This is a genomic window from Aliidiomarina indica, assembly GCF_015354615.1.
Taxonomy (GTDB): Bacteria; Pseudomonadota; Gammaproteobacteria; order Enterobacterales; family Alteromonadaceae; genus Aliidiomarina; species Aliidiomarina indica.
The window spans coordinates 1-325,758 of the sequence record NZ_JACAVQ010000002.1; the positions used below are offsets into that span (position 1 = coordinate 1).

At 49.7% G+C, this 325,758-nt stretch carries 301 protein-coding genes, 5 tRNA genes, 1 other RNA gene and 1 pseudogene; 214 read left to right on the forward strand and 94 right to left on the reverse strand.

Annotated elements, in window-relative coordinates:
* Both HXZ99_RS04355 and HXZ99_RS04360 read left to right on the forward strand, forming a co-directional pair.
* On the forward strand, positions 1-4,104 hold a 4,104-nt coding region (locus HXZ99_RS04355; RefSeq protein WP_194756068.1), incomplete at its 5' end, for an Ig-like domain-containing protein.
* A gap of 89 nt (positions 4,105-4,193) precedes the next feature.
* Positions 4,194-6,971: a bifunctional diguanylate cyclase/phosphodiesterase gene (locus tag HXZ99_RS04360; RefSeq protein ID WP_228517648.1), complete on the forward strand. Its 2,778-nt coding sequence runs from the start codon at positions 4,194-4,196 to the stop codon at positions 6,969-6,971.
* A 31-nt stretch (positions 6,972-7,002) separates the two neighbouring features.
* Here HXZ99_RS04360 and HXZ99_RS04365 read toward each other — a convergent pair whose 3' ends face one another.
* On the reverse strand, positions 7,003-7,677 hold the full coding sequence (locus tag HXZ99_RS04365; RefSeq protein WP_194756070.1) for a hypothetical protein: 675 nt from the start codon (positions 7,675-7,677) through the stop codon (positions 7,003-7,005).
* Between the two features lie 249 nt (positions 7,678-7,926).
* Between HXZ99_RS04365 and HXZ99_RS04370 the strand changes: the two genes are divergently transcribed.
* Positions 7,927-9,492: a leucyl aminopeptidase family protein gene (locus HXZ99_RS04370; protein ID WP_228517650.1), complete on the forward strand. Its 1,566-nt coding sequence runs from the start codon at positions 7,927-7,929 to the stop codon at positions 9,490-9,492.
* Between the two features lie 69 nt (positions 9,493-9,561).
* On the opposite strand, the gene HXZ99_RS04375 is transcribed toward HXZ99_RS04370, so the two are convergent.
* Entirely contained in the window at positions 9,562-10,008 is a 447-nt protein-coding gene (locus HXZ99_RS04375; RefSeq protein ID WP_194756071.1) for an Hsp20 family protein, read from the reverse strand.
* Positions 10,009-10,223: 215 nt separating this feature from the next.
* On the opposite strand from HXZ99_RS04375, the gene HXZ99_RS04380 reads away from it, so the two are divergent.
* Genes HXZ99_RS04380 through HXZ99_RS04390 form a run of 3 tightly spaced genes read left to right on the forward strand, consistent with a single transcriptional unit; the run spans position 10,224 to position 13,407 of the window.
* Positions 10,224-10,640, forward strand: coding sequence for an OsmC family protein (locus HXZ99_RS04380; protein ID WP_194756072.1), 417 nt, complete (start codon positions 10,224-10,226; stop codon positions 10,638-10,640).
* Positions 10,641-10,670: 30 nt separating this feature from the next.
* Positions 10,671-11,330, forward strand: coding sequence for an alpha/beta hydrolase (locus HXZ99_RS04385; RefSeq protein ID WP_194756073.1), 660 nt, complete (start codon positions 10,671-10,673; stop codon positions 11,328-11,330).
* A gap of 13 nt (positions 11,331-11,343) precedes the next feature.
* Complete coding sequence (locus HXZ99_RS04390) at positions 11,344-13,407, forward strand: S9 family peptidase (protein WP_194756074.1); 2,064 nt, start codon at positions 11,344-11,346, stop codon at positions 13,405-13,407.
* A 62-nt stretch (positions 13,408-13,469) separates the two neighbouring features.
* Here HXZ99_RS04390 and HXZ99_RS04395 read toward each other — a convergent pair whose 3' ends face one another.
* Genes HXZ99_RS04395 through purE form a run of 7 tightly spaced genes read right to left on the reverse strand, consistent with a single transcriptional unit; the run spans position 13,470 to position 20,432 of the window.
* Complete coding sequence (locus HXZ99_RS04395) at positions 13,470-14,690, reverse strand: phosphopentomutase (protein ID WP_194756075.1); 1,221 nt, start codon at positions 14,688-14,690, stop codon at positions 13,470-13,472.
* 5 nt (positions 14,691-14,695) lie between these two features.
* Positions 14,696-16,060, reverse strand: coding sequence for a thymidine phosphorylase (deoA, locus tag HXZ99_RS04400; protein WP_456237043.1), 1,365 nt, complete (start codon positions 16,058-16,060; stop codon positions 14,696-14,698).
* A complete protein-coding gene (gene deoC, locus HXZ99_RS04405; protein WP_194756076.1) occupies positions 16,032-16,865 on the reverse strand; it encodes a deoxyribose-phosphate aldolase in 834 nt (277 codons plus the stop codon). The genes deoA and deoC overlap by 29 nt, the downstream gene beginning before the upstream one ends.
* A complete protein-coding gene (gene cdd / locus HXZ99_RS04410; RefSeq protein ID WP_194756077.1) occupies positions 16,862-17,284 on the reverse strand; it encodes a cytidine deaminase in 423 nt (140 codons plus the stop codon). The genes deoC and cdd overlap by 4 nt, the downstream gene beginning before the upstream one ends.
* A 34-nt stretch (positions 17,285-17,318) precedes the next feature.
* Positions 17,319-18,827 (reverse strand): glycerol kinase GlpK, encoded by a 1,509-nt coding sequence (gene glpK / locus HXZ99_RS04415; protein WP_194756078.1) that lies wholly within the window; start codon positions 18,825-18,827, stop codon positions 17,319-17,321.
* A 20-nt stretch (positions 18,828-18,847) separates the two neighbouring features.
* Positions 18,848-19,939, reverse strand: coding sequence for an ATP-grasp domain-containing protein (locus tag HXZ99_RS04420; protein WP_194756079.1), 1,092 nt, complete (start codon positions 19,937-19,939; stop codon positions 18,848-18,850).
* A gap of 4 nt (positions 19,940-19,943) precedes the next feature.
* A complete protein-coding gene (purE, locus tag HXZ99_RS04425) occupies positions 19,944-20,432 on the reverse strand; it encodes a 5-(carboxyamino)imidazole ribonucleotide mutase (RefSeq protein WP_194756080.1) in 489 nt (162 codons plus the stop codon).
* A gap of 196 nt (positions 20,433-20,628) precedes the next feature.
* Here purE and HXZ99_RS04430 point away from each other — a divergent pair, with 196 nt between their 5' ends.
* Positions 20,629-22,848: a S46 family peptidase gene (locus HXZ99_RS04430; protein WP_194756081.1), complete on the forward strand. Its 2,220-nt coding sequence runs from the start codon at positions 20,629-20,631 to the stop codon at positions 22,846-22,848.
* Here HXZ99_RS04430 and dinB read toward each other — a convergent pair.
* A complete protein-coding gene (gene dinB, locus HXZ99_RS04435; protein ID WP_194756082.1) occupies positions 22,796-23,869 on the reverse strand; it encodes a DNA polymerase IV in 1,074 nt (357 codons plus the stop codon). The genes HXZ99_RS04430 and dinB overlap by 53 nt on opposite strands.
* A gap of 188 nt (positions 23,870-24,057) precedes the next feature.
* On the opposite strand from dinB, the gene HXZ99_RS04440 reads away from it, so the two are divergent.
* Positions 24,058-24,483 carry a c-type cytochrome gene (locus tag HXZ99_RS04440; protein WP_331458469.1) on the forward strand — a complete coding sequence of 142 codons (426 nt, stop codon included), beginning with the start codon at positions 24,058-24,060 and terminating at the stop codon, positions 24,481-24,483.
* Positions 24,484-24,745: 262 nt separating this feature from the next.
* The gene (locus HXZ99_RS04445; RefSeq protein WP_194756084.1) at positions 24,746-27,367 is read left to right on the forward strand and encodes a sensor domain-containing phosphodiesterase; all 2,622 of its coding nucleotides are present in this window, start codon (positions 24,746-24,748) and stop codon (positions 27,365-27,367) included.
* Here the strand turns inward: HXZ99_RS04445 and rep are convergent.
* Positions 27,327-29,348 carry a DNA helicase Rep gene (gene rep / locus HXZ99_RS04450; RefSeq protein ID WP_194756085.1) on the reverse strand — a complete coding sequence of 674 codons (2,022 nt, stop codon included), beginning with the start codon at positions 29,346-29,348 and terminating at the stop codon, positions 27,327-27,329. The genes HXZ99_RS04445 and rep overlap by 41 nt on opposite strands.
* 136 nt (positions 29,349-29,484) lie before the next feature.
* Between rep and HXZ99_RS04455 the strand changes: the two genes are divergently transcribed.
* The 4 genes from HXZ99_RS04455 (at position 29,485) to HXZ99_RS04470 (ending at position 32,541) form a co-directional block, all read left to right on the forward strand.
* Positions 29,485-29,739, forward strand: a complete 255-nt coding sequence (locus HXZ99_RS04455; protein ID WP_194756086.1) for an accessory factor UbiK family protein — start codon at positions 29,485-29,487, stop codon at positions 29,737-29,739.
* Positions 29,740-29,744: 5 nt separating this feature from the next.
* Entirely contained in the window at positions 29,745-31,151 is a 1,407-nt protein-coding gene (locus tag HXZ99_RS04460) for an ATP-binding protein (RefSeq protein WP_194756087.1), read from the forward strand.
* Entirely contained in the window at positions 31,148-31,861 is a 714-nt protein-coding gene (locus HXZ99_RS04465) for a response regulator (RefSeq protein WP_194756088.1), read from the forward strand. Before HXZ99_RS04460 ends, HXZ99_RS04465 begins: the two co-directional genes overlap by 4 nt.
* A gap of 77 nt (positions 31,862-31,938) precedes the next feature.
* Positions 31,939-32,541 (forward strand): EF-hand domain-containing protein, encoded by a 603-nt coding sequence (locus tag HXZ99_RS04470; protein WP_194756089.1) that lies wholly within the window; start codon positions 31,939-31,941, stop codon positions 32,539-32,541.
* A gap of 68 nt (positions 32,542-32,609) precedes the next feature.
* Here HXZ99_RS04470 and HXZ99_RS04475 read toward each other — a convergent pair whose 3' ends face one another.
* Entirely contained in the window at positions 32,610-33,623 is a 1,014-nt protein-coding gene (locus HXZ99_RS04475; protein ID WP_194756090.1) for an alpha/beta hydrolase family protein, read from the reverse strand.
* A 94-nt stretch (positions 33,624-33,717) separates the two neighbouring features.
* Here HXZ99_RS04475 and HXZ99_RS04480 point away from each other — a divergent pair, with 94 nt between their 5' ends.
* The 12 genes and pseudogenes from HXZ99_RS04480 (at position 33,718) to HXZ99_RS04535 (ending at position 43,228) form a co-directional block, all read left to right on the forward strand.
* Entirely contained in the window at positions 33,718-33,837 is a 120-nt protein-coding gene (locus HXZ99_RS04480) for a hypothetical protein (RefSeq protein WP_331458474.1), read from the forward strand.
* Positions 33,838-34,023: 186 nt separating this feature from the next.
* Positions 34,024-34,542: a hypothetical protein gene (locus tag HXZ99_RS04485; protein WP_194756092.1), complete on the forward strand. Its 519-nt coding sequence runs from the start codon at positions 34,024-34,026 to the stop codon at positions 34,540-34,542.
* Positions 34,543-34,786: 244 nt separating this feature from the next.
* Positions 34,787-35,281: a hypothetical protein gene (locus HXZ99_RS04490; protein ID WP_194756093.1), complete on the forward strand. Its 495-nt coding sequence runs from the start codon at positions 34,787-34,789 to the stop codon at positions 35,279-35,281.
* 127 nt (positions 35,282-35,408) lie between these two features.
* The gene (locus HXZ99_RS04495) at positions 35,409-35,648 is read left to right on the forward strand and encodes a hypothetical protein (RefSeq protein ID WP_194756094.1); all 240 of its coding nucleotides are present in this window, start codon (positions 35,409-35,411) and stop codon (positions 35,646-35,648) included.
* Positions 35,649-36,325: 677 nt separating this feature from the next.
* Positions 36,326-36,823, forward strand: coding sequence for a hypothetical protein (locus tag HXZ99_RS04500; protein WP_194756095.1), 498 nt, complete (start codon positions 36,326-36,328; stop codon positions 36,821-36,823).
* A 217-nt stretch (positions 36,824-37,040) separates the two neighbouring features.
* A complete protein-coding gene (locus HXZ99_RS04505; RefSeq protein ID WP_194756096.1) occupies positions 37,041-37,817 on the forward strand; it encodes an alpha/beta hydrolase family protein in 777 nt (258 codons plus the stop codon).
* A 2-nt stretch (positions 37,818-37,819) separates the two neighbouring features.
* Positions 37,820-38,665, forward strand: a complete 846-nt coding sequence (locus tag HXZ99_RS04510; protein ID WP_228517652.1) for an ankyrin repeat domain-containing protein — start codon at positions 37,820-37,822, stop codon at positions 38,663-38,665.
* A 243-nt stretch (positions 38,666-38,908) separates the two neighbouring features.
* Positions 38,909-39,967, forward strand: a complete 1,059-nt coding sequence (locus tag HXZ99_RS04515; RefSeq protein WP_194756098.1) for an RHS repeat domain-containing protein — start codon at positions 38,909-38,911, stop codon at positions 39,965-39,967.
* A gap of 74 nt (positions 39,968-40,041) precedes the next feature.
* The gene (locus tag HXZ99_RS04520) at positions 40,042-40,518 is read left to right on the forward strand and encodes a hypothetical protein (RefSeq protein ID WP_194756099.1); all 477 of its coding nucleotides are present in this window, start codon (positions 40,042-40,044) and stop codon (positions 40,516-40,518) included.
* A 136-nt stretch (positions 40,519-40,654) separates the two neighbouring features.
* Positions 40,655-40,822, forward strand: a pseudogene (locus tag HXZ99_RS04525) (ISAs1 family transposase); the annotation flags it as partial.
* A gap of 148 nt (positions 40,823-40,970) precedes the next feature.
* A complete protein-coding gene (locus HXZ99_RS04530; RefSeq protein ID WP_194756100.1) occupies positions 40,971-42,530 on the forward strand; it encodes a YifB family Mg chelatase-like AAA ATPase in 1,560 nt (519 codons plus the stop codon).
* An 86-nt stretch (positions 42,531-42,616) separates the two neighbouring features.
* Positions 42,617-43,228 (forward strand): hypothetical protein, encoded by a 612-nt coding sequence (locus tag HXZ99_RS04535; RefSeq protein WP_194756101.1) that lies wholly within the window; start codon positions 42,617-42,619, stop codon positions 43,226-43,228.
* A gap of 75 nt (positions 43,229-43,303) precedes the next feature.
* Here the strand turns inward: HXZ99_RS04535 and HXZ99_RS04540 are convergent, their stop codons facing one another.
* On the reverse strand, positions 43,304-43,930 hold the full coding sequence (locus HXZ99_RS04540; protein ID WP_194756102.1) for a hypothetical protein: 627 nt from the start codon (positions 43,928-43,930) through the stop codon (positions 43,304-43,306).
* 167 nt (positions 43,931-44,097) lie between these two features.
* On the opposite strand from HXZ99_RS04540, the gene HXZ99_RS04545 reads away from it, so the two are divergent.
* The 3 genes from HXZ99_RS04545 to HXZ99_RS04555 are packed head-to-tail and all read left to right on the forward strand — an operon-like array spanning position 44,098 to position 46,672.
* On the forward strand, positions 44,098-45,063 hold the full coding sequence (locus HXZ99_RS04545) for a PLP-dependent cysteine synthase family protein (protein WP_194756103.1): 966 nt from the start codon (positions 44,098-44,100) through the stop codon (positions 45,061-45,063).
* Positions 45,064-45,078: 15 nt separating this feature from the next.
* Complete coding sequence (locus HXZ99_RS04550) at positions 45,079-46,251, forward strand: cystathionine gamma-synthase (RefSeq protein ID WP_194756104.1); 1,173 nt, start codon at positions 45,079-45,081, stop codon at positions 46,249-46,251.
* Between the two features lies 1 nt (position 46,252).
* Entirely contained in the window at positions 46,253-46,672 is a 420-nt protein-coding gene (locus HXZ99_RS04555) for a VOC family protein (protein WP_194756105.1), read from the forward strand.
* A 42-nt stretch (positions 46,673-46,714) separates the two neighbouring features.
* Here the strand turns inward: HXZ99_RS04555 and HXZ99_RS04560 are convergent, their stop codons facing one another.
* Both HXZ99_RS04560 and HXZ99_RS04565 read right to left on the reverse strand, forming a co-directional pair.
* Positions 46,715-47,794 (reverse strand): alanine racemase, encoded by a 1,080-nt coding sequence (locus HXZ99_RS04560; protein WP_194756106.1) that lies wholly within the window; start codon positions 47,792-47,794, stop codon positions 46,715-46,717.
* A 5-nt stretch (positions 47,795-47,799) separates the two neighbouring features.
* Positions 47,800-48,789 (reverse strand): threonine ammonia-lyase, encoded by a 990-nt coding sequence (locus HXZ99_RS04565; protein ID WP_194756107.1) that lies wholly within the window; start codon positions 48,787-48,789, stop codon positions 47,800-47,802.
* A 92-nt stretch (positions 48,790-48,881) separates the two neighbouring features.
* Here HXZ99_RS04565 and HXZ99_RS04570 point away from each other — a divergent pair, with 92 nt between their 5' ends.
* Both HXZ99_RS04570 and HXZ99_RS04575 read left to right on the forward strand, forming a co-directional pair.
* Positions 48,882-49,484, forward strand: a complete 603-nt coding sequence (locus tag HXZ99_RS04570) for a YhgN family NAAT transporter (RefSeq protein ID WP_194756108.1) — start codon at positions 48,882-48,884, stop codon at positions 49,482-49,484.
* On the forward strand, positions 49,484-50,071 hold the full coding sequence (locus tag HXZ99_RS04575) for a YjaG family protein (protein WP_194756109.1): 588 nt from the start codon (positions 49,484-49,486) through the stop codon (positions 50,069-50,071). The genes HXZ99_RS04570 and HXZ99_RS04575 overlap by 1 nt, the downstream gene beginning before the upstream one ends.
* 2 nt (positions 50,072-50,073) lie before the next feature.
* Here the strand turns inward: HXZ99_RS04575 and HXZ99_RS04580 are convergent, their stop codons facing one another.
* Together HXZ99_RS04580 and rsmD are read right to left on the reverse strand one after the other, a co-directional pair.
* Positions 50,074-50,355, reverse strand: a complete 282-nt coding sequence (locus HXZ99_RS04580) for a DUF1145 domain-containing protein (protein WP_194756110.1) — start codon at positions 50,353-50,355, stop codon at positions 50,074-50,076.
* A gap of 43 nt (positions 50,356-50,398) precedes the next feature.
* Positions 50,399-50,986, reverse strand: coding sequence for a 16S rRNA (guanine(966)-N(2))-methyltransferase RsmD (gene rsmD / locus HXZ99_RS04585; protein ID WP_194756111.1), 588 nt, complete (start codon positions 50,984-50,986; stop codon positions 50,399-50,401).
* A 138-nt stretch (positions 50,987-51,124) separates the two neighbouring features.
* Between rsmD and ftsY the strand changes: the two genes are divergently transcribed.
* The 6 genes from ftsY (at position 51,125) to HXZ99_RS04615 (ending at position 56,556) form a co-directional block, all read left to right on the forward strand.
* A complete protein-coding gene (gene ftsY / locus HXZ99_RS04590; protein ID WP_194756112.1) occupies positions 51,125-52,372 on the forward strand; it encodes a signal recognition particle-docking protein FtsY in 1,248 nt (415 codons plus the stop codon).
* Between the two features lie 38 nt (positions 52,373-52,410).
* Positions 52,411-53,112 (forward strand): cell division ATP-binding protein FtsE, encoded by a 702-nt coding sequence (gene ftsE, locus HXZ99_RS04595; RefSeq protein ID WP_194756113.1) that lies wholly within the window; start codon positions 52,411-52,413, stop codon positions 53,110-53,112.
* Positions 53,112-54,098: a permease-like cell division protein FtsX gene (gene ftsX / locus HXZ99_RS04600; protein ID WP_194756114.1), complete on the forward strand. Its 987-nt coding sequence runs from the start codon at positions 53,112-53,114 to the stop codon at positions 54,096-54,098. The genes ftsE and ftsX overlap by 1 nt, the downstream gene beginning before the upstream one ends.
* Before the next feature lie 200 nt (positions 54,099-54,298).
* Entirely contained in the window at positions 54,299-55,153 is an 855-nt protein-coding gene (gene rpoH / locus HXZ99_RS04605) for an RNA polymerase sigma factor RpoH (protein WP_194756115.1), read from the forward strand.
* 12 nt (positions 55,154-55,165) lie between these two features.
* A complete protein-coding gene (locus tag HXZ99_RS04610) occupies positions 55,166-55,420 on the forward strand; it encodes a YkgJ family cysteine cluster protein (RefSeq protein ID WP_194756116.1) in 255 nt (84 codons plus the stop codon).
* Positions 55,421-55,434: 14 nt separating this feature from the next.
* Positions 55,435-56,556, forward strand: coding sequence for a serine hydrolase domain-containing protein (locus tag HXZ99_RS04615; RefSeq protein ID WP_194756117.1), 1,122 nt, complete (start codon positions 55,435-55,437; stop codon positions 56,554-56,556).
* Here HXZ99_RS04615 and HXZ99_RS04620 read toward each other — a convergent pair whose 3' ends face one another.
* Together HXZ99_RS04620 and gpmI are read right to left on the reverse strand one after the other, a co-directional pair.
* On the reverse strand, positions 56,557-57,738 hold the full coding sequence (locus tag HXZ99_RS04620; RefSeq protein WP_194756118.1) for a murein hydrolase activator EnvC family protein: 1,182 nt from the start codon (positions 57,736-57,738) through the stop codon (positions 56,557-56,559).
* A 1-nt stretch (position 57,739) separates the two neighbouring features.
* The gene (gene gpmI, locus HXZ99_RS04625; RefSeq protein ID WP_194756119.1) at positions 57,740-59,284 is read right to left on the reverse strand and encodes a 2,3-bisphosphoglycerate-independent phosphoglycerate mutase; all 1,545 of its coding nucleotides are present in this window, start codon (positions 59,282-59,284) and stop codon (positions 57,740-57,742) included.
* A 307-nt stretch (positions 59,285-59,591) separates the two neighbouring features.
* Here gpmI and HXZ99_RS04630 point away from each other — a divergent pair, with 307 nt between their 5' ends.
* From HXZ99_RS04630 to gpsA, 3 genes are all read left to right on the forward strand, one after another.
* Positions 59,592-60,047 carry a rhodanese-like domain-containing protein gene (locus HXZ99_RS04630; protein ID WP_194756120.1) on the forward strand — a complete coding sequence of 152 codons (456 nt, stop codon included), beginning with the start codon at positions 59,592-59,594 and terminating at the stop codon, positions 60,045-60,047.
* Between the two features lie 64 nt (positions 60,048-60,111).
* Entirely contained in the window at positions 60,112-60,624 is a 513-nt protein-coding gene (gene secB / locus HXZ99_RS04635) for a protein-export chaperone SecB (protein WP_194756121.1), read from the forward strand.
* 14 nt (positions 60,625-60,638) lie between these two features.
* The gene (gpsA, locus tag HXZ99_RS04640) at positions 60,639-61,652 is read left to right on the forward strand and encodes an NAD(P)H-dependent glycerol-3-phosphate dehydrogenase (RefSeq protein ID WP_194756122.1); all 1,014 of its coding nucleotides are present in this window, start codon (positions 60,639-60,641) and stop codon (positions 61,650-61,652) included.
* Between the two features lie 63 nt (positions 61,653-61,715).
* On the opposite strand, the gene slmA is transcribed toward gpsA, so the two are convergent.
* Genes slmA through coaBC form a run of 3 tightly spaced genes read right to left on the reverse strand, consistent with a single transcriptional unit; the run spans position 61,716 to position 64,105 of the window.
* Positions 61,716-62,309: a nucleoid occlusion factor SlmA gene (gene slmA, locus HXZ99_RS04645; RefSeq protein WP_194756123.1), complete on the reverse strand. Its 594-nt coding sequence runs from the start codon at positions 62,307-62,309 to the stop codon at positions 61,716-61,718.
* A 59-nt stretch (positions 62,310-62,368) separates the two neighbouring features.
* Entirely contained in the window at positions 62,369-62,827 is a 459-nt protein-coding gene (gene dut / locus HXZ99_RS04650; protein WP_194756124.1) for a dUTP diphosphatase, read from the reverse strand.
* Between the two features lie 33 nt (positions 62,828-62,860).
* Positions 62,861-64,105 carry a bifunctional phosphopantothenoylcysteine decarboxylase/phosphopantothenate--cysteine ligase CoaBC gene (gene coaBC / locus HXZ99_RS04655; protein ID WP_194756346.1) on the reverse strand — a complete coding sequence of 415 codons (1,245 nt, stop codon included), beginning with the start codon at positions 64,103-64,105 and terminating at the stop codon, positions 62,861-62,863.
* Between the two features lie 99 nt (positions 64,106-64,204).
* Here coaBC and radC point away from each other — a divergent pair, with 99 nt between their 5' ends.
* From radC to HXZ99_RS04680, 5 genes are all read left to right on the forward strand, one after another.
* The gene (gene radC / locus HXZ99_RS04660) at positions 64,205-64,891 is read left to right on the forward strand and encodes a RadC family protein (protein ID WP_194756125.1); all 687 of its coding nucleotides are present in this window, start codon (positions 64,205-64,207) and stop codon (positions 64,889-64,891) included.
* Positions 64,892-65,039: 148 nt separating this feature from the next.
* Entirely contained in the window at positions 65,040-65,276 is a 237-nt protein-coding gene (gene rpmB, locus HXZ99_RS04665; protein ID WP_143235969.1) for a 50S ribosomal protein L28, read from the forward strand.
* A 28-nt stretch (positions 65,277-65,304) separates the two neighbouring features.
* The gene (gene rpmG, locus HXZ99_RS04670) at positions 65,305-65,460 is read left to right on the forward strand and encodes a 50S ribosomal protein L33 (RefSeq protein ID WP_007420939.1); all 156 of its coding nucleotides are present in this window, start codon (positions 65,305-65,307) and stop codon (positions 65,458-65,460) included.
* 118 nt (positions 65,461-65,578) lie between these two features.
* Entirely contained in the window at positions 65,579-66,796 is a 1,218-nt protein-coding gene (locus HXZ99_RS04675) for a methyltransferase (RefSeq protein ID WP_194756126.1), read from the forward strand.
* An 88-nt stretch (positions 66,797-66,884) separates the two neighbouring features.
* Complete coding sequence (locus HXZ99_RS04680; RefSeq protein WP_194756127.1) at positions 66,885-68,135, forward strand: DUF418 domain-containing protein; 1,251 nt, start codon at positions 66,885-66,887, stop codon at positions 68,133-68,135.
* Here HXZ99_RS04680 and HXZ99_RS04685 read toward each other — a convergent pair.
* Entirely contained in the window at positions 68,132-68,839 is a 708-nt protein-coding gene (locus tag HXZ99_RS04685; protein WP_331458471.1) for a 2OG-Fe(II) oxygenase, read from the reverse strand. The two genes, HXZ99_RS04680 and HXZ99_RS04685, sit on opposite strands and share 4 nt — an antisense overlap.
* A 95-nt stretch (positions 68,840-68,934) precedes the next feature.
* Between HXZ99_RS04685 and mutM the strand changes: the two genes are divergently transcribed.
* Positions 68,935-69,744 (forward strand): bifunctional DNA-formamidopyrimidine glycosylase/DNA-(apurinic or apyrimidinic site) lyase, encoded by an 810-nt coding sequence (gene mutM / locus HXZ99_RS04690; RefSeq protein ID WP_194756129.1) that lies wholly within the window; start codon positions 68,935-68,937, stop codon positions 69,742-69,744.
* Here mutM and bioH read toward each other — a convergent pair.
* Positions 69,741-70,550 (reverse strand): pimeloyl-ACP methyl ester esterase BioH, encoded by an 810-nt coding sequence (gene bioH / locus HXZ99_RS04695; RefSeq protein ID WP_194756130.1) that lies wholly within the window; start codon positions 70,548-70,550, stop codon positions 69,741-69,743. The two genes, mutM and bioH, sit on opposite strands and share 4 nt — an antisense overlap.
* 55 nt (positions 70,551-70,605) lie before the next feature.
* On the opposite strand from bioH, the gene HXZ99_RS04700 reads away from it, so the two are divergent.
* A complete protein-coding gene (locus tag HXZ99_RS04700) occupies positions 70,606-71,292 on the forward strand; it encodes a ComF family protein (RefSeq protein ID WP_194756131.1) in 687 nt (228 codons plus the stop codon).
* Between the two features lie 41 nt (positions 71,293-71,333).
* Here HXZ99_RS04700 and HXZ99_RS04705 read toward each other — a convergent pair whose 3' ends face one another.
* Positions 71,334-73,988: a M14 family metallopeptidase gene (locus HXZ99_RS04705; protein ID WP_194756132.1), complete on the reverse strand. Its 2,655-nt coding sequence runs from the start codon at positions 73,986-73,988 to the stop codon at positions 71,334-71,336.
* Between the two features lie 181 nt (positions 73,989-74,169).
* Between HXZ99_RS04705 and nfuA the strand changes: the two genes are divergently transcribed.
* Positions 74,170-74,748, forward strand: a complete 579-nt coding sequence (nfuA, locus tag HXZ99_RS04710) for a Fe-S biogenesis protein NfuA (protein WP_194756133.1) — start codon at positions 74,170-74,172, stop codon at positions 74,746-74,748.
* Positions 74,749-74,794: 46 nt separating this feature from the next.
* Here the strand turns inward: nfuA and HXZ99_RS04715 are convergent, their stop codons facing one another.
* Positions 74,795-75,418: a hypothetical protein gene (locus HXZ99_RS04715; RefSeq protein ID WP_194756134.1), complete on the reverse strand. Its 624-nt coding sequence runs from the start codon at positions 75,416-75,418 to the stop codon at positions 74,795-74,797.
* Positions 75,419-75,509: 91 nt separating this feature from the next.
* On the opposite strand from HXZ99_RS04715, the gene HXZ99_RS04720 reads away from it, so the two are divergent.
* Entirely contained in the window at positions 75,510-76,916 is a 1,407-nt protein-coding gene (locus HXZ99_RS04720; protein WP_194756135.1) for a DUF4397 domain-containing protein, read from the forward strand.
* Between the two features lie 60 nt (positions 76,917-76,976).
* Here HXZ99_RS04720 and HXZ99_RS04725 read toward each other — a convergent pair whose 3' ends face one another.
* Positions 76,977-78,308: an MATE family efflux transporter gene (locus HXZ99_RS04725; protein WP_194756136.1), complete on the reverse strand. Its 1,332-nt coding sequence runs from the start codon at positions 78,306-78,308 to the stop codon at positions 76,977-76,979.
* A 23-nt stretch (positions 78,309-78,331) separates the two neighbouring features.
* Here HXZ99_RS04725 and HXZ99_RS04730 point away from each other — a divergent pair, with 23 nt between their 5' ends.
* Positions 78,332-79,414, forward strand: a complete 1,083-nt coding sequence (locus HXZ99_RS04730; protein ID WP_194756137.1) for a polysaccharide deacetylase family protein — start codon at positions 78,332-78,334, stop codon at positions 79,412-79,414.
* On the opposite strand, the gene HXZ99_RS04735 is transcribed toward HXZ99_RS04730, so the two are convergent.
* The 5 genes from HXZ99_RS04735 to HXZ99_RS04755 are packed head-to-tail and all read right to left on the reverse strand — an operon-like array spanning position 79,411 to position 83,333.
* Positions 79,411-80,061: an SCO family protein gene (locus tag HXZ99_RS04735; RefSeq protein WP_194756138.1), complete on the reverse strand. Its 651-nt coding sequence runs from the start codon at positions 80,059-80,061 to the stop codon at positions 79,411-79,413. The genes HXZ99_RS04730 and HXZ99_RS04735 overlap by 4 nt on opposite strands.
* Before the next feature lie 40 nt (positions 80,062-80,101).
* Entirely contained in the window at positions 80,102-80,992 is an 891-nt protein-coding gene (gene cyoE / locus HXZ99_RS04740; RefSeq protein ID WP_194756139.1) for a heme o synthase, read from the reverse strand.
* Positions 80,985-81,995 carry a COX15/CtaA family protein gene (locus tag HXZ99_RS04745; RefSeq protein ID WP_194756140.1) on the reverse strand — a complete coding sequence of 337 codons (1,011 nt, stop codon included), beginning with the start codon at positions 81,993-81,995 and terminating at the stop codon, positions 80,985-80,987. The genes cyoE and HXZ99_RS04745 overlap by 8 nt, the downstream gene beginning before the upstream one ends.
* A gap of 10 nt (positions 81,996-82,005) precedes the next feature.
* Positions 82,006-82,578: a hypothetical protein gene (locus HXZ99_RS04750; protein WP_194756141.1), complete on the reverse strand. Its 573-nt coding sequence runs from the start codon at positions 82,576-82,578 to the stop codon at positions 82,006-82,008.
* Between the two features lie 2 nt (positions 82,579-82,580).
* Positions 82,581-83,333 carry an SURF1 family protein gene (locus HXZ99_RS04755; protein ID WP_194756142.1) on the reverse strand — a complete coding sequence of 251 codons (753 nt, stop codon included), beginning with the start codon at positions 83,331-83,333 and terminating at the stop codon, positions 82,581-82,583.
* 21 nt (positions 83,334-83,354) lie between these two features.
* Here HXZ99_RS04755 and HXZ99_RS04760 point away from each other — a divergent pair, with 21 nt between their 5' ends.
* The gene (locus tag HXZ99_RS04760) at positions 83,355-83,573 is read left to right on the forward strand and encodes a DUF2909 domain-containing protein (protein ID WP_194756143.1); all 219 of its coding nucleotides are present in this window, start codon (positions 83,355-83,357) and stop codon (positions 83,571-83,573) included.
* An 18-nt stretch (positions 83,574-83,591) separates the two neighbouring features.
* Here HXZ99_RS04760 and HXZ99_RS04765 read toward each other — a convergent pair whose 3' ends face one another.
* The 6 genes from HXZ99_RS04765 to lexA all read right to left on the reverse strand — a co-directional run bounded on the left by HXZ99_RS04765 (position 83,592) and on the right by lexA (position 89,220).
* Positions 83,592-84,479: a cytochrome c oxidase subunit 3 gene (locus tag HXZ99_RS04765; RefSeq protein WP_194756144.1), complete on the reverse strand. Its 888-nt coding sequence runs from the start codon at positions 84,477-84,479 to the stop codon at positions 83,592-83,594.
* 10 nt (positions 84,480-84,489) lie between these two features.
* Complete coding sequence (locus tag HXZ99_RS04770; protein WP_194756145.1) at positions 84,490-85,068, reverse strand: cytochrome c oxidase assembly protein; 579 nt, start codon at positions 85,066-85,068, stop codon at positions 84,490-84,492.
* Between the two features lie 2 nt (positions 85,069-85,070).
* The gene (gene ctaD / locus HXZ99_RS04775) at positions 85,071-86,672 is read right to left on the reverse strand and encodes a cytochrome c oxidase subunit I (RefSeq protein ID WP_194756146.1); all 1,602 of its coding nucleotides are present in this window, start codon (positions 86,670-86,672) and stop codon (positions 85,071-85,073) included.
* 12 nt (positions 86,673-86,684) lie between these two features.
* Positions 86,685-87,770, reverse strand: coding sequence for a cytochrome c oxidase subunit II (gene coxB / locus HXZ99_RS04780; RefSeq protein WP_228517684.1), 1,086 nt, complete (start codon positions 87,768-87,770; stop codon positions 86,685-86,687).
* A gap of 398 nt (positions 87,771-88,168) precedes the next feature.
* Positions 88,169-88,600 carry a hypothetical protein gene (locus HXZ99_RS04785; RefSeq protein ID WP_194756147.1) on the reverse strand — a complete coding sequence of 144 codons (432 nt, stop codon included), beginning with the start codon at positions 88,598-88,600 and terminating at the stop codon, positions 88,169-88,171.
* A complete protein-coding gene (gene lexA, locus HXZ99_RS04790; protein ID WP_194756148.1) occupies positions 88,597-89,220 on the reverse strand; it encodes a transcriptional repressor LexA in 624 nt (207 codons plus the stop codon). Before lexA ends, HXZ99_RS04785 begins: the two co-directional genes overlap by 4 nt.
* 186 nt (positions 89,221-89,406) lie before the next feature.
* Here lexA and plsB point away from each other — a divergent pair, with 186 nt between their 5' ends.
* On the forward strand, positions 89,407-91,857 hold the full coding sequence (gene plsB / locus HXZ99_RS04795) for a glycerol-3-phosphate 1-O-acyltransferase PlsB (RefSeq protein WP_194756149.1): 2,451 nt from the start codon (positions 89,407-89,409) through the stop codon (positions 91,855-91,857).
* 61 nt (positions 91,858-91,918) lie between these two features.
* On the opposite strand, the gene ubiA is transcribed toward plsB, so the two are convergent.
* The 6 genes from ubiA to HXZ99_RS04825 form a co-directional block, all read right to left on the reverse strand.
* Entirely contained in the window at positions 91,919-92,797 is an 879-nt protein-coding gene (ubiA, locus tag HXZ99_RS04800) for a 4-hydroxybenzoate octaprenyltransferase (RefSeq protein ID WP_194756150.1), read from the reverse strand.
* A gap of 24 nt (positions 92,798-92,821) precedes the next feature.
* On the reverse strand, positions 92,822-93,370 hold the full coding sequence (locus tag HXZ99_RS04805; protein WP_194756151.1) for a chorismate--pyruvate lyase family protein: 549 nt from the start codon (positions 93,368-93,370) through the stop codon (positions 92,822-92,824).
* 43 nt (positions 93,371-93,413) lie between these two features.
* Positions 93,414-94,229: a rhomboid family intramembrane serine protease gene (locus HXZ99_RS04810; RefSeq protein ID WP_194756152.1), complete on the reverse strand. Its 816-nt coding sequence runs from the start codon at positions 94,227-94,229 to the stop codon at positions 93,414-93,416.
* A complete protein-coding gene (gene glpE / locus HXZ99_RS04815; protein ID WP_194756153.1) occupies positions 94,226-94,552 on the reverse strand; it encodes a thiosulfate sulfurtransferase GlpE in 327 nt (108 codons plus the stop codon). The genes HXZ99_RS04810 and glpE overlap by 4 nt, the downstream gene beginning before the upstream one ends.
* A gap of 15 nt (positions 94,553-94,567) precedes the next feature.
* Positions 94,568-95,593, reverse strand: a complete 1,026-nt coding sequence (gene tdh, locus HXZ99_RS04820; RefSeq protein ID WP_194756154.1) for an L-threonine 3-dehydrogenase — start codon at positions 95,591-95,593, stop codon at positions 94,568-94,570.
* A gap of 87 nt (positions 95,594-95,680) precedes the next feature.
* Complete coding sequence (locus HXZ99_RS04825) at positions 95,681-96,874, reverse strand: glycine C-acetyltransferase (protein ID WP_194756155.1); 1,194 nt, start codon at positions 96,872-96,874, stop codon at positions 95,681-95,683.
* 215 nt (positions 96,875-97,089) lie between these two features.
* On the opposite strand from HXZ99_RS04825, the gene coaD reads away from it, so the two are divergent.
* The 3 genes from coaD (at position 97,090) to HXZ99_RS04840 (ending at position 102,235) form a co-directional block, all read left to right on the forward strand.
* Positions 97,090-97,581 (forward strand): pantetheine-phosphate adenylyltransferase, encoded by a 492-nt coding sequence (coaD, locus tag HXZ99_RS04830; RefSeq protein WP_194756156.1) that lies wholly within the window; start codon positions 97,090-97,092, stop codon positions 97,579-97,581.
* A gap of 134 nt (positions 97,582-97,715) precedes the next feature.
* A complete protein-coding gene (pckA, locus tag HXZ99_RS04835) occupies positions 97,716-99,317 on the forward strand; it encodes a phosphoenolpyruvate carboxykinase (ATP) (RefSeq protein ID WP_194756157.1) in 1,602 nt (533 codons plus the stop codon).
* A gap of 143 nt (positions 99,318-99,460) precedes the next feature.
* Complete coding sequence (locus tag HXZ99_RS04840; RefSeq protein WP_194756158.1) at positions 99,461-102,235, forward strand: putative bifunctional diguanylate cyclase/phosphodiesterase; 2,775 nt, start codon at positions 99,461-99,463, stop codon at positions 102,233-102,235.
* 60 nt (positions 102,236-102,295) lie between these two features.
* Here HXZ99_RS04840 and HXZ99_RS04845 read toward each other — a convergent pair whose 3' ends face one another.
* Entirely contained in the window at positions 102,296-104,323 is a 2,028-nt protein-coding gene (locus HXZ99_RS04845) for a S9 family peptidase (RefSeq protein ID WP_194756159.1), read from the reverse strand.
* Between the two features lie 106 nt (positions 104,324-104,429).
* Complete coding sequence (fabR, locus tag HXZ99_RS04850) at positions 104,430-105,041, reverse strand: HTH-type transcriptional repressor FabR (RefSeq protein ID WP_194756160.1); 612 nt, start codon at positions 105,039-105,041, stop codon at positions 104,430-104,432.
* A 139-nt stretch (positions 105,042-105,180) separates the two neighbouring features.
* Here fabR and HXZ99_RS04855 point away from each other — a divergent pair, with 139 nt between their 5' ends.
* On the forward strand, positions 105,181-106,230 hold the full coding sequence (locus HXZ99_RS04855) for an acyl-CoA desaturase (protein WP_194756161.1): 1,050 nt from the start codon (positions 105,181-105,183) through the stop codon (positions 106,228-106,230).
* Here HXZ99_RS04855 and HXZ99_RS04860 read toward each other — a convergent pair.
* The 3 genes from HXZ99_RS04860 to csrA form a co-directional block, all read right to left on the reverse strand.
* On the reverse strand, positions 106,225-107,163 hold the full coding sequence (locus HXZ99_RS04860) for an AEC family transporter (RefSeq protein WP_194756162.1): 939 nt from the start codon (positions 107,161-107,163) through the stop codon (positions 106,225-106,227). The two genes, HXZ99_RS04855 and HXZ99_RS04860, sit on opposite strands and share 6 nt — an antisense overlap.
* Before the next feature lie 13 nt (positions 107,164-107,176).
* On the reverse strand, positions 107,177-109,495 hold the full coding sequence (locus tag HXZ99_RS04865; RefSeq protein ID WP_194756163.1) for a Tex family protein: 2,319 nt from the start codon (positions 109,493-109,495) through the stop codon (positions 107,177-107,179).
* A gap of 96 nt (positions 109,496-109,591) precedes the next feature.
* A complete protein-coding gene (gene csrA / locus HXZ99_RS04870; RefSeq protein ID WP_194756164.1) occupies positions 109,592-109,783 on the reverse strand; it encodes a carbon storage regulator CsrA in 192 nt (63 codons plus the stop codon).
* A 277-nt stretch (positions 109,784-110,060) separates the two neighbouring features.
* Here csrA and HXZ99_RS04875 point away from each other — a divergent pair, with 277 nt between their 5' ends.
* Positions 110,061-110,612, forward strand: coding sequence for a DUF3016 domain-containing protein (locus HXZ99_RS04875; RefSeq protein WP_194756165.1), 552 nt, complete (start codon positions 110,061-110,063; stop codon positions 110,610-110,612).
* A 14-nt stretch (positions 110,613-110,626) separates the two neighbouring features.
* Here the strand turns inward: HXZ99_RS04875 and greB are convergent, their stop codons facing one another.
* A complete protein-coding gene (gene greB / locus HXZ99_RS04880; RefSeq protein WP_194756166.1) occupies positions 110,627-111,103 on the reverse strand; it encodes a transcription elongation factor GreB in 477 nt (158 codons plus the stop codon).
* Positions 111,104-111,372: 269 nt separating this feature from the next.
* Here greB and HXZ99_RS04885 point away from each other — a divergent pair, with 269 nt between their 5' ends.
* From HXZ99_RS04885 to envZ, 3 genes are all read left to right on the forward strand, one after another.
* On the forward strand, positions 111,373-111,594 hold the full coding sequence (locus HXZ99_RS04885) for a hypothetical protein (protein ID WP_194756167.1): 222 nt from the start codon (positions 111,373-111,375) through the stop codon (positions 111,592-111,594).
* Positions 111,595-111,724: 130 nt separating this feature from the next.
* Positions 111,725-112,456, forward strand: coding sequence for an osmolarity response regulator transcription factor OmpR (ompR, locus tag HXZ99_RS04890; protein WP_194756168.1), 732 nt, complete (start codon positions 111,725-111,727; stop codon positions 112,454-112,456).
* Positions 112,453-113,763, forward strand: coding sequence for a two-component system sensor histidine kinase EnvZ (envZ, locus tag HXZ99_RS04895; RefSeq protein WP_194756169.1), 1,311 nt, complete (start codon positions 112,453-112,455; stop codon positions 113,761-113,763). The genes ompR and envZ overlap by 4 nt, the downstream gene beginning before the upstream one ends.
* On the opposite strand, the gene sthA is transcribed toward envZ, so the two are convergent.
* Both sthA and yrfG read right to left on the reverse strand, forming a co-directional pair.
* Positions 113,744-115,147: a Si-specific NAD(P)(+) transhydrogenase gene (gene sthA, locus HXZ99_RS04900; protein ID WP_194756170.1), complete on the reverse strand. Its 1,404-nt coding sequence runs from the start codon at positions 115,145-115,147 to the stop codon at positions 113,744-113,746. The genes envZ and sthA overlap by 20 nt on opposite strands.
* Before the next feature lie 86 nt (positions 115,148-115,233).
* The gene (gene yrfG / locus HXZ99_RS04905) at positions 115,234-115,887 is read right to left on the reverse strand and encodes a GMP/IMP nucleotidase (protein WP_194756171.1); all 654 of its coding nucleotides are present in this window, start codon (positions 115,885-115,887) and stop codon (positions 115,234-115,236) included.
* A 66-nt stretch (positions 115,888-115,953) separates the two neighbouring features.
* Here yrfG and nudE point away from each other — a divergent pair, with 66 nt between their 5' ends.
* Positions 115,954-116,556, forward strand: a complete 603-nt coding sequence (gene nudE, locus HXZ99_RS04910) for an ADP compounds hydrolase NudE (RefSeq protein ID WP_194756172.1) — start codon at positions 115,954-115,956, stop codon at positions 116,554-116,556.
* Positions 116,534-117,355 (forward strand): 3'(2'),5'-bisphosphate nucleotidase CysQ, encoded by an 822-nt coding sequence (gene cysQ / locus HXZ99_RS04915; protein ID WP_194756173.1) that lies wholly within the window; start codon positions 116,534-116,536, stop codon positions 117,353-117,355. Before nudE ends, cysQ begins: the two co-directional genes overlap by 23 nt.
* 18 nt (positions 117,356-117,373) lie before the next feature.
* Here the strand turns inward: cysQ and HXZ99_RS04920 are convergent, their stop codons facing one another.
* A complete protein-coding gene (locus HXZ99_RS04920) occupies positions 117,374-117,595 on the reverse strand; it encodes a YheU family protein (RefSeq protein WP_194756174.1) in 222 nt (73 codons plus the stop codon).
* A gap of 232 nt (positions 117,596-117,827) precedes the next feature.
* Here HXZ99_RS04920 and ptrA point away from each other — a divergent pair, with 232 nt between their 5' ends.
* Entirely contained in the window at positions 117,828-120,713 is a 2,886-nt protein-coding gene (gene ptrA, locus HXZ99_RS04925; RefSeq protein WP_194756175.1) for a pitrilysin, read from the forward strand.
* Between the two features lie 91 nt (positions 120,714-120,804).
* Here ptrA and HXZ99_RS04930 read toward each other — a convergent pair whose 3' ends face one another.
* On the reverse strand, positions 120,805-122,712 hold the full coding sequence (locus HXZ99_RS04930) for an ATP-binding cassette domain-containing protein (RefSeq protein ID WP_194756176.1): 1,908 nt from the start codon (positions 122,710-122,712) through the stop codon (positions 120,805-120,807).
* A gap of 87 nt (positions 122,713-122,799) precedes the next feature.
* Between HXZ99_RS04930 and HXZ99_RS04935 the strand changes: the two genes are divergently transcribed.
* Positions 122,800-123,042, forward strand: coding sequence for a YheV family putative zinc ribbon protein (locus HXZ99_RS04935; RefSeq protein WP_228517654.1), 243 nt, complete (start codon positions 122,800-122,802; stop codon positions 123,040-123,042).
* A gap of 8 nt (positions 123,043-123,050) precedes the next feature.
* Here HXZ99_RS04935 and queG read toward each other — a convergent pair whose 3' ends face one another.
* The gene (gene queG, locus HXZ99_RS04940) at positions 123,051-124,208 is read right to left on the reverse strand and encodes a tRNA epoxyqueuosine(34) reductase QueG (protein WP_331458473.1); all 1,158 of its coding nucleotides are present in this window, start codon (positions 124,206-124,208) and stop codon (positions 123,051-123,053) included.
* A 43-nt stretch (positions 124,209-124,251) separates the two neighbouring features.
* Between queG and HXZ99_RS04945 the strand changes: the two genes are divergently transcribed.
* From HXZ99_RS04945 to HXZ99_RS05115, 35 genes are all read left to right on the forward strand, one after another.
* Positions 124,252-125,826, forward strand: a complete 1,575-nt coding sequence (locus tag HXZ99_RS04945; RefSeq protein ID WP_194756177.1) for an NAD(P)H-hydrate dehydratase — start codon at positions 124,252-124,254, stop codon at positions 125,824-125,826.
* Positions 125,816-126,277, forward strand: a complete 462-nt coding sequence (gene tsaE / locus HXZ99_RS04950; protein ID WP_194756178.1) for a tRNA (adenosine(37)-N6)-threonylcarbamoyltransferase complex ATPase subunit type 1 TsaE — start codon at positions 125,816-125,818, stop codon at positions 126,275-126,277. Before HXZ99_RS04945 ends, tsaE begins: the two co-directional genes overlap by 11 nt.
* The gene (locus HXZ99_RS04955) at positions 126,274-127,644 is read left to right on the forward strand and encodes an N-acetylmuramoyl-L-alanine amidase (protein WP_194756179.1); all 1,371 of its coding nucleotides are present in this window, start codon (positions 126,274-126,276) and stop codon (positions 127,642-127,644) included. Before tsaE ends, HXZ99_RS04955 begins: the two co-directional genes overlap by 4 nt.
* Before the next feature lie 6 nt (positions 127,645-127,650).
* Positions 127,651-129,516, forward strand: a complete 1,866-nt coding sequence (gene mutL, locus HXZ99_RS04960) for a DNA mismatch repair endonuclease MutL (protein WP_194756180.1) — start codon at positions 127,651-127,653, stop codon at positions 129,514-129,516.
* Positions 129,509-130,477 (forward strand): tRNA (adenosine(37)-N6)-dimethylallyltransferase MiaA, encoded by a 969-nt coding sequence (gene miaA / locus HXZ99_RS04965; protein WP_407928494.1) that lies wholly within the window; start codon positions 129,509-129,511, stop codon positions 130,475-130,477. Before mutL ends, miaA begins: the two co-directional genes overlap by 8 nt.
* Before the next feature lie 204 nt (positions 130,478-130,681).
* Positions 130,682-130,927 (forward strand): RNA chaperone Hfq, encoded by a 246-nt coding sequence (gene hfq, locus HXZ99_RS04970; RefSeq protein ID WP_126775997.1) that lies wholly within the window; start codon positions 130,682-130,684, stop codon positions 130,925-130,927.
* Positions 130,928-130,962: 35 nt separating this feature from the next.
* On the forward strand, positions 130,963-132,246 hold the full coding sequence (gene hflX, locus HXZ99_RS04975; RefSeq protein WP_194756182.1) for a ribosome rescue GTPase HflX: 1,284 nt from the start codon (positions 130,963-130,965) through the stop codon (positions 132,244-132,246).
* Between the two features lie 44 nt (positions 132,247-132,290).
* A complete protein-coding gene (gene hflK, locus HXZ99_RS04980) occupies positions 132,291-133,478 on the forward strand; it encodes an FtsH protease activity modulator HflK (protein ID WP_194756183.1) in 1,188 nt (395 codons plus the stop codon).
* Between the two features lie 3 nt (positions 133,479-133,481).
* Complete coding sequence (gene hflC, locus HXZ99_RS04985) at positions 133,482-134,369, forward strand: protease modulator HflC (RefSeq protein ID WP_194756184.1); 888 nt, start codon at positions 133,482-133,484, stop codon at positions 134,367-134,369.
* 61 nt (positions 134,370-134,430) lie between these two features.
* On the forward strand, positions 134,431-135,585 hold the full coding sequence (locus HXZ99_RS04990; protein ID WP_194756185.1) for an aminotransferase class V-fold PLP-dependent enzyme: 1,155 nt from the start codon (positions 134,431-134,433) through the stop codon (positions 135,583-135,585).
* Positions 135,586-135,665: 80 nt separating this feature from the next.
* Complete coding sequence (locus HXZ99_RS04995; protein WP_194756186.1) at positions 135,666-136,964, forward strand: adenylosuccinate synthase; 1,299 nt, start codon at positions 135,666-135,668, stop codon at positions 136,962-136,964.
* Positions 136,965-137,692: 728 nt separating this feature from the next.
* Positions 137,693-137,768: transfer RNA gene (locus HXZ99_RS05000), tRNA-Thr, on the forward strand.
* 19 nt (positions 137,769-137,787) lie between these two features.
* Positions 137,788-137,872, forward strand: a tRNA-Tyr gene (locus tag HXZ99_RS05005).
* 41 nt (positions 137,873-137,913) lie between these two features.
* Positions 137,914-137,988: transfer RNA gene (locus tag HXZ99_RS05010), tRNA-Gly, on the forward strand.
* Positions 137,989-138,002: 14 nt separating this feature from the next.
* A tRNA-Thr gene (locus HXZ99_RS05015) sits at positions 138,003-138,078 on the forward strand.
* Between the two features lie 104 nt (positions 138,079-138,182).
* A complete protein-coding gene (gene tuf, locus HXZ99_RS05020) occupies positions 138,183-139,367 on the forward strand; it encodes an elongation factor Tu (RefSeq protein ID WP_194756187.1) in 1,185 nt (394 codons plus the stop codon).
* A 256-nt stretch (positions 139,368-139,623) separates the two neighbouring features.
* Positions 139,624-140,607 carry a DUF4382 domain-containing protein gene (locus HXZ99_RS05025; protein ID WP_228517692.1) on the forward strand — a complete coding sequence of 328 codons (984 nt, stop codon included), beginning with the start codon at positions 139,624-139,626 and terminating at the stop codon, positions 140,605-140,607.
* A gap of 127 nt (positions 140,608-140,734) precedes the next feature.
* Positions 140,735-141,496, forward strand: a complete 762-nt coding sequence (locus HXZ99_RS05030) for a glycerophosphodiester phosphodiesterase (RefSeq protein ID WP_194756188.1) — start codon at positions 140,735-140,737, stop codon at positions 141,494-141,496.
* A gap of 182 nt (positions 141,497-141,678) precedes the next feature.
* Positions 141,679-141,755 (forward strand) — tRNA-Trp (locus tag HXZ99_RS05035).
* A gap of 33 nt (positions 141,756-141,788) precedes the next feature.
* Positions 141,789-142,166 carry a preprotein translocase subunit SecE gene (gene secE / locus HXZ99_RS05040; protein ID WP_194756189.1) on the forward strand — a complete coding sequence of 126 codons (378 nt, stop codon included), beginning with the start codon at positions 141,789-141,791 and terminating at the stop codon, positions 142,164-142,166.
* A gap of 11 nt (positions 142,167-142,177) precedes the next feature.
* The gene (gene nusG / locus HXZ99_RS05045) at positions 142,178-142,723 is read left to right on the forward strand and encodes a transcription termination/antitermination protein NusG (protein WP_194756190.1); all 546 of its coding nucleotides are present in this window, start codon (positions 142,178-142,180) and stop codon (positions 142,721-142,723) included.
* Between the two features lie 116 nt (positions 142,724-142,839).
* Complete coding sequence (rplK, locus tag HXZ99_RS05050) at positions 142,840-143,268, forward strand: 50S ribosomal protein L11 (protein WP_194756191.1); 429 nt, start codon at positions 142,840-142,842, stop codon at positions 143,266-143,268.
* A gap of 6 nt (positions 143,269-143,274) precedes the next feature.
* Positions 143,275-143,976, forward strand: coding sequence for a 50S ribosomal protein L1 (rplA, locus tag HXZ99_RS05055; protein WP_194756192.1), 702 nt, complete (start codon positions 143,275-143,277; stop codon positions 143,974-143,976).
* 252 nt (positions 143,977-144,228) lie between these two features.
* Positions 144,229-144,747, forward strand: coding sequence for a 50S ribosomal protein L10 (gene rplJ / locus HXZ99_RS05060; protein WP_194756193.1), 519 nt, complete (start codon positions 144,229-144,231; stop codon positions 144,745-144,747).
* Between the two features lie 50 nt (positions 144,748-144,797).
* A complete protein-coding gene (gene rplL / locus HXZ99_RS05065) occupies positions 144,798-145,172 on the forward strand; it encodes a 50S ribosomal protein L7/L12 (RefSeq protein ID WP_194756194.1) in 375 nt (124 codons plus the stop codon).
* 211 nt (positions 145,173-145,383) lie between these two features.
* The gene (rpoB, locus tag HXZ99_RS05070) at positions 145,384-149,412 is read left to right on the forward strand and encodes a DNA-directed RNA polymerase subunit beta (protein WP_194756195.1); all 4,029 of its coding nucleotides are present in this window, start codon (positions 145,384-145,386) and stop codon (positions 149,410-149,412) included.
* Positions 149,413-149,502: 90 nt separating this feature from the next.
* Positions 149,503-153,726 (forward strand): DNA-directed RNA polymerase subunit beta', encoded by a 4,224-nt coding sequence (gene rpoC, locus HXZ99_RS05075; RefSeq protein WP_194756196.1) that lies wholly within the window; start codon positions 149,503-149,505, stop codon positions 153,724-153,726.
* 670 nt (positions 153,727-154,396) lie between these two features.
* Complete coding sequence (gene rpsL / locus HXZ99_RS05080) at positions 154,397-154,771, forward strand: 30S ribosomal protein S12 (protein WP_126777728.1); 375 nt, start codon at positions 154,397-154,399, stop codon at positions 154,769-154,771.
* Positions 154,772-154,849: 78 nt separating this feature from the next.
* On the forward strand, positions 154,850-155,320 hold the full coding sequence (rpsG, locus tag HXZ99_RS05085) for a 30S ribosomal protein S7 (RefSeq protein WP_126777727.1): 471 nt from the start codon (positions 154,850-154,852) through the stop codon (positions 155,318-155,320).
* A gap of 36 nt (positions 155,321-155,356) precedes the next feature.
* Entirely contained in the window at positions 155,357-157,495 is a 2,139-nt protein-coding gene (gene fusA / locus HXZ99_RS05090; RefSeq protein ID WP_194756197.1) for an elongation factor G, read from the forward strand.
* A gap of 59 nt (positions 157,496-157,554) precedes the next feature.
* A complete protein-coding gene (gene tuf, locus HXZ99_RS05095) occupies positions 157,555-158,739 on the forward strand; it encodes an elongation factor Tu (protein WP_194756187.1) in 1,185 nt (394 codons plus the stop codon).
* Positions 158,740-158,872: 133 nt separating this feature from the next.
* Complete coding sequence (locus HXZ99_RS05100) at positions 158,873-159,607, forward strand: PepSY domain-containing protein (protein ID WP_194756198.1); 735 nt, start codon at positions 158,873-158,875, stop codon at positions 159,605-159,607.
* Entirely contained in the window at positions 159,595-160,482 is an 888-nt protein-coding gene (locus tag HXZ99_RS05105; RefSeq protein WP_194756199.1) for a PepSY domain-containing protein, read from the forward strand. The genes HXZ99_RS05100 and HXZ99_RS05105 overlap by 13 nt, the downstream gene beginning before the upstream one ends.
* 11 nt (positions 160,483-160,493) lie before the next feature.
* A complete protein-coding gene (locus HXZ99_RS05110) occupies positions 160,494-162,098 on the forward strand; it encodes an AbgT family transporter (protein ID WP_194756200.1) in 1,605 nt (534 codons plus the stop codon).
* A 102-nt stretch (positions 162,099-162,200) separates the two neighbouring features.
* Positions 162,201-163,049, forward strand: coding sequence for a hypothetical protein (locus HXZ99_RS05115; RefSeq protein ID WP_194756201.1), 849 nt, complete (start codon positions 162,201-162,203; stop codon positions 163,047-163,049).
* A gap of 10 nt (positions 163,050-163,059) precedes the next feature.
* Here HXZ99_RS05115 and HXZ99_RS05120 read toward each other — a convergent pair whose 3' ends face one another.
* Both HXZ99_RS05120 and uvrA read right to left on the reverse strand, forming a co-directional pair.
* Complete coding sequence (locus HXZ99_RS05120; protein WP_194756202.1) at positions 163,060-164,001, reverse strand: glutaminase; 942 nt, start codon at positions 163,999-164,001, stop codon at positions 163,060-163,062.
* Between the two features lie 10 nt (positions 164,002-164,011).
* Positions 164,012-166,840 (reverse strand): excinuclease ABC subunit UvrA, encoded by a 2,829-nt coding sequence (gene uvrA, locus HXZ99_RS05125; protein WP_194756203.1) that lies wholly within the window; start codon positions 166,838-166,840, stop codon positions 164,012-164,014.
* Between the two features lie 234 nt (positions 166,841-167,074).
* Between uvrA and HXZ99_RS05130 the strand changes: the two genes are divergently transcribed.
* The 3 genes from HXZ99_RS05130 to HXZ99_RS05140 all read left to right on the forward strand — a co-directional run bounded on the left by HXZ99_RS05130 (position 167,075) and on the right by HXZ99_RS05140 (position 170,693).
* Positions 167,075-168,448: an MFS transporter gene (locus tag HXZ99_RS05130; protein ID WP_194756204.1), complete on the forward strand. Its 1,374-nt coding sequence runs from the start codon at positions 167,075-167,077 to the stop codon at positions 168,446-168,448.
* Positions 168,449-168,463: 15 nt separating this feature from the next.
* Entirely contained in the window at positions 168,464-168,982 is a 519-nt protein-coding gene (ssb, locus tag HXZ99_RS05135; protein WP_194756205.1) for a single-stranded DNA-binding protein, read from the forward strand.
* Positions 168,983-169,217: 235 nt separating this feature from the next.
* Positions 169,218-170,693: an NAD-dependent succinate-semialdehyde dehydrogenase gene (locus HXZ99_RS05140; protein ID WP_194756206.1), complete on the forward strand. Its 1,476-nt coding sequence runs from the start codon at positions 169,218-169,220 to the stop codon at positions 170,691-170,693.
* A 55-nt stretch (positions 170,694-170,748) separates the two neighbouring features.
* On the opposite strand, the gene HXZ99_RS05145 is transcribed toward HXZ99_RS05140, so the two are convergent.
* Positions 170,749-172,005 (reverse strand): adenosine deaminase family protein, encoded by a 1,257-nt coding sequence (locus HXZ99_RS05145; protein WP_194756207.1) that lies wholly within the window; start codon positions 172,003-172,005, stop codon positions 170,749-170,751.
* 266 nt (positions 172,006-172,271) lie between these two features.
* Here HXZ99_RS05145 and HXZ99_RS05150 point away from each other — a divergent pair, with 266 nt between their 5' ends.
* From HXZ99_RS05150 to tldD, 29 genes are all read left to right on the forward strand, one after another.
* Positions 172,272-172,889: a thymidine kinase gene (locus HXZ99_RS05150; protein ID WP_194756208.1), complete on the forward strand. Its 618-nt coding sequence runs from the start codon at positions 172,272-172,274 to the stop codon at positions 172,887-172,889.
* A 5-nt stretch (positions 172,890-172,894) separates the two neighbouring features.
* On the forward strand, positions 172,895-174,046 hold the full coding sequence (locus HXZ99_RS05155) for an efflux RND transporter periplasmic adaptor subunit (RefSeq protein ID WP_194756209.1): 1,152 nt from the start codon (positions 172,895-172,897) through the stop codon (positions 174,044-174,046).
* Position 174,047: 1 nt separating this feature from the next.
* Entirely contained in the window at positions 174,048-176,060 is a 2,013-nt protein-coding gene (locus HXZ99_RS05160) for a MacB family efflux pump subunit (RefSeq protein WP_194756210.1), read from the forward strand.
* Between the two features lie 142 nt (positions 176,061-176,202).
* On the forward strand, positions 176,203-177,270 hold the full coding sequence (pyrC, locus tag HXZ99_RS05165; RefSeq protein WP_194756211.1) for a dihydroorotase: 1,068 nt from the start codon (positions 176,203-176,205) through the stop codon (positions 177,268-177,270).
* 227 nt (positions 177,271-177,497) lie between these two features.
* Positions 177,498-178,463, forward strand: coding sequence for a hypothetical protein (locus HXZ99_RS05170; RefSeq protein ID WP_194756212.1), 966 nt, complete (start codon positions 177,498-177,500; stop codon positions 178,461-178,463).
* Positions 178,460-179,203 (forward strand): PilN domain-containing protein, encoded by a 744-nt coding sequence (locus tag HXZ99_RS05175; RefSeq protein WP_194756213.1) that lies wholly within the window; start codon positions 178,460-178,462, stop codon positions 179,201-179,203. Before HXZ99_RS05170 ends, HXZ99_RS05175 begins: the two co-directional genes overlap by 4 nt.
* Complete coding sequence (gene gspM / locus HXZ99_RS05180) at positions 179,200-179,838, forward strand: type II secretion system protein GspM (protein ID WP_194756214.1); 639 nt, start codon at positions 179,200-179,202, stop codon at positions 179,836-179,838. Before HXZ99_RS05175 ends, gspM begins: the two co-directional genes overlap by 4 nt.
* On the forward strand, positions 179,828-180,181 hold the full coding sequence (locus HXZ99_RS05185) for a hypothetical protein (protein WP_194756215.1): 354 nt from the start codon (positions 179,828-179,830) through the stop codon (positions 180,179-180,181). The genes gspM and HXZ99_RS05185 overlap by 11 nt, the downstream gene beginning before the upstream one ends.
* Entirely contained in the window at positions 180,178-181,869 is a 1,692-nt protein-coding gene (gene mshL / locus HXZ99_RS05190) for a pilus (MSHA type) biogenesis protein MshL (RefSeq protein WP_228517656.1), read from the forward strand. The genes HXZ99_RS05185 and mshL overlap by 4 nt, the downstream gene beginning before the upstream one ends.
* Before the next feature lie 8 nt (positions 181,870-181,877).
* On the forward strand, positions 181,878-182,789 hold the full coding sequence (locus tag HXZ99_RS05195) for an ExeA family protein (protein WP_194756216.1): 912 nt from the start codon (positions 181,878-181,880) through the stop codon (positions 182,787-182,789).
* Entirely contained in the window at positions 182,786-183,925 is a 1,140-nt protein-coding gene (locus HXZ99_RS12360; RefSeq protein WP_194756217.1) for a tetratricopeptide repeat protein, read from the forward strand. The genes HXZ99_RS05195 and HXZ99_RS12360 overlap by 4 nt, the downstream gene beginning before the upstream one ends.
* Positions 183,925-185,691 carry a GspE/PulE family protein gene (locus HXZ99_RS05205; protein WP_194756218.1) on the forward strand — a complete coding sequence of 589 codons (1,767 nt, stop codon included), beginning with the start codon at positions 183,925-183,927 and terminating at the stop codon, positions 185,689-185,691. The genes HXZ99_RS12360 and HXZ99_RS05205 overlap by 1 nt, the downstream gene beginning before the upstream one ends.
* Positions 185,691-186,914: a type II secretion system F family protein gene (locus HXZ99_RS05210; RefSeq protein ID WP_194756219.1), complete on the forward strand. Its 1,224-nt coding sequence runs from the start codon at positions 185,691-185,693 to the stop codon at positions 186,912-186,914. The genes HXZ99_RS05205 and HXZ99_RS05210 overlap by 1 nt, the downstream gene beginning before the upstream one ends.
* Entirely contained in the window at positions 186,914-187,462 is a 549-nt protein-coding gene (locus HXZ99_RS05215) for a hypothetical protein (protein WP_194756220.1), read from the forward strand. Before HXZ99_RS05210 ends, HXZ99_RS05215 begins: the two co-directional genes overlap by 1 nt.
* Before the next feature lie 135 nt (positions 187,463-187,597).
* Entirely contained in the window at positions 187,598-188,206 is a 609-nt protein-coding gene (locus HXZ99_RS05220) for a type II secretion system protein (protein WP_194756221.1), read from the forward strand.
* A gap of 65 nt (positions 188,207-188,271) precedes the next feature.
* Positions 188,272-188,745 (forward strand): prepilin-type N-terminal cleavage/methylation domain-containing protein, encoded by a 474-nt coding sequence (locus HXZ99_RS12325; RefSeq protein ID WP_194756222.1) that lies wholly within the window; start codon positions 188,272-188,274, stop codon positions 188,743-188,745.
* 149 nt (positions 188,746-188,894) lie between these two features.
* Positions 188,895-189,377, forward strand: a complete 483-nt coding sequence (locus tag HXZ99_RS05230) for a prepilin-type N-terminal cleavage/methylation domain-containing protein (RefSeq protein ID WP_194756223.1) — start codon at positions 188,895-188,897, stop codon at positions 189,375-189,377.
* Positions 189,374-189,952 (forward strand): type IV pilus modification PilV family protein, encoded by a 579-nt coding sequence (locus HXZ99_RS05235; RefSeq protein ID WP_194756224.1) that lies wholly within the window; start codon positions 189,374-189,376, stop codon positions 189,950-189,952. Before HXZ99_RS05230 ends, HXZ99_RS05235 begins: the two co-directional genes overlap by 4 nt.
* Positions 189,952-190,767: a PilW family protein gene (locus HXZ99_RS05240; RefSeq protein ID WP_194756225.1), complete on the forward strand. Its 816-nt coding sequence runs from the start codon at positions 189,952-189,954 to the stop codon at positions 190,765-190,767. The genes HXZ99_RS05235 and HXZ99_RS05240 overlap by 1 nt, the downstream gene beginning before the upstream one ends.
* Positions 190,757-191,212 (forward strand): pilus assembly PilX family protein, encoded by a 456-nt coding sequence (locus HXZ99_RS05245; protein ID WP_194756226.1) that lies wholly within the window; start codon positions 190,757-190,759, stop codon positions 191,210-191,212. The genes HXZ99_RS05240 and HXZ99_RS05245 overlap by 11 nt, the downstream gene beginning before the upstream one ends.
* Positions 191,199-194,066, forward strand: a complete 2,868-nt coding sequence (locus tag HXZ99_RS05250; RefSeq protein WP_194756227.1) for a DUF6701 domain-containing protein — start codon at positions 191,199-191,201, stop codon at positions 194,064-194,066. Before HXZ99_RS05245 ends, HXZ99_RS05250 begins: the two co-directional genes overlap by 14 nt.
* 193 nt (positions 194,067-194,259) lie before the next feature.
* A complete protein-coding gene (locus tag HXZ99_RS05255; protein ID WP_194756228.1) occupies positions 194,260-195,303 on the forward strand; it encodes a rod shape-determining protein in 1,044 nt (347 codons plus the stop codon).
* A 33-nt stretch (positions 195,304-195,336) separates the two neighbouring features.
* Complete coding sequence (gene mreC, locus HXZ99_RS05260; protein WP_194756229.1) at positions 195,337-196,206, forward strand: rod shape-determining protein MreC; 870 nt, start codon at positions 195,337-195,339, stop codon at positions 196,204-196,206.
* Complete coding sequence (mreD, locus tag HXZ99_RS05265; RefSeq protein WP_194756230.1) at positions 196,203-196,691, forward strand: rod shape-determining protein MreD; 489 nt, start codon at positions 196,203-196,205, stop codon at positions 196,689-196,691. The genes mreC and mreD overlap by 4 nt, the downstream gene beginning before the upstream one ends.
* Before the next feature lie 13 nt (positions 196,692-196,704).
* Positions 196,705-197,280 (forward strand): Maf family protein, encoded by a 576-nt coding sequence (locus HXZ99_RS05270; protein WP_228517658.1) that lies wholly within the window; start codon positions 196,705-196,707, stop codon positions 197,278-197,280.
* A gap of 31 nt (positions 197,281-197,311) precedes the next feature.
* Complete coding sequence (gene rng / locus HXZ99_RS05275) at positions 197,312-198,781, forward strand: ribonuclease G (protein ID WP_194756231.1); 1,470 nt, start codon at positions 197,312-197,314, stop codon at positions 198,779-198,781.
* Positions 198,781-202,632, forward strand: coding sequence for a YhdP family protein (locus tag HXZ99_RS05280; protein WP_194756232.1), 3,852 nt, complete (start codon positions 198,781-198,783; stop codon positions 202,630-202,632). Before rng ends, HXZ99_RS05280 begins: the two co-directional genes overlap by 1 nt.
* Positions 202,633-202,668: 36 nt before the next feature.
* Entirely contained in the window at positions 202,669-203,505 is an 837-nt protein-coding gene (locus tag HXZ99_RS05285) for a carbon-nitrogen hydrolase family protein (protein ID WP_194756233.1), read from the forward strand.
* Complete coding sequence (tldD, locus tag HXZ99_RS05290) at positions 203,498-204,979, forward strand: metalloprotease TldD (RefSeq protein WP_194756234.1); 1,482 nt, start codon at positions 203,498-203,500, stop codon at positions 204,977-204,979. The genes HXZ99_RS05285 and tldD overlap by 8 nt, the downstream gene beginning before the upstream one ends.
* A gap of 20 nt (positions 204,980-204,999) precedes the next feature.
* Here tldD and yjgA read toward each other — a convergent pair whose 3' ends face one another.
* Positions 205,000-205,521, reverse strand: a complete 522-nt coding sequence (yjgA, locus tag HXZ99_RS05295) for a ribosome biogenesis factor YjgA (RefSeq protein ID WP_194756235.1) — start codon at positions 205,519-205,521, stop codon at positions 205,000-205,002.
* Positions 205,522-205,653: 132 nt separating this feature from the next.
* On the opposite strand from yjgA, the gene pmbA reads away from it, so the two are divergent.
* Positions 205,654-206,979, forward strand: coding sequence for a metalloprotease PmbA (pmbA, locus tag HXZ99_RS05300; RefSeq protein ID WP_194756353.1), 1,326 nt, complete (start codon positions 205,654-205,656; stop codon positions 206,977-206,979).
* Positions 206,980-207,012: 33 nt separating this feature from the next.
* Here the strand turns inward: pmbA and HXZ99_RS05305 are convergent, their stop codons facing one another.
* The 10 genes from HXZ99_RS05305 to HXZ99_RS05350 form a co-directional block, all read right to left on the reverse strand.
* On the reverse strand, positions 207,013-207,288 hold the full coding sequence (locus HXZ99_RS05305; protein WP_194756236.1) for an HPr family phosphocarrier protein: 276 nt from the start codon (positions 207,286-207,288) through the stop codon (positions 207,013-207,015).
* Positions 207,275-208,138: an RNase adapter RapZ gene (gene rapZ, locus HXZ99_RS05310; protein WP_194756237.1), complete on the reverse strand. Its 864-nt coding sequence runs from the start codon at positions 208,136-208,138 to the stop codon at positions 207,275-207,277. The genes HXZ99_RS05305 and rapZ overlap by 14 nt, the downstream gene beginning before the upstream one ends.
* Complete coding sequence (ptsN, locus tag HXZ99_RS05315; protein ID WP_194756238.1) at positions 208,120-208,593, reverse strand: PTS IIA-like nitrogen regulatory protein PtsN; 474 nt, start codon at positions 208,591-208,593, stop codon at positions 208,120-208,122. Before ptsN ends, rapZ begins: the two co-directional genes overlap by 19 nt.
* A 5-nt stretch (positions 208,594-208,598) precedes the next feature.
* On the reverse strand, positions 208,599-208,886 hold the full coding sequence (gene hpf, locus HXZ99_RS05320) for a ribosome hibernation promoting factor (RefSeq protein WP_143235452.1): 288 nt from the start codon (positions 208,884-208,886) through the stop codon (positions 208,599-208,601).
* Positions 208,887-208,914: 28 nt separating this feature from the next.
* On the reverse strand, positions 208,915-210,255 hold the full coding sequence (locus HXZ99_RS05325) for an RNA polymerase factor sigma-54 (protein WP_194756239.1): 1,341 nt from the start codon (positions 210,253-210,255) through the stop codon (positions 208,915-208,917).
* A gap of 67 nt (positions 210,256-210,322) precedes the next feature.
* Complete coding sequence (gene lptB, locus HXZ99_RS05330; protein WP_194756240.1) at positions 210,323-211,048, reverse strand: LPS export ABC transporter ATP-binding protein; 726 nt, start codon at positions 211,046-211,048, stop codon at positions 210,323-210,325.
* A 10-nt stretch (positions 211,049-211,058) separates the two neighbouring features.
* On the reverse strand, positions 211,059-211,598 hold the full coding sequence (lptA, locus tag HXZ99_RS05335) for a lipopolysaccharide transport periplasmic protein LptA (protein ID WP_194756241.1): 540 nt from the start codon (positions 211,596-211,598) through the stop codon (positions 211,059-211,061).
* Entirely contained in the window at positions 211,558-212,151 is a 594-nt protein-coding gene (lptC, locus tag HXZ99_RS05340; RefSeq protein ID WP_194756242.1) for an LPS export ABC transporter periplasmic protein LptC, read from the reverse strand. The genes lptA and lptC overlap by 41 nt, the downstream gene beginning before the upstream one ends.
* A complete protein-coding gene (gene kdsC, locus HXZ99_RS05345; protein ID WP_194756243.1) occupies positions 212,148-212,705 on the reverse strand; it encodes a 3-deoxy-manno-octulosonate-8-phosphatase KdsC in 558 nt (185 codons plus the stop codon). The genes lptC and kdsC overlap by 4 nt, the downstream gene beginning before the upstream one ends.
* Complete coding sequence (locus HXZ99_RS05350) at positions 212,705-213,697, reverse strand: KpsF/GutQ family sugar-phosphate isomerase (protein WP_194756244.1); 993 nt, start codon at positions 213,695-213,697, stop codon at positions 212,705-212,707. Before HXZ99_RS05350 ends, kdsC begins: the two co-directional genes overlap by 1 nt.
* Positions 213,698-213,898: 201 nt before the next feature.
* On the opposite strand from HXZ99_RS05350, the gene HXZ99_RS05355 reads away from it, so the two are divergent.
* From HXZ99_RS05355 to murA, 7 genes are all read left to right on the forward strand, one after another.
* Complete coding sequence (locus tag HXZ99_RS05355; RefSeq protein WP_194756245.1) at positions 213,899-214,519, forward strand: TetR/AcrR family transcriptional regulator; 621 nt, start codon at positions 213,899-213,901, stop codon at positions 214,517-214,519.
* Positions 214,520-214,637: 118 nt separating this feature from the next.
* Positions 214,638-215,438, forward strand: coding sequence for an ATP-binding cassette domain-containing protein (locus HXZ99_RS05360; protein WP_194756246.1), 801 nt, complete (start codon positions 214,638-214,640; stop codon positions 215,436-215,438).
* Positions 215,438-216,214, forward strand: a complete 777-nt coding sequence (gene mlaE, locus HXZ99_RS05365; protein ID WP_194756247.1) for a lipid asymmetry maintenance ABC transporter permease subunit MlaE — start codon at positions 215,438-215,440, stop codon at positions 216,212-216,214. Before HXZ99_RS05360 ends, mlaE begins: the two co-directional genes overlap by 1 nt.
* A gap of 3 nt (positions 216,215-216,217) precedes the next feature.
* Positions 216,218-216,685 (forward strand): outer membrane lipid asymmetry maintenance protein MlaD, encoded by a 468-nt coding sequence (mlaD, locus tag HXZ99_RS05370; RefSeq protein ID WP_194756248.1) that lies wholly within the window; start codon positions 216,218-216,220, stop codon positions 216,683-216,685.
* Between the two features lie 13 nt (positions 216,686-216,698).
* Positions 216,699-217,010, forward strand: a complete 312-nt coding sequence (locus HXZ99_RS05375; RefSeq protein ID WP_194756249.1) for an STAS domain-containing protein — start codon at positions 216,699-216,701, stop codon at positions 217,008-217,010.
* A 19-nt stretch (positions 217,011-217,029) separates the two neighbouring features.
* Positions 217,030-217,287, forward strand: a complete 258-nt coding sequence (locus tag HXZ99_RS05380; protein ID WP_194756250.1) for a BolA family protein — start codon at positions 217,030-217,032, stop codon at positions 217,285-217,287.
* 10 nt (positions 217,288-217,297) lie between these two features.
* A complete protein-coding gene (gene murA / locus HXZ99_RS05385; RefSeq protein ID WP_194756251.1) occupies positions 217,298-218,587 on the forward strand; it encodes a UDP-N-acetylglucosamine 1-carboxyvinyltransferase in 1,290 nt (429 codons plus the stop codon).
* A 38-nt stretch (positions 218,588-218,625) separates the two neighbouring features.
* Here murA and HXZ99_RS05390 read toward each other — a convergent pair whose 3' ends face one another.
* The 3 genes from HXZ99_RS05390 to HXZ99_RS05400 all read right to left on the reverse strand — a co-directional run bounded on the left by HXZ99_RS05390 (position 218,626) and on the right by HXZ99_RS05400 (position 221,867).
* Positions 218,626-219,690 carry a trypsin-like peptidase domain-containing protein gene (locus HXZ99_RS05390; protein WP_194756252.1) on the reverse strand — a complete coding sequence of 355 codons (1,065 nt, stop codon included), beginning with the start codon at positions 219,688-219,690 and terminating at the stop codon, positions 218,626-218,628.
* A 212-nt stretch (positions 219,691-219,902) separates the two neighbouring features.
* A complete protein-coding gene (locus HXZ99_RS05395; RefSeq protein WP_194756253.1) occupies positions 219,903-221,261 on the reverse strand; it encodes a DegQ family serine endoprotease in 1,359 nt (452 codons plus the stop codon).
* A gap of 156 nt (positions 221,262-221,417) precedes the next feature.
* On the reverse strand, positions 221,418-221,867 hold the full coding sequence (locus HXZ99_RS05400; RefSeq protein ID WP_194756254.1) for a ZapG family protein: 450 nt from the start codon (positions 221,865-221,867) through the stop codon (positions 221,418-221,420).
* A gap of 96 nt (positions 221,868-221,963) precedes the next feature.
* Here HXZ99_RS05400 and zapE point away from each other — a divergent pair, with 96 nt between their 5' ends.
* From zapE to HXZ99_RS05440, 8 genes are all read left to right on the forward strand, one after another.
* Positions 221,964-223,103, forward strand: a complete 1,140-nt coding sequence (gene zapE / locus HXZ99_RS05405; protein WP_194756255.1) for a cell division protein ZapE — start codon at positions 221,964-221,966, stop codon at positions 223,101-223,103.
* A gap of 892 nt (positions 223,104-223,995) precedes the next feature.
* On the forward strand, positions 223,996-224,424 hold the full coding sequence (gene rplM, locus HXZ99_RS05410) for a 50S ribosomal protein L13 (protein ID WP_194756256.1): 429 nt from the start codon (positions 223,996-223,998) through the stop codon (positions 224,422-224,424).
* 16 nt (positions 224,425-224,440) lie between these two features.
* Positions 224,441-224,833: a 30S ribosomal protein S9 gene (gene rpsI / locus HXZ99_RS05415; protein WP_194756257.1), complete on the forward strand. Its 393-nt coding sequence runs from the start codon at positions 224,441-224,443 to the stop codon at positions 224,831-224,833.
* A gap of 237 nt (positions 224,834-225,070) precedes the next feature.
* Positions 225,071-225,658, forward strand: a complete 588-nt coding sequence (gene petA / locus HXZ99_RS05420; protein ID WP_194756258.1) for a ubiquinol-cytochrome c reductase iron-sulfur subunit — start codon at positions 225,071-225,073, stop codon at positions 225,656-225,658.
* Positions 225,658-226,923 carry a cytochrome b gene (locus HXZ99_RS05425; protein ID WP_194756259.1) on the forward strand — a complete coding sequence of 422 codons (1,266 nt, stop codon included), beginning with the start codon at positions 225,658-225,660 and terminating at the stop codon, positions 226,921-226,923. Before petA ends, HXZ99_RS05425 begins: the two co-directional genes overlap by 1 nt.
* Positions 226,923-227,657: a cytochrome c1 gene (locus HXZ99_RS05430; RefSeq protein WP_194756354.1), complete on the forward strand. Its 735-nt coding sequence runs from the start codon at positions 226,923-226,925 to the stop codon at positions 227,655-227,657. Before HXZ99_RS05425 ends, HXZ99_RS05430 begins: the two co-directional genes overlap by 1 nt.
* Before the next feature lie 77 nt (positions 227,658-227,734).
* Positions 227,735-228,370: a stringent starvation protein SspA gene (gene sspA / locus HXZ99_RS05435; RefSeq protein WP_194756260.1), complete on the forward strand. Its 636-nt coding sequence runs from the start codon at positions 227,735-227,737 to the stop codon at positions 228,368-228,370.
* A 38-nt stretch (positions 228,371-228,408) separates the two neighbouring features.
* Entirely contained in the window at positions 228,409-228,825 is a 417-nt protein-coding gene (locus tag HXZ99_RS05440; RefSeq protein ID WP_194756261.1) for a ClpXP protease specificity-enhancing factor, read from the forward strand.
* A 103-nt stretch (positions 228,826-228,928) separates the two neighbouring features.
* On the opposite strand, the gene HXZ99_RS05445 is transcribed toward HXZ99_RS05440, so the two are convergent.
* From HXZ99_RS05445 to HXZ99_RS05460, 4 genes are read right to left on the reverse strand one after another with little or no spacing between them, the layout of a single operon-like run.
* The gene (locus HXZ99_RS05445; RefSeq protein ID WP_194756262.1) at positions 228,929-229,513 is read right to left on the reverse strand and encodes a BON domain-containing protein; all 585 of its coding nucleotides are present in this window, start codon (positions 229,511-229,513) and stop codon (positions 228,929-228,931) included.
* A gap of 4 nt (positions 229,514-229,517) precedes the next feature.
* Positions 229,518-230,081 carry an SIS domain-containing protein gene (locus HXZ99_RS05450; RefSeq protein WP_194756263.1) on the reverse strand — a complete coding sequence of 188 codons (564 nt, stop codon included), beginning with the start codon at positions 230,079-230,081 and terminating at the stop codon, positions 229,518-229,520.
* A 2-nt stretch (positions 230,082-230,083) separates the two neighbouring features.
* On the reverse strand, positions 230,084-230,434 hold the full coding sequence (locus tag HXZ99_RS05455) for a YraN family protein (RefSeq protein ID WP_194756264.1): 351 nt from the start codon (positions 230,432-230,434) through the stop codon (positions 230,084-230,086).
* Positions 230,409-232,148, reverse strand: a complete 1,740-nt coding sequence (locus HXZ99_RS05460; RefSeq protein WP_194756265.1) for a penicillin-binding protein activator — start codon at positions 232,146-232,148, stop codon at positions 230,409-230,411. Before HXZ99_RS05460 ends, HXZ99_RS05455 begins: the two co-directional genes overlap by 26 nt.
* Positions 232,149-232,369: 221 nt before the next feature.
* Here HXZ99_RS05460 and rsmI point away from each other — a divergent pair, with 221 nt between their 5' ends.
* Together rsmI and rnpB are read left to right on the forward strand one after the other, a co-directional pair.
* Positions 232,370-233,203: a 16S rRNA (cytidine(1402)-2'-O)-methyltransferase gene (gene rsmI / locus HXZ99_RS05465; protein ID WP_194756266.1), complete on the forward strand. Its 834-nt coding sequence runs from the start codon at positions 232,370-232,372 to the stop codon at positions 233,201-233,203.
* A 55-nt stretch (positions 233,204-233,258) separates the two neighbouring features.
* An RNA gene (gene rnpB / locus HXZ99_RS05470) (RNase P RNA component class A) lies at positions 233,259-233,636 on the forward strand.
* 21 nt (positions 233,637-233,657) lie between these two features.
* Here rnpB and HXZ99_RS05475 read toward each other — a convergent pair.
* Positions 233,658-235,862, reverse strand: coding sequence for a putative bifunctional diguanylate cyclase/phosphodiesterase (locus HXZ99_RS05475; protein ID WP_194756267.1), 2,205 nt, complete (start codon positions 235,860-235,862; stop codon positions 233,658-233,660).
* A gap of 192 nt (positions 235,863-236,054) precedes the next feature.
* Here HXZ99_RS05475 and mraZ point away from each other — a divergent pair, with 192 nt between their 5' ends.
* The 16 genes from mraZ to lpxC all read left to right on the forward strand — a co-directional run bounded on the left by mraZ (position 236,055) and on the right by lpxC (position 253,889).
* Complete coding sequence (gene mraZ / locus HXZ99_RS05480) at positions 236,055-236,513, forward strand: division/cell wall cluster transcriptional repressor MraZ (protein ID WP_143235389.1); 459 nt, start codon at positions 236,055-236,057, stop codon at positions 236,511-236,513.
* Entirely contained in the window at positions 236,510-237,451 is a 942-nt protein-coding gene (gene rsmH, locus HXZ99_RS05485; RefSeq protein ID WP_194756355.1) for a 16S rRNA (cytosine(1402)-N(4))-methyltransferase RsmH, read from the forward strand. Before mraZ ends, rsmH begins: the two co-directional genes overlap by 4 nt.
* Positions 237,448-237,783, forward strand: coding sequence for a cell division protein FtsL (gene ftsL / locus HXZ99_RS05490; protein WP_194756268.1), 336 nt, complete (start codon positions 237,448-237,450; stop codon positions 237,781-237,783). Before rsmH ends, ftsL begins: the two co-directional genes overlap by 4 nt.
* Positions 237,774-239,510 (forward strand): penicillin-binding transpeptidase domain-containing protein, encoded by a 1,737-nt coding sequence (locus HXZ99_RS05495; RefSeq protein ID WP_194756269.1) that lies wholly within the window; start codon positions 237,774-237,776, stop codon positions 239,508-239,510. The genes ftsL and HXZ99_RS05495 overlap by 10 nt, the downstream gene beginning before the upstream one ends.
* Complete coding sequence (murE, locus tag HXZ99_RS05500) at positions 239,503-240,960, forward strand: UDP-N-acetylmuramoyl-L-alanyl-D-glutamate--2,6-diaminopimelate ligase (RefSeq protein WP_194756270.1); 1,458 nt, start codon at positions 239,503-239,505, stop codon at positions 240,958-240,960. Before HXZ99_RS05495 ends, murE begins: the two co-directional genes overlap by 8 nt.
* Entirely contained in the window at positions 240,957-242,375 is a 1,419-nt protein-coding gene (locus HXZ99_RS05505; RefSeq protein ID WP_194756271.1) for a UDP-N-acetylmuramoyl-tripeptide--D-alanyl-D-alanine ligase, read from the forward strand. The genes murE and HXZ99_RS05505 overlap by 4 nt, the downstream gene beginning before the upstream one ends.
* Positions 242,369-243,454, forward strand: coding sequence for a phospho-N-acetylmuramoyl-pentapeptide-transferase (gene mraY / locus HXZ99_RS05510; protein WP_194756272.1), 1,086 nt, complete (start codon positions 242,369-242,371; stop codon positions 243,452-243,454). The genes HXZ99_RS05505 and mraY overlap by 7 nt, the downstream gene beginning before the upstream one ends.
* A gap of 20 nt (positions 243,455-243,474) precedes the next feature.
* Positions 243,475-244,827, forward strand: a complete 1,353-nt coding sequence (gene murD, locus HXZ99_RS05515) for a UDP-N-acetylmuramoyl-L-alanine--D-glutamate ligase (protein ID WP_194756273.1) — start codon at positions 243,475-243,477, stop codon at positions 244,825-244,827.
* The gene (ftsW, locus tag HXZ99_RS05520) at positions 244,814-246,076 is read left to right on the forward strand and encodes a cell division protein FtsW (protein ID WP_194756274.1); all 1,263 of its coding nucleotides are present in this window, start codon (positions 244,814-244,816) and stop codon (positions 246,074-246,076) included. Before murD ends, ftsW begins: the two co-directional genes overlap by 14 nt.
* Positions 246,073-247,158: an undecaprenyldiphospho-muramoylpentapeptide beta-N-acetylglucosaminyltransferase gene (gene murG / locus HXZ99_RS05525; RefSeq protein ID WP_194756275.1), complete on the forward strand. Its 1,086-nt coding sequence runs from the start codon at positions 246,073-246,075 to the stop codon at positions 247,156-247,158. Before ftsW ends, murG begins: the two co-directional genes overlap by 4 nt.
* Positions 247,155-248,627 carry a UDP-N-acetylmuramate--L-alanine ligase gene (gene murC / locus HXZ99_RS05530; RefSeq protein ID WP_194756276.1) on the forward strand — a complete coding sequence of 491 codons (1,473 nt, stop codon included), beginning with the start codon at positions 247,155-247,157 and terminating at the stop codon, positions 248,625-248,627. The genes murG and murC overlap by 4 nt, the downstream gene beginning before the upstream one ends.
* Positions 248,624-249,544 carry a D-alanine--D-alanine ligase gene (locus tag HXZ99_RS05535; RefSeq protein WP_194756277.1) on the forward strand — a complete coding sequence of 307 codons (921 nt, stop codon included), beginning with the start codon at positions 248,624-248,626 and terminating at the stop codon, positions 249,542-249,544. The genes murC and HXZ99_RS05535 overlap by 4 nt, the downstream gene beginning before the upstream one ends.
* 7 nt (positions 249,545-249,551) lie before the next feature.
* On the forward strand, positions 249,552-250,313 hold the full coding sequence (locus HXZ99_RS05540; RefSeq protein WP_194756278.1) for a cell division protein FtsQ/DivIB: 762 nt from the start codon (positions 249,552-249,554) through the stop codon (positions 250,311-250,313).
* Positions 250,314-250,336: 23 nt separating this feature from the next.
* Positions 250,337-251,545 carry a cell division protein FtsA gene (ftsA, locus tag HXZ99_RS05545; protein WP_228517710.1) on the forward strand — a complete coding sequence of 403 codons (1,209 nt, stop codon included), beginning with the start codon at positions 250,337-250,339 and terminating at the stop codon, positions 251,543-251,545.
* A gap of 71 nt (positions 251,546-251,616) precedes the next feature.
* Complete coding sequence (gene ftsZ, locus HXZ99_RS05550) at positions 251,617-252,795, forward strand: cell division protein FtsZ (RefSeq protein WP_228517664.1); 1,179 nt, start codon at positions 251,617-251,619, stop codon at positions 252,793-252,795.
* Positions 252,796-252,974: 179 nt separating this feature from the next.
* Positions 252,975-253,889 carry a UDP-3-O-acyl-N-acetylglucosamine deacetylase gene (gene lpxC, locus HXZ99_RS05555; RefSeq protein WP_194756279.1) on the forward strand — a complete coding sequence of 305 codons (915 nt, stop codon included), beginning with the start codon at positions 252,975-252,977 and terminating at the stop codon, positions 253,887-253,889.
* Between the two features lie 66 nt (positions 253,890-253,955).
* On the opposite strand, the gene HXZ99_RS05560 is transcribed toward lpxC, so the two are convergent.
* Complete coding sequence (locus tag HXZ99_RS05560; protein WP_194756280.1) at positions 253,956-254,258, reverse strand: DciA family protein; 303 nt, start codon at positions 254,256-254,258, stop codon at positions 253,956-253,958.
* A 29-nt stretch (positions 254,259-254,287) separates the two neighbouring features.
* On the opposite strand from HXZ99_RS05560, the gene HXZ99_RS05565 reads away from it, so the two are divergent.
* The 3 genes from HXZ99_RS05565 (at position 254,288) to mutT (ending at position 258,467) form a co-directional block, all read left to right on the forward strand.
* Positions 254,288-255,217: a M23 family metallopeptidase gene (locus HXZ99_RS05565; protein ID WP_194756281.1), complete on the forward strand. Its 930-nt coding sequence runs from the start codon at positions 254,288-254,290 to the stop codon at positions 255,215-255,217.
* Between the two features lie 92 nt (positions 255,218-255,309).
* Complete coding sequence (gene secA, locus HXZ99_RS05570; RefSeq protein WP_194756282.1) at positions 255,310-258,033, forward strand: preprotein translocase subunit SecA; 2,724 nt, start codon at positions 255,310-255,312, stop codon at positions 258,031-258,033.
* Positions 258,034-258,041: 8 nt separating this feature from the next.
* Entirely contained in the window at positions 258,042-258,467 is a 426-nt protein-coding gene (gene mutT / locus HXZ99_RS05575; RefSeq protein WP_194756283.1) for an 8-oxo-dGTP diphosphatase MutT, read from the forward strand.
* Positions 258,468-258,482: 15 nt separating this feature from the next.
* Here the strand turns inward: mutT and yacG are convergent, their stop codons facing one another.
* The 9 genes from yacG to HXZ99_RS05620 form a co-directional block, all read right to left on the reverse strand.
* Positions 258,483-258,671, reverse strand: coding sequence for a DNA gyrase inhibitor YacG (gene yacG / locus HXZ99_RS05580; RefSeq protein ID WP_194756284.1), 189 nt, complete (start codon positions 258,669-258,671; stop codon positions 258,483-258,485).
* A gap of 50 nt (positions 258,672-258,721) precedes the next feature.
* Positions 258,722-259,483 (reverse strand): cell division protein ZapD, encoded by a 762-nt coding sequence (locus HXZ99_RS05585; protein WP_194756285.1) that lies wholly within the window; start codon positions 259,481-259,483, stop codon positions 258,722-258,724.
* 39 nt (positions 259,484-259,522) lie between these two features.
* A complete protein-coding gene (gene coaE, locus HXZ99_RS05590; RefSeq protein WP_407928493.1) occupies positions 259,523-260,131 on the reverse strand; it encodes a dephospho-CoA kinase in 609 nt (202 codons plus the stop codon).
* Positions 260,128-260,982, reverse strand: a complete 855-nt coding sequence (locus HXZ99_RS05595; protein WP_194756287.1) for a prepilin peptidase — start codon at positions 260,980-260,982, stop codon at positions 260,128-260,130. Before HXZ99_RS05595 ends, coaE begins: the two co-directional genes overlap by 4 nt.
* A gap of 33 nt (positions 260,983-261,015) precedes the next feature.
* Positions 261,016-262,200: a type II secretion system F family protein gene (locus HXZ99_RS05600; RefSeq protein ID WP_194756288.1), complete on the reverse strand. Its 1,185-nt coding sequence runs from the start codon at positions 262,198-262,200 to the stop codon at positions 261,016-261,018.
* A gap of 2 nt (positions 262,201-262,202) precedes the next feature.
* Positions 262,203-263,168: a GspE/PulE family protein gene (locus HXZ99_RS05605; RefSeq protein ID WP_194756289.1), complete on the reverse strand. Its 966-nt coding sequence runs from the start codon at positions 263,166-263,168 to the stop codon at positions 262,203-262,205.
* A 1-nt stretch (position 263,169) separates the two neighbouring features.
* The gene (locus HXZ99_RS12330) at positions 263,170-263,634 is read right to left on the reverse strand and encodes a pilin (RefSeq protein WP_194756290.1); all 465 of its coding nucleotides are present in this window, start codon (positions 263,632-263,634) and stop codon (positions 263,170-263,172) included.
* 186 nt (positions 263,635-263,820) lie between these two features.
* A complete protein-coding gene (nadC, locus tag HXZ99_RS05615) occupies positions 263,821-264,714 on the reverse strand; it encodes a carboxylating nicotinate-nucleotide diphosphorylase (protein WP_194756291.1) in 894 nt (297 codons plus the stop codon).
* Positions 264,715-264,766: 52 nt separating this feature from the next.
* Entirely contained in the window at positions 264,767-265,291 is a 525-nt protein-coding gene (locus HXZ99_RS05620) for a retropepsin-like aspartic protease family protein (protein WP_228517666.1), read from the reverse strand.
* 58 nt (positions 265,292-265,349) lie between these two features.
* Here HXZ99_RS05620 and ampD point away from each other — a divergent pair, with 58 nt between their 5' ends.
* The 10 genes from ampD (at position 265,350) to HXZ99_RS05670 (ending at position 278,954) form a co-directional block, all read left to right on the forward strand.
* Positions 265,350-265,979 carry a 1,6-anhydro-N-acetylmuramyl-L-alanine amidase AmpD gene (gene ampD, locus HXZ99_RS05625; RefSeq protein ID WP_194756358.1) on the forward strand — a complete coding sequence of 210 codons (630 nt, stop codon included), beginning with the start codon at positions 265,350-265,352 and terminating at the stop codon, positions 265,977-265,979.
* A 6-nt stretch (positions 265,980-265,985) separates the two neighbouring features.
* Positions 265,986-266,780: a regulatory signaling modulator protein AmpE gene (gene ampE / locus HXZ99_RS05630; protein WP_194756293.1), complete on the forward strand. Its 795-nt coding sequence runs from the start codon at positions 265,986-265,988 to the stop codon at positions 266,778-266,780.
* A 447-nt stretch (positions 266,781-267,227) separates the two neighbouring features.
* Positions 267,228-267,983 (forward strand): pyruvate dehydrogenase complex transcriptional repressor PdhR, encoded by a 756-nt coding sequence (gene pdhR, locus HXZ99_RS05635; RefSeq protein ID WP_194756294.1) that lies wholly within the window; start codon positions 267,228-267,230, stop codon positions 267,981-267,983.
* A 27-nt stretch (positions 267,984-268,010) separates the two neighbouring features.
* Positions 268,011-270,689, forward strand: coding sequence for a pyruvate dehydrogenase (acetyl-transferring), homodimeric type (aceE, locus tag HXZ99_RS05640; RefSeq protein WP_194756295.1), 2,679 nt, complete (start codon positions 268,011-268,013; stop codon positions 270,687-270,689).
* A gap of 10 nt (positions 270,690-270,699) precedes the next feature.
* The gene (aceF, locus tag HXZ99_RS05645) at positions 270,700-272,478 is read left to right on the forward strand and encodes a dihydrolipoyllysine-residue acetyltransferase (RefSeq protein WP_194756296.1); all 1,779 of its coding nucleotides are present in this window, start codon (positions 270,700-270,702) and stop codon (positions 272,476-272,478) included.
* 92 nt (positions 272,479-272,570) lie between these two features.
* Positions 272,571-273,995 (forward strand): dihydrolipoyl dehydrogenase, encoded by a 1,425-nt coding sequence (gene lpdA / locus HXZ99_RS05650; RefSeq protein WP_194756297.1) that lies wholly within the window; start codon positions 272,571-272,573, stop codon positions 273,993-273,995.
* 634 nt (positions 273,996-274,629) lie between these two features.
* Positions 274,630-275,097, forward strand: a complete 468-nt coding sequence (locus HXZ99_RS05655) for a hypothetical protein (protein WP_194756298.1) — start codon at positions 274,630-274,632, stop codon at positions 275,095-275,097.
* Between the two features lie 336 nt (positions 275,098-275,433).
* The gene (locus HXZ99_RS05660) at positions 275,434-275,937 is read left to right on the forward strand and encodes a hypothetical protein (protein ID WP_194756299.1); all 504 of its coding nucleotides are present in this window, start codon (positions 275,434-275,436) and stop codon (positions 275,935-275,937) included.
* A gap of 189 nt (positions 275,938-276,126) precedes the next feature.
* Complete coding sequence (gene ribA, locus HXZ99_RS05665; RefSeq protein ID WP_194756300.1) at positions 276,127-276,732, forward strand: GTP cyclohydrolase II; 606 nt, start codon at positions 276,127-276,129, stop codon at positions 276,730-276,732.
* Between the two features lie 152 nt (positions 276,733-276,884).
* Complete coding sequence (locus HXZ99_RS05670; RefSeq protein ID WP_194756301.1) at positions 276,885-278,954, forward strand: M13 family metallopeptidase; 2,070 nt, start codon at positions 276,885-276,887, stop codon at positions 278,952-278,954.
* Positions 278,955-279,091: 137 nt separating this feature from the next.
* Here the strand turns inward: HXZ99_RS05670 and HXZ99_RS05675 are convergent, their stop codons facing one another.
* A complete protein-coding gene (locus HXZ99_RS05675) occupies positions 279,092-281,617 on the reverse strand; it encodes a zinc-dependent metalloprotease (RefSeq protein ID WP_194756302.1) in 2,526 nt (841 codons plus the stop codon).
* 162 nt (positions 281,618-281,779) lie between these two features.
* Here HXZ99_RS05675 and HXZ99_RS05680 point away from each other — a divergent pair, with 162 nt between their 5' ends.
* From HXZ99_RS05680 to HXZ99_RS05710, 7 genes are all read left to right on the forward strand, one after another.
* Complete coding sequence (locus HXZ99_RS05680; RefSeq protein WP_194756303.1) at positions 281,780-283,588, forward strand: glycerophosphodiester phosphodiesterase family protein; 1,809 nt, start codon at positions 281,780-281,782, stop codon at positions 283,586-283,588.
* A 62-nt stretch (positions 283,589-283,650) separates the two neighbouring features.
* Complete coding sequence (locus tag HXZ99_RS05685; protein WP_228517668.1) at positions 283,651-284,169, forward strand: methylated-DNA--[protein]-cysteine S-methyltransferase; 519 nt, start codon at positions 283,651-283,653, stop codon at positions 284,167-284,169.
* 57 nt (positions 284,170-284,226) lie between these two features.
* Positions 284,227-284,814 (forward strand): hypothetical protein, encoded by a 588-nt coding sequence (locus HXZ99_RS05690; protein WP_194756304.1) that lies wholly within the window; start codon positions 284,227-284,229, stop codon positions 284,812-284,814.
* 547 nt (positions 284,815-285,361) lie between these two features.
* Positions 285,362-285,727, forward strand: a complete 366-nt coding sequence (locus HXZ99_RS05695; protein WP_194756305.1) for a hypothetical protein — start codon at positions 285,362-285,364, stop codon at positions 285,725-285,727.
* Between the two features lie 166 nt (positions 285,728-285,893).
* Positions 285,894-286,247 (forward strand): hypothetical protein, encoded by a 354-nt coding sequence (locus tag HXZ99_RS05700; RefSeq protein ID WP_194756306.1) that lies wholly within the window; start codon positions 285,894-285,896, stop codon positions 286,245-286,247.
* Positions 286,213-286,794, forward strand: a complete 582-nt coding sequence (locus tag HXZ99_RS05705; RefSeq protein ID WP_194756307.1) for a hypothetical protein — start codon at positions 286,213-286,215, stop codon at positions 286,792-286,794. Before HXZ99_RS05700 ends, HXZ99_RS05705 begins: the two co-directional genes overlap by 35 nt.
* 1,226 nt (positions 286,795-288,020) lie before the next feature.
* Complete coding sequence (locus HXZ99_RS05710) at positions 288,021-288,428, forward strand: hypothetical protein (protein ID WP_194756308.1); 408 nt, start codon at positions 288,021-288,023, stop codon at positions 288,426-288,428.
* Positions 288,429-288,499: 71 nt separating this feature from the next.
* On the opposite strand, the gene HXZ99_RS05715 is transcribed toward HXZ99_RS05710, so the two are convergent.
* Positions 288,500-291,553, reverse strand: a complete 3,054-nt coding sequence (locus HXZ99_RS05715; RefSeq protein ID WP_194756309.1) for an efflux RND transporter permease subunit — start codon at positions 291,551-291,553, stop codon at positions 288,500-288,502.
* Between the two features lie 2 nt (positions 291,554-291,555).
* Positions 291,556-292,650 carry an efflux RND transporter periplasmic adaptor subunit gene (locus tag HXZ99_RS05720; RefSeq protein WP_194756310.1) on the reverse strand — a complete coding sequence of 365 codons (1,095 nt, stop codon included), beginning with the start codon at positions 292,648-292,650 and terminating at the stop codon, positions 291,556-291,558.
* A 123-nt stretch (positions 292,651-292,773) separates the two neighbouring features.
* Here HXZ99_RS05720 and HXZ99_RS05725 point away from each other — a divergent pair, with 123 nt between their 5' ends.
* The 10 genes from HXZ99_RS05725 (at position 292,774) to HXZ99_RS05770 (ending at position 304,046) form a co-directional block, all read left to right on the forward strand.
* Positions 292,774-293,727: a LysR family transcriptional regulator gene (locus tag HXZ99_RS05725; RefSeq protein ID WP_194756311.1), complete on the forward strand. Its 954-nt coding sequence runs from the start codon at positions 292,774-292,776 to the stop codon at positions 293,725-293,727.
* Between the two features lie 56 nt (positions 293,728-293,783).
* Positions 293,784-295,085 (forward strand): chromate efflux transporter, encoded by a 1,302-nt coding sequence (gene chrA / locus HXZ99_RS05730; protein WP_194756312.1) that lies wholly within the window; start codon positions 293,784-293,786, stop codon positions 295,083-295,085.
* Positions 295,086-295,204: 119 nt separating this feature from the next.
* Positions 295,205-296,695, forward strand: coding sequence for a DUF1538 domain-containing protein (locus HXZ99_RS12415; RefSeq protein ID WP_194756313.1), 1,491 nt, complete (start codon positions 295,205-295,207; stop codon positions 296,693-296,695).
* Positions 296,692-297,042, forward strand: coding sequence for a transcriptional regulator (locus HXZ99_RS05740; RefSeq protein WP_194756314.1), 351 nt, complete (start codon positions 296,692-296,694; stop codon positions 297,040-297,042). Before HXZ99_RS12415 ends, HXZ99_RS05740 begins: the two co-directional genes overlap by 4 nt.
* A gap of 29 nt (positions 297,043-297,071) precedes the next feature.
* On the forward strand, positions 297,072-297,458 hold the full coding sequence (locus HXZ99_RS05745; RefSeq protein ID WP_194756315.1) for a CBS domain-containing protein: 387 nt from the start codon (positions 297,072-297,074) through the stop codon (positions 297,456-297,458).
* 1 nt (position 297,459) lies between these two features.
* Entirely contained in the window at positions 297,460-297,945 is a 486-nt protein-coding gene (locus tag HXZ99_RS05750; RefSeq protein WP_194756316.1) for an alpha/beta fold hydrolase, read from the forward strand.
* Between the two features lie 195 nt (positions 297,946-298,140).
* Entirely contained in the window at positions 298,141-300,729 is a 2,589-nt protein-coding gene (gene acnB / locus HXZ99_RS05755; RefSeq protein WP_194756317.1) for a bifunctional aconitate hydratase 2/2-methylisocitrate dehydratase, read from the forward strand.
* Between the two features lie 147 nt (positions 300,730-300,876).
* Complete coding sequence (locus tag HXZ99_RS12210) at positions 300,877-301,215, forward strand: type II toxin-antitoxin system Phd/YefM family antitoxin (RefSeq protein ID WP_228517670.1); 339 nt, start codon at positions 300,877-300,879, stop codon at positions 301,213-301,215.
* A 104-nt stretch (positions 301,216-301,319) separates the two neighbouring features.
* Positions 301,320-303,023, forward strand: a complete 1,704-nt coding sequence (gene ggt / locus HXZ99_RS05765; RefSeq protein ID WP_194756318.1) for a gamma-glutamyltransferase — start codon at positions 301,320-301,322, stop codon at positions 303,021-303,023.
* 123 nt (positions 303,024-303,146) lie between these two features.
* Positions 303,147-304,046 carry a Dyp-type peroxidase gene (locus HXZ99_RS05770; RefSeq protein WP_194756319.1) on the forward strand — a complete coding sequence of 300 codons (900 nt, stop codon included), beginning with the start codon at positions 303,147-303,149 and terminating at the stop codon, positions 304,044-304,046.
* Between the two features lie 24 nt (positions 304,047-304,070).
* Here the strand turns inward: HXZ99_RS05770 and argR are convergent, their stop codons facing one another.
* Complete coding sequence (gene argR, locus HXZ99_RS05775) at positions 304,071-304,538, reverse strand: transcriptional regulator ArgR (protein ID WP_194756320.1); 468 nt, start codon at positions 304,536-304,538, stop codon at positions 304,071-304,073.
* Between the two features lie 171 nt (positions 304,539-304,709).
* Here argR and mdh point away from each other — a divergent pair, with 171 nt between their 5' ends.
* From mdh to HXZ99_RS05790, 3 genes are all read left to right on the forward strand, one after another.
* A complete protein-coding gene (gene mdh, locus HXZ99_RS05780) occupies positions 304,710-305,645 on the forward strand; it encodes a malate dehydrogenase (RefSeq protein WP_194756321.1) in 936 nt (311 codons plus the stop codon).
* A gap of 235 nt (positions 305,646-305,880) precedes the next feature.
* On the forward strand, positions 305,881-306,099 hold the full coding sequence (locus HXZ99_RS05785; RefSeq protein ID WP_194756322.1) for a type II toxin-antitoxin system prevent-host-death family antitoxin: 219 nt from the start codon (positions 305,881-305,883) through the stop codon (positions 306,097-306,099).
* Positions 306,083-306,436, forward strand: a complete 354-nt coding sequence (locus HXZ99_RS05790; RefSeq protein ID WP_194756323.1) for a hypothetical protein — start codon at positions 306,083-306,085, stop codon at positions 306,434-306,436. Before HXZ99_RS05785 ends, HXZ99_RS05790 begins: the two co-directional genes overlap by 17 nt.
* Positions 306,437-306,612: 176 nt before the next feature.
* On the opposite strand, the gene HXZ99_RS05795 is transcribed toward HXZ99_RS05790, so the two are convergent.
* Complete coding sequence (locus HXZ99_RS05795) at positions 306,613-308,865, reverse strand: amino acid permease (RefSeq protein ID WP_194756324.1); 2,253 nt, start codon at positions 308,863-308,865, stop codon at positions 306,613-306,615.
* Between the two features lie 293 nt (positions 308,866-309,158).
* A complete protein-coding gene (gene ispB, locus HXZ99_RS05800) occupies positions 309,159-310,130 on the reverse strand; it encodes an octaprenyl diphosphate synthase (RefSeq protein WP_194756325.1) in 972 nt (323 codons plus the stop codon).
* Positions 310,131-310,303: 173 nt separating this feature from the next.
* Between ispB and rplU the strand changes: the two genes are divergently transcribed.
* From rplU to HXZ99_RS05845, 9 genes are all read left to right on the forward strand, one after another.
* Positions 310,304-310,615, forward strand: coding sequence for a 50S ribosomal protein L21 (rplU, locus tag HXZ99_RS05805; RefSeq protein WP_194756326.1), 312 nt, complete (start codon positions 310,304-310,306; stop codon positions 310,613-310,615).
* A 15-nt stretch (positions 310,616-310,630) separates the two neighbouring features.
* Positions 310,631-310,888: a 50S ribosomal protein L27 gene (gene rpmA, locus HXZ99_RS05810; protein ID WP_194756327.1), complete on the forward strand. Its 258-nt coding sequence runs from the start codon at positions 310,631-310,633 to the stop codon at positions 310,886-310,888.
* 142 nt (positions 310,889-311,030) lie between these two features.
* On the forward strand, positions 311,031-312,233 hold the full coding sequence (cgtA, locus tag HXZ99_RS05815) for an Obg family GTPase CgtA (RefSeq protein WP_194756328.1): 1,203 nt from the start codon (positions 311,031-311,033) through the stop codon (positions 312,231-312,233).
* Positions 312,234-312,245: 12 nt separating this feature from the next.
* Positions 312,246-312,743 (forward strand): type 3 dihydrofolate reductase, encoded by a 498-nt coding sequence (folA, locus tag HXZ99_RS05820; protein WP_194756329.1) that lies wholly within the window; start codon positions 312,246-312,248, stop codon positions 312,741-312,743.
* A 27-nt stretch (positions 312,744-312,770) separates the two neighbouring features.
* Positions 312,771-312,953 (forward strand): hypothetical protein, encoded by a 183-nt coding sequence (locus HXZ99_RS05825; protein WP_194756330.1) that lies wholly within the window; start codon positions 312,771-312,773, stop codon positions 312,951-312,953.
* An 85-nt stretch (positions 312,954-313,038) separates the two neighbouring features.
* Positions 313,039-314,529, forward strand: coding sequence for an alpha/beta hydrolase (locus HXZ99_RS05830; protein ID WP_194756331.1), 1,491 nt, complete (start codon positions 313,039-313,041; stop codon positions 314,527-314,529).
* A gap of 10 nt (positions 314,530-314,539) precedes the next feature.
* Complete coding sequence (locus HXZ99_RS05835; protein WP_194756332.1) at positions 314,540-315,274, forward strand: ABC transporter ATP-binding protein; 735 nt, start codon at positions 314,540-314,542, stop codon at positions 315,272-315,274.
* A complete protein-coding gene (locus tag HXZ99_RS05840; protein WP_194756333.1) occupies positions 315,271-316,413 on the forward strand; it encodes an ABC transporter permease in 1,143 nt (380 codons plus the stop codon). Before HXZ99_RS05835 ends, HXZ99_RS05840 begins: the two co-directional genes overlap by 4 nt.
* Positions 316,414-316,474: 61 nt before the next feature.
* A complete protein-coding gene (locus tag HXZ99_RS05845; protein ID WP_194756334.1) occupies positions 316,475-317,788 on the forward strand; it encodes an NAD(P)/FAD-dependent oxidoreductase in 1,314 nt (437 codons plus the stop codon).
* A 16-nt stretch (positions 317,789-317,804) separates the two neighbouring features.
* Here HXZ99_RS05845 and HXZ99_RS05850 read toward each other — a convergent pair whose 3' ends face one another.
* Positions 317,805-318,383 carry a GNAT family N-acetyltransferase gene (locus HXZ99_RS05850; protein WP_194756335.1) on the reverse strand — a complete coding sequence of 193 codons (579 nt, stop codon included), beginning with the start codon at positions 318,381-318,383 and terminating at the stop codon, positions 317,805-317,807.
* 454 nt (positions 318,384-318,837) lie between these two features.
* On the opposite strand from HXZ99_RS05850, the gene HXZ99_RS05855 reads away from it, so the two are divergent.
* From HXZ99_RS05855 to HXZ99_RS05890, 8 genes are all read left to right on the forward strand, one after another.
* Positions 318,838-321,093: an RHS repeat domain-containing protein gene (locus tag HXZ99_RS05855; RefSeq protein WP_194756336.1), complete on the forward strand. Its 2,256-nt coding sequence runs from the start codon at positions 318,838-318,840 to the stop codon at positions 321,091-321,093.
* A 2-nt stretch (positions 321,094-321,095) separates the two neighbouring features.
* Positions 321,096-321,515 carry a hypothetical protein gene (locus tag HXZ99_RS05860; protein WP_194756337.1) on the forward strand — a complete coding sequence of 140 codons (420 nt, stop codon included), beginning with the start codon at positions 321,096-321,098 and terminating at the stop codon, positions 321,513-321,515.
* Between the two features lie 15 nt (positions 321,516-321,530).
* Positions 321,531-322,400: a hypothetical protein gene (locus tag HXZ99_RS05865; RefSeq protein ID WP_194756338.1), complete on the forward strand. Its 870-nt coding sequence runs from the start codon at positions 321,531-321,533 to the stop codon at positions 322,398-322,400.
* Positions 322,393-323,112: a hypothetical protein gene (locus HXZ99_RS05870; RefSeq protein ID WP_194756339.1), complete on the forward strand. Its 720-nt coding sequence runs from the start codon at positions 322,393-322,395 to the stop codon at positions 323,110-323,112. The genes HXZ99_RS05865 and HXZ99_RS05870 overlap by 8 nt, the downstream gene beginning before the upstream one ends.
* Positions 323,113-323,150: 38 nt before the next feature.
* The gene (locus HXZ99_RS05875; RefSeq protein ID WP_194756340.1) at positions 323,151-323,288 is read left to right on the forward strand and encodes a hypothetical protein; all 138 of its coding nucleotides are present in this window, start codon (positions 323,151-323,153) and stop codon (positions 323,286-323,288) included.
* 69 nt (positions 323,289-323,357) lie between these two features.
* Entirely contained in the window at positions 323,358-323,645 is a 288-nt protein-coding gene (locus HXZ99_RS05880) for a hypothetical protein (protein ID WP_194756341.1), read from the forward strand.
* Between the two features lie 92 nt (positions 323,646-323,737).
* A complete protein-coding gene (locus HXZ99_RS05885) occupies positions 323,738-324,988 on the forward strand; it encodes an RHS repeat-associated core domain-containing protein (protein WP_194756342.1) in 1,251 nt (416 codons plus the stop codon).
* A gap of 150 nt (positions 324,989-325,138) precedes the next feature.
* Positions 325,139-325,543, forward strand: coding sequence for a hypothetical protein (locus HXZ99_RS05890; RefSeq protein WP_194756343.1), 405 nt, complete (start codon positions 325,139-325,141; stop codon positions 325,541-325,543).
* Positions 325,544-325,758: the final 215 nt, after the last annotated feature.

A 325,758-nucleotide genomic window follows, 5' to 3' on the forward strand; every position in this document is an offset into this window, starting at 1 on the left:
CTGACAGTTACCGCGCAGTACGCGATTAACACTTACACAGTTACCTTCGCAGACTATGACGGCTCGGTGATTGAAACACAGACGGTAGAGCATGGTAGCAGCGCGACGGCACCGGCAGATCCAACGCGTGAAGGTTATACCTTTACCGGTTGGAGTGCGTCACTTGACGACATTACCGGTGACTTAACTATTACCGCGCAGTACGCGATCAACACCTACACTGTGACTTTCCAAGATCATGATGGCTCGGTGTTAGATACACAAACCGTTGAGCACGGAAGTGCTGCGACGGCACCAGCTGATCCAACACGTGAAGGTTACACATTCACTGGGTGGGATGTTTCATTCTCTGAAATCACCAGCGACCTAACGGTCACCGCTGAGTACGAAATTAACACCTACACCGTGACCTTTATTAACTACGATGGTGCGGAGTTGAAAGTACAGGAAGTTGCGCACGGCGAAGCGGCAACGGCTCCGTCGGACCCAACACGTGAAGGTTACACGTTCACCGGTTGGGATCCAGAGGATTTCAGTCAGGTAGTTTCTGACCTCACAGTCACTGCACAATTTGATATCAACCTATACACGGTCACGTTCGACTTAAATGGTGGTACTCGTGTAGGTGGTGGCGAATTGGTACAGCAAGTTGCCCATGGTGATGATGCGGTTGCGCCAGAAGTTGAACCGCAATCTGGTTATATTTTCGTAGAATGGAATAGTGAGTATACGAATATCACGGCAGACACTACTGTAGCTGCATCGTATCGAATGGTACCTCGAGGCGAGAATTTACTCATTACCTTAAATCAGAATGAGGAAGCCTCTATCACTCCGAGTATTCAAGGTGAAGATGGCGCGAACCTCGAGTTGGTGGTGGTCAATGCTCCTGCGCGCGGAACCTTAAGTAACACCGAACTCGGCTGGGTGTATATCCCAGAAGAAGATTTCAGTGGCTTCGATGGTTTCGATTACGTGGTTCGCGACAGTGTTGCGGAATCATCTGTATATCGTGTCGACATTGAAGTGTATTGGGTGAACCGCCCGCCTGTAGCCGTTGACGATTACTTTGAACTCGAACGCACCAGCAATGATACCTATGAATTGCCTGTGTTACTGAATGATTACGACCCAGACGACGATGATCTCCGTATCTTGAGCGCGAAAGCAGATGTGGGCGACGTGGCTATCGATGGTGATGTACTCCGATACACTGCACCGGAGAATTTCTTAGGCCAGGTACAACTGACATACAGTATTACCGACGATTTTGAAGGCTTTGACAGTGCGCAAGTTGTGCTGGAAATCGGCGGTGATCGGGATCCAAACGCACCGGTTATTACAGTTCCGCCTGATACGCGAGTGGACGCAAACGCGCTCTTTACTCGAGTGAATTTAGGGCATGCGTCAGCTGTCGACCGAAATGGTAGAACACTGCCGGTATCTCTAGTGGATGGGGTGCCTCTGTTTGCTCCTGGTAGTAACCTTGCATACTGGGAGGCCATAGACTCAGAAGGCCGTCGCAGCGTTGCGTCGCAGCGCGTGCAGGTTGATCCGCTTATTTCTGTGAGCTTAGATCAAACAGTAACGCGAACGGATACGGTGAATATTCGGGTGATTCTAAACGGGAACGCTCCAGAGTACCCGGTGGCCATTCCGTATTCAGTCTCTGGAACCGCGCCAAGCAGTGGACACAGTCTGCGGGACGGAGTGATTTACATAGAATCAGGCCGCGAAGCGACCATCGAGTTTGAGATGTTCGGCGAAGCGCTTGGAGAAGGCGATAAGACAGTCGTGGTCACCTTAGACTCTAGTATCAACAGGGCTCCGAACTTCCGTTCAACGATTATTGCAACTGACCGTAATATAGCTCCGCAACTTCAGTTGGGCGTATTCCAGCAGAATCAAAATCGCCTTACCGTGGGCCAAGACGCTGGAGAAGTAACGGTGCGGGCAACGGCCACGGATGCCAATATAAACGACATTCTGACGTTAGACTGGACGAGTGAATTGGAAGGCCAAATATCGGCCGAGGGAACGACATTTACGTTTAATCCAGAGCAAGTTCCTGTGGGCGTTTACGAGGTTCTTGCAACGGTCACAGACGATGGTGAACCCTCACTCAGCAATCGTTCTCGGGTTTATATTGATGTGCGTCGAGAATTACCGGTTCTTGGAGATACCGATTCGAATGGCAATGGAATTCCTGACCGACTGATGGGGCTGGGTGACTCTAACGGCAATGGTATTCCAGACTATTTAGACACCATGGAATCTTGTAATGTTATTCCACAGCAAGTTATAGAACAGCAGCTGTTCTTGTCGGAAACGGAGGCGAGTGTCTGTATTCGTAAAGGCTCAACGGCGATGCAAAGCGCCTTGGGTGCGATTCAGATTGATGATGGAGAAATTCCAGTATTGCTCATTCCTGATCCTGAAATCAGAAACGTTGGCGGTATTTTTGACTTTATCGTTTACGGTCTGCCAGAGTTGGGACAAGGCGTACGGGTAGCGATTCCGCAACGTAAACCAATTCCGACGAATCCTGTGTATCGGAAATTCCGTGACGGCGAGTGGGTGAACTTTATCGAAGACGCGAATAACCGTTTATATAGCTCGCAATCAGAGCCTGGGTTCTGCCCACCGCCGGGAAGTAGCTTATGGGAAGAGGGACTGATCGAAGGCAACCATTGTGTACAGATGTTGATCGAAGATGGTGGGCCTAACGACGCGGATGGCGAAGCAAATGGTGCAATTCTTGACCCAGGTGGTGTAGGTGTCGTTATGTCTGCGAATAATCCGCCTGTCGCGCGCGATAATCACGTAGAAATATTCTGGAATACATCTATTGAAGTGGATGTTCTTGAAAACGACAGCGACCCTGATGGTGACGACATCTTTGTTACAAGTGCTACGGCAATGATGGGTACTGCGTCAGTGATTAATCAGCGTCGTGTGCGGTTCACGCCACCATTAGACTTTGCCGGTAATACAACGATTGCCTACAGCATTAGTGATGGCAACGGGGGAGTGGATTCAGCAACTATTTTTGTTGCAGTAACGGCCAATGAACCCCCGGTAGCGGTTAATGATTACGCAGAAACCAACGATAGAACGCCAATTGTTATTGATGTTCTCCATAATGACTATGATCCTGATGGTGGTCCTCTCACTGTTGTGAGTGCTTCAGCGCAACAAGGTACGGTAACGATTCGTAGTGACAACATGTTGTCATATACACCGAAAGTAGGGTTTGGGGGTATTGATGTGATTAATTACAGCATCGAGGATGATATGGGTGCTCGCGCTTCTGCACAGGTCCGCGTTACCGTTCGAGTGGTTGAAACAATTGAAATAAGAGGCGAGACATCAGGCGGAAATTGGTCGCTACTGATGATGCCATTTGTGTTGCTCATTTGGCTCTATCGTCAGCCTGGAATGCGCCGATTTGGATCCGGAAGAAAACCGTTATTTGGGGCTTTCTTTGTGCTGCTGTTAACAACCGTGATGTTGCAGCCTAAAGCACTGGCGGATACCGATAGTGATTCAAAAGTGCATCCATTTGAAATACAGCTTTCAGTGGGCAGAGCACAAACACACGGTTCTCGTGCGGCTCTCGATGCCATTTTACCGCCGAACGCGGAGGTATTTGAATATGCGAACAAGGATACGAGTGTCGCCTTGGAAATTAGCTATTCTCTTCACAAACACCTTCTCGTAAAAGCAGGCTATGTTGATCTTGGGGTAGGCAGATCGGCGATACGGGTAGAAACAGATGATCCCATCGGAACCCATGAGTTGCTTGCTACCGCCGCTCCTCTGTTGCCATGGGGGTATACTGGTGGGATAGTTTTGCGAATGTATCCCATTGATAAATGGCAGCTAGATCTCGAAGCGGGGGGTATTCACTGGCGCGGTGATTATCGAAGTGCCACCAATACAGGTCACGTTATCGAAACCCGTCGACGAGGTGCTGATTCATATGTGGGCGCAAGCTTAGCAAGAGAGATTAACCAAAGAACAGGACTACGTTTACAATGGCGTAGTTATGATCTTGAACATCGAGTGAGTTCAATTTCTCTTGGTATATGGCGACGGTTTTGATAGGCACTGTGCCCATCCATGCATTGCGTTCTAACCAGATAATCGCTAGATTGATGCAATCATTTTCTGATGTTTAGAGCACATTGATTTTGGAACCAGAGCACCCGCAACGCCCTGAGTCGCGAACCCAACAACCTGAGTCGCGAACCCAACAAAATACGGCTCGGAAATCCCACCAGCGCCGATCGTTTCGAACTCACGCTGCCTCACTGCGTGCGTTCGTAAACGTGTCGGTGTGGTTGTTGGTGACCATCGCTCTTATCGCTTCTGCAACACTCTGGTTTCGCACCGTTGATACCCATCAGAAAAATATGGAAACCCTTGCCGATTATATGGGGCGAGGTATTGAGAACCATTTTTCGCTACATGAATTGTTTTTGCAAAGTGTCGGCCAAGAGGTGCTTTTTCGTGATGTATTTGGAAATCCTGAGTCGGCCAATCAGTACCTTGCGCGCATCGCTGAGCGACAAACAGATTTTGCCGGTCTCGGCTTTGTCGATCGGAACGGCATGTTTATCGCAACAAGCTTTACTGATAACCGAGCGCAGGGGGTGAACTTGCTCGACATCGAGGGTGCGGCGAGTGATTTTCAGCGATTATTACGCCAACCACGCTTTACGATATCCCGCCCTTATTTTTCTCCCATGGTCGATGAATGGGTGATTCCGATTCGCACACCCGTGTTTAATGACAATGGCGACCTGATGGGATTTATGACCGCAGGGTTGCGATTAAACACGCGAGATGCCCCTTGGTCGCCGATTACCGAAACGGACGGCGCTGAAGTGGCATTGATTCGGCCGGATGGCTATGTAAACTTTATCTATCCGACCCCAGAAAGCAATGAGCGCTTAGAACGCATCTACCGCGATCAAGTGAGTTTGGCATTACGAGAGTTAATTCGCCGGCCCGATGGCCATTACCTGTATCAACGGCCTGGGCGCGCGGGCAACACCATCGCCAACCACGCGATGGTTATGCAAATGCCCGAGCTAGAGCTTTCGGTGGTGGTGCTGCGCCCGCGCTCCGATATGATTCAAGATTGGTTGCAACGCATGGTGATTTTATTGCTCATCATGGTCGCAAGCTCAATTGCTCTTTATATATCATATCGACGCGCACAATCCCTTCTGCAAAGTTCAGACGCTGAAATTCAGCAGCGCCAGCAGGCACTCATGAACTCATTGGAGCGTTACAGTCGTTTAACTATGATGCTGCCGGTGGGCGTCTACCAATTGCGAATTCGCGATAATGGTGACCATGAATTTGTTTATTTGAGTCAACGCGCGCGCGATGTATTTGGGCTGAGATCGACGGTTCCTCTTGCTGACGCCTTGGAGGCAGTCATGGAGTGTATGCACTCCGACGACCTCGATGACTTTTTTGCGACCGAGAATGCAGCCATTGAAAACCATGTCAGTTTTAATTGGGCCGGTCGTTTTATCATAAATAGTCGAACCCGTTGGTTGAGCATTCAATCGCAGCCCGGTGAACATGATGGGCAGGGCCGAATTTGGCATGGCGTAATGATGGATGTGACGGATCAGCATCGAGCACAAGAACAAATTGACTCACTGGCTCACTATGATGCATTAACGCACTTACCGAACCGAACGTTATTAATAAAACGGTTGCTCGATACCATTCGACGCAACAAGGGATCGAAGCAGCGTGCTGCAGTAATGAGTATCGATTTAGATAACTTTAAATTATTAAACGATAACTTAGGTCAGGAAGAGGGCGATCGGGTATTGCGCACGATTGGTCAGCGTTTGCAGGCATTGGTTCGAGAAGATGATACCGTCGCACGTATTAGTGGCGATGAGTTTGTGGTGCTCACCAGCGGCATGGATGCAGACGAAGAAACGGCACTTCGCTACACCAATGAACTGGTAAAACGTATTATTGAGAAGATTAATAAACCGATCATTCTGAAAGGCGACTCCTATTTACTGACGGCTAGCATTGGCGTGACAGTGTTGGGTCAGAACGACACATCGGTAGAACAAGTGCTTCAACAGGCGGATCAGGCCATGTATGAAGCAAAAGATGCGGGGCGCAATACGGTCGTCTTCTTCGATGAAAACTTACAGTCACGACTAAATAATCGTCTCGAGTTGCAACGGGATTTGCATCGTGGTTTGGCGCAAGACGAATTCGAGCTCTACTATCAGCCCAAAGTCGATGCGAACCGTAAAATTGTAGGTGTGGAAGGCTTATCTCGTTGGCATCATCCAACACGCGGTATGGTGTCCCCCGGTATTTTTATCCCAATTGCCGAGGAATCGTCGGATATTTTGAAGCTCGGTGAGTGGGTTGTGCGCACGGCTTGTTCGCAAATTGTTGAGTGGTCGACACATCCAATACGGAAACATTGGACAGTTGCTATTAACGTGAGTGTGAAACAACTCCGAGGGGAGTCTTTTGTAGACCAAGTCGCCAAAACGCTTTCGGATACCGGCGCTGATCCCAAACTTCTGGTGTTAGAGATCACCGAATCCATGCTTCTGGGCGATACTGAAGCAGCCATTGGTAAAATGGATGCACTTCGCAGCATGGGAGTGCGCTTCGCGCTAGATGATTTTGGTACGGGTTATTCGAGTTTAAGCTACTTGCAACGCTTGCCGATTGACCAATTGAAGATCGATCAGAGTTTTGTTCAAAAGCTCGATGGCAATAGCATTCACCAGAAACTCACCCGCAGCATAATCTCATTAGGGCATAGCTTAGAGTTACAGATTGTTGCTGAAGGGGTAGAATCGGAATTCGAGTACGATATCTTAAAGCGACAAGGCTGTGATATTTTCCAAGGTTATCTATTTTCGAAGCCCGTGCATCGTTCCATGCTCACCGATAACATCGAATAATCCATGTAAATGTATGTAGGTATTGCGTTAATCAAAACGCCACATTAACGCCAAGGGTGTAAAGGGTATCATTCATTTCGGTATCCCGAGCCAAGCTCATATCGACTTCGAAACGATTAAACTGATAGCGAGCGCCGAGCGCCCAAATTGGGTCCTCTGCGCCGCTTCCTGCAACCTCAGTGATCACTTCAATATGTTGGGTAAGCGCATAGGTAGTGGCCACGCCCCACGTTGCGTGCCAGTCCTTGTCGATGTGATCATACTCGGTGCCGACGTTGAGATGGAGTGTCCAATAGGCGTTCAGAGCGCTGGAATAGGGAATATTGATAAAACCACCGGCGAACTCATCAACAATAGTGTCCATGATCACCCCTGTAGAGAACGCGAGCGCCCCGCCCAAGATGTCATCGGATACAATGGTTTTTACTTCCAATCCAACCTCAGTGAACTCGCTATTGCTCCATGAGTAAGCCAATGGAACGGCAATATCCCACCTACCCTGCGTGGTACATGAAGGTTGCAACACAGCCATGGACTCATCATTGAGTCGACTTGCCCAGGTCTCAAATAAACAGGTACCGGGGTCGGTGATGGTGGCATCGTCTACCAAGAAATGACCACCGTTTGCGAATGCAGCGTTAGACGTGAAAGCAAGCGCCAACAGGGCACTGGTACGAATTTTATGAGACATGATGTTTCGCAACATGACAACAATCCCTTTTGTTGAATTCATAATCCGATGCGGGCGAATAGAGAACAGCACCCATCCTATCAAAACATATGGACGCGACCTAAATGCGACACCTAAAAGTTTAGTAGATTTTGACGAGAATCGATTCAGATTCATGTGGTTGGTCTTAAAAACATAGCGATTACTAGGATTTGACTTGTATTGCACCTGTAATTATCGAATCGTATGATGACGCTGACAAGTTTATTGGAAAGAGAGGAATTCATGAATAAAATGCGCGGTTGGACAGCGGGCATATTTAGTATCGCTGTAGGGTTTTTACTTGCCACTTTTGTTGCGTCTGCAAATTATCTGCAGACAACCACATCGTTCACGCAACAAAGTGTTCATCAAGGGGACACGCTAGTTGTTTTAGTACCTGAAGGTACAGACAGCGTAAGTTTGTCGGGATGGGGCGATGCAACCACAGCGCACATTCAACGGGCAATGCGTGCCGCTGATTTTGAAGGAAAGGCCCGTCAACAGATAGAGGTTCTTGCGCCAACAGATCTTGAGTTTTCACGGTTAATTCTACTTGGTGTGGGAAATCCATCGGAATTACCACGACACACAGCTGAAGAAATGGGCGCCGCGCTTGCTGCCCACATTCAAGGCAGCAAAGCGAGCAATATTGTGCTTGATAGCCGCCTACTGACCAACCCCGGCGTAACTGCCGATGTGGTGTCCGCCATTGCCCATGGCGTTGATCTCCGCAGTTACCGTTTCGACCGCTATAAAAGTGAACCGGCGGAACGTCCAGCTCAACGTTACCAGTGGGTTGTCGGTAACGCACCAGCGGTGGAGCGCGCTTACTCGCAACTTCATGCATTAGCACAAGGGGTATTTGTTGCTCGTGAACTGACCAACTTGCCTGGCAGTGATGGCTACCCGGCCGCATTCGCGGAGTATGCGCGGCAGCAACTTGAACCTCTTGGAGTGGTCGTCACTATTCTTGATCGCGAGCAAATTAAAGAACTGGGTATGGGATCTTTACTCAGTGTGAGTGAGGGCAGTAAACATAAGTCGCACTTACTTATCGCCCACTACAAAAATAATGACGACGAACAGCCTATCGCTTTGGTGGGTAAGGGGAATACCTTCGATACCGGTGGCTATAACTTGAAGACAGCCTCAGCTTCTATCTTACGGATGCAGACCGATAAAGCAGGTGGAGCGGCGGTGGTTGGTGCTGTTAAAGCGCTCGCCGGCCAGCAAGCATCCGTAAATGTTGTGGGTGTGGTGCCGTTATCACGGAATATGATCTCTGAACAAGCAACCCTGCCGGGTGATGTGGTTGTGGCCGGTGACGGCACAACGATTGAAGTTGCAAATACCGATGCAGAAGGACGCCTGATTCTCGCGGACGGTATTTGGTACGCAAGAGAGCATTGGAATCCTCGCGTTATTGCGGACATTGCAACACTAACCGGTGCCAAAGTGGGTGCGCTCGGTACCGAGTATTCCGCGATCTTTAGTGATCATGAAAACATTCTTAGCACCTTACGTGAAGCGGGCGATCTAACTCGCGAGCGCGTGTGGCAATTACCGCTGGATGGCTATGAGAATGTGGTGCGTTCACGCATTGCGGATATGAAAAACACCGGCGCTCCTGGCGCGCAAGCGGGTGCTATTTTCCTACGGCATTTTGCCGGAGACACCCCTTGGGTGCATATCGACATGGCCGGCAATGCACTAATAGATAGTGCGTCTGGTATCAACCCTGAAGGTGGAACGGGTTACGGTGTACGTATGCTCACGGAGTGGGTAAAAATTTACTCACGTCAGCAATAGTCAGCGTACGTTGACGTATAAAAGAAAGGCGCCCGCGGGCGCCTTTCTTATTGGGTAGCACATTCAAACTTACTTTTTGTGCTCGAGTGCGGTGCCACGCTTAATTTCAATGGAACGTGGCTTCATGGCTTCCGGAATTTCTTTTACAAGCTGAATATTCAGTAAGCCATTGCTTAGCTCGGCATCGACCACTTCAACATGCTCAGCCAAATTGAACTTACGCTCAAAAGAGCGAGCTGCGATACCCTGATACAGGTAATTACGATCTTTCTCTTCGTCCGCTTTTTTACCCCGTACTGTGAGTACGCCGCGTTCAATTTGAATATCTAAATCATCTTCAGTAAAGCCGGCAACCGCAATGGTAATGGTGTAGCGGTTTTCGCCTGTCGCTTCAATGTTATAGGGAGGGTAGCCACCGGTGCCGGTGTCCCCACGTAAGGCGTTGTCGAGCATAGAAGCTAAGCGATCAAAGCCAATGCTGCTGCGATATAAAGGTGTTAAATCAATTGTGTTCATAGTCGTGTATCCTCTTTTTGAGCGATGACATAATGTTAGACTGTGTAGGTGAAGCGCTCTCTTTGAGACCCGCCGCCTACATTTCAGATCTATGGACTGGGGAAAATTTTTCAAGTGTTCTAATAAAAGTTTTTGCTGGCAGACCTTTGCAACCGACACAAGGGTCGGGTAGTTTTGTGCCAGTGTTGTCTTCAACCCTAATGGAGCCAAGTAGCATGAGCGATGATGTAAAACCAGGATGTGTTCGCGTCGAAGAGAAAATGGCGCCTTTTACCAATCAGGTCACAACCGCCAATCACCGTTGGTTAGCCGATGAGCCCGAGCAGCTCGGTGGTGCCGATGAAGGCCCGGCGCCGATGGAAATGGTACTTGCAGGCTTAGGTGCCTGCACATCGATGACGTTACGGATGTACGCAAAACGCAAAGAATGGCCATTAGAACGCGTTACGGTTGAGCTTGAGCACAGTAAAGGCGAGCATGGTGCCGAGAGTTTGAGTCGAGTGATTACGCTTGAAGGCGATTTATCGGAAGAGCAACGGGTGCGATTACTCGAGATAGCGAATAAATGTCCGGTGCATAAAACCTTAACGAATCCGAATTTAGATATCCCGACTACGCTAAATAATAACTAACTGATTGATGTAGTAAATAAGGACGAAAGAATGAATGTATTGCCTTGTGTCGAGGTTGAACCTCAGGAGCAAGCAAATGCAGCGGTAATTTGGCTGCATGGTTTAGGTGCAGATGGGCATGATTTCGAGCCCATCGTGCCTCATATTCAGTTACCACAGGGCGTGCATGCACGTTTCGTTTTCCCTCATGCACCGAAAATTCCGGTTACCATTAATGGTGGCATGACGATGCCTGCTTGGTACGATATTTTGGAAATGAGTATAGCGCGCAGTGTCGACGAAGCTCAGTTGCGGCAATCGGCGCGGCATGCCTTGGCATTGGTGGAACGCGAGATTGAGCGAGGTATTGCACCGGAGCGCATCGTGCTTGCAGGCTTTTCTCAAGGAGGAGCAGTCGCGTACGAAGCGGCTCTCACATGCCCTCATCAGTTGGCGGGTGTTATGTGCTTGTCCACCTACTTGGCCACACATGAATCGATAGAATCCAATGGCGTGAATAAAGAAACGCCCTTTTTGATTCAGCACGGCACTCAGGACCCTGTAGTACCCGTGCAGTTAGGCGCGCATGCACGCGATTGGCTGCAAAAAAACGATTATAGGGTGACTTACCAAACTTACCCGATGGCACACCAAGTGTGTGGACCACAAATTAATGATGTGAGCGCTTGGTTGAGCAGCGTTTTCAAGTAAAGGAGAACAGCAGATGAGATTGCGAATCGGATTATGGGTGGTTATGGCGCTTCTGTTCGGTGCCGTAAGTACTCATGCGTTAGCTGCGAATGATCGACAGTTTAGTGCTGAGGATATTTTTGCATTGGAATATGCAAATGATGTGCAAGTATCGCCTGATGGCAAGCGCGTGGTTTACGTGCGCCACAGTAACGATATTATGTCAGATAGCACGCGCCGCAGTTTGTGGATGATTGATCTGAGTAATGGGGAACACATCCCACTGTTCTCTGATGAGTTCAGTTATTCCAGTCCCCAATGGGCACCAGATAATAATCGCGTTGCTTTTATTTCCAATCGCTCCGGCTCACAGCAAGTGCATGTGCATTGGATAGATGAGCATACGAGTGCTCGCGTCACTGATGTCCGTCGTGGTGTTAGTAATCTCACCTGGTCGCCGAACGGTGAATGGTTAGCCTTTAGCATGGAAGTGCCAGCAGGCCCAACCGACTTTGCACGTAGCGTGCACCGTCCAAGTCGTCCGGATGGAGCGAACTGGGCGGACACTCCGATTGTGATAGAGCGGGCATATTACCAACAAGATGGCCGCGGTGTGCTTGAGTCGGCGTATCGGCAATTATTTGTTGTGCCAGCCGATGGCGGAAGTGAGCGCCAACTCACGTCGGGTGACTATAATCATGGCGGTCAGTTAGCGTGGACACCGAACAGTGAAAGCATCATTTTTTCAGCAAATCGTCGTGATGATTGGGAATATCAAACTCTCGAAGCGAACTTGTATCAGGTCAATATTGCTAGTAAAGAACTGACTGAGCTTACGAGCACGCCGGGACGCCAGTACAACCCTGTATTTTCACCAGACGGCCGTTATTTGGCATTCTTGCATGGACACAATGAGCGCGTTCCCTATCGCAATGCAAAGCTGCACGTGATGGATTGGCGCAATAAAGAGGTCACCGAGTTACTGTCCGATTTGGATCGCTCGGTTGAGTCGCCAGATTGGTTAAACAACAACACCTTGGTATTCCAATATGCAGATCGCGGCAAATTAAAGCTGGCGCGGGTGTCGGTTCGCGGTGGTCGTCATACTGACTTAGTGGATAGTGTAGGCACCGGTAGCAATGGCCGACCTTACCTTGGAGGCATGTTTAGCTCGTCGCAAAATGGTGTTTTGGCGTTTACCCACGCCACCGCCTATCGAATGGGTGAAGTGGGTGTTTGGCAGGGCAACAATCATCGGATTCTTACCAAGTTAAGCGATAGCCTGTTGGGCCAGCGCGATCTAGGTGAAGTGCATGAATTTACCTATCGCTCCAGTTACGATGAACAGGAAATTCATGGCTGGTACATTACGCCACCTAACTTCGATCCAACTAAACAATACCCGCTGTTAATTGAGATTCATGGCGGTCCACACTTAGCCTACGGCCCTTATTTCGCGGCTGAACTGCAGCGATATGCTGCGGAGGGCTATATTGTTTTCTACAACAACTATCGTGGCAGTAGCTCTTACGGCGAAGAGTTCGCAATGTTATTGCAGTACAACTACTCATCGCCATACGATTTTGCCGATCACATGTCAGGGATAGACGCGCTCATCGATAAGGGCTTTGTCGATACCAACAACTTGTTTATTACTGGTGGTTCAGCAGGTGGTATTGCAACAGCTTATGCGATTGGCCTCACCGATCGTTTTAATGCGGCAGTAGCAACCAACCCAGTGATTAACTGGGTGAGTAAGGTGCTTACGGCAGATTCTTATTTGTCGCAAATTCCAAATCAGTTTCCCGGCATGCCGTGGGAAGAACATGAACACTACTGGCAGCGATCGCCGTTGTCATTGGTGGAAAATGTAACAACGCCCACGTTGTTATTTACCGGTGAAGATGATCGGCGCACGCCAATTTCTGATACGGAGCAGTTTTATCAAGCCCTTAAGCTCCTCAATGTTGATACGGCCATGGTGCGTGTGCCCGGAGCATCTCATGGTGTCTCGAGCCGGCCATCACGAATGATTGCCAAAGTGGAGCATGCGTTGGCGTGGTTTAAGCGCTACCAAAAAGAGCCGGCACAGGAGTAGTGCATCGGTACACTTTCAAAAGGTGAAATGAAAAACGCGGTGGTTATACCCACCGCGTTTTTTTATAAAAAGGACTTACCGTATTCTGTGGGAGGCAAGTTAAGGTGTTGGGCAATGCTCTGTCCGATATCGGCAAAGGTGTCGCGGCGACCAATATTGCCGCCTTTCACACCCGGACCAAAGCAAATGACTGGCACGTACTCGCGGGTATGGTCGCTACCGGGCCACGTGGGGTCGCAGCCATGATCAGCCGTAATAAACACGCGGTCTCCTTCGCGCAATTTTGCGAACAGCTCGGGTAAACGGCGATCAAAGGACTCCAAGGCGCGGGCGTACCCTGCCACATTACGACGATGCCCATACTCCATGTCAAAATCAACAAAGTTGGGGAAGATAATACTGCGCTCAGGCGCGCTGTCGAGTGCGGCTAATGTTGCGTCAAATAATGCGTCGTTGCCGCCTGCTTTTACTTGCTGTGTGATGCCCTGTTGAGCATAGATATCCGCAATTTTTCCGATACTAATCACTTCGCCGCCAGCATCTTTGAGCTTATCAAGTACCGTGGGCGAAGGCGGTAACACCGAGTAGTCTCTTCGGTTGCCAGTACGCTTAAAGGTTTCTGGGCTATCGCCAAGGAATGGCCGCGCAATCACGCGTCCCACCCGCAGGCCATGACTATCTAACGTTTTCCGGGCCAGTTCAGAGAGCTTTAACAGGCGATCTAACCCAAAGCTCTCTTCGTGGGCGGCTATTTGCAATACCGAGTCTGCCGACGTGTAGAAAATCGGCTTACCCGACGTCATATGTTCTTCACCGAGACGGGCGATAATTTCGGTACCGGATGCGTGGCAATTACCTAAGATTCCAGGAAGATCAGCCGCGTCGACAATGTCATCGATTAAAGCGGAAGGGAACGTTGGAATCTCTTTGGGAAAATAATGCCAGTCAAAAAGCACCGGAACGCCGGCTATTTCCCAGTGACCGCTGGGGGTGTCTTTGCCTCGACTTAATTCTTGGGCGTAACCATAAAGCGCTTCAGCAGGGCCATCGAAGGCCATTCCCGGTGGGCGCGCGCCGCCACTTTCCGTGGCCAACAAACCCAAACCTAGTTTTTCCAGATTAGGCAACGACAATGGTCCAGAGCGACCCTCATTGGCTTCATTGTTTGCACAGGCTTGTGCAATGTGCGCAAAGGTATTTGCACCCACATCACCAAACTCTGCAGCGTCGGCGGAAGCGCCAACGCCGAATGAATCCATCATTAAAATGATCGCTCGTGCCATCTTGCTTACTCCCGGATACTTTCTTTTGTCAGTATCTCATAGATCACAGGGTCCAGTTCCGGCAAAGATTCGCTCAAGCCAATCGATGCCTTCAATTCAACCGACGCCATGGCCGCGGAGGCTTCGTCTCGGGCATGGATCATGGCGATGGGACGGTCATGATCGACAAAACTACCAATAGGGGCAAGATCGCTTAGGCCTACTGCGTGATCAATGGTATCGCTTGGATTGGTGCGACCTCCACCGAGGCTGACCACCACTAAACCAAGTTCCCGTGTTGCGATTTGGCTAATGTAACCTGAAGCATCTGCATACACTGGAATGATCACGGGTGCTTTGGGTAAGTAACGGTCATAATTTTCGACGAAGTCTGACGGTCCACCTAAAGCATGGACCATTTTCCCGAAAATTTCCGCTGCGCGACCCGAATTAAGGGCATCATGCAGTTTGGTTTCAGCGTCATCTTTGCTTTGGGCAATCCCGCTGCGCATGAGCATTTGGGCACACAAGCCCATGGTCACTTCATGCAAGCGCGGGTTGCGTCGCTTGCCAATCAAGTATTCAACGGCCTCGCGCATTTCAGTGGCATTGCCTGCAGTATCGCCGAGCGCCTGATTCATGTCGGTGATAAGTGCACTTGTGTTTACTCCAGCACCGTTAGCCACTTCAACAATACTGCTCGCCAAGGCGCGCGACTTAGCCAGATCAGTCATGAAGGCACCGTTTCCTGTCTTCACGTCCATCACTAAGGCCTCAAGACCTGCGGACAACTTTTTCGACAGGATGGAGGCGGTAATCAGCGGAATGGAATCCACTGTTGCGGTAACATCACGTATGGAATAAAAGCGCTTATCGGCAGGAGCTATACTTGCGGTTTGGCCAATAATCGCCACACCAATTTCTTTCACAATGCGCTGGAAATCATTTTGCTCAGGCTGAATGTTATAACCCGGAATACTCTCAAATTTATCCAAAGTGCCACCGGTATGGCCCAAGCCACGACCGGCAATCATAGGCACATAGCCACCACATGCTGCCACCATGGGGCCTAACATCAGGCTGACCGAATCACTGACGCCACCGGTAGAGTGTTTATCAACAATGGGGCCTGCTAAGTTCATGTGCTCCCAGTTCAACACGCTACCAGAATTCATCATGGCTTCGGTTAATGCAACCCGCTCGGGCATTTCCATACCGTTAAAATACACCGCCATAGCAAAGGCAGCGATTTGCCCTTCGGTGACACCACCGCCGGTGATGCCTTTAACGAAGAATTGAATTTGCTCGGCACTAAGAACTTTGCCATCGCGTTTTGCTTTGATAATTTCTTGGGGCAACATCTTAATAGCCTCCTGCTTGTGTAGCTTCATCCGTTCCTTCTAAAACAGATATAAGATTACTGCGTACCGAGCTTGCACCCAATCGCAATAAAGACGGACGTACCGCATCGGCACCGAGAGTTTGTTGTGCTGCTTGCATATAAACGAGTGCATCATCAAGCGTTCGGATACCGCCGGCAGGCTTAAAACCTACAGGTCGCACAGGCGCTGCTTGATGGTCACCCGTTGCGCGGTGCGCGGCAATGGCGCCAAGCATAATTTCTGCGGCTTCCGGGGTGGCATTCGTGGCCACTTTCCCTGTGGACGTTTTTATAAAATCGGCACCGCCTGCAATGGCAATGGCACTGGCTTCTTGAATGAATTTCGGGCTATTCAGCTCACCGGTTTCTAAAATCACCTTCAACATGGCGCGTTCGCCGCAGGCGGCTTTGCACGCTTGTACTAAACGCAAAGGCGTGTCGGTATCGCCGCTCATCAATGCCCGGTAAGGAAACACAACATCTATTTCATCGGCGCCATAGGCGATGCTGGCTAAGGTCTCTTTCACCGCAATATCAATATCAGAATCGCCGTGGGGGAAGTTAGTCACGGTGGCTAACCGCACATGATACAAGCCCTTGTCATCAAGAATCCGACGTGCCCATGGTAAAAAGCGCGGGAAAATACATAGCGCAGCTACGCAGGTAAGGTTGCCATCTGCATCACGCCACTTTGCTTTGGCACACAAATCTTCAATGTCTGCTCGGGTTTCGGTATCGGTCAGGCTGGTTAGGTCTAGCAATGAAAATGCCAGACGTGCTTGTTCTTGGCGCGTCAGGGTTGCAATATCCGTCATGATTTCTCCGCGGCTTTCTCATGATCTGCAAGGTGCTCAGGGCCGAAAGAGTGAGGAAGTAATTCGTCCACGGTCATAACACCGCGTACTCCTTCCGGACCACACATGTACACGCGCGTATCGACCGTAGAGAACTCACGAATACGTTGCCGACAGCCGCCACAGGGTGTTAACAAGCCATCAGCTTGCCCAATCACAAAAATGTCTTTAATGGTATCGCCACCACCCATCACCATGGCCGCAATGGCACCGGCCTCAGCACATGTTCCCTCGGGGTAGGATGCATTCTCAACATTGCAGCCGCAAAATGTGGCCCCAGACGTAGTGCGGATGGCACAACCTACCGGAAATTTAGAGTAGGGCGAATAGGAGCGCTCCATGGCGGCTTTCGCCAACGCGAATAATGGGTCTTGGCTCATACATTCTCAAATTTTCTAAAAAAGGGCACACATTCTACCTGACTTTTTCTACCGCGGCTAACCAGCGCTGATAGACTTTATCGCGGGTTTTTTCGTCGAGCTCAGGGCTCCAACGATCATCCGCACGGCAGAGCGTTTCAATGTCACTCAAATCGGAGAAAATCCCTGCTTGTAAGCCGGCAAGTAAAGCGGCACCCCTTACTGTGGTTTCCGGTGTATTGGCGCGCAGTACTGGGTGTCCCGTCATGTCGGATAGCGCCTGCAAAAACCAGCTATTTTCGGTCATCCCGCCGTCTACCCGAAGTTCGTCCACTTCCTGACCATCATCTTCCATGGCCGTGAGTAGATCACGGGTTTGCAGCGCAACACTGCGTAATGCAGCCGCCGCAATTTGCGATCGTCCGGTATCACGCGTCATGCCAAAGAGAGCGGCTCTCGCATCTGGATCCCAGTAAGGCGCGCCTAAGCCGGTAAACGCGGGAATGAGCATTTCTGTTTGCTGCCAAGAAACTTTCTCCGACAATGCTTCAGTTTCCGCGGCTTGCTCAATCATACCGAGCTTATCTCGCAGCCACTGTACAATAGCCCCGGCCATAAAAATACTGCCCTCAAGGGCGTAGGTAGGCTTACCTTTAAGTTGGTATGCCACGGTTGAAAGGAGCCGGTTTTCCGATATTCGGGGGCGATCGCCGGTGTTGACGAGAGCAAAACAGCCGGTGCCATAGGTGCTTTTCAGTTGCCCCTGAGAGAAACACGCTTGGCCCACTAATGCCCCTTGTTGGTCACCAATCATGGCTAACACAGGAACCGTTTTATCGCTGTCAGAATTTGGCACAAGAGTGCTGCAAGCCACGTCACCGAAATGATCCGCGTTATCACGAATTTCAGGCAGCAGGGCTTTTGGAATATCGAACAGATCGAGCAGTTCGCTATCCCACTCCCGTGACTCCAAATTCATTAATAAAGTGCGTGATGCGTTAGTGGCATCAGTGGCATGAACTTCACCCTCCGTGAGGCGCCACAGAAGGAACGAATCGATGGTGCCAAAGCACAATTCGCCGGCTTCAGCACGATCTTTCGCCCCATCTACATGTTTGAGGATCCATTGAATTTTGGTGGCGGAAAAATAGGGATCGAGTAACAGACCGGTTTTTTCTTGAACGAGGGCCTCGTGACCATCGTCTTTTAACTCTCGGCAGTGGGCCGCTGTCCGTCTATCTTGCCAAACAATGGCAGGATAAATTGCCTTGCCGCTGTCACGCTCCCAAATAACGGTTGTTTCACGTTGGTTGGTAATACCAATCCCGGCCAGATCGGAGGCATGGATATCGGCGTCTTTGATGGCGTCTTTGCAGGCGTCTATGGTTGTTTGCCATATATCCTCTGGGTCATGTTCCACCCAGCCGTCATCGGGGAAATGTTGATCAAACTCATGTTGGCCACGACCGGCCACCTCGAACTGATCGTCGGTAGCGTGGTACACCATGGCACGACTCGATGTCGTGCCCTGATCAATAGCCAAAAGATACTTACCTTGAGGCATAGCAACTCCTTGCTTTTATCTTAGCTGAGGATCTGCAGTTCTGATGCCCACTGTGTTGCGAGGGCTTCTGCACCCGCGCGGTCGTTGACGTGAAAGTTAACGTGTCCTACTTTGCGACCCGGCCGCGCTTCTTTACCATACCAGAATGGAGCAGATTCGCCATCTTGCCAGAGTGAGTCTGGAATATGTGGCACACCAATGGCGTTAACCATCAATGTGGGCTGAATCACAAAAGGAGCGAACGGCATATTGGTAAGGGCGCGAATATGCAAGGCGAACTGACTGATGTTCGCGCCTTGCATCGACCAATGGCCTGAATTGTGTACGCGAGGCGCAATTTCATTCACCAGTAAACGGGCTTCGCTGCCTTCGCCGACAATAAAGAATTCGATGGCAAGGGTGCCAACGTATCCTAGATGTTCTGTAATTTTGGAAAATGCGCGTTCAGCGTCTTGTTGCAAATGCTCTGGAAACGCCTGAATGCCAGCAAAGGTATGGCTTAAAATACCATTGCGATGAACGTTTTCAACGAGCGGGTAGCATTGGATACGGCCATCGGCTGCCCGCGCGCCCACAATGGACACTTCACATTGAAAGGGAATCATGGCTTCGATGATGCCGGGCTGTCGCCCCGCTGTATCCGCTAGAGCGGTGATATCGCCAGCATTGTCGGCGTCGTAACGCCACTGACTTTTGCCGTCATAGCCACCGCTTGCCGCTTTAATCACTGCTTTGCCTTGCCACTGTGCAATCGCATCTTGGAATTGCGTCTGGGTGTTAAAGGCTACCCAAGGGGCGGTAGCGATTTCCAGATCGTCACACAGTTTTTTCTCAAGTTGACGATGTGTCAGAGGCAATATCTTGCTCGGATCGGTCAGGAGTTTATCGGCAGCTAACTGCACATGCTCAGGATCAAGTTGCTCATGCTCCCAGCTCACCACATCGGCCCATGCAACCGCATCAGCGATACTCATTTGCATGGCAACATGCGCCCCAGCCGGCATCACCTGATGGGTTCGAGTGTTGACGAGCAAACATTCATGGCCGAGGCGAATGGTCGCCTGCGCCAACATTTGGCCAAGCTGGCCATTGCCGAGAATTAAAATATTCATGTGCTTAGTCGAGGTCCAGTTTACTGTTAGCAACCACCTTCTCACGCTGGGCTTCGCGGAATGCTTGCACGCGAGCGCGCACGTTTGGTTCGGTTGTGGCAATCACTTGTGCAGCTAGCAAACCGGCGTTCGCAGCACCTGGCTCACCAATCGCAAGGGTACCAACCGCTACGCCTTTAGGCATTTGCACGATGGATAGCAAACTATCTAAGCCTTTAAGTTGTTTGCTCGGAACGGGCACGCCAAATACAGGCAAATAGGTAAATGCAGCCAACATGCCCGGTAGATGCGCAGCGCCGCCGGCACCGGCAATGACGACACGAACGCCGGATTGCTCCGCTTCGCGCATGGTGCTGGCGAGTAAGTCAGGGGTACGATGGGCGGATACAACACGTGCTTCCCAGCTTACGCCTAAATCTTTTAGCATGCGCGCAGCCGCTTGCATAACTGGCCAATCCGATTGTGAACCCATTAGAATAAGTACAGAAGCCATTCACTCTTCTCCCGAGTAGGTACCAGAACCTATGGTGGGTGGAACTGAAAGCCGCGGATTGTAGCAGAAATTCGTCTATTTAGCATACTGAAAGCAGCGCGAAACATTAAAGAAGTGTAAGATTGAGCCAAGTTGCGTTGATTTTTCGTACACTTTAGATAGTAGATTCATCTCGATTGTTACCACAGGGAGCGGTATGAGTGGGTATCAACAACAACAGCTCGAACCTGTAAACCTAGCGTCTGGCCGTGGTTTGACGCTGCTTATTGCCTGTTTGACGCTGTTCTTGGCTGCATTTACTAGTGCAGCAAAAGAGGGCATGTGGCTGCCAGAGCAGCAGCCCGATTGGCCCATGCAACCGAATACCTCGACCGTTCTCAAAGTGGGGGCGTGCAGCGGTACCTTTGTATCACCCAAAGGGCTCATTCTCACCAACCATCATTGTGTTGTTGATCTCCTGCAATACCGCTCGACGCTCGAACATAACTATTTAGAAACCGGTTTTTTGGCGCTCAGCCCTGAATTGGAATTGCGTGCGCCGGCAGACTTTGTGGTGGCAAAAACGTTAAGCCGCACGGAAGTAACGCGAGAAGTGCTGCAAGGCGTAACCGATCGCATCACTGGTCGTGCTCGGTTCAATATGATTGCCAATAATCGCAACGAAATTTTGCGGCAATGTGAGAACGCAGCAAACATCCAATGTCGTGTTGTTGAGCAATACGATGGCATTGGTTACTTACTCATTCGTGATCAAATCTTCCCGCAAGTTCGCTTAGTTTGGGCACCACCGGAAGATGTCGGCCATTTTGGCGGAGTGGAAGATAATTGGCAGTGGCCCCGGCATAGTGCCGATTTGGCGCTGTTGCGCGTGTATGGTGAGGATGGCAAGCCCTTTCAGCCGGAGCATTGGTTGCCCCTATCACCCGCAGCGCCCAGTGATGGCGAGCTGGTATTTACCGCAGGGTTTCCTGGCTTAACGCAACGCTATCGCGTTGAGAAAGAAGCAAGGCTGGCGTTAGAAACCTTTTACCCACTGGCTATCGACTATTTACAGGCCTTTGAAGATATTGTTCATGACCATAGTGTGGAAAATAATGAACGTGTGTTGCGCTACGCGCCGGCTTTAATGCGATGGGGAAACCGTCGACAGAACTTTATGGGCATGTTGCAGGCCGCCGATGAACAGAACTTCTTTACGAAAAGTGCAGAGCAAGAAGCAAATGTTAGACAATGGATGCGTGCGCAAGAAAATGCGGACCATTACAAGCATGGAATTGATTTAGTGCATCGAGCGCTCGAGGCGCGAAAAGAGACCATGGCGCAGCAAACCTGGTGGTCGTTTTTTCAAGAGTTGCAATTGCCGCTCGTTGCCCAGCGGGTTTACCGATTAGCGCAAGAGTCAGCCCGACCGAATGAGCGGCGAACGCGGGGGTTTCAAGCCCAGCAAGTACCGGCACTGCGGGCGCAACTGCGGGGCCAACTACGACAATTTGATCCGGAAGTGGAACAAGCATTGTTGGTGCAGCTTTTGCTACGCCATCAAGAATTGCCAGAGCAACAACAGATTCGCTTTATTCAGCGGTTTTTCCAGTTAACGAATGATTCCACCAAAGCACAGATAGAGCAGCGGGTGGCGGAAATTTATGCACAGAGCCGTCTGCAAAAACAAGATACATTAGATGAGATGATGCAACTGCCATTGTTGGAACTGCGGCGTATTAATGATCCATGGATTCGATTTGCCATCGACAGTGCTGATGAGCGCCTCGAATGGGATACGCGCGAGCGCGAGTTGCGCGGCATTGAGCAGCAAGGGCGCAGTATTTTGATGGACGGATTTCGTCGTTGGGGCCGCGCGCAAGGAATCCGCTTACCTGATAATGCGAACCGAACCTATCGGCTAAGCGCCGGGATTGTTGCGGCTCACCCGGACGCTGATGTGGATACGGATATAATCGCAAGCCGAACCACATTAAGTTCACTCCTTACCATTACTGGAACCGAGCCGCGTTATACATTGCCATTTGCGATGCATGCTGCAGCGTCGGTTCACGGCGCTGGCTGTTTGGCCATAAGCCCACAAGATTTAACCTTAAATTTCTTGAGCAGCGCCGATGGCACGGGAGGAAGTTCTGGCAGCCCCACACTCAACAGTCGAGGAGAACTGATCGGCTTGGTGTTCGATAGTACGACCGATGGTATCTTAAGTGATTGGATGTTTGATAGCCGACGCCACCGCTTGATTCATGCAGACGTGCGTTATTTATTGTGGTTGTTGCGCTATGTCTATCAAGCGCAGGAAGTGCTTGATGAGTTGCAGTTTACAGAAACCGACGCCACCTGTTTTGTGGGGGACACGCCCATTATTCCAACGCCAATTCGAGTTGTCGATCCTCATCTGGATCCGGCAGAGTAATGCCAATCCCAATTAAGCGGACACTGCGGTTTTGCGCCCGAGGCCATGCTTCGTGTAGTAGTTGATAAAACAGCGACGGTGAAACTCTGTTGCTGACACGGCTGACAGTTGTTTGTGTAAAGTCGCTAAATTTCAGCTTAACGGTTTGCCCTTTGGCGCGCACATCCTGCCAGCGCTGTTCACCAAGACGCTTTTTCAATGAAGGCAGTAAACTGGTTTCGAGAAACTGTTCGGCATGTTTTACATGGGTAAAATCACGATGCAGGGTTGATTCCACACTCACTTGTTTGCGCATTCTACTGAGGGATACCGGCCGTTCATCTATGCCTTGGCAGCGTTGATGCAGTAAAAGCCCAGCATGGTCGCCAAGTAGGCGCTGCAGCTTGCTCGGGTCACATATTTGGATATCGCCTACCTTATGAAAACCAGCCGCGGCTAAACGTTCTTGACTCTTCGGCCCAACGCCGGGGATGCGCCGCAATGACAGCGCCCCCAAATAGGCATAAATATCATCGGGTGCCACCACAAACTGACCATCGGGCTTGCGTTCTTCCGAAGCTATTTTGGCAACCATCTTTTGCGAAGAAATACCTGCAGATGCGGTTACACCTAATAAGCGCAGTTCTGAACGAATCGCTTCCATGGTAAGACTTGCACTGCCTTTGAAGGCTGTGTTTTCAGTAAGGTCTAAATAAAATTCATCGATGGAGGCGGGTTCTACTAAGGGGGTAAACTCGGTTAAAACCGCAAGCACTTGCTTTGACATCGCTTTGTAAGCGGCCATGTCTGGTTTCACAAACACAAGATCGGGGCATAATTTTCGTGCTTGGTGGCCTGGCATCGCGCTGCGCACGCCAAATTGGCGCGCTTGATAATTCGCGGTTGCGACAACGCCTCGATCACTGCCACCACCCACCGCAAAAGGACGTTTTGCAAGGCTAGGATCTTTGATAACCTCTACTGCTGCAAAAAATGCATCAAGATCAAGCAAGGCGATTTTTCGACCTGAAGACTGAACCAAAGCGCTGAGATCCCGTATAAAATGACAGGAAAAGTGTATCACAGGGGCCTAGTTTCGGGGCGAAAGTTGATACCAATTGTTGTTATCGGAGCAGACAGCAGTTTCATGGAACAGATTTTCTCGTTATAATCGGTTCAGAAATTCAGCAACCGATTTTGAATTAGGCACTGATGAGTCAGGAGAAAGCCGTGAAGTTTGTAAACCAACTGAAGTGGAAACAACTAGTTGCAGTGGTTGCCGGCGTGGCAATTGCTGGTGGTGTAATGGCGTTTACCCAAGATATGTCTCGGGAAGCGATTGCTGAGCGCATTCAGCCGTCCATGAAAGTGCGTGTTGCCGGTGACGAACCGCAACAGCAAGCCGCTGCATCGGGCGACCGGTCAGGCGAGCAGGTTTATAACCAAGCCTGTGCGGCATGTCATACAGGTGGCGTTTTAGGCGCTCCGCGCAAAGGCGTAGCGGAAGATTGGACTGAGCGTTTACCGCAAGGGATGGCCGTGTTGTTAGAGCATTCGATTAACGGCTTTAACGCGATGCCTCCGCGTGGTGGTTGTGCGCGTTGTACCGATGACGAAATCGAAGCCGCGATTGAGTTTATGATCGCTGATTTATAAGCGTTCAAATCGACAAGAAAAACGAAAGCCACTCATATGAGTGGCTTTTTTGTATCAGATTTATAAATTTCTCACCTTTGGTTGCTTTTCAACCCAAAAAAAGGGGTGTACACTCTGTTATTGGTAAAAAAATAACAACATCACAACAAAACGGTCTGCTAATTGTCTAGGGGGAAAACCCCCTGCTGTAATGTAAAGAGTGCTGGAAATTCACTTGATTTCGTTACTTGGTTAGGCAATTGACCTTGGGGGATGCTCACGGGTGAGCGAACACGCAAACGACACGGATTATGCGTTACAGGTCAAACGGCTCGAGAAAGTTGTAACTCGGCTAAAAGCACTTACGCAGAAGTACAGGCAAGCTGAAGTTGTTCAGCAGGCCCTGTTCCGTATTTCCGAACTTGCAGCCTCCGCCCAAAACATGGACCAAATTTATTTATCGGTCCATCGCATCATCGGCCAACTGATGTCGGCCAAAAACTTCTACATCTGCCTTTACACTGAAAGCCGCGACAGCTTCCTATTCCCTTATTTTGTCGATCAATACGATGATGCGCGCATGGTGAATGAAGTGCCTGCGGCTGCGCTCATGCGCGGCATGACAGGTTACATTCTGCGTAGTGGCGAGCCAATGTTGTGTACAAAAGACAACATAGAGGAACTGGTAAAAGCAGGCGAAGTAAACTTCTTAGGTTCACTTCCTGTGGATTGGTTAGGTGTTCCCCTGATTGCCAACGATACGCTGATCGGCGCAATGGTGGTTCAGAGCTACGAAGAAGAAGTGCGCTATCGTGACGAAGATCTTGAGCTCTTAATGTTCGTATCGCAGCATGTGGTGAACGCGTTGGAACGTTTCCGCCATCGTGAATATCTAGAGCAAGAAGTTGCAAAGCGCACGGCAGAACTTCAACAAACCAACGAAGAATTGCGTGGCGAGATTATTGAGCGGGAAAAAGCCGAACGGCAGAATGCAGTGTTGTATTCCATTTCCGATCTCACCAACACCGCCGAAGATATGCAAACCTTCTACCGACATTTGCACGTGGAAGTGTCGAAGTTGGTCCAAGCCGATAACTTCTATATTGCATTGCTTACTGAGAACCGTCAGCAGGTGTACTTTCCTTATTACGCCGATGAGAGTGGTTTTCAAGCACGCCAGCGTAGCCTGCAAAAAGGTCTAACTGAATATGTATTGCGTACCCGAAAGCCCGCGTTCATCGATGGAAAAACGCGTGATGATTTAATCGCCAGGGGCGATGTGGTGCTTTCAGAAACGCGCGGTAAACTGGCCCATCAATGGTTGGGCTCACCCTTGATGATGGACGGTAAGATATTTGGGGTAATCGCCACTCAAACCTATCGAGACGACCGGCCCTATCAACGTGAAGATCTAGAACTGCTGAACTTTGTGGCGCACCACGTTTCCGTAGCCATCGAGCGACGTCGAGCGGCGGAACAGCTTGCGAAAGCGAATTCGTTCCTAGAAAAACGTATCGCTGAGCGAACTGAAGAGCTGGTGGAAGAGATTGAACGCAGAAAAGATATTGAAGCGCGCCTCTATCACGACGCACACCACGATAACCTAACCGGGTTACCGAACCGTGCAATGTTCACGGAACGGGTGAATCAGGCGTTGACGCGACAAAAGCGCGCAACCAAAGAAAACTTCGCCTTACTCTTTGTCGACCTCGATCGCTTTAAAAACATCAACGACACCTTGGGTCATTCAGCAGGTGATCAATTTCTGCTGGAAGTGAGTCGACGCATCCATAGCGCCATTCGCGAACCGGATTTCCTAGCACGCTTGGGCGGTGATGAATTTGTAATTCTGCTGGAGCCCATCAAGCACGTGGATGATGCCAAAGACGTGGCTGCGCGCATTATCGAGGTAATGAAGTCACCCTTTGTGTTGGAAGGCCAAGAACATTTCTCGGGTGCCAGTATTGGTATTGCTACCTGTCGCGGTGGTGATGACACCACCGATCGACTCCTGCGAGACGCTGATGCAGCCATGTACGAAGCCAAGAATTTGGGTAGGGGCCGCTATGTGGTGTTCGATGAAACCATTCGCAGCGGTCTCGTGGATGCCTTGAATCAAGAAGCCGCGTTGCGTTGTGCGCAAACTCAAAAGGATTTCCGAATTTGGCAGCAGCCAGTATTGAATTTAGATTCAAACGAAGTTCTTGGTTACGAAATATTGGTTCGTTGGCAGCGCGGCAAAAACATAGTTCTACCTGGTGAGTTTATCGGCATTGCTGAGCGTTCCGGCGCGATTATTGAAATTGATCACTGGGTACTGTCCGAGTCGTGCCAGTTATTGGCGTCGGTGCGTAAGAAAGGCGTGAAAGCACTTCCGATGCATCTGAATATGTGCGTACAGCATCTCCTTCGGCCACGTCACATTAATAAGCTGATGAGTATTGTTGATGAGGCAAAAGTTCCTGCCAATCTCATTGTCTTAGAGTTTGATGAAGAATCCTTGCAGCAAGAAGATCCCCGTCGCGTTCTGTCGAGTTTGCGTCGATTGAAAGAATTTGGTTTCCGACTCGCGCTCGACGATTTTGGACGTGGCACCGGTCCATTGCACTTCTTGTACAACTATCCATTCGATATCATCAAACTTGATAGTCGCTTTGTCGGACAAGTCGCGCGCAAAGAACGCGCCCGCGCAATGGTGCGTCACATTGTGACTCTGTGTACCGAGCTAAATATTGATTTATTCGCAGAAGGTATCGAGCAAGAAGAGCAGAGAGCCTATTTGCAAGAGCTCGGGGTGAAGGTGGGTCAGGGCAACCTGCTGAGAGAGCCGGCGCCCATTGATGTTAAAGCCCTAGCGAAAACCACTAAGAATCTTTCAGCATCGCTCTCAAGCGAGCAACGTTAGCTGCATTGCGTTGTTGCCGATCTTCCATCGATACCACTTTCTTTTCACCTTCCCACTCAATATCATCTTGAGGAAGTTCCATTAAAAAGCGACTGACTTCCGGGCGGATGGTTTCTCCGTATTGGCGCCGCTCTTTGGCAAGCGTGAATGTTAGCTTCTGTTGCGCTCGAGTGATGCCCACGTAAGCTAAACGACGCTCTTCTTCAATGTCATCATTATCAATACTGGTTTGATGGGGCAGCAAGCCCTCTTCCATGCCCACGAGAAAAACAAACGGAAACTCCAAGCCTTTACTGGCGTGCAAGGTCATCAATTGCACTTGGTCATCTGTTTCTTCGTCTTCTTGGCGCGACAACATATCCCGCAGGACTAATCGATTGACCACTTGCTCGAGAGTCATGGGGTCGTTATCTGGATTACCCATAAGCATTTCACTCACCCAACGATAGAGTTCGTTTACGTTCTTTATACGCATTTCCGCAGCGGTGGGGCTGCCGCTGGTTTCAAATAGCCAATCTTCAAAGTGGATATCTTGCAGCAGTTGTTTTACCGCTTGTGTGGCAAAGTCATGGCCGCCGTTTGCTTCGCGCGCGGCATGGTTAATCATATTAACGAAGCCTTGAACGTCTGCGTATGCACGGGTGGCCAAAATAGTTTTGAGACCGTGATGTTGGCAGGCAGCAAACAAACTTATGTTTTCTTGATGTGCCAACTGACCAATTCGTTCCATGGTGCTCGGGCCAATGCCACGTCGAGGTGTGTTAATGATGCGAAGCAGGGCGTTATCGTCGTCGGGATTCACCACCAAACGCAAATAGGCCATCACATCTTTAATTTCAGCGCGAGCAAAGAACGATTGTCCGCCGGTGATTTTGTAAGGAATGCGGTTATTCATGAGCGCTTTTTCGAAAACTCGCGCCTGGTGATTGCCACGATATAAAATGGCGTAATCACCATAACGAATGTTGTTGAGAAAACGTTCTCGAATAATTTCTGCTACGACCCGCTCGGCCTCATTCTCTTCGTTTTTACCGAAAATAACGCGCAAGGGTTCGCCGAACTCCATCTCAGAGAATAGCTTTTTCTCAAATACATGAGGATTGTTGGCTATCAGAATGTTGGCGCATTTGAGAACCCGACCGACTGAACGGTAGTTCTGCTCGAGCTTAATCACACGCAGTTGAATAAAGTCTTTTTGTAACTGCGCCAAATTTTCCGGCTGTGCGCCGCGCCATGAATAAATACTTTGGTCATCGTCACCTACCACGGTAAAGCGACCGCGCTCACCGACCAACAAACGTACAAGTTCGTACTGGCTTAAGTTGGTGTCTTGATACTCATCCACCAATAAATAGCGAATCCGATTCTGCCAGCGCTGGCGCACATCGGTGGAACGTTTTAGAAGCAATGTTGGAAGCAAAATCAGATCATCGAAATCAAGGGCATTACATGCTTGCAAGTGACGCTGATAACGCTCGTAAAGTTCCGCAAACAAGGGGTCGTCGGGACGATTCGGATCCGGTTGAACGTGCTCTGGTAGCAACATGGCGTTTTTCCATTGGCCAATGCGGCTTTGTAACAGCTGAATTTGTTGTTTATCGTTCTCTAACGCGTCTTCGCTCAGCGCTGCAAGCAAGGCGTAGCTGTCTTGATCATCAAATAAGGAGAAGCCGGGCTTAAAACCGAGCATGCCCACTTCGCGACGAATAATATCCAGACCCAACGTATGGAAGGTAGATACGCGCAAGCCCCGACAGTTCTTGCGTCCGACCCGCAAATGAATACGCTCGCGCATTTCTCGCGCCGCTTTATTGGTAAAGGTTACAGCGGCTATATGATGGGGTAGATATCCCGCGGAGCTAATCAAATAGGCGATTTTTTCGGTGATCACTCGCGTTTTACCGCTCCCGGCACCCGCAAGCACTAACATTGGGCCACCAATGTACTGCACGGCTTCTTGTTGTTGCGGGTTTAATTGCATGGATATCCTTGCTGAGTATGTTCTGGGTTTGAGCGATGGAAGTGCGCATTGTAGCCTAAAGCACGACCCGCAGGAAACGCTCTCTATTTTTGATGCTCATGCTATAGTAGGGGGCAATAAGGATGAGGAATTTTTCATGATAGATGCCAAAAAAATAGAACAAATCGCCCGCCAAATTACCGAGAGTATTCCACCTGGAGTGCGTGATATGGCCGATAACGTTGAGCAACGAGTGAAGCAAACACTGCAAGCGCAACTCGAGCGCCTCGATGTGGTTACTCATGAGGAGCTAGCGGTGCAGCAAGAGCTCGTATTGCGCTTGCGCAAGCGCGTCGAGGCCTTAGAAGCACGCCTTGATGCTCTTGAGCAAGGGGAGTCTGATTCGGAGTAAACTCATTGTCGATACTACGCGGCTTTACTTACTTACAGACTCGTACTCAATTGTTTCTGGCAATTGCCGGAAGCAGTTTGTTGCTTGTAGGCTTAATTCTATTTAGCACGCGATATTTCTTCGTACAGGATTTCACGCACTACATGGCAGAGCAAGAGCGCAATCGTCTGCAACAAGTGGCGGTTGTGCTTAGTGACTATTATGGTCGCTATGATCGGATGGGCGTGACCGAGGGGCTGAGTGAACGCGAGCTATGGCGGGCTATTCTCAGTGACATTCAGCGGGACGTGTGGCTCGAGCCGGAGCGTTTTAATTTAGACGCAGATCTGGCCTTCTCTGAGCTTAATTTTGTGACTGAATCTGGCGATTTAATTTTTGGTCCGCGCATTGAAGATGCCGTCTCGGAATTGGTGATTTATGATTCCGACATTCTCGGAATTTTAAGCACACCCATGCCCCATGGTGCTATCGCCCCCATCGACGCGGTATTCGCTCAGCAGCAGCGAGAGACTCTCATATACGCGGGCACAGCAGCGGTTATTTTGGCGGCACTAGTCGCGTTTTTGTTTGCCCTAGGTTTGCGTCAACGCTTACAAAGTCTGCGCCATAGTGCCGACGCGTTGGCAGCAGGGGATGCCCACATTCGCTTTTCGCAAACGGGTGCCGACGATGTGGCACAGCTAGGTCGTGCGTTAAACAAACTTGCCGCCACCCTGCAAGCCAATGAAACGCAGCGGCGCGAGTTCATGGCCGATGTTGCCCATGAGTTACGAACACCTTTAACCGTCCTGCAAGGCGAGCTAGAAGCCATTGAAGATGGCGTGCGCAAACCAGATTCCAGTGTCATTCAACGCTTGCAAGGTCAAACGAAACAGCTCACGCGCTTGGTGCAGGACATAGATACGCTTGCTCAAGCAGATTTAGGTGGCTTAGGGTATCAATGGCGACAGGTCGATGCCGTGTCGTTAGCGCAAGATGTTTGCCAGCAATTTCAGGCATCCGCCCGTGAGGCTGGGTTAAGTTTGGCTTACGTAGCTGATACGCCAAATGCCATGGTATATGGCGATCCAGAGAGACTACAGCAGGTGCTGAGCAATCTTCTAAGTAACTCATTGCGTTATACCGACGCGCCGGGTGAAGTTCGGGTACATGTGCGTCAGTCTAACGAGAGCGTAAAGCTCATTGTTGAAGATTCAGCACCCGGTGTCGCCGACGAACACTTGCCCTATCTGTTTGACCGGTTTTATCGTGTGCACCGAGACCGCGCCCGTCACAGTGGCGGTTCTGGACTCGGTCTAGCGTTGGTTGAACGTATTGTACACGCCCACACTGGGCAGGTAACCGCAAGCGCGAGTGCGTTAGGTGGATTGCGTGTAGAAATTGAACTATTTACTCATCCGGAATCGGTATGACAGAAAATACGACTAAAATTTTAATTGCCGAAGATGAAGCGGATATTGCTCACTTACTGCGGGATTATTTGCAGCAAGCGGGCTATCAATGCATTTGCACGGCCACGGGCACGGCGGCTATGCAGGCGTTTCACGAGCACGGTCCCGCTCTTGCGTTGCTTGATGTCATGATGCCGGAGATGGATGGTTTAGAAGTGTGCCGTAAAATCCGTGAGCAAAGTCGTATTCCCATTCTATTTATCACTGCGCGTCACGACGAAGTAGATCGCATTGTGGGTTTGCGGTTAGGGGCGGATGATTACATCGTAAAGCCATTTAGTCCGCGCGAAGTGGTGGCACGGGTTGATGCCCATATTCGTCGACAACAATGGCAACAAAATGGTACTGAGACAACGCCAGCGGATACATCGGGACTATTTCTCGATCTGGGCGCTTACCAAGCGCGCTACGAAGACGTTGCCATGGATCTCACTCCCGTAGAGTTTCGGTTGTTAGCTACCTTATCGCGACAGCCTGGGCGAGTGTATCGTCGCGAAGAACTAATTTCCGCAGCGTACGATGATCATAGGGTAGTCAGTGATCGCACTGTGGATAGCCACATTAAAAATCTGCGCAATAAACTCCACCAAGCGGGCGCTCCCACAACCATCATTCAAGCAGTGTATGGAGTTGGGTATAAGTATCAAGCAGGCTCCACAATTTCTTCATAATATACGCATATTTCCTGCGGAATCATGACGCACACTGTACCTGTGTGAAATGAGCCCCATGGCTCGGAGGAATGAAAATGAAAACACTATTATCACTCTTGTTAGTTCCTACTTTGGCACTGAGTTCAGGTTCGGTGATTGCGTCAGCGCAAACCGATAGCGACCAAGGAAAACAGGTTAAGAAAGAAAAACGTATTGAGATTCGTCGTGAAGGGCCCCGCGCAGAGGGAACGCCTGGCGGTCGCATGATGTGGTTTGAGCACTTTGACGGTGATGCCTCAGATATTGATCCCGAAGAATTGCGCGAGCGCATGCGCAGCTCACGAGAAGAGCGCATTCGTCAGCACTTTCACGATTTTGATCTAGACCAAAGCGGTAAACTCACCGAATCAGAGATGGTGGAGTTTATGACACGCCAAGCTGAAGAACGTGCGAAGCAACTGTTTCGTCGCCTAGATACTGATGGTACGGGTGTGATAAACGAAGATCAGTTTGTCGAGCGTTTAAGTGCGATGAGTGATGAGCGTCGTGAACGCGTTATTATTCGTCGTCAAGAAGCCGATGAGCGTCGGTTAGAAGCGGAACAACGTCGTACGGAAGCCATGGAACGAATGCAGCAGCGAACGCAAGAGCGCGAAGAACGTCGGCGCGAGCGTATGGAGCGGGAAAATAACCGCTAGTTTCACGATTAATTGACGTCACCGAATAAAGCTTGATGGCGAATCATATTCCCATCAGGCTTTTGTCGTTATGGCTTCACGTGTGCGTCGAAGAATTTAATTAAGGCATTATTCAGATCGCGCTGATAGCTCGTGAACTGGTGATCAGCATGGGAGTAGAGAATGAGCTCGTGAGGATGACCTAATTCGTCAAGGCGCGCGGCAAGGTTTTGCGATTGCTCAGGCGTGAGATTCCAGTCGCGCTGACCATGCAGCAATAAAACAGGCATTGAGCGAGGAAGCTCGTGTGCCCAGTTAATTACCGAGCGTTCTCTTAGCGTCTCATTACCTCGTTCAGCGTAGTCAGGAATATAGCGAGGTGCAGGATGTTCGGCTTCACCCCACTCATTTACCCACTGCTCTAAATCGCTTAAGGTCGCGGCCGAGGCGATCGCTTTAAATGCATTTGGACGTTCTCGTGCAGCAAGAAAACTCATCATACTGCCACGAGATCGACCATAAAGGCCCACTCGATTTTCATCAGCAGGAGCAATCGCTTGGGCGACATCAATGAGTCGTAGCACATCACCCAGATCGCGCCCGCCGTACTCATCGGTGCCATTCGACATGCCCGAGAAAACACCCCCGCCACCGCGGTATTGGCTGCCGATAACCAAATATCCAGCTTCAGCTAGTGGTAGCATTTGATTAAATATATCCACGAAGCTCACGCCGTGGGTAGGCCCATGACCGGGTCGGTTATAGATAATTACGGGGAGCTTCTCGCCTTCAAATTCACGTGGGAACAACGCAAATCCACCCACCATGGCATTGCCATTGCGATAAATGAGCCAACGGCAATCCATCTGCGTTCGCATGGTGCGAAAGCGCTCTTCCGGAAATTCAGATTCAAAGTGGGCACGGTCGTAGCGCGGATTTCTATTGCGCTGCACAAAATGATCAATGAAATTATTGTAGGTATCGTATGGTGGGGTATAGCAGGTGGCATTGTACTCTAACGACCAAGAGTCGTTCGCCCGAGCCATGCTAGCACTCATCAATAAGCAGAGAATTAAACCCGCACTTTGTATCAGTAAACGCATCTACTACAACCTCTACGCTTAAAAACTAGACGCACATCCTAGCAGTTATACGAAAAATTGACCACTTTGGAGCAGTAGGGGCAACGGCCACACCATAATGAACGACCTGAACCTGATTCACATGGGTGGGCGCACTTACAACCCGGTGCTAGGGCGCTTTATGCAGGCGGACCCGTTTATTCAGGCAGGAGCGAACTTGCAGAACTCTATATAGCACTACAACCGCTACAGCTATGTGCTGAATAACCCGCTGAGCTATACGGATCCAAGTGGGTATTTTTTCAAGAAAGTTTTGAAGACCGATATATTCAGAACGGCATTTTCTATTGGGATTGCTGTCTATACGGGTAGTGCTTCATTTACATTAATAAAAAATGGGTCAGTATCGGCAGCGTATTCAATGGCCGCTGCAGGCGGTTTTGCGTCTGGAGCGGTGCAAACCGGTAACTTACGAAGTGCTACAGTCGGTGCGCTCAGTTCGATGGCCTTTCTTGGTGTAGGCCAGGTGACGTATGGGGCTTCTAACTTAATGAAAGTGGGTTCCCACGCGGTTGTCGGGGGCGCCATATCCTCATTACAAGGAGGAAAGTTTGTGCACGGATTTGTCAGTGCCGGCATCACCAAGGGCGCACAAGTAAATGGCGTGGTTCCAGACAATCTAGTGGGCGGCACTATTGTCTCTGCCGTTGTGGGTGGCACAGTCTCAGAGCTGACCGGAGGTAAGTTTAGAAACGGTGCGGTGACCGGGGGATTTCAGTTTGTGATGAATCAATGGATTTCAGACCAAATGGAAAAATTGAGCGCCAGAGAGCGTTACACCGTTTTCATAAGCAAGGCAACATTGACCTTATTATTGAACGTTATCCTCACTTGGAAGACCTTACCCCAGAGATCTTTGATCTTGAAGTGCAAAGCTTAAGCAGTGAGCTGCGGAGAGCTAGCGTTCTAGCTTTCAGTGCTGAGGCGGGAAATTTTGTTGGTGCAGGAGTTCAATTCGTTGGCGAACAGAGTGTGGAGGTAGTCGCGACAAGAGGACTAGGACGTATAAGAAGGACGATCATGAGAGCAGCGGGCATGAATGTGACGAATGGCCCTGTGATGAGGCATCAACTGGTAGTAAATGAAAGGCACTTAGTAGAAGTGTATTTGTACTGGGAAGGCTTATGAAGAAACTAATATTCTCGTTGGTGATGATGCTTACTGCTTGCAGTCAGCCGGATTACGGTGATTTTTGTACGGAGTTTTACCTGAATTACGGCCACTCTGATCTTCACGAAGAAGGGATAGTTGAACAAAGGCAGGAATACAACCTGCAGTATTTGGAGTTTATTGGTGGTGGTATACATGAGATTTCAGATTTTGTTGAAGGGATGAGGCTCGGTGAAACAGTCGTTGATAAGGAAAAGCTTCAGTATTTTGGGCCTAAACTCATCTCGAATGCTTTGTTTATCGAAGATTTTGAGAGCGTCACATTTCTGCTTGAATCCGGAGTTGAACCCTTTGAAAGGATGAGTTGGGAATTAGCGCCTGCTGTCATGCTTCTTGCTGAAGACAACTGGCTTGAGTTACTCGAAAAAGCAGATGAAGCGACTGAGGGCAGATACGCGGAAAAGTTTGACCAAACCAAGCGGTACGGTCGAGTATGCTTAGAGTTGTAACCGCTGTGCTGCACGAAATAAAAATGGCGCAAAATTCTCCCATGGCTTTATCAGCGCGGGCATCACCAAAGGCATTGGAACCCACTTTAACGATCAAGTAGGGAACCAAGTGATTGCAGGAACCCTAGTGTCAGCTGCCATCGGTGGAACCACATCCTCCATTGTTGGTGGCAAGTTTGCCAACGGGGCGGTTACTGGGGTCATGCAGGCGTTGTTTAATTTGTATTCTTCTGAGGAAAACAAACCATCCAGAGTTTTTGATGCTGGATATGAAAACAATCATGGTTTTAGATGGGTTATTAAAGTTCCTGTTCATCAGTGGCCGCACGGGAATGCGTCGGGGATTGCTGTGGAAGTATACAAATGAGGTGGTAAATGAGAGTTATATGGACCGGGCTAATTATTTTTCTCCTTGCTTCGTGTGGAGAAGACAGTTTAGAAAAAAACGGTCTATATAGCCGTTCCGATTGCATCGTTAAATTTCAAATAGATATGGATGAGTTGAGTCGTGATGAAGTTAGGGAACTCTATGATGCTTTGTCATATTTTATAAGATCTGAGGCAGCTTACCCAATGGCTGGAATGACTTTCCCAAACAGCACTAGGGAGTTTTTTTATGTTCAGCTTTCTGACTCCTGCGACAGCAGATTAGAAATAACAGAGGCGATGGTTAAAAGATTCGTGAGTGCTCGGAGTCAAGGTTTCAACTATCAGGTATTTCCTGATGTCGTGTGCCCGTCCCCGAATACGATAAGCATGAGAGGACCATCATGGAACTCTAATGATAGCTGCAAATAGTTCTCAAGTAAGTGAATATGTAGTGGTCAAATAAAGCTGGCCAGCCGTTTATGGTCGGAGGTACGGTTGTCACCCATACGGAGCATGGGAGTGGCGTTGGGAACAGAAGCTTACGCGGGAATTGGAGGCCTTGGAATGCCACGACAGCTTGGATTTCTGTTAAGAACCGCAGGGTATCATTATGAAGTTCTCTCATCACCGCCCCCGTCATCGAATCTCATAGATCTCTTTGGAGAAAGATAAGTTATGAAGACTATACTTTTGATTATTATGATGAAGATGTGCTTGGCAAGCGCATCTGCATCACAAGAGCACTCTGAAGGTAGTTTGGGGATAGAGGCATTTGACGGGCTTTTACTATTCCCTGCAAATCTATATATAGAAAAATCAAGTTGGGAGAAAGTGCACGTTAGGTTATCAAATGCCAAAATTTATAGTGAGCTGACCGATGGTGGTTCGTCTTTTTTGAGTGTTAGGATAGGCCCTGCCGGAGATGAAATTAATCAATTTTCACAAGTAGCAGATGTAAACCTTAATTGTTTTGGATTTAAACAGTCTGTGATTGTTGAGGATGACGGGAAGGCGTTCGCTTACTTTTATGACGACTCAGAATACGTATCAATCACAACGAACGAAACTTCATTAATTTTTAGAGCACTGACTCATTTTATCCAGAGAGCCGAAGATACAAAATCATTGAGCTGCCTTCAACCACTGATATTGTTAATACAGGAACAGAAATGAGGCAATGAGGCAGGTCACATTCCTTCTGGAGCGGTGTACACACGGCAAGGCACCAGAACCACAGATGCAACTGACACGGGTCATGCCATAATCGCAACATGCGATCTCTGGCAGCTTCTTGATGGGTATTACAGGGTCAGCAAAGCAGTGTGTATCAGCACAGCAGTTTTAATTTGGTACGGCGTTTGTTAGTGGTGTCGGGGGTGGATTTACAAGCATGCTCGGCGGGGGCGCGTTCCATCATGGCTTTGTCAGTACGGGGATGGGGCAGGTCGCAAACAATGCCGGCGGAGACCTAGCCGTAAGCATGATTTTGAGTGGCACTGCGTCACAAGTTGTCGGTGGTAAGTTTGCGAATGGGGCGGTGACCGGGGCGTTTGCTTGGGTTGCCAGGGCTGGGGCGGAGGCAGCAAGAGAGCCGACTGCTGAAGAGATAACTTATGCAAGGCTGGCAAAAGGAGTTTATGACCCAGAGTTCGAAGGTGCTGATGGTTACACTCGTGTTAAGAATCATACTGATGATAGAACGGGTCTCCAGGCAGCTTTATTCGTCAACCAAGATACCGGTCATCATGTCTTGGCGTTTGCCGGTACCGATCCAAGTTCCTGGGCGAACTGGAAAGCCAATCTGCGCCAAGCCTTTGGTTTTCGCAGTGCTCAGTATGAGCAAGGGATAGACTTGGCAATTGGGTACCATGAGGGCACTGGTGGAAACATCCACTTCACGGGTCATTCGCTGGGCGGTGGAATAGCATCAGCGTCTGCAATAGTGACGGGTGGTAGTGCCACTGTTTTCAATGCAGCCGGGGTGCATACTAATACTCTGCGAGGTTTCGCGCCATCCAATGGTTCGGTGAACTACATTTATAGCTCCTTTGATGCATTGCGCTTAGGGAACATGGTCACGCCAGCAAGAGTGCCGGCTGAGCGTATCCCCTTGGGAGGAGCGGGACTACATGGTATGAGAGGCGTTTGTCGAGAGATGGGGTGTTGAAGATGCGCATGGAGACCTTGAAAAGAAATTTGTGTTTCTTATTTTTGAGCTTTACGTTGGGCTTGCCTGGTTGTAAAGCAGGAGAAATCGATTTTGACGCTATGAAATCATCCGAAGAGGCTTTCAATAAACGCCAGGGGCAAGAGCTGATCATTCAGATGCCGCTGAGAACGATGTTTCCAAACCAGCCGATCCGAACATTGGCTGAGGCGGCTGGGAAAGGGAGGCTCACAAAACTAGAAGAGCTAGTTAAGCAGGGTGTTGACGTTAACGCACGGGGAAATAATGACGCAACCCCACTGTTCTGGGCACTGCGCAACAGCAATCTGAAGGGCTTTACTCGGCTGCTGGAGCTGGGGGCTGACCCCAATCTCTTGTTTGCCGACGGATCTGTGATGCACTGGGCGACGATGCACGAAGATGTAGCTTTCTTGAAGGTTGCCTTGGAGCACGGCGGCGACCCCAACCTGAGAGCGGGTCAGCTTGGTGAAACGCCACTGTTCTTAACAGTTGGTCTTGAAGGGGATAACAGGAAAGAGCATAGGCAGCTTTTGTTGGACTCGGGAGCCAATATTAATATTAGGACAGTTGATGACTCTTCATACATGCCTATCGGCGGGAATACTCCGATAATGAAAGCCGCAGGGTTGGGGCGATTTAATGTTGTGTATGAGTTACTGGAGCTGGGAGCCGATTACAAAATAAAGAATGACAGTGGCCGCGATCTGACGGATCGAGTAGGACAAAAAAGAGGTGCATTTATTTCCGGCAGTCAACAGGAAAAAGATTTACAGAGAGTCATTGACTGGCTGTCGGAGCGGGGGGTTGAAATTCCACCCCGCGAATAGTCCCCCTCTGGCAGGATAGTTGGCACTACTTAGAAATTAACCAGTTAGGGCGTTAAGGTTTTGATTGTGCCACGTTACTCGGAAGAACGTAAGCAGTTGGTTTTAAGTAAAATGATGCCGCCGCTGAATATGACTATCGCAGAAATTGCACGAGGAGCTGGGCACGTGCCGGCAGCGATAATAGGCTGGGGACCTCAAACTACTTCAGGAGCGATCGGTACAGCAATTGGAAGTGGAGGATAAATGTCGGCTATAACTCAATGGACTAACAAAAAGTTCGGCAGTGGAACCTTGAGTGAAACCTATCAGATGGATGCTAACTCAAACCGCTTGTTATCGGTCACCCGAGGAAGTAATCAGCGTAGTCTGACTTACGATGCAAATGGCAATGTGGTCAGTGAAATTTTGTTCAACGGACAAACACGGAACTATACCTACAATCAGGACAACCGTATGGTGAGTGCTGGCAACACCACCTATGGGTATAATGCATTGGGGCAACGGGTGCGTAAAACCACAGGAAGTACCTCCACGCACTATATATACAGCCCGACGGGGCAATTACTTGCCGAGGGTACGGCGAAGCAATATATTTATTTTGCGGGTCAGGTGGTCGGTTATATTGCCAACAACCAGTTGTACTATGTGCATAATGATCATCTCGGTCGCCCTGAAGTAATCACCGACCAGTCGCAAAACGTAGTTTGGCGGGCACAGCTCGAAGCCTTCGATCGCACCGTGTTAACAAGCTCGATAGGTGATTTTAATATTGGTTTTCCGGGCCAATACTGGGATGCAGAGAAAAACAGCTGGTATAACTATTTTCGGGATTACGATGCCACCACAGGCCGCTATCTGCAAAGCGACCCGATAGGGCTTGCAGGCGGGATGAATACCTATGGGTATGTGGGGGCGAATCCGGTTAGTTATATTGATCCTCAGGGGATGTCCCGACGAAGAATAGGAGCGATATGTGTTGGTGTTGCAACTGCAGCGTTTGTTTTTGACGTTGGAGGTGTCCGTACAGCAGTGATGAATATGAAAGAAAACAACCCTTATTCTCAAGCATTGGAAATATATGAAAGTGGTATTAATGAGTTAACTGAGATGAGCGAGAGTTGCGACGATGTAGTCACGCGCCATAAAATTATCGAGCAAATTTCTCGTCTCGAGGCAGAAAGATTAAAAGTTATTCAGGCGCATGCTGAGTGGGCTGTGAACCATAGCTTCGGCGGAAAAACTGGGGCAATTGGTTTGGGTTTAGTGGTTGCTGGTGCAGCTTGCGGAAGCGTAATGCGATGAAAGCTAAGCGATTTATCGTGCTACTCGTGGCGTTATACCTCTTTTTCTTGCTAAATCACCTTATGTTTAGCTACGTGTCTAGTGTAAGAAGTGCAGCCCAGCATGCTGTAACTCAGGTAGACGAAGAAGGACACGCCCTCTACTCAGAAATACTTGGGGACCGTTATGTACTGCGACCGAATTCGGTTTTAGCATCTTATGGTCAGAGAGCCTATTATTACACGTTCTTCGATGCCGTTTATCACTGGTTAAAACTGAGGGATGATTCGAACGTTATGGCTTGCGATATCAGCTCAAAGCTCTGTTCAATATTTGTGTATCGTGTGAAGGACGGCGGACAAGCGTTTATGAACTTGGCTACCAATAATCATTTGTTGGATAAGTTCAGCTATCAACGGTATTGCATCGCAGGGGTCGATGGATTCGGAAAGAATTTAGTAAGTGTTGGCGGCGATGAAGTTACTCCAAACTTCGTGTTTCTAACGGAGTCGTCTAGATACATCATATCATTACGAGATAAACGCGATTATTTAGGGTTGTGTGCTCAATAGCGGCGTTTTTCAAGGCGGCGTTTTTCAAGGTAGTTGACACTTTTTTCTCGTTTAAGCAGCCTGTTTTTCTTCCTGCTTAACTGGCTTTTTCTCAGGGTTTAATGTTATTGGCCCAACTATCCTGCCAGAGGGGGCCACTCAGGGGCAGGTGATTGCCATTGGTGGCAAAACGTTGCGCAGGTCATATCAGCGGGGCGACAAGCATTCGACGATTCACATGGTCAATGCCTTCTCCTGTGCGAATAAACTGGTGCTGGGGCAAGTAAAAACGGCCGTCAAGTCGAATGAGATTACGGCTATCCCGCATTTTTCATGTACTCAGCGCCGACCGAATCACCCAAGAATAAGAAAGCTGTACGCCTTCGCGGAAATGCTGCATGGATGCTATTCCTGCCGTTGCAACCCTTTTAAACTCTTACTCTTAGTTTTCATGGATGAAAGAGGGGTGGTTTATGGGCCTTGCGGTGGTGATGACGCGAGCGCAAATGGGCATGGAGGCGCCGTTAATTCGAGTGGAAGTAAATGTATTGCGAGGTGTGCCCGCGTTTCAAATTATTGGCATGCCGGAAACAACCGTGCGTGAAGCGAAGGATCGGGTGCGCACGGCTATTATGAATAGCGGTATCGACTTTCCGGTCGCAAAAATCACTGTGAATTTATCGCCTGCAGAGTTGCCCAAGCAGGGGGCTCGCTATGATCTAGCGATAGCACTAGGGATTTTGGCGGCGAGTGATGAGTTTGATGAAGCGGCCTTGGCGGGCTTAGAGTGCTTTGGCGAATTAGCACTGGATGGCGCGGTGCGTAGCATTCAAGGCACATTACCCGCCTTATTAGCATGCCAAAAGGCTGGACATCTTGCGCTTATTCCAGCCCTTAATGAAGGGGAGGCGGGGTTACTGAGGGAGCCCTCGGCCTATTTGGTAAGTTCGTTAATCGCAGCGGTGCGCCATATGAAGAAGTATGCCGCTTTGCCGCTCGCGGAACCTGCCGAGCTTGCGTATTCCCCTGTCTATGCCGGTGATATGGCCGATGTACACGGTCAATCAATGGCCAAACGTGCATTGCTCATAGCTGCCGCTGGCGCGCACCATGTGCTTTTCGTTGGTCCACCGGGTACTGGGAAGACCATGTTGGCACAGCGTTTGGCAGGCTTAATGCCGCCTTTAGCCGAGTCGGAGGCCTTAGAAGTTGCCGCGATTGACTCTCTATCCGGTGCACCCTTCACGCCAGAGCGTTGGCGCTTGCGCCCTTTTCGTAGCCCGCATCATTCGTGCTCGGCTCCGGCTTTGGTTGGGGGAGGCTCTGTCCCCCAACCCGGCGAGATCACCCGCGCCCACCATGGAATTTTATTCCTCGACGAACTAACCGAAACGCCCCGACACGTGCTCGACAGTTTGCGTGAACCCATGGAAAGCGGACGGGTGTGTATTAGCAGGGCAAAGCACCATGCGGTATTTCCGGCACGCTTTCAGCTTGTATGCGCATTAAATCCGTCGCCATGCGGAAGCTTTGATGGCGACATCCGCTCCTCTCGCGCCACCCCCGATCAAATATTAAATTACCTTAACAAGGTGTCTGGCCCATTTCTCGATCGTATTGATTTGCAGGTGGATGTGCCTCGTCAACCCGATGCTTTGCGCGATGCACAACAACCGAGCAATACCGACTCTGACAAAAGCACCACTAAGTGCAATGACGGGAGTAGTGCAATATTACGTGCTAAAGTGGCAGCGGCTCAGGCAGTTCAGCGTGAGCGGCAAGGATGCTTGAATCATCATTTAAGCCCACCACAACTCAAAGAGGTTGCCCGTTTAACGCAGGACGATCATGATTTTCTGGTGGCAGCTATGGAAACGCTTAAGCTCTCTCATCGGGCTTACCACCGAACTTTGCGTGTGGCACGAACAATTGCAGATATTGAGCAAATGGAGCAAATTCAACGATCGCATTTAATGGAAGCCATGAGCTACCGTGCCCTTGATGTGCTTCTTAATCAGTTGCGAGAATACTAGATTCTAGGATATTGAAATTGGTATTTTCGCAAGCGCAGAGGTAAGGTGTAGCCATTCTAGAGCAACGTATTAACCGAGGAGAGGCTATGCAGCCACAACAACGTATTGTCTGGATTTGTTTGGCGGTCATTCTTTTTACCAGTGTTGTTTGGTTCGAAGCAGTGGTTCTGCCAGCAGATTACATGTTTATTTGGCGCTGGACAGAATCGCAGGTGATTTATGAAAGTTTGATCACGGTGGGCTTTTTAGTCGCAGCGATTGTCGGTTATTTTCTACTACGCAAAGGGGCGGGTGACTGGGAGCAATGGAAAATTGTGCGCTTAGGCATCATGATTTGGATTGCCATGTTGGCTTTACTCACCCTATTTAGTTTATATGTGTACACCTTGGGGAATCAGCATGTCGCAGATGCCTACGAAGGTGATGGCTTTGAGATTACGGCCATGGGAAGCGTGAACGAACAAGAAGGTGTCGGCGAGTTTTTCGTGGTGATGAGTTGTGATTTCCGAGGTTTTTATAAGCGGGTCATTTATCTTGACCGTGTGGTTGGCATCGACGATGTGAAATTCAAATGGGACAACGGCGAGTTAAGAGCCAGCTATCAGCTGGAAGGTCGGGAATTACGTGATACGCTCATCGAAGTTGATGAGCTTTATGCGCAATGTTTACGCAGCGACTCTGAGCGGCCGATAGAATAAATAGCACACTGAGTGCCGCTGGCCATAAAAAAATCCCCGAGACTGCATGCAGCTCGGGGATTTTTACTTGAGCGTTTAGTCGTAACGGTAGTGATCTTCCCAACCCCAAGGCGCTTGCGGTGCCTCAACGGTTTGGCTTAAATCAACATCTACTTGGAATTCACGACCTTCGCGCGCTAGGCGATAGCGTAATGTATTGCCATCAGGGAATGACAAGATCCAGGTGTTATCAATAGATGCGGTATAACCGAGCTGTGCAAACAGACGCTTACTGTAATCATCTGCCGGGAACGCTTGTTGCGTCGGTGTACCTGCAGAGATAGTGTGACCGCCATACATGGTGAGCGGGTCATGGCTTCCATCTTCTAATCGATGGTCGTGTTTGAGTTCAAGCTCACGCTCATGCGTGTCCCGCGTCACAATCCATGTCCGTGAATGGTTGTCACCCACGTGCAATGGAATGCGAATTCGGTTCTCTTCGCACTCTCTTACTTCAATCACGATACGGTTATTAATCCAGTTTTCATCCATTTCTGGATCGCCCATGCTGACATGGCCTTCGTAGGCGTTACCACAGTGTTCAAGGAGCGCTTCAAAAAACGCATCTTGTGGGTGTTGTTCTGCAGGCGTACAAGCACTGAGTGCAAGTAAGGCAGAACTTAATAGGCCGAGTTTTATCCCGTTAGCAGCGTTAATTTTCATGTCCTCTATCCTGTTGTCACGAGTTGTTTTTTTGATTGTAACGATATTTGATCCGATTAAAAAGGTATAGCTTAGATTGCACTGGCATGGATACTCACTCCATGAATGAGTAGAATAGACGGGTTTATGACCAAATTCACTGTATACGAGTAAGGAAAGGCATTCTGATGAAGGTTTTTGCAAATGCTTTAGAGATGATCGGCAACACGCCGATGGTGCGGGTAAATCACATTGATACAGGCCCGTGTGAATTGTATTTAAAATTAGAGACGCAAAACCCGGGTATGTCGATTAAAGATCGTATCGCAGTGTCGATGATTGCCGCCGCAGAAGCGGATGGAAAAATCAAACCGGGTGACACCTTAATTGAAGCCACTGCGGGTAACACTGGCTTAGGCTTGGCGTTGGTTGCAGCACAAAAAGGTTACAAGCTGATTATCGTATTGCCCGATAAAATGAGCCGCGAAAAATTATATAACTTGCGCGCGTTAGGTGCGGAGGTCATTGAAACCCGTTCTGATGTGCAAAAAGGCCATCCTGAATATTACCAGGATGTGGCGTTGCGTATATCAAAAGAACGGGATGCTTTTTACATTAATCAATTTGAAAACCCTGCAAACGTCACGGCGCATTATGAAACTACCGGACCGGAAATGTGGCAACAAATGGACGGTAAGCTTGATGCGTTCGTGTGTGGCGTTGGTTCGGGTGGAACCCTCACTGGCGTTGGTCGCTACTTGCGTGAACAGAATCCAGATGTAGATTTAGTGCTTGCCGATCCCGACGGCTCAATTTTGGCGCCTTTGATTAATGAAGGTAAAGAAGTTGAGGCAGGAAGCTGGCGCATCGAAGGTATCGGCGAGGATTTTATTCCGGTTATTTGTGACATCGCGCTAGCCGGGAAGGCCTATGCCATCAGCGACAAAGAGTCATTTGATGTTGCCCGTGAAGTGCTGCTAAAAGAGGGTGTCATGGTGGGTTCTTCTTCCGGTACCTTGATTGCAGCTGCATTGCGTTATTGTCGTGAGCAAACAGAAGCGAAGCGTGTCGTGACGCTAGCCTGTGATACTGGCTGCCGCTATTTATCAAAATTATTTAACGATGAGTGGCTGGCCGCTCAAGATTTCGAATAAGAGGTTATTGCCAATATGCGTGATACAAAACATTTAGCATTCGCAACGCGCACCATTCATGGTGGGCAAGAACCAGAGCCGGTAACCGGGGCGGTGATGCCGCCAATCGTGACCAGCTCTACTTACATTCAATCGAGCCCTGGCGTGCACGCTGGGTTTGAGTACTCGCGCTCGCACAATCCAACCCGTTTCGCTTGGGAGCGCTCCGTCGCAAACCTAGAAGGTGGAACGCGCGGGTTCGCATTTGCCTCAGGCATGGCAGCCACATCCACCATTCTTGAGTTAATTGATAGTGGTGACCATGTGGTTGCTATGGATGATCTCTACGGCGGCAGTTTCCGCTTGTTTGATAAAGTGCGCGAGCGCTCTTCGGGTCTTACTTTTAGCTACGTAGACATGGCGGATGTAGATGCGGTGGCTGCCGCGTTTACTTCGAAAACGCGCATGGTGTGGATTGAAACGCCGAGTAATCCCATGATGAAGTTGGTGGATATTCAGGCTGTAGTAGAGCGCGCACGTGCTCACAATCCAGATATGATTGTGGTGGTGGATAATACCTTTGCAACGCCGTATAACCAGCGGCCACTTGAGCTGGGTGCCGATATCGTGATGCATTCTGCCACCAAATATCTCAATGGCCACTCCGATATGGTTGGTGGTATTGCTGTTGTGGGTGAGCGTGAAGATCTGCAAGAGCAAATGGCATTTTTGCAGAACTCCATTGGCGCCGTTGCCGGGCCATTTGATAGCTACCTAGCATTACGTGGCGTGAAGACTCTGGCACTGCGCATGAAGCATCATAATCAAGCGGCTTTAGAAATTGCCCAATGGCTTGAGCAACATCCGCGGGTGGCGAAAGTGATTCATCCAGGCCTTGAAAGTCACCCTCAGCATGAATTGGCGAAGCGCCAGATGCATGGTTTCGGTGGCATGATTTCTATTTTCTTGGATGGTGATTTGGATCATGCGCGGCGCTTCTTAGAAGCGGTCGAGATTTTTGCTTTGGCGGAATCTTTGGGTGGTGTAGAGAGTCTGATCGAGCATCCGGCAATTATGACCCACGCATCGATTCCAGCAGAGAATCGCCAGAAACTAGGAATCCACGATAATTTTGTTCGCATCTCTGTAGGTATTGAAGATACCCAAGACCTTATTGCGGACCTTCAGCAAGCGCTAGAGGCAATGTAAAATGGCCATTCCTCCGTTTCACTTAGCGATTCCTGTGGATGATCTCGCCAAAGCCCGTGCTTTTTACGGTGATTTGTTGGAATGCGAAGAAGGGCGTAGCTCGGATCAGTGGATTGACTGGAATTTTCATGGGCACCAGTTGGTCACTCATGTGGCTCCAGAGCGGTTGCTGCCACCGGTCACCAACCCGGTGGATGGGCATAATGTGCCCGTGCCGCATTTTGGTGTGGTGTTGGATATGGCCGCTTGGGAGGCGTTGGCGGAGCGAGTGAAAGCCGCGGGCGTTGCCTTTGTGATTGAACCTTATGTACGTTTTAAGGGGCAACCAGGCGAACAAGCGACCATGTTTTTCCATGATCCGGCGGGCAACGCCATGGAGTTTAAAGCCTTTAAAGACCTCAGTAAGCTTTTTGCCAAATAAGTCTCAAAGCGTCTACTGGCGAGGTGTTGGAAAAGGCGAGTGTTAGCGAATTAATACGCACTCGCCTTTGCTTGCATCCATCACTAAACAGCTGTGCGCCGGCACAATCACTAATAAATCCCCAAGTTTTAACTCCGCCAGCATGGTGTCGGGTACTTTCACCTTGCCATGTTCTTGCGACATGCTTTGCAAATACGCCCCTTGAATCGGACCGCCCCAACCATCGCTGGTAATCCGCATCACTTGTCCATACTGTGGTTTACCATCAATAAGCACGTAATCTTTGCTAAAGTGCACCGCACCGCCATGCACAACCACTTCGCCGCGCTCGGGGTATCTCGCTATCACAGGGCAGGCGATGGCTAAGGCGATATCAGACCAATCGCAGGCACCAATGCGCTGTTGTTGCCAATCAAAGAAAACATAGTTACCGGGCCGAATTTCATTGGCGCCGGGAAAGCTCTCCATTCGGCTACACGTTGGGGTATCGCCAACAGAGACTCGGATGGATTCAGCGGGTATCGGGGACTCTTGAAGCAACTGGTGTAAGCGAGTAAGGCTCTCTTCGTGAACTTGGGCGATGCCATGGTCACCTCGGGTGTTGTAGCTATTGCCTGCGTGCAACAGAACACCTAAATGCCGAACTTGCGGCATCTTGTGTGCAGCTTCAAATAACTCATAAATTCGCCGAGATTCGCGCCATGAAATACCGGTACGTCCATACCCGGCATCAATTTCTACGTACAGATCGACAGGATGCATGAGGCGCTGAACTGTTTTTAATGCATCAATATGCTCTATGGTAAGGCCTAAAGTGACCTCACGTGCCATTCGATTATAGGCGGGTAATTGCCGGGGATTCAGCGGAATCGCAATTAAAATATCGCGCCAACCCGCATCGGCAAAGAGGCGGGCCATGGGCACGGAAGAAACGGCGATAGGGGTTTGCTCTGCAGGACCAAACCATTTGCCAATGATCGGCGATTGGTGGGTCTTAAAATGAGGTCGCAAATCAACCCCCGCGGAGCGCGCCTTGTCTTGCATGCGTGTGATGTTGCGCTTTGCTTTGCGGCTGTCCACCACAACTTCGGGGCCAGCAATGGTGTCCCAATTCATTTTCATGGCAATTATTCCCCTGTCCACGGAACCCGTTCAAGATCCACGTTACCGCCACTTAAAATTAATCCTAAACGTTTCCCTTGAAACAGTTCTGGATACTTACATACCGCAGCATAAACCACCGCCGAAGAGGGCTCCACGATTACCTTCAGAGATTGCCAGAGCACTTTCATGGCACGAATAACATCGGTATCGGATACCAGCAAAATGTCGTTCACATAATCTTGCACCACAGGGAAGGTGTGGCTGCCTAGGCTGGTAAGTAGGCCATCACAAATACTTCGCGGTGGCATGGCGGCCTGAATGGTGCCTAACTTCAGTGAGCTGGCGCCATCTGCGGCGAGCTCCGGCTCCACGCCCCATACTGGAATTCCCTGACTGTGGGCCACCATGGCAGTGCCACTCAACAAGCCACCGCCACCTAGTGGCGCTAGGATGCCATCTAGCTCGGGCTGCTCTTTGATTAGTTCCAACGCAGCAGTCGCTTGACCGGCTATAATCAGCGGATGATCGTAGGGAGGAATAAACTGCATAGTGCTGGCTTCTTGCCAATGTTTAATTTGGGCTTCACGGGCGGCCATGCCTGGTTCTATCTCGGTAATATGAGCCCCAAATCGTGCAATATTTTGCTTTTTTACGCCTGGGGCGTTATTGGGCACGGCAACGTGTACAGAGACACCTAAAATTTGGCCTGCATGGGCCAATGCTGCACCATGATTTCCCGATGAAACCGTGTATACGCCTGCTTGTCGCTGCGACTCGGTAAGGTGCAGAAGGGCATGGCAGGCACCCCGGAATTTAAACGCGCCGGTTTTCTGTAAATTCTCGCACTTAAACCACAATTGAGTGCCGGACGAGGCGCCGCCTACCGCATGATCTAAGCACGGGCTATTGAGTACGGGGGTTTGCACGATATAAGGTGCAATTAGTTTTTCTGCCCGCAGAATCAAATTCAGATTCAAATCATCTGCGCCTGCAATATGCTGCCAACCGGTCAAGAGTTTACTCCGCTTACTGGTGGATTCTGCCTATTAAGAGTACACTAAGCAGCTGTTCCCAGACCAGTTTTGTTTCGTACAAGGAGTTCTCCATGGATACCCTCACGGCGGCAATCACGTTGCTATTGATTATGAATCCTTTGGGTAACTTACCCATCTTCATTTCCGTGTTGCGTCATGTGGATCCAAAACGTCGCAAGAAAGTGTTAATTCGGGAATTGCTGTTCGCGCTCTTCTTTATGTTGCTGTTTTTGTATTTGGGTACCAGCCTATTAGCTTGGCTCGGTTTGCGTCAGGAAGCGGTGAGTATTGCCGGCGGTATTATCCTCTTTATCATCGCGCTGCGCTTAATATTCCCTCAACCGGGTGGTGTGTTAGGGTTGCCTGCTGGCGATGAGCCTTTTATTGTTCCCTTAGCGATTCCGTTAATTTCGGGGCCATCATTGTTAGCGGCTTTATTGTTACTCGCGAATAATTCACCGGACCGAATGTTTGATTGGACTCTCGCCAGTGTAATTGCATGGGCCATTTCAGCGACCATCTTAATGTTTAGTAGTTTCTTCTTGCGAGCGCTCGGACAGCGCGGCTTGAATGCGATTGAGCGTTTAATGGGGATGATTCTTGTCATGATCGCGGTGCAAATGTTCCTCGATGGCATCATGGCGTATATGGATAAAGCGGGAGCTGTGGGCTGATGACTAAGAAAGATACCTTTCAACGTATCCGTGCTTTAGAGCTTCCCCATCAAGGCGTGCTCGCGGCTTATTTGTGTGAACGTATGCTGCCCAATTATCGTTATTTTCATGAGCTCACTGAGTTTGGTGATCCGGCAGTATTGCGTGGAGCCCTTGATGCTGTATGGGAAAAGTTGGCGGTGAATAAAGGGACCGATTGGCAGCGTTGGCAAGAAAAGTTGGAAGAGATAACGCCAACAGAGCAAGAATATGACGTGCTTGGTGTGTTTCCCGCTATTGCTGCTTGTACTGGCTTGAGTAGCTTGTTGCAGGGTATTGAAGAGAAGGATGGGGCGTCTCTACTGGACGTGTCGAAAATCTCGCAAGGAGCGGTGTCGCATTATCTGGAACTGGGTGAGTTTAGCGACATTGAAGATGCGGGGATGCGCGCAAAAGCAATTGCTGAACATCCTCTAAGCTTGTATGAAATCGATATTCAGCAAGCCATGCTAACTTTTTTAGAAGAAACGAGTCATATCGACAAGGCTCTGATTCGTGAAGTGCGGGCGATCGCCCGCGACGAGGGCATGTCGAATTTAGGTATTTGAAGTTAGGGGCGTGGCGCGCCTGCGTTGCGCTTTTGTAACACCATCATCCAACCAATCACCCCAAACAAAAAGATAAAACCGTAGTCTCTGCCGGTGGGATGAATATGGGCATGGAAGGCTGCGTAGAAAATCAGCATTTGCAAAAGGTGCAACACCACTAAAATTCCTAAAAGCAACGCAAACAGGGCAAAGGCCTGCCCCGGAAAGGGCACAACTAGATTGGCGAGCAACAGGATCCAAATCAAACTAAATAGCACTTGCCCAATGATAATAACGGCACGCATTGCGGCTCCTTACTTAAATTAACGTTCTTTCGTGAATTTTATTTTAATAAACTTGGTACAGTCGGCAGCACACTTGGCCGGCTAACTTCTCTCTGTGCAAATGCCAATTTGCTGGGGCTTCATAAGGAAGTGGGTGCTCACTTTCTATGTATACCCAGCTACTTCGAGACACAGCTTCCATACTTACCAGCTGTGCAATGGTGTTTGGCAGCAGCTTTTGATGAAATGGCGGATCAAGAAATACCAAATCAAAGGGCGTTTGCGGTGTGTTTAAATAGGTACGTGTTTCGGTGCAATTCACTTCAGTGAAGCTTTCCGCTTCTAAACGACGTAAGTTTTCTTTTAATTGGGCAGCAGCCGGTGCCGAGCGCTCTACAAATACTGCCTGGGTGGCACCTCGCGATAAGGCTTCAATTCCCAAGCTTCCTGCGCCGGCAAAGGCATCGAGCACACGGGCATCGGCGCACCCAAACTGTAGCCAATTAAACAAGGTTTCTTTCAACCGATCAGTGGTGGGCCGTAAGCCCTCAAGATCGAGTACTGGTAATTTGCGACCACGCCAACGGCCACCAATAATTCGAATTTGGCCAGTGGCTTTAGACGGTTTTTTCTGTGGACGGGTTGGGCGCATAGTGTCTCCAAAATAGGCATGTAGTGTACCTTGCTTCCCCCTCACAGCAAAGCCTAATGGCGTACACAAATCAGGCACTCCGTGCTACTATGCGCACTTCTTTTATTTTTCTATTTCTTTGAATTGGGCGTTGTAGGTATGACAGAAAAGCGGTCTATATTTTCTTCTTGGTTTGGTCGTAAAGAAAAAAACGACAAAGAATCGCAGAAGCCTGAGCAAGAGCCCTCGGCGGACAAAGAGCCCTTAGCGGAGAAAGAGCCTTCAGCGGAGAAAGAGCCCTTAGCGGACAAAGAGCCTTCAGCGGGAAAAGAGCCCTCAGCGGGAAAAGAGCCCTTAGCGGAGAAAGAGCCCTTAGCGGAGAAAGAGACCGCCGCCCAGCAGCAAAGCCCAAGTGCAGCAGAAGACGCTGCCGTGGCCATGGCTGAATCAGCTGCACGTACTAACCAAACCCAAGAGCGGCCCGGACAAACATCATGGTGGCAGCGGCTACGTGATGGCTTAAAAAAGACATCGAGTTCGGTAGGCTCGGGCCTAGCTAATATTTTTGTGGGTAAAAAGATTGATGACGAGTTATTCGAAGATCTCGAAACTCAATTGTTGATGGCCGATGTCGGTGTGGATACCACCACAAAAATTATCGACGACCTTACCCAACATGCGTCACGCAAAGAATTAAAAGATGCCGAGCTTCTGTATGCCAAGTTAAAAGAAGATATGGCAGCCATGTTAGCGCCGGTGAGCGTACCGTTGTCGGCCAACGCTGCTCCCGGGCCATTTGTGATTTTGATGGTGGGCGTGAATGGTGTGGGTAAAACCACCACCATCGGCAAGCTTGCGCGCCAATTTCAAAATGAAGGCAAGTCGGTGATGCTTGCAGCGGGCGATACGTTTCGCGCTGCTGCGGTGGAACAATTGCAAGTGTGGGGCGAGCGTAATCAAATTCCTGTAGTTGCTCAGCATACCGGCGCAGACAGTGCGTCGGTGATTTTTGATGCGGTACAGGCAGCAAAGGCTCGCGGCGTTGATATACTTATTGCTGATACCGCTGGACGCTTGCAGAACAAATCAAACCTGATGGAAGAATTAAAGAAAATTGTTCGGGTCATGAAAAAGTTGGATCCGGATATGCCCCACGAAGTGCTGTTGACGCTTGACGCGGGGACAGGTCAGAATGCCATCAGTCAAACGAAATTATTTAAAGAGGCTGTGGGTGTGAGCGGTTTAGTGATGACTAAGCTCGACGGTACCGCCAAGGGTGGTATTATTTTTGCGCTCGCGGATCAATTTGGAATCCCCATCCGCTATATTGGTGTTGGTGAAAGTTTAGAAGATTTGCGTCCGTTCCATGCGGATGAATTTGTTGACGCGCTTTTTGCACAGGAATAGCGTTTCGTTAAAGCGATAATAACAACAAGGCTTTGCCCATGATCCGCTTTGAACAAGTCAGTAAAACATATCCTGGAGGCTTTCAGGCGCTGAAGAAAGTGAGCTTTGCCCTTGAACCGGGCGAACTCGCATTTCTGACGGGCCATTCTGGCGCCGGTAAAAGTACCCTATTGCGACTTGTCGCCTTAATGGAACGTCCTTCCGTCGGGCGGGTTCTTATTAATGGCCATGATTTAAATAAAATCACCCGCAAACAAATTCCTTATTTACGCCGTGATATCGGGATGATTTTTCAAGATCACCGATTATTAATGGACAAAACCGTGTTCGATAATGTGGCGTTGCCCCTGTACATCGAAGGGTATACCCAATCTGAGGCGAAAAAACGGGTGCAGGCAGCCTTAGACAAGGTGGGCTTAACCGGACATGAACGGAAGTTTCCAATTATGTTGTCGGGTGGTGAGCAGCAACGGGTTGGGATTGCACGGGCTATCGTGAATAAGCCGCCTTTGTTGTTGGCCGATGAACCCACGGGCAACTTAGATCCTAAGTTGTCACTCGAGATTATGAGTTTGTTTGAGTCTTTCCATCAAGTGGGAGTGTCGGTACTGATCGCCACCCACGACCTCGCTTTAGTGGCACGGATGCGCCATCGTAACCTAGTGCTTAAAGATGGCCATATGATAGACGATGGGCTGGCCTCGGGTGGGTATGATCCGCTAACTGAGGAAGCGTACTAATGGGTTTCCTCAAGCGTAGCCAAGACACGCGCCAAGGCGCTCGCAGTGTGCAAATCTCCCGTTGGCGGCGGTTTGTGATGTTTTGGGCCAATAATGCCCAGCAAGCGATTGGCAGTTTAGGTGAATTAGCGCGCACACCATGGGCATCGCTGATGACTATTGCCGTGCTTGGCCTGAGTCTCACTTTGCCTTCAACGTTGTACGTGGTGGTAAAAAACAGTCAGACAGTCAGTGCTGAGTGGGATACCGCTGCGGAAATCAGTTTGTTTTTACGCAAAGACTTACAAACTCAAGAGCTCCAAGGGTTTCGGGAGCGTGTACGATTATTGGAGCAAGTAGAATCGATTACCTTTGTCGACCGTGATAGTGCCCTGCGTGAATTTAGAGAAAGTAGCGGGTTTGGCAGTGCCATCGATTATTTGCAAACGAATCCCTTACCGGATGTGCTCATTGTTGTTCCGGCGCTTGAGTACCGCAGCGCCGATCGGGCGCGGCAACTGTTGGAGCAACTGGAGCAAGAACGGGAGGTCACTTCGGCGACTCTCGATCTACAATGGCTTGAGCGCCTACAGGCGCTCGTGCGGGTGGTCGAGAACAGTTTTGCTGGCTTAGGCCTGTTACTGTGTATTGCGGTCGTCCTCATTGTCGGTAACACCATTCGCTTGGCGATACTTAATCGTCGCGATGAAATTATGATTATGAAACTGGTGGGTGCTACCGATGGCTATATTCAACGACCTTTCTTATACACCGGGTTTTGGTACGGTGTGATAGGGGGCGTGATTGCTTGGATAGCGACTTCTCTGTTGATTTGGTGGATTAGTGCATCGGTGGTGCGGTTAAGCGCGTTGTACGACAGCAAGTTCCGCCTTCAAGGTCTTGATTTTAACGACATGATGGTGGTTTGGGCCATTGCTATCGGCCTTGGCCTGCTGGGGTCTTGGATTGCCGTACGGCGTCATGTAGCGGCTATAGAACCTCGCTAATGGCTTGTGAAAGCACACTGTCATCAAATGGTTACAAAGGGATGTTATAACAGGCTTGCAACCCGATAAAGAGTTGCTAGAATGAGGGTCCACTGGGGATTAGTGGATTGGCTCAAAGAGCGATCCAAATCAGAAACTTTTCGTAGTTTATAGGGTCTTAATTAGGTCCCCAAACGTCGCTTGAAGTAGTGAGGAAAGCAATGACTGCACATACTCAATCCATGGCTATAATGGTCCCAAAAACTGGGAGCCTCGAGTCATATATCGCGTCGGTGAATAGCATTCCGATGCTTAGTGCAGAAGAAGAGAAATCACTGGCCGAGCGTTTACAGCAAGATGGCGATTTACAAGCTGCTAAGCAGTTGATCATGTCGCATCTGCGCTTTGTAGTTCATGTTGCCCGTAGTTATCAGGGATATGGGCTGCCGCAAGCGGACCTTATCCAAGAGGGCAACATTGGGCTGATGAAAGCGGTAAAACGCTTCGACCCAACCGTGGGTGTGCGCCTCGTTTCTTTTGCCGTGCATTGGATTAAAGCTGAAATTCACGAATATGTGTTACGCAATTGGCGCATCGTGAAAGTGGCTACCACAAAAGCACAACGCAAATTATTTTTTAATCTTCGCAAAGCCAAAAAGCGTTTGGGCTGGTTTACTCATGATGAGGTAAACACCGTAGCTCAAGAGCTTGGCGTGAGCAGTGCCGAAGTGATGGAAATGGAATCGCGCATGAGCGCCCATGATGCCGCCTTTGATGCCTTTGCGGATGACGACGATGGCGATGCGGTATTTGCACCATCGCAATATCTTGAAGACAAATCAGCCGATGTTGCTGCCCGCGTAGAAGCGGACAATTGGGAGCAACACGCCAGTCAGCGTTTAGCGCATGCGCTCTCAAGCCTCGACGAGCGAAGCCAGCACATTGTGCGGGCACGCTGGTTAGACGAAAACAAAGTGACCTTGCATGATCTGGCGGCTGAGTATCAAGTGTCGGCGGAGCGTATTCGTCAGCTTGAACAAAACGCAATGAAGAAATTGCGTTCAGCGATGCTATAAAGCGATGCTGCAATGAAATGTCGGATTGGGTGCGGTGCCTGTTGCATCGCACCATCCATTTCTAGCCCTATCCCCGGAATGCCCAAAGGCAAGCCTGCCAACACCCGCTGTGTACAATTAAACGACGATAATCTTTGTTCTTTATTTGGTAAGCCTGAGCGACCCTTGGTATGCGAGCAATTCCAAGCCCAGTCCGATGTATGTGGGTCTACCCGCGAAGAAGCAATTATTCTTCTCAGCGAGCTTGAACAAGCCACACTCAGTTAACTAATCTATTCAACATGAAGCATTTTCTGTTGGGTGTTTTTAGCGTTGCTTTACTGGCGAGCTGCAGTGCGCAGTGGACTCCGCGTGCGCTATCGGATGAAGCGCTAGAACACGCTCTTGAAGCCCATTTTCAGGAGCGAGAAGCGCAAGGATTTTCGGGCCTAGTAGCTATTTATGCGGGCGACCAACGCGTTTACATGAGTACGCACGGCTACGCGAACCGTGAGCAAGAGCAACCGATTACTGAATCTACGGTGTTTCACCTTGCCTCTGTGTCAAAACAATGGACGGCAGCAGCCATCCTGGCTTTGGTGGATGCCGGACAGCTAAGCCTGCAAGACACGCTGGAAACACTGTTTCCTGAAAGCGTATTAGAAAAAACGCGCTCCGAGACCCACCAAATTACGATTCATCAATTGCTTACCCACAGTGCCGGTTTGGAAGATTTCCCCGTGCCTTGTTCCCAAGCAGAAGCAGGCACCCTGAACCGTGATAGGTTTCTAGAACAGGCGCTGCAAGTGCCTTTAAAGCACCCACCGGGGCACCAGTTCTCATACTCGAACGGGGGGTATGAGATTCTTGCCGCCGTCATTGAAATAACCACTGAAATGACTTTCGAGCAGGCACTGCGACACCTGTTCTTTGAACCCTTAAATCTCACTGATACTGGAATTTCCCCAGAACGTTGGGATCCGAATTCTATTGCTATTGGCTATGATCAGGCAGGGCAACCTTGGGGCAGCCTGCATAGTTTGTTTTGGGGTGATGAGGGTCCGCTTTGGTGTAATCGAGGCTCAGGCGCCTTGCTCAGCACCGTTGCTGATTTGCATCGCTGGCTCGGGGCGCTGATGAACGGGGAGCGACTCTCAGATTGGGCATGGCAACAGAAGCAAACGGCGCATATCAGTGAGGGCGCGGGCGCTTCCTATGGTTATGGTTGGAGTATATATCAGACGCGCCAGTATCGTGAGCTAGGCCATACCGGTAGTTTAAATCACATATTGGAGGCTGATGTGAGGCTCTATCCAGACACAGAGGTAATGATTATTGTGCTGGGAAACAGTGGCGAATACCCCGCCACTGAAGTGCTGGCGCCGATATTGCCGACGATTCATCAATGGATGTTTAATCGCTAACTAGCGGCGAATATAGGGGCGCGGGTTGACCGGATTTCCTTGCTGTCGAATTTCGAAGTAGAGACCGGGTTCGCGTTGTCCACCGCTTTGGCCAACTAATGCAATGGTTTCACCTCGACGGACGCCTTCACCCACATTTTTCAGCAGGGCTTGATTATAACCATAGAGGCTCATATCGCCCTCACCATGATCAATCACAACAACCATGCCGTAGCCTCGCAGCCAATCAGAATAGAGTACGCGCCCGTCAGCAATGGCTTTTACTTCAGTTTCTGGCTCTGCGGCGAGAACCACGCCGCGCCAACGCACTTGGCCACTTCGCTGGTCGCCAAAGTTATAGCGGATATTCCCCTGTACCGGCCAACTCAGCTGCCCTCGAAGTTGTGCTAAACCATTAAGTTGAAATCCTTGCCGCGACATGACTTCCTGCAGCGCTGCGAGCATTTCTGTTAGGTTTTGCTCATTGCGCAGCATGGTATCGAGCTGTGCCTGTTCCGAGCGCTGCTCTTGTTCAAGTCGGGCAACCAGTTGTTGTTGTTCGCGCTGTTTTCCGGCGAGATCAGTTCGCTGCCGTTCTTGCTGGCTGCGCGTTTGTTGCAGCGCTTGTTGCTGGCTTTCTAGTTCCTTTTGGACATCGTTAAGCTGTTGTTCGAGTGCATGTAATTTATCGAGCTGCTCGAGGCGGGCGTCATTTAAGAAGCCATAGTAAGCTAGCATGCGCTCAAAACGAGCGGGGCTTTGTTGGTTGAGGAGCATCTTCAAAAAGCTATGGTCACCATTGCGGTAGGCACTCTCAATTTGATCAGAGAGCAATTGGGCCTGTTGCTCCAAGTCGCTTTGCAAGCGCGTTTGTTCTTCCTCGAGCTCGGTAATGTGTGCTTGTACCGACTGAATCTTTTGTTCAGTTGCTTGCAGGGCCTGAGCGGCCTGTTGCACTTGAGTCTCTAATTGCCGCAATTCGCGTTCGCTACGACTAAGGCGTTGCTGGCGCCGCTCTAACCGCTGGCGACTTTGTTCAATTTCACGCTGCAACGCTTGTAGTTGTCGTTCCGTTTGCGCGGCCTCGGCTGCGGTTTGGTCTTGCGCCAATAGGGGCGCAGACCAGAATAAGCTCATCATGCCCAACAAGCAGAGCGCAGCACGACAATGAAACACTAGGCGATAGGCGCGCGTGTTCGGCATATTAATCCTTGAGTTGCATTAACACCTTGCCGGTCATTTCCGGAGGTGGTTCCATACCCAGTAGGTGAAGCATGGTTGGTGCAATATCCGAGAGACGACCGCCACTCTTTGGCGTGGCGTCACGGCCAACGTAAATTAGCGGAACCAAGTTACTGGTGTGGGCCGTATGGGATTGACCGGTTTGATGATCGCTCATTTGCTCAGCATTACCGTGGTCCGCGGTGATCAAACATTCACCGCCGTGTTTTTTCAGCGCTTCAACAACACGGCCTACAGAACGATCAACTGCTTCACAGGCCTTGATAGCCGCGTCAAAATTGCCGGTGTGTCCAACCATATCACCGTTCGGGTAATTGCAAATGATCACGTCATATTTGCCAGACTCTACCGCTTCTACTAGCGCGTCAGTGAGTTCTTCGGAACTCATTTCGGGCTGAAGATCATAGGTAGCCACGTTCGGTGAGGGAATTAAAATGCGCTCTTCACCGGGGAAAGTATCTTCCTGACCACCACTAAAGAAGAAAGTAACGTGGGCGTACTTTTCGGTTTCTGAAATACGTAACTGGGTTTTGTTATGTTTTGCTAACCATTCACCGAGCACATTGGTGAGGGGCTCTGGTGGAAATGCGACCGATGCCTGAATGTCGGCTGCGTACTCAGTGAGGGTAACAAATGCACTGAGTTTGGGTAGTGCGCTGCGATCGAAATGCGAGAATTCTGTATCTACGAAAGCGCGTGTGAGTTCTCGGGCGCGGTCGGCACGGAAATTCATAAAAAATACGGCATCCTGATCGCCAATAGGTTTGCCTTTTGCCAACCAGGTAGGTTGCACAAACTCATCGCTTTCATCACGTTCATAGGCAGCTGTTAGGGCACCAGAGGCATCATCAGCGTGATGCATACCTTTGCCTTGAGTCAATAACTTCCACGCCTTCTCAACGCGATCCCAACGGTTGTCGCGATCCATGGCGTAATAGCGGCCGCACAGGCTGGCGAACTGAACACCGTCTAGTTGAGCGAAAGTTTTTTCAAAGCGCTCGATGGAGGCCATTGCGGAACGCGGTGGTGTATCACGACCATCAAGAAAGGCATGAACATACACTTGCTTGGCGCCTTTGGCTTTTGCCAAGGCGACCATGGCCAGTAAATGATCTTCGTGACTATGAACGCCGCCGGGCGATAACAATCCCATCACATGGACGGCAGCGTTGGCATTTACCGTGAGCTCAAGTGCATTGGTTAACACTGGGTTCTGTTGAAAGTCACCGTCTTCAATCGCCTTGGTCACACGGGTAAAATCTTGATAGACAATACGACCCGCGCCAAGATTCACATGGCCCACTTCCGAGTTGCCCATTTGCCCTTCTGGGAGGCCGACAGCCATGCCAGATCCATCCACTTGAGTATTGGGTACCGTTTTATACAGCGCATCGAGAACCGGTGTGTGAGCATGGGCAATAGCGTTATCAGGGGCATCTTCTCGACTTCCCCAACCATCTAAGATTAATAAAGCGAGTGTACGTTTGCGCGATTCCACAGCAGCCATGCAGCACCTTTTTATTTGATTGTCGCCGATGAAATTGCCCAAACCTCTGAAAAGCGAGATGGGTAAAGGAATTTCGAGGCAACGATTGAGCGTGTTCGATGTTCAGAAATTGCTCTGTAGTTTACTGCATTTAGCGGCGATAAGCATCCGTTCGATCGATATTTTACTGGCATCTGTGGGCTGAGACGGTATACTCTTGCGCTATCTTTTTCCGGTGTGAATCGGACCCAAGCAAACGCATGACTGTCACCTTAAATAGGGTTTTCCGATTCGGGAGAGCGGGTGGCAAGAGTAGTCAGGAGAGGGCATGGAACAGTTTTTCCAATTTGTGACCGAGCATTACATTCTAAGCACATTGTGGTTAGTGGTGTTTGTGATGTTGGCAATGGACATCTTTAAAAAACGTTTTTCATCACTGCAACCATTAAAGCCTCAAGAAGCGGTGTTAAAAACAAATCGCGGCGGTATTTTCGTTGATGTGCGCACCGATGAAGAATTTGAGAAAGGCCACATTGCAGGCTCGAAACACCTCTCGCTAGGAAAAATTCGCGCAGGTGAGACAAAAACGCTTGAGAAATTCAAAGACGCCCCCATAGTAATGGTATGCAACTATGGAAACACTGCGCGCACCGCTGGAACAGCACTCGTGAAAGCAGGATTCTCACAGGTGTATGTGTTGCAAGGAGGCCTTCAGGCGTGGCAAGGTGCCAGCCTACCGGTTAACAAAGCGCAACCGAAAAAACAAAACAAAAAGAAATCGTAACGTAACAACACAACGATATCCTTTTTACTCAAATCATTTAGTTAGATAAAAGCAGGAATGTACTATGGCTGATGAACAGCAAAACGCACAAGCAAACGGCGCTGCCCAGAACGAACAGCAAAAAGCGCAATTCCAAATTCAACGCATTTATATAAAAGACGTTTCTTTTGAAGCGCCGAACAGCCCAGCCATGTTCCGCAAAGAGTGGAAGCCTGAGTTGAGTGTTGATATGAACGTAAGCAATACCAAGCTTGAAGATAACGTTCACGAAGTGGTGTTAACTCTGACCGTGAAGAACACGGTAGGCGAAGATGTGGCGTTTTTGTGTGAAGTAGCACAAGCGGGTATTTTCACCATCGCTGAAGAAGTGGCAGAGCAAGCAAAAGCGCACACAATTGGTGCATTCTGCCCTACAATTTTGTTCCCATACGCACGGGAAGCAGTGGCAAGCTTAGTAAGCAAGGGAACTTTCCCGCAGCTGAACTTAGCACCAATCAATTTTGATGCGGTATTCGCACAGCATATGCAACAGCAACAAGCAGCTGCAGGCGAGCAACAGCCAAAAGCTGACGCGTAAGTGAGTCTACCTCTGTGACTGATTTAAATTCAGTAACAGTGCTTGGGGCGGGGTCGTATGGCACCGCCCTTGCTCTCTGTATCGCTCGAAAAGGTCAGCGCACTATTCTGTGGGCGCGTGATCAAGAGCAAGTTGAGCAAATGCAACAAACCCGCGAAAACAGTCGTTATTTGCCTGACTGTCCTTTCCCAGACCTACTCGAAGTTGAAGGCTCGCTTGAAAAAGCGGTGCAAGCATCCGACATCATCCTAGTCGTTGTGCCAAGTTACGGATTTGCTGAAGTGTTAGAGCAACTCGCTCCGCACCTTCGTGCCTCTGCCGGTGTGGCATGGGCAACCAAGGGGCTAGAGCCAGAAACCGGACGGCTTCTTTCGGAAGTGGCGACTGAGGTATTGGGCGAACAACGGGCCTTAGCCGTTTTATCTGGGCCAACCTTTGCCGGTGAAATGGCCAAAGGAATGCCGACAGCTATCGCAGTGGCGGCAAACAAACCTGAGTTTGTAAGCGTGTTATCGAAAGCGCTCCATTGTGACCGCTCATTTCGGGTTTATCTGAATGACGATTTTGTAGGAATGCAGCTCGGTGGCGCCGTGAAAAACGTGATTGCGATTGGTGCAGGGATGGCCGACGGGCTTGGATTTGGTGCCAATACACGCACCGCTTTAATTACCCGTGGACTTGCGGAGATGACTCGGTTGGGTCTGGCGTTAGGTGGCAAGCCTGAAACCTTTACCGGTATGGCGGGCCTCGGTGATTTAATTCTGACTTGTACCGACAATCAATCTCGGAACCGACGCTTCGGATTAGCAATTGGGCAAGGCAAAACCGTTGACCAAGCCATGCAGGAAATTGGACAAGCCGTGGAAGGGTATCGCAATACGCGGGAAGTGGTTGCTTTGGCTAAACGCTTTGGCGTCGAAATGCCGATTTCAGAAGAGCTGTACAAGGTTCTTTATGAAAACAAAGAACCGAAAAAGGTGGCGCAAGATTTACTGTCGCGCGCGCAAACATCGGAAAACTCTCACTAGCGCGTTCATCTTATTGGCATGCGTTGATCGCCAGGTGAACGACCAACGCATCTATGCCAACAATTACGACTCTAACAACTGTTTCTCAAGGATAATCCACTGCTGAGCAAAGTTCTCAGACGGCTTCTTCTTGAAGCTCGAGCGAACATATTGGCTCAATTTTCCTTCTACATAAGCCATTACAATATTTGCGAGCATACCTTCGTCGCTATTAAACTGCGTGCCTTCGCGCATGCGACGCTCACGTAGAATCTGCTTGATTTGGCTTTCCAAGCGCTCAAATAAACTGATCACCCGACCCCGTAAGCGCTCATGCTCGCCCATCAACGCATCGCCAGTAAGTACCCGCGTCATACCCGGGCTTTGTTCCGCAAAGCGTAAAACTAAGCCGACGATTTGGCGCACGCGCTCCATGGTTTGTTTTTCGTTTTCTAGTACTTTGTTGACTCCGCCAAGCAAAATATCTTCGATGTGCGAGATAAGATCATCAAACATACGTGCTTTCGACGGAAAGTGGCGATAAAGCGCGGCTTCCGATACACCGACTTCTGCTGCCAGCTTAGCCGTCGTAATGGGCTGGCCGATGTTCGTTTCAAGCATGTGAGCAAGTGTCCCGAGAATTTCCTCGCGACGATTCGATTTCCGAGTTGTGGTCATCGTGTATTCCCTGATTTTTATGTTACGCCAGTTGTGGGCCGGCTTTCTCTATCGTGATGTTAGTGACGTCCAGACGAGCCAAATCCGCCATCGCCACGGTCGGAGTCGCTAAATTGGCTTACCAAATTAAAGTCGACTTGAACCACAGGCACAATCACCAATTGTGCGATGCGTTCACCCGGCTCAATGGTGAATCTCGTTTGTCCCCGATTCCACACAGAGACCTTCAGTTCCCCTTGATAATCTGAGTCAATGAGACCTACAAGGTTGCCTAAAACGATCCCATGCTTATGACCCAATCCTGAGCGAGGCAATATGGTGGCGGCCAACCCTGGGTCTGCAATATGAATCGCTAACCCAGTGCCGACTAATTCAGACTGCCCGGGCTCAAGAGTAATCGCATGGTTTAAGCAGGCGCGTAAGTCTAAGCCGGCAGATCCGGGTGTCGCATAAGCAGGAAGGGGGAATTCTTTCCCTACGCGTGGGTCGAGAATTTTTACGTCAATTGATTTTTTCATAGGACGTTCAGTTCTTCTTATTGTCGTTAAAATTTAAGGTTCTTCGGGCTGAGGTGTAGTTTGCTGCGCAATATAACCTATCACTTCCGCCGCGATTGAGCTTTTGCTTTGTGCTTCAAGATGCTTTTTCTTATCTTGCCAAAATACAGTGACCGCATTGTGATCACTATTAAATCCAATCCCTGCTTGGCTGACATCGTTGGCGATGATCATGTCTAGGTTCTTCCGTGCCATCTTGTCTTTTGCATAATTATCAAGACGCTGTGTTTCGGCTGCAAATCCAACGCAAAACGGCTTTGGCGATTGCTCAGCCACCCAGGCAAGGATATCTGGGTTCTTTACCAATGATAACTGCAAGGTATCTTTGCCATGCTGTTTTTTCATTTTTTGTGATTCCGCACTTACGGGGCGGAAATCCGCCACGGCGGCACAGCCGATAAAGATGTCCATGTCGGTTTCGGCTTGCGTAGCCTTCAACATATCTTCGGCGGTGACAACATCAACTCGCTTCACGCCACTAGGCGTATCCAAGCTCACAGGCCCAGAAATTAGCGTAACTTGAGCCCCTGCAGCTTGCGCTGCTGTGGCTAATGCGTAGCCCATTTTACCCGAGCTGTAGTTACTTAAATAACGCACAGGATCGATCGCTTCACGGGTTGGACCGGCCGTGATAACAACATGTTTACCATGCAGGGCAGCTGGCAGCGGGGCTTTATTGAACGCACTTGTGGCGCCGAAAAAATCTTGGATGTGTTTAAGAATTTGCTGCGGTTCAAGCATCCGTCCAGCGCCGGTCTCGCCACAGGCTTGCGAGCCTTCTGCCGGCCCCCAAATCAACTTGCCGTCGTCTTGGAGTAGTCGCAGGTTTCGTTGCGTGGCAGGTGCTGACCACATCAGCCGATTCATGGCTGGTACCACAGCAATTGGAGAATCGGTGGCTAAACACAGAGTGCTAAACAAATCGTCGGCATGACCATAGGCTAAGCGTGCCATGGCACTCGCCGTAGCAGGAGCCACCACGATTAAATCTGCCCATCGAGCTAACTCGATATGGCCCATCGCTGCCTCAGCTGCAGGATCAAGCAAATCGTCATGTACGGGATGCCCAGACACCGCCTGCAACGTAAGGGGCGTGATAAAGGCTTTAGCGCCATTGGTCATCACCACGCGCACCTCAGTGCCTTCGTCGCGCAAACGGCGCACCAGTTCCGGGGTTTTATAAGCGGCTATTCCGCCTGTCACAATCAGCAATAGCTTACGCTTTGTAAGGCTTGCCATAGTTGTTTCCATGCTAGTGAGTCCTTACCTTTTAAGATACCACGACAAATATCAGTTTGGCACGTTTCAATCACCTTCGCACAGAAGCAGGGAGCTACAATGGAAGCAAAGGGAGCAATCAAAGCATGGGCACCAGAAGAACGGCCGCGAGAACGTCTAGCGGCACATGGACCTGGCAATTTAAGTGATTCCGAGTTACTCGCCGTCTTATTCGGTACCGGTAGCGCGGGCAAAGATGTTCTGACGTGGAGTCGCGATGTCTTGCAGGCAAGTGGAGGGCTAGCTGGGCTAATGACTATGGAGCCACACCATTTATTGGATATTCCTGGCATTGGCCTAGCACGAAGCATGCAAATTCAAGCAATTTTAGAGCTCACTCGTCGCTATCTTGCTGCCACACTTAGAAAAGGTGAAGGTTTTACCCGCCCAGAAATGGTTCGCGACTATTTGGCGGCGCAACTTCGCCATCAAGGAAGGGAGGTATTTGTGGTGTTATTGCTGGACAGTCAGCACCGTTTGCTGCATTATTGCGAGCTGTTTTACGGCACCATTAATGCAGCGCCGGTGTATCCGCGTGAAATCATCAAGTTGGTCATGCGTTACAACGCTGCCGCAGTGATTCTCGCGCATAATCACCCCTCCGGTGTAGCAGAGCCAAGTGATGCAGATCAACGTGTCACCGATCGCATTGGCGCAGCGCTTCAAACGATAGATGTAAACTTGCTTGATCATTTTGTGATAGGGGCAGGGGAAACGGTCTCTTTCAAAGAGCGCGGGTGGCTGTAATCAAAAAATTCATGGGCAAATGCACAAAAAATGCGCGGTAAAGCTTGTTTTTACCGGCGATTTTTAGTATAAATTGCGCCCTCGATTTATAGGGCAAGGCCATCAGGGCGATTAGGCGAGCTTGCAAAGCAATTTCGGAGTAACGAACATGTCACGAGTATGTCAAGTAACAGGAAAGCGGCCAGTGGTTGGTAATAACCGCTCACACGCGAACAATGCGACCCGCCGTCGTTTCCTGCCAAACCTGCAAAGCCACCGTTTTTGGGTGGAGAGCGAGAAGCGTTTTGTTAAATTGCGCATCTCTACGAAAGGTATGCGGATCATCGATAAGAAAGGTATCGATTCAGTTCTTGCTGATCTGCGTGCTAAAGGCGTCCGGGTTTAATTCCGGCTAGAACGAAAGGAATAATACGATGCGTGATAAAATTCGTCTGGTTTCTTCTGCTGGTACTGGATTCTTCTACACCACAGATAAAAACAAGCGCAACATGCCGGAAAAATTTGAAATCAAAAAATTTGATCCAGTGGTTCGCAAGCACGTGATGTTCAAAGAAGCGAAAATCAAATAATTTGATTCTCCACGAGTGAATATCGAAAAAGCCCGCAACTGGAAAGTTGCGGGTTTTTTGTATCTGTCATGGGTTCTCCATGCATTTGATCAGCACTGTGTCATAGGCTCGCGTTTAGGTGTCAAAAGCTGCATTTACTTCCGATTCATTAGAATCCACATTTCTCGCCTATACGCGGGTTCTCTCTCAGTATCGCGAATACTGGGACTTCTTGCCCTTTGCCCAGTTCGATAGCGGTTGGAGTGAGCCCAAAGTAGCCCATGCCATGGCACAGCTGACGGAAACAGACATCGAGCATTTTGAACGTGATGCAACCGCGTTATATCAGCAGATGGTTGTGCTTTTCCCTGAGGTGAAGATGCTGCCGGTGCCAGAATTACGAACGCAAACGCGGCCCGAAGTGCCGTTTTGGCTGCACACAGGTATTGGCGGACGTAAGCTCACACAAATTCAAGCGTTTGTAGCGACGCTACCGACACATGCAACGCATTCGCCTCAACACGAGAATGTGCTTGAGTGGTGCGCCGGTAAAGGCTACTTAGGCCGGTTTTTGGCATTTACCCGTAATTCTTGCGTAACCAGCGTAGAGATTGAAGCGCGCTTATGTGAACAGGGTTTAGCTGCCGCGCAAAAGTTTTCCCTATCACAGCGTTTCCTGCGAGCGAACGTGCTGTCAGAGTCTGCGACGATTCCCTTTTCAATGAACGATAGAGCTGTTGCATTGCACGCCTGTGGCGGTTTGCATACAACCTTGATGACGGAATCAGTTGCCCATGCTATTCAGGCCGTCCATATCGCCCCCTGTTGCTATCATTTGCATGGAGAAGGGCAGTACCGCCCCATGTCGCATGTGGGCCGTGCGAACGATTTAGGCTTATCTCGTGAGGCACTTAAGTTTTCCGTGCAAGGCATGGTAACCGGTGGCGATCGCATTGCTCGATTACGGCAGCAAGAGTTATCGTGGCGGTTAAGTTATGACAGTTGGCGACAGGTCCACACCAAGGACCATCTTTATCGGCCATTGCCGTCTGCACCGAAGTCGCTATTTCAGGGGGATTTCGCAACCTTTGCGCAATGGGCTGCGCAACAGCACGGGCTAACTATCGCTGACACCGAGCAATGGCAGCCCTATTTAGCACAAGGACATAAGTTATCGGTTCAGGTGAGACGCATCGAACTTATTCGGCATGTATTTCGTCGCGTTCTCGAAACCTGGTTAGTCTTAGATCGTGCGCTTTATCTGCATGAAGCTGGTTACAAAGTACAGGTGGAGTTGTTCTGCGACTATCAAGTCACGCCCCGTAACATGATGATTCACGCGCACTATCTATCGTGATCCAATCTATATTATTTAGCGAATCTGGCGATCTGCACGACTCGGTTTATACTACAAAAATTACAAGCCACTGATCGAGATAATAATAATGAACGCTACGAATACCCTTTCAACGGCAACACCCGTGCAAACGACAGAGCGCATGCATGTACTTGATATTCTGCGTGGCTTTGCCTTGTTCGGCATTTTGATGATGAACATCGAGTACTTTCAGCGACCGATGCAAGCAATCATGATGGGTTTGGACCAGTCGCAAACCGGAATTGATTATGTGGTCGGTTTGTTTGTTTATGTCTTTATCCAAGGCAAATTCTATACGCTGTTTTCACTACTCTTTGGAATCGGCTTTGTTATTTTCTTAGATCGGGCGAAAGCAAAAGTGGATAAGCCACGCTGGCTATTTTTCCGGCGTCTGGCCATTTTGGCAGTGATTGGCGCGGTTCACGCCTTTCTGATTTGGGCGGGTGACATTCTGCTGTCGTATGCGTTTGTCGGACTCTTTTTAATGCTGCTATTTCACAACACATCGGTGTCACGTTTGTGGAAATGGGGTTTAGCATTAATCATTTTTCCACTGGTGTTGTTCGCCCTGGGCGCTTTGGGCATTTCCATGGCCATGCAATATGATCCGGAAGGGACGGCCATCGCCTTCGACGAGCAACATGCCGCGCTGCTCAATGACATCATGCGGGGCGACTTTATTTATGCTCAGGGAAGCTACTGGGAAGTGGTGCAATGGCGTATCTATGAGATGGGTCAGCTGTATTTAGGCGCTGGCTTTGTTTTCTTTATTCCCTCTATATTGGCGCTATTTCTATTCGGTGCTGCCTGCGCTCGGGCAGGACTGTTCCAAGATATTGCTGGTAATATTCGCTACTTTAAACGTTTTGCGGTGTGGGGTTACGGACTTGGTATTCCGGCAGCATTGGCCTTTGCATATCTCTCCGTGGACATGGACATAACCGTCCCCACGTACCAAGGTGCTCTTGGCTTAGCCTTACAGACTCTCGCAAACATTGCTTTGTGCTTTGCCTACCTCAGTACGTTTGTTTTGCTGATGCATTATGGCAAACGCTGGGTGCAAATTTTCGCGCCGGCAGGACGCATGGCCTTAACCAATTATCTCCTCCACTCCATCGTGTTTACCCTGATATTTTACGGATACGGCTTAGGGCTTTATGGAGAAATAGGGCGTGCCGCGGCAACTGGAATGGCCATTTTGCTGTATGTCGGCCAGCTCTTTGCTAGCCAATGGTGGCTGCAACGCTATCAATATGGCCCGATGGAATGGGTATGGCGTAGCTTAACCTATGGGCGCCGTCAGCCATTTAAAATTTAAGCGGGCGGGTCGACGCGATGAGCGTTTGTGGTGTTATGGCGGAACCATCCCGTCATACTAAAGCGCTCTTTGTGGGCGACCTTGACCTCATGCACGAACATATCGCTTAGAAAAATCACCATGGTGTTTTGCTGGGGAAGAACGGTTTCAAGAACGTCACCGTTCTCCTTGTACATCACCAATGCACCGCCATCCCGCGCTTCCCATTCAGGATTTAGGTAATACACCGTAGTAAGCACTCGATTGGAACGGCCTTTAAATGCGTCCAGATGCTTTTTGTAAAAGGTACCGGCCTGATATCGCGCGAGGTGGCATTCATAGTCGAACAACCCCATAAACAAAGTACGGTTTAAATGGATACGCAATGCATCCATTGTATCCAGATAGGCACGCTCTATGGGATGATCCGCGTGTAACCAGCGAATTTGATCACTGCGAACACGCGTGTTTAACGTATGCAGCTGTTCTCGTCCAATTCCGGCGGAATTCCAATCCGGTTCACCCAGTTGGCGTGCATAATCGTACAGGGATGTGGCTTCATGCTGCGGTAGAAACGACGGAATAATCAAGTAACCTTTGTGTGCTAAATCGCTAAAATCAAAAGCCGCAGGATCACAAGTTAAACGGCCATCGGTCGCCGCGAGAAACTCTCGGGCTAATGATGGGTCGTCTGCTTGTGCAATGACGGGCGTTACATGATTCACAAAGCTAGCTCCAAAGGATAACGAGGTGCATAATATAGTCATCTATCCTGTTTCAGGGTATACAAAAAATACTAACTTAATCAAATGGATACATAATGCCCGAATTACCTGAAGTAGAAGTGAGTCGGTTAGGGATCCGTCCTCATCTAGAGCATCAGCGCGTGCGCACAGTGCGCGTGTGGCAGCCGCGTATGCGCTGGCCTATTCCTGATGCGGTTTACTTGTTGCAAGGTGAGCCTATTCACCGGGTCCGACGTCGCGCAAAATATCTACTCCTCGATAGTACCCACGGCAGTTTAATTCTGCATTTAGGGATGTCGGGCAAGCTGTGTGTGGTACCCACCGAAACGCCTCGCCTAAAGCATGATCATTTTGAGCTGGAGTTGGAAACAGGGAAAAGCTTGCGGCTGAATGATGCCCGCCGTTTCGGTGCTGTGCTTTGGCAACCTCATGATGAAGAGCATACGTTGTTAGCGAACTTAGGGCCAGAGCCTCTCACCGAGGCGTTTACCGCTGAACATTTGTTCACCCTAAGCCGAGGGCGCTCAGCACCGGTAAAGAGCTTTATTATGGATAATCATGTGGTGGTTGGTGTTGGCAATATTTATGCGAACGAAGCGCTGTTTGCCAGCGGTATCGACCCGAGACGAGCAGCAGGGCGCATTAGTAAGGCGCGTTATGCACGCCTCAGCGAACATATTAAAACGGTGCTTGCGCGAGCCATTACCCAAGGCGGTACAACCCTCAAAGACTTCACTCAGGCCGATGGCAAACCAGGCTATTTTAGTCTTGAACTTTCCGTTTATGGGCGTGCGGGACAGCCCTGTGTTGTGTGTGAGCGCCCTTTACTGCAGCAACGCATTGGCCAACGGAATACGTTTTTTTGTGCGCACTGCCAACGTTAACGCGTCGGTGAGTCAGCGGCAATTATCTGAGCTGCGAAGTTATCAGGCTCTGTCATAAATGGCGCGTGCGCACTGTCTGTGAAAATGTGGCTGCGATCAGCGCTATTTTTTAAGGTCGCCTGGAGGTGATCGGCAACCTGAGCAGGAACCAAAGAATCGCGCCGGCCATACAAGCGTATACTGGGCACTTGCAAGTGTTGTAGTTGTTGGCGCAGGTCGACCCTAGCTAACCACTCTAGCCCCGCTTTCAACGCTTCTGCGTGAGGTGCAGGCTTGCTTGCTAATAGCGACCGCATGGTCTTAATTTCAGCACGAGCCTGCGGGCTACCTAAGGCTTGCACGGCTAAAAAGCGCTCAATAGTTTTGTGCAGGTCTGTACTTAATTGCCGTTGAAACTCTTCGAGCACTGACGCTTTAATCCCCGGCCAGTTTTCCGACTGCAGGAAGTAAGGAGAACTGGCAATGGTCACAAGCGAGTGAATACGCTGTGGCTGTTGTAATGCGATTTGAGTCGCTATTAATCCGCCCATGGACCAGCCAGCAAGTACATAAGGTTCGGTAATTTCGCCCTGCAACCTGTCGGCAACACGCGCACACGCTTGCGAAAAATCAGCATCCGTTGCGGCCCAGCCAGATTCACCAAACCCAGGTAAATCTAATGTCCACACGCGATAATGGGCAGTAAGATGATCCAGAATAGGCGTCCATATACTTTGATTGAGTCCCCACCCATGCAGCAGCACCAAATTCCGCCCCCTGTGTTGTGGGTTATGTAGGTTAAGGCTTAATTCGCTTGATTCAGTCACGGCTTGCTTTACCTATAGGCTAGGGTAATAGAACGAATAACTTTCGGGAGCAACTATGGGGCGCATCATAACGGGTTGGCGGGCGTTGCGCAAAGTAGGTGCGTGTTGGCTCTGCCAGCAATATCGTGAGCTTCATCAAGGTTTATGCCATATATGTATGCACGATCTTCCTCGCCTACCGCCGCGCAGCTGTCAGCCTTATCGTCAGGAGGCGGAATTTCATTCCCCATGCCGCATGTGGATTGCGGCGTTATCTTATGAAGCCCCAGTTGATCGTTGGTTTCAAGCTTATAAATACGGACATCAGCCCAGCCTTGCCAACACCTTCGCACAGTTGCTTGCGGCGCAAGTGATTACCACATATCAAGCACAGGGTATCTACTTGCCGGAGGCGATTGTGCCTATCCCCCTGAGCACTATGCGCTGGTTTCAGCGCGGCTATAACCAAGCGGAGCTGCTGGCTCAGGAAGTGGGTAGATTGTTAGATATTCCCGTACTGTTTCCGCTGCGCCGGCGTTATACGCGGGCGAGCACGGGATTGCATGCGCTGGAGCGATCATTGAATCTAGAGCGGGCCTTTTATCTAACGCAATCGCTGTCGGTGCAACGAGTGGCGCTGGTCGATGATATTATAACGTCAGGGGCGACCATGGACGCCGCGGCATTGGCTCTCACGTGTGAAAGCCCGTTGCTCATTGATGGTTGGGCGCTGGCCTACACACCTGCGGTAGGAAAAAAATAACCCCGTCAATGACGGGGTTATCGTAAGGCAAGGAGCTCGGATTAGTGAGCGTGTTCGTGTTCCTCATCCGCCATAGCTTCGTCTGCTTCTTCGGCACCCGTACCTAGTGCATACTGGGACCAATACAAGGCGTTTGCCATAAGTTTGGTCGTACCCCAGAAGTAGCCGCGGAAATTTACGTTATCGGAGAATCCAATCACACGCCCTGAGCCTAAACGGTGTGCGACGACGTTCGACTTACCGCCTAATACCTCGCGGTTACCTGTGGAGGTAAGCCCAGCGAGTACTGGATTTTCCACATAGCGTGCGACATCCACAAAAGGTGCTTCATTGGCTTCAAACGCCATGGTGCTATTTTTGAAAATAGGCAGCTCCGCGCGCGGAAAGCCAACGGTAAGAGGATGACTTAAGTCGAGACGGGTATTGAAGATAGCGCCTGCAATACGTTGTTGCGCGAAGAAATCACTGCGATCGCCATAACTTAGGCCTTCACTTGGGAATTTCTCGCGGAATGTATCTTGGCTTACCACGGATGCAGACAACAGGTTATTCTCAGTCATCCAGCGCGCACCACCTTTTTGTCCAATCAAGACACCGCCTGAACGAACCCACTGTTGCAAGCGACCACGGAATCGATCGCTCAAGGTGCGATAGTGCCCATCCACCAAAATAATATGGGTATAGCGATCAATATCGGCAGAATCTAAGCGTTGGGTTTCAATCATGGTCACCGGTAAGTTTAGATCCCGATCAAGGTAATACCAGGCTTCCCCAGCTTCTTGAAGATGGGTACCAAAACCAATCACCAATAAGACATTGGGAAGGGTTGCCGGGTCGATACTGCGGCTTCCGATGTCCATGCCTACGCTCGGGGTTAATCCGCTAACGATAGTATGAACAGGTACCCGGTTGGCGTCGGCCAATTCCTTCAGAAGTGACTGCACTTCATTCCAAGGACGGTCTTGATAGGCGCGGGTCACGAGCACAGTACCGCGCGGGAAGCGCTGTTCGCCATTAGGTGTCGTAATGGTCATGTCGTCAGCAGCGAGTCGGGCATGCACATTATTGCGCAACAGATGGGTTAATACACGAGGCGCAAAGTGCGGTTCCCAACTAAATGCATAGCCGACACGGGTATCACCCAACTGGTTTTCAGAGAACGCCTTTGGCGCTGACCAGGCTTCGTTGCTGATACGGAACCGACGGTTCTGGCGAAGCTCGCTGAATTCAACGTTGAATGCCATGGGCAGGGTCCATGCAGAAACATCATAGAATGTGTTGTCGGGGAAATCCTGACGGGTGGTGAATGCACCTTTAAGCAAGCGGTAATTGCGTTGACGAATGGGTACCCAATAAGCTTCGCCGGGACGATAGGTCACGTTATTCACCGAGAACTCTTCGCTGACGGGGTACGCCTTAATGTTGTGGGTATTTAAGATGCGTAAGAGTTCGTGCATGCGTCCTTCATCGGCTTCTTTCAACATGTAACCGTCGAAACTCTCGCGGGCTGCCAGCGTCATATTTTCTTTGAAGAATCGCTGCTGGAAATCAAGCAGTTCATCACGATGAGCCACTGCACCGCGAATGGTTGAAAGTGACGTCACAAACTGATTTTTAATGGTGAATGGGAATGACACATCACCGTTAATCGATTCTTGTAAATGACCGCGTGACGATGCTTGCTCAAACAAGATAGCTATGGTGCCCTGGGCATCGGGATAACTTGAGCCCTTACCGTAATAGAAGTCGTCGAAGGACTCTTCGGTGTAATACAGGCTATGAATCTCATCCAATGCGTCGGCATGAAACGTTGCTATTTTCTCTGTGAGTTTTACGTTCTCATCAGGTGTAAGCGGGTTCTTGCGACTCGGAATACCTGGCTGGAAGAAGTAGGTTGAATCTGTACCCATCTCATGGTGATCCGTGAGCACATTCGGCAGCCAGCGTTGATAAGTATCGATGCGTGCTTCCGATTCTGGGTGCTGCAGAAGTAACCAATCACGGTTTAGATCAAACCAGTAATGATTTTGACGCCCACGCAACCAGTCTTGCTGGTGTTCACGGTGCTGGCGATCGTTATTGGGTGTCATGGATTTGTACTGATTCACCCAATTTGCGAATCGGGCGATACCGTCTGGGTTGTACATGGGGTCGAGCAGGATAACGGTGTTATCTAGCCATGCATCAATTTCATCACCCTGTGCCGCGGCTAAATAGTACGCGGTAATCAGCGATGCATTCACGCCCGAAGGTTCATCACCATGCACGCTGTAACCTAAATAGACCACAAGTGGTGCTTCGGTTGCAGTCACATTTTGGCTAGGATCAGAAACCGCCATGTGTTGTTGACGCATTTCCTCTAAACGGCCTTGGTTTTCCGGCGCGCTAATTTTAAGTACAAGGAGAGGGCGTCTCTCGTGGGAATAACCGGTAACTTTGAGCGTCATGCGATCAGAAGCGTCCGCTAAAACTTCGAGGTAGCGCTGCACCTGCTCTGGGCGAACATGCCACTCTCCCACTTCAAAGCCAAGGAAATCGGCAGGCTTAGGAATGGATTCGTCATAGCTGACATGGTCTGGTAAATAGTAACTTAACTCAATGTCACTGGCGTGTGCTGCAAACCCGAGCGCTGCGAGCAAGGCGACCAAGGCGCCGGTAGTTTGCCTTAAAAAACGGTGTAATAAACGTGCAATCATTATGCTATTCCCCTGTTATACATCGCGAACACCCTAGCAGAAGGTATAAAAACAACCAAGTGGGTTACTATGCAATGCGCTCCTGATGCGATAGAATAAACCCTAGTAATTTAGTCGGGTATACCCGAATCGATGTTGAAACATGCACGCGATTGAAAACACAGAGGTAAGGTTTAAGGTCATGATTAGTATTTCCGAATCGGCACAAGCTCATTTTCGTGAGTTATTGAGCAATCAAGATGAAGGGACCAGCATACGTGTGTTTGTGGTAAATCCAGGCCGACCCAATGCCGAGTGCGGTGTGTCATATTGTCCGCCTGATTCTGTTGAAGATAACGATATTCGTTTACCCTTTACCGGTTTCGATGCAGTGGTGGATGAAGAGAGCGCGCCCTTCCTTGAGGCCGCCGAAATTGATTTCGTTCAGCAGGAGCTCGGTTCACAGCTCACGTTGAAAGCGCCAAATGCCAAAGCCAAAAAAGTAGACGATGATGCGCCTCTCATTGAGCGCGTTGATTATGTGATTCAGAATCAAATTAACCCGCAGTTGGCCAGCCATGGCGGACAGGTGATGATTTCTGAGATTACGACCGATGGCGTGGCTATTTTGCAGTTCGGTGGGGGGTGTAATGGCTGCTCCATGGTCGATGTGACCTTAAAAGATGGGATTGAAAAGCAGCTTTTGGATTTATTTCCACAAGAGCTTTCAGGAGTGCGTGACATTACTGAACACCAACGTGGTGAGCATTCATATTACTAGGTGATGACCTGTATCACTTAAGCCCGCTTGAATAAGCGGGCTTTTTTTATTCCTTGGGAAAACCCTTCGTGGGATCCGTTTGAAGTACTACATGAATAAAGTGCACGCCGTCTTCCACAAAAACCCGCTGTGATCCTTCTTTAACAAACGCTAGCGAATTAGGTTTATTCGTGATCCAATCGCCTAAACGTTGAGCATGCTCGAGAGTATTTGTTCGAAATAGACCACTACACCGTGTTCCAGAACAAACCAGCGAATGTATGGTGGTGTCGCCAAAATCATGAATCGCGAAAGTAACGAGACGGTGATGTTGAAAGGCTGCCGCCGATTCTATTTTGGCCAGTAGCTGAACATTCATTTGAATGATTTCATGCAATGACAGCTCTTTTTCGGTACTTTCATCCACCTCCGTTTCCACGGCGGCTTGGTCCAGGTCTTGGGAAACTTCTGTCGCTTCGAATACCTCGCCGCTGGCAACCACTATTTCCTGCGGTAGTTCGTCGACATCAGGTGTTTCACTCGAGCGCGGCGTCGTTTGTTCGCTGCGTACAGAACCATCTGAGTGACTGAAGCTCGGAAATTTCATGGAGAAATGCTGCTGGGCAATGATGCCTAAGATCAAAAAGATTAGAATCACGCCCCCGACAAAAAACAAGACTGCTTTGAGCATAAATTCTCTCCAACTGAAAATATTGTGATCCTAATTTTATTCTAGCTGCGTACCTTATTCTTGCTAACAACCAAATAGTGAGGATAAACCCATGAACAATTTCACTAAAGTGCTAAGTGCTTCAGCGTTAGCTGTCGCTCTTGCGGCCTGTGGTAGCAGTTCCTCCGGGTCAGATGTAGGGACTCCAAACCCACCATCACCGCCACCAGCGGATCCGGGCAATTTTGAAATCCGTGTGCATCATGCTTCTGCAGATGCCCCCGCGGTTAATATTACCGTGAACGGCGATATCTTTTTGGATAACGTCGATTATCAAGTGTCATCTGGCCTCGCCAGTGTTGAAGAAGGGACATACGACATCGGCGTCGATGCGATACTTCCAGGTGGTGACACTGCTACAGTTATCGGCCCATTGTCACTCGATCTTGAGGCGGATATGCGCTACGACGTGTTTGCGTTAGGTCGTGTTGACGATGAAACGCTTGAGCCATTTATCGTAGCCAATGAAATTTCTGATGTCAGCGGCGGAAACGCGCGCATTCAAGTATTGCATGGTGTGCCGATTGATGTAGCTGTGGACGTCTACTTAACGGAAGTGAATGCTGACTTGTCTGCTGAGCAACCTGCTGCAACGCTCGCTTATCAAGAGCATACGCCACAAGTTGAAGTTCCAGCTGGTTTTTATCAGGTACGTATTACCGTTGCTGGCGATGTAGACGCGCTCTTGTTTGACTCCGGCGAAGTAAGCCTTCCTGCCGGTGCGGATTTATTCCTTACCGCAACGCCAAATGTTGCAGCAAACGCGGATGAGCGTCCGATTGCCTTATTAGTGGCTGACGGAGAAGGCTCAGCGGTGCTTTATTCCGTAGATACTGGTGCAGATATTCGCGTGGTTCACGCCGTGGCAGACGCGCCTGCGGTGGACATTTTGGTAAATGATGCAGTGGCCATTTCGGAACTTGCGTTCCCAGAGTTTACTGGTTACGTCAACCTCGCCGCAGATGAATACAATATTAAAGTAAATGCAGCAGGTACGGAAACCACCGTAATTGATGCAGATGTTGAGCTGATGAACGCGTGGCAGTATTCCATCCTCGCCGTAGGCGAACTGGGTGAAGGAACAATTGCTCCGGCAGTGATCCGTGATTTTAATCGCCGCGTAACTACAGAAGCGATTGTGCGAATTGTACATGCTTCACCGGCGGCCGGCCCTGTGGATATTTACGTAACCGCCACGGATGACATCACTGACGCGGATCCAGCATTTGCCGGTGTTGATTTCGATGCTGCTGAGATTCAAGCCACGGGTAATGTTTCTTTAGCGCCAGGTGAGTACTACGTAACGGTAACACTGGCTGGTACCAAAGATGCAGCGATTGGTCCGGTGATGTTGGACCTCATGGGTGGTGGACTTTATACCGCCATTGCAGTTGATGCCGCAGACGGTGGGCTACCGCCACAACTGATTCTTATGGATGATTTCGTAAGCGACGAATAAACTCCCCCTGGGTCTATGCAGTATTTGACCTCTCTAACCGCCCCAATCGGGGCGGTTTTTTTATTCACGTTGAAACACGGATACGCTGTTCCAGCGAAGCCAGATAAACTGGCTCATCCCACGACCTGCCATAAAACAGACTAAAGCCAACCATAACCCATGGTTTTCCAACGAAAGCGAGAGCCACCACACTGGGAAAAATACAAACAAGGTTGAAAAGAGCATGGTGTTGCGCATCGCTTTACTGGCCGATAAACCAATAAATACACCATCATAAAAATAGCTCCAGTGGGCAACCATTGGCAGAATAATTAGCCAGGGTAGATAGATTTCAGCGGTATGAATCACCTCAGGAATATTGGTGATTAATCGAATAATTGAAGACCCAAACCAGAGAAAAATAAGACTGTAGATGAGCGCGAAGACAAATGACCAAAACAGACTAACGCGAAACCAATGCCGAATCCGTTGCGGGTTCTTTTGTCCTTTTGCTTGTCCGATTAATGCTTCAACAGCATAGGCAATGCCGTCTAAGCCAAGGGCAATCAACACCAGAAACTGCATTAAGACGGCATTGGCTGCAACGGTGATGGCGCCATAATATGTGGCGTAGCCTGTCATCATGGCGATACATAGTTGGAGACAGAGCGAACGTACAAAAATGTCGCTATTCATGCGTGCCAAGGCCATGGTTTCTGACCAAAGCGCGCGAGGCCATCGAGCAAAGGTTAAACCCAAGCTCCGATTGACTAAGAAAAACCCAAGCAGTGCGGTGGACCACTCCGCAATAAGTGACGCGTAAGCGGCGCCAACGACATGGAGGTTTAAGCCAATAATAAGAATGACATCGCCAATTACATTGACAAGATTGATAAAGATAACGAGAAACATAGCTGATCGTGCTTGCTGGCGCCCAAGCAAAACCCCGAGAACGACCAAGTTAATCAGCGCCGCTGGCGCACCCCAAATACGGATGTCGATATATTGAGCGGTCAAGGATTTTACGGGAAGTTCAAGGTCGACTAAGCTCCAAAGCACCATGAGTAGCAGCGGGGTGGCTGCAATAATAACGATGCCCAAAATAAGTGCGAAAAGTAAACCATGATTCCAGTGGCGTTGCTGCTGAGCGATGTCATTTGCGCCAAAGGCATTGGCCACTACCCCGGTGGTCGACATACGTAGAAAAATCGCCATCAGATAGACGAAATTAATCGCCATGGCTCCGACGGCCACTGAACTCAAGTAGATAGCCTCTGGCAAATGACCTATGATAGCGGTATCAATAAGACCCAACATGGGCGCAGCAATATTGGAAATCATCATCGGAAGGGCGATTGCAAATACGCGCCGGTGATCGGCCATCCAAAAGCGTCGCCACGCACTGAGGGTCATGCTATTTGTCTCCGGAGGAACATATGAAAAAAGGATTCTTGGTCGTTGTCTTGGCTCTTGTGGTGAGCATTGCTTTTGTTTTGCTGCCGCCTGAAAGTCATGCACGTTCAGATGCCCACATATCAATCCTACTTTATCACCATGTGAGCGACAGTACACCACGCGTAACCAGCGTGACAGAGGCTGAGCTGCGGGAACATTTACAGTATCTAAAAGACAATGATTTCACTGTGATTGATATTCGCGATGCGATTGCGGCGGCACGCGGTGAGAAAGACATTCCTGAGAAGTCGGCGGTGATCACCTTCGATGATGCCTATCAAAATATTTTTACGAACGGACGCCCGATTCTAAACGAGTTCGATGTGCCATGGACGTTGTTTGTTACCACCGACCCGATTGGAAATCGGCCTGGGCAATATATGAGTTGGGATCAAATCCGTCAGTTGCATGAAGAGGGCGTTGTGATTGCGAATCACTCGACTGACCATGCTCATTTACCTAGACGCCATCACGGGGAATCGGAGCGGGCCTGGCTGCAGCGGATGCGCGACAACATTTTATCAGCAGAACAAAAAATTAAAGAAGAAGTGGGTGTGAGTTACAAGTTGTTTGCGTACCCATACGGTGAATATGACAATAAGCTTGCTAACTTAGTTGAAGAGTTAGGCTTTATCGGCTTTGGTCAGCACTCAGGCGGTTTCGGGGCCTACAGCGATTTCAGAGCTATTCCGCGGTTTGCGGCGGCCGGCATGTATGCAAACTTACGCACCTTAGGCACTAAGATGGCCGCGCTCAATTTACCTGTGTTGGAAGCGCACTATAGTGACACGTTGCTGAATCATGACGACACGAAACCGGTGTTGGAGTTAGTGGTAGATACCGACGATTTTCATCGCCATCAATTCAATTGCTTTATCCGCAGTCAGCCGCATCCACCGGAATGGATTGCGGATAATCGCTTGCGAGTGCAAGCGTCAGAAGCGATTGGTATTGGCCGTCAACGGTACAATTGTACCGCGCCAAGTATCAGTAAGCCGGGTCGATTCTACTGGTATTCTATTCAATGGATTCGCCCGGATGCAGAAGGCAGCTGGCCCGACTAGAAGGTATTGAGCTGCTCAAGGTAGCGTACAATGTCACGAAAATCTTGAACAAGTAATTGTGGATTCACCGTTGGCATTTCACCAAGCTCATGCTGGGGGCGGAAGATGGCTTGCTGCTGCCCAGCAGGGTTCACTAAGATAATGGCTGAGCTGTGATTCACGAGATAGTTACTCTCGTTTTCATCGGGAATGGAATACATTAAACCGATGTTACGCACAAAGGGATATAAATCCACGTGTTCTGCACGCACACCAAGAAAACCCTCACCGAAAAAGTCCACATACATCGATAAACGGTCAATATCATCGCGCTGGGGATCAACACTAATCATCCAGACTTGCACTGGGAAATTAGTGGCTTCGGCTAAGTCATCCCAGCGGCTCTTTAAATGCGCCATTGTGGTGGGGCAAATATCTGGGCAGAAAGTATAGCCGGTGAAAAGCAATGTCCACTGCCCAGTTAAATCAGCAAGGCCGACATCCTGACCGGCCGTACCCTCAAGACGAAACGGCTCAATTGAGCGCGGGGCATCATAGATGCGTGCAGACGCAAGCGTTGGTTCGCGTACTTCGGTGAGACTGATATAGGTAAAACTACCGAGAACCGCGACCACCAGTAAACCGAGCAGCATTAAAAACTTCTTCATAACGACAGATTACCTTTTCCATGTGTCATTTTCAGTGCGCTCAAAAGCCGCTGTAGTGATCTGCAAGCAGCAAAATAAACAAAATCATCAAGTGCCAAATAGAGAACTTAAACATATTCCAGGCGGTAAACTTGCCTGGGTTTACTTTGAGTTTCCATGCGTAGGCCAAGAAAATAATGTTCAGTACACTGACACCGATTAGATAGAGCAATCCGCTCATCCCCACCAAATAGGGCAGAATGCACACGACACCCAACAATACCGTATAAAGCAGGATACAGGTTTTGGTGAAATCAATGCCGTGCGTGACCGGTAACATCGGAATTTCTGCGCGAGCATAATCCTTGGCACGATGTACAGCGAGGGCCCAGAAATGAGGCGGCGTCCATGTGAACACAATCATCACCAACAATAGCGGATAGGCGTGGATCTCGCCGGTTACAGCGGTCCAGCCTAAAAGCGGCGGGGCTGCCCCAGCAAGCCCACCAATCACGATATTCTGTGGCGTTGCGCGCTTTAAATACATGGTATAAATCACCGCATATCCGACCAAGCTGGCCAGCGTGAGTACCGCGGTAATACGATTAACGAACAGATCTAAAATGAGGAAACCAATGCTTCCAATAATTGCGGCGAACGTGAGCACCTTTCGCGGTGACAGAGCGCCGGTTGGCAAAGGGCGGCGTAAGGTGCGTGCCATGCGTGCGTCGATATGACGATCGACTAAATGATTTAACGCGGCGGCAGAACCCGCCATAAGGCCAATTCCTGTTAAGGCTGGAATTAATATATCCCACGCCACCCAGGTATCAGTGGCTAATGCCATACCGACAAGTGCCGTGAGAAGTAGCAGTGCCACTACCCGTGGTTTGGTTAATTCCAGATATTCGCGCCAACTGGCGCGCTGGGTAAGCGCGATTTGTTCAGACATGGCTCACCTCCTTTTTTGATTGTGCAATTTTGTACAGACTATAGTTTAAGACGACAAGAGTCACCATCAATAACGCACCCACAGCATTGTGAGCGACGGCGACAAGGAGTGGCAGGCTAGCGACGACATTGGTTACGCCCAAAGCAACTTGCACCACCAGTAACACAGTTAGCAGGACTGTGAGGCGCCTGAACCAAGCGCTACTGGCTTTTTGCCACATACTCCACAGCAAGCCAGCCATAACACCGAGAACCACGAACGCCCCGATCCGGTGGAATACATGCATGGTCATGCGCTCTTCGTAGTTATGCACACCGAATTCATAGTTGTCTGCCTCAGGGACACTAAAGGCCCCGAGAATATCCATGCGGCTCCACCAGTTGCCTTCACAAATAGGCAGCGCGGTACAAGCCAGTGCTGCGTAGTTTGCTGCAACCCAACCGCCGAGGGCGATTTGAATGATAACCACCACAAGCGCAACGGCGGCAAGCTTCTGCAACGGCAGAAGGGACTCCTCAACAGGAATGGGTACCTCCGCCTCTCGCAGGTACAGCAGTGTGAGTAAGGTGAAGGTGCTAAAGCCGCCCAATAAATGCAGCATCACAATGGTGGGTTGCAGTGCCATGGTAACCGTCCACATACCCAAAGCCGCTTGAAATATAATCAGAGCAAGCACACCGACCGCTAGCTTGTAAGGCTTGTTCATTACGCCCGCGCGCCGACGACGCACCGCAATAATGGCCATGACCAACACGAGTATCCCCAAAATACCGGCGGCGTAGCGGTGAATCATTTCATTCCACGCTTTAAAGTGATCGAGCGGGGCTTCTGGAAAGCGCAATTCCGCTTTAGCCATGCGGTATTCTGTGTGAGGTACTTTCAAAAAGCCGTAACAACCTGGCCAGTCAGGACATCCAAGTCCGGCATCCGTTAATCGCGTATACGCACCTAAAATAATAACAACGAGAACCAATCCTAACGAGAATGCAGTTAACTTTTTCATCGAAAACACCTCATCCGACCCGCGATAACTTCAATAGTTTTTGTAAATCAGAGAGCAGATCGCGACCGCGCATGACCACCTCTGAACGATCGTCAGAACCGGGGTACCACATCACCACCTTGCCCACGGGATCGATAATCATCAAGCTGTGCTCTGGAAGCTCAGCCAATAGCTCGGAGGTGTGGGGTAAGGTATGTAGGGTTACCGTGTTATCTTCAGGCAGCGCAGGCAGGCTGGCCGCGCTCTGTTCGTCGCGAATAGCGACGGCACTGACACGGTTCTGCTGGCGACCTAAGGCGTGAAAGATCTGGCCGCTAACATAAAGCGCATTCTCACACGCTTGGGTACACTCTGCAGGCATTCGATAAGCAATGCGCCAGGTGTTTGGAAGTTGCTCATTGTCGCTCGCGGCTAACTCAATCGGTGGATCCACCAGATGACCTTTCTGGGAGACGCCAGATTCGTACCATCCGAAGGAGAGTACCAATTTAGCGATGAGCAGTGGCAATACAAACACCAACGCAATAGTGAGTAAAACCCGGCGATTTCGTTGTTTTAGTTTTTTTACATCGGGTGAGTTCATGGTTACTCCTCGTACGACTTCGCTTTAGCTCGAATACGGCTGGCGACGAAAAACACCACGAGCGCAGCAATCGCTAAGCCAAACCACTGAACGGCGTAAGCATAATGTCGATGCGGCGTCATGACGACAACAGGCCACTCGCGGGGAAAACCTAAGGGGTTCTCTTCATCAAGTAGCAAGATAATAGGGGCAAGATTTAAATCCAGTGCACTATTTAATTTATCAATTTCCGGAAACTGAATTCGTATCGGCCAAGAGTCTGGCGCTGCAAAAGTTTGTTCTTGCAGCATAAACGGACGCTCTGAAGGCACTCGAACGCGACCATTGAGCTCTACCTTCCCTTCCGGGAGCTCAACGTCGGGAAGTTCGCTGCGGTTAATACCCGCAGGAACCCAGCCTAAATTCACGGGCAACAACACAGGCGAAAATTCTGGCGCCTGAGCGAGGGCCATCACATGATATCCGGCGCGGCCATGTAAAATTTGGTTATCAATCAAGAAGTAGCGGCCCTGATCAAACGTAGCCGTTACGGCAATTCGTGTGTCCGGCGCATCCGCCAATGCACGAAGCTGTTCGGCGTTGGGCTGTTGGAGTTGTTCGGCCTCGGCATGACGGTCGATAATCATCTGTTTTTCTTGGCCACGATCAATTTGCCAAAAACCTAACTTGACCATGATTGCAATCGCAAGCAAAGTAACAAGGAGCGCTCCAGGATGGAGGCGAAATGAAAACGAACCAACACGAAGGATTGTCATCACAACTTCAGAGGACCCACGGTGTTAAATGTCATTCTAAAAATTATATTGGTTGCATTACTGCTATACATCATCGTCAACCTGTTTCGGGGGCTATTTAGTGCGTTGAAGAAAGATCCAAATGCGCCACCGATGTCTCATTTTATCGGTCGCCGAGTACTCTTTTCGGCAGTTGTTCTAATTCTGGTGATCTTGGCATTAGCCTTTGATGTCACCACAATAAATCAGCGCCCCTACTAAGCAGGGGCGCTTGTTTTCTTACATAATGTAAACGAATACGAACAAGCAAATCCAAACCACATCAACAAAGTGCCAGTACCAAGCCGAGGCTTCAAAGGCAAACTGGTCGTCTTTGTTAAAGTGACCCGCCTTGCATCGGAAAAACATCACAATCAGCAAAATTGCACCTAAGGTAACGTGCAATCCGTGGAAACCGGTAAGCAAGAAGAAGGTGTTGCCGTAAATACCCGATTGCAGTGTCAAACCAAGGTCACGATAGGCGTGCACATATTCGTACATTTGCAAGCCAAGGAAGATTAAACCTAGCGCAATAGTGACGAATAACCAATTCATTAACTTTTTACGCTTACCTTCTTCAAGGCCCACATGCGCGAAGTGCAACGTGACTGAAGAAATAACAAGAATAATGGTGTTAATGAGTGGTAAGCCGAACCAGCCCATGGCTTGTGTTTCTGTACCATCTGGCGTAGTTGTGAGTGGCCAAATGGCTTGGAAACCGTCCCAAAGAATCTGATTCGTCATCTCGTTGTTACCGGCTCCACCCAACCATGGCACCGCAATCATACGGGCATAGAAGAGAGCGCCGAAGAACGCGAGGAAGAACATGACTTCGGAAAAAATGAACCAAAGCATACCTTGGCGGTACGAACGGCCCAATTGTGCGTTATACAAGCCAGCCCGTGATTCACGAATCTGATCGCCAAACCAGCCGACGAGCATAATACATAAAACAACTAAACCGGCGAGCAGTACCCAATGGCCGAAACCTGCTTCCTGATTCGAGTATTCAATCGTAAAGTGGCCAGCACCAAAGGCGATTAAACCTAAAGCCACTGAGCCAACTAATGGCCAGATGCTCTGGTCGGGCACATAATACTTTTGTGGATTATTTTTTTCTGTGCTCATTTAAATTCCCTCATTCTGAACGATTCGTGCTCGCTGTGCGCGGCCGAACTTGATCAGTCAGGTCATACATCATGTACGAAAGCGTTAATCGGTGAACGTGGTCAGGTAAATCCGGATCTAAATAAAACTGCATTGGCATCACCGCACGTTCACCAGCCGCCAACGGCTGGTTTTCAAAACAGAAACATTCTGTTTTGTTTAGGTACAGAGACGCTTCACCGGGTGCTACCGAAGGTAATGCTTGTGCAACCACATCACGATTTGTTTTGTTTTCGACATAGAAATTGACGATTTTCACTTCGCCAGGATGCAAACGCACCGAACGGACCTCCGAGGTAAAATCCCAGGATACGCCACGGCTGACCCGCGTATGGAATTCCACGGTAATCACCCGTGATTGATCGACCTGCATACTTGCGTCGGCAGTTGCAGCGGTATTGCTAGTGCGGCCATTAAAACCGGTCACTTCGCAAAACTTTTCGTACAAGGGTACGAGTGCAAAGCCAAACGCAAACATAATCATCACGGAGCCTAACAGCCGGGTAATGACCCGACTGTTGTCTTGGCGTTTCGGTTGCTGCTCACTCATGGCTACTTCACCTGCGGTGGAACATCAAAGGTGTGATACGGAGCCGGTGATGGAACTGTCCATTCCAATCCTTCAGCGCCTTCCCATGGTTTTGCTGGGGCTGGCTCACCTTTCTTCATTGCCGCTTTCACAACAACTGCAAGGAAGATTAACTGTGAGAACCCGAACAAGAAACCACCGATACTGACAATGGCATTGATGTCGGCAAATTGCAGTGCGTAGTCTGGAATACGGCGTGGCATTCCGGCGAGTCCTACAAAGTGCATTGGGAAGAACAGGATGTTCACAGAAATCAGTGAACTCCAGAAATGCAATTTACTGAGGAAGTCGTCGTACATCACGCCAGACCATTTCGGCAACCAGTAATATGCCGCTGCCATAATCGAGAACACAGCGCCAGTTACGAGAACGTAGTGGAAGTGAGCCACCACGAAATAGGTATCATGGTATTGGTAATCGACTGGTGTGATTGCCAGCATAATGCCTGAGAGGCCACCTATGGTGAACAGAACCACAAAGGCGATTGCGAACAACATCGGCGTTTCGAAACTCATGGCGCCGCGCCACATGGTGGTAACCCAGTTAAATACCTTCACCCCCGTCGGAACGGCGATCAACATCGTCATATACATGAAGAACAACGATGCGAATGTCGGCATGCCGGTGGTGAACATGTGATGCGCCCATACCAAGAAGGACAAACCGGCAATCGATGCTGTTGCGTATACCATGGAGGCATAGCCGAAGAGTGGTTTGCGTGCGAACGCTGGAATAATCGCCGACACAATACCAAAACTCGGTAAGATCATGATGTACACTTCTGGGTGACCGAAGAACCAGAATAAGTGCTGGAACAATACTGGATCACCACCACCTGCAGCATCAAAGAAATGGGTGCCGAAGTATTTGTCGGTGAGTACCATGGTCACGACGCCCGCCAGTACCGGCATTACTGCGATTAATAAGAAAGCAGTAATAAACCAAGTCCAAACGAACAGTGGCATCTTCATGTAGGTCATGCCAGGAGCGCGCATGTTCATGATGGTCACGATCACGTTAATTGCACCCATGATCGATGACATCCCCATAATATGCATACTAAACACAAACAGGGCCGTGGAATCGGTACTGTAGGTTGTGGATAGGGGAGCATAGAATGTCCAGCCGAACGCTGGAGCACCGCCAGGCATAAAGAACGAAGACAGCATGATCATGAATGCGAATGGTAAGATCCAGAAAGACCAGTTATTCATTCGCGGTAACGCCATATCTGGCGCACCAATCATGAGTGGAATCATCCAGTTGGCAAGGCCAACGAAGGCTGGCATTACCGCACCAAATACCATGATGACACCATGCATGGTGGTCATTTGGTTAAAGAAGTGCGGATCAACGATTTGCATGCCCGGTTGGAATAACTCAGCCCGAATCATCAGGGCCATCGAGCCACCGACCAAGAACATAATAAAACTAAACCATAAATACATCGTTCCGATGTCTTTGTGGTTCGTGGTAAATAGCCAACGCTTAATGCCCGTTGGCTTGTGATCATGATGATCGTGCGCGTCGTGGGCGCTGTGGGTATCTGTAACAACAGTGCTCATCGCCATAGCCCCCTATTGGTTACCCTGTGAGAAGTGATGGACGTCGGCGGCTTGCACCACATCCCCGGTATTATTGCCCCAAGCGTTGCGTTGGTAAGTAATAACCGCAGCAATTTCACTCATAGTGAGGGTATTACGGAACGACTGCATCGCTGAGCCTGAAACACCGTTCCAGACGACGTCGATGTGCGCTGTTTGGTCGTTTACCGCGATGCCCTGACCAACAAGGCCTGGGAATACCCCGGGAACACCTTGACCATTGGGCTGATGACAGGCTGCGCATTGCGACATGTGAATTTGCTGACCTAATTGCATCAGCTCATCTTTTGACATTTCCATGCCCAGAAGACGCTCTTCCTCGGCGCGGCGATCAGCTAAACGCTGCTCTTCACCTTGTGCCCAAGCTTCAAAATCTGCTGGATCTTTGGCAATAACAACAACCGGCATAAATGCATGATCGCGTCCACACAATTCCGCACACTGACCACGGAAGATGCCCGGCTCATCAACACGGAACCAAGCTTCGTTGATATATCCAGGGTTGGCATCTTTCTTCACTGCGAATTCAGGGACCCACCAAGAATGAATGACGTCATCAGAGGTAATCAATAAGCGAATCTTCTTGCCGGTTGGAACCACCATCGGGCGGTCAACTTCAAGCAGGTAGTTTTCGGTGCGAGGTAAGCGGCCGTAGATCTGTTCCCGAGGGGTGGCCATATTGCTCATGAACTCAATATCGTAGTCCAAATAGCTGTAGTGCCACCGCCATTGAGACCCGGTGACTAATACACTCATATCGGAATCTGATGTGTCATCCATTTCGATCAGGGTGATTGTGGCAGGTACTGCCATAGCCACCAAAATCAGGAAAGGAATAACTGTCCAAGCGATTTCCACTTTTACGTTATCGTGAAATTTCGCTGGGGTAACGCCACGGCTTTTCCGATGACGCAAAATGGACCAGAACATGGCGGCAAAAACGATGACACCAATGACCACACAGATCCAGAACACCAGCATGTGTAAGTTATACACTTTTTCACTGATATCTGTGACACCGCGGGTAAGATTTAACTGCATACTATCGGCGTGTGCCATGGGCGCTAAAAACAACGCTGGCAGGCCGAGCAGCAGGCTCGTTAGTCTCACATTCACTTGACTTCTCCTCTTAGTCTTTCGCACATGAGTACACCGGGGAGTGAACATCTGATTGAAAGCACAAAGAGGTCAGCAAGAAAGGAACTGCTTTTCCCCAAAAATCTCAGTTCTTGCCTAACCCTTTGTCATTTATTATCGCCACCGAGGTGGCCATTTATTATTTAAGGTATATCAAGGCGCTGAAACGAATCGTCGAAGCATGAACTTAGACGTACAACATCGAATTGACAGCTAGTACTTTGATGACGATCAAAATACCATCAAAGATGTTAATAAAAAAGGGGTTGTTGTTAACAACCCCTGGGGATCTCCCAAAATAGGGAGAAGTGGAGACAAATTTAATGCAGAGGGTCTTCGCTAGACGCTGAGGAAATGAAAAAACTTTGCGCTTGGCTGGCACGTGCTGCAAGTTCGAGACGTTTCTTGTCGCGACCTTGGCAGTCGCCTACCCAAGCAATCACTAACTGACTATTGTTAATCAACAGTGCCTGTTCTGTGGCCCAGAGCGCAGTGTCTTGATCGGATACCGAAACCCGACGAATGCGATCAGGGTTAATACCTGCAGCTACAAGCTGTTCAATGAACTCTTTTGCGGGCTTGCCAATGAGTGTTACCCACTGGTCGTCACGCTTACGCATGGTACTTAACGTAACCCATAATTGTTGCTGCATGCTGGGTTGCTCTGCGCCTGTTCTTAATTCCGCAGGCGCTGTTTCGTGTCCCCAAATGCCAGGATGAGAAAAACGACGAGTTAATGCAGAGTAGTTCATATCCAACCTCCATTTCGAATGACACCTACGGCAAGGCCTTCAATCGTCATAAATTGCTGGGTTAAATCCACTTGGATAATTGAAAACTCTTCATTTTCTGGGTGGAGTAACACCATATTGCCGCGGCGCTCAAAACGTTTCACTGTGACATCATCTTCCACACGGGCAACAACAATCTGTCCGTTGCGGGCTTCATTCGTACGGTGAACGGCGAGCATATCCCCATCTAAAATACCTATATCTTTCATGCTCATGCCATGCACACGTAAGAGATAATCGGCACTTGGATGAAACATGCTTTGATCAACTTGATAGTGCGATTCAACATGTTGTTGAGCGAGAATAGGCTCACCCGCAGCGACACGACCAATGAGGGGGAGTCCTAGTTGTTCTGGAGCTTCTTCCTCTTCAATCAATAAGCGGATTCCACGCGACATGCCTGGCATCATTTCAATGACGCCTTTTTTGGCCAATGCCTTTAAATGCTCTTCCGCGGCATTGGCGGATCGGAACCCTAACCGCTGTGCAATTTCTGCCCGTGTCGGTGGCATGCCAGTCGCTTCAATATTCGTGCGAATGAGTTCGAGAATCTCTTGCTGTCGTGGCGTAAGTGGTCGCATATCAACACCTGTTTATTCGTACAGTATGCTGTCAGTATATACAGTGTTTTAACCTTTGCAACTTTTTTGAACAAAAAGTTTCTGATAGGGCAAGTTTTCGATAAAAATGATATTCTTAACTATTCAACTCAGTTTTAATCCGCGACTATTTCGACAAGAGGTCAGCGGTTCGAGCTCGGAGTACCGATGAAACGAACGTCTTTGCTCTTCAAGTTATTACGTCTGCCCGTTACCTGGCTTACGAAAGTAAAGGCCATTGCGGATAGTTTTGATGGTAGCCCATCGTCACCCGATCACGTGGTGTACGTGATGCGGGCCCCATCGACCACTGATTTAATTGTGGCTCGAAATACCTGTCGAGAACTTAACTTGCCTGATCCCACAGAGCCTTTGGTCATCAATGGTAAAGCATTTGACCGCGTACTCTATCTTGAGGATCCGAAAGCGCGCTTGGGTCAGGATCCGCAGCAAGCATTTCAAGCGCTACTGAAGCTCCATCAGCAGCACAATTATAATGTGCACATGCATCCTATTGCGTTGTTTTGGGGGCGTGAGCCCGGGCGCGAGCGTAATGAAGCAAACGCGATGACTGCGGACATCGAAGTGCCCGGCAAATGGAAACGATTTTGGTTAGTGATGTTTTCCGGCCGCAATATTTTGGCGCGGGTATCACAACCGGTTAGCCTACGAACCATGGCCGATAGTCACGCCAGCGATAAGGCGCTTGCGCAGAAGCTTACACGGGTTGCTCGTACGCATTTTGCCCGTCTTCGTTATGCGGTGGCAGGGCCGAAATTGCTTGGCCGAGAAGAGATGATTCGGGATTTGTTGCAGAGCCCGGCGATTAAAGCCGGAATTGCCGAGGAATCACGCAATAAGCGAATCTCCATGACTGCGGCGGAGAATCGGGCCCGCAAATACCTGCACGAGATCGCTGCAGATTACCGCGATAGCCTCGTTCGGTTCGGTGATCATTTGTTTACTTGGTTGTGGACTAAGATCTATAGCGGCATTTCTGTAAAAAACGGCGACACCATTCGTAAACTGGCCCAAGATGGTCATGAGATTGTGTATATGCCGTGCCATCGCAGTCACATGGATTACTTATTGCTGAGCTTCGTGATTTACAAAGAAGGCTTGGTGCCACCGCATATTGCGGCTGGCGTGAATTTGAATTTCTTTCCGGTGGGTACATTATTTCGCCGGGGGGGCGCGTTCTTCCTTCGCCGTAGTTTCCGAGGCAACAAGCTTTATTCTACCGTGTTCCGCGAGTACCTCACCCGTCTTTTCCAGAAAGGCTATGCTGTCGAATACTTCATGGAGGGTGGACGCAGTCGAACAGGCCGTTTGCTCCCACCGAAAACAGGCATGCTGGCCATGACCTTGCAAAGTCAATTACGCGGCGTTACCCGTCCCGTTACCTTTGTGCCTGTTTATTTAGGCTATGAGCACGTGATGGAAGTGAGTACTTACCATGGCGAGTTAAAAGGGCAGGCGAAGAAGAAGGAATCGGTGTTCCAAATTTTTGGAATATTACGCAAGTTGAAAAATTTTGGTCATGGCTATGTCACCTTTGGCGAGCCGCTACGACTGTCTGATTATCTTGACCGGTCACAGCCGGATTGGCGGGACTCGGTAACTCATGGTGCGGAAGAGCCGGCAAAGCCCCGCTGGATGACGCCTATTGTGAATCATTTGGCGGAAGTAATGATGCGGCGAGTAAACGATGGGGCGGCCCTTAACCCCATTAACCTTACCGCTATTAGTCTATTGAGTGCGGAGCGCCATAGCCTTACCCGGGAAGAGTTAGTCGATCAAGTCTTAGCGTATAAAGCACTGCATAGGGAAGTGCCTTACAGCAAGGATGTGCAAGTTCCCTCATGGTCTGGCGATGAAATGTGGGATCATTTGATGGCGATGAAGAAGTTTGAAGTAAATGAGAATAGCGCTGGGGAAGTGGTGAGTTTAACGCAAACCCAAGCGATTACCTTAACTTACTATCGGAACAACGTATTGCACATGTTTATTGTTCCGGCGTTGTTAGCGCGCTTTGCGCGTCGAGGACGAAACTTCCGAGCGTCTGACGCAGCCGTTTTTATTCAAAAATTATATCCCATGCTGCAGGCAGAGCTGTTTCTTAATCGCGATATGGAATCCATACCCTTATGGGTTGAAGCGCTGTGTGAGGAGTTTGTCCGCCAAGGGTGGTTGCAACCAGACAGCAGCGAGTTTGCCGATGGCTATCGTATCGTCGAGCGTGAGCAGGCTGGGTACGTGCAACTGACACTGTTAGCCAATGCAAGCGAAGAAACCCTTACCCGATATGCCATCGTGTTAGAGCTGTTGCAACAATCAGGAAGTTTATCGCGGTCAGTGCTTGAGCAGTCCAGTGAGCGGATCGCAGCGCGCTTGGGTGCCCGCCATGGAATTGATGCCCCTGAGTTCTATGATAAGCGTATCTTCAGTACCCTGGTATCGGTGTTGAAATCTGAGGGTTATATTCGTGTTGCTGATGATGGTGGTTATACGTCAGATGAACGCACCGGTGTGTTAAGCGATGAAGTGGACGTGTTACTCGGAAGCCAAGTACAACGAACCATTCGAGAATCGGTGAAACGTTTGTTGGCCGAACAGTAAAGTTGTACCGAACCTTTAAGATAGAACCCGCAGCTAAGTTTTATTCGCTGCGGGTTTTTTGTTAGATGGGTGCAGAACCAAAAGGAATGGGCAACCAATAGTGCAGGGCTAAACCAATAGTAATTAGCATCCCGGCATAGTGATTTTGGCGGAACGCCAAGAAACATTCTTGCGGTGAGCGATCGCGAATAAGCCATAGTTGCCAGATGAAAAAGAGTGCCATAACAAGTAAAGCTAACCAAAATACCCAGGTGGCATCAATCATCCAGCCGACAATACCGAGTAAGAAAATCGTTGCGGATTGCAGTGCGCCAATCACCAGAATGTCGTACTGTCCGAACAAAATCGCAGTGGATTTAACACCTACCTTTAAGTCATCTGCACGGTCGACCATGGCATATTCGGTGTCATACGCCACCGTCCAAAGTACGTTTGCGATGAAAAGTATCCAGCACACAAGCGGGAGACTATTACTTTCAGCGGCGAAAGCCATCGGAATCGCCATACTAAACGCAGCGCCTAGAACAAATTGTGGTAAATGGGTGACACGTTTGGCAAACGGATAGGCAATGGCCAGTGCTGCGGCAACAAATGACAATAAGATGGTGAGTGTATTGAGTGTGAGCACCAGCATAAAGGCAAGAATGACGAGCACAGCGAAGAGGATCAGGGCTTCCGAGGAAGTTACTGCGCCGGTGGCCAATGGTCGGTTTCGAGTGCGTTCCACGTGTCCATCAATGTGCCGATCGGCGAAGTCATTGATAACACATCCTGCGGAGCGCATCAGAAATACGCCGGCAGCGAAAATGGCAACCAAACGAATCGATGGGTCGCCATTTCCTGCGATTAATAGTGCCCAAAAAGTTGGCCAAGCAAGCAACCAGGTACCGATGGGCTTGTCCATGCGCATGAGCGCTCGATAATGATCAAAACGAGTCATGATGAACTCCGTAACGGCTTGGTTTTATTTAGAACTATCAGCATAGCAGTCTGTTGCGGAAAGAAACACTTCGCTTACGAGAATTCGAGTTCCTGCGATATCGAATACTCGCCGGCGGCCCCACAACGATTGGGTGTTTGCATGTAGCGCTGTATTCAACCGGCCCGCGCCTGAGTCCGGCGCAAAAGGTGCAATCTCAATGGGGCCAGGAATGGTATCGGTACGGGTAAATAAATGCTCGCCCAGTGGCTGATTTCCCAAGGAGGTTAACTCTGGATTCGCTGCCAACCGCTGGTGAGGAAGAATACTGCGAGCAAATACAAGGGCTGACCCTGCGGAGTAGAGTAACACCTCGCGAATCGTGACAGGTTCTTCAGGGATTTGTAATGCCGCGTACTCGCACGGCTCAGCGATGCCTTCGGTTTGCCCTAAAACCCGCACGGCAAACTCAGGATTAAGCGCCTTTATTTTGGCAGTAAGCGAGCCGCTATCCAGCAGCCAACCTGCTAGACGAGTGGGTAAACGAGTGGATTCAGGTGATTGCCAGCGGGCAACCGTTCCAATTGGAAACACGCATTCACTCCCTGATTTAGCGGTGGGCCCAGGTTTTACCATGTTAATTATTGGGTTTAAGGACACGCACGGCACCACCGATGAGCGCGCCGCTTAAGAGACCAGCAAGGTGGGCCTCGTTCGCCATGTTGACCATGAGTAAATCGGTAAAACCAAGCGCCAACCAGCCTAACATAAAGACCAATAATGCCGGCGGTAGCGCTAGGGCACTGTATCGACGTCCCCAAGCATTGACGATGGCAAAGCCAAACAATCCATAGACCACGCCACTTAACCCACCGAAAAGAGGACCACTATAAGCCCACTGGGCATAGTTGGAGACAATCGCTGTTACCAGTGTCACCGTCAGCAACATGCCGGAGCCGAAGGTAAGTTCAAGTCGGCCACCTAAATACCACCACCAAAACAGATTGAATACTAAATGCATGGCGGAAAAATGCAGAAGCATGGGGGTGACAAAACGCCAAGGTTGAGACGGGTGTAACTCAGGTACGCCCCCTGGTGTGATTAGCAGTGCATGCAAGGTTGCTTCGGGGGCGATGAACCATTGCATAAAATAAACCAGCAAAACCAGCACAAATACGATAAAAGTGACGATTCCAGCTTGGCTCGCCAGCGTTTGCCACAGGGAGCGAGTCGCTGAGGCACCCCGGCGTGTGGGTAAGGATTCGGGTGATGGTGGATTGTCTTTAAAGTTTTGCAATACATCTTGGGCGAGTGCGTCGTACCCGTGTTGAATTAGCCAAAGCTCTAAAGTACCGCCACGCTCAGTAACAGTAACGGGAATACCATGGCGCTGCATGACAATCTGCAGCGTGTTCATCTCTTCACTGTTCTTGGTGGCGTACAGTTTTTTCACGCGTCCTGCTCAAGTTGATCGGGATAGGTATCGGCCCATGCCACCATCCCACCGTCGACACTGTAGACTTCGGCAAATCCTTGTTGGGCTAAGTATTGCCCAGCATTTTGGCTACTTATCCCATGATAGCAAAATACCAGAACGGGCTGATTCGCATCGGCTTGCGCGATAAAGTCCCCCAGATTGTCATTACTGAGTCGGAATGCTCCGGAGATATGACCCGTCGCAAATGCGTTCGGATCGCGAATATCGGCGATTTGGGCCTCTCCGGAGGCGACCAATTTGGCGGCCTCCGCAAGTGCGATGGTACTGAAACGTCCCATGGTATCCTCGTTTAATTAGGTCCAATCTAAAATAATTTTACCGGATTGGCCTGAAATCATGGTCTCAAAGCCTTTCTGGTAATCATCAACCGACATCGTGTGGGTGATGATTGGGCTTAAATCCAAACCAGACTGTAACAAGGCGACCATTTTGTACCAAGTTTCAAACATTTCGCGACCATAAATACCTTTGATCACTAAACCCTTAAATATAACCTGATTCCAGTCGATCGCCATATCGCCAGGCGGGATTCCCAACAAGGCTACTTTGCCGCCATGATTCATGGCTTTAAGCAGTTGATTAAAGGCAACCGGCACCCCTGACATTTCGAGTCCGACATCAAATCCTTCGGTCATGCCAAGATCTTTCATCACTGTGTCGAGATCGGTTTTGCGGGTATCTACAGCACGTGTTGCGCCCATTTTCTCAGCGAGGGATAACCGATATTCGTTAATATCAGTAATCACCACATGGCGTGCACCGGCATGACGTGCCACTGCGGCTGCCATAATCCCGATAGGGCCGGCACCAGTAATTAAGACATCCTCACCGACCAAATCAAAAGATAATGCGGTGTGCACGGCATTCCCGAAAGGGTCAAAAATAGAAGCCATTTCATCGGTAATGGAGTCTGGTAACTTAAATGCATTATCCGCAGGAATAACCAGGTATTCTGCAAATGCACCGGGCCGGTTCACACCAACGCCAACCGTGTTGCGACATAAGTGACGACGGCCAGCGCGACAGTTACGACAATGCCCGCATGTAATATGGCCTTCGCCGGAGACACGGTCACCAACGGCAAATCCGCGCACGCCATCGCCCATAGCGGCGACTTCCCCCACATACTCATGGCCTACCGTCATACCCACGGGAATGGTGTTTTGCGACCATTCATCCCACTTGTAGATATGGACATCAGTGCCGCAAATAGCTGTTTTGCGAATTTTAATCAATAAGTCGTTATAGCCGTATTCTGGTTTTTCCGCTTCGGTCAACCAGAGTCCGGGTTCTGCTTTTAACTTCGCCAGTGCTTTCATAAATCGAAACTCACTCCTGAAGAATTAACAACGGCTTAGCGCCGTTGTTTCTATTGTGTTGTGTGTATAAGCATAGCGGATCAGAGGTTATTTGATCACGCCGAGCTCTTTACCTACTTTGATAAATGCTGCAATCGCGCTATCTAGTTGTTCTTTACTGTGCGCCGCCGACATCTGTGTGCGAATGCGCGCTTGCCCTTTTGGAACGACAGGGAAGGAGAAGCCGATCACATAAACGCCTTCTTGCAACATCCGATCGGCCATTTGCGAGGCCAACTTGGCATCACCAAGCATTACCGGAATAATGGCATGGTCGGCGCCTGCCAAAGTAAAGCCAGCAGCGGTCATTTTCTCGCGGAAGTAGGCACTGTTATCGAGCAAACGCTGACGTAACTCATCGCCTTGACTTAACATGTCCAGCACTTTAATCGATGCCGTGACAATAGAAGGTGCTAAAGAGTTGGAGAACAAATAAGGGCGCGAGCGTTGACGTAACCACTCAACGACTTCTTTCTTTGCCGCAGTGAAACCACCACTGGCGCCGCCTAGTGCTTTACCTAAGGTGCCGGTAATAATATCAACGCGATCCATCACCTGATGGAACTCATGAGTACCGCGACCGCCTTTCCCGACAAAGCCAACAGCGTGTGAATCATCGACCATGACGAGTGCGCCGTACTCGTCGGCTAAATCACACAGATCCGGTAGGTTGGCAATGATACCGTCCATCGAAAACACGCCATCGGTGGCAACCATAATGTTACGCGCGCCATCGGCTTTTGCTTGCTTTAACTGCGCCTCGAGATCAGTCATGTCATTGTTGGCATAACGGTAGCGTTTAGCTTTACACAAACGCACGCCATCGATGATGCTGGCATGATTTAAGGCATCACTCACGATGGCATCTTCTGGGCCAAGCAAGGTTTCAAACAAGCCCGCGTTGGCATCAAAGCAAGAAGAATACAGGATTGTATCTTCCGTGCCTAAGAACTCGGAAAGTTTGCGTTCAAGGGTTTTGTGAATATTTTGAGTCCCACAAATAAAGCGAACAGACGCCACACCAAAACCGTGACTGTCTAAACCTTCCTGAGCCGCTTGAATTAAGTCTGGGTGATTCGCTAAGCCTAAATAATTATTGGCACAGAAGTTCAACACTTTTTGACCATTGACTTCAATCTCAGAAAACTGAGAAGACGAGATCACTCGCTCGCTTTTGTACAAACCATCAGCTTTCGTTTCATCAATCTGATCTTGTAGCTGTTGGTAAAATGCTTTTTTCATCACGTTCTCCATCGAGTTTGTGGGCGCGTATTTGCCGCTATTTTACTTGGAGTTGCGTTGGTTTGCAGTAGAAAACAAAGGAAAATTGGTGTGTCCAGCGTAAATCAGGGGTTCCGGATCGTTTTCTGGCCTTGTGCGGCAGAAAACACGGTTGGACGCTTGCCCGCTTATCGGCTATTCTTGCCCCCATCGAATTTGCGTGAACGACAGCATCTATGTATAGACGAGCAATTTATCCGGGCACATTTGATCCAATAACAAATGGCCACTTTGATCTGATTGAGCGCGCCTCAAAGCTTTTTTCTGAGGTGGTCGTGGCTGTGGCCGCCAACACGAGCAAGCAACCGCTATTTTCTCTTGAGGAGCGGGTTGCGCTAGTGGAGCAGGTCACTGACCGTCTCGACAATGTTGTGGTAATAGGATTTACCGGACTTTTAGCTGATTTGGCGCGTGAACGAAAAGCCCATGTATTGATTCGGGGGTTGCGCGCAGTTTCAGACTTTGAGTTTGAATTCCAGTTGGCCAATATGAATCGCCGGCTTAATCCGGATTTGGAAAGCGTATTTTTAACACCGTCGGAGGAAAATTCCTTTATTTCCTCGACCTTAGTAAAAGAAGTTGCATTGCACGGAGGCGATGTGGCGCAGTTTACCGATGCCAGGGTGGCACATGCACTTCAAGAAAAGTACAGTTCTAAGCACAGTTAAATTGGGAAAACTGGCTTTTTTCGCCTATCTTTTACGGCCGATTCGGGGTATTATTTCGTGCGAAAAATCACCAGCTTTTTCACATGTTTCCGTCGTAATCAACACAAAACCATGTACCCGCAGGAGTTCTTCGCATGACTGATCTGGATCTGGGCCAATATGGCATAACAGACGTCACCGAAATTGTATACAACCCTTCTTATGAGCAACTCTTCGAAGAAGAAACACGCCCTGAATTAACTGGATATGAGAAAGGCCAGGTAACAAAATCAGGTGCGGTTGCTGTAGACACTGGAATTTTCACTGGCCGCTCACCGAAAGATAAATATATCGTTCGTGATGACACCACCCGCGACACCGTTTGGTGGTCCGATCAAGGCAAGAACGACAACAAACCGATTAGTGCCGATGTATGGGCAGATCTCAAAGGGCTTGTGACCGAGCAACTATCGGGTAAGCGTTTGTTTGTGGTGGATACATACTGTGGAGCCAATGCGGATACGCGTCTCGCTGTGCGCTTTATTACAGAAGTAGCGTGGCAAGCTCATTTCGTAAAAAATATGTTCATTCGTCCTAGCGACGAAGAACTGAAATCATTCTCTCCCGACTTTATTGTGATGAATGGTGCCAAGTGCACCAATCCGAACTGGGAAGAGCAAGGCCTTAACTCTGAGAACTTTGTAGCGTTCAATTTAAGTGAGCGGATGCAGTTAATCGGAGGTACTTGGTACGGCGGCGAAATGAAAAAAGGCATGTTCTCAATGATGAACTACTTTTTACCGCTACAAGGAATTGCCTCCATGCACTGCTCGGCCAACGTTGGTGAAGCAGGGGATGTGGCCATTTTCTTTGGTTTGTCGGGTACGGGTAAAACCACCTTATCGACCGATCCTAAACGCCAATTAATCGGTGATGACGAACACGGTTGGGATGACGATGGCGTGTTTAACTTCGAAGGTGGATGTTACGCGAAAACCATTAATCTGTCGGAAGAAGCTGAACCTGATATCTATCGCGCGATTCGCCGTGATGCGTTGCTTGAAAACGTGACCGTTCGTGATAATGGTGAAGTAGATTATGATGATGGCTCGAAAACCGAGAATACGCGGGTTTCCTATCCAATTTATCATATCGATAATATTGTCAAACCTGTGTCAAAGGCAGGTCATGCGAAGAAAGTGATTTTCTTAACTGCCGATGCATTTGGCGTGCTTCCGCCGGTTTCAAAACTCACCACGGAACAAGCGAAATATCATTTCCTGTCGGGTTTTACGGCGAAGCTAGCGGGTACTGAACGAGGAATTACCGAACCCACGCCAACATTCTCTGCATGCTTTGGTGCTGCGTTTTTGAGCTTGCATCCGACGCAATATGCCGAAGTATTGGCGAAGCGGATGGCAGACTCGGGCGCGGAGGCCTATCTGGTCAATACAGGTTGGAACGGCACTGGAAAGCGTATTTCAATTAAAGCAACTCGCGCTATTATCGATGCGATTTTAGATGGCAGTATTGAAGATGCAGAGTTTGTGACATTGCCTTACTTTAATTTGTCAGTGCCTTCGAGTTTGCCTGAAGTAGAAGACAGTAGCATTCTTGATCCACGCAATACGTACCAAGATGCAGCTGAGTGGGACGCGAAGGCGAAAGACCTTGCCACCTTGTTTATCGACAACTTCTCGAAGTTTACCGATAATGCGGAAGGTAAAGCGCTGGTGAAAGCAGGGCCTCAGCTGTAAGCACCTGAGCAAATTGGAAAAGAAACAAACGCAAAAGCCAGCAGAGATGCTGGCTTTTTTGTGTTCTCGAAGTACAGAATCTTTGACCTCGTCGGTCAATTCTCGTACACTCAGATCAAAATAATAACAATAGGGCATATCCCTTGAAGCGGCTCTCTGCATCCCCCACAACTGCCATGACAGCAGCTTACTACACCATCGTTATAGCTGGGATGGTGACGGGATTGATCGGATTTGTAGCCGCCTATACGCAAACCAGTACCCAGCCACTTGCAGAAATTATCTCCCCGCGCGCTGCGTTAACGAGCCTGTTTAGCGCAATGGGATTATGGGCCGCTATTCGAGGCGCTCCTGTTTGGCGCGTATTTTTTGGTGTGGTTATTGTCATTTCTGCTGCCTACTCAGCGATCATGGGTTCCCCACTTGCCGCTTGGGTACCAGAAACCTTAACTCAATTTGCCCAGCCCAGTGTTAAGGCTCAGGTTGCATTGTTATATGGTTTAGTGGGCGTTTGCGTTGTATTTGGAATTTCTCAAGATAAGCGCCGGTATTTATGGCGGATTTCAGGTCCGATTATCTTCGTATCCGGTGTGGTTTTATCCACTCTTTGCTATATCGGAGAGAGTTATCAGTTGATAGCACCGCATCCGATGCTGGCAAGCTTGGCCAGTCTGCTACTTTCTTTCTATGGGGTAGCGTTATGGTTAGGCTCTCATCAACAAGAGCTGCCACAACCTTTACCGAGTATTAGGGCGCTAATTACCGCTAGTTTAAGTGCGTCTGTGATTACCATTTTATGGTTTTTGCTGAGTTTAGAAGCCGTGAGTAAGCTGGAAGCTGATGGGGTGCGCGCGGTTACAGAATCGGCTAAGTCTCGAGAAATGGTATCTATCGAGAACTATCGGTTGATGCAGCGATTGGTTAATCGCTGGCAGAACATCTCTGAGAATGATCTGCGCCGACTCATGGAAATGGATATTATTGCCTACCTGAATGATATTGAGCAGATAGAGAGCATTATGTTTCTCAACCGAGACGGTGATCTTGTTTGGGAGGAAACTAAGCCAGAAAGTGGTACACGTGCCATGCTCATTGACGACGAGGATGTGCAACACTGGCTCGAAGCAACAGAACGTCGCGGTGCCGTGTATATTCCCACCACCAGCATTACCGACATGCAAGACCCGGTTATCTTTTTAAAATTACCCCTATTTCGATATAACGGCGCTGCAACTGAAAGCGGGGGGAATCTCTATGGTTATGTATTAACCGCCTTTGATTTTGCTCGCTTAGTAAATCCGGTGGTGCAAGAGTCTGATTCGCCGTTTAAAACTTATGCGCATGTGCAGCATGATTATCTATTGCATAGCACGGGTGGTTATACGGAGATTCGTCGGTTAGAAGAGTTTACGGGTAATTACTTGTTTAGTTACCAGCGGACCATGCGCGTACCACTCGGGCTAGAGCTAACGCTTCGAGGTTTTTTAACGGACACCACAGAACTGCGGCGCGCCGCCAATTTATATACGTTAGTGGTGGGCGGAGGTTGGATACTTTGTATCTTGCTGGTGATTAGCTTAGAAAACGCAGCGATTTTGCGAAGTCAGCGCGCCCAGCTGCAATTTCAGGCATCTCACGATCGGCTAACCGGGTTAGCCAACCGGACAGTTTTAGAAGAAGTGTTAGGGATGCATTGTAGCCGTATTGCAGATACAGACGATGAGTTGGCAGTCATCTTTATTGATCTAGATGGTTTTAAACCCATCAATGATAGCTTGGGTTTGGCCGTGGGAGACAAGCTCCTGATTGAAACCTCTCATCGAATTCAAAAATTAATGAAACACGGTGCTCGGCTCGCGCGTTTTGGCGGCGATGAATTTGTTGTCATTGTGCCGCGACTATCAAAAGACACGCCGATTACCGATTTAGTGAATGATATTTTATCGTCGATTGCACAACCTTATTTAATTGATTCTTATCGGCTGTATATAACGGCAAGTATTGGCATCACAACCACCCTTGAAAGTGCTCTGGATCCAAAACAACTGATTCAAGATGCTGATATGGCGATGTATCAAGCGAAGCGGCAAGGACGCAACCATTATCAGTTTTACACCGCCGATATATCAGAACGCTTCCATGTGTCCGTGACCATTCGGAACGAGCTACAGCACGTGCTCGAACAAAATGCTTTACAGTTGTTCTATCAACCGATTTTACGTTCCAGCGATCATGCGATTGTGGGTGTCGAAGCGTTATTGCGCTGGCAGCGCGAGGATGGTTCCTATGTGTCACCGGCGGAGTTTATTCCACTTGCAGAAGATTCCGGACAAATTATTCCCATCGGATCTTGGGTTCTGCAGCAAGCGTGCAGTGATGGTGTCAAGCTGCAAGAGTATGGTGATTTTAATGTCGCGGTGAACTTGTCGTCTATTCAGGTGCATCGTGCAAACTTTATTGAATCGTTAAAACATACCTTGAATATTACCGGCTTTGATGCCAGCAAGCTCAACTTAGAGCTGACCGAAAGTATTCTTATGGAAGATTCCCATCAAGCGATTCGCATCCTCACGGCCCTAAGAGCGCAAGGGTTTAGTGTTTCTATCGATGATTTTGGTACAGGCTTTTCGAGCTTGTCGTATCTGAAATCTTTGCCTATCGATACCCTAAAAATTGACCGTAGCTTTATTCAAGATGTGGTGGGCGGAAAGCATGATGCTGCTATTGCAAGTGGCATTATCGCCATGGCCATGCAATTGAATTTGAATGTGGTTGCTGAGGGAGTGGAGGAACCAGAACAGGTGGCGTTTGTGGAAGCATCTGGCTGCGATTTCATGCAAGGCTTCTATTTCGCAAAACCGATGCCATTCTCCGAATTGGTGTGTTTCATCCAGGACTACCAACCGCGTAAATCATAAAAAAGGGAGGCTTAAGCCTCCCTTTGCTATGCCACAAAAAAATGTCACGCTACAAAACACCTATTTGTCTTGAAGACGTTCCGCGTGAGGTAACTCATGCGATGGAATACCCTCACCTTGCTCAATCAAGTAGAAGTTCATCCAACGCATCAGACGCAGCGCGTAGTCGAGCTGGGATCCTACTCGTTGGTTACCATGTCCTTCTCCAGGATATAACACGAGGCGCACAGGGACATTGCCATGAACCTTCAGGTAACGATAAAGCTCCATTGATTGGCTAGGATGAACCCGTGTATCTTCCGCGCCATGCATAATGAGAATTGGCGTACGCGCTTGTTCGGCCCAATAAATCGGGCTGCGCTCTAGATACCATTGCCACTTGTCCCACGGGTAGCTGCGAGCGTGAACGAGGTGCATCTCATTTGGAATGTCTGTGGTTCCAAACTTGGAAAGATTATTACTAATGCCTACAAACATAACGCTGGCGGCAAAGTGTTCAGTTTGCTTAGTGGCGCCCCATGCAGAAGCATAGCCACCATAAGAACCACCTGTAATACCTACGCGTTTTGGATCGGCAAGACCGATATCGACTAAATGCTCTTTGGCATCAACGATGTCGTCAAACTCCTTCCCGGCGTAATCGTTCTGACCCAACTTGCTGAAGTTGACGCCACGACCGGTACTGCCGCGGTAATTAGGGAAGAAAGTGGCAAAGCCTTGTTGTCCAGCGTACCACGTTGGATTGGAGTAGCTGTTGTTCCAGCCGTTGCGCACGTGCGCTTCTGGACCACCATGAATTGACATAATGACAGGAACTTGGGTACCCGCCTCGTAGTTATGGGGATATACCAAGATACCTTCGAGGCGCAAGCCATCCCGAGCCTCGTGAACGATCACTTCCTGACGCGGTTGACGAATTTCCGCAAGCCAAGGGTTGGAGTCGGTCATGCGTTCTAGCTCGCCACCACGAACATGGAACACTTCGGTAGGATGCGCAACATGATGTCCGATTAAGGTGAGATCGCCATTACTCCGAACTTGGTTCAGGCGCGTAAAAATGGCCTGACCTTGTTCAAGAAGTACATCGCTCTGATTTGTGTTGATATTGGTTCTGCGTACATCAGTTTCGACGTTTACATCGGCAAGCCAGACAACGTGTTCATTGTCTTGCCATGCCAGATCGACCACGTGTCCCGGAAATCCCGGCGCTAAGTCACGAATTGCACCATCGTTGAGATTGCCTAAATAGAGCCGACCTTCTTTTGGATCATGCTTATCTTCAGCACCGATAAATGCGAAACGGGAGCCATCAGTTGAGAACGCGGCGCGACCCAATTTTCCTTCACTTTGAATGCGAACGATTTCCTCGCCGTTGAGATCAAACACAACATACTGGCTCAGCATGAGGTCGTCATCAACTAAGGTGGTTGGTGCAACCCGCAGTAATACCTGGTTATGCTGGGGACGAAACGCTAAAGAATGAATATGCTCATCAATGTCGACGTGCTTTGCTTCCTTTTTCTCTTCATTCAGATCGAGCGTCCATAACTGAGTTTTGCGCGTTTGTTCTTCATACACTTGCGCGCGAAACCCTTTGCGAGCCAATTCTTCGGTTTTTTCTGGCTGAGGCTCTCGGGCGAGAAAGGCAATGGTGTTACCGTCGCTACTGACGCTAAAGCTCGAAATGGCTACTTTATGCTGATACAAACGAATCGATTCACCGCCTGTAAGGGGAAGTTTGTATAAACTCGTATGTCGATCATCGCCGCGCTTTGATAAGTAGTAAATAGCGCTATTGTCAGGGGCAAATTGAATCTGACCAATACGCACGTCACCGGTGACGTAAGGCGTAGTTTTTCCGCTGTTATCAACGACAAATAGTTCTGAATAGGATGTGCCGTCGTCGTCTTGATAAGGCGTGCGTGGACGCACACGGACAAAAGCGGTTGCGGTACCGTCGTCATTGGTTATCGCTTGTGTCACACGTTGTGCAGTGATTATTTCTTCTAACGTAATATCCCGTGAGGATGCATGCACTGCTTGCATACTCAAGGCGATGCTTATAAATACCAGTAACCATCGGGTCATCGGTTTCTCCTTGTGGTTTTATTTCTTGCTGTGTTGTGAGCCTGATGTAAAGCCAAGCGGTGTTGTGTGTGAGCAGGGCTTTACGATATTTCGAGGCAGAAGTGTGCTATTTATCTTCTTTTTTCATGGTATCTGAGCCACGTGCAATCATTCTCAATTGAATGATGGTTTGCTCAGCAATGGCAGCCCGTTCGGCTGCTGTTAAGTCGAGTGCGTCAGCACCCGCACTAAAGACAATGCGAACCATCGCGTCTGCTTGAATTTCAGCGAGCCATTCAGGCAGATCGCGCTCCGCATGCAAATAATCGGTAAGCTCCGATTTAAAGTGTTCAATTTCACGGGCAATAGCCATTCGGAACTCTTTCGATGTACCCGACCGCTCCTGTAACAGAAGCCGGAATACACTGCTATTTTGGCTAATGAAATCCATGAAAATTTCAACGGAAATACGAATTACCGAGCCACCATCGGCAAGGCGTTGTCGTGATTGGCGTAACAATTGCCGTAATGTTAGCCCTGCTTCATCTACTAAGGTTAAGCCTAATTCGTCCATATTTTGAAAATGACGATAAAACGAGGTTGGTGCGATATTGGCTTCGCGTGCAACTTCGCGCAGGCTTAAACTAGAAAAGGTTGTTTGCGGGCTCAGCTGATTTAACGCGGCATTGATCAGTGCGCGTCTAGTTTTTTCTTTTTGTTTAGCCCGAATGCCAACCATTCCCCTGATTTCCCAAATAATTCTTAAGAGCTGCAATGTATCAGTGAACACTTGTTAATTCAATTTTTGCAAATTCCCTTGATCATTAGGGTGAGAACAGATAAATTCAGCGTACAGTTGTTCGCTAAAAGTTGTATTTATGAAAAAACCACCGTTACTCTGGCTGAATGTCAGCGTCTTCTTAATCACATTTCTGGTCGCGCTAGTGGGTGTGCCTTGGTATCTCGTGAGTGTTGGCTTTGTACCGTCGCTCTGGATTGCTTTTGCCGTGCTTGCAGTGTGGGCCGGGATTTCAATTACTGCCGGGTATCATCGTCTATGGTCGCATCGTACTTATGATGCCCATTGGTCGGTTCGCCTCTTGTTTGCTCTCGGTGGCGCCCTCGCATTACAGAATAGTGCATTACACTGGTCGTCAGATCATCGCGAGCACCACAAACACGTGGACCATATCGATGATGATCCCTATTCGATCAGTCGCGGATTCTGGTTTGCTCATATTGGCTGGATGCTCCGCGAGTATCAAAGTCAGCGTTATTCCGACTACCGTAACGCGAAAGATCTGCAGGCAGACCCTATTGTTATGTGGCAACACAAGCATTATCTAACGCTTACGTTATTGATGAACTTTGGTGTTCCCGTGCTTATTGGTTTGATCAGTGGCCATTTCTGGGGTGCATTGTTAATTGCTGGGTTTTTACGCGTTGTCTTTGGCCATCACAGCACGTTTCTTATTAACTCGCTTGCCCATGTGTGGGGTCGGCAAACCTATACAGACCGTAACTCAGCTCGTGATAACGGCGTTCTCGCGATATTCACGTTTGGTGAGGGGTATCACAACTTCCACCATATCTTCTCTGGCGATTATCGAAATGGTGTCCGTTGGTATCATTATGATCCCACCAAATGGCTTATTGCGGTGTTGTCTTGGTGCAAGCTTGCACGGAATTTAAAGAGAACGAACCCCTATCAAATAGAAAAAGCGCGTTTGGATATGATGATGAAGCGGCTTTCTCAGCGCAAACAATCCGTTGCTGAGCGTATGCAAAATGAATACGACGTTATCTTAGAGGAAATGCGCGACTATTATCAAAGTCGGAAGCGTTGGTTTGAACGGCGCCGCAGCCTGCGCGCGTTAACGCACGGACATGATGCTCGCAACATACCAAGCGACAGTTCGGCGTCATGATGTTTGCATAAGCCGTTCGATAAGCCATGCCCATACTGGCAGAGTGATTAACCCTGCCAGTACACCATATCCCACCAGCGAAGCCACGAGACGTGGCTTTAATCCAGCGCCAATCGCAATAGCGCCGGCAGTAATCATAAACGGCATGGCCGCTTCAAATACCGTAATCTGGCCAGCAAGCCCGGTTTGCCCGGTAACAATGACAGTGGCCAATGCTACTGCAGGAAGTATCACCAACTTGATGGCCATCGCAATTGCAAAAGGCACAGCATCGTTGCGTGGAACGCGAAACTGTAGCTGAAATCCAACCGCAATCATCACCACAGGCACAAGGGTAGCTGCTAGTGTCTCAATAAATTGCTGCACGACTCCCGGGTAAACTTCTTGTCCCAACGTTAATGCTACGACTAAGGCAATCACGGGCGGAAATGTAAGGAACTGCCTGAGCAGCATACCCGCGCGAGGCGCTGTAGCCTCTTTATGTTGCCCCGAAGGCGTTCTGTAAACAGCCGCAATGAGGGTTGCAAAGACAGCCAATCCCACAAATGAACCCACTTGATCATAGATAACCGCATAGGGAAGCCCCTGCACACCGAAAAACGCTTCAACCATTGGGAAACCCAAGAAGGATGTGTTGCCCAACGGAACAATAATCATCAGCGCACCGGTTAGCTCACGACCCCAGTTCAGCAACTTGCCACATCCCCATACAGCTGCAATAGCAATTGGATAGAGCAGCCAAGGCACGATTGCCGGCGTAAGCACATCGGTACTTAGCTGCAGGTGCGGGAGGTGTAGCAAGATCATGGCCGGGACGGCGACATAAATAACATACTGATTGAGCACTTGCCCGGTATTTTCGGGCATGGCCCCGGTGCGCTTAAGAACCAGACCTACCGCAAGGTATGCCAAAATTAAGAGCATCGGGGCCATAAGTTTTCCTTACTTAACGTTTTTTGGCGTTCTTAAATGCATCCGCGAAGGCGCTATTCACCGGTGGTGGTGTGGCTCGCTGGGATTGTCCCTTGCCATGCATCGCTTTTTTAGGTGACGCAGGTTTGCCCTGACTGGCCGCCACTGGAACATCGTTTAGTCGCATGGTGAGTCCAATCCGCTTTCGCTCCGCATCGACTTCTAGAACTTTGACTTTTACGACGTCTCCAGTTTTCACTACATCGTGAGGATTCTCAACGAATTTATCGGCAAGGGCGGAGATATGAACCAAACCGTCTTGATGGACGCCGATGTCGACAAAAGCACCAAAGTTGGTGACATTGGTAACGACACCTTCTAAGGTCATGCCGATACTCAGATCAGCCATGGTTTCCACACCTTCTCTAAAACTAGCGGTGGTAAACTCTGGGCGCGGATCGCGACCAGGTTTCTCCAGCTCTTTCAAAATGTCTGAGATGGTTGGAATACCAAAGCCGGTACTGGTGAAATCGACGGCATTTAGCTGTTTAAGAAACGGACTATCGCCAATTAAATCACTAACGTGGCGCTGATGTTTATCGGCGATTGCTTGCACCACCGGATAGGCTTCTGGATGCACCGAAGAGCCATCTAGTGGATTATCGCCACCCATAACACGCAGGAAGCCCGCGGCCTGCTCAAAGCTTTTTGGTCCCATACGCGGAACATCAAGTAAGGCTTTACGACTGCGAAACGCGCCTTGTCGCTCCCGAAGATCAACAATATTTTGCGCAAGATTACGGTTCAATCCAGCGATGCGTGCCAGCAGCGGCACCGATGCGGTATTCACATCAACGCCTACAGAGTTCACACAATCTTCAACCACTGCGTCCAGGCTTGCGGCCAGCTGAGACTGACTTACATCATGCTGATACTGGCCAACACCGATAGATTTGGGCTCAATTTTTACTAATTCAGCAAGCGGATCTTGTAAGCGTCGGGCAATGGAAACGGCACCCCGGAACGATACATCCAAGTTTGGAAATTCAAGCGCTGCCAATTCGGACGCAGAGTAAATAGAGGCCCCGGCCTCGTTTACCATCACTTTAGTGAGTTCGAGTTCGGGATGTAATTTCATTAACTCTGCCACCAGCTTGTCGGTTTCTCGCGAGCCGGTACCGTTGCCAATCGCGACAAGTTCGACCTTATGCTGTTTGGCTAACGCCGCCAGAGAGCGCAGCGATTTGTCCCACTGATTTTGAGGGGCGTGCGGGAAGATTGTCGTGAAGCCTATCAATTTGCCGGTACTGTCTACCACGGTAACTTTGACACCGGTGCGCATTCCCGGATCTAATCCCATCGTGGTGCGTTGCCCCGCTGGCGCCGCCATGAGCAGATCTTTTAGGTTGGTTGCGAAAACATCAATGGCAGCGGTTTCGGCCTGTTCACGAACTTGGTTAATTAAATCGGTTTCCATGCGCGGCAAAATTTTAACGCGCCAAGTCCATTGCACTGTTTGCTTGCGCCATAAGCCTGCGGGGGAATCGTCTATCGCTAATTGGAAATGTTCGGCAATGCGCTGTTCGTAGATGCTTTCACGTGCAGTTTGCGCTTCCTCTAAATGGGGTTCTGGCTGCAACTTTATTTGCAAAATGCCTTCATTACGCCCTCGCAGTAGCGCCAACGCGCGGTGAGAAGGCACGGACCGCACAGCTTCGCTAAATGCAAAATAGTCGCGAAACTTCGCCCCTTCTGTTTCTTTGCCCGAAATAACGGAGGCGGTTAGCTCTGCTTGTTTCCATAGCTGTTCGCGCGTGGCTTTCAGCAACGCGGCATCTTCGGCAAATCGCTCCATCAGAATAAATCGAGCACCTTCCAACACGGCCTTTGCGTCGGCAAAGCCCGCATCGATGTTCACGTAGGCTTCGGCCATGCTATCGGGCAGGTCGTTAGAGGTAAGCAGGGCTTCAGCTAAAGGTTCGATGCCTGCTTCAATGGCAATCTGACCTTTAGTACGGCGCTTGGGTTTGTAAGGTAGGTACAGATCTTCAAGTTCTGTCTTCGATAAACACTGATTAATCTGCCGGGCAAGTTCGTCGGTGAGTTTGTCTTGATCAGCGATACTTGCCAGAATTACTTTGCGTCGGTCATTCAGTTCGCGCAGATAGCCTAATCGTTGGGCCAGATTGCGCAATTGCGTATCGTCGAGCGCGCCGGTTGCTTCTTTTCGATAGCGCGCGATGAAGGGGACAGTGGCGCCTTCATCGAGTAAGGATATGGTGGCTTCAACTTGGGCAACGCGGACGCCGAGTTCGTCGGCGATCAATTGTTGGATATTCAGGCCGGTAGACATACAGCTCTCATCTCTTCTTTAGAATCTTTTGTAATGCAGCAGATATTAACACGAAGAGACGATGGAAAGAGTGCGGTTTACTGAATTTGATCGCAGCTATTCGGTGGTTTCTCTAGTTCTGGCTTGTTCCGATTGAATACGCAAATAAATTTCTTCCCGGTGAACAGAAACGTCTGCGGGCGCTTGAATTCCAATTTTTACTTGGCTGCCATTGATGGCCAACACGGTGACTTTAATGTCATCGTTAACGATTAACGTTTCGCCGATCCGTCGTGTGAGAATGAGCATGGCTGATTGCACCCTAATTTATCGTGAGCTCGAAAGTAGCTTCTTGTTATGTTGCCTTGAATCAATTATTAGTAATTCTTAATATGACTTTAAGTCACGCCATGAATTAGTTTATGTATCTTAAAGCAATGATACTAAATGTAAATATTATGCAAAAAATAATAATGTAAAGGTGAGCCACCGCTTCAATCCTATCCACGCTCAAGGCCTTCGGAACGTCTTGACCCGCACGCTGTCTGAGTAACATACACCGCCGTTATTGAATGAGAGGTAAACCATGAACATCAAAGCGACGCATTTCTTCGGCATACTCTTGGGGCTTGTGTTTCTCTTTAGCACGAGTGCAATGGCTGCAACCGTCGAAGTAAATTGGAAAAATCCGGATAAATTCACCGACGTTGAGGCATCTTATGTCAGTCCTGGCGATGAGTTTATTGAGCTATATTTTGCACGTTTGGAACGGCACTTTCAGCGCCTTGCCACCATGCATTTACCGACTGACTACACCTTAGAGATCGAAGTCACAGACATTGACCGTGCCGGTCGCGTCGAGGCGCGACCCGGTGCCGAACGTGATAGAGCGCGAGTAGTGATGGGTAATGAAGTACCGGAAATGGTGTTGAGTTATCGACTCTTGAACTCCGCAGGAGAAGTGGTTTCGTCCGCTCCTGAAGCCACCATTAAAGGCTCGGTGATTCGCACGGAAGGTCGCAGTCGTTTTCCCATTCTTAATCGCAATGATCGCGGAGCGATTGGGCCGGAAGCGCGCATGATTAATCTGTGGTTTTTAGCGACATTTATTGACCCAGAAGCAAGCGACGAAGAATAACCGCGGGCTGTGAGTTACGATGCCGGGTAACGAATACCGGCGACGTACCAAAGTTTGCGCCCCATCGGGGTGATGACTTCACATTCATCACCCTCTTCTTTTTTCAATAGAGCCCGAGCCATGGGCGAATCAATCGAGATATAGTCATTACGACCATAGATTTCATCGGGTCCAACAATGCGAAATGTCTTCTTTGCACCATCAATGTCTTCAATGTCGACCCAGGCGCCAAAAAATACACGGCCCTCTTGCTGTGGGGAATAGGGAACGACTTGCGCATTCTCTATCCGCTTACGCAGATAACGCACACGACTGTCGATTTGCCGTAAAACGCGTTTATTCTCTTTATAATCTGCATTTTCGCTGCGGTCACCGAGGCTTGCAGCCCAAGTCACTTTTTTCGTGATCTCCGGTCGATAGGTACGCCACAAGTAATCCAACTCGTCTTTAAGCTTTTGTAGACCTTCAGCGGTAATTAAATTTGTTTTCAATGTCGATGATAAACCTTCGGCTAATGATTGTGGGTGTTACATAGGCATCCGTGCGAATTTAGTTCAGGCATAAAAACGCATCGGATTTGGTTCAGGTGGCCGAAAAGATACACCGCTTTTCGCCGCCACTCAAATTAACGTGAAACTAAACTGTTCAATTTTAAAGCAATTTAAATTCACCCAAATGTGTTTCTGCTCACTATAATTAAGGGTGAAGCCTACTTTATCGTAATAAGTAGGTTTGATTTGTCTATGAGGAGGACGTCGCAATGCGCATGTTACTTTCAGCGCTCGTGGCAGTATTGCTCATGGGATGTACGTCAGCTGGGAGCTATTCGAGCAATTCACGGTATGTGGTTGACTGGGAAAAAGTCGACCGTATTGAGTCAGCCGCTCGCGCGCAAGGTGTAGAGGTAGTTTGGGTTCAAGTACCTATGAAGCGGGTAAATAAAGTAGACCCTAAACAAGATGAGGATAATGGCGCTCAATAGCCCAAAGTTCACTAAGTATTGACTGCAATTATTCTATTTCTCGCAAAAAAGCCTGCAGAACAGTTTGCCAAGTTTTCTGCAGGCTCATACACTGTTTCCGTTATGTCTAAAAAGGCGGTGAACGGAAATCATGTCTGAATCTGAATTTCGAGTGATTGTAGTTGACGATGATGTGCGTTTGCGCTCATTGCTTGAGCGTTATTTGCAAGGTCAAAATTTTACCGTAAGAGCGGTAGCGGACAGCGTTCAAATGGATCGCCTGCTCTTGCGTGAAAGCTTCCATCTGATGGTGCTCGACCTCATGCTTCCGGGTGAGGATGGCATATCCATTTGCCGACGTTTACGTGATTCCGGAAATAACCTGCCCATTATTATGCTCACCGCAAAAGGCAGCGAGATGGATCGGATCGTCGGCCTCGAAAACGGTGCCGACGATTATCTTGCCAAGCCATTCAATCCCCGTGAGCTACTCGCCCGCATTCGCGCGGTGCTAAAGCGACAGCAGCGGGAGGCGCCAGGCGCGCCGAGTCAAAAATCATCTCAGGTTCAGTTTGGCGACTTTACCTTTAATCTCGCCACCCGCGAACTGGTGCGGGGCGATGATGTGCTCCCCCTGACAAGTGGTGAGTTTGCCGTATTAAAAGCGTTAGTCACGCATCCTCGAGAGCCATTATCTCGCGATAAACTCATGCATTTGGCTCGTGGCCGCGATTACAGCGCCTTAGAACGCAGTATTGATGTGCAGGTGTCGCGCCTGCGACGCATGATTGAGGCAGAGCCTTCGAGCCCTCGCTATCTGCAAACTGTCTGGGGATTGGGTTATGTTTTCGTGCCAGACGATCAGGACAGCCCGATGCCATGAATTGGTTTCTTCCCCAAACGGCGTTCGCTCGAACCATGTCGCTTATTGCGGCGGTGCTTGTTTTAAATTTAGCGCTGACCTACTTATTGCTCGTTATGTATGTGATTAAGCCTGGGGTGAATCAATTAAGTACCTTGGTTGCCCGCCATGTCACAGTAGCGCAGTTTATCGATAGGGAAGGGACCGACGGTGGCAAAATACTTTATCGAGAGATCAGCGGCGTTGAGAGTTTTACTCAGGAAGAAGCGGAACTCGATGGCTTGTTAGGTAGCACCCACTATCAGTTTCTTTCCCAGTTGTTAGATGCGGAACTCGGCGAGCCTGTTGAATTACGACTAGGCAACCAAGATAGATTGTACGTGTGGGTGCGCTCAGAGTCGCACCCTGATTGGTTTCGGATTCCTCTAGCGGAACTCGACGACGGCCGTTTCTCGCCGTTGATTTTATTTCTCGTACTCATTGGGCTTTTTAGTGTGGTAAGCGCCGCTTGGTTTGCGCGATCCCTAAACCGACCGCTACTGCGCTTGCAAGAAGCAGCGGATCGGCTTGGACATGGTTATCATCCAACGACGTTGCCCGAGCGTGGAGCCTCAGAGCTCGTTGCGGTAACTCGAGCCTTTAACCGTATGGCTCGGAGTATGGGCCAAATGGAAAGCGATCGCGCTCTGCTGCTGGCGGGTATTTCCCATGATTTACGCACACCGCTCACACGTATTCGACTGGCGGCAGAAATGATGGATGAAGATGATCCGTTGGTGGAAGGGATCATTAGCGATATTGAAGATATGAACGGCATTTTATCTCAGTTCTCTGAATTTGCTCGGGCCCGAGAGCGCGCTGGTTTTGATTTCGTAAATCTAAATGAGCTGGTGCGGGAAGTTGTGTCATCGTCCCAATATTTGAATCCAGATTGGATTCAATTAAACCTGCAAGAGCTCCCCGATACCGAACTTCAGCCGGTTGCGATCAAACGGACCATCGCCAACCTGATTACGAATGCCAAGCGTTACGGCGGAGAGCCGATTGAAATCGCTACCGGCGTGAGTGCCGATAAGGAATTTATTTGGTTAAGCGTGCGCGATCATGGCAGCGGCATTCCTGTTGAGCGGCTGGATGAAATGTTTGAACCATTTACCCGCGGCAATACCGCTCGAAGTGAAGAAGGTTCCGGGTTGGGTCTTGCCATTGTGAAGCGCTTTGCGGAAATGCACCGGGGCTCGGTAAATGCCCGCAACGCTCCTGGTGGCGGGCTTGAAATTACCATTCGCTTACCACGCTATCCAAATGCTATGGAGCTACACGATTAAGGCCATTGAGCGCCGCAACCCGGTATGCTTCAGCCATGGTGGGGTAATTAAAGGTGGTATTGACGAAGTAATCAATCGTATTACCGCCGTCTTTTTGCTCCATAATCGCTTGTCCGATATGAATAATTTCGGATGCCCGCTCACCAAAACAATGGATTCCTAAAATCTCTTTGGTGTCGCGATGGAACAAGAGTTTCAGGCTGCCGACCAAGCTATCGGCAATTTGTGCTCGGGCTAAATGTTTGAATTGAGCTCGGCCCACTTCGTAAGGAACATTCGCCGCAGTGAGTTCCTCTTCGGTTGCGCCTATCGAGGAAATCTCTGGAATCGTATAAATTCCGGTGGGAATGTCAGAAACCAATTTGGTTTCACATTCACCGTCAAGCAAGGCAGTTGCGGCAAAGCGCCCTTGATCGTACGCGGCACTGGCGAGGCTTGGATAACCAATGATGTCGCCGACAGCATAAACATGTTTTACGGTGGTTCGATAATTATCGTCGACTTCCAATTGTCCTCGATAGTTTGGCGTTAAACCTATTTTGTCGACGTTCAATTTTTCGATATTGCCGGAGCGGCCATTCGCATACAGCAAACAATCGGCGAAAATTCGCTTACCTGACTTGGTTTCGAGGAGCACGCCATCGTCCCGGCCTTCAATTTTTGCATATTCTTCATTATGGCGAATGACTACCCCATTGTTGCGCAAGTGATAGCTTAATGCGTCTGAGAACTCGGTATCGAGAAACGACAACAAGCGTTCACGCATATTAATTAAGTCGACTTTACAGGCGAGGCCACGAAAAATACTCGCGTATTCACAACCAATCACACCCGCGCCAAAAATTATAATGCTTTTCGGATCGTGAGCGAGATTGAGCACGGAATCTGAGTCGTAAATACGCGGGTGGGAGAAATCGACATCGGGCGGGTGATAGGGCCGAGAGCCGGTCGCAATAACGAAGTTTTTCGCTTGAAAGGTATCTTTCGAGCCATCCGGATGCGTCACTTGAAGGTGATGCTCGTCAATAAATTCGGCAGTTCCATGAATCACAGTGACATCATTGCGCTCATAAAATGAGCTGCGTAATTTTACCTGCTTGCGAATCACCGAATCCGCATGCTTTAAAATTTCTTTAAAAGTAAGTCGCCGAGGCAGCGTGCTTTGTGAGAACAGCGGGCTAGAGTTGAACTCGATAAGACGACTCACAGAATGGCGTAACGCTTTCGATGGAATCGTTCCCCAATGGGTACAGCCGCCGCCTAGTCGCGATTCAGCCTCAATAATGGCCACGCGTTGCCCACGTTTAGCGAGCATCATTGCTGCGCCTTCGCCTCCAGGGCCAGAGCCTATAACGATACTATCGAACGGGTGTGCTTTTGCCATCTATGTCTCACTTGTTTGCTATGGTAACGATAAGCTTATGATTTCACATTACATGCGTCTAGTTTTATGGTCCGTCACGGACTCATCTAGCCTAAAGCAAGTTCACGAAAGTTGCTAATGGCTGGGTGCCGACTGAACTGCTTTTGTGGTTGGCCACTATCGGGATTGATAATGCCCACGGTATAACGAATTCCGAAGCTGCGGGCACTATCTAAGATATGCTCGCCGTCGTCGATAAACAGGGTGCGCTCGGGATCAAATGGAAAACGCTGATGCAAGGCGCTCCAGAGTTCTTGATATTCTTTACAGTAGCCAAACTCATGGGTAGAAAACTGAGTCGGACACAAGGTCGCTAAGTTGGTGATTTCGTTTTTTAGCGCGAGCGCGTCGGGATGGGCATTGGTAATTAAGGCGACTTGTTTCCCTGCGTTTTTTAACTCTCCCAAAAAGGCTTTCGTATCGGGACGTAACCGAATGAGATCGGTGGTTTCTCGCTTCAGCTCACGTATTGGGAGCTGTAAACGTTGCTGCCAATATTCAAGACAATACCAATTCAAGGTGCCTGCTACTTTGGCGAACTCTGTTTGCAGGCGTGCCGCCGCGTCTTCAGCCGAAGTTTGGTGAACTCGCGCGTAGTGAAGATGCAATTGTTCATTCCAAAAATGGTTGTCGTAGCGCAAATCCAATAAGGTGCCGTCCATGTCGAGAAGCACAGTATCGATGGTTGTCCAATCTAACATGGGGTTTTCCAATGTTTAGGTTCGTAGTATGGTTAAGGGGTTCTCATCAGCCGCGTTGGTGTATGCATGTCTTCAAAAACGCCTGAAAAGCAAATTCCCACGATTCTTTCGCGTCAAATTGTAGCGAAAAGTCGACTACTTCGCATTGAGGCTGTCGATCTAAAATTTAGTAATGGCGAGTTGCGCCAATATGAACGTATGCAAGGTTCAGGTCGGGGCGCAGTGTTGGTGGTGCCCATGCTCGACAACGATACCATGTTGTTAGTGCGTGAGTATGCTGCCGGTTTACACAATTATCAACTCGGCTTTCCGAAAGGGCTCATTGATCCGGGAGAATCCCCAGAGCAAGCGGCAAACCGCGAGTTAAAGGAAGAGATCGGCTATGGCGCGGGTCAATTTATTGCGATGAAATCAGTGACCATGGCGCCAGCATTTTTCTCGGCATCCATGCACTTGTACATTGGCCGGAATTTATACCCAGAGGAGCTAGAAGGCGACGAGCCGGAGCCTTTAGAAATCGTACCTTGGTCGATTCATGACGTTGATGGTCTTTTAGCGCAACCCGATTTCACCGAAGCACGCAGTATTGCGGCGCTTCTTTTGATGCAACGTTGGCTGCAACAACAAGGCTTAGAGGAGAAATTGCATGCAACTGCAATCCTTGATTGAGCCGCTAAAAGAGATTACCCGAGAAACCTGCGAATTAATTTTAGGGTTTTACGAAAGCGGTGATTTTGAAGCGCTAGAAAAAGACGATAAAACCCCAGTCACCAGCGTAGATATTGCAGCAAGTGAGTTACTTACCCACCGCTTACAGCACTTAACACCGGGCACGCCGGTGTTATCAGAAGAAGCCATCCAACCTTGGAAAAAACGACGGCATTGGCGACGTTATTGGCTGGTTGACCCACTCGATGGCACCCAGGAGTTTATTTCCGGTAGCGGCGATTTTGCAGTTAGCATAGCACTGGTGGAGGAGGGCGTGCCGACCCTCGGCATGATCGGCTGGCCGACGATGGGAAGTGTGTATTATGCCTATCACGGGGGCGGTGCATTTAAAGAGGCGGAAGGGCACATTCAGCGCATGTCGGTGCGCACCTTATCGGATCCTGAACATGGGCCCATCACCGTTGCGTTATCGCGGCGCCAACCCGAGTCGCGGGTACTATCACGTTTAGGGACGGATCGACCCATCACGATTTTATATACAGGTAGCTGTGCCCTGAAGTCTGCGCTTGTTGCAGAAGGCAAGGCCGATGTCTTTTTACGCATTGGACCAACCGGGGAATGGGACACGGGAGCCGCGCAAGTGTTGGTGCAAGAAGCCGGTGGAGTGCTGCTGAATGAGCACTTTGAACCTCTCACCTATAATCTAACGCAGCACGTGGGGAATCCTAATTTTATTGTGTTAGGCGACCCAGAAGTGAACTGGACCAAAGTTTTTCCGCGTCCGTTAGACAGTGATTAAACCCATCCCGAGCCAGTATTACTCGGGAATGTAGTCACGTTTGAGGACAATGTTCACGGTTTCATGCAGCTCCGAGTAAACAATGATGGCTTCGCCAGCAGAAAGTTGAGCTTTCACGGCGGCCACTTTCTCTTCTAATGCCACTTCTTCCTCGCCATAATCGGTCCCTTCGCGCAATATAAAGTGTTCAATAAGGGTATCTAATGTATCTTCTTCCAACGATTGCCATGGAATTTCCACGCTGATGCATTCCTTGTTTAAAAATTTTAAGGGCTACCCCTTCGTTGATCTTTACGCGGGAGTGTAACATTCCGTTACAAATAAATGGATGATAGCGCGTGATATCGACAAACTTTGATTGCATCCACGCGCCCACCTCTCAATAATAGCCACAGCTTTTTTGTCGCTGATAATAGACGATAACCGATAGCGGTTATCTTCGGCAGAACAAATTCAATGGAAGAGGAATACCATGTTGAGTATGCAGCATAATCGGATGATCACACTGAGCGCGTTTGTAGCCATATTCATGCTCGGCTGTTCTCCCGCCACCCCGCCAGAAGATGTAGTTGTTAAAGAGACCGGGGTTCAAACAAGTCCTAACGATACCCGCGAATACCGCGCAATTACCCTAGAGAATCAATTGCAGGTAGTGCTGGTGAGCGATCCGGAAGCGGAAAAATCGGCGGCAGCGCTTGCTGTCCGCGTCGGCAGCTTGCAAGACCCAGTTGAGCAACAAGGTATGTCGCATTATCTCGAGCACATGTTATTTCTTGGAACGGAGAAATACCCAGAGCCCGGTTCATACGACGAATTTATGTCGCAAAATGGCGGCATGAACAACGCCTATGCCGCACAAGATCATACAAACTACATGTTTGAAGTGAACAATAGTGCGTTACCAGAAGCTTTAGATCGCTTCGCCGACTTTTTCCGTGCGCCCTTGCTGTATCCAGAATATGCCGAGAAGGAAGTGAATGCGGTGCATTCAGAGTGGTCTATGCGCAGCGCTGCCGACGGCTTTATTCTTTTTGCCCTCCTTGGTGAAACAATCAACCCGGAACATCCAGCCGCACAGTTCAATATTGGTAACCTAGAAACCCTGCGCGATAAACCGGACAGCAAACTCCATGATGAACTCGTCGCGTTTTACGAGCGCTATTACTCGGCGAATCAAATGACAGCTGCGGTATTAGGTAATCGTTCACTAGATGAGCTAGAAATGCTGGCGCGGGATGCATTTGCCGATATTCCAAACCACGATGTTGATGCCCCTGTTGTGAACGTTCCCGCGGTGACCGAGCGTGATGAAGGAATACTTCTGCGTTATAAGCCGCAGATGGAAATGCGTAGCTTCTTTATCGACTTCGTGATCGACAATAATCGCGATGACTACGCCTATAAGCCAAATGAGTTAGTCGCCTATTTACTGAATTCAGAAATGCCAGGTACGCCTGCCGCGCTGTTTCGCGAGTTAGGTTGGTTGGATAGTTTGGGAGCTTATGCACAACCCGATGTGTTTGGTAATCAAGGTCTCTTTAGAATTGGCGCTGATCTTACCGAAGCCGGATACCAAAACCGTGAAGTCATGGTGGGTGTGTTGCTCAATTACCTTGAACAAATTCAGGAACAAGGAATTGAACGTAAGTATTATGAGGAATTAGAAACAGTTCTTGAAAATGACTTTACCTTCCTGCGCCGCCGTGGCGGTTTTCAATATACCATGGGGCTAGCGGCCAACTTATTGCATTACCCCGCGGAACATGTAATTAGTCATTCCTATATTCTTCGCGATTACGACCCTGAGCGTATTAACAACGTGCTTGCGCAGTTGCTGCCTGAGCGGGCGCGTGTCACCTTTATTTCTCCCAATGAAGAGGTGGATACACCGATTCCATTTACGGAAGGTTTTTACGCGCGTGAGTCTTTAACCGAAGACACATTGACCACATGGAAAGAACAAGGATCTGTGCATACTGTCCAGTTGCCTGACGTGAATCGTCTCTTACCTGAAGATTTAAGCGTGGTTGCAGGTGCGGTGCATGAACGCCCACAACACGTGGTTGATTCTGGAACCGCCTCCGCTTGGCTGATGCGCAGCGAGCGATTTGCAGAGCCACGGGCTGAAGTACGTATTCAGTTGTATCAACCGTTCCACGCACGCAGTTTAGAAGAACAAATGGCACGTGCCGTGTTGATGGATATGTTTAGCTTGTCACAGCAGGCTCTTGGCCGGGAAGCATCGATCGCGGGTGTGTCATTTAATTTATCTGCCAGTGATGGTTTGAATCTGTCTTTGTCCGGATTTAATGACAAGCAACCGCTATTAGCAGAACGGGTGTTGACCGATTTTGCCGAGTTTGAACCAAGTGCACCGGCATTAGCACAATCCGTAGACCGTATTCGCCGCTCCATTCAGAATGCGAGATTACGATTCCCGGTTCAGCAATTAATGCCTAACTTCAACCAGCTGATGCGCTTGCCCTCCGCCGATGTGGACGCACAACTCGCTGCGCTTCAGCAAATCACACCTGCCGATATTCGTGCAGTTCGTGATCAGCTCCTGCAAAACAACATGCTGCGCATGTATGTTCATGGCAACTATTCAGACGAAGCCGTACAAGCGCTGGCCGCACGAATGGCGGAATTGGGTGGTGCCAACCGTGCTCAGTCGTTGACGCGCGCACCCATCGTGATCCCGAGTGCTGATTTACGGATCAGCTGGCAAGCAGACGTGTCATTGGATGACACAGGCTTGCTAGATGTATGGATGTTAGAAGACGATTCTATGAAAAATCGTGCGCACGTGGCCTTACTTAATGAAATGATGAGTTCGCGCTTCTTTACCGAATTGCGCACGGAAGATCAGCTCGGGTATTCTGTGGGTATTACCACGATTACACTCGATGATTACGCCGGATTAGGGTTTTTGATTCAAAGCCCGGTGCGTGGTCCAGCGCCTTTATTAGAACGCTTCGATACATTCCGAGCGCAATATGCGGAGCGCCTGGCAAGTATGACTGAAGAGGAGTTCAAACAGTTCCAACAGGGCGTGTTAACCAACCTTACTCAGCCACCGCAAACATTAGCGGAAGAAGCGGGTCGTTTAATTACCGACTGGCAAAACCAACGTTATCGCTTTGATTCACGTACTCGCTACCAACATGAACTCGAGTCGGCCACCTTAGCAAGTGTCAGCGCCTACTTTGATCGCCTGTTTAGTGCAAGCAATAGTGCGCGGGTATTGGTGCAATTGCGTGGACGCAACTTCACTGACATCGATTTTGCCACGCTCGAAGAATTGCGTGTGATTGATAGCGTTAGCGCATGGAGCGACGAACGCTTGCAAAGCCAGTAACACGTAAAGAGAAGGGGCACGGAAGTGCCCCTTTATGTGGTGTCGCAAATTTACTGAAAACAAGCCCGTAAAAGATAATCAGAGGGGCTGTTTATTCACTGTCATACACCTCTAATTGCTCGCTCACCTCGAGCCAGTCCGCTTCAGCTTGCTCCATCTGTGTACTGAGTTCACCTTGGCGTTTTAACAGCGACGTTAACTTACTTTTATTCTCAGCTTGATATAACGCGGGCTCAGCTAATTCCGCTTCCACCTCGGCCAGCTCTTTCCCAAGGGATGCCATCTGTTGCTCCGCTTTACGCAGACGGTCCCGTAAAGGTTTAAGTGCTTGCCGTTGTTGGGCGGCCGCCTGTCGTTGTGCTTTTCGGTTTTGACTACTGTGCTCGGGGTCACTCTTGTTTGTCTCTACACTGGCTTGCTGACTTTGTTTTAATTGCTCATTGAGCCATTGTGAGTAGGCATCAAGATCGCCTGGAAAGGCTTCAACATTGCCATGGGCGACTAAGTAATAATCATCAACGGTGGCCCGCAAGAAATGACGATCATGGGAGACTATTACCATGGCGCCGGAAAACTCCTGCAACGCGATCACCAATGCTTCTCGCATATCTAAATCTAAGTGGTTGGTGGGCTCATCGAGCAACAGAAGATTGGGTTGTTGATAGATGAGCAGCGCCAATACCAACCGAGCTTTCTCGCCACCAGAAAAAGGGCCAACAGGCTCGTAGGCCCGATTACCACTAAAACCAAATCGCCCTAAAAAGTTACGCAAATCTTGCTCTGTGGCGCTGCGATCGACCCGTTGCAAATGGGCCAATGCTGAATCATCAAGCTGTAACGTATCAAGTTGGTGTTGGGCAAAATAGCCAATCGCAAGGCCAGGGTTCGCCGCACGTTCGCCTGACAGCGGATGAAGCTCACCGGCTAGCAACTTCATCAATGTCGATTTACCCGCGCCGTTGCGCCCGAGCAATCCTATGCGGCTGCCGGGCACTAAATTGAGCTGCACTTTGCGTAAAATAGTGGTGTCACCGTAACCCGCCTGAATCTGATCCAGTTGGATTAATGGGTTGGGTAATTTCTTCGGTTCCGGAAACGATAAATCAAAGGGCTCGTGGTCACCTAAGGGGGCTGTCGATGTCAGCTTTTCGATCGCTTTTAAGCGAGATTGCGCTTGTTTTGCCTTCGAGGCTTTGGCGCGAAAGCGATCAACGAATTTTTGCAGATGAGCCCGCTGTGCCTGTTCTTTTTCAAATAATTGTTGTTGTTGCGAACGGCGTTCACTGCGTTGTCGTTGGAACGAACTGTAGTCGCCAGCGTATTGCTGCGTCACTTTATGTTCAATATGAATGATCTGATTGACTACGCCGTCAAGGAATTCGCGGTCGTGCGATATCACAATGGAGGTGCCTTCAAAGCGTTTTAGCCAGTTCTCAAGCCAGACAATCGCATCAAGATCGAGATGGTTCGTGGGCTCGTCGAGCAAGAGTAAATCAGCACGCGCGATCAAGGCTTGCGCCAAATTTAAGCGCATTCGCCAGCCCCCGGAAAAGCTGCGCACAGGGTGCTCAAGTTGAGCTTGGGTAAACCCTAAGCCAATCAGTAGTTGTGCTGCCCGAGCATGAATATGGTAGCCGCCAATGGCATCGAGTTTGCCATGACAGCGGGCAATGGCATCACCATCATTATTTCGTTCTGCTGCATCCAAAGCTGCCCGAGTTTGCGTATACTCGCTATCGCCTTGAATAACATAATCACGAGCAGGCGTGTCGAGGGCGGGTGTTTCTTGCGCAACGCTGGCAATGCGCCAAGCGCTCGGAATGCTGAGTTGGCCGGCATCTTCCTTTAGTTCGCCACGAAACAGGGCAAACAAACTAGATTTCCCAGCACCGTTCGCACCCACTAAACCGACACGGTGGCCGGGAAAAATGGTAAACTGTGCATTCAGTAATAAATGTTGTCCGCCGCGAATGAGACTGAGGCCGTCGGCTTGGATCATAAAAGCTGCTCGCTCGATGAAAAACTAATCGGCGGTGATCATACCTCAGTCGCGGATGGGATTCAGCACAATCTCATGGACTACACCATGAGTAACATGAGGAATAAGATTGCGATGACGCGCACCCGTAAACGATTTATCGCGGGGGCAGTTTGCCCCGCCTGTAAGGCCGAAGATTCTCTGATGGTATATATGGAAGAGGACAAAGAGCATGTTCGCTGTGTGGAATGCGATTATCACATGAGTGAAGATGATCACACCTCAGAAGAACCGAAAGGCAAGGCAGCGGTAAAACGCGATCAAGTCATTGGTGTCTTTAAACCTGAATAACAGGTTCCCTAAGCATCTCGGGGAAGTCCTTTTTCTATTATCCGCACTAAGCGTTTCACTTGCTGGTTAGCGCTGTGGCCTTCTCGTTGTTTTCGCGCTAACTCAGTCAGTGCCCAATCAATATGTTCCCGCACCACCTCTGAGGCTGCAGCACGGCTTTCCTGTAAGGCCGTTATTAACTCTGGCTCAGGCGCGCTGTTGCCCATCGCAACTGCGAGATTACGTTGCCACCGCTCAAACCCAATCCGCCGAATAGGCGAGCCTTGAGTTTCAGTCAGGAAGGTTTCCTCGTCCCACGCCCAAAGTGCTAAAAGATCGGGCGCGTGCAGCGGATGGCGAGGTAAGAAATCGGCTTCGGGTGTGGGTGTGGCATAGCGATTCCACGGGCACACTAACTGACAGTCATCACATCCGTAAATCCTATTGCCCATTGGACGTCGAAACTCTTCTGGTATGGCACCGTCATGTTCAATAGTGAGATAGGAAATACAGCGGCGCGCGTCGAGTAGATAAGGTTCAACAATGGCATTGGTGGGGCATATAGTAATGCAGGCAGTGCACTTACCACACTGCTCCGGTTGCGCTTGATCGGTGGGTAAGGGCAGATTAATTAGAAGCTCACCAAGAAAAAACCAAGAGCCGTCGTCTGCGTCAAGCAGCAGCGTGTGTTTCCCAGTCCAACCCAGACCCGCTTTTTCCGCCAAGGGACGCTCCAAAATTGGCGCTGAATCGACGAAAGGGCGAAAGTCCGGATTTGCGCCGGTAAGCTCTTCGTTGCAGTAGGCCTGAATGCGATCACCGAGCTGCTTTAAGCGTTTACGCATCACTTTGTGGTAGTCGCGACCTAGTGCATACCGGCTCACATAGGCTTTACGATCATCACTTAAAACCTCGGCGAAGCGGGCGCCTTTGGGTAAGTAATCCATACGCACGCAAATGGCGCGGACGCTGCCGGGATGAAGTTCTTGAGGACGCGCCCGCAACATCCCATGACGTTCCATGTACTCCATGCTGCCGTGATACTTTTTATCGAGCCACTGTTGTAACGCTTTTTCATGTTTGCTCAAATCAAGATCGGTAATGCCAACCTGCTGGAAACCAAGTTCGACACCCCAAGATTTAATTTTTCCGGCAAGTTCGTGTAAGTCGGCTGTTGTTATTGCCACGCTTTGGTTATCCTGCTAATGAGAGAAACATAAAGGTGAAGCCATGGAGCAACTCTTTAGTCACGGTATAAGTGACAGCATAAGTGACAGCATACCACAGCAACTTTATCGACCTGAACAGGTGCGGCACATGGAAGCAGAAGCCGCTGCCAGGGCAGGTGTGGACATGTGGACATTAATGCAACGGGCTGGCGCCGCTGGCTGGACCTGTTTAGAACAGCATGCCTCGGCCGAAGACCAGATTGCGGTACTCTGCGGTCCGGGAAACAATGGCGGTGATGGTTATATCGTGGCCGCCTTGGCCAAAGAAGCCGGGTGGCAGGTGCGGTTGTTTGCCAGCGCTGAGCCGAAAACAACCGACGCACAGCGCGCATTGCAACAATGGTTGGATGCCGATGGTGAGGTTGAACCGCTTTTGGATTGGCCCGAAAGCGAACCCGATTGGATTGTTGATGCGCTTCTAGGTACCGGTATCGATAGCGATCTGCGCGGCGATATTCGTGAGTGTGTCGAGGGCGTCAATGAGGCCAAACTGTCGGTACTTGCATTAGATATACCCACTGGATTGCATGGCGACACGGGCTGTGCGCTAGGGGATGCAATCATTGCCGATCACACAGTAACCTTTGTGGCGGTTAAACGCGGCCTGTGCACAGGCGCAGCAACGGCGTACCGTGGCAAACTATGGTTTGCAGATTTGGGCATTCAGCGGGAATTTCGACTGCTGACGGAACCCGCGGCTTGGCACTTGCAGCAAGATCAACTTGGTCAGTGGCTCTCTCCTCGTCCTGCCCATAGTCACAAAGGCCAGCACGGACATGTCCTGATTGTTGGCGGTAGCCAAGGAATGGCAGGCGCGGTGCGTTTAGCGGGTACTGCCGCGTTGCGCGCTGGCGCTGGCAAAGTGACGGTGATCTGCGAACCGGGTCAGGAGTTTCTGGTAGGTCAGCAAGCGGAACTGATGGTTTTAGGGCTGGAGCCAGAAGATCCGCGGGTTGCGGAACTTATAGAGCAGGCCACAGTCTTTGCCATGGGGCCAGGATTAGGCCGTCAAGACTGGGGGCAGCGTTGGTGGAATTGGTATCTCCAAGGTTTAGAACGGAGTGACCCACAACTTGAGCTGCCGACCGTACTTGATGCCGACGCATTAAATTGGTTGGCCGAATCAGCGTTGGAACTATCGTCTCGTAATCATTGGGTGCTGACACCTCATCCGGGCGAAGCATCACGGTTACTCGACTGTGACGGCAGCGATATTGAGGCAAATCGCTGGTTGGCGGCGCAAACCCTGCAAGAGCAGTTCGGTGGAGTCGTGGTGCTTAAAGGTGCAGGAAGTCTAATTTGTGGTAGCGAAGGCACCGCGGTGAGCCCATTTGGCTGTGCAGCGATGGCAAGCGCTGGCATGGGAGACGTGTTAACAGGTATGATAAGCGCATTAATGGGTCAGGCGGGCGCGCTGAACATCACGACAGAAGATAGTGTACGCGCGGCAGTGATGGCTCATGGCCTTGCGGGTGAGGCGGCGGCGCAGGCTTTGCGCCCCGGTACGTCACGCGGGTTGCTAGCGTCTGACTTGTTTCCTTGGATAGTACATTGGATAAACCCGAATGACTCGTGAATATCAGGTTATATTGCCCGATGAAGAGGCAACCGTAGCGCTTGGAGCCGAAGTGGCTCGCGCTTGCAGCAAAGGTATAACGATTTATTTACGTGGCACCCTAGGCATGGGGAAAACCACCTTTAGCCGTGGATTTATGCATCAATTGGGGCATACAGGGGCGGTAAAAAGTCCAACCTATACATTAATTGAGCCCTACGAGTTGGCAAATTGGCGTGTCTACCATTTTGATTTATATCGCTTGGCAGACCCGGAAGAACTCGAATATATGGGAATTCGGGACTATTTTAGTAAAGACAGTCTCCGTTTAATTGAGTGGCCAGAGCGAGGTGCGGGAATATTGCCGCAAGCGGATCTGGTCATCACATTACAGCCCGAAGCAAACGGGCGGATAGCAACTATCGTTGGACACAGCGATCTTGGGGAAGAGGTGGTAAAACAGCTGCAATGAGAATACTGCGGTTTCTCGTGGTGATTAGCGTGGTGGTGGGGAGCCTGCTAACGCCAATAACTGTATTCGCTTCGAATACATTAGATAACGTGCGTGTTTGGCCTTCGGCTGAACGGACGCGTATTGTCTTTGATTTGTCGGCCGAACCAAACTTTACCTATTTTACTATTTTCGATACAGCCCCTCATCGGGTTGTGGTTGATTTCCACCAAACCAGCAATCGCGTGAATCTGGGACAGGTAGAATTTCACTCGGATGTATTAAATGTGATTCGTTCGAGCGGGCCACCGCGGCAAGGAACATTCCGGGTCGTTCTCGAGATTGCCAGTGCCAATTCACCTACCGTATTTTCACTCGGGCCAGCGAATGGTTCGGGCCATCGCTTAGTGGTGGATGTGCCCGGCGCGACTGCCGAGGTAAGTCGAACGCCGTCAACGACGGCAACCACCTCTACGGAAACACGGGCACCTCGCACCGCTGAAGTATTGCCCCCGCGCGAGATTGTCATTGCCATCGATGCAGGTCACGGTGGACGTGACCCTGGCTCCATTGGCCCAGCAGGCACCCAAGAGAAAGTCGTGACCTTAGCCGTGGCCCGAAAATTGGCGCAACGCATCAATGCGGATCCGGGCATGCGCGCGGTGTTAACACGCAGTAGCGATCAAACCGTACCTTTAGGGCAACGCACCAGTTTGGCGCGGCGAGAGCGGGCAGATTTCTTTGTGTCCTTGCATGCCGATGCCTTTACTAGTGCCCAACCGCGCGGTGCTTCGGTATGGGTATTATCAGCACGGCGTTCAGAAACAGAGTTAGGGCGCGCGTTGGAGAATAAAGAACGCTTAAGTGAGGAATTAATCGACGTTGAGCATATTCTTCAGGATAACGATTCGGATCAATTCCTAAACCGCACCTTGCTTGATATGTACCGAGATAGTTCTATGGCGGGTGGTCATGAAGCTGCGGTGATATTACTTGATCACTTAGGCCGGGTAACTAATTTACATCGAAACCGCCCAGAAGCGGCGAGTTTTGCCGTGCTAAATTCACTTCGAACGCCCTCGGTGCTAGTGGAGCTAGGCTTTATTTCCAATCCACAAAAAGAACGCCTACTGATAAATGAACGCCATCAGGATCGCCTTGCGAATGCGCTGTATGAAGGAATCCGTGAGTATTTTCTGCGTAATCCGGTTGAAAATACCCTGTTGGCAGAAATGGACTTTCGTACCCATGTGGTGGCGTCGGGAGAGTCTTTATCCGTGATTGCGCGGCGGTATGGCAGCAGCGTCGATGCTATTCGGAAGCACAATAATCTGCGCAGCAACACGATTCGCATTGGCCAACGCCTCGAAATCCCAGTAGGGCGGTAAGGGCCTATGCCGATTCAATTATTACCTCCTCAGCTAGCGAACCAAATAGCTGCGGGTGAAGTTGTAGAACGCCCCGCATCGGTTGTGAAAGAACTTGTCGAGAACAGTCTTGATGCTGGCGCAACGGAAATCCGTGTTGATATCGAGAAGGGTGGCGCGCGCCGCATTCGCGTCCGCGATAATGGTTCGGGCATCGCAAAAGACGAACTCACGTTGGCCCTAAGCCGCCATGCGACCAGTAAAATAGCGACCCTTGATGACCTTGAAGCAATTCTGAGTTTGGGGTTTCGGGGGGAGGCGCTGGCGAGTATTAGCTCGGTGTCACGCCTGCGTCTGACGTCGCGAACCGTTGCAAGCGAGGAAGCATGGGCGGCGTTCTGCGAGGGGCGAGATATGCAGGTCGCGATTGAGCCTGCGTCCCATCCCATCGGCTCGACCGTGGATGTAGAAGATTTGTTTTTCAATACACCGGCTCGGCGCAAATTTATGCGTACCGAAAAAACCGAGTTCGGTCATATTGATGAGGTGATTCGACGAATTGCGCTGGCACGGTCGGATGTCACTATCGTGCTCACCCATAATCATCAAGTGTTACGTCAGTATCAGAGCGTTAAAGACGAGCATCAGAACAAGCGTTTGCAGCAAGTGGCAGGTCGCCGTTTTGCCGAAGAAGCCGTATATCTTACCCATCAGGACGATACTCTGTCATTACGGGGCTGGGTGAGTCCACCGCAGGTGTGTCGGCATCAGGGGGACATACAATACATGTATGTGAACGGACGCATGATGCGGGATAAGCTCCTAAATCATGCGGTGCGCCAAGCCTATGGGGAATCACTGCCAGACGACCGACAACCTACATTTATTCTGTATCTCACTTTGCCGGCCCATGATGTTGATGTAAACGTGCATCCGGCAAAACACGAAGTGCGTTTTCATCAAGCGCGGCAAGTGCATGATTTTGTCCTTGGGGTGGTTCGTAGCAGTTTAAGCCAAGTTTTAGGTGCAACGGACTCTGAGCATACCACCACCGAGTATCAACATGGCTACGCTACACCGGCTCGCCCAGCCGAGGGCGCTGTTAGCGAATCTCAGCTATCATCGTCACCTTCTGCCCAAGGTTTTGCCCAAGCATCCTCATCGACGGCACCGAATCGAGGTGATTTACAGCAATCGCCTTTTTTCCCAATCCGACGGCAAGCGCAGACACCACACAGCGCCTATGGCTCGGCTACAGAAAAAGACAAGAAGGCCCAAGCTGTTTATCAACAAATGTGGCCTCAGGAGGCAACGCCAACAGGTTCAAACCGTTGGCAATTGCTTGCGATCCATGCCCAGTGGTTTGGGCTTTTGCAAATGGACGACAAGCTTGGCCTGATCGACGTGCGCAATCTACAACGACAACTGATACAGCAACGTTTGCTGTCGGGTTTAAAGATAGGGCTAACCGGTCAGCCGTTGTTATTGCCTTTAGCGCTGTCTGACAAAGAAACCATGGCTGCCCTGTTCGAGAACCAATCTATCCTGCAAGAGTTAGGCATTTTGCTCGAGAAATCTGGACGCAGTGTCGTACAAATCAAGCAGGTTCCCAGCGTAATTCGCCATGGCAATTTAAGCGAGGTTATTCCTGCTTTGGTAAACTGGATTTGTGAGCACTCACTTACTTGCTTGAGTGACATGGATGAGGCGACCCGTTTGCGTCTCGCGACTTGGCTTAGCCAATTTGCCTTGATAGAAGCGCTACCGAAATCGGGTGTGGAACGGGTGATGCGCGAAGCCGACGAAGCAAAGTTGCCCTGGGCGAACGACGTGATTGAATTACCTTGGCAGAATCTCGTATCAGAGCGGGGAGACCAGCATGAACCTGATTGAGCACCTGCATCAGGGTGTGATTTGTTTAAGTGGTCCCACTGCCGCCGGAAAGACCGCGCTTGCGATGAAACTCGCGGATGAATTGCCAGTTGAATTAATTAGTGTGGATTCAGCCTTGGTGTATCGGGGTATGGATATTGGTACAGCAAAGCCGACAGCCGAAGAGTTGGAGCGCTATCCTCATCACCTGATTGATATTCGCGATCCCGCGGATGCCTATTCGGCAGCTGATTTTCGCGCGGATGCGTTAGCATTAGTGTCTGACATTCGTGGACGGGGAAAGATCCCTCTGTTTGTGGGAGGGACCATGCTTTATTTACGGGGTTTGTTGGCGGGCTTGTCATCCCTGCCTAAAGCCGATGCAAAGGCACGAGAGCGCATTCAACAGGATGCCGATGAGCACGGGTGGACCTTTGTGCACAACCAGCTCGCAGCCATCGATCCAGTCTCGGCAGAGCGCATTCACCCCAATGATCCGCAACGAATAATGCGCGCACTTGAGGTGTACCGAGTCAGTGGGCAATCGATGACCGAGCACACCCAAACGCAGAATCCGGGGCTCTCAATACCGAGCTGGCAAATTGCCGTGGCGCCTGCTGATCGGAAAGTCTTACATGATCGTATTGAGCGCAGATTTGCGCAAATGATTGCACAAGGTTTTGAACAGGAAGTACGTGGTTTAATGGAACGCGGAGATCTCCATCGCGATCTTCCAGCGATACGTGCGGTAGGGTATCGTCAGATGTGGCAGTATCTGGAAGGTGAACTCAGTCATTCCGACATGATTGATCGCGGCGTGATTGCGACACGGCAATTAGCGAAACGGCAAATAACGTGGTTGCGTTCTTGGCCCGGACTGCACTGGATCGACCCCATGTTAGGGGATACCACCGATAAAATGTTCGCAGCCTTGGAAGCAGCACCACTTCCTCCTGAGGCGTGGTTGAATAACGAAAAATAGACAAAATTTGTGGAAAACTGTTGAAATTTCATCAATTGACACTATATCAGGTTGTATGATTTTTTGATTTTGTTGCTACACTAGTGAAGCATTTTACGATGTTCCGGAAACGTGCGGATTCGTGAATGAACATGTTGCCAAGGAAAGTGTGGGTTATCCACGTGGCGGCCGTAACAATACTAATAACGATAAAGGAGCCGATTTATGGCAAAAGGGCAAACATTACAAGACCCTTTTTTGAACGCACTGCGTCGTGAGAGAATTCCGGTCTCAATTTACTTAGTGAACGGTATTAAGTTGCAAGGGCAAATTGAATCTTTTGATCAGTTTGTGGTTCTACTTAAAAATACCGTGAGCCAAATGGTTTATAAACATGCAATTTCTACTGTGGTACCGTCGCGGAGTCCTAGTCAATATCCTCCGCAAAATGGTCACGATGGAGATGAATAAACTGTCCATTAGCGGACAGTGAAGGAGCGGCTTGCTTGTTTGAGCGGTATGAAGGTGGCGAGCAGGCCGTGTTGGTTCATGTGGACTTTCCCAATGAATCAGCACGCGAAGATCTCGAAGAACTCAAATTATTAGTGTCATCCGCTGGCGTCACTGCTGGCGCGGTGGTCACTACCTCGCGGCATTCTCCAGATGCCCGCTTATTTATCGGATCGGGTAAAACCGAAGAAGTGGCGGCGTTAGTTCAAGCAACCAACGCAGACGTGGTTATTTTCAACCACAAGTTGTCACCGTCACAAGAGCGAAATATTGAACGTGAAGTAAAGTGTCGGGTGCTTGATCGCACCGGTCTTATCTTGGATATATTCGCGCAGCGGGCGCGTACCCATGAAGGTAAGTTACAAGTTGAGTTAGCTCAGCTGCGACATATTTCTACGCGCCTCATTCGTGGCTGGACTCACCTTGAACGCCAAAAAGGCGGGATAGGCTTGCGTGGACCTGGGGAAACGCAGTTAGAGACTGACCGTCGTTTGATTCGCGGTCGTATTAAGAATATTCTTGCGCGCCTAGAAAAGGTGGAGAAGCAGCGGGAACAAGGTCGGCGAGCGAGAAATCGCGCTGAAATCCCTACCATCGCGTTAGTTGGTTATACCAACGCCGGCAAATCAACCTTGTTTAATCGCCTTACCGACGCCGATGTGTATGCAGCGGATCAGCTTTTTGCAACCCTTGATCCAACCCTGCGTAAATATGAACTTCCAGATATTGGGACGGTCATTTTTGCAGATACAGTTGGTTTTATTCGCCATTTGCCGCACGATTTAGTGGCGGCATTTAAGGCGACTTTGCAAGAAACCAAAGATGCAGACTTACTGGTTCACGTGATGGATTGCCATGATGAACGCATGGCAGAGAATCGACGGGAAGTAGACAGTGTGCTCGCCGAAATTGAAGCGAGTGATGTGCCGCAATTGATGGTCATGAACAAGTTGGATTTAGTGCCGGAATTGTCACCTCGTATTGTTTATGATGATGATCAACGACCACAGGAAGTATGGTTATCTGCGCAATCCGGTGACGGAATCGATTTATTGCGGGAAGCGTTGCACGCAATATTGGCTCCGCAGCTGATAAAACATGAGTTGCGATTGGGGCCAAACGATGGGAAATTACGGAGTACATTATACGCTTTACATTGTGTGATCGAAGAACGACCACAGACCGATGGAGATGTGATACTATCGGTAAAAGTACCCGTTGTGGAATGGCAGCGGTTGTTGAAACAGTTTGGTGATCGACTAACAAATGTTATTTGTTAGTCGAGTTGTAGTGTTTAATTTTTAAGTATTTGCTGGAGTATTCGATGGCCTGGAATCAACCGGGGAACAGCGGCAAAGATAAAGATCCTTGGGGTAACAACCAAGGTGGTCGAGATCAGGGTCCACCTGATCTAGACGAAGCTTTGCGCAGTCTCATGAGCAAACTAGGTCTTGGCGGCGGAAAAGGCGGCCAAGGTGGGAGTGGTGGTTCAAAGAGCGGCGGAATCCCAGGCAAAGCAGTTGGCTTTGCATTGGTATTAATCGCGGTAATTTGGATTATCGCTGGATTCTACACGGTTCGCGAAGCAGAGCGTGGTGTTATCCAACGTTTTGGCGCTTACCATGCAGAAGTAACATCAGGTCTGCATTGGCGTCCTTACTTTATCGATCAAGTCACCAATGTCGATGTTAACAACGTTTTCCGTCAAGAAACCGGTGGCTTTATGCTAACCGAAGATGAAAACGTCGTGCGTGTTGAGCTCGCGGTTCAGTACCGCATCGCGAATGCTCGCGCATATCTGTTCAACGTTGAAAATCCTGATTCAAGCCTGTCGCAAATTACCGATAGTGCATTGCGTTACGTGATTGGTCACAACACCATGGACAATATCTTGACCGTTGGTCGGGAAGAGATTCGTCAGCAAACCTGGGAAATCATTGAGCGTCTCGTGGAGCGATATGATGTAGGTTTGCGGGTGATTGATGTCAACTTCTTGGGCGCAAGACCTCCTGAAGAAGTGCGCGAAGCCTTTGATGATGCAATTCGGGCACAGGAAGACCAAGAACGTTTCGTGCGTGAAGCAGAAGCCTATGCTCGAGAAATTGAACCAACGGCTCGTGGTCGCGTACGTCGCTTGCAACAAGAAGCACAAGCGTACAAAGAGCAAATGGTTCTACGGGCAACGGGTGAGATCGCTCGCTTTAATGAGCTATTACCTCAGTATCGAGCAGCGCCTGAAGTTACACGTCAGCGTATCTTCTTAGAAACGCTCGAGCGCATCTATGCAGATAACGCAAAAATCTTTATCGATGTCGATGGCAGCAATAACATGATGTATTTGCCATTAGATAAGATTCTAGAACAACACGGTCGTTCACGTGGTGCTGGACAAAACCTGCCTATGCTTCCGAGCCAAGGGCAGAATGGTGTTGCTTCGCCTACCGGTGGAAGCGCAGGCCAGCAAGAGCCGAATCGAACTGGCTCTAGAACAACGACGCGTGGGGGGAACTAAGCGATGAAACCTATTTATATTGTTATTGCCATTATCATTGCGATTCTAGGTTACTCGTCACTCTTCACAGTTGCCGAGCATGAACGCGGTATCGTGATTCGCTTTGGTAAAGTGGCACAAGATGAGAGCGGTATGCCCATCGTGTACCAACCAGGTTTGCACTTTAAAGTGCCTTTAATCGAGCGTATCGAGAAGCTAGATGCGCGGATTAAAACATTGGATGGTCAGGCAGATCGCTTTATCACTAGCGAGAAAAAAGACTTAATCGTCGATGCCTTTGTAAAATGGCGCATCGAAGATTTTTCAAAGTACTACCTGTCTACCGGTGGCGGTAACCAAGCGGAAGCAGAAGAGCTGTTAATGCGCCGTATTAACAACGGACTGCGTGCGGAGTTTGGTGCGCGAACTATTCGCGATATCGTTTCTGGTGAACGTGATGAGCTGATGGAACAGGCACTCATTCAAGCGTCTGAAAGCTCGAATGACCTTGGTATCCAAGTACTCGACGTGCGCGTCAAGCAAATCAACTTACCTACGGAAGTAAGTAGCGCGATTTTTGCTCGGATGCGGGCTGAACGGGATGCGGTAGCGCGTGAACATCGCTCTGAAGGTCGTGAGCAGGCGGAAATTATCCGTGCCGATGTTGATGCTCGTGTCACCGTGATGTTAGCGGATGCAGAGCGTGAAGCGCGTCAGATTCGCGGTGAAGGTGATGCGGAAGCTGCGCAAATCTACGCAGGTGCGTATACCCAAGACGCGGAGTTCTTTGCGTTCATTCGAAGCTTAGAAGCCTATACGAAAAGCTTCGGTGCGGGCGACAGCGTTCTTGTGCTAAGCCCAGATAGCGACTTCTTTAAATACTTCGGCAGCATGTCTGCTTCCGGAAATTAAAGAAGACCGACGATAACGGGAGCTTCGGCTCCCGTTTGTTTTTTCCACGGCGATTTCACTCATGTACAAACACCTCTATTCTCATTTTTTGAATGCTCGTCCTCAGCTTCTCCATTGTGCTCCTCATAGTCATTACTACTGGCCGGATGTAACGCGATCGGCACAATTAGCCTATTGGGATGATTCAGCAAGACATGCAGATGAAAAATGGAACCTGATTTTTTCTGAGAAAGTTCCGGCGCTTCAGGGGTATATTGCTCAGGAACTTCATCTGCCCGATCCCCAGCAAATTGTGTTTGCACAAAACACCCATGAATTACTCTATCGTGTACTCACTACGTTCCCGGCCAATAAACCCTTACGCATTCTTACCACTGACGGCGAGTTTCACAGTTTTAACCGTCAGACCAGACGTCTCGAAGAGCGCGGCAATGTCGAGGTGATTCGGGTCCCCTGTGAGCCTTTTGAAACATTGCAAACTCGGTGGCAAGAAGCGATCGCCTCTGAAGCGAATCTCGATATGATTTTTATCAGTCAGGTGTTTTATAACAGTGGTGTGCAAGCGCCCCAGGTTCAAACCTGGATAGATGCAGTTCCCGCGAACACCCTTGTGATGATTGATGGCTACCATGGATATGGGGCGATTGAGAGCAATTTGGCTGCAGTTGCGGATCGTATTTTCTATCTTGCGGGTGGCTACAAGTATGCGCAAGCAGGCGAGGGCGTTTGCTTTATGGCGGTACCTAAAGGCTGTGAGTTCCGTCCTGAGTTCACCGGCTGGTTTGCGGATTTTGCGGGCTTGTCGAAGGCACAACAAGGCCCTATTCAATATGCCAGTGATGGCATGCGCTTTGCGGGTGCCACCATGGATTTTAGTGCCATCTATCGCCAGTTAGCGGTATTTGAAATGTGGCAACAGCAGGGTCTGACGACGGCTCAACGCGATCACTATATTCGAGATTTGCAAGCAGCATTTCTGAAGCATATCGACAGCTGCGATCATGCTGAAGTGAATCGCAACAACCTATTACAGTGCGAAGCTTTAGGGCACGGCCATTTCTTTACTTTTCGCTTAAGCGATGCGAAAACAGTCGCTAATATCGCCGCTCAGTTGCGCGAAAACGGGATTGCTACCGACTTTAGAAATGACCGTCTACGCTTCGGTTTCGCCCTGTATCATAATCCTGAAGATTATCAGCAGATCCGATTTGCATAAAAATCATTCTTAAATTGGCGAGGTTTCTGGTAGAATCCTCGCTTAATCCACCGCCTGTCTACTTCCAAAATTAAACTATCATGAGCAAAAATGTCGTTATTCTCGGCACCCAGTGGGGTGACGAAGGCAAAGGTAAGATTGTTGATCTGTTAACAGATAAAGCAACCTATGTGGTTCGTTATCAAGGGGGCCACAATGCGGGTCATACCCTAGTTATCGATGGTGAGAAAACAGTTCTGCATTTGATTCCTTCGGGTATCTTACGTGACAACGTTACCTGCGTGATCGGTAATGGGGTTGTACTGTCTCCCGAAGCCTTACTAAAAGAAGTGAAAATGCTTGAAGAGCGCGGAATTCCCGTGCGCGAGCGGTTGCTTCTGAGCGAGGCTTGCCCACTTATCCTGCCATACCATATTGCGCTTGATCAGGCGCGGGAAGTGGCGCGTGGTGAGAAGAAAATTGGCACTACAGGTCGCGGCATCGGGCCAGCCTATGAAGATAAAGTAGCGCGCCGAGCGATTCGTTTGGGCGATCTTTTCCATCCTCAGCGCTTGCGCGAGAAGCTGGAAGAGACAATGGCACTGCACAACTTCGTATTAACTGAATACTTCAAACAAGAAGCGGTTTCGGTGGAATCGGTGTTGGCGTATTGCTTAGAGGTTGCTGATATTCTCAAGCCTTTGGTGGCAGATGTTCCCGGCATGCTTGAGAAAGCGCGTGTACGCGGCGATGCCATCATGTTTGAAGGCGCCCAAGGCACGCTGCTTGATATCGACCACGGTACCTACCCGTACGTGACTTCTTCGAATACAACGGCGGGTGGCGTTGCTACGGGCGCAGGATTTGGCCCGCGCTATCTTGATTACGTGTTAGGCATTGTAAAAGCCTACACAACTCGGGTTGGTTCAGGCCCATTCCCAACGGAGTTAGATTGCTCGGTAGGGGAACATTTAGGCGTGAAGGGCCATGAATTTGGGGCCACCACAGGTCGCAAGCGGCGCACCGGTTGGTTTGATGCGGTAGCAATGCGTCGCGCAGTGCAGATCAACTCCATAAGCGGTCTGTGTCTTACCAAATTAGACGTGCTCGACGGTTTAGAAGAATTGAAGATTTGTATCGGCTACGAATTACCATCAGGTGACGTGGTTGATCTACCGCCAATGGCTGCTGAAGACTATGAGCTGGTGAAGCCCGTCTACGAAAGCATGTCAGGTTGGAGTGAGAATACTGTGGGCGTAACCGACCACGCGCAATTACCACAGGCGGCGTTAGCCTATATCGCGCGTTTGGAAGCTTTGTTAGGCGTTCCGGTAGACATTATCTCAACGGGACCGGATAGGGCAGAGACGATAGTACTGCGTCACCCATTTAGCGCCTAAACCGGTGGCCAACGCACTGCGTTGGTTGTTCAGGCCCGGAGGATGTTCATCACCTTGCGGGACGCTGCAAGTACGTCCCTGTAAGCTTGGGCGCGGCATCCATGCCGCGCACACCCGCCAGCTGCTAAACATCCCCCGTGCCCCTGTAGCCAACGCACTGCGTTGGTTGTTCAGGCCTGGAGGATGTTCATCACCTTGCGGGACGCTGCAAGTACGTCCCTGTAAGCTTGGGCACGGCATCCATGCCGCGCACACCCGCCAGCTGCTAAACATCCCCCGTGCTCCTGTAGCCAACGCACTGCGTTGGTTGTTGGGGCCCGCGGAGGATGTTCATCACCTTGCGGGACGCTGCAAGTACGTCCCTGTAAGCTTGGGCGCGGCATCCATGCCGCGCACACCCGCCAGCTGCTAAACATCCCCCGTGCCCCTCTGTAGCCAACGCACTGCGTTGGGTTGTTCAGGCCCGCGGAGGATGTTCATCACCTTGCGGGACGCTGCAAGTACGTCCCTGTAGCCAACGCACTGCGTTGGGTTGTTGGGGGGTGATCAAGGCTGCGAACCAACGCAATGCGTTGGCTACGGTGGTTATCCATCGGGATATGAGTGTACAATTAACGTGCAATAGAATTAAAAATTAAGCAGTCAGGCAAAAAAAACAAAAAAAATGCATCTAGGTGGTTGCAAGACCCCCGTCGATCTCCTAGAATGCGCTCCACCTAAACGGTGGCGCCGGCATAGCTCAGCTGGTAGAGCAACTGACTTGTAATCAGTAGGTCGGGAGTTCGACTCTCTCTGCCGGCACCATTTTTTAGAAAAAATTCGTGGAGGGGTTCCCGAGCGGCCAAAGGGATCAGACTGTAAATCTGACGGCTCAGCCTTCGCAGGTTCGAATCCTGCCCCCTCCACCATTTTTTTCTAAGTTAGGTCCGAGGTAGCCGAGAATCTGATTGCGGGTGTCGTATAATGGCTATTACCTCAGCCTTCCAAGCTGATGACGCGGGTTCGATTCCCGCCACCCGCTCCACTTATTCACACAGTGCTGATATAGCTCAGTTGGTAGAGCGCACCCTTGGTAAGGGTGAGGTCGGCGGTTCAAATCCGCCTATCAGCACCAGTGATAATCCTCTCGAACACCTCAGTCCTGAACAATTTTAATTTAAACAATCAATGAAGCACTGGTTGGCATTGTCGACCGCGCGTTTCGAGAGAGAGGCTGTCATGGCTAAAGCTAAGTTTGAACGTAATAAGCCGCACGTAAACGTAGGTACTATCGGTCACGTTGACCACGGTAAAACTACTTTAACTGCTGCGATCACTACTGTCCTTGCCAAGCACTACGGTGGTGCCGCTCGTGACTTCGCACAAATCGATAATGCGCCAGAAGAGAAAGCGCGTGGTATCACCATTTCTACGTCACACGTAGAATATGATACGCCTGCACGTCACTATGCGCACGTAGATTGCCCTGGACACGCTGACTATGTGAAAAACATGATCACGGGTGCGGCGCAGATGGACGGCGCGATTCTGGTAGTTGCTGCTACTGATGGCCCAATGCCACAGACGCGTGAGCACATCCTGTTATCACGTCAGGTAGGTGTACCTTTCATCGTTGTATTCATGAACAAATGTGACATGGTCGACGACGAAGAGTTACTTGAGTTAGTTGAGATGGAAGTTCGTGAACTTCTTTCTGAGTACGACTTCCCAGGTGACGACTTGCCAGTAATCCAAGGTTCAGCGCTGAAAGCGTTGGAAGGCGACGAAGCATGGGAGAAGAAGATTCTTGAGCTAGCAGAAGCTTTAGATTCTTACATTCCAGAGCCAGAGCGTGACATCGATAAGCCGTTCTTGATGCCAATCGAAGACGTATTCTCAATCTCAGGTCGCGGAACTGTAGTAACAGGTCGTGTAGAGCGCGGAATCGTGAACACAGGTGACGAAGTTGCTATCGTTGGTTTGAAAGACACCGTGAAAACCACAGTAACGGGTGTAGAGATGTTCCGTAAGTTGCTCGACGAAGGTCGTGCAGGTGAGAACATCGGTGCTTTGTTACGTGGTACTAAGCGTGAAGATATCCAGCGTGGTCAAGTATTGGCCAAGCCAGGTTCAATCACTCCGCATACCAAGTTTGAAGCTGAAGTATACGTACTGAGCAAAGAAGAAGGTGGACGTCATACGCCATTCTTCAAAGGCTACCGTCCACAGTTCTACTTCCGTACTACGGACGTAACTGGTTCAGTAGAGTTGCCAGAAGGCGTAGAAATGGTAATGCCTGGTGATAACCTGAAGTTCGTTGTAGAGCTGATTGCTCCAATCGCAATGGACGATGGTTTGCGCTTCGCAATCCGTGAAGGTGGCCGTACCGTAGGTGCTGGCGTTGTATCAAAAATCATTGCGTAATTGATACCCACCTTATACGTCACTGACGTTTAGAAAAGGGAGCCTTTTGGCTCCCTTTTTTCTTGTCTATTTGTTGCGTCAAACCTTAATGCGGTTTAGTTATCGTTAACATGCCTATAACTCAATTTAATTTGCCATCTAAATAACTGATAAATAACAGTAAAATAATTATTTTTATAATCTTTACATTGTTCTGGAATAAATAATTGCTGTGAGCCGTTATCCTTATGATGTCAACGAAAGGGAGTGATGAGTGATGAATTTTAAATTGAATCGATTTATGCAAGCGGCTGTTATGGCGACGCTAAGCGTTACGGCACTAACAGCATGTTTGTCGTCGTCTGATGACGATGAGCAAGGTACGGCGATGTTCTCTTTGGGCGTCAGTGATGCGCCAGTTGATGAGGCTGCACGGGTGTTAGTGTGTTTCTCAAGCGTGCAACTTGTGGGCAACGATATGGAACCACAGCGCTTTGACGTAGGCGGCGATAACGGCGCAGTAGACGCAAACGATTTGTGTCTGGACGATTCGGGTAATCCAATTCCGAATACCAAAGGGGTTGATTTGCTGACGCTGCAAGGTGCAGCAGCAGAGGATCTCGTGGTCGGTGCGGAAGTTGCTGCTGGATCTTACGGTCAATTGCGTCTGGATATTGCAGACGGTAGTGAGATCGAATTGACTGACGGCACGATTCACGATTTACGGGTACCGTCGAACCAGTTGCGTTTAGATGGCGTGACCCTTAGCGCAAACCAAACCTTTAACTACACCCTTGAATTTGATTTGCGTCGGGCAGTTGTTGCACCGCCGGGTCTGCCTCATTACCTATTGAAACCACGCGGCTTGCGCTTAGTAGACAATGCCGAAGTTGGTCACATTGAAGGTCAGGTTGCAGAAACGCTGCTTATGGATAATGAGTGCGCAGTCGCACCGGAAGATATCGAAACCCCTGTAGCGGCAGTATACCTATACAGCGGTCATGATGTTGCCTTTGAAAGCATGGGTGACAATAGTGACGACGACAACGGGCCGTATGCAAGTGCTGCGGTGTTCTATGACGGTGCAGCCAACTATGAATTTACCATTGGCTATATCGAGAGTGGTAATTACACGGTCGCGGTCACTTGTGACACACAAGATGATCCGGAAGAAGAGACCGAGCTTGATTTCTTCCATAGCGAGAACATTGAAATTGAAGCAGGTGTAACCCTCGATATCATCGTTGGTGATAACGGTTAATCCCCCTGGAAGTAGTGACCTTGACACGGCCAGCATTGCTGGCCGTTTTTTTTTGTGTTTTTGATAAGCCTGAACATCCCAGTGGGTTGGTTTATACTTAGTCCACTTTCTCCAAAAAGGAGTGGCTATGCCAGAGTGGATTAGCCATCGCGGTTTTTGCCTTGGAATCGATGGTCAGCAGCAGTTGCGCACCGAGAATACGCGCGAGGCGTTCGCTGCTGCGCTTGAGTGGGGCATCGAGCATCTAGAAACAGACCTTCGGATCACGAAAGACGGGCATATTGCGTTATGCCATGACCCCGATTTAAGCCGTGTAAGCGGTGACTCACTTCGTATTGAATCACTAACGCGTACTGAACTATCGCGGATTCGATTAGCGTTTGGTGAGCGCTTGATGTTTTTTGATGAACTGCTCGACGATTTTCATCAATACAAATGGATTCTCGATATTAAACCTGAGCGGGCAGAGCAGACGTTAAGCGCGCTCAATGAACTTCGTCAGGATCCCGCTGTTGATCGTTTTCTACGCACGCAAGCGCGCTATCTGCTGTGGGACGCTTCCCATCAACAGCAATTAACCAGCGCACTTCCCGATGCATCCTGTTTGGCGCGCCAAGGGGCGTGCTACCGTGCAGGCGTGGCCGCCTTACTTGGCGTGCCTACCGTAGGTGCGATTGAGCAAGGTCAGTTTTATGCGGTACCTCCGAAGGTTGCGGGGGTGAAAGTGTTGACGCCGTCAATTGTCAGGCGCTTTCATCAACACGATGCGCGTGTCATTGGCTATCTCCCAGAAACCCACGAGCAACATCAACAGGCGCTGCGTGCCGGTGTTGATCAATTACTGACAAACTATGCGCATCTAATCGCGTCCGAGGCGAGTCTTGTATGAGGAATCTGCGTGTAGATTTATCCACGCAACAGCAACAGTTTTTTGGGGTAGGCTTTACTTGCTTTTGAGCGCTTCATGGGTATAATGACGCGTCCATTCTGAATGCCTCTTAAAAACCTCCCTTTGCTTGCTTTCGTTTTGCACAAGGTTGGTCCGCCTTCAGAATGAAGAAAAGTTACTTCAGGGGTGTAGTTCCAATTGGTAGAACAGCGGTCTCCAAAACCGACGGTTGGGGGTTCGAATCCCTCCACCCCTGCCAGTTTTTAGCTGAATCAATGCGGGTCCGGCAATAATGAGTGAGAAAACAGAAAACCAGGGAAATTCACTGGATATCGTAAAATGGATTATCGTAGGCCTGTTGTTAGCGGGTGCGGTAGTTGGAAACAATATCTATGGTGATATGTCTGTTGTATTGCGTGCAGCGGGTGTCGTAATTGCAGTAGCCATTGCGGCTTTTGTCGCTGCGCAAACCACCAAGGGCCGAACCTTCCTTGGCTTTGCCAAAGAGAGCCGGACAGAAGTGCGTAAAGTGGTTTGGCCATCGCGCAAAGAAGCCACACAAACCACACTTATCGTATTAGTCGTGACAGTTATTGTGGCGCTGATCCTGTGGGGGCTTGACGGCATCCTCGTTCGCGTCGTTGGCATGGCGACCGGTATCACCATTTAAGGAGAGCTCCTATGACTGAACCAAAGAAGAAGCGCTGGTACGTTGTTCAGGCGTTCTCGGGTTACGAAGGCCGGGTAGCAAAAACCTTAGCGGAATACATTAAAACACACGGTATGGAAGACCGGTTCGGTCAGATTCTTGTGCCAACCGAAGAAGTTGTGGAAATGAAAGGTACCCAGCGCCGCAAGAGCGAGCGCAAGTTCTTTCCAGGCTATGTTCTGGTAGAAATGGCGATGGACGAAGAAACGTGGCACCTTGTGAAGAGCACACCGCGCGTGTTGGGCTTCATCGGTGGTACCAATGAGCGTCCTGCACCGATTTCTCAAAAAGAAGCCGACCTTATCCTTAATCGCTTAACCGAAAATGCGGATCGTCCACGTCCGAAAACCTTGTTTGAGCCAGGTGAAGTTGTGCGGGTTACCGATGGTCCGTTTGCAGACTTTAACGGCACCGTGGAAGAAGTTGACTACGATAAAAGTCGCGTAAAAGTTTCGGTCTCGATTTTCGGGCGTTCAACGCCAGTTGATTTAGATTTCGGACAAGTCGAAAAGGCTTGATCACGCAGGCGGATTCCTATACAATCCGCCTCCGTTTTTTCACTTTTGGGAAGCCGTTTGAGTATGTCTCCTCTTGGCATACGAGGCGTTTAACCCAATAAAACAGAGGTTTAGACATGGCTAAGAAAGTTACTGCCATTATCAAGCTGCAAGTAGCAGCTGGTGCGGCAAACCCTTCACCTCCGGTTGGTCCTGCGTTAGGTCAACACGGCGTGAATATCATGGAATTCTGTAAAGCGTTCAACGCGTCTACGGATCAGCTTGAAAAAGGCGCTCCGGTTCCTGTTGAAATTACAGTTTTTGAAGATCGTTCTTTTACCTTCATCACGAAAACTCCTCCAGCGTCATTCTTATTGAAGAAAGCTGCTGGCGTTAAGAGTGGTTCAGGCCGTCCTAACACTGACAAAGTAGGTACTGTTACCCGTGCTCAGTTGGAAGAGATTGCGAAGACTAAAGAACCTGACCTGACTGCTGCCGACCTCGATGCTGCTGTTCGCACTATCGCTGGTTCTGCACGCTCGATGGGTCTGAAGGTAGAGGGGTAAGGCACCATGGCACGTTTAACTAAGCGCATGCGCGCAATTCGCGAAGCAGTTGATAATTCGCGTGACTACGAAATTAATGAAGCAATTGCTTTGCTGAAGAAGCTAGCAACTGCAAAGTTCACTGAAAGCGTTGACGTTGCAGTGAACTTGGGCATCGACGCTCGTAAATCTGACCAAAACGTTCGCGGTGCAACTGTACTGCCTAACGGTACAGGTCGTGACGTGCGCGTTGCAGTATTTACCTCAGGTGCGAACGCAGAGAAAGCAAAAGCAGCGGGCGCAGACTTGGTAGGTATGGAAGATCTTGCTGAGCAAGTGAAAAAAGGTCAGATGGACTTTGATGTTGTGATCGCATCTCCAGACGCAATGCGCGTTGTGGGTATGTTGGGTCAAATCTTAGGTCCACGTGGCTTGATGCCGAATCCAAAAACCGGCACGGTAACTCCGGACGTTGCTACTGCAGTTAAAAATGCAAAAGCAGGTCAGGTTCGCTATCGTAACGACAAGAACGGTATCATTCACTGCACTATCGGCCGCGTCGATTTTGATGACGTGAAGCTGAAAGAAAACTTAGAAGCATTGTTGATTGCGCTGAAAAAAGCCAAACCAGCAACTTCAAAAGGCGCGTACATTGGACGCGTCAGCCTGTCTACAACGATGGGCGCTGGCGTACGAGTAGACCAAGGTAGCTTGGACGTTCGTAGCTAAAATCTGTAAAAGTTTTAGGGTTGGAGTCGCCTCTCATTTTTGATGTGGCTCCCATCCAAGACCGCAGGCGTTAATGCCGAGAGGCAAGAGCTTAATCAACGAAAGCCTGCGCAGATGGTGATATCCAGCTCAGACTCTCTGGGTAGAGATTCACCGTGACAAAGCGGTGAGGGATGCGAAAGCAGTAACTCACCACATTGTAACGTTTGAGTTGAAGGCATATGCCGGACACTCCAAAAAGAGGTGATACTAGTGGCACTAGGTTTAGTAGCAAAAAAAGCAATCGTTAAGGAAATTAACGATGTTGCTCAACAGGCTCTATCCGTCGCTGTTGCTGAGTATCGTGGAATGGAAGTTGCAGAGCTGACTAAACTCCGTCGTCAGGCTCGTGAGCAAGGCGTGTATCTGAAAGTTATTCGGAACACTCTCGCGAAACGCGCTCTGGAAGGTACGAAGTTTGAAGACATTGAGTCTGCACTGAAAGGTCCGTTGGTTTACGGGTTTTCTATTGATGCACCAGGAGCCGCTGCGCGCCTGCTCAAAGATGCCCAGAAAGAATCAAAGCACCTGAAAGTGACAGCCTTGTCTCTCGGTTCTGGATTGCTCGGCCCAGAGAAACTCGAAGCCGTTGCATCACTTCCGACACGCGACGAAGCGTTGGCCAAATTGCTTGCCACCTTCAAGGCGCCAGTATCGAAGTTCGTTCGTACTATCAACGAAGTACCTACGAAATTTGTACGCGTTTTGTCGGCAATCAAAGACGCCAAGTAAGCGATATATTCAATTTACTTTTATTTAATTAAACCCGGGAGTTTAGAGAAATGGCTCTGACTAAAGAAGATATTTTAAACGCGATCGCTGAAATGCCAGTTATGGAATTGGTAGAGTTGATCGAAGCTGCTGAAGAAAAATTCGGTGTTGACGCGTCTGCTGCTGTTGCAGTGGCTGCTGGTCCTGCTGCCGCTGCTGAAGCTGCAGAAGAGAAAACTGAATTTGACGTAATCTTGAAAGCTGCTGGCGCAAACAAAGTTGGCGCAATCAAAGCTGTTCGCGCGGCAACAGGTCTTGGCCTGAAAGAAGCGAAAGCAATGGTTGAATCAGCTCCAGTTGCTGTGAAAGAAGGCATCTCTAAAGACGACGCTGAAGCACTGAAGAAAGATCTTGAAGAAGCTGGTGCAGAAGTTGAGATCAAGTAAGACACTTGATTCGCAACGAGGCCTTTAACGGCTTTGGCCTGGTGACTATATAGTCACCAGGCTTTTTGCGCTAAAAAGGATATGTCTTAGTTTCCTGTATTGTGGACATATCGACATCGAAAATACAGGCGAACGGATTGTGACGAAATCTGTTGGCAGCTACCATCCAGACCGGTAGCTCGGGTCAGAAATCAGCTAGCTGAGGAACCCCATGGCGTACTCCTACTCTGAAAAAAAACGTATTCGTAAGGACTTTGGAAAGCGCCCACAGGTGCTTGAAGTCCCTTACCTGCTCTCAATTCAGCTCGACTCATTTAAGAAGTTTATTGACGCCGATCCAGAAGGCGAATATGGACTTGAAGCGGCGTTCCGCTCCGTTTTTCCAATAGCGAGCTACTCTGGTAATGCTGAATTGCAGTATGTCAGTTACCGTTTAGGTGAACCTGTATTTGATGTCAATGAATGTCAAATTCGCGGTGTCACTTATTCTGCTCCTTTGCGCGTTACCCTACGTCTTGTCATGTATGACAAAGACGCTCCAGCGGGAACTATTAAGCAAATTAAAGAGCAGGAAGTTTACATGGGCGAGATTCCGCTCATGACTGAAAATGGTACCTTTGTTATTAACGGTACCGAGCGAGTTATCGTCTCTCAGCTGCATCGTTCACCTGGTGTGTTCTACGATCACGATCGTGGTAAAACACATTCATCAGGTAAAGTTTTATACAACGCACGCGTGATTCCATATCGTGGTTCATGGTTGGATTTCGAGTTCGATCCGAAAGACAACGTGTTCGTACGTATCGACCGTCGCCGGAAGTTACCAGCGACCATCATTTTGCGGGCGCTTGAATACACCGACGAGCAAATTCTTGATATGTTCTTTGAAAAGAACCAATTCGAGATTCGTCGCGATAAAGTATTTATGAAGCTTATCGCCGAGCGTTTGCGTGGCGAAACAGCATTGTTTGAGATCAAGGGCCCAGACGGCGAAGTGATTGTTGAAAAAGGCCGTCGTGTAACTGCGCGCCATATTAAACAATTGTCTGATCTTGAAATAAAAGAAATGGAAGTAACGGTCGACTATCTGGTTGGCAAAGTACTGACAAAAGATTACGTCGCTAAGAAAACCGGTGAAGTGGTTGCCAAAGCAAATGACGTGATCACCCTCGATCTTTTGGCGAAACTGCGTGAAGCGGGCTTCAAGAAATTTGAAACCTTGTTCGTGAACGATCTTGACCACGGCCCTTACTTAAGCGAAACCCTGCGTATTGATCCAAGCAGCAATCGTTTGGAAGCGCTGGTTGAGATTTATCGCATGATGCGTCCGGGCGAGCCGCCAACGAAAGAAGCAGCGGAAACTCTTTTCGAGAATTTATTCTTCTCTGAAGATCGCTACGACTTATCTACCGTGGGACGGATGAAATTCAACCGTCGCTTAGGTCGTGATGAGCTGACCGGCCCTGGCATTCTAAGCCGCGAAGACATTGTTGAAGTGATGCGTAAACTCATCGAGATCCGTAATGGTCAAGATGTTGTTGATGATATCGATCACTTGGGTAACCGCCGTATTCGTTCTGTGGGCGAAATGGCAGAAAACCAATTCCGTGTTGGTCTAGTGCGAGTTGAACGCGCAGTGAAGGAACGTCTAAGTTTAGGCGACCTAGATGCGATCATGCCGCAAGATTTGATCAATGCGAAACCTATTTCTGCGGCAGTAAAAGAGTTCTTTGGCTCAAGCCAACTGTCTCAGTTTATGGATCAAAACAACCCGTTGTCAGAAGTGACGCATAAGCGTCGTATTTCTGCATTAGGTCCAGGCGGCTTAACGCGTGAGCGCGCTGGCTTCGAAGTACGTGACGTACATCCGACCCACTATGGTCGTTTGTGTCCGATCGAGACGCCAGAAGGTCCGAACATCGGTTTGATCAACTCATTGGCAACCTTCTCTCGTACCAACGAATATGGCTTCTTAGAAACGCCATATCGGAAGGTTGAGAATGGTGTGGTTACTGACGATGTTGAATATTTATCGGCCATTGAAGAAGGCAAATATGTGATCGCTCAGGCGAACATTTTGCTCGACACCAAAGGCAACATTGAAGAAGACTTAGTTCCATGCCGCCATAACGGCGAATTCACCCTAACCTCGAAAGAGCAGGTTGAATATATGGACGTGGCACCACAACAAATCGTGTCGATTGCCGCGAGCTTGATTCCATTCCTTGAGCACGATGATGCGAACCGTGCACTGATGGGTTCAAACATGCAACGTCAAGCCGTACCAACACTGCGTGCAGATAAGCCGCTCGTAGGTACCGGTATTGAACGCACTGTTGCGGTCGACTCGGGTGTAACCGTGGTTGCCAAACGTGGTGGTGTTGTCGACTATGTTGACGCAGCACGTATCGTTGTGAAGGTAAATGAAGAAGAGATGATCCCGGGTGAAGCGGGCATCGATATTTATAACCTTACCAAATACACACGTTCTAACCAGAACACATGTATTAATCAGAAGCCTTGTGTGAAAGATGGTGAACCGGTGATGCGTGGCGATGTGCTCGCAGATGGTCCATCAACTGACCTTGGTGAGTTGGCGCTCGGCCAGAACATGCGCGTCGCGTTCATGCCGTGGAACGGTTACAACTTCGAGGATTCAATCCTTGTTTCTGAGCGTGTTGTTCAAGAAGATCGCCTAACCACGATTCACATTCAAGAACTGAACTGTGTGGCGCGTGACACCAAGCTTGGGCCAGAAGAAATTACCTCTGATATTCCAAACGTGGGTGAATCAGCGCTGAGCAAGCTTGATGAATCTGGCGTTGTGTATATCGGTGCCGAAGTAAACGGTGGCGATATTCTGGTAGGTAAAGTAACGCCGAAGGGTGAAACTCAGCTTACGCCAGAAGAGAAACTTCTGCGTGCGATCTTTGGTGAGAAAGCATCTGACGTAAAAGACAGCTCGCTGCGCGTGCCAAATGGCGTGAGTGGAACTGTTATTGACGTTCAAGTATTTACCCGTGATGGCGTAGAGAAAGATAAGCGTGCTCTTGATATCGAATCGATGCAGCTCGCTCAGGTGAAGAAAGATTTAACGGACGAATTTAAAATCCTTGAAGAAGGCTTGTATGCACGTGTGCGTAGCTTGCTATTAAACAATGGTTTCGATGAGTCTAAGCTAGCCTCTATGGATCGTTCTAACTGGCTGACGCAAAGCTTGAAAGATGAAGCAGCGCAACAAGATCTTGAGCATCTTGCTCAGCAGCATGAAGAAATCCGTAATGACTACGACAAACGTTTTGATGAGAAACGTCGCAAAATCACCCAAGGTGATGACCTGCAACCAGGCGTGTTGAAAATCGTAAAAGTGTACTTGGCAGTGAAGCGTCGCATCCAACCGGGTGACAAGATGGCTGGCCGTCATGGTAACAAAGGTGTTATCTCAACCATCGTTCCGGTTGAAGATATGCCATACGATGAAAACGGTGAGCCTGTAGATATCGTATTGAACCCGCTTGGGGTTCCATCGCGGATGAACGTGGGTCAGATTCTTGAAACCCACCTTGGCGCGGCAGCGCGCGGCATTGGCCGTCGCATTGAAGCCATGCTTGCTGAGCAACGTAAAGTTGCCGAAGTGCGTGACTTCCTGCAAAAAGTTTACGATATCGGTAAAGGCCGTCAGGACGTTGATATCGCTTCATTCAGTGATGATGAAGTGATGCGCTTGGCGGAAAACCTGAAGAAAGGCTTACCTGTTGCGTCGCCTGTGTTCGATGGTGCGGTGGAAACCGAAATCAAAGAACTACTCGAAGTGGCCGGATTACCTACCTCAGGTCAGGTAGCATTGTTTGATGGTCGTACTGGTGATTCATTTGAGCGTCCTGTGACCGTAGGTTACATGTATATGCTGAAACTGAACCACTTGGTTGACGATAAGATGCACGCCCGTTCTACAGGGTCGTACAGCTTAGTAACGCAGCAACCGCTTGGTGGTAAAGCTCAATTTGGTGGTCAGCGCTTCGGTGAGATGGAAGTATGGGCCCTTGAAGCTTACGGTGCCGCGTATACGCTGCAGGAAATGCTTACAGTGAAATCTGATGACGTAAATGGCCGTACGAAGATGTATAAGAACATCGTCGATGGCAATCACCAGATGGATCCGGGCATGCCTGAATCGTTTAACGTGTTGCTGAAAGAAATCCGTTCACTCGGTATTAATATCGAGCTTGAAGACGAGTAAGCAGCCCGTATCGCATATGCGACAGGTATAGAGTAAGCGCCGCCGGAGGTATCCCCCTCCGGCTAGGTTAACTCCGACAGGAGATGAAACGTGAAAGATTTATTGAAGTTTCTGAAGCCAATGAAAGATAGCGAAGAGTTCGATCGTATTCGAATTTCTTTGGCCTCGCCTGATCAGATTCGTAGCTGGTCATTTGGGGAAGTAAAAAAGCCGGAAACCATCAACTACCGGACTTTTAAACCGGAGCGGGACGGCTTGTTCTGTGCTCGGATTTTTGGTCCAGTAAAAGACTATGAGTGTTTGTGCGGTAAGTACAAGCGCCTCAAACATCGTGGCGTAATTTGTGAAAAGTGTGGCGTTGAAGTAACCCTCACTAAAGTGCGTCGTGAGCGTATGGGTCACATCGAACTGGCAAGCCCAGTTGCCCACATCTGGTTCCTTAAATCACTACCGTCACGTATTGGCTTGATGCTAGACATGACGCTACGTGACATCGAACGTATTCTTTATTTTGAATCGTACGTGGTCATCGACGCGGGCATGACCTCACTGGAAGTGGGTTCGTTGCTTGGCGAAGAAGAGTACCTCGATTCACTGGAAGAGTTTGGTGATGAGTTTGAAGCAAAAATGGGTGCCGAAGCTGTATTGCACCTGTTGCGTAACGTTGATCTGGAAGGCCAGATTAAATTGTTGCGTGAAGAGTTGCCAGAAACGAACTCTGAAACAAAGCGTAAGAAAATCACTAAACGTTTGAAGTTGCTTGAATCTTTCCACCAGTCGGGCAACAAGCCTGAGTGGATGATTCTGCAAGTGCTGCCTGTGTTGCCACCAGATTTACGTCCGTTGGTCCCACTGGATGGCGGTCGCTTTGCCACTTCAGACTTGAACGACTTGTATCGCCGCGTGATTAACCGGAACAACCGCTTGAAGCGTCTTCTCGACCTCGCGGCCCCGGATATTATCGTGCGCAACGAGAAACGGATGTTACAAGAAGCCGTAGATGCGTTACTTGATAATGGTCGCCGTGGTCGTGCTATCACAGGTTCAAACAAGCGTCCTCTGAAATCTTTGGCCGATATGATCAAAGGTAAGCAGGGTCGTTTCCGTCAGAACTTGTTGGGTAAGCGTGTTGATTACTCAGGCCGTTCAGTAATTACCGTAGGTCCGAAACTACGTCTGCATCAGTGCGGTTTGCCGAAGAAAATGGCGCTTGAATTATTCAAGCCGTTTATCTATGGCAAGCTTGAAGGCCGTGGCTTAGCTACGACCATCAAAGCAGCGAAGAAAATGGTTGAGCGGGAAACCGCAGAAGTATGGGATATCTTGGATGAAGTGATCCGCGAACATCCAGTGCTCCTTAACCGTGCACCGACCCTTCACCGTTTGGGTATCCAAGCGTTCGAACCGGTGCTCATCGAAGGTAAAGCAATTCAGTTGCACCCATTGGTGTGTGCGGCGTATAACGCTGACTTCGACGGTGACCAAATGGCTGTTCAAGTGCCGCTGACGCTAGAAGCGCAGATGGAAGCACGCGCCTTGATGATGTCAACGAACAACGTCCTATCGCCTGCTTCAGGTGAGCCTATTATCGTTCCTTCACAAGACGTTGTCTTGGGTGTGTATTACATGACCCGTGAGCGTGTGAATGGTCGTGGCGAAGGTATGTCGTTCAAGAACCCGAAAGAAGCAGAGAAAGCCTATCGCACTGGTGCGGCAGAGTTGCATGCTCGGGTAAAAGTACGCATCAAAGAAGTGTTATTTACCGAAGAAGGTGAGCGCACTGAAGAAGTGAAAATTGTCGATACCACCGTGGGACGCGCAATTTTCTCGCTAATTCTTCCAGAAGGCTTGCCTTACGATGCCATCAACCAAAACATGGGTAAGAAGCAGATTTCACGTTTGTTGAACCGTGCTTACCGTGATTGTGGTTTGAAGCGCACCGTTATTTTCGCTGACCAACTGATGTACACCGGTTTCCATTTCGCGATGGTTTCAGGAACGTCGGTAGGTATCAACGACATGGAAATCCCAGTAGCGAAAGCAGCAATCATTGAAGATGCTGACAAGCAGGTTGCGGAAATCCAAGATCAGTTCGAGCAAGGTCTCGTAACTGCAGGTGAAAAATACAACAAAGTTATCGATATTTGGTCAACGGCCAATGAAAAAGTATCGAAGGCGATGATGGATAACCTCTCAAAAGAGACGGTGACCAACGCGAAAGGCGAAGAAGAAGAGCAGCAAGCGTTTAACTCGGTATATATGATGGCCGATTCTGGCGCACGGGGTAGCCCCGCCCAGATTCGTCAGCTAGCGGGTATGCGTGGTCTGATGGCGAAGCCGGATGGCTCGATCATCGAAACACCTATTACTGCAAACTTCCGTGAAGGTTTGAACGTACTTCAGTACTTCATCTCAACTCACGGTGCGCGTAAAGGTTTGGCGGATACCGCATTGAAGACGGCGAACTCAGGTTACCTGACCCGTCGTTTGGTCGACGTGGCTCAAGATCTCGTAATCACTGAATCTGATTGCGGAACCCACGCTGGCTTGGTGATGAAACCGTTGATCGAAGGTGGTGACGTTGTAGAACCACTGCGCGAACGCGTGCTAGGACGTGTCGTTTGTGAAGACGTACTCAAGCCAGGCACCGATGAAGTATTGTTGCCGCGTAACACATTACTCGACGAGAAAATGTGTGACATCATCGAAGAACATTCGATTGACCAAATTACCGTACGTTCAGTAATTACCTGTGAAAGTATCCACGGTGTATGTTCGCACTGTTACGGACGTGACTTGGCCCGTGGCCACATGGTTAACGATGGTGAATCGGTGGGTGTTATCGCCGCGCAGTCTATCGGTGAGCCGGGTACACAGTTAACCATGCGTACCTTCCACATCGGTGGTGCGGCATCGCGTGCGTCAGCTGAAAGCAACGTACAGGTGAAAAATCCGGGTCGTATTAAACTTCACAACGCGAAGTTTGTTGAGAATAGTGATACCCATTTGGTAATTACTTCTCGTTCAGCAGAATTGACCTTGATTGACCAGCACGGTGCAGAGCGCGAACGGTATAAAGTACCTTATGGTGCTGTGCTGAAGAAGCGTGATGGCGATGACGTGAAGGCCGGTGAAGTGGTCGTAAACTGGGATCCGCATACGCATCCAATCATCACCGAGGTGGCTGGTAACATCAAGTTCGTTGATATGATCGACGGCGTGACCATTACCACTCAAACCGATGAGCTAACTGGCTTAACAAGCACCGTTATCCTGGAAACAGGGCAACGTACCAGTGCTGGTAAAGACATGCGTCCAATGGTGAAACTGGTTGATACCAAAGGTAAAGATGTCATGATCGCGGGTACAGATATGCCTGCTCAGTACTTCTTACCTGGTGGTGCAATCGTTAGCCTAAGTGACGGCGCAACGGTGAATATCGGTGATACCTTGGCGCGTATTCCACAAGAAGGTTCGAAGACTCGGGATATTACCGGTGGTCTTCCACGTGTTGCCGACTTGTTTGAAGCGCGTAAGCCAAAAGAACCAGCGATTCTTGCGGAAATCACAGGTACTGTGTCTTTCGGTAAAGAAACCAAAGGAAAACGTCGTCTGATGATTACCCCAGCTGATGGTGGCGATCATTATGAAGAGATGATTCCGAAGTGGCGTCAGCTGAACGTGTTTGAAGGTGAGCAGGTCACCAAAGGTGAAGTTATTGCCGATGGTCCAGAAGCACCTCAAGATATTCTGCGTTTGCGTGGTGTATCTGCTGTTGCCAACTATATCGTGAACGAAGTTCAAGAAGTTTACCGCCTACAAGGTGTTAAAATTAACGATAAGCACATCGAAGTTATTGTTCGTCAGATGTTGCGTAAAGTTCTTATTAGCAACGGTGGTGATTCTGAATTGCTCGAAGGTGAGCAAGCAGAGTTCTCGAAAGTGGTTGAGACTAACCGTTCGTTGGAAGCTGCCGGCAAAATGCCAGTACGTTTTGAACGTCAGTTGTTGGGTATTACCAAAGCGTCCTTGTCGACCGAGTCGTTTATTTCAGCGGCCTCGTTCCAAGAAACAACGCGGGTACTTACCGAAGCAGCAGTACAGGGTAAAGAAGATCCATTACGCGGCTTGAAAGAGAACGTAATCGTGGGTCGCTTAATCCCAGCAGGTACTGGCTTTGCGTATCACCAAGAACGTCAGCGTCGCCGTCGCGCGGCTATGGCAACTACGGTGACAGCAGCGGAAGCTGAGCAACAGCTCAGTGAAGCGTTGAACGAAGGCTCTGATAAAGACGACGTCTCAGACGGCGAGTAATCGATAGTGTATCGAAAAATGAAAAGGCCCTTCGGGGCCTTTTTTGTTGTTTGGCAGAGTCACTAGAAAGGAAAGATTGGTTATTGATTGTTATGTTAAAGTAGGCAGTGTGAGTGATGAAATGGTTTCAAAAGGATAAAGGACAAAAGGACATGAAAACGTTAACCGGCTTAATCTGCTTATGGACGCGGTGTATCTTGGGGAATTCTCAATTGCTGAACAGGCGCAGATTACTGCACAAGACATCGGTGAGTCCGTCACTTCTTCAGAACAACGCTATATAACGAGTGCCGAGATCATCGTCGCCACCATCTACTCACATTACAATGCGGATAGAAATTTAATAGACGTGCGCGTGAACGAAATAAGATTCCCACGCAGCGATATATCAGTGCAATAATTTCCTCATAGTGCGGCACCGTCGTGTGTCGCGCGATCTATCCTCGCTAAACCCCACAGGCACTTCATCAACCATCACAGAGACACCTCACCTTGTTTGCTTGACAGTGCAAGGAATGACCTATAAAATTCGGCCTCCCCATTTCCGGGGATTCAACCGTTTTTATGGTGCCAATATAGCGACTGATACCATAAAAATCGGCAAGGTGCTTGGGTGATGAGAGTCACGCGGGCGCTTTGGCTTGTTGTAAATGAATAATTTGGAGAAACCATGGCAACAGTGAACCAATTAGTGCGCAAAGGACGCAAGAAGCCGGTTGAGAAAAGCAACGTTCCGGCTCTGCAAGCTTGCCCACAGAAGCGTGGTGTATGTACTCGCGTATATACAACTACCCCTAAAAAACCTAACTCAGCATTGCGTAAAGTATGTCGTGTGCGTTTAACCAATGGTTATGAAGTAACTTCATATATCGGTGGTGAAGGCCATAACTTGCAAGAGCACAGTGTTATTTTGATTCGTGGCGGTCGTGTAAAAGACTTGCCAGGTGTGCGTTACCACACCGTACGCGGTGCACTTGACTGTGCAGGCGTAAAAGATCGTAAGCAAGGCCGTTCTAAATACGGCGTGAAGCGGCCTAAATCTTAACGGTTCTCCGTTCGAGTAAGGCCAAACTAATTAAATTTGTAAGTTTTGGGTTATCCCTGAAGATATCGGAGAATTCTAATGCCTAGAAGACGCGTCGTCGGCCAACGTAAAATCCTGCCGGACCCTAAGTTCGGATCAGAGTTGTTGGCAAAATTCATCAACGTTGTCATGGTTGATGGTAAAAAATCAGTCGCTGAAAATATCGTATACGGTGCTTTAGACATCGTTGCGCAAAAAGCTGGAAAAGATCACCTCGAAGTGTTCGAAGGTGCCCTTGATAACATCCGTCCTGCGGTTGAGGTTAAATCTCGCCGTGTAGGTGGTTCAACTTATCAAGTACCAGTTGAAGTTCGTCCTGTTCGTCGTAACACCCTAGCAATGCGCTGGATGGTGGACGCTGCACGCGGCCGTGGTGAGAAGTCTATGGCTCAACGTCTAGCTGGTGAAATGCTGGATGCTTCTCAGAACAAAGGTTCTGCAGTGAAGAAGCGTGAGGACGTACACCGCATGGCTGAAGCGAACAAAGCATTCGCTCACTATCGCTGGTAATTTCACGCTCAAAACTCTAATTAAGAGGAAGCAATTGTGGCAAGACAAACTTCAATCGAGCGCTACCGTAATATCGGTATCGTTGCTCACGTAGACGCAGGTAAAACTACGACTACCGAACGTGTACTTTTTTACACTGGCTTATCGCATAAGCTAGGTGAAGTACATGACGGCGCTGCAACTACGGACTGGATGGAGCAGGAGCAGGAGCGTGGTATTACTATCACCTCAGCTGCGGTAACAAGCTTCTGGGCCGGTATGGACCAGCAGTTTCCACAGCACCGTATTAACATCATCGATACTCCAGGACACGTAGACTTCACTGTTGAAGTAGAGCGTTCACTGCGGGTTCTTGATGGCGCGGTTGTTGTACTGTGTGCCTCTTCAGGCGTACAGCCGCAAACCGAAACTGTATGGCGTCAAGCAAATAAATACGAAGTACCACGCATGGTATTCGTAAACAAAATGGACCGCATGGGCGCTGACTTCATGAACGTTGTGAAGCAGATGAAAACCCGTTTGGCGGCCAATGCTGTGCCTGTTCAGTTGCCTATCGGTGCAGAAGAAGATTTCAAAGGGGTTGTTGACCTCGTGAAGATGAAGGCCATTAACTGGAACGAAGCAGACCAGGGTATGACGTTCACTTACGATCCGATTCCTGAAGATCTATTAGACGAAGCCGAAGAACTACACAACGAGTTGGTGGAAGCAGCTGCTGAAGCAAACGACGAGTTGATGAACAAGTACTTGGAAGGTGGCGAACTGACTGAAGCTGAAATTAAAGCAGGCTTACGTCAGCGCACACTGAACAACGAAATCGTATTGGTTCATTGTGGTTCAGCCTTTAAAAACAAAGGCGTTCAGGCGGTACTTGACGGTGTTATCGAATACTTACCTTCACCAACTGAAGTAAAAGATATTCGCGGCATTTTAGAAAACGGCGACGAAACCACGTGTGGTTCAACTGACGAAGAACCTTTCGCGGCGCTGGCGTTCAAAATTGCTACCGACCCGTTCGTAGGTACATTAACGTTCTTCCGTGTATACTCAGGTGTTGTTAACGCTGGTGATTCTGTATACAACGCTGTAAAACAGAAGAAAGAGCGTTTCGGTCGTATCGTGCAGATGCACGCTAACGATCGCCAAGAGCTTAAAGAAGTACGTGCAGGTGACATCGCAGCGGCTATCGGCCTTAAAGATGTAACCACGGGTGACACTCTGTGTTCACACGATCGCATCGTTGTTCTTGAGCGGATGGAATTCCCAGAGCCGGTAATCTCTGTTGCCGTTGAGCCGAAAACAAAGGCCGACCAAGAGAAGATGGGTATCGCGCTAGGTAAACTAGCTGCAGAAGATCCATCGTTCCGCGTGAAAACTGACGAAGAATCAGGTCAAACGATCATTTCTGGTATGGGTGAGCTTCACCTAGATATCATCGTAGACCGGATGAAGCGTGAGTTTAAAGTTGAGTGTAACGTAGGTAAACCACAGGTTGCTTACCGTGAAACTATCCGTCAGAAAGTGGAAGTTGAAGGTAAGTTTGTTCGTCAATCAGGTGGTCGTGGTCAGTATGGTCACGTTTGGTTACGTATGGAGCCTTTGTCGCTTGATACAACCCCAGCGAAGAAAGACGAAGAAGAAAAACCAACTTACGAGTTCGTGAATGCGATCGTCGGTGGTGTGGTACCGAAAGAATACATCCCAGCAGTCGACAAAGGCTGTCAAGAGCAGATGCAAAACGGTGTTCTTGCAGGCTTCCCAGTATTGGGCGTTAAGGTCACTCTGTATGATGGTTCTTTCCACGATGTTGACTCAAACGAGATGGCGTTTAAAATCGCAGGTAGCATGGGCTTCAAGAAAGGTGCACTACAAGCGAAACCAGCTCTACTTGAGCCAATTATGCAAGTAGAAGTCGTTACTCCTGAAGATTTCATGGGTGACGTAGTGGGTGACTTGAACCGTCGTCGCGGTATGATCGAAGGTATGGATGATGCTCCAGGTGGTCTGAAGCAAGTTCGCGCCCAGGTGCCACTAGCTGAAATGTTCGGCTATGCAACTGACCTGCGTTCGCAAACTCAGGGTCGCGCATCGTACGCAATGGAATTCTTGAAGTACCAAGAAGCTCCGAATAACGTTGCAGAAGCGGTAATCGCTGCTCGTAACACCAAAGATTAATTGAGTTCTAGTCCCGGTTCATAAGGGCCGGGCTTCTAACTTTAAGTAAGGAAATAGCAATGGCTAAAGCTAAGTTTGAACGTAATAAGCCGCACGTAAACGTAGGTACTATCGGTCACGTTGACCATGGTAAAACTACTTTAACTGCTGCGATCACTACTGTCCTTGCCAAGCACTACGGTGGTGCCGCTCGTGACTTCGCACAAATCGATAATGCGCCAGAAGAGAAAGCGCGTGGTATCACCATTTCTACGTCACACGTAGAATATGATACGCCTGCACGTCACTATGCGCACGTAGATTGCCCTGGACACGCTGACTATGTGAAAAACATGATCACGGGTGCGGCGCAGATGGACGGCGCGATTCTGGTAGTTGCTGCTACTGATGGCCCAATGCCACAGACGCGTGAGCACATCCTGTTATCACGTCAGGTAGGTGTACCTTTCATCGTTGTATTCATGAACAAATGTGACATGGTCGACGACGAAGAGTTACTTGAGTTAGTTGAGATGGAAGTTCGTGAACTTCTTTCTGAGTACGACTTCCCAGGTGACGACTTGCCAGTAATCCAAGGTTCAGCGCTGAAAGCGTTGGAAGGCGACGAAGCATGGGAGAAGAAGATTCTTGAGCTAGCAGAAGCTTTAGATTCTTACATTCCAGAGCCAGAGCGTGACATCGATAAGCCGTTCTTGATGCCAATCGAAGACGTATTCTCAATCTCAGGTCGCGGAACTGTAGTAACAGGTCGTGTAGAGCGCGGAATCGTGAACACAGGTGACGAAGTTGCTATCGTTGGTTTGAAAGACACCGTGAAAACCACAGTAACGGGTGTAGAGATGTTCCGTAAGTTGCTCGACGAAGGTCGTGCAGGTGAGAACATCGGTGCTTTGTTACGTGGTACTAAGCGTGAAGATATCCAGCGTGGTCAAGTATTGGCCAAGCCAGGTTCAATCACTCCGCATACCAAGTTTGAAGCTGAAGTATACGTACTGAGCAAAGAAGAAGGTGGACGTCATACGCCATTCTTCAAAGGCTACCGTCCACAGTTCTACTTCCGTACTACGGACGTAACTGGTTCAGTAGAATTGCCAGAAGGCGTAGAAATGGTAATGCCTGGTGATAACCTGAAGTTCGTTGTAGAGCTGATTGCTCCAATCGCAATGGACGATGGTTTGCGCTTCGCAATCCGTGAAGGTGGCCGTACCGTAGGTGCTGGCGTTGTATCAAAAATCATTGCGTAATTGATACCCACCTTATACGTCACTGACGTTTAGAAAAGGGAGCCTTTTGGCTCCCTTTTTTCTTATTTGCGCTCTGTAAAAGGTATGCGCATCGTGGTACAAAATACGTTGTTCATAATAATAACGATAAACCATGCAATTCAAAGCGCTTAAAGCTCGAAAAGTTCATCGTTGGTTAACCCTGCTTTTTGGGGCCCAGTTGATTATTTGGAGCATCACCGGCACGGTGATGGTGCTCTTGCAGCTACCCTATATTCATGGTCATCATTTAAGTCAGCCCGCCGACCGGCCTATTACCCAGTTTGAACTCTTAGAGCGTATTCCAGAACTTGCCGCACACTATCCGGATGCACTTGAGGCAGGATTGGTGTCACGCTATTTGCACGGTGAATATCATTACCGATTCCGCGTAAAAACGGAGCATGAACGTTTTCTAGTTCATCCAAACGATTTTAGTCGTATTGCTCTCACTGAAGATGACATTGTTGCATTAGCAGAGCGCTTATATGCGGGCTCAGATAGCCCATCCATTAGCCGCTTGACCCTATTGAACACGGCTTCGGAATTACCCCGTGAAGTGGCATCACGGCATGCCCCTGTTTGGCAGGTTGAATTTGCTGATACTCGCCGCACCACATTTTATTTAGCGAGAGATACAGGCGATCTGGTAACCCAACGCCATCAAGCCTGGCGCTTTTTCGACATCATGTGGATGTTGCACATCATGGACTATCAAGACCGCAGCAATATTAGTACGTGGTGGATCTTAGCCTTTGCCAGCATGACCTTTGTGATTGCTCTCACGGGCTTATGGTTGCTCATGCAGCGGTATATCGTGCGAGGGTGGAGGCGACTATGGCGCGAGTAAACCCATTAGACAAAGAGAAATTTGAACAAGCACAGAAAGAAGCGCGCCAGAAGCCGCCCTTGTTCACCCTGTCCGGGCTAATACGGCTTCATCGTATTGCTGGGTTGGTGCTCATTGTTCAGTTGCTGATATGGACAGTGACCGGCTTCTATTTCAGCTGGATGGGTAGAGAAGTACTCAATGCGGAGCAGCTCTTGCACCGCACGCCGCCTGCCTCTCTAAGCATCTCTGAACCCTATGTGGTGCCTATGCGCCAGTTGCACCAGCTAGGAGACGTATACGAAGTGAATGTCCGCATGCGCGATGAATTGCCGCAGCTGATGGTCACCTATGCCTCGCAACGGAATACCCGCTATGAAGATGGACGCTTGCGCGCAGACGGGTTATATCAAGCCTGGTTTGATGGTGGTACCGGACAACGCTGGAATACCGGAGCGATTCAGGCGCAACGTATCGCGGTGAATTCTTATTTAGGCAGCGGTATGTTTAATGGCATTTACGATGTGCGAAACAGTGCCGATCTGCCCCGCTGGGAAGGCCCAGGCTTTCGAGTGGAGTTCGCTGATCGGCTAAAAACCCGTATTTATGTGGATCAACAAAGTGGTGATTTAGTGGCCCATCGTAATCGTTGGTCACTGCTTACGGAATGGATGTATAAGCTGCACTTCATGGATTATAGTGGTCAGCGTAACTTTAATAATTTACTGATGAGCACAGCGGCTATCTTCTCTGTGTGGTTTGTTCTCACCGGAATTCTTATGTTAATTCGGGTGTGGAGGCAGGGCGGGTTTGTTGCTGGAAAGGGTTTAAAGTACAATGTCCCGCTATTCGAACGTTTAAAGTCGCGCCTGCTCGGTGTGTTTAAGAAGAATTAAAGGAGCGCTGAATGGCGTCTGCAAAAAATAATTACGGGGGTCCTGAAACCCCCGAGAAACGTGGTTGGTTTACTCGCTTTCTAGATACGGTTGAGTGGCTTGGAAATTTACTGCCGCATCCCGTTTCTTTATTCGCTATTTTCTGCGTGCTCGTGGTAGTTGCCAGCGGCGTCGCAGGCTACTTTGGCGTTAGCGTTGCAGACCCACGGCCAGCTACCTTTGGTGAAGAAATTGTCGTTAATAGTTTATTAAGTGCAGAGGGTTTGCGCTGGATAGTTTCTAACCTGGTCACGAACTTTACCAGCTTCCCACCCTTAGGCGTAGTTCTGGTGGCGATTCTAGGCGTGGGTATCGCCGAGCGCTCTGGCATGCTTGAAGCCATGATGCGGGGCATGGTGATGAACGCATCGCCGCGTATGGTTACCGTAACTATCGTATTTGCAGGGGTGGTTTCAAATACCGCGTCTGAATTGGGTTACGTGGTGTTGGTGCCTTTGGCTGCGCTCATCTTCCATTCTCTAGGGCGTCATCCGTTAGCAGGTCTTGCTGCGGCGTTTGCCGGGGTATCTGCGGGGTACAGTGCCAACCTCTTTATTGGTACGGTCGACCCATTATTATCGGGCTTCACAACGTCCGCGGCACAGTTAATCGATCCCACCTATGAAGTAGGGCCGGAAATGAACTGGTACTTTATGTTTATCAGTACATTTTTGATTGCCGTGCTCGGCTGGTTGGTAACAGAGAAAATCGTTGAGCCAAAGCTCGGTAAATATAATCCAAAAGACATGGATCCCGATGCAGATCTGGATGAAAACGTAAGCATGGAGAAGCTCAAACCGGAAGAGAGAAAAGGTTTGATTGCGGCCGGCTTAACCTTTTTGGCATTAATCGTGTTATTGGCAATTACCGTGGTACCGGAGTGGGGAGTGTTAAGAAACCCTGATACGGGCGAGGTCGCGGGTTCTCCGTTCCTCCGTGGCATTGTTGTCTTTATCTTTGTCACCTTTGCGATTCCAGGGTTTGTCTACGGTTACGTTGTGCGCACCATGCGCTCAGATCGGGATGTGATTAACGCCATGGCTGCCAGCATGAGTTCAATGGGCCTCTACATGGTGTTGGTGTTTTTTGCCGCCCAGTTCGTTGCCTTCTTTGGCTGGACTAATTTTGGAACCGTTCTGGCTGTGAATGGCGCAAATCTGCTGCAATCGATTAACCTTACGGGCCCCATGGTATTTGTTTTCTTCATTCTTATGTGTGCCTTTGTCAACCTCATGTTGGGGTCTGCGTCAGCACAGTGGGCGGTAACGGCACCTATTTTTGTGCCGATGCTTATGATTATTGGCTATGCGCCGGAACTGGTACAAGCGGCGTACCGGATCGGTGATTCGGTGACCAATATTATTACGCCTATGATGAGTTATTTTGGCTTGATCCTAGCGGTTGCTGCGCGCTATAAGAAGGATATAGGTATTGGTACGCTTATCGCGATTATGTTGCCTTATAGTATGATTTTCTTCGTCGGCTGGGTCATTCTTTTCTACGTCTGGGTATTTGCCCTCGGCATGCCAGTGGGTCCAGGCGCAGCGACATACTATTCGTTTGAAGCTGTTCAATAATAGGTTTGTACGCACGATATGATGGCAACACAGATAACGAATTGTAGATGGGTCAGGGGAGTGGTGAGGTTCGCTACTCCTCTGATGTTGTGCTTGTTATTTATGGGGCCAACTACTTCATTTGCAGCGGCACAGGCCAAAAGCGACGAAGTAGACGACGGTGTGCAAGAGGTGTTTGTCGCTGCTTACGAATTCCCTCCCTATTATTCATCGCGCATGTCCGATCATTTTCTCGGTGATGTGGTTGATCTGTTAAATCGCTCTCAATCCGAGTTTCACTTTATCATCCGTGAAGTTCGCCCTCAGGAGCGTTATCAGGCAATTAGTGCAAACGGTTGCTGTGATTTAATTATGTTTGAATCGCCGCAATGGGGATGGCCGGAGTCGACTCAATTTGATATCTCACCGCCGATAATCCACGGTAGTGAACGTTTGTATTCGTTGCATAACGACGCGTGGGAGATAGGCCCCGAAGACCGTGTGGCCGGTGTTGTCGGGTATCATTACGGTCTGACCAATAACACCATGAACAATGTAGAAGGTGAGCACCTAATGCCAATCTATCGCACTGATAGTCAGGCAACGGTGCTGACGATGGTCCGTAATCATCGCGTCAAGTTTGGGTTATTGTCCGATGAATATGTGCGTTGGTTAGAGGTAAATCAGCCCGAGCGTGTTGTTGGACTCAGTGCCGCGCCCTATCCCGACAGCACCTATACCACGCACATCATTTTAGGGCCTGAAAGTCCAATTGATATGGACACCATCATGCTCCAGATACTTCGTCTTGGCCAAGCGACCTATGCCAAAACACTGCTAGAAGCCTATGGGTTACGTTTGGTGACGGCCGAAGAAGGTGGAGCTTGTGTTGCCTATCAAGAGGCAATGAGTGACCTTGAATGCGTTCCTGAGCAATCGGATATAAAACCGAAATCGTTTTATAAGCAATAGCCGAAAGATCTTAGGTATAAACAGAAAGGCCTAATCGCTGGGCAAATTGTGTGATCATTTCTACAGCGCGCGAGGGGTTGCCAAAACGGTTTAATGGCGGACTCCACGCTGCAATAACGCCATAATCAGGCACCACCGCAACAATACCGCCACCGACACCACTTTTGGCGGGTAATCCTACGGTAAAAGCAAACTCTCCGGATTGGTCATACATGCCGCTCGTGGAGAGTAGTGCGTTAATACGGTGTGCGGAGCGCGCATCACAAATGCGTTCTTGCGTGCCGGGTTGGACGCCACGATTGGCAAGAAAACCCAAACTTCGCGCCAGATCAACACAGCTCATGGCAACGGAGCATTGAAAAAAATAGTGATCGAGAACTTCCGGCACCTCCGCTTCAATATTGCCGAAGCTTTTCATCAGGTAGGCGAGGGCAGCATTGCGATTACCATGCTGCTTCTCCGATTCCCAGACCCGATGATCAGAATGAATGCCAGTGTTGTTGGCAAGATGACGAACATACTGGACAAAGGCCGATTTAGACGCCGAATAATGACTCACTAACACGTCAGAAACGACAATAGCGCCGGCATTAATAAACGGATTGCGAGGAATGCCATGCTCCCATTCCAACTGCACAATCGAGTTAAAGGCTTGCCCAGAGGGTTCCATGCGCACGCGCTCCCAAAGGATATCATCCATCCGTTGCATGGCCATCGCCAGCCCAAACACCTTGGAAATACTTTGAATCGAAAACGGTATTTCCGCATCGCCGGCAGTGTGAACGCTGCCATCTAACTCGATAACCGCTAGCCCTACATAATCGGGGCTAACTTCCGCCAGAGCGGGAATGTAGTCGGCAACCTGTCCCCCAAGCGCTGTCTGTCGCGCTTGTTCAACCAGCTCTTCTACAAGCGAGCTACAATTTTTGGGTTGTTTTGGGGTACCTTCCACATTCGCTCCGTTACGTGCTTAATAAAGGTTTTAAGAAACGAGCTGTATGGGACTCCGCCGAGTCACAAATGGCCTCCGGCGTTCCAGCGACCAATATTTCACCCCCGCCATTACCCCCTTCAGGGCCAAGATCGATAATCCAATCAGCGGTTTTGATGACATCCAGATTATGCTCGATAATCACGATGGTGTTGCCATGGTCGCGTAACCGATGTAAGACTGCAAGGAGCTGTTGGATGTCTTGAAAGTGCAGCCCGGTCGTGGGCTCGTCCAGAATGTAGAGGGTTTGCCCGGTATCGCGTTTAGACAGCTCACGAGCAAGCTTCACCCGCTGTGCTTCACCACCAGAAAGGGTGGTCGCCGATTGCCCTAAGCGAATATAGGATAACCCCACATCCATCAAGGTTTGTAATTTACGTGCAATGGCAGGTACTGCATCGAAGAATTCACGGGCATCTTCCACGGTCATATCAAGTACTTCGTGGATAGTTTTGCCTTTATAATGAATTTCCAAGGTTTCGCGGTTGTAGCGTTTCCCTTTACAGATATCACAAGGTACGTAAACATCAGGGAGGAAATGCATCTCCACTTTGATCACACCATCGCCTTGGCACGCTTCGCAACGTCCGCCTTTTACGTTAAAGCTAAATCTGCCCGGTTTGTAACCCCGTGAGCGCGATTCCGGCACCCCGCTAAAGAGTTCACGAATGGGTGTAAAAATGCCGGTGTAGGTAGCAGGGTTCGAACGTGGCGTGCGGCCAATCGGGCTTTGGTCAATGTCGACCACTTTATCTAAATGCTCCAACCCTTTAATCGATGCGTAAGGAGCAATAGTGCCGGTGGTGGCGCCATTGAGTTCGCGATGGGCTAACGGAAATAATGTGTCGTTGATGAGGGTCGATTTGCCCGATCCGGAGACACCGGTAACACAGGTCATCAGCCCAAGTGGAATTTTCACGTCCACGTGTTTTAGGTTATTGCCATGGGCGCCAAACAGCTCGAGCCAATCTTTACCTGGCTTATGACGTTTTTTGGGGATCTCAATCGCCTTGCGGCCACTGAGGTAGTCACCGGTAAGTGAACGCTCACTATTAATAATATCTTCGTAGCTTCCTTCCGCGACAATTTCGCCACCATGGACACCCGCGCCAGGCCCGATATCAATAATGTAATCTGCAGCACGAATTGCATCTTCATCATGCTCAACCACCAGCACACTATTGCCAAGGTCGCGCAAATGGCACAGGGTTGTCAGTAACCGTTCATTGTCGCGCTGATGTAGACCAATCGAGGGCTCATCGAGAACGTACATCACGCCGACTAATCCTGCGCCAATTTGGCTGGCTAAGCGAATGCGCTGGGCCTCACCGCCCGAAAGCGTTTCCGCACTGCGCGACAGATTGAGGTAGTTCAAGCCTACATTCACCAAGAAGCGCAATCGGTCATTAATTTCCTTCAGAATTTTCTCGGCAATTTGTGCCCGTTGCCCGCTAAGTTCTATGTCGGTGAAAAATTGGAGCGCATCGCCAATGGCAAGTTCGGTAATATGGGGCAGCGTTGTATCGTTCACGAATACATTACGCGCTTCTTCGCGCAAGCGGGTACCACCACAGCTTCGGCATGGCTTAGTGGCGAGATATTTCGACAATTCATCGCGCACCGCATTAGAATCGGTTTCCCGATAACGCCGTTGCATATTGGGAATAATCCCCTCAAAGGGATGTTTGCGCACCACGGTATCACCGCGGTCATTCATATAGGTAAACTTCACTTCGGTATTGCCGGAGCCATGCAAAACCAAGTTCTGCACGTCCTCGGGCAAATCGTTGTAAGAGGTATTCAAATCGAATTCAAATTGCTTGGAAAGCGAACGAAGCATCTGATAGTAATAGAAGTTGCGCTTATCCCAGCCGCGAATGGCGCCACCGGTAAGGCTTAACTCTGGGTTACCGACCACTTTATCGGGATCAAAAAATTGCTCAACGCCTAGTCCATCACAGCTAGGGCATGCGCCCGCAGGATTGTTAAAAGAAAACAACCGTGGTTCGAGCTCTTGCATGCTATAGCCACAATGGGGGCAGGCAAAATTCGCTGAAAACAGCATGGGCTTAATGTCATCTGCGTCGTCCATGCCAACAATCATGGCCGTGCCGCTAGAGAGATCCAGCGCCGTCTCAAACGACTCCGCTAAGCGTTGCTCTAATCCAGGACGCACTTTAAGGCGATCCACAACCACTTCGATATCGTGTTTTTTGTGCAATTCCAACGTCGGCGGGTCGCTTAAATCGCAGACATTGCCATCCACGCGGGCGCGTAAAAATCCTTGCGTGGCCAAGTTTTCGAGGGTTTTTTGGTGTTCGCCTTTACGGCCCTTCACCACAGGCGCCAATAGCATCACTTTACTGCCTTCCGGTAGCGCAAGGACCTGATCAACCATTTGGCTGACGGTTTGCGCCGCAAGCGCAACATGATGTTCTGGACAGCGCGGCTCGCCAATGCGGGCAAACATTAATCGTAAATAGTCGTAAATTTCGGTAATCGTACCCACGGTCGAACGCGGGTTGTGAGACGTCGATTTCTGTTCAATGGAAATTGCAGGAGAAAGCCCCTCGATGGAATCAACATCGGGCTTTTCCATTAAACTTAAAAATTGGCGCGCGTATGCAGACAAGGACTCTACGTAACGTCGCTGCCCTTCAGCATACAAGGTATCAAATGCGAGTGAGGATTTGCCGGAACCGGATAAGCCCGTAATTACGACAAGCTTGTCCCGTGGAATTTCCAGATTAATATTTTTCAGGTTGTGGGTGCGAGCACCCCTTACTTCAATCTTGTCCATATTATCCTTGGTGTTAGCGCATTTTCGAAATGTACCTGCCGCAGGCCATAGCTAAAACGAATGCGATCGCAGATGAACAGTAATCAACCATTATCGCACAAAGCGTACCCATTCTTGAAGTCGCAAACAGCTTTCTGGCTGACGAGTCCCTATGGAATCTGATAAACTCGCCGCTCTTATTCACATCGGGCACACGTACCGAGTTTTTCATCACTGATACAGTCATTGGAAGCCATGAATCAATCTGGATTAAATCGCACAGAGAAAAAAGCAGCTATAGCCTTAGCTTCTGTGTTTGGTTTACGCATGTTAGGGCTATTTTTGATCATGCCCGTCATGGCGATTTATGGTCAGGTGTATCCAGATTACACGCCATTCTTGGTTGGCGTCGCTATTGGTGCTTACGGACTTACCCAAGCATTTTTACAAATTCCCATGGGGTGGCTGTCCGATAGAATTGGTCGTCGCCCTGTCATTTTTGCCGGTTTACTTATTTTTGCCCTCGGAAGTGTGGTGGCGGCGATGGCAGAAACCATGCATGGCGTGATTATTGGTCGGGTGATGCAAGGGGCCGGCGCAATTGCAGGGGCTGTGTTGGCCTTGGCTGCAGATTCAGCCCGCGAAGATCAACGTCCTAAAGTGATGGCCGTTATCGGTATGGGCATTGGTCTGTCTTTTGTGTTGGCCTTGATTATTGCCCCCATACTCGGCGAGCAGATCGGCATGTCGGGCTTATTCTGGTTTACCGCAGTGCTGGCGCTAGGAGGCATCTTCCTGTTGTGGAAAGTGATGCCTGCCACGCATCAAAAAGTACCCAGCCGCGATGTACTGCCAGTCCCAAAAGAACTGGGCCGCTTGCTGCGCAACAGTCAATTGGGCCGATTAAATTTTGGTGTATTCGTGTTGCACTTAGTGCTCACCGCTTGGTTTGTCACTTTGCCATTACAAATGGTGGATGCCGGGTTGGCAGCGCAACACCATAGCTGGCTTTATTTACCTACCTTAATTCTCTCTTTTGCGGTCATGGTACCGATGATGATCGTACTGGTGAGACGACAGCAGCAGGTGCTTGGAATGCGTCTGGCAATGACGCTGTTGGTGATTGCTTTGTCAGTGATTGCGTTATTTAGTGATCAACTCTGGACAATTGTGCTTTCAGTGTGGATATTCTTCATAGGATTTAATTATCTTGAAGCAAGCTTCCCAGCATTACTCACCCAACATGCACCAGCGGGGAGTAAAGGAAGTGCAAGCGGTTTGTTTACCACATGTCAGTTTGCTGGCGCTTTTATTGGCGGTGCTGCAGGTGGTTATTTTTACCAACAGGGTGGCACACTTGCTGTTATGCTTTTCGCCATTGCACTGTTAGTATTGTGGATACTCACCAGTGCAGGGCTGCGCCAAGTTGCTGCAACAACGCGGATGCATCTGTCGATTGCGGGCGTGCCGAACGAGCAGGCAGAAACTCTTGCAGCCGCTCTGATCGAACAGCCGGGCATCGAAGAAGCCATCGTGCTGCCCGATGAAGGCACAACCTATTTAAAAATTAAGCGTGATCAATATGACGCGGCGGCAATTCAAGCACTAATTGCACGCTATCAGAAATAAAAACAGGAGAACGGAATGGCCAGTCGTGGAGTGAACAAAGTAATTTTGATCGGTAACTTGGGCGCAGACCCGGAAGTGCGCTACACGCAAAACAGTGTGGCCATTGCCAACCTAAACCTTGCCACCAGTGAAACCTGGAAAGACAAGCAAACCGGCGAGCAGAAAGAAATTACTGAATGGCATCGCGTGGTGTGTTATCGCCGCCTCGCGGAGATTGCCGGTGAATACCTAAAGAAGGGCTCTAAAGTATATATTGAAGGGCGTCTGCAAACCCGTAAATGGCAAGACCAAAGTGGTACCGATCGTTACACCACTGAAATTGTGGCGAATGAAATGCAAATGTTGGATAGCCGCGGTGGTAGCGGTGATTACAGCAATCAGCAGCAAGGTGGCTATCAGCAAAATCAAGGCGGAGGCAAGCCTCAAGGCGGCGGGCAACCGCAACAAGGTGGCCAGAGCCAGCCGCAGCAGCGTCCTGCAGCGCCTCAGCCAGCACCGCTGGATAATGACTTTGACGACGATATTCCGTTCTAGGTTACAGCGAGTTTACTCAAAGCCCCGCTCTTGCGGGGCTTTTTTGTAGTGAGCCAAAACGGAGATAACCGCATAGGCTTACCATTCAGTCATCGTAAAAGTAATCACAATGGAAGGACCAAATCGACTGGAGCCTGCTTGGAGATGCGCTACCCTTATAGGTAACCGTTTTTGTTGTAGATGCAACTTAGTTTCTGGCGCAACGCCTTTTTTTAGCAAACCATAGGAGTATTCGATGTCAAAATCTGCAGTTCGCCTTGAGGATATGCTTCACCAAGCCTGTTACGTCAACGGAGAATGGCGCAGTAGCGCATCGGGCGAGATGTTCGATGTCACCAATCCTGCCAATGGTGAGCTTGTAGGGCGCGCGCCCAAGCTTACGGCGTTGGAAACAGCGGAAGCAATTCAAGCGGCCCATGATGCATTTGCCAAATGGCGAAAAACCAGTGCGAAAGAACGCGCCGATATTTTGAAAGCTTGGTATCAAGCCATTATGGATCACGCAGATGTACTCGCCGAATTAATGTGCGTGGAGATGGGTAAACCCGTTGCCGAGGCTAAAGGCGAAGTACAGTATGCGGCAAGCTTTATTGAATGGTATGCCGAAGAAGCCCGCCGCATGTATGGCGACACCATTCCTGGCCTTGACGCATCAAATCGAGTGGTGGTAACCCGCGAACCCGTAGGCGTGTGTGTCGCCATTACTCCTTGGAATTTCCCCGCAGCCATGATTACTCGTAAAGTTGCGCCCGCACTTGCGGCAGGCTGTACCATGGTGGTGCGGCCCGCATCAGCGAGCCCGTTTTCCGCACTTGCTTTGGCAGCACTGGGGGAGAAAGCAGGAATTCCTGCCGGTGTGCTCAATGTGGTCACTGGCGCCTCAAAAGTGATTGGCCCTGTCTTTACCGATAGCCCACTGGTACGGAAACTTAGCTTCACTGGCTCGACTGCGGTTGGGTCACATTTGATGGCCGCATCAGCGCCAACGGTAAAGCGCGTGTCGCTTGAACTGGGCGGAAACGCGCCCTTTATTGTATTTGATGATGCAGATATCGATGCCGCAGTCGACGGTGCCGTCGCTTGTAAATTTCGGAATGCCGGACAAACCTGTGTTTGCGCCAATCGTATTTACGTTCAGGCCGGCGTGTACGACGAGTTTCTCAAAAAATTCACCGCTAAAGTGAAAGCACTCAAGGTGGGTGATGGCCGCGAATCGGGTGTCGAAATAGGCCCCCTCATTAATCAAGGAGCCGTGGACAAAGTTTCGCGCCATATTGAGGATGCGAAAAAGAATGGTGGCCGTGTGTTGCTCGGGGGTAAACCTCATGAGCGTGGCGGCTTATGGTTTGAACCCACGGTAATTGCCGACTGTGACCAGTCCATGTTGTGCGCACGCGAGGAAACCTTTGGTCCGTTGGCGCCAGTGTTTAAATTTAACAAAGAAGAAGAGGCGATCACCTGGGCAAACGACACTGAATTCGGATTAGCATCGTATTTTTATGCGCGCGATATTTATCGCATCCAGCGGGCTGCCGAAGCTCTTGAGGCCGGGATGGTGGGCATCAACACAGGTATTGTGTCGAATGCGACAGCACCTTTTGGTGGGGTGAAGTCGTCAGGCATTGGCCGAGAGGGTTCCCATCAAGGGCTCGATGAGTATACCGAGTGGAAATACTTAAGTTACGGTGGGTTCTCTGAGGACGGTAAGTAAGCAGAGCGGACTATAGCTGAGAGGTGCTAACCCTCTCAGCTATACCCTTGCTTCATTAGATAAACCCATACTTGCGTGCGACAACATCAAAATGCTCTAACGCATGTTTTGCGTAAGCGCGCTTCTCAACGTAGTTCCCTGGGAAGAAATTCTTTTTAAAGCCATAAGCGACCATGTCTTTAAGGCGTTTTAACGGCACGGGGAAATTATCCAACGCTAATTTGTACTCATCACTTACAGTGGTGTTTGAAACCAATCGATTATCGGTACAAATTACGGTGGCAATCCGATTATTCAGCATGTGCTTAAAGTTGTGATCTTTTATATCCGCAATCGCAGGGTTTGTTTGCAGGTTACTGGTTAAGCACACTTCCACGGCAATGCGTCGATCGGCGATGTAGGAGGCTAAGCTGCGACTATAAGCCTCTTTATCGATGATGCTTGGATCTTCGATCATCTCTGGTGAGAACAACGAGTAGCCATGGCCTAAACGGTCTGCATAGCATTGAGTGAGAGCTTCAAAGATGCTTTCAGCGCCATATGCCTCTCCGGCGTGAACGGTTTTTAGTAAGAAGTTTTGGTGCGCGTATTCATACACTTCTTTAAATTTACTGGCTGGGTAACCGTTTTCTTGACCGGCGATGTCTAGCCCTACAATAGGCAAACCTTCGTCATCGCGCATGCGAACGCTGGCGCGAATCAATTCCATCGCCGCCGACTTGATCACGTCCATGGGGGCATGGTCACGTAATAGTTGGAACAACTGAGTGTAGTAAGGAGAAAAGCCTTTCTTACCAAACATACGCATGGCGCAATTGATGATGCCGTACTCGAACGGTGGCTTTAAACCCGATTCGAAGCCAACATCGTCGCGACGGTTATATTCGATTTTGGCCTTTTTCAAACCATTATTAACAGCGTGCATCACTTCATCGAAACCAATTCCGCGCGCTGGGTCCATCAATAACTGAGGGGCAAAGCGCACTTCAATATAATTCACGCCTTCTTCCAAATTATCCACAGCAAGCTCGTACGCCGCTTGTTCCATGTTCTCAAGATCACGTAACACCGAGCAGGTGTACTGAAAACCATTCAGGTACTCACCGAGATTGTTGTACTTCTCTTTGAAGACCAAATCTTTTAGGCCTTCAACGCTGTAGGAAGGTAATTCAATTTTACTGCGTTGGGCCATTTCAATCAGGCCCTGAGGACGTAAGCTACCATCAAGGTGCAAGTGCAAATCTGCTTTCGGCAATTCGCGGATAAAGTCCAATGAATAGGTGGTTGGGGCAGAATCTGATGCACTCGCCATGGCGTTACTCCTACTAGTTTAATGTAACCGCGTATTCTATCGCATTTTTCATCGCAATGCGCGGCTATATGAACTCATTTTGCTGGTATCGGCGTTCCCTTGGACTAGGTTAAGTTGCACAATTTATTCACATTCTGACAATGCTTTTTAGCGTAGATTGGGGCAACATACAGGCTGCCTCATTTTTGTTAGAACGCTTTGAAACGACACCTTGTTAGCAGGGTAACGCAAAAACACCGATAACAGATTAATCACGGAATAGACGCATGGCCTCGCTTTATTTTACTTATTCAGCAATGAATGCAGGGAAAAGCACATCGTTGTTGCAAGTTGCTTATAACTACGAAGAACGTGAGCAACGGGTGTTGCTCCTCACTCCAGCGCTAGATACGCGGGTCGGTGAAGGAAAAATTCACTCTCGCCTTGGGCTAACACGCAGCGCAGAAACCTTCACTGAAAAAACGGATTTATATCGGGTTATTGCGCACACCCTTGAAGAACAAACGCTAGATTGCGTGTTGCTCGATGAAGCGCAGTTTTTAACCCCAGAGCAAGTATGGCAGCTCGCGCGCGCGGTCGATGCCTTACATACCCCAGTAATGTGTTATGGCATTCGTACCGATGCCTTTGGTAATGCATTTCCTGGAAGTGCCACATTATTGGCCATCGCCGATAAATTATCGGAGATAAAAACCATCTGTTTTTGTGGCCGCAAGGCCACCATGGTGTACCGTTCCGGGCCCGATGGTAAAGCGATTACTGGTGGTGAACAAATATCAATTGGCGGAAATGAGCGATATGTCTCTTGTTGCCGTAAACATTGGGTTGAAGCATTGGAAAAAGCAGGAATTGACCAGCAAAATTTTCCACTAAGTGAGGAATGAACAAGATGGCGAAGCGCAGCAGTAAAGCCTGGATGTGGTGGCTCGTGGTAGGCGTACTCGCCGTACTGGCGGTGGCATGGTGGCAATGGCCGAGTGACAACGGCGAGCCCCGCTTTAATACCAGTAAAGTGGAAACCCGCACAATTGAAGTGGTGGTCACTGCCACGGGCCGATTGCAGCCGTTGGATTTTGTCGATGTAGGCGCGCAGGTGTCGGGACAGCTAGAGCGTCTGCACGTGAATATTGGCGATCAGGTAGAGGCGGGGCAGTTGCTCGCGGAAATCGATGCCACGGTGTTAGAAGCGCGTTTAGATGGTACGCGAGCGCAGCTCAAGTTTCAGCAGGGCCAATTACGGGAGCGTGAAGCCAATCGCGATCTTGCTGAAATTAATTTGAATCGTCAGCAGCGACTGCTCGCCGATCGGGCGACTTCAGAAGAAATGGTGGAGAGTGCGGAAGCGACCGCACGCGCCGAGAACGCGCGCATTGATCAAATTGTTGCTCAGATTGAGCAAACAGAATCATCGTTGCGTGCTGAAGAAGCCAACCTAAACTACACCCGAATCTTTGCGCCTATGGCAGGCACCGTGGTTAGTATTCCGGCGCGGCGCGGACAAACCTTAAATGCGGCGCAAACCACGCCGACCATCCTTTCCATTGCAGATTTATCGGTGATGCGGGTCGAAGCGCAGGTCTCAGAAGCAGATATTGGCCGTTTGCGTGATGCCATGCCTGTGTACTTTACAACCTTAGGAAACCGCGGACAGCGGTGGACAAGCGCGCTTGATTTAATTGAGCCGACCCCAAAAATCGAAAACAACGTGGTGCTATATAACGCGCTGTTTGATGTTCCAAATCCAGAAGGCCGTCTGCTGCCACAAATGACCACCCAAGTATTCTTTGTGGTTGATAGTGCCGAAAATGTATTGTCAGTTCCTTTCGCGGCTGTGCGTCCAAGTGGACGCGGACAAGGCACCGTTGAGGTGTTACGCGGCGATGGCCAAACAGAAACGGTTACTGTGCGCACCGGACTCACCGATCGCGTTTATATAGAAATCCGAGATGGCCTCAATGCAGGCGACCATGTTGTGATTCCACGTCAGCAAGCTGGTGGCCCAGGTGGTTCGGCAGGCGGTCGTGGCGGACGGATGTTCTAATATGACTGATACCCTATCTGATACTCTGGTTCATGCGAAGGCAGCCACGAGCAAGCGCACGCCAAAAGCAAACTCGGGGGACGAACCGCTGATTCGCATTCGCGGTGTCACCAAGAGTTATCAAACCGGAGCGTTAACAACGCAGGTATTGCACGGTATCGATATGGATATCGAGCAAGGCGACTTTGTTGCTATCGTGGGTAGTTCGGGCTCTGGTAAGTCGACCCTCATGAATATTCTCGGTTGCCTAGATAAGCCGAGTAGTGGTGAGTATTGGTTTAAAGGTGAGCGTGTCGCTGACATGGATCCAGATGATCTAGCCCGCTTGCGGCGAGGTGCTTTTGGCTTTGTGTTTCAGCAATACAATCTACTGGGCGGAGCCAATGCCATTGCCAATGCTGAGCTTCCCGCCAGTTATACGGCACTGAGTAGCGACGCCCGTCGCGCCCGTGCCGAAGCCTTGCTGACGCGACTCGGTCTTGCTGAACGCATGCATCATAAACCCACAGAGCTATCAGGTGGTCAACAACAACGGGTGTCTATTGCCCGAGCCCTGATGAATGGTGGTGAAATTATTCTTGCGGATGAACCCACAGGGGCCTTGGATTCGCAAAGTGGCCAAGAAGTGATGGCCTTACTAAAAGACCTATCGGAGCAAGGGCATACGGTGATTGTGATTACCCACGATCATGATGTGGCAGCCCATGCAGAGCGCGTTATTGAGCTTAAAGACGGTCATATTCTCAGCGATAAACGTTTGCGCGAAGGGCAGGCAGCGGGTACGCCGCCACCCGGGCCAGGTGTATCGCAACCGAGCAGCGCTCTCGATTTGATGCGGGCATTTTTTACCGCTTTAGGAGCCTTGCGACAAAATATCTTTCGTACGGCGCTCACTTTACTGGGTATTGTTATCGGTGTTGCCGCGGTGATCTCGATGTTAGCGATAGGCCAGGGTGCACGCCAAGATGTGGTTGATCGGATCAGTGCCATGGGCTCGAATCTACTCAGTGTGTTTCCCGGAGCGCCCAATCAACGTGGCCGTTGGAACGTTGCGACGCTTATGCCTGAAGATGCCGATGCAATCAATCAGATCCCGGAAGTACTCGCCGCAGTGCCAGAACTTACGGGTAATCGTACCTTGCGACGGGAAGGCTTCGATAAGGAAGCGCAGGTGAATGCAACCTATGCCAATTTTCCAATAGCACGCCAGTGGGAGGTAGCCCAAGGCAGCTTCTTCACCGAGGAAGATGAGCAATTATACGCCACGGTTGCCGTTATCGGGCAAACCGTAGCTCGGCAACTCTTTCCCGATCGTGACCCATTGGGCGAAGTGATGCTGATCAACAATGTGTTGTTTCGAGTTATCGGTGTGATGAGTGAGCGCGGGGCATCGCCCTGGGGGCAAGATCAAGACGATGTGGTGTTTGTGCCCTTTAGCACCGGCTCCTTACGACTTTTCGGGCAACGCTGGGTGCGCAATATTACGGTGGCGGCAATCAGTAGTGATGCGCAAATTATGGAAATTGCCAACGATAAAGTGCATGCACTGTTACTTGAACGCCATGGTGTAGAGGATTTCTCTATCCGCAATATGGCGTCGATTATTGAAACGGCTACAGAAACCCAAAATACCATGACCTTATTGCTGGGTATCATTGCAGTTATTTCTCTGGTGGTCGGCGGCATTGGTGTGATGAACATTATGTTGGTGAGTGTGACCGAGCGCACTCGTGAGATTGGGATCCGCATGGCGGTGGGTGCAAAACGAGGGCAAATCAGGCTGCAGTTTTTGATTGAAGCGGTGACAGTTGCGTTGCTCGGCGGCGTTATCGGTGTCGCGTTAGGCTTGGGCATTACCTGGGTGATAGCAAGTTTTGGAACATCGGTGGTGTTTGCTACTACGCCAGTGCTCCTTGCCTTTGGTTGCTCTTTCTTAACCGGGCTTATTTTTGGTTATGTTCCAGCGCGTAAAGCCGCTCAACTTGACCCGGTGCAAGCACTGGCTTCTGAATAACAGAACGACACATCAGCAATAAAGAGGCGGTTCTATGTGGTTCAGAACCGCCTTTTCTGTATGCAATTGGTAGGCACTGGCAGCTGTACAAGATATACTCTAATGAATAGTTTATTGTATTTATTATGGAAAGGTAGCTGTCATGACCACCCCGAGTTTTAAGCCTGTTTCACTTCCTGATGTTCTTGAAATTACGCGCCCCGATGATTGGCATGTGCACTTGCGTGACGAAGACGTATTAGGAATGACAGTGCCAGCAACAGCGCGGGTATTTCACCGAGCAGTGGTTATGCCAAACTTAGTCCCGCCGGTTAGCAATGTCATCATGGCGGGAGAATATCGCCGACGCATCCTTGCGCAATTGCCAGAAGGTATTGCATTCGACCCGAAGATGGCATTGTATTTGACTCAAACCACCACCGCAGATGACGTGCAAGATGCCGCCGCCGACCCTACTATTATCGGCTTTAAACTGTACCCGGCCGGAGCCACCACAAACTCCGCAAGTGGGGTGACTGACATCGATAAAATGGACGCGGTGTTTGAAGCCATGCAGGCGCATGGGGTCCCTCTACTCGTACATGGTGAGGTCACCACATCGGATATAGATATTTTTGACCGAGAAAAAGTATTTATCGATCGCTACTTAGAACCCATCACCCGCAAGTTTCCAAGTCTCAAGGTTGTCTTTGAGCATATTACAACTGCAGATGCGGTTGATTTTGTAACGAGCACATCGCGCCATGTGGGGGCGACCATTACACCGCAGCACTTGTTAATGAATCGGAATGACCTGTTGGTGGGTGGTGTTCACGTTCATAATTATTGTCTTCCCGTGTTAAAACGTCGCATCCATCAAGAAGCGCTGCAGCAGGCTGCTATTAGCGCGAACCCGAAGTTCTTCCTTGGTACCGACTCAGCACCTCACGTGCAGGCGAATAAAGAAACTGCCTGTGGATGTGCCGGATGCTTCTCCGCGTTTAGTGCGATCGAGCTTTACGCAGAGCTATTCGCGCAGCTAGGTGCACTCGACAAATTAGAAGGGTTTGCGAGCTTCTTTGGTGCCGATTTTTATGGATTGCCAAGAAATGCCGATAAGATCGTATTAGAGCGCCAAACCTGGAAAGCGCCCGAAAAGGTGCATCATGGCAGCGCTACATGGGTGCCTTACTGGGCGGGACGGTCATTGCAATATCGTGTACGCGGTTGATCAACAGGTTTTATGAAAACACGAATATGACAAATGGTATGGAAAATTTGTGCTTATTTGTTTCGTTTTCTCGGTACACTATGGGTAATATAGGGTGGGTGTTATTCGTTTCACTCAGTGACTTTGAATGAAGGAAGCCCAAATAGGCAGAAAGCCTCACAACAATTAGAATTGCCGACATCGCCATGAGCGGCAACGAGAAGTTAACAGAGTTTTAAGGGGTAGCATTGCTTAATTGGTTTGCTCAGAAGAAGCGTCGATTGCTCGTGTCATTTGGTATCTGCGAGAACACCGTGCAAATGGCGGTGCTGAAAGCAGATAATAGCGCCATGAATACGCTTGAATTTGACCAACAGCAATTTTCATTGGTTGTTAACGATGAACATGAAATCGTGGATGGCGATGTGCCAGCAGCGATCGATGCACTACTTAACAAATACAAGCGCCTTGATTTCAAATATCAGTGGGTGCAATTTGTGGTGAGCGAGCCCCATGTGGAAATTGTAAGCGTGGAGCGACCCGATGTCCCCGACGGGGACGTGGCGACAGCGTTGCAATGGACATTACGCGACCTTGTGAGCATTCCTCAGCCAGATTTAATTATCGATTATTACGATATCCCGATCCAAGTAAGCGGAGCCCGAAAAATAAACGTGGTCGCGGCAAGCCGTGCGCTATTGTCGTCTTGGGTTGATTCAGTGAGCCGCCACGGCCTCGTTGTTCAAGGCATTGCGACCGATGCGCTGGCATTAACATTATGGACAGATGCGGATCAAAAGTTAATGCTGCTTAATCAGCACACCGGACAGCGTGCCAATTTGCATATCATTGTGAATCAGCAACTGGTGTTATCCCGCCGCCTGCAACCTAGTTTCGATTTACTCCATCTTGATGCGGGTAATATGGCGTTACTGGAAGATCTGGCCATTGAGCTACAACGTTCGCAAGATTTTTACAGTGGTCAATTGCGCCAAGCAGCATTAGGTCATATTGAGTTTGCGTTTGCGCACGACAAAGCCGAGACCATTGCCGAGGTGATGAGTGCTCAGCTTGGCATGCAGGTGAGTATGCTTGCATATCCTGCTTGGGCGAAAGAGCTAGGTGCAAACGATTATTCCGATTTAGCCGCATTGTCAGGTTTAATGTGGCTTGTTAAATATGCGCAACCTCAAGAGAAACGGGGGGCTGCGTGAAGCAATCATTGAAGCAGACAGTAAATCTTTACCGCGCAGATCTCAAACCGCGGCAACCATTGCTCACGTTTCATCGATTACTTTTTACCTTGGCCGTGGTTTTTGTGGTGATGGTTGGATGGCGCGTAGTACTCGAGGTGCAGCAGGCGTCCTTTAGTGAAAGCATCGAATCTGCCCGGGCCGAGCAATTAGAAAAGCAGCGGCAAATGACGCAACTTGCTGAGCAAGTACGCGACATGCGTCCGCGCTCTGATTTAACACGCGATGTTCAGCGCTTAGAAGCTCAGATTGAGTTACGTCAGCGGTTGCTTGCGGAATTACGTCGTCGCGGACAGTTAAGTCGGCATGATTTCGCGGGATTGCTGACAGACCTAGCCCGTCATCACCAAGATGGGGTGTGGCTAACCCGCATTCAGCAGAACCAAAATCAATTAGTGCTATCAGGACAGTCGACAGACCCGGCTATTTTACCCTTCTGGTTGAATGGTTTCCGGCAGGCCGAAACTCTCTCGCAACGCCATTTTAATATGGTTGAGTTGCGTCGCGATGATCGGGATGTTCTGCGTTTTGTGTTGCAAAGTACCGGTACCGGCATTGCGCCTGAGTATGTTCCGCAAACACAAGGCGAAGAAACGAACACGCAAGTACAGTCAGAAACGCCTGAGAATGAAAATACGCGTTCTGAGGCGGACGAACTAGATGAAGCATTACGCCGCTTGGGTACCGGGGGTGGTGGATGAACTCGGCGATAGAAAAAGGCAATACCTGGTTTATGGCCCGCTCGGAAAGAGAGCGGGTGGTTTTAAGTGTTTTGCTGATTGCCTTTGTAGGCTGGATCAGTTTTTTACTTGTGGTCGATGGTGCGCTGCAAGAGCAAGCGACGCTTGATCGCCAGATGCGACAAATCACCACCGATACAAACCGAGTGAATCAAGAAATTAATCGGTTACGCCAACATGTTGCAGGTGACCCAAACAATGAACTAGAAGCGCGCAAGCGCCAATTAAGTTCCCGCAACGAGCGTCTCGATCGGCAATTAGATGAACTTGCTGATTTTGTCGAGCCGGAACAATTATTAGTATGGATGCAGGCCCTGTTAACCGGCCAATCAGGATTAAAGCTGCGGGCGTTTGATACGCATCCGCCTGCGCCATTTTTAACGGGAGCCGTGGGTGGTAGTGTCTATCAACACACCGTAGAGGTGGAACTCGAGGGCACTTACTTCGCCATCCGTGACTATCTGGCGAGTGTGCAGCGCTTGCCGATAGGGTTTTATTGGGACTCTCTCGATTACCAAGTTGCTCAGCATCCAAACGCAGTAGTGAAGCTTACGCTTTACACCCTGAGTCAAGCGGAGGTGCAAAGTGGCTTGTAAAGTATGGGTATTAGGCCTAGTGTGGCTGCTAGCAAGCAGCCAACTCGCTACTGCTCAGCAAGTGGGGGAGCGCGACCCAACACGCCCACTCGTGGTTGCTAACGATCAAACGACCCGAAGCGTGGCTCGATTACCTAATTTAAATTTGGATTTTATTCGTTACTCGACAACCCAGAGCGTCGTTAGCATTAATGGCGATCTATATCAACGCGGCGATGAGATCAGGGGGTGGACGGTGATTACCATCGAACCTGATCGTGTGACTTTATATCGTGATGACGAAACCATCGTGTTGTCAGTATTTGCAGGTTTGAACAGAAGTACCTTAAAGGAACAGCCATGAGACGAAATGGGCGATATCTTCAGCGAGCGATTATCGTACTCACGACTTCGATGTTAGTGGCGGGATGTTTATCTAAGCCAGACGAACAGCTCGTGCGGGAAGCCGAAGATGCGCTGCGTTCGGGTTCAACAACCAGCGAAAGCCGCGGGCCATCGTCCCTTCCTGAAGATGTGCGCGGAAGCTTGCGGCAACCTTTATCGACACGTGCGAGCTCATCGATATTGGAAGAGCCTCGTTTCTCTATTCAAGCACGGCAAGTTCCCGCAGCGGATTTTTTCGCGCAGCTTACCAACGAAAGCCCTTATAGCTTGGTTGTGCATCCTGACGTGCATGGAAGTATTACCGTTAACCTACGCGACGTGACACTGCAAGAAGCGCTTGATGTGGTGCAAGATATCTACGGATTTGATGTTCGTCGCGAAGGCCGTATTTATCGTGTTTTCCCGGCGGGGTTACGCACTGAAACCATGACCTTAAACTATCTCTTGTTAACCCGCCAAGGTATGTCGCAAACCTCGATTACGTCGGGAGGTGTTGCTGCGCAAGGTGGTCAAGGTGGCGCTCAGGGTGCTCAAGGTGCGCGCGGCCAGCAAGGTGGCGCGCAAGGAGGAACCGCGGGTTCAGCCGGACAACCGGGAGGCGCCCAAGGGGGTGTCGGTGGCCAAGGTGGAATCACAGGACAAACTGGCTCGACGATTTCCAGCAGCTCAGAAACAGATTTTTGGAAAGACTTAGAACGTACTTTGTTGGGTATTATAGGGTCGGGTGATGGTCGCAGTGTGGTGGTCTCACCGCAAGCGGGTCTTGCCACTATTCGTGCTTATCCTCATGAATTACGGGCAGCTCGCGACTTTTTGCAATCGGCAGAGCGCAGCTTACAACGACAAGTCATTCTAGAAGCGCGGATTGTTGAAGTGCAGCTTAATGACCAGTACCAGCAGGGCGTGGATTGGAGTCGAATTACTTCAGCGATTGGCGGTGGCACCAGCCAGTTTAGTTTTAGCGGTATGTCTATGGACAGGTCGTCACTAGGCGGGGCTATTGGATTCCAGTTCGAAACAGCAAACTTTAACGGCATGCTTGAATTGTTATCGACGCAAGGCAATGTGCAGGTGCTGTCGAATCCACGAGTCACTGCAACGAATAATCAAAAAGCAGTGATCAAGATTGGTGAAGACGAGTATTTTGTTACCGATGTATCCACAACAACGATTACCGGTACCGCTACAACGTCAACGCCGAACATTCAGCTCACCCCATTTTTCTCTGGGATTGCATTAGATGTAACTCCCCAAATCAGTGATGACGGCACGATCACGCTGCACATTCGTCCATCGGTTACGGAAACTCGTGAACAAGAGAAAGTGGTTACACTTAACCGTGATAGCTTTGTTCTTCCGTTAGCGCGCAGTAATATTCGGGAATCAGATACCGTGATTCGTGCACGGGATGGTGAAGTCGTCGTCATTGGCGGCCTCATGCAAACATCGTATCAGGATGAATCAAGTCAAGTGCCGGTATTAGGCAGTATTCCTGGCTTGGGCGAGCTGTTTAAAAACCGGCGTCAAAGGGAAGTAAAGAAGGAATTGGTGATCATGTTACGTCCCACAATCGTAGGTGTTGATACGTGGGATGAAGAGTTAGAGTCATCACGCGAGCTTCTGCGCCGTTGGTACAATAGTAACTAGGATTACACATGTATTTATACCACTTCGGCTTTTCTGAATTGCCGTTTACGCTGACACCAAACACAAGTTTCTATTGTGGTTTGCGCGTGCATGATGAAGCACTGCAGGTGTTGCTAACGGCATTAAAAACCGGAGAAGGATTTATTAAAGTCACCGGTGAAGTGGGTACTGGAAAAACCCTATTGTGTCGTAAGTTACTCAACGAAGTACCGGATCACTTTGTTACCGCCTATATCCCCAATCCGTATTTACCAGCCGAGGCATTGCGCCATGCAGTTGCATCCGAACTAGGGATTGCCGAGCATGACAGTATCGATCAGCATCAGTTAACGCGAGCGATTGAACAACAGCTCTTGGAAATAAACAAAAACGGGCGTTCCGTCGTACTTATTATTGATGAAGCGCAAGCACTACCGGATGAGAGCTTAGAGGCACTGCGGTTATTATCAAATTTGGAAACCGAAACCCGCAAGTTAGTGCAGTTAGTGATGTTTGGCCAGCCTGAGTTAGATGAACGGCTTGCCACGCGGCAGTTACGTCAATTGCGGCAACGGGTAAGCTTTTCTTACCAGTTGCAGACGTTGAGCGAAGAGGAACTTGCCCGCTATGTGCATCATCGCGTGCAAGTTGCCGGTTATCGCGGACCTGAATTGTTCTCTGCAGAAGTTATTTGGTGGCTGCACCGAGCAAGTCGCGGGGTACCGCGGTTGGCCAATATTTTATGTCATAAAATGCTGTTGCTCGCTTATGGGTCTGGCAATTATACGATTAGTACCAAAGATGCGAAGATGGCGATTGCCGATACGGAAGATGCGCAAATGCCAAGACAGCATGACTGGCTTTGGTTTGCAGGGGGATTTATCGCTGCACTTGCCCTGGTGACTGGAGCGGGGTGGTGGATGGGGTGGTTTAACGCGTGAGTATCATTAACCAAATGCTCAAAGATATCGATCAGCGTGAGAAGCCGCAGGTCGGATCCAAGCGTCCGAAGTCGGCCTATCTTGGTCGTCCTCTGCGCACGCGGCGTTTGCGTTTAATTCTTTGGGGTGGAGTGCTCGCTTTACTGGCGTTTTTAGCCTTATCGTGGGTGATGGAGCGCATCGCAAGTGATGATACGAATGCCCGACCTAGTGCCGACCAGTTACAGATTCAGCGCTCGCCACAGGTGATTGTCCCTCATACCGAACCATCTGAAGTAGCCACATCTGACCAACAGTCGGCACCAGAACAGTCGCCTGAGGTTCGTTCCGAACCGCCTGAACAAGCCACGCCCCGCACCACCCGCGGCGAACAGGCAAGGGTTGTGGTCACAGATTTAGAGCCAAGCCCAACGCAGCCAGCGCCAACGCGGGATGTAGCTGCTGTGGAAGAAACAGTTATCCCAGTGCAACCGGCAGAAGTAGAACAACGGCAGGTGGCAACACCTACTGTGCCTGAATCCGGTGGTGAGATGTCGATTCAGCGCAGCGAAGGTGGCACCACCTCGGCGGAACGTCTCTATCAACGGGGAATGGATGCACTTTCTGCGGGTGATCATCGCAATGCGGTACAACGATTCCGCGAAGCACTTTTAGTGCATCCAGATCATGTTGCTAGCATGGAGCAACTTGCGGCGCTTCAATTTAGCCGTGGCTTCGTTGGCGAAGCATTGCAATTATTGCGAGATGGGTTGCAGCGAAATCCGGACGCATCCGATTTGTTGCTCCTCAAGGCGCGTATCTACGAGCGCATCGATGAACCGCGCGCTGCTCTTGATCTATTGCGCGGACACGCATTTCGATTACCGCAAGATGCAGACCTGTTGATTTTGCAGGGGGCGACAGCGACCGAGCTAGAAGAATTTTCATTAGCCATTCGAACCTACCGACAGCTAGTGAGCTGGCGTAGCGACCAAGGCAATTGGTGGTTGGCTTTAGGTTACGCACTGGAGCGTTCGGGCGATCCCTTAAACACCCAAGAAGCCGCTGAGGCATATCGACGTGCTTTGCAAGATCGTACCCTGTCCGAAAGCGCACGTACCTTCGCACTCAATCGCAGGGAGGCGTTAGGCTACTAATGGCACGTCGTCCTCGATTAAAAATGCGCTTAGGCGACTTACTGGTCCACGAAGATGTGATCAGCGAAGCCCAATTAACAGAAGCGCTAGCCAGTCAAAAATCGTCCGGGCGTAAGCTTGGGGACATTCTGATCGAATTGGGGCATTTGCAAGAAGACCAGTTACTTGATTTTCTCTCGCAACAGCTCGGGGTACCCCGCGTTGACCTCTCGGAAAAACGCGTTGACGCGAACGTCGCTAAATTAGTTCCCGAAGTACAGGCGCGGCGCCATCGCGCCCTAGTTATAGAAGCCGATGAGACCAGTGCTCTGGTGGCCATGGGCGACCCCGCAGACCTTACCGCTATTGATGCGCTCAGTGCCATACTGGCCCCTCGTGAAGTGGAACTAGCCGTTGTGTCTGAGCGTCAGTTACTGGATTCTTTCGATAGCCTGTACCGACGTACCGAAGAAATTGAGCAGTTTGCTAGTCAGTTGCAACAAGAGTCCCGTGATGAGGATGAGCTCGATCTCAGTAATCTGGTGGATTCAGAAGCGGACGACGACGTTACCGTAGCGCGCCTATTGAAATCTATTTTTGCCGACGCCGTGCAAATTCGGGCCTCGGATATTCACATAGAGCCAGAAGAGACTGGGCTACGCATTCGGCAACGGGTGGATGGTCAGTTACAAGAGAACATTTTAGATGAGCGCGGCATCGCATCTGCGCTGGTGCTGCGTTTAAAATTGATGGCAGGCTTAGATATTTCTGAAAAGCGGCTACCACAAGATGGTCGCTTTAACATGAAGGTGCGTAATCACGATATCGACGTCCGTTTATCAACGTTGCCGGTGCAATATGGCGAAGCGTGCGTCATGCGTTTATTGGATCAATCTCAGGGTTTGTTGTCTTTAGAACAAACCGGTATGCCTGCCGATATGATCAAAAAAGTTCGCTATCACATGACCAGGCCTCACGGCATGATGCTGGTCACGGGACCAACCGGCTCCGGTAAAACCACAACCTTGTATGCAGTACTCAGCGAGTTAAACCAGCCGAATAAGAAAATAATTACGGTTGAAGACCCGGTGGAATATCGCCTTCCTCGTATTTCACAGGTGCAGGTGAACAGTAAGATAGGGTTGAATTTCGGTCGCGTGTTACGTACTACCCTGCGTCAAGATCCCGATATCCTCATGGTGGGTGAGATGCGTGATCAGGAAACTGTCGAAATCGGTTTGCGGGGTGCGATCACCGGTCACTTAGTGTTATCCACTTTACATACCAACGATGCGATTACGTCGGCCATGCGTTTAATTGACATGGGCGGTGCGCCTTATCTGGTTGCAAGCGCGCTGCGGGCAATTATCGCCCAGCGATTGGTGCGCCGAATTTGTGAACATTGTAAAACGGCGCATGAACCGGATCCCCAGCAAAAAGCGTTGTTGCGCAGTGTGGTAACAGAAGTGCCCAGCGACGCAACCTTTTATCATGGTCGTGGCTGTCAGCGCTGCAACTTTAGTGGTTATCGCGGGCGTGTCGGTGTTTTCGAACTACTCGAAATTAACGAACAGATGATGACGGCACTTAGGGTGGAAGATACCCAAGCGTTTTCAGTCGCAGCGCGGGAAAGTAAAGACTTTAAAACCCTTGCCGAAGTTGGATTGGGATACGCCATTGCGGGAATGACAACAGTGGCGGAAGTACTCACCCTCGCCGCAGGAACCCCGGTTTTTGATGACGTAGAAGCGGAGCTAGTGGCGGATGTTGATGAAGGGAAAGACTGATGGCGGAATTTCGATATCAAGGCCGCGATCGTCAAGGAAAAACCGTACGGGGTTTACTTCAAGGTCCCGATGAGGCGGCGATAGCCCAGCAACTGATCCGAAAAGGCATTGTTCCACAGCAGATTAAATCGAGCAGCGAAGGATCCTCAGGCATCGATTTAAAAGCGCTATTTACATTTCCGGTGCCTTTGCCCGAGCTGATTATGTTTATTCGACAAATGTATTCGCTGACCAAAGCGGGTATTCCCATGTTACGGGCTATCGAAGGCTTGGCCACCAACGCCACCCATAAGCGATTACAGCGCGCCCTGTTGGATATGGCCGATCAATTAGAGCGCGGGCGGGGGTTATCGACCGCGATGGCAGATCACCCCAAAGTGTTTCCTCGGGTGGTGGTCGCCGTGGTTAACGTGGGCGAAAATACCGGGCGCTTAGAAGAGTCTTTTGCCCAGCTAGCCGCGTACTTGGAAAGTGAACTCGACACTCGCAAGCGCATTAAGCAAGCTACGCGTTACCCATCGTTTGTACTTGGCTTTCTTGTCATTGCGGTAACTGCACTGAATATTTTAGTGATTCCTCGTTTTGCCGAGATGTTTTCCGGCTATGGGGTTGAACTTCCAGTGGTCACGCAAATCTTAATTGGTAGTTCCAATTTCTTTGTGAACTATTGGTGGACACTGGTTATTGGTACGCTCTTCTGTATTTTTGGTCTGGTGTTCTGGCTAAACCAGCCGGGCTCTCGAGAACGTTGGGATCGACTGAAGATCAAACTGCCCGCGGTCGGGGATATCATTGAGCGCAGCTTGTTAGGTCGATTTTGCCGCAGTTTTAGTGTGATGCTCAATGCCGGCGTTCCCCTTACGCAAGCCCTGTCGATGGTGAGCGATGCCCTCGACAATCAGTACATGGCAGTGCGCGTCTCAGAAATGCGGCGCGGTATCGAACGCGGGGACTCGCTGTTGAAAGTCGCTCGCCAAAGTAAGTTATTTTCGCCTCTGGTGCTGCAAATGATTGCCGTGGGGGAAGAAACCGGCAGCTTGGATGCGCTACTTGACGAGGCCGCCGAATACTATGAACGGGAAGTAGATTACGATTTGAAAACCGTCACCGCGCGTATCGAGCCTATTTTAATTAGTTTCGTTGCTGGCCTCGTATTGTTGCTTGCGATGGGTATTTTCTTACCTATGTGGAACATGATGGGAGCCTACTCGGGGGGTCTGTAATGAGACAAGATCCACAACGCGCTTTTGAACGCATTGCCCGCCGACGTCGCGATAAGAAAATTTATGATCGCAATATGCGAGTGGGCATGATCCTAGTGACCGTGCTGATCTCCATGACACTCGTTGGGCTCTTTACCCGCCAGGCCTCTGTGGAGATGAACCCCGATACCATAGTGGGTTGGCGCGAAGTGGAATTCGATTCAGCCGCGAATCGATTTCAAACCCGAATCATGTTGGCACGCCTCGAGTGGCTGCGCTTGCAAGGGCCTGAGCAGATCCGATTTGAGTTTGAATCGGGTGCGCCGATAACCATCCCCATGCAGGCGAATGGATGGCCCGCCAGTCCCGACGGTTCAACGCGGGGCGTATCATTTTGTCGAGGAATTTGGGACATGTTAGCGAGCGCAGATTCGATGCGCGATCCGCTACGTATCGAATGGCACGCAACTAATAATCAACTATACTGTAGGTATAGTTATGGTGGCATGGTGCGGTTTGATTATTATCCAGAAACAGGTCATATTGTTCATCATGTGCCAAGGGGTTAAAGGGTTGCTGTCAAAGTCGTCCAGAACGCCGTATACTAGGCGGTCTTATAGCATTTGTTATCTGACATTTAGTATAAAGCAATTTGTTTGAAATTTGTTACGATCAGTGCATAAGCATGGGAGTTAAATAGTATTATGGTGAACGCTTACGCGAACAAACGCTCTCAACAGGGCTTTACCTTGATCGAACTCATTATTGTTGTCGTCATACTGGGTTTGTTGGCAGCCTCCGCTTTACCTCGCTTCACCGATATTTCGAGTCAAGCGGAGGATGCATCACTTGAGGGTGTGGCTGGCGGATTTACCAGTGCAGTTGGCATAGTGCGTGGCCAATGGGAACTCGATGGCCGTCCTCCCGGTGATGCATCGGGTTCGGGTGCCATGGTGGTGATCGACGGTGTCGATGTGTATGTTGATGGGAACCGCGGTTACCCCGTTAGTGGATTACCAGATTCAAGCGCGAATATTAATAATATGAGCGCGGAAGATTGTCGTTCGTTGTTTGCAGCCATTTTACAAGGCGCACCAACGGCGAGTGCAGATTTCGCAGATATAGACCGCGTGCGGTTTTTTGTTGCTGCGGAAAATAACGGCACCAATGATATTTGCGTGTTCTACCAAGCCATAACATTAAAAAATCTTGGTGGAGCCCCAAGTGGTGACGATTATCAGACAACTGGAAACAACTTCGTGTACAACCCACGTACCGGAGGCGTGAACGTTAATTTAAATCGAGCGAACTAGCGGGGGAGAGACGCTTCCGTTCGAAGTACGCATTTGGATATTGGACTTAACGAAGGTATATAGATATGAAACAACAACGTGGTTTTACATTAGTTGAATTGATCATCGTGATCGTTATTTTGGGGATCTTGGCCGTTACCGCAGCCCCACGTTTCTTTGATTTCTCTGATCAAGCACGCTCAAGCACCATTGAAGGCTTAAAGGCAGCGGTGCAGGGTGGCTCTGAGATTGGTTATGCGCGCGGCGCCCTAAGTGGTAATGCTGCTTATCCTGTGGGTGAGGATCTTCTTACGGAGTTGAACATCACAGCTGCTGATATCGATGATGATGCCTACACAGGTCAGGATGAGTGGGTGTATTCAGTGGGTACAGCGACAGTAGGTGATGAGAATGTGCTTTATATCACTCTGCGCTCTGTGATTGCTCCAGCCGACGGGGCAGATGCTGATGATATCATAGGCACAAACTGCTTCTTAAGCTATGACGCGACGGATGCAGGCAATCCGCCGGTGATTATTACGACAACCTCTGGCTGCTAATCTGAACCCTAGTGACCACGAAAAGCCTGATTCTGGTATGCAGAGTCAGGCTTTTCTATTTTCACATAGAACAACATAGTCTGGATCCGAATGCCTCGCGGGCATATAGTGGGTAAGCATAAGCAAAATGCAACACTGATAGGTGACCCATGGAACGCGTAACAGTCCGATTCAAACGTGGGAGTGGCTTCACGCTCGTGGAGCTTATCGTTGTGGTTGTCATTATTGGCATTATGGGTGTGTTTGCTGCCCCTCGGTTTGTCGGCTCAGGTGCGGTGGATGAAGTGGGTGCAACGCGTGAAGCGAGTAGCCTATTGCGTTTGCAGCAACAACGCGCCATGCAAAACACGGCCCTTTCCTGTTATGGGGTTAATCTCGCGAGCACCAGTATTGCGCCAACCACCTGCGGACCTGCCAACGCGGTGGCGCAATCCGTTGACGCCGCGAGTGGCCAAATCTTCACCCTCACCCCTGCAACCCCCTCCCTTTATTTTAACGGCCTGGGCTGTGCCGTGACCACGCCCGGCGCGGAATGCGACGATGTCGATCGACAGCTTGATTTTGTCGGTGGTGATTTTCGCAGTCTGTGTATTGGCGGCCAAGGTTATATTCGCGAAGGGGAATGCCCATGAGCTTGGTTGTTCCCGCAGCACGCAAACAGCAATCAGGATTTACACTGGTGGAGTTGGTAGTTGGTATTGTCACCTTGGGCATTGCCCTTGCAGTATTAAGCGCGCTAATTTTCCCCCAAGCGCAACGCAGCACGGTGCCGTTTCAACAAATGAAAGCGGCACAACTGGGTCAGTCACTGATGGATGAAATTCTGAATAAGGCCTTCGATGAGCAAAGTATTCGTCCGGGGGCTTTGCGCTGCGATGAAATAGAAGGTGAGCCAGAATTTGTGGCTTGTACGAGCCAAATGATGTTGGGTCCTGAGGAAAGTGACCGTTCTGATTTTAATGATGTAGATGATTTTCACGAGCTTGAACTGACGTTGAGTCAACTCGAAGATACCCTTGGGCGCTCGCTTGAACCCTACTTTACCGGTTTCTCTGCGGCGGTTCGGGTGTTTTATGACGCGGATCTTTCAGCAACCGAGAATACTAGTACCTCACAGAACACCGCGTTGTTTAAACGGGTGGAGGTTACCATTACCTTACCGGATGGCTCGGAAGCGGTATTCGCAGGCTATCGAGGGAATTACTGATGCGCGCGCGTGGGTTTACTCTGGTTGAATTGATCGCGGTGATCTTGATCTTATCGGTGATTAGCGCCGGCACATTCGCTTATTTGCGCTTTAGCGGCATGATTTTTATGGATGTGACTGAACGCGATGCCTTGATTCAAGAAGCGCGTTTTGCAATGGAGCGCTTTGCCCGGGAAGCCCGCGCGAGCTTGCCGGGAAGCGCGCGTTTAACGGGCGGCAACGATGAATGTATTGAGTTCGTTCCTGTGGTCACCGGCGGCAGCTATGTTCGTATTCCGACTGCGTCTTTGAGTAACCCCGCGCGTATCGTCGCGCCAAGCAACTATACGTTTACGGCGGGTGACCGATTGGCCGTGGCCGTGCGCAACTCGGCCCAAGCTTACGGCAACAGCGGCTATATTCATGAAATTGATAGCTTCACTAATGGCCCTGGCGACACCTTGGACGTAAACTTAACTGATGCCAGTGCATTGTTTTCTGCGCAAAGTATCGCCCAGCGCTATCGTATCGTGCGCGAACCGGTAAGTTGGTGTGTGATTGATGTGGGGGATTCACAGCAACTGTGGCGCTTTACCGGTTATGGTTGGCAAACCACGCAACCGGACGTGGCAACCTTATTAAGCGCGCCATCGGCCCAGTTGATGGGGCGACGGCTCGATGTGCAATTTGCGGATATCGATCAACGCCCGTTTCAGGTGGATGCACCCACCTTGCGCGAACAAGGGCTCATCCAAGTGCGCTTGCGTTTTCGCCGGCCTAATAGCACTGAGTCCGTCTTATTTTATCGGGAAGTGGTGATTGCCAATGCCATCTAACAGTCAGGTTATAGGACAACATAACTGTAGTACGCGCCAGCAACGGGGGGCGTCGTTGGCAGTGGTGATTTTTATCCTCGTGGTATTGGCCAGCTTAGGTGTGGTGATGGTGCGGGTTCTTTCCTTAGGTAGCGCCTCGGTGGTGTCTGAAGTGGTCGGGACGCGTGCCGTGCTTGCCGCCCGCAGCGGATTAGAACTTGCGCTGACGGATCTGTTCCCGTTGAACCAAAGCACGGCAACAAGCTGCACCGTGGTAAATTCTAATCGCAGTGAAGTGAATTTCACCGGTGCCGGCCTTACCGATTGTCGCGCCGAAGTAAGCTGTGTTGAGCTTGATGCCGGAGATTTTATCCAGTATCGACTCGTCAGTGTTGGCGTCTGTGCGGTGGGCAATCAGGAGTTTTCACGCCGTTTACTGCTGGAGGCATCCGATGCGAGCCTATAAGTCGCTAACACTACTTAGTGTCGTTATTATGGCCTTGGCCTGGGCTCCAAGGGCAGTTGCGGCGGATTACACCTTGCCGGGCGGCATTAACAGCGCAGTTTTTCAAAATGGTGGCTGCACCTTGAATTCGGCCCAAGATGAGATGACGTGTACCAGCGGGCTTAATTTTGGGAATAACAACGACACCCTCAGTTTTACTGTGGCCCCTTTTACGATCAATGTAGCGGGTAACTTCGATTACCGAAATGGCTTTAAATTGAACGAGACTGGGGTTGCTAGCGACGTATTTGTTAACGTCGGCGGTAACATGAACCTTTCCGGAGGCTCACCTGGCAATAACACCGTCATTAACGCCATTTTAAGTATTGATGGCTCTTTTAATGTGGGGAACAATTCCTCGCTGTCTGGCGATATTACCATTACCAACGGAAACTTGAACGTCGGTAATAACTCGTCGATTGAAGGCAACCTTGATGTCGACGGCGACGTCACCTTAGATCCCAATACCACGGTCAATGGTAACGTAAACGCCACTGGCACGGTCACGAATGAAGGATCCGTTACTGGTTACATTAATGCCCCAGAAGTTGAAGGGGGTGGTGATGCGGGCGAAGTATGTGATGTGAACGATAACGAAGGCCCCTGTTTTGGTGGCAGTGCGGTGTATAAATACCGACTGAATAACCCTGGCACCGGCTTTACCTGTGAAGCTGTCTCTATTTTTGTGGAAGTATGCGCCGACAGTAGCTGCTCGAGTTTATCCAGTGATGAAGTGACCGCAAACCTTGTTGCCACTCCCAACTCAGGAAACCCTAACGGTGCCACACAGACATACAATTCCGCCAATCAAACCTTCACCGGCAATGCATCGTTCTCACTCACAATTCCAGAACCTGGCAATTATGACTTAAGTATTCAAAGTAATGTCGCACCACAACAAGGCGCTGAATGTGTTGGGCCGAGCGGTTGTCTGTTAACTATGGTGGATACCGGGTTTCAAGTAGTTCCGCCGAACCCGGTGGTGGCAGGTGATGATTTTAACGTGTTGGTGCGCTCCATTCGCAAAGATGAGAATACCGGCGCGTGCGCCGCAGCGGTACAAGGCGGGATAGATCTGAATGTGGGCCTGCTGTGCCTTGATCCCGATCCGAATGCGGCGGCGTGCGGCAATTGGAATGATGTCCCGAGCGCCGTGCTCTCGGTAAATTCGGTCACTATTAGCGGGCATAATACACCTACGACAGTGCCCAACGTTAGTTTTGATACAAACGGCGAGGCGCTTTTAAATACTCGCTATGGTGATGTCGGTGAAATCGCGCTGACGGTGTCGGCCGGCGTCGCCACTGGCGCTGTATTGACTGGCGAAAGCAATGCCTTTGTCGTGGCGCCCGCAGGTTTTGCGGTGCGGGCCTTGTTTAATGGTGATGAACCACCGGCGGCAAGCCTGACAACCGACTTTTTTGCTGCAGCTCCCTTTGTGCGAGCGGGCGAAGCATTTCGAATCGAGGTGGAGGCGCGCACAAGCCAAGATTTGCTGGCGCCCTCGTTTGGGTTGGAATTTACACCCGAGCGGCCTAACGTAGGCGTGCTAACGCCGTTGTTAAGCCCTCTCGCGGCAGATGCAAGTAGCGGAATTCCGGCCACTCCAGCCTTACAGGGCGTTGGCACATCCGATTTAACGCGTGTCGGGGATGGCTTATTTGCAACAAATGTTGCCCGTTGGCATGAGGTTGGGGTATTTCGCGTGGAGGCACAGGTTGCTGGCGGCAGTTATATCACCTCTAATCTCGATGCGAATACCCAGTCGTACCCGATAGGCCGGTTCATTCCCGGCTATCTATCGGTAACCCTCATTGATGATGGCTCAGGTTCGCCGGTTGTTCCTGAGTTTATGGACGCACAAGATGATTTTACCTATGTCGGGCAATCGACGGCATGGTTTGTGGCACCGGAGTTTGAAGTGGTCGCTCGCTCCCTCAATGGCGTGGGTCTTACCAACTACGTCGGCCCCTTATTTCGACTTGAAGCCGTCACAGAAACCAATGCCTATGAGATAGCCAGCGCTCCTGCCGAGGCGTTGCTGGAAGATGAGGATTTAGACAGTGCCGATGTGCTCGTGACGGCGCCCGCAGAGTTTGGCGATCCTGGCGTGATGTTACTCAACGACAGTCGTGTGTTTGTTCGTCAACCGGAGCCTCATTTACCCTTTAACCCGCTTCTTGATTTAACCCTAAGCGCCTCCTTTTTTACCGATGAAGACGGCGCCTGTTACCGAGATAGCGCAGGCGATCCCTGCCGGGGGGAAGTGATAGAAAACATTGGCGGCAGCCAACAGCTCAGCGGACGCTTAAATTTATTACCCGTTGCTGTGCCCGCCGATGAGGTGATGGGGCTGGAGTTTCGTACCGAGATTTATGCCTGTACCGGCGATCTTAGCCGCGCACTGATTGCCACGAGCTGTAGTCTTGATGATATCTATTGGCGTCGAAATATACGTGATAATAGCACCGAGTATGATATTGATTGGGTCACCACAGCAGCAACGTACGTGCTTATTCCAAACGGCCAAAGTGACCTCGGCTTGGTGGATATTGATAGCTCGCTGACCGGCGTGGGAACCTTCACCTTCATCGACGGCCAACAGGATGGTGCGAATCAGTTACTGCTGCAAAGTGGCGGTAAACGTGGTCGTTTCCTTTGGATTGTTGATCTTACGCCAAGCGGTGTAGAACTACCCTGGTTGCGTCATGATTGGACGGGTGCAGATGCGCTGGATGATCCGCAAGCTGAACTCGAATTTGGATTGCCACGGGATAATCCACGGATCATTTACCAGCGTGAGTTAGGTTGGTGAGTTTAAGAATCCAGGTCGCAATTTCTGCAAGGACGCACACCGAACAGTGAACTTTTCCGACAAAACACGGGACTGAAGCAAAGGCCGTGTAAAAACCCCGTGTTGGCGGGCATTCTCGCTTGCCCGCGGGGGCACGGCTTGGTAAAGTTAGTCAGTTATTTCACGAATTATAAAACCAAGGGAACAGCCCTCCATGTTTAAGAAGTTGCGCGGCTTATTTTCCAACGATCTGTCGATCGATTTGGGAACGGCAAACACACTGATTTATGTGAAAGATAAAGGCATCGTATTGAACGAGCCTTCGGTGGTTGCGATTCGTCAAGATCGAGCGGGCGGCGCAAAAAGCGTTGCGGCGGTAGGTCACGCAGCAAAGCAAATGCTCGGCCGAACGCCAGGAAACATCAAGGCGATTCGTCCGATGAAAGACGGCGTGATTGCCGATTTCCACGTAACCGAGAAGATGCTGCAGTACTTCATCAAACAGGTGCATGAAAATAATTACTTACGTCCTAGCCCTCGGGTTTTGGTGTGCGTGCCTTATGGGGCAACCCAAGTGGAACGTCGCGCCATCCGTGAATCAGCGTTAGGTGCAGGTGCGCGGCAAGTGGTATTAATTGATGAGCCTATGGCTGCCGCTATCGGTGCTGGCTTACCTGTCTCCGAACCTACCGGCTCTATGGTGGTAGATATCGGCGGTGGTACTACAGAAGTTGCTATTATTTCCTTGAACGGCGTGGTCTATTCTAGCTCCGTGCGGATTGGCGGTGATAAGTTCGACGAGGCCATCATCAGCTACGTGCGCCGTAATTTCGGCTCACTTATTGGTGATGCGACGGCGGAACGCATCAAGCACGAAATCGGAACTGCGTATCCTGGTGATGACGTACGCGAGTTGGAAGTGCGCGGACGTAACCTCGCCGAAGGTGTACCCCGTTCATTCACATTGACGAGCAATGAAATTTTAGAAGCACTGCAAGAGCCTCTGATGGGGATTGTGGCGGCTGTGATGACAGCTCTTGAGCAATCACCGCCGGAATTGGCTTCAGATATTTCAGAGCGCGGTATGGTGCTTACCGGTGGCGGTGCATTACTTCGTGACCTCGATCGCTTATTGATGGAAGAAACTGGAATTCCAGTGATTGTCGCAGATGACCCACTTACTTGTGTGGCACGCGGTGGCGGTAAAGCGCTTGAGCTTATCGATGAGCACGGCGGCGATTTGTTCAGTGATGAGTAAGTGGATGGCGGCTAAAGCGGAAACAAATTAACTGTGTCTACACCATTATTTGTTCGTTCTGTCTCATTGAAAGTTCGCTTAACGCTAGCCTTGTCGCTAGCGTTTTTGCTTATTTTTCTCGACCATCGTTTGGGTGCTATGCAGCCCATGCGCATGTTTTTAAACTCGTTAGTTAGCCCGGTTCAGTACCTTGCAGTGATGCCTGAGCAGGCATTAGATAATTTTATTTCGCAAGTGCAAAGTCGCCGAGCGCTGATTCGGGAAAATGACCTCTTGAAAGAAGAAATGCTGTCGTTACAAGGCAAAATGCAGCGTTATGAGTTCTTGATGCTTGAAAATGAGCGGCTACGAACCCTTCTTGCGAGCGACGCGCGCGAAGACAGATTGCGCATGGTCGCTGAGGTGATTGCCGTTGACTCTGATCCCTTTAGCCATCAGGTAGTGGTGAATAAGGGTACGCGCCACGGTGTGTTTATCGGCCAGCCGGTGATTGATGCACAAGGCGTGATTGGCCAAGTGGCGAGCGTGGGGGTAACCACGGCTCGTGTGATCCTTATCTCCGATCAAAGCCATGCGATTCCAACCCGCGCTGCCGAAAGTGGTATTCGCGTTATCGCCCAAGGTGTCGGAGATACCAGTATTCTTGAGCTAATGCATGTCCCCCATTCCACGGAGCTGCAGGAAGGCGATTTATTGTTAACCTCAGGGCTTGGCGGGGTGTTCCCTGAAGGCTATCCAGTCGCTCGTATACAGACGATTGTGCGCGATGAATCGCTACCTTTTGCGCGCGTGCGGGCAGTTCCCGTCGCTAATCTTGATCGCATTCGGATGCTCCTCTTGTTGTGGGACGCCGATAGTGATCATCAGCCCATTCGACCAGAACAAGAGGCGGATGAAACATGATTTCCCGACTCATGGTGCAACGGTTCGTTATTTTTATCACGGTATTGTTCAGTCTGATACTCGCGGTGATGCCGATGACCATTACCTTAGCTGCCTGGCGTCCAGAGTGGCCACTCATCGCAATGATTTATTGGATTATCGCGTTGCCGCATCGGGTCAATATAATCTCGGCATTTTTGGTGGGGCTCGCAGTGGATATTTTACTGGGTTCTACACTTGGCTTCCACGCAGCGGCCTATGCCGTGGTGTGTTACCCTGCAGCACGACATTATCCTCGGATTCGTAATTTTTCGTTATCCCAGCAAGCGTTGCTGGTCGCATTGCTGGTCTTGCTGGCGCGCGGCATGGTGTTTATGTTGGAACACTACCTCAATAACGCGCCCTTTATGCTGCATTATTTCTGGCCAGCGTTAAGCTCTGCGATTTTTTGGCCGTGGATATTTCTCATTTTCCGGAAAATCCGCCGTCGCTTCCAAATGAAATAAGCGGGATATCTATATGTTGTATTTAGCTTCTGCATCACCGCGCCGACGCGAGTTATTAGCACTACTGGGTGTCGAATTCACCGTCCGCCCCATGCATATCCCAGAATCACCCGAGCCGGGGGAGTCACCCCAAGACTACGTCCAGCGACTCGCCCGCGAGAAAGCTGGCGCATGCGCTCAGTTGCTCCGTAAAGAACACGCACACAAAGACTGGCGGGTGTTGGGCGCCGACACCATCGTGGTAGCGGATCAGCGGATTTTAGAAAAACCCAAAGATGTCGCCGATTATCAAGAAATGATGAAGTTGCTGAGTGGACGCAGCCATTATGTATATACCGCGGTAAACTTAACCACAGCCACCACAAGTGAAACCATTTTGGTGCCGTCTGAGGTTCAATTTCGGGAACTCAGCGACGAGGATATTGCCCGATACTGGCAAACCGGTGAGCCCTTAGATAAAGCGGGCGGTTATGGTATCCAAGGCCCTGCTGGAGCCTTTGTGGCTCATCTAAATGGCAGTTTTTTTGCGGTAATGGGATTACCATTATATGAAACCGATCAGTTACTACGCGCCCACATCGGTATTTAAGGCATAACACAATGAACAAGCGAGATGGCTCATGAGTGCAGAAATCCTGATTAATGTAACCCCAAGCGAAACCCGTGTCGCTTTGGTGGAAAACGGAATCTTGCAGGAAATTCATATTGAACGGCAATCGCGCCGCGGCCTTGTGGGCAATGTCTATGTGGGCAAGGTAAGTCGAGTGCTGCCTGGAATGCAAGCTGCGTTTGTCGACATTGGCTTGGAGAAAGCCGCGTTTTTGCATGCTTCAGATATCATTACCCACATTGATCACGTAGAAGAGCTTGATCGAGAGCAGATTCCGGCACCGGATATTTCGCAATTGGTGCGGCAAGGTCAGCACATTATGGTGCAAGTGGTGAAAGATCCCCTCGGCACCAAAGGGGCTCGCCTAACGACGGATATTACAATTCCGTCCCGTTATTTGGTATTGATGCCGCGCTCCAATCATGTAGGGGTGTCGCAACGCATCGAAAGCGATAAAGAGCGGGAACGATTGCGTCAGGCGGTAGAAAGTTTTTGCGACGACGATATTGGTTTTATTGTCCGCACCGCAGCAGAGGGCGCTGGCACAGAAGAGCTCACCCAAGACGCCAGCTTCTTACGCCGACTCTGGGATAAAATCCAAGAGCGTCGCAAGAAAAATGCAAAGGGCGGCGTGTTGTATGAAGATTTAAATTTGGCAAGCCGGGTGTTGCGGGATTTTGTTGGTGTTGAATTGGAACGAATTCGCGTTGACTCACGTCTTAGTTATACCCAGCTGCAAGAATTTGTCGCGGAATTTATCCCCCATCTGGCGGATCGCTTGGAATATTACGAGGGCGAGCGACCAATTTTCGATTTATTCGATGTGGAAAATGAAATTCAACGGGCCTTAGACCGGAAAGTACAATTGAAGTCGGGTGGTACCCTGGTGATCGACCAAACCGAGGCGATGACCACCATCGATATCAATACCGGGGCATTTGTAGGGCACCGCAATTTAGAAGAGACCATTTTTAATACCAATACCGAGGCGACTCAAGCCATTGCGCGGCAACTGCGCCTTCGCAATTTAGGTGGCATCATCATCATTGATTTTATTGACATGCAAAATGATGATCACAAACGCCGAGTATTGCACAGTTTAGAGCTTGCACTGAGCAAAGATCGGGCAAAAACCAGTATTTCTGGCTTTACGTCGCTGGGCTTAGTGGAAGTTACCCGCAAGCGCACCCGTGAGAGTTTAGAGCATGTGCTGTCATCGGAATGTCCGGTGTGTAAAGGGCGCGGCTCCATGAAAACCGTGGAGACCGTGTGCTATGAAGTGATGCGTGAAATTGTGCGGGTGAACCGCGCTTACGCTGCCGATAAGTTTGTGGTGTATGCCTCAGCGGCGGTGTCCGACCGCTTACTTACCGAGGAGTCGCAGGCTCTGGCTGAAGTGGAAGTGTTTGTGGGCAAACAAATTAAGATCCAAGTGGAACCTTTGTACCACCAGGAGCAATTTGACGTGGTAATGATGTAGTGGCAATAAAACGGGCGATTCACTTTACGATTCGAAAGCTATGGTTAGCGGTGATCATTCTATTGGTCACCGCCGCCGTGCTTTTGAGTGTTGCCCGTATTGCGCTGCCTTATGCGGAGAACTACCGGGCAAGTATCGAGCAGCAAATTAACCAGCGCTACGACCAAGATATTAGTATCGCAAGCTTAAATGCGGATTGGGGCGCGCTTGGCCCGATGCTCGTATTGGAGTCGCTCGAGTTTAATTTAAGTGACGAATACCCGCACGATTTATCGGTACAGCGTGCCCATGTGCAATTGAATTTCTGGCAAAGCTTGCTCCAACGGGATTGGGTGTTCGAGCATTTCGTGCTCTCGGGTGTGACAGCGCACTACCATTACCAACCCGGTAATGGTGATGCAAAGCTTCCTGAAGGCATTGAAAGCCTGTTTTTGCGGCAGCTCGAACATTTTGAAGTCCGAGATAGCCAATTTACCTTGTATATTGGGGCTCAGAAACCGCGAACGATCCAAATTGATCTCCTCACGTGGCGCCGCGATGGCGATCGGCGCCAAGCCACGGGCCGCTTTCAAGTTCCCGATGTAACCGCAAATGCATTGAATTTTACGGCGGATCTTGATGGCGATTCGCTGCAGCAATTGAGTGGAAGCATTTATGTTGAAGCCCAGAGCTTGGATATTTCGCCTTGGCTAACCCAAGTGACCACCACCTCGGATATTCTGCGCACGGAATTTAACGTACAGGGTTGGTTGGATGTTAGTGCAGGTCAATTTCGTTCCGGCCAAGTGGAGCTAGGTGAGAATATTCTTGAATGGGAACGTTCCGGTGAAAATCATCGGTTAGTGACACGTCCCACAACATGGACAGTTGAGCCGCGCACCGATGGTTGGCTGATGAACAGTACTCCGCTACTGGTGGAGCTAGATGACCGTGAATGGCCTTTGGATCGGGTGATATGGCGTTATCGCGATGGTGCCCATCGTTGGAATCTGGCTGATATTGAAATTTTCGATTTTGCACCCTTGTGGGGATTATTCGGTCGTCCGGGTGAGGTGGTCGCAGATTGGTCGGATGGACTCCAGGCTCAAGGCTTTATTCGAGAGGCGCAAATCCAGTTAACGCAATCTCGCAATTGGCAGTTTTATGTGCGTGCTGATGAATTGGGTTGGTTACCATTTCAGGCGGTGCCTGGAATAGAAGGGTTGCAACTGGAAGTGTGGAGTACGCAAAACGAAGGACGTTTTGAGTTAACGGGCGAACAAGTGAATCTTGCGTCACCATCCACTTTCACCGATAAGAAAACCTTGTCCGAGTTTTCCGTCAACGGTCATTGGAATCAACGCCGGGGGTTTTGGGAATTCGCTGTCGCTGATGCTTATTTTCAACTGCCTAACGCCGATGTGCGTCAATCCATGCGTTTTACCAGCCGCGGCGGTGACCCAGTTCAAGTAGAATGGTTGCTGACTGGCGGCAGCCGCGGCATGGATGTATTCGATGTGGTGGCGTTGTTGCCGCTACAACTGGGTAATGGTTTGAGCGAATATCTCACCGAGTCCCTGCAACGGGGGCAAATTGATGCCTTAAGTATGGCTTGGCGAGGGGCGCTTACGGATCTTCCCTATATGAAGGCAGAAGGCGTGTTACAAGCCCGCGCGCTGATTCGCGATCTTAATTTTCAGTTCCGTCCCGAATGGCCAGCAATTCTTAATACCGAAGCGGAGTTGGTTTTCGAGCACGACTCTTTGCATATTAGAACCCGAGGGGGCGAGTTACACGGTATTGCCCTTGGTGATGTGCATGGAGAAATAACCCCTTTGGTGGGAAGCCCGACCAAGCTCTATATTCGCTCCGATGTGGATGCAACAGCCGAGCAACTCAAGGCATTATTTGAGCAAAGCCCGCTAGCAGACACGGTGGCAGCCACTCTGGCCATCGTTCAGCCCGATGGGCAGCTGCAAGGCAGTTTTACGTTAGACATTCCATTTTCAGACGAGCCTGTGATTGCACAGGGCACTGTTGATCTGAACGGCCAGGATATTTATATCGAGCCAGTAGCCCTAACTTTGCAACGTGTGCATGGGGAACTGTCATTCCATAACGATCAAATTCGCTTTCACAGTGATGATGCTCATGTGTTCGATCAACCGATTAGCCTTTCTTTGCAAGGTGGCACCGGCGAAGAACACCCATATGTGATCAAGGCCGATATTTTTGGCTCGTGGACCAGTGAGTCACTACAGAAACGTTTTCCTGAACAGGCAAATTTGCAACTATTGCAAGGTCGGCTTGAACATCAGGCGGAGTTTACCTTAAACCTGAAGAATGAAGGCTTTGACTATCAGTGGTTGATGGATACCCAACTTGCCGATATGGAAATGCGCTTGCCTGCGCCCCTGGGTAAGGCTGCGGGGACCAGCGCAAAGATAGTCACCCAGGTGAACGGAAACCAAGAACGTTTACAGGCACGGGCGCAACTTGGTGAGCACGCGCAAGTGCGCGGCGATATGCAGTTAGGTGAGGGGTTTCATGCCTTTGAGATTATTATCGGTGATAGTCCGGTGGTCATTGGTGCGTCACCAGCCGACGGATTGTCAGCATATCTAGGCTTATCTTCAGCTGTTCTTGAGGAATGGCTGCCCTTGGTTGTGGGGCTCGTCACGCCACAAGTGAATGACACGGATGAATTGCAAATCCTACCGCCGTTCAGACGACTCGAAGGGCGCATTGATGAACTTCACACTGCTGGGCAAACGTTTGCTCATACCCAGATTCGCGGGGCGGAAGAAAACGGCGGCTGGTCAATTGATATTGATGCTGACAACGTGCGTGGCAAGATTGGCAGCAATGACGATTCAGACATACTTCGATTGAACCTCGACTTCTTGGACCTGCAACGACTGCCTGAAGATACCACGGATGAAAGGGTTGTTGCCGATCGACGCTGGCTCGATGAACTGCCCGCAATGCAAGTGACTTGTCGGATTTGCCGTTATGATGATCAGTTACTCGGCGAGATTCGCTTTGAGTTCCAGCCGAACAACTATGGTGCGCAAATTAATGCGTTGGATGTGCGTCGAGGCAACACTCGATTGCAAGGTAGTGCCGGTTGGCGTCCTGGCGAGCCGACTCAAAGTATTTTACAAGGTCAGTTTGAATCCGGTGACGTGGGTGCATTATTGGGCGATCTCGGCTTTAATTCCACCGTGCGGGATTCAAGCGCATCAATCCGCTACCAACTGCAATGGCAAGGTGGATTGCTTGATTGGAACACAGAAACGTTGTCGGGGCAGGTGGATTGGCAACTCGGTCCGGGTTATTTGCGGGATGTCTCCGATGGGGGTGCGCGCATTTTCTCGGTACTGAGTATGGAAAGTATTTTACGTAAGCTAACGCTAGATTTTCGGGATATTTTTGCCCGAGGTATGTTCTACTCCAGTTTCGGTGGTACGCTCAATTTAGAACAAGGTATCGTGCGCACAGAAAATACCCGTATGAATGGAGCGGCCGGTGATATGACCGTGCGCGGCCAAACCAACTTAGCCGATGAAACCTTGGACTATCAACTAACATACGTCCCCAAGGTAACATCGAGTATCCCAGTGCTTCTGGCCTTTATGGTCAATCCACCGAGCGGTTTGGCGGCCTTATTTATCGATCGTATGCTTCATGATGCGCAGGTTATATCGCGGTTGCAGTATCAAATTAGCGGCACCATGTCAGATCCTGTGGTTACCGAGGTACGTCGCGACGCAACCGAAGTTGAGCTTCCTGAAATGGCAGACGATGTATTGCCCCGAGAGTTACCTGAACATATCGAAAGTCAGCGCGAAAACTCCGGACAGAATGAGTAATGTTGAATTCTAGCACCGCTGAATAGGAGCGTTTCGATGGCCGCAATCAGTTTATTGCAATGGACGTCACGAGCCAATTGGGCCGAGAATAAAGAAATTCTCGACGCCTTACTCAACGAAGCCGCACAAGCTAGGCATCAAGACGAGGCTCAGTTAGTGGTGCTGCCGGAAATGTTTGCTCGTTTCGGCGCCGGCGAAAAGGCGCAAGGGCACTTTGCAGAACCAGAGGGCAGCGGCGAAGTTCAAGATTGGCTTGCCAGCGCATGCCGACGGTTCAACCTCTGGATTTTAGCAGGAACCTTGCCACTACAAGCAGGCGAACGTTATGCTGCCGCGTCGCTATTGTTTAACGCCGATGGCGCCATTCATGCCCGCTACGATAAAATTCACCTTTTCGATGCGGATGTGGAGGATGGCACTAAAAGTTATCGAGAATCAAAATATACGCGGCCGGGTCAAGCACTTAAAGTGGTGGACACGCCTTTTGGGAAATTAGGTTTGGCGGTGTGTTACGATCTTCGTTTCCCTGAGCAGTTTCGGGCGCTGTGCGGGATGGGAGCAGAGCTTATTGCGCTCCCTTCAGCATTTACCGAAGTGACCGGACGCGCCCATTGGCAGCCGCTACTGCAAGCACGCGCGATTGAAAATCAAGTGTATATGTTGGCGCCCAATCAGTGCGGCACACATGACGATGGTCGGCAAACGTGGGGACACAGCATGGTGGTGGATCCCTGGGGAAGGGTGCTGGTCGAACAGCAGCAGACCACGGGTGTAATGACTGTTCGTCCCGACTTAGACGCATTAAAAGCTGTGCGAACACGCATGCCAGTACAGCAACACAATCAATTTGAGGTACGTTTTATTCATGATTAACCCAGTGGTCCATGATCAACTGTTAGCCGCTTCAGGATTGGGTACAGAGCAGCTTGCCCGCTGTTTAGATACCCTTCATTCAGGCGCTATTGATTATGCAGATATCTATTTGCAAAGCAGTATTAATGAGGCCTGGGTACTGGAAGACGGTATCGTCAAGAGCGGCAGCTTTAATATTGAGAAAGGCTTAGGTGTGCGTGCGATCGCCGGCGAGAAAACCGGCTTTGCCTACGCAGACAGTATTGATGCAGCATCGTTAGAGCGTGCGGCTATTGCCGCGCGCGGTATTGCTGCAGCGGGGAAGTCGGCAAAGCAAACGGTGCTAAGTGACGTGTCAGCGCCGGCATTGTATCTTGCCGATAATCCGCTGGCGAGCTGGAGTGAGCAGCAAAAAATCGAGTTATTGCAAGCAATGGATAAGCACGCCCGTAAACTGGATCCGCGGATTAGTGAAGTAACCGTATCGTTAACGGGTGTCTATGAAGAAATTCTTGTTGCCGCAACCGATGGCACCTTGGCCACCGATATTCGTCCGTTAGTGCGGCTGAATTGCTCCGTATTGGCGGAACAAAACGGTCGCCGCGAGCGCGGTTCAAGCGGCGGTGGCGGTCGCGTTGATTATCAGTATTTTATGCAACCGGTGTGGCTCGAACAGGCACCCAAGGCGGGCGCCGCTGACAATGAAAAACGTCGCTACCTCAGTTATGTTGAAGAGGCAGTTCGGCAAGCTTTGATCATGTTAGAAGCCAAACCAGCGCCAGCAGGCACGATGCCAGTGGTTTTGGGAGCAGGTTGGCCGGGGGTATTGCTTCATGAGGCGGTCGGTCATGGCCTTGAAGGTGATTTTAACCGCAAAGGCGCCTCGGCATATTCCGGTCGCATGGGCGAGCAGGTGGCCGCAAAAGGCTGCACCATCGTTGATGATGGCACCATTAAGGATCGTCGAGGTTCGTTGAGTGTCGATGACGAAGGTACTCCATCAGGCTATAACGTGCTGATTGAAGACGGGCGCTTAGTGGGATACATGCAGGACAAAATGAATGCGCGGTTAATGGGTGTTGCACCCACCGGGAATGGTCGTCGTGAGTCGTACGCGCATTTACCCATGCCCCGCATGACCAATACCTATATGCTCGGTGGCAAGCACGAGCCGGATGAGATCATTCAGTCGGTAAAACGTGGGATCTATGCGCCGCAGTTCTCGGGTGGTCAAGTCGATATTACGTCGGGCAAGTTTGTGTTTAGTGCGTCGGAAGCCTATTTAATTGAAGATGGCAAAATTACCGCTCCCTTGAAAGGCGCTACCTTGATTGGCAATGGCCCAGAAGCCATGGCCCGAGTATCCATGATTGGCAATGATCTCGCATTGGATAGCGGTATAGGTGTATGTGGTAAGGATGGTCAGAGCGTGCCCGTAGGCGTTGGCCAGCCGACATTGAAAATAGATGCAATGACGGTGGGAGGCACCGAATAAAGGGTGCCCCCATCGCGGCTTTAGGCTTGGCTGTCTACAATGCTGCGGAGATACTTAAATAACGCGCGTGAGGCGGCCGGTGGTTTATGTTGTTCCTGCTCTTTTTGTGCTTGGCGCACATACTGACGCAGTTGCTGACGGTCAGCCCGTGGGTAGTCGTCAATAAAGGCCTGAATGCCGTCGTCGCCGTCATTGATAATGCGGTCACGCCAGCGTTCGATCGCGTGAAAGTGAGCCGCTTGATAGAGCGAATGGTTTTCGATTTCGTCAATCTTCGCTAGCAACGCATCGGTATCGCGTTGACGCAATAATTTACCGATAAACTGAAGCTGGCGACGATACCCTTCGCGCTTGTTTTCAATTTTTTGGGCTAATAACACGGCAGCCATAACCTCTTCATCAAGAGGTAATTGCTTCAGTGTATTTTTGCCCAGTTTGACGAGCTTGATTCCGAGATCATGCATGGCCTGCGATTCACGTTTACGCTGGCTTTTACTGGATTCGGAATCGTCGAAATTTTCGTCCTGATGATCAGAGTGCATAGTGTTTTACCTTTGTTCAATGCTCTAATTTTATCAGGAAGCAGCCGGCTAAGATATGCCGAATCGCACAGGAACACGAGGTTAGGTTTGAATACTTTGAAGAAAACATCAGCAGATCAGCTACAGCCGGATATGGATCAAGCGATCCAGGCAGTAGAAGCGGCGCTTAAGCAAGCGACAAAACGCGGTGCTAGCGCGGCCGAGTGCGCCATTTCCCATTCTCGCGGTCTTAGCGTCAGTACCCGTTTAGGTGAAGTGGAAACCGTTGAATTTAATCAAGACGGTAGTTTAGGAATTACCGTGTATCGTGGGCAACGTAAAGGTTCTGCGAGTACTTCGGATCTCTCAGCGGAAGCGGTTCGGGCGACGGTTGAAAAGGCCGATGCGATTGCTCGTTTTACCTCCGAGGATCCCTTTGCGGGTTTAGCCGATGCGGAGTTGATGGCTTTTGATTACCCGGATCCGGCACTCTTCTATCCTGCCACCCAGAATCCTGCGGATGCAATGGAGTGGGCACTGGCCTGTGAGCAAGCTGCCTTAAGTGCCGACGCACGGATTGTCAATTCAGATGGCGCGCATTTTGCGAGTCATTGTGGATTCCGCGTGTATGGGAATAGCCATGGTTTTACTGGTCATTATATGAGCTCTCGACAGAGCTTAAGTTGCATGCCCATCGCCAAAGAAGGCGAGCGCATGGAGCGTGATTACGCCTACACGATTGCCCGTGATCCCGCCCATTTAGCAACCCCAGAACAAGTGGCAAAAGAAGCGGTGGAAAATACAATTTCGCGCCTCGGCGCACGTTCTGTTCCAACCTGCTCAGTACCGGTTATTTTTCACCGTGATTTAGCCCATGGGCTATTCGGTGCCTTGGCGACAGCCATTAGCGGCGGTAGTTTATATAGAAAAAGTAGCTTTTTACTCGATCACTTAGGGAAAGCGGTGCTGCCAACCTGGTTAACCATTGACGAAGATCCACTAGTGCCGGGTGGCTTAGCTTCAAGTCCGTTTGATCATGAAGGCGTGCGCACACAGGCCCAGCCTATTGTCAGTGATGGCATTCTCAATACCTATCTGCTGACCAGTTACGCCGGACGCAAATTAGGGATGCCGACAACCGGGCATGCCGGGGGTATCCATAATTGGTTTGTCCGGCCGGATGCCGCACACCGAGTTGCCGATCTCCACAGCTTATGTCAGCAAATGGGAACCGGCCTGCTGGTCACTGAGTTGATGGGGCAGGGGGTAAACATGGTGAGTGGTGATTACTCTCGCGGTGCCGCTGGCTTTTGGGTTGAGAACGGAACCATTCAGTTTCCAGTCACTGAGGTGACAATTGCCGGCAACTTAAAAGACATGTTAATGAATATTCAGGCAATCGCCGATGATGTGGATCCGCGCCATGGTGTGCAAACCGGGTCTGTATTATTGGGCAAGATGAAGGTGGCCGGCTCGTAACCAAGCCAACGCGTTGGTGATACTTGGGTCGGGTTATTCTTCTTCGTCGAAGCGGTCTTGGATCAGCTTTTCAATAGCATCCAATGCCGCTTCGGCATCTTCGCCTTCCGCGCTCACTTCAATGGTTTTACCTTGCTGACTCGCCAGCAGCATGAGCCCCATCACGCTTGAAGCATCTACTTCGCGCTCGCCTTGGCGAATACATATCCGCGCATCGAACTCATTAGCGAGTCGAGCGAGTTTGGTTGCAGCGCGAGCATGCAGCCCCAATTTGTTTTGAATCAGAAGTTGGCGGCTATGTTGTGGCATTTTTTTTCTTATCTAATTCGCGATGTTTCACGCGAATACTGGAGTGCTGATTGGCAAAGCTTTCTGCAAGGCGCTCGGCGATATAAACCGAGCGATGTTGGCCACCCGTGCAGCCTACTGCAACGGTTAAATAACTGCGATTGCTGCGCTGGAAGTAGGGCAACCAGGTGCCTACAAAATTCTCGACTTGATAAATAAACTTGGTGACTAGTTGTTGCTGTCCCAAATAATGTTGCACCGGCTCATCAAGACCACTGTATGGGCGAAGTTCCGGCTCCCAATGAGGGTTCGGTAGGATGCGGGCATCAAAGACGGTGTCAGCCGTCGTCGGAATGCCATGCTTGAATCCGAAGGACATAAACACCAGCATCAGCTGATTCTTCTCTCGCCCCAATACTCGTTCGGTTACTTGCGAGATAAGCTCATGAATACTCAAATCTGTACTGTCGATACGCCAATTGGCCATGGCAGCAAGGGGTTCCAGAATAAGTCCCTCGGAATGTATGGCATCGGCGAGAGTAAGGGCGCCTTGGGATAAAGGATGCATGCGCCGAGTTTCGCCATAACGGCGGATCAACACCTCATCTGCCGCATCAATAAAAAGAATTTCAGGTTTGACGTCGTTGGGAAGAAACTCAAGAGCGTCGCTTAACACTTCTTCGTCTTTACCTAGGTTCCGTACATCAATACTCACTGCCACCGATGGGTAACGAGATGACGTGCTATGCACCAAAGTGGGCAGCAATTCGATGGGAAGGTTATCGACGCAATAAAATCCGAGGTCTTCTAGCGCCCGCAGGGCAACGGTTTTTCCAGAGCCTGAGCGTCCACTTACGACGATGAGTTGCATGATGTAGGTTCACCTATCATTTGCTCGTGCAAGGCTTGGTCGCTGGTGGCTGAGCGAAGCCCGCGGCAGCAGTCTTTATCATTGAGGCGACTGGCAACAGCGGACAAGGTTTTTAAATGGGCTTCTGGGTTTTCTTTGGGCACCAGTAATGCAAACACTAAGTCGACCGGCTGATTGTCGATGGCATCAAAGTCAATGGGTTGACTCAATGTGATAAGTGCGGCCACAGGATGGCCGGCATTTTCCAGCCGGCCGTGTGGAATGGCAATACCTAATCCAATACCTGTACTTCCCAATCGCTCACGTTGCAGTAAGCTATCGAAAATATCAGACTTGTTAACGCCAGCAAGCTTAGGGGCGATAAGTTGACTGATCAACTCAAGCACTTTCTTCTTGCTGCTCTCTGATACCGCTGCACGTGTGCAATCGGGACTGAGGATATCTTTTAGGTCCATAGGTACTAGTGGCTTCTTAGTTTCTCTTTATGTTTAATCACCTGACGGTCTAATTTATCAATTAGGCCATCAATCGCTGCATACATATCTTGGTGCTCAGATGTTGCAAACACCTCCCCACCGTTCAAGTGAAGCGTTGCTTCTGCTTTTTGTAAGAGCTTTTCGACGTTTAAAATCACATGCACGTTATTAATATGGTCGAAATGTCGCTCTAGTTTAGCAAATTTATTATCGACATAATCGCGCAGGGCTTCAGTAATTTCTACATGATGACCGGTAAGATTAATTTGCATAACACATCTTCCTTCTGTTGACGTGATTTTAAAGTAGTGTCTTCCGTTGACTCGAAGAAGGAATCCCTAAAGATTCTCGGTACTTCGCGATGGTCCGTCTCGCTACCTGAATCCCCTGCTCAGCCAATAGCTGTGCGAGTTTACTATCACTCAGCGGCTTTGCAGAGTTCTCGGCTGCAACCAGCTTTTTAATGAATGCGCGGATTGCAGTAGATGAACACTCGCCGCCATCATCAGTGCCTACGTGGCTTGAAAAGAAATATTTCAATTCATAGACACCTTGTGGCGTGTGCATGAACTTCTGGGTGGTAACCCGAGAAATCGTGCTTTCATGCATCTCTATACTTTCTGCGACATCACTCAGTATCATTGGTTTCATCGCTTCTGGCCCGTGTTCAAAAAAAGCTTGTTGGCGATGAACAATACAGTGAGCCACTTTTAACAATGTTTCATTCCGGCTTTCGACACTTTTTATGAGCCAGCGAGCATCCTGCAAATGTTGTCGAATATATTGACTATCTTGGCTGCTACAGCCGTTATTGGCAATATCTGCGTACATTTGATTAATACGAAGCTTCGGCAGCGCTTCTTGATTCAATTCAACCCGCCAACGACCTTCATGTTTACGGACCAAGACATCAGGAATTACGTAATCGTTATCCGCACTGCCATAACCCTCACCAGGCCGTGGCTCTAAATCTTGCAATAATTTCAGTACTTCTTTCAGTGTATCTTCTTTTAGACGGCTTTTGCGCGCCAAGGTGCGGTAATCACGTTTTGCAAGAAGTTCCAAATGTTGGCTGACCACGCGCCGTGCAGCATCTAAGTAAGGGGAAGCGATCGCGCGCTGCTCAAGCTGAATCAGTAAGCATTCTTGAACCGAGCGCGCACCAACGCCAATCGGGTCAAAATGCTGAATCCGCTTAAGTACCACCTGAACTTCTTCCAATGTTGCTTCGGGTTCTTCCACTAAAACGGCTTGCAGAATCTCATCTATATCTTGGGTCAAATAACCGCTATCGTCGATAGCATCGATGATTAATTCCGCAATAAATTCATCAAGTGGTGAAAAATGCGACAATCGCATCTGCCAGAGTAAGTAGCTCTGCAAACTTTCTGTTGTTTCACCTTGATAAATATAGTCGTCTTCACGCGCCTCACCGGCGGAAGTACTCGCAGAGTAGGAAGTTTCCCACTCACCATCATGATGAATCTGTTCAGGCTCTTCGAGGAGGGGGTTGGTTTCTAACGCTTCTTGAATTTCTGATTGCAGCTCAATGGTGGACAACTGCAACAAGCGGATCGCCTGTTGCAACTGCGGGGTCATACTTAAATTCTGCCCCATTTTGAGCTGTAAACCTGGTCTCATTCGAACCACTCTGCGCTAGTAAGGTAAATCGTTCCCGTACCTATAATGATTAGGGTTTTCTATAAAATTACAAGGAGAACTGGTCACCTAAATAGACTTCTTTCACTTGCTGATTAGCAAGTACTTCTTCTGCCGAGCCTTTTGCAATCAATTGACCATGGCTGACAATGTAAGCAACTTCACAAACAGAGAGTGTTTCGCGAACATTGTGGTCGGTAATCAGTACGCCAATACCACGATCGCTTAATTGCTGAATGATTTTCTTGATATCGATCACAGAAATGGGATCAACGCCGGCAAAAGGTTCGTCAAGTAAGATAAATTTTGGCTCTGCCGCCAATGCACGGGCAATCTCCACGCGCCGCCGTTCGCCCCCAGACAGACTCATGCCCAGACTATTCACAATATGGCCAATGCTGAACTCATTAAGCAATTCATCGAGTTTTTCTTCGCGCGCCGCTGCGTCTAAGTCTCGGCGTGTTTCGAGTATGGCCATAATATTGTCGCGCACGGTTAACTTACGAAACACGGATGCTTCTTGCGGCAAATAACCAATGCCTTTGCGTGCTCGGGAGTGCATTGGCAGCAACGTAATATCTTCGTCGTTTAGCTCGATACTGCCTTTGTCGTTTGCGACTAACCCCACGATCATATAAAAGGTAGTCGTTTTGCCGGCCCCATTCGGCCCCAGCAAACCGACAACTTGCCCCGCATTCACTTCAATGCTGACATCTTTCACGACAGTGCGGCCTTTATATGCTTTGGCAAGGTGTTTGGCAGTCAGAGTAATCATTGTATTACACTCAATCCTGTCCGTTATTGTTCTGTTGTGTGCGTGGGCGCGGACGGAAAATAGTCTCCACCTGCTCGTCACCACGATCGGAGGTTACTTGCTGCGTTGCTAGGTTGTAGACGATGCGCTCGGCGCGCACAAGGCTGCCATCTTGACGCAACTCAGCGTTGCCTTGCAACGTAAGAATGCCCGCGGTGGCGTCATACTGAATCGAAGCCGCTTCGGCGTTCACGATAATGCCTGGCTCAATTTCCTGTTGGTAGGTGGCGGGTGTTCCTCGCAGCGCAAACACTTCAGGTTCATTGGAGCGACTATCAAACCCAGTGACTTCCAATTCATGTGCGGTAATTCGCAAACTGCCCTGATTAATCCGCACATTCCCGGTGGCCCGATAAACGCTCTGTTGTAAGTCGAGCAAATCGTTGTCCGCTAGAATTTGCACCGGCTGCTCAAAATCGCGCTGAAAGCCCGATGGCACATCGGCGCTAAGTGCGATAGAAAATGCCAAGCTACAAGGAGCGAGGACGAGGATAAAAAATCGTTTCAACATGGTGTATCAGCTCCAACTGCTGGGCATCTAAATCGACGCGCATGCCTTCACCATGCACGATAAAGCGATCGCCGCGGATGGTAACCGAGGCTTCGGTGTGCATAGTACGGTGCTGCAGGTCAATCGCCAAATATTCTGTTTCTATCTGTTCGATATAACCGACGTCAGATTGGTTCACAATTTTAATGGATTCTTCGAGCTCGAGGCGAATATCGTCGTACAAGCGTCCGGTTCGTGCGGTAATTTGCCACACCGCCCCTGCGTCTTCAACGTTCACTTGTTCGTCACTGAGGTAAGATATATAGACTGGCAACTCTAATTCGGTAAGCCGCAGCAAACTGAAATGCGCCATGCGATCGGCGCGTATTTGATGCGACAGTCGGCCATCCGACTCAAAGATGCGAGTTTCTAAGCCGCGCGCAGTAAAGTCGGGAATTTGTTGCTCCACCCCAGGGCGGACAATGTCATCCGTGTCGCTGTCCATCACGATCCAAAGTACCGCAATTGCCCCAGCCAGGAAAAGGGCAATGATAAAGATACTGCGACGGTTCACGTACTCGTCTCCTGTACCTGATGCAGCTTACCTTGACTGAGTAAAATAAGATCGGCCAACTCACGAACGGCACCAAAGCCCCCCCGTTGTCGGGTGACATAATCCGCCGCTTGTTGCACAGATGGATGCGCATCAAAAACAGCAACGCCTAAGTTGGCGCTCTGGAGCATGGGGATGTCGGGCAGGTCATCACCGATAGCTGCCAGATGTGCTGCGCGAATACCCGTATCGCTAAGTAGTTGTTGCAGTGCGCGGGCTTTGTCGTGCTCCCCTTGAATAATATGGCGGACTCCCAGAGCAGACATGCGATTTTGCACGATATGAGATTGCCGTCCGGTAATCACGGCCACATCAATGCCTGCGCTCAGTAATGCCTTCACCCCAAGACCATCTCGAGTATGAAATGCTTTTAGCTCTTCGCCTTGGTCGCCCAGATAAATGCGCCCATCGGAAAACACACCATCAACGTCACAGACCAGTAATTTAATCTGCGCCATGCGCGCAATGATGTTTTCAGAAATATCGCCATACCAAGTGCTAATGTGGTTTTGCATTAGACAACTCCCGCCCGTAAGAGATCATGCATATTGAAAGCACCCACTACTTTTTTGTTGCCATCAACAACGATCAGGCCGTTAATTTTGCGGGTCTCCATAAGCTTTAAGGCCTCTGCCGCAAGCATTTCAGGGCGGGCGGTAACACACTGGGTGGTCATGGTATTGGCGATCGCGGTGTGATGAATATCAACACGCTGGTCGAGAATACGACGTAAATCACCGTCGGTGAACAGCCCTAATAACTGATCTTGCTCGTCGACAATGGTGGTCATGCCTAAGCCTTTGCGTGAAATTTCCATCAGGGCGTCAGTGACGATGGCATCGGCCCCCACCTTCGGCACGCGCTCGCCCGTATGCATAATATCGCTAACCCGCAGCAACAGGCGTTTACCTAAGCTGCCTCCTGGATGGGACAGGGCAAAATCGTTTGCGGTAAAACCGCGTTCATTGAGCAGCGCGACCGCTAATGCATCACCCATGACCAGCGTGGCTGTTGTGCTTGCTGTAGGCGCAAGGCCAAGCGGGCAGGCCTCTTCTGCAACCGCCACCGACACATGGACATCGGCGAGGGTGGCTAACGTAGAGTCGGGCTTTCCGGTTAGCGCGATAAGTGGAACGCCCAAGCGCTTTATCACGGGTAAAATAGCGAGTACTTCATGGGTTTCGCCGGAATTCGAAATGGCAATCACAACATCTTGCGCGGTAATCATTCCGAGATCGCCGTGGCTTGCTTCACCGGGGTGCACAAAAAATGCCGGCGTGCCGGTGCTGGCGAGGGTCGCGGCAATCTTACCGCCAATATGACCTGACTTACCCATGCCCGTAACCACCACGCGCCCTTTGCAGGTCATCATAATGGCGCAAGCGCGGGCAAAATCCTCGTTAATTGCACTCGTTAGAGCAGCGATTGCAGCTTGCTCTATAGCGAGTACTTTACGACCATGATCGATGTAGTCTGAATCGGCTGTGGAATGCTTCGCAGCGGTCATATTCGTTCGTTCCCATGTGATCGAATGATGCAATCAGTCCAGTATACCATTTGACACGATGAAATCCCCCCTTTCTGTACAGAGCACAATTGAGGATAGCGACTAGAATTGATACTTTACCAAGTGGTCGGTATCAAATCCAAACAGAAGTTTGTATTGGGATACCGCGCACTTCAAAAACGTCATACAGGGTGTGTAGACATGAATACGAAAGCAGGGGCAAATACCTCGACTAAATCTCGCGGCGGTCGCCCGAGTAAAAGGGATTACATTCTTGAGAAAGCAGAGCATCTGGTTCTTGAACAAGGTGCATCACAGCTCACCTTCGATGCATTAACCGAAACGACCGGCATTAGCAAAGGTGGCTTGCTTTATCACTTCGAAAGCAAAGAAGCACTTATCATGGCGATGCTCGAGCGATATGCAGGACAGCGTGAGCGCCGCATTGAAGATGTGCTAGCCCAAGGCAAAGGGCTGCATGGCTCTGACCAAGACTTAAAAGCCATCTTATTAGCGGAAATTTCCGAACCAAAGGAGCGCCTTGCACTGGATTCAGCGATTCTCGCCGCAGTGGCCAATAATCCGGAATTATTAGCGCCCATTCGGGAACGTAATGCTGAACTATGGCAGCGCTTAGATAGTGCTGAAGCAGGCGGCGTCCGCGCGCGCATTGCTTGGAAAGCAGCAATGGGGCATCGCTTGTTACTGCAGTTTGGATTGCTGCACGAAACGCCGGAGCAAACCCAAGCCTTCGCCACAGAGTTACTCGCCATGTTGGAGCCCGTCGCTAACTCAGATACAAGCGACAGTGTTTTTGGTTAGAGTGTGAGATTCGTTTCCGAGGGCTGGGGAGTTCGTGGTATTCTTCGCCCACGGATCCAATCATCGGGTCGAAAGCGTAACCTATGCGAATTACGCGGACGAGAGTAAGAGGACTGCTGTGGAAAACTTAGTCGAAGTAAAAGACGTTCACTTTAGTCGTGGTGAGACGTCTATCTATAAGGGTGTAAGTCTTGTGGTACCGCAAGGGAAAGTCACCGCGGTCATGGGCCCCAGTGGGTGTGGAAAAACCACCTTACTTCGTTTAATCGGCGGCCAATTAAAGCCCCAGCAAGGCAGCGTTGAATTTGCCGGCATAAATATTCCCTCGTTGCATCGCGGTGCCTTGTACGAAGTGCGTAAACGCATGAGTATGCTGTTTCAAAGCGGCGCGCTTTTTAGTGACATGACTGTATTTGATAATGTCGCCTTCCCAATACGCGAACATACTAATCTGCCAGAAAATATTATTGCGACCATTGTTAAAATGAAGCTAGAGGCAGTCGGCCTGCGTGGCGCAGGTAGTCTTTTTCCAAATGAGCTTTCTGGTGGCATGGCGCGCCGTGCGGCTCTCGCACGGTCAATCGCGCTGGATCCGGAACTGATCATGTACGATGAACCTTTTGCCGGTCAGGATCCTATATCGATGGGAATGCTGGTGAAACTGATTAAAGAATTAAACCATACGCTGGGATTAACCTCGATCGTTGTGTCCCATGATATTCACGAAGTGATGAGCATTGCTGATCATGTCGCTATCATGGCGAACAAACAGGTTGTGGCGCAAGGTTCACCGGAAGAGCTGCGGGCGAGCGATAATCCACTGGTGCAGCAATTTCTTAAAGGTGATCCTGATGGGCCGGTGCCTTTCCACTATGCGGCAACGCCTTACCATGAAGATTTGTTAGGGAGCTCTCGTTAATGCTACGGTTTTTTCAACAGGTCGGGCGCGACACGTTAACCACGATTCGCGGTATTGGTGAAGCCAGTATTATGCTGGTGCAAGCCCTTATCGGTAAGCCGCAACCGATTAAAATGTTTCCTCTATTAATCCGCCAACTCTACGTTGTTGGCGTACAATCCATGCTTATTATCCTGATTTCAGGATTATTCATTGGCATGGTGCTGGCGCTGCAAGGCTACACCATCTTAGTCGATTTTGGTGCTGAGCAAGCGCTCGGTCCTATGGTGGCGTTGTCATTGCTGCGTGAATTGGGGCCGGTTGTAACAGCACTGCTGTTTGCCGGTCGTGCCGGCTCGGCACTGACCGCAGAAATTGGCTTAATGCGCGCCACGGAACAGCTGTCGAGCTTAGAAATGATGGCGGTTGATCCGTTACGCCGCGTAGTAGCGCCTCGCTTCTGGGCGGGCTTTATTAGTATGCCTTTATTGGCGTTTATGTTTAGTGCAGTGGGTATTTATGGCGGCTATTTTGTCGGCGTACAATGGCTTGGCGTGGATGACGGCGCATTTTGGTCGGTGATGCAGGCGAGCGTAGACTGGCAACATGACGTGATGAATGGATTTATTAAAAGCTTGGTGTTTGCTGTAGTGGTTACTTGGATCGCGTTGTACAAAGGGTACACGGCTATGCCGACGTCTCCGGGAATTAGCGCTGCAACAACACAAACGGTCGTGTATAGCTCGTTAGCGGTACTCGGATTAGACTTTGTTTTAACAGCTTTGATGTTTGGGTGATTTATGGAAGCGCGTAAAATAGAAATGCTCGTAGGTGTTTTCGTAACAGCGGCTATTGCAGCCATTGTTTTTCTTGCTATGCAAGTAGCGAATAATAGCGATGCGACACGAGGCGAGACATACACCTTGTACGCCAAATTCGATAACATCGGCGGCTTGAAAGTTCGTTCACCGGTAAAAGTAGGCGGCGTAGTCGTTGGCCGGGTGACGCGGATTACATTGGATCGTGAGTATTTTGAGCCGTTGGTTGAAATGCGCATCAGTACCGATTTCCGCGGCTTTCCAGATACCAGCTCAGTCTCTATCCTCACATCCGGTCTGCTGGGTGAACAATATGTTGGCCTTGAGCCCGGCTTTATCGATGAGGATGTATTTACCCTCGAAGATGGTGACTATATCTACACCACAAACTCAGCGATTGTATTAGAGAACTTGATCGGACAGTTCCTGTTTAGCCAAGGTAACGAGTAACACCGGAGACGCTATGAACGCTTTAGAGTTTACGCAACAAGATGCTCAGGTGCGGGTCGCAGGTGATTTAGATCGTAATCAGGTCGGGTTGGCGTGGTCGAATCGCGCTGACTGGATGGGGCAGGAGCAGGCCTTGGTTCTCGATTTATCTGAGGTAAAAAAAGTCGACTCTGCCGGTCTGGCGTTTCTTATCCAGGTACAAGCGGAACTGGCCTCACACGAGCGCGAACTGTCTTTACAAAATGTGAACACTCAACTGCGTCAATTCGCTGCGGTGAGTGGCGTAACAGAGCTGCTTTCGTTAAGCTATACAGCATCGAAATAAGCTAACGACGGATGGTCAGATGGATCCCAAAGAAATTGAAAGCATTTTGCTTGCGGCACTGAGTCTTGACGAAGTGCATGTGAAGGGCGAGGGCAGTCACTATCAAGTGATTGCGGTGTCCGATGTATTCGCGGATTGTTCTCGCGTGAAGCAGCAACAAATGATTTACGCACCGCTGGCCGACAAAATTGCCGACGGCTCTATTCATGCATTGAGCATAAAAGCATTCACGCCTGAGAAGTGGCGCCGCGAAAAAATGCTCAACATGCCGAGCTGAGTGTAAACAAATGGAAAAATTAGTCGTTCATGGCGGCGCCCAACTTGAGGGCGATGTCCAAATCTCAGGAGCAAAGAACTCGGCGCTACCCATTCTTCTCGCCTCGATTCTAGCTGACAGTCCCGTTCTTATTCATAACGTACCGCGTTTGCAAGATGTGGAAACCTCGCTGGAATTGTTGGCTGAACTTGGTATTCCGCATGTTCGCGAAGATCGCTCGAGTTACCAAATCTCCCCACCGAAAGAGCATGGCCATGTGGCGCCCTATGAATTGGTGAAAACCATGCGCGCATCTATTTTGGTGCTTGGGCCTTTGCTTGGTAAATGCGGTCATGCCGAAGTATCCCTGCCCGGTGGTTGTGCTATCGGGGCACGGCCAGTAAACCTGCATATTGAAGGCATGCGGCAAATGGGCGCCGAAATTGTTGTCGAGAATGGCTATATTAAAGCCCGCAGCAACGGTCGCCTGCGCGGTGCGCATATTTTGATGGATACCGTGAGCGTTACGGGAACCGAAAACTTGATGATGGCGGCGGTGCTTGCCGAGGGCGAAACCATTATCGAGAATGCAGCGCGGGAACCTGAAATTGTCGATTTGGCCCGGTTTCTGAATACCATGGGTGCCGATGTGCGCAATGCCGGCACCGATACCATTCATATTCATGGTGTCACGCGTTTGCATGGTGGTGAGTACACGGTACTTCCGGATCGCATCGAAACAGGTACCTTTTTAGTCGCTGCATTGGCGACTCAAGGGAAGATTCGCTGCACTCATACGCAACCGGACTTCCTCGACGCGGTATTGAAAAAACTTACCGAAGCGGGCGCTGAAATTACCCGTGGATCAAACTGGATTGAATTAACCAGTCATGGCCGCCCTAAAGCGGTAAATATTGTGACTGCGCCGCATCCAGCGTTTCCGACGGATATGCAGGCACAATTTATTGCGCTCAACGCCATTGCCTCGGGAACCGGTGTCGTCCGCGAGACCATCTTCGAAAATCGCTTTATGCATGTACCGGAATTACGTCGCATGGGCGCGAATATTGATCTTGAAGGGAATACGGCGATTTCAACCGGCGTTGATCGGCTGATGGGCGCACAGGTTATGTGTACCGATTTGCGTGCATCTGCATCGCTTGTGATTGCGGGTATGGTCGCAGAAGGAACGACGGAAGTAGAGCGGGTCTATCACATTGATCGGGGTTATGAAGCCATTGAGCAAAAGCTAAGTAACTTAGGCGCGCAAATTGAGCGTGCGCAAATGTGTCCAACACGGATAAAACGTACGCAAGATTAAAGCTGTAGCCAACGCATTGCGTTGGTTACACCTATCTCTTACAACCGCAGTTGCTCGATCACCACAGAGGTTTGGCGCGCTTCGTCCCCGCGATAATAGCGAATTTCCAGCTCGGTACCCGGGCGGGCTTCGGCCACTAAATCCAAACCTTGGTTTACCGAAGTAACGGTTTGCCCGGCGATTTCAAAAATAAAATCACCTTCGCGCAGGCCTGCACGATATGCAGGGCTGTTCTCATCAACGTCATCGATACGTAAACCTTGAGTGGAATACCCATCGTGATAATACTGGCCCGCGGTGATTCCCAAATACCCGCGCGTCACTACACCTTCGCTGATAAGCTGCTGCATGATACGCAGCGCAAGATTGTAAGACAGTGCAAAATAAATGCCTTGAGAGCCGCGGCTAGTAAACTCAGATTGGTACGACGCACTATTAATACCTACCAACTCGCCTCGGCTATTCACCAAGGCACCGCCTGAATTACCTTGATTGATAGCAGCATCCATTTGAATAAATTCCGCATAACCACTGCCCATTGCCACTCGTCCGGTGGCTGAAATAATACCTTGAGTGACTGTTTGGCCAAGGTTGTACGGGTTGCCAATGGCTAATACAACATCCCCGGTGCGCGGCTGATAATCTCGATTAATCGGAATGGTCGGAAGGTTTTCTGCATCAATACGCAGCACAGCCAGATCCGTTAACGGGTCACTGCCAATTAAGGACGCGCCAAAAATGCGGCCATCTTGCAAAGCAACTTGGATCATATCCACGTTTTCGACCACATGCAGCGCCGTAAGAATAAATCCGCGCTCGTCCATGATCATGCCAGAACCTAAACGCATCACGGTCGTCGGTTGCGCTTGAAAACGCGCTTCGCGCAATGATTGCGTGGTGTAAATGTTCACAACCGCAGGGGAGGCCCGCTCGAAAGCGTCGGAGTACGATGCAAGTGGCATGGAATGACGCTCTGAGGGATGTGGGTCGCTTTCAAAGAAAGGAAGCACCCAGAGCACGATCACCGCCACCGCCATGCCTAAAAGCACTGGCTTAATTAAGAATGTAAACACGGATGCGGTAACGCTTTTTTTCTGGCTCATGAACTCGTTAATTGAGGTTAATAGTGCCTGTGCGGCGATATCGAAGGTTAGGAAGTGGTCGCCTAACGGCTTCGCCAATCAACATCGGCATCGATAAAGCCACGTTTAAGAACAAGAGTTTATCACTAAAGCGATAGGACAGGTAGGTTAAAATCTCGTCAGAAAAGCCGGCACCTTGCCACGGTGGGCAAGGTGTCGGTACGCAGGTTCATTTAGTTAGGAAGCACCACGTACAAGGAGCTGTTCTCACGCCGAATATTAAGGGCGATCACCCCTCGTGCATTTTGTACTAGACGTTGTAAATCTTGGGGAGAATCCACCCGCTGGCGGTTTACCGCAATGATCACGTCATCTTCGCGCAAACCAATGCGAGCTGCGGGCGAACCACTTGCAACGGCACGAATACGAATGCCACCGCGTTCTTCCGATACCAGCTCCGCGCCCTCTAGCGCTGGATGAATAGTATCGGCTTGTACCTGTTGCGTGCTGCGTTCATCGAGGGTGACGGTTGCGTTTATTTCCTGGCCATCCCGTAAAATGCGTAATTGAACATCACGTCCAGCGCCAATCGTACCCACCTTGGCGGCAAGCTCAGTAAACGAGTGCACCGGTGTTCCATCGATGGCAAGAATCAGGTCGCCGGCTTGAATCCCGGCACGCTCTGCGGCGGAATCAGGCAACACTTCACTCACCCAAGCACCCCGTGCTCTATCGATTTCCAAGGCTTCCGCAAGTTCTTGGGTAAGGTTTCCGCCGCGCACGCCCAGTACTCCCCGTCGAACTTCTCCAAATTCGGTAATTTGGTCAACTAAGTTCTTCATCATATTCGCTGGAATGGCAAAGCCAATGCCAATGTTGCCTCCAGACGCACCGAGAATAGCAGTATTAATACCTATGAGATTTCCATGTAAGTCGACCAGAGCACCCCCGGAGTTGCCGCTATTGATGGCGGCGTCGGTTTGAATGAAATTCTCTAATCGGTCAATTCCGAGGCCACTGCGTCCGAGGGCTGACACAATCCCCGAGGTCACTGTTTGGCCTAATCCAAAAGGATTGCCGATGGCCACCACAAAATCCCCTACGCGCAATTGATCTGAATTGCCAATGTTGATTTGGGTAAGGTTACGCGGATTCTCTAATTGCAGGAGTGCGATATCCGACTCTTCATCGCGTCCCAACACAGTGGCACTAAATTGACGGCCATCTTTGAGAGTGACCGTAATTTCATTGGCATCATCGATTACATGGTTATTGGTTACCACATAGCCATTCTCAGCATCAATAATGACGCCGGAACCAAGGCCACGAAAGGGCTGCTCACGCACTTGTTCTTGTGGGGCATTGGGACCAAAAAAGAAGCGAAATGCTTCCGGTAGGCGCTGTCGGGTGACACGTTTACCTGCCACAGAAATATTCACCACGGCGGGTGTTACTTCTTCGAGCATGGGCGCTAAAGTGGGAATGCCGCGTTCATCGGTCATCGCCGCTGCGGGAATATTGGCGACTGAAGGCTGCAGTGAAAAAACAAAAGCCAGGCTGGCTGCTGCCAGCAGGGTTACTATCTTTTTCATCAGTAGTTCTCCGAAATCATCATCATTATGGGCTGAGAGCCGCTAAATAAATGACCATCGAAATCGGAAATAAGTTCTTACTTTTAATTTTTCAAGCGTCAGATAGGCAAAGTTTCACGACGAAAAAAGGAGCCGCAACTCCTTTTTTGTATGCAATTAATTCGATTTTTCTTCTTTCACCGGCGGTGAGAACAAGCCACTGCCAGGCTCGGAGTAATCCCGAGGAGGCGCGCCCGATTCACTAATGTCGCTATCCTCTCGCCGTTCTTTATTAAGAATGTTTGATTGGCGAATGGAACGAATGGTTTCTTCTGCAAAAAACGGTAACGGCTGTTGCCATTCCTTGTTTTGCTCAAGCAGTTGTTGGCTGTCTTGCAAGAATAAATTTAGGCGATGCTGGATGTCGGTTACTTCCGAAGCGATTTGCCGTGCGGTCGCAAGCTGTTCGCTCACGTCTTTGCGGTAAGCCTCAAATTGCTGCTGTGCTTGCTCCATTTGCGCTTGCAACTCTGCCGCTTCTCCCGAGTGCATAAACCAGTAGCGAGCAGCGAAAAAACCTATAACGCCACCTGCAATTAACAGCAAAAGTCCGATGAGCCAATCCATATCTTTATTCCTCTTTAATCTAGGGATTCAGCATGACACAAATATGATCCCAATTCACATATAATGGTATCATGTAATTATTCGATCAGTAGTCAGATGACAGGCAATTTTGTGTTGGAAAATGTAAATACGCCATGGGCAGCTTATCAAAATGATCTGAAACGAGAAGGTTTTCAGCATGATCCTGCTCAAGAGCAGGCGGTAAAGCACCTGCAGCGACTTTTTGATGAGTTGATTGAAAACGAAGGGAAGCGCGGCCTTAAGCTTGGGCTTGGGCGTTTATCGAGCAAGTTATTTAAAAACCGAACCAGCCCGATTCAAGGGCTTTATTTTTGGGGCGGTGTAGGTCGTGGAAAAACCTATTTAGTCGATACCTTCTACAATGCGCTTCCTTTTGAAAAAAAATGGCGGGTGCATTTTCATCGCTTTATGCAGCGGGTGCACGACGAGTTAAAACAGCTCAAAGGCACGCAAGATCCGCTCATCACCATCGGCAATAAGCTGGCCAAAGAAGCCCGCGTTATCTGTTTTGATGAATTCTATGTACAAGACATCACCGATGCCATGATTCTGGCGACACTACTCGATACCTTATTTAAACAGGGTGTTGTATTGGTAGCGACTTCCAACATTGTGCCAGATGATCTGTATAAGAATGGGCTGCAACGGGCCCGCTTTTTACCAGCGATAGACCTGATTAAGACCCACTGCGAGATCGTAAACGTGGATGGTGGCGTCGATTACCGCATGCGCACGCTGAGTAAGGCTGAAATCTACCACTCCCCACTAGATGCAGACGCAGATACCAATTTATTGCGTTACTTTGACCAACTAGCCCCCGATCATCATGCCCACAACCGCAATGTCACCATCGAGATTAATGGTCGTGCAATTATGACACGCTGCGAAGCAGACGATGTGGTGCTGTTCGACTTCAAAGAGCTCTGTGAAGGGCCACGGAGTCAACTTGATTATATTGAGCTGGCGCGTTTATACCATGCAGTGCTAGTCAGCAATGTAAAACAGATGGGACGCGAGACTGATGATGTCGCACGCCGTTTTATTGCCTTAGTGGACGAATTTTACGAACACAAAGTAAAATTGATTCTATCGGCAGAAGTACCCATGGCGGAGCTATACACCTCAGGTCAACTTGGCTTTGAGTTTAAACGGTGTCTTAGTCGGTTGCAGGAGATGCAGAGTAAGGAGTACCTAGCTCTCCCACACCTCCCTTGAGGGAGGGTGGCTTGTCAGAAGCTCCGATAGCTGCGTTATAAACCGTTCTCAATCGGTCACATACCATCAAGGTATGCTCCCTCAATCGAACGATTTATGCCTTGCTCTCGAAGCTTCTGCCCGCGCTTCTAGCTGGGAGGGGGGGGTGGCTTGTCCGGCATCACCACTAGCTGCGTTGGCAACCTCACTCACTCGGTCACGTACTTAATGTACGCTCCCTCACTCGATTCGGCTGCCGCCTTGCTATTGGCGCGCCGGCCCGCGCTTCTAGCTGGGAGGGGGGTGGCTTGTCAGAAGCTCCGATAGCTGCGTTATAAACCGTTCTCAATCGGTCACATACCATCAAGGTATGCTCCCTCAATCGAACGATTTATGCCTTGCTCTCGAAGCTTCTGCCCGCGCTTCTAGCTGGGAGGGGGGGGTGGCTTGTCCGGCATCACCACTAGCTGCGTTGGCAACCTCACTCACTCGGTCACGTACTTAATGTACGCTCCCTCACTCGATTCGGCTGCCGCCTTGCTATTGGCGCGCCGGCCCGCGCTTGAACCATGGGGGTGGTGGTAGCCAACGCATTGCGTTGGTCCGTTGCACAATCGGGGCTCGGTGCTTTTATTAATACCTGACCAACGCAGTGCGTTGGCTACAAGTAATACCTGACCAACGCGGTGCGTTGGTTACGATGGTGGATTGTTCGCGCTTTGGTTGAAGTTTTTCGTGAATAGGGGGTGATCTATGGTTAATCTTCTTATATACTACCCGCCGCCCACGTTACCTCCCCCGATTTACACCGAGAGGTAAGTCTTCCAGGTGTACGGGGTGATTATTATTTGGTATTTCGCGGGGAAGCCCGGAAAGCCGCAGGTAAACTCATGAATTTGGGTATAGATAACTCATGAAAACTTTTGTAGCAAAAGCAGAAACTGTAAAGCGCGACTGGTACGTAGTTGATGCCGAAGGCAAAACTTTAGGGCGTTTGGCCACTGAAGTTGCTCGTCGTCTGCGTGGCAAGCATAAAGCTGAATTTACTCCTCACGTTGATACCGGTGATTACATCGTGATTATCAATGCGGAAAAAGTTACCGTTACTGGTAACAAGGCGAAAGACAAAATGTATCACGCGCACAGCGGATACCCAGGTGGTCTGAAGTCAATCAGCTTTGAAAAGCTGCAAGCTAAGAAGCCTGAGATGATCATCGAAGCTGCGGTAAAAGGCATGCTTCCACGTGGTCCATTAGGTCGTGCCGTGTTCCGTAAACTGAAAGTGTATGCGGGCCCTGAGCACAATCATGCAGCTCAGCAGCCGCAAACCCTAGAGATTTAATTCGGAGCAGATGAAGATGGCAGATAATCAATACTACGGTACAGGTCGTCGCAAAAGCTCTACTGCGCGGGTATTCCTGCGCGCTGGCAGCGGCGAAATTAAAATCAACAATCGTTCACTCGAAGAGTATTTTTCGCGTGACACAGCACGCATGGTCGTGCGTCAACCTCTCGAGTTACTCGACTTCGTTGGGAAGTTTGATTTGTACATCACCGTTGCTGGTGGTGGTACTACAGGTCAAGCGGGCGCGATTCGTCACGGTATCACTCGTGCATTGATGCAATACGACGAAGCATTGCGTGGCGATTTACGTAAAGCGGGTTATGTTACTCGTGATGCGCGTAAAGTTGAGCGTAAGAAAGTGGGTCTTCACAAAGCGCGTAAGCGTCCTCAGTTCAGCAAGCGTTAATCGCTCAGAACTTAGAGTTAAGACCTTCAAAAGCCCGGATTTTTCCGGGCTTTTTTGTGAATAAATTTCCGCAAAGCAGAATTCGAGATTAAATCAAGGATTACTCCTTGTTTGGTAGCTTTTACCTTGTAAAGAGCATGGGTTTTCTTTATGATCGGGGAGCAATTTTTTCTCGCAAGCAATAGGTTATTCTGCTGCGGTAAATTCCGCACAGCGTCCAAAACTGGAGAAAGATGGATGAGCAATGCGCCTGTAGATAAAGGCCGCCGTCGGTTTCTCACTGTTGCTACTTCGGTAGTCGGCGGTGCAGGGGTCGTGGGTGCCGCCGTACCTTTTATTGTTTCATGGAATCCGAGTGCAAAAGCCCGTATCGCGGGTGCACCAGTGGAAGTGAAGATCGACAAAATCGAGCCGGGTCAGTTGATCCGCGCAGAGTGGCGAGGAAGTCCAGTATGGGTTATTCGTCGTACTCAAGACATGCTCGATAGTTTACCTTTGATTGAGAATCGTCTGCGTGACCCTGAATCAAATGCACCGCAGCAACCAGACTATGCAAGAAATGAGTACCGCTCGATTAAGCCGGAACTCTTTGTCGCAGTAGGCTTGTGTACACACTTGGGTTGCTCTCCGCAGTTTATTCCGCGCAACTTCGGTGTCGCTGAAGGCGTCGATTCTGGATTTTTCTGTCCATGTCACGGTTCTCGTTTTGATATCGCTGGCCGGGTTTTCTCAGGTGTTCCTGCACCGGCTAACTTAGTGGTCCCACCGCATTATTACATTGATGACGACACCATTTTGGTGGGTGCAGAAGAGGGGGCAGCTTAATGTCACGCATTCTTGATTGGATTGATCAGCGTATTCCGCTGAGCAATACCCTGAAATTACACGTGACCCAATATCCGGCACCGAAGAACTTTAACTTCTGGTACCTGATGGGATCATTAGCGCTCGTTGTATTGGTCAACCAAATTGTGACTGGTATTTGGTTAACCATGAGCTACAACCCAAGCGCAGAAGGCGCTTTTGCGTCAGTTGAATACATCATGCGTGATGTAGAATACGGCTGGCTTCTTCGTTATATGCACTCCACCGGTGCATCTTTCTTCTTTATCGTAGTGTATCTACACATGTTCCGCGGCTTAATGTACGGCTCGTACCAAAAGCCTCGTGAACTCCTGTGGATCTTCGGTATGTTGATTTTCTTGGTCCTGATGGCCGAAGCCTTTATGGGTTACATGTTGCCATGGGGCCAGATGTCGTACTGGGGAGCGCAGGTGATTATCTCGCTGTTTGGTACCATCCCGTTTGGTATCGGTGAGGCCTTAACCACGTGGATTCGCGGTGACTATGTGATTTCAGGGGCGACCTTGAATCGATTCTTTGCATTGCATGTGATTGCATTGCCATTGGTCATTGTTATTCTGGTGTTCTTGCACTTGATTGCCTTGCATGAAGTTGGTTCAAACAACCCCGATGGCATCGATCTTAAGAAGCCGAAAGGCAGCGTGAAGGAAGAAGATAAATCACCGTACGAGTTCCATGAGCGGTATACGAAGAAGTACGACATTGTCGATTCCATACCTTTCCATCCGTATTACACGGTGAAAGATTTGGTTGGTCTTGCGGTGTTCTTAATCTTCTTTGCTTGGGTTATTTTCTATGCGCCGACCATGGGTGGGCAGTTCTTAGAGCCGCCTAACTTTGAAGCCGCAGATCCAATGCGTACGCCTGAGCACATTGCTCCGGTGTGGTACTTCACTCCGTTTTACGCCATCTTGGCAGCAGTACCGAATCCAATCGGTGGGGTAATCCTCATGTTTGGTTCCATTGTCCTGTTGTTCCTGATGCCATGGATTGACCGCTCATCTGTGCGTTCAATTCGCTACCGGAGTGGCTTGCACAAAGCGAACCTAGCAATGTTGGTGGTTAGCTTCATTGTGCTTGGATTCGTGGGGGCATTACCACCCACGGAACTCTTTACCCGCATTGGTCAGATCTTTACGTTCCTGTACTTTGCGTTCTTTGTCTTCCTGTTCTTCTACAGTAAGAACGAGAAAACCAAACCACTGCCTGAGAGAGTAACGAAATGATGAAGCGATTCTTGATGGCCCTAGCGTTTCTGCTTCCGTCTGCCGCATTTGCGGCAGGCTACAGCGGACCGTTGGACAAGGCCGACTATGATTTGCGTGACCAAGCGTCACTGCAGCGTGGTGCACAAATCTTCATGAACTACTGCTTAGGCTGTCATACTATGCAGTACCAGCGTTATCAGCGCACGTTCGAAGACCTTGGTATTCCGGTAGATTTAGGTCAAGAACTGCTGCAATTCACGGGTGATGGTCCTGGGTCGCATATGATCTCTGCTATCGATGCAGATGCGTCAAGTGATTGGTTTGGTTTAACCCCGCCCGATTTAACGATGGTTGCACGGGTGCGCGGTGCCGATTGGTTGTATACTTACTTCCGTTCGTTCTATGAAGATCCAAGTCGTCCATTTGGCGTGAACAACGAAATTTTTGAAAACGTGGGTATGCCTCACGTATTGCAAGAATTGCAAGGTGTTCCGCGTCAAACATACGAACGCAGAATGGTTGATGGCGAAATGCGCGACGTTTATGTTGGCATTCGTTCAGACGGTTCAGGTCGCATGAGCCCTGATGAGTTCGATCAAGCGATGCTCGATCTAACTGCATTCTTGGTATACACAGGTGAGCCGGTGTATCTTGAGCGTCAGCGCTTAGGTTACTACGTCATTGGCTTCCTGTTTGTGTTCCTGATTCTTACGATTCTGCTGAAACGTGAGTTCTGGCGCGATATTAAGTAATTCATTGAATTACTAGTAGTTATTTTAATGGGGGCGAGCTTCGCCCCCTTTGCTGTTTCCGAAGAGTGGAGAAACCCATGGCTGTGGCTGCCAATAAGCGTTCAGTAATGACCCTGTATTCAGGGAAAGATGATTTATTCAGTCATCAAACTCGTATAGTTTTGGCTGAGAAAGGCGTCAGTGTTGAAATTGCCTATGTCGATCCAGATAATCAGCCAGAAGATTTGTTACAACTGAATCCGTATGCCGACAACGTTCCAACCTTGGTAGACCGTGAGTTGGTGCTCTATAAAGCACAAATTATCATGGAATATCTTGATGAGCGTTTTCCGCATCCACCGTTGATGCCGGTATACCCGGTTGCTCGGGGAACGAGTCGGTTGATGATGTATCGTATCGAGCGTGATTGGTACGCGCTTGCTCGTACTATCTTGTCGGGCACGAAAAAAGAAGCAGAGGCAGCACGTCAGGAGCTGAAAGAGAGCTTATTGGCACTTGCCCCTGTGTTCGCCGATACGCCTTACTTTATGAGCGAAGAATTCACACTTGTTGATTGTTACTTAGCCCCCTTATTGTGGCGTTTGCCGACCTATGGCATTGAGCTAACGGGAGCCGGTGCAAAAGAAGTGAAATCGTACATGCTGCGCGTTTTCGAACGCGAATCGTTCCGCGATTCGATGACCGAAGAAGAACGCGAAATCGGTCGTCCGTAAGCTCGACGATCGACGATAAAGCAACGAAGAGGAATGCAATGACACCTAGACGTCCATACCTGCTACGTGCGCTATATGAATGGTTAGTTGATAACGAGTTAACGCCGCATCTTGTGGTGGATGCTGAGTTTCCTGGAACTGAAATTCCTCGGGATTATGTGCAAGACGGTCAGATTGTTTTGAACATTGCACCGGGCGCGGTGCAAGCGTTACGCATGGAAAATAACCAAGTTCAGTTTCGTGCGCGTTTTAACGGACAGGATCAACGGGTGTACTTGCCGATGGGCGCTTTATTGGCTGTTTATGCTCGTGAGAACGGTGCGGGTACTATTTTTGAACCCGAACAAGGCTTGTTGCTAGAAGATGAGCACAATCACGACGCGGCGCACGATAGTGATGATGACGCGCCTAAACCAAGTGGTAAAGGTAAACCATCACTCACTGTGGTGAAATAACGACGCCGTCAACCTAATGTAAAACGCCTGTGCGGATAACCATCTGCACAGGCGTTTTTGTTTGCGTGTCATGGCAAGTGCGTCAGGCTACTTGCCGCTTGCGTTATGCTTCGCGAATGGTAAGCACATCAATCACTTTTCGCACGCCACGGACATTACGGGCAACATCGATTGCGCGTTCAGCGGTATCTTTATCAACAACGCCGAATAAGAATACTTCACCATCTTCGGTGACCACCTTAATGCCCGAAGCGTCGTAATCTTGGTCACGCAATAACAAGGTTTTCACCCGTGCGGTAATCCAAGTGTCATCGGCACGGGTGCGGAAGTTTGCGACGTCGGTAATACGAATTTGATTAAACACCCGGTTCACGCCGTCAACATTGCGTGCGATTCGCTCGGCCTCGTCAGCGCGGCCTTGGGTATCAACTTGCCCATATAGCAATACATCACCATTGTAGGGTAAGTATTTCACGCGTTGATTCCGCATTATTTCGGCATCGTTAAAGGCGGATACCAAACGCACCCGCAGGGTAGAGTCGTCAATTTGTGTGCCCACATCGCGGCTGTCTAATGCCACTGCTGTGCCGCCAATCGTTGCACCCACTACCGCCACAGCGCAGCCGCTAAGCTGAGTAACGAGAAGAGGTGCGCAGATGAGTAATGCTGCTAAACGGGTCGCTTGCATAAAATTATTCCCCTTGGAAGATTCTCTCTTCAATTAAATCTACGAGCAACTGACTAAAAAATAATTGTTGTTCCACAATGCGCGCCGCATGCCGACTGGGGATGCGCACTTCAATATCCGTAGGCCCGAGCAAGCCAGTAATTTCAGGTGCCTCTTCACCAATCACTGCAACAATGGTCATCTCCCGTGACAGGGCGGCTTCCATGGCCTGATGAACACGATCAGAGTGGTGTCGGCTAACAAAGGCGATCAAAAGGTCACCTGATTGACCCAACGCACTAATTTGCCGTGACAAGCACTCATGCTGATTGGGATGTGTTGAATTCATGCCTAGGGTGATGGCGGGAAAGGGCGGTCGCTCAAGGCGACTGCCGTGCAGTAACAAATCGGTAAAGTGATGGGCGACAAAGGTGCTATTGCCGTCGCCACAACTAAAGATGCGGTGGCCTTCGAGTAATGAACTCACCATAAGCTCGGCGGCATGTTGTATTGGTTGCGCTAAGGTATCTGCGGCCGCCACTTGAATTTGGATGCTTTCATTAAAATACGTTCGAATCGTGTCTTGCATAGTCAGAATGCGTCCTTAAGCCACTCAATGTTAAAGGGATGTCCCGTTATGGCAATAATATCAAAACGACACGCTGTTGTGTGTTCACTCAATTGATGTTTGGCAAGCCATACCCGTGCGGCATGGCGCACACGTTGCAATTGTTTTGCGCTTATTTGCTCAAGAACATCGGCAAAAGCCGCGCTGGCACGATACTTTACTTCAACAAATATAAAGAACTCGTCGTCGCGCATAATAATATCAATTTCGCCGTTATTTAAACGATAATTTTGCGCAACGAGTTCCAAGCCAAATTGGCTCAAATGGCGAATCGCCACTTCCTCATAATCAGTCCCGACGTCCCGTGTCGACATAAGCTGCGTGCTCCACTTTTAAGGTATGTCCTTCAAAGGTAGCCCAATCGAGCTCGCGAATGACCGCGTGGTTGGAAATCCGCAATTGCCCCGTTAGACCCGCATGCCGATAGCCGGGCAATTCGAGCACGAGAGGAAGTCGCAGCGCAAGCTCCATAGCATCAAAGCCCATCGCCACTAAACGCTGTTGGCTCAGGTTCCAAGGGGTCATCGCTTGCGCCAACGTTTGCTTTAGCTGTGCATCACGCTGGGTATGAATAAGCCAAGGTGCGTCGGAAAAATAAATCCCCTCAAGATCGTTTTCGCCGCGTGATTGTTGCTCCTGATGAACCGCCGAATTGGCGTACATAGGAATGCGACTACCGAAGGCGCTTAGATTGACATCAATAAACGGACGCAATAAACGGGCTTGTTGTGCATCACCGAGCAAATAGATGGCATCGATATCTTGGCGACTACGGAATTCGTGATGTAGCTCTTCGTTTTGTAGGCGTTGCTGGAGGCTTCGCTCGAGCGCATCAATACGATTTTGACTGGCACTTACTTGTAAGCTATCGCGCACTACATCCGCCATGTCGGTACTGGAGCTGTAAAAACCGGTACGAACTGAGTCAGGGCCGAATCGCTGATTCCACGCTTGAGTAAATGCCTGAGACATTTGTCGGCCACGGGCGGTATCAGGTCCGAGCAAGAGCACATTACGGTGTCCTTTTTGCGCTAAAAATGACAGCGCCGCATCAACTTCTGAGGCTAAATCTAATGCAAAGAATGCGCTTCTCGAGATGACATCCTCGGCAACGCCGTCGCCTTGGTTTAGCCACAGCTGATGCCAGGGGCCGACCGAATAGCTTGAGAAGTTCTCCAACGCGTCCCGATCAAGAGGGCCAATCACCAATTCGATTTCTCTCTCAATAAGGCTGTTATGAATGGCTTCCATACTGGCGGTTGCTGTATCGAAAAAATGTAAGTTTGCGCGCATCTCACCTCGATAGGCGGCAAGAATACCGTTGCGAACCGCATGTCCTTGTGCCGCAAATTGGCCACTCAAGGGCAATAAAATAGCAATGTTTTGTGGCGTTGCAGTAAACTCAATCCGTTGCTGCATCGCCGCCACTAAATCAGCCGCCGGATGCTCGGGAAAACTGCGCTGCCAAGAAGCTAACGCTTGTGCGGGTACCGCGGATTGGCGGGCCGCTTGATGTAAACGCAAGGCCAATTGTAACCAACCGCGCGTAATCTCGTCACCACCGCCTCGATGCGCCTCCAGCGAAGCTAAGGTGACACGGCTAAGATACTGCCATATTTGTGCATCGCTCACGTCACTGTCGTATCGCTGTAGCTGCATTAAGGTTAAGCTAGCGGAAAGAGGCTGATCGCCGCCACTGTATGCTTGATAACGTAAGCGCAGTGTTTGTGCTCGATAATGGCGCTGGCTGAATTGGCGTTCCAGATCATCGGTGAGATCGAGAACTTGCTGCCAACGCCCCATGGCGCCATGAAAACGGGCTTGCTGCAGGCGATACAGCGCCGCATGGGTCGGGCGCAGTTGGCGTACATCAACTTGAGTGAGAACTGCGCCGGCATGGGGTGCCTGCTCCGTATCTAAAAACGCAGCGGCGGCATTGACCAAATATTCATGTTGTTCATAAGGGCGGGTCGTGGCAGCGGCTTGGGCAACCCAATCATAGCCGGAACGGACGGCAGGGGCCGTCACCGAATCGACCTGTTCCCGTGTATCATCTCTAGGTGTGGGTGACTCTGGGGAACTAGCACAGCCGCTGATCACCAGCGCTGCGACTATAAAAACAGGAATGCATGAGGAACGCTTATTTGGCACAATACACATCTCAATTTGGACCGCGAGGTCCTACTATAAACCCACCATGGCTGTCAGACAAATAACAGCGCGAATGATTCACGTAAAGAGATGGAAAAATGAGCAAAGGCACTTTGTATATCGTTCCAACGCCAATTGGTAATCTTAACGACATCACCTTACGTGCATTAGAGGTGTTGCGCAGTGTGGATGTGATTGCGGCGGAAGACACACGTCATTCAAGCGTGTTGTTGAATCATTATGGCATTCAAGCCACATTGTGGGCCGTCCATGAACATAACGAACGGCAAAAATCTGAGCAAATCGTGCAGCGGCTATTAGACGGGCAAACGATCGCGTTGATTAGCGATGCTGGCACGCCGCTGATTAGCGACCCTGGCTACCCGCTCGTGAATGCCTGTCGCGCCGCCGGCGCTCATGTGGTTGCATTGCCCGGTGCCTGTGCCGCCATTACCGCGCTTTCAGCGGCGGGCTTGCCTACCGATCGTTTCCTCTTTTGTGGATTTCTGCCAGCGAAACAACAAGCACGTGAGAAAGCTTTGGCAGCCCTAGCGGGAGAAAGCGCCACCCTAATCTATTATGAGTCTCCTCGTCGCATCCTCGATACGCTGGAGGCTGTGATTGGCGTATTAGGGGCGAATCGGCCAGTGGTTATAGCCCGTGAAGTGACCAAGCAATTTGAAACCTACTTGCATGGCACCGCCACTGATGTTCTGGCCATGGTTAGAGCCGATGCCAATCAGCAGCGGGGTGAGATGGTACTGATCGTAGGCGGTGCGCCAGCCCGCGACGACGCGACACCGGTTGAGGCGTTACAGCTTTTAGCGCGCTTAAGCGAAGAATTGCCACCAAAGAAAGCGGCAAAAATTGTGGCGGAACATTACAACTTGAGCGCAAATGCGCTCTATCAAAGTCAGTTGGATAGAAACTAGCTTAGCAGCTTCACGAATGCTTCTTGCTACTTTAAATCGTGCTATACTCCGCCGCGGAGTTGGCCAAGACAATCGCCGCTAGGTTGCGTTTACGTAACTTAGGGGAGGAAAGTCCGGGCTCCATAGGGCAGAGTGCCAGGTAACGCCTGGGCGGCGTGAGCCGACGACTAGTGCAACAGAGAGCAAACCGCCGATGGCCTTTATTTTCGCAAGAGAATAGAGGATCAGGTAAGGGTGAAAGGGTGCGGTAAGAGCGCACCGCGCAACTGGTAACAGTTTGCGGCACGGTAAACTCCACTCGGAGCAAGACCAAATAGGGATCCATGGGGCGGCCCGCCTCGGGTCCGGGTAGGTTGCTTGAGGCTATGGGCGACTATAGTCCTAGACGAATGATTGTCCACGACAGAACCCGGCTTAACGGCCAACTCCACACTTTCTTCAAGCAAAACCCCATTTAGGTGGGGTTTTTGCGACGCTCGTTAAATGCCCGCGGTTCTTTCTCTTTCACGCTTGGCCCATAGCGCTCGATAAGCGACGCTAAAGGCATTGGCTTCGCGAAGTAAAAACCTTGAATCAGGTTCGCCGTTTGCATATTCAAGAAGTTCACTTGGCTTACCGTTTCTACCCCTTCAATCACTACATCGATATTTAACGCCCGGGCCATGTGGATCAATGCTGATAACAAGGCATTTTGATGCGGATCATCCGGTACGCCCGCCACAAACGTGCGGTCAATTTTGAGCAAGCAAATAGGGAAGTGCCGCAAATAACTGGCGGACGAGTAGCCAGTGCCGAAGTCGTCAATGGCTAAGGTGACCCCCCGATCATTAATCTCAAGTAAAAGATCCCGTTGCCGCTCACGATCAGGCAGCAACATCGATTCGGTAATTTCAAAAGTAAAACAGCTTGGGTCTACTTGATGCTGCTGCATTATCTGGAACCACTGATCCATGGCGACCTTGTCATAAAACTGGTGTGACGAGAAGTTGATCGCCACTCGGCCCGTTATTCCGGCTGCATGCAGTTCAGCGATATCTGAACATACTTGGTTTAATACAAAATTCCCGAGATCTCGGATCGCACCACTTTTCTCTGCAATGGCAATGAAGTCTTTAGGTAACAGCAAGCCACGAGACGGATGATTCCAGCGGGCGAGGGCTTCAATACTATGTAACGAGCCATCTTTTGAGTTAATCACCGGTTGGTAATGCACCAAAAACTCGCGGTTGCGAATTCCCTGCAAAATAGCCTGATGCATGTGCAGGTTGCTTGTCGCCTGTTCGCGCAGATCATTATTAAAGAACTCACTAGTGCCTCGACCTGCATCTTTTGCGGCATACATGGCTAAGTCAGCGGCTTTCAAAAGTTCTGCAAAGTTATCCCCATCGCTGGGGAATAATGCGATACCGATTGAGGCGTCAATGGCCACTTCGTTGGCATAGAGGTTCATGGGCTCGCGTATGTGTTTGAGTAGCTTCTGTGCTTGTAACTGGGCATGAAATGGCTCAGATAGATTCTTCAGCACCACAACAAATTCGTCGCCGCCTAATCGGGCAATAATATCGTCGCGCCGCAATGATGCTTGCAGACGTCCAGTTACTAACTTCAGTAAATCATCACCGGCGCTATGGCCTAGTGCATCATTGACCTCTTTAAAGTGATCAAGATCGATAAACAAAAGCGCAAACTTTTCATCTCGGCGCTCACAGGCACTGATGTAGGCGGTGAGCTGCTCTTCAAAAAAGTGACGATTGGCAATACCGGTTAAATTATCAAAGCGCGCTTGGTTACTAATAAGGCCAAATGCTTGCCGTAAGCGTTGTTGATTGCGTAACACGAGATAAAGTAAGACCGAGAAGAGAAACGCGAGAATGGTGCCAAAAATAAAATACAAAGAGTTCGCGTACGCCGTGGGTGCCCAACTACCGGAAATAGGAATTGCGGCTAATGCCCACTCGCCCCGAGGTAGCGATACGGTTAATGTCACCGGGTTGGCATCCCAAATGCCATAATCACCGGTAATTAACTCTCCCTGCTCACCGGTTCCATCGATACCGCGTAAACTAATGCTCAACTCAGGATGCGAGTGCAGCCCAGAATCATTAAATAAGTTGTAATGATCGATCACTTGCGAAATGAGCGCCACCAATTCTTGCGTATCTTTATCAAACACCGGAACCCGAGCGATCAATGCTTCGCCGCCTTGCGCCAAAGCCACAGGGCCGTTCAACGTAATACTGCGACTTGAAATTGCTTCATGTAACGTGCGGAGTTGGTCGGGACGGGTGCGATAATCAAAGCCTAAAGCACTTTCATTGCCTTCCAATGGGTAAATTAAACGAATCCGGTAATCATAAGCGATGGCCAAATGTCGGATATGAAGGTTCTGACTCATCAAGTTTTCGGTAAGGGCAGCAAATCGCTCCTCAGATATTTTCGGTTCTAAGGACAGTTCTGTATGCAGCTGGCGAATCGCGACTAAATTCGTTTGCAACAAACCTTCGAGACGGGCTCGAATGGTACTAAGTTGTTCAAGTGCAAGATACCGTTTGTTCTCGACCTGGCGTTCCCGATCGGTAGCAACAAAGCGTATCAGCATAATTTCGCAGACCACAAATACACATAAACTGATGATCGCGATCCAGAGTCTATTATTCACAAACCCTACCTTTGTTTGAATATTAAACAAATAGTTAACGAATCCGTTTGCCAACGCAAGCAAAAAAAGCGGATCTTCATGATTAAACTTCGTGCATTTTTCCTTGACAGGGGATCAGACTGACACCTAGACTGTATCATTGTGGGGAAAAGTGGAGAGAAGTGGATCATTCTGTGATCCCGCTAATAGATTATGTTTCGTGGAGCTAACAGTATCAGTCTTGATGACAAAGGTCGCCTTGCGATACCCGCGCGGTATCGTAACCTTTTGTCGTTGGATTGCGAAGGCAAATTGGTTTGTACGATTGACATCAAACAACCATGCCTTTTGTTATACCCGCTTCCGGAATGGCAGGTGATTGAGCAGAAATTATCCACCTTATCGACCATGAACCCCTCAGAGCGTCGTCTCCAGCGATTGTTGTTAGGTTATGCCGATGATTGCGAAATGGACAAAAACGGTCGTGTCCTTATCGCAACACCACTTCGTCAACATGCCGGCCTTACGAAAAAGTTAATGCTCGTAGGTCAGCTCAACAAATTTGAAATTTGGGATGAGGAAGTTTGGCAGCAACAAGTCGCAGATGATATTGCGGCAGAGCAGGCAGGCGACTTTACATTAAGTGATCGACTACAAGACTTTTCATTATAATGGCGCAGACACCGCAACATGTACCGGTGTTGCTAGCGGAGTCGATTGAGGCGTTAGCGATCCAGCCGGACCAAATATACATTGATGCCACCTTCGGACGGGGTGGTCATAGCCGGGCTGTGCTTGAAAAACTGGGCAGCGCAGGCAAGCTGTTCGCGTTTGACCGTGACCCTACAGCCGCCAAGGCCGCTCAGGCGTTGGCTGATGATCCACGTTTCCACTTCTTCCACACTCCTTTCTCTTCACTGGCTGATATTGTCGAACAACATCAGTTACGCGGTCGTGTTGCCGGTATCCTTTTCGACCTTGGCGTCTCATCCCCACAGCTTGATGATGCCGAACGAGGATTCAGCTTTATGCGCGATGGTCCGCTCGATATGCGCATGAACCCTGAACAGGGTGAGTCTGCTGCCGATTGGTTGGCTTACGCTGATATGGATGCCCTGTGCTATGTCTTTCGTACGTATGGTGAGGAAAAATATGCGGCGCCAATCGCCCGAGCCATTATTGCGCAACGGCAACATCAACCGCTCACACGCACGTCCCAATTGGCGGAGTTAATTCGAAAAATAAATCCGGCGCGGGAGCAGCAAAAACACCCAGCAACACGGGTGTTTCAGGCGATCCGAATTCATGTCAATCGTGAGTTGGACGAAGTGCACGAAGCACTTGCCGCGGCCGTTGATGCGCTGAAACCGGGTGGACGCCTAGCGGTTATTAGTTTTCATAGTTTGGAAGACCGGATTGCCAAGCAGTTCATTCGTGAACAAAGCCGTCGGGCGCAAGTGCCGGCTGGTTTACCACTTACAGAAGACCAAATTGAGGATAACCGAACCTTAAAACCGATCGGTAAAGCCATTAAGCCAAGCGCTGCAGAGTTACAGGTAAACCCACGGGCACGGAGTTCTGTGCTGCGAGTTGCGGAGCGGCTGCCATGAAAAAAATTGATCTAAAACGCCTCCATGCGCACCCCGGTTTACTGCAAGTCATCTTTAGTGACATTCGTCAGTATCGGGGATTGGTGTTTTGGGTCCTACTGGCGATTTTAAGTGCCCTGGCCACTGTGTATCTGACTCATCTCAATCGTGAGCTGCTGGCGGAACGGGAACAGTTAATGCGCCAACGGGATGCCATTGATGTTGAATTTCGGCATTTGGTTATCGAGCAAACAGCACTGTCAGAACATAGCCGCATCGAAACTATCGCTCAACGCGAGTTAGGTATGCGGCGTCCTGCAGACGATCAGGAGGTACTGGTGCCATGGCGGTAAGACGCAATGAAAAGATACTGCGTCCAGAACCCATGCCTGGGCGCTTTATGGTGGTGTTGGTAGCCCTGGTACTGGGCTTTACGGCGTTGGTCGCCCGTGCCGCCTATATCCAAGTGATTGAGCCAGACCGTCTGCGCTACGAAGGCGATTTGCGCTCTATTCGTGTTGCGCAAGATCGGATCCAACGGGGTAATATCACCGATCGCAATGGTGTTGAATTAGCGGTCAGTGTCCCGGTGCAAACCGTTTGGGCAGACCCGAAAGTTATTCATGATCGCAACGGTTTAAGCGATATGCGCCGTTGGCAGGCGATGGCAGACGTGCTCAATACCTCAACAGAGCAATTATTACGTAAAGTCGAAAATCCCCAACGTCGTTTTGTGTATCTTGAGCGCATGCTGACACCGGCAGTGGCGAATTATATTGCACAATTACGAATTCCCGGCGTGGGATTGAAAGAAGAATCTCGACGCTTTTATCCCATGGGTGAGATTTCCTCCCATGTTGTCGGCATCACCAACATTGATGCTGAAGGTCTCGATGGGGTTGAGGCTGTGTATAACAATCTGCTCACGGGCACGCCGGGACAACGTCGGGTTCGTCGTGACGGCCAAGGGCGATTGGTTGAAGAAATTGAAGTCACCGAGAGTCTACTGCCACAAAATTTAACCCTAAGCATCGATCAACGAATTCAATCGGTGGCTTATCGCGAGCTGACCAAAGCGGTGCGTTATCACCAAGCAACGTCGGGCTCGGTCGTGGTGTTAGATGTGAACACGGGTGAAGTGTTAGCCATGGTCAATAGTCCATCTTACAATCCGAACAATCGCAGTGGCATGCAACCGCACCAAATGCGGAACCGAGCCATTTCCGATAGTTTTGAGCCGGGCTCAACCATTAAGCCTTTAGTGGTGCTCGGGGCATTAACATCGGGTCAGGTTAGCGCTGATGATAAGCTGAATACCAGCCCGGGTTGGATGCGCGTCGGTGGCCGTCGCGTGCAAGATGCTCGCAACTACGGAGAACTCAATTTGTCGGGGGTGCTTGCCCATTCCAGTAACGTTGGAACATCACGGTTAGCCTTGGGCATGGAGCGCGAAGATTTCCTCGATCTGTATAGCTTAATGGGCTTTGGCAGCGATACCGGTATAAATATGCTCGGCGAAAGTATGGGCGTATTGCGGGATCAGCGACGCTGGTCCGATTTTGAGATTGCCACGCTCTCTTTCGGTTACGGATTATCGGTAACCACCCTACAGCTGGCACAGATGTACGCCATTCTCGGTAACGGTGGCGTGAAGCGGCCACTAAGTATTCTCAAGGTGGATCAACCCTTTGCCGGACGCCAAGTATTCCCCAGTGAACTAACGCGAGAAACGCTACGTCTGATGGAATCGGTGACCTCCGAAGATGGCACGGGAACGCGGGCCCGGGTTCCAGGCTATCGGGTTGCGGGAAAAACCGGTACCTCGCGTAAGGCAGTGGCAGGCGGTTATGGTGACGAGTACATCGGGTTATTTGCCGGTGTGCTTCCAGCCAGTCGTCCGCGCCTCTCAATTGTTGTGATGATCAATGAGCCTGCAGGCGATAGTTATCATGGGGGAACAGTGGCGGCCCCTGTATTTTCCGCCATTGCAGAAGAAAGTATGCGAATTTTGAACGTAGCACCCGATAATTTAACCGGACGCCAATTGCGTGTTGCTGGATGGGGGAGTGCCAATGATTAAGCTCCTTGATCTGATTCCAGACTGTCCGTTTCAACTGCCCGACATGATGGTTTCGGGTTTAAAACTTGATAGCCGCCGGGTCGCAGCGGGCGATGCCTTTATTGCAGTTCCTGGATACGCAACTGATGGCCGAGATTATATCGATGCGGCCATTGCGGCGGGCGCCAGTGCGGTTTTAGCCGATATGGATGAATGGACCGCCGGTACTATGGATGCGGTTCCTGTGATTGGTGTTCCAAACTTAAAGCAGCAGGTATCAGAAGTAGCAGGCCGTTTTCACGGCAACCCATCCCATCAACTGCGGGTTATTGGGGTAACTGGAACCAATGGCAAAACCACTGTGAGTAATCTGATTGCGCAATTGTGGCACCACCTTGAACCCGCAGCAGCGGTGCTGGGCACGATTGGCAGTGGCGTGATGCCACAACTATTACCTGAACAAAATACAACGCCCGATGCAGTGACTGTGCAGCAGCGCCTCGCCGGTTTCTATGCCGAAGGCGCACGCAGTGTTGCCATGGAAGTTTCATCCCACGCGTTAGTTCAACATCGGGTAGAAGCACTCCGTTTTGCTACCGTGATCGCCACCAATGTGAGTCGCGACCATTTGGACTATCACGGTTCTATGGACGCCTATATCGCGGCGAAAAAACGCCTATTCACCGATTTCCCGAGCGCCATCCGCATTTTCAACTTGGATGATTCGGTCGTTGCCAGTTGGGGCACGGCCCACGATTTTTGGTACTCCATGGAAGCGGACGCGGTGGGCCGAGACAATACGCTAGTGGCCATCGACATCGACTATACCGACGACGGCACAGAGTTTACCTTGTGTTGGTTTGCCCAACGCTTGCGTGTGCGCAGCCCATTGTTGGGAGACTTTAACGTCGCCAATGTACTTGCCGCCTTATTAAGCCCGCTCGTGGCCGGATATGAACTAGCGGATGTTGCCGCCTTAGTCAGCCATCTTAAGCCTGTGGTAGGGCGCATGGAAACGTTTAAGAAAGAAGGTTTTCCACTGGTCGTGGTTGATTACGCTCACACGCCAGATGCGTTAGAACATGTGCTCACCGCGGCCCGCAGACATTGCCACGGCAAACTCTGGTGTGTGTTTGGCTGTGGTGGCGATCGCGATCGCGGAAAACGGCCGCAGATGGGACAAGTAGCGGCCCGCTGTGCAGATCAAATTGTCGTCACCGATGACAACCCTCGGACCGAAGATCCACAGTCGATCATTGATGACATCATCAGCGGTATGCCTGCGAATACGGCTTATATTGCCTCGCCTGGGCGTTCGCGCACCGTGCTTGAAACTATCCGCAAGGCGGCCGCCGAGGATGTGGTGGTGTTGGCTGGAAAAGGGCACGAAACCTATCAGGTAATTGGAACAAAATCGATTGATTATGATGAACGGGCGGTTGTTGCGTCAGTCCTAGGGGGTGCAGCATGATTCCAGTGACATTGCATTGGGTCGCTTCCCATGTCGCGGGTGAGCTTTCTGATAAAGAAACGGGCGCTCGCAAAGTGCAGGGGAATGTGGTGATTGATAGCCGCCAAGTGGCTGCAGGCGACTTATTTGTTGCCATTAAAGGACCAAACTTCGACGGCCACGATTTTGTCGAGGCGGCAGAGCAGGCCGGCGCATGTGCGCTGATATGCGATCGAGAAGTAAGTACTTCCTTACCTCAGATTCGTGTGCGAGACACGCGTCGAGCTCTGGGCGACCTCGCTGCGGCAGTTAAAGCCGATGTAGCCCCTCGGTCTGTTGCTATTACCGGAAGTAGCGGTAAAACCACCGTAAAAGAAATGGTTGCGGCTATTTTACAGCAGGCGGAGTCGGTTCAGGGTGAAGTTTTAGCGACACAGGGCAATTTCAACAACGACATCGGCGTTCCTCTGACGTTGTTGCGACTCACCCAAAAACATACCCATGCGGTGATAGAGCTTGGTGCCAATCATCGGGGTGAAATTGCATACACAACGAGTTTAGTGCAGCCCGATGCGGCCATGATAAACAATGTGGCTCCGGCCCATGTTGAGGGATTTGGCGATATTTGCGGCGTGGCGAAAGCGAAAACAGAAATATTTCGCGGTGTCGCTGAAGGTGGCTTGGTGCTCACCAATCGCGACTCAGAGTTTCATGAATTTTGGTTGCGTGAGCTTGAGGGACGCAACCATCAGACCTTCGGAATCGACAATTCCGAAGCCGACGTGCGCGCAACCGATATTCACATGAACGAAGAAGGTTGTGCGCAATTTACGCTGCACGCGGAAGGGGAAACGCACCGGATTCAGCTCACGTTGCCAGGCAAACATAATGTAATGAATGCATTGGCAGCTGTGGCCATGTGCCGTGCGCTAGGATTGGGTTTTGCTGAAATTGTGCGCGGTTTTGGCAAGATGCAGGCGGTTCCTGGGCGTATGGTGGTTCACAAGCCAGCTCCGGGTGTGCAGCTTATCGATGATACTTATAACGCCAATGTGGGTTCGGCAAAAGCAGCGATTGATGTGCTTGCTAGCCTCCCAGGACGGCGACTGTTTGTCTTTGGAGACATGGGGGAGCTAGGGGCAAACGCGCGGGCATACCACGAAGAGGTGGGTGAGTACGCGATTTCCGCTGGCATTGATGGCTTGTTCACCCTTGGGGTCTTGAGCCAGAGTGCCAGCGAAATTTTTAACGGCCATGGTGGTCGTCATTTTGATTCTATCGACGCGGTTGTCGATGGTCTTTTAGAAGAAGTTAGTCAGCATCCGGAGATTACCATCTTGGTGAAAGGATCACGGAGTTCGCGTATGGAGCGCATCGTTGAGTCTCTGCTGGCAGCGAACATTACAACTCAACGACGGGGGAAAGCCACATGCTAGTCTGGCTGGCCGAATACTTACAACAAAACGTGGCTACGGGCTTTAACGTCTTTTCGTATCTCACGATGCGCTCGATCATGGGCATTCTTACCGCACTCGTATTGTCGTTGTGGATTGGTCCTAAAGTGATTCGTTGGTTACAACGGTTACAAATTGGACAAACCGTACGTGACGATGGCCCGCAAAGTCATTTAAGTAAATCAGGCACGCCCACCATGGGCGGTTTAATGATCCTGATTAGTATCTTGGTGTCTGCGCTGCTCTGGGCTGATTTGAGTAATCGCTACGTGTGGGTCACATTACTCACCCTCTCGGGTTTTGGCATCATTGGTTTTATCGACGATTATCGCAAGGTTGTGCGCAAGGACCCCAATGGTTTACCCGCGCGGTGGAAGTATTTCTGGCAATCACTACTGGCGGGAACAGCCGCGGTTTACATGTATTGGACCGCCACCCAGCCGGCAGAAACGGCACTGTTAATCCCGTTCTTTAAAGACGTGATGCCTCAGCTTGGCATGTTGTACATGTTGCTGGCTTATTTCGTTATCGTCGGAACCAGTAACGCGGTTAATTTAACCGACGGACTGGACGGTTTGGCCATCATGCCGACCATCATGGTGGCGGGCGCGCTCGGGGTATTTGCTTACGTGACGGGCAACGTGAACTTTGCCGACTACTTACAGATCCCATACATCCCGCTCGCGGCTGAACTGACGGTGGTATGTGCTGCCATTGTTGGGGCAGGGCTTGGTTTCTTATGGTTTAACACCTATCCGGCGCAAGTATTTATGGGCGATGTTGGCTCGTTAGCGTTAGGCGCAGTGCTAGGTGTCATTGCCATCTTGGTTCGACAAGAATTGGTGCTGTTCATCATGGGCGGTGTGTTCGTCATAGAGACACTGTCGGTGATGCTACAAGTCGGTAGTTATAAGTTGCGCGGTAAGCGCATATTCCGCATGGCGCCCATTCATCATCATTATGAATTAAAAGGTTGGCCGGAGCCGCGGGTTATTGTGCGTTTCTGGATTATTTCGTTGGTGTTGGTGCTTATTGGCCTCGCCACATTGAAGTTGCGTTAAATAAGGGATAGCGAATAACTATGATGCGACCACTCACAGATTTCACCACCATTACCGTGTTGGGCTTTGGCCTGACTGGGGTGTCCTGTGCGCGTTATTTGTTGTCGCAAAAGGTACGCCCGGTGGTGCTCGATTCCCGCGCTAACCCGCCAGGGGCCACCGATGCAAAAGATATTGCAGATCAGTGCGAGTGCTATTTTGGTCCGTTCCAACTCGAACATTTACTGCAATCGGATCTAATTGTCGTGAGTCCAGGTATCGACCGTCGAGATGCCAATCTACAAATGGCGGCAGATGCGGGCATTCCAATGATCTCCGACATTGAGTTATTTGCCTGGGTGGTAGCAGTGCCCGTGGTGGCGGTAACCGGCTCGAATGGTAAATCCACGGTTACCGAACTTACCGGCCATATATTGCGCAACTGCGGCATGAATCCCGCGGTGGCAGGTAATATCGGCGTGCCGGTATTGGATTATTTAACGAATAACAGTGATAACGATTGCTTTGTGTTAGAGCTCTCTAGTTTTCAGTTAGAGCTAGTTGAGTCTCTGAAGTTAAAAGCCGCGTGTATCTTAAATATTACCGCTGATCATCTCGACCGTTACGACGACGAGCGTGCTTACGAGCGCGCGAAACATCGAATTTATCAGCATGCCAGTATGTGTATTTGGAACCGTGACGACGAAAAAACCAAGCCAGTATTTCGCCGTAGAGGGATGTCCAAGGTGTCTTTTGGCACCTCGGATGCTGCCCAAGGTTTTGCCTTAACCCGTCGTGCCGATGGGTTATGGATTAGCTGGCAAGACAAACCACTGCTGAGCGTCGCGAGTTTGCCTATTCAAGGCATGCATAACGTTCAAAACGTGCAGGCGGCGATGGCTTTGGCACATGGCTTGGGTATTGCACCTGTGGAAGCTGCGCGCGGAGTAAAAGGCTTTAAGGCCCTGCCGCATCGGTGTGAATTGGTGTTTGAACACAAGGGCGTACGTTGGATTGATGATTCCAAAGCAACCAATGTAGGCGCCGCTGTGGCCGCTATTGAAGGGTTGCGGCCTACGGTCCCAGGTCGTTTGATCCTGATTGCCGGTGGCGATGCCAAGGGTGCCGATTTAGGCCTGTTACGGCCAGTGTTAGCTCATGTTGATGTTTTGATTACCTTAGGAAGAGACGGCAGTAAGATTGCTGAACTGAAAACCGGCGCCCGTCAGGTACAAAGTTTGAATGAAGCTGTTGCTTATGCGGCCAAACATTGCACCGATGGCAGCATGGTGCTGCTATCACCGGCCTGCGCAAGCTTGGATATGTTTGCTAATTACAAAGAACGCGGAATGAAGTTCCGTGCGGCAGTGGAGGCGTACTATGCGCACGACTGAACCGCAACTGGAACTGGAAATCCGCACCGGCGATAGCCTCTGGCAGCGTGTTGGGCGTGTCTTTCAGCAATCCGGAAGTATGCAGTTTTATGACCGTCACATGTTGTGGGCGAGCCTTATTCTGCTCGCGTTGGGTTTGGTGATGGTGGCGTCAGCGTCATTACCCACAGCGGAACGATTAACCGGAAATCCGTTTTATTTTGTGACCCGCCACGGATTTTACATGGTGCTCGGCACTCTGGGTGCGTTATTGGTTCTGATGATTCCCGTGGCGCGCTGGCAAACCGTGAGTGGCTGGTTGTGTTTACTGGCAATTGCCATGCTCGCGGTGGTGTTAGTGGTTGGGCATACGGTGAATGGCGCAACCCGTTGGTTAAAGCTAGGCCCATTTACGTTGCAGGTAGCCGAGTTCGCAAAACTATTCTTTGTGATTTATATGGCCAGTTACTTAGACCGTCGTTACGACGAAGTTCGCAAAAACTGGAAAGGCTTTATGAAAGCGCTGCTGGTTTTAGGCGTGTTAACCGTCTTATTACTGGCACAACCTGATTTAGGTACAGTGGTGGTGTTGGCCACCACGGCGATGACGATGTTGTGGCTTGCTGGCGCCCGTGCGGTGCAGTTTTTCGGACTGGTAATGACGGTACTTATTGCCTTTGTACTGCTTATCGCCGCTGAGCCCTATCGGATGGCGCGGGTTACTTCGTTTATGAATCCGTGGGATGACCCTTTTAATACCGGATACCAGTTGACTCAATCACTCATGGCATTTGGCCGCGGTGACTGGCTCGGACAAGGTTTGGGCAACAGTGTCCAGAAGCTTCAGTACCTACCCGAAGCGCACACCGACTTTATCTTGTCCGTGATCGGAGAAGAACTCGGCTTTGTAGGCGTGTTAGCCACCATACTGTTAGTGGCCTTTATCGTGATTAAAGCGATGTTGTTAGGACAAAAAGCGTTACGGCAAAAACGTCCGTTTAGCGGCTATTTGGCCCAGGGCATCGGTATTTGGTTTAGCTTGCAGGCGGCGGTCAACATGGGTGCTGCCTCGGGCCTAATTCCAACCAAGGGGCTAACACTGCCGTTTGTAAGTTACGGTGGGTCAAGTTTACTGGTGATGTGCGCAGCGATGGCGATTTTGCTACGCATTGATTATGAAGTGCGCACCGGATATCGATTACAACGGTCTGCAGGTGAGGCCGCTCAGGTAAAAGGTGGTCCTCGCACCGCCCGAGGAGGTAGCCGATGAGCCGCATTCTCGTATCTGCAGGTGGCACTGGGGGCCATGTGTTCCCGGCCTTAGCCGTTGCTAAAGCATTGCAAGCAAATGGTCATGACGTGGTCTGGGTCGGTACTGCGGATCGCATTGAGGCGCGGGTTGTCCCCGAAGCAGGCTTTACTTTTCATGGCCTGCCGTTACAACCATTGCGCGGCAAAGGCGTACTCGGGTTACTAAAAGCCCCATTTAATTTGTTACGAGCGTTACGGGCATGTGCCCGCGTAGTGAAAGCCGAAGCGCCTGATTTAGTCATTGGTTTTGGTGGTTATACCGCGGGCCCGGTTGGGGTTGTAGCAAGACAAAAAGGCATTCCGTTGGTGGTGCATGAACAAAATGCAATTCCAGGTCTGACAAATAAGTTGCTTGCCAAGATTGCAACACGTACCCTGCTCGGCTTTGCCGATGCGAAGGTATTTTTGGGCCATGCCGATGTCACGGGAAACCCGGTAAGAGACGACATTTGTGCACTGCATTCAACCGATGCGATCACCATTGGCAGCCCACTGCGAATCCTTGTGATAGGGGGCAGTTTAGGTGCGCAACATCTGAATCAAACGGTGCCAGCGGCGTTGGCGCGATGGTGTGGTCCGGCGTTAAAGGTGCGTCATCAAGTAGGCGCAGGGCGTGCGGCAGAAGTGACAGCAGAATACCAAGAGGTGGCGGCCAATGTGGACGTGCAGGTCGATGAATTTATACAGGATATGGCGGCAGCATATCAGGCAGCTGATATCGTGATAGGTAGAGCTGGCGCCCTTACGGTGGCTGAATTAAGTATGGCCGGTAAAGCGTCCATTTTGGTGCCTTACCCCCATGCGGTAGATGACCATCAAACGGCGAACGCGCACGTGTTGAGTAATCGCGGTGCTGCGTTGTTACTCCCGCAACCGGAATGCTCGGCGACCCGTTTGTGTGACGAACTGAAAGTATTAGCGAATGCGCCTGAGCACATTAAGAATATGGCAGCGAATGCGCGCAGAGAAGCACCCATTGCGGCAACGGCAAAAATTGTTGCCCTATGTGAAGCATTAATGGTGGAGAGGAAAGACGTATGACCGTCTCCAAAGAGCAAGCATTTAAAGTAATCAACGTACCGGAAATGCGTCGGGTACGACGGATTCATTTTGTCGGTATCGGCGGCGCCGGAATGGCTGGCATCGCCGAGGTATTGCTGAATCAGGGGTATCAAGTAAGTGGCTCTGACATTGCCGAAAACCCAAACACGCAGCGGCTGCGCGGTTTAGGTGCAAGCATTAAAATTGGCCATAGCGCCAGTCATGTGGCTACGGCCAGCGTGGTTGTGGTGTCTACCGCGATTCGCAAAGATAATCCTGAGTTGCTTGCAGCCAAAGAACTACTGATTCCCGTGGTGCGCCGCGCTGAAATGTTGGCTGAGTTAATGCGCTTCCGTCATGGTATCGCGGTTGCTGGAACCCACGGCAAAACCACAACCACGAGCTTAATTGCGAGTATTTTTGCGGAAGCAGGCCTTGATCCCACCTTTGTGATTGGGGGCTTGTTAAATAGTGCCGGAGCGAACGCTCGCTTAGGCAGCAGTAAATATTTAATCGCCGAGGCCGATGAAAGTGACGCGTCATTTTTACACCTCCAGCCGATGGTCACCGTGGTGACGAATATTGAAGCGGATCACATGGATACCTACGAAGGTGATTTCAGCCGAGTGGAAGACACCTTTATTGAGTTTTTGCACAACTTGCCGTTTTACGGTTTGGCGGTGATGTGTGTGGATGATCCAGTCATCGCGTCATTGCTCACGCGGGTGGGGCGTCAAATTACCACCTATGGTTTCTCTGAGCAGGCAGATGTGCGTGTCACCCAGTACCGTCAGAGTGGTAATCGCAGTGAATTTGTTGTGTTGCGCAAGGGGCATGATCCATTAGCCATCGAATTGAATTTACCCGGCAAGCACAACGCGCTTAATGCAGCGGCAGGAATTGCGGTTGCCATGGATGATGGCATTGCCGATGAAGCCATAGTGGCAGCGCTGGCGAAATTCGAAGGAATTGGCCGACGCTTCCAACAGTATGGCAGCTTTGCCTGCGGTGACGGTGATGTGCTCTTGGTGGACGATTACGGCCATCATCCGTCTGAAGTGGCTGCCACCATTGCCGCGGTACGTGAGGGTTGGCCAGAACGACGCTTAGTGATGTGTTTTCAACCTCATCGTTATAGCCGAACTCGTGATTTGTATGAAGACTTTGTTGACGTATTAAGTGCAACCGACACTCTGATTATGTTGGAAGTGTACAGCGCGGGTGAAGATCCGGTGGCAGGTGCTGATAGTCGCTCTTTATGTCGCTCTATCCGTCAGCGCGGGAAGGTAGACCCTGTGTACGTGAAAGGGGTTGAACAGGTACCAGAGCGCCTTTCAGAAATTATTCAGGCCGGTGACTTGGTATTGACTCAAGGTGCTGGAAACGTGGGCGGATTAGCGCGCATGTTAAATGAGTTGCAGCTTGATCAAGAACGTATGAAGCAGCATTCAGTGGGGACTACGCCATGAATGCGCTCGGTAAAGTGGCAGTGCTGATGGGCGGCACCTCGGCAGAGCGGGAAGTTTCGTTGCGCTCCGGTGCAGCGGTGTTAGCAGCATTGGAGTCGTTAAACGTAGATGCGTTCGCCTTTGACCCTAAGGTGGAGTCGCTACTGGAATTGCCAGTAACCGGCGTTCAGCGCGTGTTTAATGTATTGCATGGTGGCGCCGGCGAAGATGGACGGGTGCAGGCCATTCTAGAATCGCTTGGCATTCCTTACACCGGCAGTGGTGTGTTGGCGTGTGCACTATCCATGGATAAAGGCAGAACCAAGGCACTGTGGCGGGGCATGGGGCTGCCGACGGCAGCGTCAGTCACGGTTCAGAAAAAGCATTTAGCAGCGCTTGATGCAGAGCAGTTACTTGCGGATTTGGGCGCCAAAGTTATGGTGAAGCCAGCCCACGAGGGCAGCAGCATTGGCATGGGTCAGGCAGAAAGCGCCGATGAGTTAATGACAGCGCTGCAGCAGGCTGCAGCGTTTGATGAAGAGATTTTAGTGGAAGCTTGGCTCGCGGGAGCTGAATTCACGGTGGCAATTCTAGGCGAAGAAGCATTGCCAGTGATTCGGGTGAAAACGCCCCATGCATTTTACGATTATGCGGCCAAGTACCAAGACAATACGACCGAGTATTTATGCCCAGCCGGTTTATCTGATGCGCGTGAAAAGGAAATTCGTCAGTTAGCGCTTACTGCCTTTAGAGCGACCGGTGCAAAAGGCTGGGGTCGAATTGATATGATGGAAGATGGCGAGGGTAATCTGCAGCTGTTGGAGTTGAATACGGCACCGGGTATGACCGAGAAAAGCTTGGTACCGATGGCGGCAAAGCAGCATGGATTGACGTTCCCGCAATTAGTGGAGCGAGTACTCGGATATACATTGGGGTGAGTTGGTGATGCGCGAACCTTCACCCGAGCAGAAAGCGGAACAACGTGAAAAATGGGAGTTCATGATTGGCGTTTCCGTATTTCTGGTGATTGTGCTCGGGCTGGTTTTCGGCAGTTACCAACTGCTTAGAATCGTAACCGATGCGGAACAAGTGCCCTTGGAAGGGGTGATTCTGCACGGAGAACGACAGCACACAACGGATGGAGAGATACGTGATGCCATCCTTGCTGGCGAAGTGGGTAGTTTTTTTACCGCGGATGTCGATGATATTCGCGAGCGAATTGAACAGTTACCGTGGATTTATTCCGCATCAATTCGCAAAGAGTGGCCGGGACGACTGCGAATTTATGTCGTTGAGCAGCAACCGGTTGCGGTATGGAACCAGAACTACGTCATGAATCAGCAAGGCGATGTGTTCAGTGCTGATGCAGAGGCGATAAGAGGTCAGGTGCCTCTGTTAGAGGGACCTGAATCAGCACATCAGGATGTGCTGGAGCAATATCGGCAAATGAGTGAGTTATTGCGTATTGCCGATATGCGGATTACCCGGGTGCAGTTAAGTGAACGTTATTCACTGCGGGTATGGTTAGACAATGATATTGAGCTTCGCTTAGGACGAGAAGCACGTTTAGAGCGGATTCAACGATTTATGGATCTGTATCCGGTGATACAGAGCGAGAGTTCCAAGCCGGTGAAATACGCAGACCTGCGCTATGACACTGGTATTGCGATTGGTTGGCGTGACAAAAAAGAAGTGAGTAAGCCGTGATCACAAAGAATGAAGACGACAACATGATTGTAAGCCTAGATGTGGGGACCAGTAAGGTTACCGCACTCATTGCCGAGGTTCAGCCTGAAGGCGATATGAATATTATTGGTGTGGGTGTAACGGCAGCTCGGGGCATGGATAAAGGCGGCGTCAACGATTTGAATCTCGTGGTGCAGTCTATTCAGCGTGCCATTAACGAGGCCGAGTTGATGGCTGATTGCCGCGCTTCGTCGGTGTATTTGAATATTTCCGGTCGCCACATTGCATGTCAAAACGAGAACGGCATGGTGCCGATTAACGATGCTGAGGTCACCCAAGACGACGTGGATAGCGTGATTCATGCCGCTAAATCGGTACCTATTGCCCAAGAACGGCGAATTTTACACGTACTACCTCAGGAATTTGTCATCGATTCGCAAGAGAGCATCAAGAGCCCAGTCGGTATGTCTGGGGTGCGAATGGAAGCCCGTGTTCACATGATTACCTGTGCCAATGATATGGCGCGCAATATTGTGAAAGCGGTTGAGCGCTGTGATTTAAAAGTAGAAAGCTTGGTATTTTCGGCATTAGCGTCGAGCCATGCGGCCCTCACGGAGGATGAAAAAGAGCTGGGTGTGGCCTTAGTCGATATGGGCGCCGGCACTATTGATATCAGTTTGTTCTCGGGAGGTGTATTGCGTCACACCGCAGTGATACCCGTGGCGGGTAATCAGGTGACCAATGATATCGCCAAGATTTTCCGGACTCCGTTAAGCCATGCTGAAGAAATTAAAGTGCAGTATGCATGCGCACTACGGCAAATGGTGAGTATGGAAGACAATATTGAAGTGCCGTCGGTGGGCGGTCGGCCATCACGGTCAATGTCACGCCATACCTTAGCGGAGGTGGTCGAGCCACGCTACCAGGAACTGTTTGAACTTATTCGCGATGAAATTTACGGCAGCGGCCTCGATGAACAAATCGCCGCCGGCGTGGTACTTACCGGTGGTACCGCCAAGATGGAAGGGGCGGTTGAATTCGCAGAAGAAATATTTCAAATGCCGGTGCGCTTAGGAGCGCCTCTGCATGTGAAAGGATTGAGTGATTATGTAAACGACCCGGTGTATTCCACCGGTGTAGGCTTGTTGAAATTTGGTCAAATTGAACTGTTGGAACAGCAAAAAGAAAAACAACGCAGTCACCAACCACATTGGTTACAGCGAATACAGAGCTGGTTCCGCGGAGAATTTTGATTTTTCAATCGTTTACTTTGATTTTTTTGGGGTAACAACAGAAAATACGGGCAAGTGGAGAGGTAATAATTATGAATATCTTTGAAGTAATGGATAACTCAGAATCAGACGCGGTGATTAAAGTCATCGGCGTCGGTGGTGGTGGCGGCAACGCTGTCCAACACATGGTCGCGCAAAAAATTGAAGGTGTGCAGTTCCTTGCCGCCAATACAGATGCGCAAGCGCTTCGTAAACACGATGCAGACGTACTTATCCAGCTCGGTGGTGAAATCACCAAAGGTCTGGGTGCGGGGGCAAACCCGGAAGTAGGTCGCATCTCTGCAGAAGAGAACCGTGAAGAAATTATGCGCCAGCTTGAAGGTGCCGATATGATCTTCATCGCCGCAGGTATGGGCGGTGGTACCGGAACCGGTGCAGCGCCTGTCGTCGCTGAAGTGGCTAAGGAACTCGGTATTCTTACCATCGCTGTGGTGACTAAGCCATTCCCATTCGAAGGGAAAAAGCGTATGGCGGCTGCCGAAGAGGGTATTTCCCAGCTGAGCAAACATGTGGATTCATTAATCACGATTCCAAATGAAAAATTGCTGAAAGTACTGGGGAAAGGCACAACCTTGTTAGATGCATTTGGTGCAGCGAACAACGTACTTTTAGGTGCAGTGCAAGGTATCGCCGAACTTATCACGCGCCAGGGCCTCATCAACGTCGACTTTGCCGATGTCCAAGCGGTTATGCGTGAAATGGGTACTGCAATGATGGGTACCGGTGTGGCAAGTGGTCCTGATCGTGCGCAAGAAGCGGCACAAATGGCAATTAATAGCCCACTTTTAGAAGATATCGACCTGTCTGGTGCTCGCGGTGTGTTAGTGAACGTGACCGCGGGTATGGACATGGGTATCGACGAGTTTGAAACGGTCGGTAGCGTGATTCGTTCGTTCGCTTCTGAAAATGCCACCGTGATTGTAGGTACGGTAATCGACATGGATATGTCTGATGAAATGCGCGTAACTGTGGTTGCAACGGGTATCGGCGCTGAGAAAAAGCCTGATATTTCGCTGGTTGAGAAAAAACCAGAGCCGGCAGTGGCACGCTCATCGTCAAGTGCCGGTGGTTATTCGCGTACATCAGCTGCAGCAGCGCCGAAGTTTGAAGAAGACATCGACGCGGACGCAGAAGAGCGGCCGGTGCAAAAGAAAGGCGGTGAACCAGATATTCTGGATATACCAGCTTTCTTGCGACGCCAAGCAGACTAATCGGTATTGTCGATTAAGATGATTGGAATTGAGTGCTAAATTGGATTGACCAGTGCTCTACCATTTGGTATATTATTTGGCCTTTCTATTTGAGTCATCGGACCAGATAGAATAACTTAATAATTGTCTGCGCATGGATCGCGTGGTCTAGACGACATGTGACTATGGAGGATTCAGGTATGATTAAACAGCGCACCATCAAACAGATGATCGCCACGACCGGTGTTGGCCTGCACAAGGGCAACAAGGTGAATCTCGTGTTGCGACCTGCCGCTGCCAATACGGGGATTATATTCCGTCGTACCGATCTGAATCCGCACGTCGACATCAAGGCGTCGCCGAAGCTCGTGAAAGACACCCGTATGTGTACGTGTCTGATTAATGACGACAACGTACGAATCTCCACTGTCGAACACTTGCTTGCGGCCGTTGCCGGTATGGGAATTGATAATCTCATTGTCGAAGTAGACTCGCACGAAATTCCGATTATGGACGGTAGTTCACATCCGTTTATCTTCTTATTGCAGTCTGCCGGTATTGAAGAGCAGAATCGTCCAAAACGCTTTGTTCGCGTGAAAAAGGCGATTCGCGTAGAAGATGGTGATAAATGGGCCGAATTGTTACCCCACAACGGCTTCAAGATTGATTTCGCCATCGACTTCGAGCATCCGGCCATTGCCGACACCAATCAAGTGGTCAGCATGGACTTCAGTAGCCAGAGCTTTATTCGCGACATTAGCCGCGCCCGAACCTTTGGCTTTATGAAAGATATCGAATATTTACGGGCGCATAATTTGGCGCTCGGCGGAAGTTTTGAAAATGCCGTGGTTCTCGATGAGTTCCGCGTGCTAAATAGTGATGGACTTCGTTACGACGACGAATTTGTGAAACACAAGATTCTTGATGCCGTGGGCGATCTTTATATGGGTGGTCATAGTATTTTAGGTCACTTACGTGCCTATAAGTCGGGCCATGCATTGAATAACCAGTTACTGGTTGCGCTCATGGAAAATCAAGCGGCTTGGGAATTTGTCACTTTCGAAGAGAAAAGTGCGAAAGCGCCCATCAACTATTTACAGCCAGCTATCGCCTAACACTGAAAAGGCCGCGTTTACCCCACGCGGCCTTTTTCATTAGGCTTGCACGATAAAAACGGTTATTTATAACTGAGGACGAATCTTCACTTCCAGACTGCGAATATTTGTGTCTGGTAATTCGGTGAATTTCGCCATAATATGAGTTTGCATGAGGCGGATACGGGTTGCCCACACCCCGCTTCTAGCAGCAATAATCAGGGTTTGCCCCTGAACCGAGAGACAGCGCGAGTTGGCGAGTAGATCAGCAGGAACTGTTTCTGACCAGAGTGCATAGAGTTGCTCTTGCACAGATTGTTTCTTTTGTAATCGAGCAAGTGGACCGTCGTTTAATAGCGACTGCACTGTTTTGGGTGGTTTTCGCAACATGATTCGCGCGCACTAAGTTAGGATATTGCATGAGTTTAGCAATCTTGTACCGTGGTAAAAAGGTACGCTTCAAAATAAGATTAACAAATCGCCGTTTATTATCGTTTTTCGGTATCGCGGCGTTTATTGCAGTCGCCTATCATCAGCCGTGGCATGATCAAGGCGTGAACGCCTTAATTGCGAAAGATAGGATCCAAAAAGAGCACCGCGCTCTCGCCATGCAAAGTGAAGTCGTGCAAGAGGTGCGCAGTCAGGCCCAGCGCGAGCTCACCGCGATGTCGATGAAACTTGGTGATATCCAAGCGCAAATCATGCGTTTAGAAGCGCTGAGTCAGCGCCTCGCTTCGGCGACCCAGATGGACCAAGGGGAGTTTGATTTTACTCAGCCAATCCCCGTGGGTGGCCCGGATCAGCCGATGATGGAGTGGCCGGTGGTTGGCGAGCATCAAGTGCTTGCCGACATCGATGCGGTTCTTGAACAGCTGGCATCGCGACAAAAACAACTTCGCCTCCTTGAATCTTTATTAATGAGCCACCATATCGAAGGGGAGCGCTTCATTGCCGGTCGCCCTATTGTTGAAGGTTGGTTGTCATCACAGTATGGTGTGCGCAAAGATCCGTTCCATGGTAACCCTACCATGCACCGCGGAATCGACTTTGCTGCCCCGGAGGGAAGTCCAGTCATCGCTACCGGTGCTGGTATTGTTACCTTTGCAGGGCGCCGTGCAGGTTACGGTAATCTTGTTGAGATAGACCATGGCGCAGGGCTTCGTACCCGTTATGGTCACATGAAATCTATTGATGTGCAGGTCGGTGACGTTGTCACACGCGGACAGACCATCGCGCGAGTTGGCAGTACTGGTCGTTCGACAGGACCCCACGTACACTACGAGGTTCTAGAGAACGGACGACACGTGAATCCGTCGTCGTTTGTATTTCGGCAAGTGTCGAGCGAGTAGTGTAGAATCCCTTGAGTGACTCCGGCACCTTTGGGGTGCCGTTTTATTTTGCGAAATTCTAAATACGCATTTTTACAGGAAACTGAATACACATGTTAGGTAGTCTATTTAAACGCATTTTTGGTAGCCGCAACGAACGGCTCATTCGCAACGCACGCAAACAAGTAGAGCAAATCAACGCCATGGAGGCAACGCTTGAGAGCCTCAGTGATGAAGAATTACAGGCGAAGAGTGCAGAGCTGAAAGAGCGCGTTGAAGCTGGTGAGAGCCTAGATAGCCTGCTCAATGAAGCCTTTGCTGTGGCGCGAGAGGCGAGTAAGCGAATTTTTGAAATGCGGCCTTTCGATGTGCAGTTGATTGGTGGCATGATTTTGCACCAACATAAGATTTCAGAAATGCGTACCGGTGAAGGTAAAACCCTCACCGCACTCCTCCCTGCATATCTGAATGCACTGACTGGCCGTGGTATTCATATTATTACCGTGAACGATTACCTAGCACGCCGTGACGCGGATTGGAGTCGTCCTTTCTTTGAATTTCTCGGTATGACCGTGGGCTGTAATGTAGCCGGCATGCATCCAAAAGACAAAAAAGAAGCCTACGCCTGCGATATTCTCTATGGTACGAACAATGAGTTTGGTTTCGACTATCTGCGCGACAACATGGCCTTCACCAAGGAAGAGCGGGTGCAGCGCGATTTGCATTACGCGATTGTGGATGAAGTTGACTCGATTCTTATCGATGAAGCCCGTACTCCGTTAATCATTTCTGGGCCAACCGACGATTCATCGGAACTGTATAAACGCATCAACACCTTAGTGCCGCAATTAAAGCGACAAGCTCATGAAGATGGTAAAGAAGAAGAAGGTGATGATGTTGGCGATTTCACCATCGATGAAAAAGCCCGCCAGCTTTACCTTACTGAGCATGGTCAAGAGCATATTGAACAAATCCTAATCGAGAATGGCTTGCTTGACGAAGGCGATTCTCTCTACTCAGCAAGTAACATCGCTCTGTTGCATCATGTAAATGCGGCCCTTCGCGCCCACCACTTGTTCCAAAAAGACGTTGATTACATTGTTAAAGATGATGAAATCGTCATTGTTGATGAGCATACCGGTCGTACCATGGAAGGGCGCCGTTGGTCGGAAGGGTTACACCAAGCCGTTGAGGCCAAAGAAGGTGTGAAGATTCAGAATGAGAACCAAACGTTAGCATCAATTACCTTCCAGAATTATTTCCGCTTGTACGAAAAGCTTGCCGGTATGACAGGTACTGCTGATACCGAAGCCTTTGAGTTCCAATCGATTTATGGCTTGGAAACGGTTGTTGTGCCTACCAATAAGCCGATGGTTCGCGAAGATATGCCCGATTTGATTTTCTTAACTGCCGAGGAAAAGTACAAGGCTATTATTGAAGATATTCGGGCGCAGCGAGATGCGCAACGTCCTATCTTGGTCGGTACGAGCTCGATTGAGAGTTCGGAGTTGGTGTCGCGTTTACTGAAAAAAGAAAAGATTAAGCATGAGGTATTGAACGCTAAATTCCACGAGAAGGAAGCGGAAATCATTGCCAAGGCTGGTATGTCGGGTGCAGTCACGATTGCGACCAACATGGCAGGTCGGGGAACCGATATTATGCTTGGTGGTAACTGGATGATGGAGATCGATTCTCTCGATAATCCAACCGATGCCCAAATTGCCAAGGTGAAAGAAGCCTGGCGTAAGCGTCACGATGACGTGGTGCAAGCCGGTGGTTTGCATATTATCGGTACGGAGCGTCATGAATCACGCCGTATTGATAATCAGCTTCGCGGTCGTTCTGGTCGTCAGGGTGACCCAGGGTCATCACGTTTCTATTTATCGCTCGACGACAGCTTAATGCGTATCTTTGCCACCGATCGTATGGGCACGATGATGAAGCGCTTAGGGATGAAAGATGGCGAAGCCATTGAACATCCGTGGGTGACGAAAGCCATTGAAAACGCGCAACGTAAAGTGGAAGCGCGCAACTTCGATATTCGTAAGCAATTACTTGAATACGATGATGTTGCTAACGACCAACGTAAAGTGGTGTATGAACAACGTAACGAATTGCTTGAAGGTGACGATATCAAAGAAACCATCGATGTGATTCGTGAAGATGTGATGAATCGGGTCATCGATGAGTACATTCCACCCCAGTCGCTAGAAGAAATGTGGAATATCGAAGGGTTAGAAGATCGCCTACGTGCAGATTTTGATTTGGATTTACCTATCCAACGCTGGCTCGATGAAGACGATAAACTCTTTGAAGAACTGCTGCGTGAGAAAATTCTTGAAGAAGGCCTCAAAGCCTATCAAGAGAAAGAGCAGCAAGTGGGCGAAAAGGTACTGCGTCACTTCGAGAAAGCGGTGATGTTGCAAAGCCTCGACTCCCATTGGAAGGAACATTTGGCGGCGATGGACCACTTGCGCCAAGGTATCCACCTGCGCGGTTATGCCAATAAGAATCCAAAACAAGAATACAAGCGTGAAGCGTATAACTTGTTTACCGACATGCTAGAGGCGCTGAAGCTCGAAGTGATTACTATTCTGAGCAAAGTGAAAGTGCGTGCCGAAGAAGACGTAGAGCAAATGGAAGCGAAACGCCGAGAGCAAGAAGCAAAAACTCCGCGTAACTTCCAACATGAAAGTGCAAGCTCAGGGTCTGAGCAAAGTAGTGCTGGTGCCCCAGGGCAAACGGTGGTTCGTGATGGCGAGAAAGTTGGCCGCAACGACCCGTGCCCATGTGGTTCAGGCAAGAAGTATAAGCACTGCCACGGCAAGCTGAACTAAGCGATATTATGTCTGAACATCAAATCCATGTAGCCGTCGGTGTCATTGAGAATGCCGATGGCCATATCTTAATTAGCCAGCGCGCCCAATCCCAACACCAAGGCGGCTTCTGGGAATTTCCCGGCGGTAAGGTGGAAGCGGACGAGAATGTGGTGGTTGCTTTAGTGCGTGAATTACAAGAAGAACTCAATCTTCATGTTGGGCATGCGACACCGATGCTGAAAGTAACGCACAACTACCCCGACAAATCCGTGTTATTGGATGTGTGGCACGTCACAGAGTTTTCAGGAAAGATTCAGGGAAACGAGGGACAGCCATGGCGCTGGGTTGCTCGGCCAGACTTGATCAATTATAGCTTTCCACCCGCCAATGGCCCTATTCTTGAGGCGGTTTTGAATCTTCCTTTCAAAACCACCGAAAGCACCTCGGCTTAATAACCACTCCGTCCTTTAGCTAACGTCATCATCGTTGGCGTGGGGCGGAATGTCTTCACCGGGGATGCGTTTTTCTTCGCTCGCCCACTCACCGAGATCGATAAGCTTGCAGCGTTCGCTACAAAAGGGGCGGAACTTCGATGCCGGCTCCCAACGTACGGGCGTGTTACACGTAGGACAAGAAACAATAGTGACGTTATTCATAATTCTTAGGATGACTGACTTGAGATTAAAAAGATGAACGCAATACGAACTTAACCCTGGCAACGCGCGAGTTGAAAGGGAACTTGTTCATTGTAACTAATGCGTTCCTGACTGCCTTGCATTCCTTGGCTTTGCATAAAGCGAATACTAAATCGTTGACGATGGCCGCTTATAAGCGGGAAGACCGGCAATTCTGAGGGTACGCGAATGCGCAGCAAGGATAACTTTTCATCGTTACTTTGCCAACTGCCATTTTCAGCGACCAAGCTCTGAAACTCCGCTTGCTCGCGGAGCATTTTCAACTCAACCTGCAATGCGTGTTGCAACACACTCAGTTGCTCAAACCAAACCCGTGCTTGCTCACTGCGAGCCGCAGCAGACTGTTGCAACCAATGCTTCAACTCTGGAAGCTCATTATGACACTGCCCACCCATAACGCCCATGCGTTGCCGTACATTGGCTAAGAACCGATTTTCGCGCAACGCATATCCAAACTTGTGACCTTCACAGAGCGCTTGTAACACCCGTTGTAATTCGCCATGTATGGCGCGAAGTGCCTCTTGATCAACGGCAGGATGATCGATATAGCCTTGTAAGCGACCCTCGCGACGTTCCAAATCCTTGATGAGATCAGCGCGCACATCGGTGCGCTCGAGTAAATCGAGAAGATTAAAAAGACCACCAAAAAACAACGGATATCGGACTCTATCAACGTCGTCTACACCCGCTTCCACTTGTAGCAGGAGTGCTTCGATTCGTAAGTAGACCCGTGTTTTTTCTTCCAACGGATGTTCGTAGGCTATCCAGTCCATTTTATTCTTATTCCGAAAGTTCACTTACATGATAGCGATTCATTTGGACTTCGCAAAGGCCAGGTATTGTTGATGGAGTGCGGCAACAAGCTCCACAAGTGCTGAAACAGGCTGCGTGTTGTCGATAATATCATGAGCGCGGGCCAAACGGGCTTTACGATCTATTTGCGCTGCCATAATGGCGCGCACCTGAGACTCAGGCACATGGTCGCGGGCAACGGTACGTTCGATTTGCACCGACTCCGGCACGTCGACGACCAAGATGCGATGACATAACACATCCAGCTTGTTTTCCAAGAGCAAGGGGGCTGCGAGTATCACATAGGGTGAACTTGCATGGGTTAAGCGCTCCAGTATTTCGGTGCGAATGGCCGGATGCATAATCTCATTTAGCCTAAGCTTGGCTTGTTCGTCAGAAAAAATAAGGGATCGCAGCACGGCCCGATCGAGCTCGCCATTCGCGGTAAAAACAGAGGATCCAAAGGCAGCTCGAATATCATTGAGTACCGGGCTGTCTGGCTTTACCACCGCACGAGCACATTCATCCGCATCCACAACATCAATGCCCAAACGTAAAAACTGATGGGTCACTGTCGTTTTGCCCGAACCAATTCCTCCGGTGACGCCGACGATATAGGGGGTATTCACAGATAAATACTCCAATACCATTGATAGATATCTTGACCGTAAAACAAGCTAATGCCGCCCGCAATAGCAAGAAAAGGACCAAAGGGCATAGGCCGGTCTCGTCCTTGGTTCTTCATTGCTAATACCACGATACCATAAATGGCACCGACCAAGGATGAAAGTAGCACAATCAGCGGCAGTGCCTGCCAACCTAACCACGCGCCGAGTACGGCCAGTAACTTGAAATCACCATAGCCCATTCCCTCTTTGCCGGTGACTAAGCGGAATAACCAGTACACAGACCACAAAAACAAGTACCCGGCGGCGGCGCCGACAATGGCTTCAACCGGTGTAATGGGCAGCACAGAAATACTGAGGAGCAAACCTAACCAGAGCAGAGGTAAGCTAAGTTGATCCGGTAATAACATGTGCTCCGCGTCTATGAGGGTTAACAGCAACAGAATATAAAGAAATACCGCATAGGCCAGGCCGAGCATGGTAAAGCCAAAGCTCAGAACCGCTATAACGGCGAGTGCCGCACTGATCACTTCAGTCATCGGATAGCGCAAGCTGATGTGTACGCCACAAGCACGGCAGCGGCCCTTAAGAAGGAGGTAACTGAGCACGGGAATATTGTCATACCACCGAATGGCACTGTGACACGACGGACACTGAGAGTTGGGATAGGCGAGATTAAATCGTTCGGCGGGCGGCGGCGTTTCACCGCTTGCTTCCGCGCAGTCACGCTTCCATTGCAGCTCAAGCATGCGCGGCAAACGCCCAACAACAACATTGCCAAAACTGCCAAATATCAGCCCGAGCAACAGGGCGACAATCCACGTTGCGTGGGGATAATAATGAAAGAATTCCATGACTGTCCTCGTTCTTTTTATTCTTTGGCTAGTTTACCCGACGATTTGTCCGAGCTGAAACAACGGTAAGTATAAGGCTAATAGTAACAACAACGTAATGATACTCACGACAATTAGCACGAGTGTCGGTAGGAGTCCAAGGAAACCTTCTTGCTGCGCGTGTTGCTGGTGCTGCAATTGGGCGCTGGCAAAGCGCAGTTGCGTGCCGAGACGGCCACTCACCTCGCCGATATGTATGGCTTGGCATAGGTGTTCGGGAACCTCAATATGACGACAACATAAATAAAATGCTAACCCTGACTCTAGCATTTTGCCACAACGTTGCCAGCGATGGCGCCAATACCCACTTTCACTAAAACGTGCCACATAGGCCATGCTGTCGTGCAACGGAATGTGGCTATCTAGCGCTAAGGTGAGCATGTTTATGTCTTGCAGTAGATGGTAGGTACGTAAATAGTCACCGATATAGGGAATCCGGTAGATGCGCGCGCACCCATGAGGCTGTCGCAACCAGTTTGGCCAGCGCCAACGCAAGAGGGCAGCACTGGCAAAAATGGCGGCAAGGGCAAGGCCAAACTGCATTAAAACATGTTTGTCATGCAGACCCATGAGCGATTGGGTGAGCGCGGGTAACACCACATCAAGCTGCGCGTAAATATCGGCAAATCGCGGTAATAAAAACGCCACCATAGCGATAAGCATCAGAAACGCGATGGCTAACACAATGAACGGGTAGCGCAGGGCACTGCGCAGCGCCTGAGCATCAGCCATACGTTGTTTCAGGGTAAGGTGGAGTTGCTCCAGCACTTTAGGAAGCCGACCTGTATGCTCGCCAACGCCCACCCAAATGCCTAAGTGAGTTGGAAACACAGCATATTGTTGGAGTGCATGAGCAAGGGAATCCCCTTGCTGCATCTGTCGAATAACGCTGAATGTGGCCTGAGCCGACTCGCGCGAGTTGCTAATCCGGTGCAGATACTGCCACGCACTTTGCTGATCGAACCCCGACTCAAGTAACTCATGCCATTGATACAGAAATTTTAGCTGCCATTGAGCATAGCGACGGCCGCGCCCAAGCGCAGGCAGGCGGCTAACCAGACGTGCTTGAATGCGTTGCTGAGCCAATTGCCGACGCACCTCGGTCAGGTTGCTCGCCTGCACCAGCCCACTTTGGATGCCCTCACTGCCATGAACGCCATGCCAACGAAACCAGTGCATCGTCATGTACCCACAACGTCAGCCGATGGTTGCTGTAAGCATCGGTCAATGTGATGCATATCCGAGAGCAGCGCTTGCTGCAAGGAACCATCACCTAAGCGAAGATCAAAAACCCCCACACGCTTGTCGTTGACTACACACAAGCGTTGGTTGATGAGTAGGTTTAAGCAGGCAGCCAACTGATTGGGTTGAACGCTAAGTTGCTGGAGGCGAATAATCGCGGCGAGCGGGGAGCTTGCGTGCAAAGTTGCGAACACCAGATGGCCAGTTTGCGCCGCCTGACAGGCTATCAGGGCGGTTTCTTGATCGCGAATTTCACCAATCATCAACACATCCGGATCTTGTCGAAGCATGGCTCTTAAGGCGGTTGCAAAGGTAAGGCCGACATGCGCCCGAATCGGTACTTGGTTAATTCCTGGCAGGGCAATCTCAACCGGATCTTCGACCGTACAAATATTCATCTCACCGGCATTTAAATGCTGTAACATCGCATACAGCGTACGCGTTTTACCGCTGCCCGTCGGCCCCGTTACCAGAACCAACCCTTCGCGCTTGCTCAGCTCCTCGAGCACCGTATGATATTGTTCAGGTAGCAAGCCGAGTTGCTGCAGGGGCAGTGCTTGCTCCCCCATAATTTGCAATCGAATCACTATTTTCTCGCCATGCAGCGTTGCCAATGTATTTACTCGACAATCGACGCGGGTCGTTTTGCTCTGAATGGATAAGCGTCCATCTTGGGGTAGTCGTCGTTCGGTCGTATCCATGCCCGCGGCCGTTTTAATGGCAGCCACGGTGCGAATGGCTTGCGCCGAACTCAGGTATTGGCGGTGGGCCAAACTACCTAGATAGCGCCCTCGCCACTGGGCGCCATCTACGAGGGGCTCCAGATGGAGATCTGAATCGCCGCCTTCTGCGCAGGCCACAATAAAATCACTTAATTCGCGCTCAAGTTGTGGGTTAGCAAGCATCTTAACTAGCACCCACACAATGCGGAATGCGCATTTGCGAATCGAATTCACTGATAAAATCGGAGCAGAGGACCGCCCACTGTAATTGGGTCGCGGTTACTGCAGGTTGGAGTTCCACGGTCAAGAATTCGCCGCTGCGATCACGCACTTCAAAGGTGGCACGTATTGAGCCTGGGGCGGTTCCGGTTTGTAAGCTTACGATGCCCTGAGGCAGGGGAGCCGTTGCAGCAGGAATACCGCGCTGACCAAAACTGGAGCATGGCGATAATGAACCTTCCATTTGCCAGCATAAGTTAATCGCCGTTTGCCACGGTTGTAGGCTTAACATCAAGGTTCCGGCCCGTGCTCGCTGGCTATAGTCGGTGTAGGCTGGAATCGCAAAGGAGCTTAGAATCCCGATAATTGCGACAACAATCATGAGTTCGACAAGGTTAAACCCAGCTGTATTTCGCGCATAGTAGTGCATAAGCTACCCTCCATGGTAGTCGAAGAATCAAACGGCGCTTGCACTTAGAATCAAGGGTGCGAAACGACTACTGCAACAAATAGCCGAAAACAGCAGAAGGGGATAGGGGAACATACGGATATCAGCCATTGCCGACGAAGATTGTGCGACTTTGGCTGATTCTTAAACAGTGAGGCGATGCGGAGTTTACGCGGAGGTGATAACCCGCAGTGATAAATCGAGCGCTTGAATATGCTTAGTAAGCGCGCCAGAAGAAATAAAGTCCACGCCGGTGCGGGCATAGTCAGTTAATTGTTCAGGGGTGACGTTGCCCGATACTTCAAGTTTGGCGCGCCCCTGAGTAATGGCCACGGCTTCACGAATCATGTCCATACTAAAATTATCCAACATAATAATGTCAGCGCCTGCCGCAATGGCTTGTTCAAGTTCCGCGAGAGATTCGGTTTCCACTTCCACTTGCCGGTTCGGATGGGCTTGACGCGCTGCTTGAACTGCTTGTGCTATTCCGCCACAGGCAGCAATATGGTTTTCTTTAATCAGGTAGGCATCAAATAACCCAATACGGTGATTAAACCCGCCACCACAATGGACCGCGTACTTTTGTGCCAAACGCAGCCCCGGAATGGTTTTGCGGGTATCCAACAAGCGCGTGTTCGAACCTTCTAACTGCGTCACTGCGTGAGCAACGTAGGTGCTGGTTGCTGAGAGCGTTTGCAGAAAGTTCATGGCGGTGCGTTCACCGGTAAGAATGGCGCGTGCTGGGCCTTGCAAGGTACACAGCGCTTGGTTTGCTGTTATCCCATCGCCATCAGCCACATGCCAATCGATCTGTACCTTGTTGCCGAGTTGGTGAAACACTTCGTCAAGCCAAGCGCGTCCGCAAAACACACCATCTTCACGCGTGATTAAGGTTGCCTGGGCTTGCTGCGATTCCGGAATAAGTGCGGCAGTAATGTCTTGATCGGGATCAGCACCCGCAGCCGGATCTGTACCGAGATCTTCGGCCAGAGCGAAGGTCACTTGGGCGGGAATTGCAGCCACTAAAGCGTCAGCCATGGTAAAGGTTGGGCGAATGCTCATGCCTTGATCTCTCACTTTGCAAATGGGTCGGGATAAATTGACGTGCGCTCGGTTACTGGCGAATGGTTAACACGCCGTCACGTTGAGTGAATTCTAACGCGCGTAGGGCACTCATGCCCAGCAGAATATGCGAACTGTCGTAATCGGGAACAATAGTCGCTGAAACATCTTGTAGGCGAATTTCCCCAAAGGTAAGGGTGTCGATTCGAGTTTGATACGCCGAGGCGATACCACTGGCCGTTCGCACTTGCACGCGGGTACCGGGGTTTACACCTAGCTCATCGGCTAAGCGTCCAGGTATCGCAACTTGGGTTGCGCCTGTATCTAATAAAAAGGAAACATGACGCCCGTTAATGGTGCCGTTAACGAGGTAGTGGCCCGCACGATTTTGCTGCAGTTCCACCACGGCTCTGTTGCCGTCAGTGTAGGTGACTACCTGCTGATTGGGGTTATTCTGGCGTTCCAAATAATGATTAAAAAAGAGATAAAACACCGCAAATAGACTTACCCAAGCAAGGATGGCGAAGCCGCGACCTAGCATGCGTGAAGGTTCTTGATTTGAGTAATCGGAGCTCATCTGCATATCCTCCGAGGGAACATCTGTGATACAAATGGCATCATACCTCAATTACTCTATGAATGTTGATTTCGTTCATTTTTGTATCGTAAAAATCGATTCTTTAGGAGTGTGTGTGGGCAAACTGACCATTCAACAGCACCGTTGCCAGCAGGCTACGTACTACCCATCGCCGCACGCAGACGAGCGGCCCGAACCACAGGATATTCACTTGTTGGTGGTCCACAATATTTCATTACCGCCGGGCGAATTTGGTGGCCCTTACATCACCGATTTGTTTATGGGCACGCTCAACCCCGAAGATCACCCATTTTTTCAAGAGATTGCGCATATCAAAGTGTCTGCCCATGCGTGTATTCGTCGCGATGGTAGTATTGAACAGTATGTAGATTTCAACCGTCGTGCGTGGCATGCGGGGGTTTCAACCTGGCACGGCAAAGAACGCTGTAATGATTTTTCCATCGGTATTGAACTTGAGGGAACCGACCACACCCCCTACACTGAAGAACAGTATCAAACACTCGCGCAGCTAACTATCGCGCTACAAGAAACGTATCCTGGAATCACCGATGCATGTATTACAGGACATGAAGACATCGCACCCGGGAGAAAAACCGATCCCGGACCAGCGTTTAATTGGAATTATTACCGGCAGCAAATTGCTGCGTTGACCAAACAGGATGGATAAAAAACTATGGTAGTGTTGTCGTTATTAATTGCGCTCATTCTTGAGCGACTCCGCATTACTCCGGAAGGATGGCGACTCGAGCCTACAGCGAATCGTTGGGACGAATGGTTACGTGATCATGAGCAACTTGGCTCCTGGCGCCAACACGATCTGCTCGGTCCGCTGTTACTGATTTCGCCAGCGATTGTGCTCGCCCTTTTGTTGTGGTTGTCCAATAGCATCCTCGCCATGCTCATCATCAATGTATTGGTACTTACTTTGGCCATTGGCTGCCGCGCTCAGCGCAATGCCTTGCGTCAGTTTCTACTTGCCGCCAACCGCGGCGATGAAGAAGCGCGCAAGGAGTTTGCGGCCGAGCTTCGATACGTCAATGATGATGAACTCACCATTGGACAACAGTTGGTGTGGCTGAATTTTCGCTATTACTTTGCCGTTGCCTTTTGGTTTGCAATTTTCGGTGCGGCGGGCGCGTTAGCTTACACCCTCTTACGGGCACGTTCAGAGTCAGTCCCTAAGCTACTGGCGTGGATAGAGTGGTTGCCGTTACGCGCCGCAGGCTTTGGCTTCTTATTGGTAGGCCATTTCTCTCGGGCCTTGCCACAGTGGTTGAAATCATTCTCTGCCGGGGTCGACAACCCGCCGAAGATTTTAGGGGAGCTAGCGAGTACTGCTGAAGAAGTATTAGCGGAAGAAGATGATCACACCTCGGAACCAGATGCATTGGTGAATTTGGTACGTCGTAATATGGTGCTGTTGTTGGCAGTGGTGGCAGTAGCCACCTTATTCGGCTGGGCCTTGTAGTGTAGGCTTGTCAGAGAGCTCCGATAGCTGCGTTTTAATCAGGCCTCAATCGGCCCGGTTATGCCTTGCTCTGGAAGCTTCTGCCTGCGCTTCGGGTTGTGTGTATTTGTAGCCAACGCATCGCGTTGGTCAGGGGCTGATAAAGGTTCTTGGGGCGGTGTAGCCAACGCACCGCGTTGGTCAGGGGCTGATAAAGGTTCTGAGGCCGGTGTAGCCAACGCACCGCGTTGGTCAGGGGCTGATAAAAGTTCTTGGGCCGGTGTAGCCAACGCACCGCGTTGGTCAGGGGCTGATAAAGGTTCTGAGGCCTAAATCTGCAACGGACCAACGCGGTGCGTTGGGTACAGGAGGTCAGGCCACTGGGGCTAGTTATTTTTGGTGGTTATGTTTATAATGGTCGTTAACGGTAAATTGGTAAGACCAATTTACAGCGAATGGCCAAGGTGAATGAATACAATAGAGCGGATAGCACATACAAAATTATCCGATATGATCGTCACCCAAATGGAGTCGATGATCGTCGATGGAACTTGGGCTGCAGGCGAGCGTCTCCCATCGGAGCGCGAACTAGCGGCCCGTTTTGCTGTGTCTCGCCCTTCACTACGCGAGGCCATTCAAAAGCTCGAAGCAAAAGGCTTAGTGACGCGCAAGCAAGGTGGTGGTACTTACGTGCGAGGAGGTCTCGCAACGGAAGTCACCGACCCACTGTTTGAATTACTTGCACGGCATCCTGAGTCACAGTTTGATTTGTTGGAGTTTCGACATGCGCTTGAAGGCGTGTCTGCATTTTATGCAGCGATGCGCGGAACGGACACCGATTTACAACGCATTGAAGCAACCTTCGCGGCACTACAAGAAGTCCGTTATGCAGCCGTTCCTGCCCAAGCCGATGCCCTAATGATGTTCTATACCACCATTGCTGAGGCGTCTCACAATGTGGTGTTGCTGCATCTGGTTCGAGGCATGCGCGGACTCCTTCAAGAAAATATGCGACGCAACCTAGAGGTGCTATTGGAGCGCAGTGATATACGCGACCAACTGCACGTGCACCGAAAGGCGATCGTTGATGCGATATGCGCACGGGAGCCTGAACAAGCGCGTGATGCGTGTCATGAACACCTTGCGTATATCGAACGTACGTTATTGCAGATTAACCGGGAACACACACGTTTGCAGCGATCGCTGCGCCGGAATGAACCCTGAAGTCCTTTGGAGATGAAAGGAAAGATTATGGCAGATTTACACAGTAAAGATATCGACCAACAGGAAACGCTGGAGTGGATTGAAGCACTCGAAGCGGTTCTTGACGCCGAAGGTCCAGAGCGCGCCCATTTTATCCTTGAACAGCTTATTGATAAGGCGCGTCGTAGTGGTGCCTACTTACCGTATCAGCCAACCACGGCGTATCTGAATACGATTCCTGTGAGCCAAGAGCCGGTGATGCCAGGCGATCATACCTTGGAAGCACGGATTCGTGCGGCCATACGTTGGAACGCCTTGGCAATGGTGCTGCGTGCCTCGAAGAAAGAACTTGAGCTTGGTGGTCATATTTCTAGCTTCGCATCCTCTGCGATGATCTACGATGTAGGCTTTAACCATTTCTTTCGTGCTCCAGGCGAAGACGGTGGCGACTTCCTGTTTATCCAAGGCCATGTGTCACCGGGTATTTATGCCCGCGCTTTCCTTGAAGGACGCATTACCGAAGAGCAACTCGACAAATTCCGTCAGGAAGTGGATGGTGACGGCTTGTCCAGTTACCCGCATCCAAAATTGATGCCCGATTTTTGGCAGTTCCCCACCGTATCAATGGGCCTTGGCCCGATTCAGGCCATCTACACCGCTCGCTTCTTAAAGTACCTCACTGATCGCGGTATCAAAGATTGTTCGAATCAGCGCGTTTATTGCTTCCTTGGCGATGGTGAAGTGGATGAGCCAGAAAGCTTAGGTGCAATTGGTCTTGCCACCCGCGAAGGTTTAGATAACTTAACCTTCATCGTGAACTGTAACTTGCAGCGCTTAGATGGCCCTGTGCGCGGTAACGGTAAAATCATTCAAGAACTCGAAGGCACTTTCCGCGGCGCAGGCTGGGAAGTAATTAAGGTGATCTGGGGTCGCTATTGGGATCCGCTCCTTTATCGGGATACCGAAGGTAAGCTTGCGGAAATTATGCAAGACAGTGTCGATGGTGAGTATCAAAACTATAAAGCCAAAGGCGGCGCCTACACCCGTGAACACTTCTTCGGAAAAACAGAAGAAACCAAAGCCATGGTGGCTAACTTGTCGGATGAAGACATTTGGCGCTTAAACCGTGGTGGTCACGACCCAGTGAAAGTGTACGCGGCCTATCATAAAGCCGTGAACACCAAAGGTCGGCCACAGGTTATTCTTGCCAAAACGGTAAAAGGTTATGGTATGGGTTCTGCCGGTGAAGGGAAGAACGTTGCTCACCAAGTGAAGAAGATGGATGTTGAAGCCATCAAGCACTTCCGCGACCGGTTTAACATTCCAATCAAAGATAGCGATTTGGAAGATATCCCTTACTACAAATTTGATGAAGATAGCGAAGAGCTCAAATATTTACGCGAGCGTCGGGAGAAACTCGGTGGCTTTATGCCAGTGCGTCGTGCCGAAACCGACAAAGAGCTAGAAGTACCCGGCTTAAAAGCTTTTGAAGCGGTATTAAAAGGTTCTGGCGACCGCGAGATCTCGACGACGATGGCGTTTGTGCGCGTACTCACCGCCATGCTTAAAGATAAGAAAATTGGTCAGCGTGTCGTTCCGATTATTCCTGATGAAGCACGCACCTTCGGTATGGAAGGCTTGTTCCGTCAGGTGGGGATCTACTCATCGCAAGGGCAGAAATACACGCCTCAAGATGCCGACCAAGTGGCTTACTATCGTGAAGATAAAAAAGGTCAGGTGCTGCAAGAGGGGATTAACGAACTTGGTGCAATGGCATCGTGGGTGGCGGCAGGTACTAGTTATTCCACCAACAACGAGCCGATGATTCCGGTATATATCTATTACTCCATGTTTGGTTTCCAACGTGTGGGTGATTTAGTGTGGGCCGCAGGCGATAGCCAGACCCGCGGCTTCTTAATTGGTGGCACTGCAGGTCGCACCACCCTGAATGGCGAAGGTTTGCAGCACCAAGATGGTCATAGTTTATTGCACTTCGGTACGGTACCGAATTGCGTAAGCTACGATCCAACCTACGGTTACGAAGTAGCGGTGATTGTGCAAGACGGTATGCGTCGCATGTTCGCTGAGCAAGAGAATGTGTTCTACTACATCACGGTGATGAACGAGAACTACAAGCAACCAGAGATGCCTGAGGGCGTTGAAGAAGGCATTTTGCGTGGCGTTTACAAGCTTGACGATGTGAAGGCGAAGAGCGGTAAAACCAAAGCTAAAGGCGAAGTTCGCTTGATGGGCTCAGGCACGATTCTCAATGAAGTACGCAAAGCGGCATCGATTCTGGCTGAAAAGTTTGATATCAATGCCACCGTATTTAGCGCCACTTCATTTAATGAGCTGGCGCGGGATGGTTTGGATGTAGAGCGGTACAACATGCTCAACCCAACCAAGAAAGAGAAAACAGCCTTTATTACCAAGTCACTTGAGCAAGGGAAAGGGCCTGTTATCGCTGCCACCGATTATATGAAACTGTACGCGGACCAAGTACGCGCCTGGGTTCCAGGGCCGTATCGCGTGCTCGGTACCGATGGTTTTGGTCGTTCCGATAGCCGCGAGAACTTGCGCCGCCACTTCGAAGTGAATGCCGAGTATGTGGTGGTCGCAGCGCTTGCAGAGCTAGCCAAAGCAGGGGATATCGATAAGAAAGTGGTGGCCAAAGCCATCAAAGATTTCGGTATCAATGTCGATAAAGTAAACCCACTCTACGCGTAAGGAGCAACTCATGGCTGATGCAAAAGAAGTTTTAGTTCCCGATGTAGGTGGGGAAGGTGTTGAAGTAATCGAAGTCTTGGTAAGCGAGGGCGATAACATTGATGCTGAGGAGTCTTTAGTCACGGTTGAGAGTGACAAAGCATCGATGGATATACCTGCGCCATTTGCCGGTAAGGTAAAAAGTTTAAAGGTAAAAGTGGGCGATAAAATCAGCGAAGGCGACTTGCTGGCGCTGATTGAGGCCGCTGATGCCGATAGCGACGAAGAAGAATCGAATGATTCCGACAGCGCATCGAAAGATGAAAGCGACACGGAGAAGAAAGAAGACAGCGATTCTGATAGCAACGATTCCGATGATAAAGACAGCAACGACAAAGAAGAAAAGTCGGCACCGAAAGCGGACACCAATAAGAAAAAATCATCTGGTAGCACTGAAGTTATTGAAGTAAAGGTGCCGGATATCGGTGATTCGGGTGAAGTGGACGTCATTGAAGTTTTGGTTGCTGAAGGGGATGAGGTCTCTGAAGAAGATGGCCTAATCACATTGGAAACTGATAAAGCCACTATGGATGTGCCAAGCCCGAAAGCGGGTAAGGTGAAATCGTTAAAAGTAAAAGTTGGCGATAAGGTGAGCGAAGGCTCTCTGGTATTAGAGTTAGAAGTTTCTGGTGCAAATGATGAGTCTGATAACGACGATGCGTCAGACGATGATAGCGGCGCGGACTCGACATCAGAAAGTAAGTCAGAGAGTAAATCAGAACGTAAGTCAGAATCGAAATCTGAAGAGTCAGGCGAAGGCCGATCTGAGCGTCGCGATCCACCTGTTCCGGACCACCCGCTTGGCCGTAAAGGTAAAAGCGAGGGTTTGGTCCATGCGTCACCGGCGGTGCGTCGTGTTGCACGGGAGTTTGGTGTCGACTTAAGCCAAGTGAAAGGTTCTGGTCCGAAAAGCCGTATTTTGAAAGAAGATGTGCAAGAGTACGTGAAATACGAATTGTCACGTCCGAAAGCCTCTGCGGCAGCCAACACCGGAGGCACCGGTGGCTTGCAAGTTATTGCGCCACCGAAAGTTGATTTCAGCAAGTTTGGTGATGTTGAGGAAGTGGAGCTCACGCGTATTCAGCGTATCTCTGGCCCGAATCTGCATCGCAACTGGGTTACCATTCCGCATGTTACCCAATTCGATGAAGCTGATATCACTGAGTTAGAAGCCTTCCGAAAGGCGGAAAACGAGCAATTAGCCAAGCGCAAAGCGGATGTGAAATTCACGCCGCTGGTATTCATTATGAAAGCAGTGGCAAAAGCGCTGCAGGAATTCCCGGTATTCAATTCGTCATTGCACGAAGATGGTGAACGCCTCATATTGAAAAAGTATGTGCATATCGGCATCGCCGTGGACACACCAAATGGCTTAGTGGTACCGGTTATTCGTGACGTAGATAAGAAAGGCATCATCGACTTATCACGCGAACTTACCGATGTGAGCCTGCGAGCGCGGGATGGCAAATTGAAAGCAGCAGATATGCAAGGTGGCTGCTTCTCAATTTCGAGCTTAGGGGGCATTGGTGGTACTGCATTTACACCCATCGTAAATGCGCCTGAAGTGGCTATTTTGGGTGTTTCGAAAAGTGATATGAAACCGGTGTGGAACGGCAAGGAGTTTGAGCCACGGCTCACCTTACCGCTGTGCTTGTCATACGACCATCGCGTCATTGACGGCGCGTTAGCGGCACGTTTCACGGTATATCTGAGCAGCGTGTTATCAGATATTCGGAAAATTATTCTCTAGACAAGACGTACCGAGGAAATCTCGGTACAATATCGCGCGAATTTGACTCGTCATGCTGGCGCAGCAGCTAGCAAAAACGGATAGGGGTAATCATGAGCAACGAAATTAAAACGCAGGTCGTGGTGTTAGGCGCCGGTCCTGGTGGCTATTCAGCAGCATTCCGTGCTGCAGACTTAGGTTTGGACGTCGTCCTTGTTGAGCGCTACAGCACCTTAGGTGGTGTGTGCTTGAACGTAGGTTGTATCCCATCAAAAGCGCTGCTGCATCTGGCCAAGCACATCGAAGATGCGAAACATCTTGGCGATGCGGGTGTCAGCTTCGGCGATGCCAAAATTGATCTGGATAAAGTCCGCGATCACAAAAACAAAGTAGTGAGCCAACTTACCGGCGGCTTAACGCAAATGAGCAAGATGCGTAAAGTACAGGTTGTGACCGGCAAAGGTGAATTTACCGGCTCTAACGAATTGAAAGTATCCGGCGATAAAGAAACCGTGATTAAGTTTGAGCATGCCATTATTGCCGCAGGTTCACAGCCAGTAGAACTCCCGTTCATTCCTCATGACGATAAGCGCGTTTGGGATTCAACCGACGCACTCGAACTGCCGTTTGTTCCAAAGAAAATGTTGGTACTTGGCGGCGGTATTATCGGCTTAGAGATGGGTTGTGTGTATAAAGCGTTAGGGTCGAACCTCGATGTAGTTGAGTTTATGGATCAGCTCATTCCTGCAGCCGACAAAGACATCATTAAGGTCTTCACGAAAGAGATGAAGTCGAAGTTCGACAACATCATGCTAGAAACCAAAGTGACCGACGTAGAAGCCAAAAAAGACGGTATCTACGTGACTTTTGAAGGCAAAAATGCGCCTGAGAAGCCGGTCAAATACGACGCAGTTCTTGTTGCGGTAGGGCGCACGCCAAACGGTAAGAAGTTGGGCGCTGAGAAAGCAGGCATCGAAGTAACAGACCGTGGCTTTATCGAAGTAGATAAGCAAATGCGCACGAACGTGAAGCATATCTTCGCGATTGGTGACATCGTTGGACAACCAATGCTCGCCCATAAAGCGGTGCATGAAGGCCATGTTGCTGCTGAAGTGATTGCAGGTAAGAAGCATTATTTCGATCCGAAAGTGATCCCATCAATCGCTTACACGGACCCAGAAGTGGCGTGGGCTGGTCTCACCGAGAAGGAAGCGAAAGAGCAGGGCTTGAACTATGAAGCAGTGACCTTCCCATGGTCTGCCTCTGGTCGTGCGATTGCTTCGAGTGCAACCAATGGCTTCACCAAGTTGTTATTTGATAAAGATAACGATCGTATTATCGGTGGCGCGATGGTGGGTTCCCACGCGGGTGAACTCCTTGGCGAAGTGTGCTTAGCCATTGAGATGGGCGCGGATGCGGAAGATATTGCACTTACTATCCATGCGCATCCAACCTTGCACGAATCGGTTGGTTTAGCGGCAGAAATTTACGAGGGGTCGATTACCGACTTACCGAATAAAAAAGCCAAGAAAAAGTAAACGCGTGAGCGTAAAGAACAAGCCAGCATTCGGTTAGGAATGCTGGCTTTTTTTGTATTTAAATATTTTAAATGCAATGTAACGTACTCATTGTAAAGATGATTCACCAATCTTGAAATTGTGCGGGGGGGGGTGATATTTTTTTGGTACGCGTAAAAGGTGTCATCACTTCACTTTTATGCTAAGGACAAAGAATTATCATAGGGAGAACATGATGAGACACCTTCGATATTTTTCCAATTTCTTCATTATTTGCCTGTGCTTGCTGAGCAACTCTGTATGGGCTAACACGTCTGAGTGCTCGAATTTTCAGAATGAATCACTCAGTCAATGTGCCAACTATCAATACAATGTCTTGAACTTGCATTTTCGAGACTCGACGAACATAGAGCATGATGTCACCGTCTATCGTGTCAAAGATCCTCAGGGAAATGTTGTTAGTGCCGATGTTGATTTTAGAGTTCGGTGTGGTGATGCGTGTCTGTCAAACCCTGAAGGTGCCATAGACGATGCTCTATGGGCATTTCGAGCAACTTACCTAGCAGATTCGTTCTATGTTTATCGAGACTGCGACTCTACTCTTGAAATTTGTTGCGATGAGAGTTCTTGCTATGAGAACCATGGGGGCGATGATGTGATTGCTACGCAAGAAGATTCGCTTGGAGACAGTTCAACGCTGGGCGATGTTACGCCTGCATCGTCTAATAGAGGGAAAAAGATTCTAGATTTCATTCCAATCGTGGACTCTGGGTTGAATCTTTATGATCGGCTGATGAATGATAGTAAAAACGAGAAAGAGTTACGGGAAGAGTTAGCGAATGAGCAGGAGACTTCCTCTAAATTTGTTTTGATCAATACCTCAGGAGGAGGGAACCAAGTGTGTGTGGATGATGGACAAGTCTGTACCGTAATTGACGGAAACATAAGTATCAGCAGCTCTTTTGCTAACGCAGATCTTTCTCATAGCCATGGATTTAAGTTTAACCTAGAACTAGCGGAGTGGTTGAACCAATGGTTTGAAGAACAGAATAGCTTGATTTGTTCTCAGCGTATGAGCTGCGACCATGCTCATAATTGCACTGTTACCCTCAGCTGTCGTTAATCTGTCCATTTGAATTTAAAAGAGCAAATAGCCGGTGTCCATGTTTGGGCGCTGGCTTTTTTTGTATGGGGTATTTTAAAAATATTTCCGCTTGTCACAGCACTGATAAATTCACATATCAAACTGTACTTTTAGTTCACCAAAAAATTAGTGTCGGAAATTAAAGAAATCGCTATAGCCCATGTAAATAAAGGCATCTTTGGTCGTGTATTAGTTGTCGCTGGTCGCAAATTTAGGCGAAAACCCCTATTTAATTGTAACAAAATGTCATTACCCATTGTGACCTTGTTAATCAGTTGTTACATTCGCTGGGACTCAATAAAAGGTAGGTAAATTATGTTTAATTCCGGCAAACTTTTTTTAATGGCCTGTGTGGTCATTTTCGTGGCAGGTTGTAACTCAACGTCATACTCCACAGCGTCGCAGCAACAGGTAACGACTCCAGAGCTAGTGTCTATCCCTGAGTATATTGAATTTCTTAATACCCTAGAAAACTCAATCGCTGAAGGCGAGCCTCGTCGACTTGATGAAGATGAGCGACGTCAGTTTGATTCGATCAAATCAAGTTTGGTGTCTCTGATTGGTCATCGCCAAGATATCAATCAGTTTGATCAGTACGACAAAGAGCGTTTATTTAACCTGCATCAGCGTCTACAAACCGTGGTTATTGGTGACCCAAGCACGCAAGTGATTTGCCGCCAAGAGCGCACAACAGGTTCAAACATGCGTCAAACGCGTTGTATTACCCGCCAGCAAGCGGATGATGAGCGTCGTCGTTCATCAGAGTTCTTCGGTGACTTAATTGATGCAGGTCGGTCAATTATGCCTGTGGGCAACTAATTCACGCGATGTGCTACAAATTGATGTGTTACGTAAAACCGGAGCTTGGCTCCGGTTTTCTTTTTCCTACCGCTGAGATGAGCGCTTCTTGACAGAGACTGGTATAATCAAGGAATAGATGCTCTTGTGCGCGTTCTTCGCCCCTATGGAGCAGTGATTCCATTCGATGATAATTAGAGCCGTACCTTGATGACACAGGACAAGACATCACAGAATTTACTGAATTGGGCCGCCGAAACGAAGTTGCCGACCCCTTTCGCTGAATTTCGTTTAATCGGATTTACAGATGCCATAGGCAAAGAGCATGTGGCATTGGTGTTAGGCGATGTAACCACCGAAGAACCGGTTTTAGCCCGCGTGCATTCTGAATGTCTCACGGGTGATGCGCTGTTTAGTCAGCGTTGTGACTGTGGCCCCCAGCTTGAAGCCGCTATGCGCAAAATTGCGGTCGAAGGTCGCGGTGTCATCGCCTATTTGCGGCAAGAAGGCCGAGGCATTGGATTAATCAATAAGATTCGTGCCTATGCGGAGCAAGACAAAGGTTTAGATACCGTAGAAGCCAATGAGATTCTTGGGTTTGTCGCCGATGCCCGCGAGTATGATATTGCCGCCGATATGTTTGATCAGTTAGGCGTTCAATCGGTGCGTCTCATGACGAATAATCCGAAAAAACTAGCGGCATTACGCGATTGTGGTGTAGATGTGGTTGAGCGCATTCCTCACCGCACCGAAGGCACGCCTCATAATGAATATTACCTTGCGACAAAAACCAAGAAATTTGGTCACTTTTTGTAATTCTTTTGTTATAAATTCTTACATTATGCCCTTTGCTTCTTACTCTCGAAGGGCATACACTTCTGTGCGTTCTACAAACTAGTAACAATGCCTGAGTAGGCCTGAAATCAGGGCTGCTTGCGGGCAACGTGATGACCCATGGAGTCAATATCATGAATAAAGTAACTTTAGTTGCGGCAAGTGTCGCTTTCGCGCTTGGCTTAGTCGCGTGTTCGCCTGCAGATCAACAGGTCACCGATGTACAGGAAAGCGCCCATTCGCAACAGGCGGATTTGCATTCCGGTTTAATGTTAGACGATTTTGATACCAGCGTTCGCCCACAAGACGATCTCTTTATGTTTGTGAATGGTACCTGGTACGAGAATACTGAAATCCCTTCCGATCGCCCCACGTATGGCGCTTTTAATATGCTCGCTGAGGAAAATGAGCGACGTTTACGCGGTATTATTGAAGATGCCGCGGCAACTGATGCAGAGCCGGGATCGAACAATCAAAAAATTGGCGACTTCTTTGCTAGTTTCATGGATGAAGAGCGTATCGAGGCCTTAGGCGTTAGTCCGATTGAGCCTTACTTAGCGCAAGTAGCAGCGGTGAACAGCCATACCGAAATGACAGCATTAATGGGTGAGCTGCGTCAAATTGGCGTTGGTGGCCCTTTTGGTTTCTATGTTTGGGCCGACGCACGTAATCCTGATTACTATGCGCTCTATCTAAATCAAGGTGGTTTAGGCCTGCCGGACCGCGATTATTATTTCCGTGATAGCGAAGATTTTCAGAAAATTCGGGAAGCCTATGTGCAATATATCGCTGATATGCTCACCGTTGTCGGTCATGAAAACCCACATGACGCGGCCGAGCGTATCTATGCGTTAGAAGAACAACTTGCTGAAGCGAGCTGGACCCGCGCGGAAAGCCGCGATGCTGAAGCAACGTACAATAAGAAAAGCTATGCGGAAGTTGCAACGCTACTGAATACCTTCGATTTAGAAGCGTTCGCGCCGGCTGCAGCCATTACCGCAGCGGATGAAATGATTGTGCGTATGCCATCGTTCTTTGAAGCCTTCGGCGAAATTTACGCAGAAACTGACTTGCAGACCTGGAAAGACTACATGCAATTGCGTGTAGCCGGAGCTTTTGCGTCGCGCTTGAGCAGTGATATTGCTGATATCCAATTCGGTTTCTACTCGACCACCTTAAATGGCGTTCCAGAACAACAAGAGCGTTGGAAGCGTGGTGTACAAGCGGTAAATGGCGCGTTAGGTGAAGTGCTGGGTCAAGAATACGTCGCGCGTTACTTCCCGCCTGAAGCGAAAGCGCGCATGGGCGAGCTCATCGATAACCTACTTATTGCTTTTGAAGAATCGATTCAAGAGCTTGAGTGGATGACCGATGACACTAAAGTGCTAGCGCTCGATAAACTGAATAAATTCACGCCGAAAATCGGTTATCCAAATCAGTGGAAAGATTACGGCCCACTGACGGTTGATGCCACAGATCTGATTGGCAACAGTGTGCGCGCAGCGCAGTTTGCCTATCAAGACAATATTGCCGATATCGGTCAGCCGGTTGATCGTGAGCGTTGGGGCATGACGCCTCAGACTGTAAACGCTTACTACAGCCCAACGGCCAATGAAATTGTATTTCCTGCAGGCATTTTGCAGCCGCCGTTTTTCGATATGAATGCCGACGATGCAGTGAACTATGGTGGTATCGGAGCTGTTATTGGTCATGAAATTGGTCATGGCTTTGATGACCAAGGCTCGCGCTATGATGGCGATGGTAATCTACGCAACTGGTGGACCGATGAAGATCGGGAGCAGTTTGAGAAGCGTGCCGACATCTTAGTTGAGCAATACAGTGCTTTTGAACCTTTACCAGGTTTGAATATCGACGGCCGTGTTTCTCTTGGTGAGAACATTGGCGATCACGTAGGCTTACTCAGTGCATTCCGCGCCTATCAGAATTCACTCGGTGGCGAATCAGCGCCAGTGCTAGATGGTTTTACTGGTGAGCAACGTTTCTTCCTGAGCTGGGCACAAATCTGGAAAATTAAGTTCCGTGACGACGCATTGCGCGCTCAATTGGCCCGCGGTCCGCATGCTCCCGGCAAGTACCGTGCACTTGGCGCGCCGCGCAACATTCCAGGATTCTATGAAGCCTTTAATGTTCAGGAAGGCGATGGGATGTATCTGCCCCAAGAGCAACGCGTTATATTGTGGTAACCAACGCATTGCGTTGGTCCGTTGCGGATTAATGCACTATGTCCAACCCCTGACCAACGCGGTGTGTTGGCTACGGGGGACAGGCAATAAAAAAGCAGCGCTTACGCGCTGCTTTTTAGTATCACCGGGTCGCTGAATTAAGCAGACATCGCCCGATTGATTAACATACGAACATAGTCGTAGTGTTGGCTGGCTTCTACGTCAGAGCGACGAGGAGCGCGCATCAACTTAATACGATTAAGTTGGGCGACAGCGGCTGACTTACTTAAGTTGTCGTACGACGAACCGTTCTCAAAACCAGCAATGGCAATCAAACGCTCAACGTATTCAATCTGTAAGTTCTTCGCTGTGGTTGTCAGCGGCTTGTTGGTCTGAAACACCGCGTCGGTTAAATCACCGATCACTTCAGTCAACGGATAGGTATTGCCGTAGCGAGTACTGTCGGTAATCCGCAGCAATACTGCAGGGTGCAACACATGGTTTAGTACGTTGCGCTGCATATTTAACACCATGTCATGGAACGCTGGGTCTTCATTCTGTCCCCAGTGGCCAAAGCCACGCCGCTGCTGTTGCATGTACGCAAGTACCGGCTCCATCGATTGCATTGCGTCTGGTGCAAACACGTAATCTTTCAGCACCTGCATGGCTTCTTTTTGCTTTTCACGGGGTACCGGCGTGAATGGTTTCACATCATCGGCCTGACCGACTACGGCGCGTTCTACATAAACGCCACCGATTTGGCGTGATACCACACCAGCTTTGCCAGCGTAATGACCAGCTAAGCGCAGGGCAGAGGTGCGCACGCGCTGGTGCGAACGGCCATCAACACGCGCATTGTCGAGTAATTCACCCAAGGTGTGATTTACCGCAATAAACCGATCCCGTGAGTAAGCCACCGGATTTGATGACATATCACCGATCATAACCCGCGGATCGATGTGGCGGCCAGGGGCGCGCATATCGTCTGCGTCATTACCAAACATCAGTTCTGGTTGATGGGAACGAGCAAGGATCTGCTCTAAACGCGCTTCTTCGGCGGCATCATCTGCAAGAGCTGGGCTGTATCCGTACTCAATCGCCCAGCTGTCATAAGGACCCACAACGTACTGGTAAAAATCACCTTGTGTGGTGCCCGGAGGCGCAATGTTTACTGGCGCATAATCCATCACAGAACCGGTCAACACACCTTGGGTAAGAGAAGCATCATGAACTTCTTTTTCATTCCAAAGGTTCGACGCTTTCATGTTGTGATTTAAACCTAGGGTATGGCCCACTTCATGCAAAATAACGTGAATCAATGCTTGGCGCAGTAATTCATTGTTATCCATATCCTCGCCTTCCAGCAGGCCCGACATGGCGCGACCCGCGATTAGGTCTTGATGAATGGCATGGCCTTGAGAGCAATATAAAGTGGTGCCGTGCTCGTGTTCATGGTGGTGCGCGTCACCGTATAGCTGGTCTTCAAGCCAGCGATTGCTCATGTACACATATTCCATCATGATATCTGCGGCGATGATTTGTCCGGTCAATGGATGTGCAATCGATGGACCATAGCCGCCAAATGGAGGGCGCGGTGACGAAGTCCAACGAATCACGTTGTAGTTCACATCGCCTGCGTCCCAATCCGCATCGTCTGGTTGAACGCGCACTTCCAGTGCGTTTTTAAAGCCTGCGGCTTCAAAGGCTTTATTCCAACCCAGCACACCTTCGGCAACGGTATCGCGCCATTCTTCTGGCGTGGTGTTTTCAATCCACCACACAATCGGCTCTACCGGTTCAGATAGGGCGGCGTCTGGATCTTTTTTCACTAAATGCCAGCGGTTAATGACATCATTGAAAGGGGCCCAGTCAGCACTGGTCATATTGTCAAACTGCTGCGTAAAATAGCCAACTCGAGCGTCATCACGACGGGGTTGGAAATCATTTTCCGGCAGTGCAATAAACGAGTGCTGTAAGGTAATAGTAATCGAACGGGGATCAGTGATCGCTGGGGTACCGAACACGGTTGGGTTTGGGTTATTGAATACATAATCCACCACCACATCCATGTTGTCTGGATACACGCGCTTATTCACGATACGGCTTTGGTCTTTGTTCAGGTTGCCTAGAGAGAATGAAGGGCCTGATTGATTCGCACGAGACCAAGGTGCTACCCGATGCAAGGCTTCGCTCAGAATTAAATCTTGTGCGTTGAGCAGAATACGTCCATCTTCTTCAACACGGATCTTCAGGCTAGCCAGCGTTGCTTCGCTAATGTTAGCGTCTGATGCACGGGAAAGCGCAGAGCTTTCATCGAACTGGAAGCGGTCGTTCCGCACAACAATATCGATACGATCGAAATAGCGACGGAACTCAATGAGTTTGGTTTCGCGATAGTTTCCGCGAAAGTGACCAGCCTCAACAACGCCATCGGCGGTCGTCGCAAAATAAATGAATGGCGTATCTAACTGGCTCTCATTAATCGAGAGAAGCATTTGTCCGGTTTTTGGGTCACGATAGAAGTTAAACAAGCCTTCGTGAATGTCATGATCTTTGATGTGATCGGCATAACTTTTTTCGTCCCCGTTGCTACTGCCGTTTTTGTTGCCGCTGTTCTCGTCGGCAAATACGGGGTGCGCTAACAGCATGCATAAGATGCTGCTGGCAATAAGTGTTTTTTTCATGGTGTGTGTTGTCCCTGATTATTTAACCGTCACATTCTAGCGACTTGTTTGCTAAAAATAAAAAACGAAAAAGTAAGAAAATGTGTTTTTGCGTTGAGCAGAGGGTTATTGTTGTTCAATGCCATGTAAACTGAAATAAATTGATAAAAATGAGAGCTGAGAATGCAGATTCGACCAAGGCAACTCAAGCGTGACGTATTAGCAAGTGTTCACTTTCATCGAAAGCCGCTACTCGCTTTCTATCTCTACTTTGCAATATTCGCGTTTGCATTATGGGCACCATTGTCCGGATGGATGTTGACAGGGTTGGTGCGCGCAGCAGGACAGGCCGCTATTGGTAATGAAGACCTCTTGCGCTTCGCCATCACTCCCTATGGCATGACGTGGATTGTACTTGCTCTCACGTTGGCAGCTGTTTTAATTTTCCTCCAGCATGCGGGCATGATGCTGGTGGCTACCCGCGACGCCCGGGGTAAGTTCCATAGTGCCACCAATGCCTTATGGCAGGTGCTCAAACGATTACCCAAATTACTCGCGTTGGGCGCCATTCAAGTATTTACCCATCTGCTGCTATTGCTGCCGCTGTTCGCTATTTTGGTGTTTGCGTTTCAATCGCTGCTCGCGCCATACGATATTTACTATGTATTACAGGCACAGCCTTATGAATTTTGGGCATTTCTTTCGGTGCTCGCCGGCTGTGTACTGATAGCCTTAATGGTGAATGGAAGTGTTTATGTTCGTTGGATGTTGGCCCTTCCCATTTTACTTATCGAAGACTTGTCGCCTTGGCAGGCGCTAAAACGAAGTGCTCGACTCACCTGTTCGGTCCGTTTAAAGCTAGGTAGTATGGTTGTGCTCATTGCCGCCATCGTGGCCATGATACCGATCACCCTGTCCTTACTATTTGATGGAATGGGTTGGTTCATTACATCAATACTGCCACAGCAGTATGGCGTGCAAATTACCATGATGGTGTTATTACTAGCGGCCTACGCTCTAGCTAATTTACTGGCTGGGTTCGTGGCCGTGAGCATCAACAGTTTAGTGATGCTCAAAATCTATCATCGTCGCTGCAAAAAACAACGAGGCATTACCGTAGATACGGAGCCACGTTATGCGGGCTGGTGTGCCGTAGGTGTTGAGTTTGTGGTGGTTGTGGTGGCGCTGGTGCATTTATTAATTGCCATGAATGCGTTTGATGACCGTGACGATGTGCTAAACATTGCCCATCGTGGCCATTCTTGGAATGCTCCGGAAAACACCTTAGTGGCCATTGAAAAGGCGATAGATGCGGGCGCGCACTATATTGAAATTGATGTAAGGCACAGCGCCGATGGCGTACTCGTGCTCAAACATGATCGAGATATGTTGCGTATCGCTGATGATCCGCGCGCCATTTGGGAAATCCCCTATGAGGAGTTGGCGGCCATGGATGCGGGAAGTTGGTTTTCCCCTGAATTTCGGGGGGAATATGTGCCGACACTCGCGGATGCAATTGAACGGGTGCGAGGCAGAGCTGGGCTGTATTTGGAAGTAAAGGGCGCACCGCAAATGCCGGATCTCGTACCTATGGTCATTGCGCAATTGGAAGAAGAGAATATGCTAGACCACACCATTTTTGCGTCGTTATCGCCGGCAGATCTCATGGAAGCGCAGGCCATTGCACCGAACCTGAGAACCAGCTTGTTGGTTCATACTGCGGTCGGAGTGGTGGAACGACAACCATTTCATATTCTGGCGATGCGCGACGGGTTAGTCACACCGGGTCGTCTCAGCCGAGTGCGTAACCACGATCAGGAACTTCACGTTTGGACCGTAAATGATCCAATGCAAATGCGCCGATTTCTTGATATCGGTGTCGATGGAATTATTACCGATCGGCCAGATGTATTAACAGAAATTATGCAGGAGCGCGCAGAAATGTCGCGTCCAGAACTATGGTTAATGCGCTTTCGACACTGGCTTTGGTAAGCGGTGTTCAAAGCGCGATGGGTTAGCTAAATAAAACCTAAGTGAATAGGGGAGAAGGCTCCATGAACAGTGTAACAACGCAATCCGATGGCCTAGTCGACCATATGCAGTCAGCGGCGGGCTGGCTGCACTTATCAGTGAACCATGCTGGTGTAACCGGCGTTAATTTTGCCGATGATGCATTGCCAGACACCATCCTTAATAAGCAAGCCCCTTCAGCGGAGCAAACAGCGCTGCTAGAACAACTTAAACAGGAACTTGATGCCTATTTTGCTGGCAGCTTAACAGCGTTTACCGTTCCCCTCGCGCCGCAAGGTACTGCGTTTCAACAACAGGTATGGCGTGCCTTACAGCAGATCCCCTATGGTCGCACCTGCTCCTATCATGATCTAGCACATCAAGTAGAGCGCCCGCGTGGGTATCAAGCGGTGGGGCAAGCAAACGGGCGTAACCCTATCGGTATCATTATTCCCTGTCATCGCGTGATACAGAAAAATGGCAATTTAGGCGGCTACGCAGGTGGCATTGAACGCAAATCTTGGTTATTACGGCACGAACTTCGTGTGGAAAATAACCTCTAACGTAAACAAGCGACATTCATCGAATCGATAAAGCTGTGGAGGCATGATTTGTACCTTTTGCACACCATAAAATGGGGCGTTGTTAGTATCATTTTTGTGTTGCTACTCGCCAGTTGTAGTCGCGACGATGGTCCGAGTTCTGCGTGGCCGCAGGGACAACTTCCAACCGTCCAACATCAAATGCAGGTGCTAAATGATTTCCAGTTAGGCCCGTGGCGGGGTTGCAACGTGGATTTTGAACGAGGCCAAATATGGGGTGTTGCAGGCTACCAGAATTATTGGGTATGTCGTGGCATGGTATCTGGTGAACACCGTTATGCAATTACGTTGTTCGCTGCGCCAGGCAATGAAACTGGGCAGCAAGTTAAACTAGAGTTTCGTCGCGGCTATGAGCCGGGCATGAATGCACTCATTGGCGTGTTTCTTCGACTTTCTGGTGTGGATGATGATCAAGAGCGTCTGCGCATGCGCTCTGATATCAGTCGCTATTTAATTACCCCGCCCGATGTGCGGGCGATGGTGCAAGCAAGTTTAACACCGAATAATTTGATAATGGATATGGGCTATAACATGCCTCGGGGTGGCTACACCACCTTGGAAATTAATGCACGGCCTAGCCTTGCTCCAATAGACGACGAAGAATAATTGCGAAATTGGAATTTATGGTCCATAACCATAAGTGCTAAACAGGCAATTCTGCCAAACCAATAAGGAAAAATAATAATGAATTGGTATCTGCAGGTTCTTCGCAAATATGCCGTATTTACCGGCCGCGCACGCCGAGCCCAATGCGCAAGCGGCTTAACGGAACCCGTAAATACAACGCTTGTAGCCAACGCTCCGCGTTGGTCAGGTCTGGGTAATTGCATGGAACTACGAGCCAACGCAAAGCGTTAGGTACGGCCCACACCGCAACGTGTGGGCCGTTTATTTTATTCAGTTTTATTATCGGATTTGCAACCCTCGCATAAGAAACCTTTTTGGTGAAACCGAGCAGTTAAATAGCCCAGATTCTGGCGTCAAGAATAGTGTGCTCAATTTAAGTACGATGAAGGTGTTCAGCGGCGCAGAATATATACAGCCCGAAAACGTATTCTCATGAGAACCACTCATTTTCCATTCTCCTTGAGTACAAGGCTGATGGCACTCTCATCTCAAGACGAGCATTCTTAAATTGTGGAAATTAAATATAATGGTTAAGAAAATATTTCTATCAGCAAACTTTTGGGTAGTTAGCATTTTTCTTTTCGCAATGCTTCTCCAACTGCCTATGATGATTGTGAACCCTGATAAGGCTCTCTGGATGATCGCAGCAGATACAAAGGTTACGCCAATTAACCGAATTCGCGCGTCGGTGCTTCTCTGGCGTGGATCTGATTTATCCTTTCAGGTAGGTAATACGGGCAGTATATTGCATCTAGCGTTGGACTCTAGGCATTTGGCCTTATTAAAAAAATTTGCTCAGTATGCTACTGAGTCTGAAAGGGAATATGTAATTGAATATGCCTACAGGGCAGGTGACCAAGAGTTGCTAGATCTTGTTTTGGAATATTGGTAGAGACTATCTGTTCTGAAAGTTTGCAGGCGGGATGAATACCTATGGGTATGTAGGGGCGAATCCGGTGATTTATATTGATCCACTGGGGCTCTTCTCTTGGTCAAATTGACGAAACTACTCATTCGATATTGGTATAGGTGGGGCTCCGTTTGGTGGAATCAAGGGGGTGAGTGGTAGCGTAATGCTGGGTTTCTCGGTGAAGGAAGGGATTTCATTGACTCTAACCGGTTGCACCGGAAGTGGCGTCGGAGCCTATGCAGGATTAGGTATGCAAGGCGGTTTTTCGAAACTTCAGAATTCAAATTGCTCTAATGATGATAGGCGGAGTGAGACAGCTTCAGATGATGACGATTCCTTAGATTTACGGATTGAAGTAGCTGGCGGGAAAGGCGTAGTCGCCGGCACTTCAGTCAGCAAAGATTCGGGCGGTGTATCATCAGGTAAGTTCGGTGTTGGCGGAGGCAAATATATGGCTTTAATGATTTGTGAATCTAGTCGATTTAACTTATCCGGTAGATAAAAGTACCATGAGACTAACAATTAGAAATTATGTGATTTTGGGCGTGCTAATCACATTATCTCCACTTCTGGAAAGACTTAGTTATGAGTTCCGTTGGGGATTTATTGCGATTGCCCTTGTTATTCTTATGCTAGGGTTTTATGGCAACCGTGGTGGGAAGGAGATAAAGGATGTTGAAATTAATATCTTTTATTACCGGATGTTCCTGTGTGCCTCGCTAGCTACTCTCTTGGTAATCATCTTTTTTCATGAAAGTGCAGTGAGCCTTTACCTTCTTGTCGTGGCAGCGTTGTTGGGAATAATGTCTAATCTCAAGGATAAAGGGGATGTATTATTCACCGCGAAAGAAATTAACTTCTTAAAGAAACGAACTGTTAAGTTCCTATGGGCTACAGCAGTAGGACTGATTATTGTCATCATGCTCAGTTTTCTTGAGTCACCAATTGGTAAATGGTCAGCAATTGGTTTCTTTTTGATGGCGGTAAGTTTTTTTGTTTACATACCGATGAAGTATTTATTAAAAGTATTTAAAGGATGCGGAGATTAAGTATATGAGTACAATCGAATTTTACTTGATGAACATGAGTGTTTTGTTGTTCCTTATGTTCCCCGTAGCAATTAACGCGGCGTGATTAGAGGGCTTTCGGCGTAACAAGGTTATTAAGTTCTTGAACGAAAATCGGGGTGACTTTCCAGAGCTTCCGGAGCTTGTAGGCGTAAGCAGGTTTTGGGATATGAATCTAGTTGCCGTTTTGCAATGGTTTCGGTTCTGGATTAATATGCCATCTTGGGAGCACGCTAATGACTGTATTGGCTGCACAAAAACAGAAATACAAGAGAGGCAGTCTGATGTCTGACAAGGGTGTCGTGAGGGGGATCCTTTGGATGGTGAGATAAGAGAAATAAATCAAATGTTTGGTCTTTGGCAAGATCCTTTCGCTGTCTCAGGCTGGTCCTATCATTGGACTCCAGCTGTTGCTAATCGCACAAGGAATTAATTATGAGGCATAGAACGTGGATGATCATATTTGGTATTTTTGATTGTGCTTTATTTTTATCAATAATCTTAAGAAATGTATTATCTGGTGACGTTCCCTTTTACAGTGAATATATGGAATTCAGTTCGGCGTGGCGAGCGTTCTTCGATGTTGGATACCTTCACCATCTTTACTGGATTGGTATTATTCCTGTGATTTTAGTTTATAGCACGATTATTACGGGTTTTTTGCTCATTAAAAATAGGCGGGCTGGCGTTATTTTAAGTGTCATCCATGCGCCATTTCGATTGTTGCTGATTTCTCTTCCCTCTTTCGGATTGATTTCGTATATATACTCCCAATTTGATATATCTGGGCTATACGTTGTCTTTTTAATTGTATATTGCCTTGAGATCGCCAAGACATACGTTTTAGTAAAAATCTATCGGTCATTTAGGAATTGATGATTCGCAAATAGATGTTCATTGAACATAAGCCAACGTCGCTTAGGGATATAAATGATGATTAAGGACAGCTACGAATTCAGGATATTTGGCTTCCTGCGGTTCACTACCTGATCCCACTTCTACTCTTTTTTAATCGAGTTCCAGCAAGAATTGCCTTCTACGTACTTTTTGTGGTGCTGTATTACTTTCCCGCAGGGCCTTACGAAACTGTGACAGTCGTTGGGCTTGTCGATACCAGCATTTATACATTTGTGATGGCTGGGATTGGGGTATTGCTCGCTTCTGATATAAATCGATTCATGGGAGACTCCTCACGAGTTAGCCTATTCATGGCATCGATTAAAATGAAGGTACTTACATTCTCAGTAGCCGTGTTGGTCGTTTTGGTGAGTTTTTTTATGGCCCAAGATAGTCGATTAGAGACACTCGAGATGGCCCATCTCATCGATAACACACTGCAAGACTCGGTTCGCCTCAGCATGCCAGCCATACAAGCTGTCGCATTCCTTTTACTTGCTGCTGGTATATTCATTTCCACGAAGAAAGAACAGCTAATATGTATTGTACTCTCATGGCTAGCGTTGGCTTATTCCGGAGGCTTTCGTTTAGAGTGGCTTGGTTATTATTCTTTCGCTGATTTGTACGCACTATGTTCGGGGATTTTATTGTGGCAGGCCCTTAGCTCAAAAGAATCGATGCCCGAATCTGGCGCGGTGCAAAAAGGCGGGGAAGCGTAATGGGATGCAGGGGTTTGTGCTCAATTGCATCGATTCCCCTAATACCGCTAGGTAGTGAAAAAGAGGCAGGGTTACCCTGCCTCTTTGCGTTGGAGCACTAGGCTGAACATCACGGGGACTACAATTAACGTGAGCAAGGTGGCGAAGCCCAAGCCGAACATAATGGTCACCGCCATGCTAGCGAAGAACACATCAAAGAGTAGCGGCAGCATACCGAAAATAGTGGTGATCGCAGCCATGGTTACCGGCCTTACCCGGCTCACTGCGGCGTCTACGAGTGCATGATACGGCGATTTCCCGCTGCGCTCTTCGGTATTCACTTGTTCCACTAATACGATCCCGTTTTTAATCACCATGCCGGTGAGGCTCAAAATGCCAAGCAGGGCCATAAAGGTAAACGATTGCTGGGTGAGTAATAAGCCGATGGTCACGCCAATAATACTCAGCGGAACTGTTGTCCAAATCACCAATGCTTTGCGGGTTGAGCTAAACAGCAACACGGTAATAATAAACATGGCCAGATAGCCCAAAGGCAACGAAGAGAATACGGCTGACCGCGCATCACCTGAAGCTTCATGCTCACCACCCCATTGTAATTCATACCCTGAAGGCATCGGCATGGCTTCAATATGCGGGCGCACTCGCGCAAACATTTGCGCTGGGGTTTCATCGTGTAGGGGATCAGGATCAGCCATCACGGTGAGGGTGCGTTTGCGGTCACGGCGTTGAATCACACTATCTTCCCACTCGAGTGGAATATCATCGATCACTTGCGCAATGGGCACATAGCGGTTGAGTGCCGGACTGTACACTTGGATGTCTTGCCATTGCTCTAAATATACGCGTTCTGCTTCAGGGGCGCGCACCAGTATCGGCAACAAATCGGTGCCGTCACGATAAACGCCGACACGTTTTCCACGAAAATTAGCCAACAGCAAATCGTCTACATCTTGTTTGCTGATCCCCACCCGACGAGCATGGGTTTCGTTAAACTGCGGGCGCAGTACTTTGCCTCGCTCGCGCCAATTATCGCGCACAAAGGTGAGCCCAGGATCGGCACTTAAAATCTGTTGTGCCTCTGCTGATAAGCGCCGCAAGGTATCGGGATCGGGGCCAATAAAGCGCACTTCAACGGCGGCCTTTACCGGAGGACCAATCTCCATTCGTTTTATCTTGGTGCGGGCTTGCGGGTGATAGTGCGCTAAATAATCACGGGTGGCGGCAATCATCGTGGGCATATCGTCGCTACTATTCACGCGCACCAATAATTGGCCGTAGTTCTCGTTATCCAGCTCCACTAAATAGGGCAATGAAAAACGAGGCGCGCCGCGGCCAACGGTGGTGGCTACTTGAGAGACCGACTCGTGTCGCAGTAACCACTGTTCTGCCGCTTGCATATCTTCAGCGGTGGCTCGGATATCGGTTCCCTGTGGATACCAGAAATCGACGAAATAGAGAGGCGTATTTGAGCTGGGGAAAAAGCTTTGTTTCACTGCCTGAAAGCCCACCACACTTCCTACTAACAGCACGAGCATAAGCAACATCGTCATAATACGATGGCGCAATGAGAGCGTGAGTAATTTGCGATAGCTGTTATAAACCGGCTTGTTGTATAGGTCTCGTTCGTTGGTGGCAACAGGCACACCTTTACGAAACAGGCGATCACCGAGGAATGGAATTAACATAAGCGCGGTGAGCCAACTTAATCCAAGCGAAATGAGGAGCACCCAGAATAAGGAGCCGGCGAATTCACCGGTCGCGTCGGCGGATAGCCCGATCGGGGCAAATGCAATAATGGCAATCACGGTAGCGCCAAGCAGTGGCATCGCGTTCTGGCGGATGACATCTTGGGCAGCACGCAATCGGGTTTGCCCTTTTTGAATGCCGACCAGCATCCCTTCGGTAATCACGATGGCATTGTCGACCAACATACCTAAAGCAATGATCAGCGCGCCAAGCGACACCCGATGCAGATTAATTTGGAACAAATGCATAAAGATAAAGGTGCCGAGTACCGTGAGCAATAGCACTAAGCCAATAATAAACCCGCTGCGTAAGCCCATGGTGAGTAGCAACGCTACGATGACAATCAGTACGGCTTGGGCGAGATTCTTTAGAAATCCAGATACGGATTGGTTTACTTCCGCAGGCTGATCATAAATGGGGGTAAGGTCCATGCCGATAGGCGTGGCATAGGTTAACTCTGCGAGCCGTTGATTAAGTTGCTCACCTACCTCAACGACGTTCACGTTATTGGCAAAAGACACGCCGATCCAAACCGATTGCTCACCGTTGAATCGAAGAATATTTCTGGGAATGGGTTCAACCTGACGGTGGATGGTTGCGACATCGCCTAGATAGATTTGCTCGCGAGCGCCGGGGTTACTGATAATCAGGGTGTTGAGCTGTTCTACCGAGGTAAATTCACCACTTGTGGCAAAGCGCACAGCGTCATCTTGCAAGCGCACCCGACCGGCATTGGATACGGTATTTTGGGTGGCGAGTAATTCGTAAATGCGTTGGGGTGGAATGCCCAAGTTCGCCAAACGAGCACGTGATACTTCAGCCACTACTTGTTCTTGCTGCTCGCCAGCAATCACCACTTTGGCCACGCCCGGCACCAGAGCAAGCTCGCGACGTAGGTATTTGGCATGATCGCGCAGTGCCGGCAGTGAATAGCCATCACCGGTGAGTGCGAGCAATACCCCATACACATCTGAGAAGTCGTCTTGAATAACGATGGGCCCCGCCCCTGGGGGTAAATGACGCGCGTAATCATTCACCTTCCGGCGTAGTTCATCCCAAATCTGAGCTAACTCTTTGGCCCGATACTGCTCTTGCATCTCCACCATGATCTGACTTTGACCAGCGGTGGAAGTGGAGGTGATATGGCGAATATAGGGCAGCTCTTGCAGCACGTTTTCCAGTGGAACGGTGATTTCTTCTTCCACTTGTTGTGGTGATGCGCCAGGGTAAGGGGTCACCACAATGGCTTGTTTTATTGTGAACTCGGGGTCTTCCAGTCGGCCTAGCTGTTGCAGGGCAATGGTACCGCCAATCAGCAAGATCAGCAGAAAAATCCAGCTGCTAGTAGGCCGCTCAATACTATAACGGGCAATATTCATGGTTATAGCCCTCGCTCACGCACCCACGGGCGAACCTGCTGGCCGTCCTCTAATTGATGGACTCCGGCAATGACTACGCGTTCGCCTTGGCGCAATCCAGAAACAATTAAAATATCGCTAGACGAAGCATGGCCGATGGTTACGCGCCGTTGCTCAAGAGCACCGCTATGGTCTGTTTGTGGATGGTAGACCCACACCATACGCTCTTGTTGTTGAAGCGGTGATGCGGGAGGAACAAATACCGCTGAGATGGGAACCCGAACGGTGTTGGGCTGTTGCGGCAACACCTGTTGGCTGTCGATAATGACACTCGCGGTCATGCCAGGCAAAATATTGCCGTCGCTAGGGGTAGGTAGGGTAAACACCACCCGATAGGTATTGGTGGCCGGATCGGCAATACGGTCCCATTGCCGTAGTTGGCCCTTAAACACGATGTCTGGCATGGAATCAAAAACAATATCAGGTTGATAGTGGGTTTCGCGACGCACCTGCGCAAATAAGCGTTCTGGCACTTGAATACTCACGTCGATCATGTCGTCCACATGCAAGGTGACTACAGGCTGCTGTGGCCCCACGTTCTCATAGAGTTCCACGTGCAAATTGGCAATTATGCCAGCAAAAGGTGCGGTTAAACGGGTATAGCCAAGATTCGCTTTCGCGGTATTAAGGTTCGCTCGGGCCACTTGCATTTCGGCGCGGGCTTCATCGAATTGAGACGCGGATATAATATTTTGCTCAAGCAGGCGTTCGAGACGCCGAAATTGTGCTTCGGCTAACTCAGCGCGTGCTTTTGCTTGAGCAACCGTAAGTTCATAATCGGTGGCATCAAGCGCCGCAATCAAATCGCCTTGATCAACGGCTTGCCCTGGGCGCCAAGGTAGCTCATGAATTTCACCCCCCACACGGAAAGTGAGATCAGCGGTTTGGGTTGCCTCGACCACGGCCGGAAAGCGCCGAATGTCACCGGGGCCGTCATTACCCACCGTATACAGTTTTACTGGGCGTAGTAACTCTGTTTCTTCGTGCACGGTCTCACTGCAGGCGCTAATGAGAAGCGTCGGAAGTAGCAGCAATGCAATACGGTAAAAACGGGCCATGTGATACTCCTTGGCGGTAATCTCTGCAGATAATAGACGCATTAGTTTAGTCGTGTTATATATAAAGATATATTGAATTAAATTTAGAAATTCATTCAGAAAAACTTAATAAGAGGTGGTGCTGTGAAGATTTGGCCCATTCGCGTGCTGAGTACTGTGATTGCCGCGGGCAGTTTACAAAGTGCTGCGCAAACGCTGCACCGCACGCCAGCGGCATTGAGCATGACGCTTTCAAATCTCGAAAATGAGCTTGGCTTTTCAGTACTCGATCGCACAGGATACAGACTCCAGCTTACCCCACAGGGCAGCCAGTTTTTGCGCCATGCCCAAGAATTGCTGCGCCAACATGATCGGCTCAATTCGATTGTGACCCAACTTCGCGAGGGCGCAGAGCCGCAGCTGATGCTCTCTTATGACTACGCCTGCAACCCTGAGTTACTATTGGAGGCACTTAAGCGCATTCAGCATGATTTTCCTGTTACTGAAGTGCATGTAAGTGGTCACTCGCAATTAGAGGCGTTGCAAGAAGTAGCACAAGGCCTCGCCGATATTGCGCTAACGCCTTGGCTTCCGACGTTTCAGCAAATGGCCGACTTTGAAAGTTTGCGCGTGGCCCAATTTGAACTCGTGGTGGTCATCGCAAAGAGTTTGGTTGATGTGCATGGGGTTCCACAAACCCGAGATCAACTTGGGGAACTGCCCTATTTATTGCCCCGCAATTTAAATATGGGGATCAATCCGGAACAAATTTATCGCATCGCAGGACAGTCCCGCTTGCGGGTGAATGACTCTCATACTTTGGTGCGTTATTTGCGCGCGGGGCTTGGGTGGGGCATTGTGCCTCGGGATTTAGTGCAGCGAGAGTTAACCAATGGATCCCTGCTAGAAATAGATATCCCGGGTTTTCTTGATCACATTTCCGCCGAAGTGCATTTAGTGAAACTCGCGTCTAAGCAACTTGGCCCGGCGGGCATGCAGCTATGGAATGAGTTTGCGAAACGGGAAGGAAGCAAACAACGGGTGAAAGAACGGGCGGCTCGGGTAAAATCCCATGCCACGCAATCGTCATCGCGCTAAGCTATACTCAACGGCATCTTTTATTTAGCCATAACCTAACGCCAAGGATTGAATCAATGGCAGATTCTCAAGTCTCTTTTCGTGAAGCCCTCGCCGTATGGTGGAAAATTGGCCTGCTCAGTTTTGGCGGCCCAGCCGGTCAAATAGCGCTCATGCATCGCATTATTGTGGAAGAGAAGAAATGGCTAAATGAAGATCGTTTTTTACACGCCTTAAATTACTGCATGTTGTTGCCGGGGCCGGAAGCGCAACAATTAGCCACCTATGTGGGTTGGTTGTTACATGGTGTGAAAGGCGGTGTTGTGGCAGGGATTCTATTTATTATCCCCGGCGCTGCAATGATTCTTGGGCTGTCATGGGCCTATGTATTGCTCACCGATGTAGGTGCTGTGGCGGGGCTGTTGTTTGGCTTGAAAGCGGCGGTGCTAGCGATAGTGGCACAAGCCTTGGTGCGCTTAAGCCGAAAGGCGTTGAAAACCGGGCTAGCCGCGATATTAGCGCTCGGTGGTTTCTTGGCATTGTTTGTTTTTTCAATTCCGTTTCCCGTTGTGGTTTTGGCGGCTGCTATTATTGGTTGGTTCTTTACCAATTACGACAATAAAGCGCTGGCCGACGCTCCAGCGGTAGAGCCGCTCTACTGGCCGGGCACCAAGCGCGCGGCACTCGTTTGTGCGGTGCTGTGGGTAGGTACCATTGCGTTGCTCATTGGGATATGGGGTGATGCCAGTGTCTGGACCAATATCGCTTTGTTTTTCTCAAAATTGGCGGTGGTGACATTTGGTGGCGCCTATGCGGTGCTTGCCTATGTCGCGCAGCAAGCGGTGGAAAACTATGGCTGGCTGCAGCCGGGCGAAATGCTTGATGGCTTGGGTTTGGCGGAAACCACACCTGGGCCACTCATTTTGGTGACACAATTTGTTGGTTTTCTGGCAGGGTTTCGCGCTGAGACCGGCTTACATCCTTTGGCAGCAGCCACATTAGCGGCGTTTTTAACCACATGGATTACCTTTTTGCCTTGTTTTCTCTGGATCTTTGCTGGCGCGCCCTATGTGGAAAAACTGCGCGGAATGCCGCGTTTGAGCGCAGCGCTGGCGGCCATTACGGCAGCGGTGGTGGGGGTGATTGCCAACCTTGCGTTGTGGTTTGCGCTCAATTATTTATTTAGCGAACGGTTTACGTTCGAGACCTTCGGTATCTCCGTGTTGTTACCGCAGTTATCCAGCGTCGACTTATACGCGGTGGGGCTTACCGCAGTTGCCTTGATCTTGGTATTCCTGCTTAAGTTTGGCATCTTCCGCTTGCTGGGCATCATGGCGGTGGCTGGATTGTTGGTGCAGTGGCTTGGCCTAAGCGCTTGATGAATATCAATAACAAGGCGGTATCTGCTTGCCGCACATGCGAGGGCCGATTACACTGCGTTAGATGGATTGAGTTGTATGAACGCATTGGCAAAGGCATGCTAAGGAGCCACTAAGTTTTGACCTTTCTGCGTGAATTTGGGCATGCGCTAGCCCATGCATGTAAAAATCTCCTGCCGATCGTTGCAGTTGTGCTGGTGTTTCAGTTTATTGTATTGCGGCAAGTGCCCGACGATGGGCTGTCCATGGTAATTGGCCTAGCCATTGTTGCTATCGGTGTCGCGCTTTTCTTGCAAGGCCTGGAGCTCAGTATCTTCCCCGTGGGCAAAAGCCTATCCAATCAATTTGCCCGCAAAGGTTCAGTTTGGCTGCTCATTGCGTTTGGCTTTTGTTTGGGATTCTCTGCGGTGGTGGCCGAGCCGGCATTAATTGCCGTGGCCGAGCAAGCCCAAACCATTAGCGAAGGACGTATTGATGGGCTTACTTTGCGTTTACTGGTGGCACTATCGGTAGGTTGTGTGGTGGCACTGGGGGTGTTTCGCACCATCATGGGGTATCCCATCCAATGGTTTATGATTATCGGCTACATTTTGGTTGTGGCCGTTACCTATTTTGCGCCTGAGGAAATTGTGGGCTTGGCTTACGATTCAGGTGGGGTAACCACCAATATTGTCACTGTTCCGCTAATAGCCGCTCTTGGTATTGGATTAGCAGCGTCGATTCGGGGGCGTAACCCGCTGATGGACGGATTTGGCTTAGTGGCATTAGCGGTAATGGTGCCAATGATTACCGTACAAATATACGGCATTATTGTGTTTAGTCAGCCCGCCCCAGATATCGATGCGAGTTTGCTGGCGCACGACACCGCCGCGCCGACCGGTGCGTTAGCCATGTTGCTTGATTTAGCCAGCATGGTGCGCGATGTACTGCCGATTATTCTTACCATTCTCTTTTTCCAATACATCGTGCTCAAACGCAATTTAGCCAACCCCCGCAAAGTAACCTTTGGTTTTATTCTGGTAATTTTCGGCTTATACGCGTTTGTGGTGGGTCTAAAAATTGGGTTGTTTCCGATAGGAACGAGCATGGCCGATCAGCTTATGGCGTTGGATGGCTATTTGTTCGTCTATCTATTTGCGTTCGCTATCGGCTTTGCGACCACGATGGCCGAACCAGCGCTTATTGCCGTCGGCCAACAAGCGGAAGAGGCCGCAGCCGGTAAACTCAATGGCAATGCGATTCGCATTTTGGTGGCGTTTGGGGTCGCGATCGGCATCACCATCGGAGTACACCGTATTATCGATGGTGGCTCCATGCATTATTACGTCATGGGCGGCTATGTCTTGGTGATATTCCTTACCATTATTGCCCCCAAATATATTATTGCATTGGCCTATGATTTAGGTGGGGTAACCACGTCGGAAGTGACGGTTCCTTTGGTCACTGCACTGGGAATCGGACTCGCCACCAACATTGAGGGGCGTAACATTTTAATCGACGGCTTTGGCTTGATTGCCTTTGCCTCAATATTCCCCATTGTGACCGTGATGATTTATGCCATCGCGGCGCACGTTTGGGGTCAACTTCAAGTGAAGAGGGCAGACGCATGAAATTTTCGGTGTTAGTTGCCATTGTTCCAGAAGATCTGGAGCAAGAGGCTATTGATGCAGCGCGAGACGAAGGTGCTGGCGGCATTACGCTGATGTCTGGACGAGGTATTAGCAATTCCGCCAAAAAGTCGTTTTTTGGTTTACAGTTCGACGGTAGCCAAGTGGTGCTGATGATGGTCTTGGAAAAGAGCTTGTCGCTACAAGTGATGAAAGCCGTGCAAACGGTGATTATGCCTGATGGTGAAGATTCTCGAGGATTAGTGTTCACCTTGCCACTGGAACATATTGGTGGAATCGACAATACCCAACTTGAGAAATTCGAGCAGTACGTGAAAGAGTGCATGTAAAAGCCACTCGCGATACAGAGGATAGAACCATGAAAGTAAATGATGTGATGGTGAAAAATGTAATTACGATTTCACCCTTTGCCAAACTCCGAGAAGCCTTAAGCAAGCTTAAAAGCCATGATATCAAATCCTTGGTGGTGGAAAAGCAACACGATGCAGATGCTTATGGGGTAATTACGTACACAAATATTTTGAAAACCGTGATTGCTGAAGAGGGCGATATCGACATGCTCAATGTTTACGATATCTGCGCAAAGCCGGCACTTACTGTAGGTAAGAGTTTGGCAATCAAGCATGTGGCGGCCATGATGGTACAACATCATGTGAAGCGCTTATTGGTGGTTGAAGACAATGAATTGGTGGGTTTTGTGACCATGGATGACATCATGGACGACCTACTCAAGCAGGTTGAATAGCATGCTATATTTTTTCCACGGTTTAGAAAGTGGGCCACACGGACAAAAATATCATCTTATCAGGGCACAGTATCCCGAGCTGATCGCGCCCGATTTTCAAGGAATGGATCTTGCCGCTCGTATTGCCCATGCCGAACAGACAACCCGTGATCAACACGGTGTAACATTAGTTGGGTCATCCTTCGGTGGCTTACTTGCTGCGCGCTTGTATGCCCTGTATCCGGAGCGATTCAAAACCTTACTCCTGCTCGCGCCCGCCGTGCATACGGAGGAAGGCGATGCCGTCGATAAATTGCCACCGGCATCCCATATTCGGGTGATCCACGGATTACGCGATGAGGTTGTGCCTTTCGATCGTGTTGATCAGTTTTGTCAGCGCTTTGGCATAGAACTGATCAGTGTCGATGATGAACATCGCCTCGCCGAGCCTGAATCACAGCAATTTATTCTTGATGCACTCGCTCAAATCTATCCAAGCGTGTCATAACCACGAGCGGGGTAAACATTCAGCAAACTTGGGTTAGGTATAAATAGCCTGAATGGCTGATATAGCCTTTCACTGTCCTGCTTACATTCAATTCAGACGCTAAATCGCGTATAATCCGCCCGTTTTCCATGATGCCTGCTGTGGCACAGAATCTCTGCGCTATTCAGCGGGTACCTAAATTAAGAGGAATCATTTGTGTTAGAACAGTATCGCGCACATGTGGCCGAGCGTGCCGCAGAAGGTATTCCACCTAAGCCCCTCAACGCAGAGCAAGTCTCTGAGCTTGTTGAGCTACTCAAAAGCCCACCGGCTGGCGAAGAAGAATTTTTGTTTAATCTGATCAGCGAGCGCGTGCCTCCGGGTGTAGACGAAGCGGCGTACGTAAAAGCTGGCTTCCTTGCGGCGATCACAAAAGGTGAAGTTCACTCACCGATCATTAGCAAAGAACAAGCGGTGAAGTTGTTGGGCAATATGCACGGCGGCTACAACATTGAAACCTTGGTGTCATTGCTTGACGACGGCGATCTTGCAGAATTGGCTGGCGAAGAATTGAAGCACACCATTCTGATGTTTGATGCCTTCCACGATGTTGAAGATCGCATGAAACAAGGAAATGCGGTTGCCAAATCAGTGGTTGAATCATGGGCAGATGCCGAGTGGTTTACGAACCGCCCTGAAATGCCAGAGAAGATCACCGCCACGGTATTTAAAGTCACCGGCGAAACCAACACCGATGATTTGTCGCCAGCGCCAGACGCTTGGTCACGTCCAGATATTCCTTTGCACGCGAAAGCGATGTACAAAATGCCACGGGAAGGTATCACTAATGCGGCGGAACAAATTGCTGAACTAAAAGAGAAAGGCAACCCAGTCGCGTTTGTTGGCGATGTTGTGGGTACCGGCTCTTCGCGTAAATCGGCGACTAACTCAGTATTGTGGTTTATCGGTGATGATATGCCGGGCACGCCTAACAAGCGCTCTGGTGGTATCTGTATCGGTGGCAAAGTGGCGCCGATCTTCTTTAACACCATGAAAGATACGGGAACCCTCGTATTTGAAGCCGACGTCGACAAAATGAATATGGGCGATGTGATTCACATTTACCCACTGGCTGGAAAAATCGAAAACGACGCAGGCGAGGTGATTGCTGAATATAAATACGCCTCTGACGTGATCATTGATGAAGTACGCGCTGGTGGCCGTATTAATTTGATTATCGGCCGTGGTTTAACCACGAAGGCCCGTGAGTCTTTAGGCTTAGGTCATTCTGATTTATTCCGCGCGCCAGAGCAGCCAGCGAGTAGCGGAAAGGGCTTCACACTTGCCCAGAAAATGGTAGGTAAAGCGTGCGGCATGACAGGTGTTCGCCCCGGTACTTACTGTGAACCACGTATGACAACGGTGGGTTCACAAGATACCACCGGCCCAATGACCCGTGACGAACTGAAAGATCTCGCATGTTTAGGTTTTAACGCGGATTTGGTGATGCAGTCGTTCTGTCATACCGCTGCGTATCCAAAACCAGTAGATATTGATACACAACATACCCTGCCAGATTTTATTATGAATCGCGGTGGTGTGTCGTTGCGTCCAGGCGACGGTATTATCCACAGCTGGCTAAACCGCATGTTATTGCCAGACACGGTCGGAACCGGTGGCGATTCTCACACGCGTTTCCCATTGGGTATTTCGTTCCCAGCGGGTTCAGGTTTGGTGGCGTTTGCTGCCGCTACGGGCGTGATGCCACTCGACATGCCAGAGTCGGTGCTGGTGCGCTTTAAAGGCAAAATGCAGCCTGGCGTTACCTTGCGCGACTTGGTTCACGCCATTCCGTTGTATGCAATTAAGCAAGGCTTGTTAACGGTTGAGAAACGCGGCAAGAAAAACGCATTCTCAGGCCGCATTTTGGAAATCGAAGGCTTAGACAACCTAACTGTTGAACAAGCATTTGAGTTATCTGATGCATCAGCCGAGCGTTCAGCAGCGGGTTGTACGATTAAGCTGTCTGAAGAATCCATCGCAGAATACCTGCGCTCGAACATCACCATGTTGCGTTGGATGATGGCTGAAGGTTACGGCGACGTACGTACCTTAGAGCGCCGCGCCCAGAAAATGGAAGAGTGGTTGGCTAAACCAGAATTGATGGAAGCTGACAAAGATGCAGAATACGCAGAAGTGGTTGAAATTGACCTCAATGAAATCGTGGAGCCAATTCTCTGCTGTCCGAACGATCCAGACGATGCGAAAACCTTGTCTGATGTAGCGGGTGACAAAGTAGATGAAGTCTTTATTGGTTCGTGTATGACCAACATTGGGCACTTCCGTGCTGCCGGTAAACTGCTTGAGCAGAACACCAAGCCGTTGAATACTCAGCTGTGGATTGCGCCACCGACCAAAATGGACGAAGCGCAATTGATGGAAGAAGGCTATTACAACATTTATGGTCGTAACGGCGTGCGCACAGAAATGCCAGGCTGTTCACTGTGTATGGGTAACCAAGCTCGCGTGAAAGCGGGTGCGACGGTGCTGTCTACTTCGACACGTAACTTCCCAAACCGCTTAGGTGATGGTGCGAACGTGTATTTGGCTTCTGCGGAGTTGTCTGCAGTGGGTGCAATTCTGGGTAAAATTCCAACCCGTGAAGAGTACATGCAGTACGCTCAGAACATCGATGCCATGGCTGGCGAAGTGTATAAGTACTTAAACTTCGACCAAATGCCTGATTTCCGCGCAGCGGAACAAAAAGCAAAAGATACGATTATTCCTACCATTAACGTAGCCTAATCATCGCTATTACGTTCGCTTAAACGAACCTTTCAAAACCCTGGTATGGCAACGTACCGGGGTTTTTTTATGGCATCACATTATTGTCATAGGACTATATACAGTCTTTATTTAAACTAGCCATGGGTCATGGGATGTTTGTATTTTATGCAAATCAAAACGATTAGTTACATTAAGCAGCATGCTGCTAATCTCAACGTAGAAGAGCCTATTGTTGTGACGCAGGGGGGAACCCCTGTGTATCGCATTGAATCGGAGAAAAATGCGCAGTTACGCGATGAAGGAATCGCGTTACTCAAGTTGGTGAATATTGCTGAGCGAGATGTGCTCGGAGTAACCGATTATCGGCAACTCACCTATCAGGACGACAAGATTCTCTTTCGCTTCGATGAAACCACCTCGACTGTGTATGTCATGGCCTTTTTGCGGCAGCGCCACAGCGCCCAACAGTTGTTAATCGACTATGTGATTCAGGCCGATATTTAACCCCTATAAAATACGCGGTTGAGCGCATTTACCTGTGATTCTCGAGATAATTCGTTATGGTGGTTCCCTAATTAAAAAATCAAGCACGACGATTTGGAGGAATTATGCATCACCTGGTGAAAAAATCATTAGTGGCGACCGTGCTAGCCGCCACTGTGTTTACTGTTTCAGCCTATGATCGAATTACCGGACATCATTTTGCTTCTCGCTCCGAAGTAATGGCCCCAGAGGCAATGGCCGCAACCAGCCAAGGTTTAGCAACACAAGTGGCGCTAGATGTGATGAAAGCCGGTGGTAATGCCATTGATGCAGCTATTGCCGCCAATGCCATGCTCGGCTTAGTTGAGCCGACCGGTAACGGTATTGGTGGCGACTTATATGCCATTATCTGGCATGCCGAAACCCAACAACTCTATGGACTGAATGCATCGGGTCGTTCCCCGATGAATTTATCCCTCGATTACTTTATCGATAACGGCTATGAGAGCATTCCCCAGCGCGGGGTGCTGCCAATTTCTGTGCCAGGAGCCGTGGACGGTTGGTTCGAAATGCATGAGCGTTTTGGCGCGCTGCCCATGCAAGATATTTTGGCCCCTTCCATTCATTACGCCGAAAATGGCTTTCCTGTAACCGAAGTGATCGCTTACTACTTCGAGCGCAATGCCGACGTGCTGAAAGATTTCCCCGGATTTCGTGATGTATTTATGAAGAACGGGCGTACCCCACGTAAAGGCGAGATGTTCCGTAACCCAGATTTGGCCAATACCTATGCGCAGCTAGCTGAGAATGGTCGGGACGCCTTTTATCGTGGCGCAATTGCGCGCACCATCGGTGAATTTGTGCAAGAACATGGTGGTTTTTTAAGCTACGACGACATGGCCGCTCATGAGTCTGAGTGGGTTCAACCGGTTTCTACAAATTACCGCGGCTACGATTTATGGGAAATGCCACCTAACACGCAAGGTATCGCTGCGCTGCAAATTTTAAATATTCTGGAGCAATTTGATATTGCCGCGATGGGCTTTGACAGTCCGGAATATATTCATCATTTTGTCGAAGCGAAAAAACTCGCTTTTGAAGACCGGGCGAAGTTTTACTCGGATATGCAGTTTAACGAGATTCCAGTGGACTGGTTGATTTCCAAAGAGTATGCGCGGGAGCGTGCTGAACTGATCAATCCCGAACGTGCAGGGCGTAGCTATGAGCCTGGTAATCCGCCGATGACCGGGGATACGATCTATCTCACCACCGCCGATAAACACGGCAATATGGTCTCGCTAATTCAAAGTAACTATCGCGGAATGGGCTCAGGCATTACGCCCACTGGCCTGGGCTTTGTGTTGCAAAACCGAGGTGAGTTGTTTGCCCTAGATCCAAACCACATGAATGTGTTTGAGCCGGGTAAACGCCCATTCAATACCATTATCCCAGCGTTCGTGACCAAAGATGGGAAGCCGGTTATGAGTTACGGCGTCATGGGCGGCGGCACTCAACCGCAGATGCATGCGCAGATTCTGATTAACATTCTCGATTTTGGCATGAACCTGCAAGAGGCGGGCGATGCGCCCCGCATCTTACATACAGGGTCGAGCCAGCCAACCGGTGAAACTATGACGGATGGTGGCGTACTGAGCTTGGAAAATGGCTTCTCCGATAATACGCGACGGGAGCTGACCAAGATGGGGCACCGCCTTCAGGAAATGGTGGGACCATTCGGGGGTTATCAAGCAATTTGGTACGATGCAGAGCAGGGCGTCTATATTGGGGCCTCAGAAAGTCGTAAAGATGGATATGCCGCTGGTTACTAATTAAGTCGCGCTGAGCATTCAGTTGCTCAGCGCACTTTTCCCGGCGCCCAAGGCGTGGCATGATGCCTACTACTTCAAAGAAGCACGACTTGTGCCGTGTCGCAGCAAGGAGAGAGTAGCACCATGGCCGTATTACATCGTCCGCAAGCGGGTATCTACGCAGAACCTAGCTTGCATGGCTTGTTTGTTTTTATGCACATCGATACGGATGATGTTGCAGCGGTGCGCTCATGTCTTGCTACGTTTCCGGAACATATTCAACATTGGCAAGACTATTTTTCCGATGCCTTACTCTCGGTTGTGGTGGGTATTGGCGAAGCCTACTGGGATGTGCTCTCTCCTGATTCTCGGCCTGATGGTTTGCAGGGAGTCCCTGACCTAACCCGCAGTGAACATCCGTGCCCGGCGACACCTTATGACATCGTGCTGATCCTACGTTCAGATCGCATGGACGCGAATTATGCCACCGCACTTGCCTTGCAAGAGGTACTCACCGGCGTAGCGGTTCATGCACAGGAAACGGTGTCGTTTCGATATCTTGATGGACGTGATTGGTTTGGCTTTAAAGTAAATCCGGAGATGCCCCATGGCGGGCAACGCCGTGATTTGGCGTTAGTACGCGCCGATGATGATCCCGAGTTTGAAGATGGAAGCTTTCTTTGGATTCAGCAAACTCGTGCCGAAGTGAGCCGCTTCAACCGAATGACGCGTGCTGAACAAGAACGTTTGATGGGACGTGAACGGAGCTCTGGAGAGCGCTTAAAAACTGCCAAACATAGCCATGCAGAGAAATCTCAGGGTGATGTATGGTCGCAACGAATGTTACTCACCAATTTGCGCCATCAAGAGGAAGTATCGTTTTCGTTTTCACGACGTATGGGGGCATTGCAAGACTGGATATCGCGGCGCTTCCTTCCCGATAGTGACGGTGGTTGCGATCCGCTACTCGATTACCTGCAAGTACAACACAATAGTGTCTACTTTGTACCGTCGGAGCAGTGGCTAAAGCGGTTGCGTGGGTAACGCAGCAGCATCGAGAAAAAACGTTTAAATCGGTGTATCAAACAATTGCTGTACGTTCTTAAGCGTGACATCGATAGTATTGATGTCGACCGGGGCAATAAAAATGGTGTCGTCGCCGGCGATGGTGCCAAGCACACCTTCCTTTTTTCCCACCGAATCGAGCAAGCGGGCTATTAATTGCGCAGCGCCCGGGGTAGTTCTGATAATAATCATCACCGAGTTATGCTCAACATCCAACACCAATTGCCGCACTGAGCTTTTCGCCGAAGGCATAGACAGTTCAGGAGGCAGGCAATACACCATATCTTCTCGCGCATTACGCGCGCGCACGGCGCCAAACTTACTTAGCATACGCGACACTTTCGATTGGTTCATGCCATGAAATCCGCGCTCCTGAAGGGCTTCAACAATCTCAGCCTGCGAGGAGTAACGTTCTTCTTTCAATAGTGCCTTGAAGGCTTCAATCAATATGTCTTGGTGTTGGAGTGCCATATATACTTTCGTTGGATTGTTATTCAAATAACGTTGCGCAACAGTGTATCGGAAATTTTTTATAACACCTAATTATCATGATTTAAGGCGAGGAAAAAGCCGTGATTTATTGTAATTTAAGCGCTGATCCTTTATGGTTTAGCCCCCGCAACTGACTGAATGGAGTGCGATATGAAAGTAGCAGTGTTAGGCGCCGCTGGCGGTATTGGTCAGGCGTTATCTCTTCTTCTGAAAACCCAGCTTCCCGCTGGTTCTGATCTGGCCTTATTCGACATTGCACCGGTAACTCCGGGTGTTGCCGTTGATTTAAGCCACATCCCAACTGCCGTAACGGTAAAAGGTTATGGTCAAGATGGTTTAAAAGACGCCTTATCAGGTGCTGATGTTGTATTAATTCCTGCGGGTGTGCCGCGTAAACCAGGCATGGACCGTTCTGATTTGTTCAATATGAACGCCGGCATTATTAAGAATTTGATCGAAAATATCGCAGATACTTGCCCTAAAGCCTTGGTGGGTATTATTACCAATCCAGTGAACACCACAGTAGCCATTGCCGCTGAAGTGTTAAAGAAAAAGGGTGTGTACGATAAGAACCGATTATTCGGTGTTACCACACTGGATGTTATTCGTGCGGAAACGTTCGTGGGTGAGCTAAAAGGCAAAAACCCAGCAGAGTTGCATGTACCTGTGATTGGTGGCCACAGTGGCACCACTATTCTACCGCTGCTGTCTCAGGTTGAAGGCGTAGAATTCACCCAAGAAGAAATTGAAAGCCTCACGCACCGCATTCAAAACGCGGGAACGGAAGTGGTTGAAGCGAAAGCTGGCGGCGGCTCTGCAACCTTATCAATGGGTCAAGCAGCGGCACGTTTCTGTTTCTCACTGGTGAAAGGTTTGCAAGGTGAAAAGGTTACCGAGTACGCTTACGTAGAAGGCGACGGTAGCGATGCAACCTACTTTGCCCAAGCAGTTCGCTTAGGTAAAAACGGTATCGAAGAAATTCTACCTTACGGCAGCTTAAGCGCGTTTGAAGAAAAAGCGAAAAACGATATGTTGGATGGCTTGAAGAAAGATATCCAAATGGGTATCGATTTCGCCAACCAGTAGCCAACGCACCGCGTTGGTCACGATGATCTGTAGCCAACGCACCGCGTTGGTCAGGTGTTGATAGCAGCACCGAGGCCGCATAACGTCTTGCGAATAGTTTAAAAACCGCGCTTGGTGCAAACCAGCGCGGTTTTTTAATGCCTTGCTGACTGAGAGATCAACGCGAAGTTCTTTGCAAATAGCACAAGCGTTGTTATAGTGGAACGGTCTTTAAAAAGTCTTTTTGGAGGCTTTAATGAAAACTGAAACCGTCACTTATCTGAAAGAGAATGCGAATTCCCTTGAGCTCAACGAAACCTTGCTAGTTACTAAAAAAGGCAAGCCCGCGTATGTGGTTCAATCGTTTTCTGATTATGAGTTTCAGCAAGAGACCTTAGCGCTCTTGAAGTTACTAAAGTTGTCGGAGAAATCTCTGCAAAATAACAGGCTCACACTTGATGAAGCCTTCGAGTGAAGCCTACTCCATCGTAGCATCCCCTGTATTTAGGGTGTCACTCGTACGCTTTCGAAGCTTCATCGAACACAACTATTCAGCAGCGCTCGCCGAAGGTGTAGTGACCAAGATTAAAACGAAAATTAAGCAGCAACTTTCTGCTAATCCGAGTATCGCTCCTATCAGCGAACGTCTTCTGAATCTGGGAATCGCGGACTATCGGCAATGGTGCGTCGATGATTTTAACTTGGTGTTCTATCGTGTCGACGAGGTGAATCATCAAGTCGAGCTTTTAGCGCTTATATCGGCCAAGCAAAGCATCAGAAAGTTGCTGTTCGAGGTGAACCTCCTGCTCTAAGCGGATGCAACGCAGCAGATTAATCTGTAGCCAACGCACTGCGTCGGGTACGATGATCTGTAGCCAACGCACCGCGTTGGTCAGGTGTTGATAGCCGCACCAATGCCGCATTCGATAACGGACCAACGCAATGCGTTGGGTACGAATCGGGCATTGCGCTGGCCCGCAGTACACCATCAACGCTTGCTGAACCAGTCGCCCATGCGATGCCACCAGGAACCGCCATGGGCTAACTGAACCAGCGCTGCCGGTGTATCAATTGAGTCCATGATGTCCCAGGACCTAGATTTATCCGTGGCCCGCCAAAGAAAACCGACGCCGGTTGTGCCTAAAATCACAAGAGAAGCATCTCGTGCTTCTTGGGCTATGACGTCAGATATATCCTTTGATGAATGAACCACAAGCTCTGCCTCTGACAAATTCTTGGCATCGGCCCATTGTTCCAATTCCTTCTTTCCTTCTTCTTCTGATTGGTCTGTCACATGTAAAATTCGTAGCTTACAGTCATGCTTTTTCTGGAAAGCACGGGCCAGCTCAACCGACAACTCCATCTTTGTTGCTAAATCCGTTGGCAACAGAATATTATCCAAGTCTTTCACTTGCCCACACAGCACAATAAAGTTACACGGCAGATGGTTGGCCATCGCGGAAAATCTTCGCCAGGGCCCTATATTTCGCCATTGCCGATGAACATAATCCGACACAAGGGTGACATCAGCACTCCATTTTTCCGCAGCTTTTAGAATTCCACTGTAGGGGCTGCGACTCACCAAAGTACCCGTTTTTATATCCAGATTGTTATCTCTAGCGCGTTTGGTCGCTCGCTCAAGGATGCTCCCCTTCCCTGTGTCGCTTTCTTCTTTTTGCTGGGGCGTTCGATGCAGCGGCGTTTGCTCGGGAAGCTCTTCGATATCGACTGCGATAACTTCACCCTCGTGGTATTCTGCAAGCAAGGCGGCAAAATCGATTAGTTTTTCCTCTTCTTCATCCTCGCCAAGAATCACTAAAATTCTATATTTCTCAGGGTGAGGCTCAATACTTTGGGCAATATCCAACGCACCTTTGGGCAGCTCTGCTTGGTGAGATTCAATCCAGTCATCTACTTTTCCGGCTTTCGGTGTGCGAGATCGGGCATACATAAAATACCAGGCAATGGCAAACACCCCGAAGCCAATGCTCAGCATAATTTCGATGGGCGCCATAAAAGCAATAATTCCAAAAGACATTAACGCGCCAGCAACAGGCACTACCGGGTATAAAGGAACCTTAAAAGCGGGTTTGTAATTTTTCGCATTGGTCTCTCGATATGCAATAAGAGCCACATTCAAAAGGCCATAGACCAGCAGATGCAGTATGCTGCCCATTTTAGCGAGCGTCTCGAGATCACCAATCAGAATAAACCCGAAAATAAAGGCGCCGGTAAGCAGGATGGCTCGATGAGGTGTTCCCCGTTTGGGATGCACCTCGGAGAGGGACGAGTGCAATATACGATCCCGCGACATGGCAAAACTGATGCGCGAGGAAGCCAGGATGGACGCATTAGCGGATGAAAAGGTCGCTAAAATCCCCGCCGTAATTAATGCATAAAGCCCCAATGGGCCCATAAGCTTCTCAGCAACCTGAGATACCGCCACTTCACCCATATCAACAATTGTGGTCCAGTGCTCGGTGCCAGCTAGAACAATCATTACAAAGGTGTAGAGCATGATGACAATCAGCACACTGCCGATCACCGCAAAGGGTAAATTGCGATCGGTGTTCTTCATTTCTTCGGCGGCAGTATTAATCTCTGCAAAGCCTAGGAAGGTCACAAAAATTAAGCCTACAGTGGGCAGAACGGCAAGCCATCCTCCGGTTTCCTCCGGGGCGAAGGGCTGCAGTTTTGCCATGTCGAGTTGTGTAGACCCCACCCCTAGAAATATCAGTAGAATCACCAATAAAATCATGACCACTAACGACTGCACAAAACCTGTAGCCTTGGTCCCAATGTAGTTGAGTGCAGTGAGCAAGAAAGCCGCGGCCAGAGCGCTAACCTGAGCAGGCTCGAGGGTAATGATTCTAATATCAAAGGCCGGAACGGGTATTAATTGTTGCAGGTAACTTCCAAAGCCAACGAGATAAAACCCTGTTGCCGCGGCCAGTCCTAGCCAGTTTCCTAGTCCTGCAATAGTGCCAAGAAGTGGCCCAAGTGCATCATCAATGTAATAGTAAGCACCACCAGCTTTAGGTACGCCTGTGCCTAGCTCACTAATGGACAGAGCAGTAAAAATGGCAATAATACCGCCGATGACAAAAGCCAAAGCGGCTGCCGGACCGGCACTGGCGAAGGCCGAAGCAGGAAGGATAAATATTCCGGCCCCAATCATAGTTCCTAGGCCGATGGTCAGGCTTGGCAGAAGACCAAGCTGACGCTTCAAACCAGAACTCATTGTTGCAGACTCAGCGTGGTGTTAACGATCTCGTTTAACCGCGCATTTATCATAGTAACCCTACCTGCTTATATCATTTTTGAGAATCCATAAGCTGCGTAAGTGCGGCAGATATATACATTTATTCATGGCAGCTGCTAACAAATTATAGGTAACAGGTTTAAGTTTGTGCAACCGAGGAGGGATACAGAGCACCTAGGGTACCTAACGCACCGCGTTGGTCAGGTGTTGATAGCAGCACCGAGGCCGCATTCGATAACGGGCCAACGCAATGCGTTGGGTACGTTATCGAGTTAAGCGACCCGTTCTACGGCTAAATTCGCAAGAGCTTTTAGGGCTTCTTTGTAGTCGGATTCGGGGAAGTCGGCGAGAGCGGCAATCGCTAAGTCGCGCTGAGCCAAAGCCTTGTTGCGGGTGTACTCAAGTGCACCCGTGCTTTCCATAACCGCCAAGATGGGTGCTAGAGAATCGCGTTTGCCGCCGTGCTCAATGGCCTCGCGAATCAATGCGGCATGTTCGCTATCGGTATTCCACATGGCGTACAGGAGGGGTAACGTTGGTTTGCCTTCGGCAAGATCATCACCGGCATCTTTGCCCATGGTTTGAGCGTCGGATGTATAATCAAGCAAGTCGTCGACCAGCTGAAATGCGGTGCCAAGGTAACGGCCATAATCAGATGCTGCTTTTTGCACGTGTTCGGGTTGGCCGGCAAGCTCGGCGGCTAATTCTGTTGCGGCTTCAAATAATTTAGCTGTTTTACTGTAAATAACCTGGAAATAAGATTCCTCTGAGGTGTTCGGATCGTTACAGTTCATTAATTGCAGTACTTCACCTTCAGCGATGACATTGGTCGCGTCGGCCATCACTTCGAGCACGCGCATGCTTTCAGTTTTTACCATTAACTGAAAAGCACGGGTGTATAGAAAATCGCCGACTAAAACACTAGCTTCATTGCCAAATAAGGCGTTGGCGGTATCGCGGCCACGGCGAGTCATGGATTCATCCACAACGTCGTCGTGTAGCAAGGTTGCTGTGTGGATAAATTCAACAATGGCCGCCAATAACTGGTGATGGGTGCCCTGATATCCCAAGGCTCTTGCAGTTAGCACGGCAAGTTGAGGGCGCAGGCGTTTGCCACCGCTATTAATAATGTAAAACCCGAGTTGATTGATGAGGGCTACGTTAGAGCTGAGCTGGGCCGTAATAATGGAATTTACAGCGCTCATGTCGGCGTCACTTAGCGCTTTTACTTGGTCCAATGTCATGACAATTCGTTTTCAATAACTCAGTGAAATTTGGCGCTGATTTTACCGCATTTACAGAATTCTGCCAGTTTGATGATTTTTTGAGTTTTGGCTTGCGTTGTGGATAGTTTTTACGTAAAATCCGCGGCCTGAATTAAGTTTGTTGCGCCCGCATAGGGCATTTGGAGAAGAATATGTACGCGGTTTTTCAAAGTGGCGGTAAACAGCACCGTGTCACCGAGGGCCAGACCGTTCGCCTGGAAAAGCTCGAAGCAGCTACCGGTGATACCGTAGAATTTGAGCAAGTGCTCATGCTCTCTGATGGTGAAAATGTAACGATCGGTGCGCCTTTCGTTGCAGGTGGTAAGGTTAAGGCTGAAGTGGTGAATCATGGCCGTGCTGATAAAGTGACGATCATTAAGTTCCGTCGTCGCAAGCACCACATGAAGCAGGCGGGTCACCGTCAGTGGTTCACTGAAGTCAAAATTACTGGCATCAGCGCTTAAGAGGAGTATTGACACATGGCACACAAAAAAGCAGGTGGTTCAACCCGTAACGGTCGCGACTCAGAAAGCAAACGTCTTGGTGTAAAGCGCTATGGCGGCGAGTCAGTACTGGCAGGTAACATCCTGGTGCGTCAGCGGGGCACCAAATTTCACGCAGGCGATAACGTAGGTGTTGGTCGTGACCACACTTTATTCGCAAAAGTAGATGGTAAAGTTACCTTCGAACAGCGTGGACGCCAGAACCGGAAGTTCATCAGCGTTGTTTCTGATTAATTGAACGTCCTATTTTGGAAAACCCCGCCGATGTGCGGGGTTTTTTGTATCTTCAGTTTGTATGTTGGCCTCGTAACATTTGCGAAGCTAGACTGAAGCGAGTAGTTTTATCAAGCACGTATTAGGTTAGACAGGCAATCCCATGAAATTCGTAGATGAAGCAGAAGTTCGAGTTGAAGCAGGCGACGGCGGTAATGGCTGTGTGAGCTTTCGGCGCGAAAAATTTATCCCTAAAGGTGGCCCCGATGGCGGCGACGGCGGGGATGGTGGGGATGTCTGGCTCGTTGCCGATGAAAACGTCAACACCTTAATCGATTACCATTTCGAACGCATGCATCGTGCGGTACGCGGGCAGAACGGCATGAGCCGTAACTGTACTGGCAAACGCGGCGACGACAAAGAAATGAAGGTGCCTGTTGGAACCCGTGTGAAAGATGTCGATACGGGTGAAGTACTCGGTGATCTGACCCGTCATGGTCAGCGCCTCATGGTTGCCAAAGGTGGCTTTCATGGGTTGGGAAATACCCGGTTTAAAAGCAGTACTAACCGTGCCCCGCGCCAACGTACCGATGGTACTAAAGGTGAGCACCGGAATTTACTATTAGAGTTATTGCTTTTGGCCGATGTTGGCTTGCTCGGTATGCCGAATGCGGGTAAATCGACGCTGATTCGGTCGGTTTCTGCAGCCAAACCCAAAGTGGCAGACTATCCATTTACCACGTTGACGCCAAACCTTGGCGTGGTGCGCCTGTCTGCGTCTCAGAGTTTTGTTATTGCAGATATTCCAGGATTGATTGAAGGTGCTGCCGAAGGCGCGGGTTTGGGTATTCAGTTCTTGAAGCACTTAGAGCGTTGTGGATTATTGTTGCACTTGGTGGACGTTGCTCCTTACGACCAAACCGATCCGGCGGAAGTGGCAGTGACCATTATTGAAGAGCTTCATCGTTACAGCCCTGAACTGGCGGAAAAACCACGTTGGTTGGTGCTGAATAAAACAGATTTGCTCCTACCTGAAGAGTTAGCCGAAGTGCGCGAGCGCGTGGTTTCAGCACTTGATTGGGAAGGCCCGGTATTTGAGTTGTCAGCATTAACGGGTGCTGCGTGCAAAGAACTCATGCATGAGATCATGAAGTATCTTGAAACGCTGCCAAAAGAGCCGGTGAATGTGCAAGAAGTACCTGAAGAAGTGGAGTTCAAGTGGAGTAATTACCACACAGAAACACTGGGTAATGATCGTGAATTAGAGTCCTTTGAAGGCGGCGCAGATAGCGACGACTGGGATGAAGAAGACGACGATTGGGATGACGATGAGCCAGATGATGGCCACGTGATTTATAAGCCTTAGGGACACATCTGCATGCACGTATCATTAATCGCGGCAATGGCCAAAGATAGAGTGATTGGGTACCAGGGCGACATGCCCTGGCACTTGCCTGCCGAGTTAGGGTACTTCAAAGAACTGACCATGGGTAAGCCGATTATCATGGGGCGCAAAACTTTTGCATCCATTGGTCGCGCCTTGCCCGGACGTACCAATATTGTTCTTACGCGCCAAGGTGCTGATTTACCCGAAGGGGTGATCGCTGTGGGGACGGTCGAAGATGCGTTAGCCCAAGCGAGAGCAGTCACCGGTGACGATGGCGAAGTCATGATCATCGGCGGCGGTGAGATCTATAAAGCATTTTTACCTCAAGCCACGCGTCTATACCTCACCCATATTGATCTCGAAACCCAAGGCGATACTTGGTTTCCCGATTGGAATAATGAACAATGGCAACGTACCTTGCTACGAGAAAGTGCCGTGACCCCCAACAACCCCCTGGCCTTTAAAGGCTATCTCTACGAACGTAAGTAGCCAACGCATTGCGTTGGTCAGGTGTCGATGAATGATCGGTGGATGGAATCCGCAACGGACCAACGCGATGCGTTGGGTACGATTCTCGAGCCTCATCCAACAACGGACCAACGCGATGCGTTGGGTACGATTCTCGAGCCTCATCTAACAACGGACCAACGCAATGCGTTGGGTACGATATCCCCGACGCATTGGCGACGTTTTTTGTAACGGGGTGTTTCATTTCATGGGTTTATCTTGAGGCAAGGCGTGTAAACAGGTACAAATAGGCAACAATAAAAAAGAGAAGCCTGTTATGAGTGAACGATCCCTTGCATCATCCATCCGGTCGCGGTTATGGGGCGTTGCCTTGTTAGCCATGGCCAGCGTATGTATCAGCACATCCGTACACGCAACGACCTCCACAGCCTCGAACCCAACGCTGCAGTTAGAAGCGTGCCATGTGCGTGGGTTGCCAGAGCAAGTGGAGTGCGGTTATCTCACGGTGCCGGAAGATCATCTGAACGCCTCAGAGCGAACGCTCGATATCCATGTGGTGAGGTTGCCTGCAGTAAGTTCCGGAAAAGCAGCCGACCCGTTGTTCTTTCTTGCCGGTGGGCCCGGTCAAGCTGCTACCGAACTGACGCCATTTATCGCATCCATATTTTCGCAAGTTCGACAAACCCGAGATATCGTTCTTGTCGACCAACGCGGAACCGGAAAATCGAACCCCCTACAATGCGACGTGATGGATCTCGATGCATTATTGGTGACCGAAGCCGACGTTGATTTAAGCGCGATGATGCGAGAGTGCGCGAATGCACACGATGCCAACTTTCAGCATTACCATACCGTCAATGCGGTGCACGATTTTGATGCGGTGCGCAAAGCACTTGGTTATAGCAAAGTGAACTTATATGGCGGATCGTACGGAACGCGCGCTGCCCTTGTGTGGCTGCGTGAAAAACCTGAAGGTGTACGCAGTGCCATCCTTGATGGTGTTGCACCCACCCAGGTGGTTGTAGGTCCCTTTGGGGCCTTTAGTCAACAAGCTTACGAACGGTTGTTAGCCGATTGCGCCGAGGAAGCGGCGTGTGCAGAGTTATTTGGTGATCTCGACACAACCTACCAAAATCTGCGGGCCAGCTTACGGGAAAATCCACAACTGGTAGCTTATCGGGATCCGCGTAGTGATGAGCATATTGAGTTTCTGCTAACCGAATATCGGCTTGCTGGCACCTTGCGCAACGCGCTGTACAGCCCGCGCTCTCGGCAACTGATTCCACTTGCAATTCGAGCCGCAACGCAAGGAGATTACCGGCCGTTGCTTGGCATGATGAACAGTATTGATGCCGACCAGCCTTTATATATAGGTTTGCTGTTGTCGGTTTTATGTCAGGAAGATATCCCTCGCGCCGATGAAGAATTATTAGCGCGGGACCGGGATAATATTTTTATGGGCGGGCAGCTCACTGAAGATTTTATCAGCATGTGCGGCGGCTGGCCGGTACAAGCGGGAGATCCTCGTTGGGCTGAACCTGTGGTGTCGGATGTTCCATCGCTGTTGTTATCAGGTGCTCAAGATCCGGTGACACCGCCAGTGTGGGCAGAGCTTGCGGCAGAAACGCTGTCAAACAGCCAGCATTTGGTGGCGGAACACGGCGGCCACACCATCGTGTCACATACCTGTGCCAACCGACTTGTCGCCAGTTTTCTCGACAATCCAAATGAATCGCTCGACGGTAGCTGTTTAGAGCGAACCCGTCGTCTACCTTTTGTTCGTAACATCAACGCCGCGGGCATGTAAGGAGCGAATCATGATTAAAACAGATGGCTTGATGAAAGCTTACAAAGACGTGCAGGCCTTAAGTGGTCTGTCGTTTAATGCCGAAGATGGAAAAATCACCGGCCTGCTAGGCCCAAATGGCGCGGGTAAAACCACCTGTTTGCGCAGTATTTACGGGTTGATCAAAGCCGATGCTGGCTTTGCCACAGTAGATAACATTAGCGCTGCCGAACAGCCCCTCGAGGTACGCCGTCGGATTGGCATTTTTCCGGATAAATTTGGTTTACAAGAGCGCCTGACAGCCCGCGAGCACATCGCTTATTTCGCCGCCTTACACGGCTTGCGCAATGATACCTTAAAGGAAGCGGTAGAGCGGGTGATTCAGGAACTGGATATGGCTGATATTGCCGATCGTCGCACCGCCGGCTTTTCTCAAGGTCAGCGAATGAAAGTGGCTTTGGCTCAGGCGATTGTGCATCAACCACAGAATCTTATATTGGATGAGCCAAGCCGCGGTTTGGACGTGATGAGTACGCGCATTCTTCGGCAACTGATGTATCGGTTACGAGAGCAAGGTCGCTGTATTTTGTTTTCCAGTCACGTGATGCAAGAAGTCGCTGCATTGTGTGATCACGTTGTCATTATGGTTCACGGTCAGGTAAAAGCGGAAGGTACCCCTCAAGCCTTGTGCGAACGAACTGGCAAAGATAGCTTCGAAGACGCATTCGTTGAGCTGATCGGTACCGAAGAAGGAATTATGTTATGAGTCGCGTATTTTTTACTATTTGGCGAAAGGAAATGCTCGATGCCGTGCGTGACCGTCGTAGTCTGATGGCGGCCATGTCGTATGCTTTGTTTGGTCCGCTGCTCATGGCCGTCGCTTTTATGGTGCTGATCAAAGACGTGGTGTCGGAACGTGATGTCCGGATTCATATTGACGGTGCAGAAAATGCGCCTGCACTCGTCAACTTTTTGGAAGCCCGTCGAATATTGGAAGGTACTGAAGAGTCACCTGCGCAAGATATCTGGTTAGAGATTCCAGACTCTTATGCCGACGATCTGGCTCGGGCCAAGCCTATCCCCATTGTGGTTCGCGCCGATTACAGCGAACGCAGTTTGCAAAGCCAGCGCAATCGCGTGGAATCCGCTTTGCGTGAGTACGGTCAAACCATTGCGATTCACCGTTTAACCTTGCGCGGCATTAGTTCGGAAGTAGTTCAGCCCTTGCAGGTCGATCGCCAAGACACTGCAACCAAAGGCTCGCGTGCGGCCTTAGTGCTCGGTATGGTGATGGTGTTTGTGCTGATGTCAGTATTCTTTTCGGGCATGAATGTGGCAATAGACAGCAGTGCTGGCGAGCGCGAGCGCAACTCTTTGGAGTTTTTACTGGCCCAGCCAGTCGCAACCCACTGGCTTGTCGCTGCAAAAGCCACTGCTGCCGCAAGTTTTGCTGCTTTTGGCGGTATTTTGGCACTGTTATTAATTCCCGTGGTGTTCTTGTTCGTGCCCTTGGAAAAGCTCGGTATCGACTTTGCGATGTCATGGACGCAACAGTTGGTCATCGCGCTGGTTCTGCTTCCTCTGGCGCTGTTCGCGAGTATCTTGCAGCTTTTTGTGAGCTTTCGGGCGAAATCGTTTAAGGAAGCGCAAACCTATATTTCGCTGGTGATGTTTATTCCTGTGGCTGCGATCTTCGCATTGGAATTTACGCGCTTTGAGCATCCGATACTGAAAATGCTCCCGGTAACGGCGCAACACAATGTACTTTTCTCTGCGATAGCAGGGCAACCGCTTGATACTATGGCGGTGCTCGCTGGAAGTGCTATCACCTTAGGGCTTACACTGGTGTTGGTGGGCGTGGTCACGCGCATGCTACGCAGCGAAAAAGTGGTTTTTGGCCTCTAGCCTCAGAATAAGGCAGCGTCCATCGCTGCCCTATGCCCCCAAATAACTGGGAGACTCGTGTATGTATGACCCGCTCATCGCCAATACGATTCCACGTGATCATGAGCAGGGCATAGACACCTATTGGACGAGTCATACGCAACTGCCCGAGTGTCGCGTCAGTAAACTTCCCGAGCATGCCGAATTCGTGGTTATCGGTGCTGGTTATACAGGCTTGAATGCCGCACTTGCATTGGCACAACAGGGGCGCGAAGTGGTGCTGCTGGATGCGGGCGGCATCGGCGCCGGCTGCAGTTCGCGAAATGCTGGCTTTATGTTGCCCGGCAGTGGCCGCCTGAGCTTTAGCGATTATCATAAAGCGTTTGGCTTTGAAACCGCCGCTGGGGTCCAGCAAGAGTTCGCTTCGAGCATTGCCCACGTTGAAGAGCTCGTGCAATCGTCACAGTTTCCTTGCGATCTGATTTCAAGCCGCTATCTGCGTCTTGCTCATAATCAAAAAATGGCAAAGCAGTTAGAGAACCAACAAGCACTTTACGAGCACACTGCTTTAGATGCCGAGTGGTTCAGTAACGCAGAAATCGCCCGGCAAATTCCCGGGATATCTTGGAATTATGGTGGGCTTCAGGTCACTCCGGCGCGTGCAGTAAATCCGCGTGCGCTGGTCGGTGTTTACTTAGATCAAGTGATTCGGGCAGGCGTACGCTGTATACCGCACCACCCGGTGATCGATTGGCAGCGCTGCGGCGATGGCCACCGCTTAGCAACCCCAGCGGCCAGTATTAAGGCACAACACGTGTTGGTGTGTACCAATGGTTACCTGGCAAAGGCTCCGTTTCCAGATATTAGTGCGCGTCATATGCCGGTACTCTCCAGTATTCTTGTTACTCGCCCGTTAACCCAACACGAGCAGGCCGCTCAAGGTTTGCGCGTAAACGATATGATGATGGATACGCGGACCTTAAAGTACTATTACCGTTTACTCCCCGATGGTCGCCTATTGTTTGGTGGTCGCGGTGCGGTGACAGGAGCGAACGCCGCCGATCAACGACATCAGCAACGTCTTGAAGCCGCATTAAAAGCAACCTTTCCAGGGCTGCAGAATCTCGCGACGGATTATTATTGGTCAGGGTGGATCAGTGTGGCTTTAGACGCCATGCCCCGCGTATTTTCGCCAACGCCGGGCGTGTATACCAGTATGGGCTACTGTGGCGCTGGCGTTGCTTTTGCCAGCCTAGCGGGAAAACGTTTGGCGCAGCTGGCCATGGGTGAAACTTTACCGCCACTGCCTTTTTATCAGTCGCCGCTACCGCGTTTTCCTTTGCCGCGTTTACGCCGGATGGCATTGCGCGCATTTTATGCGCTGCAACGGGGCTAGCCTTGTCAGCGTTATATTAGAAGCGCAGCAGCATCTCAGCGGCAGTGCAATGACACACACCATCACACACGGGGCAATAATAACCGTCGTCTAGGGATGCGCGCAGCCAGCGCTCGGGATGATCTTGAATAAGCTCACCACCACAGCGGGTAAAATACTCAAAGGCACTGTTGTTGGGAGATTGTCGCCAGATATGGGCGATCCCACCTTTGCAACCCGAGCCCTGCGCCTCAATAATGGAATGATATAATAACGATTTGCCGACGCCGCCCCCTTGAAAATCGGGGTCTACCGCAGAGCATTTAAAGTAACACAGGTGCTCAGGAGCAAAAGGCCAGGCATCAGGCGTGCACCACTGATCAATCTCCCAACGCTGAGGCGCGAAGGTTAATCGAATCCCTACCAGCTGATCGTTTGCAAAAGCTAACCAATGCAGATTGCGGCCCGACGCGGCGTGGCCACGGGCGTAATAGTCAGGCAAATTCTGTTCGGTTAAATAATTCTCGCCGTGGACTTTATTACCCAAGTCCATCACTGCGTCAAAATCTGCTTCGTTCATTTGCCGAAATCGAATGAGGGGAGTGTCTGCCGCCATACTTACCGCTTCCTTGATACTTTCGCGTAGTATACGTGAAATAAGGATGTTCAAGACAGTTTTAGTCTGTCGTTTTCCAGAATCTCGTGTTCAACCATATCGTAATGCGCATTGCGATAAGCAACGATCGATGGCCTCGGACAAAGCAATTAGGTAAACGCGGTTATGATCAGGTTGTACAATAGCGGTCGCAGAGCGAACGAAGAGCGAACTCCCAGCACATCAACTGTTTCGCTCTCCATTGCACATCCGAATGGGCTCTTTGAGCAATGGGAGAATAAATCGCTGTGCGCCTTCGCGAGCGAGTCCCGTAGCAAACGAGAGAAATTGAAAAAAACAGGGGTTTTCCCCCATTTATTTTGTCACCAAAACATGGAATCTTTACGTTAAATTAACATAAATGGTTACAGGATGTTGAGTATGAAAAGGGTATCGCAATCATTCAACGGGGGTGATGATTGAACAAGTGACTCACGTGAATGCGCATGGGAATGGAACGCGTGTGCAGTTCCAAAACGGCGCTGAAACCCTTTACAGCTATCAAAGTTCAACGGGCTGGCTCACTGGGATGACCGTGAATCACAGTGGAATTATCCGCAATATAGACTATCAATATGATTTGGTGGGTAACCTAACGTATCGGCAACAAACCTTCCGCCAGGGCACGGGTACTGATGTCAACGAGTCATTTGGTTACGATAATCTCTATCGCCTTACCCAATATACGCAAGACACGGGCGGTGATTCAGGTGGAGGCGGTGATGAGCCCTGTCCTCCCGATCATGTAAGCACAGGCCCCGGCCCCGGCGAGCCACCTCCGCCAGGTGAGATCCAGAGTTTGCAAGGCGACTCGAGTTACACAACGTCAAGCAGCACAAATATGGTTGCCCACTACACCTATGATGGGTATGGCAATATACTGTCGAAGGGCGATGTTGGGTTTAACGGAGCGAGCTACACTTATGCGGGAGGGGCCCCAGAAAGTCGACCGACGCGTTTATTGAGTGTAAGCTCATCGTATGGCACACAGACGTTCACCTATGATGGAAACGGCAATGTAACCAACGATGGATTACAGAGCTTTACGTACACCACATTTGACAAGCCGATTGAAGTTCGACGGGCCGCCGATTTTAGAACGCTGTTCCGGTATGGCCCAAAGCGAGAGCTTGTTTACCAGCAAGATATTCGCCCTACGGGCACCCAAACGCGCTGGTTGTTCGGTGGTTATGAGCGGTCGGTACAAGAAAACGGCGATATCGAGCACCGGTTTATGGTGGGAGGCACGGTTGTCACCCATACTGAGCACGGGAGTGGCACCACCGAGCAGGTAACCCACCTGCATAAGGATGCCCAGGGCTCGACGGTGGTGATTACGGGGCAGGCGGTTAGTGGCAATGTTCTGAAACAACAGATAGCCTACGACCCATGGGGTAAACAGTCGACCTTGTGGAGCCACAGCCAGTTTGTTTTTGGACTGCGGTTAGGGGAGATGCGTGGTTACACCGGCCACACCATGGTGAACGACCTGAACCTGATCCACATGGGTGGTCGTACTTACAACCCGGTGCTAGGGCGTTTTATGCAGGCCGACCCGTTTGTTCAGGCGGGCGCGAACCTGCAGAATTACAACCGCTACAGCTATGTGCTCAACAACCCGCTGAGCTATACGGATCCGAGTGGGTATTTGTTTAAGCGGTTGAATAAGGCCTTTGGTAGTTTTGCGCCTTTTGTGGGAATGGCCTTAATGGCAATGCCGGGTGGAGGAAGCCTCGGCGCTGCCATGTTAAAAGGATTTATTGGCGGGGGCGTGGCCACAGGGAACTTACGAGGAGCGGTGAATGGCGCTTTTGCCGCAGCAGTTTTCCATTCCATCGGGCACAGTTTCCAGGAACGGGGGCAGTTCAACAGTCGCTTTAATGCGGCGGCGGAGCGGCTAGGCTTTGGTGGCCAACCGGTGATGAATTTTGGTGGCAATGCCCTAACCGCATCGCAGATAGCGGGTCAGATAGGAGCTCATGCGTTTGCGGGGGGCGTCATCGCATCTTTAAATGGCGCAAAATTCTCCCATGGCTTTATCAGCGCGGGCATCACCAAAGGCATTGGAACCCACTTTAACGATCAAGTAGGGAACCAAGTGATTGCAGGAACCCTAGTGTCAGCTGCCATCGGTGGAACCACATCCTCCATTGTCGGCGGAAAGTTTGCCAATGGGGCGGTTACTGGGGCCATGCAGTATTTGTTTAACGAAGTAGCACACCGTTATGGACGTGGGCCAACCCGGATGTGCTGGACAGACCAATCTGGTTGCACGCTAGATAATGCCCTTGAAGCTATTCGACCCGTATCTGTGCCATTTACTTATAATCCAGTTGAGGGCAGGATGGATATCGGCCCATTCAACGACCCAATTGAACACATCGTGGATCGTCAGAATCATACGATAACCAACATTACAATTGAAGGGCACACTTTCCACTCGGGGCAGGTGGTGCATAGCCTGACTGTTGATACAAGACTAAGTTTTAGTTTCAGCCAAGGTTTTTATAGACGAGAGGGGATTTTCCTTGTGACTACTGGTACCGGATTTAATGACTGCGTAATCCTTTGCGTGAATAGCGCATTTGTAAACAATGAGACGGGAAAATTCTTATTCAACAATACTCATATTCAAGCTCCCCGGCTTATGCGGCAGTACTTGGAGAATTAGCCATGCAGAGGATTTTTGTAGCAATTATCTTTTTGACGATGGCGAGCCTTGGGGGGTGCGATGTGAAAACGAACTCGCAGACCGCTTCACATACGGCGGAATTTAATGTAGCAACTAGCGACTATGAAGATATCATTACTGCGTTAGACATGGTCGCAGAACGTTTCGGATTAATTCGCCTCGGTGCGGCTGCAGGGCTAAACGATCTGTACGGGAGAGAGGTGCTATTTTGGACATACGAAGTGCAGGATAGGCATGAGCGGCGAGGAGCCTTGACGGTGACTGATGTTAAGGCACCAGGGACAGTGTTGGTAAGAGTTTATGAAGATGGCTTTTCTGATTCGGAGAAGGGCACAAGGTTCGTTAAGGAAGTTAGTGATGTAGTCGACCAATTCGGCGGAACACTGAGAAGCAGATTATAGGGCGCCACTTCGAGTTTGCGGCCCCTACAACCCGGTGGTGGGGCGTTTTATGCAGGCGATTTTGCGTCTGGAGCGGTGCAAACCGGTAACTTACGAAGTGCTACGGTCGGCGCGCTCAGTTCGATGGCCTTTCTCGGTGTAGGCCAGATGACGTATGGGGCTTCTAACTTAATGAAAGTGGGTTCCCACGCGGTTGTCGGGGGCGCCATATCCTCATTACAAGGAGGAAAGTTTGTGCACGGATTTGTCAGTGCCGGCATCACCAAGGGCGCACAAGTACATGGCGTGGTTCCGGACAATCTAGTGAGCGGCACTATTGTATCTGCCATTGTGGGTGGCACAGTCTCAGAGCTGACCGGAGGTAAGTTTAGAAACGGTGCGGTGACCGGGGCATTTCAGTTTGTGATGAATGAGTGGATCTCAGAGGAAATGGCTCATGAAATTCTAGATGACGAGAGAGAACTACTCAGAAAATTGACTCAACAAGATCTTGATGCGTTGGCGAGGGGGATTGGAGCAGTTGATGCGCTGATAAATCTGGCTGAGACGGCAAATAGTTTCAGAGACCTACTCGAACAACTTGATGCGGAGCAACTCTATGTACTCGGGAAATCACTTAACATAAGTGTTGTTAGTCCGAATGTAAGGGGGGCAGTTGATTTAAATAGAGTACTAATCGATACGCGAATGTCCAAAAAGTTTTTAAAAACGTCTTTGCCGTTCGCCGCGGAAGCTGGCTCTTCTGCGACAGAAGTGATTTATAGTAGTCCTTTCAAAGCATACGCCTTGAGAGAAATACTTCCCGCCAATGCGTTTCGCGCGTACCAGATATATGGTCGCTATGAAACAATCAGAGATCTTTGGAAGGTGTATCGAAATGAATAAATATCAGTTAATTCTCTTATTTTCTCTGGGCTTTTCTTTCGAATCTCCAATAGTTTCGGCGACCAGCGAATTACCTGAACAGGCGTCTCCTTGCGAAGCTTCTATGTTTGCTCGCGATTGCGATGCACTACAACTGTCAGCATTCAGGAGTGCGTTTAACTCTGGAGGCCTTCTTTTTTATTTGAATGAACAATTGAAGCCACAGTATGCCAGTATTGATCCGAATAGCATTTCACTGATTTTTGAAATGGGACAACGACGGGTACTATTTATTAACTGGCACTTCTGGAATGATGATCGCGCCCTACCAGCAATAGAGCCCGAGCATATTGCTGATCTTTTAAGCATGACGAACTGTAACTCTAGTAGAGCATTAGCTATACAATGCATCCTATTGGGCAGTGGCGAACATACAGTAATAACTGATGAGCGCTATTCTGATGCTATTTATATCGAATCTGATAGCAAGCTTCATGGACAAGTGACTCGTATCTTTATGTTTGAAGATGATGGTTATTTGGATATCTTAATTTCGCCCTCTGTAGAATGTGGTACCGTTATGCTCTCTAACTCCGTCGATCATACTGAATTACTTGAAGAAGGCATTCAATTTCAGCATAAAGAGGCTTCGCATATATTGAACCTGTTTATGAGTGGCGAGGAAGTGAACGCGGAACTTGTGAAAGCTGCAGGATTTGATTTATTGAAGTGAGAGCTTTATGTACAAGTTCATATGTACTGCGGAGGCTTATGAAGAAACTATTATTCTCCTTGGTGATGATGCTTACTGCTTGCAGTCAGCCGGATTACGGTGATTTTTGTGCGGAGTTTTATCTGAAATACGCTTACTTAGATTTTCGTGAAGAAGGGTTAGTTGAACAAAGGTAGGAATACAATCTGCAGTATTTAGAGTTTGTCGGTGGTGATATACATGAGATTTCGAATTTTATTGAAGGAATGAGACTCGGTGAAACAGCCGTTGATAAGGAAAAGCTTCAGTATTTTGGGCCTACCTTAATCTCGAATGCTTTGATTATCGAAGATTTTGAGAGCGTCACATTTCTGCTTGAATCCGGAGTTGAACCCTTTGATAGGGCGAAATGGGAGTTAGCACCTGCTGCCATGTTTCTTACCGAAGACAACTGGCTTGAGTTACTCGAAAAAGCAGATGAAGCGACTGAGGGCAGATACGCGGAAAAGTTTGACCAAACCAAGCGGTACGGTCGAGTATGCTTAGAGTTATAGTCGCTGTGTTGCTCGAAACAAAATATCAATTTTCTCTGGTTCTATAGGGCTATCAGATAACCCACCTGCATAAAGATGCCCAGGGCTCGACGGTGGTGATTACGGGGCAGGCGGTTAGTGGTAATGTTCTCAAACAACAGATAGCCTACGATCCGTGGGGTAAACAAGCGACCTTGTGGAGCCACAGCCAGTTTGTTTTTGGACTGCGGTTAGGGGAGATGCGCGGCTACACTGGCCACACCATGGTGAATGACTTAGACCTGATCCACATGGGTGGTCGTACTTACAACCCGGTGCTAGGGCGTTTTATGCAGGCCGATCCGTTTATTCAGGCGGGCGCGAACCTGCAGAATTACAACCGCTGCAGCTATGTGCTCAACAACCCGCTGAGCTATACGGATCCGAGCGGGTATTTTTTCAAAAAAGTTTTGAAGACCGATATATTCAGAACGGCATTTTCCATTGGGATTGCTGTCTATACGGGTAGTGCTTCATTTACATTAATAAAAAATGGGTCAGTATCGGCAGCGTATTCAATGGCCGCTGCAGGCGGTTTTGCGTCTGGAGCGGTGCAAACCGGTAACTTACGAAGTGCTAAAGTCGGTGCGCTCAGTTCGATGGCCTTTCTTGGTGTAGGCCAGGTGACGTATGGGGCTTCTAACTTAATGAAAGTGGGTTCCCACGCGGTTGTCGGGGGAGCCATATCCTCATTACAAGGAGGTAAGTTTGCGCACGGATTTGTCAGTGCCGGTATCACCAAGGGCGCACAAGTAAATGGCGTGGTTCCAGACAATCTAGTGGGCGGCACTATTGTATCTGCCATTGTGGGCGGCACAGTCTCAGAGCTGACCGGAGGAAAGTTTAGAAACGGGGCGGTGACCGGGGCGTTTCAGTTTGTGATGAATCAATGGGTCAATAGAAATCTAAATGATGCTATGCCTGCTGATAAAAGAAGGGAGCACTTTAAGTCGCAAGGCGTTCGAGCGAACGATATCGCAGATGCGCGTCAAGAACTCAGAGATTTGGTGGAAGCTTATCAGCAGTCTGGAGATAACAGATTATTTAAGGTGATTCCTGAATGGGAAGGTCGCCATGCGTTAGATATAGCCGCTGTTGAATTAGTGCAAGGAAATGGGCTTGATGCCTTCATGAGAGATGATCAGAGAATTATGATGGGAAATGAAGTAGCTGCTAAAGCCGCGGGATGGGCTAGTGTGCCAAGGCGTCTCTCTCAAGCACTTAAATCATTTTGGGCTCCATCACCTCAACCGGTAAACATGATGGACAACCATGAGGTGATTCGCTTTTATTATGAACAGAAATCAATAATAGATGGCAGGTGATGAATGAAAAGTGTTCTACTTATTTTGATCTTTGCTGGGATTCATTGGTCCTCCCATGCATGCACGATAGAGGATATTTTTGCAAGCGACCTGAAACAGTCCGTGTCAGAGAAACCATGTGAGGATGTCGGGTGTTACTCTTGGGAGTATATGGGGGTAGATTTAAGGATTCCTCAGCGATTCGTTCCCAAATTCGATCATTCTGGAGAAATAGAATCATTTAGTAGTGGTAACTATTTTTTTAATGGCGATAATCACTACTGCATTTATGAAAATATGATTGGCGGAATTATATCTTTTGGTCAAGTAAGCGACTGCAAAGATTGCGGCTCTGAATTGCGAGGTGAAGATTTAAAAGAGATCTCACTTACTCGTGAACGTCATTTGGGGTTGGGTCAGATAAAAATTGAATCCTACGTTTTATCGCCGGGTAGCTCAAAAGGGGATCGAGATATTTTTTACTTACTGATATATGACAGTGAATCATATTTGATGGTGATGGATAAAAATCTTGCCTTCATCGAGTACTTAATATCAAGATTTGCAGACGCTTGAGGGTTTCGCTAGTAGGCCGACCCGTTTATTCAGGCGGGCGCGAACCTGCAGAATTACAACCGCTACAGTTATGTGCTGAACAACCCGCTGAGCTATACGGATCCGAGTGGGTATTTTTTTAGGCAGTTGAATAAGGCTCTTGGCGATTTTGCGCCTGTTGCTGCTATTGCTGCGTCATTTTTCCTCGGAGGCGCGGGAGGCTTTTTTGTTAGGAT

What these genes read in the sequence shown, in the direction of transcription:
- HXZ99_RS04365 (WP_194756070.1), bottom strand. Translation starts at nt 7,677, where the DNA reads ATGTTGCGAAACATCATGTCTCATAAAATTCGTACCAGTGCCCTGTTG.
- HXZ99_RS04370 (WP_228517650.1), top strand. Translation starts at nt 7,927, where the DNA reads ATGAATAAAATGCGCGGTTGGACAGCGGGCATATTTAGTATCGCTGTA.
- HXZ99_RS04375 (WP_194756071.1), bottom strand. Translation starts at nt 10,008, where the DNA reads ATGAACACAATTGATTTAACACCTTTATATCGCAGCAGCATTGGCTTT.
- HXZ99_RS04380 (WP_194756072.1), top strand. Translation starts at nt 10,224, where the DNA reads ATGAGCGATGATGTAAAACCAGGATGTGTTCGCGTCGAAGAGAAAATG.
- HXZ99_RS04385 (WP_194756073.1), top strand. Translation starts at nt 10,671, where the DNA reads ATGAATGTATTGCCTTGTGTCGAGGTTGAACCTCAGGAGCAAGCAAAT.
- HXZ99_RS04390 (WP_194756074.1), top strand. Translation starts at nt 11,344, where the DNA reads ATGAGATTGCGAATCGGATTATGGGTGGTTATGGCGCTTCTGTTCGGT.
- HXZ99_RS04395 (WP_194756075.1), bottom strand. Translation starts at nt 14,690, where the DNA reads ATGGCACGAGCGATCATTTTAATGATGGATTCATTCGGCGTTGGCGCT.
- deoA (WP_456237043.1), bottom strand. Translation starts at nt 16,060, where the DNA reads ATGAAGCTACACAAGCAGGAGGCTATTAAGATGTTGCCCCAAGAAATT.
- deoC (WP_194756076.1), bottom strand. Translation starts at nt 16,865, where the DNA reads ATGACGGATATTGCAACCCTGACGCGCCAAGAACAAGCACGTCTGGCA.
- cdd (WP_194756077.1), bottom strand. Translation starts at nt 17,284, where the DNA reads ATGAGCCAAGACCCATTATTCGCGTTGGCGAAAGCCGCCATGGAGCGC.
- glpK (WP_194756078.1), bottom strand. Translation starts at nt 18,827, where the DNA reads ATGCCTCAAGGTAAGTATCTTTTGGCTATTGATCAGGGCACGACATCG.
- HXZ99_RS04420 (WP_194756079.1), bottom strand. Translation starts at nt 19,939, where the DNA reads ATGAATATTTTAATTCTCGGCAATGGCCAGCTTGGCCAAATGTTGGCG.
- purE (WP_194756080.1), bottom strand. Translation starts at nt 20,432, where the DNA reads ATGGCTTCTGTACTTATTCTAATGGGTTCACAATCGGATTGGCCAGTT.
- HXZ99_RS04430 (WP_194756081.1), top strand. Translation starts at nt 20,629, where the DNA reads ATGAGTGGGTATCAACAACAACAGCTCGAACCTGTAAACCTAGCGTCT.
- rep (WP_194756085.1), bottom strand. Translation starts at nt 29,348, where the DNA reads ATGCAATTAAACCCGCAACAACAAGAAGCCGTGCAGTACATTGGTGGC.
- HXZ99_RS04455 (WP_194756086.1), top strand. Translation starts at nt 29,485, where the DNA reads ATGATAGATGCCAAAAAAATAGAACAAATCGCCCGCCAAATTACCGAG.
- HXZ99_RS04465 (WP_194756088.1), top strand. Translation starts at nt 31,148, where the DNA reads ATGACAGAAAATACGACTAAAATTTTAATTGCCGAAGATGAAGCGGAT.
- HXZ99_RS04470 (WP_194756089.1), top strand. Translation starts at nt 31,939, where the DNA reads ATGAAAACACTATTATCACTCTTGTTAGTTCCTACTTTGGCACTGAGT.
- HXZ99_RS04475 (WP_194756090.1), bottom strand. Translation starts at nt 33,623, where the DNA reads ATGCGTTTACTGATACAAAGTGCGGGTTTAATTCTCTGCTTATTGATG.
- HXZ99_RS04485 (WP_194756092.1), top strand. Translation starts at nt 34,024, where the DNA reads ATGGCCGCTGCAGGCGGTTTTGCGTCTGGAGCGGTGCAAACCGGTAAC.
- HXZ99_RS04490 (WP_194756093.1), top strand. Translation starts at nt 34,787, where the DNA reads ATGAAGAAACTAATATTCTCGTTGGTGATGATGCTTACTGCTTGCAGT.
- HXZ99_RS04500 (WP_194756095.1), top strand. Translation starts at nt 36,326, where the DNA reads ATGAAGACTATACTTTTGATTATTATGATGAAGATGTGCTTGGCAAGC.
- HXZ99_RS04505 (WP_194756096.1), top strand. Translation starts at nt 37,041, where the DNA reads ATGCTCGGCGGGGGCGCGTTCCATCATGGCTTTGTCAGTACGGGGATG.
- HXZ99_RS04510 (WP_228517652.1), top strand. Translation starts at nt 37,820, where the DNA reads ATGCGCATGGAGACCTTGAAAAGAAATTTGTGTTTCTTATTTTTGAGC.
- HXZ99_RS04515 (WP_194756098.1), top strand. Translation starts at nt 38,909, where the DNA reads ATGTCGGCTATAACTCAATGGACTAACAAAAAGTTCGGCAGTGGAACC.
- HXZ99_RS04530 (WP_194756100.1), top strand. Translation starts at nt 40,971, where the DNA reads ATGGGCCTTGCGGTGGTGATGACGCGAGCGCAAATGGGCATGGAGGCG.
- HXZ99_RS04535 (WP_194756101.1), top strand. Translation starts at nt 42,617, where the DNA reads ATGCAGCCACAACAACGTATTGTCTGGATTTGTTTGGCGGTCATTCTT.
- HXZ99_RS04540 (WP_194756102.1), bottom strand. Translation starts at nt 43,930, where the DNA reads ATGAAAATTAACGCTGCTAACGGGATAAAACTCGGCCTATTAAGTTCT.
- HXZ99_RS04545 (WP_194756103.1), top strand. Translation starts at nt 44,098, where the DNA reads ATGAAGGTTTTTGCAAATGCTTTAGAGATGATCGGCAACACGCCGATG.
- HXZ99_RS04550 (WP_194756104.1), top strand. Translation starts at nt 45,079, where the DNA reads ATGCGTGATACAAAACATTTAGCATTCGCAACGCGCACCATTCATGGT.
- HXZ99_RS04555 (WP_194756105.1), top strand. Translation starts at nt 46,253, where the DNA reads ATGGCCATTCCTCCGTTTCACTTAGCGATTCCTGTGGATGATCTCGCC.
- HXZ99_RS04560 (WP_194756106.1), bottom strand. Translation starts at nt 47,794, where the DNA reads ATGAAAATGAATTGGGACACCATTGCTGGCCCCGAAGTTGTGGTGGAC.
- HXZ99_RS04570 (WP_194756108.1), top strand. Translation starts at nt 48,882, where the DNA reads ATGGATACCCTCACGGCGGCAATCACGTTGCTATTGATTATGAATCCT.
- HXZ99_RS04575 (WP_194756109.1), top strand. Translation starts at nt 49,484, where the DNA reads ATGACTAAGAAAGATACCTTTCAACGTATCCGTGCTTTAGAGCTTCCC.
- HXZ99_RS04580 (WP_194756110.1), bottom strand. Translation starts at nt 50,355, where the DNA reads ATGCGTGCCGTTATTATCATTGGGCAAGTGCTATTTAGTTTGATTTGG.
- rsmD (WP_194756111.1), bottom strand. Translation starts at nt 50,986, where the DNA reads ATGCGCCCAACCCGTCCACAGAAAAAACCGTCTAAAGCCACTGGCCAA.
- ftsY (WP_194756112.1), top strand. Translation starts at nt 51,125, where the DNA reads ATGACAGAAAAGCGGTCTATATTTTCTTCTTGGTTTGGTCGTAAAGAA.
- ftsE (WP_194756113.1), top strand. Translation starts at nt 52,411, where the DNA reads ATGATCCGCTTTGAACAAGTCAGTAAAACATATCCTGGAGGCTTTCAG.
- ftsX (WP_194756114.1), top strand. Translation starts at nt 53,112, where the DNA reads ATGGGTTTCCTCAAGCGTAGCCAAGACACGCGCCAAGGCGCTCGCAGT.
- rpoH (WP_194756115.1), top strand. Translation starts at nt 54,299, where the DNA reads ATGACTGCACATACTCAATCCATGGCTATAATGGTCCCAAAAACTGGG.
- HXZ99_RS04610 (WP_194756116.1), top strand. Translation starts at nt 55,166, where the DNA reads ATGAAATGTCGGATTGGGTGCGGTGCCTGTTGCATCGCACCATCCATT.
- HXZ99_RS04615 (WP_194756117.1), top strand. Translation starts at nt 55,435, where the DNA reads ATGAAGCATTTTCTGTTGGGTGTTTTTAGCGTTGCTTTACTGGCGAGC.
- HXZ99_RS04620 (WP_194756118.1), bottom strand. Translation starts at nt 57,738, where the DNA reads ATGCCGAACACGCGCGCCTATCGCCTAGTGTTTCATTGTCGTGCTGCG.
- gpmI (WP_194756119.1), bottom strand. Translation starts at nt 59,284, where the DNA reads ATGGCTGCTGTGGAATCGCGCAAACGTACACTCGCTTTATTAATCTTA.
- HXZ99_RS04630 (WP_194756120.1), top strand. Translation starts at nt 59,592, where the DNA reads ATGGAACAGTTTTTCCAATTTGTGACCGAGCATTACATTCTAAGCACA.
- secB (WP_194756121.1), top strand. Translation starts at nt 60,112, where the DNA reads ATGGCTGATGAACAGCAAAACGCACAAGCAAACGGCGCTGCCCAGAAC.
- slmA (WP_194756123.1), bottom strand. Translation starts at nt 62,309, where the DNA reads ATGACCACAACTCGGAAATCGAATCGTCGCGAGGAAATTCTCGGGACA.
- dut (WP_194756124.1), bottom strand. Translation starts at nt 62,827, where the DNA reads ATGAAAAAATCAATTGACGTAAAAATTCTCGACCCACGCGTAGGGAAA.
- coaBC (WP_194756346.1), bottom strand. Translation starts at nt 64,105, where the DNA reads ATGGCAAGCCTTACAAAGCGTAAGCTATTGCTGATTGTGACAGGCGGA.
- radC (WP_194756125.1), top strand. Translation starts at nt 64,205, where the DNA reads ATGGAAGCAAAGGGAGCAATCAAAGCATGGGCACCAGAAGAACGGCCG.
- rpmB (WP_143235969.1), top strand. Translation starts at nt 65,040, where the DNA reads ATGTCACGAGTATGTCAAGTAACAGGAAAGCGGCCAGTGGTTGGTAAT.
- rpmG (WP_007420939.1), top strand. Translation starts at nt 65,305, where the DNA reads ATGCGTGATAAAATTCGTCTGGTTTCTTCTGCTGGTACTGGATTCTTC.
- HXZ99_RS04680 (WP_194756127.1), top strand. Translation starts at nt 66,885, where the DNA reads ATGAACGCTACGAATACCCTTTCAACGGCAACACCCGTGCAAACGACA.
- mutM (WP_194756129.1), top strand. Translation starts at nt 68,935, where the DNA reads ATGCCCGAATTACCTGAAGTAGAAGTGAGTCGGTTAGGGATCCGTCCT.
- HXZ99_RS04700 (WP_194756131.1), top strand. Translation starts at nt 70,606, where the DNA reads ATGGGGCGCATCATAACGGGTTGGCGGGCGTTGCGCAAAGTAGGTGCG.
- HXZ99_RS04705 (WP_194756132.1), bottom strand. Translation starts at nt 73,988, where the DNA reads ATGATTGCACGTTTATTACACCGTTTTTTAAGGCAAACTACCGGCGCC.
- nfuA (WP_194756133.1), top strand. Translation starts at nt 74,170, where the DNA reads ATGATTAGTATTTCCGAATCGGCACAAGCTCATTTTCGTGAGTTATTG.
- HXZ99_RS04715 (WP_194756134.1), bottom strand. Translation starts at nt 75,418, where the DNA reads ATGCTCAAAGCAGTCTTGTTTTTTGTCGGGGGCGTGATTCTAATCTTT.
- HXZ99_RS04720 (WP_194756135.1), top strand. Translation starts at nt 75,510, where the DNA reads ATGAACAATTTCACTAAAGTGCTAAGTGCTTCAGCGTTAGCTGTCGCT.
- HXZ99_RS04725 (WP_194756136.1), bottom strand. Translation starts at nt 78,308, where the DNA reads ATGACCCTCAGTGCGTGGCGACGCTTTTGGATGGCCGATCACCGGCGC.
- HXZ99_RS04730 (WP_194756137.1), top strand. Translation starts at nt 78,332, where the DNA reads ATGAAAAAAGGATTCTTGGTCGTTGTCTTGGCTCTTGTGGTGAGCATT.
- HXZ99_RS04735 (WP_194756138.1), bottom strand. Translation starts at nt 80,061, where the DNA reads ATGAAGAAGTTTTTAATGCTGCTCGGTTTACTGGTGGTCGCGGTTCTC.
- cyoE (WP_194756139.1), bottom strand. Translation starts at nt 80,992, where the DNA reads ATGTCTGAACAAATCGCGCTTACCCAGCGCGCCAGTTGGCGCGAATAT.
- HXZ99_RS04745 (WP_194756140.1), bottom strand. Translation starts at nt 81,995, where the DNA reads ATGAAAAAGTTAACTGCATTCTCGTTAGGATTGGTTCTCGTTGTTATT.
- HXZ99_RS04750 (WP_194756141.1), bottom strand. Translation starts at nt 82,578, where the DNA reads ATGAACTCACCCGATGTAAAAAAACTAAAACAACGAAATCGCCGGGTT.
- HXZ99_RS04755 (WP_194756142.1), bottom strand. Translation starts at nt 83,333, where the DNA reads ATGACAATCCTTCGTGTTGGTTCGTTTTCATTTCGCCTCCATCCTGGA.
- HXZ99_RS04765 (WP_194756144.1), bottom strand. Translation starts at nt 84,479, where the DNA reads ATGAGCACAGAAAAAAATAATCCACAAAAGTATTATGTGCCCGACCAG.
- HXZ99_RS04770 (WP_194756145.1), bottom strand. Translation starts at nt 85,068, where the DNA reads ATGAGTGAGCAGCAACCGAAACGCCAAGACAACAGTCGGGTCATTACC.
- ctaD (WP_194756146.1), bottom strand. Translation starts at nt 86,672, where the DNA reads ATGAGCACTGTTGTTACAGATACCCACAGCGCCCACGACGCGCACGAT.
- coxB (WP_228517684.1), bottom strand. Translation starts at nt 87,770, where the DNA reads ATGGCACACGCCGATAGTATGCAGTTAAATCTTACCCGCGGTGTCACA.
- HXZ99_RS04785 (WP_194756147.1), bottom strand. Translation starts at nt 88,600, where the DNA reads ATGAACTACTCTGCATTAACTCGTCGTTTTTCTCATCCTGGCATTTGG.
- lexA (WP_194756148.1), bottom strand. Translation starts at nt 89,220, where the DNA reads ATGCGACCACTTACGCCACGACAGCAAGAGATTCTCGAACTCATTCGC.
- plsB (WP_194756149.1), top strand. Translation starts at nt 89,407, where the DNA reads ATGAAACGAACGTCTTTGCTCTTCAAGTTATTACGTCTGCCCGTTACC.
- ubiA (WP_194756150.1), bottom strand. Translation starts at nt 92,797, where the DNA reads ATGACTCGTTTTGATCATTATCGAGCGCTCATGCGCATGGACAAGCCC.
- glpE (WP_194756153.1), bottom strand. Translation starts at nt 94,552, where the DNA reads ATGGGACGTTTCAGTACCATCGCACTTGCGGAGGCCGCCAAATTGGTC.
- tdh (WP_194756154.1), bottom strand. Translation starts at nt 95,593, where the DNA reads ATGAAAGCACTGGCGAAGTTAAAAGCAGAACCCGGACTCTGGTTGACC.
- HXZ99_RS04825 (WP_194756155.1), bottom strand. Translation starts at nt 96,874, where the DNA reads ATGAAAAAAGCATTTTACCAACAGCTACAAGATCAGATTGATGAAACG.
- coaD (WP_194756156.1), top strand. Translation starts at nt 97,090, where the DNA reads ATGTATAGACGAGCAATTTATCCGGGCACATTTGATCCAATAACAAAT.
- pckA (WP_194756157.1), top strand. Translation starts at nt 97,716, where the DNA reads ATGACTGATCTGGATCTGGGCCAATATGGCATAACAGACGTCACCGAA.
- HXZ99_RS04845 (WP_194756159.1), bottom strand. Translation starts at nt 104,323, where the DNA reads ATGACCCGATGGTTACTGGTATTTATAAGCATCGCCTTGAGTATGCAA.
- fabR (WP_194756160.1), bottom strand. Translation starts at nt 105,041, where the DNA reads ATGGTTGGCATTCGGGCTAAACAAAAAGAAAAAACTAGACGCGCACTG.
- HXZ99_RS04855 (WP_194756161.1), top strand. Translation starts at nt 105,181, where the DNA reads ATGAAAAAACCACCGTTACTCTGGCTGAATGTCAGCGTCTTCTTAATC.
- HXZ99_RS04860 (WP_194756162.1), bottom strand. Translation starts at nt 107,163, where the DNA reads ATGGCCCCGATGCTCTTAATTTTGGCATACCTTGCGGTAGGTCTGGTT.
- HXZ99_RS04865 (WP_194756163.1), bottom strand. Translation starts at nt 109,495, where the DNA reads ATGTCTACCGGCCTGAATATCCAACAATTGATCGCCGACGAACTCGGC.
- csrA (WP_194756164.1), bottom strand. Translation starts at nt 109,783, where the DNA reads ATGCTCATTCTCACACGACGGATCGGCGAAACGTTAATCGTTAACGAT.
- HXZ99_RS04875 (WP_194756165.1), top strand. Translation starts at nt 110,061, where the DNA reads ATGAACATCAAAGCGACGCATTTCTTCGGCATACTCTTGGGGCTTGTG.
- HXZ99_RS04885 (WP_194756167.1), top strand. Translation starts at nt 111,373, where the DNA reads ATGCGCATGTTACTTTCAGCGCTCGTGGCAGTATTGCTCATGGGATGT.
- ompR (WP_194756168.1), top strand. Translation starts at nt 111,725, where the DNA reads ATGTCTGAATCTGAATTTCGAGTGATTGTAGTTGACGATGATGTGCGT.
- envZ (WP_194756169.1), top strand. Translation starts at nt 112,453, where the DNA reads ATGAATTGGTTTCTTCCCCAAACGGCGTTCGCTCGAACCATGTCGCTT.
- sthA (WP_194756170.1), bottom strand. Translation starts at nt 115,147, where the DNA reads ATGGCAAAAGCACACCCGTTCGATAGTATCGTTATAGGCTCTGGCCCT.
- yrfG (WP_194756171.1), bottom strand. Translation starts at nt 115,887, where the DNA reads ATGTTAGATTGGACAACCATCGATACTGTGCTTCTCGACATGGACGGC.
- nudE (WP_194756172.1), top strand. Translation starts at nt 115,954, where the DNA reads ATGTCTTCAAAAACGCCTGAAAAGCAAATTCCCACGATTCTTTCGCGT.
- cysQ (WP_194756173.1), top strand. Translation starts at nt 116,534, where the DNA reads ATGCAACTGCAATCCTTGATTGAGCCGCTAAAAGAGATTACCCGAGAA.
- ptrA (WP_194756175.1), top strand. Translation starts at nt 117,828, where the DNA reads ATGTTGAGTATGCAGCATAATCGGATGATCACACTGAGCGCGTTTGTA.
- HXZ99_RS04930 (WP_194756176.1), bottom strand. Translation starts at nt 122,712, where the DNA reads ATGATCCAAGCCGACGGCCTCAGTCTCATTCGCGGCGGACAACATTTA.
- HXZ99_RS04935 (WP_228517654.1), top strand. Translation starts at nt 122,800, where the DNA reads ATGAGTAACATGAGGAATAAGATTGCGATGACGCGCACCCGTAAACGA.
- HXZ99_RS04945 (WP_194756177.1), top strand. Translation starts at nt 124,252, where the DNA reads ATGGAGCAACTCTTTAGTCACGGTATAAGTGACAGCATAAGTGACAGC.
- tsaE (WP_194756178.1), top strand. Translation starts at nt 125,816, where the DNA reads ATGACTCGTGAATATCAGGTTATATTGCCCGATGAAGAGGCAACCGTA.
- HXZ99_RS04955 (WP_194756179.1), top strand. Translation starts at nt 126,274, where the DNA reads ATGAGAATACTGCGGTTTCTCGTGGTGATTAGCGTGGTGGTGGGGAGC.
- mutL (WP_194756180.1), top strand. Translation starts at nt 127,651, where the DNA reads ATGCCGATTCAATTATTACCTCCTCAGCTAGCGAACCAAATAGCTGCG.
- hfq (WP_126775997.1), top strand. Translation starts at nt 130,682, where the DNA reads ATGGCAAAAGGGCAAACATTACAAGACCCTTTTTTGAACGCACTGCGT.
- hflK (WP_194756183.1), top strand. Translation starts at nt 132,291, where the DNA reads ATGGCCTGGAATCAACCGGGGAACAGCGGCAAAGATAAAGATCCTTGG.
- hflC (WP_194756184.1), top strand. Translation starts at nt 133,482, where the DNA reads ATGAAACCTATTTATATTGTTATTGCCATTATCATTGCGATTCTAGGT.
- HXZ99_RS04990 (WP_194756185.1), top strand. Translation starts at nt 134,431, where the DNA reads ATGTACAAACACCTCTATTCTCATTTTTTGAATGCTCGTCCTCAGCTT.
- HXZ99_RS04995 (WP_194756186.1), top strand. Translation starts at nt 135,666, where the DNA reads ATGAGCAAAAATGTCGTTATTCTCGGCACCCAGTGGGGTGACGAAGGC.
- tuf (WP_194756187.1), top strand. Translation starts at nt 138,183, where the DNA reads ATGGCTAAAGCTAAGTTTGAACGTAATAAGCCGCACGTAAACGTAGGT.
- HXZ99_RS05025 (WP_228517692.1), top strand. Translation starts at nt 139,624, where the DNA reads ATGAATTTTAAATTGAATCGATTTATGCAAGCGGCTGTTATGGCGACG.
- HXZ99_RS05030 (WP_194756188.1), top strand. Translation starts at nt 140,735, where the DNA reads ATGCCAGAGTGGATTAGCCATCGCGGTTTTTGCCTTGGAATCGATGGT.
- secE (WP_194756189.1), top strand. Translation starts at nt 141,789, where the DNA reads ATGAGTGAGAAAACAGAAAACCAGGGAAATTCACTGGATATCGTAAAA.
- nusG (WP_194756190.1), top strand. Translation starts at nt 142,178, where the DNA reads ATGACTGAACCAAAGAAGAAGCGCTGGTACGTTGTTCAGGCGTTCTCG.
- rplK (WP_194756191.1), top strand. Translation starts at nt 142,840, where the DNA reads ATGGCTAAGAAAGTTACTGCCATTATCAAGCTGCAAGTAGCAGCTGGT.
- rplA (WP_194756192.1), top strand. Translation starts at nt 143,275, where the DNA reads ATGGCACGTTTAACTAAGCGCATGCGCGCAATTCGCGAAGCAGTTGAT.
- rplL (WP_194756194.1), top strand. Translation starts at nt 144,798, where the DNA reads ATGGCTCTGACTAAAGAAGATATTTTAAACGCGATCGCTGAAATGCCA.
- rpoB (WP_194756195.1), top strand. Translation starts at nt 145,384, where the DNA reads ATGGCGTACTCCTACTCTGAAAAAAAACGTATTCGTAAGGACTTTGGA.
- rpsL (WP_126777728.1), top strand. Translation starts at nt 154,397, where the DNA reads ATGGCAACAGTGAACCAATTAGTGCGCAAAGGACGCAAGAAGCCGGTT.
- rpsG (WP_126777727.1), top strand. Translation starts at nt 154,850, where the DNA reads ATGCCTAGAAGACGCGTCGTCGGCCAACGTAAAATCCTGCCGGACCCT.
- tuf (WP_194756187.1), top strand. Translation starts at nt 157,555, where the DNA reads ATGGCTAAAGCTAAGTTTGAACGTAATAAGCCGCACGTAAACGTAGGT.
- HXZ99_RS05100 (WP_194756198.1), top strand. Translation starts at nt 158,873, where the DNA reads ATGCAATTCAAAGCGCTTAAAGCTCGAAAAGTTCATCGTTGGTTAACC.
- HXZ99_RS05105 (WP_194756199.1), top strand. Translation starts at nt 159,595, where the DNA reads ATGGCGCGAGTAAACCCATTAGACAAAGAGAAATTTGAACAAGCACAG.
- HXZ99_RS05110 (WP_194756200.1), top strand. Translation starts at nt 160,494, where the DNA reads ATGGCGTCTGCAAAAAATAATTACGGGGGTCCTGAAACCCCCGAGAAA.
- HXZ99_RS05115 (WP_194756201.1), top strand. Translation starts at nt 162,201, where the DNA reads ATGGGGCCAACTACTTCATTTGCAGCGGCACAGGCCAAAAGCGACGAA.
- uvrA (WP_194756203.1), bottom strand. Translation starts at nt 166,840, where the DNA reads ATGGACAAGATTGAAGTAAGGGGTGCTCGCACCCACAACCTGAAAAAT.
- HXZ99_RS05130 (WP_194756204.1), top strand. Translation starts at nt 167,075, where the DNA reads ATGAATCAATCTGGATTAAATCGCACAGAGAAAAAAGCAGCTATAGCC.
- ssb (WP_194756205.1), top strand. Translation starts at nt 168,464, where the DNA reads ATGGCCAGTCGTGGAGTGAACAAAGTAATTTTGATCGGTAACTTGGGC.
- HXZ99_RS05140 (WP_194756206.1), top strand. Translation starts at nt 169,218, where the DNA reads ATGTCAAAATCTGCAGTTCGCCTTGAGGATATGCTTCACCAAGCCTGT.
- HXZ99_RS05145 (WP_194756207.1), bottom strand. Translation starts at nt 172,005, where the DNA reads ATGGCGAGTGCATCAGATTCTGCCCCAACCACCTATTCATTGGACTTT.
- HXZ99_RS05150 (WP_194756208.1), top strand. Translation starts at nt 172,272, where the DNA reads ATGGCCTCGCTTTATTTTACTTATTCAGCAATGAATGCAGGGAAAAGC.
- HXZ99_RS05155 (WP_194756209.1), top strand. Translation starts at nt 172,895, where the DNA reads ATGGCGAAGCGCAGCAGTAAAGCCTGGATGTGGTGGCTCGTGGTAGGC.
- HXZ99_RS05160 (WP_194756210.1), top strand. Translation starts at nt 174,048, where the DNA reads ATGACTGATACCCTATCTGATACTCTGGTTCATGCGAAGGCAGCCACG.
- pyrC (WP_194756211.1), top strand. Translation starts at nt 176,203, where the DNA reads ATGACCACCCCGAGTTTTAAGCCTGTTTCACTTCCTGATGTTCTTGAA.
- gspM (WP_194756214.1), top strand. Translation starts at nt 179,200, where the DNA reads ATGAACTCGGCGATAGAAAAAGGCAATACCTGGTTTATGGCCCGCTCG.
- mshL (WP_228517656.1), top strand. Translation starts at nt 180,178, where the DNA reads ATGAGACGAAATGGGCGATATCTTCAGCGAGCGATTATCGTACTCACG.
- HXZ99_RS05195 (WP_194756216.1), top strand. Translation starts at nt 181,878, where the DNA reads ATGTATTTATACCACTTCGGCTTTTCTGAATTGCCGTTTACGCTGACA.
- HXZ99_RS05205 (WP_194756218.1), top strand. Translation starts at nt 183,925, where the DNA reads ATGGCACGTCGTCCTCGATTAAAAATGCGCTTAGGCGACTTACTGGTC.
- HXZ99_RS05210 (WP_194756219.1), top strand. Translation starts at nt 185,691, where the DNA reads ATGGCGGAATTTCGATATCAAGGCCGCGATCGTCAAGGAAAAACCGTA.
- HXZ99_RS05215 (WP_194756220.1), top strand. Translation starts at nt 186,914, where the DNA reads ATGAGACAAGATCCACAACGCGCTTTTGAACGCATTGCCCGCCGACGT.
- HXZ99_RS05220 (WP_194756221.1), top strand. Translation starts at nt 187,598, where the DNA reads ATGGTGAACGCTTACGCGAACAAACGCTCTCAACAGGGCTTTACCTTG.
- HXZ99_RS12325 (WP_194756222.1), top strand. Translation starts at nt 188,272, where the DNA reads ATGAAACAACAACGTGGTTTTACATTAGTTGAATTGATCATCGTGATC.
- HXZ99_RS05230 (WP_194756223.1), top strand. Translation starts at nt 188,895, where the DNA reads ATGGAACGCGTAACAGTCCGATTCAAACGTGGGAGTGGCTTCACGCTC.
- HXZ99_RS05235 (WP_194756224.1), top strand. Translation starts at nt 189,374, where the DNA reads ATGAGCTTGGTTGTTCCCGCAGCACGCAAACAGCAATCAGGATTTACA.
- HXZ99_RS05240 (WP_194756225.1), top strand. Translation starts at nt 189,952, where the DNA reads ATGCGCGCGCGTGGGTTTACTCTGGTTGAATTGATCGCGGTGATCTTG.
- HXZ99_RS05245 (WP_194756226.1), top strand. Translation starts at nt 190,757, where the DNA reads ATGCCATCTAACAGTCAGGTTATAGGACAACATAACTGTAGTACGCGC.
- HXZ99_RS05250 (WP_194756227.1), top strand. Translation starts at nt 191,199, where the DNA reads ATGCGAGCCTATAAGTCGCTAACACTACTTAGTGTCGTTATTATGGCC.
- HXZ99_RS05255 (WP_194756228.1), top strand. Translation starts at nt 194,260, where the DNA reads ATGTTTAAGAAGTTGCGCGGCTTATTTTCCAACGATCTGTCGATCGAT.
- mreD (WP_194756230.1), top strand. Translation starts at nt 196,203, where the DNA reads ATGATTTCCCGACTCATGGTGCAACGGTTCGTTATTTTTATCACGGTA.
- HXZ99_RS05270 (WP_228517658.1), top strand. Translation starts at nt 196,705, where the DNA reads ATGTTGTATTTAGCTTCTGCATCACCGCGCCGACGCGAGTTATTAGCA.
- rng (WP_194756231.1), top strand. Translation starts at nt 197,312, where the DNA reads ATGAGTGCAGAAATCCTGATTAATGTAACCCCAAGCGAAACCCGTGTC.
- HXZ99_RS05285 (WP_194756233.1), top strand. Translation starts at nt 202,669, where the DNA reads ATGGCCGCAATCAGTTTATTGCAATGGACGTCACGAGCCAATTGGGCC.
- tldD (WP_194756234.1), top strand. Translation starts at nt 203,498, where the DNA reads ATGATTAACCCAGTGGTCCATGATCAACTGTTAGCCGCTTCAGGATTG.
- yjgA (WP_194756235.1), bottom strand. Translation starts at nt 205,521, where the DNA reads ATGCACTCTGATCATCAGGACGAAAATTTCGACGATTCCGAATCCAGT.
- pmbA (WP_194756353.1), top strand. Translation starts at nt 205,654, where the DNA reads ATGGATCAAGCGATCCAGGCAGTAGAAGCGGCGCTTAAGCAAGCGACA.
- HXZ99_RS05305 (WP_194756236.1), bottom strand. Translation starts at nt 207,288, where the DNA reads ATGCCACAACATAGCCGCCAACTTCTGATTCAAAACAAATTGGGGCTG.
- rapZ (WP_194756237.1), bottom strand. Translation starts at nt 208,138, where the DNA reads ATGCAACTCATCGTCGTAAGTGGACGCTCAGGCTCTGGAAAAACCGTT.
- ptsN (WP_194756238.1), bottom strand. Translation starts at nt 208,593, where the DNA reads ATGGACCTAAAAGATATCCTCAGTCCCGATTGCACACGTGCAGCGGTA.
- hpf (WP_143235452.1), bottom strand. Translation starts at nt 208,886, where the DNA reads ATGCAAATTAATCTTACCGGTCATCATGTAGAAATTACTGAAGCCCTG.
- HXZ99_RS05325 (WP_194756239.1), bottom strand. Translation starts at nt 210,255, where the DNA reads ATGAGACCAGGTTTACAGCTCAAAATGGGGCAGAATTTAAGTATGACC.
- lptB (WP_194756240.1), bottom strand. Translation starts at nt 211,048, where the DNA reads ATGATTACTCTGACTGCCAAACACCTTGCCAAAGCATATAAAGGCCGC.
- lptA (WP_194756241.1), bottom strand. Translation starts at nt 211,598, where the DNA reads ATGTTGAAACGATTTTTTATCCTCGTCCTCGCTCCTTGTAGCTTGGCA.
- kdsC (WP_194756243.1), bottom strand. Translation starts at nt 212,705, where the DNA reads ATGCAAAACCACATTAGCACTTGGTATGGCGATATTTCTGAAAACATC.
- HXZ99_RS05350 (WP_194756244.1), bottom strand. Translation starts at nt 213,697, where the DNA reads ATGACCGCTGCGAAGCATTCCACAGCCGATTCAGACTACATCGATCAT.
- HXZ99_RS05355 (WP_194756245.1), top strand. Translation starts at nt 213,899, where the DNA reads ATGAATACGAAAGCAGGGGCAAATACCTCGACTAAATCTCGCGGCGGT.
- mlaE (WP_194756247.1), top strand. Translation starts at nt 215,438, where the DNA reads ATGCTACGGTTTTTTCAACAGGTCGGGCGCGACACGTTAACCACGATT.
- mlaD (WP_194756248.1), top strand. Translation starts at nt 216,218, where the DNA reads ATGGAAGCGCGTAAAATAGAAATGCTCGTAGGTGTTTTCGTAACAGCG.
- HXZ99_RS05375 (WP_194756249.1), top strand. Translation starts at nt 216,699, where the DNA reads ATGAACGCTTTAGAGTTTACGCAACAAGATGCTCAGGTGCGGGTCGCA.
- HXZ99_RS05380 (WP_194756250.1), top strand. Translation starts at nt 217,030, where the DNA reads ATGGATCCCAAAGAAATTGAAAGCATTTTGCTTGCGGCACTGAGTCTT.
- murA (WP_194756251.1), top strand. Translation starts at nt 217,298, where the DNA reads ATGGAAAAATTAGTCGTTCATGGCGGCGCCCAACTTGAGGGCGATGTC.
- HXZ99_RS05390 (WP_194756252.1), bottom strand. Translation starts at nt 219,690, where the DNA reads ATGAGCCAGAAAAAAAGCGTTACCGCATCCGTGTTTACATTCTTAATT.
- HXZ99_RS05395 (WP_194756253.1), bottom strand. Translation starts at nt 221,261, where the DNA reads ATGAAAAAGATAGTAACCCTGCTGGCAGCAGCCAGCCTGGCTTTTGTT.
- HXZ99_RS05400 (WP_194756254.1), bottom strand. Translation starts at nt 221,867, where the DNA reads ATGGATTGGCTCATCGGACTTTTGCTGTTAATTGCAGGTGGCGTTATA.
- zapE (WP_194756255.1), top strand. Translation starts at nt 221,964, where the DNA reads ATGACAGGCAATTTTGTGTTGGAAAATGTAAATACGCCATGGGCAGCT.
- rplM (WP_194756256.1), top strand. Translation starts at nt 223,996, where the DNA reads ATGAAAACTTTTGTAGCAAAAGCAGAAACTGTAAAGCGCGACTGGTAC.
- rpsI (WP_194756257.1), top strand. Translation starts at nt 224,441, where the DNA reads ATGGCAGATAATCAATACTACGGTACAGGTCGTCGCAAAAGCTCTACT.
- petA (WP_194756258.1), top strand. Translation starts at nt 225,071, where the DNA reads ATGAGCAATGCGCCTGTAGATAAAGGCCGCCGTCGGTTTCTCACTGTT.
- HXZ99_RS05425 (WP_194756259.1), top strand. Translation starts at nt 225,658, where the DNA reads ATGTCACGCATTCTTGATTGGATTGATCAGCGTATTCCGCTGAGCAAT.
- HXZ99_RS05430 (WP_194756354.1), top strand. Translation starts at nt 226,923, where the DNA reads ATGAAGCGATTCTTGATGGCCCTAGCGTTTCTGCTTCCGTCTGCCGCA.
- sspA (WP_194756260.1), top strand. Translation starts at nt 227,735, where the DNA reads ATGGCTGTGGCTGCCAATAAGCGTTCAGTAATGACCCTGTATTCAGGG.
- HXZ99_RS05440 (WP_194756261.1), top strand. Translation starts at nt 228,409, where the DNA reads ATGACACCTAGACGTCCATACCTGCTACGTGCGCTATATGAATGGTTA.
- HXZ99_RS05445 (WP_194756262.1), bottom strand. Translation starts at nt 229,513, where the DNA reads ATGCAAGCGACCCGTTTAGCAGCATTACTCATCTGCGCACCTCTTCTC.
- HXZ99_RS05450 (WP_194756263.1), bottom strand. Translation starts at nt 230,081, where the DNA reads ATGCAAGACACGATTCGAACGTATTTTAATGAAAGCATCCAAATTCAA.
- HXZ99_RS05455 (WP_194756264.1), bottom strand. Translation starts at nt 230,434, where the DNA reads ATGTCGACACGGGACGTCGGGACTGATTATGAGGAAGTGGCGATTCGC.
- rsmI (WP_194756266.1), top strand. Translation starts at nt 232,370, where the DNA reads ATGAGCAAAGGCACTTTGTATATCGTTCCAACGCCAATTGGTAATCTT.
- mraZ (WP_143235389.1), top strand. Translation starts at nt 236,055, where the DNA reads ATGTTTCGTGGAGCTAACAGTATCAGTCTTGATGACAAAGGTCGCCTT.
- ftsL (WP_194756268.1), top strand. Translation starts at nt 237,448, where the DNA reads ATGAAAAAAATTGATCTAAAACGCCTCCATGCGCACCCCGGTTTACTG.
- HXZ99_RS05495 (WP_194756269.1), top strand. Translation starts at nt 237,774, where the DNA reads ATGGCGGTAAGACGCAATGAAAAGATACTGCGTCCAGAACCCATGCCT.
- murE (WP_194756270.1), top strand. Translation starts at nt 239,503, where the DNA reads ATGATTAAGCTCCTTGATCTGATTCCAGACTGTCCGTTTCAACTGCCC.
- HXZ99_RS05505 (WP_194756271.1), top strand. Translation starts at nt 240,957, where the DNA reads ATGATTCCAGTGACATTGCATTGGGTCGCTTCCCATGTCGCGGGTGAG.
- mraY (WP_194756272.1), top strand. Translation starts at nt 242,369, where the DNA reads ATGCTAGTCTGGCTGGCCGAATACTTACAACAAAACGTGGCTACGGGC.
- murD (WP_194756273.1), top strand. Translation starts at nt 243,475, where the DNA reads ATGATGCGACCACTCACAGATTTCACCACCATTACCGTGTTGGGCTTT.
- ftsW (WP_194756274.1), top strand. Translation starts at nt 244,814, where the DNA reads ATGCGCACGACTGAACCGCAACTGGAACTGGAAATCCGCACCGGCGAT.
- murG (WP_194756275.1), top strand. Translation starts at nt 246,073, where the DNA reads ATGAGCCGCATTCTCGTATCTGCAGGTGGCACTGGGGGCCATGTGTTC.
- murC (WP_194756276.1), top strand. Translation starts at nt 247,155, where the DNA reads ATGACCGTCTCCAAAGAGCAAGCATTTAAAGTAATCAACGTACCGGAA.
- HXZ99_RS05535 (WP_194756277.1), top strand. Translation starts at nt 248,624, where the DNA reads ATGAATGCGCTCGGTAAAGTGGCAGTGCTGATGGGCGGCACCTCGGCA.
- HXZ99_RS05540 (WP_194756278.1), top strand. Translation starts at nt 249,552, where the DNA reads ATGCGCGAACCTTCACCCGAGCAGAAAGCGGAACAACGTGAAAAATGG.
- ftsA (WP_228517710.1), top strand. Translation starts at nt 250,337, where the DNA reads ATGATTGTAAGCCTAGATGTGGGGACCAGTAAGGTTACCGCACTCATT.
- ftsZ (WP_228517664.1), top strand. Translation starts at nt 251,617, where the DNA reads ATGAATATCTTTGAAGTAATGGATAACTCAGAATCAGACGCGGTGATT.
- lpxC (WP_194756279.1), top strand. Translation starts at nt 252,975, where the DNA reads ATGATTAAACAGCGCACCATCAAACAGATGATCGCCACGACCGGTGTT.
- HXZ99_RS05560 (WP_194756280.1), bottom strand. Translation starts at nt 254,258, where the DNA reads ATGTTGCGAAAACCACCCAAAACAGTGCAGTCGCTATTAAACGACGGT.
- HXZ99_RS05565 (WP_194756281.1), top strand. Translation starts at nt 254,288, where the DNA reads ATGAGTTTAGCAATCTTGTACCGTGGTAAAAAGGTACGCTTCAAAATA.
- secA (WP_194756282.1), top strand. Translation starts at nt 255,310, where the DNA reads ATGTTAGGTAGTCTATTTAAACGCATTTTTGGTAGCCGCAACGAACGG.
- mutT (WP_194756283.1), top strand. Translation starts at nt 258,042, where the DNA reads ATGTCTGAACATCAAATCCATGTAGCCGTCGGTGTCATTGAGAATGCC.
- yacG (WP_194756284.1), bottom strand. Translation starts at nt 258,671, where the DNA reads ATGAATAACGTCACTATTGTTTCTTGTCCTACGTGTAACACGCCCGTA.
- HXZ99_RS05585 (WP_194756285.1), bottom strand. Translation starts at nt 259,483, where the DNA reads ATGGACTGGATAGCCTACGAACATCCGTTGGAAGAAAAAACACGGGTC.
- HXZ99_RS05595 (WP_194756287.1), bottom strand. Translation starts at nt 260,982, where the DNA reads ATGGAATTCTTTCATTATTATCCCCACGCAACGTGGATTGTCGCCCTG.
- HXZ99_RS05600 (WP_194756288.1), bottom strand. Translation starts at nt 262,200, where the DNA reads ATGCACTGGTTTCGTTGGCATGGCGTTCATGGCAGTGAGGGCATCCAA.
- HXZ99_RS05605 (WP_194756289.1), bottom strand. Translation starts at nt 263,168, where the DNA reads ATGCTTGCTAACCCACAACTTGAGCGCGAATTAAGTGATTTTATTGTG.
- HXZ99_RS12330 (WP_194756290.1), bottom strand. Translation starts at nt 263,634, where the DNA reads ATGCACTACTATGCGCGAAATACAGCTGGGTTTAACCTTGTCGAACTC.
- nadC (WP_194756291.1), bottom strand. Translation starts at nt 264,714, where the DNA reads ATGAGCATTCGCCCAACCTTTACCATGGCTGACGCTTTAGTGGCTGCA.
- HXZ99_RS05620 (WP_228517666.1), bottom strand. Translation starts at nt 265,291, where the DNA reads ATGAGCTCCGATTACTCAAATCAAGAACCTTCACGCATGCTAGGTCGC.
- ampD (WP_194756358.1), top strand. Translation starts at nt 265,350, where the DNA reads ATGAATGTTGATTTCGTTCATTTTTGTATCGTAAAAATCGATTCTTTA.
- ampE (WP_194756293.1), top strand. Translation starts at nt 265,986, where the DNA reads ATGGTAGTGTTGTCGTTATTAATTGCGCTCATTCTTGAGCGACTCCGC.
- pdhR (WP_194756294.1), top strand. Translation starts at nt 267,228, where the DNA reads ATGAATACAATAGAGCGGATAGCACATACAAAATTATCCGATATGATC.
- aceE (WP_194756295.1), top strand. Translation starts at nt 268,011, where the DNA reads ATGGCAGATTTACACAGTAAAGATATCGACCAACAGGAAACGCTGGAG.
- aceF (WP_194756296.1), top strand. Translation starts at nt 270,700, where the DNA reads ATGGCTGATGCAAAAGAAGTTTTAGTTCCCGATGTAGGTGGGGAAGGT.
- lpdA (WP_194756297.1), top strand. Translation starts at nt 272,571, where the DNA reads ATGAGCAACGAAATTAAAACGCAGGTCGTGGTGTTAGGCGCCGGTCCT.
- HXZ99_RS05660 (WP_194756299.1), top strand. Translation starts at nt 275,434, where the DNA reads ATGTTTAATTCCGGCAAACTTTTTTTAATGGCCTGTGTGGTCATTTTC.
- ribA (WP_194756300.1), top strand. Translation starts at nt 276,127, where the DNA reads ATGACACAGGACAAGACATCACAGAATTTACTGAATTGGGCCGCCGAA.
- HXZ99_RS05670 (WP_194756301.1), top strand. Translation starts at nt 276,885, where the DNA reads ATGAATAAAGTAACTTTAGTTGCGGCAAGTGTCGCTTTCGCGCTTGGC.
- HXZ99_RS05675 (WP_194756302.1), bottom strand. Translation starts at nt 281,617, where the DNA reads ATGAAAAAAACACTTATTGCCAGCAGCATCTTATGCATGCTGTTAGCG.
- HXZ99_RS05680 (WP_194756303.1), top strand. Translation starts at nt 281,780, where the DNA reads ATGCAGATTCGACCAAGGCAACTCAAGCGTGACGTATTAGCAAGTGTT.
- HXZ99_RS05685 (WP_228517668.1), top strand. Translation starts at nt 283,651, where the DNA reads ATGAACAGTGTAACAACGCAATCCGATGGCCTAGTCGACCATATGCAG.
- HXZ99_RS05695 (WP_194756305.1), top strand. Translation starts at nt 285,362, where the DNA reads ATGGTTAAGAAAATATTTCTATCAGCAAACTTTTGGGTAGTTAGCATT.
- HXZ99_RS05710 (WP_194756308.1), top strand. Translation starts at nt 288,021, where the DNA reads ATGGCATCGATTAAAATGAAGGTACTTACATTCTCAGTAGCCGTGTTG.
- HXZ99_RS05715 (WP_194756309.1), bottom strand. Translation starts at nt 291,553, where the DNA reads ATGAATATTGCCCGTTATAGTATTGAGCGGCCTACTAGCAGCTGGATT.
- HXZ99_RS05720 (WP_194756310.1), bottom strand. Translation starts at nt 292,650, where the DNA reads ATGGCCCGTTTTTACCGTATTGCATTGCTGCTACTTCCGACGCTTCTC.
- chrA (WP_194756312.1), top strand. Translation starts at nt 293,784, where the DNA reads ATGGCAGATTCTCAAGTCTCTTTTCGTGAAGCCCTCGCCGTATGGTGG.
- HXZ99_RS05740 (WP_194756314.1), top strand. Translation starts at nt 296,692, where the DNA reads ATGAAATTTTCGGTGTTAGTTGCCATTGTTCCAGAAGATCTGGAGCAA.
- HXZ99_RS05745 (WP_194756315.1), top strand. Translation starts at nt 297,072, where the DNA reads ATGAAAGTAAATGATGTGATGGTGAAAAATGTAATTACGATTTCACCC.
- HXZ99_RS05750 (WP_194756316.1), top strand. Translation starts at nt 297,460, where the DNA reads ATGCTATATTTTTTCCACGGTTTAGAAAGTGGGCCACACGGACAAAAA.
- HXZ99_RS12210 (WP_228517670.1), top strand. Translation starts at nt 300,877, where the DNA reads ATGCAAATCAAAACGATTAGTTACATTAAGCAGCATGCTGCTAATCTC.
- ggt (WP_194756318.1), top strand. Translation starts at nt 301,320, where the DNA reads ATGCATCACCTGGTGAAAAAATCATTAGTGGCGACCGTGCTAGCCGCC.
- HXZ99_RS05770 (WP_194756319.1), top strand. Translation starts at nt 303,147, where the DNA reads ATGGCCGTATTACATCGTCCGCAAGCGGGTATCTACGCAGAACCTAGC.
- argR (WP_194756320.1), bottom strand. Translation starts at nt 304,538, where the DNA reads ATGGCACTCCAACACCAAGACATATTGATTGAAGCCTTCAAGGCACTA.
- mdh (WP_194756321.1), top strand. Translation starts at nt 304,710, where the DNA reads ATGAAAGTAGCAGTGTTAGGCGCCGCTGGCGGTATTGGTCAGGCGTTA.
- HXZ99_RS05785 (WP_194756322.1), top strand. Translation starts at nt 305,881, where the DNA reads ATGAAAACTGAAACCGTCACTTATCTGAAAGAGAATGCGAATTCCCTT.
- HXZ99_RS05790 (WP_194756323.1), top strand. Translation starts at nt 306,083, where the DNA reads ATGAAGCCTTCGAGTGAAGCCTACTCCATCGTAGCATCCCCTGTATTT.
- HXZ99_RS05795 (WP_194756324.1), bottom strand. Translation starts at nt 308,865, where the DNA reads ATGAGTTCTGGTTTGAAGCGTCAGCTTGGTCTTCTGCCAAGCCTGACC.
- ispB (WP_194756325.1), bottom strand. Translation starts at nt 310,130, where the DNA reads ATGACATTGGACCAAGTAAAAGCGCTAAGTGACGCCGACATGAGCGCT.
- rplU (WP_194756326.1), top strand. Translation starts at nt 310,304, where the DNA reads ATGTACGCGGTTTTTCAAAGTGGCGGTAAACAGCACCGTGTCACCGAG.
- rpmA (WP_194756327.1), top strand. Translation starts at nt 310,631, where the DNA reads ATGGCACACAAAAAAGCAGGTGGTTCAACCCGTAACGGTCGCGACTCA.
- cgtA (WP_194756328.1), top strand. Translation starts at nt 311,031, where the DNA reads ATGAAATTCGTAGATGAAGCAGAAGTTCGAGTTGAAGCAGGCGACGGC.
- folA (WP_194756329.1), top strand. Translation starts at nt 312,246, where the DNA reads ATGCACGTATCATTAATCGCGGCAATGGCCAAAGATAGAGTGATTGGG.
- HXZ99_RS05825 (WP_194756330.1), top strand. Translation starts at nt 312,771, where the DNA reads ATGAATGATCGGTGGATGGAATCCGCAACGGACCAACGCGATGCGTTG.
- HXZ99_RS05830 (WP_194756331.1), top strand. Translation starts at nt 313,039, where the DNA reads ATGAGTGAACGATCCCTTGCATCATCCATCCGGTCGCGGTTATGGGGC.
- HXZ99_RS05835 (WP_194756332.1), top strand. Translation starts at nt 314,540, where the DNA reads ATGATTAAAACAGATGGCTTGATGAAAGCTTACAAAGACGTGCAGGCC.
- HXZ99_RS05840 (WP_194756333.1), top strand. Translation starts at nt 315,271, where the DNA reads ATGAGTCGCGTATTTTTTACTATTTGGCGAAAGGAAATGCTCGATGCC.
- HXZ99_RS05845 (WP_194756334.1), top strand. Translation starts at nt 316,475, where the DNA reads ATGTATGACCCGCTCATCGCCAATACGATTCCACGTGATCATGAGCAG.
- HXZ99_RS05850 (WP_194756335.1), bottom strand. Translation starts at nt 318,383, where the DNA reads ATGGCGGCAGACACTCCCCTCATTCGATTTCGGCAAATGAACGAAGCA.
- HXZ99_RS05855 (WP_194756336.1), top strand. Translation starts at nt 318,838, where the DNA reads ATGATTGAACAAGTGACTCACGTGAATGCGCATGGGAATGGAACGCGT.
- HXZ99_RS05860 (WP_194756337.1), top strand. Translation starts at nt 321,096, where the DNA reads ATGCAGAGGATTTTTGTAGCAATTATCTTTTTGACGATGGCGAGCCTT.
- HXZ99_RS05870 (WP_194756339.1), top strand. Translation starts at nt 322,393, where the DNA reads ATGAATAAATATCAGTTAATTCTCTTATTTTCTCTGGGCTTTTCTTTC.
- HXZ99_RS05875 (WP_194756340.1), top strand. Translation starts at nt 323,151, where the DNA reads ATGAAGAAACTATTATTCTCCTTGGTGATGATGCTTACTGCTTGCAGT.
- HXZ99_RS05880 (WP_194756341.1), top strand. Translation starts at nt 323,358, where the DNA reads ATGAGACTCGGTGAAACAGCCGTTGATAAGGAAAAGCTTCAGTATTTT.
- HXZ99_RS05890 (WP_194756343.1), top strand. Translation starts at nt 325,139, where the DNA reads ATGGGGGTAGATTTAAGGATTCCTCAGCGATTCGTTCCCAAATTCGAT.